Genomic DNA, 461373 nt, shown 5'->3' on the forward strand with positions numbered 1-461373 from the left:
GGTCGCCCGGCAGCCTGACCGTCAGGATCCCGATCCGGTCACCGCGCACCGTCACCGGGAGGTGGTGGTCGGTCTCGTCCCCGCGCGGCACCTGCTGCTCGCGGGGCTCCTGGCTGCCCAGGGCCCGCCCCTCCGGACTGCCGGAGACGGGCAGCGACGTCACGCCGCTCTCCTCGGCGTCGCACGAGCGGAGCACCGTCCCGCCGTAGTCCGTCAGGAAGAGCCGCACCGCGCGGGCCCCGTAGGCGGCGGTGAGGACGTCCCGCAGGGTGGCGACGAGCGCGTGCGGTGCCGCGGCACGCAGGGCGCTCTCCGCTTCGAGGCGTGGGTTCATGGTGTGGCGGACACCCTTCGTCCGGGCTCAAGGGCAGGGTCGGTCTGACAAGGGGACGCACAGGGTGACAGAGTGTTCGTGTGTCCCGTTTCACCGGTCGGCCCCATTCCCACGAGCGCGCGAGCGCGGCGGCCCTCGCGACTTCCGAGTTGCTCGAGGTGCTGTGGGGGCGCGGACAGGAAGCGGCACGCTCGGCGGAGGTCTCCCTCTCCCAGCTGCGCGCCCTGCTGGTGATCGAGCGCCGCGAGGGCACGAATCTGCGCACCCTGGCCGAGGCGCTGGGCTCGCGGCCGCCGGCGGTCAGCAGGCTCTGCGACCGTCTGGAGGCCATGGGCCTGGCCGAACGCGGCCCCAGCGCGACCAGCCGGCGCGAGGTCGAACTCCGGCTGAGCCTGCGCGGCCGGGTGCTGCTGGAGCAGTACCGCGCGGCGCGCAGCCGGGAGGTCACCGCCACCCTCGACCGCATGGAACCCGCCGATGTCGCCCGGCTCGCGGCGGGCCTGGAGGCGTTCCACGCGGCATCCGCCCGGCTCGCCGCCGACCAGGAGGGCGCGGCCGCCCCGGGCGGCGACGTCGCCGACAGCGCCTAGCACCGGCGCGGCCCCGCCGCTGCAGTGCCGGCGCGCCGCCGGGCGCCGCCCCGCCACAAGATCCGTCAACCGCATGCCCTCAGTATCCCGCCCTGGGAGGGCAGCGGGCGTGAGCCGGTGCCGCTGGGGGATTTCCGCCCTACGGTCGGGCCATGGCCGACAACGTAAGTCTTCCTTCGACCCCCCTGGCGCGTGCCGAGCGCTTCGTCTGGCTGACCGCGCGGGTGCTCGAACAGCGGCTTTTCGCCTACCACTTCCTCGGCGGCGGCGCCGACCCGGTCGAGACCGCGCTCGCCGCGTACCGCAACGACGACGACGGCTTCGGGCACGCCCTGGAGCCCGACCTCCGCGGCCCGGCCAGCCAGCCGCTGCACACCGCCCACGCCCTGCGGGTCCTCGACCTGATCGGGCGCTGCGACGGCCGTCAGGTGGAGCGGATCTGCCGCTATCTGACGAAGATCTCCACCCCGGAGGGGGCGCTGCCCGCGGTGCACCCCTCGCAGCGCGGCTATCCGGCCGCGCCCTGGATCCCGGTGGCCGACGACCCGCCGAGCGCGCTGCTGGCCACCGGGCCCGTGGTGGGGGTGCTGCACCGCAACGAGGTGTGGCACGCCTGGCTGTTCCGCGCCACGGACTACTGCTGGGCGGCCGTCGAGTCGCTGACCGGGACCCATCCGTACGAGGTCGAGGCGGCCCTGGCCTTCCTGGACGGCGCCCCGGACCGGCCGCGGGCCGCCGCGGCGGCGCAGCGGCTCGGCCGGCTGGTGCGCGAACAGCAGCTGGTGCTGCTGGACCCGGAGCGGGCCGCGGACGTCCCGGTGGCGCAGGGATACGCCCCCGGGGAGCACCACTTCGCGTACGACTTCGCCCCCGCGCCCGGTTCCCTGGCCCGCGACTGGTTCACCGACGAGGAGATGGACCGGGCGCTGGACCACCTCTCCGCGATCCAGCAGGAGGACGGCGGCTGGCCGGTCGCCTGGCGGGTGTGGGCGCCGGGGACGGCGCTGGAGAGCCGCCCGATGGTGACGCTCAAGGCGCTGCTGACCCTGCGGGCGTACGGGCGCCGCCTGTCCTGAGCCTCACATCCCCAGGGCCCGCACCCCCGCGGTGACGGCCACGGCGACGCCGATGACCAGCAGGAACGGTGCCCGGAGCGCCAGCGCGAGGGCCGCGGCCGCCACCCCGGCGGCCTTGGCGTCGAGCACCAGGTGCGGGCCGTCGCCGAACGTCTGCTGCGCGGTGAGCGCGGCCAGCAGGGCGACCGGCAGCAGCGCGGCCAGCCGCTTGACGAGGGGGCGCTCCAGGACGCCGGCCGGCGCCGACAGGCCGAGGTACTTGACCAGGTAGCAGCCGGCGGCGGTGACGGCGATCGCGATCCAGACGGTCATGCCCGGTCCTCCCCGGTGGCGTCGCGGAGTTCGGCGGTCCCCTCCGGGCGCGCGGACGGTGCGGCGGCGGCCCGGACGGCCCCGCTCCCCGCCGCCCGCTCCCGTCGCCCCTGTACGAGGAGGACGGCGGGGGCGGCGAGCGCGGAGACCAGCACGGGGACTCCGGTGGGCAGCAGCGGCAGCGTGACCAGGACCAGCACCACGGCGAGACCGGCCGCGGCCCGCTCGACACCGTCCTTCAGCATCGGCGCGAGCAGCGCCACGAAGACCGCGGGAGCGGCCGCGTCCAGCCCCCAGGCGTCGGTGTCGCCGAGCGCCCCGGCGCCCAGGGCGCCGATCAGGGTGGTGAGGTTCCACAGGGTGTAGAGGGTGAGCCCGGTGACGGTGAAGCCCAGCCGGGCGGTGCGCCGGTCGGGCTGGGCCAGGGCGACGGCGGAGGTCTCGTCGATGATCCAGTGGGCGGCGAGGGGCCTGATCCGTGCCCGGTAGCCGAGGACGGCGGACAGCCGCAGCCCGTAGAAGGCGTTGCGGGCACCCAGGAAGAACGCGCCGGCCGCGGCGGTGAACGGGTTGCCGCCCGCCGCCAGCGCCCCGACCAGGGCGAACTGCGAGGCTCCGGTGAACACCAGCAGGCTCAGCGCGCAGGTCTGCAGGAGGCCGAGGCCGGCGCCGGCCGAGGTCACGCCGAAGGCGAATCCGGAGAGGCCGACGGCGACGCCGACGCCGAGCGCGTCCCTGACGACGGCGGAGTCGGGTTTCGCGGGCGGGGGCGGCGGCGCGGCGGCCCGCGGGGAGGTGCGTATCTCTGTCTGTTCTGCCACGCCCCGGACGGTAGGGGCCCGCGGCCCCGGCGGTCTTGTACGTTCTTGCGCCGCGCGCCCCTGGATGACGCGCGGGGACGCCCCGGATGTGCCTATGCCGGCTCCCGGCCGGAGCGCTCCCTGCGGTACGCGCCGGGCGGCACCCCCACGATCCGGGTGAAGTGGCGGTTCAGGTGCGGCTGGTCGCTGAAGCCGACGGCGACGGCCGCCTCGGCGGGTGCGCTGCCCGCCTCCAGCAGCCGGCGGGCCCGGCGCACCCGGGCGTCGGTGAGCCAGGTGTGCGGCGGCATGCCATAGGCGCCGCGGAAGGCGCGCAGCAGGGCGAACGCGCTGGTCCCGAGCTCCCGCGCCAGTTGCTCCAGGGACGGCGGGTCGGTCATCCGCTCCTCCAGGACGGCCCGGGCGCGGGCGGCGGTCCGGGCCCCCGCGCTCCGGGGCGTGCGCACCGGGAGGGGACCTCCGTAGCGGCGCAGCAGCCGGGCCACGACGATCCGCAGCAGGCTGTCGGCTGCGAGGGCGTCACCGGCCTCGGCGGCCCGGTGGACCTCGGTGATCAGGTGGCCCAGGTGCGGGTCCTCGGCCACCGTCTCGCCGAATCCCGGGGTGCCGCGCAGCCCCGTGATCTCCGCGGCTATCTCGGCGACGACCTCGGAGGAGGGGTAGAGCGTGGCGTAGGCCCAGCCCTCGGGGACGCCCGCCCGCGCGGTGTGCACCACCTCGGGGTTGAGCATGATGATGCCGCCCCGGCCGGCCCGGACGGTGCCCTGCCCGAGTCCCACCGCCTCCACTCCGGAGGTGACCGCGCAGACCACATAGCCGTCGTGGGCGTGCCGGGGGAAGGAGTGCCGGACGTACCGGGCGCGCAGCAGGTCCAGGCCGGGCAGCCCGGCGCAGCGCCAGTGGCGCGCCCACTCGCCGCGGGCCCGCGGCGTGGGGTCCGCCCCGGGCGCGCCGCCCTCGTGCTGTCCCCCCGTCGTGACCATGGGCCCATTCTGCGGTCGTCCGGCGCGCGGCGGCCCGCGCGTCCGCAGCGTGGACGGCCGGGCGGGCTCCGGCCGGCGGGCGGCCGGGCGCGCGGCGGCCGCGTTGTCAGTGGTCCGGTGCACGATGGAGGACATGGCCCAGGCAGCGCTCGACTCGTTCTCTCCCGCGACCCGTGGTTGGTTCACCGGGGCGTTCAGCGCGCCCACCGCCGCGCAGGAGGGGGCCTGGCGGGCGATCGGCGCGGGCTCCGACGTCCTGGTGGTGGCGCCGACCGGCTCCGGCAAGACCCTCGCCGCCTTCCTCGCGTCCCTGGACGCGCTGGCGAGCACGCCCCCGCCCGCCGAGCCGAAGAAGCGCTGCCGGGTGCTGTACGTCTCCCCGATGAAGGCGCTGGCCGTCGATGTGGAGCGCAATCTGCGCAGCCCGCTGACGGGCATCCGGCAGGAATCGGCCCGCCTCGGGCTGCCGGAGCCGGAGGTCAGGGTCGCCATCCGTTCCGGCGACACCCCGCCCGCCGAGCGCCGGTCGATCGCCACCCGCCCGCCGGACATCCTCATCACCACCCCCGAGTCGCTGTTCCTGATGCTGACGTCGTCGGCCCGGGAGGCACTGGCGGGCGTCGAGACGGTGATCGTCGACGAGGTCCACGCCGTCGCCGGCACCAAGCGCGGCGCCCATCTGGCGCTGTCCCTGGAGCGGCTGGACGAGCTCCTGGACCGCCCGGCCCGCCGGATCGGGCTGTCCGCGACGGTCCGCCCGGTGGAGGAGGTGGCGCGCTATCTGTCACCCCGGCGCCGGGTGGAGATCGTCCAGCCGCCGTCCGGGAAGCGCTTCGACCTCTCGGTGGTCGTCCCGGTGGAGGACATGGGCGAGCTGGGCGGCGCACCGGTCCAGGAGGACGGGACCGGTGAGAAGCCGTCCATCTGGCCACAGGTCGAGGAGAGGATCGCCGACCTGGTCCAGGAGCACCGCTCCACGATCGTCTTCGCCAACTCCCGCCGGCTGGCGGAGCGGCTGTGCAACCGCCTCAACGAGATCGCCTGCGAACGCTCCGCCGCGGCCGGGGCGGCAGTCGGCGACTCCGTCGCGGAGCTGTCCGAACACCACTCCCCCGCGGAGCTGATGGGCGGCTCCGGCGCCGCCAAGGGTGCCCCGCCGGTGCTGGCCCGCGCCCACCACGGCTCGGTGTCCAAGGAGCAACGCGCCCAGGTGGAGGAGGACCTGAAGGCGGGCCGGCTGCCCGCCGTGGTCGCCACCTCCAGCCTGGAGCTGGGCATCGACATGGGCGCGGTCGATCTGGTCGTCCAGGTGGAGTCGCCCCCGTCGGTCGCCTCCGGGCTGCAGCGCGTCGGCCGGGCCGGGCACCAGGTCGGCGCGGTCTCGACGGGCGTCGTCTTCCCCAAGTACCGCGGCGATCTGGTGCAGGCCGCCGTGGTGACCGAGCGGATGCGCGCGGGCGCCATCGAGGCGCTGCGGGTGCCGGCCAACCCCCTGGACGTCCTCGCCCAGCAGCTCGTCGCCATGGCCGCGATGGACACCTGGGGCGTCGAGGAGCTGCTGGCGGTCGTCCGGCGGGCGGCCCCGTTCGCCGGCCTTCCCGAGTCGGCGTTCACGGCCGTGCTGGACATGCTCGCCGGCCGCTACCCCTCCGACGCCTTCGCCGAGCTGCGGCCGCGCCTGGTGTGGGACCGCGTCGCGCAGACCGTCACGGGCCGCCCCGGCGCCCAGCGGCTGGCCGTCACCTCCGGCGGCACGATCCCCGACCGCGGCCTGTTCGGGGTGTTCCTGGCCGGCGGCGACTCCGGCGGCAAGGGCGGCGGGCGGCGGGTGGGAGAGCTCGACGAGGAGATGGTCTACGAGTCCCGCGTCGGCGATGTCTTCACGCTCGGCACGACGTCCTGGCGCATCGAGGACATCACCCGCGACCGGGTGCTGGTCACCCCCGCCCCCGGCGTACCGGGACGGCTGCCCTTCTGGAAGGGCGACCAGCTGGGCCGCCCCCTCGAACTCGGCCGTGCGCTCGGCGCGTTCCTGCGCGAGCTGGGCGCCCTCGGCCCCAAGGACGCCCGGTCCCGGCTGTCCGCCGCCGGGCTGGACGACTGGGCGTGCGCCAATGTGCTGAGCTACCTCGCCGAGCAGAAGCAGGCCTGCGGCCATGTCCCCGACGACCGCACGATCGTCGTGGAGCGGTTCCGTGACGAGCTCGGCGACTGGCGGGTGGTCATCCACTCCCCCTTCGGCGCCCAGGTCCACGCCCCGTGGGCACTCGCCCTCGGCGCCCGCCTCACCGAGCGCTACGGCATGGACGCCCAGGTGATGCACGCCGACGACGGCATCGTGCTGCGGCTGCCGGACGCCGACCTGCTGGGCCTCGACCTCCTGGACGGCGACGGCGGCTTCGATCCGGCCGCCGATCCGGGCCTGAGCGCCCGCGGCGCGGAGTACGACCCCGAGCAGTCCCCCGTGGGGGCGGCCGATGTCGCCTTCGAGCACGGCGAGGTCGACCAGATCGTCACGGACCAGGTCGGCGGCTCCGCGCTGTTCGCCTCCCGGTTCCGGGAGTGCGCCGCCCGCGCCCTGCTGCTGCCGCGGCGCAGCCCCGGCAAGCGCACCCCGCTGTGGCAGCAACGGCAGCGCGCCGCCCAGCTGCTGCAGGTGGCGAGCGAGTTCGGGTCCTTCCCGATCGTGCTGGAGGCCGTCCGCGAGTGCCTCCAGGACGTCTTCGACGTACCGGGCCTGGCGGAGCTGATGGGGGACATCGAGGCCCGCCGGGTCCGGCTCGTGGAGGTCACCACCCCCGAGCCGTCCCCGTTCGCCCGCTCGCTGCTGTTCGGGTACGTCGCCCAGTTCCTGTACGAGGGCGACTCCCCGCTCGCCGAGCGCCGCGCCGCCGCCCTCTCCCTGGACTCCCGGCTGCTGGCCGAGCTGCTGGGCCAGGCCGAGCTGCGCGAGCTGCTGGACGCCGAGGTGCTGGCCGGGCTGGAGCGCGAGCTGCAGTGGCGCACGGACGACCGGCGGGTCAAGGACGTCGAGGGCGTCGCCGACGTCCTGCGGCTGCTCGGGCCGCTGACCGACGCCGAACTCGCCGAGCGCGGCGCGGATCCGGCCTGGACCCGGGAGCTGGCCGCCGCCCGCCGCGCGATCCCGGTGCGGATCGCCGGGCAGGACCACTGGGCCGCCGTCGAGGACGCCGGCCGGCTCCGCGACGCCCTGGGCACGGCCCTGCCGGTGGGTGTCCCCGAGTCGTTCACGGAGCCGGTCAAGGACCCGCTGGGCGACCTGCTGTCCCGTTACGCCCGCACCCACGGCCCGTTCACCTCCGAGCAGGCCGCCGCCCGCTTCGGCCTCGGCACGGCCGTCACCGACGGCGCGCTGCATCTGCTCGCCGCGGCCGGCCGGGTCGTCCAGGGGGAGTTCCACCCCGCGGGCATCGGCCAGGAGTGGTGCGACGCCCAGGTGCTGCGCAGGCTGCGCCGCCGCTCGCTGGCCGCGCTGCGCGAGGAGCTGGAGCCGGTGCCGCCCGCCGCGCTGGCCGCCTTCCTCCCGCAGTGGCAGCACCTCGGCGCTCCCCGCCCGGCCCCGGCGAGCGGGGTGCCCGCCCCGCTCGCGGGCTCGTCGCACAGCCTGCGCGGGATCGACGGTCTGGTGCGCGCCGTCGAACAGCTCCAGGGCGCCCCCGTGCCCGCCTCCGCCCTGGAGAAGCTGGTGCTGCCCTCCCGCGTCGGCGGCTACACCCCCGCCCTGCTGGACGAACTCACCGCCACCGGCGAGGTGGTGTGGGCCGGCGCCGGCGCGCTGCCCGGCAAGGACGGCTGGCTCTCCCTGTACCTCGCCGACACCGCCCCGCTCCTGCTGCCGCAACCCCTCCCGCTGGAACTCACCGCGCTGCACGAGTCGTTGCTGACCGCCCTCGGCCCCGGATACGGACTGTTCTTCCGCCAGCTCGCCGACCAGGTCCGCGCCACCACCCACCCCGAGGCCACCGACGCCCAGCTCGCCGACGCCCTGTGGGACCTCGCCTGGTCGGGCCTGCTCACCAACGACACCCTCGCGCCGCTGCGCGCCCTCCTGGGCTCGGGCCGTACCGCCGGCTCGACCGCCCACCGCGCCCGCCGGGCCGTCCCCCGCGGCAGATACGGCTCGCTGACCGCGGCGGCGGGCCGCGCCGGCCGCCCCACCGCCTCCCGCTCGGGTCCGCCGACCGTGGGCGGCCGCTGGTCGCTGCTGCCCGCCGCCGAACCGGAACCCACCCACCGGGCGCACGCCCTGGCCCGCACCCTCCTGGACCGGCACGGCATCGTCACCCGCGGCGCGGTCGCCGCCGAGGGCGTCGAGGGTGGCTTCTCCGCCGCGTACCGCGTGCTGGCCGCCTTCGAGGAGTCCGGCCAGGCCCGCCGCGGCTATGTGGTCGAGGGGCTGGGCGCCGCCCAGTTCGCGATGGACGGCGCGGTGGACCGGCTGCGCGCGGTCAGCACCCGGCGCGAGCGCGCCACCGAGGACGCCTTGCCGGACGGCGGCCCGCCGCAGTCCCGGGGCGGCGGCCCGCAGCGCGCGCTCGTGCTGGCCGCCGCCGACCCGGCGAACGCCTACGGCGCCGCCCTGTCCTGGCCCGAACCGCCCGAGGGCTCGACCCACAAGCCCGGCCGCAAGGCGGGCTCCCTGGTCGTCCTCGTCGACGGCGAGCTGACGCTCTACATGGAGCGCGGCGGCAAGACCCTGCTGATCTGGCCGCTCGGCGACGAACCGGCCCCGGCCGCCGCGGACCCCCGCCTCCGCCTCGCCGTCGAGGCGCTCACGGATGCCGCCCGCGCCGGCGCCCTGGGCACCGTCACCACCGAACGCATCAACGGCACCTCCGCGCTCACCTCGCCCTACGCCACCACCCTGGAATCCGCCGGCTTCCACCCGACCCCGAGGGGGCTGCGGCTGCGCGGGTGAGGGCAGTCAGCGGAGGCACGCCCCCGGCACGGGCCCGCCGGGCATGATGGTGACATGCCCGAAGGCGACACCGTCTGGCGCGTGGCCCGGCGGCTCGGCGAGGCGCTGGCCGGGCGGCCGCTGACCCGCTGCGACCTGCGCGTCCCCCGGCTCGCGACGGTGGACCTGACCGGCCGCGAGGTGCTGGACGTGGTCCCCCGCGGCAAGCACCTCCTCACCCGCTTCGAGGGCGGCCTGACCCTGCACTCCCATCTGCGGATGGACGGCGCCTGGCAGGTCTACGCCCCGGACGAGCGCTGGCGCGGTGGCCCCGCCCACCAGATCCGGGCCATCCTCGACACCGCGGAGCACACCGCCGTCGGCTACCGCCTCCCCGTTCTCGGCCTGCTGCGCACCACCGACGAGTCCCGGGTCGTCGGCCACCTGGGCCCCGACCTCCTCGGCCCCGACTGGGACCCGGCCGAGGCCCTCGCCCGGCTGCTCACCGCCCCGGAGCGGCCCCTCGGCGAGGCCCTGCTGGACCAGCGCAATCTGGCCGGCATCGGCAACGTCTACAAGGCGGAGCTGTGCTTCCTGCTGCGCGCCTCCCCCTGGCTCCCCGTGGGCCGGCTGCCCCGGCCCGAGCGCGTGCCCGCCCTCGCCAAGAAGCTCCTCGAAGCCAACAAGCTCCGCCCCGCCCGCACCACTACCCCCTGGGGACAGCGGTCCGGTCCCTTCGCGGGCGGCGGGAGAGGCCGCCCCGACCGCCGGCTGTGGGTCTACGGCCGGGCCGGCCGCCCCTGTCTGCGCTGCGGCACGGCAGTCCGCTCCGCCGACCAGGATCCGGCCGCCCAGGACCGCGTCACCTACTGGTGCCCCGCCTGCCAGCCCGCCCCCGGCCCGCCGGACACCCCGCCCGCCCGCTGAGCGAGCGGCTCCCCCCGCCCCACCAATTGACGCCCCGTCAGATTCCTCCCTACCCTCGCCCCATGCCCTTCACGGCGTACGACCTCACGGGCCGCATCGCGATCGTCACGGGCGCGGCCGGCGGCATCGGCCGCGCCACCGCCGTCCTCCTCGCCGAGGCCGGGGCCACCGTCCACTGCGCCGACCTCGACGGGCCCGGCGTCGAGGAGACCGCCGCGGAGATCACCGCCGCCGGGGGCTCGGCGCACGCCCACCGCCTCGACGTGACCCGGCGCGACGAGATAGCCGCCGTCGTCGACGCCGCCCGCGATGCCACCGGCCGCCTCGACGTGATGGCGAACATCGCCGGAATCATGCACTCCGCCCCCGTCCTGGAGACCGCGGACGCGGACCTGGACCGGGTCTGGACCACCAACTTCAAGGGCGTGCTGTACGGCTGCCAGGAGGCCGCCCGCGCGATGATCGCCACCGCCACCCCTGGTTCCGTGGTGAACATGGCGTCCGGCGCGATCGACACCGGCGCCCCCGGCCTGCTCTGCTACGGCGCGGCCAAGGCCGCCGTCATCCAGCTCACCAGGACCCTGGCCACGGAAGTGGGGCGGCACGGCATCCGCGTCAACGCCGTCGCCCCGGGCTGGGTCCGTACGCCGATGACCGAGCGCCACACCGCGCAGGCGCAGCAGCAGGCGGAGGGGCCGATGATCCGGATGTCCCCGCTGGGCCGGGTCGGCGAACCGGAGGACATCGCGCACACCGTGCTGCACCTGGCGTCGGACGCCTCGTCCTTCATGACCGGCCAGATCCTCCGCCCGAACGGCGGCGTCGCCATGCCCTGGTGAGCACCGCCCCGCAGAGCCCCCGCGCCGCGCGCACCCCCCGGACCGTCCGGACGACGGCCCGGCGCCAGCCGCCGTCCCCGTCCGTCCGCGGCACACAGTGCACCGGCAGCAGGCTCAGCCCCCAGCCGCCGAGCGCCACCACTCCCTCGACCACCCCCGCCGACTGCGGCCAGAGCACCAGCCGCAGCGCGGCCCACCACCACAGCACCCCGACGACGGCCCCGGATATCCAGCGGCCCGGCTGGGCCCGCGGACGCCTGCCGGACGCCCCGCCGGCCGCGACATCACGCCACCCCATGGCTGCCTCCTCCGGCCGACGCTAGACGGGCCCCGCCACCCGGCGGGAGGGCGCACCGGGGCGTTCGCGGCGCGCGGCCGGCCCCGCGAGCCCCGGGACGGACCGCGCCGCCACGAGCCTCCGCACCGGCCGCCGCCGGCCGGCAGGGCATGCCGCGGCCCCGGGCCCCAGCGGGCGCCGCGGCCCGTCAGTGGGACTCGGCCTGGAACATCCAGTGGTGCTTCTCCAGGTCGGCGGTCAGCCCGATGAAGATGTCCTGGCTGACCGGGTCCGGGTCCGCGGTGGCGGTGATCCGCTCGCGCATCCGGCCGATGACCGCGCTCAGCGCCGCCACCATCGCCCGTACCACGTCGCCGTCCTTGATCCAGCCGTCCGTGATCTCGCTGATGCCGCTGGTCTTGGCGACGGTGCCGGCCCGCCCGTCGGGCGACACCCCGATCGCCGACGCCCGCTCGGCCACCGTGTCGGCATGCTGCCGCGCGCTGGCGACCACCTCGTCGAGCTGGAGGTGGACGGAGCGGAAGCGGGGCCCGACGACGTTCCAGTGCACCTGCTTCGCGACGAGGGAGAGGTCCACCAGATCGACGAGCGCTCCCTGCAGGGCGGCCCCGACGATGCCGCGGTCCTCGTCGGACAGTGTGCTCTTGACGACAGACATGCAGATACTCCTGATTTAGGCGATATATCCGATTTGACCATCGTATAAATGAATCGCCCGTCCCAGCCGCCCGGGCGGTCCGGCCGGGCACCGCCCCAGGCCCACGGCCCGCCGCACCCGCGCAGCGCAGAGCCCCGGCGGGCTGCTTCCCACCGGGGCTCTGCTGCGTGCGAAAGGGGTGTCAGGCCGCGACGACATCCACGACGTCGGCCGGGGACTTGATGGTCACGCGCTCCTCCGGCACACCGGCCAGGGACGTGACGGACACCGAATTGAGCTTCGGCCGCACCGGTGCGGGCACCGGGTCGCTCGCGGCCGCGGACGCTGCCAGCTCGGCGAGTGCCAGCTCGTCGCTGACCTCCCGCATGAGCTCGGACATGCGCACGTCCAGCGCGTCACAGATCGACGAGAGCAGTTCGGAGGACGCCTCCTTCTGCCCCCTCTCCACCTCGGACAAATAGCCGAGCGATACCCGGGCGGAGGAAGAGACCTCGCGCAGGGTTCGGCCCTGGCGCTGACGCTGTCGGCGCAGCACGTCACCCAGCAGGCGACGAAGCAGAATCATCGCTGGCTCCCTCCTCGGACCTCGGATCCGGATCCTTCTCGCCCCACCGTACCGCCTCGGGCTGTGGGCGTGCGGGGTGCAAGTACGTGTTCACTCAGGGCTGCAAACATCCATTCCCCCCGTGTTGTTCCGTATCCTGTGCCCGCGTATTTTCTGTCAGTTCGCTCAACAGCATTGCGAGCACGGCGTCCATGGTGTCCAGCCTGATCCGGTCACGGTCGCCCTCCAGCGCCAGCCGCCGCACCCGCCCAGCACCGCCCGGCCCCTGGACCGCCACGAAAACCGTGCCCACCGGGTATCCGTCCTGCGGATCGGGGCCGGCCACCCCCGTGGTGGCGATGCCCCAGTCGGCACCCAGCACCCGCCGCACACCGCTCGCCATCTGCCGCGCGACCTCCCCGTCCACGGCCCCGCGCGCGGCCAGCAGGGCGCCGTCCACGCCCAGTACCTCCCGCTTGAGGTCGGTGGCGTACGCCGTGACGGAGCCGCGCACGACCCGTGAGGCCCCTGGGACGGCGGTCAGCGCGCCCGCCACCAGGCCGCCGGTCAGCGACTCGGCCACCGCCAGGCTCTGACCGCGCCCGGCGAGCAGCTCCAGCACCCCGGCCGCGGCAGAACCCGGCGTGTTCACCGGGCCGTGTCCCGCTCGGTCCGCTCGGCCCGTTCGGCGCGTTCCCGGGCCAGCCCGGCCCGGCGCAGCACCACGGCCTGCCGGACGTAGTCGAGACCGGTGACCACGGTCAGCGCGACCGCCACCGCCATCACCCACCAGCGGAAGGTCGCCAGCGGGCCGGTCAGCACCAGGACGTACATGCCCACCGCGGTGCCCTGCGCCAATGTCTTGATTTTGCCGCCCCGACTGGCCGGAATGACCCCGTGCTTGATCACCCAGAACCGCATCAGCGTGATGCCGAGCTCCCGGAAGAGGATCACGCCGGTCACCCACCAGGACAGGTCGCCGAGCACCGACAGACAGATCAGCGCCGCGCCCATGATCGCCTTGTCCGCGATCGGGTCCGCGATCTTGCCGAAGTCGGTGACCAGGTTGTACGTGCGCGCCAGATGCCCGTCGAAGACATCGGTGATCATGGCGACGGCGAAGGCGGCCCAGGCGAAGACCCGCCAGACGGGGTCCGTTCCGTTGTCGTGCATCAGCAGCAGCACGAAGGCCGGGACCAGCACCAGCCGCAGCATCGTCAGGAGGTTGGCGATGTTCCACAGCCCGGCCTGCCGGACGGCCGGCGCCGTGCGCGGGCCACCAGCCGCGGAAGCCGGGACTCCGCTCATCTGGCCGCCTCCTCGGTACACCCTGTGCCCTCCACCGACAGCACCTCCGCGACGAGATCCACGCCTTCGCTCGCGACCACCTTTGCTTCGACCATACGACCGGGCGCCAGCTCCTGGTCGGTCGACAGCAGGGTGACGCCGTCGGTCTCCGGCGCCTGGTGCGCGGCCCGCCCGACGATGCCGTCCTCGTCGTCGGTCCGGTCGACCAGCACCCGCAGCGTCTCGCCGATCCGCTCCTCGGCGCGCTGCGCGGTCAGCTCCTCGGCCAGCCGGGAGACCCGCGCCAGCCGCTCGGCGACCACGTCCGGGTCGACCTTGCCCTCGTACGACGCGGCCTCGGTGCCGTCCTCGTCGGAGTAGCCGAAGACGCCGATGGCGTCCAGCCGGGCCTCGGTGAGGAAGCGCTCCAGCTCCGCGAGGTCGCTCTCGCTCTCGCCGGGGAAGCCGACGATGAAGTTGGAGCGGGCACCGGCCTGCGGCGCCTTGGTCCGGATCGTCTCCAGCAGCCCCAGGAAGCTGTCGGTGCCGCCGAAGCGCCGCATGGAGCGCAGCACACCGGGCGCCGAGTGCTGGAAGGACAGGTCGAAGTAGGGCGCGACCTTGTCGGTGCCGGTCAGGACGTCGATCAGACCGGGGCGCATCTCGGCGGGCTGCAGGTAGCTGACCCGGATCCGCTCGATGCCGTCGACGGCCGCCAGCTCCGGCAGCAGGGTCTCCAGCAGCCGGATGTCGCCGAGGTCCTTGCCGTAGGAGGTGTTGTTCTCGGAGACCAGCATGATCTCCTTGACGCCGTCTTCCGCCAGCCAGCGCGTCTCGCCGAGCACGTCGGAGGGCCGGCGCGAGATGAAGGAGCCGCGGAAGGACGGGATCGCGCAGAACGAGCAGCGCCGGTCGCAGCCGGAGGCCAGCTTCACCGAGGCCACGGGACTGCTGCCGAGCCGGCGGCGCAGCGGCGCACGCGGCCCGGAGGCGGGCGCGACGCCCTCCGGCAGGTCCTCCGGCGGGGCCGCCGGCGGCTCCTCCTGGGCGTGGCCGGGCAGCGCGACGCCGGCGGACGCCTGGCGCTCTGCCGGGCTGATCGGCAGCAGCTTGCGGCGGTCGCGGGGGGTGTGGGCGGCGTGGATGCCGCCGTTGAGGATGGTCTGCAGGCGGTCGGAGATGTTGCTGTAGTCGTCGAAGCCGAGCACGCCGTCGGCCTCGGGCAGCGCCTCGGCGAGCTCCTTGCCGTAGCGCTCGGCCATGCAGCCGACGGCCACCACGGCCTGGGTTCTGCCGTGATCCTTCAGATCGTTGGCTTCCAGCAGGGCATCGACGGAGTCCTTCTTCGCGGCCTCGACGAACCCACAGGTGTTGACGACGGCGACATCGGCATCGGCGGCTTCCTCGACGAGGTCCCAGCCGTCCGCTGCCAGGCGGCCTGCGAGCTCCTCCGAGTCCACCTCGTTACGGGCGCAGCCAAGAGTGACGAGGGCGACGGTACGGCGTTCGGGCATGGGGCTCAGCCTACTTTGTCCCCGGCACCCCCTTGGCGCGCAGGTCTGTACCGCCCGCCCCGGGGCCCCGGAACGAGCGGCACACGCCCCCGGCGAACCGCTTCTCAGCCCGCCTGGGGGTCACCCGGCGTATAGCTCAGGCGCTCCACCGTGCCCTTGTCGCCGACCTTCTTGACCTCCTTGCCGTTGACGTACAGCTGTACGGCTCCGGCGTTCCCGAGGACCAGGTCGATGCGTTCCTTGTCGGTGATGGTCTTGGACTCGCCCTTCTTGAGCAGCCCGTCCTCCAGGAGCTTGCCGTTGGCGTCCTTGGCGGAGATCCAGCTCTGGCCGTCACGCGCGGTCACCTTGATCGTGACCTTGTCCTTCGGCAGCCCGGCGACGGCGCTCTCGGAGGGATCGGGCTTGACGGGCGGCTTGATGGTGGAGGGGTGGCGGGTGGGCGCCGGCGCCGGCTTCGCGTTGGCGTCGCCGGCCGTGATCGGTCCGTCGTCGCTCTTGTCGCCGCCCGTGAAGAGCGTGAAGCCCACGAACCCGACCACCGCGACGATCGCCGCGACCATCGCCGCGGTCCAATTGGGGCGGCGCGGCTCGGAGCGGATCCGCTCGGCCTCGAAGAGCGGTGCGGCGGGGGTCGGCGCGGGCCGTCCGCCGTGCTCGGCGTCGAACTGGTCGATCAGCGGTCCGGGATCGAGCGAGACGGCGCGGGCGAGCGCCCGGATGTGCCCCCGGGCGTAGACGTCACCGCCGCAGCGGGAGAAGTCGTCCTGCTCGATCGCGTGCACCAGGGGGATGCGCACCCGTGTCGTCGTACTGACCTCTTCGACGGTCAGTCCCGCTCCGATACGGGCCTTCTGGAGGGCAGCACCGACGGAAGGCCGGTCTGCTTCGGGGGAGTTGCCGATGGACACGGGGGCGCCTTTCGAGCGTGTAGCCACCTGCTGGAAGCTCAGTCTAGGGGTGGAGCGAAAGGGTCGGGCAAGCGGGGAAGCGGCGTTTGTACGCCATCGGAACGCCGTCACGACGCCGTCGGCGGTGCCCTCGGGCTCGATGGTGGAGCATCGTTCCCTCATCTCCCTCAACTTGACGTCTCGGCAGGCGAAACGGTTGCCTTCTTCTCTCGTCCGTGCGACCCGGATGTCTGTGCTACTCGGTAGCCTCCCCCCGGATCACCGCCAGCACTCCATCCAGCTCATCAGGCTTCACAAGAACGTCACGAGCCTTGGATCCCTCGCTCGGCCCGACGATGTTGCGCGACTCCATCAGGTCCATCAGCCGGCCGGCCTTGGCGAAGCCCACCCGCAGCTTGCGCTGGAGCATCGACGTTGACCCGAACTGGGTGGAAACCACCAGCTCAGCGGCCTGGCACAGCAGGTCGAGGTCATCGCCGATGTCCTCGTCGATCTCCTTCTTCTTCGCCGTGCCGACGGTGACGTCGTCGCGGAAGACCGGCGCCATCTGGTCCTTGCAGTGCTGGACGACGGCCGCGACCTCCTCCTCGGTCACGAACGCGCCCTGCATACGGACCGGCTTGTTGGCCCCCATCGGCAGGAACAGCCCGTCGCCCTTGCCGATCAGCTTCTCGGCGCCCGGCTGGTCGAGGATGACCCGGCTGTCGGCGAGCGAGGAGGTGGCGAACGCGAGCCGGGAGGGCACATTGGCCTTGATCAGGCCGGTGACCACGTCGACGGACGGTCGCTGGGTGGCGAGCACCAGGTGGATGCCCGCCGCGCGGGCGAGCTGGGTGATGCGGACGATGGAGTCCTCCACGTCGCGCGGGGCGACCATCATCAGGTCCGCCAGCTCGTCGACGATCACCAGCAGATACGGGTACGGCGCCAGCTCCCGTTCGCTGCCCTCGGGCGAGCTGACCTTGCCGCTGCGCACCGCCTCGTTGAAGTCGTCGATGTGCCGGAAGCCGTAGGCCGCGAGGTCGTCGTAGCGCAGGTCCATCTCGCGCACCACCCACTGCAGCGCCTCGGCGGCCCGCTTGGGGTTGGTGATGATCGGCGTGATCAGGTGCGGGATGCCCTCGTACGCGGTCAGCTCGACGCGCTTGGGGTCGACCAGCACCATCCGGACGTCCTCGGGCGTGGCCCGCACCATGACCGACGTGATCAGACAGTTGATGCAGGAGGACTTGCCGGATCCGGTGGCGCCGGCCACCAGGACGTGCGGCATCTTGGTCATGTTGGCCATGACGTAGCCGCCCTCGACGTCCTTGCCGAGCGCCACCAGCATCGGGTGCTCGTCGCCCGCGGCGTCGGCCAGCCGCAGCACGTCGCCGAGGTTGACCATCTCCCGGTCGGTGTTGGGGATCTCGATGCCGACCGCGGACTTGCCGGGGATCGGGCTGATGATCCGGACGTCGGGGCTGGCCACGGCGTAGGCGATGTTCTTGGCCAGCGCGGTGATCTTCTCGACCTTGACCGCCGGGCCGAGCTCGACCTCGTAGCGGGTGACCGTCGGCCCGCGGGTGAACCCGGTGACCGCGGCGTCGACCTTGAACTCCTGGAAGACCGTGGTCAGCGCGGTCACTATGGCGTCGTTGGCGGCGCTGCGGGTCTTGCCGGGACCGCCGCGCGAGAGCAGGTCCAGCGACGGCAGCGAGTAGGTGATGTCGCCGGCCAGCTGGAGCTGCTCGGCGCGGGCCGGCAGCGCGCCGGCCGGCTCCGGCGGCGCCTTGGTGAAGTCCGGTACGGACGGGGTGTCCTCGGCCGCGGACGGCCCGGGCTCCGCCCCGCGGGCCGGCGGGACCGTGCCGCTCTCCCCCGTGGTGTCCTCGCCGTCGTGCCCCCGGCGCTCCCCGGAGATGCTGCTGCTGAGCCCGGCGACGAGCGGCGAGGGCTGCACGCCGTGCATCACCGCGCCGTCCAGCGCCGCGGCGGCCGCCGCGGCGACGTCCACCGCGTCCATCGGCCGGTCGGCGGCGGGCTGTGCGGCGGCCCGGCGCGGGCGGCGCCGTTGGGCCAGGGCCGCCTCCTCTATCGCGTCGGGGTCGCTCGCGGCCGGCGCGGCGGCGGTGCGGCGGCGCGGTGTGCGGGCCGGCTGCTCGCGCCACTCGTCCGCGGCGTCCTCGAAGGCGTCGGCGTACTCCTCGGGCTCCGCGGGCGCCACCACGCCCAGCCGGATGCCGAGCGCCCGCAGCCGCTGCGGGATGGCGTTCACCGGCGTCGCGGTGACCACCAGCAGCCCGAAGAGGGTCACCAGCGCCAGCAGCGCCACGGCCAGGGTCTGCCCCACGGTGAAGATCAGCGGCTTGGACGCGACCCACCCGAGGTAGCCGCCCGCGTCCTGTATGGCGGCCAGGCCGTCGTCGCGGCCCGGCGAGCCGCACGCCATGGCGACCTGCCCCAGGACACCGACGACGAGCGCGGACAGCCCGATGACGATCCGGCCGTTGGCCTCCGGACGCTCGGGGTGCCGGATGAGGCGGATCGCGATGCCGCCCAGCAGTATCGGCACGACCAGGTCGAGCCGGCCGAACGCCCCGGTCACCAGCAGCTCGACGAGGTCGCCGACCGGGCCGCTGAGGTTGGACCAGGTACCGGCCGCGATGACCAGCGCCAGGCCGAGCAGCAGCAGCGCCAGCCCGTCCTTGCGGTGCGCCGGGTCGAGGTTCTTCGCGCCGCGGCCCATGCCGCGGAACACCGCCCCGATGGTGTGCGCGAGCCCCAGCCAGCAGGCACGGACGAGGCGGTAGACACCGCCGGTGGGCGACGGCGCCGGCCGGGGAGCGGGCTTCTTGGCCGCGGCCTTCTTGGCAGGGGCCCTCTTGGCCGGTGCCTTCTTCGCGGCCGCGGTCTTCTTGACCGGCGGCTTGGCGGGCGCCTTCTTCGCGGCGGTCTTCTTCGCGGCGCCCGCGGTCCGTCCGGCGCGCTGCTTCGAGGGGCCCGCCGTGCTCTGGGTTCCCTTGCCGGACGTACGTGAGGCCATGGCGACGAGATTACAGGCGAACGCGGACATCACACGAGCGCACAGCGCTTCACCCGAACGTGTCGCGCGGCAGCCTCATGAAAGGGCGTCAGTCATCCCGCGGCGCTGCCCGACCCGGGTTCCAGAGCGTCCAGCGCCCGGCGCAGACCGGTCAGTTTGCGTTCCAGGTGGGCCGCCGTGGCGACCGCCGCCGCGTCCGCCGTCTCGTCCAGCTGTTTGGAGAGCGCCTCGGCCTGTTCCTCGACCGCGGCCAGCCGCGCGGAGAGCTCGGCGAGCAGCCCCGCGGACTCCCGCGCCTCGTCGGCGCTCGGCCGCCCGCCCTCCAGCTGCAGCCTCAGCAGGGATGCCTGCTCCCGCAGTTGGCAGTTCTTCATGTACAGCTCGACGAACACCGAGACCTTGGCGCGCAGCACCCAGGGGTCGAACGGCTTGGAGATGTAGTCCACCGCTCCGGCCGCGTACCCGCGGAACGTGTGGTGCGGGCCGTGGTTGATGGCCGTGAGGAAGATGATCGGGATGTCGCGGGTGCGCTCCCGCCGCTTGATGTGCGCGGCGGTCTCGAAACCGTCCATGCCCGGCATCTGCACATCGAGCAGAATCACCGCGAAATCGTCCGTGAGCAGTGCTTTGAGCGCTTCCTCCCCGGACGATGCCCGCACCAGTGTCTGATCGAGCGCAGAGAGGATCGCCTCCAGCGCCAGCAGATTCTCCGGCCGGTCATCGACCAGGAGGATCTTGGCCTTCTGCACCATGGCCCGTCCTCCTCGCCCCGGCATGGAACCGGACGCCGCCCCAGGGGACGACTCCGTCACGCCGCCCGTCCTTGTGCCGGTCATGGTAGCTGCACCCCGCCTGTCGCCACACCCTGTCACCGCGATGTCACTGTGCACGTAGCAGAAACGCAGACAGGGACCAGAAGGTTCCCCGAATCCTGCGCTTCCACACGTCCACGGCGACACTGAGTCAGCACGCGATGATCCTCTTACGCCTCCATACTGGACGCTCCCTCACTCCGCGCGCATCCATTGCTCCATGACCGACAACAGATGATCGGTATCCACCGGCTTGGTCACGTAGTCGGAGGCGCCGGAGTCGATGCTCTTCTCCCGGTCGCCCTTCATCGCCTTCGCGGTCAGCGCGATGATGGGCAGTCCGGCGAACTGCGGCATCCGGCGGATCGCCGCCGTGGTCGCGTAGCCGTCCATCTCCGGCATCATGATGTCCATCAGGACCAGCACGATGTCGTCGTGCTGCTCCAGCACCTCGATGCCCTCGCGCCCGTTCTCCGCGTACAGCACCGACAGACCGTGCTGTTCCAGGACGCTGGTGAGGGCGAAGACGTTGCGGATGTCGTCGTCGACGATCAGCACCTTCTCGCCGTGGAAACCGCCCTCGAAGGCGGGATCCACCAGATCCTGGCCGTTGCCGATCCAGGGCTCCTCGGCGGGCTGCTGCGGGGCCGGCTGCGGCGGCGCCTGTGCGGGCGCCTGAGGCGTCTGGGGCGGTGCCGCGGCCGGCGGGCGCCCCGGCAGCTCGAAGCGGCGTCCAGGGCCCGAAACCGCCCGGCGGCGGCGCCGGTTGAGGCTGGAGCCCTGCTCGTGCTCCGGCTGCTCCTCGGCCTCCTGGCGCCCGACCTCCGTCTCGCGCGCCTCCGCGTCCATCGCGATCCCGCCGGCCACCAGCTGCGGGTAGCCCTGCGGCGGCAGCCCGCCCGGGTTGTGCGGGAGGTAGAGCGTGAACGTCGAGCCGCGGTTGGGCTCGCTCGCGGCGTGGATCTCGCCGCCCAGCAGCCGGGCGATCTCCCGGCTGATGGACAGGCCCAGGCCCGTACCGCCGTATTTGCGGCTGGTCGTGCCGTCCGCCTGCTTGAACGCCTCGAAGATGACCCGCATCTTGCTCGACGCGATGCCGATGCCGGTGTCGGTCACCGAGAAGGCGATCATGTCCGCGTCCGGGTCGCGCAGCGAACCGTGCTCCAGCAGCTGTTCCCTGATGGCCACCGGGACGTCCGCGCCGGCCGGCCGGATCACCAGCTCGACGGCGCCGCTGTCGGTGAACTTCACCGCGTTGGACAGCAGGTTGCGCAGCACCTGCAGCAGCCGCTGCTCGTCGGTGTGCAGCGTGGCCGGCAGCTCCGGGGAGACCCGTACGGAGAAGTCGAGTCCCTTCTCCGCGGTCAGCGGCCGGAACGTCGCCTCCACATAGTCGACGAGCTGGACCAGCGCGATCCGCGTCGGGCTGACGTCCATCTTCCCGGCCTCGACCTTGGACAGGTCCAGGATGTCGTTGATCAGCTGGAGCAGGTCGCTGCCGGCGCCGTGGATGGTCTCGGCGAACTCGACCTGCTTCGGGGAGAGGTTCCCCTCGGCGTTGTCGGCCAGCAACTTGGCCAGAATCAGCAGGGAGTTCAGCGGCGTGCGCAGCTCGTGCGACATGTTCGCCAGGAACTCCGACTTGTAGCGCATGGAGACCGCGAGCTGTTCGGCGCGCTCCTCCAGGACCTGCCGCGCCTCTTCGATCTCGGTGTTCTTCACCTCGATGTCGCGGTTCTGCGCCCGCAGCTGCTCGGCCTTCTCCTCCAGCTCCGTGTTGGACAGCTCCAGCGCCTTCTGCCGGCTCTCCAGCTCGGCCGAGCGCTCCTTGAGCTGCTCGGTCAGCTCCTGCGACTGCTTGAGCAGCACCTCGGTCTTGGTGTTCACCGAGATGGTGTTGACGCTGGTCGCGATCATCTCGGCGATCTGGCTGAGGAAGTCCTTCTGGATCTGGGTGAACGGCTGGAAGGACGCCAGCTCGATCACGCCGAGCACCTTGTCCTCGAACAGCACCGGCAGCACGATCACGTTCGCCGGCGGCGCCTCGCCCAGCCCGGAGGCGATCTTGAGGTAACCGGACGGGACGTTCTCCACCAGGATGGTGCGCCCCTCCTCGGCGGCCGTGCCGATCAGCGTCTCGCCGGGCTTGAAGGTCGTCGGCATCCCGCCCATGGCGTAGCCGTACGAGCCCATCAGCCGCAGCTCGTACGCGCCGGCCTCGCCGCCGTCCGCGCCGATCTCCTGGCTGTCGGGCTGCGCCGCCAGGAAGAAGGCGCCGTGCTGGGCGGAGACCGCGGGCGACAGCTCGCTCATGATGAGCGTGGCGACGTCCTTGAGGTCGCGCCGGCCCTGCATCAGACCGGAGATCCGGGCGAGGTTGCCCTTGAGCCAGTCCTGTTCCTCGTTGGCGAGGGTGGTCTCGCGGAGCGTGGAGATCATGGTGTTGACGTTGTCCTGGAGCTCCAGGATCTCGCCGGCCGCGTCCACGTCGATCCGGACATTGTGGTCGCCGAGGGTGACCGCCGCGGCGACGGCGGCGATGGCACGCACCTGACGGGTCAGGTTGCCGGCCATCTCGTTCACCGACTCGGTCAGGTCCCGCCAGGTGCCGGCCACGCCGCGCACCTGCGCCTGACCGCCCAGCTGGCCTTCCGTGCCCACCTCGCGGGCGACCCGGGTGACCTGCTCCGCGAAGGACGACAGCTGGTCGACCATGGTGTTGATGGTGGTCTTCAGCGCGAGGATCTCGCCGCGCGCGTCGATGTCGATCTTCTTGGTCAGATCGCCCTTGGCGATGGCGGTGGTGACCATCGCGATGTTGCGGACCTGGCCGGTCAGGTTGTTGGCCATCGAGTTCACGGACTCGGTGAGGTCCTTCCACGTACCGGCGACGCCGGGGACGCGGGCCTGACCGCCCAGGATGCCGTCGGTGCCCACCTCACGGGCCACCCTGGTGACCTCGTCGGCGAACGACGACAGCGTGGTGACCATCGTGTTGACCGTGTCGGCGAGCTGCGCGACCTCGCCGCGCGCCTCGACCGTGACCTTCTTGGTCAGGTCTCCGTTGGCGACCGCCGCCGAGACCTGGGAGATGTTGCGCACCTGGATGGTCAGGTTGTTGGCCATCAGGTTGACGTTGTCGCTGAGATCCAGCCAGATGCCGGTCGCGCCCGGCACCCGCGCCTGGCCGCCCAACTGCCCCTCGGTGCCCACCTCGCGGGCCACCCGGGTCACCTGCTCGGCGAACGACGACAGCTGGTCGACCATCGTGTTGACGGTCGTGACCAGTTCGAGGATCTCGCCCTTGGCGTCGACGGTGATCTTCTTGGACAGGTCGCCGCGGGCCACCGCGGTCGTCACCTCGGCGATGTTGCGCACCTGCGAGGTGAGGTTGTTCGCCATGAAGTTGACGGACTGGGTGAGGTCCTTCCAGGTCCCGCTGACGCCCTGCACCTCGGCCTGGCCGCCCAGGATGCCCTCGGTGCCCACCTCGCGGGCGACCCGGGTGACCTGCTCCGCGAACGAGGAGAGCTGGTCGACCATGGTGTTCAGGGTGTTCTTCAGCTCCAGGATCTCGCCCCGGGCGTCCACGTCGATCTTCTGCGACAGGTCACCGCGCGCGACCGCCGTGGCGACCTGTGCGATGTTGCGGACCTGGGCCGTGAGGTTGCCGGCCATGCCGTTCACGGAGTCGGTCAGATCGCGCCAGACGCCCGCGACGCCCGGCACCTGCGCCTGGCCGCCCAGCCTGCCGTCCGTGCCGACCTCCCGGGCGACCCGGGTGACCTGCTCGGCGAAGGCGGAGAGCTGGTCGACCATCGTGTTGATGGTGTTCTTCAGCTCCAGGATCTCGCCGCGCGCGTCCACGTCGATCTTCTGGGACAGGTCGCCCCGGGCGACCGCCGTCGTCACCTGCGCGATCTGCCGCACCTGCGACGTCAGGTTCCCCGCCATGAAGTTGACGGAGTCGGTCAGTTCCTTCCAGGTGCCGCTGACGCCGTCCACCCGGGCCTGGCCGCCCAGCCGGCCCTCGGTGCCCACGTCCCTGGCCATCCGGGTGACCTGGTCGGCGAACGAGGACAGCTGGTCCACCATGGTGTTCACGGTGTTCTTCAGCTGGAGCATCTCGCCGGAGACGTCGACGGTGACCTTCTGCGACAGGTCGCCGTTGGCCACAGCCGTCGTCACCTGCGCGATGTTGCGCACCTGCCCGGTGAGGTTGCGGAAGGCGGTGTTCACGGAGTCCGTGAGGTCCTTCCACGTCCCCGCCGCACCGGGCACCGCGGCCTGGCCGCCCAGCTCGCCCTCGACCCCGATCTCCCGCGCGACGCGCGTCACTTCGGCGCCGAACGACGACAGCTGGCCCACCATCGTGTTGACGGTGTTCTTCAACTCCAGCATTTCACCGGCGACATCGACGGTGACCGTCTGCGAGAGGTCACCGTTGGCGACCGCCGTCGTCACCTGCGCGATGTCCCGCACCTGCGCGGTCAGGTTGCGGAAGGCGGTGTTCACCGAGTCGGTGAGGTCCTTCCACGTGCCGGCCGCGCCCGGCACCTGCGCCTGCCCGCCGAGCTGGCCCTCGGCGCCGACCTCGTTCGCCACCCGCGTCACTTCGTCCGCGAAGGTGCGCAGCGTCTCGGTCATGGTGTTGATCGTGTCGGCCAGCTGCGCGACCTCGCCACGTGCGCTGACGGTCACCTTCTGCGACAGATCGCCGTTCGCGACGGCCGTGGTGACCTGCGCGATCCCGCGCACCTGCGCGGTGAGGTTGCCGGCCATGAGGTTGACGGAGTCCGTCAGGTCCTTCCACACGCCGGCGACGCCGGGGACCTGCGCCTGGCCGCCGAGCTCGCCCTCCGTGCCGACCTCGCGGGCGACCCGCGTCACCTCGGAGGCGAAGGAGGAGAGCTGGTCGACCATCGTGTTGACGGTGTTCTTCAGCTCCAGCATCTCGCCGGAGACATGGACGGTCACCTTGCGCGACAGATCACCCTTGGCCACCGCCGTGGTGACGAGAGCAATGTCACGGACCTGCGCCGTCAGCCGGGACGCCATGGTGTTGACGGATTCCGTCAGGTCCTTCCACGAACCCGACATTCCGCGTACCCGGGCCTGGCCGCCGAGCTTGCCCTCCGTACCGACCTCACTGGCCACTCTGGTGACCTCGTCGGTGAACGCGGAGAGCTGGTCCACCAGCCCGTTGACCGTCCGGCCGACCTTCAGGAATTCACCCCGCAGAGGGTGCTCCGAAGAGCTGTCCGAACTGCGCGACCGCAGATCCATCCGCTGCTCGAGGTCGCCCTCGGACACCGCCGACAGCACCCGTCCCACTTCCGAGACGGGCCGTACGAGGTCGTCGACCAGCGCGTTCGACGCGTCGATGGCCGCGGCCCAGGAGCCCTCGGCGGCGCCGACCTCCAGCCGCTCCGTGAGTTTTCCCTCACGCCCGACGACCCGGCGCACCCGCGTCAGCTCGCCCGTGAGATGCAGATTGCGGTCCGCGACCTCGTTGAAGACCGCCGCGATCTCCGACATGACGCCGTCGCCGGAAACCGTGAGCCGCTTGCGGAAGTTCCCGTCCCGCATGGCAACCAGAGCGACCAGCAGCCGATTCAGCGCAGCCGTATCCACCTCGGTCGTCCCGTTGTTCCGGGATCGTCCGCCTTTCGCGCGCGTGCTTGCGCCCCGCGCCGCTGCGCCAGACTCCACCGTGTCCCTCCCGCAGGGTCGACCGTTCTACCCGGGCTTTCTCTTGATACTTGCCCAGTGTTTCACCATGGCTCAACCAGGCCATAACAGTTCGGCAGCATCGCACACCGTCCCGGTGCACGATTGGGGCGGAAACACACGTGACCGGCATCCTCGGGTGCGGCGAAGGTAAGTAACCTGGCATACGGCTGTCCACCCGCCCCGGCCATGGAGCACGGGCGGGGGTCACGCACAACAGGTTTATTCGGAGGGGCGCCGCGACCATGGGGGAGCAGATCACCGACACACGCATGAGGAGACCAGTGATCACCGCGCGGGCCGCCGCAACATTCGAGCCGGTCGGGCGCTCGGTCGCCACTGCCCGTGCATTCGTCCGCGACACCCTCCAGGGTTGGGGCTGCGCCGACATCGTCGACGACGCCGTCGTGCTGACCAGCGAGCTGGTCACCAACGCCGTGGTGCACGCCGGCACCGCCGCCGACGTGCTGTGCCTGCGCAACGACGGCGGCGTACGCATCTCCGTCGCCGACCGCTACCCCGAACGGGAGATCCCGCTCCAGAACGCCGGCCAGGTCGTCGTGCACCCGGACCGCGAGGGCGGCCGCGGCCTGCTGCTGTGCGGCGCGCTCGCCACCCGCTGGGGCGTCGAGTACACCGCCGCGCAAAAGCACGTGTGGTTCCAGCTCGACCTCCCCGAGCGCCCGGCCGGCACCCGCTCCGCGGGCCCCGCCCTGCCGGTGGCCGCCCTCCCGGTCGCCGAGACCCGCGTCCGCGTCGCCGTGATCCAGATCGACCGCGGCGGCTGCATCAGCTTCTGGAACGAGGACGCCCAGGACCTCTTCGCCTACGACCCCGAACAGGTCATCGGCAAGCCGCTCACCGACTTCGCCGCCTGGCCGCACACCCCGGGGACCGGCACCGGCATCGTCGAGGCACTCCAGCTCTCCCGCTGGGAGGGCTCCTACGGCATCCGCGGCTCCGACGGCCGGGTCGTCCCCGTCTACGCCTCCCACCTGCGCGTCCGCGACGCCGACGGCGAGGCGTCCACGGTCTGCCTGCTGGTGCGCGACCACGAACGCGCGATCCTGCAGAGCCCCCAGCGCACCCCGGCGCCGGACTCCGCCACCCAGGCCGCCCAGTCGGAGGGCCGTTCCTCCGACCCGTTCGAGGTCTTCATCGGCTCACCGGCCCCCGACGACCTCGACGGCCTGCTCCAGCGCACCGTCGAGCGCGCCCGGGACATGCTCGACGGCGACGCCGCCTACCTCCTCCTGGCCACCGACGACGAGACCGAGCTGGAGGTCCGCGCCTCCACGGGCCTGCCCTCGGCCCGCCAGCGGTTCGCCCGCGTCCCCGTCGAGGCCGGTTCCGGACGCTACGGCTCCGCCCGGATGCCCGCGGTCCACGAAGATCTCACCGCCGTCCCCGGCGCCGTCCCCCTCCTCAGCGGCACGGGCATGCGCTCGGTCGTCACCGTCCCCCTCAAGGTCGAGGGCCGGCTGACCGGCTCGCTCGGCGTCGCCGCGGAGGGCGCGGGACGCTATACGAACGAAGAGGCGCTGCGCCTCCAGTTCGCCGCCGACCGCATCGCCCTCGCCGTCGAGCGGGCCCGCCTCACCGAGCTGGAGAAGCTGCGCCGCGGCTCCCTCTCCTTCCTCGTCGAGGCCTCCGACCTGCTGGCCGGCACCCTCGACCGCGACCAGACCCTGGCCCTGATGGCCCAGATGACGGTCCCCACCCTCGCCACCTGGTGCGCCGTCTACACCGTCGCCGACCAGACCTCCGAGCCCGAGCTCTCCTACGTCCTGCACGAGGACGAGGACCGGATCGACGGCCTCAAGACGCTGCTGATGAAGGTCGACCCGCCCGAGCCGGTCCCCACCCCGGGTGCCCGCATCTGGACGGCCCCCAGCGACGCCGCACACGACGCCGCCCTGCGCACCTCCATGCGCAGCCTGGGCCTGGGCAACGCCGCCCGGCCCTCCACCGGCCCCGGCGCCACCCTCGCCACCGCCTCCGCGGTCGGCGGCGAGACCGTCGTCCTGCCGCTGGTCGCCCGCAACCGCGTCATCGGCATGCTGACCCTCGGCAAGCCCACCGAGGAGCACTTCCGCCAGGAGATCCTCGAACTCGCCGAAGACCTCTCCCGCCGGGCCGCCCTCGCCCTGGACAACGCCCGCCTCTACTCCGAGCGCACGGCCATCAGCCAGTCGCTCCAGCGCAGCCTGCTCCCCCCGGAGCCGCTGCCCGACATCCCCGGCGTCGAGGTCGAGGTCATCTACCGCGCGGCCGGCGAGGGCAACGAGGTCGGCGGCGACTTCTACGACCTCTTCCCGATCCGCGACGGCGCCTACGGCTTCGCCATCGGCGACGTCTGCGGCACCGGCCCGGAGGCCGCCGCCGTCACCGGCCTGGCCCGGCACGCGCTGCGGCTGCTGGCCCGTGAGGGCTTCGGCGGCCCGGCCGTCCTGGAGCGGCTCAACGCCGCCATCCTCGACGAGGGCTCCCGCAGCCGCTTCCTGACGCTCCTTTACGGCGAGCTCTGGCCGCAGGAGGACGGCAGCGCCCTCCTCAAGGTGGTCTGCGCCGGTCACCCCCTGCCGCTCCGGCTCCGCCAGGACGGCAGCGTCGAGCCGGCCGCCGAACCCCAGCCGCTCCTGGGCGTGATGGACGATCTGGAGCTCTACGAACAGAACGTCACCCTCGACCCCGGCGATGTCCTGCTGTGCGTCACCGACGGCGTCACCGAACGCCGCGAGGGCACCCGCATGCTCGGCGACGACGGCCTCACCGACGTCCTGACCACCTGTACGGGACTGACGGCCGGCGCCGTCGCGGCCCGCGTGCTGCGCGCCGTGGAACGCTTCGCCGCCGAACCGGCCTCCGACGACATGGCCATCCTCGCCATGCGCGTCCCCGAAGCGCCCGCGAGCTGACGCCCCGAGGCGGCCGACGTGACCCTCACGTCCGTCGGCCGCTCCCCCGGCACCTCACCGTCCCGGCATGCGCCACACGGGCCCCCTGGCGCCCGTCCCGGCCTCCTCCCCAACAGCCGCCCGCGGCACGGACGCTGACTCTCCCGACTGTCCCCCGCCCACACCAATGCATCCGCATACGACAAAGGCCCCCGCCATAAGGCGGGGGCCTTTCTCCTCTGGAGCCCCAATACGGAATCGAACCGTAGACCTTCTCCTTACCATGGAGACGCTCTGCCGACTGAGCTATTGGGGCGCGGCAACGGGATAGATATTACCCCAACTCCGCGGCAGTTTCGAACCGTCCACCTCTGCTCGCTCAAAAGGCCGGTTGCAGCAATCCCCCGAGCGCATTGCACGCACCGACCATCTTGTGGAGTTCCCGCCGCGACATCCCCGCGTGCACGGGCAGCGCCAGCGTCTCGTCCACCGCCCGCTCGGTCTGCGGCAGAAAGACATCCCGCCGCAGCCCCGGCATCCGGTACACCGGAGCCAGGACGGGCACCTTGCACGCCACGCCCTTGGCCCGCAGCGCCCGCGCGAACGCGTCCCGGTCCGGCCGCCCGTTGCCCGGCACCCGCACCACATACTGCTCATAGGTGTGCCCCACGGCCGCCGTCGGCGTCCAGACGCCGCTGAGCCGGTCGTCCAGGTACGAGGCATGCGCGCGCCGCAGCTCGGCGCCCTCGGGGTCCGCCCCGGGCTCGTCCTCGACCAGCACCAACAGCCCGTGCCGCTGGCCCACTTCACGGATCCAGCCGGCATCCGCCCGCCGGCCGAACCGGTTGACGGCCACGACCGCGGCCGTCTGACTGGTCACCACGTCGGAGACCGCGGCGGGGTCCAGGCAGTAACTGTCGATGTCCAGATCGGCGAACACCGGCACCGCGCCCAACTCCAGCACGGCCCGGGCCACCTCGGCGTTGCCGTACGCCGGCACGACGACCTCATCACCGGCACTGACACCGGCCGACTTGAGTGCTCCCACTGTCCGCATGCCACGGATCCTCGTCAGGTGAGATGAACGTCGAGTTACGCTCACCACCCGAAAATCAGAACAAAAAAGCTCCGGTCCCTGAACCACAAGGGTTCAGGGACCGGAGCTGAATGATTGTTCGGCGGCGTCCTACTCTCCCACAGGGTCCCCCCTGCAGTACCATCGGCGCTGAAAGGCTTAGCTTCCGGGTTCGGAATGTAACCGGGCGTTTCCCTAACGCAATGACCACCGAAACACTATGAAGATATCAACCCGGACATGACACAGGTCGTTACTTCAGAACCTACACAGTGGACGCGAGCAACTGAGGACAAGCCCTCGGCCTATTAGTACCAGTCAACTCCACCCGTTACCGGGCTTCCATATCTGGCCTATCAACCCAGTCGTCTACTGGGAGCCTTAACCCCTCAAGGGGGTGGGAGCCCTCATCTCGAAGCAGGCTTCCCGCTTAGATGCTTTCAGCGGTTATCCTTTCCGAACGTAGCCAACCAGCCATGCCCTTGGCAGGACAACTGGCACACCAGAGGTTCGTCCGTCCCGGTCCTCTCGTACTAGGGACAGCCCTTCTCAAGACTCCTACGCGCACAGCGGATAGGGACCGAACTGTCTCACGACGTTCTAAACCCAGCTCGCGTACCGCTTTAATGGGCGAACAGCCCAACCCTTGGGACCGACTCCAGCCCCAGGATGCGACGAGCCGACATCGAGGTGCCAAACCATCCCGTCGATATGGACTCTTGGGGAAGATCAGCCTGTTATCCCCGGGGTACCTTTTATCCGTTGAGCGACGGCGCTTCCACAAGCCACCGCCGGATCACTAGTCCCTACTTTCGTACCTGCTCGACCCGTCAGTCTCACAGTCAAGCTCCCTTGTGCACTTACACTCAACACCTGATTGCCAACCAGGCTGAGGGAACCTTTGGGCGCCTCCGTTACCCTTTAGGAGGCAACCGCCCCAGTTAAACTACCCACCAGACACTGTCCCTGATCCGGATCACGGACCCAGGTTAGACATCCAGCACGACCAGAGTGGTATTTCAACAATGACTCCACAACCACTGGCGTGATTGCTTCAAAGTCTCCCACCTATCCTACACAAGCCGAACCGAACACCAATATCAAGCTATAGTAAAGGTCCCGGGGTCTTTCCGTCCTGCTGCGCGAAACGAGCATCTTTACTCGTAATGCAATTTCACCGGGCCTATGGTTGAGACAGTCGAGAAGTCGTTACGCCATTCGTGCAGGTCGGAACTTACCCGACAAGGAATTTCGCTACCTTAGGATGGTTATAGTTACCACCGCCGTTTACTGGCGCTTAAGTTCTCAGCTTCGCCGACCCGAAGGTCGACTAACCGGTCCCCTTAACGTTCCAGCACCGGGCAGGCGTCAGTCCGTATACATCGCCTTACGGCTTCGCACGGACCTGTGTTTTTAGTAAACAGTCGCTTCTCGCTGGTCTCTGCGGCCACCACCAGCTCAGAGTGCAAGACTCATCACCAGCAATGGCCCCCCTTCTCCCGAAGTTACGGGGGCATTTTGCCGAGTTCCTTAACCATAGTTCACCCGAACGCCTCGGTATTCTCTACCTGACCACCTGAGTCGGTTTAGGGTACGGGCCGCCATGAAACTCGCTAGAGGCTTTTCTCGACAGCATAGGATCATCCACTTCACCACAATCGGCTCGGCATCAGGTCTCAGGCTTCAAGCTGTCCGGATTTGCCTAGACAGCGCCCTACACCCTTACCCCGGGACAACCACCGCCCGGGCTGGACTACCTTCCTGCGTCACCCCATCGCTTACCTACTACCACCTTGGATCGGCGGCTCCACCACGTCCCTTCGTCCGAAGACTCCAGGCCGGCTTCACGGCCTTAGCATTAATGGATTCGATATTGGGCGTTTCAAAGCGGGTACCGGAATATCAACCGGTTGTCCATCGACTACGCCTGTCGGCCTCGCCTTAGGTCCCGACTTACCCTGGGCAGATCAGCTTGACCCAGGAACCCTTAGTCAATCGGCGCACACGTTTCCCACGTGTGTATCGCTACTCATGCCTGCATTCTCACTCGTGAACCGTCCACAACTCGTTTCCACGGCTGCTTCACCCGGCACACGACGCTCCCCTACCCAACACAGCCTCCGTTAGGAGTATTACTGCATTGACACGACTTCGGCGGTGTGCTTGAGCCCCGCTACATTGTCGGCGCGGAATCACTTGACCAGTGAGCTATTACGCACTCTTTCAAGGGTGGCTGCTTCTAAGCCAACCTCCTGGTTGTCTCTGCGACTCCACATCCTTTCCCACTTAGCACACGCTTAGGGGCCTTAGTCGATGCTCTGGGCTGTTTCCCTCTCGACCATGGAGCTTATCCCCCACAGTCTCACTGCCGCGCTCTCACTTACCGGCATTCGGAGTTTGGCTAAGGTCAGTAACCCGGTAGGGCCCATCGCCTATCCAGTGCTCTACCTCCGGCAAGAAACACACGACGCTGCACCTAAATGCATTTCGGGGAGAACCAGCTATCACGGAGTTTGATTGGCCTTTCACCCCTAACCACAGGTCATCCCCCAGGTTTTCAACCCTGGTGGGTTCGGTCCTCCACGAAGTCTTACCTCCGCTTCAACCTGCCCATGGCTAGATCACTCCGCTTCGGGTCTTGGGCACGCTACTCAACGCCCTCTTCGGACTCGCTTTCGCTACGGCTTCCCCACACGGGTTAACCTCGCAACATACCGCAAACTCGCAGGCTCATTCTTCAAAAGGCACGCAGTCACGACACAAGGACAAGTCCTTGTGCGACGCTCCCACGGCTTGTAGGCACACGGTTTCAGGTACTATTTCACTCCGCTCCCGCGGTACTTTTCACCATTCCCTCACGGTACTATCCGCTATCGGTCACCAGGGAATATTTAGGCTTAACGGGTGGTCCCGCCAGATTCACACGGGATTTCTCGGGCCCCGTGCTACTTGGGTGTCTCTTAAACGAGCCGTTGATGTTTCAGCTACGGGGGTCTTACCCTCTACGCCGGACCTTTCGCATGTCCTTCGCCTACACCAACGGTTTCTGACTCGTCCCACAGCCGGCAGACTGCAGAAAAGAGATCCCACAACCCCAGCCACGCAACCCCTGCCGGGTATCACACGTAACTGGTTTGGCCTCATCCGGTTTCGCTCGCCACTACTCCCGGAATCACGGTTGTTTTCTCTTCCTGCGGGTACTGAGATGTTTCACTTCCCCGCGTTCCCTCCACACTGCCTATGTGTTCAGCAGCGGGTGACAGCCCATGACGACTGCCGGGTTTCCCCATTCGGACACCCCCGGATCAAAGCTCGGTTGACAGCTCCCCGGGGCCTATCGCGGCCTCCCACGTCCTTCATCGGTTCCTGGTGCCAAGGCATCCACCGTGCGCCCTTAAAAACTTGGCCACAGATGCTCGCGTCCACTGTGCAGTTCTCAAGCAACGACCAGCCACCCACCACCCCAACCCGAAGGCTGAGTTCACTGGGGCCGGCATCGCGAAGGTCCAGACTCAACAGTCCGTACCCTCAGATACCCAACAACGTGCCCGGCCCACTCGACCTCCCGGATGCGTTCCACGCCGAAGCAGTACTAACTTCCAGAGAATCAAGTGTGCCGAATAGTCAACGTTCCACCCATGAGCTATCCACCGTCGGACGTTTGCCGACGTAGTGGCTCTGGACAACCTTGCGGCCGTCTAGATGCTCCTTAGAAAGGAGGTGATCCAGCCGCACCTTCCGGTACGGCTACCTTGTTACGACTTCGTCCCAATCGCCAGTCCCACCTTCGACGATTCCCTCCCACAAGGGGTTGGGCCACCGGCTTCGGGTGTTACCGACTTTCGTGACGTGACGGGCGGTGTGTACAAGGCCCGGGAACGTATTCACCGCAGCAATGCTGATCTGCGATTACTAGCAACTCCGACTTCATGGGGTCGAGTTGCAGACCCCAATCCGAACTGAGACCGGCTTTTTGAGATTCGCTCCACCTCGCGGTATCGCAGCTCATTGTACCGGCCATTGTAGCACGTGTGCAGCCCAAGACATAAGGGGCATGATGACTTGACGTCGTCCCCACCTTCCTCCGAGTTGACCCCGGCAGTCTCCTGTGAGTCCCCATCACCCCGAAGGGCATGCTGGCAACACAGAACAAGGGTTGCGCTCGTTGCGGGACTTAACCCAACATCTCACGACACGAGCTGACGACAGCCATGCACCACCTGTACACCGACCACAAGGGGGACCCTGTCTCCAGGGTTTTCCGGTGTATGTCAAGCCTTGGTAAGGTTCTTCGCGTTGCGTCGAATTAAGCCACATGCTCCGCTGCTTGTGCGGGCCCCCGTCAATTCCTTTGAGTTTTAGCCTTGCGGCCGTACTCCCCAGGCGGGGAACTTAATGCGTTAGCTGCGGCACGGACGACGTGGAATGTCGCCCACACCTAGTTCCCAACGTTTACGGCGTGGACTACCAGGGTATCTAATCCTGTTCGCTCCCCACGCTTTCGCTCCTCAGCGTCAGTATCGGCCCAGAGATCCGCCTTCGCCACCGGTGTTCCTCCTGATATCTGCGCATTTCACCGCTACACCAGGAATTCCGATCTCCCCTACCGAACTCTAGCCTGCCCGTATCGAATGCAGACCCGGGGTTAAGCCCCGGGCTTTCACATCCGACGTGACAAGCCGCCTACGAGCTCTTTACGCCCAATAATTCCGGACAACGCTTGCGCCCTACGTATTACCGCGGCTGCTGGCACGTAGTTAGCCGGCGCTTCTTCTGCAGGTACCGTCACTCTCGCTTCTTCCCTGCTGAAAGAGGTTTACAACCCGAAGGCCGTCATCCCTCACGCGGCGTCGCTGCATCAGGCTTTCGCCCATTGTGCAATATTCCCCACTGCTGCCTCCCGTAGGAGTCTGGGCCGTGTCTCAGTCCCAGTGTGGCCGGTCGCCCTCTCAGGCCGGCTACCCGTCGTCGCCTTGGTAGGCCATCACCCCACCAACAAGCTGATAGGCCGCGGGCTCATCCTTCACCGCCGGAGCTTTCCACCACCAGACCATGCGGTCGGAGGTCGTATCCGGTATTAGACCCCGTTTCCAGGGCTTGTCCCAGAGTGAAGGGCAGATTGCCCACGTGTTACTCACCCGTTCGCCACTAATCCCCTCCCGAAGGAGGTTCATCGTTCGACTTGCATGTGTTAAGCACGCCGCCAGCGTTCGTCCTGAGCCAGGATCAAACTCTCCGTGAATGTTTACCCGTAATCGGGTCAACACACACGAGAGCGGAACAACCAGACGGAATAGGTCCGGTCGTTCACAGCGTCCTCGCTGTGTGTGCCACCCCGACCCATGGGGCCGTGGTGGGCTTTTCAAAGGAACCTCATCCACCGGAATGTTCCGGCGGACGGGGTATCAACATATCTGGCGTTGACTTTTGGCACGCTGTTGAGTTCTCAAGGAACGGACGCTTCCTTTGTGCCTGTTTCACCAGGCTCTCCGGGCGCTTCCCTTCGGTCTTGCGTTTCCGACTCTATCAGATCCTCGCGGTCCTGATTTTCGCCGGTGCGTTTCCGCCTTTCGGCTTCTTCGCGTTTCCAACCTTACCAGATCCGTTTCCGTCTCCGCGCCCTGTTGGAGTGGGCCAGGCCGTCCGGCTTTCGCTTTCCGGCCTTTCCGACTCTATCAGGTCGAATTTCGATCCGTATTCCGGTTCGCATTCGATCCGATTTTCCGTCGGAGGGGGTTTGCCTTTCGGCTGGTCCGACGCTATCAGATTGCTCTGGGCCGGATTTCCACCTGGCTTCGCGGGGGGCCGTACGCAAGGCGCGCGGTGCTTCCCGTTCAGGAGGAGACGTAAACGTACTGGAGCGGGGCGCCCGGATGCAAATCCGCGCGCCCCGCTCCTACTTGAGTCCGTCCGTACGGGCCGGGTCGTCAGACCTCGACGACCACGGGGAGGATCATCGGGCGCCGGCGGTAGTTGTCCGACACCCACTTGCCGACCGAGCGGCGGATCAGCTGCTGGAGCTGGTGCGCTTCGGAGACGCCGTCCTGGGCCGCCTTGGTCAGGGCCTCATCGATCTTGGGGACCACGCCCGCGAGGGCGGCGTCCTCGATGCCGGAGCCTCGCGCATGCAGGTCCGGGCCTCCGACGATCTTGCCGGTGCTGCTGTCCACGACCACGAAGACCGAGATGATGCCCTCGTCGCCCAGGATGCGGCGGTCCTTGAGGTGGGCCTCCGTGACATCACCGACCGAGAGGCCGTCGACGTAGACGTAGCCCGCCTGGACCTTGCCGACGATCTTGGCGACGCCGTCGACCAGGTCGACCGCGACCCCGTCCTCGGCGATGACGATCCGGTCCTTCGGCACCCCGGTCAGGGCGCCCAGCTCGGCGTTGGCGCGCAGGTGGCGCCATTCGCCGTGCACCGGCATCAGGTTCTTCGGCTTGCAGATGTTGTAGAAGTACAGCAGCTCGCCGGCCGAGGCGTGGCCCGAGACGTGGACCTTGGCGTTGCCCTTGTGGACGACGTCCGCGCCCCATCGGGTGAGGCCGTTGATCACGCGGTAGACCGCGTTCTCGTTGCCCGGGATGAGGGAGGACGCCAGGATCACCGTGTCGCCCTGGACGATCCGGATCTGGTGGTCGCGGTTGGCCATCCGGGAGAGGGCGGCCATCGGCTCGCCCTGGGAACCCGTGCAGACCAGCACGACCTCGTCGTCGGGGAGGTCGTCGAGCGTCTTGACGTCCACGACCAGGCCGGCGGGGACCTGCAGGTAGCCCAGCTCGCGGGCGATGCCCATGTTGCGGACCATCGAACGGCCCACGAAGGCGACCCGGCGGCCGTACTCGTGCGCCGCGTCGAGGATCTGCTGGATGCGGTGCACATGGCTGGCGAAGCTCGCGACGATGATGCGCTTCTGGGCGTTCGCGAAGACCGTGCGCAGGACGTTGGAGATGTCCCGCTCGGGCGGGACGAAGCCCGGGACCTCGGCGTTCGTGGAGTCGGAGAGGAGGAGGTCGATGCCCTCCTCGCCGAGCCGCGCGAAGGCGGGCAGGTCGGTGAGCCGGCGGTCCAGCGGGAGCTGGTCCATCTTGAAGTCGCCGGTGTGGACGACCATGCCCGCGGGGGTGCGGATGGCGACGGCCAGGGCGTCCGGGATGGAGTGGTTGACGGCGACGAACTCGCAGTCGAAGGAGCCGATCCGCTCCCTCTGCCCCTCCTGCACCTCGAGGGTGTAGGGGCGGATGCGGTGCTCCTGGAGCTTGGCCTCGATGAGCGCGAGGGTCAGCTTCGAACCGATCAGGGGGATGTCCGGCTTCTCCCGCAGGAGGTAGGGGACACCACCGATGTGGTCCTCGTGGCCGTGCGTCAGCACGATGCCGTCGATGTCGTCGAGGCGATCCCGGATGGACGTGAAGTCCGGCAGGATCAGGTCGATTCCGGGCTGCTCCTCCTCCGGGAAGAGCACTCCGCAGTCGACGATCAGCAGCCGGCCGCCGTACTCGAAGACCGTCATGTTGCGGCCGATCTCACCCAGGCCGCCGAGGGGGGTGACGCGCAGGCCGCCCTTGGGGAGCTTCGGCGGGGCGCCGAGCTCAGGATGCGGATGACTCAAAAGACTCTCCTCACCACACACGCCACGCTGCCGTCGAGGGCACGTGGCGCGCATGACATTCGTGCACTTGCTATGAGGCGGTTGTTGGTCCGTATTCAGTTGTGAAGTCTGTGATCAGAGGTGTACCCCGCCGGCGGCGAGGTCGCGCGTGAGCTGTTCGGTCTCCTCGGGGGAGAGCTCCACCAGCGGCAGCCGCAGCGGACCGGCGGGCAGGCCGGAGAGGCCGAGGGCGGCCTTGGTCGTGATGACGCCCTGGGTGCGGAACATGCCGGTGAAGACGGGCAGCAGCTTCTGGTGGATCTCGGTGGCCTTGGTGACGTCGCCGTTGAGGTGGGCGTCCAGGAGGGCGCGCAGCTCGGGGGTGACGATGTGGCCGACCACGGAGACGAAGCCGACGGCGCCGACCGACAGCAGCGGGAGGTTGAGCATGTCGTCACCGCTGTACCAGGCGAGGCTGGAGCGGGCGATGGCCCAGCTGGCGCGGCCGAGGTCGCCCTTGGCGTCCTTGTTGGCGACGATCCGGGGGTGCTCGGCGAGCCGGACGATGGTCTCGGTGTTGATCGGGACACCACTGCGGCCGGGGATGTCGTAGAGCATCACCGGCAGGTCGGTGGCGTCCGCGATGGCCGTGAAGTGGCGCAGCAGGCCCTCCTGCGGGGGCTTGCTGTAGTACGGCGTCACCGCGAGCAGGCCGTGCGCGCCGGCGTCCTGGGCGGCGCGGGCCAGCTCCAGGCTGTGACGGGTGTCGTTGGTACCGGCTCCGGCGACGACGAACGCGCGGTCGCCGACCGCATCGACCACCGCGCGCACCAGCTGGGCTTTCTCCGCATCGCTGGTGGTCGGGGACTCTCCGGTGGTGCCGTTGACGACGAGGCCGTCGTTGCCGGCGTCCACCAGGTGGGCAGCCAGCCGCTGTGCGCCGTCGAGATCGAGGGCGCCATCCGGCGTGAACGGCGTGACCATGGCGGTCAGCACCCGCCCGAAGGGGGTCTGCGGTGTGGAAGTCGGAGCCATGGGTCCCACGCTACTCGTAGCTCACCGCGGGATGCGCCTCTGGGGAGCAGGGATGTGGACTCCGGCACTGCCTGCTCGGGGGTTCAAGCAGTGCCGGGTCCGTCTGTTCAGCGTAGATGAACTTCTCAAAATGCCGCAATCCGGACACTTCGCACGTCTGTCCTGCGGGCCCCGCGTCAGGCCCGCAACCTGCGCCTTACGGAGCGATCCGGCCGTTGGCGTTGAATGCGCCGTACGTGAGCGGCATGAGCTTCGCCCAGTGGGCCTCCATCTGCTCGCCGACCATCTCGATCTCCCGCTGCGGGAAGGACGGCACCTTCGCCTGCTCGTGCTGGGTGCGCAGACCGAGGAAGTGCATCAGCGAGCGGGCGTTGCAGGTCGCGTACATCGACGAGAACAGGCCGACGGGGAGCACGGCACGGGCGACCTCGCGGGCGACGCCGGCGGCGAGCATCTCCTGGTACGCCTCGTAGGACCGGCGGTAGGAGTCCTCCATGGCACGGCTGGTGAGCTCGTGCTGCTCGGGGGTGCCCGCGACGAATTCGTACTTCCCGGGGCGGCCCTGCTGGACGAGCTTGCGGGACTCACCGGGGACGTAGAAGACCGGCTCCAGCTGACGGTAGCGGCCCGACTCCTCGTTGTAGGACCAGCCGACGCGGTGCCGCATGAACTCGCGGAAGACGAAGATCGGGGCGCTGATGAAGAACGTCATGGAGTTGTGCTCGAAGGGGCTGCCGTGGCGGTCCCGCATCAGGTAGTTGATCAGGCCCTTGGAGCGCTCGGGGTCCTTCTGCAGCTCCTCCAGGGACTGCTCGCCGGCCGTGGAGACCCGGGCCGCCCACAGCACGTCGCTGTCCGCGGCACTGTGCTTGACCAGCTCGACCGTCACCTCGTTCCGGAAGCTGACGGCTGTGCTGTCGGGGCTCTCAGTGCTCTCGGCGGGGGTGTGGGACACCGGCGGTTCCTTCCGTTCGTTCCTCGTGCGCGACCACCCTACGGGCCGCCGCCGACAGTCCGGGAAACAGCGCGTGATGCCGCGTCGGCCCGCAAAACGGGCGCGTCATCGCAGCGCACGGAGCGGCCGTTGATATTTTTCACAGAAGTCCCTGAAAACGGGCACCAACCGGACGCCACAGACGTCTAACCCTGTGACAGTGCCCACTTCGAGGTTCCTAGGAGAGCCCGCTCATGTTCCGCCGGCGAGAGCCCGTCCCGTTCGCCTTCGTTGCCGAGGCAGACCGGTTCCGCAGCAATGTCACTCCCCCGCCGCGGCAGCGCGCCTCGCGCACGCAGCTTCTCGGCCAGTCTCTGATCACGCTGACAGTCGTGGGCGGCCTGGCCGGGGCCCTGCTGTTCGGCGTGCCCGCACTGCAGCAGGACAGCTCCGGCTCCAGCCGGGTGCATCAGTCCGAGGCCGCGCACCGCTGATCGGGCGGGCGGGGCGTGCCGCGAAGTGGTTCCGCCCCGCCGCTCCCGATAACCTCACCGGTCACAGCTTTCGTCAGCGTGCCCATGAGTGAGGACCAGCCGTGCCCCTGCCCTTCCTGACGGCCGACCGCGACCTCGATCTCGACACCCGTGCCGCGGATTCGGTCGCGCTTCCGCATGACGAGCCCGACCACTGGCGCCGTCCCTACCGCCCCGGACCGTGGCGTGTGGGGGCGGCGGCGGTGTTTTTGCTGCTCGCCTCGTTCGTGCTGATCTCGGCAATGATCATCGCGATGGCCGGCTCGCTGCCCGGCGCCGCGGCCTGTGCCCTGCTGGGAGCGGTGATGATCGCCGGGGCCCTGCGGCTGCTGCGGGTCGGGGTGTGGGTGAGCGCGCGCGGTCTGCGGCAGGTGAACCTGCTGCGTACGACGACCGAGCCGTGGAGCGCCCTCGCCTCCGTGCGCACGCGTCAGCAGCCGGTGCGCTGGCTGGGCCTGCCTCGGACGGTGCAGGGACAGGCGCTGATCATCGAGCGGACGCAGGGCGAGCCGCTGCGGACCCTGCTCACGGACCACAACGGCGACTTCCTGTCCCGCCCGGAGGCGTTCGAGCGGGCCGCGGACGTCCTGGAGGCCTGGGCGGCGGAGTACCGCGCCTGAGGCCCGCCCCGGCGGACTCGCCGAAAGGCACCAGGGCCGTACGGACCCGGGCCCGCCCCGGCAGGAGCGGCCGGGCCGACGGCGCTACGCGGCCGGTACGGGCTTGCCGTCGTGCAGGGCGATGGCGCGCTGCATCGCCTTGCGGGCGCGCGGGGTGTCCCGGGCGTCGTGGTAGGCGACCGCGAGCCGGAACCAGGTGCGCCAGTCGCCGGGCGCCTCCTCCGTCTCGGCCTGCCGCCGGGCGAAGACCGCGTCGGCGGCGTCCCGGTCGATCCGGCCGCCGGGGGTCCGCGCCGGCTCGTCGGAGGGCAGGCCGCCCTCGGACTCCAGGACGTGCGCCAGCCGGTGGGCGTCCCGCGCGAAGCGGGTGTTGTGCCACAGGAACCAGGCACCGATGCCCGGCAGCAGGAAGGCCACCGCGCCCATGCCCATGGCCGCCGGCTCACCGGTCAGCAGGAGGAGTACGCCCTCCAGCGCCACCACGCCGAAGACCAGCACCAGCACGGTGGCGAGGAAGAAGTACGTGAACTTTCCGCCCATGACGTCCGGCCTCAGCCCAGGTCGAGGAAGTTTTCCAGGCCCACCGTCAGGCCCGGGGTGTTCACCACCCGGCGCACGCCGAGCAGGATGCCCGGCATGAAGCTGCTGTGGTGGAGGGAGTCGTGGCGGATGGTGAGCGTCTCGCCCTCCCCGCCGAGGAGCACCTCCTGGTGCGCCAGCAGGCCGCGCAGCCGTACGGAGTGCACGGGGATACCGTCCACGTCCGCGCCACGGGCGCCGTCCAGCGCGGTGGTGGTGGCGTCCGGCTGTGGTGCGCAGCCGGCTTCCGCGCGGGCCCCGGCGATCAGCTGGGCGGTGCGGGCGGCGGTGCCGGACGGGGCGTCCGCCTTCTTCGGGTGGTGCAGCTCGACGATCTCGGCCGACTCGAAGAAGCGGGCCGCCTGCTGGGCGAACCGCATGGTCAGCACCGCGCCGATGGAGAAGTTCGGGGCGATGAGCACGCCCGCCCCGGGCGAGGCGGCGAGCGAGGTGCGCAGCTGCGCGAGGCGCTCGTCGGTCCACCCGGTGGTCCCGACCACCGCGTGGATGCCGTGCCGCACGCAGAAGTCGAGGTTGCCCATCACGGCACCGGGGTTGGTCAGCTCGACCACCACCTCGGCGCCTGCCTCGACCAGAGTCTCCAGCTTGTCGCCCCGGCCGAGTCCGGCCACCAGCTCCATGTCGTCGGCGGCCTCGACGGCTCGTACGGCCTCGGAGCCGATGCGTCCCTGGGCTCCCAGTACGGCCACGCGCAGCTTGCTCATCGTTTCCCGTCCTTTTCTTGGTGGTGTCGCGGGCGCCTAGGCGACGATGTCGTCCAGCCGGGCCGCCTGCCGGTCCTTCAGCGGGCCGATGACGGACAGCGAGGGGCGGGTGCCCAGTACGTCGCGGGCCACCTCGCGCACCTCGTCCGGGGTGACGGCCGCGATCCGCGCGAGCATCTCGTCGACCGACATCTGCTCGCCCCAGCACAGCTCGCTCTTGCCGAGGCGGTGCATCAGCGCGCCGGTGTCCTCCAGGCCGAGGACGGTGGATCCGCGCAGCTGTCCGATCGCGCGGCGGATCTCGTCGTCGGTGAGGCCGTGGGACGCCACCTGGTCGAGTTCGTCGCGGCAGATCTTGAGGACGTCCTGCACCTGGCTCGGGCGGCAGCCGGCGTAGACACCGAACAGCCCGCAGTCGGCGAAGCCGGAGGTGTAGGAGTACACGCTGTAGGCCAGCCCGCGCTTCTCGCGGACCTCCTGGAAGAGGCGCGAGCTCATGCCGCCGCCCAGGGCGGTGTTCAGTACGCCCATGGCCCAGCGCCGGTCGTCGTTGCGCGCCATGCCCGGCACCCCGAGGATCACATGGGCCTGCTCGGTCTTGCGGTTGAGCAGTTCGACGCGTCCGGCGGTGCGGATGGCGCGAGCGCCGGAGCGCGGCGCGACCGGGGCGGCGTCGGTCCGCTCCAGGGCCCCGGCCTGCTCGAAGGCGCGGCGGACCAGGCGGACGACCTTGGCGTGGTCGATGTTGCCCGCGGCCGTGACGACGAGGTGGGTGGGGTCGTAGTGCTTCTTGTAGAAGCGGCGGATGCGCTCGGGGGTGAGGGCGTTGACGGTGTCGACGGTGCCCAGGACCGGGCGGCCCAGCGGGGTGTCGCCCAGCATGGTGTGCGCGAACAGGTCGTGCACGCAGTCGCCCGGGTCGTCCTCGGTCATCGCGATCTCTTCGAGGATGACGCCGCGCTCGGCGTCCACGTCCTCGGCCTCGACCAGCGAGCCGGTCAGCATGTCGCACACCACGTCGATGGCGAGCGGCAGGTCGGTGTCCAGGACCCGCGCGTAGTAGCAGGTGTACTCCTTCGCGGTGAAGGCGTTCATCTCGCCGCCGACCTCGTCGACGGCCGCGGAGATGTCCAGCGCGCTGCGCCGCTCGGTGCCCTTGAAGAGCAGGTGCTCCAGGTAGTGGGTGGCGCCGTTGAGCGACGGGGTCTCGTCGCGGGAGCCGACGTGCGCCCAGATGCCGAAGGTGACGGAGCGGACCGCCGGCAGCGTCTCGGTGACGACGCGCAGCCCCCCGGGCAGGGTGGTCCGGCGGACCGTGCCGGCGCCCGCGGTGCCCTTGAGAAGCGTTTGGGTACGGGCGACGGCCCGCCCCTCCGAAGAGGTGCGGGCCGTCGTCGTGTGCGTACGGGACGTCACTTGGCGGCGTCGTCCTTCTCGTCCGCGGCCTTGTCCTCGTCCTCGATCACGGGGATGAGGGAGAGCTTGCCGCGCTGGTCGATCTCGGCGATCTCGACCTGGACCTTGGCGCCCACCGCGAGCACGTCCTCGACGTTCTCCACGCGCTTGCCGCCGGCGAGCTTGCGGATCTGCGAGATGTGCAGCAGGCCGTCCTTGCCCGGGAGCAGGGAGACGAACGCACCGAAGGTGGTGGTCTTGACGACCGTGCCCAGGTAGCGCTCGCCGACCTCCGGCATGGTCGGGTTGGCGATGCCGTTGATCGTGGCGCGGGCGGCCTCGGCGGCCGGGCCGTCGGCGGCACCGATGTAGATGGTGCCGTCGTCCTCGATCGTGATGTCGGCGCCGGTGTCCTCCTGGATCTGGTTGATCATCTTGCCCTTGGGGCCGATGACCTCGCCGATCTTGTCCACGGGGATCTTGACGGTGATGATCCGCGGGGCGTTCGGGGACATCTCGTCCGGGACGTCGATGGCCTCGTTCATGACGTCCAGGATGTGCAGACGCGCGTCACGGGCCTGCTTCAGCGCGGCGGCCAGGACCGAGGCGGGGATGCCGTCGAGCTTGGTGTCGAGCTGGAGCGCGGTCACGAACTGCTTGGTGCCGGCGACCTTGAAGTCCATGTCGCCGAAGGCGTCCTCCGCACCGAGGATGTCGGTGAGGGCGACGTAGTGGGTCTGACCGTCGATCTCCTGGGAGATCAGGCCCATGGCGATACCGGCGACCGGGGCCTTGAGGGGCACACCGGCGTTCAGCAGCGACATGGTCGAGGCACAGACCGAGCCCATGGACGTCGAGCCGTTGGAGCCCAGCGCCTCGGAGACCTGGCGGATCGCGTAGGGGAACTCCTCGCGGGTCGGCAGCACCGGCACGATGGCGCGCTCGGCGAGCGCGCCGTGGCCGATCTCGCGGCGCTTGGGGGCGCCCACGCGGCCGGTCTCACCGACGGAGTACGGCGGGAAGTTGTAGTTGTGCATGTAGCGCTTGCGGGTCACCGGGGAGAGGGTGTCCAGCTGCTGCTCCATGCGGAGCATGTTGAGGGTGGTGACGCCCAGGATCTGGGTCTCGCCGCGCTCGAACAGGGCGGAGCCGTGCACCCGCGGGATGGCCTCGACCTCAGCGGCGAGCGTACGGATGTCCGTGACGCCGCGGCCGTCGATGCGCTTCTTCTCCTTGATGACGCGCTCGCGGACCAGGGTCTTGGTCAGCGAACGGTACGCGGCGGAGATCTCCTTCTCGCGGCCCTCGAACTGCGGGAGCAGCTTCTCGGCGGCGACGGCCTTGACGCGGTCCAGCTCGGCCTCGCGCTCCTGCTTGCCGGCGATGGTCAGCGCCTGGGAGAGCTCGTCCTTGACCGCGGCGGTGAGCGCCTCCAGGACGTCGTCCTGGTAGTCGAGGAAGATCGGGAACTCGCCGACGGGCTTGGCGGCCTTGGCGGCGAGGTCCGACTGGGCCTTGCACAGGACCTTGATGAAGGGCTTGGCGGCTTCCAGACCGGCGGCGACGACCTCTTCGGTCGGGGCCTCGGCGCCGTCCTTGACCAGCTGGATGGTCTTCTCGGTGGCCTCGGCCTCGACCATCATGATCGCGACGTCGCCGTCCGGGAGGACGCGGCCGGCCACGACCATGTCGAAGACGGCGTCCTCGAGCTCGGTGTGGGTCGGGAACGCCACCCACTGGCCGTTGATCAGGGCGACACGGGTGCCGCCGACCGGGCCGGAGAAGGGCAGGCCGGCGAGCTGCGTGGAGCAGGAGGCGGCGTTGATGGCGACCACGTCGTAGAGGTGGTCGGGGTTGAGCGCCATGACCGTCTCGACGATCTGGATCTCGTTGCGCAGGCCCTTCTTGAAGGAGGGGCGCAGCGGCCGGTCGATCAGCCGGCAGGTGAGGATCGCGTCCTCGGAGGGACGGCCCTCACGACGGAAGAAGGAGCCGGGGATCTTCCCGGCCGCGTACATCCGCTCCTCGACGTCGACGGTCAGCGGGAAGAAGTCCAGCTGGTCCTTCGGCGTCTTGGAAGCGGAGGTGGCCGACAGCACCATGGTGTCGTCGTCCAGGTACGCCACGGCGGAGCCGGCGGCCTGCTTGGCCAGGCGGCCCGTCTCGAAGCGGATGGTGCGGGTGCCGAAGGAACCGTTGTCGATCACGGCCTCGGCGTAGTGGGTCTCGTTCTCCACCAGGAATATCTCCTCGTCTGCGTCCGCTGCCCGTGTGGCGGCGGACCGTCTTCGGTGGAGCGCCGGTGCGGGCCGGTCTTCGATCGAAGCACCCGGAGTGATGACACGTGGTGTGCACGGATCGTCCGGGGGCCACTACCGAGGACCGGCGGCCAGGAGGCGCTCCTACCGCGTTCACTTTTGCGATATGGCACCAGACTACAAAGCTTCCGTCCACCATGAGACGGCACGAGTGTCCGGTGCGTATGGCAAAGGGAGCGGCTCCCGGTGGGAACCGCTCCCTTTACGGCGTCTTACTTGGCGCCCGCCGCGCCGCGGCGGATGCCCAGGCGCTCGACCAGCGCACGGAAGCGCGTGATGTCCTTCTTCGCCAGGTACTGCAGCAGGCGGCGGCGCTGGCCGACGAGCAGCAGCAGACCACGGCGGGAGTGGTGGTCGTGCTTGTGGGTCTTGAGGTGCTCGGTCAGGTCCGAGATGCGGCGGGAGAGCATCGCGACCTGGACCTCGGGGGAGCCGGTGTCACCCTCCTTGGTGGCGAACTCGGCCATGATCTGCTTCTTCGTAGCGGCGTCGAGCGACACGCGGTACTCCTCTGGGTTCCGGCCGGTGAGCGTCCCTGGTTGACATCACAGGGAATCTTGGATGACTCGTCCGGGCCGTCACACAGCGTACCAGTTGAAAACGGCCCCCCGACCGGGTGGTCGGGGGGCCGCGGAACAGGCGGGCGGGCGGGTTCCTCAGTTGCCGGTGAGGCCGCGCACCTTGCCGTAGACCTCCAGGACCGCCAGGCACAGCGGCACCAGGGACAGCAGGATCAGTCCGTCGAAGATGTCGAAGATCCGGCCCCAGAAGGGGGTGACACCCTTCTGCGGGACGACCAGGCCGACGCCCACCAGGAGGGCGGCGCCCGCGGCGATGCTGCCGGAGAACCAGACGGTGCGGATGTTCAGCGGGCCGGAGTCCTGGAACTTGGCCAGCTCGACGAAGATCTCCGTCGGCGGGTTCAGCGCGATGCCCAGGATGAGCAGGACGATCGTGAGGATGCCGGCGATGGTCAGGCAGGCGACCTGCGCGGTGTAGTCGAACAGCCGGGCACGGAGCATGATCGTGATGCCGGCGGCCAGCGCCAGCAGCTGGGCCCACATGTTGTCCGAGAAGCCCAGGACCACACCGGCCGAGCCGACGGTCAGGGCGGCGCAGCCGGCGACGAGACCGAGCAGCAGCTCGTGACCGCGCTTGGCCTGGTTGCCGATCTTGACGAAGTCGACGGACTCGGTCTCGCTGCCGCTGTCGTAGGAGCCCTTGGCGATCTGGTCGGGCGACTTGTAGCCGATGGGCAGCCGGGCGAAGCGGGCGGAGAGGCCGGGCAGCCAGGCGACCAGGGCGATGGAGACGACGGCGGTGACGGCGGCGACCTCGCGGGGCGCGGCGTCGGTGAGGATCGCGGCGAAGACCGCGAGGGTCCCCATGGCGGCCAGGAAGGCGGCGGCGACGAAGGGGGCGTCACCCTGCGGCAGCAGGACCACCAGCAGGACGGCGGCGATCAGTACGGTCACACAGCCGACGAGGAGGTGCAGCCGGCCGGGTCCCGAGCCCTCCTCGACGGGGAAGATGCCGGAGCCGGCGATCAGCAGGTGCGGGAGCGAGGCCAGGCCCAGCGCGATGGACGAGCCGTGGTCGTCGTAGACACGGGCGCGGACGCCGGCCAGCGCGACCAGCACGATGCCGACGACACCGGCGATGATGCCGGGCAGGCGGTGCATGTCGCGGTCGACGGGGTTCGAGAACCACAGGGCGAACGCCATCATCACGAGCAGCAGCACACCCGCGCTGAGGCCGACGACCCGCATCAGGTCGTCGCTCCAGCGGCTGCGGTTGCGCTTGACGGCGGAGGCGACGGCGTCGGAGACGTCGTCGAAGACCGGGAGCGGCAGCGATTCGGCGAACGGCTTCAGGAGAAGGAGGTCGCCGTCGAGGATCTGCTGCTGGGCGAGCGACTGTCCGGCGTCGAGAACCGTGCCGTCGCGGCGTACGAGGTGATAGCCGGTCGGTGCGCCCTCCGCCTGCGACTGACCGGAGAGCCGAAGGATCTCCGGGTAAATGTCGACGAGTGCGACGTCCTCCGGCAGAGCCACATCAATCCGTGCATCCGGCGCGGCGACTGTGACTCGGCAAAAGCCGGTGCCAGTACTCGTGCTCACCTGGCGGTTCCCCCTATCCGTTGGGCGTTTTGTCGCTTCGCGCGCCGTATATATAGAGCCGTCACTACGAGGCCGGGGCACGCTCGCGAGGCGTCAGCGTACCGTCCAATTCGGCGGCCGCCCCACCCACCCCGAGTCCCGGCGGTTGACAGTAGGATCAACGCCTGCGTCGGGCCACGTACTTGGCTCGGGGGACCGTCGAATCCAACGGGGGCGGTCCGAGACTGCGAGATGCATGAAGGACTGATGCCTCGGTGAGCGTTGTCATTGTCAAGCGCCCGCCCCGCGCGCTGCCACCTGAAGTCCCCTCGGAGGAGGTGACACTCGAGGCGCCTCCGGAGCTTCCGCGTGAGGGCGAATCAGAGAACATGCTGATGACCCTTATGCCCATGATGGGTATGGCGTCTTCGGCGGGATTCTTGTTCATGGGCAACCAGCCGTTCATGAAAATCATGGGCGGCTTTATGGTGGCGTCCACCCTGGCAATGGCGATCGTGCAGATCGTCAAAGCCCGGCAAGGGCCTTCCGGGCAAATGCTCCAAGAGCGCCAGGATTACCTCAAGTACCTGACGCAGAAGCGGAAAGAAGTACGGCGTACCGCGCGCAAGCAGCGCGACGCGCAGTTGTTCACCCACCCCGATCCGAGCCAGTTGTGGTCGGTCGTGGCCGAGGGCAAACGCGTGTGGGAGCGCCGGGCGACCGATCCGGACTTCGGGCAGGTACGACTGGGGCTGGGGCCGCAGCAGTTGGCCACTCCCCTGCGGGCCCCGGAGACCGCGCCGGTCGACGAGCTGGAGCCGCTGACCGCGCATGCGATGAAGGAATTCCTCGACAAGCACGGCCAATTGGACAACCTGCCGCTGGCCGTCTCGCTGCGGGCCTTCTACCACCTGACGGTCTCCGGTGACCCGGACACCGTCTACGGCGCCTCGCGCGCCATCGTCGCCCAGCTGTGCACCCTGCACTCGCCCGAGGACCTGGTGGTGGCCGTCGTCGCCGCGCCCGGTGCGCAGGCCGAGTGGGAGTGGACCAAGTGGCTGCCGCAGGTGCAGGACAAGTCCACGGACGGCGCCGGGTCGCGCCGGCTGGTGGTCGGCGACCTCGGTGAGATCGAGGAGCTGCTGGCGGACGAGCTGGAGGGCCGCGGACGGTTCAACCCGCAGGGCACCCCGGTGACCGACACCCCGCACGTGCTGGTCGTGCTGGACGGCGGCGAGGTGCCGATGGACTCGGTGATCGCCGGGGCCGAGGGCCTGCAGGGCGTCACCATCCTGGAGGTCGTCCCGGGCGACCTGGACGAGATCCGCGGCGGTCTGGCCGTGCAGGTGTGGCCGGGCAAGCTGGTGCTGGAGTCGGCCAGCGGCGCGGTCTACCACGGTGTCTGCGACACCCTGTCGATCCCCGAGGCGGAGGCGCTGGCGCGTCAGCTGGCCCCGCTGCGGGCGGGCTCCGGCGCGGACGGCGAGGAGCCGCTGCTGTCGAACCTGGACTTCACCGACCTGATGAACATCGGTGACGCCGGTTCCGTCGACGTCTCGCGCACCTGGCGGCCACGTACGCTCCACGAGCGGCTGCGGGTGCCGATCGGTGTCGACAAGGACGGCCAGCCCGTCATGCTCGACATCAAGGAGGCCTCGCAGGAGGGCATGGGCCCGCACGGCCTGTGTGTCGGTGCGACCGGTTCCGGCAAGTCCGAGGTGCTGCGCACCCTGGTGCTCGCGCTCGCGGTCACCCACTCCTCGGAGACCCTGAACTTCATCCTCGCGGACTTCAAGGGCGGCGCCACCTTCACCGGTATGTCGGAGATGCCGCACGTCGCGGCCGTCATCACCAACCTCGGTGAGGACGTCACCCTGATCGACCGCATGCGCGACTCGATCACCGGTGAACTCCAGCGCCGTCAGGAGCTGCTGCGCTCCGCGGGCAACTACGCCAACATCACCGACTACGAGAAGGCGCGTGCGGCGGGTGCCCCGCTGGACCCGCTGCCCTCGCTGGTGATGGTGCTCGACGAGTTCTCCGAGCTGCTGACCGCCAAGCCCGACTTCATCGACATGTTCATCCAGATCGGCCGTATCGGCCGGTCGATGGGTGTGCACATGCTGCTCGCCTCGCAGCGCCTGGAGGAGGGCAAGCTGCGCGGTCTGGACACCTTCCTCTCCTACCGGCTGGGCCTGCGGACCTTCTCCGCGGCCGAGTCGCGGACCGCGATCGGTGTGCCGGACGCCTACCACCTGCCGAACGTCCCCGGTTCCGGCATCCTCAAGTACGACACCGAGACGATGGTCCAGTTCAAAGCCGCGTACGTCTCGGGCCCGTACCGCGGCCCCGGTGCGGGCGGCGGTCCCGGTGGCAGCCGCACGAACCGGCTGCCGGTGCCGTTCACCGCGGCCCCGGTCGTCGAGCAGATCATCGAGGACCCCACGCCGGTCGAGCCGGTCGAGCCGGAGCAGGACGACGCGCTCGCCGACACCGTGCTCGATGTCATCGTCCAGCGCATGCAGGGCCAGGGCCCGCCGGCGCACCAGGTGTGGCTGCCGCCGCTGGACGAGCCGCCCACGGTCAACCAGCTGCTGCCGGCCCTCGCGGTCACACCCGAACGGGGTGTGCACGCACCGGAGTACACCGCGCTCGGCAAGCTCGTGGTGCCGGTCGCGCTGGTGGACAAGCCGTTCGAGCAGCGGCGTGACGTGATGTACCTGGACTTCTCCGCCGGCGCCGGTCACGGCCTGGTCGTGGGTGGTCCGCAGTCCGGCAAGTCCACGCTGATCCGGGCCGCGATCGCCTCGTTCGCGCTCACCCACACCCCGGCCGAGGTGCAGTTCTACTGCCTCGACTTCGGTGGCGGCGGCATGCTGACCATGGAGGGCCTGCCGCACGTCGGCGGCGTCGCCTCGCGTCTGGACGCGGAGAAGGTGCGCCGTACGGTCTCCGAGGTCGTCGGCATCCTCAACGAGCGCGAGGAGTTCTTCCGGGCGAACAACATCGACTCGATCGGCACCTATCGCCAGCGCCGGGCCTCGGGCGCCTACCCCGACCAGAAGTGGGGCGACGTCTTCCTGGTCATCGACGGCTGGGCGACGTTCAAGACCGACTACGAGCAGATGGACCCGGTGATCCTGGACATCGCCGCCCGTGGTCTCGGTTTCGGTGTCCACCTGATCATCGCCGGTGCCCGTTACACCGAGGTGCGGCCCGCGCTGCGCGACCAGCTCCTCAACCGCGTCGAGCTGCGCCTGGGCGACCCGATGGAATCGGAGTTCGACCGCAAGCGCGCGGAGAACGTGCCGATGGGCAAGCCCGGCCGCGGTATGTCCCCCGAGAAGCTCGACTTCCTGGCGGCGCTGCCGCGGCTGGACGGGATGAGCGACCCGGAGACGCTCAGCGACGGCATCGCGAACCTGGTGTCGACGGTCAGCGAGCACTGGCAGGGCGAACCCGCCCCCGCGGTGCGGATGCTGCCGACGATGCTGCACGTCAACGAGCTGCCCAAGGGCAACGACTACCCCGAGCACGGCATCGCGATCGGCGTCGACGAGACCACGCTGTCCCCGGCGTTCATCGACTTCGAGACCGACCCGCTGCTGGTCATCTACGGCGAGAGCGAGTCGGGCAAGTCGTCGCTGCTGCGTCTGCTGGCCAAGCAGATCGCCGAGCGGTACCCGTCGGAGAAGGCGCTCATGGTGGTCTCCGACTACCGTCGCGCCCTGCTCGGCGAGATCCCCGAGAGCCACATGTACAAGTACTGTGCGGCGGGGCCGCAGTTGCAGGAGGTCATCACGGGTCTGGCCGGTTCGCTGGGCCGCCGGATGCCGGGCCCGGACGTCACGCCGGAGCAGCTGCGCAACCGCAGCTGGTACGACCTGCCGGACGCGTTCGTGATCGTGGACGACTACGACCTGGTGGCGACCAGCAGCGGCAACCCGCTGCAGCCGCTGCTGGAGTACCTGCCGTTCGCCCGTGACCTGGGTCTGCGCCTGATCATCGCGCGCAGCTCCTCGGGCGCCGGACGTTCCTCGTTCGAGCCGGTGATGCAGCGGACCAAGGAGCTCGGCGCGCAGGGTCTGATCCTGTCCGCCGACCCGGCCGAGGGCCCGCTGATGGGCAACATCAAGGGCCAGAACCTGACGCCGGGACGGGCCACGTTCATCACGCGCAAGCGCGGTGCGCAGCTGGTCCAGACGGGCTGGCTGCCGGCGAACAGCGGCTGACCGGACCGCACACGGCAACGGCGGTGGGGCGTCCCTCCTGGGAGGGGCGCCCCACCGCCGTTTCGTGCGGGTGGGGCCGGGGTGGCCTTGCGCGGTGCCGGTCCGGGTGTGGGGCCGACGCTTGCGTGCGCGGCCCGGCCCGGGGGTGCGTCAGCCGAAGGCCCCGTGCTGGGTGACGTCGGGGCCGGAGCGGTCGGGGGCCTCGCCGCCGGAGGGCACGGTGTCCTTGCCCCCGGGGGCGTCGGCCGCGCGGGCCGGGGCGGCGGGCGCCTGGGACGGGGCGGCGGACCCGTTGGGCGGGGCGGTCGCTGTTTTCTTCCGCGGCCCGGCCTGCGGGTCGCGCTCGGCGCCCGGGTCCGGCTCCGTGCCGGGCGGCCGGCTCCGTACGCCCTTGGCGATGCCCTCGCCGCCCCGGGTGGCGGCCGCACCGTCCTGTGCCGGGCCGAACGGGTCGGGCCCCTGCGCCGCCGTGGCGGTGTCCCACTCGTGCCGTACGGACGGCCGCCCGCCCTGGCCGCCCCCGCCGCCGCGCTTGCCGAAGGCGCCGCCGAGGCCGCCCGCGAGCTGGCCGAGCGCCATGAAGCCGTAGGCGATCCCGGGGCCGGACGACGACTGCGCGCCGTCGCCGGAGCGGTCCGCCGGCGGGGTGTCGTGGTCCTTGTCGTCCGGGTCGTCGGCGGGCCGCGCGGCGGCGTTCTCCAGGTCGGCGGCGGCGAGTTCGAAGACCGGCAGCGAGTCGTCGACGGACCGCTTGAGGCGGTGCCACTCCCCCGCGAACGCCTCACCAGCCGGGCCGTGCCAGTTGGCCGCGGCGGCGGTGCCGACGTGCCGGTCCAGCTCGCGGACGAGCCCGTCGAGGTGCTTGCCCATCTCCCGCCAGCCGGCCGCCGCCTCGTGCAGGGCCTGCGGGTTGCCTCGCTCGCTCACCGGACGCTCCGCATCATCTCGGACAGCTCCTCCTCGGCCGCCTCCGCACGGGCGACGGTCTCCTTGATCCCCCCGCCGACCTCGGCGAGCCGCTGCTGCAGCTGGACGAGGGCCTGCTCGGCCTGCTCGTACAGCTCGCGGTAGGGCCGGGCCGCCTCGTCGCTGCCGAATCCGTCCCGCAGCGCCTCGGCGTCCGCCCGCCGCCGGAATGCCGCGAGCTGCCGGCTCAGTTCTTCCGCACGTATCTCGAAGGTCGCACCGAGCTTGTGCAACTCCTCGGTACTGAGCCGGACTTCATCGGACATCATTTCTCCCCGAATTGCATGACGGCCACCTGCCGACATCGCTTCAGGTCTAGCACACCCGCAATAGGCCCGAAGCCCTCTCAGGAGCGGGCGCGGGGCGGACCGCGGAATTCGCCGTGGAGCAATATCCGGCAATACCGACAACCCCCGCCTTGACGCCCCGTTCACACCCGTCATTAGACTCATGCCGCCGGTGCCGCACAAGCGGCCCTGTGCCATCACGTTCCAGGGGGCAGACATGAACAATGAGCGGCAGATCCAGGACGAGGACCTGATGGACGTCGCCCAGGATCCCGAGCAGGCGCACCGGCTGCGCAAGGCGCTGAAGGTCCTGGCGGACAACCCCAACGTCGGCGGCAAACTGCAGGAGATGGCCCAGGAGGTGCTCTCCGGGCGGATCGGCATGAAGGACGCGATCGAGACGCCGCGGTACATGGACGCGCTGGGCGACCGGATGAACGAGATCCGGCGGGCCGCGGAGAACCAGACGATGGCCGAGCGCGAGGAGTCCCGCGAGAAGTTCGCCGCCTGGCAGAAGGAGCAGGAGGCCAAGGAGGACGAGGAGCGCGCCGAGCGCGACGGCCCCTCCGGCAGCATCGTGACCGGCCCGCGGCGCGGCGGCCGGGGCGGCGGCCACCGGGGCTGACCGGAGGCCGCGGGGGGCGAGGACTTCGCCCCCCGGTTCGGAGAGACGCCCGCCTTTCCCTCTCTCCGAAATCCGTTCAAACACTGCGGAAAGCCGATACGGAAGAAAGCGGATCGACCGCCGGATCATGCGGACGGACCTGCTTTCTTTCCGCACACGGCGATCTCCTTTTCTCCACATCGGGCCCGGGGGCAACGGCGTTCACACCCGCCCCCGCCCGCCTTCCGCCACGCCCCCCCGCACACCGGCCCCGGCCTGCGTGTTCCAGTTCCGGCACAGCCCACCCCGCGCAGCGCTGCGCACGCGGCACGGATCATAGGATCGAGCCGGACACGCAGGAATCCACAAAGGTGGAGGCGGGATTGATGGGGGACGAGGAAGTCATGAGCGCCTCAGGCGAAGGAAATGCCGTGGCAGCCGGATACGCACCACATCCGTACATCGGCGGCCGCACCGCCGTGCTCCGCGCACTCGCGGCCTGGCGCATGCGCTGGCCCGGCGCACCGCGCGTCATCGTGCTCACCGGCAACCCGGGCAGCGGGCGATCGCGCCTGGTCACAGGCTTCTTGATGATGTGCGACCCCGGCTACCGCAAGCAGTTGCCGCTGGACGACCTGGACCCGGCGACGGTGCCCCCGGACCTCCCCGCACCCGCCGTACCGAGCCCCGCGGGGCGCACCGCCGCACAGCTGTTGTGGATGATCTCCGATCATTTCGGACTGGACGCCGGGCGCGGCGATGACATCTTCACCGAACTCGCCGCTCGTGAAGAGCCGGTGACTCTGGTGGTGCCGGATGTGGACCGGGCCGGTCCGGTGCGCGCCGCGGACGAGCCGGCCCGTGTCGTCCGGGACGTGCTCAAGCCGCTCGCCGCCACCGAAACGGTTCAGCTGCTCGCCGAGGTACCGCGCGAACTGGCCGCGGAGCTGGCCGGGGCACTGCCGTCGGGCCAGGCGCAGATCATCGACCTCGACGCGGCCGAGTGGGCCGACCCCAAGGGCCTGGTGCTGCACGCCGAGACCGCGCTCACCCCCGAGGCGGGGGCGCCGGACCTCCCGTTCACCACCGACCCGTCGGCGCGCCGGGCGCTCGCCGAGGCCCTCGCGGCCCGCGCGGACGGCAACCGGCTCACCGTCCAGCTCGCCGTGCAGTCGCTGCTCCTGCAGCCCGAGGGCTTCGACCCGGCGGACGCGTCGCTGCTGCCCGGCACCGTCGGCGAGGCGCTCGACCTGCACGCCCGCCGGCTGGGCGCCGATCCGCAGACCCTGCGGCTGATGCTGGCGCCGCTCGCGCTGGCGGAGGGCGAGGGGCTGCCCGTCCAGCTGTGGGGCACGCTGGCGAGCGCGGTCGCCGGCCGGGACATGAGCCAGGACCTCACCGACGGCATGCTGCTGGCCGCGCCGTTCGTCCAGCCGGTCGAGCCGTCGCGGGACGGGGACGGGAACGGCGACGGGGGCGAGGACGGGAACCGGGGCGGTGTCCCGAGTAGCGCCGCGGACGGCGGCGGGGCCGGTGCCGGGGCCGGTGCCGCTTCCGGTGCCGGCAGCGACCGTACGCTGCTGCGCCTGACGCACCCCGGGGTCGCCGAGGAGATCCGCTCCGGCCTGCCGGACGTCCGCGACGCCCAGACCCGGATCGCCATGGCGCTGCTGGAGGCGGTGCCCCAGCAGGACTGGTCCCGGGCCGATCCGTACGTCCGCGACCATCTGGCGGCGCACACCCTGGACGCCGGCCTGCTCCCCCAACTCCTCACCGACCCGGGCCTGTTCGCGCACGCGGACCCGGTGACGATGCGGACCGCCATCGAGGCCGTACCGCCGGAGCAACTGGGCGCACCGGCGCGTACGTACCTGCGCACCGCCCCGCTGCTCACCCGCTCCGCGGCCCCCGCCGAACTGCGGGCGGCGTTCCTGGAGTCCGCGTTCGTCGAGGACGGGCTGGTGGCCTACGCGGAGGCCCTGCACACGCTCGGCTTCCGCCTGCCGTGGCGGACACTGTGGAGCGTGCCGCTGGTCGGCGTCCGCGCGGTGACGACGGGGACGCTGCCGCCGGCGAACGAGAGCGCCGGCTCCGCGGTGGACGCGGGCGGGAACCCGGACGGGACGTCGGCGGAAGCGGGCGGGAACCCGGGCGGCACGGCGGCGGAAGCGGGCGGGAACCCGGATGGCACGTCGGCGGAGGCAGCCGGGGGCCCGGGTGCGACACCGACCACCCCCTCCACCTCCTCCGGCCCGTCCGGCTCCTCCGGCCCGTCCGGCTCCTCCGGCTCCGGCGCCCCGGCGCCGGTTTCCGGTACCGCCGCGCCCCGTCCCGTGGCCGCCTTCCTCGTCCCCGAGGGAACCCCGGGCTCCCGTACGCTGCCCGGCCAGGACGGCGACGCCCCCGGGGCGGGCGGCCGGGCCCTGCTCGTCCACGATCTGCTGCGCCCCGGGTACCTCGACGCCGATCCGGCACAGGTGCAACTGACCTCCGCGCAGGCCCAGGAGGCCGCGCCGTTCGGGCTCAGCCGCGGCGCCGACTACCTGCGGGTCTGGGCCCGGGCGAGCGAGGAAGTGGTGGCCGCGCTGGTCTCCGACACCCCGTTCACCGGCGCCGACCTCTCCCCGGACGGCGTGCTGGTCGTGGCCACCGCGCGCGGTGTGACCGCCCGGCAGATCCTCGCCGCGGCTCCCGCGCCCGCCCCCACCGTGCCGGCCCAGCGCACCGGCACCGCCGACTCCGCTCCGTCCGACGGCCTCGAAGGAGACCACTCGTGATCACCCAGGCGCAGGCCCAGGCCACCGCCGCCCGCTGGCTCAGCCCCGAGGGGCACCAGGGTCCGCCGCGGGACGTGGCCATGCAGGAGTTCGACCTCGGCTGGGTGGTGTGGGCCGTACCGCCGCCCCCGGAGACCGACCCGCGGACCGGGCAGCGGCGCCCGCCCGCCGAGGTCGGGGCCGCCTGCGGAGTCGTCGACCGGGCGTCCGGCGAGCTGACGGTGTGGCCGTCGGTACCGGTCGACGAGGTCATCGGGATGTACCGGCAGAAGCACGGCGCCGGAGCGGCTCCCTCGGCACCCGAGGAGCGCCCGGTCACCGGCCCCGGCAACACGGCCGTCGCGACCTACAACGACCCGTCGACCGGCGAGGAGACCAGCCTCGCCCGGGTCTCGGCGCCCGGAGCCCCGCCCGCCGAGTACCAGCTCCTCGACGAGCTGCGGCGGCTGGGCGCGGACCCCGCGGACGTCCGCGCCGTCCACACCGATCTGCGCTCCGCCCTCCTGCCCGGCGGCTACCCCGGCGACCTCCTCCTCCGCACGTTCACCAACGCCACGTTCTCCTGCACCGAGGGCTACGGCATGCGCCCCGAGGAGCGCGCCGAGGGCGTCGCCGGGCTGGTGCGGCACGTCGAGATGATGCACCGGATGGCGGGCCGGGAGGCGCCGCCGCGGCCGCACCGGCTGCCGGTGCCGCAGCACGTCGAGGCCGCGCCGCAGATGCGTGACGTGGCCCTCGGCAGGCACCTCGTGGAGGTCTTCGGCCCCCAGGGCGTATGCCGTCCGGACGCCGACGACCTCGCCGCGACGCGGCTCCCCGGGGCCACGAGGAACACCCTGGTCTGGGCCGGACTGCCCGCCCAGGTCCCGTACTTCTTCACCGCCGACCGCCCCGACGCCCCGCCGGCCGGCGGCCTGTTCACGGACGTGGCGACGCACCTGCGGGAAACCGGCACCCAGGCCGGCGAAGAGACCCTGACGACCCTCGCCGGCTACGTCCGGCTCGGCACCGACGGTCTCTACCCCCTCGCCGTCCAGTGCACCGCGACGGAACAGAACCAGAACCTCATCGGCACCGTCTGGGCCGTCCAGCCCTCCTCGGGCGGCGGCCGCTTCGTCAACCGCTCCGTCGCCACCTACCTGCGCTCCCTCGCCCTGCTGACCACCACCCGCACCCACATGCAGGGCATGGACCCCTACGCGGCCGGCACAGCGGTCGCCACCTTCCAGCAACAACTCGCGGCCATCGACCCCTGGTCACTCGACGACAACAGCAACTGGTGGTCCCTGATCATCGAGCAGATGTGGCATGGGTTGTTCTGAGGGACGGGGAGGGCTTCGGGGGCTTTATTAGGGGTCTTAAGGGGCTTGGATGCCTGGGGGCTTGGGGCTTGGGGCTTGGGGCCTGGGGCCTGGGGGCTTCCGCGCCTTCAGGGCTCAGGAGAGCGTGTTCCACACTGGGGAACGGGGGAACCGAGGAAGGGGAGAACTCGGGAGCCAGGGGCTGGCGGCTTCGAGGGGGCAGTGCCCTCCCCCTACCCATCAGGGCAACAACAACCAGTCCGCGGCCAGTGCGGCCGCCAGGCCAATAGCCAACAACCAGGTACCGAGCCGGGTACGCCCGTGCCGACTGAGTTCGATCACCACACCACAGAGCACCAGCGCGGCCCCGTACACCCCGACCACCAGCACCGACGTACGCGACGCCAGGCGCACCACGAGCACCACCGCCATCGCGGCCATCAACACCGAGGCCAGGACAATGCGTATTCGCCTGGCCTGACGAGGCGTCAGCCCCACTCGACTCTCAGCAAGGGGCTCTTCATCGCCGACTACGTCCATGAGCGGGAATGCTACGGGACGAGTGATCACCAAGGCCCCCCACTCCCCCGAACAACGCCAACTACACGGAACCCGGAGCCGATTCACCTCACCCTTCGGCAAAACTCCGAACCCCCGGGGCCAGGAGCACGCACACCCTGGCCCCCGAGCCGCCCACCCGTACCCTGTACTCGCTACGGCCGCCCCGGCGGCTGCACAGGCGGCACCGCCGGATACTCCCCAGGGGCCCCGTACCGCTGATACGCCCCTTGCTATCGATCACTGCGACCGTGACGCCTCTGCCTGTTGATACCTTCCACACGCTCTCGGCATCAAATGCCTTCAACGGCCACTGATCATTTCTGATCTGGTCCGCAAAGGCAGCTGGAGCGGAGCCGAAGAGCAGCGCTCCCGCCACCACCGCACCACCCACCGCACGCAGCGTCCGCGTGAAGCTCACTCCGTAATTCCCCTCCCTGACGTGCTTGGGGCCCGCAACCGTCAGGCTGCGGGCCCCAAGTCACTTCTTCGCATGGCTTGCTGCGCCCTGCACGTCGTTCTCATTTCGCCGAGAGGGATGCCGACACGCACTCCCAAGGGAGACCTGCCGCCTCACAACCTCCACGCGACGTCAGGCGCGGTGCTTGCGGAGACCTCAACGCCCCGGCGGCTGAGTGGGCGGCGCCGGCGGGTAAGCCCCAGGGCCGCCAGGCTGCTGCTGATACGGCCCGGGCTGCTGGTACGGCCCCGGCTGCTGCTGATAGGGACCCGGCTGCTGCGGCGCGAACCCGGGACCACCGGGCCCGCCGAAGCCTCCAGGGCCGCCGGGGGGCGGGCCGTTGCGACCGTTCTTCTTCTGCCGGACGACAACAACAACGACGATGACCGCCACCACAACGAGAACGCCAACCGCGATACCCACGATGGCACCCACGCCAAGGCCGTCTTCCTTCTGACCACTCGCCTGCTGGTCACCACTGCCGGCCGTCGTAACTCCGGTGCCCGCGGACGGATCCGCCTTCGGCGCCTTCAGCGGACCGTTCTTGGAGCCATCCGGGATATCGGCGGTCAGAGCCTTCAGCGGCTGGATGAAGCCGTATCCGTAATGCGAGTCAGGAAGCGAAAGCCCCTTCTGCCCCGGCGGCAGGCCAGCCGACTTCACAAGCCGGTTGGCGATCTGGCCTGCGGAGAGGTCGGGGTACTTCGAGCGCAGGAGAGCAGCTGCGGCCGAGACGTACGCGGTGGCGTCGGACGTGCCATCGGCCAGCCGGTACTGCCCAGCGGTAGCAGATGCGGACGTGATCTCTACGCCGGGAGCCGTAAGCATGAGCTGGCTGCCTGAATTCGACTTTGACCAGACCTGGCCGGTCTTGTCTACTGCGCCTACGGACAGAACCCCCGGAACAGAGGAAAGATCACTGATCTTGCTCGCACCGTCGTTTCCTGCTCCAGCGACGACCAGGACGTCCTTCTTCATGGCATAAGAAACTGCGAGTTCATCGGAATCGGTGATGCCGGCAGGGTCAATCGACAGGTTGATGACAGAAGCCCCGTGATCGACTGCGTACTTGATCCAGTCGCTGAGCCCTGCATCGTCTACGCCCGTTCCGACTTCGGGAGAGGCAACGGGAAGAATCTTGGCATCCGGGGCAAGACCCATAATGCCATCGGCGTTTCCGGCACCATGCCCGTGGCCAGCGATGAGTGACGCCATGCCGGTGCCGTGGTCACCTGTTCCCTTGCGGTCACCGCGTCCACCATCGATAAAACTCTTCCCTGGCAGCACATTACCCTTCAGGTCAGGGTGACTGCCGTTCACGGGATCATCGATTACGGCGACCGTGACGCCCTTGCCCGTCGATTCCTTCCAGATGCTCGCGGCATCAAACGCTTTGAGTGGCCATTGATCCTTACGGTTCTGATCAGCCAAAGCAGTCGGAGCGGTGCCGAAGAGCAGTGCTCCCGCCACCACCGCGCCGCCCACCGCACGCAGCGTCCGCGTGAAGCTCATGCCGTACACCTCTCCCTAGCGAGGTGAGGCCCGCAGCCCAAGGACTGCGGGCCTCACCTCGATTCCGCCGAGCACTTGATCTGGACCGAGCAGGTCCTACTCGATGACCTTGGGCGCCACATTACGCTCCGGCGTCCAGGTCTCCTCATCCTCTACCAGGTAGTCCGGACGCTGTCCGTTCTCCCCGTTCTTGTCCTTACCCTTCGCCCCATGGGCACCGTGCGCACCGGCCATGCCGGCTGGACGGCGACCGCCTGCGGCACCGCCCGATTGTGTGCCACCACGGCTGCGGTGCAGGCCCGATCCCCCCTGGGATCCGGCGCCGAGCTTGCCACCCTTACCTCCGGCAAGACCGCCCTTTTGGCGTGCCATAGCACCGCCCTTGGCACCAGCGCCCTTGGCGCCGCCTGCACCCTTGCCAGCACCGGCGGCGCCACCCATGCCCGGCATACCGGCACGACCTGCACCGCGAGCGCCTGCTCCGGCCCCGGTGCCGCCGGCACGAGCACCACCGGTACCACCCATGCCGCCGACCATGCCCGGCGCGCCAGCACCTCCGATGCCAGGTCCGGAGCCTCCGCCGACACTGCCGGAGCCGGTGCCCAATCCACCGGTGCCCACGCCTCCGCCGACACCGCCGGCGCCGCCACCGCCGAGTCCGCCGCCGCCCGCCCCGACACCGCCGCCGGAAAGGCCGTCAAGTCCGGTCCCGACGTGGGGCGCAGGTGCCGGCTTCGGCACGCTGCCGACTCCACCGTCAATGCCATGCGGCCGCGGCGGTTCCATGGGCGTCGGGGTTGTGTAACCGCCGCCCTTCATCCCCGGCATCTTGGGCGCTGGTGCGCCTGTTTTCGGAGTGGATGGCATAGGACCAAATGCCCCGATACCCGGGATAGCACCCCCGCCACCGTCGCCATCATGAGCTGGCGGCTGGATGCGATCGTCATCAATGCGGCTGGAGCCCAGGGCCTTCACGCCGCTCCGGTACGTCGTCCCCAACTGCTCCATGTAGTGAGCAGCCTGGAGCTGGCGCTCCTTCCCCAGCGAGAGCTGGGTGCGGTTCTTGCTCATGGCATCCCAGATGCTCATCTTCGGGTTCTGCAGGTCGGCCTTCAGCTGCGAGTCATCGCGCCCGTCACCGCCGACCATGCCACCCACCAGGCCGCCGACCAGGGCGCCCGCTCCCGGGGCGAGAGCGTTGCCGATCGCTGCGCCCTTGCCGATACCGGAACTCGACTTGTCGGCGAGCCAGTCCGCCTTGCTCTCCCAGCTACTCGGTTCCTGGACGTCGTCGACGAACTTCTGGACGGCCTTCAGGTTCTCGCTGATCTGCTGGAGAACCTCGCCCGTGTTGTGCGGGTACAGCGCGAGGTTGGCGAAGTTGTCGCTGATCTTTTGTGCCGACGCCGCGAACTGGTCGGCAGAGGAACCGTGCCAGGTCTGCAGAACCTTGGTCACCGCATCATCGAAGTGCTTCTTGATTCCTTCGTGCCAGCCCTCACCGACGAGGGCGACTCGCACATCCCGCCAGCCCTTGGCGACGTTGGCGACCTCTCCAGGGTTGGCTCCCGCCACCATCTGCTTGAGGTCGTTCAGTCCCTTCTCCGTGAACTGAGGACGGCTCGCGATGACGTCGTGGCCCACCTCTTGGGCATCACCCGACCCCTTCGCAGGCTTCTTGCGCGGTTCCGGCACCTGGACCTTCGCCGGCTTGAAATCACTGTCCTTCGATGCCATCTGCTGTCCCCCACTCCGTCATCGAATATCTCTTGCTTGTCACTGTGATCCGCCGACGGAGGTCACTGTCCGCTCATGCTGATTGAGTTGTCCGCCTCGGCGTCCTGGTAGGCGCCCCTGACCTTGTTCGACTTCTTGCCGAATGTGTCGACAAGGCCCTCAACCATGCGCATCATCTTGTGGATGTCGCCCTTCATCTTCTCGTGAGCCCCGTAGAGCTCCGTCTCCTCCTTGAATCCCTCGCCCAGGGATCCTTTCGGAAGATAGGTGCTGTTCTCGGCCGTGCTCGTCGAGTCGCCCATCTCCTTGAGGACATGGTTGAGTTCCTTGATGACCTGATCCAACGCGTCGAGATCAACGCCGTACTGCCCGTGCGCCATGATTAAGCCTCCCCGTGATTGTTCAAACCGGTCTTGCGGCGCCAGTCGCGGATGGCGATCGAGGAGCCGACGACCGCGGCGACGGCAAGAAGTCCGGCGCCGACGATGTAGATGGAAATGCGGGCGCGTCGTTCCTCGGGGGATTCACCGAAAGTCACGGCGGCCGGCTGGATGTTGGAGCCGGCAGCCGCGTTGGTGGGCTTGTCCGGCTTGGGTGAGGCGGTGGGCCTGGTGTCGTCGTTGAGGGCGGCCACCGGGTCGACGACGCCCCAGCCGATGTTGTGGTCCGCCTCCCTGCGCACGCGCTCCGCGGTCTGCTCCAGGTGCCAGATGACCTCGCGCGGGGTCCAGGGCTTGGGGTCGTGCAGGTGCTTCGCGATGAGGAGGGCCGCGGCTCCCGCGGCGTAGGGTGCGGCGAAGCTGGTGCCCTGGTCGACGCAGTTGCCGCCGTCGGGGACGGTGGAGACCATGTCGACGCCCGGTGCGGCGATGTCGACCCGCTCGCCCGGCTGGGAGAACGGGGCCCGCTCGTTGTTGCGGTCCGAGGCCGCGACGGACAGTACGTTGTCGTACTGCTGGAACGAGGCGGGGTACATGTTCTTCTCTTTGCCGCTCGCGCCGTCGTTGCCGGCGGAGGCGACGATGAGGATGTTCTGGGCGGCGGCGTTGCGGATCGCGGCCTGGAGGGGGCCCAGCTTGTCCGGGCTGGCGTCCGTGCCCTGGGAGATGTTGATGACGTTGACCTTGAGGCGGACCGCGTAGTTGATCGCGGCGGCCAGGCTGTCGGAGTTCCCGGCCTTCTCGTCGCTCGTCTGCTGCAGGGGGATGACGGTCGCGCCGGGCGCGATGCCGACGAATCCCGAGCCGGACTTGCTGTGGGCGGCGATGATGCCCGCGACCTTGGTGCCGTGCCCGACCCGGTCGTCGGTCGGCTTGCCCTTCACGAAGCTCTTCCCGCCGCTTCCGATGGCGGGTTTGATCTGCGGGTTGCCCGCGTCGATGCCGGTGTCGATGACGGCGACCCGGACGCCCTTGCCCGTGGACTGGGCCCACATCTGCTTGGTCAGCAGCCGCTGGAGCGACCAGGGGGTCTCCGGGATGTCGTCGGCGCCGAACTTGCACTCGCCGCTGTTGAGCGGCACGTTCGGGTCCGCGACGGCCGGTGCGGCCGTGCCGCACGTCAGGCCGGCGAGGCACGCCGCCGTGACCAGTGCACCTGCCGCTCGTCGGCGGTGCCCGGCTCGGTGACCAAGGGCGCGAGATCCCACGGGTTGTCTGCTCTCCATGTGTGGCGGAAGGGGCGGGGCGGGAGGGAGAAAACGAAGGTGCGGGTGGACGGCAGAAGGGCGAGCGCACCGGTGCAGCGCGCTCGCCCTCATTGACCACTGTGCGAGCCGTCGGGGCTGCTCAGCCGATCGCCATCCGTGGTGTGCCGACCTTGGGTCAGCCCGCCCAGATGCCGGAGTTCTTGTGCTCGGTGGCCTGGTAGTTCTGGGCGGCCTGGTCCAGCGCCTTGGCGATGGCCTCGAGCGTCGAGTGCAGGGAGGCGGCGCGCTGGTCCCACTCGCGCTGGCGGGCCTGGTAGCCCTCCTGCGCCGCACCTTCCCAGCTGGCGGCGATCTTCTTGACGCCGGCCTCGAGGTCGTCCAGCTGCTGGCGGATGTTGTTGGCCGTACCGCGCACGTCGGAACTGGCCTGCGAGATCGTCGCGAAATTAACGAGGATCTGGCCTGACATGGTGTCTCCTCAGGAGTAGATGATGCCTGGTCGATTCACATGCCGCAGCGGGCCGGCGGAGGAGTCCGACGGGCCCGGGCTGCGGCGGCTGGGCGTGCGCCGCGGTCAGCGGCGCGGCCCCATCATCCGAACGGGGAAGCCGAGGCGGAGACGTGCGAGATCGACTGGGCCTGCTCCTCTTCGGAGGCGGAGTAGTTCTTCGTGGTCTCGTCGATCGCTTCCTTGATCTCAGCCAGCAGCTGGTTGAGACGGTTGGCGTCCTCGTTCACCTGGGACTGGAGCTGGTTGTACGAGGAGGCCGCAGCACCCTTCCAACCAGACGTGATGGTGTCGACGACCGTGTTCAGGCGCGAGATCTCGCCCTGGATCGACTGGTTGACCGAGGAGATCTTGCCGCTGAACGCGACCATCTCCTCCTCGGTGGTTGTGTACTGCTGACCAGCCATAGTCAACGTCCCCCATGAGACTTGTACGTCGTACCGCGCCATGCCGCCACAGGCGCTCGCGCGGTAGGCATCTCCTGCTGACGCCTTTGGCTACTTTAACCACTCGATATGCCTCTCCCCAACAGGGGGAGCGTTCTTGTGACGCGATCACAACATCACCAACTACCCGCCAGGGAAACGTCGTTCAAGGCAAACGGACAGAAGCGTTGCTATCGGTCACGAACGGGCACGCCGGAGTGCGACGAAGATCGCACGGAGAACAGGCGGGCCGGCTCAGGTGAATTTATGGTGCAGGAATCCGCGCGACGGCGAAGTCCGCGCCGATTGCCCCTCCCGGGCGCCGGCGCGGACTTCGCTCATATCAGGACGACCGCGGCTTCAGCACGGCCGTGCCTTCAGGACGACTGCGGCTTCATGGCGCTGTTGATGTCGAGCGACGGGCCCTCGGAAAGCAGGCTCGACCATGCCTTCAGAATCAGCGGCGGATGCGTGCCCCCGTAGCCGAGGTGGAGCCTGGACTTGTCCAGTTCCTCCTTGTCGCTGCCGGCCTTGTTCGCGCTGTCGTTGTTCCGCGGAATGGAGTAGCGCAGGCCGGTGTCCGTTGCAAGGAAGAGGCTGCCGCTCTTCGCCTGCGGAGTGGGCACCTCCGTGTACAGCAGGCCGCTGCCGGGGGTGACGTACGAGCTGGATCCGCTGGCCATCTTGGCCGGGTAGTCCGTGCCGATCCAGGTCTGCATGTCCGGCACGCCGTTCGGGTAGCCGAGCCGCTTCTCCTCACCGCCCGGGTACTTGTGGTTGGTGCCGTTGTAGACGCTGCAGGACACGCCGTGGTCCGTGGGCGAGGTCAGGCCGCCGGTCTGGGAACCGTGGGCGAAGTCGTTGGCCGCGGACTGGGTTTCGGTCGGCCACGGCGAGTCGATGTCGCCGAACACCTTGCCCAGGAAGGTCGTCGGGTTCCCCGCGTCGTCCGTCTTCGGGTCGATGCTTCCGGCCGCGATGGGCACCGGGGTGAGCCGGGAGCCGTCGGGGTGCAGCTTCTTCGCGTTCGCGCCCTCCTCCAGGAGGTTCGCGACGAACTTCGACACCTTCTCGACGCCGTCCCGCTCGACGACGTACTTGTCGCCGGAGCTGTCCTGGAGGATCGAGCCGACCCTCCGGGCCTTCTGCGGGACCTTCGGGTCGCTGGTCTCGGCGCCCGCGCCCTCGACCATCGGCATGCTGAGGGAGAGCTGCTCGGGGACGGGCAGCAGGGTCGCCATGAACTGCTTCGACACCTTCTGCGGAACGGCGTTGGAGCCGAAGATGATGCGGCGCAGCGCGGCGTCGCCCTCCTCCTTGCCCCCGGCGGGGCTCCACCCCATGCGGGTGGAGTCGAATCCGAAGGCCATGCCGTTGTGATCGACCAGCCACCTCTTGCCCTGCGGGTCCTCGACGTACAGCGCCTGGTGGAGGTCGAGCTTGCCCTTGCCCTCGACGAGCTTCTTGTCCTTGCCGGCCAGGACGAAGACGGCCTGCTGGGGCTTGGCTCCGGCGCTCGCGCCGGGGCGGTCGCACACCGCCCAGGTCTTCGGCTTGTCGGCGTCCTCGGGGCTGGGCAGCCGGTCGGGGGCGTACGGAATGCCGAGCGCGGGGCCGTGCGGAATCTTTCCGTCCAGCTCGGATTCCTTGACCTTGACGACTTGGAACTTCGGGTCGATAAGAAGGCGGGCGGAGGCGAGGTTCAGGATGGGGTGCAGAAGTTTCTGGCCTTTGCCGCCCTTGCCTTTCAGAACGACATACCGCGTGGTGGATTCGTCCCCGACGATGACATTCTTGCCGACCTCGTCCCACCCCTGCGGCGCAACCGGCTTGAGAATGCCGCACGCGCCGAATCCGACGAGCATCAGGACACCCACGACGACACTCGGCACCACCGCCTTGAGCGGCTTGGGGGCGCTCTCGATCGAGCCGTTCGGCAGCGGCTTCAGAAATGCCGCATTCGTACGCTTTCGAGCGAACGAATACGCATTCAGCTCGTCCCGACGTGATGCCATTGTTGCTTTCTCTCCCCGCCTGTTGGATCCACATCGACCGCCCCCGGCACTCACGCCGTAGCGCCCTCTACTATGCCGTGTGTCGATCGACCCGTACGGTACGGGTGCCACCTTCCGGCGCACCAGTCTCAACGGGCGACCGATACGTCAGAGGGCCACACCACCAGTAGAGGAGCAGGCCGGGGGATGTCCAGCGCCACCAGGGCTCGACGCCGCAATGGGCGGCAACAGCAGCAACAGCCTTCCGCTGCCCCGCAATACGCGGGAAATGCTGGCCAAAACGGTACAGCTTCGGGCAACAGAGGAAATGGCGACCGGGATTCCGCAGCCCGTCCGGTCGGCCCGGTGGCACCGCGGCTGCGCCAGCAGGCCGGAACCATCGGCGGGGTGCGCGTCCAGCAACTGGCCATCATCGAACTCGCCGCCGCGCTGGTGCTGGTGGGCTGGACGATCCACCCGGCCGCGCTGACCGCGGCCATCGTGATCGCGGCCCTGCTGGTCGTCTTCGCGCTCGGCCGGCGGCGGAGGATTCCGCTCCCGGAGTGGATCACGACCGTGCGCGCCATGAAGCGCCGCGGCAAGGAGAGCGCGGCCGCGCTGGCCGCCACGCAGGGCGTGGACCCCGCGTTCGCGCCGGTGGTGGAGTGTGAACCGGCGCTGCAGACCTACGAGTTCACCACCGAGGCGGACCAGCGCGCCATCGGCTTCGTCGGTGACGGGACGTTTCTGACGGCCCTCGTGCAGGTGGACGCCCGTGACGAGCCGCTGCGGCCGCAGCGCGGCAGCCACATGCTGCCGCTGGAGGTGCTGCACACCGCGCTCGACATCGAGGACATCCACCTCGAATCGGTGCAGTTCGTGCAGTACACCCAGCCCGCGCCGGCGCCGCACCTGCCCGAACAGGCCGTCGCGGCCCGCTCGTACGCCCCGCTGCAGGCCCAGTCCCAGACGCCGGCGCTGCAGCTGACCTGGATCGCCCTCAAGCTCGACCCCGAGCTGTGCGCGGAGGCGATCGAGGCCCGTGGCGGCGGGATGGAGGGCGCCAAGCGGTCGCTGCTGCGCGCCGCCGACCAGCTCGTCAGCCGGCTGACCGCACACGGCGTACGCGCCAAGGTGCTCGCCGAGCGCGAGGTCGTGGCCGCCATCGGTACCGCGGTGTGCGTCAGCCCGCGGGCCGCCAACGGGGCGATGGGGCGCGACGGCCGGGCGGCCCGCCGCACCCAGGAGACGACCCGGGCCATGCGCTGCGACGACCGCTGGCACACCACCTACTGGATCGGCCGCTGGCCCCAACTCGGCGAGGGCGGTGCCCCGTTGGCGGCGGTCACCCAGCTGCTGACCAGCACCAGGGCGATGGCGAGCACCTTCACGCTGACCGCCACCCACGGCGGCGGCCGCGCCCCGGCCATCTCGGGATACGTCCGTCTTTCCACCCGCAGTGAGAACGAACTCTCCGCCGCCCAGAGCGAGTTGGAGCGCCGTTCCGGTTCCGTGAAGGTCGGGCTCGTACGGCTCGACCGGGAACAGCTGCCCGGCCTGCTGGCCACGCTCCCCCTCGGAGGTACCCGCTGATGGCCTCTCCCACCTATCAGCCCCGCGTCAACACCAGCGGCAACGGCTGGCGCAATCCCCCCATCGGGGGCGGCGTCAGCGGCGGTCGGCTCTCGCACCAGCCGCGCCCCGACGAGGAGCAGTCGGGCCCGACCGGCCCGAAGCCCCGGCCCGGTTTCGGCCTGCGCGGCCCGCGGCGCAGCCCGCACGTCCTGACCGCCGAGTCGCTCGCCTCGCTGACCCTGCCGGTCGGCGACGACGGCGTGATCATCGGCATCGACCCGCAGAACCAGCCCGCCGTGCTGAGCCTGCTGCGTCCGTCGCCGATGGAGATCGCGCTGGTCGGCAGCATGTGGATGGCACAGGTGCTGGCGCTGCGCACGGTCGCCACCGGCGCCCGGGTCGCCGTCGAGACGGCGCGGCCGCCGGCCTGGGCCCAGATGGCACAGGCCGCGGGCGGCGGCCAGCAGTGCGTCTCCGTCCACGACGTACGGCAGATCGCTCCCCAGGGACCGTCGGTTTCCAGCCCGGTGCTGGTCGTACGGGACATGGGCGCGCGCCCGCCGCGCAATCAGCTCGCCCCGAGCCCCTGGCAGTCGGTGCTGACCGTGCTGCCGTTCCTCGGGCCGCGGTCGCCGCAGATGCTCAGCCGCGCCGATCTGGTCGGTCTGCAGCGGCTTTCGCCCGAGGAGGCGGAGGTTGTGACGCGAATCATGCGGCTGCCGGAGCAGGTCGGCGCGGTGCTGCCGACGCTCAGCGACAACGCCATGCTGTGGTGCTCGCGCGACGGCCACCAGTTCGTGATGACCCAGCCCACGGAGGCGGAGACCAACCTGCTCGGCGGGCCGCGCCGAATGGACTGACCACCACCGCGGGCCGGTTGCCCCGCGGGCGCTTCGCGCACCGCGTACACAGCCGGCCGCAGGCACCGCTCCACGGGCGCACCCACGGGTGCGCCCGTCAGCGTGCCGAGGGCCCGAAGACGACAGGGCACCGACTGCCGCTACCGGCCGACTCTTGATTAGGCTGTATGGGAGAGCCGCAGGAGCACAGCACGACGGCAGTCGAAACGGGGACGAAGGCAGCTAGTGTTGGCGCAACCCCGGGTGGTGTGTTCCGACTTCCGCTACATCCGATCGATCCGCCTGTATCCGGTCCTGCCGTTCAGGTGCGTTGCAGTACACCAGGAGGCACAGTGAACGAGCAGGAGGCTTTCCGTCCGGACGGAAACGATCCTGACGACGACCAGTCCGAGTTCGACCTGACCGGTGAGTTCAAGATCGATTTCGCCGCACCGGCCTGGTACGCGAGCAACGACACCAGCGGTGGGGGCACGAGTGCCGCCTCCCCCGCGACTCCTCCTGCGTCTTCGCCCACCCCTCCGCCCGCCGGGACCCCGTCGCCCCTCGGCCCGCCCACCGGTCAGCCGCTGTCCGGGCCCGCCCAGGGCACGCCCGGAATCCCGCAGCAGCAGGGCACACCCGGCATTCCGCAGCAGGGTGCGCCGACGGCTCCGCCGCCCGTGGACACCGCGCCCCCGGGCTTCCCGACGCTGCGCCCGCAGGACGCCGGCCAGGACACACCGGCCACCGCGGCTCCCGGGCCCGAGGCGTCCGTGGAGGCCGCGCCGGTCGCGAACGACGGCGCGGGCGCCGGTAATCGGCGCTCCGGCACGGACGACCCGTCGGCCTCCCTGTGGGACGACGACGAGGACACCGCACCGGAGACGGACAGCGCCGCCGAGGCCGGCGCCGCACCCGCCGTGACGGCGCAGCCGCAGACCGCGGAGGCGCCGCAGCCGGAAGCCCCCGTGGCGCCGCAGGCCGCCGAGGGCGCGGCTCCGGCCCCCGAGGCCACTGCCACCCCCGTCCAGCCGGCCCCCGAGGCCACGCCGCAGGGCGCACAGCCCGCCCCGGCCCAGCCGCAGCCGCAGCCGCAACAGGCCGCGCCCCAGCAAGGCATGCCGCAGCAAGGCGTACCGCAGCAGGGAGTGCCCCAGCAGACGGCTCCGCAGGGCGTTCCCCAACAGGGCATGCCCCAGCAGGGTGCTCCGTGGGGCGCCGCGGCCGAGGGCCAGCAGCAGGGTGTGCCGGGGCAGGGCGCCCTGCCGCCACTGCCGGCGGAGTTCCAGCCGGCGGACCCGCGGATGGCCCAGGCCCAGGCCCAGGCCGCCCAGCAGGGCCAGCAGGGCCAGCAGGGCCAGCAGCAGGCTCCGGCACAGCAGCACCAGCAGGCGCAGCAGCCGCAGGCCGGCTATCCGCAGGGACAGCCCGCCCAGCAGGGCGGCTACCCGCAGCAGCAGGGCGTCCCCGGCCAGCAGCAGTCCGGTTACGGCTATCCGCAGTCCGGCTACGGCTACCCCCAGCAGGGCGGACAGCCGCAGCAGCACGCGGCGCAGCAGTCCGGTTACGGCTATCCGCAGACCGGTGCGCAGGGCTACCCGCAGCAGGGCCAGTACCACCAGCAGCAGGCCCAGGCGGCCGCTTACGGCCAGCAGCAGGCCGCCGCCCAGCAGGCGGCCCAGGCCCAGGCCCACCAGCAGGCCCAGGCAGCTCAGGCGCAGCAGGCACAGCAGGCGCAGGCCCAGGCCCAAGTCCAGCAGGCTCAACAGCAGGCGCAGTACCAGCCGCTCCCCGGCCAGCAGCCCGCCGACCCGAACGCGGCGGCGAACTACGCGTCGTACTCGCAGCCGGGTCAGCAGCAGCCGCAGCAGCGGGCCGCCCCCGGCGCGCCGCTCGGCTACAGCGCGGCGGTGGAGCTGACCTCCGACCGGCTGCTGCGCAACCAGCCCAAGAAGCGCAAGCCCGGCGCCAACGCCCAGCCGTCCAAGTTCAAGCTGGGTGCGAAGAAGGAGGAGGCGGAGCGCCAGCGCAAGCTGGAGCTGATCCGTACGCCGGTGATGTCCTGCTACCGGATCGCGGTGATCAGCCTCAAGGGCGGTGTCGGCAAGACGACCACGACCACCGCGCTCGGCTCCACCCTCGCGTCCGAGCGGCAGGACAAGATCCTGGCGATCGACGCCAACCCGGACGCCGGCACGCTCGGCCGGCGGGTGCGGCGCGAGACCGGCGCGACCATCCGTGACCTGGTGGGTGCGATCCCGCATCTGCACAGCTACATGGACATCCGCCGGTTCACCTCGCAGGCCCCCTCGGGCCTGGAGATCCTTGCCAACGACGTGGACCCCGCGGTCTCCACGACGTTCAACGACGAGGACTACCGCCGCGCGATCGACATCCTCGGCAAGCAGTACCCGATCATCCTCACCGACTCGGGTACGGGTCTGCTCTACAGCGCGATGCGCGGAGTCCTCGACCTCGCCGACCAGTTGATCATCATCTCCACGCCGTCCGTGGACGGTGCGAGCAGCGCGAGCACCACCCTGGACTGGCTGTCCGCGCACGGCTACGCCGACCTGGTGCAGCGCGGCATCACGGTCATCTCGGGTGTCCGTGAGACCGGCAAGATGATCAAGATCGATGACATCGTGTCGCACTTCGAGACCCGTTGCCGCGGCGTGGTGGTCGTCCCCTTCGACGAGCATCTCGCCGCCGGCGCCGAGGTCGACCTCGACATGATGCGGCCCAAGACCCGCGAGGCGTACTTCAACCTCTCCGCCCTGGTGGCCGAGGACTTCACGCGGGCGCAGCAGGCGGCGGGGATGTACCCGCAGCAGCAGATGGGCGGCGACCCGTACGCCCAGCAGCAGTACGCGCAGCAGCAGGGGCAACCCCAGCAGGCGCCGCCCCAGGCGCAGCAGCCGCAGCAGGGCCAGCCGCCGGCCGGTTACCCGCCGCAGCAGGGCGGCTGGACCCAGCAGCCGGCTCAGCCGCCGGCCCACTGGCAGCAGCAACAGCCCGCTCCGGACGCGCCGCAGCCGGAACACCCGGGCCTGGCACCGGGGTGGCAGCAGCAGCCGCCTCCGCAGTGAGGCGGGCGTGGGGCACCGCGGTGCCGCGGGGCGCAACGCGCCGCGGCCGGGCAGCTGCCACGCCACACACAACGGGCCGGGGCCCGGCATCTCATTGATGCCGGGCCCCGGCCCGTATCATGCAATCCCTCGGACGAGTGAACCGATACCGGCCGAACTCCGCCTGAAATCGGCCGAGTTGCCGATACCTCACCTCTACACCCGCCCACCCCCCGAAGGGGGGTGGGCGGCGGGGAAAAAACTCTTGGGGGGAGGGTGGGCGGGGCCGGGGGCCCCGGGAGGCCCCAGAGGCCCTGGGGCCCGGGAACGCGGAGGCCCTGGAGCTCGGGAGCCCGGAGGCCCAGGAACCCGGGAAGCCCAGGGGCCCGGGAACCCGGGAGGCCCAGGAGCCCGAAGGCCCAGGAGCCCAGGGCCCGGAGGCCCAGGCAAGGCAGAGAACCTCGAGGAGCCCGAAGGCTCAGCCCGCGTCCGCGATCAGGCCGCGGGCCAGCTTCACATCGACCGCCATCCGCTCCAGCAACGCGTCGAGCGTGTCGAACTTCTCCTGGCCGCGGATGTACGCGAGGAAGTCCACCCCGACGTGCAGGCCGTACAGGTCCAGGCCGACCCGGTCGATGGCGTACGCCTCGACGGTGCGGGCCTTGCCGTCGAACTGCGGGTTGGTGCCGACCGAGATGGCCGCCGGCATCGCCTCGCCCTCGACCTGGAGCAGCCCCGCGTAGACGCCGTCGGCCGGGATCGCGGTGTGCGGCAGGGTCTCCACATTGGCCGTCGGGAAGCCCAGTTCGCGGCCGCGCTGGGCACCGCGTACGACGACGCCCTCGACCCGGTGCGGCCGTCCGAGGACCTCCCTCGCGCCGGCCACGTCGCCCTCGGCGACCAGCCGGCGGGTGAGCGTGGAGGAGAACGGTTCGCCGCCGCCCGCCGCGCCGCGCTCGTAGAGGTCGATGACCTCCACGGTGTAGTCGTAGGTGGTGCCGAGCTCGGCGAGGGTCTCGACGTTGCCGGTCGCCTTGTGCCCGAAGCGGAAGTTGGGGCCCTCGACGACGACCTGCGCGTGCAGCTTGTCGACGAGCACCTTGACCACGAAGTCGGCCGGGGCCAGCTTCGAGAACTCCTTGGTGAACGGGAGGATCAGCACCGCGTCCACGCCCAGCCCCGCCATCAGCTCCGCGCGCCGGTGGTGCGGCGCCAGCAGCGGCGGGTGGGTGCCGGGCCGCACGACCTCGCTCGGGTGCGGGTCGAACGTGACGACCACCGCGGGAATCCCCAGCTCACGGGCGCGTGCGACGGCCTTGCCGATGATCAATTGGTGGCCGCGGTGCACCCCGTCGTACGAGCCGATGGTGACGACGCTGCGTCCCCAGCCCTCGGGGATGTCCTCCAAGCCACGCCAGCGCTGCACAGTGCCCGCTCCTCGCCCGAACCGTGTCCGTCCCTTGCGCCAATTCGGCATGGCGCAGGTCTAAGACTGCCATGCCGCGGGTGATGCTCCGCGCGAAGGGTGGCGCAGAGCACCCGCCGGAGCGCGGGACGTCCTCGCGCCGAGGGCGGTCCCGAACGCTCCCGGACGGCAGCGGGCGGTCTCGGACGGTCCCGGGAGGGCCACGTACCGTCGGCCCCGGCTCCCCTTCCGTCAGCCCCCGCTCGCTCCCACCCCGTCAGCCGCGGCACCCGGCCAGCGTGGCGCGGGTGCCGGGGCCCACGACGGCCGCCCACTCCCCCGGCTCGTCCGCCACCCAGTCCTGCACCCGTCGTGCGAAGCCGGGCACCCGCTGGCCCAGTTCCACCAGCCGCCGGTCGAAGCGGGCCGCGCCCTCCGGTGTCCGGGCCAGCAGCATCCCGGTGCGGTGGACCAGCTCCCTGGTGCGCTCCGCCGGACGCCGCTCCGCGCCCTCGGCGGCGGCCTGCAGCAGCGCCTCCAGCACCCGGGTGTCCCGGCCGGACTCCTCGTACGCCCCCTGCTGCGGCGCGTACGCGGCCTCCTGCGCCAGCAGCACGTCGAGCAGCTCGCGGCGCAGCGGTGCCGCGTCTCCGCCGCCCGCTCCGGCCACTACGGCCGCGAGCGCGCACCGCACCGCCACGGGGGACCCGGTGAGCAGCTCCACGACGAGCGGGCGGAGCGCGGCGCGGGCGGCCGGTCCGCGCTCCAGGCGCCGGGCGACGAACTCCGCGACCGGCGCGGCGGCGCGGTCCGGGCTGTGCCGCGCGCAGTCGCGGACGAGGTCGGCGACGCGGGCGACGAGGTCCGGCGCGTCGGCGCGGGCGAGCATGCGCAGCAGCGCGGCCGCCACCGGCGGGCCCTCGCCGCCGACCAGCCGGGCCCGGAAGGCGTTCAGCACCGGCCCCGGCTGTTCGGTCAGGGCGGCCGTGAACGCCGTGGGCGGCAGCTGCGGGTCCCCCGCGGCGAAGCGGGCGAGCGCCCGGTCCAGGAAGCGGGAGCGGGTGGCCGGGTCGCCCATCAGCAGGGCCAGCGCGGAGCCGTGGTGGGCGCTGTCGGCGCTCCGGGCGAGCAGGCACAGGGCCGCGTAGCGCAGCAGGGCCCGGTCGGCCTCGGCGGTCGCGTGGCGGGCGGCCCGCAGGCCGTACGAGACGGCGGCGGCCCGGCGCTCGGGGCGCTCGTCGTGCGCCCAGCGGTCCACGGCCCGGCACACCGCCGCCGGCTCGTCCTCGGCGAGCGCGTCCATCAGCTCGTCGCCCTTGGGGTGCGCGGCCCGGACCAGCGCTTCCGTGAGCGCGTCGAGCGCCCGGTGGCGATGGGTGTGCAGCAACGCCTGTGCGGCACCGGCCACCGTGATCTCGCCGGGCGAAGCGCCCGCGGGGCCGGCCGCACCGCCGTCCTCCGCGTCGGGGCGCTGCAGCGGGCGGGTGTCGTCGAACCAGGCGCACAGCAGCGGCTGCATCCGTTCCGGGTCCGCGCGCAGCAACTCGGCGGCGGCGTCGAGGAACCGGGGCGGACGTCCCGCGACGGGCGCGCTCCCGGCTGCGGCGGCCGCCTCGGATCCGCTGCGGCCGGCGACCGCCCCGGCCGAGGTGTACGGCCCCCGCGCGACGGCCGCCCCGCCGTCGCCGTCGGACGCCGGTTCGTCGGCGGCGTGCACGCGGACGCGCGGTGGCGGCGCGAAGGAACCGCCGGCGCACGGCCCGTCAGCGGGCACGACGGCCGACGACGGACCGCCGGGCCTGGGGACGAACGCCGTCGAGCGGCCGGACGGTGCGGATGGACCGAGCGGCTCCGAGAGACCGGCCGGGGCGCCTGGACCGGACGGCATCGACAGGCCGGAGGACGCGGCGACCGGACCGGACGGTGTCGACCGGCCGGAGGACCCGGCAGGACCGTAAGGCGTCGAAAGGCCGGAGGACGCGGCCGCACCGGACGGCATCGACGACCGCCCGGACGGCGACGACGGTGCAGACGCCGCCACCTCCACACGCCCCGCCGACCGGTCGGACGGCGACGCAGGACCGGACATCGCCACCCCCGCACTCCCCGCCGACCGCCGGGACGGCGCCCGCGCACCGGCCCCCGCCACCCCCACACGCCCCCGCGCACCGACCGCCTGCTGCCGCCCCGCCGCCCCACCGCTCGGCGGCCCGTCGGCAGGCAGCAGGCGGCGCAGCAGGTCCATCCGGTCCTCGTCGGTGAGGGCCAGCCGCTCCCAGAACCACGGTCCGAACGCCTCCAGGCCGGTGCGCGCGAAGCCGCCCGCCCGCAGGGACCGTTCGGTGACCCGGTCCGCGAGCAGCCGCAGCACTCCCGTGTACGGCCCGGCGTCGGGGACCCGGCGCAGCACTCCGGACAGCAGACGGGCGGCCCACCAGCGGCCGTCCACGGCATGCCCGGCGAAGGGCCCGGCCGGCGGCCCGGCGGAGGAACCGGTGGCGGGTCCGGCGGCGGGAGCGGTCGCCATCGGCACCAACTCCGCGAGCCGGAAGGCAAGTTGCACCGTGCCCTCGCGCCTGCCGAGCAGCAGCAGCGCCTGGACGGCCGGTCCGACGCGGTGGCCGGGGACGGGCAGCAGGTCGAGGTCGACGTGGGCGCCCTGCAGCCACTCCCCGAACTCCTCGTGGGCGAAGCGGAATCCGGCGCCGGCCGGGACCAGCAGGCCCTCGGCGAGCACTGCGGCGGCCCAGCCGGGCTCCCGCGGAAACACCTCCTCGAAGGCCGTACGGTCCAGCGCGCCCGACCCGGGGCCCAGGCAGCGGCGGGCCGCCTCGTGCACCTGGCCGGCGACCTGGGCGGCCAGCCGGCGGACGGCCCTGCCGCGCGGTGCGGGCCGCCGGGCGCCCGCGAGCCGTACGGCGATGCGCAGGCACACCAGGTCCAGGTAGGCGTCGAAGATCTGATGGCGGTCGGGGGCGCCGAGGCGGGCCGGCCCGTGGGCGCGTCCGCCGGCCGCGTCCCCCTCGGGGAGCGCCGCGGCGACCTCCGCGAGCAGGCGCAGTGCCAGCGGATGGCGGGCGTCGGGCGCGGCCGGTGTGCCGGGCGGCAGGCCGTAGCGTGCCCGGGCGCGCTCCGCCGCCTCCTCTGGAAGGTCGCCGAGCTCCACGCAGGCGGGCAGGGCGGGGGCCGGGCGCAGCGGCCGGTGCAGCAGGCCGGGCGGGAAGAGCGCCCCGGCCCGCTCCCAGTACGCGGGGCGGCAGGCGATCACCAGCCGCACCCGGGCGCCGCGCAGCCAGTCGGCCGTTGCCGCGGTCCACTCGGCCAGCCGCTCCCCCTGTGCCAGGGAAACCGGCATCTCCTCCGGCCCGTCGAGGAGCACCAGCAGCCCCCGCCCGGCCGCGGACGCCGCCCGGGTCACGCCCTGGAGCGTGGTGTCCGCGGGGTCACCGGCCGTCCGGCCCGCCCCGGCGACGGTCCGGCCGGCGGACCGCAGGGCGCGCTCGACGGCCGTGTGCACCCCTTCGTCGCCGGGCCGCAGCTCGGCGCCGCGCAGCGAGACGGTCGCGGCGGGGTCCGGGCCCTGGGCCCGGCGTGCCGCGAGAGCGGCCAGTTCCGTGCTCCGCCCGGACCCCGGCTCCCCCACCAGCGCCAGCACACACGGCTCAGCCGCCCCGTGGCGCCCCTCGAAGCGTGTGAACTCCGCGGCGGTCTCCGGCCGTTCGACGGGTTCGCCCCACGGCCGCGGCCGCTCGGCGGAGCCCCTCGTCAGCTCGGCGAGGTGCCGCGCGCCCGCCGGGTTCAGCTCGCTGCCGTAGGCGGGGACGGTCGCCGCGTTGCGCTCCAGCAGTGCGGCCAGCGTGCCCCGGGGTGCGGCCTCGGCGGCCGCGCGCAGCGGAATCGCGAAGCCGCCCGCGCGGCGCCCGAAGGGCTCCCCCGCCCGGGGCCGGCCGGGCGCCTGGGGGTGCAGTGCGGTGCCCAGGATCCCGAGCACCGCGCCGGTCCGGGCGTCGAGCACCGGACCGCCGATCGCGGGGCCGCCCAGCCGCAGCGCCTCCCGGCCTCCCGCGCACAGCCCGAGTTCCAGGGTTTCGTCGAGGAGATGGACGCGCGCGGCGGCGGTGTACATCACTCCGGCGCCCGGCCCGACGACCGTGCCGTCGAGCCAGCCGCCCGCCCAGAGCCGCGCCGCGGTGCCGGGGGCGGGCCGGGCCGCGGCGATCGGCAGCGGCGCGAGGCGGTGCGGCCCGAGGCCACCGGTCCGGACGAGGGCGAGCCCGGCCTCCGGGAGGGGCGTGAGGGCGTCGGCAGCCACTACGCACGTCCATCCGCCGCCCCTGGCCCCGCCGCCCGTCGCGCCGTCCGCCATGGGCTGCAGCACCAGCTGCGCCGCCCCGTCCACCGCTTCGTGGCTGGTGATCACGGTGCCGTCGTGGTCCGCGAGAAACCCCGTGCCACGCGTCCGACCTGCCAGATCTCGGATCCGTACCAGTGCCGTGTCCGCATCGGCATCCAGCAATGCCATCGCCGGTCCTCTCGCCCGCTCGTGTCCCCCGAACGGTAAGCAGGCGGTGATCGTCCCGACAGGGGCGCCTTCCAACGCGCCCCCGTCCGCGCCTCGCTTCACTTCGAGCGCCTCACCGAATGAGTGAATGGCCGGATCGCGGCGGAGCGCAACGGCGGGCGGGGAGGCGGCGGCACGGGCCCGCATCGCGTATCCGTCGTGGTGACACCCCCTACTAGGGTCCCGTCGCCTTCCCGGTGGCCGCCGACGTCCCCCGTCCGGGCACGCGAAGGGGCCGGGCCCGGGGCGCCTGTCGCGCCTCCGGGCCCGGCCCTGCGGGTGGCGGATCGCCGCCGACCATCCTCAGACCGCGAACACCGCCAGGCTCTTCGCCTTCCCGCCCTGGTTCTCCACCAGCGCGAGGAACCGGCCGTCCGGGCCGAACGCCGCGACCGGGCCGCTGCCCTCGAAGCGCGGCATCGGGATCCGGGCGCCGTTGAGCAGCAGCCGGGCCTGCGCCTCGGGCACGTCCCAGCGGGTGAACGCCGCGGCCGCCGCGTCCCCGAGCGGCATGACCGGCAGGCCCTCCCCCTCGGTGTCGTCCACCGCGGCCTGGAGCTGGTCGAGCGTGCGCGCCCGGTCCAGCTTGTACGGGCCGACGCGGGTGCGGCGCAGCGCCGTCAGATGGCCGCCGACCCCGAGCCCCTCCCCCAGGTCACGGGCGAGGGCACGGATGTACGTACCGGACGAGCACTCGACGGAGACCAGCAGATCGGTCACCGGGGTGCCGTCCTCGGCCTCGGTCTCGTGCGCGGAGTGCACCACGAACGAGGAGACGGTGACCGGCCGGGCCGGGATCTCCACGTCCTCGCCGTCGCGGACCCGCGAGTACGACCGCTTGCCGTTGATCTTGATGGCGCTGACCTTCGACGGCACCTGCATGATCGCGCCGGACAGCCCGCCGACGACCGCGTCGATGTCCTCGCGGGCGAGGCCGTGTGCCGCCTTCGACGCGGTGATCTCCCCCTCGGCGTCATCGGTGATCGTCGTCTGGCCGAGCCGGATCGTGCCGACGTACTCCTTCTCCGTCAGCGCGAGGTGGCCGAGCAGCTTGGTGGCCCGCTCGATGCCCAGGACGAGCACGCCCGTCGCCATGGGGTCGAGGGTGCCGGCGTGCCCGACCCGGCGGGTGCGCGCCATTCCGCGCATCTTCGCCACCACGTCGTGCGAAGTGAAGCCGGACGGCTTGTCGACGATGACCAGCCCGCCCGGCTTGTTGCTCTCACGCTTCATTCTGCCGCGGTGCCCTCGTCGTCGTCCTCGCCCGGCTTGCGGTAGGGGTCGGCCTCGCCGGCGTACTGGGCGCCCGAGGAGACCTCGCGCACCTTGGCGTCCGACGCCCGTGCCTTGTCGAGCAGGTCGTCGATCGTCTTGGCGTTCTCCGGCAGGGCGTCCGGCACGAAGGCCAGGGTGGGCGTGAACTTGGTGCCCGCCGCGGCCCCGACCGCGGAGCGCAGGATGCCCTTGGCGCTCTCCAGCCCGGCGGCGGCGCTGGCCCGCTCCTCGTCATCGCCGTAGACCGTGTAGAAGACCGTAGCCTCCCGCAGGTCGCCGGTGACCCGGGTGTCCGTGATGGTCACGTGCGAACCGAGCCGCGGGTCCTTGATACCGCGCTGCAGCTTCTGGGCGACCACCTCCCGGATGAGGTCCGCCAGCTTCTTCGCCCGCGCATTGTCGGCCACTGGTCCGTCTCCTTCTTTCTTCCACAATTGTGCTTCCACCGGCGGCGGCCTGCCCGGTCCGGGTCAGTCGTCGTCGCCGTGCAGCCGCCGGCGTACCGACAGCAGCTCCACTTCGGGCCGTGCGGCGACCAGGCGCTCGCAGCGGTCCATGACATCGGTGAGATGCCCCGTGTCCCCGGAGACCACCGCCAGGCCGATGGTGGCCCTGCGGTGCAGATCCTGGTCCCCGACCTCCGCGACGCTCACCGCGAATTTGCGGTGCAGCTCGGCGACGATCGGGCGGACGACGGAGCGCTTCTCCTTCAGCGACCGTACGTCGCCGAGAAGCAGGTCGAAGGACAGTGTCCCTACGTACATGCAAGACGGGCTGAGCCGCCCGTGGGGCCTTAGGTGTCCGTGTCATTTCGAACCGTACACGGAACGGCCGGGGCCGATCGACGGAAATAATCTCCGCCGACCGGCCCCGGCCGGCTGCCCGCCCGTCGCGCGACCACCACGGGGGTGGACCGCGCCACGGGCGGGCCGCTGCACGATCAGCCGCGCGGCTTCTCGCGCATCTCGTACGTCGCGATGACGTCGTCGATCTTGATGTCGTTGAAGTTTCCGAGGTTGATACCGCCCTCGAAGCCTTCGCGGATCTCGGTGACGTCGTCCTTGAACCGGCGCAGACCCTGGATGTTGAGGTCCTCCGCGACCACCTTGCCGTCGCGGATGAGGCGCGCCTTGGTGTTGCGCTTGACCTCGCCGGAGCGGATGAGCACACCCGCGATGTTGCCGAGCTTGGACGAGCGGAAGATCTCGCGGATCTCCGCGGTACCGAGCTCGACCTCCTCGTACTCCGGCTTGAGCATGCCCTTGAGGGCCGCCTCGATCTCCTCGATCGCCTGGTAGATGACCGAGTAGTACCGGACGTCGACGCCCTCGCGCTCGGCCATCTGCGTCGCGCGGCCTTCGGCGCGCACGTTGAAGCCGATGACGATCGCGTCGGAGCCGGACGCCAGGTTGATGTCGGTCTCCGTGACCGCACCGACGCCGCGGTGCAGCACCCGGATGTCGACCTCCTCGCCGACGTCGAGCTGGAGCAGCGAGGACTCCAGGGCCTCGACGGAACCAGAAGCGTCACCCTTGATGATGAGGTTGAGCTGCTGGACCTCGCCGGCCTTGAGCACCTTGTCCAGGTCCTCGAGGGACACCCGGCGGGTGCGCTTGGCGAAGGCGGCGTTGCGCTCGCGCGCCGCGCGCTTCTCGGCGATCTGACGGGCCGTACGGTCCTCGTCGACGACCAGGAAGTTGTCGCCGGCGCCCGGGACGTTGGTCAGACCCAGGACCAGGACGGGGGTCGACGGACCCGCTTCCTCGACGTTGTTGCCCTTGTCGTCGAACATCGCACGGACGCGGCCGTACGCGTCGCCGACGACCATCGTCTCGCCGACGCGGAGCGTGCCGCGCTGGACCAGGACGGTCGCCACGGCGCCGCGGCCACGGTCGAGGTGGGCCTCGATCGCGATGCCCTGCGCGTCCTGCTCCGCGTTGGCGCGCAGGTCGAGCGAGGCGTCCGCGGTCAGGACCACGGCCTCGAGCAGCTGCTCGATGTTCAGACCCTCACGGGCGGAGATGTCGACGAACATCGTGTCGCCGCCGTACTCCTCGGCCACCAGACCGAACTCGGTGAGCTGGCCGCGCACCTTGGTCGGGTCGGCGCCCTCGACGTCGATCTTGTTGACCGCGACCACGATCGGCACCTCGGCCGCCTTGGCGTGGTTCAGGGCCTCGATCGTCTGCGGCATGACACCGTCGTTGGCCGCCACCACGAGGATCGCGATGTCGGTCGACTTGGCACCACGGGCACGCATGGCGGTGAACGCCTCGTGACCGGGGGTGTCGATGAAGGTGATGCGCCGCTCTTCGTCGTTGACCTCGGTCGCGACCTGGTAGGCACCGATGTGCTGGGTGATGCCGCCGGCCTCGCCCGCGATGACGTTCGTCTTGCGGATCGCGTCGAGCAGCCGGGTCTTACCGTGGTCGACGTGACCCATGACGGTCACCACCGGCGGACGCGCGACGAGCATGTCCTCGCCGCCCTCGTTCTCGCCGAAGTCGATGTCGAAGGACTCGAGAAGCTCGCGGTCCTCCTCCTCCGGGCTGACGATCTCGACGACGTAGTTCATCTCTTCGGCGAGCAGCTGCAGCGTCTCGTCGGAGACCGACTGGGTCGCCGTGACCATCTCGCCGAGGTTCAGCATGACCTGGACCAGCGACGCCGGGTTGGCGTTGATCTTCTCGGCGAAGTCCGTCAGCGAGGCACCGCGCGACAGGCGAACCGTCGCGCCGTTGCCGCGGGGCAGCATGATGCCGCCCACCGACGGGGCCTGCATGGCCTCGTACTCCTGACGCCTCTGCCGCTTCGACTTGCGGCCACGGCGCGCCGGACCGCCGGGACGGCCGAACGCACCCTGCGTGCCACCACGGCCACCGGGGCCGCCGGGACGACCGCCGAAGCCGGGACGACCGCCGAAGCCGCCGCCACCACCGGGACCGCCGCCACCGGGACGACCGGCGAAACCGCCGCCGCCACCCGGACGACCGCCACCGCCACCGGGACGGCCGGCGAAACCGCCGCCGCCACCCGGACGACCGCCGCCGCCGGGACGACCGGCACCGCCGGGTCCGCGACCGCCGCCGCCGGGGCCCGGACGCGGGCCGGCAGCGGGACGCTGCGGCATCATGCCCGGGTTCGGACGGTTGCCGCTGCCACCGCCGGGACGCGGGGCGCCACCGGGAGCGGCACCCTGCGGACGGGGCATGCCACCGGGGGTGGGACGCGCGCCGCCCTGGCCGCCCTGGGGACGGGGACCGCCCTGGCCGCCGCCCTGCGGACGCGGGCCGCCGGGACCGCCCTGACCACCGGGACGCGGGGCGCCGCCGGGACGGGGGGCCTGCGGACGGGCCATGCCCGTGGAGCCACCGGACGTGAACGGGTTGTTGCCCGGACGGGGGCCGGAGGGCCGGCCGCCGGGACGCGGGGCCGGACGCTCGCCACCGGGACGCGGAGCGTTACCGCGACCCTGGCCGCCCTGACCGCCCTGGCCGGGCGCCGGACGGGCCGGACGCGGGCCGGGGGCACCGGGACGGGGAGCCGACTGGCCGGCGGCGGGAGCGGCCGGCGCGGACGGCGGAGCCTGGAACTCGGGCTGCGCGGGGGCGGCCGGAGCGGGCTTGGGTGCCGCGGGGCGCGCCGGGGTGGGGCGCGGGCCCGGGGTGGGGCCGGCGGCGGGAGTGCTCTTGGGAGCCACCGGGGCCTCGGGGGCCTTCGGTGCCTCGGGGGCTGCCGGAGCCGCGGGGCCCGGCTTGGGGGCGCCCGGCTTCGGGGCAGCAGGACGTGCCGCCTGCGCCGGGGACGGCGCGGACGGCTTCGCGGGGGCCGACTTGCGCGGCGCCGCGGGCTTGCCGGCGGCGCGGCCGTTGCCGCTGCCTGCCTGGAAAGCGTCGGTCAGCTTACGAACAACCGGCGCCTCGATCGTCGAGGACGCCGAACGGACGAATTCACCAAGTTCTTGGAGCTTGGCCATGACGACCTTGCTCTCAACGCCGAACTCCTTGGCGAGTTCGTATACCCGGACCTTAGCCACTTCGCTCCTTCTAGGTCCGGGTTGTCCACCGGACCGTCGCTACTTCATGGGCGTACTCATCGCGTACTCATCGAGTGCTCATCGCAATCTCGACCTACTTCCGACTCGCGAGGTACCTGACCGCACGGTTTTCCGTGCGCTGTGCGTTTCGTGCTGCTGTGCGTTATTGCAACGACGGCTGCTCGACGGGCGTCCGCTCGATGAACCGGCGCAGCGCCGTCGTGTCGAACGGTCCCCGGGCCCGGTAGGCCCGGTTGAACGCCCGGCGGCGAACCGCCAGGTCGAGGCAGACCAGTGTCGGGTGCACGTAGGCACCCCGGCCGGGCAGCGTACCGCGAGGATCGGGGGCACACTCACCCTCGATCACTACGATGCGCAGCAAATCGCCCTTGGCCGCTCGCTCCCGGCATCCCAGACAGGTGCGCTCAGGGCATGCGCGGGCATGCGTCCGGCCAGACACTGCTTAAGTCTACCTCCCCGCGCCGGCCCGACCCCGATGGGGTAAAGGCGGAACGGCTGCTCAGAATTCCGGTCGGAGCGCCGCGGCACCACTGATTTTCGGGTGCCGCGGCGCCGCCGCCCCCTCGGGGACGGCCTCAGTCCTGCGGTGCGGGCTGCTCGGTGTCCGGACGGATGTCGATCCGCCAGCCCGTGAGACGGGCGGCGAGCCGGGCGTTCTGCCCTTCCTTGCCGATGGCCAGTGACAGCTGGTAATCGGGGACGGTGACCCGGGCGGAGCGGGCCGCCAGGTCCACGACCTCGACCTTGCTGACCCGGGCGGGCGACAGCGCGTTCGCCACCAGCTCGGCCGGGTCGTCCGACCAGTCCACGATGTCGATCTTCTCGCCGTGCAGCTCGGCCATCACGGCGCGCACCCGGCCGCCCATCGGGCCGATGCAGGCACCCTTGGCGTTCAGGCCGGAGCGGGTGGACCGTACGGCGATCTTGGTGCGGTGGCCGGCCTCGCGGGCGATGGCGGAGATCTCCACCGAGCCGTCCGCGATCTCCGGGACCTCCATGGCGAAGAGCTTCTTCACCAGATTGGGGTGGGTGCGCGACAGCGTCACCGACGGGCCGCGGACGCCCTTGGTCACCCGGACGACGTACGAGCGCAGCCGGGTGCCGTGCGCGTAGTCCTCGCCGGGGACCTGCTCCTGCACCGGCAGCATGGCCTCCATCGGGCCGACGTCCACCAGTACGTTCTTCGGGTCCTTGCCCTGCTGGACGACGCCGGTGATGACGTCGCCCTCGCGCCCGGCGAACTCGCCGAACGTGATCTCCTCCTCGGCGTCCCGCAGCCGCTGCAGGATGACCTGCTTGGCGGTGGTCGCCGCGATCCGCCCGAAACCGGAGGGGGTGTCGTCGAAGTCGCGGGGCTCGGCGCCCTCCTCCAGGTCCTCCGGGTCCTCCTTCGCCCACACCGTCACATGACCGGTGTTGCGGTCCAGCTCCACCCGGGCCCGACGGCGGCTGCCCTCGGTGCGGTGGTACGCGATGAGGAGGGCCGACTCGATCGCCTCGACCAGCAGGTCGAACGAGATCTCCTTCTCCCGCACCAGACCCCGCAGGGCACTCATGTCGATATCCACGGCTACGCCTCCTCCTTGTTCTCGTCGATCTTCTCGTCGTCCTGCGCGTCACGCTTGCCGGACTTGGGGTTGAACTCCAGCTCGACACGCGCCTTGGCGATCTCGTCGAAGGAGACCCGGCGGGCGGTCGGCTTGCGGCCCTTGACCCCCGGGACCTCCAGGTCCAGTCCGGACTCGTCGACGGCGATGATCCGTGCCACCAGCTCGCCGGAGCCTGCCCCGGCGGTCAGTTGGGCCTTGATGAGGCGGCCGACGGCGCGGCGGTAGTGCCGCAGCTCGGTCAGCGGACGGTCGGCGCCGGGAGAGGTCACCTCAAGGGTGTACGGGGCGCCGCCCATCGCGTCGGAGTCGTCCAGGACCTGGGAGGCCTCGCGGCTCAGCGCCGCGCACTCGTCCAGCTGGACGCCCTCGTCGGAATCGACCACGATCCTCAGCACCCGCCGCTTTCCCGCCGGTGTCACCTCGATCTCTTCCAGATCCAGGTCTCGCGCGGCGACGAGCGGTTCAAGCAATCCGCGCAGCCTCTCGCTCTGGGTGGTGCTCATCCGGGTGACTCCTCGGCCGCGTGTGCTGTTGTGGGTGGGTCGCGTGTCGGGTCAAAGCCTATCGGTTCCGGCGGGGTACTGACGATTCGGTGGGTGGTCACGGATACTCTCGCCTGCGGTGATCACGACGAAAGACCCCGGGAAGTGCAACGTGCCGAATGTGGCGCTCACACGCAGAAGGACCCTGCTGGCCGGCGCCGCCCTCGGGGGCGCGGCGCTGCTCACGGGCTGCTCCGAGGACTCCGGCCCCGACCGGAGCGAAGACTCCTCCGCCGCCGAGCGGCTGCGCGCGCGCTCCGCCCGCGACAGCGCGGCCCTGCTGGCGCGCTACGACGCGACGCTGGCCGCGCATCCGGCTCTTCAGGCGCGGCTGACCCCGCTGCGCTCCGAAGTCGCCCGGCACGCCGAGGCGTTCGGCAAGGACCGGGCCGCCCCCTCCCCCGGCGGTGACGCCTCGGACGGCCCGGCGCACGACGCCGGTGCGCCCGCGTCCGGCCCCGCGCCGCAGGGCTCCCGGCGCCCGTCCGACCCCCGGGTGCCCGGGGACGAACGGGCCGCCCGCACGGCCCTGGCCGACGCGGAGCGCACGCTCTCCGACGCCCGCGCCAAGGCGCTGACCGGCGCGCCCCCGGAGTTGGCCCGGCTGCTCGCCTCGGTCGCGGCGGCCGGTGCGGCACACGCGTACCTGCTGGCGGAGCCCGCCCGGTGACGGGCACGGCGGCACCACTGAGGGCAAGGACCGGCGAAGGGGCGTGCGCATGAGGGCCACGGGAGTTCACGGCGAGAAGAGCCGCCGCGAGGACGCGGAGGACGGGCCCGGCGAGCTGACGGCGGTACAGGCCGCGCTGGCCGCCGAGCACGCGGCGGTCTACGGCTACGGCGTGGTCGGCGGGCGGATCGCCGGGGCCCGGCGCAAGGAGGCACAGGCGGCGTACGACGGGCACCGCGCGCGCCGCGACGCGCTGCGCCGCCTGGTGCGCGACCTGGGCGGCACCCCGCGTGCCGCGGCCGCCGCCTACGAACTGCCCTTCCCCGTCCCGGACGCGGCCGCGGCGCTCCGGCTGGCGGCGGAGCTGGAGGACCGGCTGGCCGCCGTCTACGCCGATCTCGTACGGGCCGGCGGGCCGGCCAGGCGCACCGAGGCGGCGGCCGCGCTGCGCGAGGCAGCGGTGCGGTCGGTGCGCTGGCGCGGCAGCGGCGTAGCCTTCCCTGGGCTCGTGGAGCGGGCCGCGACCGCCACCCCGTCCGGCGACGCGAGCGCCTCCGCGGGCGCGCTCTGAACGACCGGCCGCGGTGCGGTCACGGCCCCAGGAAGGGGACAGCTCAAGCATGGCAACGGCACCCATCGAACCGCCGCAGCGGTTGGTGAGTTCGCTGAGCGGCGATCCGGAGGGTCCCGTACGGGAGTGGCTCGACACGCTGCCGACGCTGGTTCAGCGGCAGCTCGACGCCTGGGATCTGACGCTGGAGCGGGTGCAGGCCCCCGGTGGCCGCAGCAGTCTGCTCTGCCTCGTACGGCAGAAGGACCGGACGGCGGCGGCGCTGAAGTTCCCGGTGCCCGGACAGGTGCCCGCGCGCGAGGGGACGGCGCTGGAGGCGTGGGACGGCTGGGGCGCGGTGCGGCTGCTGCGGTCCGACGACACCAGCGGTGCGCTGCTGCTGGAGCGGCTGCGGGGCGGTGTGTCGCTGCGGTCGCTGCCGGAGGCCAAGGCGCTGCTGGAGGCGGCCGGGACGGTGCGGCGGCTGTGGGTGCCGGCGGAGCCGGAGCACCCCTTCGAGACGCTGGCCGGGCGCACCGAGGAGGCAGTTCAGGCGCTGCGGACGGCCGGGGCGCTGACGCCGGCGGCCGGGCCGCTGGTGGACCGGGCGCTGGAGCTGCGGCGCGCCCTGCCGGACGGCTCCGACGAGCGGTTCCTCCTGCACGGCGCGTTCCGGCAGGGCAAGGTGCTGGCCGGCGAGCGGGCGCCCTGGCTGGCGGTCGGCCCGGAGCCGGTGGTGGGCGAGCGGGCGTACGACCTGGCGGCGCTGGTGCTGGACCGGTTCGAGGACCTGGTGGCCGGTCCTGGCGCGGCGGCCGCGGCCCGCCGCCGGGTGGCCAAGCTGGCCGACTCCCTGGAGGTGGACCGGGACCGGCTGCGCGACTGGACGCTGTACCGGGCCGTGGACCTCGGGGTGCGGGAGGCGACGGCGGGCGACCGGCAGCGCGGCGAGCTGCTGCTGGAGTTCGCGGCCTGGCTGTAGTGGACGGACGAACGGGCCGGCCGCCGGGGTGTGCACCCGGTGGCCGGCCCGTCGGCCGTGCGGGGGTTACGCGCCGAGGCGGGCGACGGCCTCCTCGACCGTCAGCTCCTCGCGCTCGCCGGTGCGGCGGTCCTTGACCTCGACGACGCCCTCGGCGGCGCGGCGGCCGGCGACGACGATGGTCGGCACGCCCAGCAGCTCGGCGTCGGTGAACTTCACGCCCGGGGAGACACCGGCCCGGTCGTCGACGAGGACCCTCAGGCCCGCGGCGCCGAGCTGCTCGCCGACCTCCAGGGCGAGCTCGGTCTGCTTGGCCTTGCCGGCCGCGACGACGTGCACATCGGCCGGGGCGACCTCGCTCGGCCAGCACAGGCCCTTCTCGTCGTGGGTCTGCTCGGCGAGGGCGGCCACCGCGCGGGAGACGCCGATGCCGTACGAGCCCATGGTGACCCGGGCGGGCTTGCCGTTCTGGCCGAGCACGTCGAGCTCGAAGGCGTCCGCGTACTTGCGGCCGAGCTGGAAGATGTGGCCGATCTCGATGGCGCGGTCGATCTTCAGGCCGGTGCCGCACTCCGGGCAGGGGTCGCCGGGCTCGACGACGACCACGTCGAGCCGGTCGTCGACCTCGAAGTCGCGGCCCGCGACGACGTTCTTGGCGTGCTTGCCCTCCTTGTTGGCGCCGGTGATCCAGGAGGTGCCGGGGGCGATGCGCGGGTCGGCGATGTAGCGGAACGCCTTGCCGGCCAGGCCCTGCGGGCCGACGTAGCCGCGGACCAGCTCGGGGCGGCCGACGAAGTCCTCGGCGGTGACCAGCTCGACGGTGGCCGGCGCGAGGTGCTCGCCGAGCTTGCCGAGGTCGACCTCGCGGTTGCCCGGGACGCCGACCGCGACGATCTCGCCGTCGACCTTGACCAGGAGGTTCTTCAGGGTCGCGGAGGCCGGTACGCCGAGGTGCTCGGCGAGGGTCTCGATGGTCGGGGTGTCGGGGGTGTCCAGCTCCTCGACGGGGCCGTGCGCGGAGCCGTCGGACGGCTCGACCTTGACCGTGACGGCCTCGGTGTTGGCGGCGTACTCGCAGGCCGGGCAGTAGACGAAGGTGTCCTCACCGGCGGCCGCGGGGGCCAGGAACTCCTCGGAGGCGGAGCCGCCCATCGCGCCGGAGACGGCGGAGACGATGCGGTAGTCCAGGCCGAGGCGCTGGAAGATCTTCTGGTAGGCCGCGCGGTGCAGGGCGTAGGACTGCTCCAGGCCCTCGTCGGTGGTGTCGAAGCTGTACGAGTCCTTCATCTGGAACTCGCGGCCGCGCAGCACACCGGAACGGGGGCGGGCCTCGTCGCGGTACTTGGTCTGGATCTGGTAGAGGATCACCGGCAGGTCCTTGTAGGACGTGCACTGGTCCTTGACCGTGAGGGTGAAGATCTCCTCGTGGGTGGGGCCGAGGAGGTAGTCGGCGCCCTTGCGGTCCTTGAGACGGAAGAGCAGGTCGCCGTACTCCTCCCAGCGGCCGCTGGCCTCGTAGGGCTCCTTGGGCAGCAGGGCCGGCAGCAGGACCTCCTGGCCGCCGATGGCGTCCATCTCCTCGCGCACGATGCGGGAGACGTTCTCCAGGACCTTCTTGCCCAGCGGCAGCCACGTCCAGATGCCGGCGGAGGAGCGGCGGACGTAACCGGCGCGGACGAGCAGCTTGTGACTGGCGGTCTCGGCGTCGGCCGGGTCGTCGCGCAGTGTCTTGATCATCAAGCGGGACATGCGCTGGACCTGTGCGGCGTGGGCCATGGAAGTTTCTCCTGCGTAAGAAAGGTGACTCCCTGGAGGTTAGCCGTAGGGGTGTGGCACGAGGAAATTCTTTGGCCCCACGTTGTCGGCTGCCCCGCCGTGGGGGTTGCTCACCGCGTTTCGCCCCGCTGCGCGGGTGCGCCCGGCGTTGCGCCTGCGGCGGGCGGTGCCGGTCCGCTGCGCGGGGCTGTCGGGGTGCGGGGACGGGCCGGAGCGGGTGGGGGTGTCCGGACGTAAAGCGAAGCAGTCCCACACACCGGCCCCGGAGGCCCGTCACCGCACCCACCAACCACCCGCCCGCCGCAGGCGCCACGGCGGGAAAGTCAAAACGGGGCAGACGCAAAGCGCAGCGGAACCCACGGCGGGACAGCCGAAAACGTGGGAAAAAGACAAGGCGTCAGAGACGCCGCAACGGCAACGGCGCCCCCATCACCGCGTACGGCGTGGGCGCGCTGGGAAAGAGAACGCGGCGGGCCAGATCCCGGTAGCCGAGGGATCGGTAGAGCCGCCGGGCGGGGCTCTCGGTGTCGATGGCGGAGAGGATGGAGCGTGGTTCGCCGGCCGTGTCGGTGATCCGGGTGATCAGTGTCCGGCCGAGGCCGCGGTGCTGGTAGGCGGGGTGGACGTGCAGCTCGGTGATGGTGAAGGAGTGGTCGAGCCAGTGGTCGAGGCCCTCGCTGCGCAGGTAGGGCTCGACGACGGTGGACCACCAGTGGACGCGGTCGTTGGGCATGCCGTAGACGAAGCCGACCAGCCGGCCCGCGGGGGTGGTGGCGCCGAGGGCGCGGGCGCCGGGGCAGGCGAGGTGGCGCAGCACGATGTGCCGGCGGACGGCGATCTCCTCGTCGCTGAGGCCGAACGCGACTGCCTGGACGGCCAGCGCGTCGTCCACGCGGGCAGCGAGATCGAGCGGGCCGACCGCGACGGGATCCATGCTCGGAGCGTACAAGGCGGCGGGTCAGAAAAGTACGCTCATGAACGCGCCGACTTCCTCGAAGCCCACGCGCCGGTAGGAGGCGCGGGCGGCGGTGTTGAAGTCGTTGACGTAGAGGCTGACGACGGGGGCGACGTCGTTGAGGGCGTAGCGCAGCACGGCGGCCATACCGGTCTCGGACAGGCCCTTGCCGCGGTAGGCCGGGTCGACCCACACGCCCTGGATCTGGCAGGCGCGCTGGGTGGCGGCGCCGATCTCGGCCTTGAAGATGACCTTGCCGTTCTCGATCCGGGCGAACGAACGGCCCGCGCCGACGAGTTCGGCGACCCGGGCCTGGTAGAGGAGCCCGCCGTCGCCGGCCATCGGGGAGATGCCGACCTCTTCGGTGAACATGGCCACGCACGCGGGCATGATCAGGTCCATCTCGTTCTTGCGGATGCGACGGACGTACGGGTCGGGGGCGATCTCGGCGGCCGGTGCGGTGGTGACCATCAGCGGCTGGTGGGCGCGGATCTCGCGGGCCGGTCCCCAGGAGGGCTCCAGGAGCGACCACAGCTCGGCGGTGGACTCGGCGGGGCCCACGATGGACGAGCAGCGGCGGCCCTGGCGGCGGGCGCGTTCGGCGAAGCCGCGGACGGCCTCGGGGGTGGCGCAGACGGGGACGAGGTTGGCGCCGGCGTAGCAGAGCGACTCCAGGCGGCCGCTGACGTACCAGCCCCACATCTCGCCGCCCAGCCGCCACGGGTCGAGGCCGGCGACCTGGACGCGGGCGGCGACGAAGGCGTTGGCGACCGGGTCGCGGTCGAGGACCGCGAGCGCATCGTCGAGGTCCCCGGGCTCGAGGACCTTGATGGTGGGGGTCGTCAGCACGTCTCGGAATGCCTCACCGTTACGGGCCTGGGAGGCCAGGCGGGAGCAGGTCTTGGCACTTTACCTCCCTGCGCGCGCGAGCACCCCGCGGCCGGGGGGCGCACGGCCCCGGGCAGGGGTGAGCCCCGCGGCCCGGTGCGGGCGGCGGGGCTCGGGTGCCGCGGTGCGGGCGGTCAGCCCGCGGCGGAGACGACCGGGCTGCCGGAGGCGACGCCGTCCGCCTCCATCTGCGCGGCGATCTTCAGGGCCTCTTCGATGAGGGTCTCGACGATCTTCGACTCGGGGACGGTCTTGATGACCTCGCCCTTGACGAAGATCTGGCCCTTGCCGTTGCCGGAGGCGACACCGAGGTCGGCCTCGCGGGCCTCGCCGGGGCCGTTGACGACGCAGCCCATGACGGCGACGCGGAGCGGCACCTCCATGCCCTCCAGGCCCGCGGTGACCTCGTCTGCGAGCTTGTAGACGTCGACCTGGGCGCGGCCGCAGGACGGGCAGGAGACGATCTCCAGGCGGCGCTGGCGGAGGTTGAGCGACTCCAGGATGGAGATGCCGACCTTGACCTCCTCGGCGGGCGGCGCCGAGAGCGAGACGCGGATGGTGTCGCCGATGCCCTCGCTGAGCAGGGCGCCGAAGGCGACCGCGGACTTGATGGTGCCCTGGAAGGCGGGGCCGGCCTCGGTGACACCGAGGTGCAGCGGGTAGTCGCTCTGGGCGGCGAGCTGGCGGTAGGCGTTGACCATCACGACCGGGTCGTTGTGCTTGACCGAGATCTTGATGTCGCGGAAGCCGTGCTCCTCGAAGAGGGACGCCTCCCACAGCGCGGACTCGACGAGCGCCTCGGGGGTGGCCTTGCCGTACTTCTGCAGCAGGCGGCGGTCCAGGGAGCCGGCGTTGACGCCGATCCGGATCGGGGTGCCGGCGTCGGAGGCCGCCTTGGCGATCTCCTTGACCTTGTCGTCGAACTGCTTGATGTTGCCGGGGTTGACGCGGACCGCGGCGCAGCCGGCGTCGATCGCGGCGAAGACGTACTTCGGCTGGAAATGGATGTCCGCGATGACCGGAATCTGCGACTTCCGAGCGATCACGGGCAGCGCATCGGCGTCGTCCTGCGTCGGGCAGGCGACCCGGACGATCTGGCAGCCGGAGGCCGTCAGCTCGGCGATCTGCTGCAGCGTGGCACCGATGTCGGACGTCCGCGTGGTCGTCATCGACTGCACCGAGACCGGTGCGTCTCCGCCCACGGCGACCGTACCGACCTGGATCTTGCGGCTGACCCGGCGGTCGGCAAGCTTGGTCGGTACGTCCGGCATTCCCAGTGAAATGGCAGTCATCTGGCGAGCAACCCCAAGGTGTGGATCTAGGCCCCGCAGCGGCGGGCTCCGGTCTTCGAGATTACGGCACGGGGGTTGCTATGAGCACATCGCGCCCCTGTGGCGCCACGAATGGCGGCGGCCGGGCACCTCCGCACCCCACGGAGGTGTCCGGCCGCCGCCAAACGTGCTTTCTAGGTCAGCTTCACCGGATTCACCACGTCGGCGACGAGCACCAGCAGCGTGAAGCAGATGAAGATCCCGGCGACCACGTACGCGACCGGCATGAGCTTGGCCACGTCGAAGGGGCCGGGGTCCGGGCGCCGGACGATCTTGGCGAAGGCCCGCCGGACCGACTCCCACAGGGCGCCGGCGATGTGTCCGCCGTCCAGGGGCAGCAGCGGCAGCATGTTGAACAGGAACAGCGAGAGGTTGAAGCCGGCGACCAGGAAGAGCATGGTCGCCACCCGCTGCTCCGGCGGGATGTGCAGGGAGAAGACCTCGCCGCCGACCCGGGCCGCGCCGACCACGCCCATCGGGGAGTCCTGCTTGCGCTCGCCGCCGTTGAAGGCCGCGTTCCACAGGTCCGGGACCTTCGCGGGCAGGTTTATCAGCGAGGAGACGCCCTGCTCGACCATGTTGCCCATGCGGTCGACGGACTGGCCGAAGGACTGCTGGACGACGCCGCTGGCGGGCGTGAAGCCGAGGAATCCGGCGGTGACGAACTGGCCGGGGACGTAGCCGCCGTGGCCGTCGGTCTTGGCGACCTTGTTCTCGATCAGGTCGGCCCGCAGGGTCTTGCGCGCGCCGTGGCGTTCGACGACGAGCGTCGCGGGCCCGGTGGTGTCGCGGATCTGCTGCTGCAGGACGCCCCAGTCCGGGACGGCGTGGCCGTTGAACGAGACGATCTTGTCGCCGGCCCGCAGGCCCGCGGCCTTGGCCGGGGAGTCCTTGGCGCCGTGCGGGCACTTGTCGGTCTTGGCGGCGGCCGAGATCACACAGTCCGAGACCGAGCCGACCTGGGTGGTCTGGGTGTTGATGCCGAAGCCCATCAGCACGCTCATGAAGATCACGACCGCCAGGATCAGGTTCATGAACGGCCCGGCGAACATCACGATGACGCGCTTCCAGGGCTTGCGGGTGTAGAAGAGCCGCTTCTCGTCACCGGGCTGCAGCTCCTCGAAGGCCGCCGAGCGGGCGTCCTCGATCATGCCGCGGAACGGCGAGGTGGAGCGGGCCTGGAGCTTTCCGTCGTCGCCGGGCGGGAACATCCCGATCATGCGGATGTAGCCGCCGAGCGGAACGGCCTTGATGCCGTACTCGGTGTCGCCCTTCTTGCGGGAGAAGATCGTCGGTCCGAAGCCCACCATGTACTGCGGCACGCGGATACCGAACAGCTTGGCCGTGGAGAGGTGGCCGAGCTCGTGCCAGGCAATGGAGAACAGCAGGCCGACGACGAAGACGACTATGCCGAGGATGGTCATCCAGGTCGTCATGCGCGAGCCTCCGAAGGTGTCCGTGCCGCACGGGCGGCCAGTTCGCGGGCGCGGGCGCGCGCCCAGGCCTCCGCCTCCAGGACGTCCGCGACCGTCAGGGAAGTTCCCCCGGCCGGGGTTCCGTGTTCGGAGACCACTGCGGCGACGGTATCCACAATCCCTGTGAACGGCAGCCCGCCTCCGAGGAACGCGTCGACGCATTCCTCGTTCGCCGCGTTGAAGACGGCGGGGGCGGTGCCGCCCAGATCACCGACGTGGCGGGCCAGCGGGACGGACGGGAAGGCCTCCTCGTCCAGCGGGAAGAACTCCCAGGTCTGCGCCTTCGTCCAGTCCACGCCCGGTGCAGCGTCCGGGACCCGCTCGGGCCAGCCGATGCCCAGCGCGATCGGCATCCGCATGTCGGGCGGGCTGGCCTGGGCAAGGGTGGAGCCGTCGGTGAATTCCACCATCGAGTGGATGTAGGACTGCGGGTGGACGGCGACCTCGATGCGGTCGAAGGGGACGTCGAAGAGCAGGTGCGCCTCGATGACCTCCAGGCCCTTGTTGACGAGGGTCGCCGAGTTGATGGTGACGACCGGGCCCATCGACCAGGTGGGGTGGGCCAGCGCCTGCTCGGGCGTGACCGCGGCCAGCTCCTGCTTCGTCCGGCCGCGGAACGGGCCGCCGGAGGCGGTGACGACGAGCTTGCGGACCTCGGCGCGCTCGCCGCCGGCCAGCGCCTGGAAGAGCGCGGAGTGCTCGGAGTCGACGGGGATGATCTGACCGGGCGCGGCGACGGCCTTGACCAGCGGGCCGCCGACGATCAGCGACTCCTTGTTGGCGAGGGCCAGCACCCGGCCCGCCTTCAGGGCGGCCAGGGTCAGGGCGAGCCCGATGGAGCCGGTGATGCCGTTGAGGACGGTGTGGCAGGGGGAGGCGGCGAGTTCGGTGGCCGCGTCGGGGCCGGCCAGGATCTCGGGCAGCGGCTCGCCCGCGCCGTAGCGGTCGGCCAGCGCGGTGCGCAGCGCGGGCACCACGTCCTCGCGCGCCACGGCCACGGCGCTCACCCGCAGCCGGTGCGCCTGGTCGGCGAGCAGCTCGACCCGGCCGCCGGCCGCGGAGAGCGCGGTCACCCGGAACCGGTCGGGGTTGCGCAGCACGATGTCGATCGCCTGGGTGCCGATCGACCCGGTCGAGCCGAGGATCACGAGGGAACGGGGGCCGCTCGGGCCGTCGGGGCCGCCGGCGGCCGGCTCGAAACGCAGATGCGGGTGGGCGAGGGAGTCCGTCATGTGGTCCATTGTGGCCGGTCGCCGGGGGGCCACGGACACCTAGGGGAGGTCGTACGGATCTTGCGGGCCCCGGTCGCGGTGCGCCCGCGCCCCGGGGCCGGTCCGGGTGGGGACCGGCCCCGGGGCGCGGGGGGCGCGGCCGCTCAGCCGATGGGGCGGCGGACGTTGTCCGTCCGGCTCGGGCCGGGGGTGGCGTCGGCGATCCAGGGGCCGTCGCCGCTGGGGTCGATCATGCCCTCCTCCAGCCAGGTGTAGCTGCCGTCGAGGACCCCGTCGACGACCTTGCGGTCCAGCTCGTCGGTGTTGGTCCACAGCCGGCCGAACAGCTCCTCGACGCGGATCCGCGCCTGCCGGCAGAACACGTCGGCCAGCTGCCGCGCCTCGCGGCCGTGGTCGCCGGTCTCGGTCAGGTACTCGGCGCGGACGCAGGCGGCGCTCATCGCGAAGAGTTCGGCGCCGATGTCCACGATCCGGCCGAGGAAGCCCTGCTTGGTCTCCATCCGGCCCTGCCAGCGGGACATCGCGTAGAAGGTGGAGCGGGCGAGCTTGCGGGAGGTCCGCTCGACGTAGCGCAGATGTCCGGCCAGCTCGCCGAACTCCTGGTAGGTGCGCGGGAGCTGGCCCGGTCCGGCGACGAGCTTGGGCAGCCAGCGGGCGTAGAACCCGCCGGCCTTGGCCGCCGCCCGGCCCTTGTCGGCGAGGGACTTGTCGGGGTCGATGAGGTCTCCGGCGACCGACAGGTGGGCGTCCACCGCCTCGCGGGCGATCAGCAGGTGCATGATCTCCGTGGAGCCCTCGAAGATCCGGTTGATGCGCATGTCGCGGAGCATCTGCTCGGTGGGGACGGCGCGTTCGCCGCGGGCGGCGAGCGAGTCGGCGGTCTCGTAGCCGCGGCCGCCGCGGATCTGGACGAGTTCGTCGGCCATCAGCCAGCCCATCTCGGAGCCGTAGAGCTTGGCGAGGGCGGCCTCGATGCGGATGTCGTTGCGGTTCTCGTCGGCCATCTGGGAGGAGAGGTCGACGACCGCTTCGAGGGCGAAGGTGGTGGCGGCGATGAAGGAGATCTTGGCGCCGACGGCTTCGTGCCGGGCGACCGGCCGGCCCCACTGCTCACGGGCCGCGGACCACTCACGGGCGATCTTCAGGCACCACTTGCCGGTGCCGACGCACATCGCGGGCAGCGAGAGCCGGCCGGTGTTGAGGGTGGTGAGGGCGATCTTCAGGCCGGCGCCCTCGGGGCCGATGCGGTTGGCGGCGGGGACGCGCACCTGGTGGAAGCGGGTCACCCCGTTCTCCAGGCCGCGCAGGCCCATGAAGGCGTTGCGGTGCTCGACCGTGATGCCGGGCGAGCCGGCCTCGACGACGAAGGCCGTGATGCCGCCCTTGTGGCCTTCGGAGGCGGGGACCCGCGCCATCACCACCAGCAGGTCGGCGACCACGCCGTTGGTGGTCCACAGCTTGACCCCGTCGAGGACGTAGTCGGTGCCGTCCGGGACGGCCGTGGTCGCCAGCCGGGCCGGGTCCGAGCCCACGTCGGGCTCGGTCAGCAGGAACGCCGAGATGTCCGTACGGGCACAGCGCGGCAGGAAGGTCTCCTTCTGCTCCTTGGTGCCGAACAGCTTCAGCGGCTGCGGCACGCCGATCGACTGGTGCGCGGAGAGCAGCGCGCCGATCGCGGGGCTGGCCGTGCCGGCCAGGGCGAGGGCCCGGTTGTAGTAGACCTGGGTGAGCCCGAGGCCGCCGTACTTCGGGTCGATCTTCATGCCGAAGGCACCGAGTTCCTTGAGCCCCTGCACGGTCTCGTCCGGAATCTGCCCCTCGCGCTCGATCCGGGCGCCGTCGATCTCGCTCTCGCAGAAGTCGCGCAGGGTGGCGAGGAACTTCTCACCGCGGCGCACGTCGTCGACCGCGGGGGTCGGGTGCGGATGGATGAGGTCGAGCCGGAAACGCCCCAGGAACAGTTCCTTGGCGAAGCTGGGCTTGCGCCAGTCCTGCTCGCGGGCCGCCTCGGCGACCTGGCGTGCTTCGCGCTCGGAAACGTTGCGGATGGATGGAGCGGTCATCAGGAGCTCACCTCGCCGCGGGATCGGGAGTTCAGCGCCGGCGGGCCGGTCGGCCGCTGGACAGCGCTACTTGTGAGAGTTACCCGATCCGCACGGGTTGCACCACGGGAGGCGGCCGGAGATGGCAGCGCGGCGGACCACTCCACGCCAAGCGGGACATACCCCCCGGCGCCGGTCCGGGGCCGCTCGCCGACCTCCGCCGTTCGGGGGGTGCGGCATACCGCGCTGGTAGTACGGACGGCCCCCGTTCCTCCCCCGGGGGACGGCCGCGGCTCCCTCTCAGACAGGAGGAAGCCAGGGGGCCGGGCCGCTTACCGTCAAGATCCGGCATGGCGGGAGAGGTGATGCCGGAAACGGGGGACGCGGCGCGCTCCGGGAACAGGGTGCCGGAGCGCGCCGCGTCAGGGACCGGCGCCGGGAGGCGCCGGCCGGGGTCCGGTTGGTGATACGGCCCCAGGGACGGCCGTCGCTGTCCACCGGTCCGGACCGGGTCGGGCGGGAGGTTACAGCGCGAGGCCGGTGAGGACCAGCACCCGCTCGTAGGTGTAGTCGTCCATCGCGAACCGCACGCCCTCGCGGCCCACACCCGACTGCTTGACGCCGCCGTACGGCATCTGGTCGGCGCGGTAGGACGGCACATCGCCGACGATCACGCCGCCGACCTCCAGCGCGCGGTGGGCGCGGAAGGCGGTCTGCACGTCGTGGGTGAACACGCCCGCCTGGAGGCCGAACTTGGAGTCGTTGACGGCCGCGAAGGCCTCCGCCTCCCCGTCGACCTTCTTGAGGGTGAGCACCGGGCCGAAGACCTCTTCGCAGGCGAGGGTGGCGTCGGCGGGCACGTCCGCCAGCACCGTCGGCGCGTAGGAGGCGCCGTCGCGCTTGCCGCCCGCGAGCAGCTTCGCGCCGCGCTCCACGGCCTCGTCCACCCAGGACTCGACGCGCTTGGCGGCGTTCTCGTCGACCAGCGGGCCGACCTCGGTCGCGTCGTCCGACGGGTCGCCGGTGACCTGCGCCTCGACGGCCGCCACGATCTTGGGCACCAGACGGTCGTAGACGGAGGCGTCGGCGATCACCCGCTGCACCGAGATGCAGGACTGGCCGCCCTGGTAGTTGGAGAAGGTGGCGATGCGCTGCGCCGCCCAGTCCAGGTCCGCCTCGGAGGAGTAGTCCGGCAGCACGACGGCCGCGCCGTTGCCGCCGAGCTCCAGGGTGCAGTGCTTGCGCGGCACCGAGTCGAGGATGGCGTAGCCGACCTTCTCGGAACCGGTGAAGGAGACGACCGGCAGCCGCTCGTCCTGGACCAGCGCCGGCATCCGGTCGTTGGGCACCGGGAGGATCGACCAGGAACCGGCCGGCAGCTCGGTCTCGGACAGCAGCTCGCCGAGGATCAGGCCGGAGAGCGGGGTGGCCGGCGCCGGCTTGAGGATGATCGGGGCGCCGGCCGCGATGGCCGGGGCGATCTTGTGGGCGCAGAGGTTCAGCGGGAAGTTGAACGGGGCGATGCCCAGGACCGTGCCGCGCGGGAAGCGGCGGGTCAGGGCGAGCCGGCCGGCGCCGCCCGCGTCGGTGTCCAGGCGCTGCGCCTCACCGCCGTTGAAGCGGCGGGCCTCCTCGGCGGCGAACCGGAACACGGAGACGGCCCGGCCGACCTCGCCGCGCGCCCACTTCATGGGCTTGCCGTTCTCCGCGGAGATCAGCCGGGCGATCTCCTCCGTGCGCTCCACCAGCCGGCGGTGCACATGGTCCAGCGCGGCGGCCCGGACGTGCGCCGGGGTGGCGGCGAGCTCGTCCTGGACCGCGACGGAGGCGGCGACGGCCTCCTCGACCTGGGCCTCGGTGGGGACGCTCACCGTGCCGACGAGGCGTCCGTCCCAGGGAGAGGTGACGTCGAAGGTGGCCTCGCCGGTGGCCTCGCGGCCGGCGAGCCAGAAGGCGGTGGGGGCTGCATCAGTGGGGATCGGCACAGTGGAACCCGGCCCTTCAGAAGTGGTGGGTGATGCGCATGGCTCAGCGAGCGGCTCTGCGGATTTGACTCGGGATCCACGGTAGGGGTGCGGCGGCGCCGTGGCGTTTGTCCGAAGCGTAGAAATCGGCGGGGCGGTCTCTCCGCGGTGGAGGGGGCGGGGGCGTACGGGCGGGGCGGGGGAAGAGGGACGGGCGCCTGCCGGGCCGGGGGCCGGCGGCTCACCTCAGGGGGACGGCCCCGGCCCTGCCCCTGGCGGCCATGCTCCCCGGAAACGGCCGGTTCACTCCCCCTGTCCCCCCGACGTCGCCTTGAGCGCCAGCCACAGCTCCATCCGGACATCCGCGTCGTCCAGCGAGCGGCCCAGGATCTCCTCCACCCGCCGCATCCGGTAGCGCAGGGTGTGGCGGTGCACGCCCAGGTCGGCGGCGGCCGCGTCCCACTGGCCGTGCCGGGCGAGCCAGGCCCGCAGCGAGGCGACCAGATCGCCGCGGCCCCGGGCGTCGTGCTCGCGCAGCGCCCGCAGCAGCCCGTCCGCGAAGGCGCGGACCGCGTCGTCGGCGAGCAGCGGCAGCACCGACCCGGCCGCCACGTCCTCGTGCTCGACCAGGGTCCGGCCGCGCCGGCGGGCCACCGACAGGGCCTGTTCGGCCTGGCGGTAGGCGTTCGCGGCGGCCATCGGCCCGGTCGGCGCCGACAGCCCGACGGCCACGCTCTGATCGTGGTCCGCCCGGCCCCGGCCCGCCCGGCCGCCCGAACGCGGCCGCGCACCGGCGCGGGCGTCGGCCTCGGCGGCGTACGCGGCGCAGGCCCCGGCGGCCGCCCCGCCGTCCGCGACCAGCACGATCAGCCGGCCGCCGTCCGGCACCGCGAGCACCGCCTCACCGGTCCGCGCGGCCGCGGAGTCCATCGCGTCGGCCAGCCCGTCGAGCACCCCCGACGCCCCGACGCCCGCGGACGCCTGCTCCTCGCCGGCCACCGGCTCCGCGACCACCATCCGGAACGGCGCGTCCAGCAGCCCGCCGTAGAGCCGGCCCGCCACCGCGCGGGCGTGGTCCGGCTCCCCCGCGAGCAGCATCTTGAGCACCGCGGCACCGAGCCGCTGCTCGGCGTCCTGCAGCGCCCGGGACCGTTCGGTGGTGAGGGTGAGCAGCGCGACCGCGGAGTGCACGGCGTAGCGCTCGGCCGTGCCGAGCGGGGCGCCGGTGCCGACCGCGAGGACGCCACGGGCCCGGCGCCCGGTGCCCAGCGACTGCAGTTCGACCCGGTCGTCGCCGTCGGTGTCGCTGACGACGGAGCTGGCGGGGGCGGGCCGCTCGCGCAGCCGCCCGACGTCGTCGCCGAGCCGGGCCGCGCGGCGGGCGGCCCAGTCGGGGGCGGCGGCCACCACCGCGCCCGACGCGTCGTAGAGCGCGGCCCAGCCGTCCAGATGCGCCGCGAGCCGGGCCAGCAGCTCGGCCGGGCCCTCGGCGCTCAGCGCCGCCCGGGTCAGCTCCCGCTGCGCCTCGAACCCGGCGGTCACCGCCCGGTACTGGTCGGCGGCGACGGCGGCCGAAACCGCCTTGCTGATCGCGATGAACGGGGTCCTGCGGGGCACCCCGAGCAGCGGCAGCCCCTGTTCCCCGGCCGCGTCGACCAGGGCCTGCGGCACGCCCTCGTAATTGACCCCGACCGCGAACCCCAGCCCGACGACCCCTGCCTCCGCGACCCGCCGCACGTACCTGCGGGTCGCCTCCGGGTCCTCCGCGTCCAGCTTGAGCGCGGTGATCAGCAGCAGTTCCCCGCCCTCCATGTAGGGCACCGGGTCGATCAGCTCACTGGCGTGCGCCCAGCGCACCGGCACATCGAGGCGCCCCTCGCCCGCGAGCACGGTCAGCTTGAGCGCGGTGTGGTTGACCAGGGAAGCGAGGGTGTGCGGCATGGGACCTTCATGACGTCGAGACTGCGAGGGACGACCGGACGACAGCCGGCCACCGACCGGCCGGACGACGACCGGCCGATGACCACTCAACGACCACCGACGACCGTCGACGACTGCTGCTGACCGGCCACTGACCGGCCAGCGACCGATTCTTTACGCCGCCTCGTATGAACGGCCACTGTCGATTCTGCCTCAGCGGAGGAATCCGGGGGAGCGCCGGTCCGGCCACATCCGCCCGCCACCCCGGTGCACGAGCCCCCGACGGGGCGGCCGGTGCGCCGCGACAAGCCCCACGGCGGGCGTCCCTTCCCCCGCCCGCCCCGGTCACCCCCCGGTCGGCCGCCCTCAGGCCCGCAGGTCCACCAGCACCGGCGGCGCATGCTCCCCGGCCACCGAGGTCACGGAGAGCACGGCATGCCCCGGCGGCACCGAATTCGCGAGATCGGACGCGGACCAGCGCTCCCGCTCCACGGTGCGCACGGTGACGGCCTTGGCGGTGGCCGCCTTGCCGGTGACCAGATGCCGGAAGATGTGGAACGCCTTCATCGCGGCGCCCTCCGCGATGATCTGACGGTCGGTGACATCGCGGGTCTCCACCCACTCCTTGCCCCACACCTCGGCGAACCGGGCACCGTCCCACGTCGTCACACCGGCGAACGCCATCCGGCAGCCGACCGTGCCGAGCAGCGTGCCGCGCAGCGCGTCGGGAACGTCGTCCAGGGAGCGCAGCGTCAGCACCGCTCCGGCGTTCGCCGACCGCAGCCGCTGCAGTCCGCGCAACGCCTCCGCCGTGATCGTGTGGGCGGCCTCGTCGAGCACCAGACAGGCGAACAGCGAGCGGTCCCCGCGGGCCACCGCGCACTCGGTGAACTGCGCCAGCACCAGCCGGGCGAGGATCCGCGACGCCTCCGCATGGCCGCGTTCGGGCAGTTCGATACGGACCCGCAGCGGATGGTCCAGGGCGCGCAGGGACACCTGGCGGGTGCCGCCCGTGGGATCGAAGAAGGCGGCGAAGGCGGGCCGGTCCAGGAGGGCGATGCGGTCGGCGAGGAGCACCCCGACGTCGCCGGGGCGCTCCGACTGACGGGCGCGGGCATCCAGTTCGCGCAGCAGCGTGTCGGCGCCGGCGTCCTGCAGAGCGGTACGCAGCGCGGACATCGCCCGGGGCGCACCGTCCAGCAGTTCGCGCAGTTCGGGCACGGTCGGGAAGCGGTCGTGGGCGGCCCGGAAGGGGCCGAGCAACTGGGCCAGGGTGGTCGCGGCGCGACGGCTGTCGCCGCCCGGCAGCTGCCCGGCGAGATCGCCGACCAGGGCCTCCGCCAGGATGCCGGCCGCCTCGTCGGGGTCCGTGGTGCCGCCGTAAAGATCGAGGTCGCAGTCCGGATCCGGCCGGCCGACCCTGACCACCACATCGAACGCGTCGTCGGGGCCGAGGTCGGATCCGGCCGGGCCGACGACGATCACGGCGGCCTGCCCGGCCAGCGCCTGCAGGCACATCGATTCCACCACCGGCTTGACGACCCGGGTGGTCTTGCCGCTGCCGGCCGGTCCCACGGCCAGCAGCGAGGTGCCCAGCACCCCCGGGTCCAGGGCGCATCCGGTGCCGCGGTGCTGATACGGGTTGCGGTGGTGGTCGGCGGCGGTGCCGATCCGGACCTGGTGGGCGAGCAGATCGTGGTGCGCGGTCCGGCGGGGCAGATCACGCCGCCCCGAGGGGTGCGCACAGGCCGCGGCGCCGTGCCGCAGCACGGTGTCGGTGAAGGAGGCCAGGGAGTTCTTGCCGGACCGCACCGAGCGCCAGGCGCGCTCGATCCTGGCCACATCGACATCGTTCATCCGGCCGGCCCGCGCCTCGTCGGTCAGCTTGTCGGCGGCGTCCGGGGCACCGTGCGCCCGCAGGTCGGGCCACTGGGCGCGGTCGGCGGCGGGGTGGGGTTTGGGGGCAGCGGGGGCGCGGTCGCGGAACCGGCCGAAAAACCCCAGGAAGCGGCGGACGAGCTCCGGCCAGCGGCCCATGCGGCCGAACACGACGGCAAGGAGCGCCAGCACCAGCCCGTAGTAGATGTAGGTGGCCCAGACATAGGCCATTTGGTTGCCGCCGGCCGTCCGCCAGGATTCCGGCGTGAGCAGCAGCAGCGGCCAGAGCCAGTAACCGCCGAGATAGCTGTTGATCAGCAACGACCACAGCAGCCACCCGCACAGGAACGAGATCACCGCGCCGCTGATCAGCTGCCGTCCGGGGACCCGGTCGGGCTCCTGTGCGGCGCGGGGCCGGTGGCCGTAGGTCCAGATGCCGGGGGCGGCCGCCGGGCGCGGGGTGCGCAGCCACTTCAGCACCGGCGGTTCGGCGGCCGCGGGACCGCCGGGCGCGGTGCCCGGAGGAGCGGCGGGCATGGCCGGCACGGTCGGCGGGGCGGCGGGCGGTGGCGGGGTGTGCGGCGCGGCGGCCGGTGGGGTGGGCGGTGCCGCGGGACGCGGCACCGCGGGTTCGGGTCGGTGCGCTCCGTCCGGCGGCTGGGGAGCGGTGTGCTGTGCGTCGTGCGTGCCCTCGGTGTCCATCCGGTGCCCCTTGTCCCCCTTGAGCCGTGGCCTGCTGCGTCATGGCGCCGGCGGCCGCGTCGTCCGGCCGCGGTGCCATTGTCATGCCCGCGCTGGTGTCCGCGGCCGCCGGGCGCGCCGCCGCACAATCTACTGGCCGTGGGCCGCCGCTATGTCCGGTGCGGACAACGCAACACGCGCACTTCTCCCGAACGGAACATGCCAGACCCGCCCGGCCGCCCCTAGCCTGCGAGAACAACACCTTTGTACGTTCCCCCGTTCCACTCCAGGAGACTGCCATGACCGAACTGTCCGGAGGCCCGGCCCTCCCCCAGGAGCGTCGCGTCGTCACCGCGATCCCCGGCCCGAAGTCGCAGGAGCTGTGGGCCCGTAAGCAGGCCACGGTGGCCGCCGGCGTCGGCGCCGTGCTGCCCGTCTTCGTCAAGCGCGCGGGCGGCGGCGTCCTGGAGGACGTGGACGGGAACTCGCTGATCGACTTCGGCTCCGGCATCGCGGTGACCTCGGTGGGCAACAGCGCGGAGGCCGTCGTCCGCCGGGCCACCGCGCAGCTCCAGGCGTTCACCCACACCTGTGCCATGGTGGCGCCGTACGAGCCGTACATCGAGGTCTGTGAGCAGCTGGCGGAGCTGACGCCGGGCGACCACGCGAAGAAGTCGGCGCTGTTCAACTCCGGCGCGGAGGCCGTCGAGAACGCCGTCAAGATCGCCCGCGCGTACACCAAGCGCCAGGCGGTCGTCGTCTTCGACCACGGCTACCACGGCCGGACGAACCTGACGATGGCGCTCACCGCCAAGAACATGCCGTACAAGCACGGCTTCGGCCCGTTCGCGCCCGAGGTCTACCGCGTCCCGCTGGCCTACCCCTACCGCTGGCTGACCGGCCCGGAGAACTGCGCCCAGGAGGCCGCGGACCAGGCCATCTCGCAGATCACCAAGCAGATCGGCGCGGAGAACGTCGCGGCGATCATCATCGAGCCGGTGCTCGGCGAGGGCGGCTTCATCGAGCCGGCCAAGGGCTTCCTGCCGGCCCTCGCGAACTTCGCGAAGGAGAACGGCATCGTCTTCGTCGCGGACGAGATCCAGTCCGGCTTCTGCCGTACGGGCCAGTGGTTCGCGTGCGAGGACGAGGGCATCGTCCCCGACCTGATCACGACGGCCAAGGGCATCGCCGGCGGTCTGCCGCTGGCCGCCGTCACCGGCCGCGCCGAGATCATGGACGCCGCGCACGCGGGCGGCCTGGGCGGCACCTACGGCGGCAACCCGGTGGCCTGCGCCGCGGCGCTGGGCTCCATCGAGACCATGCGCGAGCAGGACCTGAACGCCAAGGCCCGCCGGATCGGCGAGGTCATGAAGGCCCGCCTGAACGCCATCGCCGAGAAGTACGACATCGTCGGCGAGGTCCGCGGCCGCGGCGCGATGATCGCGATCGAGCTGGTCAAGTCCGGCTCCAAGGACCCGAACCCGGAGGCCACCGCCGCGCTGGCCAAGGCCTGCCACCAGGAGGGCCTGCTGGTCCTGACCACCGGTACGTACGGCAACGTGCTGCGCTTCCTGCCGCCGCTGGTCATCGGCGAGGACCTGCTGGGCGAGGGCCTGGACATCCTCGAAGGCGCCTTCGCCGCGCTCTGAGCGACCCCCGTCCCCGGGCGCGCCGCGCGGGGCGCTTCATCCGAGCCCTGCGCGCAGGCGCTCCGCCCGGAAGCACCTGCGCGGACAGCACCCCGGCACGGCCCGGGACACGGCAGACGCCGGGTCCCGGGCCGTGCCCCTTTTTCGTGCCCCTTCTCGTGCCCCTTCTCGTGCCCGTGCGGGTGCTCGGCGTCCGCGCCCGAGGACGCGTTCCGCCCACGCACCCCGTCACCCGGCCGCCCCCTCCCGTCCCTGCCCTCTCCGCTCCTTTTCTGTCCTTTCTGTACTCATTTTCGCGTTCATTTCCGTCCGGACGTGCGTAACTGGAGGCATGGCGTGAAGAAGATGTGCGGGGCCGATGGCGGCCGGGTAATGCGCCTGTCGGGTGCGCTCGCCGTGCCGTACGGTTCCTGCAGATGAGAGAAACACCCCGCTCGCAGGGGACTGCGGGCGACGCCCGGTCGGCGCTTCCCCGGTTCCGATCAGGCCGTGCCCTCGCGCACAACACCGGGCCCCCTGGCAAAGGGGGCTCCGGGAATCCTCACCGATCGGATGTCCGCCCGCCCCATACCCCCCGGGGCGCGCGGAACACCGGTCAGCGCGGCCGCCTCGGAACCACCCCCCCTGTTCCGAGGCGGCCGACCCTTTTTCCGGGCTCCGCTGACCCGTCGGGCCGCGGCTTCTCCCTCTTCTCACCTCTGTCCGCCGGGCTGTTCGGCGCGCTGCTCTTCGCCGTGCTCACCTGGCAGGTGGCCGGTCACGGTCCGCTGCGCGCCCTCGACGAACGGCTCGGCCGCGCCCTTGCCGCCGGAAGCATCCCCTCCGGGGCCGCCGAATTCTTCGCCGATCTCGGCAATACGGCGGTGGCGCTGCCGGTGCTGTTGGTGGTGATGGTGTGGACGGGCTGGCTGGGGTGGCGGGGGCAACGCGGGTCGTGGGGTGCGGACCAGGGCGGCGAGGACGCGGCCCTCGGGCCCGCTCCGGTGCGCTGGTGGCTGCCGCCGCTCGCCGCCGGCCTCGCCCTGGCCGCGGTGCCCGCGCTGGTCGTCCCGCTCAAGCTCTGGATCGCCCGCCCGGGACCGCCGCGGATGGCCGGTGACGCGGCCGCCTTCTACCCGTCGGGGCACGGCGCCACGGCGGCCGTGGCGTACGGCGTGGCCGGGCTGCTGCTGATCCGCGGGCTGCGGGAGAGGCACGGCAGCGCCGGCGCCGGACCACACACTCCAGCGACCGCGTCCACGGACACGGCGACGACCAAGGCCGCCGCCACCCCCACCACGGCCGCCCTCACCATCGCGGTCGTCCTGCTCAACGCGGGCGTCGGTCTCGGCCTGGTGCGCCGGGGCTATCACTGGCCGCTGGACGTGCTCGGCAGCTGGTGCCTGGCCGGGGTGCTGCTCGCCGTGTGGTGCGCGGTGTGCGACCGGTGGGCCGCCGGGGGCGGGGGCCGGGCGGCGCGCAGGAGAACGACCGGTGAGGCGGAGGCGGGGGCGGACGGGTCCTGAGTCCGCCCGCCCCCGCCGGGCCTCAGCTGTCGAACCCCAGGCCCACCTTGTCCATGGCCTTCAGCCACAGGTTGCGGCGGCCGCCGTGGGTGTCGGCCCGGGTCATGGACCACTGGGTGATGCCGATGCCGGCCCAGCGCAGCGGCTCGGGCGGGAAGGGCAGCGGCTTGCTGCGGACCATCTCCAGCTCCGTGCGCTCGGTGCGCTCGCCGGTGAGCAGGTCGAGCATCACTTCGGCGCCGAAGCGGGTGGCGCCGACGCCGAGGCCGGTGTAGCCGGCGGCGTAGGCGACCCGGCCCGCGTGGGCGGTGCCGAAGAAGGCCGAGAAGCGGGAGCAGGTGTCGATGGCGCCGCCCCAGGTGTGGGTGAAGCGCAGGCCCTCCAACTGCGGGAAGCAGCGGAAGAAGTGCCGGGCGAGCTTCTCGTACGTGGCGGGGTGGTGGTCGAACTCGGCGCGGATCCCGCCGCCGTAGCGGTAGACGATGTCGTAGCCGCCCCACAGGATGCGGTTGTCCTCGGTGATGCGGAAGTAGTGGAAGTGGTTGTTGGAGTCCGAGAGGCCCTGGCGGTTCTTCCAGCCGATGGCGGCGAGCTGTTCGTCGGACAGCGGCTCCGTCATCAGGGCGTGGTCGTAGACCGGGACGATGTACGGGCGGACCCGCTTGACCAGCGACGGGAAGGCGTTGGTGCCGAGCGCGACATGGCGGGCGAAGACCCGGCCGTAGGGGGTGCGGACGGCCATGCCCAGGCCGTCGGAGGCGAGGGCGGTGCCGCGGGTGCGCTCGTAGATGCGGACGCCGAGGCCGAGGCAGGCCCGCTTCAGGCCCCAGGCGAGGCGGGCCGGATTGAGCATGGCGACGCCGTCGCGGTCCCACAGGCCGGCGCGGAAGGTCGGTGAGGCGACCTCGGCGCGCAGCGCGTCCTGGTCGAGGAAGGTGTGCCGGTCGAGGCCGAGGCTCGCGGCGTCCTCGGCGAACTCCTTGAGTTCGGCGACCTGGTGGGGCTCGGTGGCGATGTCGATCTCGCCGGTGCGCTCGAAGGCGCAGTCGATGCCGTAGCGGGCGACGGCCTCCTCGATGGCGTCGAGGTTGCGGATGCCGAGCGCTTCGAGGGTGGCCAGCTCGTCGGGCCAGCGGGCCAGGCCGTTGCCGAGGCCGTGGGTGAGGGAGGCGGCGCAGAAGCCGCCGTTGCGTCCGGAGGCCGCCCAGCCGATCTCGGCGCCTTCGATGAGGACGACATCGCGCTCGGGGTCGCGTTCCTTGGCGATCAGCGCGATCCACAGCCCCGAGTAGCCGCCGCCGACGACGAGCAGGTCGCAGGTCTCGTCGCCGACGAGGGCGGGCCGGGCGGCCGGGCGGTCCTTGTCGGCCAGCCAGAACGGGGTGGGTTCGGCGTCCGCGAGCGCGTGCGCGGCGGACGGGGTCATGGCAGCTCGTGCCATGGTTCTCAGCTCCTCTTGCTCCTCTTGCGGCGGGCACCGGCCAGCTGGCCGACGACTACGCATGCCACGGCGATCAGGAACATCGCCGTGCCGATGACATTGATCTGGACGGGCGTGCCCCGCTGTGCCGATCCCCAGACGAACATGGGGAAGGTGACGGTGGAGCCGGCGTTGAAGTTGGTGATGATGAAGTCGTCGAAGGACAGGGCGAAGGACAGCAGGGCGCCCGAGGCGATGCCGGGGGCGGCGATCGGCAGCGTCACCCGCAGGAAGGTCTGGACGGGTGAGGCGTAGAGGTCCTGGGCGGCCTGTTCGAGGCGTGGGTCCATGCTCATCACCCGGGCCTTGACGGCGGTGACCACGAAGCTCAGGCAGAACATGATGTGGGCGATGAGGATCGTCCAGAAGCCGAACTGGATGCCCATGTTGAGGAAGAGGGTGGCCAGCGACGCGGCCATGACGACCTCGGGCATCGCCATCGGCAGGAAGATCAGGGTGTTGACGCCGGCCCGGGCGCGGAAGCGGTAGCGGGCCAGCGCGAACGCGATCATGGTGCCGAGGACGGTCGCGCCCAGGGTGGCCCAGAGCGCGAGCTGCAGGCTCAGGCCGAGCGAACCGCACAGGTCGGCGACGCCGCACGGATCGCTCCAGGCGTCCGTGGAGAAGCGCTGCCACTGGTAGTTGAAGCGGCCGTTGGGCTTGTTGAAGGAGAAGACCATCACCACGAGGTTCGGCAGGACCAGATAGCCCAGCGTGCACAGACCGGCGAGGGTGACGATGTTGCGGCGCAGCCAGCGCAGGCCACGGTTCGGGGTGCGGGCCGCGGTGGCTTCGGTGGTCTCGTGGACGGCCATCAGACCAGGTCCTCCGTCCCGGACTTGCGGATGTAGATCGTGACCATGGCGAGGATGGCCGCCATGAGGAGGAAGGAGAGGGCGGCGGCGGTCGGGTAGTCCAGGACCCGCAGGAACTGCGACTGGATGACGTTGCCGATCATCTTCTGGTCGGTGGAGCCCAGCAGTTCGGCGTTGATGTAGTCACCGGCGGCCGGGATGAAGGTGAGCAGGGTGCCGGCGACGACACCGGGCATGGACAGCGGGAAGGTCACCCGGCGGAAGGTGGTGGCCGGGCGGGCGTAGAGGTCGCCGGCGGCCTCGTGGAGGCGCGGGTCGATGCGCTCCAGGGAGGTGTAGAGCGGCAGGATCATGAAGGGCAGGAAGTTGTAGGTCAGTCCGCAGACCACGGCGAGCGGGGTGGCGAGCACCCGCTGCCCTTCGGTGAGGCCCAGCCAGCTGGTGACGTCCAGGACGTGCAGCGAGTTCAGGACGCCGACCACCGGTCCGCCGTCGGCCAGGATCGTCTTCCAGGCGAGTGTGCGGATCAGGAAGCTGGTGAAGAACGGGGCGATGACCAGGATCATCACCACGTTCCGCCAGCGCCCGGCCTTGAAGGCGATGAGGTAGGCCAGCGGGTAGCCCAGGAGCAGGCAGAGCACGGTGGCGGTGGCGGCGTAGAGCACGGAGCGCACGAACTGCGGCCAGTACTCGCCGAGCGCGTCCCAGTACGTCGCGAAGTGCCAGGTGACCTTGAAGCCCTCTTCGAGGGAGCCGGTCTGGACCGAGGTCGACGCCTGGTAGACGAGCGGGGCGGCGAAGAAGACGATCAGCCACAGGATGCCGGGGAGCAGCAGCCAGTAGGGGACGAGGCGCTTGCGGGCGGGGGTCCTGCGCGGGGCGGTGACCTCGGCCCCGGCCTGCCCGTCCGGTGGCGCGGGCGTCGCGGTCGTGGTCACGCGGCCTCCTCATCGAGGTCCGCGCCGGCCTGCCGGTCCTGGGCGGCGTCCAGCCCGAAGGTGTGCGCCGGGCTCCAGTGCAGGACGACCTCGGCGCCGGGGACCAGGCGCCCGTCGCGCTCGATGTTCTGCTCGTAGACGGCGAGTTCGCCCAGGCCCGGGGCCTCGATCACGTACTGGGTGGAGACGCCGATGAAGCTGGCGTCCTTGATGCGCGCGGGCAGCCGGTTGCGGCCGTCGGCGAGGAACCCGGCGTCGTCGGCGTGCGCCAGGGCCACCTTCTCGGGCCTCACACCGGCCAGCACCTTCTCGCCGGTGCGGGCCGGGGCGCTGCACCGTGCGGCGGGCAGTCGCAGCGTGGCGTCACCGGCCTTGAGCAGCAGTTCCTCGCCGCCGGCCTCGACGATCTCGGCCTCGATGAGGTTGGAGGTGCCCAGGAAGTTGGCGACGAAGGTGGTGGCGGGGTTCTCGTAGAGGTCGGCGGGGGCGCCGAGCTGTTCGACCCGGCCGCCGTTCATCACGGCCACGGTGTCGGCCATCGTCATGGCCTCCTCCTGGTCGTGGGTGACGTGCACGAAGGTGATGCCGACCTCGGTCTGGATGCGCTTGAGCTCCAGCTGCATCTGGCGGCGCAGCTTGAGGTCGAGGGCGCCCAGCGGCTCGTCGAGGAGCAGCACCTGCGGGTGGTTGATCAGGGCGCGGGCGACCGCGACGCGCTGCTGCTGGCCGCCGGAGAGCTGCTGCGGCTTGCGGCGGGCCATCGGGCCGAGCTGGACGAGGTCGAGCATCTCCTCGACCTGCTTCTTGACGGACTTGATGCCGCGGCGGCGCAGCCCGAAGGCGACGTTCTCGTAGATGTCCAGGTGCGGGAAGAGCGCGTAGTTCTGGAAGACGGTGTTGACCTGCCGCTTGTAGGGCGGCAGGACGGTGACGTCCCGGCCGGACAGTTCGACGGTGCCGGTGGTGGGCTCCTCCAGCCCGGCGATCATGCGCAGGGTGGTGGTCTTGCCGCAGCCCGAGGCGCCCAGCAGCGCGAAGAAGGAGCCCGCGGGGACGGTCAGGTCGAGCGGATGGACGGCGGTGAAGGAGCCGTAGGTCTTGCTTATCCCGTGGAGGCGGACGTCGCCGCCACTGCTCTGGGGGGTCGCGGAGTGGGTCATGTCGGTCGTCCCGTGGGTCGGAGGGCGAAGCGGCTCGGGCGGGCCAGGGAGGGGGTCAGGCGCCGGTGAGGTCGGAGAACTTCTGGGCGAACTCCTTGTTCTCCTTGGCGCTCAGGGCGCGGAAGGAGTGGGAGCGGGCGGCCATCTCCTTGTCCGGCAGGATCAGCGGGTTCTCGGCCGCCTTCTTGTCGATCTTGGCAAGTTCCTCGCGCACCCCGTCGACGGGGCAGGCGTAGTTGATGTACGCCGCGAGCCGGGCCGCCGCCTTCGGCTCGTAGAAGTAGTCGATGAGCCGTTCGGCGTTCTGCTTGTGGCGGGCCTTGTTCGGCACCATGAGGTTGTCGGTGGACACCATGTAGCCGGACTTGGGGATGGCGTAGGCGATGTCCGGGTTGTCGTTCTGGAGCTGGACGATGTCGCCCGCCCAGGCCACACAGGCGGCCAGATCGCCCTTGTCCAGGTCCGTGGTGTAGTCGTTGCCGGTGAAGCGGCGGATCTGCTGGGAGTCGACGCCCTTCTGGAGCCGGGCGAGGGCCGCGTCGTAGTCGTCCGCGGCGACGTCCTCGGGCCGCTTACCCATGTCCAGCAGCGTCAGCCCGACGCTGTCGCGCATCTCGGAGAGAAAGCCGACCCGGCCCTTGAGCTGCGGGTCCTCCAGCAGCTGGCTGACGGAGTCGACCTTCTTCCCGCGGGTGGCCTTCTTGTTGTACGCGATGAGGGCCGGGATGCCCTGCCACACGTAGGAGTGCGCGCGGCCGGGGTCCCAGGCGGGGTCGCGGTACTGGGCCGAGAGGTTGGCGTAGGCGTGCGGCAGGTTGGCCGGGTCCAGCTGCTGGATCCAGCCGAGGGAGATCATCCGCGCGCACATCCAGTCGGTGAGCACGATCAGATCGCGGCCGGTGTCCTGGCCGGCCGCCAGCTGGGCCTGGACCTTGCCGAAGAACTCGTCGTTGTCGTTGATGTCCTCGGTGTACTTGACGGCGATGCCGGTGCGCCGGGTGAAGCGCTCCAGGGTCGGCCGGTGCTTGCCGTCCTTGCTGACGTCCATGTACTCGGTCCAGTTGGAGAAGTTGAGGCGCTTCTCCGCCCGGGAGTGGTCCTCGGAGCGCCCGGCGTCCGTACGGCCCGCGGGCGGGATCCCGCAGGACGCCAGGGCGCCGAGGCCGCCGATGGTGGCCGCCATGGCGCCGCCCGCGCGCAGCAGCGAGCGGCGGGTCATGGCGAGCCGGCCGTTCGTCGCACTGCGGCGCATGGCGACGAGTTCCGCCGGGGAGAGGGGTTCGGGCTGCTCGTGGTGCTCCATGCGCGGTGCCCTTTCAGGGGATGAGCCCGGCGCGCGGCCGGTGGTGACGAGGCCCGCGGCGCCGGCCGCAGGGGAAGGGCCCGGGGGCCCGGTGGGGCGTCCCTCAGGGGCGGTCCCCGAAGACCGTGCGGTGCCAGTCCTTGCGCGCCACCGCGGTGTTGTCGTACATGACGTGCTTGACCTGGGTGTACTCCTCGAAGGAGTAGGCCGACATGTCCTTGCCGAAGCCCGAGGCCTTGGCCCCGCCGTGCGGCATCTCGCTGATGATCGGGATGTGGTCGTTGACCCAGACGCAGCCCGCGTTGATCTCGCGGGTGGCGCGGCCGGTGCGGTAGACGTCCCGGCTCCAGGCGGAGGCGGCCAGCCCGTAGGGGGTGTCGTTGGCCAGCGCGATGCCCTCGTCGTCGCTGTCGAAGGGCAGCACGACCAGCACCGGGCCGAAGATCTCGGACTGCACGATCTCGCTGTCCTGCGCGGCCCCGGCGATCAGCGTGGGCCGGTAGTAGGCGCCCTTGGCCAGCTCGCCCCCGGGCGCCTCGCCGCCGGTGACGACGGTGGCGTAGCCGCGCGCCCGGTCCACGAAGCCGGCCACCCGGTCGCGCTGGGTGTGGGAGATCAGCGGGCCGAGGTCGGTGGCGGGGTCGAAGGGGTCGCCGAGCCGCACGGTCGCCATCAGGTCGGCGACGCCGCTGACGAAGGCGTCGTAGAGCGGGCGCTGGACGTAGGCGCGGGTGGCGGCGGTGCAGTCCTGGCCGGTGTTGATCAGCGAGCCGGCGACCGCGCCGTGGACGGCGGCCTCCAGGTCCGCGTCATCGAAGACCACGAAGGGGGCCTTGCCGCCGAGTTCGAGGTGCAGCCGCTTGACGGTGCCGGTGGCGATCTCGGCGACGCGCTTGCCGACGCCGGTCGAGCCGGTGAAGGAGGTCATCGCCACGGAACGGTGGCCCACCAGGTGCTCACCGGCGTCCCGGCCCGCCCCGGAGACGATGTTGAGGACGCCGTCGGGCAGCCCGGCGCGCTGCGCGGCCTGTGCGAACAGCAGCGAGGTGAAGGGGGTGATCTCGGCGGGCTTGAGGACGATGGTGTTGCCCGCGGCGATGGCCGGCAGCACCTTCCAGGCGGCCATCTGCAGCGGATAGTTCCACGGCGCGATGGAGCCGACGACGCCGATGGGCTCGCGGCGGATGACCGAGGTGTGATCGGGGCTGTATTCGCCGGCCGCCTTGCCCTCCAGATGGCGGGCGGCGCCCGCGAAGAACGCGGCGTTGTCGATCGAGCCCGGTACGTCGAACTCCTCGCTGAGCTTGATCGGCTTTCCGCAGTTCAGCGATTCGGCGGCGGCGAGATCGGCGGCGTCCTCGGCGAGCGCGGCCGCGAAGCGGTGCAGGGTGTCGGAGCGCTCACCGGGCGTGGCGCCGCCCCACTCGGGAAACGCCTGCTCCGCGGCCTGTACGGCGGCGTCCACATCCGCCGTACCCGCGAGCTCGTAGGAGTACACCGTCTCGCCTGTCGCCGGGTCCACGACGGCCTGGGTGCGGCCGGAACTCCCGCTGCGGAGACTGCCTGCGATGAACTGGGCGCCCTCGGCGAACCGCTCGGTGGCATCGAATCGGTGATCCATGGTGCTCTCCTCCGCCGGGCACCGAGGCCGCTCAGCGGCACTGCCTGGCGTAGCTATTTCCGGAATCGATGGCCGATCTTGACAGAATAGAAGGGCCTCAACAAGGGATTCCGTTGTTGCCTTTTGGTTACGCGACGAATTCTGCGATTCCCGCAGTATCAGCCCCGACACGTTGTCAGTGCCCGCTGACAGAATCCCGGCATGATGCACGACAACGCGGGGATCACCACGGGGGAGGGCGCCGGGAGCGCCGCGGACGGGCCGCGTTCGGTCGAGGAACTCCGGCGCACGGCCGCCGCCGGCCACCGCGTCAGATATGTCCCCTTCTGGGGTCACAGCCCCCGGCGCGATGGCAGCCTCGGCGCGAGCTGCTTCAGCCAGTGGTGGCCCTCCCCCTTCACCGTCGACGGCGTCCGCTACGCCACCGCCGAACACTGGATGATGGCCGGCAAGGCCCGGCTGTTCGCCGACGCGGAGGCGGAGCGGGAGGTCCTCGCGGCGCGGCACCCCCGGCAGGCCAAGGAAGCCGGGCGCACGGTCCGCGGCTTCGACGAGGAGATGTGGCGGCGGCACCGCTTCGCCCTGGTCGTCGAGGGCAGCGTGCACAAATTCGGCCAGGACGCCGCCCTGCGGGAGTTCCTGCTGGGCACGAACTCCCGGGTGCTGGTGGAAGCCAGCCCGGTGGACCGGATATGGGGCATCGGCCTCGCCGCCGACGACGAGCGCGCCGCGGACCCCGCCCGCTGGCGGGGCCTGAACCTGCTGGGCTTCGCGCTGATGGCGGCGCGGCAGACCCTGCGCGAACGGGACGGGCCGGCGGCGTAGGCCCGGCCGGGGCCCGGGGCCGGTGCGCGGACCTGCGCCCCACGGCCGCCCCCGCCCCGCTTAGCATGACCGAGCCCCTCCGCGCACCGCGCGCACTCATTGACAGGAGGAACCGTTGTCCGGTCTCGATGCCTTCATTGCGGACCTGCCCAAGGCGGAGCTGCACGTCCACCACGTCGGATCGGCCTCACCGCGTATCGTCGCCGAACTCGCGGCGCGGCACCCCGACTCCGCCGTCCCCACCGACCCCGAAGCGCTGGTCGACTACTTCACCTTCCGCGACTTCGCGCACTTCATCGAGGTCTACCTCTCCGTCGTGGACCTGATCCGCGACGCCGAGGACGTCCGGCTGCTGACGTACGAGGTCGCCCGGGACATGGCCCGGCAGCAGATCCGCTACGCCGAGCTGACCGTCACCCCCTTCAGCTCGACCAGCCGCGGCATCCCCGACGCCGCGTACGTCGAGGCGATCGAGGACGCCCGCAAGGCCGCGGAGGCCGAGCTGGGCGTGGTGCTGCGCTGGTGCTTCGACATCCCGGGCGAGGCCGGGCTGCAGGCCGCCGAGGAGACCGCCCGTATCGCCTGTGACCTGCAGCCCGAGGGCCTGGTCTCGTTCGGGCTCGGCGGCCCCGAGATCGGCGTCCCGCGCCCGCAGTTCAAGCCGTACTTCGACCGGGCCCTCGCCATCGGTCTGCACTCCGTGCCGCACGCCGGGGAGACCACCGGACCCGGCACGATCTGGGACGCCCTGACCGAGTTGCGCGCCGAGCGCATCGGTCACGGCACCAGTGCCACCCAGGACCCCGCGCTGCTCGCCCATCTCGCCGAGCACCGCATCCCGCTGGAGGTGTGCCCCACCTCCAACATCGCCACCCGCGCGGTGCGCACCCTGGAGGAGCACCCGCTCAAGGAGATGGTCGACGCGGGCCTGCTGGTCACGATCAACAGCGACGACCCGCCGATGTTCGGCACGGACCTCAACACCGAATACGGCGTCGCCGCCCGCCTGTTGGGCCTGGACGCCGAGGGCGTGGCCGGCCTCGCCAAGAACGCCGTCACCGCCTCCTTCATGGACCCCGCCGCCAAGGCACGCCTGACGGCCGAGATCGACACCTACACGGCCGCCTGGCGCGGCTAGGCGCCTGTCCCGGGCCGTGACCACCCGCCGCCGCCCCGTCGCCCCGCACCGAGGGACGGGGCGGCGGGCGGGACGGCAGGGGGGCACGCCCCCTACAGCCCCACGATCGCGTTCCACTCCTTGGCGAATTCGGTTCGCTCCTCGGAGGTGATGTCGCGGGCGATGGCCAGCCGCTTGCGCATGGCGTCATCGGGGAAGATCAGCGGGTCCTCGGCGAGTGCGGCGCGTTCCTTGTCCTTGGAGGAGGCCAGCACCTCGCGCGCGGCCGGGACGGGGCAGACGTAGTTGACCCAGGCGGCCAGCTCCGCGGCGACCTCCGGCCGGTAGTAGTAGTCGATCAGCCGCTCGGCGTTGCGCTTGTGCTCGGCGAGGTTGGGGATCAGCAGGCTCTCCGCCCAGAGCTCGGCGCCCTCCTGCGGCACCACGAACTCGATGTCCGGGTTGTCCGCCTGGAGCTGGATCACATCGCCCGAGTAGGCCTGCGCGGCGAGCACGTCGCCGGAGTCCAGGTCCTTGATGTAGTCGTTGCCGGTGAACCGCCTGATGTGGCCCTTGTGCACGAGGCGCCGCACCCGGTCGGTCATGCGGTGGAAGTCGTCGGCGGTCCAGCGGGTGATGTCCACGCCCTCGCCCTGCATCAGCAGCGCGAACGATTCGTCGAGCCCGGAGAGCAGCGTGACCCGGCCGCGCAGGTCGTCCTTCCACAGGTCGGAGGTGTGCTTGATCTCCCGGCCCAGCTTCTTGCGGTTGTAGGCGATGCCGGTGATCCCGGACTGCCAGGGCACGGAGTGGGTGCGGCCCGGGTCGAAGTGCGGGGTGCGCAGCAGCGGGTCGAGGTTCGCGGCCACATGCGGCTGGGCCGCCCGGTCCATCTTCTGGACCCAGCCCAGCCGGACGAACCGGGCGCACATCCAGTCGCTGATGACGATCAGGTCCCGGCCGGTGCTCTGGTGGTTCATCAACGACGGGCTGATCTTGCCGAAGAACTCGTCGTTGTCGTTGATCTCCTCGGTGTAGGTGACGGAGATCCCGGTGCGCCGCTGGAAGGCGTCGAGGGTGGGCCGGCGCTGCTTGTGGCGGTCGTCGACGTCGATGTAGAGCGGCCAGTTGGCGAAGGTGAGCCGGTGGTCCCGGGCGGAGCGGTCCGCTCCCCCGCGGTCCGCCTCCTTGACGTATGCGGGCGGCACCCCGCAGCCGGTCATGGCGGCCAGCGCCCCCGTCACACCGATTCCGCCCACACCTCGGAGCAGCGCACGCCGCGAAAGATCAGCCATGGCGAGCACTCTCACGCGCCGCGGGCGGAGGCGGCAAGAGACAGAGCGTCCATTGCCGGGCCTCCGCCCGCGACGGTGTGTCGAGCGTTCCGCGCCGCCCGGGGGTGCAGATCCCCCGATCGGCCGTCCGGACCGGCCTGATCAGCCGTCCAGCGAGGTCATCACGTGCTTGATGCGGGTGTAGTCGTCGAAGCCGTAGGCCGAGAGGTCCTTGCCGTAGCCGGACTTCTTGAATCCGCCGTGCGGCATCTCGGCGACCAGCGGGATGTGGGTGTTGATCCACACGCAGCCGAAGTCGAGGGTCTTGGACATCCGCATGGCGCGGGCGTGGTCCTTGGTCCACACCGAGGACGCGAGGGCGTACTCGACGCCGTTGGCCCACTCGACCGCCTGCTTCTCGTCGGCAAACGACTGGACGGTGATGACCGGGCCGAAGACCTCCTGCTGGACGATCTCGTCGTCCTGCTTGAGGCCCGAGATGACGGTCGGGGCGAAGAAGTAGCCCTTGTCGCCGACCTGTTCGCCGCCGGCCTCGATCTTGGCGTGCGCGGGCAGCCGCTCGATGAAGCCCTTGACCTGCTTCAGCTGGTTGGCGTTGTTCAGCGGGCCGTAGAGCACGTCCTCGTCGTCGACCGCGCCGGTCTTGGTCTCCGCGGCGGCCTTGGCCAGCGCGGCGACGAACTCGTCGTGGATGGACTCGTGGACCAGGACGCGGGTGGCGGCCGTACAGTCCTGGCCGGCGTTGAAGTAGCCGGCCACCGAGATGTCCTCGACGGCCTTGGGGATGTCGGTGTCCTCGAAGACGACGACCGGCGCCTTGCCGCCCAGCTCCAGGTGGACCCGCTTGAGGTCCTTGGAGGCGGACTCGGCGACCTGCATGCCGGCCCGCACGGAGCCGGTGATCGAGGCCATCGCGGGGACCTTGTGCTCGACCATCAGGCGTCCGGTCTCGCGGTCACCGCAGATGACGTTGAACACGCCGCGGGGGTGGCCCAGTTCGTCCAGCACGCTGCCGATGATGTCGGCGATCAGGACCGTGGAGGCCGGGGTGGTGTCGGACGGCTTGATGACGACGGTGTTGCCCGCGGCCAGCGCCGGGGCGAACTTCCACACGGCCATCATCATCGGGTAGTTCCACGGCGCGACCTGGGCGCAGACGCCGACCGGCTCACGGCGGATGATGGAGGTGAAGCCCTCCATGTACTCGCCGGACGCGCGGCCCTCCAGCATCCGGGCGGCACCCGCGAAGAAGCGGATCTGGTCCACCATCGGCGGGATTTCCTCGGAGCGTACGAGCGCGAGCGGCTTGCCGCAGTTCTCGGACTCGGCGGCGATCAGCTCCTCCGCCCGCTCCTCGAAGCGGTCGGCGATCTTGAGCAGGACCTTCTGGCGCTCGGCCGGGATCAGGTCGCGCCAGGCGGGGAAGGCGGCCTCGGCGGCCGCCATGGCCGCGTCCACGTCGGCGGCGGCCGAGAGCGGGGCGGTGGCGTACGCCTCACCCGTCGCGGGGTTGACCACCTCCGTGGTCCGCCCGTCGGCGGCGTCCCGGAACTCCCCGTCGATGTAGTTGCGCAGACGACGCAGTGCGGTGGTCACTGTGCGCCCCCTTCAGTCAGATATCCGGTGGTGTGGACCCACCCTAGCCATGGAACCCACGTTTTCAACACACCCGCCACTCAGGAACGACGGAATCAGTAGAATCTCGATCGCAACACGACTAATTTCATCGGTTTGGGGTTGCAAGACAGACGAGGCTCGTGCACAGTGAACGACGTGGCGGCCTCTCGAAAAAGTGATGACAGAACCGGAACCCCGTCGATCGACTCCGTCTCCCTGGCGATCATCGAGCAGCTCCAGGAGGACGGGCGCCGTCCGTACGCCGCCATCGGCAAGGCCGTCGGCCTGTCCGAAGCGGCGGTACGCCAGCGCGTACAGAAACTGCTCGATCAAGGCGTGATGCAGATCGTCGCGGTCACCGACCCCCTCACGGTCGGTTTCCGCCGGCAGGCAATGGTCGGCATCAACGTCGAAGGCGACCTCGACCCCGTGGCCGACGCCCTGACGACCATGGAAGAGGTCGAGTACGTCGTCATGACGGCAGGCTCCTTCGATCTCCTCATCGAGATCGTCTGCGAGGACGACGACCACCTCCTGGAAATGATCAACAAGCGGATCCGCACGCTTCCCGGCGTCCGATCCACCGAGAGCTTCGTGTACCTCAAGCTCCGCAAGCAGACCTACACCTGGGGAACGAGATAGCAATGAGCGGCGACCTCTCCAAGACGGCATACGACCACCTGTGGATGCACTTCACCCGCATGTCGTCGTACGAGAATGCCCCCGTGCCCACGATCGTGCGCGGTGAGGGCACCAACATCTACGACGACAAGGGCAAGCGCTACATCGACGGGCTCGCCGGCCTCTTCGTGGTCAACGCCGGCCACGGCCGGGTCGAGCTCGCCGAGACCGCCTACAAGCAGGCGCAGGAGCTGGCCTTCTTCCCCGTGTGGTCCTACGCCCACCCCAAGGCCGTGGAGCTCGCCGAGCGCCTGGCCCACCACGCGCCGGGCGACCTGAACAAGGTCTTCTTCACCACCGGTGGCGGCGAGGCCGTCGAGACCGCCTGGAAGCTGGCCAAGCAGTACTTCAAGCTCACCGGCAAGCCGATGAAGCACAAGGTGATATCCCGGGCCGTCGCCTACCACGGCACCCCGCAGGGCGCCCTGTCCATCACCGGCCTGCCCGGCCTGAAGGCCCCCTTCGAGCCGCTGGTCCCCGGCGCGCACAAGGTCCCGAACACCAACATCTACCGCGCCCCGATCCACGGCGACGACCCCGAGGCCTTCGGCCGCTGGGCCGCCGACCAGATCGAGCAGCAGATCCTCTTCGAGGGCCCCGAGACCGTCGCCGCGGTCTTCCTGGAGCCGGTGCAGAACGCCGGCGGCTGCTTCCCGCCGCCCCCCGGCTACTTCCAGCGGGTCCGCGAGATCTGCGACCAGTACGACGTGCTGCTCGTCTCCGACGAGGTCATCTGCGCTTTCGGCCGCCTCGGCACGATGTTCGGCTGCGAGAAGTTCGGCTACGTACCGGACATGATCACCTGCGCCAAGGGCATGACCTCGGGCTACTCCCCGATCGGCGCCTGCATCGTCTCGGACCGCCTGGCCGAGCCGTTCTACAAGGGCGACAACACCTTCCTGCACGGCTACACCTTCGGCGGCCACCCGGTCTCCGCGGCCGTCGGTGTCGCCAACCTCGACATCTTCGAGCGCGAGGGCCTCAACAAGCACGTCCTCGACAATGAGGGCAACTTCCTGAGCACCCTGCAGAAGCTGCACGACCTGCCGATCGTCGGCGACGTCCGCGGCAACGGCTTCTTCTACGGCATCGAGCTCGTCAAGGACAAGGCCACCAAGGAGTCCTTCAACGAGGAGGAGACCGAGCGCGTCCTGTACGGCTTCCTCTCCAAGGCGCTGTACGACAACGGCCTCTACTGCCGCGCCGACGACCGTGGCGACCCGGTCATCCAGCTGGCCCCGCCGCTGATCGCGGACCAGCCGGTCTTCGACGAGATCGAGCAGATCCTGCGCTCCGTCCTCACCGAGGCCTGGACCAAGCTCTGATCCACGGGGCACCGGCCGGTGCCCTCGTGCACAACTGAAGATCCAACGGCTCGGATTCACTCGTTTCAAGCCATACGAGTGAATCTGGGCCGTTGTGCTGCCAAGCCACGAATACCGGGGGTCACCAGTCCTTACCGTGCTAGTGACCGATACCCTCCATGGTCGTTCACCCGGTCGGGGGAACGATTCGACGCCTACAACAAGAGGTGCGCAGATGGTGGCCCCGCCTGACAACGACGTTCTCTGGGCCCGCGGCCTGCACCACACGCACGGCGGCACCTCGGCCCTCGCCGGAGTCTCCGTCGGCGTCCGCGAAGGCGAGATCCTCGCCGTCACCGGCCCGCGCGGCAGCGGCAAGACCACCCTCCTGAAATGTCTCTCCGGTCAACTGGTCCCGTCCGAGGGCGAGATCTGGTTCAACAGCGCCCCCGTGCACACGCTCTCCTCCCCCAGCCGCGAACGGCTGCGCCTGGACCGGTTCGGCTGGATCGACACCGAGCCGCACCTCGTTCCCGAACTCACCGCCTGGGAGAACGCAGCTCTCCCCCTCCTGCTCCGGGGCACCGGTACCCGCGCCGCCAAGCACACCGCCGTCGAATGGCTGGACCGCCTCGACGTCGGCATGTGCGCGCGGCGCCGACCCGGCCAGCTCGACCAGTCCCAGCGCCAGCGCGTCGCCATCGCCCGCGCGCTCGCCACCACCCCCCAGGTGCTGTTCGCCGACGAACCGACCGCGCCGCTGCACCGTTCCGACGGCACCCAGGTGCTGCGCACCCTCACCACCGCGGCCCGCTCGCACCAGATCACCGTCGTCCTGGCGACCCACGACCCGGACATCGCCACGCTCGCCGACCGGTCCCTGGCACTCCTCGACGGCCGCCAGTCCAGCGCCGCGCCCGAGGCCACCGGGCCCTCCGATGAGGAAAGCAGGGCAGCGTGCTCGCTCTCCGTCTAGCCCGCGGCTCCCACCCCCTCGTCCTGCTGCGCCGCCTCGGCGTCTCCCTCGCCGCGGCCGGCACCGGCTTCCTGATGCTCTCCACCCTCGGCCACGCCGCCGGTCATCCGTCCGCGGCCGAGGAGTCGCTGGTACGCCTGCTGTGGTGCACGGCCCCGCTCGCCGCCACCGCCCAGTTCGCGGTGTCCACGGCGCGCACGGATCCCGCCGCCCGCCTCCAGCGCGGTATGACCGCGGCCGGCCTGGGCCCGCTCCGGCTCACCCTGCTCGCCACCGTCTCCACCGCGCTGACCTGTGTGCTCGGTGTCCTCGCCGCACTGCTGGCCTTCCTCCGTCTCCGCGGCGACCTCGGCGGTCCGTCCGCTGTCCGCTTCAACGCCGACCTGCTCGGCACCGGCCGTCCGCTGCCGCTCGTCGGCGCCCTCCTCCTGCTGGCGACCGTGCCGCTGACCGCGGCGGTGGCGACCGCCGTCGCCCTGCGCCCCCGCCACGAGGCCGGCGACGCCGAGGCCGAGAGCCGCCCCCGGATCGCCCCGCCCTCCGGTCTCCCGTGGGGCATCGCCATGGCCGCCGCCGGCCTCGCCATCGAGGCGTACACCAGCCGCGCCCCCGGCACCCACGGCGGGCTGCTGCCCCTCCCCGGCCGGCTGGTCGGCAGCCCGCCGGGAGTGCTGGCCGGCTGGGCACTGTCGGCCTTCGGCCTGGTGCTGGCCGGGCCCGGTCTGGTGCATCTGTGCGGCCGGCTCCTGTGCGCCGGCCGGCCGGGCGCACTGCGCCTGCTGTCCGGGCGGGTCCTGCAGGAGGAGTCGCACCGCCTCGGCCGCCCGCTCGGCGTCCTGTGCGCGGTCGGCTCCGCCGCGTACGCCGCGATGAAGGTGTACGAAGCCTCGCCCTCCCGTCCGTTCGGACCGCTCACCGCCGTCGGCGCGGCGGTCGTCCTCGCCTGTGTCACCGCCAGCGCGCTCACCGCCGCGCTGGAGTCCCGCTCGGCCCGCGCCCACACCACGGCCGCCCTCCGCCGCCTGGGTGCCTCCGCATCCGTCCTCTACCGGGCGGCGGCCCTGCGCGCCCTGGCGCTGGTGATCGTCCTGGCACCTCTGACCTGGACCGTCGCGGAGATGGCCACACTTCCGCTCGTCCACTGAGCGGGCGCGTGCACTGAGGGGCCGGGACCAACCGGCGTGCCGGAGGAACCGGCGCGACGGTCCCGGCCCCGTCTCCGGCCGCACCTCTCCTCTCACCGCGGCCCTGCTCGGGCCTGACCAGCCCCTCGCTCCTCTGGTGGCATCACTGCGGTCCTAACATGACGGACGTGCAGTCGAATTCAGAGTCCTCAGCGTCCCGCCGTTTCCCGGCCCACGACGACAACCACGACCACGAGATCGAATCCCTGCCGGAGTTCGACCGGGTGGTCGCCGCGGGCAGCCTCGCCGGACACCGCGTCCAGTCGGTCGATCTGACGGACCGTACGTTCGCGCTGCTCAGCACGGACACCACGGAGTCCGTGTTCCTCGGCTGCGCGATGGAGCCGGACGCCGCCGCCAAGATACGGGCCGGCGGCTCCCTGGTCTTCCCGCCCGTGCCGGACCTGCCGTTCGATCCCTACCGCGGCAGCCTGTACGGCCCGGACGAGCTCTTCGAGGGGCTGGCCGGGTCCGGCTACGACGCCACCCCGGACGCCCGCGCCTACCGCTGGTACCAGGAGACCAAGTCGGACGGCGACATCTTCGCCTCGATGCTGCGCAGCATCCACGACGACGCCGTCTCGGACGCCCTCGACGAACACCTCGCCGGTGCGCAGGTGGTGGGCATCATGGGCGGCCACGCCCTGCGGCGGGAATCGGCGGACTACGCGGGCGCGGCCCGGCTCGGGCGCCGGCTCACCCGCAGCGGTCTGACCGTCGCGACCGGCGGCGGCCCCGGCGCGATGGAGGCGGCGAACCTCGGGGCGTACGCCGCGCCCTTCGAGGACGAGATGCTCGACGAGGCGCTGGAACGTCTCGCCAAGGCACCGCACTTCTCCGAATCGGTCACCGAGTGGGCGCGGGCCGCCTTCGACATCCGGCGGAGCCGTCCGGGCGGCGGGGCCTCGGCAGGCATTCCCACCTGGTTCTACGGCCATGAGCCGCCGAACGTCTTCGCGTCCCACATAGCCAAGTACTTCGTCAACGCGGTGCGCGAGGACGGTCTGCTGGCGCGTTCCAACGCCGGCGTGGTGTTCCTCCCGGGCGCGGCCGGAACCGTCCAGGAGATCTTCGACAACGCGACGCCCAACTACTACCAGTCGCGGGGCGAGCCGACCCCGATGGTGCTGGTCGACCGCGCGCACTGGACCGAGCGGCTCCCCACCTGGCCCCTCCTCCAGGCCCTCGCGGCGGACCGCCCCATGGCGGCCAGGATCGCCCTGGTCGACTCGGTGGACGAGGCTCCGGAGGCGCTGGCCCGGCTCCGCTCCGAGAGCGTTTCCTGACCGGGCGCCGACGGTCCTTCTTCCCGCCCCCGCGCCGCCAGGGCGCCGGCCGCGGCCCCGGTTCACCCGGTCGGGCGGTGGATTCGCCCGGGGAGGCAACTCCCGTCCCGGAATGCGCGTCTGCCAGGCCGGACACGGAACACATGGTGTGCACAGCGGTCGAACGGAGCTCTTGGTGATCATCGGTCTTCTGACGGCCGTGGCGGCGTCGGCCTGCTACGGCACGGGATCGGTCCTGCAGGCGGTGGGCTCACGCAAATCCGCCCGCCGGGAGGCGGCCGCGGCCTCCACGACCGGGGTCACCCAGCACGGCGGCCCCAGCCTGTCGTCGACCGCGAAGGCCGCCGTGACCTGGGAGTTCATGGTCGGCACCGGGCTGGACTTCATAGGGTTCGCGCTCGGCGCGCTGGCCGCCCGGCTGCTGCCGCTGTTCCTCTCCCAGACCGTGATCAGCGCCAACCTCGTGATCACCGCCGTACTGAGCATCAAGCTGCTCGGCATCCGGCTCTCGCGGGCCGAGTGGAGTTCGATCGCGGTGGTCTGCGGGGCGCTGGTGCTGCTGGCGACGGCCGCCGGGCCGGAGGGCAGCGGCCGCACGCCGATCGCCGCCCACTGGTGGCTGCTCGCCGCGTCCGTCGTGCTCATCGGCGGCGGCACGCTGATCGTGCGGCTGCTCGGCGGCCGGGCCGCGATCCTCGCTGGCCTGCTCTCCGGCCTGGGCTTCGGCGCGCTCGGGGTCGGCGTACGGGTGCTGAACGGCGTGGACCCCTTCCACCTGCCGACGCTGCTGGGCGATCCCGCCCTGTACGCGATTCTCATCGCGGGCCTCGGCGGGATGTACCTGCACACCGTCGCCCTGCAGATCGGGTCGGTGAACGGTGCCACGGCGGCGCTGGTGGTGGGCGAGACGGTGGTCCCGGGCATTCTCGGGGTGCTGTGGCTGGGCGACTCCTCCCGCCCCGGGTTCGCCTGGGTCGCCGCCCTCGGGTTCGTGGTGGCCGTGGCGGGCGCCGTCGCGGTCGCCTGGTTCGGCGAACCGGAAGCGCGAACTCAGGACGGTGCGCCGGTGGCGGGTGAGGCGAAGACGGAGGTGTCGGCCCGCTGAGGCCCTCGGGGCGCGGGAGGTAGCCGGCCCGGCCACTCTCCGCGCTCGGCCGACCCGCTGGGCAGGCACCGACGCACTCAACCGAACCCGCTCGGCCCGCCTCGTCCGGCCCGCTCAGCCGGTCCCGCCCGCCCCGTTCAAGCCGCTCACCCCACCCGGCACACTCACCCCGCCGCTTCCGACGCCTCCAGCACCACCACGTCCCGGGCCGCGAAGGCGATGCCCACCCGCTCCCCCACCTCCGGCGCGTCCCGCAGTGCGCAGGCCGCCTCCACCTGCGGTCCGGTGGCCGGCTGGAGCAGCAGCGCGACATGGGTGCCGCGGAAGGTGCGGGCCGCGACCGTGCAGGGCAGGCCCTCCGGGGCGGTGGTCAGCCGCACCCCGGCCGGGCGGACGAGCAGGCGGCACGGCCCGTCCGCGGTGCCGTCCGGGACCGGCACCTTGCCCCAGGGGGTGGCGGCGGCCTCGCCCTGCACCGTCGCCCCGACCACGTTGTCGAAGCCGAGGAAGCGGGCGACGAATTCGGTGGCCGGCCGCTGCCAGACCTCCAGCGGGGTGCCGGTCTGCGCGATCCGGCCGTCCTGCATCACCACGACCCGGTCGGCGAGCGCGAAGGCCTCGCCCTGGTCATGGGTGACCGCCAATACGGTGGTGCCCAATTCGCGGAAGAGGCGGCGGAGTTCGACGACCAGCCGTTCGCGCAGCCCGCGGTCGAGCTGCCCGAGGGGCTCGTCCAGCATCAGCAGGCGGGGGCGGGGGGCCAGCGCGCGGGCCAGCGCGACCCGCTGCTGCTCGCCGCCGGACAGCGAGGCCACGGCGCGCCGCTGGGCGCCCGGCAGGCCGACGAGGTCGAGGAGTCCGGCGACCGTGCGCTCCCGCTCCGCGCGGGCGGCACGCCGCATCCGCAGCCCGAAGGCGACGTTGCCCTCGACGTCCCGCTGCGGGAAGAGCTGGTGGTCCTGGAACATCAGGCCCACCCCGCGCCGGTGCGCGGGCACCCCGGACTGTTCCCGCCCCTCCAGCAACACCGTCCCCGCGTCGGCCTGTTGGAGCCCCGCGACCACCCTCAGCAGGGTGGACTTGCCGCTGCCGCTCGGCCCCAGGACGCACACGATCTCGTGCGCGGCGACGTCGAGGTCGACCGCGTCCAGCGCGGGGCGCCCCGCCGTGCCGAAGCGGACGGTCACCCCGCCCAGCCGCAGCAGCTCCTGCGCAGTGGTCCCGGCCCGTGCCGTCATCTAGAACTCCCCGGAGTGGTCGAGGGGGCGCAGGCGCTCCAGTATCAGCAGGGCGGCGGCGCACACCACCATCAAGATGGTCGACAAGGCCATCGCCTGCCCGTAGTTGAGCTCTCCCGCGCGCCCCAGCAGGCGTGCCACGGCGACCGGCAGTGTCGGCTGGTCCGGCCGCGCGATGAAGACCGTCGCGCCGAACTCGCCGAGCGAGACGGCGAACGCGAAGCCCGCGGCGATCAGCAGGGCCCGCCGCACCATCGGCAGGTCCACCTCCCGCCACACCCGCCACGGCGACGCGCCGAGCACGGCGGCCGCCTCCCGCAGCCGTCCGTCGACCGCCCGCAGGACCGGCAGCATGGTCCGGACCACGAACGGCACGCCCACCAGCGCCTGGGCGAGCGGCACCAGCCACCACGAGGCGCGCAGGTCGAGCGGGGGCGTGTCGAGGCTGATCAGGAACCCGAAGCCGACGGTCACCGCGGACACCCCGAGGGGCAGCATCAGCAGCGCGTCGAAGCCGCGGACGAGCCGGCTGACGCAGGCCGTCCGTCCCGACGCTCCCGCGCGGAGCCGGGGGAGCGTCAGCGCGGCGGCCGCCAGCCCGCCCACCACCAGCGCGATCGCCGTGGCCGCCACCCCGTAGGCGAGGGAGTTCCACAGGGCGTCCAGGGGCGCGACGGCGAAGGTGCTGTCGGCGGAGGCGGCGGACCGCAGCGAGGTGTAGAAGCCCGCTCCGTAGCCGTCCGGCCCGTCGAACGACCGCTCCACGAGCACGGCGAGCGGCACGATGAGCAGGACGGTGATGACGCCGAGCGTCCCCCACAGCAGCGCCCACTGGCCGCGGCCGCGCGGCCGGTGGGCGGTCTGCGCGGCGGGCACCAGCCGCAGGGCGCTCTCCCGGCGGCGCACGGTGAGAGCGTGCAGGGCCAGCACGCCCAGCACCGCGGCGAATTGGACCAGGGTGAGGACGGCGGCGGTGGGCAGGTCGAGGAACTCCGCGGTCTGCCGGTAGATCTCCACCTCCAGCGTCGCGAAGGTGGGGCCGCCCAGAATCTGCACCGCCCCGAAGGAGGTGAAGGTGAAGAGGAAGACCATCAGCGCGGCGGCCGCGACGGCGGGCCCCAGGGCCGGCAGCGTCACCCGCCGCCAGGCCTCGAACCGCCCGGCGCCGAGCATCCGCGCGGCCTCCTCCTGGCGCGGGTCGAGCTGGGACCAGAGCCCGCCGACGGTCCGTACGACCACGGCGTAGTTGAAGAACACATGCGCCAGCAGGATCGCCCACACCGAGGTGTCCAGGCGCAGGCCCCACAGCTCGTCCAGCAGCCCGCCCCGCCCGACCAGCGCCAGGAAGGCCGAGCCGACGACGACGGTCGGCAGCACGAACGGCACCGCCACCACCGCCCGCAGCAGCTGCTTGCCGGGGAAGGCGAAGCGCGCGAAGACGTAGGCGCCGGGCAGTGCGATCAGCAGGGTCAGCGCCGTGGAGGCGGCCGCCTGCCAGACGGTGAACCACAGCACGTGGGCGATGTCCGGGTCGCCGAGCACGGCACCGAACCGCCCGAACTGCCACTGTCCGCCGTCCTTGAGGCCGCGTCCGACGATCGCCACGACCGGATAGGCGAAGAACAGCGCGAAGAAGGCGAGCGGCACCGCCATCAGGCCGAGCCGCACCGCCGTTCCCCGTACGGGCACCGGGCGCCGGGTGCGGGCTACTTCAGAACGAGCGAGGACCACTGCTTGATCCACTGTTCGCGGTTCTTGGTGATCGTCTCGGGGGGCAGCGTCGTGGGCCTGCCGATCGTGGTGCCGTACTTGGTGAACAGCTCCGGCACCTTGGCGTCCGTACGCGCCGGGTTGACGAACATCCGCAGCGGCACGTCCTCCTGGAACCTCCGGCCGGCCAGGAAGTCCAGCAGCGCCTTGCCGCCCTTCTCGTTCCGCGCGCCCTTGAGCAGGCCGCCGAATTCGATCTGGCGGAAGCAGGTGCCGGTCGCGACCCCGGTGGGTGCCTCCTTCGGCGCGGGCTTCTTGCCCAGCACCTCGGCCGGCGGGCTGGAGGCGTAGGAGACCACCAGTGGCTTGTCGCCCTTGTCCTTGCCGGCCGCGGAGCCCGAGAACCGGTCGTTGTAGGCCTGTTCCCAGCCGTCGACGACCTCGACGCCGTTGGCCTTGAGCTTCTTCCAGTAGCCCTGCCAGCCGTGCTCCCCGTAGGTGGCGATGGTGCCGAGCTGGAAGGCGAGCCCCGGGGAGGAGGTGGCGGGGTTCTCCGTGACGAGCAGCCCCTTGTACCGGGGTTCGAGCAGGTCGGCGAAGCTCTTCGGCGGCGCGGTCCTGTGGCGGGCGAAGTAGCCGCGGTCGTAGTTGACGCAGATGTCGCCGTAGTCCAGCGGGGTGACGCGGTGTTCGCCCTTGTCGAGCTGCAGCGCCGCGGGCACCTTGTCCAGCCCCTTGGCCCGGTAGGGGCTGAAGATCCCCTCGTGCAGCCCGCGGGAGAGCAGGGTGTTGTCGATGCCGAAGAAGACGTCGCCCTGGGGGTTGCCCTTGGACAGGATCGCCTGGTTCACGGCCTTGCCGGCGTCCCCGCCCCTGAGGATCCTGATCTTGTAGCCGCTCTCCTTCTCGAAGGCGGCCTGGACGGACTTGGAGATGTTGAACGAGTCGTGGCTGACGAGTGTGACGGTCTTGGTGTCCGCGGCCCCGCCGCCCGCGCCACCGCATGCCGCGAGCGTGGACATGCCGACCACGGCGGCGAGCGCCGTGACGGTGATCCTGCTGATGGTGCTCACTGATTCCTCCTGGCTGGCCAGGAAGAGACGCGGCCCTGCCCGGTGTCCGCGGCCCACCGCGCCGGACGGCGCGGTGAGGGGACTTCGGGCAGGGCGCAACAGCATGAGTGACGACCGAACTTCCTACCCGGAATGACCCGGGCGAGGTTCAAGGGTCTGCGGGCACCGTAGGACTACGACGCTTCCGCACTCTCAGCGCTGTGGCGCTCCCCTGTCGGAATGTGCATTTGTTCGATCACACGGTACCAGCGGGCGGTCAGCGTTCCGAGGCAGCGAGCTGCCCGCAGGCGCCGTCGATCTCCTGGCCACGGGTGTCGCGGACGGTCACGGGCACGCCGTGCGCCTCGATGGCCTGGACGAACGCCCGCTCGTCCTCGGGGCGCGAGGCGGTCCACTTCGAGCCGGGCGTCGGGTTCAGCGGAATCAGGTTCACATGGACCCGCTTGCCCTTGAGCAGGCGTCCCAGCAGGTCACCGCGCCATGCCTGGTCGTTGATGTCCCGGATCAGCGCGTACTCGATCGAGATCCGCCGCCCGGACTTCTCGGCGTACTCCCAGGCCGCGTCCAGCACCTCGCGCACCTTCCAGCGGGTGTTGACGGGCACGAGGGTGTCGCGCAGTTCGTCGTCGGGAGCGTGCAGCGACACGGCCAGCCGGCACTTGAAGCCCTCGTCGGCGAACCGCAGCATCGCCGGGACCAGGCCGACGGTGGAGACGGTGATACCCCGCTGGGAGAGGCCCAGCCCGTCCGGCTCGGGGTCCGTCAGCCGCCGGATCGCGCCGACCACCCGCTTGTAGTTGGCGAGCGGCTCGCCCATCCCCATGAAGACGATGTTGGACAGCCGCGCGGGACCGCCCGGCACCTCGCCGTCGCGCAGCGCGCGCATGCCGTCGACGATCTGGTGCACGATCTCGGCGGTCGAGAGGTTGCGGTCCAGACCCGCCTGGCCGGTGGCGCAGAACGGGCAGTTCATCCCGCAGCCGGCCTGCGAGGAGATGCACATGGTGACCCGGTCCGGGTAGCGCATCAGCACGGACTCGACGAGCGTGCCGTCGTGCAGCTTCCACAGGGTCTTGCGCGTGGTGTCGTCGTCGCACGAGATGTGCCGGACGACCTTCATCAGATCCGGCAGCAGCTGGCTCGCCAGCTTCTCGCGCGCCGCCGCGGGGATGTCGGTCCACTGCGCCGGGTCGTGCGCATAGCGGGCGAAGTAGTGCTGCGACAGCTGCTTGGCGCGAAACGGCTTCTCCCCGATCGCGGCCACCGCTTCACGACGCTCGACGGGGCTGAGATCGGCAAGGTGCCGCGGGGGCTTCTTGGCCCCGCGCGGCGCGACGAAAGTGAGTTCTCCGGGTGCAGGCATGGTGCGTCCAGTGTGGCAGATCGTCTGAGGCACCCCAGGTGACAGCGGGGTGGAGATAGTCACCCTCCGTCGTCACTTGTCATCGTTGACCCACCTCGCACGGCCCAGGGACGGCCCGGCGGCTTCCTGATCCAGTGACTGCTGGGCGAGGCAAGCGCAAATGCCGCAGTCGCCTCGCGCGCCTTATGGCCGTGCCACCTCCGTTTCAGGTTGAGCATGCCCCTGTCATTGAATAGGATCATCATGACCTCGGGGGATCCTTTAGTGCGGCGCGCATTCCCGCATCGCCGACGCCGGATACTTCCGGCCCCCAACGACCAGTCGAACAAATTCGAAATGGGGGAATAATGAGGGTACGTGGTTTCACGGCGGCCGGAATTGCTGCCGCAGCAACTGTGGTGTTCTGCGGTTCACCTGCTTTTGCCGGCCAGGATGCCATGGTTCATACGACGGACCACGTGAAGGACTACGGAGGGAAGGCGCTCTTCAATGACCGCGGGGACGCCTTCACCGTCTGCGACCTCAAAGCAGACGGCATGACCGCCGAAGCAATTGTCAAGATTGGAGACGCGGACGGCACGACCGCCTATTTGTCTGATCTTGACGGAGCAGGCACCTGTAAGCACTTCACAAGGAATATGCCCGAGAACCACTCGTTCAAAATGCGGGTTTGCCTGCAAAAGAACTACCGCGGCGAATACCACTGCTCGAACTGGGCCTGGGGTGTAGCCTGAGGCTCCCCATCGGTATCACTTCGGTGAAGCGCAAAACGCGTCATCAGATGCCGCTCACGGCGTACCACATCACCGACGCCGCCTGGCAATGGAGCGCGCCTAGCGGTTGAGGAGTGAGCCCGTATTCAGGGCATCCCGGCACGTCACCGTGGGGTCAAATCACACAGCCTCCGCAGATGAAGTAACGGAACCGGCTCTTGACCAGCAGCAATTGGTCGGGGGCCGGTTCTCTGCGTGCTGCCCGACGATGCCCCGTGTTCCCCGTGTTCCCCGTGGTCCCCCCTGATCGGCACGGATAGGGCACGTGTATATGCCACGACGGTGGGCCAGTTTTGAGCGGAGCGCCCATGACGGGCTGAGCCACATCGCGGCAGCAGACAGCTCCTCCTCAGCCACGGATCAGCGTCCGCTCCCGCGCAGGCCCGCGTGGCGGGCCGGTGGGGTGTGATCCGTAGCGGCGGCTGATACAGCCGTTGGCCTGCGTGCCGGATACCGGATGTGTCAGAGCGGGGCTTGGTACTGCTGCGGGCGGCTGTCGAGCAGGAGTCGACGTCCAGGAGTGGAAGCCCGCTCTCGCTGCTGCCGGCCTCATCCCGAGACCCAGGCAGGCAAGCCCTATGCCTCCGCACGGGAACACGGCATGCACGCCCTACGACACTTCTATGCCTCGGTGCTCTTGGACGCCGGCGAGAGCGTGAAGGCGATAAGTGGGTACCTCGGCCACTCGGTCCCCGCTATGACGCTCCGCGTCTACGCGCACCTGATGCTCACCGGCCGTGAGCGCGCACGACGGGCAGTCGATCAGCTCCTCCAACCGGAGTGACACCCCGGGCCCATGGTCTTGCAGCTGAGTGGAATCTGAGGACACCGGCAGCTGCGGACCGCTACGGTTCGCCGACTGAGGGATTCGGAAACAGGGGGATGATGGTGATGCGAGGACGCACCGCGGCCGCCTGCGCGGCTTTGCTCGTCACCCTGGCAGGGTGCGGCGATGCCACACCTGACAAGGAGGCCAAGGAAGCCTCCTCACCTCGTCCAACCATTGCTGATTACGTCGGCAAGACCAAAAGCGAAGCAGAGGACGGCTTGAGCCCGTCGATGGCATTGCGGGCATATGAGGACGCGAAAACAAAGGCCGATCGCCGTGACCGCACCTTCGATACATGGATCATCTGCAAACAGGACGCTCACGGCGACGGGCCCATCACGTTCTCCGTTGCTGCCACCCGTGCCGCCTGCGGACTGCCCGCGGCTTCCAAGGACCCTGATGGCTCGAAGTCTCCGGCTCCCTCGTCGGATGCCTCAGCCGATGTGCCCTCGCCCTCCGACAAGAACGAGCAATACGCCGGCGCCGTCAAGGTTCGCGCTCCCGAACTCCGGCAGGTGGAGGCTGACGACCTCGGCGTTCAGGGGCAGCTCGTTTGTACCGAGCTGGACGCGGGCGACAGCCCCCGGGAAGTCCTCAAGACCATTCAGGCCGCGTACCCCGGAGTGAAGGGCCTGGCCCTCGTCACCGAAGCGCCTCCCGTCTACTGCCCCTCGCACGAGGCCGCCGTGGCCTCAGCGCTGAAGTAGCTGATGGTTCTGCTGGAACCGCTCACGGCCCAGCCACGGCCCACGGCCCGGCAAGAAGCCCCCTACCGGCAGCAAAACCGCTGGTAGGGGGCTTCTCGTCAACCTCAGAGACAGAGTTCTCCGGGTGCAGGCATGGTGCGTCGAGTGTGGCAGATCATCTCGGGGTGCCCGGGTCAGAGCCGGTGAGTGGACGGTCACCCCATGTGGTCGAGGTCCTTCCGGTTGGCGTCCGCGGCGTTGGCCCGGGCGGCGTCACGCCGGGGTCGCGCCGGGCCAACGCCGCGGTCATGGCTGGTTATCCAGGGTGGGTGAGGTACGTAGCCCATCCCTCAAGGAGGCATCATGGCGACGGGCATCCGGAAGCATCTTCCCCGCGTGATCGGAGCGTCCCTCCTGGCCGCGGTCCTCGCCGGCACGGGAGGCGTCATGGAGGTGGCGGCCGCGCCGCAACCGGCGAAGAGCGCGACAACAAAGCCGGACACACGGCCGAACATCCTCTGCAAGTTCATCCGCGACAGCTCGGGCAGGGTCCTCCTGGTGAACGTCAGGACCGGCAGGATCGTCAACAACCCGAGGCTCTGCAGCTTCGGCGGCGGCTTCGTGGGCCGCGGGAGCACGACCGGCGCCACGACCACGGGCGCCACCTCCACCACGACCGGTGCCAGCGTCACGACGGGCGCCACCACCACGGGCGCCACCACGACCACGACCGGTGCCAGCGTCACGACGGGCGCGACCACCACGGGCGCGACCACCACGACGGGCGCCGGCACGACACCCGGTGGCGGCACGGCTCCGCCGACCACCACCGCACCGCCGATGACCACGGCACCGCCCAGCACCACGGCACCGCCGACCACGACGGCACCGCCCAGCACGACGGCGCCGCCCAGCACGACGGCTCCGCCGAGCACCACCGCACCGCCCAGCACCACCGCTCCCCCGAGCACGACCGCTCCGCCCAGCACCACGGCACCGCCCAGCACCACGGCACCGCCGAGCACCACCGCTCCGCCGAGCACCACCGCTCCTCCCGGCGGCGGCACCTCGGGCGGCGGTATGTGAGCCGCCGACGGATGACTCCGAAGCCGGCAAACGAGGGAGCCGCTGCCCCGGGCAGGGCCCGCGCCGGACCGCGTGGGCCCAGGAGGGCGGCCGGGACGTGTCCCGGCCGGCGGCAGAGCCGCTGACCGGGGCCCACGGTCACCTTCGGAGAGCGGATTCTCCGGGCCCGTTGCAGGGGACATGCCAGTGGGCACAGACACACGAAAAGGGGCCTGCCGCCCATGCGGCAGACCCCTCACGTGCGGCGGGAGCCCGGCTTCCCCTTCGTCCGCGGGGAACGTACGCGGGAAGGCGATCAGCGGGACAGCGCCCGTTCCCGGGCTCTCCCCTGCGAAAGCCCTGTGATCAGCCGGCTCCCACGAAGACCACGAACAGCAGCCAGACGACCGGGGCGGTCGGCAGCAGGGAGTCGAGGCGGTCCATGATGCCGCCGTGACCGGGGAGCAGGGTGCCCATGTCCTTGATGCCGAGATCACGCTTGATCATGGATTCGCCGAGGTCGCCGAGGGTGGCGCTGGCCGCGACCGCGAGGCCGAGCAGCAGGCCCTGCCACCAGGCACCGTGCGCGATCAGGAACTCCATGCACAGCGCGCCGGCCACCATCGCGAAGAGCACCGCGCCGACGAGTCCCTCGCGGGTCTTGCCGGGGCTGATGCGCGGGGCGAGCTTGTGCTTGCCGAACCGCCAGCCGACCGCGTACGCACCGGTGTCGCTGACGACCGTGAGCAGCAGGAAGGTCAGCACCCGCTCCGGCCCGTCGGGCTCGGCGGCGAGCATCAGCGCCACGAACGTCGCGAGGAACGGCACGTAGAACGCCGCGAAGACACCGGCGGTGACATCCCGCAGGTAGTTCTCGGGCGCCTCGGTCATCCGCCAGACGAGGACGGCGAGCGCGGTGAGCGCCATCGCCACCCAGGCGCCCTCGGCACCGCGGATGTATCCGGCGGCCACCATGGCGGTGCCGCCGACCGCGAGCGGCACCAGCGGCACCTTGATGTCCTTGCGCTCCGCCAGCCGCGAGGTCAGCTCCCACAGGCCCACGACGACGGCGACCGCTATCACGCCGATGAACACGGGCTTGTAGACGAAGAGCGACGCAACGATGATCACGCCGAGGCCGATACCGACCCCTATCGCGGCGCGCAGGTTGCGGCCCGCGCTCTTCTTCTTCGGCTTCTCTGAGTCCGGCGAGCTGTCGGACCCGGAAAGAGAGGTGGGCATGGGCTCCTGCGGCTTTTCGTCGCGGAACAGGGGGCCGCTCAGTCGAGCAGCCCCCCGGTCGTCCAGGTGGTCCCGGCTATCCCGGATGTCCCGATGTTCCCGGTCGTCGTCCTGGTGTCCGCCCGGCCCGGGTACGAAGGGCATGGGCCGAGTCTGCGCCGCGTCGCCCCAGTCGTGCACGGGACCCGCCGGGGCGGGGGGCGCCGCCCCGCGGAGCGAGGGGGCCGGTGCGTGCTCGGGGCGCCCCCATTGACCGGCGCCGGGCGGGGCGGCCCCCCAGGAAGACTCGTTCATCAGACCTCGAGGAGCTCGGATTCCTTGTGCTTGAGGAGCTCGTCCACCTGCGCGACGTACTTCGCGGTGGTGTCGTCGAGCTCCTTCTCGGCGCGGCGCACCTCGTCCTCGCCGGTCTCCTTGTCCTTGACCAGCTTGTCGAGGGTCTCCTTGGCCTTGCGCCGGACGCTGCGGATCGAGATCTTCGCGTCCTCGCCCTTGTTCTTGGCGACCTTGATGAACTCCTTGCGGCGCTCCTCGGTCAGCTCGGGGAACGTCACCCGGATGATATTGCCGTCGTTGCTCGGGTTGACGCCGAGGTCGGAGTCGCGGATGGCCTGCTCGATGTTGCGCAGCGCGCTCTTGTCGAACGGGGTCACCACGGCCATCCGCGGTTCGGGCACCGAGAACGACGCCAGCTGGTTGATCGGCGTCATCGCACCGTAGTAGTCCGCCACGATCTTGTTGAACATCGCCGGGTGCGCACGCCCGGTGCGAATCGCGGCGAAGTCCTCCTTGGCGACCACGACGGCCTTCTCCATCTTCTCCTCGGCCTCGAGGAGGATCTCTTCGATCACCACTTGCTCCTGGTCTTTTCGGTAAGAAGCAGAGCCTCGCCCCTGCCGCGCGTCTTCTCCTGCACGGTGTCCGACCGGCAGGCCGTTGTCCATCCCCGTACCAGGGTCTCCCCCGGTGCGGGAGCTGCCGCCCGTACAGGCCGATGCCCGTACGGAACCACGGCAGTTGGGGCCGTCAGGCCCGGGTGCCCTGATCGCTGACGAGCGTGCCGATCTTCTCACCCTTCACCGCGCGCGCGATGTTGCCCTCGGCGAGCAGCTCGAAGACGAGGATCGGGAGCTTGTTGTCCCGGCACAGCGTGATGGCGGTGGCGTCGGCGATCTTCAGATCCCGGGTGATGACCTCGCCGTATTCGAGGGCGTCGAACTTCACCGCGTCCGGGTTCTTCTTGGGGTCGGAGTCGTAGACGCCGTCCACCCCGTTCTTGCCCATCAGCATGGCCTCGGCGTCGATCTCCAGGGCGCGCTGGGCGGCGGTGGTGTCCGTGGAGAAGTACGGCATGCCCATGCCGGCGCCGAAGATCACGACCCGGCCCTTCTCCAGATGGCGCACCGCACGCAGCGGAATGTACGGCTCCGCCACCTGTCCCATGGTGATGGCCGTCTGGACGCGGGAGTCGATGCCCTCCTTCTCCAGGAAGTCCTGGAGGGCCAGGCAGTTCATGACCGTGCCCAGCATGCCCATGTAGTCGGAGCGGGCGCGGTCCATGCCGCGCTGCTGGAGTTCAGCGCCACGGAAGAAGTTGCCGCCGCCGATCACGATGGCGATCTCGTAGCCGTCGCGCACCACGGCGGCGATCTCGCGGGCCATCGCGTGCACGACGTCGGGGTCGACGCCCAGTCCGCCGCCGCCGGCGAATGCTTCGCCCGACAGCTTCAGCAGGAAGCGTCGCCTGCCGCCGTGGCCGGAATGGTCTGCGTGCGCGCCGTCGGCACCGTGAATCATTGAGCTCTCCTCGTGCACATACGAAGAAGGCCATTGCCGTGGGTCTGGTTCAGATCCCTGTGCGGCAATGGCCTCCTCGTCACATCTGCGGCCGGCCGTTGAGCGGCCGACTGCGTACGACCCTAGCGGGGTCGCAGGTCATTCGCTGCCTTCGCGACAGGCTCAGATGCCGACCTTGATGCGCGCGAAGCGCTTCAGGGTGACACCGGCCTCCTGGAGGACCTTCTCGACGGACTTCTTGTTGTCGAGCGCGTACGGCTGGCCGAGCAGCGTCGCGTCCTTGAAGAAGCCGTTGAGGCGACCCTCGACGATCTTCGGAAGAGCGGCCTCGGGCTTGCCCTCCGCGCGGGTGGTCTCCTCGGCGACACGGCGCTCGGCCTCGACGACCTCGGCCGGGACGTCGTCCTTGGCCAGGTACTTCGGGGCGAACGCGGCGATGTGCTGCGCGATGCCCTTGGCGACCTCGGCGTTCTCCTTGTCGAGCTCGACGAGGACACCGATCTGCGGGGGAAGGTCGGGCATGGTGCGGTGCATGTACACCGACACGAAGCCGTCGGAGAACTGCGCGAAGCGGTCCAGGACGATCTTCTCGCCCAGCGTGGCGTTGGCCTCGTCGACGAACGCCTGGACGGTCTTGCCGGCCTCGATCTCGGAGGCGAGCAGGGCCTCGATGTCGGCCGGGGAGGTCTTCGCGACGTGCGCGGCGATCTCGTTGGCGACGGCCTGGAACTTCTCGCCCTTGGCGACGAAGTCCGTCTCGCACTTCAGCTCGACGATGACACCGGAGGTGTTGTCGTCGGCGACGAGGGAGACCACCGCGCCGTTCTCGGCGGAACGGCCCTCGCGCTTGGCGACGCCCTTCTGGCCCTTGATGCGCAGCGCCTCGACGGCCTTGTCGACGTTGCCCTCGGCCTCGTCCAGGGCCTTCTTGCAGTCCATCATGCCGGCGCCGGTGAGCTCGCGGAGCTTCTTGACGTCAGCGGCGGTGTAGTTCGCCATGGTCTGTGAATCTCTTCTCGAAATCTCGAAGTCGAAAGATCTACGGGTGGACGGCGGGGGCGGCGCTTGTGGCGCCCTCCCCCGCCGTCGTCAACCGGATGCTGCGGGTCAGGCCTGCTCGGCCGGCTTCTCGGCCTCGGCGGCGGGGGCCTCGGCGGCAGGAGCCTCAGCGGCGGGGGCCTCGGCGGGCTTCTCCTCGGCCTTGGGGGCCTCGTCGTCAGCCTTCTTCTCGCCCTCGAGCAGGTCACGCTCCCACTCGGCCAGCGGCTCGGCGGCAGCCTTGTCGCCGGGCTTCTGGTCGCCGGTGGCAGCGCCGGAGCGGGCGATGAGGCCCTCGGCGACGGCGTCGGCGATCACGCGGGTGAGCAGGGTGACGGAGCGGATCGCGTCGTCGTTGCCCGGGATCTTGTAGTCGACCTCGTCCGGGTCGCAGTTGGTGTCGAGGATCGCGACGACCGGGATGTTGAGCTTGCGCGCCTCACCGACGGCAATGTGCTCCTTCTTGGTGTCCACGATCCAGACGGCGCTGGGCACCTTCTGCATCTCGCGGATACCGCCCAGGGTCTTCTCCAGCTTGGCCTTCTCGCGGGAGAGGACCAGGAGCTCCTTCTTGGTGAGGCCGGAGGCGGCCACATCCTCGAAGTCGATCTGCTCGAGCTCCTTCAGGCGCTGCAGGCGCTTGTAGACGGTCGAGAAGTTGGTCAGCATGCCGCCGAGCCAGCGCTGGTTCACGTAGGGCATGCCCACGCGGGTCGCCTGCTCGGCAATGGCCTCCTGGGCCTGCTTCTTCGTGCCGACGAACATGACCGAGCCGCCGTGGGCGACGGTCTCCTTGACGAACTCGTAGGCGCGGTCGATGTACGACAGCGACTGGAGCAGGTCGATGATGTAGATGCCGTTGCGCTCGGTGAAGATGAAGCGCTTCATCTTCGGGTTCCAGCGGCGGGTCTGGTGCCCGAAGTGGACGCCGCTCTCCAGCAGCTCCCGCATCGTGACGACGGCCATGGCCGTACTCCTTGTTGTTCTCGGTTCCACTGCGGCCGGTCGGCCGCGGTGCCTGACGCCCCGACGCACCTGCCGGGGAAGACACCTTGCGGAGCCGTCCGAGGACCGAGGGGCGCGGCCGTCGTGCTGCCCGAAAAGGGACTGGTGCACTGACAGCGGGGCGTGCGAAGTCGACCCGGTGACCCGGATCGCCATCAGAAGTGTACGGGACTGCCGATGCACCGGGCGACACGCACCATTTCGAGCCCCACACGGGTGACACCGTTGTCCACAACCACCCGCCGGTCCACAGCCCCGGACCAAGATCCCCACCACACGCCGGACTGCGCCACGGTCGGTGCATGCGACGAAACACACGACAGACCCCGCCGCTGCGGAACCGGCCGGACGAGACCGGACGGGTCCTGCGGCAGAATCCTTCACACGAGACCGGACGGGTCCTGCGGCAGGACCCTTCACACCATGCCGGGCGGGTCCCACGGCAGAGCCCCCCACACCAGACCGGGTGGGTCCCACAGCAGATCCCCCCACACGAGGCCGGACGGGTCTCGCGGCGGAAGCCACCGCAAGAGACCGGAGAGAGCCCGCGCCGGAACTTGTCACGCGACACCGGACTGGGCGCGCCGCCGGGCGATTCCTGGGAGGCGCCATCGTGTCGTGCCCGGGTGCAGCCTCCGTCGTGCGGCATCGGGCGAACCCTGGGGCGGTGCTCGTGTTCGTGGTCGGGCCGCGGGTCACCTTCGGTCTCGCTTGCTCCCTGGCCGCGCCCCACTCCGCCTCCTCCGCCTCCCTCACCCTGCTCCTCGCCCCCGCGCTGTCCCTCTTCTTCGCCTCCTCCGGCCCCGGTCGTCCCGCCGGCGGTCCCTCCCCCGCCACGCTTCCGCCCGCCTGCTCCCTTACCGCCGGCCCCGCCCGGAGGACCGGCCGGTCCCGGACCGAGCTGCTTCTTCCCGGCCCGCGCTGTCACCGCAGTACTGGCACCCGCCGTCGCCGCGGTGCTCACCGCCCTGTCCCCCACACCGGCGATCGCCACCGCTCCGTCCACCGCTGCGGGCGCGAGGGCGGAGCCGGGTGCGGCACAGAAGCCGGGCCAGCCTGCGGTAGGCGCGGCGCACGCCGAAGGGGCGACCCAGGCAGCGGGCAGAGTGAGCGGAGCGCAGAGGCGGGCAGTGGTGGCGGGGGTGGTAGGCGGCAAGGAGGTGCGGCGCCCCGGAGACACGACACGCTCCCGGACCACAGCCCGGCGCAGCGACGCAGGACGCCCGGGGACCACTGCTCGGCCCAGGGACGCGGCCTACCCGAGGTCGGCAGCGCGCTCCAGGGATCCGGCACCTCCCGACGTCTCGCCTGGAACCCCGGGGCGACAGGAAGCAGCGGCACGGGACGACCATCCACCAGGTGCAGACCGGTCGTGGCCGGTGGGGGGAGCCGCGGGCATAGGGCCCACGGTGGTGCGCGGCTGGGAGCCGCCCCCTTCCCCTTGGGCGGCCGGGCACCGAGGCGTGGACCTCGCTGCGTCCTCGGGCGCCCCGGTGCGAGCGGCGGCGCCCGGCCGGGTTGCGTTCGCGGGGACCGTCGCGGGCCGTGGCGTCCTGACGATCGAGGTGTCCGGCTCGGGCCGTCCCCCCTTACGCACCACGTACGAGCCCGTGCGCCCCACGGTTCACAAGGGCCAGCACGTCATCGCAGGTCAGCAAGTTGCCGTCCTGCAGCACGGGCCATTCCACTGCCGGGCGCCATGCCTCCACTGGGGACTGCGCCGCGGCAAGAGCTATCTGGATCCGCTGTCCCTACTGCCCCGCAGCATGCTCCGCGGCGGCCCCTCACGACTACTGCCGATCTTCGGGATCCCCGTACCGGCGAGCGCCGGCACGGTTCCCCACCAGCCAGGATCGGCAGAGCCGGGGGATTCCTCGCTACCTACGAAACCAGCAGCTCGGAAGGGAAGCTCTGCGCCAACAGGAGCCGCCCTCATGACAGCCGGCGGACTCGCGGCGGCGGCAATCTGGGCACTCGGCCGTCTCCGTAGGGCCCGCCCTACGGATATCGAGGAGGGGGTGTAGTGCAAAGGAGGGGAAGGCGACCCAGCCCTCGGCGGGCGGCCCACGATCACGAGGTGGCCGGGCCGCCAGCCTGAATGCGCCGGGACAGGCCACGGGGCGATGTCGTTTCGCACCGCTATCGACTGTCGACCTGCGCCGCGTCGGCGACCCTGCTGAGCAAACCGCACAGGTAGCGCCTACGCGACAAGGCGTGCTGCTCGTCGGCCGGCGCGGGCTGCGGGCTGCGGGCTGCGGGCTGCGGGCTGCGGGCTGCGGGCTGCGGGCTGCGGGCTGCGGGCTGCGGGCTGAACGAGCGTGGAGGTGGTGGAGGTGGGTGGGTGGGCCGGGGGCCCGGGGGGGGAGAGAGAAGCCCCCGAGTCAGCCGCGAACCCCGCGCAGCGCCATCGCCACCGCCGCCTCCGTGATCTCGTCCGGGTCCTCTGCGGCACCGAGTTCGATGCGGCGGACCGCGGCGTCGACGACTCCCTGGAGGAGCATGGCCGCGAGTCGGGGTTGTGCGTGGCCGAGGGCGGCGAGCGCCTCGACGATCATGGCGATCAGCCCGCCATGCGCCGCGCGGATCTTCTCGCGTGCTCCGGCGTCCAGTTCGCCGGCCGAGATGGCGACGACGGCACGGTGGCGCCGGTCGCCGACGAGGGCGAGCTGCCGTCGCACATACGCCTCGATCTTCCCCTCGGGCGTGTCGACGCGCTCCATCGCCGCTTCCACCTCGGCGGCCCAGACCGGGAAATCGACGGCGCACAGCTCTTCGACGACAGCGGCGCGCGAGCGGAAGTACTCGTACACGGAGGAGCGCGCGAGGCCCGTGCGCTCGGCGAGGGCGGGGAAGGTCAGCGCTTCCGTACCGCCTTCGGACAGCAGGGTGCGGGCGGCGTCCAAGAGGGCGCCGCGCTGCATCGTCCGGTGCTCGGCCACAGAGGCCGCTCGAATCCTGGGCACATCACCACTCTACGGATGGCGTGCCCGTCGTGGCACTCCGCATGGCAACACGGCCCGGCGGGCAGCCCCGACGTCCGGGAGGTGACTCAGCGTCCGACGTCGGCGAGCTTCGCTCTGAGCTGGAGTACGGACTTGGTGTGGATCTGGCTGACCCTGCTCTCCGTGACGCCGAGGACGTTGCCGATCTCGGCGAGTGTGAGCCCTTCGTAGTAGTAGAGCGTGACCACGGTCTTCTCGCGTTCGGGAAGGGTGTTGATGGCGCGCGCGAGCAGCCGTCGCAGCTCGCGGTCCTCGGCGATCTCGACGGGGTTCTCGGCGGCCGTGTCCTCAAGGGTGTCCATCAGGCTCAGCCGTTCGCCCCCCTCTCCGCCGACGTGCAGCAGTTCTTCCAGCGCCACCACGTTCGCCAGCGACAGCTGGCTGAACACGCCGTGGAGTTCCTCCAGCGCGATGCCCATCTCCTCGGCGACCTCCGCCTCGGACGGGGTACGGCGCAGTTGCGCTTCGAGGGTGGCGTAGGCGCGTTCGACGGCGCGGGCCTTCTGCCGGACGGAGCGCGGGATCCAGTCCAGTGCGCGCAGTTCGTCGATCATCGCGCCGCGGATGCGGGTGATGGCGTAGGTCTCGAACTTGATGGCGCGCTCGGGTTCGAACTTCTCGATGGCGTCGATCAGTCCGAAGACTCCGGAGGAGACGAAGTCGGCCTGCTCGACGTTGGGGGGCAGGCCGACGCTGACGCGGCCGGCGACGTACTTGACCAGCGGCGAGTAGTGCAGGATCAGCTGTTCCCGCAGCCGCCCGTCACCCGACGCCTTGTAGGAGCGCCACAGCTCGTCGAGCGAGGTGGGCGGGGCGGGGCGCACGCTGCCGCGCGCGGCGGGTGGTACAGCCGCACGGTCAGACCCGGAGGTGTGCTGGGGCATTCGTCGCCTTGAGCCGTTCTGCCGAGACGCGGGTGGGTGGATGTCTGGGGGTTGAATTGCCTGTGAGCGTAGCGTGACCGAAGCGTCGCGGTGCGCGAGGACGGCAGGTTCGGGCGTGCGCAGATACGTTCCGCTGCCCGCACCTCAGGGTTACCCCGTACGGCGTGGCGGCGCCCGGGCAGAGAGCCGGGCGCGGGCCCGGGAGGGCCGTGCGGCCGGAGGCGGTGACACGGCGTGCGGAACCTCGCGCCTTTCCTGCACCTCATCGCCGTCTCCCCACGGATCGGGCCCCGTGCCCGAAGCACGGCAAACCTGGATTCTGCGGTCATTCCCCTCACCCTTTCACCCGTTCGCCCCAGGTCAAGCACCGCCTCGCCGGGAAGCTCCGGTCGCCTCGGCGCGTCGCGCCAACTCCCAGCGATCACCGCACCTTTGCACGAATCCGAGGGACAACAGCTCGAAGAGTTTGCTCTGGGTGACATCGCGGGGCGTGCCGGCTTCCTCCGCCAGCCGGACGGTGTCCGCGGCGCCGCGCGCGGGGAGCGCCTCCAGTACGCGGGTCGCGAGGGGGTCCAGGAGGTCGCGCAGGCGGGTCGGGCCCTGCCGCTCGGGGGCCAGGTCGCCGATGCTGCCGACGAGTTCGATGACCTCGTCGGCATCGGTGACCACCACGGCCTCGCCGCGCAGCAGTTGATGCACACCGGCGGACAGGCTGCTGGTGACCGGGCCCGGCACGCCCATCGTGAAGCGGCCGAGGGCCAGCGCTCGCCGGGCGGTGACGAGGGAGCCGCTGCGGAGTTCGGCCTCCACGACGACGGTGCCTCGGGTGAGTGCCGCGATGACGCGGTTGCGCTGGATGAAGCGGCTGCGGGTGGGGTGGTCGCCGGGCGGTAACTCGGCGACCACCAAGCCCTGTTCGGCGATCCGGCCGATCAACTCGGTGTGACCCCGAGGGTAGGCGTGGTCGACGCCGGAGGCCATGACGGCGATGGTCGCGCCGTCGGCGGCCAGCGCGCCGCGGTGGGCCGCGCCGTCGATGCCGTAGGCGGCGCCGGAGACCACGGTCCAGCCGCGGTCAGCGAATCCGGCGCCGAGGGTGGTGGCGAGGTGCGCGCCGTATTCGGTGCAGGCCCGGGCGCCGACGACGGCGACGGAGCGCAGCGCCCACAGTCTGAGGTTGGCACCGCCGCGTACCCACAGGCCGATGGGGCGGGCGTCACCGAGATCGTCGAGCTGGCGGGGCCATTCCTCGTCCCCGGGGCAGACGAACCGGCCGCCGAGCGCGGTCATGGTGTCGAGGTCCGCGGTGGGGCGCGCCCGGGCGGCGCGCAGGCGCAGGCCCGCGATCTTGGCCGGGGTCGCGCCCGCGGGCGGGTCAGCCGCGTCGTCGGCGAGGGCGTGCCAGAGCGCCACCGGGCCCATCTCGCGCAGCCAGCGGCCGGTGGTTTCCTCACCCGGTTCGAGGATGCGGGTGAGGGCCGCGCGGGCGATGCGCTGCGGATCATGTCCCGGACGGCGGGAGGAAAGCCGTTGTCCGGTTGCCGCCGGCCCTGCGGGGCGCGGCCCGCCCGATGGGGTCGTGCTCGGTGGGGGCGTGCTGTGGCACCGCTCGGCTGTCGGAGCGGGTTCGTGGCCCCGGCAGCTCTCCGTGGCGGCGGACGGTTCTTCTGTGCCGAAGCCCCATGCGTCGGTCCTGGTCATCGCTGTGCCTGCCCGCGGGGTGACGTGGCGGCCGTGGGGGGCTTGCGGGTGAGGCCGCCTGCGCCCGCTGCCGTCGGTGCGCCGCGGCGTACGCCGGTGCGGAGCTCCAGGGCCCAGTTGACGTCGTCGAGGGTGGGGCGGTCGCGGCCGGCGAGATCGGCGGCGGTCCAGGCGACGCGGAGGACGCGGTCGAGGCCGCGGGCGGTGAGGAGGCCGCATTCGAGGTCGCGCTCCGCCGGGGCCAGAGCGCCGGGTTGGACGTGCCAGCGGGTGCGCAGTTCATGGCCGGGTACTTCGCTGTTGGTCTGCCACGGGGTGTCGGCGAGGCGGGCCGCGGCGCGCTCACGGGCGGCCTGGACGCGGGCGGCGACGGTCGCGGTGGCTTCGGCGCCGCGACCGAGGGCGACGAGTTCGGAGCGGGCGACCGGCTCCACGGCGATGCGGAGGTCCACCCGGTCCATCAGGGGTCCGGAGAGCCGGGCGCGGTAGCGGCGGATGGAGGACGGGCGGCATTCGCAGCCGCCGCCGGTGGTGCCGTGGCGTCCGCAGGGGCAGGGGTTGGCTGCGAGGGCGAGGAGGAAGCGGGCGGGCATGCGCATCATGCCCGCCGCGCGGGCGACGACGACATGGCCGGATTCGAGTGGCTGGCGCAGTGCGTCCAGGACGCGGGGGCTGCATTCGGCGGCCTCGTCCACGAAGAGCACGCCGTGGTGGGCCAGGGACACGGCTCCGGGGCGGGGCAGTCCGGTGCCGCCGCCCACCAGGGAGGCCATCGTCGCGGAGTGGTGCGGGGCGCAGTAGGGCGGCCGGTGGACGAGTGGCCCTCCGGGCGGGAGGGTGCCGGCCACCGAGTGGACGGCGGTGACCTCCAGGGACTCCTTGGAGGACAGCGGTGGCAGCAGCCCTGGGAGGCGTTCGGCGAGCATGGTCTTGCCGGCGCCGGGCGGGCCCTTGAAGAAGATGTGGTGGCGTCCGGCGGCGGCGACCTCCAGGGCGCGGCGGGCGCTGTGCTGGCCTGCGACGTCGGCGAGATCGGGAGTGTGGTCACCGGCCGGCAGGCCCGCGCCGGCGCCGGTGCCGGGCACGACCAGGCCGGCGAGGAGCGGGTCGGGGCGCCCTTCCTCGCGGGGGTCTTCCTCGTCGGGCACCGGTTCGTCGGCGAGGACGGCGATGAGCTGGCGCAGGCTGCGGATTCCGAGGACGGAGACGCCGGGGACCAGCGAGGCTTCGGCGGCGGTCTGTTCCGGGACGACGACCTGGCGGTATCCGGCGTCGGCGGCGGCCAGCACGGCGGGCAGCACGCCGCGGACGGGCCGGACCCGGCCGTCCAGGCCGAGTTCGCCGATCATCATCAGGTCGGTGAGTTCGCGGGGGTCGAGGCGTTCGGCGGCGCCGAGGACCGCGCAGGCGACGGCGAGGTCGAATCCGCTGCCGCCTTTGGGCACGGAGGCCGGGCTGAGGCCGACGGTGAGTTTTTTCTGCGGCCACTCGGCGCCGGAGTTCACGACCGCGGCCCGCACCCGCTCGCGGGACTCGATGAGGCTCTTGTCGGGGAGTCCGACGAGGGTGAAGGCGGCGACGCCGGGTTCCAGGTCGGCCTGGACCTCGACGACGACGCCTTCGACGCCGACCAGGGCGACGGAGCAGGTCCGGGCGAATCCCATCAGGCCACCCCTCGGGCGTGCTGGACGACCGGGGCGCCGCGGGCCGGAAGCAGGACGCCGATCACGTCGATCCGTACGCCTCCGGGCGGCGGGCCGCCGTGCTGTTCCAGCCAGCGTTCCGCGAGCAGCCGCAGGCGGGCGGTCTTCTCGGGGCAGACGGCCGCCATGGGGTGTTCGTACCAGCCGGCGCGGCGGGTCTTGACCTCGCAGACCACCAGGGCGTCTCCGTCGGCGGCGACGATGTCGATCTCTCCGTCGCGGCAGCGCCAGTTGCGGTCCAGGATGCGCATTCCGGCCTCGATGAGCCGGCGGGTGGCCAGGTCTTCGCCGTACCGGCCGAGGGCGCGGCGGCGGGCGTCGGCCGGTTTGTCCGTCGGCGGGTCGGTCAGGGGCGGCCCGCCGGCCCGCTTCCCGCCTCCCGGCGGCTGGTGTTCCGTTGGCGGTGCCCCTGAGGGCGCCCTCCGCGGCCGCGGTGCGGTGCGTGCGTCGTTCCCGGCCCTGCGGCCGGCCTGCATGGCGTTCATGCGGTACCACCTCCGGCACCGACTGTGACGCTCCCGCCCCGACCTGTTGGATCTTGGTGGACAACGAACGGGTTGTGGACAACTCGCTCACCCGTCCGGGTGGCGGAGGGCGGCCCGCGGCCTGCCCCTCCGCCCTGTCGGCCGCCTCAGCTGCCCGGAAGCTCCAGATCGCTCTTGTTGAGCTCCTCGATGTTCACGTCCTTGAACGTCAGGACGCGGACCTGTTTTACGAAGCGGGCTGGTCGGTACATGTCCCAGACCCAGGCGTCGGCCATCGACACCTCGAAGAACACCTCGCCCTGGACGGAGTGCACCTGCATCTCGTAGTCATTGGTGAGGTAGAAACGCCGCTCGGTCTCGATCACATATTTGAACAGTCCGACGACGTCGCGGTACTCCCGGTAGAGCTTCAGCTCCATCTCGGTCTCGTACTTCTCGAGGTCCTCGGCGCTCATGGCAGATCCCCTTCAGCCGTGCGTCCCCCCATTGTGCGTCAGACCCGCTCGGTCTCCAGGAGCACTGGCGCATCGGGGGGCCCTTCGTCGAGCAGCGTGCGCAGCAGCTCGGCGAGTCTGGTCGGATACACCGTCTCATGCGAGGCGGACAGTTCCTCCGAAGTCCACCACCTCAGCCCCGAGACGCTGCGTCGTTCCAGGTCAGTCTGCCCACCGGTGTCGGTGACAGTCCGGTCGGTTCTGCCCAGGTAGTACCACTCGTCCTGTTCCCAGCGCCGTCCGTCGAACGGGAAGGCGCAGCGGCGCTTCCACAGGACGGGGCCGAGGACGGCGTCGGTGATGCCGGTCTCCTCGGCGAGTTCGCGGCGGGCCGCCTCCTCACGGGTCTCCGCCCCTTCCAGACCGCCACCGGGGGTGAACCACCACTGGTCGGCGGGGCGGTCCGGCTCGAAGCCGTGGAGCAGCAGGATCCGGTCATCCGGGTCGAGGAGCACGATGCGGGAGACCTGGCGCACCATGGCCGGCTCCGGGGTGTCACCGGCCGCCGCCCCATGGGCCGCGGCCGGCTCCCCGGCGCCCCGTCCCCGCTTCTCAGGCACGTTTGCGCGCCTTGCGCCGGGCGAGGGGCCCGTGGGCCGCGCCGACCAGGATGAGGACCGCGCCGGCGACCACGGCGAGGGCGATGGGCTGCACCGGGCCCGGCTGCGAGGTGCCGCCGGGGAGGGCGGAGAAGGCCGCCGGGCGCTGCATCACGCCCACGCTGCCGAGCGGCCAGGCGCGCGCGTCGACCCGGGCGTTGACGGCGCTGCGCGGCACGGAGCCGTGGTCGCCGTCGGTGAGGTGGACACGGGAGTCGAGGGAGTCGCTGCGGTGGTCGCCGAGCAGGAAGAGCTGACCCCTGGGGACGGTGGCCTTGAAGCCGATGGGCGAGGCGGGCCCACTGCCCTGCAGATACGGTTCCTCGACGGGGGTGCCGTTGATCGTCAGCCGGCCCTGCTCGGTGCAGCAGGCGACCTTGTCGCCACCGACGCCGACGACGCGCTTGACCATCGGCAGGTCGCCCCAGGTGGAGTCCTTGAAGACGACGATGTCGCCGCGGCGTATCTCGGAGCCGTCCACCTTCTCCGCCAGGACCCGCGCCCCGACCGCGATCGTCGGCGTCATCGAGTCGGTCGGCACCGTGTAGGGGCGGTAGATCAGCGCCGCCCATACGAAGCCGCCCAGGAACAGCACACAGCCGACGGCCACGGCCAGACCGGACAGCACACTGCCCGTCGTCCGGCCGCGGCCGTCGGTCCTGCGTTCCGTACTGCTGCTCATCCCAGCGCTCCCACCCCGCGGACCGGGCCCGCGTCGAAGATCCGGGACGGCACCTTACCTGGGGTTACGTGTTCCGGTCAGCCTTCGGCGACGCCAGATCACGATCGGCACCGCGCCGGCCAGTCCGAGGGCCGCGGGCGTCGCCGCCATGGCCTTGTTGATTCCGGGCTGGTCGAAGGTGTCCGGCACGGGCAGCATCGCCCAGCGGTTGATCGGCCAGGCGATGGTGAACGCCCTGCCGACCACCTCGTTCTCCGAGACCGTGCCGTTGCCCTTGAGGTTCTGGTGGTAACGGGAGTCGAGGGAGTCGTCGCGATGGTCGCCCATCACCCAGATCCGGCCCTTGGGGACATGGATCGGGCCGAACGCCCGGTCGCCGCACGGGGTGGCACCGGGGTAGATGTACGAGTCCTCCTTGAGGGCCTTGCCGTTGACCTTGACCGGGCCCGTGCCGTGGCACTCGACGGTGTCGCCGCCGACCGCGATGACCCGCTTGATCAGGTCCTTCTCCTCGGCCGAGGGCATCAGGCCGATGAAGCTGAGGACCTTCTGCACGGGGTTCGGCTCGGGGGTCGGCGTCTCGTTCAGCCAGCCGCCCGGGTCGTGGAAGACGACGACCTCGCCGCGCTGCGGCTTGGAGCCGAACCACGGTGTCAGCTTGTCGACCAGCACCCGGTCCCCGCGCTGCAGGGTGTCCTGCATCGAGTCGGACGGGATCGAGAACGCCTGCACCAGGAAGGTCTTGATCAGCAGCGCGAGGAGCAGAGCGATGCCGATGAGGATCGGCAGCTCCTTCCAGAAAGCACGCGGCTTCTTGGCCTTCTTCACGCCGCCGCTCGCCTCCTCGCCCGCTGACGTGTTCAACGTATCCGACATGCCCGCAGTGCCCGACGGTTCCGGAGAGTCCGCCGATGACGGATGCTGCGTCTGTGCCTGCGCCCCTGACCGGGGTGGTGACGGATGCACGGAACTCGTCACCGGCCGCGGGGTCTCACCGCGACCTGCCGGCTCTTCGGGCTCTTCGGTTCCGGACCGCGCGCCGACCGCCAAGTCCCCCACATCTGCTCCTCACTCCACGCACTCGCCCGCCCGTCAACCGGTGCAGGCCCACCACTCCCATAACGAGCGGGAGTTCCGCAGGGGTCGGGAGTACGGTCAAACTGTCGGTGGACAGCCTATGCGGCGCGCCTGCCGCCGACGCCTTGGCGCCCGGCGCGTCGCGCACGCTCGTGAAGGTGTCCGGTTCTTCCAGGCGCCGCCAGTGGCTGAACGGCCAGCCGATCACCACGGCCCGGCCCACGACACCGTCCTCCGAGACCGTGCCACGGTACGGCTCGTCCAGGTGGAAGCGCGAATCCGCCGAGTTGGAGCGGTGGTCGCCCATCACGAAGATCCGCCCGATGGGGACGTTCACGGTGAACTTGAGCGTGGAGGGCGGGTTGCCCGGATGGATGTACGGTTCGGTCAGCGGGGTGCCGTTGACCGTGACCTTGCCCTGCTCGTCGCAGCATTTGACGGTGTCGCCGCCGACCGCCACGACCCGCTTGATCAGGTCCTGCTCGTCGGCCGACGGCAGCAGGCCGATGAAGGTCATGGCGTCCTTGACCGGCTGGAAGGCGCCGCCGTCGTCGGCGGGCTTGTTCTGCTCGCCCTTGAGCCAGCCGCCGGGGTCCTTGAAGACGACCACGTCGCCGCGCGCCGGCTTGGAGCCGAACCACGGCGTCAGCTTGTCGACCAGCACCCGGTCGCCGATCCTGATCGTCTGCTCCATGGAGCCGGACGGGATGACGAAGGCCTGGACGAGAAAGGTCTTCAGGACGAGGGCGATGGCCAGCGCCACGCCGACGAGGATGGGGATCTCCTTGAGGTAGGAGCGCTGCCTGCGGCGCTTGATGCGCCGGGCCAGGCGCCGCCGCTCGGCCCGGCCACCGGTGCCGGTCCGTCCCGCCCGCCTGCCGGTCGCCGCCCCGTCCGTCCGGGGACCGGCGCTCCCACCGGGCTCCCCGGGGCCGGCGTACGTGTCGCCGCCGTACGCCTGGCTGCCCCCGTATCCGTCACCACCCCCGTACGCCCCGGTACCCCCGTACGCGTCACCGCCGCCGTACGCGTCACCGCCCCCGTACGTCTCGCCACCGCCGTACGGGCTCCCGGTGCCCCGCTCCGGCGCGCCGCTGCCCCGCTTGGACCGGCCCGCCGCCCTGCCGGTCCTGCCGGTGCCCTGGCCCGCGTGGCGGGGGCGTCCGCGGCTACCCATGGGGGCCTGCCACGGCGGGTATCCGGCCGAAGGACCGTGGGCGCTCGACGGTGCGCCACCGGCTCGCGGGCCAGGTGATCAGGTCGGCGCGGCCGATGACCTTGTCCAGCGGGACCGTGCCGCCTCCGGGGTCGCCGAGGTGGTCGCGGGAGTCGCTGGATCTGGCGCGGTGGTCCCCCATGACCCACAGCCGGCCCTCGGGCACCACGATGTCGAAATCCACCGAGGACGGCGCGTCCCCGGGGTGGAGATACGCCTCACTCACGGGCTCACCGTTCACTTCGATCCGCCCCCGTTCGTCGCAGCAGGTCACATGGTCACCACCGGTGCCGATCACGCGCTTGACGTAGTCGGTCTCGGCGGGCCGGGCCAGGCCCAGCGCCGCACCGGCGCCGCGCAGCAGCCCGGTGACGGGATTCTCCCCCTGCTCCCTGTGAACGAAGGACCCCGTGCCGTCGAACACCACCACATCGCCCCGCTCGGGCGCGCTGCCGAAACGGTACGCCAGCTTGTTGACCAGCACCCGGTCCCCGGCCTGCAGGGTGTTCTCCATGGAGGTGCTGGGAATCAGGAACGGCTGCGCGACGAAGGCGCTGAGCAGCAGGACGAAGGCCAGGCAGAGTGCGAGGAGGGTGGCCGGCCGGTGACGCAGCCCGGCCGCGCGGGCGAGCAAACGCGCGGAGCGCGACCCCTGCTCCGGCCCCTGGTCGGGGGTGGGAGAGGGGTCGCGCTCCGTGAGTTGTGCGTCGGTGTCCATCGGGCCATGAGCCTATCCGGCCGGGTCCGGACCCCGTACGCGAGAGTCGGTTTGCGTTGCCCCGGCGCAAAAAATCGTGCTCCGGGACGGCCCGGCTCAGTTGTCGCGCTTCTCCTTGATCTTCGCGGCCTTGCCGCGGAGCTCGCGCAGGAAGTACAGCTTGGCGCGACGGACGTCACCGCGGGTCACGACCTCGATCTTCTCCACGATCGGGGTGTGCACGGGGAAGGTGCGCTCGACGCCGACGGAGAAGCTGACCTTGCGGACCGTGAAGGTCTCACGGACACCGGCGCCCTGACGGCGGATGACGACGCCCTTGAACTGCTGCACACGGGAGCGGTTGCCCTCGATGACGCGGACGTGGACGTTGACGGTGTCACCCGGGCGGAAGGCCGGGATGTCGCTGCGCAGCGACGAGGCGTCGACGGAGTCGAGAAGGTGCATGACCTACTGCTTTCTTCGCTGATGCCACAGGTCATCAACGGAATATCGAAAATGATGTGTCGGATGCCGTTCCGTCGGGCGGGCGTCGTTCCCCCTGTGGCAGGGGCGCGCGCCGGACGCACACAGCAGCGGCCTATTCTTCCACGGCCCCGGTCGTCCGCCCAAATCGGCCGTCCGGGCCCTGTGACCAGCCCAGGGCGTCGAGCATCGCGCGGTCGTGCTTGTCGAACGCGGCGGGGTCGGCGCGCTCGATCAGATCGGGGCGGTTGCGGTCGGTGCGGCGGAACGCCTCGTCCCGGCGCCAGCGGGCGATCTTGCCGTGGTGGCCGCTGACCAGGACGTCGGGGATGCCGCGGCCGCGCCACTCGGGGGGCTTGGTGTAGACGGGGCCCTCCAGGAGGTCGGCCATCGCGCCGGGGGCGAAGGAGTCGTCCTGGTGGGAGGCGGCGTTGCCGAGGACGCCGGGGAGCAGCCGGGCCACCGCCTCGACCATGACCAGCACCGGTGCCTCGCCGCCGGCCAGGACGTAGTCGCCGATGGAGACCTCGCGGACGTCGACGCGGTCGCCGTACTCCTCGATGACGCGGCGGTCGATGCCTTCGTAGCGGGCCGGGGTGAACACCAGCCAGGGCTTGGCGGAGAGTTCGACGGCGAGCTGCTGGGTGAAGGGGGCGCCGCTCGGGGTGGGGACGACGATCACCGGCGCTCCCTCGCCGGAGGCGAGGATCTCGTCGAGCGCCTCGCCCCACGGCTCGGGCTTCATGACCATGCCGGGGCCGCCGCCGTAGGGGGTGTCGTCGACGGTGCTGTGCTTGTCGTGGGCCCAATCGCGCAGGTCGTGGATGCGCACGTCGAGCTGTCCGCGGGCGCGGGCCTTGCCGACGAGGGAGACGTTCAGCGGTTCGAGGTACTCCGGGAAGATCGTGACGACGTCGAGCCGCATCAGCTCTCCTCGCGGCTGCCGGCGATCTCGGCCTGGCTCGCGTCGAGGAGGCCGGTCGGCGGGTCGATGACCGCGCGCTGCTCCTCCAGGTCGATCTCCGGGACGATCTCGGCGACGAACGGGATGAGGACCTCGCTGCCGTCGGGCCGCCGGACGACCAGCAGGTCCTGGTAGGGCAGGTGGGAGATCTCGGAGATCCGGCCGACCTCGGTGCCGTCGCGGGTGACGACGTCGAGGTCGATCAGCTGGTGGTCGTAGAACTCCTCGGGGTCCTCGGGGACCTCCTCGGGGTCGACCTCCGCGATCAGCAGGGTGTTGCGCAGCCCTTCGGCGGCCGTGCGGTCCGTGACGCCCTCGAAGCGCAGCAGCAGCCGGCCGCTGTGCACCCGGCCGGCCGCGATGGTCAGCGGTCCGACGGAGGACGGTTCGGTGGCCAGGACGGCGCCCGGGGCGAGCCGCAGCTCGGGCTCGTCGGTGCGTACCTCTACCGTGAGTTCGCCCTTGATGCCGTGGGCGCGGCCGATCCGTGCCACTACCAACTGCACGCTGTTCTCTCTCCCCTTGTCACGGCTGGACGGCCGCCGCTTGCGCGGAGGTGGCCGAGAACCGTCGTGGTTTCTCGATGGGTGGTGACGCGGCGGGATCCGCGGTCACCAACGAACTCGGGCCGGGGACGGCCCGAGGGCCCTCCCCGGCCCGAGCCGGTGTTCAACTTGTCAGCGGACCTGGTCCACGTCGACGAGGTCGACGCGGATGCCACGGCCGCCGATGGCGCCCACGACGGTCCGCAGAGCGCGGGCGGTACGGCCGTTGCGGCCGATCACCTTGCCGAGGTCGTCGGGGTGGACCCGGACCTCCAGCACGCGCCCGCGACGCAGGGTGCGCGAGGCGACCTGCACGTCGTCGGGGTTGTCGACGATGCCCTTGACGAGGTGCTCGAGGGCTTCCTCGAGCATGCTCAGGCCTCGGTCGACTCGGAGGTGGACTCGGCCGCAGCCTCGTCCGCCTTCTTGTCAGCCTTCTTCGCCTTCGGGGTGATGGCCTCACCCTTCGGCTCGTCGCCGGAAGCCTTGGCGGCGGCCTCGAAGAGGGCGCGCTTGTCGGCCTTCGGCTCGGCGACCTTCATCGGCGCCGGGGCCGGCAGGCCCTTGAACTTCTGCCAGTCGCCGGTGACCTTGAGGATGGCCGCGACGGGCTCGGTCGGCTGCGCGCCGACACCCAGCCAGTACTGGACACGCTCGGAGTCGACCTCGATGCGCGAGGGGTTCTGCACCGGGTGGTACAGGCCGATCTCCTCGATGGCCCGGCCGTCACGGCGGGTACGGGAGTCGGCGACGACGATACGGTAGTGAGGCGAACGGATCTTGCCCAGACGCTTCAGCTTGATCTTGACTGCCACGGGAGTGGTGTCTCCTGGTCTTGACGTGGTGGGGCACAACGGGATGCCACGTGGGGTTGCGGTACTCGGGGTGCCCGATGGACGCGTCAGCCGGAGGAGAGAGGGGTCCTGTGCGACTGTCGAGTACAGCTAGCCATTGTGCCACACGCCCATGGGTCAGCCGACCGCGGCCACCTCGGGGATCCGGAAGGGCTTCCCGCAGCCACCGCAGACGATCGGCGCCTGGGCCAGGACGGACGGCACGACGCGGACATTGCGCCCGCAGTCGCAGACGGCCTTGACGCGGACGCCCCCTCCGGAGGAGCCGTGCCGGGCGGCCGGGCCCCGGAAGCTGCGGGTGGTGTCGGTGGCGGTGGCGGCGGAGTGCGCCTTGAGGGCTCTGGCGAGCCGTTCGGTGGTGGAGCGGTAGCGCCTCCTGGCCTCGGGGTTGAGCGTGACCAGGGAGAAGCCGCTGCTGGGGTGCGGCTCGTCGGCGTGGTCCAGGCCCAGTTCCTCGGCGATCGCCAGGAAGCGGCGGTTGTGGTAGCGGCCTGCGCGGGAGGTGTCGCGGACGCCGCGGGCGGCGGCGATGCCGTGGACTGCCTCATGGAGCAGCCGTTCGAAGGAGAGTTCCGCGCCGCAGGCGGACGAGGACTCTCCGATCAGGGACTCGGGGGCGGCCAGGTCCGGCAGCTCGGGGTGGTGCCGTTGAATATCGGCCCACGCGAGCGCCAGTTCGGCGGCGAGGACAGGCGGTGTCGTGCTCACGTCGTGACAACGAGCCGGGGTCGTCCGGTGTTCCGATTCCGGGCCATCCCAAATAATTTGCACGTACCAGTCAGTTTCCGGTCATGAGTCATGGCCAGGGCGCGGTGCGCAGATCTGCGCAGAAGGCGCCCAGCGGCCCTCAAGCCGGTACGTATCCCCGCGTACGCCGCATGGCGTAGCCGGTCGTATACCGGGGCAACGATCACCGCGGCGATGGTACGGGGCGGCCACCGGACCCGGCGGCACCGGCTCGCACCCCACCGTAGGTGCCGGTGGACGTGGGCGTCCGGACGGCCCCCGGTACCCGGGTGGCGGCCGCTGCCGTGGCGGAACGGCGCCGGCCGGGTCACCCTGGAACGGCGCTCCAGGGAGCGGGCCCGGCGCACACGGGGGCGCGCGGGAGACAACCCCGGCGCATCCCCTGGACGCCCGGACGAATGCGCAGTTGTCTGGATCGCGGGGGCGCACGACGCGCGAACACGGGGGCGATCGGTACGGACGGTACGGAACAGCTTCGGGTTCTCGGCGAATAGGGGCGCTATCGATGTCACCGACGCTCGTGCGGCACCAGCTTCCGCACTCCGGATCCATGCGCTGCGACGACCCGCCCGCGTGGGCCGGGGCACGGGCGCGCACCCGTGACTGGGCCGAGATCCAGGAGCGGATGCTGGTCCCGCTGTACGAAGCCGCGTACGACCGCCTGGGCATCGGCCCCGGCACCCGGCTGCTGGGGCTGGGCTGCGGCTCCGGGCTGGCGCTGCTGCTGGCGGCGGCGCGCGGCGCGCAGGTCAGCGGGGTGGACGCGGACGAGTCCCGGCTGGAGCTGGCGCGCGAGCGGCTCACGCCGGACGGCATGCCGGAGCACACCCGGCTGGTCAGCGGCGGCCTGGAGGACGCGGTGCCCGGGGGCGCCGCCTTCAATGTGGTCACGGCATTCCACCCGGTGGGCTGTGTGAGCACGGTCGAGGGGCTGACGGCGTCGCTGACCGCGGCGGCCGGGCTGGCGGAGCGCGGCAGTGCGGTGGTGCTGGGCGGCTGGGGCCCGGTGGAGCGGTGCGCCACGGCGGGGGTGCTGCGGGTCGCGCGGCGGCTGACCGATCCGCCGGGCGAGCACGGCGCCGGCTGGTGGCCCAGCAGCCGGGACGACCTGGAGGAGCTGGCGGAGCGGGCCGGACTGCGGCCCGACGGTTCGGGCCGGGTGGCCTGCCCGTTCGGGTACGCGGATCCGGCGAGCGCGGTGCGCGGGCTGCTGTCGACGGGGCTGTTCGACCCGGCACTGGCGGCCGCCGAGCAGCGCGAGGTGGAGAAGGAGCTGGCGGAGGCGCTGCATCCGCATCAGCGGGCGGACGGGACGGTGTGGATGCCGAACGTCTTCCGCTATCTGATCGCGCGGACGAGGTAGCGCGCGGCGGCGGTGCCGGGTCTGGGTGCCGGCAAGAGCCCGGAAGCCTTCGTCCGCCGCTCTCCCGTCCTGGCGGGCCCGCTCCCGGACGGGTTTCGGCCGCGCCGGGGCGGCCGGGAAGGCACTGATGAACGCTTCGCTGCAGACCGTCTCGGGCCCGCTGCCCGCTTTTGAGGTGCGCGGACCGGTGCTCGCCCATGAGCATCTGGCGCTCGACCTGACCCGCGGCGCCGACAGCGCCGCGACCCTGACCCCCGGGCACCGGGCCGCGATCACCGGGGAACTGGCGTCGCTGCGCGCCGAGTTCGGCCTGTGCCTGCTCGTCGAGCTCACCTGCCGGGGCATGGGGCGCGATGTGGCCGCCCTGACCCGGATCGCCGCGGATTCGGGGGTCGCGGTCGTCGCGGCGACCGGCTGGTACTACGAGCCGTTCCACCCGGCGGAGCTGAGCCGCACCAGCGCGGAGCGGCTGGCGCGGACTTTGGTCGGGGAGATCGAGCGGGGCTGCGGCGGCTCGGGGATCCGGCCCGGGGTGATCGGCGAGGTCGGCAGCCACGGCGACCTGCCGAGCGAGCCGGAGGCGCGGACACTGACCGCGGCCGCGCTCGCCGCCGCCGCGACCGGCCTGTCGGTGGCCACCCACGCCCGCTTCGGCCGCGGCGGCCTCGCCCAGCTGGAGCTGCTGACGGCGGCCGGGCTGCCGCCGCACCGCGTCAGCATCGGGCACCAGGACCTGCTCGACGATCCGGCGGTGCACCGGGAACTGGCGGCGGCCGGTGCGTACCTCGCGTTCGACACCGTCGGCAAGGAGAGTTTCCGGAGCGACCGGGTGCGGCTGCGGCTGCTGCTGGCGCTCCTGGAGTCCGGTTACGCCGACCGGGTGCTGCTCAGCTGTGATGTCTCCCGCCACGGCTACCTGGTCAGTGAGGGCGGGATGGGCTACGGGCACCTGTTCCGGTCGTTCCTGCCGCGGCTGCGGGCGGCCGGGGTGGACGAGGAGACGATCGACCGGCTGACGCGGCGCAATCCGCTGCGGTTCCTCACCGGGCGGGACGGGGCGGACGACGGGCCGCCGGAAGGGGGCGGCGGGGTGTGACGCCAGCGGAGGCGGCCCGTCGCGGAGCGCCGGAAACGGCGGCGAGCCCCCGCCCGCGGTGGCGGTCGGAGGCTCGCGAGCCGAAGGCGTGGGCTCAGCCCATGAACTTCTTGAACTCCTCGGGGAGTTCGAAGTTCTGCGGGTCCTGGCCGCCCTGCGGCAGGCCCAGCGGGTTGCCGGCCTGGGCGGCCTCCCGGCGCGCCGCCGCGGCCTCTTCCTCGGCCTTGCGCTTCATCGGGTTACCGCTCTTGCGCTTGCCCTTGGCCTGCTTGACCTGCTTCTTCTTGCGGGCGCCACCACCCATGCCAGGCATCCCCGGCATGCCGGGCATGCCGCCGCCCTGGGCCATTTTGGACATCATCTTGCGGGCGTCGAAGAACCGCTCCACGAGGCCCTTGACCGCGCTGACGTCGACACCGGAACCCTTGGCGATACGGGCCCGGCGCGAGCCGTTGATGATCGTCGGCTCCTGGCGCTCGGCCGGGGTCATCGACTTGATGATGGCGGCCGTGCGGTCGACCTCGCGTTCGTCGAGGTTGTTGATCTGGTCCTTCATCTGCCCCATGCCGGGCAGCATGCCGAGCAGCTTGGAGATGGAGCCCATCTTGCGGACCTGCTCCATCTGGGCCAGGAAGTCGTCGAGGGTGAACTCCTTGGGGCCCTTCGCCAGTTTGGCCGCCATCTTCTCGGCCTCGGCCTGGCTGAAGGTCTGCTCGGCCTTCTCGATCAGGCTGAGCATGTCGCCCATGCCGAGGATGCGGGACGCCATGCGGTCCGGGTGGAACGCGTCGAAGTCGTCCAGCTTCTCGCCGTTGGAGGCGAACATGATCTGCTTGCCGGTGACGTGCGCGATGGACAGCGCGGCACCACCGCGGGCGTCGCCGTCGAGCTTGGAGAGCACCACGCCGTCGAAGCCGACGCCGTCGCGGAACGCCTCGGCGGTGTTGACCGCGTCCTGACCGATCATCGCGTCGACGACGAAGAGGACCTCGTCCGGGCTGACCGCGTCGCGGATGTCCGCGGCCTGCTGCATCAGCTCCTGGTCGATGCCCAGGCGGCCGGCGGTGTCGACGATGACGACGTCGTGCTGCTTGGTCCGGGCGAACTCGATGGAGTCCTTGGCCACCTGTACCGGGTCGCCGACGCCGTTGCCGGGCTGGGGGCCGTAGAAGGCGACCTCGGCGCGCTCGGAGACGACCTGCAGCTGGTTGACGGCGTTGGGGCGCTGGAGGTCACAGGCGACCAGCAGCGGGGCGTGGCCCTGCCCCTTGAGCCAGCGGCCGAGCTTTCCGGCGAGAGTGGTCTTACCGGCACCCTGCAGACCCGCCAGCATGATCACGGTCGGCGGGTTCTTGGCGAACCGCAGCCGCCGGGTCTCGCCGCCGAGGATGCCGATGAGCTCCTCGTTGACGATCTTGATGACCTGCTGGGCGGGGTTCAGCGCCTGGGAGACCTCGGAGCCGGTGGCACGCTCCTTGACCTGCTTGATGAAGGCGCGGACGACGGGGAGGGCGACATCGGCCTCGAGCAGCGCGATACGGATCTCGCGTGCCGTGGCATCGATGTCCGCCTCGCTCAGGCGGCCCTTGCCCCGGAGGTTTTTGAAAGTACTCGCCAAGCGGTCGGAAAGCGTATCGAACACGGCGGTCGTCGATCCTCGGGGTCGGGGGCGGGGTTCAGTCGGGTTCCAGGGTATCCGGCTGCGCAAGCGAACCGGTCCGGCCCTGCGCGCCGGCCGTTACCGCAGGGCCTGCTCCACGGCCTTCGCCACCTCGTGGGCCGCGTCGTCGGCCAGCGGCTCCCCGTCCGCGCCGGTGACGTAGAACGCGTCCACCGCGTTGGCGCCCAGCGTGCTGATGTGGGCGCTGCGGACGGCGACGCCCGCCGTGTCCAGGGCGCGGCCGATGCGGTGCAGCAGGCCGTGGGCGTCCTGCGCCCGGACCTCGATGACGGTCGCGGTGCGGGAGCTGCCGGTGACCACGCTGACCCGCGGCGGCGGGGCGAGCACGGCGCGTGCGCGGCGGGCGTAGGCGCGTTCGCGCTCGGCGAGCCGGGCGGGGATGTCGAGGGAGCCGTCCAGGGCGCGGACCAGGTCGGCGCGCAGCCGGTCGGCGCGCGGCAGCGAACCGTATTCGGCGGCCACCCGCCAGCGCAGCAGCAGGACCGGGCCGTCGTCGGCGGGGTCGAGCAGCAGCAGGTCGGCGGCGCGGACGGTGAGCCGGTGCAGGGCCAGCACGCCCGCGGCGGCGGGCAGGACGCCCGGGGTGCCCGCCGGGGCCGTCGCGGGGCGGCGTCCGGGCGCCCGGTGCGCGGGGACGGCGATCAGCAGCTCCACGCCGACCGGCTCCCGGGCGGGCCCGCCCTCCCCGTCCCCGGCGTCGGCGGGGGGTTCGGAGCGGGTGTGCAGCGCCAGGACCGGGCCGCCGGTGCGCCGGGCCTCGGCCGCCAGCCGTTCCTGCTCCGCGGTCGGCTCGTCGGCCTCGCGCGCCTCCGTCCCCGGCTCCCCCGCGAGGTGCGCGGCGACCCGTTTGACGAGGTCGGCGACGAGTCCGCCGCGCCAGGCGCTCCAGGCGGCGGGCCCGGTGGCCAGGGCGTCGGCCTCGGTCAGGGCGTGCAGCAGCTCCAGGGTGCCGGTGGTGCCGACCGCCTCGGCGACGGCGCCGACGGTCGCCGGGTCGTCCAGGTCGCGCCGGGTGGCGGTCTCGATGAGCAGCAGGTGGTGCCGTACGAGGGTGGCGATCACCGCGGTGTCGCGGGCGTCGAAGCCGAGCCGGGCCGCCACGTCGCGGGCGATGGTCTCGCCGGCCGCCGAGTGGTCGCCGGGCCAGCCCTTGCCGATGTCGTGCAGCAGGGCGGCGATCAGCAGCAGGTCGGGGCGGTGCACCCGGCGGGTGAGCGCGCCGGCCCGTACGGCGGTCTCGATGAGGTGGCGGTCCACCGTCCAGGTGTGGACGGGGTTGCGCTGGGGGCGGCAGCGGACGCGCTCCCAGTCGGGCAGCAGCCGCGTGACGATGCCCTCGGCCTCCAGGGCCTCCCATACGGGCACGGTGTGGCTGCCCGCGCCCAGCAGCGTCACCAGCTGCTCGCGGGCCTCGGCGGGCCAGGGCACGGGCAGCGGCCGGCCGGCGGTGGCGCAGCGGCGGATCGAGTGGGTGGCCAGCGGCAGCCCGGCCTGGGCGGCGGCGGCCGCGGCGCGCAGCACCAGCACCGGGTCCCGCTCGGGGCGCGCGGTACGGGCCAGCACCGCCTCGCCGTCGAGTTCGACGACGCCGTCGGCGAGCGGGGAGCGCTCGCCCTTGCCGGCGGTACGGCCGTGCAGCAGGCCGCGCAGCATGGGCTTGACGGAGCGGGCGCGCAGCACCCGGCCGACCTCGCGCCAGGTGACGTCGGCCGCGTAGGAGATGGTGCGGGCGGATTCGTAGGTCTGCCGCAGCAGGGCGTCGGCATCCAGCATGCCGAGGGCGCCGGCGACCTGGTCCTGTTCCTGGAGGGAGAGCCGGTCGGTGGCCCGGCCGGTGGTCAGGTGCAGGGCGTCGCGGGTGTCCAGCAGCCGGGTGCGGGCGGCTTCCAGGCCGCCGCGCGGGGCGTCGGCGAGCCAGGAGGCGGCGACCGCCCGCAGCGCGGTGGCGTCCCGCAGCCCGCCCCTGGCCTCCTTGAGGTCGGGTTCGAGCAGGTACTGGAGCTCGCCCTGCCGTTCGGCGCGCTCCTGGCACAGGTCGTGGAGCTCCGGGAGCCGCTTGGGCGCGCTCTCGCGCCAGTCGGCGTAGGCGGCGGTGCGCAGGGCGGCGGTCAGGTCCGCGTCGCCGGCCAGATGGCGGGCGTCGAGGAGGCCCAGTTGCACCTTCAGGTCGTCGCGGGCCGTCTTGCGGGCCTCGGCGGGGGTCCGTACGGAGTGATCGAGGGCCAGGCCGAGGTCCCAGACGGGGTACCAGAGGTGGTCGGCGAGCGCGGCGAGGGCGCCCGCGTCGGCGCGGCCGTCGTGCAGCAGGAGCAGGTCGAGGTCGCTGCGCGGGGAGAGTTCGCCGCGGCCGTAGCCGCCGACGGCGACCAGCGCGGTCCCGGAGAGCCCGGCGGCGGTGGCGTGGCGGCCGTGCAGCCCGGCGAGCCAGTCGTCGGTCATCCGGGCGAGGGCGGCGCGGCGGTCGGGTCCGATGGCCGCCTCGTCCTGGAGGAGCCGCAGCCGGGCGGCCGGGTAGCCGCCCTCCTCGGCGGGCCCGTCCGCCGGGTGCACCGCGTGCTCCGCCGGCCCTGCCGTTTCCTCGACGCTCTCGGTCACCTCGCGCGCTCCTCGGTCGTGTGGTCCCCCGTCGTCTTCCCCGGATGCCGCCGTGCACCCTCAAGTCTGTGCCGCCGCGGGGCGGGCGGCCATCCGCCGCCCGGCCGCTCCGGCCCCGGCGGCGGATGCCGCGCGGGTGCCGGAGCCGCGCCGGGGCGGCGGCGCGGTCACAGGGCGTCCGGTCCCCGCTCTCCGGTCCGCACCCGTACGGCGTCGTCGACGGGGACGGCCCAGACCTTCCCGTCGCCGATCTTTCCGGTGCGGGCCGCCTTGACGACGATGTCCATCAGCTCCTCGGCGTCGGCGTCCTCGACCAGCACCTCGATGCGGATCTTCGGCACCAGGTCGACGGTGTACTCGGCGCCGCGGTACACCTCCGTGTGGCCGCGCTGTCTGCCGTAGCCGCTGGCCTCGGTGAGCGTCAGGCCGTGCACCCCGAATGCCTGCAGGGCGTCCTTCACCTCGTCCAGCCGGTGCGGCTTGATTACTGCCGTGATGAGCTTCACGCTTCCACCTTCTTCGTCTGGGCCTCGCCGAGTGCCGGTCCCCTGCGTCCGACCGTGCCGCCGCCCGCGCCGGCGAAGTCGTACGCGGTCTCCGCGTGCGCGGCCTGGTCGATGCCGGCGACCTCCTCGTCCTCGCCGACCCGGAAGCCCATCACCAGGTCGATGGCCTTGGCAAGGACGTAGGAGACGACCAGCGAGTAGAGCAGCACGCAGACCACGCCGACGGCCTGCCGGCCGAGCTGTTCGAAGCCGCCGCCGTAGAACAGGCCCTTGGCCTTGCTCTGCACCCCGCCGGTGGCGAACAGCCCGATGAGCAGGGAGCCGACGACACCGCCGACGAGGTGGACGCCGATGACGTCGAGGGAGTCGTCGTAGCCGAACTTGTACTTGAGGTTGACCGCCATGCCGCACAGCACACCGGCGATGGCGCCGACCGCGATGGCGCCCAGCGGGCTGACCGCGCCGCAGGCCGGGGTGATCGCGACGAGTCCGGCGACCGCGCCGGAGGCCGCGCCGAGCGTGGTGAACGAGCCGTGCCGGAGCTTTTCGTACGCCAGCCAGCCGAGCATCGCGGCGGCGGTGGCGACCTGGGTGTTGACGAAGGCGACCGCGCCGATGCCGTCGTCGTTGCCGAGCCAGGAGCCGGCGTTGAAGCCGAACCAGCCGAACCACAGCAGTCCGGCGCCGAGCATCACCAGGGGCAGGCTGTGCGGCCGCATCGGGTCCTTCTTGAAGCCGATGCGCTTGCCGACGACGAGGAGCACGCCGAGCGCCGCCGCACCGGCGTTGATGTGCACGGCGGTGCCGCCGGCGAAGTCGATGACCTTGAGCTCGAAGAGCCAGCCGCCCTCGCCCCAGACCCAGTGGGCGACGGGGAAGTAGACGATGGTGACCCACAGGGCGATGAAGAGCGCCCAGGCGGTGAACTTCACCCGGTCGGCGAGCGCACCGCTGATCAGCGCGGGCGTGATCACCGCGAACATCAGCTGGAAGACCGCGAACACGTAGACCGGGATGGTGCTGGTGCCCCACAGCTCGGTCAGGCCGATGCCGCTGAGTCCGGCGAAGTTGCCGTTCCAGCCGATGAAGCCGCCGCTGTCGGTGCCGAAGGCGAGCCCGAAGCCGTACAGGACCCACAGGATCGTGACGATGCCCAGGCTGATGAAGCTCATCATCAGCATGTTCAGCACGCTCTTGACCCGGACCATGCCGCCGTAGAAGAAGGCGAGGCCGGGCGTCATGATCATCACCAGTGCGGAGCAGATCAGCATGAACCCCGTGTTGGCGGGGCTGAGTGTCACCTTGTCTGCGGCAAGCGTCAGGATGCCTGGGGGCATCGGCGTCTCCTCGTCGTCGATGCGGCCCGTGCGGGCGTGTTTCTGGTGGGCCGACTTCGCGATGAGGTTGTCGCAGCGTGGTTTCGGCCAAACCTTGCGGGTGTTTCCCCCCAGTGACGAAGACGCCCTCCGTGTTACGCCACGGTGAACTCCGAGCTCAGCCCACCATCACCCGTTCAACCCACCGAAACCCCCACAGCCACCCCAACCACCGCAACCACCAATTGAGCAACCCCCACCCCGCCCAGCCCCCTCCGCGAAAGCGGCGCCGGCTCAGGCGCAAAGGGGAGCGCAAAGAACAGCCCGACCGCGGCTGCCGCCCGCGTGACCTGGCATGGGGGAGCCGAGTCGGGCTGTACGGGGCGGCGGCCGCGGCCGGAGTCGAGGGGGCGTGCCGTCAGACGGCCGCCGCTGATTCGGGGAGCTGGCGGGTGAGCTCGTCGCCGAGCCGGATCACGTCGGCGACACCGCCGAATTCCCGCGCCGCGGTGTCGACGGTCTTGCGCAGCCGGGTGTTGACCCGTTCGGAGCGGACCTGCCGGGCGAACGGGATCGCCTGCTGGGCCATCGCGGCGCAGGCTTCCGGTTCCTTCTGCAGCAGGTGCACGGTGGCCATCCCGATGAGGTTGAGGGCGTACGAGCGCTGGTGCTCGGGGTCCTGGCCGAACAGTTCCACGGCGCGCTCCATGACGGGCGCGGCCAGCGAGGCGTAGGTGGGGCTGCGCCCGGCGACGTAGGCGAGGTCGCGGTAGGAGTGGGCGTTCTCGGCGTTCAGCTCGGCCTCGGAGAAGAAGCGGATCCAGTCCGGTTCGGGCTCGCCGGGCACCGCGTCGGAGAAGGTGTCCTCGGCCATCCGGACGGCCCGCTTGACCTTGCTGGGCTGGCCCATGCCGGCGTAGGCGCGGGCCTCCATCGCATACAACATGGCCTGGGTGCGGGGGGTGGCCGTCTCGCGGCTGCCGTACTGGGCGAGGTGGATGAGTTCCAGTGCGTCGTCGGGCCGGCCGAGGTGGATCATCTGCCGGCTCATGCTGGAGAGGATGTACGAGCCCAGGGGCCGGTCGCCGGCCTCCTTGGAGGCGTGCAGGGCCAGCACGAAGTACTTCTGCGCGGTGGGCTGCAGCCCGATGTCGTAGCTCATCCAGCCGGCGAGTTCGGCGAGTTCGGCGGCGACCTTGAACAGCCGCTTGGAGACCGCCTCCGGCTGCGGCTCCTGGAGGAGGTCGGTGACCTCGTGGAGCTGGCCGACCACCGCCTTGCGCCGCAGCCCGCCGCCGCACTGGGCGTCCCACTGGCGGAACATCGCGGTCGTCGACTCCAGGAGGTCCAGCTCCGGCTTGGACAGCCGGGCGGGCCGCCGGGCGCGGTCGGGCTCCGGCGCGCCGCCCTGGCCCGCGGGCACCGGCACCAGCCAGCGCTGCATCGGCTCGATGAGGCTGGGGCCGGCGGCGAGGGCGAGCGAGGTGCCGAGGAAGCCGCGGCGCGCCAGCATCAGGTCGCTGCGCGAGAACTCGCTGATGAGGCTGACGGTCTGGGCCCCGGCCCAGGGCAGGTCCACACCGGAGACGGACGGGGACTGGTGGGCGGAGCGCAGCCCCAGCTCCTCGATGCCGACCACGCAGCCGAAGCGCTCGGAGAACAGCTCGGACAGGATCCGCGGGATGGGCTCGCGCGGCTGCTCGCCGTCGAGCCAGCGGCGCACCCGGGAGGTGTCGGTGCTGATGTGGTGCGCGCCCATCTGGCGGGCCCGGCGGTTGACCTGCCGCGCCAGCTCCCCCTTGGACCAGCCGCTGCGCATGAACCACGAACCCAGCTGTGCGTTGGGTTGTTTGGCGGCGTCGGTGCCGCCACTGCCGCCGTTGCCGCCCACTGGAAGCCCCTCCCTATACCTGTCCTGATGCCTGGTGCGTACTGCGAACCGCCCACGGCCTGCCGCCTGTTGCGACGCCTGTCCGGGGTACATCTACCCGACCACGGATTCCGGCCACACCTTTTGGCCTGTGCACACCGGTGCGTTGCCACCGGCATACCCGTGCGAACGATGCCCCTTCGGAGTTCGTGCACCGAAAGTAATCCTACGATCACGCCTCACGCGAGGCCGATTGCGGAAACGCCACCATTCGCCACCCCTTCGTATGAACTCCCCGACAGGCTCTCGCGATTGACTTGACACAGGTCGAGCACGGCCGGGCGGAGCGAAGCGCGCAAGGGATCGCGAGGCGCGGCGCACCACCCGGCACACCACGTCACACCACCGGCGACGCGGGCCGGCGACGGAGCGTGAAGGGCAGCATGTCGTCAACCCGCCGACACGTAACCACTGGCACGCACCACCCGTTGGAGGGGGCATGGGCTTCACGATCGGCGGCATCCGAGAGATCCGTTCCAGCTCCCGGCGCCGCGCCCGCTCGACCGACATCGCGGCGGTGGCGGAGTACACCGGGCTGTGGGGCTGGGACGTCGTCCCCGGCGCCCGCGCGGTGCGGGCCGGCAGCGGCCGTACGGACTGCTCGTGCGGCGCCGCCGACTGCCCCTCCCCCGGCGCCCATCCGCTGGCCTTCGCCGCCGAGCTGACGGCCGGGGCCGGCTGGGAGACGGCCGCGGCGGCCTGGGCGGAGACGCCGGGCGCGGCGCTCCTGCTGCCGGTGGGCCGGTCGTTCGACATCCTCGACGTGCCGGAGGCGGCGGGCCGCAACGCCCTGGGGCGCCTGGAGCGGATGGGACTGCCGCTCGGCCCGGCCGCGGTGACCCCGACCGGCCGCGCGCTGTTCTTCGTCGCCCCCGGCGCGGCCAAGGAACTCCCCGACCTGCTCTACCGGATGGGCTGGGACGACGCCGCGCTCGACCTGCGTTCCCTGGGCCCCGGCGACCACATCACCGCGCCGCCCTCCGACCTCGGCGGCCACGGCCCGATGCGCTGGCTGCGCCCGCCGACGCCGGCCACCACGGACCGGCCGCCGCAGGCGCGGCTGGTGGTGGGCACCCTGGCGTACGTGTGCCACCGCGCGGTGGCGTGACGCCCGGCGGCACCCGCCCGTACGGCGCGCGGGCGCCCGGGAGACCCCGGCGTCCCGGGCCACGACGTCGGCCCCCGGTACCCGCCGCGTGCGGGTCCGGGGGCCGATGACGGTCCGGGCGCGGGGCCCTGGCCGCGCCGTCAGTCGATCAGGGCGTCGACGAAGGCCTCCGGCTCGAACGGCGCCAGGTCGTCCGCGCCCTCGCCCAGGCCGATGAGCTTGACGGGGACGCCGAGTTCCCGCTGGACGGCGATGATGATGCCGCCCTTGGCGGTGCCGTCGAGCTTGGTGAGCACCACGCCGGTGATGTCCACGACCTCGGCGAACACCCGGGCCTGGACCAGGCCGTTCTGGCCGGTGGTGGCGTCCAGGACGAGCAGCACCTCGCCGACCGGGCCGTGCTTCTCGACGACCCGCTTCACCTTGCCGAGCTCGTCCATCAGGCCGGTCTTGGTGTGCAGCCGGCCCGCGGTGTCGATCAGCACGACGTCGGCGGACTCGGCGATGCCCTCCTTGACCGCGTCGAAGGCGATCGAGGCCGGGTCGCCGCCCTCGGGGCCGCGGACCGTACGGGCACCGACCCGCTCGCCCCACGTCTGCAGCTGGTCGGCGGCGGCGGCGCGGAAGGTGTCGGCGGCGCCGAGGACCACGGACTTGCCGTCGGCGACCAGGACCCGGGCGAGCTTGCCGGTGGTGGTGGTCTTGCCGGTGCCGTTGACGCCGACGACCATGACGACGCCGGGGATCTCGTCGCCGCCGTTGCCGATGCCGTTGGCGGTGTGCACGGTGCGGTCGGCGTCCGTGCCGATGAGGGCGAGGAGCTCCTCGCGCAGCAGCGCGCGCAGGTCCTCGGGGGTACGGGTGCCGAGGACCTTGACCCGCTCGCGCAGCCGCTCGACGAGTTCCTGGGTGGGGGCGACGCCGACGTCGGCGGTCAGCAGGGTGTCCTCGATCTCCTCCCAGGTGTCCTCGTCGAGGTGTTCGCGGGAGAGCAGGGTCAGCAGGCCCTTGCCCAGGGCGTTCTGGGAACGGGAGAGCCGGGCGCGCAGCCGGACCAGCCGGCCGGCGGTGGGCTCGGGTACCTCGATCTCGGGCGCGGCGGGCGCCTTGGGCTCCGCGGCCGGTGCCTCGGCCACGGGGGCCTCGGCGGTGGGCAGCGTGACTTCTTCGATGGTGCGACGCTCTTCGTCGCGCGGGGTCTCGGCCTCCTCCCCGACATGCGGTTCGGCGGGCGGCGCGGTGACGGAGGTCTCGGGGGCGGCCGGCGGGGGCGGCGGCAGCTGCTTCTTTTTGCGTCCGCTGACGACGAGCCCGCTGATCGCGCCGAGCACGACCACGGCGATGACTACGGCAAGGATGACGGTTTCCATAACCCCTCCAGTATCAGCCACGGCCCGCCCGTGGGGACCGCACGCGCCGAACCCGGACGAGGGGCGGCCCACAGCGGGCGCGGGGCCGCGGGCGGGCCGGGCGAGGGGGTCCGGCTGGACCCTTCGACGAAGCTGGGTGACACTCGTACTCGTCGTGGAGTCCAACGGCGCACATCGCCACAAGTTGGATCAAAGTACGATGGTCGGGGCCGCGCAACGCGCGTAGAGTCCTGGCAGCCAAAATGCGGCCAGGCACCACAGCCGTTGCCTGCACCTCCTCCCCCGGGGGTGCCTCCAGATCCCCGCACGGAGATACCTGCACCATGGGCACCACGTCCGCTTCCCCGCCCGAGACCGACGGCGCCGTCGAGACCCGCGGCATCGAGCCCGTTCCCGATCACGAACGTCACGGCCGGGTCCGCGAGCTCTTCCCGACCTGGGTCGCCGCCAACATCAGCGTGTTGTTGCTCACCATGGGCGCCTCGCTCGTGGTCAACAACGGGCTGAACTTCTGGCAGGTCCTGCTGGTGGCCGCGATCGCCGCGGCCGTCGCCTTCGGCATGGTGGGCGTGCTGTCGGTCTCCGGGAAGTGGGGCGGCGCCCCCGGCGCGATGCTCTCCCGGGCGGCCTTCGGCGTCCGCGGCAACTACTTCCCCGGCGCGATCCTGTGGGTCGCCCGCTTCGGCTGGGAAACGATCAACGCGGTCACCGGCGCGTACGCGGTGCTGACCGTGCTGCATCTGCTGCTGGGCATCGAGAGCAACAACGTCCTGGTCGTGGTCACCCTGCTCGCGTTCGTGGCCGTCACCTACCTGGTGAGCGGCCTGGGCCGCAAGGCGCTCAACGTCTGCAACAAGTACTCGACGTATCTGTTCGGCCTGTTCAGCATCATGGTGCTGGTCTACCTGGTCGCCACGATGGACTGGGACGCCATCTTCGCCAAGAAGGCCGGCACCACCGCCATGGTGATCGCGGGCGTCGGCACCATCGCGGCCGGCGGCATCAGCTGGGTGCCGACGGGCCCCGACTTCGCGCGCTACCTCCCGCACTCCGCGTCCGGCAGGAAGATCGTCGGCACCACCGTCTCCGGTGCGGCCCTGGTGCTGCTGCCGATGGTGCTGATGGGCGGCGTGATGGCCGTCTCGAACCCGAAGCTGGCCGGCCAGAACACCGACCCGATGTCGTTCCTCGGCACCATCCTGCCGTCCTGGCTCGCGGTGCCGTACCTGATCACCGCGCTGGTCGGCATGGTGCTGATCAACAGCCTGTCGATGTACTCCGCGGGCTTCACCGCCCAGACCATGGGCGTCAAGCTGCCGCGTGCCCTCGCGGTCAGCATCAACGCCGTCATCAGCCTGGTCGGCGGCCTGTTCATGATGCTGGTGGCGAAGGACTTCATCGGCCAGTTCATCGCCTTCCTGACGCTGCTCGCGGTCTCCTTCTCCGCCTGGATCGGCGTCTACGGCGTCGACATGGCCCGGCGGCGCAAGCTGGCGGTGCGCTACGACGCCGACAGCCTGATGAACACCGGCCGCACCAGCCGCTACTGGTACACCGGCGGCTTCTGCTGGCAGGCCATGACGGCCTGGGCGGTCGCGCTCGGCGCGGGCCTGTGCTTCACCAAGGTCCAGTGGTTCACCGGCCCGCTGGCCACCACCTGGATCGGCGAGAACGGCCTGGGCTGGGCGGCCACGATCACGATCGCCGCGCTCGTCTTCGCCGTCCTGCCCGCTCCCCGGGAATCCGCCCCCGCGGCGGGCGACGGCGAAGCGGCCGAGGCCCGGGAGTCCGTCACGGCGGCCTGACCCGGCCCGGCCCCGCCGGGCACCCCCTGGTGATCTGACGCAACGTCAGCTACCGTCCCCTTCGCCAACCGCCCTGGCGAAGGGGACGTTTGCCATGCCCGCGCTGCCCGCCCACCCGTCACCCGGCCACCGCACCACCACCGGGCCCTCCCCCAGCCCCGGCGACAAGGAGGCCCCCGCCGCGCCGGCCGGCTGCCTCTCGGTCCTGCGCATCAACCTCGCCGATCCCGCGCCCACGCCCGCCACGCAGTCCGCACGCCACCGGGCCGCCGTCGAGATGGCCGCGTTCGCCGACGACCGCGGCCTCACCATGGTCCAGACCGAGGAGCACCACGCCACCACCAACGGCTGGATGCCCTCCCCGCTCACCTTCGCCGGCGCGGTCTTCGGCGCCACCCGCCGCATCGGCGTCACCGTCTCCGCGCTGATCACCCCGCTGCACGACCCGCTCCGGCTGGCCGAGGACCTCGCCTCGCTCGACCTCCTCAGCGGCGGGCGGCTGGTCACCGTCGCCGGCCTCGGCTACCGGCCCGAGGAGTACGCGGCGCACGGCAAGGACTGGCGGGGCCGCGGCGCGCTCCAGGACGAGGTGCTGGAGACCCTGCTGTCCGCCTGGACCGGCGAGCCCTTCACCTACCGGGGGCGCACGGTCCAGGTCACCCCGCGCCCGTACACCCGCCCGCACCCGCCGCTGCTGATCGGCGGCAGCTCACGCGCCGCGGCCCGGCGCGCGGCCCGCCTGGGGCTCCCCCTCTTCCCCAGCGCCCACCTCCCCGAGCTGGAGACCTACTACCACGAGCAGCGCGCCGTCTTCGGCACCGAGGGCTGGGTGATGCAGCCGCCCGAGCGGACCTCGCTCCTCCACCTCTCCGAGGACCCGGACCGCACCTGGGCCGCGTACGGCGGCCATCTGCTGCACGAGGCCCGGATGTACGCCTCCTGGCAGTCCGCGGGCACCCGCTCCGCGGTCCGCTCGACCGCCCGGGACACCGGAGAACTCCGCGCGGAGGGCGTCTACCGCATCGTCACCCCCGACGAGTGCCTCCGCCTCGCCCGGGAGAAAGGCGGGCCCGGGGCCCTCATCCTGCACCCGCTGTGCGGCGGAATGCCCGTCGACGAGGGCTGGCGCTCGCTGCACCTGTTCACCGAACGGGTGCTGCCCCGCCTGGAGGGGTGAACGGGCGGCGGTCAGCCCTCCGGGTAGAAGACGAACAGGGTGCAGCCCACTGCCGACTGCGGTACGTGCCAGGAGCCGGCCGGCGCATGGAGGAAGGACCCGGCCGGATGCTCCCGGTCACCGTCGTGGAAGGTGCCCGAGACCACGAAGACCTCCTCGGGCCCCGGTGCGTGCACATCGACGCCGTCCCAGCGGCTGCCCGCGTCCATCTCCAGCACCTGGGCCTTCGCCCCGTCGGCACCGGTCCACAGCGGCCTGATCCGGATGCCGGGGAACAGCTCCCGGACCGGGGCGTCGTCCACCGTCGTCCACACATAGCCCGCGGTCCCGCCCACTCCGGGGGCGTCCCGTTCCCGTCCCGTCCCCTGCGCGCCCCCGGCCACGGCGGGGCCGCCTGCCGTCCTGGCGGTCGTCTCCGTTTCGCTCATGCCTCCACCCTCGCCGACGGCGGGACACGCACCCAGTGTCAGAAATGACGTCCTGAGGTACTTTCCTGCCATGGCACGAGCGCCGCGAGACACCCCGCAGCCGGACTCCGTGCATCGTGTGGTGGCGCTGGTGCGCCCGCCCCAGTCGGTCTTCGAACTCGGCTGCGCCGCCGAGGTCTTCGGCACCCGGCGCCCCGGCCTGCCCGCGCTCTACGACTTCCGGGTGTGCACGCCGCAGCCCGGCCCCGTACCGACGACGGCGGGCTACGACATGCTGGTGCCCCGCGGCCTGCCGGCGCTGGAGAGCGCGGACACCGTCGTCGTCCCCGGCTGGACACCCGCCGGTGAGCCGCTCGCACCCGCCGTGCGCACGGCACTTCGCCGGGCGCACGCCCGGGGGGCGCGGCTGGTCGCCATCTGTTCCGGTGCCTTCGCCCTGGCGCAGACCGGGCTGCTGGACGGCCGCCGGGCGACCACCCACTGGAACCTGTCGGCCGCTCTCGCCGAGTGTTTCCCCCGCGTCGAGGTGGACCCCGCGGTGCTGTACATCGACCACGGCGACCTGGCGACCAGCGCCGGTGCGGCGGCCGGTGTGGACCTCTGTCTGCATCTCGTACGCCGGGACCACGGCGCGGCCCATGCCGCACGGATCGCCCGCCACATGGTCATGCCGCCGCACCGCGAAGGGGGCCAGGCCCAGTACGCGCCCCCGCCGGGGGACCGCGCCGACCCGGCACCGGGCATGGAGCAGTCGTTGGCCCCGCTGCTGGAGTGGGTGGCCGGGCGGCTGTCCGAGCCGGTCTCCGTCGAGGACATGGCCGGGCGGCTGGGAATCTCCCCGCGCACCCTCGCCCGCCGGTTCGCCGACCAGCTCGGCACCAGTCCGGGCCAGTGGCTGCTGAGCCGCCGTCTCACCGCCGCCCGGGCCCTGCTGGAGGAGAGCGATCTGCCCGTCGAGGCGGTCGCCCTGCGTGTCGGCCTGTCGTCGGCGACCAACTTCCGCCGGCGCTTCCAGCGGGCGCTGCACACCACACCGGCCGCGTACCGGCGGGCGTTCCGTACGGCGGGAAGCCCGGCCCGCGACGGCGCCCGAGCCCCCGCCGTCCCCGGCACGAAAAACGGGTACTGCCCGGGGTCCCTGTCGACCCGGGGCAGTACCCAGTACTGAGGAGAAGGACTGGCGGGGGGTTAGCCCATCTCCTCCAACGCCTTGCCCTTCGTCTCCTTCACGAACTTGAGCACGAAGGGGATCGAGAGCAGGGCGAAGACCGCGTAGATGACGTACGTGCCCGAGAGGTTCCAGTCGGACAGGCTCGGGAAGCTGGCCGTGATGGCCCAGTTGGCGATCCACTGCGCCGAGGCGGCGACGCCGAGCGCGGCGGCGCGGATCTTGTTCGGGAACATCTCGCCGAGGAAGACCCAGACCACGACGCCCCAGGAGAGGGCGAAGAAGAGCACGAAGACGTGGGCGGCGATCAGTGCCACGGTGCCCTCGGTGGCGGGCAGGGTGCCGGCCGCGGTCTTGGAGGCGAACGCCCAGGCCTCCGCCGCGAGGGCGAGGGCCATACCGGCCGAGCCGATGAGCGCCAGCGGGCGGCGGCCGATCCGGTCGACGAAGATCATCGCGACCACGGTGCCGATGATGTTGATGATCGACGTCGTGAAGCTGTAGAAGAACGAGCTGCTCGGGTCGATGCCGACGGACTGCCACAGCGCCGAGGAGTAGTAGAAGGCGACGTTGATGCCGACCAGCTGCTGGAAGACCGACAGGCCGATGCCGACCCAGACGATCGGCAGGAAGCCGAACCTGCTGCCGAGCAGGTCCTTGAACTTCGGCTTCTCCTCGCGGCGCATGGCGTCCTGGATCTCGGTGACGCGCTTGTCGAGGTCCACGGTCTTGCCCTCGACCTCGGCGAGCACCTCCTGGGCGCGGGAGATCTTGCCGACGGAGATCAGGTAGCGCGGCGACTCGGGGATCGCGAAGGAGAGCAGGCCGTACAGGGCGGCCGGGACGACCATCACGCCGAGCATCCACTGCCAGGCCTCCAGGCCGGCGACGACGCCGCGCTGGTTGCCGTTGGCGAGGTTGAGGATGCCCCAGTTGACGAGCTGGGAGATCGCGATGCCGACGACGATCGCGGCCTGCTGGAACGAGCCGAGGCGGCCCCGGTAGGCGGACGGCGAGACCTCGGCGATGTAGGCCGGGCCGATGACCGAGGCCATACCGATCGCGAACCCGCCGACGATGCGCCAGAGGGCCAGGTCCCACAGGGCGAACGGCAGGGCGGAGCCGATGGCGCTGGCGACGAACAGCACCGAGGCGATCTGCATCACGCGGATGCGGCCTATGCGGTCCGCGATCCGGCCCGCGGTGGCCGCTCCGACGGCGCAGCCGATCAGCGCGATGGCGATCACCTGGGCGAGGACTGCGGATCCGACGTCGTAGCGGCTGCGGATCGCCTCGACGGCGCCATTGATGACGGCACTGTCGTAACCGAAGAGGAAGCCGCCCATCGCGGCAGCCGCGGTGATGAAGATGACATGGCCGAGATGGTCGGGGTGGGCCTTGCGGCCTTCCGATCCCGTCGGCTGCGCGGTGCTGGTCAACGTGAACTCCAGTGGCCCGGCTGCGCTGCCGGGTTAGGGGGCTGGCCCTACAAGTGGTGCATAGGTTGGGGGTACCCACCACTTGAAGGTAAAAGCAACGTTGCAGAGACTATGCCTTCAAGTTTCGAAGTCAATAGGCCGGAATGAAATTGTTTCTCGGCCGACCTTGGGTCCTTTCGTTCAAGTTCTGAACTGACGCAGCGTCGGACACTCCGAGCGATCACCCAGGGCGCCGACGCGGCCACCAAATCCATCCATGTCGACAGAAAACGCCCCGCACTCAGGCCGCTTGCGCGCCTGCCGCGCCCGCCGTCAGTGCAGCCGCTGACTGATCACCTTGGATACGCCGTCACCCTGCATCGATACCCCGTAAAGGGCGTCGGCGACCTCCATCGTCCGCTTCTGATGGGTGATCACGATCAGCTGGGAGCTCTCCTGGAGTTCTTCCATGATCCGGATCAGCCGCTGCAGATTGGTGTCGTCCAGCGCGGCCTCCACCTCGTCCATGACATAGAACGGACTGGGCCGCGCCTTGAAGATCGACACCAGCAGCGCCACCGCGGTCAGCGACCGCTCACCGCCCGACAGCAGCGACAGCCGCTTGACCTTCTTCCCGGGCGGCCGCGCCTCCACGTCCACGCCGGTCGCCAGCATGTCGTCCGGGTCGGTCAGCACCAGCCGTCCCTCGCCACCCGGGAAGAGCCGCGCGAAGACGCCCTCGAACTCGCGTGCGGTGTCGTGGTACGCCTCGGTGAAGACCTGCTCCACCCGCTCGTCGACCTCCTTGACCACCTGCATCAGGTCGGCACGGGTCTTCTTCAAGTCTTCAAGCTGCTCGCTCAGGAACTGGTGCCGCTCCTCCAGTGCGGCGAATTCCTCCAGCGCCAGCGGATTCACCTTCCCGAGCTGCTGGTACGCCCGCTCGGCCGCCCTGAGCCGCTTCTCCTGATCGGTCCGCACATAGGGCACCGGCTGGTTGCGCGGGTGCTCCGGGTCCTCCGGGAGCACCTCACCGTCGGCGGCCGGCGACGGCGGGACGAGCTGCTCGGGGCCGTACTCGGACATCAGCCCGGCCGGCTCCACCCCCAGCTCCTCCAGCGCCCTGGTCTCCAGCTGCTCGATCCGCAGCCGCTTCTCCGCGCCCAGCACCTCGCCGCGGTGCATCGAGTCGGTCAGCTTGTCCAGCTCGGACTTGAGGTCCCGGGCCTGGCTGCGCTCGGCCACCAGCGCCGCCTCCCGCTCGGCCTTCGCCCGCTCCGCCGCGCCCCGCTCCTCCTCGGCCCGTACCGCCGACACCTCGACATGCGCCAGCAGCTGGCGGCCACCGGCGGCGACCGCCCCGGCCACCTCCGCCTCGCGCCGCAGCCGCGCCCGCCGCCGCTCGGCCCGCACCCGCGCCTCGCGTTCGGCGCGCGCCCCCCGGTCCAGCGCGTCCGCCCGCCCGGCGAGCGCCTTCACCCGCTCCTCGTGCGTGCGCGCCTGGAGCCGGGCCTCCATCTCGGTCTGCCGCGCGTTGGCGCCGTCGGCGGCCAGCCGGTCCCGTACGGCCGTGTCGGGCTCCTCGTCGCCGCCGCCCGGCTCCTCCTCGGCGACCGCGAGGCGCTCGGCCAGCTCCTCGGCCTCCTCGGTGGCCCGCGCGAGCGCCTCCTCGGCCCTGGCCGCCGCCGCGTCCGACCGCTCGGCCTCCCCCGCGGCCGCCCGCGCCTGCCCGCCGAGCCGTCCCAGATCTCCGGCGACCTGGGACTTCTCCCGGTCCGCCGCCCGCCGCCGCTCGGCCAGCTCCTCCACCAGCGCGGCACACTCGGCACGCCGCCCGGCCGCGGCCTGCTGCTCCTCGGCCAGCTTCTCGCAGCGCGCCGCCAGGTCCTCCAGCTCGGCGGCGGCCTCGTCGACGGACGCCTGCACCTCCAGCAGGGTGGGCGCACCGGCGGAGCCGCCGTGCGCGAAGTGTGTCCCGAGCAGATCGCCGTCGCCGGTGACCGCCGTCAGCTCCGGCCGTGCGGCCACCAGCTCCTCGGCGTCCTCCAGCGTCCCGACCACCACGACGTCCCGCAGCAGCCGGGCCACGGCGGCCGTCAACTCCGCGGGTCCTCCGACCAGTTCCGCCGCCGGGACGGCCCCGGACCAGGGCCCGGGCACCCGGGGCGCGGCGCCCCCGACGGCGCCCGGCACCCCGGCCGCGTCGTCCCCCGCCGACACCCGGACGGCGGCCACAGCGGCCTCCGAGGCCCCGATGACCTCCCCGGCCTCCACCGTCGCTTCGGACTCCACCGCCCGCGCGGGCGCGGGCACCCGCCCCGTACCCGTCCGGCTCCCGCCTCCCCCCAGCACCATCGCCGCCCGCCCCGCGTCCTGGGTGCGCAGCAGCCGGATGGCCTCGGCGGCGGCGCCCGGCCCGGTGACGGCCAGGGCGTCCGCGGCCACGCCGAGGGCGGCCGCCACCGGGATCTCGAATCCGGGGGTGACGGTCAGCAGTTCCGCCGCCGGGCCGAGCAGGCCGGTGAGCCGGTCCGCGGCGGCCAGCAGCGCGCCGGTACCGTCCTTGCGGCGCAGCCCGAGGGCCAGCGCGTCGTGCCGGGCGGCGGTCGCGGCCCGCTCCCGCTCGGCCCAGGTCAGCGCCTCGCGCGCGGCGGACAGCGCGGCCTCGGCCTCCGCCAGCTCGCTGCGGGCCGCCTCGTGCCGCTCGGCGGCCTCCTCATCGTCCGCGTCCAGCCCGTCGACCTCGGCCTTGAGCTGCTCGTACTCCTCCTGGGCGGCTGCCGCCCGCCGCCGGGCGTCGTCCCTGGCCTCGGCCAGCCGGCCGATCTCCGCCTGCGCCGAGGCGGCCCGGCCGCGGGCGGCGGTGACCTGTCCGCTCAGCCGGGCCAGGCCCTCGCGGCGGTCGGCGATGGCCCGGGCCGCGTCCCGCAGCCGCCGTTCCTCGTCCGCCAACTGCCGCTCCAGTCCGGCACGGTGTTCGACGGTGTCCTCCAGCGCCCGGCTCGCCGCCTCCAGCGCCGCCGTCAACTCCGCTTCCTGCTCGCGGATCCGGGCGGCCTCGCGCTCCATGTCCTCGGGGTCGCGCCCGTGCCGCTCCTCCGGCGGGGCCGCCGAGGCGCTCTTGACCCGCGCCTCGGCCAGCGAGATCGTGCCGCGCACCCGCTCGGCGAGCTGGGAGAGCTCGTGCCAGGTCTGCTGGGCGCGCTGCACCCGCGGCGTCAGGGTGCGCACCTCCTCCTCCAGCGCCGCCTCGTGCTGCTGTGCGGTGCGCAGCCGGGCCTCGGCGGCTTCCTTGCGTTCCTTCAGCGCCGCCTCGTCCGCGATCTCGGCCGCCAGCGCCCGGCGCAGGGTGACGAGGTCGTCGGCGAGCAGCCGCAGCCGGGCGTCACGCAGGTCCGCCTGGATGACGGCGGCGCGCCGGGCGACCGCGGCCTGCCGCCCCAGCGGCTTGAGCTGGCGCCGCAGCTCATCGGTCAGATCCTGGACGCGGGCGAGGTTGGCCTTCATCGCGTCCAGCTTCCGCAGTGCCTTCTCCTTGCGCTTGCGGTGCTTGAGGACGCCGGCCGCCTCCTCGATGAAGGCCCGGCGGCCCATCGGGTCGGCGTGCAGCACGGAGTCGAGCTGGCCCTGCCCGACGATGACGTGCATCTCCCGGCCGATACCGGAATCGGAGAGCAGTTCCTGGATGTCCAGCAGCCGGCAGGTGTCGCCGTTGATCTGGTACTCGCTGCCGCCGTTGCGGAACATGATCCGGGTGAGGGTGACTTCGGCGTACTCGATCGGCAGGGCGCCGTCGGAGTTGTCGACGGTGAGCGAGACCTCGGCCCGGCCGAGCGGCGGCCGCCCGGTCGTCCCGGCGAAGATGACGTCCTCCATCTTGCCGCCGCGCAGCGACTTGGCTCCCTGCTCGCCCATGACCCAGGACAGCGCGTCCACCACGTTGGACTTGCCGGAGCCGTTCGGGCCCACGACGCAGGTGATGCCCGGCTCGAACCGGAGTGTCGTGGCGGAGGCGAAGGACTTGAAACCTCGCAGGGTCAGACTCTTGAGATGCACGCCGTTGGACTCTACCGGCCGCCCCTCGGGGGACGATCCCAACATTCCGGCGCCGCTCTCCCGCCCCGTACGGCCCCCGGGTGTACCGCGCCGTTCATTTTCGGTTTCATCGCCGAAAGCGCAGGGCACATCATGCGGTAAGGGAGGGGCGGCACGGCTGAAGTGGCCGTATGGTCCGAAAAGGCCGGAGCGCGAATAAGCCGGAAACGACGAAGGGACGCCGAAGCGTCCCTTGCAGATCTTGAAGAGAGCGGTGCCTCAAGCGGCTGGCGAGCAGCTCTACCGGCCCTGAGGTCGGGGTCAGGTGAGCGCGGGCTCCGCCTGGGGTACGTCGATGTCGAGCATCGAGTCGTCGCGACGTGCGGCAGCGGACAGCATGTCGTTTTCGGCCTGCATCCGGATAAGTTCGGATTCAAGGTCTTGGACGCGCTGCTGAAGCCGTCGCATCTCGGAGAGGACTCGGGGGTCGGAGCCGCCGACGTAACCGAGAAGCGCCTTTGCCATGATGGATGGTCCTCCACAATGAGTGACCGACCGAAGCGGTGTGGGTCGTGAGGGATTCGCACCCGCGGTGCTTGTCATTCTCTGGTGTACTCAATGCCAAACAGCTAAGGTGCGCGGGGATTCCAGAGTCTCACCAAACGGTTTGACGGTCAACACGATCACGCCCCGTATCCTCGGGCACCTGAGAGTGCGCGGCCGCGAGGGCGCTGCGCCGACTCCCCAGAAAGGTCCCGCGGGGGCGTGGAGATCATCCGTACAGCGGCAGCCTTGCACGGGTCGGCCGAGTTGGCAACCACCAGGGGTTATCTCCTGTGAGCAGGTGACAAGGACGCCTCCGCAAGATCGCCTGTGACGGCCGTACGGACGGGTTCCGGCGGGCCCGCTCAGCGGATCTCGAAGCCGTCGTAACCCCCGCGGGGCGTGGCCCATATCTCAGCGACTCCGTCGACCCGCCCGGGCGTGTCCCCGGTCCGGAGCCACTCCAGCAGCGCATCGCAGCGGTCCTTCGGCCCCTCGGCGACCACCTGGACGCGGCCGTCGCCGAGATTGACCGCGAATCCCGCGAGTTCACCGATGCGAAGGGCGTTGGCCCGAGTGAACCAACGGAAGCCCACACCTTGGACCTGACCACGCACCCAGGCGGTCACACGGACATCTTCGTTCATGTGTGCACGTTAACTGTCCAATTGCTCAACGGTCACTTCTGCCCCTGGCGTCATGGCGTACAGTCCCCCGACAAGCGAGGCTCACTCTTATGAGTGAACCGTCTTGACGCTCAAGAAGCTCTGCGGCGGTAGCCGCTCCGGTGAAGCCGGTGCCTGCACCGGTGGAAGGAAGACAGCGGATGGGCCGCCATCGACGCTCTGCTCCCCCAGCCCCCGATGCCCCCGGCACGGGGCCTGTTGACGCACCGGCAGCCGCACGGCCCGGCGCACCGGCCGGGACGAAGCGCCACGGACGCCGTGCGGCCCCGGGCCGCGGCAGGGTGCCCGTACGCACCGGACTGCTCGGCGCCTCCGCGGTGGTGGCGATGGGAGCCGTCGCGGTCGCCTCCGGTCTGATCCCCGGTCACGGCCGGTTCGACGGGGGGACCGACGGCGACCAGGGGGACCGGGTACGCGCGGGCGCGCTGCCGGAGGCCACCGAGCCGCTGGGCGGCACGTCGGCGTCCGCCTCCGACCGCGCCACGGAGCAGGCGAGCCGTGGCGGCGGCCGTTCCGCGGCCCCCCGCGCCGGCCGCCCCTCCTCCCCCACCACCCCCTCGACGTCCCCTTCCCCCCACCGGACGTCCTCCGCCGCCGGAAAGAGCGAGGCGCGCCGGTCCACCGAGCCTTCCGGCCGGCCGTCCTCGGCGGCGCCCCTGCGGAGCGCGGCCCCGTCGAAGGCCCCCGACACCCAGTCGTCCGCCGAGGGGCAGGTGCTGTCCCTGGTCAACCAGGAGCGCGACCGGGCCGGCTGCTCGCCCGTCACGGCGGACAAGGAACTGGGGGGTCTCGCACAACAGTTCAGCGACGACATGGCCCGGCGCGGCTTCTTCGACCACACCGACCCGGACGGGGACACGCCCTGGGACCGTGCCCGGGACGCGGGCATCGACGACCTGGGCGGCGAGAACATAGCCCGCGGCCAGGCCACCGCCCAGGCCGTCATGGACTCCTGGATGAAGAGCCCCGGCCACCGCGCCAACATCCTCAACTGCGAGTACAGGACCCTCGGCGTCGGCGCCCACGTCGGGCCGGGCGGGCCGTGGTGGACGCAGGACTTCGGCTTCTAGGCAGGAGGGCCCGGCCGGGGCGGTGCCCCGGAGACCTGAGACGCCCGCGCCGCACCGTGTCGGATCACGGTGCGGCGCGGGCGTCTCGCATGCGGGGCGCGGAACCCTCGTGGCACGGGACAGCGAGCCCCCGCACGCGCCGGTCAGGCGGCGAGGGCGGCGCGGCCCGCGGCGTAGAGGCGGGCCTGTTCGGCGATGCGGCGTCCGAGGTGCTCGGCGGTGGCGATGTCGGCCTTGTGGACACCCTCGGGGCCCTGGTCGTTGTCGGACTGGGCCGCGGCCCCGAGGAAGAAGCCGAGCCGGTTGAGGTCGTTCTCCGAGGACGTGGAGGAGTTCCAGCCGGGGAGCAGGTTGAGGCTGACCCAGTTCATGCCGTGCTGGGCGGCGAGCACCGTGAAGAACTGCAGGGTGTGCAGCTTGTCCCCGCTCTTGGAGGCGGAGTTGGTGAAGCCGGCCGCGAGCTTGTCCTGCCAGGCACGGGTCGCCCAGCGCTTGGCGGTGGCCTCGGCGAAGGTGTGGAAGGCGCCGGAGGCGGTCCCCATGTAGGTCGGCGAGCCGAACACGATCGCGTCGGAGGCGTCGAGCAGCTCCCACTGGGCTTCGGTGATCTCGTCGACCTTGATCAGGTGGACGGTGGCACCCGCCCCGGCGGCAGCGGCGCGGACGGCCTCGGCCAGTACGGCGGTGTGGCCGAAGCCGGAGTGGTACGCGAGCGAGACGACGGGGGCGGGGAGGGCAGGGCTGGTCACGGCGGTTTCTCCTCGGATCACGGCAGCCCGGGACGTTCGGTGCCCGGGAGCGCCTGGCGGCGACGAGAGAAAGAGAAGCACTAACTTTTGGAAAGCGCAACCTTATAGTTAGCGCTGTGTGCGAGTTATGGTTGCCCCATGGCGACCGAGACCACTGCCGAACCGGCCGAGGAGCCCCCCTCCGGCTGTACGGACGATCTGGCCTTCGACGTTTTCGCGCGCGACTGCCCGTCCCGCGACGCCCTCAAGCACGTCACCGACCGATGGGGCAGCCTGACGCTGGGCGCACTCCTCGACGGCACCTTCCGCTTCAACGAACTGCGGCGCCGGGTGACGGGTGTGAGCGAGAAGATGCTGGCCCAGACCCTGCACGCGCTGGAGCGCGACGGACTCGTCCACCGCGAGGCACAGCAGACCAACCCGCCCCGGGTGGACTACGCGCTCACGCCGCTGGGCCACCAGGTCGCCGGGCAGCTGCAGCAGCTGATCGCGCTGGTGGAGGACCGGATGCCGCAGGTGCTCGCGGCCCGGGAACGCTATGACGCCCGGCACGCCGCCGGATGAGCCGGCGCCCGCGCCGGCCTGCCGCGCTCAGGCGCGCGGCGGCCGCTGGCAGCGGGGGCAGAAGTAGCTGGAGCGGTTCATCCAGGGACGGCGGCGGATCGGGGTGCCGCAGCGGCGGCAGGGCTCGTCCTCACGGCCGTAGGCGTCCAGGGACCGGTCGAAGTAGCCGGACTCGCCGTTGACGTTGACGTACAGGCTGTCGAAGCTGGTGCCGCCGACGGCGAGCGCGGCATCCATCACGTCCCGTACGTGGCCGAGGAGTTCGGCGGTGCGCGGGCGGGTGAAGCCGGCGGTCGGCCGCTCGTAGTGGATCTTGCTGCGCCACAGCGCCTCGTCGGCGTAGATGTTGCCGACGCCGCTGATCAGCGTCTGGTCCAGCAGCGCCCGCTTGATGGTGGTGCGGCGGCGGCGCAGCGCGTCATGGAAGGCGGCGTCGTCGAAGGCGTCGTCGAGCGGGTCGCGGGCGATGTGCGCGATCACGTCGGGGAGGTGGTCGGCGTCGCCGGGAACGGTGTCGTGCAGCGAGAGGCCGCCGAAGGTGCGCTGGTCGACGAAGCGGAGTTCGGTGCCCAGGGCGTCGTCGAAGCCGATCCTGATCCGCAGGTGCTTCTCGTCCGGGGCGTCCTGCGGCTGGACCAGCAGCTGGCCGCTCATCCCGAGGTGGGCGAGGATCGCCAGCCCGTGGGTGACGGACGGCGTGACCCTGGGGGCGAGGCCCTCGGCGGCGGTCTGCGCGGCCGGTCCCCCGCCGGTCACCGGGAGCCAGAGGTATTTGCCGCGCCGGCGGGCGGCGCCGAGCCGCAGCCCCGTGAGCCGTGCCGCGAAGTCGGCCGCGCCGGCCGTGTGCCGGCGGATCGCGCGCGGGTGCCGCACCTCGACCTCGGCGATGGTGCGTCCGCTGACCCAGCGCTCCAGTCCCCGGCGTACGACCTCGACCTCGGGCAGCTCGGGCACGGGACTCCTCGGGACGGCGGGAAGGGCGGCGGGGAACGACAGCCGCAGCGTACCTCTCCCCTCCGGGGGCCCGGCGGCCCGCCCGGTGCCTCGCAAGCGGTTCACGGAACGGCAGGCAACCCCCGTTGAGGCCGGCCGAGTTGGCCGACGGCCGGCGGGCGTCACCGGTGACCACGGCAGGCCCTGCCCGGAACAAGAAGGACCCCCGCCGCGCCGGAGCGCGACGGGGGTACGGGCACCGCGCCACGGGGGCGCGGGTGTACGGCTAGCCGGCGGTGCCGTCCTCGGCGGGCCGGGCGGCCTGGGCCGCCTTCTCCGCCTCGGCGGCCTTGGCCGCCTCGTCCGCGGCGGCACGGATCTCCCGCCACGCGGACTCGGCCGCCTGCTGCTCGGCTTCCTTCTTGCTGCGGCCGGTGCCGGTGCCGTACGAGACACCACCGACGCGGGCGGCAGCAGTAAAGGTCTTCTCGTGGTCCGGACCGGTCTCGGTGACCAGGTACTCCGGAACGCCGAGACCCTCGGTCGCGGTGAGTTCCTGGAGGCTGGTCTTCCAGTCCAGGCCCGCGCCCAGGCTGGAGGACTTCTCGATGAGCGGGTCGAAGAGCCGGTGCACCAGCTCGCCGGCCGCGTCGAGGCCCTGGTCGAGATAGACCGCGCCGATCACCGCTTCGAGGGTGTCGGCGAGGATGGATGCCTTGTCCCGGCCGCCCGTGCCCTCTTCGCCCCGTCCGAGGCGGATGAAGGCGCCGAGGTCGAGGCCGCGGCCCACCTCGGCAAGCGCACGCGAGTTGACCACCGCGGCCCGGAGCTTGGCCAGCTGGCCCTCGGGAAGATCGGGGTGGATGCGGTACAGCGTGTCGGTGACCACCAGGCCGAGCACCGAATCCCCGAGGAATTCGAGCCGCTCGTTGGTGGGCAGACCGCCGTTCTCGTATGCGTACGAGCGGTGCGTCAGCGCACGCACCAGAAGGGCGGACTCGAGCTTGTACCCGAGCCGCCCTTCCAGAAGCGTGTGGGACGAGGCCGTGTCCGCCGGAGTCGGTTCATCCCCGCGTTTGCGGGAAGTCGAATTGGCGTCTGACATGAAGCCTGTCACCAGCCGCTCAGACCTCGAGGACCTGGCGCTTGTTGTAGGTGCCGCAGCTCGGGCACGCGATGTGCTGCTGCTTCGGCTCGTGGCAGCGCTCGCACGCCACCAGGGTGGGGACCGCAGCCTTCCACTGCGACCGGCGGTGGCGCGTGTTGCTGCGCGACATCTTCCGCTTCGGAACAGCCACGGCTACTTCTCCTGCTTCTCGTCGACGCCCGCTTCGGCGCCGCCCATGTTGTCCTTCTCGCCGTCCTTGACGGTCCCGGCGAGTCCCTGCAGTGCCGCCCAACGGATGTCGACGGCGTCGTGGTGGTGGTCCGGGTCGTCCGCCAGCCGCACTCCGCAGTCGGAGCACAGGCCCGGGCAGTCGTCCTGGCACACCGGCTGCATCGGCAGTGCAAGCACCACCGCGTCACGCAGCACGGGTTCGAGGTCGAACAGGTCGTCCTCGAGGAAGAGGGTGTCCTCCTCGTCCTCGGCGTCGTCGTCGGCGTCCTCATGGACCCTGGCGTCGGCGTCGGGGTAGGCGAACATCTCCTGGAAGTCCGCTTCGAGCTCACGCTCCAGCGGCTCCAGACACCTTACGCACTCCCCTGTGACGGTTGCACGGCCGGTGCCTGTGACAAGCACCCCGTCCATGACCGACTCCAGGCGGAGGTCGAGCTCGATCGGGGCGCCCTCGGTCACACCGATGACCTCGTTGCCGAGGTCCCGGGGGGCCTCGACGGAGCGGGAGACCCTCTTGAGCGCACCGGGACGCCGGCCCAGCTCGCGTGTGTCGAACACGAGAGGGGAACGGTGGTCGAGGCGGGCGTTGATGGCTTCCTGCTTTCTACGGGGTTTTCCGTGCCGTCCGCATTCCTGCGGTACAGGATCCGGGCAGCAGTGATCGCGGAGATACGCGCGACCGAAGAGCCAGGATACTGGACGGGCCCCGATAGGCCCAATCCGCTCCCGGTCCCGCCCCGGCCGCGGGCGGGGGCGCCTACTGACGCCCCTCCTCGTACGCCCGGAGCTGGTCCAGGTCGATCATGCTGGTGTCGAAGAGGCTGGTCTCGTCCAGAGCGCCGGGCTGCGCGGGGTGGCCGTGCGGAGGCTGCTGGGGCGGCTGGGGCACCTGCTGCTGGAGATAGGCGTTGGGGTCGTAGCCCTGCTGCTGGGCCTGCTGCTGCCAGTCGTAGCCGTACGGGTCCTGGTGCTGGGCGTACGGGGCCTCCTGCGGCTGCTGGTAGCCGTAGGCGTCCTGCTGCGGGTAGAGGGCCGGATCGGTGTAGTAGCCCTGCTGCTGGAGCTGGGGCTGGAGGGGCTGCTGCTCCTGGGGCTGCGCCTGGGGCATGGGGGGTGCCTGCGGCATCGGGGGTGCCTGGGGCGGCTGCTGCTCCTGGTCGGCGCCGATGCCCGCCAGGCCGGCGAGGTAGTCGGCGTCGGCCTGGTGCCCGGACCGCGGATCGCCCTGCGCGGCCAGGTGGAGGGCCAGCTCGTCGATCGCCTGGGCCCCCTGGAGCTTGTCGCGGCCCCGGCCGACCGCCTCCAGGGTCTTGGTCAGCACGGCCTGGAACGCCCCGAACTTGGCGTCCACGTACGCGTCGGCCCGCTGCCGGAGGGTCTCCGGGTCGGCGCTGCGCTCGGGGGCCTGGGTGCCGTCCTCGTCCGGGAAGCCCTGCCCCTCGGACGCCGGGTCGCGGCCGAGCAGCTTCTCGCGGCCGCGGTCGACGGAGCCGATGGTCTTGGTGAGTACGACCTCGAAGTTGGCGAGCTTGCTGTCGACGTAGTCGTCGGCCTCGGCGCGGATCTCCTCGGCCTCCCGGCGGGCCTCCGTGAGGATCCGGTCCGCCTCGTCCTGGGACTGCCGGGCGACCTCGGTGTCGGAGATCAGCGACCCGCGCTGGGCGTGCGCGGTCTCGATGATCCGCTCCGCCTCGGCCCGCGCCTCCTCCACCATCTGCTCCCGCCCGCCGAGCAGCTCCTGCGCCTGGGCGAGCGAGCCCGGGAGCGCCGCCCGCACCTCCTCCAGCATGGCGAGCAGCTCGGCGCGGTTGACCACGCACGATGCCGACATGGGCATGGACCGGGCACCGCCGACGGTCGCGACGATGTCGTCGAGCTTCTTCTGCACGTCCACTTTGGACTCGCCACTCTCTGAAGGGTTGGAACGACGGAACGGGACGACTGTACGTCCACGGCCCCTTTGCCCGACACCAACTGACGCCCCATCAGCCGGGCTTCACCGGGGCGGTGCGTCCTGCGGCGTCAGTCCTTCTTCCGCAGGCGCTCGGTGAGGGCCTCCAGGACGAACGACGGCACCAGGTGGGAGACGTCGCCGCCCCATGCGGCGACCTCCTTGACGAGGCTGGAGGAGAGGAAGCTGTAGGTGGGGTTGGTGGGGACGAAGAGGGTCTCCACCCCGGACAGGCCGTTGTTCATCTGGGCCATCTGCAGCTCGTAGTCGAAGTCGCTGACGGCGCGCAGCCCCTTGACGATCGCGGGGATGTCGCGCTGCTTGCAGAAGTCGACGAGCAGGCCGTGGAAGGACTCGACCTCCACGTTGCCGAACTCGGCGGTGGCCCGGCGGATCAGCTCGATCCGCTCGTCGACCGTGAACAGCCCCTGCTTGGACTGGTTGATCATCACGGCGACATGAACGACGTCGTACAGCTTGGAGGCACGGGCGATGATGTCCAGGTGCCCGTTGGTGATGGGGTCGAACGACCCCGGACAGACGGCGCGGCGCAACTCGGGTTCCTCGCTCTCCGATCCGGTCATGACACGCTTGCTGACGTCGATTCGGCGGACGTCGAAGCGGCGCGACCGTACCAAAGCGTCCCCTCGCCGTAACGACGGGACTTGATCGCTGCGAAGCCGTCCGGCCAGGGGAACGCGCCGCCTCGGGTACTGCGTTCCACGGTGACGAGTGCGTCGTCGGCAAGCCACCCCTGACCACGGAGTGTGAGCAGGATCTCGCGGAGTTCGGCGTCGGTGACCGCGTAGGGCGGGTCCAGGAAGACGATGTCGTAGGGCTCGCCCGGGGCCGCCGCCGCAGCGGTCTGCTCGGCCTTGCCGGCCCGGACCTCGACGCCCGGGAGGCCGACCGCGCGGACGTTGTCCCGGATGGTGCGCACGGCGCGGGCATCGGCCTCGACCAGCAGGACGTGCGCGGCGCCGCGGGAGAGCGCCTCCAGGCCGACCGCGCCGGAGCCGCCGTACAGATCGAGCACCCGGGCGCCGCCCAGCGGCCCGTCGAGGGCCTCCCAGGTGGAGAACATGCCCTCGCGCGCACGGTCGGAGGTCGGGCGGGTGCCGTTTCCCGGCGGTACGGCAAGGCGGCGGCCGCCGGCCGTGCCGGCGATCACGCGGGTCATGGGCCCGTCCTTACGTTGTGCGTGGTCGGTGGAGGGAGCCGGGCGGGCTCCGCTCCCCCACGATATTCCGTCGGCCGGGGCCCGGCGCCCGGCCGGGGCTCCCCCGCGGCGCGCACGGCGGTGATCGATCTCACGCGGGGGCGGGCCGTGCCGGGCGGCGCGGGCCGCGCAGCGCGCTCATCCCTTGTCCAGATACTGCTCCCGCTCGTCGTCCAGCAGCGCGGACAGGGCGGTTCGCAGCTCCGGGTATCCGGTCAGCTCCGGATCGGCGGTGACCAGCGCGGTGGCCTCCTCTCGGGCGGACGCGATCACCTCCTCGTCGTCGATGACCGCGAGCATCCGCAGCGACGAGCGGACGCCGGACTGCGCCTGGCCCAGGACATCGCCCTCGCGCCGCTGCTCCAGGTCGATACGGGAGAGTTCGAAGCCGTCGAGGGTGCCGGCCACGGCGGCGAGCCGGGCGCGGGCCGGGCTGGCCTCGGGCATCTCGCTGACCAGCAGGCACAGGCCGGGTGCGGCGCCACGGCCGACCCGGCCGCGGAGCTGGTGCAGCTGGGAGACGCCGAAGCGGTCCGCATCCATGATCACCATGGCGGTGGCGTTCGGGACGTTCACCCCGACCTCGATGACGGTCGTGGCCACCAGGACGTCCAGCTCGCCGGCGGCGAACCGGCGCATCACGTCGTCCTTGTCGTCCGGCGCCATCCGGCCGTGCAGCACCGCCACCCGCAGCCCGGCGAGCGGCCCCTCGGCGAGCTGTCCGGCGATGTCGAGCACCGCGAGCGGGGGCCGCTTCTCCTCCGCGTCCTCCGGTGAACCCTCCGTGTCCGCGCCGCCCTTGGCGCCGGCCGTCTTCTTCGCTCCCTTGGGGGTGTCCTCCTCGTCGCCGATCCGGGGGCACACCACATAGCCCTGGTGGCCGGCCGCCACCTCCTCGCGGACCCGTTCCCAGGCGCGGGCGAGGAAGTGCGGCTTGTCCTTGGCGGGCACCACGTGGGTGGCGATCGGCGAGCGCCCGGCGGGGAGTTGGTCCAGGACGGAGGTCTCCAGATCGCCGAAGACGGTCATGGCGACCGTGCGCGGAATGGGGGTCGCCGTCATCACCAGGAGGTGCGGCGTCTGCTTCTCCCGCTGGGAGTGCCCCTTGCCCCGCAGCGCGTCGCGCTGCTCGACGCCGAAGCGGTGCTGTTCGTCGACGACGACCAGGCCCAGGTCGTGGAACTGCACCTTGTCCTCGATCAGGGCGTGGGTGCCGACGGCGATCCCGGCCTCGCCGGTGACCAGGTCGAGCAGCGCCTGCCGGCGGGCGGCGGCGCCCATGGAGCCGGTCAGCAGCACCACCTTGGTGCCCTGTTCCGCGCCGCCGAGCATCCCGCCCTCGGCCAGCTCCCCCATCATCTCGGTGATCGAGCGGTGGTGCTGCTGGGCCAGGACCTCGGTCGGCGCCAGCATCACGGCCTGGCCGCCGCTGTCGACCACGCCGAGCATGGCGCGCAGCGCGACCATGGTGTTGTGGGTGACGGTGAAGTGGTCGGTCACATAGGCGTGGCCGGGGTGCCGGACGCTGATGCACTGGACGGGCTTGCGGCCGGCGTGCTCGATGGCCCGGATCGTGCGCCGGAGGCCGGCGCCGCCCTCCTCCGGCAACGCCACCTCCACGTCGTAGGTCCCCTCCCCCGCGGGGCTCAGCCGGGCCCGGCCGCCCAGCGAGCGCGCCAGCCACGCCAGGTCGTCGGCGAGCGGGCGGTGCGCGGCGGGGAACACGCCGGCCCCCGCGGGCCCGCCCCCGGCGTCCAGCAGGCCCCGCAGCACGGCCAGCCGGTCCTTGCGCGGCGCGTTGCGGCAGGCGTCCGGCACCCGGGCCGCCGGGTCGCGGTCCGCGGCCAGCCCCCGGCCCACCGGATAGGGGTCGAGCGGCCGCTCCCCGCCGTCGTCGAGGTCCACCGGCACGGCGGCCGCGATGGACCACCGGGGGCGGCCGTCGGGGGCGTGGAGGTCCCGGCGCAGCTCGCGGGTGGTCAGCACCCGCTCCTCGGCGCCGCCGTCCCCGACGATCCACAGGTGCTCGTCGTCGCACTCGACGGCGCTGCCGTCCGAGAGCACCAGCCGCCACACCTCGCGCTCGCCCTGCGGGAAGACGCCGTCCACCACGGCGAGCTCGCCGCTGGGCACCACCACTTCGGTGCCGACGGCCATCTCCCCCATGGGGCGAAAGCCGCGCGGCGTCAGCACCAGCGCGTCCAGCGGCTGGGCCTTGCCGGAGCCGACCTCGCCCTGGAGGAGGCGGTGCATGGGGTGTTCCGTCGCCAGGTCGTCGAAGATCTCCCGGCTCACCTTCTGCTGGCCGCCGGTGAGCGTGAAGGGCAGTTTCGCGTCGAAGGCGTCGAGGATGCCGCCGGTGACCGGGGTCCTTGCCACGGCGGGGAGTTGGGTCTCGGCCAGGCGGCGCCGGGCCAGCGCGACCTGCAGGACGAACGCCTCGTCCCACTTGAGCCGGTCCCGGGCGGCGGCGATGTCCGCCTTGCTCGCCGGGCGGTGGATCCTGAGCAGCGCTTCCGGGAGCGGGACCAGGTCCCGGCCGTCCCGGAGCGCCTCGGGCAGCGGGTCGACGGCGTCCTGCGCGCGGGGCAGCACCGCGTCGACCGCCTTGGCGATCTTCCAGGACGCCATCTGCTGGCAGGCCGGGTAGATCGGCAGGAGCTGGCCGGCGAAGGCGCTGACCGCCTCGGCGCCGTTTCCCGCGTCGCCGTCGAGGAGCTCGTAATCGGGGTGGGCAAGCTGGAGTTTGCGGTTGAAGACGGACACCTTGCCGGCGAACATCGCCCGGCGGCCGGGCAGCAGGTCCTTGTGCGGCTTGTGGATGCCCTTGCCGAAGAAGACCAGCCGGAGCCGGCCGCTGCCGTCGGTGAGCGTCACTTCGAGGCGCTGGCCCCGGCCGCCGTTGAACTTCAGCACCCGGGCGTCGGCGACCTGGGCGACGACCGTGACGTGTTCGTCCAGCGGGAGGTCGGCGAGCCGGGTGAGTTCGCCGCGTTCGGCGTAGCGGCGCGGGTAGTGGTGCAAGAGGTCGCCGACCGTGTGCAGGCCGAGGTGTTCGGCCAGTACCTTCGCGGTGCTGCCACCGAGGATCTTCTTCAGGGGTTCGTCGAGCGCTGCCACGTCTCTATTGCACACCACGCCTGTGACAATCCCGCTCCGCTCGCCGCTCCGGCGCGCTCACCGCGGGTCCGCTCGCTCACTCCACGCCGATGAGCAGCGGCGCGGCATGCCGGCCGCCGTCGTACACGACGGTGTCCACGGCGAGATGGCGCTCGCGGACGTACTCCTCCAGCCGGTCGGCGAGGCCGTCGGGCGCCTGCGCGCCGAGCACCAGGGTCACCATCTCCCCGCCCGCGGACAGCATCCGGTCGAGGACGGTCATCGCGGTGCCGGTGAGGTCGGAGCCGATCACCGCGACATCGCCGTCGATCAGGCCGAGGACGTCACCGGCCTGGCAGACGCCCGCCATCGTCCACGACTGCCGCTCGGCGAGGGCCAGCTCGGCGTACCGGGTGGCGCCCGCGGCCGCGGTCATCGCGACCACGTCCTCGTCGAAACTGCGGCCCGGTTCGTGCACGGCCAGCGCCGCGAGGCCCTGGACGGCGGAGCGGGTGGGGATGAGCGCGACCCGCACGCCCTCGGTGCGGGCCTCCTCCGCGGCGGCCGCCGCGGTGTGCCGCAGGTCGGGGTCGTTCGCCAGCAGCATCACCTCACGGGCGTGCGCCTGCCGGATCGCCTGCACGAGTTCGCCGCTGGCGGGCGGCTCCCCCGGGCTCATCGGTACGGGGGTCGCGCCGGCCTGCGCGCACAGCTCGGCGAGCCCGGCGCCCGGCACCACCGCGACCACGGCCCGCGCCGTCATCGCCGGCTCCTTGGCGCGGGCGCCGCCGAAGTGCGTGATCCGGATCCGGTACGGGCGGCCCGCCTCGATCCCGGCCTCCACGGCGGCGCCGGCGTCGTCGACATGGACGTGGACGTTCCACAGGCCGTCCCCGCCGACCACGACCAGGGAGTCGCCGAGCCCGTCGAGCCGTTCCCGTAGGTGCGGCACCGCGGTGTCGTCGGCCTCCAGCAGGTAGATCACCTCGAAGGCGGGCCCGTCCGGGTCCCGGCCGCCGGCCGCCGCCACCGGTCCCGCGTCCGCGCAGCCGGCCGCCTCGGGCAGCGGGGCGTCGGCCCGTATCGCGACCGGCGCCGCCGAGACCTCCCCGGACAGCACATCGGCGAGCGCCCCCAGCAGCGCGACGAGCCCGCAGCCGCCGGCGTCCACGACACCGGCCCGGCCCAGGACCGCGAGCTGCCCGGGGGTCTCCCTCAGGGCGTCGCGGGCGCCTTCGTGGGCGGCGCGGGCGACCCCGGCGGCATCGGTGTCCTCGCCCGCGGCGCGCTCCGCGGCCTCCGCCGCCGCGGTCGCCACCGTCAGGACGGTGCCCTCCACGGGGTGGGCGACGGCCTCGTAGGTGGACGCGGCGGCCCGGCGCAGGGCCTGCCGCAGTGCGTCGGCGGAGCCGTCGGCGGCGGCCAGCACCTCGGTCATCCCGCGCAGCAGCTGCGCCACGATCGTCCCGGAGTTGCCGCGCGCCCCGATGAGGGCGCCGTGCGCCATGGCACCGATGGCATCGGCGAGACACGGCGCGGTGCCCGCCTCGGCGTGCCCGTCGAAGGCGGCCTCGACGGCGCGGGCGGCCGATTCGACGGTCAGGTAGAGGTTGGTGCCGGTGTCCCCGTCGGCCACGGGATAGACGTTGATCGCGTCGATCCGCTCACGTTCCCGGCCGAGCGCCTCCAGGGCCAGCCCGCACCAGGAGCGGACCGCGGCGGCGTCGAGCGGGTGGGGCACGTCGTCCTCCTGGGTCACGGGATGCACCGCACAGTAGTCGCGCCGCGGGGGCGGGGCCGGGGCGGGGGCCCGGGGCTGCGTGGTAGTTTCGTTCTACGGGAGCGGTCGTTGTATGCTGCTCCGGTTGCCCGATGAGAATCGGGCCATTCCTCTCCTGACGGTGCCGGTCGGGCAATGCACTCGGCTCGTTGGGATTTCACCGTAAGTGCATCTGAAGTCTTTGGAGTGACCCGTGGCTGCCAACTGCGACGTCTGCGGCAAGGGGCCGGGCTTCGGCAAGAGTGTCTCGCACTCGCATCGCCGCACCAACCGTCGTTGGAACCCCAACATCCAGACGGTGCGTGCAGTGATCGGGCGCACGCCGAAGAAGCTGAACGCCTGCACCTCGTGCATCAAGGCCGGCAAGGTCTCGCGCTGACGCCCTAGCCGTAGCGCAGCCCAGCCGGTTGCTCGAAAGCCGGTCCGCCTCCGTGGCGGACCGGCTTTTGCCTTTTCCGGGCACCGTTCCCGAGGGCGCCGGACGCCCCTGCCCCTGTGCCCGGGACGTCCGCGCCGCGTGCGGTCAGGGCGTGCCGCGCCGGCGCCAGCCGTGGTCCACGGGGCCGATGCCCGCGCCCAGCCGGAAACCGGCCGCGAGCGCCCCGGTGACGTACTCCTTCGCCGCCGCGGCGGCCTGCGGGACGGTGTCCCCCTTGGCGAGTCGCGCGGCGAGCGCGCTGGCGAGGGTGCAGCCGGTGCCGTGGGTGTGCCGGTTGTCGTGGCGGGGGCCGCGCAGCCAGTGCTCCTCGGTGCCGTCGGTGAGCAGATCGACTGCGCCCTCGGCGTGCCCGGCCGCCAGATGGCCGCCCTTGATGAGCGCCCAGCGCGGGCCGAACTCCAGGATCGCGGCGGCGGCGCGCCGCATATCGGCCTCCTCCTCGACGCGGACGCCGGTCAGCTGGGCGACCTCGTCCAGGTTGGGGGTGGCGACGGTGGCCGTCGCCAGCAGCGCGCCGCGGACCGCGTCCAGGGCGGTGGGGGCGAGGAGCGCGTCGCCGTGCTTGGAGACGCCCACGGGGTCGACGACGACCGGCGCCCGCACTCCGGCGAGCAGTTCGGCGACGGTCTCGACGAGTACGGCCGAGGAGAGCATCCCGGTCTTCACCGCGTCCACGCCGATGTCGTCGACGACGCTGCGGAACTGGGCCCGTACGGCCTCGGCCGGCAGCTCCCACGCGCCCTGTACGCCCAGGGAGTTCTGGGCGGTGACGGCGGTGACGACGCTCATGCCGTGGGTGCCGAGCGCCAGCATCGTCTTCAGGTCGGCCTGGATGCCCGCGCCGCCGCCGGAGTCGGACCCGGCGACGGTCAGGACGCGTGGAGGTGTGTGCATACCGCCGAATCTACTCGGCGGCAGCGCGGGCTCCCGCGGCGCCCGTACCGGCGCCGTCCCTGGTGCGCGCCGGGCTATTCGGCGTCCCCGTTGTCGCCGAAGTGGTCCCAGCCGGCCTTCACCCAGGGGGCGCCGTCCACCGTCACCTGGGGCAGCGCGGAGGGGTGGAGCACCTCTCCGATGACCTTCCAGCGGGCGGGCAGCTTCACGTCGGGCGGGAAGGTCGCGACGATCGCGTGGTCCTCGCCCCCGTTGAGCACCCACTGCATCGGGTCCACGCCCACGGCCGTGCCGATGTCGGACATCTGCGAGGGGATGTCGATCCCGGCGGAGCGCAGGTCGATCCGGACCTTGCTGGCCTCGGCGATGTGCCCGAGATCGGCGACCAGTCCGTCGCTGACGTCGGTCATGGCGGTGGCGCCGAGCCCGGCGGCCGCGGGGCCCGCGTGGTAGGGCGGTTCGGGGCGGCGGTGGGCCTCCACGAAGGCGCGCGGGGAGCGGAAGCCGCGGGAGAGGACGGCGTGTCCGGCGGCGGACCAGCCGAGCCAGCCGGTCACCGCGACCACGTCGCCGGGCTGGGCGCCGGCCCGGGTGACCGGTTCCTGGTTGCGCAGGTCGCCGAGCGCGGTGATGGAGACGGTGATGGTGTCGCCGCGCACCACGTCGCCGCCGACGACCGCGGCGCCGGCCACCTGGCACTCGTCGCGCAGCCCGTCCATCAGCTCGGTCGGCCAGGTCGCGGGCAGCTCGGCGGGCACGACCAGTCCGAGCAGGATCGCCGTGGGCACCGCGCCCATCGCCGCGATGTCGGCGAGGTTCTGGGCGGCGGCCTTGCGGCCGACGTCGTAGGCGGTGGACCAGTCGCGCCTGAAGTGCCGGCCCTCCAGGAGGATGTCGGTGCTGGCGACCACCCTCCGGTCCGGCGCGGTGACCACCGCGGCGTCGTCACCCGGCCCGATCCGTACGGCCGGAGTGGTGGTGAGCCGGGAGGTGAGCTCCCTGATCAGCCCGAACTCCCCCAGCTCGCCCACGGTGCCCTTCATGCTGTTGCCCTTCCCATGTGTACGGACGGTCCGTACGTGGCTGACGACTGTGCCGCACTCGCCGTGTTCACCGCGCGGGTCTCCCCGCTCCGCTCGGTGACGCGGTACCGTGGCGTCCCTTCTTCCCACATGATCCTCGTAGCCGCCCTGGAGGTTCCGTGGTACAGGCCTACATCCTGATCCAGACCGAGGTCGGCAAGGCCTCGGCGGTGGCCGAGGTGATCTCCACGCTCCGCGGTGTGCTGCAGGCCGAGGACGTGACCGGTCCCTATGACGTCATCGTGCGCGCACAGGCGGACACGGTCGACGAGCTGGGCCGCATGGTGGTCGCCAAGGTCCAGCAAGTGGAAGGCATCACGCGCACCCTCACCTGCCCGGTCGTCCATCTCTAGCACCCCCGTATCCTCGGCCGGGTGATCCCTACACGCCGCCGGTACCTGGTCCTCCCGGTGCTCACCGTGCTGTTCGCCGCGGTGGGCTGCTCCTCCGAAGACGTGGCCGTGCCCTCCCCCGAGGGCGACGCGGCGCGGTACTGCAGGGAGCTCCACGAGAAGCTGCCGCGGACCGTGGACGGGCTGGGGCGGGGTACCCCCGAGCCCGTCTCCGACTTCACTGCCATATGGGGCGATCCTGCCGTGAAACTGCGCTGCGGGGTGCCGAAGCCCGACGTCCTGACGTACGGGAGTGAACATTACAACCCCCGTGCCGACGCGGCGGAAGTCAACGGGGTCGAGTGGCTCTTCGAGAAGCAGCGGGACGGCTATCGCTTCACGACGGTGCTGCGGAAGACCTACGTCGAGGTGACCGTTCCCGGGAAGTACGCCCCCGAGGTCGATGTGCTCACCGATCTCGGGAGCGCCGTGCGCACGACGGTGCCCGCCGGGGTCTAGTCCGGGCGGGCACCGTCGGGCGCGGTGGCTCAGCGCAGTCCCGTGGAGCGCCGCAGCGCGGCCTGCAGGAGCCGGTCGATCAGCTCCGGGTAGCTCACACCGCTCTCCTGCCACATCCGCGGGTACATCGAGATGGGCGTGAAGCCGGGGAGCGTGTTGATCTCGTTGATCACGAACTCGCCGTTGTCCTGCAGGAAGAAGTCCGCGCGCACCAGGCCCTCGCAGGACGCCGCCTCGAAGGCCGCGACGGCCAGCTCCTGGACCGCGGCGGTCTGCTCGGCGGTCAGCGGCGCGGGCACGATCCCGTCGGCCGAGTCGATGTACTTGGCCTCGAAGTCGTAGAAGTCGTGCGCGGTGACCGGCGGGATCTCGGCCGGGACGCTGGCCCGCGGGCCGTCCTCGAACTCCAGCACCCCGCACTCGATCTCGCGGCCGCGCAGCAGCGACTCGACGAGGATCTTGGGGTCGTGCCGGCGGGCCTCCTCGATCGCCTCGTCCAGGCCGCCGAGGTCGTCGACCTTGGTGATGCCCATGGACGAGCCGGCCCGGGCGGGCTTCACGAAGAGCGGCCAGCCGTGCTCGCCGGCGAAGTCCACGATCTTCCTGCGGGCGGCCGCGGGATCCTTTTCCCACTCACGGGGGCGGATGACCTCGTACGGGCCGACCGGCAGCCCGAAGGAGGTGAACACCCGCTTCATGTAGTCCTTGTCCTGGCCGACGGCGGAGGCGAGGACGCCCGAGCCGACGTAGGGCACCCCGGAGAGCTCCAGCAGCCCCTGCAGGGTGCCGTCCTCGCCGTAAGGGCCGTGCAGGACGGGGAAGACCACGTCGACCTCGCCCAGCGCCTTGGGGACCGAGCCCGGTTCGCTGTAGACGACCTCGCGGTTGGTGGGGTCGACGGAGAGCACCACACCGCCCTCGGTGGACTCGGCGAGCGCGGCCACGGTGGGCAGCTGCCGGCCCGCGATGGCCATCCGCTCGGGGTCGTCGGCGGTCAGCGCCCAGCGGCCGTCGGTGGTGATGCCGATGGGCAGCACGTCGTACTTCTCGCGGTCGATGGCGCGCAGCACGGCGCCGGCCGTGACCACGGAGATCGCGTGCTCGGAGCTGCGGCCGCCGAACACGACGGCGACGCGGGGCTTGTGTGGGGAGGTCTCGCTGCTCATATCGGCTTGAGGGTACCTGCTGACCGGCGCGGAGTCAGTGCTGCGGCGGCCGTTGGTGGCGTCGTGCCGGTGCCCGCCCCGCCGGCCGGGCCACCGCGCCCGGGACGGAACGGGACCCGGCGGACGATTCGGCTCCGCTTTCAGTGCCGCTCGGACTTGGCGGTCCGCGACATCAGCTCCTTGAGGGCGGTCATCGGCTGCTTGCCCTCGTGGACGATCTCCACGACCGTCTCGGTGAGCGGCATGTCGACACCGTGCCTGCGGGCCAGATCCAGTACGGATTCGCAGGACTTGACGCCCTCGGCGGTCTGCTTGGTGACCGCGATGGTCTCCTCCAGCGTCATGCCGCGGCCGAGGTTGGTGCCGAAGGTGTTGTTGCGCGACAGCGGCGAGGAGCAGGTGGCGACGAGGTCGCCCATGCCGGCCAGCCCGGCGAAGGTGTGCGCGTCGGCGCCCATGGCGAGGCCGAGCCGGGTGGTCTCGGCCAGGCCGCGGGTGATCAGGGACGCCTTGGCGTTGTCGCCCAGGCCCATGCCGGTGGCGATGCCGACGGCGAGCGCGATGACGTTCTTGACGGCGCCGCCCAGTTCGCAGCCGACCACGTCGGTGTTGGTGTAGGGCCGGAAGTACGGGGTGTGGCAGGCCGCCTGGAAGCGCCGGGCGACCTCCTCGTCCGCGCAGGCGACGACGGCCGCGGCGGGCTGGCGGGCGGCGATCTCCTTGGCGAGGTTGGGGCCAGTCAGCACCGCGACGCGCTCCGCCGGCACCTTCGCGACCTCCTCGATGACCTCGCTCATGCGCTTGGCCGTGCCCAGTTCGACGCCCTTCATCAGGGAGACCAGAACCGTTTCGGCGGGCAGCAGGGGCGCCCATTCGGCGAGGTTGGCGCGCAGCGTCTGGGCGGGCACGGCCAGCACCGCGAATTCCGCGCCGCGCGCCGCTTCCGCGGGGTCGGTGGTGGCCCGCACCGACGCGGGCAGCTCGACCCCCGGCAGGTAGTCGGGGTTCGTACGGCCGTTGTTGACCGCGTCGACCAGGGCCGCGCGGCGCCCCCACAGGGTCACCTCGCATCCCGCGTCGGCGAGCACCATCGCGAAGGCGGTGCCCCAGGACCCCGTGCCGTAGACGGCGCAGCGCGTCACTTGCTTTCATCCTCCTGTGCCTGCTGGGTGCTTCGGGCCTGCTGCGGGCCGACGGCCGGTTCCGGGGCGGCGGCGCGCTCGGCGGGAGCCGTCGCCCCCGCGGCGCCCTGGGCCGCCCTGGCGGCTTCGCGGGCCGCGCGGCGCTCCCGGGCGACGGCCTTGCGCCAGTCGTAGGGTTCGGCCGGCGCGGGCTCGCCGCGCAGGCCGGCCAGCTGCTCGGTGACCGCGGCCATGATCACGTCGGTGACCGCGCGCAGCACCTCGGCGGTCGGCTCCTGGCCGTGGAACGCGCTCAGGTCGACCGGCGGGCCCGCCTTCACCCGCAGCGTCTTGCGCGGGAAGAGCCGGAGCTTCTTCTCCTTCGCGTACGGCGGCATCGCGTCGTTGGCGCCCCACTGGGCGACGGGGATGACCGGCGCCTTGGTCAGCAGCGCCACCCGGGCGGCGCCGGTCTTGCCCTGCATGGGCCACAGGTCGGGGTCGCGGGTGAGGGTGCCCTCGGGGTAGAAGGCGACGCATTCGCCCTTGTCGATGGCGCTGACGGCGGCGCGGAACGCGTTGGCGGCGTCGGTGGTTTCCCGGTACACGGGGATCTGCCCGGTGCCGCGCATCATCAGGCCGACAAAGCCGCTCTTGAAGAGGCCGGCCTTGGCGAGGAATCGGGGGACCCGCCCGGTGTTGTACTGATAGTGCGCATAGGAGAGCGGATCAAGATACGAGTTGTGGTTGACCGCGGTGATAAATCCGCCGTCGGCCGGAATGTGCTCCATTCCCTGCCAGTCCCGCCTGAACAGAACCAAGAGCGGCGGTTTGCAGATGACCGCGGCCAAGCGGTACCAGAAGCCGATTCTGCGGCGGGACACTGGGACACCCTCCTTGTGGGACCTGCAAAGCTGCTGCGGGCCGGCAGCCGCACAAGTGTCGCCCCAGGTACCCGCTATGTCGAGGACACCGTAACCCCGACGCTCCCGGAGAGCGGCGGCAGCAGGTGAGAATGGCGCTGATGCGAAGAGACGGAGCGGATGTGGGCTGGAGCCTGGTGGTGCCGCTGAAACCGCTGGTGCGGGCCAAGAGCAGGCTCTCCGGGGCCGCAGGGGAGGAGTTTCGGCCACATCTGGCCCTCGCGTTCGCCCTGGACACCGTGACAGCGGCGCTGGCCTGCAAGGACGTCCGGGATGTGGCGGTTGTCACGGACGACGGGGTGGCCGGTGAGCGACTGGCGGCGCTGGGCGCGCGCATCGTGCCCGACACACCGGCCCGCGGGCTCAACGCGGCGCTGGCCCATGGCGCGGGCGCGGTCCGGGCGCGCCGTCCGGGCGCGGCGGTCGCCGCCCTGAACGCCGACCTTCCCGCGCTGCGCCCCGCCGAACTGGAACTGGTGCTCCATTCCGCTTCGCTATTTCCGCGTGCATTTCTCGCGGATGCGTCGGATTTCGGGACAACACTTCTGACCGCGACTTCCGGAGTGGAATTGGAACCGGCATTCGGAGGTCCGTCCCGGGCCCGTCACCTGGCCTCCGGCGCGCGGGAGCTCACCACATCCGGGGTGCCCTCGGTCCGCCGGGACGTGGACACCGGAGAGGACCTGCTGGCCGCGCTGGCGCTGGGCGTGGGCCCGCACACGGCGCTCCAGGCGCCGCGGCTGGCGGGCGGGGCACCCGCGGGGGCCGAGGCGCCCGGCGGGGTGGCGCGTCTGCTGCCGCCGCAGGTCAGAGCGTCTGGAGCGTGATCAGGGCGATCTTCCGGTCGTCCCCTTCGCCGGTGACGTCGATCCGCACCCGCTGACCGGGCCGCAGCAGCAACAGGCCGCCGGCGTCGAAGGCCGCCGCGTCGAAGGGCAGCGGGGTGCCGTCGTCCAGCAGCACGCTGCCGGAGCGGGTCTCGGAGTCGTACGTATACGCGGTGGCCTGCATGGGAGAGAAGCCTAGACGAGCAGCTTCCGGGCCCGTCGCCCGCCCGCGGGCCGGCCTGGCCCCTGGGGGCGGGTCCCGGGAGGCGGGTCCCCAGGGGCCCCGAACGCACCGCGGGCCGAGCTCCCCGAAGGGAGACCGGCCCGGCGCGTGGCGTCGTCGCTGCTGTACTACCGCTTGCGTGCGGTGGTCTTCTTGGCGGTGGTCTTGCGTGCGGTGGCCTTCTTCGCGGGCGCCTTCTTCGCCGTCGCCTTCTTGGCGGGGGCGGTCTTCTTCGCGGTGGCCTTCTTCGCGGTGGTCTTCTTGGCCGGGGCCGCCTTCTTGGCGGTGGCCTTCGTGGCGGTCTTCTTCGCCGTCGTCTTCTTCGCCGTGGCCTTCTTCGCCGCGGTGGTCTTCTTCGCCGTCGTCTTCTTCGCCGTCGTCTTCTTGGCGGCGGTCTTCTTGGCGGTGGCCTTCTTGGCCGCGGCCTTCTTGATGGCCGTGCCGCCGGAGAGGCTGCCCTTGGGGGCCTTCTTGACGGAGACCTCGCCGCCCTTGGGGAGCTTCTTCGAACCGCTGACCAGGTCCTTGAAGCCCTGACCGGCGCGGAAGCGCGGCACGGAGGTCTTCTTGACCCGCACGCGCTCACCCGTCTGCGGGTTGCGGGCGTAGCGGGCGGGGCGGTCGACCTTCTCGAACGAGCCGAATCCGGTGACCGAAACGCGGTCGCCCGAGACAACGGAGCGGACGATTGCGTCCAGTACGGCGTCCACCGCGTCCGCGGCGTTCTGACGGCCGCCGAGCTTGTCGGCAATGGCTTCTACGAGCTGCGCCTTGTTCACGTCTTCCCCTTCGGAGACATTGCTGGAACGAAAGATTCCAAGCTTTTTCGCACGTTAGGCAGATATATACCGCAAATCAAACACGAAACGGGCTAATCACCCTTGTGCCGCAACGAAGTCGACCTTCACGGACTTCCGTCGGCGCGCACATCTTCGGGATAACGACCTTCGTCGAGGTCTTCCATGAACCACTCCAGACGCCTTGCCGCGTCCGCAAGATCGTGTTTAGCCGCGGCCGTGATGACGAGCAGCTTCCGGGTCAGCGCCATCCGTACGCCCTCCGGGACTTGCAGTGTGCGCACTGTTGTATGTGCGTCCTTGAGCCGGTCGGCGACGAGACCGTAGAGCTCGAGTTGGTCGTCGCGTTCCATGCGCTAATTGTGCCATCTGCGGCGAGTTGTCGCTTCACGGGGCCTCAACAGGCGCCTCGACAAGCAGATGCGCCCCCTGCCAACTGCACAGGGGGCGCATCGTACGCAATATAGCTTTGAGCCATAAAACCCGAGGTCAGACCTCGATGGTACGCGGCTTGAACGACGGCCTGTTCGCCTCGTAATCCACGATGGACGACTCCTCCCGAAGGGTGAGGCTGATGTCGTCCAGCCCCTCCAGGAGGCGCCAACGGGCGTTCTCGTCCAGCTCGAAGTCGGCGCTGACGCCCTCCGCGCGGACCTGCCTGCCGACCAGGTCAACGGTCACCTCGGCGGCCGGATCGGCCTCCAGCAGCTGCTGCAGCCGGTCCACCGTCTCCTGCGGCAGGACCACCGTCAGCAGGCCGTTCTTGAGGGAGTTGCCACGGAAGATGTCGGCGAACCGCGAGGAGATGACGGCCTTGAAGCCGTAGTTCTGCAGGGCCCAGACGGCGTGCTCGCGCGAGGAGCCGGTACCGAAGTCGGGGCCGGCGACCAGCACCGTGGCGCCCTGGTACCGCTCCTGGTTGAGCACGAACTGCGGGTCCCTGCGCCAGGCCTCGAACAGCCCGTCCTCGAAACCGTCGCGGGTGACCTTCTTCAGCCAGTGAGCAGGGATGATCTGGTCGGTGTCGACATTGCTGCGGCGCAGCGGGACGGCCCGGCCGGTGTGGGTGGTGAAGGCTTCCATGGTTCTCAGACTCCCGCGGGCGTGGCGACGGCGACATCGGACAGGTCGGCCGGTGAGGCCAGATGGCCGAGAACCGCCGTTGCGGCGGCGACCTGCGGCGAGACCAGGTGCGTACGCCCGCCCTTGCCCTGCCGGCCCTCGAAGTTGCGGTTGGAGGTGGACGCGGAGCGCTCACCGGGCGCCAGCTGGTCGGGGTTCATGCCCAGGCACATCGAGCAGCCCGCGTGCCGCCATTCGGCGCCCGCCGCGGTGAAGACCTTGTCCAGCCCCTCGGCGACGGCCTCCAGCGAGACCCGGACCGAGCCGGGCACGATCAGCATGCGGACGTCGTCGGCGACCCTGCGGCCCTCCAGGATCGCGGCGGCCGAGCGCAGGTCCTCGATCCGGCCGTTGGTGCACGAACCTACGAAGACGGTGTCCACCTTGATGTCCCGCAGCGGCTGACCCGCCGTCAACCCCATGTACTCCAGGGCCTTTTCGGCGGCATAGCGTTCCGAGGCGTCCTCGTACGAAGCCGGGTCGGGGACGCTGGCCGAAAGCGGGGCGCCCTGCCCGGGGTTGGTGCCCCAGGTGACGAACGGGGCCAGTTCGGAGGCGTCGATGCGCACCTCGGCGTCGAAGACCGCGTCGTCGTCGGTGCGCAGGGTCTTCCAGTACGCGACCGCGGCGTCCCAGTCCGCGCCCTGCGGGGCGTGATCACGGCCCTGCAGGTAGTCGAAGGTGGTCGCGTCGGGGGCGATCATGCCGGCCCGCGCGCCCGCCTCGATCGACATGTTGCAGATGGTCATCCGGGCTTCCATCGACAGCTTCTCGATGGCCTCGCCCCGGTACTCCAGGACGTAGCCCTGGCCGCCGCCGGTGCCGATCCTGGCGATGATCGCCAGGATGAGGTCCTTGGCGGTGACACCCTCGGGCAGCTCGCCGTCGACGGTGATCGCCATGGTCTTGAAGGGGGCCAGCGGCAGCGTCTGGGTGGCCAGGACGTGCTCGACCTGGCTGGTGCCGATGCCGAACGCCAGCGCGCCGAAGGCTCCGTGGGTGGAGGTGTGGCTGTCACCGCAGACCACGGTGGTGCCGGGCTGGGTCAGTCCCAACTGGGGTCCCACGACGTGGACAACGCCCTGCTCGACATCGCCCAGCGGGTGCAGCCGGACGCCGAACTCGGCACAGTTCTTGCGCAGCGTCTCCAGCTGGGTGCGCGAGACCGGGTCGGCGATCGGCTTGTCGATGTCGAGGGTCGGGGTGTTGTGGTCCTCGGTGGCGATGGTCAGGTCCGTCCGGCGCACCTGGCGGCCGGCCTTGCGGAGGCCGTCGAACGCCTGCGGGCTGGTGACCTCGTGCAGCAGGTGCAGATCGATGAAGAGGAGGTCGGGCTCGCCTTCCGCGCGCCGGACGACATGATCGTCCCAGACCTTCTCCGCGAGTGTCCGTCCCATCGCTTTCCCTCCGGCCGGCCGCAGTGCCGGCCTTTCTCGTCTGTGCGCGATGCCCGCAGAAGTCCCCTTGCCGGGCCTTTGCGCCGGGCCCTGGTCCAGGGCCACACCTACAGACTGACGACTTCCCTGGAAAATTGAACTTGCGTTTCACAGTGTGAGACGCGAGTATCGTTGCATGGACAACTCTAGCGGCGTCGGCGTTCTCGACAAGGCAGCTCTGGTTTTGAGTGCCCTGGAGTCCGGTCCGGCCACCCTCGCCGGGCTGGTCGCGGCGACAGGGCTCGCACGACCCACGGCCCACCGGCTGGCCGTGGCACTGGAACACCACCGGATGGTGGCGAGGGACATGCAGGGCCGGTTCATCCTGGGCCCGCGCCTGTCCGAGCTGGCCGCGGCGGCCGGCGAGGACCGGCTGCTGGCCACGGCGGGCCCGGTGCTCACGCATCTGCGCGACGTGACCGGCGAGAGCGCCCAGCTCTATCGCCGGCAGGGCGACATGCGGATCTGCGTGGCGGCGGCGGAACGGCTGTCCGGACTGCGGGACACCGTCCCGGTCGGCTCCACGCTCCCGATGAAGGCGGGCTCGGCCGCCCAGATCCTGATGGCCTGGGAGGAGCCCGAGCGGCTGCACCGCGGACTGCAGGGGGCGCGCTTCACGGCCACCGCCCTGTCCGGCGTACGGCGCCGGGGCTGGGCCCAGTCGATCGGCGAGCGGGAGCCGGGCGTGGCCTCGGTCTCCGCCCCCGTCCGCGGCCCCTCCAACCGCGTGGTGGCCGCCGTCTCGGTCTCCGGCCCCATCGAACGACTGACCCGCCACCCCGGCCGAATGCACGCCCAGGCCGTCATCGACGCCGCGGCCCGCCTCTCGGAGGGGCTCCGGCGCACAGGCTGATTGCCCCGGAGCGGGGTGGGCCGGGGCGGGGGCCGTGGTCGGTTGCGGTCGTGATTCCGGGCCAGGTCAGGCACCGGCTGAGCACGTCGCGAGGGGACGGACCGTGGCAGGGGCCAGTGTCGGGCCGCGGCCGCGATGCCGAAAAAGGGGGCGGCTCCGTGCGGACGATCCGCGCGGAGCCGCCTCAGGCGTTCAGGCCCCCTCCGGTCCGCTGCTCGCGCCTCACGGCGGCCGACCGGAATCGTTTCCCGGGGTCCGGCACAGCCGGGCGGCGGCACAGGGACCAGGCGGACTCGTACGAGCCTCGGTAGGGGTACGGCGGGACAGCCGGGTTCCCCGACTCCCCGGACAGCGGGCGGAAGCCGATCATCCCGCTGTCCGGATTCCGCATTCCGGACCAGCTTCTTGATCATGCCTGGAACGGCTCGGCCGGCGGGAGCCAACTGCACACCGCGCGTCTGCTGTTGGCCCGCATGCCGGGGAAGGCCACCACCTCCCGGCCGCCGGGCCGCCACTCAACCGCCGCGTCGCGCCGGGCCGCCTGCGGAGCGGCCCAACCGGCGCTTCGATGGCGGGAGTTGACGCGAAGAAGCCCCCCGCATGATGCGGGGGGCTTCTCCTTCTTGTACCCCCGACCGGATTCGAACCGGCGCTACCGCCTTGAGAGGGCGGCGTGCTAGGCCGCTACACAACGGGGGCAAGTTTTCCTGCAGTTGAGCATCCCGGGGGATGCTGCGCTGGGCTACCAGGACTCGAACCTAGACTAAATGAACCAGAATCACTCGTGCTGCCAATTACACCATAGCCCATGGTGGTTTAGACCAGTACCCCCGACCGGATTCGAACCGGCGCTACCGCCTTGAGAGGGCGGCGTGCTAGGCCGCTACACAACGGGGGCCCTAGCGATCCTCCACGCGACCGGGGCCGCGTGGGCTCTGCGTCGTCGCATCCGGGAGCGACCCGAAGGAAACGGAGAGGAAGGATCTGTACCCCCGACCGGATTCGAACCGGCGCTACCGCCTTGAGAGGGCGGCGTGCTAGGCCGCTACACAACGGGGGCCTGGTACTGCGCTCAAGAAACCTTCGAAACGATCACGTGGACCGAAAGATCTCTTGCTGGGCTACCAGGACTCGAACCTAGACTAACTGAACCAGAATCAGTCGTGCTGCCAATTACACCATAGCCCACCAAAACTCAACCCCCGGTGGGGGGTTTGTTTGGCTTGCGCTTTCCGGCCGGGCCTTTCGGCCCTCTCGGGCGGCGCAGGAAGAACATTACCTGATCGTGGACGGCGCACCAAAACCGGTAACTCCGCGCAACAGCTCGGGGAGCTCCGCCAGCCCCCCGATCCGCCGCACCCCCGGCGGCGGCTCCTCCCCGGGCCCCTCCCCAGTCCCCGCACGGTCCAGCCATACGGCCGTGAGCCCGGCGTCCCGGGCGCCGAGCGCGTCGATGTCGAGCTTGTCCCCTACGTAGACCACCTCGCCGGGCGTTAGGCCAAGCGCCTTACAGGCCCCGTGGAATGCCTCCGGGGCGGGCTTGGCGTACCCCAGCTCGTCGGCGCAGAGCACCGCCTCGAAGGCGTCGCGGATCCCGAGGACGGCGAGTTTGCGCTCCTGGTTGGGGGTGGAGGCGTTGGACAGCACCGCCTGCCGCACCAGCGGTGCCAGCTCCTCCAGTACGGGGCCGGCGTCCGGGAAGAGGACCCAGGACGCCTCGTAGTGGGCGATGTACCGGCCGAACCAGGCGTCGGCCTCGGCGTCGGAGAGATGCGGGGCCTCCAGGAAGGTGCGGGCGCGGGCCCTGCGGTGATCGAGGAAGCCCACCTCGCCGGCGAGGAACCGGGCGAACTCGGTCTCCATGACCGCCCGCCAGCGCCGCAGTGCCGCCTCCGCGCCGCCGTGTGCCGTGAGGAGGCCCTCGGCCCGGAGATGCCGCAGCGCACCGGCCCGGTCCGACCCCGTGTAGTCGAAGAGGGTGTCGTCGATGTCCCAGAGAACGGCGCGAACGGGCATACCCGCAATGTAGCCGAGCGCCCCGGACGGGCCACGGGCCCGGAAGCCGTGCGGCGTCCGGGCCCGTGGGGGGGTGCTGCGGGTCAGCCGGCCAGCTTGGCCAGGGCCGCGTCGATGCGCTGGAGGGTGCGCTCCTTGCCGAGGACCTCCAGGGACTCGAAGAGGGGCAGGCCGACCGTGCGGCCGGTGACCGCGACCCGGACGGGGGCCTGTGCCTTGCCGAGCTTGAGGCCGTGCTCCTCGCCGGCGGCCAGGACGGCCTCCTTGAGGGGCTCGGGGCCGGACGCCCAGTCGGCGGCGTCCAGCTTGGCGCGCGCGGTGGTGAGCAGCGCGACCGGGTCGCCCTTCATCGCCTTCGTCCAGGACGCCTCGTCCTCGACCGGCTCCTCACGGAAGAGGAAGTCGACGTTGGCGGTGATGTCCGAGAGGACGGTCAGGCGGGTCTGGGCGTGCGGGGCGATGGCCTGCCAGGCGGCCTCGTCGAAGTTCGCGGGCTCCCAGTTGGCGTGCGGGGCCTTCAGCCAGGGCTCGCAGGCCGTGATGAAGTCCTTCACGTCCAGCTGCCGGATGTGGTCGGCGTTGATCGCCTCGGCCTTCTTGAGGTCGAAGCGGGCCGGGTTGGCGTTGACGTCCGCGATGTCGAACTTCTCGATCAGCTCGGCGACGGAGAAGAGGTCCTGGTCCGCCGAGAAGGACCAGCCGAGCAGCGCGAGGTAGTTGAGCAGGCCCTCGGGGAGGAAGCCGCGCTCGCGGTAGAGGTTGAGGTTCGCCTGCGGGTCGCGCTTGGAGAGCTTCTTGTTGCCCTCGCCCATGACGTACGGCAGGTGGCCGAAGGCCGGGATGTCCTTGGCGATGCCCAGCTCGATCAGCGCCTTGTACAGGGCGATCTGGCGGGGGGTGGAGGAGAGCAGGTCCTCGCCGCGCAGGACGTGGGTGATCTCCATCAGGGCGTCGTCGACGGGGTTGACGAGCGTGTAGAGGGGCGCGCCGTTGGCCCGGACGATGCCGTAGTCCGGGACGTTCTCCGGGGTGAAGGTCAGCTCGCCGCGCACCAGGTCGGTGAAGGTGATCGGCTCGTCGGGCATCCGGAAGCGGACGATGGAGGTGCGGCCCTCGGCGTCGTACGCGGCCTTCTGCTCGTCGGTGAGCGTGCGGCAGGTGCCGTCGTAACCGGAGGGGCGGCCGGCCTTGCGGGCCGCCTCGCGGCGGTCGTCCAGCTCCTCGGTGGTGCAGTAGCAGTGGTAGGCGTGGCCGGCGGCGAGGAGCTTGTCGGCGATGTCCTTGTAGAGGTCCATGCGCTGCGACTGGCGGTACGGCGCGTGCGGGCCGCCGACCTCGGGGCCCTCGTCCCAGTCGAAGCCGAGCCAGTGGAAGGAGTCCAGCAGCTGGTTGTAGGACTCTTCGGAGTCGCGGGCCGCGTCGGTGTCCTCGATCCGGAAGACCAGGGTCCCCTGGTTGTGCCGTGCGTAGGCCCAGTTGAACAGGGCGGTACGGATCAGGCCGACATGGGGGTTACCGGTCGGGGAGGGACAGAAACGGACGCGGACGGGGGTCGCGTTAGCCACGCTTGATCACCTTGTTGGTGAGAGTGCCGATGCCTTCGATGGTGACGGCGACCTCGTCGCCGACGTTGAGGGGGCCGACCCCGGCGGGGGTGCCCGTGAGGATGACGTCGCCCGGGAGCAGGGTCATCGCCTCGGTGATGTGGACGATCAGGTCCTCGACCCGGCGGACCATGTCGCTGGTGCGGCCGAGCTGGCGCTGTTCGCCGTTGACCGTGCACTGGACGGCGAGGCCGGCGGCGATGTCGTCGGGGGTGAGCCCGGTCTCGATCCAGGGGCCGAGCGGGCAGGAGCTGTCGAAGCCCTTGGCCCTGGCCCACTGCTTCTCGCGCTGCTGCACATCGCGCGCGGTGACGTCGTTGGCGCAGGTGTAGCCGAGGATCACGTCCTTGGCGCGCTCGCGGGGCACCTCCCGGCACATGCGGCCGATGACGACGGCGAGCTCCGCCTCGTGGTGCACCTCCTGGGAGAAGGAGGGGTACGCGATGGGGTCGCCGGGGCCGGTCACCGAGGTGGACGGCTTGAAGAAGGTGACCGGCACGTCCGGGACGGCGTTGCCCAGCTCGGCGGCGTGATCGGCGTAGTTGCGGCCGATCGCCACGACCTTGTTGGGCAGGACCGGCGGCAGCAGCCGGACCTTGTCGAGGGGGACCTTCTGGCCCGAGCGCTCGAATTCCGCGAAGGGATGCCCCTTGATGACGTCGAGTTCGTCGCCTTCGAGGACGCCGAAGCCGACGTTGCCGTCGATGGAGAATCTGGCGATGCGCACGGGTTGCCGCTGCCCCTCAATTGATCACTGGCCGGAGTTGACACTCCAGGCTATCGCGGGGCCGCCGCCGATCCGGTGACGCGCTACGCCGTGACGTCCTGCGCGGGCGCGTCCATCAGGACGGTGCGGCGGGGGTTGGCGGTCTGCGCCGGCAGGTCGACGGTGTGCTCCGACGCCTCGACGGCCAGCTCTTCGGCGTCCTTGAGGTGGGCCAGGGTGGTGCGCCGCGGGTTGGCTATGTTGCGGAACATCGTCGTCGTCTTCACTGCTGCATGCCTCGCGTCATCAGAGGTCGGGAAAGGGCCTGGGAAAGGTTGCCTTGTCACGTCGGGCAACCGTGTAAAGCGTCAGGCTTGCACGCTATTCCCTGCGAAGTGCCGGGGAACTCAACGATCTTCCTGTGAGTTTGCTCACGAACTGCGCGACAAATGCCGCAATTCCCGTGATCAACATCCCTGGGCGAATCGGACAATGACGGATTGAACTGCACGTTCCGCTCCCGATCACCGCACCTGGGACAGCCTCTGAGGGTGAACGACTCGCGGGGAAAAGTCCCTTATCGACAGGGGCACCTTCTACAAGTCGTGACACGCTCCGTACATTGCGTCACCCAAGTCACAGTGACCGGCTCCGCTCTTGTTGGAGATCCTGCACTGTGCTGGAATTCCACGGACCGCCGCACGTTTCAGCCGGCGCGCAGGGCGCAACGAAGCGCCGCGCGGTGGTGCCGCTCTCTCGGCCAGAGAGAACAGCCCGCCGGTCACTCACGACCGCCATGGGGGGCTCAGCGGTCCCCATACGACTCGACACCGTCCCGCCGCGGCGGGACGCCTGGTCCAGAGGTTGCGACGCTAGTGCAGGGACGTTTCAAGAGGGATGGCAGCGCTGCGGCGGACCCGGAGCTGCGCGGCGGGACAGACCGCGCCTCCTCGCCCCAGCGCGCCCAGAGCAACGGTTCCGCCGGGGGCACACTGCCCGTCGACGGCGGCCAGGCGCCGGGCAATGACGCCGCGGACACCAAGCCCAAGGGGCCGAAGGGTCCCAGCGGCCCCGGTTCGCGAATAGCGCTGCGCAACTGGCGCATCAGCACCCGCCTGGTCTCCCTGCTCGCGCTGCCCGTGGTCGCCGCGACCACGCTGGGCGGCATGCGCATCGGCACGTCGATGGAGAACATCGACCAGCTCGACAAGATGCAGCTGCTCACCGAGATGACCCGGCAGGCGACCGAGCTCGCCGACGCGCTGCAGGTCGAGCGGGACAAGTCGGCCGGTCCGCTGGCCGGCAGCGGCAACTCCAAGGACGATGCCAACGTCGTCGCGCCCCGTGAGGCGACCGACCACGCCAAGCTGTCGTTCAACCAGGCCACCGGCGACATCCAGGGCCAGGACGCCACGATGGCCGGTGTCCGCGCGACCGTCCTGGAGATCGGCCGCCAGCTCAACACCCTCAACGAGATCCGCGCCAACGCCTACAAGGACGGCGACAACGCCGCGCGGACCGTCACCAGCTACAACCAGCTGATCAACTCGCTGCTGTCGCTGTCCCAGGACATGGCGCAGGCGACCAGCAACCCGGAGATGATCCGCAGTACCCGTGCGCTGGCGGCGTTCTCGTCGGCCAAGGAGTACGCGTCGATCCAGCGCGCCCTGGTCAGCGCCGGCCTCGCCCACAAGGGCGGCCCCCAGCTCTCCGCCAACGACCGGCTGGCCGGCCGTAACGCCGAGGACAGCGAGAAGGCGGCCCGCGACCGCTTCTCGCAGATCTACACCAACAACGCCGGCGCGCTCACCCGCGGCCTGGACGGCAACAACGACGAGATCAAGGCCGCGGTCGCGTTCGCGCACCGCGCCTTCGCCAGCGGTTCCGGCATCCGCAGCCAGGACTACCGCTACCTCGACTGGTACGACTCCGACACCGTCAAGATCGACGAGATGTCGCGGATCGAGACCACCCTGCTCTCCGAGATGGAGCAGAAGTCCCGCGAGCTGCGCAACGAGGCGACCCAGTCCGCGATCATCAGCGGTGCGCTGATCCTGCTCGTCCTCGGCGTCTCGCTGGTCGGCGCGTTCGTCGTGGCGCGCTCCATGGTCCGCTCGCTGCGCCGGCTGCAGGACACCGCGCAGAAGGTCGCCCAGGACCGGCTCCCCGAGCTCGTCAAGCAGCTGTCCGAGTCCGACCCGCAGGACGTGGACACCTCCGTCCAGTCGGTCGGTGTGCACAGCCGGGACGAGATCGGCCGGGTGGCCGCGGCCTTCGACGACGTGCACCGCGAGGCGGTCCGCCTCGCCTCCGAGCAGGCGCTGCTGCGGGGCAACGTCAACGCGATGTTCACCAACCTCTCGCGCCGTTCGCAGGGCCTCATCCAGCGTCAGCTCTCGCTCATCTCCGAACTGGAGTCCCGCGAGGCCGACCCGGACCAGCTGTCCTCCCTCTTCAAGCTCGACCACCTCGCGACCCGTATGCGCCGTAACGGCGAGAACCTCCTGGTCCTCGCCGGTGAGGAGCCGGGGCGGCGGTGGACGCGCCCGGTGCCGCTGGTCGACGTCCTGCGTGCCGCCGCCTCCGAGGTGGAGCAGTACGAGCGGATCGAGCTCAACGCCGTTCCGCAGACCGAGGTCGCGGGCCGGGTCGTCAACGACCTCGTCCACCTCCTCGCCGAGCTGCTGGAGAACGCCACCTCGTTCTCCTCCCCGCAGACCAAGGTCAAGGTCACCGGTCACGCGCTGCCCGACGGGCGGGTGCTGGTCGAGATCCACGACACCGGCATCGGCCTGTCCCCCGAGGACCTCTCGGCGATCAACGAGCGGCTGGCCAGCCCGCCGACCGTGGACGTCTCGGTGTCCCGGCGGATGGGTCTGTTCGTGGTCGGCCGGCTGTCGCTGCGCCACGGCATCCGCATCCAGCTGCGGCCCTCCGACTCCGGCGGCACCACCGCGCTGGTCATGCTGCCGGTCGACGTCGCCCAGGGCGGCAAGAAGCCGGCGCCCAGCAACGCCAAGGGCGGCGGTGGCGGCGACCACGGCGGCACGCCCGCCAGCCGGCTCGCGGGGCTCCAGCCGCGCGGTCAGGTCGGTTCGGGCCCCTCGGCCGGCGGGCGCCCCGCGCTGCCCGGCCGCGGCGGCCCCGGCGGCGGTGCCCCGAACGCCTTCGGCGCCCCGGCGCCGTCGGGCCGTACCGCGCCCCCCGGTGCGGGTGCCCCCGGTGCTCCGGCCGCCCCGGCGCAGGGCGACGCCCGTCCGGCCGCCGGCCGCTCCGGCGGCGCGCGTCCCTCGCTGCCCACCCGCGGCGCGGACAGCGGCCCGGCGCCCACCGTGGCCCCGCCCACCGGCGCGCCGCGCCGCGAGGAGCGCCCGCAGCTGCCGCCGCGCAACGCCGCGGCCGAGCTGCCGGGGCGTTCGCCCGCCGGCGGCCAGGGCGGCCAGGACGCGCAGCAGCCCGGCGGTACGAGCTGGGGTGCGCGCCGTGAGCGCGGCGCCTCCGACGACTGGCCGCTGGCGCCCCGCGAGGCACAGGACCGGCCGCGTGGCCACGAGGAGCCGGAGAGCACCGGCAGCTTCGAGCGGCCCGCGCCGGGCGGCGGCCCCGGTGACACCGCGGCGTTCGCCCGTCCCGACTTCAACGGTCCGCCGCCCGCGGCGGACGGCTCCCAGGGCGGGCGCGGCCCGCAGGGCGCGAGTCCGGCCGGCCGGGGTGCGGACAACGACCCCGCCCGGACGGGGCAGTTCGCCCTGCCGAGCGGCGACACGGGCCAGTACGGGGCGAGCCGTCACGACGCCGAGCGCTACGACACCGGGCAGTACGACACGGGCCGCCTCCCGCAGTCCGGCGGCGACACCGGGCAGTACGAGCGCCCGGCCGCGGAGACCGGCCAGTACGAGCGGCCCGCGTCCGAGACCGGCCAGTACGAGCGTCCGGCGGCCGACGCCGGGGGCTACCAGCCGTCCGGCGGCGACACCGGCCATTACCAGCGGCCGGACGCCGAGCGCGGTGCGTACGCCGACGAGTCGCAGGGCACCGGGCAGTTCCCGGTGCCGGAGACGCAGGAGCGCGGTGCGCCGTCCTCCGACGTGCTCGGCGGCGCGGACGCCGGTCCCGGGGACGGCCGTACGCCGATCTTCGACACCATCGAATCCGACTGGTTCAACCACCCCGCGGCCGCCGCGGCCGGCGTGCCGCCCCAGGGTGCCGCCGAGCCCGAGGCCCCGCGGCTGCCGCGCCGCGGTGCCGCCCAGGGCGGCGAGGAGCGGGGCGGCGCCCGCGGCGAGGCGCCGGTCAACGGCGCCCGCAACGCGGCGCCCGCCGAGGCCGCGCAGTGGCGCAGCTCGCCGAACGACGAGACCTGGCGGCAGGCGGAGCAGATCCGCCAGCCCGCCGCCGGGGGGATCACCACCTCCGGGCTGCCCCGCCGCGTCCCGCGCGCGAACCTCGTCGCGGGCACCGCGCAGCAGCAGTCCCACCAGAGCGGTCCGCAGGTCTCGCGCGCGCCCAGTGACGTGCGGGGCCGGCTGACCAATCTCCGTCGGGGTATCCAGCAAGGCCGGCAGGCCGGGACGTCGTCCACCGGCACCCACGGCGTTGTCGATCCCACTCACCAGCAGGAGCGTTAGTTGAGTCCGATGAGCCAGGCGGCGCAGAACCTGAACTGGTTGATCACCAACTTCGTGGACAACACCCCCGGGGTGTCGCACACGGTGGTGGTCTCCGCGGACGGACTGCTCCTCGCCATGTCCGAGGGCTTCCCCCGCGACCGTGCCGATCAGTTGGCGGCGGTGGCCTCCGGCCTGACCTCGCTGACCTCCGGCGCGTCCCGCATCTTCGAGGGCGGGACGGTCAACCAGACCGTGGTGGAGATGGAGCGGGGCTTCCTCTTCATCATGTCCGTCTCGGACGGATCGTCCCTGGCCGTGCTCGCACACCCCGAGTGCGACATCGGCCTGGTCGGCTACGAAATGGCGCTCCTGGTCGATCGCGCGGGCACCGTCCTGACGCCCGACCTCCGCGCCGAACTGCAGGGCAGCCTGCTGCACTGAACGGCGCCCGCAGCGCCGCTTTGTCCAGCACCAACCATCCATGTGCCGCACCCCCCACCGGCCCAACCCGACGACAGTCAGTTGTCCCGCCCGGAGGACCCATGACCCCGCCACCTGCCACTTCCGGCCCGTACGGCGCCTACAGCCAAGCGCCGTACGGGAGCGAAGGTGACCAGCCGCTGGTGCGCCCGTACGCCATGACCGGAGGCCGGACCAGGCCGCGCTACCAGCTCGCCATCGAGGCGCTGGTCAGCACGACCGCCGACCCCTCTCAGCTGCCCGGGCTGCTGCCCGAGCACCAGCGGATCTGCCACCTGTGCCGTGAGGTGAAGTCGGTCGCCGAGGTCTCCGCGCTGCTGCACATCCCGCTGGGTGTGGCGCGGATCCTGGTCGCGGACCTGGCAGAGGCCGGGATGGTGGCGATCCACCAGCCCGGCGGCAGCGGTGAAGCCGGCGGCACGCCGGACGTGACCTTGCTCGAGAGGGTGCTCAGTGGACTTCGCAAGCTCTGACGGCTCCGACGGGAACAGAGCCCGCGCCACCACCTCCGCCAAGATCGTGGTGGCGGGGGGCTTCGGCGTGGGCAAGACCACCTTCGTCGGGGCCGTCTCGGAGATCAACCCGCTGCGCACGGAGGCCGTGATGACCTCCGCCTCGGCGGGGATCGACGACCTCAGCCACGTCCAGGACAAGACCACGACGACCGTGGCGATGGACTTCGGCCGGATCACGCTGGACCAGGACCTGATCCTGTACCTCTTCGGTACGCCGGGCCAGGACCGCTTCTGGTTCATGTGGGACGACCTGGTCCGCGGCGCCATCGGCGCGGTCGTGCTGGTCGACACCCGCCGGCTCGCCGACTGCTTCGCGGCGGTCGACTACTTCGAGAACAGCGGCCTGCCGTTCGTCGTCGCCCTCAACGGCTTCGAGGGACACCAGCCGTACACGCCCGAAGAGGTGCGCGAGGCGCTGCAGATCGGCCCGGGGGCGCCGATCATCACCACCGACGCACGGCACCGCAGCGAGGCCAAGAGCGCGCTCATCACGCTCGTGGAGCACGCGCTGATGGCGCGGCTGCAGTAGGGCCGGGACGGCCCGCCCGGCGTCCGGAGCGGGCCGTACAGCGGTTTTCACCGACGGGGCCGCACCCCCCTGCCCCGGGTGGGTTCCCGGCATCCATGAGTGGATCTGTGTCCTTCGACACGCCTGCAATTTTGCTTCATAACGTTTCGACAGTGAATCAGCGGGCTTTCGACACCCCGCGCGCATGTCCGGCTTCGCTGCGCTCACAGATCTCCCGCATTTTGGCGCCGCTCGCCCTTAACGCCCCTTTTATCTCAGGCCCTTTCGGCCCTCCTCCGGCTTTGCCCAGTGTTTGGAACGCACCGCCCTGACGTGCTGAAATTCGCTGAACTCCGGAGTAGGAACGCCCAGAAGAAACGGCACAGCAAATCAGTGCCGGCGCCGAGAGGTTGTTGGTCGAGTGAGGCGAAGCAAGGCGAGCCCCGAGCCGCAGGAACCGCGGCGGGGCAACTTCACCCCGCCACCCAGAGGTGGCCTACCGGCTTCCGACGCGCCCGAGAGCACGGTCGCGAAGCCTCCGGTCAGTGGCGGCAAGTACTCCCCGCGCAACTGGCGCGTGGCGACCCGCCTGAACGCCATCCTGCTGATCCCCGTGCTGCTCGCCCTGGTCTTCGGCGGTCTGCGGGTGGACAGCTCGTTCGGCACCTGGCAGGAAGCGCAGGACGCGGAGAACACCGCGAAGCTGGTGCGCGCCGCGCTCTCCTACAGCACCGCGCTGATCGACGAGCGCGACCGCACCGCGGCACCCCTGCTGAAGGGCAAGAAGGACGACCCGGTCGTCCAGCAGGCGCGGGACACCACCGACGCCGCCGCCGACACGTTCCACCAGGCCGCCAAGAACATTCCGGACAAGCCGGGTCTCAACCGCCGTCTCGCCGCGTTCGAGAAGGTCGAGCCCAAGCTCCAGAAGCTGCGTCAGGTCGCCTACACCTCCCGACTGCACGGAGTGCAGACCGAAGAGGGCTATGTCGAGGTCCAGCACCCGCTGATGGAGTTCGCCAACGAACTCGGCCTGGGCACCGGCAACATCACCTCCTACGGCCGTACGGTCTACGCCATCGCACTGGCGAAGGCCGCCGAGTCGCTGGAGCGCTCCATCGGCACCCACCTCCTGGTCGACCCCGCCACCCCGCAGGGCGGCAAGGAGCACAAGCTGCAGCTGACCGCCTTCGCGTCGTACCGCTACCTGGAGGGCATCGCCCTCGGCGAGTACACCTCCGGCGGCACGCCCGAGGACGTCGAGCGGCTGAACAAGGACGGCGCGGCGCTCAAGCGGGCCGCCCAGCAGAAGGTCGCACAGGCGAAGGCGCAGGCGCAGGCCGCGGGCCGGCCGTTCCGCACCCCGCCGTCGATCGACCAGATGTCCACGCTGATGGCCACCGGCGCCGCACCGGAGACGCTCGGCCTGCGCGGCATCACCTCGGACAGCTACTTCGCGGCTGCGACCGGCAAGTTCGACATGTACCGGTCCATCGAGAAGGACCTGGCGGACAAGGCCGTGAACGAGGCGGCCCAGATCTCCGAGGACGCCCGGCAGTCCACCTTCGTCGACTCCGGCATCGTGCTGGCCGCGCTGATCATCGCGTTCATCGTGGCCGGTCTCATGGCCCGCCGGATGAGCCGCAACATGCGCCAGCTGCGCACCGCCGCCTTCGGCATCGCCGAGCAGCGGCTGCCGATGCTGGTCGACCAGCTCTCGCGGACCGACCCGGGCCGGGTCGACACCCGGGTGCAGCCGATCCCGATCTCCACCACCGACGAGATCGGCGAGGTCGCCCGCGCCTTCGACCAGGTGCACCGCGAGGCCGTCCGGCTCGCCGCCGAGCAGGCACTGCTGCGGGGCAACGTCAACGCGATCTTCACCAACCTCTCCAGCCGCAACCAGGGTCTGATCGAGCGCCAGCTGGAGCTGATCACCGACCTGGAGAACAACGAGGCGGACCCGGACCAGCTGGAGAACCTCTTCCGGCTCGACCACCTCGCCACCCGTATGCGGCGCAACGGCGAGAACCTCCTCATCCTCGCGGGCGAGGAGCCCGGCCGCCGCTGGAACCAGCCGGTGCCGCTGGTCGACGTCCTGCGGGCGGCGACCTCCGAGGTCGAGTCGTACGAGCGGATCGAGCTCACCGGCGTCCCCGAGAGCGAGATCCACGGCACCGCCGTGACCGACCTCGTGCACCTGCTCTCCGAGCTGCTGGAGAACGCCACCACGTTCTCCTCGCCGCAGACCAAGGTGCGGGTCGCCGCGACCCGGCTGCCCGACGGCCGGGTGATGATCGAGATCCACGACAAGGGCATCGGGCTCACCCCCGAGGACTTCGCGGACATCAACCACAAGCTGGCCAACCCGCCGAGCGTGGACGCCGCGATCTCCCAGCGCATGGGCCTGTTCGTGGTCGGCCGGCTGGCCGACCGGCACGGCATCCGGGTGCAGCTGCGCCCCTCCGGCGAGCAGGCGGGCACCACGTCGCTGGTCATGCTGCCCGAGGCGATCACCCACGGTGGTGGCGGCGAGGAGCAGTTCGACGACGACTTCACGGTCTCCCGGATCGTTCCGGAGCACCAGCAGCCCTCGTTCGAGACCCATCAGCGCACCGCCGCCGAGCTGGGCTTCGACGACAGCCGCTACGGTCGTACGGACGGCGCGGACCTGGACATGGTGGGCCGCTCGCTGCTCCGCGAGGAGCGCCGGGCCGCCCTGGAGGCACAGACGGGCGGTGAGCACGCCGCCGACCATCAGGAGGCCGAGCGTCCGCTCTTCCGTGACGAGGCACCGGCCGCCGGCGGCTACCAGGACTACCCGGCCCAGGCATATGCGGAAGCCGATCAACCGCTCTACGACGACCGGTCCCACGGCGGGCAGGCATTCGGCGAGCAGGGCTTCGCGGAGACCACAGGCCAGCAGCCTTTTGTCCCCCACCAGCCGGCACAGCAGGACGAGTGGCCCGAACGCCCGGCCTTCGAGGGCTACTTCGGGACCGAAGCGGAATCCGACCGGAATACCACTGCCGCTCCCGCTGACGCCCCCGAGCGCGTACCATTCGAGCGTCCGGGCCCCACACCGAGCGACGCCCCCTCGCTGACGGACGCCGGCCTTCCGCGCCGCGGAGGACGCGACCAGCAGGCACCGCAGGTGCAGCAGCAGCGGAGCGCGCCGGAGACCGGCCAGGACGGCTCCGACTGGCGCAGCTCCAACGACGATCGCTGGGAGAGGGCGGAGCGGCTTCGCGAGCCGAAGGCGGGCGGAGTCACCTCCTCCGGTCTCCCCCGGCGGGTGCCCAAGGCCAACCTGGTCGAAGGTGCCGCGGAGCAGACGCCGCAGGGCGGCCCCCAGGTCTCCCGCGCCCCGGAGGACGTCCGTGGCAGGCTGAGTAACCTGCGCCGCGGTGTCCAGCAGGGACGCAACGTCGGCACGGACCCCTCCGGGGTCCCCCAGAATGACCAACAGGGCTACGGCCCCGGCAGCACCTACGATCAGGAGCGTTAGTGTGAGCCCGATGAGCCAGGCGGCGCAGAATCTGAACTGGTTGATCACCAACTTCGTGGACAACACCCCCGGGGTGTCCCACACGGTCGTGGTCTCCGCGGACGGGCTGCTCCTCGCCATGTCCGAGGGTTTCCCTCGTGACAGAGCCGATCAGTTGGCGGCGGTGGCCTCCGGCCTCACCTCGCTGACCTCCGGCGCGTCCCGCATCTTCGAGGGCGGGAGCGTCAACCAGACCGTGGTGGAGATGGAGCGCGGCTTCCTCTTCATCATGTCCGTCTCGGACGGATCGTCGCTGGCCGTGCTCGCACACCCCGAGTGCGACATCGGCCTGGTCGGCTACGAGATGGCCCTGCTGGTCGACCGCGCGGGCACGGTGCTGACGCCGGATCTGCGCGCCGAACTGCAGGGCAGCCTTCTCAACTAAAAGACAGGCAGTGCGTTTCCCGCCACCGCGCCTTATGGTTCGGTGGCGCGACCGGCGTCAGACAGGCAAGTTGGAGGAGGAGACGTGGCAACGCCCCCGAGCGGATACCCGTATGGTTCCGGACAGCAGTCCGGGCCTGTGGGCGAGACCCATAACAACCGCTTCAACTTCCCGTCTGCGCCGAGCCGCCGGCCGCAGCGGCCCCCGCAGCAGCAGCCCCGGCCGTACGACTCCCAGCCGTACGAGCCGTCGGTGTACGACCAGCCGCAGGCACCGCGCATCCAGCCGGTGCAGCCGCAGCGCCGCGCTCCCGAGCCCTCCCCCACGGGCTCGAACAACCCGCTGGTGCGCCCGTACGCCATGACCGGAGGCCGGACCAGGCCGCGCTACCAGCTCGCCATCGAGGCGCTGGTCAGCACGACCGCCGACCCCGCGAAGATGCAGGGCCAGCTGCCGGAGCACCAGCGCATCTGCCACCTCTGCCGTGAGATCAAGTCAGTAGCCGAGATCTCCGCGCTTCTCTCCATCCCCCTCGGCGTCGCCCGGATCCTCGTCGCCGACCTGGCGGAGGCCGGACTCGTCGCCATCCATCAGCCCGGCGGGGACGAGACCGCCGGCGGACAGCCAGATGTGACACTGCTCGAAAGGGTGCTCAGTGGACTTCGCAAGCTCTAGCGGTGCAGCCCGCTCCACCACCTCCGCGAAAATCGTGGTGGCGGGCGGCTTCGGCGTGGGCAAGACCACGTTCGTCGGGGCCGTCTCAGAGATCAATCCGCTGCGTACCGAAGCCGTGATGACTTCCGCTTCGGCGGGGATCGACGACCTCACGCACGCGCCGGACAAGACGACCACGACCGTGGCGATGGACTTCGGCCGGATCACGCTGGACCAGGACCTGATCCTGTACCTCTTCGGTACGCCGGGCCAGGACCGCTTCTGGTTCATGTGGGACGACCTGGTCCGCGGCGCCATCGGCGCCGTGGTGCTGGTCGACACCCGCCGGCTCGCCGACTGCTTCCCCGCGGTCGACTACTTCGAGAACAGCGGCCTGCCGTTCGTCATCGCCCTCAACGGCTTCGACGGCCACCAGCCGTACACGCCCGACGAGGTGCGCGAGGCGCTCCAGATCGGTCCCGACGCGCCGATCATCACCACCGACGCACGGCACCGCAGCGAGGCCAAGAGCGCGCTCATCACGCTCGTGGAGCACGCCCTGATGGCGCGGCTGCGCTAGCACGGCCCACGGACGCGTCCGGGCCCCCTGCCCGCACGCCCCGTAACGACGAAAGGCCCCCACACCACTGCGGTGCGGGGGCCTTCGTCGTGCCCGGCCCGGGGCCCGTACGCGCGCCGGTACGGGCCCCGGGCCGTGCGCCCGGCTCACTTGCGCGCGGGGCACTCCTTCCACGCGAAGTGGTAGACCGTGTTGATGCTGCCGTCCGTGGAGTCCATGGCCATGTAGCTGGTGGCCTTCGGGTCCGCCGACTTGGCGTCCACCCTCATCTCGGTGTTGATGTTGAAGTAGCGCTCCTCGCCGCAGGGGGCGTACACCAGCGCGTCGACGTCGGTCTCGTCCGAGGTCTGCCAGTTGGAGTCGTAGGGGCCGGTGAAGGTGTGGCTCTTACGGGCCGTCTGCTGCTGGCCCTGGAAGTAGTAGCCCGCCTGCTCCAGCCCTCGGGCGCCCCGGGCCAGGGAGGCGTAGCCGCGGTAGTCGGCGCGGGCGATGGCGTAGGTGAAGCCCTGTGGGACGTGCACGTTGAGCGCGATCTGGCAGTTCTTGCGGGCGTCGGTCGGCTTGCTGCCGGCGCCGGCCTGGGCGAGGTACTCGCTGTACGTGACGGTGAACGCGGTGTTGTCGGGGGCGATGGCGACGGCGGCGCTGCCGGGTCTGCAGCCCGATCCGTTGACCGTGGCGACGGTAATGGTGATCTTTCCGCTCGGCGGGTCGTCGCCGAAGCGGGTGGCGGTGGTGGGGGATGCCGATCCGGCGAGGAGCAACGATGCCACTGCGGCACCAGCACTGAGCGTGCTGAGCATGGGCTTTCCTTCCGGTCGTCCTAGGCCCGCACTGCGGGAACACCAGGAGTGGATGACGAGCGCATGCCAACACGGAGAGGGCGGCTTGCACAGCTCCGCTCCCCAGGATTGGGGCGAACCTACGCCTTGATCCGGACGCCACATGCCAAACCGGAACACCACGTCCGAAAACCGATGAGCCCTCATATCCCGCTGGTTCAGGCGCTTTCGGGCGGTAAATCCCTCATGTGGCCATGGGTTGACGCGCGTTGCGGGTGGCTGGCGCCGGGCACGGGGTCGCTTCGCGGTGTGGACCTGGTGCGAGTTCCGTGTGGCTGGGGCCGTTGCGCCTACGCGCCGTGGGTCGGGGGTCGGAGGGGACGCCCGGTACCCCTCCCCCAGCCTTCGGCCGGGAGGTGCCCCCACGGCGCGGGCGCATCTGGTACGTGCAGAAGTCGACCCGGCGTTCGCTCCGGTCCTGCGGGCGGGGCACCGGACATCCCCTCCGACCACCGCGCGTCGGCGGCCGTCCCGCCGTACCGATCCCTGTCACGGCTCCGAGACGGCCCCTTGGCGCCGACGCGTGGTCGGTGAGGGACGGTGCCACCGGGCCGCAGTCGGCAACGGGCGTAGGTCGGAGGGGATGTACCGGGGCCCGCCCGCAGGACCGGAGCGAACGCCGGGGCAACCAATTCCACGTAGCAGATGCGCCCGCGCCGAGGACGGGTGCCGGTGCGTCCCCTCCGGCCCCGCGGCACTCACGAACTCCGCACGGCGCCAACCCCCACGCACGCAAGCGACCGAACTGAGGCCGGCACAACGCCGCCCCAAAGGGGCGCGGGGAACTGCGCGCCCAGCCACAACCGGCCCGCAGGCAAAGAACACCGGCGCCCAGAACCCGAACGAGGGGCCCGCAAAGCGGGCCCCTCGTCGGCGGAATCAGCGAAGCGTCACCGCTGCCAGCTGGTCGCCCCGTGGAACCCGCTCTGCCGCTCCAGGCGGCGCCAGCGGGCGGCGGTGGCGTGGGGCCGGGCCGGGGCGGCCGTCGGACGGTGCGCGGCGCGGGCCAGGAGGACGGCGGTCAGGGCGGCGAGCTCTTCCTCGCTGGCCTGGCCCTTCTCCACGCGGATGGAGTCGGTGCGGTGGGCAGTGTTCACGGTGTCGGTCTCCGTCGTCGCGGTGGGCGTGATGCCGGGTGCGGATGCGGGGGTGGTCACTGGGGCGGGTTGCCGTGCTTGCGGGCGGGCAGGTCCGCGTGCTTGGTGCGCAGCATCTCCAGGGCGCGGATGAGCGTGTGACGCGTTTCGGCCGGGTCGATGACGTCGTCGACCAGGCCGCGCTCGGCCGCGTAGTAGGGGTGCATCAGCTCGGACTTGTACTCCTTGACCATGCGCACCCGCATGGCCTCGGCGTCGTCCGCCTCGGCGATCTGCTTGCGGAAGATGACGTTGGCGGCGCCCTCGGCGCCCATGACGGCGATCTCGTTGGTGGGCCAGGCGTAGGTCAGGTCCGCGCCGATGGACTGGGAGTCCATGACGATGTACGCGCCGCCGTAGGCCTTGCGCAGGACCAGCGAGATCCGCGGCACGGTGGCGTTGCAGTACGCGTAGAGCAGCTTGGCGCCGTGCCGGATGATGCCGCCGTGCTCCTGGTCGACGCCGGGCAGGAAGCCGGGGACGTCCAGCAGGGTGACGATCGGGATGTTGAAGGCGTCGCACATCTGGACGAAGCGGGCGGCCTTCTCGGACGCCTCGATGTCCAGCACGCCGGCCAGCGACTGCGGCTGGTTGGCGATGATGCCGACGACGCGGCCGTCGAGCCGGGACAGCGCGCAGATGATGTTGGTCGCCCAGCGCTCGTGGACCTCCAGGAACTCGCCGTCGTCGACGATCTCCTCAATGACCTTGCGCATGTCGTACGGGCGGTTGCCGTCGGCCGGGACGAGGTCCAGCAGGGCGTCGCCGGAGCGGTCCGCGGGGTCCTCGCAGGGCACCGACGGCGGGTTCTCCCGGTTGTTCGCCGGCAGCAGCGAGAGGAGGTAGCGGACCTCTTCGAGGCAGGTGGCCTCGTCGTCGTACGCGAAGTGGGCCACGCCCGAGGTCTCGGCGTGCACGTCGGCGCCGCCGAGGCCGTTCTGGGTGATCTCCTCGCCGGTCACCGCGCGCACCACGTCGGGGCCGGTGATGAACATCTGCGAGGTCTCGCGGACCATGAAGACGAAGTCCGTCAGGGCCGGGGAGTACGCGGCGCCGCCGGCGCAGGGGCCGAGCATGACGGAGATCTGCGGGATGACGCCGGAGGCCTTGGTGTTGCGCTGGAAGATGCCGCCGTAGCCGGCGAGCGCGGAGACGCCCTCCTGGATACGGGCGCCGGCGCCGTCGTTCAGCGACACCAGCGGCGCACCGGCCTGGATCGCCATGTCCATGATCTTGTGGATCTTGGTGGCGTGAGCCTCGCCCAGCGCGCCGCCGAAGATCCGGAAATCGTGGGCGTAGGTGAACACGGTCCGGCCGTGCACGGTGCCCCAGCCGGTGATCACGCCGTCGGTGTAGGGCTTCTTGGCCTCCAGGCCGAAGCCCGTCGCCCGGTGCCGCCGCAGCGGCTCGACCTCGTTGAACGAACCCTCGTCCAGCAGCAGCTCGATCCGCTCGCGCGCCGTCAGCTTGCCCTTGGCACGCTGCGCTTCGGTCGCCCGCTCGCTGGGTCCTCGCCGGACCTGCTCGCGGATGGCGTGCAGCTCGGCGACGCGCCCGCGGGCGTCGTTGGCGCCGGCGGGCAGATCTTCGACAGTGGTCATGTATCGACGGTACGTGCGCGGGGCGTCCCGCACCGATGTCGGTTTCGTACAACGTCGCATGCGATTTGGTGGGCAGGCAGTACAGAACCGTGCTGCACGGGCCCCGCGTCGCGGCGCCCGTTCGGGTGGCGGCGGCGCCCGGCGTCTGTATGGGGCCGACAAAGAGGAGCCGAGCGGTGTTGTCGTGACCGGTGGCCCGGCGGGGCCGCCGGGGGCCGGTCAGCCCGGCCGCACCGTGCAGGTGTGGGTGGCGCAGTCGGTGCCGGGGGTCAGCCGCAGCCGCAGGGCGCGGCCGGTGGCCAGCACCTCGATCGCCGGGTCGTGGGCGAGCACCGTGCGCACCGGCCGTGACCAGGTGATCTCCAGCGGTTCGCCGGTGCGCTCGGGGGCGGCGAGGCACAGCCGCACCGTCGGCCGCCGCCGTCCGCGGTGCTCCCTGACCAGCACGCTCACCGGGCCGCTGCTGGTGAGCGGTCCCGCGCTGCCCGCCCGCCAGAAGTTGGCGGCCGTTACGCCGAGCGGGTCGACGGCGACCGCCTGGCAGCCGGCGTCGTTGGCGAGCACGGCCGGCCGGCGCCGGTCGGCGGCGCGGGCGGCGAGGGTGCGGGGGCCGGCGCCCGGCATGAGGAGGTAGCAGTAGCGGGCGTCGACCGGGTCGGTGCCGTGGTCGTGCCAGAGGGTGACGTAGCGGCGGGTGAAAGGCTCGGTGGTGGACGTCGTGTTGATGTCGTGCCAGGAGCCGGTGCGGGCCTCGCGCCGCACGGTCAGGGGCGCGCCGCCGGGGAAGACGTAGCCGCCGTGCCCGGCGAGGTGGACCCAGTGGGCGCGGCGGAAGGTGGTGGTCACGCCGAGCGTGCCGGGCATGCGTACGCCGTCGACGGTGAGCGCGGCGGTGTCCCGCTCGCCCAGCCGGCGGTTGTCGACGACGGTCTCGGCCGGGACCCCGTCGCGCGCGGTGATGCCGGCGCCCAGGCAGACGAGGCAGTCGTCGAGCGCGAACCAGGACTTCCTGGCGGTGAGGGTGGAGGCCAGTCCGCGCAGGTCCTGGCCGAGGGCGGCGTACTCCCCGTCGGTGGTGCCGCCGACCCAGCGCGCGGCGGGCTTGGGCTCACCCCAGCCGCCTCCCTCGTTGTCGGCCAGCCGCTTGGTGGACACGGTCGTGCCGGGGAGCCGGTAGGGGTCGACGGTGGGCCAGAAGGCGTCGGTGTACTGATCGCCGCCGAAGTCGGCGCCCCACCAATAGACCATGCCGGCGCCGGTGTGCCAGCCGCGCGGGTTCTCGCCGTTGCCGTTCTCGTAGTACGTGATGCGGTCGGAGGCCATGGCCAGGCCGGCGGCCCAGCCGGGGCGGCGGTGGACGGCGCGGTCCATGGCGGGGAACAGCCGGTGGCCGACGGGTTCGGGGGCGGTGGCGGCGGGGCCGTCGGCGATCGCCCTGAGCCGGGCGAGGTCGGCGACCGTGTACTGCCGGTCGGTGAGGACCGGCAGGGTGCGGTCGCGGGCGGCCCAGCCCTTGATCATGGCGTGCCAGCGGTCCCGTTCGGCGGTGCTCGCGGCGCGGGCGAGCACCGCGATCGCGGCGATCAGCGCATGGCCGTGGTAGTGGTCGCTGCGCAGGATGTGCCGTTCGTCGCCGCGGAGGTAGCCGCGGCTGACGGCCCGTCCGTTGACGCTGTCCATCATCAGGCCGTTGTGCAGCAGCGGGGCGTAGGCGTGCTCGACGCTGTCGAGGACGGTCTGCCGCGCCGGGTCGGTGACCTGCCAGGGCGAGCCGCCGAGCAGGGTGAACAGCCGGCCCAGGCCGTCCAGCAGGACGTAGCCGTAGGTGCCGGAGTAGGCGACCCAGGTGTGCTGGACGAAGGAGCCGTCGGCGTAGAGGCCGTCGCCGTGGGTGACGTGGGGGAAGACCGGCGAGAGGGCGTCGCGGGCCAGGGCGATCTTGGCGGGGGCGCGGCCGAGGATGCCGCGCAGGGCGACCACCCGGCACAGGTCGACGCGGTTGGCGCCGGTACTGGTCCCGGCGTAGTCGCCGAGCATGGTGTCGGGGACGAAGTGGTCGACGGCGGCCAGGCAGCGCTCGCGCAGGCCGTCGTCGAGGCCGCCGGGCAGCCGGTCGTCGAGGATCGCGAGGGTGTCGAGGAGGAGCCGGGGGCTGCCGATCTGCCACTCCCACCAGTTGCCGTAGCGGGTGGTGGCAGTGTGGAAGACGGTGGCTTCGAGGTGGTCGAGCCCCGTGCGGACGGCCTCGGCGAGGCCGGGGTCGCCGGTGCGGCCGGTGCCGGGCTGGGCGCAGGCCTGCGCCATGGTGGCGAGCCGGCCGTAGCTCCGGGTGATCCCGGCCGGCGGGTCGTAGCGGCAGTCCGGCCAGAGGGACCCGGCGGCCGGCCGCATGCCCGCCCGGAAGGCGCCGGCCAGGTCGCCGGTCTCCTTCAGGGCGGCGGCGTACGGCGGGGCGGCGGGGTCGAAGCCGCTGCCGAGGGTGAGCTCGCACCAGCGGCCGCGCAGGGCGGTGAACACGTCCCCGGGAGGAAGCGCGGAGGCGGGGCGGGCGGTGAGGCCGAGCGCGCTCGCGGTGGCGGTGGCGAGGAAGCCTCGGCGTGACCAGACGGACGTGGCGGGGAAAGGCGGCACGGTCGGTCCTCTCCATGGCGTCAACTGAGGTGTGGCGCTGCGCACTTGGGAGTTCCCGATGGTCTAGCACGAGCCGCCGCGGGGCGGCAATGACCGCGCCGTGCCGCCGCCTCGCCACCCGCTCGGCGGAGCCCGTTCGGGAAGAGAGGTTGAATGTTGAACCAGATGCGGTTACGGTGAATCTCGTTGAACCTTAAACCAAACCTGCGCACCCGTCCGGTGCGCCGTCCTCGAGGAGGAGCCATGGCTCTGTTCCACCGCAAGCGCACCGCCGACACCGGCGACACCACCGCCCCCGCCACCGCTGCCGTCCTCGACGCCGACCCCGCCCTCGCGGCGCTGACCGGCGACTACACCATCGACCCCGCCCACAGCAGCATCGGCTTCACGGTCCGGCACGCCATGGTCACCAACGTCCGCGGCACGTTCGGGGACTACGAGGGCACCCTCCACCTCGACGGCGCCGACCCGTCCCGCTCCACCGCGTCCCTCGACGTCGAGATCGCCGGCATCGACACCGGGATCGCGGACCGCGACGGCCACCTGCGCAGCGCCGACTTCTTCGACGCCGAGACCTTTCCGCTGATGACCTTCCGCAGCACCGCCGCCGAGCGCGTCGCCGGCGACCGCTACCGCATCACCGGGGACCTGACCCTCCGCGACGTCACCAAGCCGCTCACCATCGACCTGGAGTTCCACGGCGCGGCCACCGACGTCTACGGCGCCGAGCGGGTCGGCTTCGAGGGCAGCGCCGAGATCCTGCGCTCCGACTGGGGCCTGACCTGGAACGCCGCGCTGGAGGCCGGCGGGGTGATGGTCGGCGACAAGGTCAAGCTCCTCTTCGACATCTCCGCCGTCAAGGCCGCCCCGCGGTCCTGACCCCGCATGCCCCGCCGCACGACCGCGGCCCCGCACGCCTCTCCCCAGAGGGCCGTGCGGGGCCGCGGTCGTGCCGCTGCCGCGACGCTCACTCCTGCGGCTCGACCCCGGCCCGCAGCAGCCCGTAGGCGTACGCGTCGTCCAGTGCCTGCCAGGAGGCGGCGATGACGTTCTCCGCGACGCCGACCGTGGACCACTCGCCCCGGCCGTCGCTGGTGGAGACCAGGACCCGGGTGATGGAGCCGGTGCCCAGGGCGCCCTCCAGGATGCGGACCTTGTAGTCCACCAGCTCCATATGGGCCAGCTGCGGGTAGATCCGCTCCAGGCCGACCCGCAGCGCCCGGTCCAGCGCGTTGACCGGGCCGTTGCCCTCGGCGGTGGTGACGATCCGCTCGCCCTTGGCCCACAGTTTCACGGTCGCCTCGTTGGCGTGCGTGCCGTCCGGGCGGTCCTCGACGATCGCCCGCCAGGACTCGACCGTGAAGTAGCGGCGCGGGCGGCCCCCCTCCACCCGCTGCAGCTCCTCACGCAGCAGCAGTTCGAACGAGGCGTCGGCGGCCTCGTAGGTGTAGCCCGCCAGTTCGCGTTCCTTGACGCGGTCGACGACCCGGCCGATCAGCTCGCGGTCCTCGCCGAGGTCGACGCCGAGTTCCTTGCCCTTGAGCTCGATGGACGCGCGGCCCGCCATGTCGGAGACCAGCATCCGCATGGTGTTGCCGACCTGTGCCGGGTCGATGTGCTGGTAGAGGTCCGGGTCGACCTTGATCGCGGAGGCGTGCAGGCCGGCCTTGTGGGCGAAGGCGGAGACACCGACGTACGGCTGGTGGGTGGAGGGGGTGAGGTTGACGACCTCGGCGATGGCGTGCGAGATCCGGGTGGTCTCGGCGAGCTTGCCCTCGGGCAGCACCGGGCGCCCGTACTTCAGCTCCAGGGCGGCGACGACCGGGAAGAGGTTGGAGTTGCCGACCCGCTCGCCGTAGCCGTTGGCGGTGCACTGGACGTGGGTGGCGCCCGCGTCCACCGCGGCCAGGGTGTTGGCGACCGCGCAGCCGGTGTCGTCCTGGGCGTGGATGCCCAGGCGCGCGCCGGTGTCCGCGAGGACGGTCCGGACGACGGCGGTGACCTGCGCCGGCAGCATGCCGCCGTTGGTGTCGCAGAGCACCACGACGTCGGCGCCGGCCTCGCTCGCGGTGCGGACGACCGCCTTGGCGTAGACCGGGTCCAGGGCGTAGCCGTCGAAGAAGTGCTCGCAGTCGAGGAAGACCCGGCGGCCGTGGGCACGCAGGTGGGCGACGGTGTCCCGGACCATCGCGAGGTTCTCCTCGGGCGTGGTCCGCAGCGCCAGCTCCACATGGCCGGTGTGGGACTTGGCGACCAGCGTGATGACCGGCGCCTGGGAGTCGAGGAGCGCGGCGACCTGCGGATCGTCCTCGACCCGCACGCCCGCCTTGCGGGTGGCGCCGAAGGCGACCAGCTGCGCGTGCCGGAAGTCGATCTCCGCGCGGGCCCGTTCGAAGAACTCGGTGTCCCGCGGGTTGGCGCCGGGCCAGCCGCCCTCGATGAAGCCCACGCCGAACTCGTCGAGGTGCCGGGCGATGGTCAGCTTGTCGGCGACGGTGAGGTTGATGCCCTCGCGCTGCGCGCCGTCGCGGAGCGTGGTGTCGAAGACGTGGAAGTCGTCGGACACCGCGTCGGCCGGGTGGGCTTGGGGTGCGTCCGTCATGCTGGTCTGGCTCCTGTCGGGATCTCGGTCTACCGGAATAACCGGTTCCACCGTCCCTCCATGGTCCCTCGCGCTCCGCCTCCGGCGAGAGGTGGGCCGGAAACGAAAAAACCCCTCGCGGGTGCGAGAGGTCTGCGCGCGGGTCTGGGACGACGGTGGCCACGCCGTACTCGGTTCGTACGGGGCGGTCACTGCGGACCGGCGCGCCTGCTGCCAATAATCATGGCGAACGAGAGCACGGGGGCAGTCTGGCACACGACCACCGCCCGTGCCCGTACCGTCTCAGGATGCGAGCACGCGTGCCTCGCCGCCCTCGCCCGCGTCCTGCTTGCCGACCCGGTGCAGGTCGATGGACCGGGTCTCGCGCATCGTGACGTAGACGACCAGCGAGACCGCGGCGCAGCCGGCGACGTACCAGTAGTAGCCGGACTCGATGCCGCCGTCCTTGAACCACAGGGCGACGTACTCCGCGGTGCCGCCGAACAGCGCGTTGGCGATGGCGTACGGCAGGGCGACGCCCAGCGCCCGGATGCCGGTCGGGAAGAGCTCGGCCTTCACGCAGGCGTTGATCGAGGTGTAGCCGGTGACGACGACCAGCGCCAGCAGCGAGAGCCCGAGGGCCGGCCAGAAGCTGCCGGCGTGCTGGAGCAGCGTCATGATCGGCACGGTCAGAAAGGTCGAGCCGACCGCGAAGGTGATCAGCAGCGGACGGCGGCCGATCCGGTCGGAGAGCTTGCCCGCCAGCGGCTGCAGGCACATGAAGAGGAACAGCGCGCAGAAGCTGACCAGCGAGGCGGTCGGCTTGGGAAGTCCGGCGCTGCCCGAGAGGTACTTGGTGAGGTAGGTGGTGTACGTGTAGTACGCGACCGTGCCGCCCATGGTGAGCGCGATGACCAGGAACGCCTCGCGCCTGTGGGCCAGCAGCGCCTTGAGGGTGCCGCGGGCGGGGTCGGCGTGGGCGCCCTCGTCCTCGGCGTAGACCTCGGTCTCCAGCATGTTGCGGCGCAGGTAGAAGACGATCGCGGCGCCCAGCGCGCCGATGATGAACGGGATCCGCCAGGCCCAGCTGTGCAGCGCGTCCTCGGACAGCGTCCGCTGGAGCACGATCTGCAGGCCGAGGCCGAGCAGCTGGCCCGCGGTCATCGACACGTACTGGAAGCTGGAGGCGAAGCCGCGCTGTCCGGGCGCGGAGGCCTCGGTGAGGTAGGTGGCGCTGGCCGCGTACTCCCCGCCGACCGAGAGCCCCTGGAGCATCCGGGCGAGGAGCAGCACGGCCACTCCGCCGTACCCCGCGACCGCGTAGGTGGGCGCGACGGCGATCAGGATCGCCGAGGCGGACATCAGCGTGACGGTCAGCGTCAGCGCGGCCTTGCGGCCCCTGCGGTCACCGACCCGGCCGAGCACCCAGCCGCCCACCGGCCGCATGAAGAAGCCCACGGCGAAGATGCCCATGGTGTTCATGAGGTTCGCGGTGTCGTTCCCCTTCGGGAAGAACGAATCCGCGAAGTAGACCGCGAAGCTGGCGTACACGAACCAGTCGAACCACTCGACCATGTTGCCGGCCGAGCCGACCCAGATCTTCTTCCATTGCTCTCGTCCCATAGCCGCTCACGGTCGCGGACCGGCGGTTCTTCGGCAAGAGCGTGGTCGGCAACGATCGCAGGTACTTGCGTGCGTTGTGGTCACGGGCCGGCGGCCGGTGCGCCGGGGCCGGGCGGTCGGTCGGGCGGTCCTGCGATGGGCCGGTCAGGCGGTCAGCGACTCGTCCAGGAACTCCCGTATGTGGTCGCGTGCCTGCTCCCGGTCGGTGCCCGGCAGGCCGACGACGAGGTGGGTGCCGAAGCCGTCGAGGAGGGCGCGGGCGCGGGTGGCGAAGCGTTCGGCGTCCACGGGGCGGAACTCGCCCTTGGAGATGCCTTCGACGAGGAGCGCCACCAGGTCGCGGTGCCAGGCGAGTTCGAGGTCGAGCTGGCGCTCGCGGGTCTCGTCGTCGGCGCTCTGGGAGCGGTTCCACACCTCCAGCCACAGCGTCCAGCGCGGGTCGCGGTGGCCTTCGGGGAGGTAGAGGTCGACCAGGGCGTCCAGCCGTTCGCGGGCGGGGACGCGGCGGGAGAGGGCGGCCCGGCGCTCGGTGCCGAGCTGCTCCTCGCTCCACTGGAGGGTCTGCAGCAGCAGCTCGTCCTTCGTACCGAAGTAGTACAGGATGTGGCCGCTGCTCATGCCGACCTCGCGGCCCAGGCCGGCCATGGTCAGCCGGTCCAGGCCCTCCGCGGCGATGGTCGCCATCGCCGCGGCGAGGACCTGCTCACGGGGCTGGCTGAGCCGGCGCCGGGGGCGGCGCACGGGACCGGGCACGGGGACCTCCGGGTCGGCTGGACGGGGCCTGCGGGTCAGGCCATGGGCTGCTGCTGGGTGATGCAGTGGATGCCGCCACCCGCTGCGAAGATCGTACGGGCGTCGACCAGGGTCACCGTCCGCCCGGGGAAGAGCCGGCGGAAGATCGCCGCCGCCTCCTCGTCCCGGGGGTCGTCGAAACCGCACAGCACCACGCCATCGTTGCAGAGGTAGTGGTTGATGTAGGAGTAGTCGACCAGCTCGCCGTCCTCCTCGACGACGGTCGGCGCGGGTACCTCGACGACCTCCAGCCGCCGGCCCCTGGCGTCGGTCGAGGCCCGCAGCAGCTTGGCGGTCTCGGCGCCGATCGCGTGGTCGGGGTGGCCGGGGTCGGGCTGGGTGTGGACGAGCACGGTGCCGGGGCGGGCGAAGGCGGCGACGATGTCGACATGGCCGCGGGTGCCGAACTGCCCGTAGTCGGCGGTGAGGCCGCGCGGCAGCCAGATCGCCTTGGTGGTGCCGAGGTGGGCGTGGATCTCGGCCTCGACGTCCGCCTGTGTACGGCCGGGGTTGCGGCCCGGGTCGAGCTGGACGGTCTCGGTGAGCAGGACCGTCCCCTCGCCGTCGACGTGGATGCCGCCGCCCTCGTTGACCAGGCCGGTGGCGTAGCGGCGGGCGCCGGACAGCCGGCAGACCTGCTCGGCGATCTTCTCGTCGAGGTCCCAGCGGGCCCACTCCTGGGCGCCCCAGCCGTTGAACACCCAGTCGGCCGCGGCGAGACGGCCCCTGCCGTCGGTGAGGAAGGTGGGGCCGATGTCGCGCATCCAGGCGTCGTTCAGCGGGCGCTCGACGAGGTCGATGTCCGCGCCGAGGAGCGCGCGGGCGCCCTCCGACTGGCCCGGTCCCGCGACGACGGTGACCGGCTCGAAGCGGCGCACCGCGCGCGCGACCGCGGCCCAGGCGCGGCGGGCCGCGGCCAGCGTCTCGCCGCCCTCCTCGCCGAACGTGAAGTTGGGTCCTGGCCAGGCCATCCAGGTGCGCTCGTGACGGGCCCACTCCGGGGGCATGCGGAAGCCGTCGGCGGCAGGGGTGCTCATGGGGGTCCTCACGGTTCGCGGTGACGGTCGGTGTCACGGGTCGGTGGCGGTGTGGCGGCCGGCCGGCGCGGTGGACCGCCGCGCCGGCCGCGGTGCTCGGGCCGGGCCGGGCCGGGCTGTTACAGGAAGTACAGGCGCGAGAGCGAGACGGTGTCGGCCGGCGCCGAGCGCATCGGGTCGCCGTCGAGGGTGACCAGGCCGCTGTGCCCGTCCACCTGCACCTGCCCGATACGGGAGTTGTGGACGAGGTCGCCGGGGCCGATGCCGCGGGTGCCGCGGACGGCGACCCGGCGGCGGCGGGTGGGCAGGTGGTCACCGCCCTGTTCGGCCGCGGCGCGGGCGACGAAGGCGACGGAGATCTCGGCGGGGGTCGCCCCGTGCGCGCCGAACTGCGGGCCGAGCACCAGGGGTTCGCAGGTGTCGGTGGCGGCGTTGGGGTCGCCGGTGACGCCGTAGGCGGGGAAGCCGGACTTCAGCACCAGTTGCGGCTTGGCGCCGAAGTACTGCGGCTTCCACAGCACGATGTCGGCCATCTTGCCGACCTCGATGGACCCGATCTCGTGCGAAAGGCCGTGCGCGATGGCGGGGTTGAGGGTCAGCTTGGCGACGTAGCGCAGCACGCGGGCGTTGTCGTCGTGCGGGCCGTCACCCTCCAGCGGGCCGAGTTCGGCCTTCATCTTGCCCGCCATCGCGAAGGTGCGGCGGACGGTCTCGCCCGCGCGGCCCATGCCCTGGGCGTCGGAGGAGGTGATGCCGATCGCCCCGAGGTCGTGCAGCACGTCCTCGGCGCCCATCGTGCCCGCCCGGATGCGGTCGCGGGCCATCGCGGCGTCGCCCGGCAGATCGGTCTTCAGGTCGTGGACCGAGACGATCATTCCGTAGTGCTCGGCGACCGCGTCCCGCCCGAAGGGGAGGGTGGGGTTGGTGGAGGAGCCGATGACGTTGGGGACGCCGGCCATCTTCAGGACGTTGGGGACGTGGCCGCCGCCGCAGCCCTCGATGTGGAAGGCGTGGATGGTCCGGCCGTCCAGCACCCGCAGGGTGTCCTCGACGGTGAGGCATTCGTTGAGGCCGTCGCTGTGCAGCGCGACCTGGACGTCGTGGTCCTCGGCGACCCGCAGCGCGGTGTCCAGGGCGCGGGCGTGCGCGCCCATGTCCTCGTGCACCTTGAAGCCGCAGGCGCCGCCCTCGGCGAGCGCCTCGACGAGCGGGGCGTCGCCGGAGGAGGAACCGCGGCCCAGGAAGCCGATGTTGACCGGCCAGGCGTCGAACGCGCCGAAGGCGTGCCCCAGCGCCCAGGGGGAGTTGACGCCGACGCCCCAGACCGGCCCGAACTCCTGGCCGATGATCGTGGTCACGCCGGAGGCCAGCGAGGCCTCCATGACGCGGGGCGAGAGCAGATGGACATGGGTGTCGACGGCGCCCGCGGTGGCGATCATGCCCTCGCCGGAGACGATCGAGGTGCCGGTGCCGACGACGACATCGACGCCGTCGAGGGTGTCGGGGTTGCCGGCCCGCCCTATGGCGTGGATCCGGCCCTCGCGGATGCCGATCGAGACCTTGCGGATGCCCTGGACGGCGTCGATGACCAGCACATTGCTGATCACCACGTCGCAGGTCTCGCGGACCGCGGCGGCCTTGAGGTGCAGCCCGTCCCTGGCGGTCTTGCCGAAGCCCGCGAGGAACTCGTCGCCGGGCCGCTGGGAGTCGGACTCGACGCGGACGACGAGGCCCGAGTCGCCGAGGACGACCCGGTCGCCGGCCCGCGGGCCGTGCACCGACGCGTACTCGTGGGGGTCGATGGTCCCGGTCATGCCTGCTCCTCCGCTCCCAGGTAGCCGCAGGCGGCGGCCCGCCGCAGCGCTTCGGTCTTCGCGCCCGGTGCGTCCAGCGGGCCGTCCACCAGACCGGCGAAGCCGATCGCGATCCGGTCGCCGCCGATCGGGACCAGGCCCACCTCCTCGGCGCCTCCGGGGTCGAACCGCACCGACGAGCCGGCCGGGACGCACAGCCGCATGCCGTAGGCGGCGGCCCGGTCGAAGTCCAGCCGGGGATTGGCCTCGAAGAAGTGGAAGTGCGAGGTGACGCTGACCGGCACCGTCGCGGTGTTGCGCACGGTGAGACGGAGCGCGGGCACCGGCTCCGGGCCGGCCGGTCCGGGCAGCACCGCCCCGGGCGCGGGCGCCCGGTCGCTCCCGTCGGCCGGGGCGCCGGCGCCGATCGGGTCGGTGACCACCGCGAGCCGGGAGCCGTCGTCGAAGACGGCCTCCACATGCACCTCGGTGACGACATCGGCCACGCCCGGCAGCACATCGTCCGGGCCGAGCACGCCGCGTGCCGCCTCGATGGCCTGCGCGAGGCGGCGCCCGTCCCGCGCCGCCTCGCAGACCGTGTCCGCGATCAACGCGGTCGCCTCGGGCACGTTCAGCTTCAGTCCGCGGGCCCGGCGCGTCCGCGCCAGTTCGGCCGCGCCGAACAGCAGCAGCCGGTCGCGTTCCGTCGGGGTCAACCGCATCCCGTCACTCCTCCCGATCGATTAGAGCGACACTCTAACCACGGAAACCGCCAGGACGAAAGCATTGACCGAGAGCACAGGGATGAGCGACATTGAGCGCTGCTCTAAAAGACGCGGTGGCCAGAGCGCCGCTCTACATGATCTCGACAGCGTGAGCAGCGCGCGGCGCGCACCGCCCCCGTACGGAACCCGGCCCCCGGAGCGCTGCTCACCCACTGTTGTCCGGCCTCTCAGGGGAGCCCTCATGCCGATCGAACAACGCGGAGTCGACACCATCCCGGACGAGGAACGCACCAGCGGCCCTCGCGACCTGATCTCGATCCTGCTCGGGTCGAACCTCGCCCTCGGCGTGGTGATCTTCGGCTGGCTCCCGGTCTCCTTCGGGCTCGGCTTCTGGCCCTCGGTGACCTCCCTGGCGGCGGGCACCGTCGTGGGCACCCTGCTGACCGCCCCGCTCGCGCTGGTCTCGCTGCGCAGCGCCACCAACCTGTCCACCAGCAGCGGCGCCCACTTCGGCGTGCGCGGCCGGCTCATCGGCTCGGTCATCGGCCTGCTGCTGTCGCTGGGCTACACCGCGCTGACCCTGTGGGTCGGCGGCGACGCGGTCGTCGGCTGCCTGCACCGCCTGACCGGGCTGCCGGCGGGCGGCACGACCTACGCGCTGGTCTACGCCCTGCTGGCGGGCGCCACCGCGGTCGGCGCGGTCTACGGCTACCGGGTGCTGCTGCGGCTGAGCAAGGTGCTCGCCATCGGGCTGACCGTGCTGCTGGCCGTCGGCGTCGTCGCGTACGCGGGCACCTTCACCACCGCCGCGCCGCACGCCGGCGGCTATCTGCTCGGCGGCTTCTGGCAGACCTGGCTGCTGGCCGCGGTCTCCGCCGGGCTCAGCGGCCCCATCGCGTTCATCACCCTGCTCGGCGACTACAGCCGCTACATCTCCCCCCTCCGGCACAGCCCGCGCAAGGTCTTCGGCGCCACCTGCCTGGGCCTGGTGGCCGGGCTCCTGGTGCCGCAGCTCTTCGGCACGTTCACGGCGCTCGCCGTCGGCGCGGGCGAGGACTACGCGGGGCCGCTGGTGGCCGGCGCCCCGTTCTGGTACCTGGCGCCGCTGCTGCTCAACGCCTCGGCCGGCTCGGTCGGCAACTCCGGCCTGATGCTCTACAGCATGGGCCTCGACCTGGACGCGATCCTGCCGCGCGCCACCCGCGCCCAGGCCACCTACGTCGTCGCCGCGCTCTCGACCGCGCTGGTCTACGCCGGCCACTTCCTGTGGGCCGCCCAGGACGCGATGACCTCCTTCGTCCTGCTGATGACGGCCGTCGGCACCCCCTGGGCGGTGATCACCGTGATCGGCTTCGCCCGCTGCCGCGGCGTCTACGACCCGGAGTCCCTGCAGGTCTACAACCGCGGCACCCGTGGCGGCGTGTACTGGTACCGGGCGGGCTGGAACGTCCGGGCCACCACCGCCTGGGCACTGGGCTCGGCGGTCGGCCTGCTGGGGGTGGACACGCCCTTCTACCAGGGGCCGCTGCTCCCCGTGACCGGCGGTATCGACATCAGCTTCCTGCTCGCCGCGGCCGTGGGCGGCCTCGCCCACCTCGCCCTCTGCGCCCGGGACCCGCGCCCGGTCGCGGCGCTGCGCGCGGCGCCGCCCGCCGCCGGGGCCGCCGCCCCGGCGAAGGCCCCCGCGGAGGCCGGCTGAACCGGCCGGGACACGGCAGCGGCCGCCTCCGACGTCGTGTCGGGGCGGCCGCTGTCCGTCCGGGAGCGGCCTCCGGCCGGCTTCCGGGAAGCCCGGGTCAGCCCAGCGGGTGCATCCAGCCGTGCTTGTCCTCGGCGATGCCGCGCTGGACGTCGAGGAGCGCGTCCCGCAGCTTCAGCGTGACCTTGCCGGGCTCGCCGCCGGACTGGGTCCACTCGCCGCCCGCGCTCTTGACCGTGCCGACCGGGGTGATCACGGCGGCCGTGCCGCAGGCGAAGACCTCGGTGAGCGTGCCGTTCTCGGTGTCGGCCCGCCACTGGTCGATGGAGACCCGGGCCTCCTCCGACGTGTAGCCCAGGTCGCGGGCGACGGACAGCAGGGAGTCACGGGTGACGCCGGCGAGGAGCGAGCCGGTCAGCGTGGGGGTGACGATCTTGTCGCCGTACACGAAGTACAGGTTCATGCCGCCGAGCTCCTCGACCCACTTGTGCTCCACGGCGTCGAGGTAGGCGACCTGGTCACAGCCGTGCGCGGCGGCCTCCGCCTGCGCCAGCAGCGACGCGGCGTAGTTGCCGCCGGTCTTGGCGTCGCCCATGCCGCCGGGGACGGCGCGCACCCGGTTCTCGGACAGCCAGATGGAGACGGGCTTGACGCCGCCGGCGAAGTACGCGCCGGCGGGCGAGGCGATGACCACGAAGAGGTACTCGTTGGCGGGCTTCACGCCCAGGCCGACCTCGGTCGCGATCATGAAGGGGCGCAGGTAGAGCGACTCCTCGCCGCCGTGCGCCGGCACCCAGTCCTTGTCCTGCTGGACGAGCAGGTCACAGGCCTCGATGAAGGTCTCGACGGGCAGCTCCGGCATGGCCAGCCGGCGCGCGGAGGCCTGGAAGCGCCGGGCGTTGGCGTCGGGGCGGAACGTGGCGACGGAGCCGTCGGGCTGCCGGTAGGCCTTGAGGCCCTCGAAGATCTCCTGCGCGTAGTGCAGGACGTTGGTCGCCGGGTCGAGGGAGAGCGGCCCGTACGGCACCAGCTGCCCGTCGTGCCAGCCGCGGCCCTCGGTCCACTTGATCGTCACCATGTGGTCGGTGAAGTGGCGGCCGAAGCCGGGGGCGGCCAGGATCTTCTCCCGCTCCGCGTCGGAGAGCGGGTGCGAGGAGGGCTTGAGCTCGATCGTGGGCGTCGTCATGAATGCCTGTCCTTCACTGCGTGTTCCGATCCCTGCAGGTACCTCCCAGCGCGAGCTGGAGGAGCGTCACCGGCCCAGCCCTCCGGCCGGGGGTCAGGGGGGCGGCCCCCACCATGCGGCACCGGTGCGGTGTGTGCGGCGGCCGCGCACGACGACTTGAACGTACCGGTCGTTACTGGGACGTCCGAGTTTCCTCGCGGGCGGCCATGCCACGTCCGATTATCGCCCGCGAGTATCGGCCACCGGAAGCGAGGGGCCGCTCCGGCCCGATGACCGCCTGTCGGGGGCCGCCCACACGGACAGCGCCGGGCCCGTGACGGGCCCGGCGCTGTCCGTGATGCGGGTGTGCGCTGCGGGCCTCAGCCCGCTACGCGTGCGGCGAGGGCGTCGCCGATCTCGTCCGTGCTGCGCGGCGCGTCTCCCCGGGCTTCCAGGTCGGCGGCCACGGCCTCCTCGATGCGGGCGGCCTGCGGCGCGTAGCCGAGGTGGTTCAGCAGCAGGGCCACGGAGAGGATCGTCGCCGTGGGGTCGGCCTTGCCGGTGCCCGCGATGTCCGGTGCGGAGCCGTGCACGGGCTCGAACATCGAGGGGAACTCGCCGGTCGGGTTGATGTTCCCGGAGGCGGCCAGGCCGATGCCGCCGGTGACGGCCGCGGCGAGGTCGGTGAGGATGTCGCCGAAGAGGTTGTCGGTGACGATCACGTCGAACCGCTCGGGCTGGGTGACGAAGAAGATCGTCGCGGCGTCGACGTGCAGGTAGTCGGTGGTGACCTCGGGGTACTCCTGGCCGACCTTGTCGAAGATGTTCTTCCACATATGGCCCGCGTAGACCAGGACGTTGTTCTTGTGCACCAGCGTCAGCTTCTTGCGCGGGCGGGCGTTGGCCCGCTCGTAGGCGTCGCGGACCACGCGCTCGACGCCGTAGGCGGTGTTGAGGCTGACCTCGGTGGCGACCTCGGCGGGGGTGCCGGTGCGCAGGCTGCCGCCGTTGCCGGTGTACGGGCCCTCGGTGCCCTCACGGACGACCACGAAGTCGATGTCGGGGCGGCCGGCGAGCGGCGTGGCGGTGTTCGGGAAGAGCTTCGACGGGCGCAGGTTCACGAAGTGGTCGAAGGCGAAGCGGAGCTTGAGCAGCAGACCGCGCTCCAGTACCCCGGAGGGCACGGACGGGTCGCCGATCGCGCCGAGCAGGATCGCGTCGTGCCGCTTGAGCGACTCCAGCTCCTCGTCGGGCAGGGTCTCACCGGTCGCGTGCCATCGCCGGGCGCCGAGGTCGTACTCCTGGGTTTCCAGCTTGACGTCCTGCGGGAGGACCGCGGTCAGGACCTTCAGGCCCTGGGCCACGACTTCCTGGCCGATACCGTCACCGGGGATCACTGCGAGGCGAATGCTGCGAGACATGCTGCGGACCCTACTCTCCGTCCCATGGATTGACACGTAACGTCCGCCATACGGACAGTGGGGAGCCGGTCAGCCGCCGTTCACCCGCAGTCCCCGCCGCGGTCGGGTCGCCCTGCGACATTCGGCGGCATGACTGGAAACACCCGGGGCACCCACCCGCCCTCGCACACCCCGCGCGTCGGCATTCCGGAGCGGCTGGCGGCCCGGATGACCATGCCCGAGCAGCACGACTACCTCCGTACGAAGCTGAGCCGCCGCGGTCTGCTGCGCACCTCGGCCGCGACCGCCGGGGCCGTCGCGGGATCCGGTCTGCTGGCCGGTTCGGCCCAGGCCACCCCGACCCTGCTGGCCTCCCCCGCCACCGCCGGCGTCGACGGTGCGGTGGTCGCCCCGTTCGGCCGCCACCTGGCCTTCGGCGCCGACCCCAGGAGCCAGATGCGGGTGAGCTGGCAGGTGCCGTTCGCGGTCAGGCGGCCGTACCTGCGGGTGGGGACCGAGCCGTGGGACCTGGGGCGCAGGATCGAGGCCGAGGTGCGCGACCTGCACACCCCCGCGCTGTCCGCGAAGCTGCCCGCCGTGCAGCAGTACTACCTGCATGCCGCGCTGGACGGGCTGCGCCCGGGAACGACGTACTACTACGGCGTGGGCCACGACGGCTTCGACCCCGCCGACCCGCGCCACTTCTCCACCATCGGCACCTTCCGTACCGCCCCGGCCCGGCCCGAGAAGTTCGTCTTCACCGCCTTCGGCGACCAGGGCGTGAGCTACCACGCCCTCGCCAACGACCAGTTGATCCTGGGTCAGAACCCGTCCTTCCACCTGCACGCCGGTGACATCTGCTACGCGGACACCGACGGCGACGGCTCCGAGCACGACGCCTACGACGCCCGGGTGTGGGACCAGTTCCTCGCGCAGACCGAGTCGGTGGCCAAGTCCGTGCCGTGGATGGTGACCACCGGCAACCACGACATGGAGGCCTGGTACTCCCCCCACGGCTACGGCGGCCAGCAGGCCCGCTGGACGCTGCCCGGCAACGGCCCGGACGCCGAGCACGCCCCCGGCGTCTACTCCTTCACCTACGGCAACACCGCGGTCGTCGCCCTGGACGCCAACGACGTGTCGTACGAGATCCCCGCCAACCAGGGCTACACCGGCGGCAGGCAGACCCGCTGGCTGGATCGCCGGCTGGCCGAACTGCGGGCCACCGACGGCATCGACTTCCTCGTGGTGTTCTTCCACCACTGCGCCTTCTCCACGACCAACTCGCACGCCTCCGACGGCGGGGTGCGCGACGCCTGGCTGCCGCTGTTCGACAAGCACCAGGTGGACCTGGTCATCAACGGCCACAACCACATCTACGAGCGCACCGACGCCCTCAAGGCCGGCCGGGTCACCAAGAAGATGCCGATCGGGGAGAGCGTGGACACCACCCGCGAGGGCCTGGTGTACGTGACCGCGGGCGGCGCGGGGAGGGCCCTGTACGACTTCCCCGTGCCGGACAGCTACGAGGGCCACGTCAAGGACGTCGACCACGTCGACACCTACCACTGGGCCAAGGGCCAGGTGAAGAACAAGGACACCGTGGAGTGGTCCCGGGTCCGCTACACCGGCTTCTCCTTCATTGCCGTCGAGGTCTCGCCGGGCCACCGCCCGCGGATGAAGGTCACCGCCCTCGCCGAGTCCGGCGAGCGCATCGACCACTTCGAGGTGACCCGCTCGCCCGCGCGGTGAGCGGCGAGTGCCTGTAGGGGCGTCCGTACGCGGACGCCCCTACAGGCCCGGACCGTTCAGGAGAGGAAGAGCCACCGGGCCACGGAAAGCCGGATGCGCCAGCAGCAGCGGCAGGGCATCGACGCCGGTCGCGACAGCACCGACCCGCCTCGCGCGCGCATCGGCTCAGTGCCCGGTGGAGCCGCCGTTGTCACGGCGGTCGAGAGCGCGCTGAAGGGCGGCCGCGGCGTTCCTGCGGTCGGCGTCGCCGGTCGTACGGGCGGAGTGACGGGTCCTGCGGACGGCGGTCTCGGCCATGATTCACGTCTCCTATGCCAGTGCCCCGAGAAAAAAATGGGATGCGTCGATCCAGAAGCGGCCGGAAAACGCGGGGGCCTCGGCACGGCAGGGGTCACCTGCGCTTGCGCACCGGGCCACATCCGCAATCGCTCGATGGAGCGCGACGTTCGGCTTCCTACAACGCTAGGACAGCTCGGCCGTGATGTCTGCACAATTACTTGGGCTTCCTACTATCTGAGACGGCCGGCGCGTGCTCGAACGAGTGATCCGGGAGCATTCGCTGGTCACAGCCGTGCGAGCACTCCCTAGCGTGGCGGTGTCGCTCGTGCCACGAGGCCGAGCCCGCCCACGCCGAGGAGGAGGTGCCCGAGATGACGTCCGGACCGGACCTGGACGAGCTCCTGTGGCAGGCATGGAAAGCCATGGAACTCCCCGAGGGCCTTCGCGCCGAGATCATCGAGGGGTTCATCGAGGTGTCGCCCACCGGACGTTTCGCTCTACACGGATGTGCACCGCGTGGCGTACGGCATCGACGTGGTCATCCCCGAAGGCCCCGCCAAGGGCTTCGTCATCGGCGAGGCGATCACCGGCCCGGCGCGGAGCGCCTGACACGCACACCGGCGGCCCGGCGCCCCCGGGGAGAGGGGTGCCGGGCCGTCGGCGTTCGCGCGGGCGTCAGCCCATGTGCGGGTAGCGGTAGTCCGTCGGCGGGACCAGGGTCTCCTTGATGGAGCGGGTGGAGGTCCAGCGCATCAGGTTCTGCTTGGCGCCGGCCTTGTCGTTGGTGCCGGACGCGCGGCCGCCGCCGAAGGGCTGCTGGCCGACGACGGCGCCGGTCGGCTTGTCGTTGATGTAGAAGTTGCCGGCCGCGAAGCGCAGCAGCTCGCAGGTGCGGGCGGCCTCGGCGCGGTCCTGGGCGATGACGCAACCGGTCAGGCCGTACGCCGAAGCGGACTCCATCTGGGTGAGCATCGCGTCGTAGTCGGCGTCGTCGTAGACGTAGACGCCGAGGATCGGGCCGAAGTACTCGTCCTTGAAGATCTCGTTCTCCGGGTCGGTGGAGACCAGGACCGTCGGGCGGACGAAGTAGCCCTCGCTGTCGTCGTAGGTGCCGCCGGCCACGACCTCGATGGTCGGGTCGGCCTTGGCGCGGTCGATCGCCGCCTTGTTCTTGGCGAAGGAGCGCTCGTCGATGACGGCGGACATGAAGTTGGACAGGTCCGAGACGTCGCCCATGGACAGGGCGTCGACCTCGGCCGCGAACTCCTCCTTGAGGCCGTTGTTCCACAGCGAGGCCGGGACGTAGGCGCGGGAGGCCGCGGAGCACTTCTGGCCCTGGAACTCGAAGGCACCACGGGTCATGGCGGTCTTCAGCACGGCGCGGTCGGCCGAGGGGTGGGCGACGATGAAGTCCTTGCCGCCGGTCTCGCCGACGAGCCGCGGGTAGGTCTTGTAGTTCTCGATGTTGTTGCCGACCGTCTTCCACAGGTACTGGAAGGTCTTGGTCGAGCCGGTGAAGTGGATGCCCGCCAGCTCGGGGTGGGTCAGCGCGACCTCGGAGACGTCCTTGCCGTCGCCGGTGACGAGGTTGATGACGCCCTTGGGCAGCCCGGCCTCCTCCAGCAGCTGCATCAGCAGCACGGCGGCGTAGGTCTGCGTCGGGGACGGCTTCCAGACCACGACGTTGCCCATGAGGGCGGGCGCGGTCGGGAGGTTGCCGGCGATCGCGGTGAAGTTGAAGGGCGTGATCGCGTAGACGAAGCCTTCGAGGGGGCGGTGGTCCGAGCGGTTCCACACGCCCGGGGAGTTCGCCGGGGGCTGCTCGGCGAGGATCTGGCGCGCGAAGTGCACGTTGAAGCGCCAGAAGTCGATGAGCTCACAAGGGGTGTCGATCTCGGCCTGCTGGGCGGTCTTGGACTGGCCGAGCATGGTGGCGGCGGCCATCGTCTCGCGCCAGGGGCCGGAGAGCAGGTCGGCGGCCTTGAGGATGATCGCGGCGCGGTCGTCGAAGGACAGCGCGCGCCAGGCCGGGGCGGCGGCCAGCGCGGCGTCGACCGCGTCCTGGCCGTCCTTGACGGTGGCGTTGGCGTACGTACCGAGCCGGGAGGCGTGGTGGTGCGGCTGGACGACGTCGAAACGCTCGCCGCCGCCCATCCGGCGCTCGCCGCCGATGGTCATCGGCAGCTCGATCGGGTTGTCGGCCAGCTCCTTGAGCTTGGCCTCCAGACGGGAACGCTCCGGGCTGCCGGGGGCGTAGGTGTGGACCGGCTCGTTCACCGGCACGGGGACCTGGGTCACAGCGTCCATAGCGGCCGTGTCTCCTTCGATTTCGCTCGTCGGTTGTCGTACGTCGGTGGTGCGGCCGCGGCCGCTTCGGGTGGGCTGCCGCGGGCGGTGCCGTCCGGGACGGGCCCCGGGCTTCCAGCATCCACCCGCGCCCGCCCCCGCGGGGCGATCAGCCGCGAGGGTCAGCCGCGGGTCGCCAGCGACCTCAGGCTGCAGTCACCCGGGGGACGACCCCCGGACCCCCAGCCGGAGTCGCGCCGGCTCTCGGGTATCAGCCGCGGGTCGCCAGCGACCTCAGGAAGAACCCGAGGTTCGCGGGGCGTTCGGCGAGCCTGCGCATGAAGTATCCGTACCAGTCGGTGCCATAGGGGATGTACACCCGCATACGGTTCCCGTTGGCGACCAGCCGCTGCTGCTCCGCCTCGCGGATGCCGTACAGCATCTGGAATTCGTAGTCGGCCGGCTTGCGTCCGTTGCGGTGTGCCAGCTCCTGGCCGATGGCCACCATCCGCGGGTCGTGCGACCCGATCATGGGGTAGCCCTCTCCGGCCATCAGGATCTTCAGGCAGCGCACATACGCCTTGTCGACCTCCCGCTTGTCCTGGAAGGCGACGGTCGCGGGCTCCTTGTACGCGCCCTTGACCAGCCGCACCCGAGAGCCTTCCCCGGCGAGCGCGTGGCAGTCGTCCTCGGTGCGGAAGAGGTAGGACTGCAGCACCGCGCCGGTCTGGGGAAAGCGTTCCCGCAGGTCGGCGAGGATGGCGAGGGTGGAGTCGACCGTGGTGTGGTCCTCCATGTCGAGGGTCACGGTCGTCCCGGCCTCGGCGGCGGCCTCGACCACGGGAGTGACGTTCTTCAGCGCCAGCTCGTGGCCGCCGGGCAGGGCCTGCCCGAAAGCGGACAGCTTGACCGACATCTCGGCCTTGACGCCGAGCCCGTGCTCCTTGAGTGCCGCGGCCAACTGCAGGTAGGCGTCGCGGTTGCGCAGCGCCTCGGCCGGGTCGGTGATGTCCTCGCCCAGGTAATCGAGGGTGACCTCCAGACCACGGGCGGCCAGGGACCGGACGGCCGCCATGGACTCGTCCAGCCGCTCGCCGGCGACGAACCGGTCCACCACGGGGCGGGTGACCGGCGCAGCCGCGACGATGCGACGGATGCTGTGGCTGCGCGCTGCGGCGAGGAGCACGGGACCCAGCATGGGCACCTCCACGATTCAGGGTGACAAGTACCGGCGGACGCCGGACGGGACGAACGCGTCGGCAAGATTGAGCCACCTGAAATTTAAGGATCGCGCCACTTCCCGGCCATCGACAGCTGTCACGCCTTCGTGGTCGGGATCTCAGACAGATGTATGAGAATGGAGGGGTGAGGGCCGGGTCAGCGGTGACAGCGGGGTGAAAGGTGCCCCAGGGACCGCAGGTACCGGACCGCGGTGCCGGCGGGGCCGGTGGGGTGACGACAGGAGAGGAGCCGGGCGGCGGATGCGGGGCGACTACCAGCAGCTCGTGGACGAGATCTCGGCGGCGCTCGGCGCCCCGGCGACGCTGGAGGACCGCGATTTCGGACTGATTGCGTTCGGCGCGCACGAGGGCGACGACGACGAGGTCATGGACCCCGTGCGGACCCGCTCGATCCTCCAGCGCCGTTCGTCGGCGGCGGTACGGGCCTGGTTCGAGGCGTTCGGGATCGCCCGTGCCACCACGGCGCTGCGCATTCCGCCGGACCCGGCGGCCGGCGTCTTCAAGGGGCGGATCTGCCTGCCCGTACGCCATCGGGGCATCGTCCACGGCTATGTCTGGCTGCTGGACGACGGGCATCTGACCGATCTCGAACTGGGCGGCCGCGGCGCGCCGCCCGACCCGCGGATCGCCCAGGCGATGGAGACCGCCGCGCGGATCGGGGCGCTGCTGGCCGACGAGGCCCGCGCCGGGTCCGAACTCGGCGACCTGCTGTGGGAGTTGCTGGCCTCGCCGCCCACCGGGCGGCAGGCCGCGGCGGCCGCGCTGCGCGAGGCGCTGCAGGACAGCCTGCGCTTCACCCCGGGCGTCCCGCTCGCGCTGGTCGCGGTACTGCCGTGGGACACCTCGGACACCGATGTGGCCCCCCTGCCCAGCCTGCCGGGCCTGCTGGCGGCGTGCACCCTGCCGGCGGGCGGCCCCGCCGCGCCGGCCGAGGGGGCGGACGAGCCGGATGCCGCCGCGCAGCCCGGCAAGGGGCCCGCCGGCCGCACCGCGCCGGGCACCCGGCCGCAGTCCGCGCCCGCGCTGGCCGCGCTGGTGCGGCTGCGTTCGGCCGGCGCGCTGGCCCCGGCCCATACGGTGGCCGAGCATCTGCTGCGCTCCCCGCGCGCGGGCGGCGCGCCGCCCGAGGGGCGGGCGGGGCGCGGCCGGGAGCGCAACGGCGGATCCGCCGGACACCCCGTGCCGCCCCGGCCGGGCGCCGCCGGAATCGGCCCCGCCACCAGCGAGTTGACCGACCTTCCCGCCACCTGGCGCGAGGCGCTGGACGCGGCCCGCGCGGCGCGCGCCGAGCCCCGCCTCGGCCCGGTCACCCAGTGGGACGGCCTCGGCCCGTACCGCATGCTGACCGCACTGCCGGACACCGCACCCGACCCTGCCGTCGCCCCGCTGCTGGCCCCCGCCCACGCCGAACTCGCGCGCACCGCCGAGGTGTTCCTCGACTGCGCGGGCCAGGCGAGCCGCACCGCACAGGCCCTGGGCATCCACCGCCAGACGCTCTACTACCGCCTGGGCCGGGTGGAGAAGCTCACCGGCCTCGACCTGGACGACGGCGAGCACCGGCTGCTGCTGCACATGGCCCTCAAGGCGGCGCGGCTGTGAGCCGCGCCGGGTCCGCGGGGGCGTCCCGCGCCACGGCACCGGCCCCGCCGGCCGCCGGCGGCGTTCGGCCGCTCGTCAGCCGCACTGCCAGGTGAACATCGCGCGGTCGAAGCGGCGTGCGGCCAGGTCCTCGGGGCGTATCAGCCAGTAGAGGGCGCCGCAGTCGCCCCACATCATGCCGGCGTCGTCGTCGCTGTCGAACTGGGCGAGCAGCACCCAGCGGAGCGCCTCCTCCCCGATCCGGGGGTCGTCCCACGGCGGCGAGCCCAGAGCGCCGCGGGCGACCTCGGTCTCCACATCGCCCTGCACGGGGTCCGCATGACCGCCGATACGGTGCTCCGTGCCCGCGGAGTGGTCCCACAGGGCCTCCTCGAAGGCGTCGCCGTACACCGGGTGGTCCTCGGGCACCGGCGCGAACTCATGGCGGACCACCGGGTGCCGCGCGTAGGGCGCCGTGGTCTCCACGCGCGAGGTCAGCGGCACCTCGGGGTACGGCCGGATGCCCTCCGGGGCCGCCCGCTGCGCGACAGGGACGCCCGCCGGGACGTACAGCACCCGCGCCCCCGCCCAGCTGTCGGGCTCGTCGGGGGTGACCACCGCCCAGCCGTCGTCCACCTGCCCGTCGAAGGAGAAGAAGGCCAGCGTGCCCTCCGTCGGCAGGGCGATGTCGAGGGCGGCGGAGGGGAGTGCGGCGCAGTCGAGCGACGCGACGAAGGCGAGCGGGCCCTGCCCCTCCCATACGGGCCACTCCTCGGCCTCCGGCAGCTCCGGCAGACCTCCGAGCCGCCCGGCGACCGGGTCGGCGGCCGGGCCTTCTCCAGGCGCAGGCCCGGCCGCAGCAGGCCGGTCCACCGTTCGGCGATCCCGGGTGGGAGGTGCTCGTGGGCGAGTGCGTGCAGGACGTCGGCGGTGCTCTGATGCATGCCACGCATGATGCACCCACCCACTGACAACGGGCGGCCTGTCAGCGGCGGTTCAAGGGCCGGCCGGTTCCGGGAGCCGGATGGTTCGGGGCGCCGGACGGTTCGGGGCGCCGGACGGGCCAGTGGCCGGGCGGAGGCGGCGGCGATCCCGGCCGCCCGGTGTCCGGATCACTTCTTCCCCAGCACCTCGCCCGCGGTGACCCGGCGCAGTGCGGTCGCCAGGTCCCGGCCGGAGGGCATGGCGTCCGGAGTGAGCAGCGACTGGACCATCAGGCCGGTGAGCAGGGCCTGGTAGAAGGAGCCCACGATCCGCGCCGCCTCCGGGTCGACCTCGGTGTCCGGCACTCCTTCGAAGACCGCGACGAGTCCCTCGCCGCCCTCCGGGAGCACCTCGCCGATCGCCTCGCGCAGGGCCGCGTCGCGCGGCAGCAGCCCCAGCACCTCGACCTGCGCGGCGATGAACTCCCGTTCCGTGGCGATCCGTTCCAGGACCGCGTCCCAGACCGCGGCGAACCGCTCCAGCGGCTCCGTGCCACCCGCCTCCGCGCCGCCGCCCCCGGCCGGCACCTGGGCCACGCTCGCGCCCCACTCCTCGCTGGACGCGATGATCGCCTGGCGCATCAGGGCGTCCTTGGAGCCGTAGTGGTATCCGATGGAGGCGAGGTTGGCACCGGACGCGGCCACGATGTCGCGGGCGGTGGTGCGCGCGTACCCCTTCTCCAGGAGGCAGCGCTTGGCGCCCTCCAGAAGGTCTTCACGGTGTCCCATGAGGGCAGCCTATCCCTGCGCATACGCTCGTACCAGACGCCCGTATGAAACGCCCGTACACCGTCCTCCCGACGGCCCCGCCGGCCTCCGCACGCCTACCCGGACGACGGCATCCCGCCGGAGCCCGGCCCCGCCGCACCGCCGCCGCCCGGCTCCCCGCCGGAGTCCGGCACCTCGCCGCGCCCTGCCCGCTCCCCCGGCTCCGCCGTCTCCCGGAGGCCGTAGGCACTCGGCCGCGCCATCCCGTAGTGGCGGTAGAGCTCCTCCTCCTCGGAAGGGTCGAGATGCCCGTCGGCGTCGATCCGCGGCGCGGCCTTGACGGTCTCCTTGGCGTGCGGAAGATGCAGCCGGTCGCCGGTCCGGCGGGCCCCGGCGAGCGGGACGAACGTCTCCTTCATGCCGAGGAGCCCGGTGCGCACCGTGATCCACTCGGGGTCGTTGGTGGCGTCGTCGCGGTAGACCTGCTGGACCCGGCCCATCTTCGCGCCGTCCGCGTCGACCACATGCAGACCGGTCAGGCTCCGTGGGGCGTCATCCCGAGGTGCATTCATGGCGCTCTCCTTCCGCACACCGACGCGGGCCCGCACAGTTCCCATTGCGCGACGCCGCCCCCTCCGCAGCGACTCGAAGGGACCGGCGGGCGACGGCCGTACGGCGGCGCCGGCAGGCCCCGCGACCACACCGCCCCCACCCCTTCATTACGCCATTCGAGTGAAGGATGTGCCCGTCGGCCACGCCGGGACCACGGTCGCGGACCGCGCCGGCCTCCGCACGATGCGGGCACGCGAACGGGCCCGGGCACTCCGCCGAAGCGGGGCCCGGGCCCGTCGGACTGCGCGGACCGGCGGATCAGTCGCCGAGGTTCACCGCGCGCACGGAGGTCGCGCCGATCTCCTCGGCGATCTCGGTGAGCACGTTCGGGGGAATCGTGTCGTCGACGGTCAGCGCGACCAGCGCCTCGCCGCCGACATCGGCCCGGGAGACCTGCATCCCGCCGATGTTGATGCCCGCCTCGCCCAGGATGCGGCCGACGGTGCCGACGACACCCGGGCGGTCGCTGTAGCGCATGAAGGCCATGTGGTCCGCGAGTGACAGGTCGATGGAGTGCTCGCCGACCGCGACGATCTTCTGGGTGTTCTTGTGCCCCGACAGCGTGCCGGAGATCGACACCTCGTCGCCGCCCGCGAGGGTGCCGCGCACGGTCACCACATTGCGGTGCTCGGCCGACTCGCTGCTGGTCGTCAGCCGGACCTCCACGCCGCGCTCCTGCGCGAACAGCGGGGCGTTGACGTAGGACACCGTCTCGTCCACGACGTCCTCGAACACGCCCTTGAGCGCGGAGAGTTCGAGCACCTTGACGTCGTGCTGGGTGATCTCGCCGTACACCTCGACGTCGAGGCGCATGGCGACCTCGCCCGCGAGCGCGGTGAAGATCCGGCCGAGGCGCTCGGCCAGCGGCAGCCCCGGCTTGACGTCCTCGGCGATCACGCCGCCCTGGACGTTGACCGCGTCCGGCACCAGCTCGCCGGCGAGCGCGAGCCGCACCGACTTGGCGACCGAGATACCGGCCTTCTCCTGCGCCTCACCCGTCGACGCGCCGAGGTGCGGGGTGGCGACGACCTGGTCGAACTCGAAGAGCGGCGAGTCGGTGCAGGGCTCGGTCGCGTAGACGTCGAGGCCCGCGCCGGCGACCCGGCCCTCCTTGAGCGCGCTGGCCAGCGCCGCCTCGTCGACGATCCCGCCGCGCGCGGCGTTGACGATCCGGACCGACGGCTTGACCTTGTGCAGCGCCTCGTCGCCGATGAGACCGACGGTCTCGGGCGTCTTGGGGAGGTGCACGGTGATGAAGTCCGAGACCTGCAGCAGCTCGTCGAGGGTCAGCAGCTTGACGCCCATCTGCGCGGCACGGGCCGGCTGGACGTAGGGGTCGTAGGCGACGACCTTCATGCCGAAGGCCGACATCCGCTGCGCGACCAGGACGCCGATCCGGCCGAGGCCGACCACGCCGAGGGTCTTCTCGCTGAGCTCGACGCCGGTGTACTTGCTGCGCTTCCACTCGCCGTTCTTCAGGGCGGTGTTGGCCTGCGGGATGTTGCGGGCCGTGGCGACCAGCAGGCCGCAGGCGAGCTCGGCGGCGGTGACGATGTTGGAGGTCGGGGCGTTGACGACCATCACGCCGGCCTTGGTGGCGGCGGAGACGTCGACGTTGTCCAGGCCCACGCCCGCGCGGGCGACGACCCGCAGCTTCTTGGCGGCGGCGATGGCCTCGGCGTCGACCTTCGTCGCGCTGCGCACGAGGACGGCGTCGACGTCGGCGATCGCGGGGAGCAGCTCGGCGCGGTCCGCGCCGTTGCAGTGCCGGATCTCGAAGTCCGGCCCGAGGGCGTCGACGGTGGCGGGCGACAGCTCTTCGGCGATGAGTACGACAGGTTTCGAGCTCACGTGGTCTTCATTCCTCACTAGTCCTTCGCGGACGGCCGTCCCGACGGCCGAAGGCGGTGAAGGGGGAAAGCCGCGTGGAAGACGCACGACGCTGTGAGCCTGACGCGCTTGTGCTTGGCAGTGTAGTGGCGGTGGGGGGCGCGTCCTGTGCCGATGCGGAAGGATCACCCGTGCGTGGTTCTACGCGGTGGACAAGGCGCCGCGGCGGCCGTGGCCGGGCGCATGGACGAGGGGGCCGCGAGCTGTTCCGCGACCCCCTGTCCATTCGGCTTACGCCTCGTCGTCCACCCAGCTCATCAGCTTGCGCAGCTGCTTGCCGGTGGTCTCCAGGAGGTGGTCCTCGTCGGCCTTCTTGTACTCGTTGTACTTCGGCAGGCCGGCGTTGTACTCCGCCATCCAGTTGTTGGCGAAGGTGCCGTCCTGGATCTCGGCGAGCACCTTCTTCATCTCGGCCTTGGTGTTCTCGTTGATGATCCGCGGGCCGGTGATGTAGTCGCCCCACTCGGCGGTCTCGGAGACCGACCAGCGCATCTTCTCCAGGCCGCCCTCGTACATCAGGTCCACGATCAGCTTCAGCTCGTGGAGGCACTCGAAGTACGCGATCTCGGGCTGGTAGCCCGCCTCGACCAGGGTCTCGAAGCCGGCCTTGACCAGCGCCGACGCGCCACCGCACAGGACGGCCTGCTCACCGAACAGGTCGGTCTCGGTCTCCTCGGTGAAGGTGGTCTTGATGACGCCGGCGCGGGTGCCGCCGATGCCCTTGGCGTAGGAGAGCGCGAGGGCGAAGGCGTTGCCGCTCGCGTCCTGCTCGACGCCCGCGATGCACGGGACGCCACGGCCTTCCTCGTACTGGCGGCGGACCAGGTGGCCCGGGCCCTTGGGGGCGACGAGGGCGACGTCCACGCCGGCCGGGGGCTTGATGAAGCCGTAACGGATGTTCAGGCCGTGCCCGAAGAACAGCGCGTCGCCGTCCTTGAGCTGGTCCTTGATGGACTCCTCGTAGACCTTGGCCTGGATCGGGTCCGGCACCAGGATCATGATGACGTCGGCCTCGGCGGCCGCCTCCGCGGGGGTGACCACGCGCAGGCCCTGCTCCTCGGCCTTGGCCTTGGACTTGGAACCCTCGTGCAGACCGACCCGCACATCGACACCCGAGTCGCGCAGGGACAGCGCGTGGGCGTGGCCCTGGCTGCCGTAGCCGATGACCGCGACCTTGCGGTTCTGGATGATGGACAGGTCGGCATCGTCGTCGTAGAACAGCTCGGCCACTTCGGGTATCTCCTTGGATCTAGCGGGGTGCCCACACAGTACGTCGGGCGGGAGGGAAAAGGGCGGCGGGTCTCGCCATGCGGTCCGGGCGGACCGCGGGGTCAGGCCGAACGGTCCAGGGCGCGCAGCGAGCGGTCCGTGATGGACCGGGCGCCACGTCCTATGGCGATGGTGCCGGACTGCACCAGCTCCTTGATCCCGAACGGCTCCAGCATCTTGAGCATCGCCTCCAGCTTTTCACTGGATCCGGTGGCCTCGATGGTGACGGCCTCCGGCGAGACGTCCACGGTCTTGGCGCGGAAGAGCTGGACGATCTCGACGATCTGCGAGCGGGTCTCGTTGTCGGCGCGGACCTTGACCAGGACCAGTTCGCGCTGGATCGCGGCACCCGGCTCCAGCTCGACGATCTTCAGGACGTTGACGAGCTTGTTGAGCTGCTTGGTCACCTGCTCCAGCGGCAGCGACTCGACGCTGACCACGATGGTGATACGGGAGATGTCGGGGTGCTCGGTGACCCCCACCGCGAGCGAGTCGATGTTGAAGCCGCGGCGGGAGAACAGTGCGGCGATCCGGGCGAGGATGCCGGGCGTGTTCTCCACCAGGACGGAGAGCGTGTGCTTGGACATGGTGTTCTCTCTTCTTCCGTGCGTCCGTGTCGTCCTGGGCTCAGTCTTCGTCGTTGTCGCCGAAGTCGGGACGGACGCCCCGGGCGGCCATGACCTCGTCGTTGGAGGTGCCGGCGGCGACCATCGGCCACACCTGGGCGTCCTCGTGGACGATGAAGTCGATCACGACCGGGCGGTCGTTGATGGCATTGGCCTTGGCGATGACCGCGTCGAGTTCGGCCGGGTCCTCGCAGCGCATCGCGACACAGCCCATGGCCTCGGACAGCTTCACGAAGTCCGGGACGCGGGTGCCGCCACTGGCCTTGCCCGCCGTCACCAGCCCGTTGGACTCCGGTCCTGAGTGGAGCACGGTGTTGGAGTAGCGCTCGTTGTAGAAGAGGGTCTGCCACTGGCGGACCATCCCCAGCGCGCCGTTGTTGATGATCGCGACCTTGATCGGGATGTTGTTCAGCGCGCAGGTGACCAGTTCCTGGTTGGTCATCTGGAAGCAGCCGTCGCCGTCGATCGCCCAGACGGTGCGGTCCGGCCGGCCGGCCTTGGCGCCCATCGCGGCGGGAACGGCGTAGCCCATCGTGCCCGCGCCACCGGAGTTCAGCCACGTCGAGGGCTGTTCGTAGCCGATGAAGTGGGCGGCCCACATCTGGTGCTGGCCGACGCCCGCGGCGTAGATGGTGTCGGCGGGGGCGAGCTCGCCGATCCGCTCGATGACCTGCTGCGGGGACAGGCTGCCGTCCTCCGGCAGGTCGTAGCCCAGCGGGTAGGTGTCCCGCCAGCGGTTGAGGTCCTTCCACCACGCGGTGTAGTCGCCCTTGTGGCCGGCGTCGTGCTCGGCCTGGACGGCGACGATCAGGTCGGCGATGACCTCGCGCGCGTCACCGACGATCGGGACGTCCGCGGCGCGGTTCTTGCCGATCTCCGCGGGGTCGATGTCGGCGTGGACGACCTTGGCGTACGGCGCGAAGGAGTCCAGCTTGCCGGTGACCCGGTCGTCGAAGCGGGCGCCGAGGGTGATCAGCAGGTCCGACTTCTGCAGCGCGGTGACGGCGGTGACCGCGCCGTGCATGCCGGGCATGCCGACGTGCTGCGGGTGGCTGTCGGGGAAGGAGCCCAGGGCCATCAGAGTGGTGGTGACGGGGGCGCCGGTCAGCTCGGCGAGGACCTTCAGCTCGGCGGTGGCGCCGGCCTTCATCACGCCGCCGCCGACGTAGAGCACCGGGCGCTTGGCCTCGACGATGAGCCGGGCGGCCTCGCGGATCTGCTTGGCGTGCGGCTTGGTCACCGGGCGGTAGCCGGGCAGCTCGGTGTGCGGCGGCCAGGTGAAGGTGGTCTGCGCCTGGAGGGCGTCCTTGGCGATGTCGACCAGGACCGGGCCCGGACGGCCGGTGGCCGCGATGTGGAACGCCTCGGCGATCGTCCGCGGGATCTCGGCGGGGTCGGTGACCAGGAAGTTGTGCTTGGTGATCGGCATCGTGATGCCGCAGATGTCCGCTTCCTGGAACGCGTCCGTGCCGATCGCCTTGGACGCGACCTGGCCGGTGATCGCCACCAGCGGGACGGAGTCCATGTGGGCGTCGGCGATCGGGGTGACGAGGTTGGTGGCACCCGGGCCCGAGGTCGCCATGCACACCCCGACCCGGCCGGTCGCCTGGGCGTAGCCGGTGGCCGCGTGGCCGGCGCCCTGCTCGTGGCGGACCAGGACGTGCCGGACCTTCGAGGAGTCCATCATCGGGTCGTACGCAGGCAGGATCGCACCGCCGGGGATGCCGAACACCGTGTCGGCCCCGACCTCCTCGAGCGAACGGATCAGGGACTGCGCGCCCGTGACGTGCTCGACGGCGGCGGACTGCGGTCCACCGGAGTGACGGGCCCGCGGCTGAGGATGGTGGGCCCCGGAGGCCTGCTCGGTCATCTGCGTCTCTTCTCGAAGCTGAGGGATTTGACGGGATTTGTGAGGTTGCTGTGCAACAAAAAACCCCCCGTGCCAGGTGGCAAGCGAGGGGAGCGCGTCGGGATGTGAGCCGGGTTTCGTCCGGGGCCCAGCTTCAGCCGACGCGCTTTCCAAGTACGAGAATTCGGGTGCGCATGTCACAGACCCTCCCCCCGCCGTGCACCGAGTGTCAAGTGGGTGGGACGGAGGTCTCACTATTTGAGCGCAATGGCGGATGCATGAGCGAATCCGGACCCGCCGGTCCGCCGTGCCGGACGGGCAGTCCGCTGCCCGTGAGCACCACCGCCCGGCTCTGCCCCGGAAGCTCCGGCACCGGGTAGTGGGCGTGCGTCAGAGAACGCCGCAGCCGGTGCTCGTCGAGCGGCCCGGAGAAGGCCATGCCCATGCCGTGCGTGCAGCCCATGGAGCGCAGCGCGAGGACCTGCTCGGGCAGGTCGACGCCGTCCGCGACGGACTGCATGCCCAGGTCTCCGGCGATCCGCAGCAGCCCTGCGGTGATCTTGTGCAGCCGGGCGGACTCCACCACCCCGTCGATCAGCCCGCGATCCAGCCGCAGGATGTCGACCGGGAGCCGGCGCAGCGCGCCGATGGCCGCATAGCCGCTGCCGAAGCCGTCGAGAGCGATCCGTACCCCGAGGCGGCGCAGCGCGACCAGCCGGCGCTCCAGGTCGTCGAGCGGCATACGGGAGTCGCTCTCGGACAGCTCCAGCACGAGCGCGCGCGAGGGCAGGCCGTGCCGGGTGAGCAGCGCCTCGACGCCCGCGGGGGACAGTGCGTGATCCAGCAGACGGCGGGCGGAGAGCCGGACGGCGACCGGGACCGGGTAGCCGGCGCGGTGGCGCGCCGCGGCCTGCTCGACGGCCTCCTCCAGCTGCCACCGGTCCAGCTCCGCGGCGCGGTCGCCGTCCTCGGTGAACCGGCCGCGGTCGCCGACCCGCAGGAACTCGGCCGGGGTGAACAGGATGCCCTGGGCGGAGCGCCAGCGGGCGTGCGCCGCGACCGCGGTGACCCGGCCGCCGGCCAGCTCCACCACGGGCTGGTGCAGCAGTGCGAACTCGCCGTCGTGCAGGGCCGTACGGAGCTTGGTGGCGAGTTCGGCACGGTGTGCCACCTCGCTCTGCATCTGGGGCGCGTACAGCTCCACCCGGCCCTTGCCGGCCTGCTTGGCGCGGTACATCGCGAGGTCGGCGTTGCGCAGCAGGCCCGCGGGGCTCACCCCGGGGTCGGCGAAGGCGACGCCGATGCTGGCCGCGACCCGGACGTCCCGGCCGTCGATGCGGTACGGCTCGGAGAGCTTGATGCGCAGCCGGTCGGCGATCTCGTGGATGCGGAACTCGCGAGCGGCGAGGTCGCGGGTGCCGTCGCCGGTGATCAGGGCGGCGAACTCGTCGCCGCCCAGGCGCGCCGCTATGTCCCCGGCGCGCACCGAGTCGCCGAGCCGGCGGGCGGCCTGGATCAGCAGTTCGTCGCCCGCCTGGTGGCCGATGGTGTCGTTGACCTGCTTGAAGCCGTCGAGGTCGATGTAGAGCACGGCGGTGTCGTGGTCGCTGGCGCGGCGGCCGGTGACGGCCTGGGTGACGCGCTCGGTGAACAGCGCGCGGTTGGGCAGGTCGGTGAGCGCGTCGTGCGAGGCGTTGTGCTGGAGCTGGGCCTGCAGGCGGACACGTTCGGTGACATCGCGGGAGTTGAAGATCAGGCCGCCGTGGTGGCGGTTGACGGTGGATTCGACGTTCAGCCAGCCGTCGCCGCCCAGGCGCTGTTCGCCGGCGCGGAAGCGGCATTCGATGCGGGTGGTCGGTTCGTCCTCGGGCGCGGCGGCGAGGAATCTGCGGACCTCGTGCACCACCCGTCCCAGGTCCTCGGGGTGGATCAGCGAGGCCAGTTCGGAGCCGACCAGCTCCTCGGCGTCGCGGCCGTAGACCCCGGCGGCCGCCGGGCTCACGTAGCGGAGCACTCCGGTCGGGGCGGCGATCATGATGACGTCGCTGGAGCCCTGCACCAGGGAGCGGAAGTGGTTCTCCTTCTGCGCCAGTTCCTGGGTGAGGGTGATGTTGTCGAGCAGCATGATGCCCTGGCGGACGACCAGCGCCAGGACGACCGTGCAGCCGGTGAAGAGCACCACGCGGTCGATGCGGCGCCCGTCGAGGACGTTGGTGAGGATGCCCAGGGTGCAGACGGCGGCGGCGAGATACGGGGTGAGGGCGGCGAGCGAGCCCGCGATGGGGCGGCTGCCGTGCGGCGGGACCCGGCGGGCCGCGGGCTTGACGTCCTCCTCGGGGCACTCCTCGCCGCTGCGACGGGCGACCCAGGGCGCGTACGCGAGGAGCATCGAGCCGGCGAACCATCCGGCGTCGAGGATCTGTCCTGAGCGGTAGTGCTCGCGCAGCAGCGGCGAGCTGAACAGGGCGTCGCACAGCACCGTCAGCGCCAGCGCGGCGACCGCGGTGTTGATGGCCGAGCGGTGCACCGAGGAGCGCCGGAAGTGCAGCGCGAGCACCATACTGACCAGCACGATGTCCAGCAGCGGATAGGCCAGCGACAGGGCGCTCTGCGCCACGCTGCGGCCCTGGAAGTGGGCGGTGTGCGCGAGCGCGAGGCTCCAGGACAGGGTGACCAGCGAGCCCGCGATCAGCCAGGCGTCGAGGCCCAGGCAGATCCAGCGGGCCACCGTCACCGGTCTCTTGGCGAGCACGAGCAGGCCGACGATGGCCGGTGGTGCGAACAGCAGGAAGCAGAAGTCGGCGAGGCAGGGACTGGGGACCGTGGTGCCCTGGACGACCTCGTACCAGCCCCATACGCCGTTGCCGAGTCCGGCCATCCCGGACGACGCGGCGAACAGCATCCATGCCGGGCGGAAGCGGGTACGGCGCTTGCGGGCGTACAGGCCGCAGGAGAAGGCCGCCAGGAACGCCGCGAAGCTGAGGCCGAAGTCCCCCATGAACGCGGCGACTTCGGGCGAGCCCCAGCCGAAGGCGGCGCCGACGGCGTAGCCGCCGCAGACCACGACGAGGACGATCTGCGGCACCGCGCCCGGCGGATTGCCGGCCGGGGCCGGCGGCCGGGAGAGCATCGCCCCGGGGGCGCTCACCGGACTCTTCCCCTCAGGCGGGCCGGGCATCGTCGCGAGCGGTGTGCCCGGGAGTCTCGCAGCATTCCCGTGGGCGCTCGTGGATCGCGCTTCTCGCGAATCATCCATCGGCTGTACATCGCCCGTCGCCCCCCTCGAGTTCCGGATCCTTCGCATCGCGCCGCATCCTTCCCGGCGTCGTCCCCGCTCGGGACGATACACCAGTTCCGTCACTCAGGGACATAGGGTCTCTACGGAGCGTGACCGGCTGTGAGTGATGGACACTCTGTGCAGTCGTACGGCCTCGTAGCGCTACGCGCAAGCGCTCATTCGGCGGTAGCGACCACGTTCCGCAGCGGCTCCCCGGCCGCGAAACGCGTCAACTGATCGCGCAGCAGCCGCTTCGCACGGGGCAGGAAGGCAGAGCTGGGGCCGCCGACGTGTGGAGTGATGAGCACGCCCGGAGCGTGCCACAGCGGGTGCCCGGGGGGCAGGGGTTCCGGATCGGTGACATCGAGTGCGGCGCGCAGCCGCCCCGACTCCAGTTCGGCGAGCAGTGCCTTGGTGTCGACGACGCCGCCGCGCGCGACGTTGACGAGCAGTGCGCCGTCCTTCATCCGCGCCAGGAATCCGGGTCCTACCAGGCCACGCGTGGTGTCGGTGAGCGGAGTCGCCAGCACGACCACGTCCGCGTCGGGCAGGAGGGCGGACAGGTCGGAGAGTGGATGCACAGGGCCGCGCACAGTGTCACGCGCGGTGCGTGCGACGCGCGCCACCCGCGCACATTCAAAAGGTGTGAGCCGGTCTTCGATGGCACTGCCGATCGAACCATAGCCCACAATGAGGACCGACTTGTCGGCGAGCGCGGGCCGGAAGCCGTGGCGCCACTCCCCCGCGTCCTGGCCCCGTACGAAGCCCGGGATGTCGCGCAGCGCGGCGAGGATCAGAGTGAGCGCCAGTTCGGCGGTGCTGGCGTCGTGCAGCCCCCGGGCGTTGCAGAGCCGGGCGCCGGCCGGCATCGACGCCAGCCCCGGGAGCACGGCGTCGACGCCCGCGGTGAGGGTCTGCACCACCCGCACCCGGCTCATCCGCGACAGCGGGCGCAGGCTGGTCTCCGGGTCCTTCATGTAGGGGACGGCGTAGAAGGCGCAGCGTTCCGGGTCGGCCGGGTAGTCGGGGCCAGCGTCCCAATGGACGTAGTGGAGGCCGGCGGGGAGGCCGTCGATCTCGGCGGGCGGGATCGGGAGCCATACGTCGTTCGCCGCGGGGCGCTGGTCTGCGGTTGCCATGGCCGCAGGCTATGCGAAGAGACGTTCTCCTCAGACGTTAGTTTGGTCTGGCCCTTGACCGGGGGCGAGGGGACGGAGGCACAACCAGGTGGAGCGCAGGACAATCGGTGCGGCGGCTCTCGAAGTGGGCGCCATCGGGCTCGGCTGTATGCCGATGAGCTGGGGGTACACCGAGTCGCAGCGCAGCTTGGACAGCTCGCTGCGGGCCGTGCACACCGCGCTGGACCGGGGGTGCAGCCTGCTGGACACCGCCGACATGTACGGCCCGTTCACCAACGAGCTGCTGGTGGGGCGGGTGCTCAAGGAGCGGCGGGCGGACGCGTTCGTCTCGACCAAGTGCGGGCTGCTGGTGGGCGAGCAGCACATCGTCGCCAACGGGCGGCCGGGTTACGTCAGGCGCGCCTGCGACGCCTCGCTGCGCCGGCTGCAGACCGACCACATCGACCTCTACCAGCTGCACCGGGCCGATCCCGAGGTGCCCGTGGAGGAGACCTGGGGGGCGATGGCGGAGCTGGTGGCGGCGGGGAAGGTGCGGTCGCTGGGGCTGTGCGCGGTGGGTGCGCGGGCGGTGCGCACGGCCCGCGCGGGCCGCACGGAGCGGCGGCCCGCGGGCGGCGGGGCGCGGCCCCGCTCGCGGACGCACGACGGCACGCTGGCCCAACTGGAGCGCGTCCAGCAGGTGTTCCCCGTCAGCAGCGTGCAGGCGGAGCTGTCGGTGTGGTCGCCGGAGGCGCGGGAGGAGCTGCTGCCGTGGTGCGAGTCGCGGGGCATCGGCTTCCTGGCGGCGATGCCGCTGGGCAACGGCTATCTGACCGGCACCCTCACTCCGGGGCAGGGCTTCGAACCGGAGGACCTGCGGGCCCGCCACCCGCGCTTCACCGCCGAGATGATGGCCGCGAACCAGCCGGTGGTGGCGGGGCTGCGGCGGGTCGGCGCCCGCTACGGCGCCACGCCGGGGCAGGCGGCGCTGGCGTGGGTGCTGGCGCAGGGCCGGCATGTCGTCCCGGTGCCGGGCACGAAGAAGGAGCGCTGGGCCGCCCAGAACGCCAAGGCCGCGCAGCTGACGCTCTCCCGTGAGGACCTGGCGGAGATCGCCGCGCTGCCGCCGGCGCTGGGGTCCTGGGACTGAGCCGGGGCGCCGCGACCCGTGCCCGGTGGCGTACGCCGCCGTGCGTGTCGCGCTCGCGGCTCGGCGGCGACGGCCGGATCATGGCAGGTGGGTGTGGCCCGGGCAGCGGACGACGCGCCGTGCGGCGGGCCGCGGTGTGGTGTTCTTGTCCACGCCCGCCGACGAGAGGATCTGCCGTGCAACGCCGTTTCTCCACCGCCGTGTTGGCCGCCGCTTCGCTGCTCCTGGCAGCGGGCTGTTCGGCCGGCGGCGCGCAGCCGCAGGGCGGGGCGAGTTCCGCCCCGGCGAAGAACCGGGGCACCGCCGCCTCGCCGGGGGCCGCCCCGTCGTCGGCCGTGCCGCCCGCCAAGGGCTCGGTCGAGGTGACCGGCACCCTGGCCACCGGGCTGAAGTCGCCGTGGGGCGTGGCGGTGCTGCCGGGCGGGGACCTGCTGGTCGCCTCCCGGGACACCGGGAAGATCGTGCGGATCGCGGCGCACGGCGGGAAGATCACCGAGCTGGGGTCGGTGCCGGGGGTGGAGCCGGGGGGCGAGGGCGGGCTGCTGGGGATCGCGGTGTCCGCCGCGTTCGGGGCGGACCACCAGGTCTACGCGTACTTCACCACCGCCTCCGACAACCGCGTCGCCCGCATGAACTACGACGAGAGGCGCCCCCAGGGCGATCAGCTGGGCGCGCCCGACACGGTCTTCAAGGGCATCCCCAAGGGCCGGATCCACAACGGCGGCCGGATCGCCTTCGGCCCGGACAAGATGCTCTACGTCGGCACCGGTGAGACCGGCGACACCGGGCTGGCGCAGGACAAGCGGTCCCTGGGCGGCAAGATCCTGCGGATGACGCCGGACGGCGAGCCGGCGCACGGCAACCCCGAGGCGGATTCGGTGGTGTACGACTACGGCCACCGCAATGTGCAGGGCCTGGCCTGGGACGACGACAAGCGACTGTGGGCCTCGGAGTTCGGGCAGGACACCTGGGACGAGCTCAATGTCATCGAGCCGGGCCGGAACTACGGCTGGCCGAAGGTGGAGGGCCGGGCCAAGGGCAGGGCCGCGGGCGCCGGGTTCATGGACCCCGTCGAGGTGTGGCGGACCGCGGACGCCTCGCCCAGCGGGATCGCCTGGGCCAAGGGCTCCCTCTGGATGGCGTCGCTGCGCGGCGAACGGCTGTGGCGGATTCCGCTGAACGGGACCCGGCCGGTGGCCGCGCCGCAGGCCTTCCTGAAGGGCACCTACGGGCGGCTGCGGACCGTCGTGGCGGCCGGCGACGGGACGTTGTGGCTGGTCACCAGCAACACCGACGGACGGGGCACGCCGCACAAGGGCGATGACCGGATTCTCCGCCTCCGGGTGAGCTGATCCGGCTGATCCCTTTTTCGGGTGCCGTGCCTACACTCGGGGGCAGGGGGACGGGTGCGTGTCGGCCGACGAGGGGACAGGGCACCATGTTCAACATCGCGGAAGAACTGTTCGCACCGGGGCGCAAGCACACCGACGAGGAGCGGCAGAAGATGTCGCTCGTCGTCGACGACGTGGGCGACGGCGATCCCGGGAAGGGCCCGATCGACCTCACCTCGGGGACCGTCGTCGTCCGGGCGCCGGGGCGGCAGCGGGACGGGGACCACGGCCGGGAGCGGGACGGCGGGCGGGACGGGGAGCGGCCCTAGGCGCCCGCTCGCCGGGCACCCGCCGCGGGCGTCATGCCGGTCAGGGCGTCCCGACCGGGTCCTGGCCCGGTACCGGCTCGCCGAACAGGCGCAGGCGGTGTGCCATCGCGCCCGCCTCGCCGCGGCCGGAGACGCCCAGCTTGGCCAGGATGTGGGAGACATGGACGCTGGCGGTCTTCGGGGAGATGAAGAGGGCGTCGGCTATCTGGCGGTTGCTGCGCCCGTCCGCGACCAGGCGGAGGACATCGCGTTCACGGGGCGTCAGGCCGAGGGATTCGGCGGGGACGGCGCCGGCGGGTGAGGGGTCCGCGGGTGCGGCGCCGCCGGTCGCCGGCGCCGCCTCGCCCTGCGGCGGCGGGCAGGGCAGCGGGATGCGGGCGCGCTGGGCGAGGAGCGCGAGTTCCCCGGCGAGCGGGCGGGCGCCCATCGCCGCGGCGGCGGTGTACGCCCGGGTGAGCAGGAGCACGGCGGCCTCGCGCGGGGTGCGGCCCTGCAGGCCGAGGGTGGCCCGCTCGCCGCCGTGCAGGAGGGACTCCGCCCAGCGGTAGCAGGCGCGGGCGAGTTCGTGCGGGCGGTCGAGGGGCTCGAAGGCGGTGACCACCCCGGCCCAGGCGTCGGGGGTCTCGCGGCCCTCGGCGCGGCGGAGTTCGGCGTCGAGCGCGAGGGCGTGGGCCGCCCAGACGGGGCAGATCCGGGGCAGCTTCCTGGCGGCGTCCCGGATGCGGGCGAGGACCGCGTCCCGGCCGGGACCGGCGGCGGGCAGGCCGCGGGCGTCGGCCTCGGCGGTGGTGGCCGACCAGAGCAGCGGCCAGGCGTAGCGCTGGGTGCCGGGAGGGAAGCCGGCGTCCAGGACCTGCTGGAGGACGCTGCGGACGTCGAGGACGCGGCCCTGGTGGGCGGCGATCCGCAGGGCGTGCCGCGCCATGACGAGGGCGTGCTGCGGCTGCGGGTCGTGGGTGCCGTAGTGCTCCTGGGCGACGGCCAGTTCGGTTTCGGCGCCGGCGAAGTCGCCCTGGTCCAGGGCGAGGCCGGTGCGGCGGCTGGCGGCCAGCGCGAGGGCGCGGGGGCTCTGGGCGAGGCGGCGGGCGTCGTCGGCGGCCCGGCCCGCCTCCTCCCAGCGGCCCAGCGACTGCAGGGACTCGGCGCGGTTGCCCAGGACCCAGCTGGTGCTGTCCTTGAGGCCGTAGCGGGTGGTGAGTTCGACGCCCTGCTCGGTGACCTCGACGGCCTCGCGGGAGCGGCCGACGCCTTCCAGGGCGGACGGGAAGTTGACGTGGCCGCGGGCGATGACGGCGAAGTAGCCGCGGTCGACGGCGCGGCCGAGGCTGGTGCGGAAGTCGTCGAGGCCCGCGTCGACCTCCCCGGAGTCGACCCGCAGTCCCGCCAGGGTCAGCCGGGAATTGAGCTCGGCCTCCTCGTCGCCCACCAACTCGGCCAGCTCCACGGCGCGTTCGGCCGTGGCGAAGGTGCCGGGGCCCGGGTCGTGCAGGATCGCCCAGCTGGCGACGGCGGCGAGCACCTCGGCGTGCACGGAGGACGGCGGCAGGCCGTGCATCAGCTCCTGTGCGGCGCCCAGGTCCTCCCAGCCGTTGCCGCGGCCGGTGCCCTGGCAGAGCCGGGAGCGCTGCACCAGGAACCAGGCCGTGCGCAGGGGGTCGCTCTCGCCGCGCAGCGACCGCAGGGCGCGCTTGACGATCGTGAAGGCGCGTTCGTTGTCGCCGGAGAGCCGGGCGGCCACCGCGATCTCGGCGAGCAGGTCGAGGAAGCGCAGGGCGTCGCCGTCGTGGCAGCCGCAGGCCGGGTACGCCTCGGCGTAGTCGACCGGGCGCACGCCCTGGCGGACCTCCGTGGGCGCGTCGTCCCACAGCTCCAGGGCCCGGTCCAGCAGCCGCAGTTGTTCGGCGTAGGCGTGGCGGCGGCGGGCCTGGACGGAGGCGGCGAGGACGGCGGGCAGCGCCTTGGCGGCGTCATGGGACTTGTACCAGTAGCTGGCGAGCCGGGCGGCGCAGACGTCGGCGCGGACGAGCGAGGGGTTGGCCTCCAGGGCCTCGGCGTAGCGGCGGTTGAGGCGGGTGCGCTCGCCGGGCAGCAGGTCGTCGACGACGGCCTCGCGGACGAGGGCGTGCCGGAAGCGGTAGCCCGTGCCGTCCTGGGTGGGCACGAGGGTGTTGCTGCCGACGGCGGACCGCAGCGCCTCGATGAGGTCGTCCTCGGGCATCCGGCAGACGGCGGAGAGGAGTTCGTGCTCGACCGTGGAGCCTGCCTCGGCGGCGGTGCGCACCACCCGCTGGGCGTCCTCGGGGAGGGCCTCGACGCGCACCAGCAGCAGATCGCGCAGCGGGTCGCTGAGGCCGTGCAGCGCGCCGTCGGCGAGGGAGCGGGCCAGCTCCTCGACGAAGAAGGCGTTGCCCTCGGAGCGCCGGAAGACCCGGTCGACGGTGTCCTCCCCGGGGTCGCTGCCGCGGATGCCGGCGATCTGGGAGCGGACTTCCTCGCGGTTGAAGCGGGCGAGTTCGACGCGGCGGACCGTGCGCATCCGGTCGATCTCGGCGAGGAAGGGGCGCAGCGGGTGGCGGCGGTGGATGTCGTCCGAGCGGTAGGTCGCGACCAGGAGGACGCCCGCGTCGTGCAGGGAGCGCAGGAGGTAGGCGAACAGCTCGCGGGTGGAGCGGTCGGCCCAGTGGAGGTCCTCGACGACGATGACGAGGGTGCGGTGGGCGGCGAGCCGCTCCAGGAGGCGGGCGGTCAGCTCGAAGAGGCGGGCGCGGCCGATCTCCTCGTCGTGCGCCTCGCCGGGGGTCTCCCCCAATTCGGGCAGGATGCGGGAGAGTTCGCCCTCCTGGCCGGCGACAGCGGCGGCCAGCTCGTCGCGCAGATGCCAGTTGAGGGTGTGCAGGATCGCGGAGAACGGCGCGAAGGGCAGGCCCTCGGAGCCGATCTCGATGCAGCCGCCGAACGCGACGAGGGCGCCGCGGGCGCGGGCGGACTCGCCGAACTCCTCGATGAGGCGGGTCTTTCCGACTCCGGCCTCGCCGCCGATCAGCAGGGCCTGGGGCTCGCCGGACGCCGTGACACGGGCGAGCGCGTCCCCCAGCACGGCGAGTTCGGCCGCGCGGCCGACGAACACGGGACTGACGGACCTGGTCTCCACGCCGGTGAGCATCGCACAGGAATCCGGCGATCCGGCAGTGGGACCCGGAAGGCGAAGCGCCCGGCCCGGTGCGGAGAGCACCTGGGGCCGGGCGGACGGCTGTGGGGCGGACGGCGGGGCCGGCACCTGGGGCGCCATGGGAGCCGCCCGGTCAGGCGGTGGCGCGGCGGATCCGCGGCCACCTGCCCCGGGTACTCACCCGCCCTTCGGGTTCGTCCGTCCCGGAACGTGCGCCGCGGCGGGCGGACGGCGCGGTGCCGGCCGCCTCGCGCGCCAGGCGCTGCCGGTCGGCCTCGCGGCGCAGCTCCTCGTGACGGATCCGGATCTCCAGCTCGGAGCGGTACATGGTGTCTCCCCTGACGACGGTGCGGTGGTGTGCCGACGGCTTGTCGATGTGCTCAAGCCTCGTCGCCGAGGGGGTCCGCCGCATCGGGAGAGTTCCCGATCTCCGGCCCCGGGCGGTGCCCGGAAGTCCGCGGTGACGCCCGCGGGTTCCTCAGGGCGCCGCCCGTGGCACCCGTCCGGTGCTTAGGGAAGCGTCCCGGGGGCCTTACGGGGCCGAGGGTCCGGCGCCCGCGGGGGCCTTGGGGACGGTGGGCATGCTGCCGAACAGGTCGAGGTACATGCCGGCGGAGATCAGGATCCCCACCACGCCGAGCGCCAGCCCTCCCCAGGCGACGGCCCGCACCCAGGTGGCGCGCGGGCGGGTCAGCACCACCGCGGCCACGGCCAGCGCGAGCACCGCGAAGAAGCCGTTGACCAGGGCGTTGGTGTGCCAGGAGGCGCCGTAGACCGCGGAGATCTGGTCGGCGGCCTGGGCCTTGCCCGACTGGACCTTGATCTGGCCCATCAGGTTCGCCCGCTCGGCCAGGGTGGTGCCGAGCCAGGTGCCGGTGACGGACGCGAGGCCGAGGCCCGCGGCGACGACGGCACCGGCGCCGGCGGCGATCTGCGCGCTGGCGCGGGCGGTGACGCCGGTGTCGTGGTCGGGATCGTCGGCGCCGTCGTCCGCTTCGAGGCCGGTGGCCTCGTCCTGCGCGGCGAGGGCGGCGTTGTCGTCGTCGTGCTCGTCGACCTTGGCGCCTGCCTTACCGGCCGCCTCGGCCTCGGTGGTCTCCGGGATCGCAGCAGTCTCCTTGGCCCCCTGCGCCGGCACGGTCTTCTCGTCGTCGGTTCGGTTCTCGGTCGTCCTGGTCGTTCCCATGGGCGCGACCGTAGGTGCCGCGTCTGAGAGCGAGATGAGAACGGGGGCGGCCGGCGGGCGCCGGTGGGCGACACGCCGGGCGCGAGGGTCCCGCCGGGCGCCGTCCGGTGCCGAGTCCTACGCCTTCACCAGCGGTTTCTCCCCGCCTCGCGGTCCGGGCGGCGCCGCCGTGCCGGGCTCCGGCGGCGGCTCGATACTGATCCGGGGCAGCCACCGGTCGAGCCAGGACGGCAGCCACCAGTTGGCGCCGCCCAGCAGATGCATCAGGGCGGGCACCAACAGCGTGCGGAGCACGAAGGCGTCCAGGGCGACGGCGCAGGCCAGGCCGATGCCGAACATCGCGATGGTCCGGTCGCCGCTGAGGACGAAGGCCGCGAACACCGCGATCATGATGACCGCCGCCGAGTTGATCACCCGGCTGGTCTCGGTCAGGCCGACCCGTACCGCCCGGCGGTTGTCGCGGGTCAGCTGCCACTCCTCGTACATCCGCGAGACCAGGAACACCTGGTAGTCCATGGACAGGCCGAAGAGCACCGAGACCATGATGACCGGCAGGAACGGTTCGACCGGGCCGGCGCTGCCCAGGCCCAGCAGTTCGCTGCCCCAGCCCCACTGGAAGACGGCGACGACGATCCCGAAGGACGAGGCGACGGCCGCGACGTTCATCAGCGCGGCCTTGAGGGGGATGCCGATGCTGCGGAAGGCGAGCAGCAGCAGGACCGAGCCGAGCGCGACGACGACGCCGATGAAGAGCGGCAGCTTGCCGACGATGACGGACGCGAAGTCGTCGTAGCTCGCGGTGATGCCGCCGACCCGCACCCGCAGCGTGCCGTCCCCCCGCGCCGCGGGCAGCACGTCGGCGCGCAGGCGGGTGACCAGGTCGGAGGTCTGCCGGGACTGCGGGGAGGTGGTGGGGACGACGGTGATCACGCCGGTGCGGTGGCCGCCGTCGTACTCGGGCGCGCCGGCCCGGGCGATGCCGGGTGTCTCCCGCAGCCGTTGCGGCAGCTTGCCGAAGGCGATCCGGTCCTGGGGTCCTTCCAGGGTGGCGACGAGGGTCAGCGGCCCGTTGGACCCGGGGCCGAAACCGCTGCCGTGTCCGTCGCCCGCCAGCAGGTCGTAGGCCCTGCGGGTGGTCGAGGAGGCGGGGTTGTTGCCCTGGTCGGAGGTGCCCAGATGCAGTCCGAGGGTGGGGAGCGCGAGGACGGTCATCAGGGCCGCGGCGGCCGTTCCCAGGAGCTTGGGGTGGCGCTCGACGAAGCCGGACCAGCGGGCGGCGATGCCGGCGGGCCGCTCGGGCCGCGGTCCCCGCTCGGCCAGCCGACGGCGCTCCCTCCGGCCGAGCGCCCGCGTCCCGATCAGCCCGAGCAGCGCCGGCAGCAGGGTGACGGCGGCGGCCACGGTCAGGACGACGGTCAGCGAGGCGGCGAGGGCGACGCCGTTGAGGAAGCTCAGCCGCAGGACCAGCATGCCCAGCAGCGCGATGCAGACGGTGGCCCCGGCGAAGACGACCGCGCGCCCGGACACCGTGACGGCGCGGACGGCGGCCTCGGCGACCGGCAGCCCGGCCCGCAGCCCCTTGCGGTGCCGGGTGACGATGAACAGCGCGTAGTCGATGCCGACGCCGAGACCGATCAGCATGCCGAGCATCGGGGCGAAGTCGGCGACGGTCATGACGTGGCCGAGCAGGGTGATGCCGGCCGAGGCGGTGCCCACGGCGGCCAGCGCGGTGACGATCGGCAGCAGGGTCGCGGCGAGCGACCCGAAGGCGAGGAAGAGCACCACGGCCGCGGCGCCGAGTCCGATGAGTTCCGGGAGCTGGGCGCGCGGCGCCTCGGTCAGCGCGATCCCCGCGCCGCCGAGTTCGACCTGGAGGCCGGGGCCCGACGCGGCCCGCGCGGTGTCGACGACCGTGCCGACCTGGGCGGGGTCCAGGTCGTCGGTGGCCCGGTCGAAGACCACGGAGGCGTAGGCGGTGTGCCCGTCCCCGCTGATCCGCCGGGCGTCCGGGTCGTCGGACGGGCCTGCGCCCCGCTTGCCGTAGGGGCCGTGCACCTCGGCGACGCCGGGCAGCGCGGCGACCTTGTCCAGGGTGCGTGTCATGGTCCTGCGGACCGCGGCGGAGCGTACCGTTCCGGAGTCCGTGTGCCACACGATGCTGTCGCTGTCCCCGGACTGCCCGGGGAAGGCCCGGTCCAGCAGGGCGGCGGCCCGCCCGGATTCGGTCCCCGGCACCTCGTAGTTGTTGGAGTACGCCGGTCCCATGACCCCCGCGGCGGCGGCGACGCCCGCGAGGGCGGCCAGCCAGAGGGCGATCACCACGATGCGGCGCCTGAGACACCACCGAGCCAGAGCGGTCACGGACCTCGTCTGCTTCCCGGGTCGTGCGTCGATATCTCCCGGGAGCGGGTGGTGCCGAGCGCGGATGTACGGGGGGACGGGCGGCCCGCCGGGTGCCCGTGAGGGAGCGGCGGGCCCCTCTTCGGTGCAGGGTGTCAGCCCAGGGAGATCCTTTGCGGTGTTTGTGGACTTCCCCACAAAGAGCCCGGAATGGGGAACTCGCTCCCGGCCCCGGTTGTGACCCTCAAGGCCGTCGCCCCGCACGGTCGCCGCGTGCGCCGGGAGCGGGCGGCGCACGCGGCGGTTTTTTTCGGCCGTCCGTTTTCCGGTTGTCACCCGCCAAGAGCTGACATTCTCCTGAACTCCCGGCATTCCGGCGGCCTACTTGTGCGGTATGGGTCACATTCCCGGTGTCCGCCCGGTGCTAGATTCCGGCACCGCAAGCCCGTGTCACTCATCGCCGGTAACGGAGGTTGCCATGAACGAGCACGCCGAGCAGGCGCAAGCACCCACGGAGTACGTCCCGCCGACGCTGGTCGAGGTCGGCGAGTTCACCGAGGACACATTGGGCAACTGGCACGGCACGTCGCCCGACTGGTTCTTCAACTACTACTGGTAGACCGCCCGGCCGCCACGCGGCCGACGCCATGACGGGGGAGCCGGGTCCGCGGACGCGGGGCCGGTCTCCTTCTCTCTTCGCTTCACGGCGCGCCGGACCGCCACGGCATCCGGGCGCACGCCGTACGTCCCGCGGGCCCGCTCTGCGCCCGGGGGACCAGGGGGAACGACGGGGGGGCACAGCAGATGAGCGCGGGGTTCGTGGTCCTGCCCGACACCGCCGACGGCGCGGCGGTCCGGGCGCTGTTGCCGTTCGCGGACGCCCAGGTGGTCCCGCACGCCTCCGGGCGGCCGTGGCTGGTCGGCCGGTGGCCCCACGACCAGGTGACGGTGGCCGCGGCGGGCCCGGCGCGGCTCGCCGTGATCGGCCCGTGCCCGGTCACCGCGGACCGGCTGGCGCGCCTCGCCGCCGGCGTCTCGCGGCTGCCGGACGTGGACCGGGTCGTCCCCTCCCTGCGGGGGTCCTGCCACCTGGTGGCCTCGGTGGACGGCAGGGTCCGGTTCCAGGGCAGCCTCTCCGGGCTGCGCCGCGTCTTCCACACCCGGGTGAACGGGGTGCGCATCGCCGCCGACCGGTCCGATGTGCTCGCGGCGGCGGCCGGGAGCGGGGTGGACGAGGAGGCGCTGGCGCTGCGCGTGGCCTGCGGCCTCCAGGTGCCCTACCCGGCGAACGCGCGCAGCGCCTGGTCGGGCGTCGCCACCCTCGCCCCGGACACCTGCCTGCAGTGGGACGGCGACCGCGACCGGGAGGTGCGGTGGTGGCAACCCCCGCCCCGGGACCGGTCGTTCGAGGAGGGGGCGCAGGGCGTACGGGACGCGCTGACCGCCGTACTGGAGCAACGGCCGCCCTCCGAGGGCCGGTTGAGCGCCGACCTCTCCGGCGGACTGGACTCCACCTCGCTGAGCTTCCTGGCGGCGCGCCGCACCCCCGAGCTGCTGACCTTCCGCTGGGGCGAGGCCGAGGCCGGCAACGACGACGCGGCCTACGCGGGACTCGCGGCGGGGCTGCTCGACCGCGCCGAGCACCTGGTCGTGCCGCAGGACGAACTCCCCGGGATCTTCGCCGATCCCGCCGTCGCGGCCGCCACCGAGGAGCCGCTGTCGCTGACCCGGGCGACGGCCCGCATCCGCCGGAGCGCCCGGCTGCTCGCCGGCCACGGCTCCCGCCGGCACCTGGCCGGACACGGGGGCGACGAACTGTTCTCCCCCCTGCCCGGCTATCTCCATACGCTGATGCGCCGCCACCCGCTGACCGCTCTGCGGCACGTACGGGCCTACTGCGCGCTGACCCGCTGGCCGCTGCGGGCGACGCTCGCCGAGATCGCGAACCCCGGTACCTGCACCGGGTGGTGGCGGGAGCAGGCCGAGGAGCTGACCGCGCCCCGCCCGCCCCAGCGGCGCCCGACGCTGGGCTGGGGCCTGGGAGCGATGCGCGCGGCGCCCTGGACGACCGCCCGGGGCGTCGAGCTGGCCCGCGCGGCACTGCGCCGCGCCGCCGAGGAGGCACGGCCCCTCGCCGACGACCTCGCCACCCACACGACGCTCCTCGTGGTCCGCTCGAACACCTTCGGATACCGGCTGCTGGCGGGCCTGTACGCCGAGGCGGGCGTGCGGCTGGACATGCCGTACCTCGACGACACCGTGCTCGACGCCGTGCTGCGCGTACCGGCCCACGAGCACGCCGGGCCCTGGCGCTACAAGCCCCTGCTGGCCGCGGCGATGCGGGACATCGTGCCCGACGCGGTCCGCACGCGGTCCACCAAGGGCGAGTTCGGCGAGGACATCCGCAGGGGCCTGCGCCGCAACCTGCCCGCCGTCCTGGACGTGTGCGCCGACTCCGAGCTGGCGGCCCGCGGCCTGATCGACCCCGCCGAACTCCGCCGCCGGCTGGCCCTCCCCCAGCCGGACAACACGACGCCCCAGGCCCTGGAGAACCTGCTCGGCTGCGAGACCTGGCTGCGCGCCGCCACCGGCCGCGGCCCCACCGCCCCGCACGACGACCGCACCCCGCACACCGACGGCACCCCTGACCGGAACAGCGCCCCGCACAGCGACGGCACCGCCCCACGGAAGGTCTGACCCGTATGCGGCTCCACTCCGACGTCTCCATGACGGACACCGACGACGGCACGGTCCTGCTGCACCAGCGCACCGGCCGCTACTGGCAGCTCAACCCCACCGGCAGCCGGGTGCTGCACCAACTGCTGGCCGGTGACACCCCCGAGACCGTCGCCGCCGGACTGGCCGCCTCCTACGGCCTCGACCCGCAGCGGGCCGCGGACGACGTCGGCGCGGTGATCGGGCAACTGCGCGCCGCCGACCTCACGGTGGCGTCATGAGCCAGTCGATGACCCTGGCCGAGCGGCCCCGGCTGCCGCTGCGCCACCGGCTCCTGCCGCTGCTCGCCGTCGGCGCCGCCCGGCCGCTCGCCCGCCTCAAGCCCGCCCGGCTGCGGGCCGTCCTGGAACGCGCCCGCCGCGGTGCGGCACCGGCCGGCGCCGAGCAGGCCCGCGCCGCACGCGCCCAGGTGGTGGCCGTGAGCCTGCGCTGCGCGGGCCAAAACTGTCTGCAGCGCTCCCTGGCCACCGCGCTGCTGTGCCGGGCCCGCGGGGTGTGGCCGACCTGGTGCACCGGCGTGCGCACCCACCCCTTCGCCGCCCACGCCTGGGTCGAGGCCGACGGCCGGCTGATCGGCGAGCCGCACCCCCCGGGCTACTACAAGCCGCTGCTGACCGTCCCGCCCGAGGAGGCCGCCGTCCGATGACCACCGCGCGCACCGAGGACGCCCGCCCCTCCTCCGCCGGGCCGCTGCGCCTCGTCGAGGACCGCACCGCCGGCCCCACGACGGTGGACGTCACCGGCTACGTACGGGCGATGTCGGCCCACTGCCCGTACCTCGCGCCGTCCGTGGAGGGCGGTCTGACGCACTGGACGGTGTACGAGGCGGCCGGGGACGCGCCGGAGGTCGAGGAGGCGGTGTTCGAGGCGGGGGTGCGCGGCGCGGAGTGGCTCAGGACGCAGGCGGACCGCCGGCGCGGTGCGCTGCTGTGCGAGAACATCGCGGTCCGCGGCGCCGGCCGGGAGGTGCTGGCGTGGCCGCACTGGGCGCTGAAGAACCTCTACGCCCCGGTCGGTGTGATGTTCGGGAAGTTCCCGGTGGGCGAGCAGATGGCCGACCACCGCGGCCGCGTCGTCCCCGAGCCGCCGCTCTCGTTCCTGGTCGTCCGGTTCGTCGTACGGGCCCGCGACCCGCTCTTCCTGAGCCGCACCCCGGACCTCGCCGAGACGGTGGCGGTCGCGGCGGACGACGGGCGGGACGTCTTCGCCGGGCTCCCCCGCGACTGGAGGAACGTCAAGCTGTGGGCGCGGGAGCGCCTGCCGAAGCGGCCGTAGCGCCGCCGCGGCGGCACCGCCCCTGACCGGGAGCGGACGTGGCCGGTTCCGGCGCGCGGCGGCTGTTCCCGCGGGTGCGCCGCCCCGGAAAGATCATGTTGCAGGGGGGCCGGGGAGACGCCTGACACGTCGCCCCGGGCTCCGAAGATGATCTTTTCGGAGGAAGCACAGCCATGGCACCACCGCCCATCCGCTCGTTCTCGCAGCTCGACCTGCTCGACCCCGCCCGCCCCGTGGTGACGCTCTTCAGCGGCGGCCTCGACAGCTCGTACCTGCTCCTCAAGCTGCGGGAGCGGGGCATCCGCGACGTGCACGCCGTCAGCGTCGACATCGGCGAGGACGAGTCCACCGGCTACAAACGCCAGGTGGCCCAGGCGCTCGGCGCCGAGCTGCATGTGCTGGACAAACGCGAGGAGTTCGCCGACCGGTACGTGGCCAAGGCCATCGCCGCGCAGGCCGTCTACCTCGGCATCCACCCGGTGAGCTCCACCCTCAGCCGCCCGCTGATCGCCCGGGCGGCCGTGGAGCTGGCCGGCCGGCTCGGTGCCCAGGCCGTCCTGCACACCGCCAACCGCTCGCAGAACACCCTGCGCCGCCTCAACGGCGCGCTGGAGCTGCTCGGTTACGACGGCCCCTACGGCAGCCCGTACGACCTCAGCCCCGTCGACCGGGACCGCAAGCACGAGGAGCTGGCGGCGGCCGGCGTCGATCTGCTCGTCGGCCGGCTGGTCAGCGGCGACTCCAACCTGTGGTGCCGGGAGTTCGAGTCCGGCATCCTCGACGACCCCGAGGACCACGCGGTCCCCGAGGAGATGTACCGCTGGAGCACGGTCCGCGCGGACACCGCGCCGAGCAGGCTCACCGTCACCTTCGAGGCGGGCCTGCCGGTCGCCGTGGACGGCCGGCCGCTGCCGCTGACCGGATTGATCGCCGAGCTCAACGAGCGGGCCGGCGCCTACGGCCTGGGCCGCTACTCCGGGCTGGAGCACCTGGACCACGGGGAGAAGGTGCTCGAAATCCGGGAGATGCCCGCCGCGTCGCTGCTCCTGCGGTCCTACCGGCACGTCGAGAGCGCCTGCCTCGGCGCCGAGCTGATCCGGGAGAAGCAGCAGCTGGAGCAGATCTGGGTCCGCGAGGCCCTGGAAGGGCGCTGGTTCGGTGAACTGCGCCTCGCCACCCAGCACTTCATCGACGCCTGCGCGGCCCGCACCAGCGGCGCGGTGACCTGGGAGCTGCGGCCGGGCGGCGCGGAGACCCGCGCCATCACCGCACCGCGCCCCCGCTACCTGCGCGACCGCGAGGGATGGGAGGCGCGCGCCATCGCCCTGGAGGCCGCCGCGCACACCCCGGTCCCGGCCCCCGCCGCCGCGCCCGTCCTCGTCTGAGCCCACCACCCGCGCACACGCACAGGAGCAACCGCACGGTGAACAACCGCACTTCCGCCCCGCTCGCCCCCACCGCCCCCGCTTCCGCCGTCCGCGCGCTGGCCGGCCCCGGCGGCCACCTCATGCCGGCGCGGGAACTGTCCGCGCTGCTGGGCGTGGGCCCGGCCGACTGGGCCCGCTTCGGCGCCCATTGGGACGCGCTCACCCTGGACACGCACATGGCCGACGGCGGCACCTACCGCTTCCGCCGCTACGGCCAGTTCGACGTGGACGCCGCGACGGGCACCCTCACCCGGCTGCCGCACGCGCCGTACCTCCAGGAGAGCACCATCAACCCGCTCAACGGCGGCGTCGAGCGGCACTTCGACCCGCTGACGGACGAGTTCGCGGCCGACCCCCTGCTGCGTGCGCTGCTGCTCGCCATGGCCGCCGTGTTCACCGCCGTCGACGACACCACCGACTGGAACGTCAAGCTGCACCCGTACCGGATCACGGCGGGCGACGACCAGACCGGACAGCCCGCGCCCGAGGGCCGGCACCGCGACGGGGTCACCTTCATCACCTCGCTCATGATCAACCGGGTCAATGTGGCGGGCGGGGAGAGCGCCGTGTTCACCGACTCCGGCGAGGAGTTGCTCACCACCACTCTCACCGACCCCGGCGACCTGCTGCTCGGGGACGACCGCCGCACCCTGCACTCCGTCACCCCGCTGCACCCGCTGGACGCGACGGCTCCGGCGCACCGGGATGTCCTGGTGGTCGCCTTCACCGCCCGCTGACCGGCCCGCCACGCCGGGCCCCGGCACACCGCGATCATGGTGTGCCGGGGCCCGGCGGCCTCCCCGTCGCACGGCCGCACTCGTCGAACAAGGACCCACCGCCATGCCCCCTCTGCCCTCCCGCACCGCACGCCCCGGGAACCGGCCCCTCTGGCTCATCGATGTGCCGGTCGTGCTGGTGGCCGTCGTCTGGGGCTCCAGTTACCTGGCCGCCAAGGAACTGGCCACCACGGCCACCGTCATCGCCCTGCTCCTGCTGCGGTTCCTGGTGGCCACGCCGGTGATGGCCCTGGTCGCGGGCCGCGGGCTCACCCGGCTGAGCGTCCGGGAGACCGGCGCGGGCCTGGTGCTGGGCATGCTCCTGTCGGGCGTCCTGGTGCTGGAGACCTTCGGGGTGGTGCACACCTCGGCGACGAACGCGGGCCTCATCATCAGCCTGACCATGATCTTCACGCCGCTCGCGGAGGCCGTGGCCACCCGCACCCGCCCCACCGGGGCGTTCCTGGGCGCGGCGGCCCTGTCCGTGGCCGGTGTGGCCCTGCTGACCCAGGGGTCGGGGTTCACCGCCCCGTCGTCCGGCGATCTCCTGATGCTGCTGGCGGCCGTCGCCCGCACCGTGCACGTCATGGCCATGAGCCGGATGAAGTCGCTGCGTACGACGGACTCCGGCGCGCTGACCGTCGTCCAGTTCACCGGCGCCATCGCCGTCTTCGCGCTCGCGTCGCCCTTCGCCGCCGCCTCCCCGCTCGACGTGGCGGCCGCCTACTCGGCGCAGCAGTGGACCGCGCTCCTCTACCTGGCGCTGATGTGCACGCTCTTCGCCTTCTTCGTCCAGATGTGGGCGGTGCGCCGTACCTCCCCGTCCCGTGTGAGCCTGCTGCTGGGCACCGAGCCGCTCTGGGCGGCCGTGATCGGCGTCGCCGCCGGCGGGGACCGGCCCGGCCTGCTCGGCGCGGCCGGGGCGGTCCTGGTCCTCATCGGTACGACATGGGGACGGCAGGCGGCGGCACCGGGAGCCGTGACGGAGGGGGACGGGCCGGCTGCTTCCGGGGAGGACGAGCCGGTCGCGGCGCCGGAGGGCGGGTCCGCCGGGGCGGAAGGCGGGTCCACCGGGAGGAAAGACGGGTCCGCCGCGGCGGAGGGCGGACCGGCCCCGGCCCAACAGGCCGGTGCGGCCTGACGGGAGACGCCGGGCGCCAAGGGGAGCTCCCTAGCTAGGCCACCACTCCCCCGAGCTCGACCCGGGAGAGCAGCCCCCGCTCGACGGCCATCATGCCCGCCTGGAACCTGCTGTCCGCCCCGAGCTTGGTCAGCAGCGGGGTGATGGTCCGCCGGAGGGTGCGGTCGGAGACCCCGAGGTTGCGGGCGATGGCGCTGTCCTTGAGGCCGGCGGCGAACATCCGCAGGACCATCTCCTCGCGCTCGGTCAGCGCCGCCCGGCACGCCACCTGCCGGGACTCGTCCGCCCCGGCGTCGGCCAGCCGCTCCGCGTACACCCAGCAGTGCTCGAAGACCTGCCGCAGCAGGGCGCACATCGCGACGCCGTGGATCTCCAGCGCCGTCACCTCGTCGCTGTCCGAGCTCAGGGTGACGAGCGCCTGCGCGTCGTCGACCAGGGTGAGCCGGAACGGCAGCGTCATCGCCAGCCGCACCCGGGCGCCCGCGCGCCGCAGTCCGCTCAGGTGCGCCTGGCCCGCCGGGTTGTCGGGGGTCGAGTGCAGATAGAGGGCGCGCAGCGACACCCCGCGGGCGAGGACCTGGCCGCTGCGGCGGGCGGCCTCGCCCCAGCGTTCCGGGGCGGCCGAGTCGTTCGGGCGCAGCGCGAGGATCTCGCGGCGCGCCGCGGCCGCCATGGCGTCCAGGCTCTCCGCGATCCGCTGCTGCCCCACCAGTACCTCCACCCGGGCGTGCTGCGGGGCGCCGGAGGACCGGAAGGCGGGCAGGCTGTCGGCCAGGGCGCCGAAGGCGGCGCGCAGCGAGCGCAGTCCGACGAGCCGGTCCGCCGTCGTCTGTTCGGCGGTGTCCAGCAGCAGCGCGAACGCGGTCTCCGGTGACACCGGGACGGGCAGCGCCCCGTCGCCGGACGGCCGCACCAGCCCCATGGCCGCGAGGTAGCGCAGGACCTCCTGGAACTGACGGCTCGTCATACCGAGTTTGTCGGCGGCCCGCCCGGGCGGGCAGTCGCCGTCCAGCAGAAGTAAGTTGAAGACCTCGTCGGCACGGTCGGGACCCGGACGCGAACGCATGACACCTCCACGAAAAGTGTGTGTCACGGCGTCATCGGCGTGGGTGGCGAGTACCCGGTCCGCCTCTCCGGAGGGCCCGGACCGAGTTGCAGGGATGTTAGGCGGAGGTCACCTCCACTGTCCACGCCCGGTCTCTCATCGTGGACCGCACCCACCTCACCGGCCGCGCGGGCCCGCCCCAGGGCACCACCCCGCCCAACTCCCCCTTGTGCCGCACCCCTTGACCGCCCTATTGGTCTGAACCATTCTGTGCCCAGGAGCGGTGGCCACCGTCTTGCTGCAGTCCTCCCCGCGTTCTCCCCGTGTTCCCCCCTTCGGCACTGGAGACAGCCATGCCTCGCACCGCATCCCCCCGGCCGGCCCGCCGCAGCCGCCTGTTCGCGGCGGCGCTGACGGCGCTCGCCGCCGCGGCGGCCACCCTGTCCGGTTCCACCCCGGCCGCCGCGGCCGATGTCAACGCCGCCCGCAACGCGGGCTACGAATCCGGCCTGAGCGACTGGACCTGTTCGGCGGGCAGTGGCAGCGCCGTCGGCTCCCCCGTCCACAGCGGCACCGGCGCCCTGAAGGCCACCCCCACCGCCTCCGACAACGCCACCTGTTCCCAGACCGTCGCCGTCGTGCCCGGCGCGACCTACCGGCTCAGCGCGTACGTCCAGGGCTCCTACGTCTACCTGGGCGCCTCCGGAACCGGCACCACGGACGCCGCCACCTGGACACCGTCCACCACCGGCTGGCAGCAGCTCAGCACCACCTTCACCACCGGCCCCACGACCACGTCCGTCACGGTCCACACCCACGGCTGGTACGGACAACCCGCCTACTTCGCCGACGACTTCAGCGTCCTCGGTCCCGACGCCGGGGGCGGCACCGACCCCGGACCCGAGGTCCCCGCCGTGCCCGGCGGCCTCGCCGCCGGCACGGTGACCCCGTCCTCCGTGGCCCTGTCCTGGAACCCGGTCCCCGGCGCCACCGGCTACACGGTCTACCGCGACGGCACCAAGTACCAGGCGGTGGGCGGCACATCGGCGACGGTCTCGGGCCTGTCCCCCGCCACCGCGTACCGCTTCCAGGTCACGGCCACCAACGCGGCCGGCGAATCGGCCCGCTCATCGGAGATCACGGCCACCACCGCCCGCTCGGGGGACGGCGGCCACCCCGCCGTCCCGGCGCACGCGGTCACCGGCTACTGGCAGAACTTCGACAACGGCGCGACGGTCCAGAAGCTCGGCGACGTCCCCGGCCAGTACGACATCATCGCGGTCGCCTTCGCCGACGCCACCACCACGCCCGGCGCCGTCACCTTCACCCTCGACTCGGCCGGCCTCGGCGGCTACACCGTCGACCAGTTCAAGGCCGACATCAAGGCCAAGCAGGCGGCCGGGAAGTCGGTGGTCCTCTCCGTCGGCGGCGAACGGGGCACGGTCTCCGTCAACGACGCCGCCTCGGCCGCCAACTTCGCCACCAGCCTCTACTCCCTCATGCGGCAGTACGGCTTCGACGGCGTCGACATCGACCTCGAAAACGGCCTCGACCCGACCTACATGAGCCAGGCCCTGCGCTCGCTCTCCCAGAAGGCGGGCGGCGACCTCGTCCTCACCATGGCGCCGCAGACCCTCGACATGCAGTCCACCTCCAGCGGCTACTTCCGGACCGCGCTGAACGTGAAGGACATCCTCACCGTCGTCAACACGCAGTACTACAACAGCGGTTCGATGCTCGGCTGCGACGGCAAGGTCTACTCCCAGGGCACCGTCGACTTCCTCACCGCGCCGGCCTGCATCCAGCTCGAAGGCGGCCTCGCCCCCTCCCAGGTAGGACTGGGCCTGCCCGCCTCCCCCCGGGCCGCGGGCAGCGGCTACGTCGCCCCGGGCGTCGTCAACGCCGCCCTGGACTGCCTCACCAAGGGCACCGGCTGCGGCTCCTTCAAGCCCGCCCGGACCTACCCGGGCCTGCGGGGCGCGATGACCTGGTCGACCAACTGGGACGCGGCGAGCGGCAACGCCTGGTCCGGCGCGGTCGGGCCGCACGTTCACGGCCTGCCGTAACCCTTGCCGTAAGCGCGGAACTCGCACCACACGATCTTCCCCGGCACGCGCTCGCCGACGCCCCACGCGTCGGCGAGCGCGGAGACCAGCAGCAGCCCCCGCCCGGACTCGCCCTCCGCTCCCCCGTCGCCGGACACCGGTGCCGGCACCCGCGGCTCCCCGCCACCACTGTCGTGCAGCTCGACGCGCAGCAGCCCGTCCTCGTCCAGCGACAGGCACAGCCGGTAGCCGCGACCGGGCGGGACGCCGTGCAGCAGGGCGTTGGTGGCCAGCTCGCTCACGCAGAGCAGGACATCGTCCATGAGGTGCCGCAGGTCCCACGCGATCAACGCGGCACGGGCGAACGCCCTGGCCCGCGACACGGATCGGCGCTCGCGCCGGTAGAACGCCGTACGGGCGCAGAGCGTCTGAATCTCCTTGTGCATGGCGCCACTGTCACAGTGCGTAACTATGCTGGGCCACAGTGTCAGGTCGTACAGATCCGTTGTACGACTTCTGGCTGTGTCATGCCGTCGCGGGGAGGGGAAGGCAGAGCGCATGCACCCGGCGAACAAACCGAAGAGGATCACTTCCTGGCATGTGATCGGCGCCCAGCTGAGCCACTTCCGGAAGGCCGCCCGCATCACCCAGCCCGAACTGGCCGAACAGGTCGGGCTCCACGAGGACACGATCGGCTCCATCGAGCAGGGCCGTCGGCCACTGAAGATCGACCTTGCCGAAACTCTCGACGAAATCCTCGGTACGAAGGGGGCTTTGGCGGTCGCGGTGGCCAAGGTCCCGGAACGGGAGAAGCTGCCCGCGTTCGTCCAGGACCTGGTGGAACACGAGGAGGAGGCCCTGACGCTGCTGTCGTACGAAAACCAGGTGGTCCCTGGGCTGTTGCAGACCGAGCCCTACGCACGAGCCACCTTCGATTCCCTCTACCCACCGTTGGACGAGGGCCAGACCGAGGAGTGGGTTTCCGGACGCATCGACCGACAGAAATTGCTGGAGCGCAAAAAGCCTCGGCCCATGCTCAACTTCATCCTCGAAGAGGTGGTGCTCCACCGGCCGATCGGTGACCCGGAAGTCCTCCGCGCACAGCTGCACCATCTCCGATCATGCGCCGAACTCCCCTTCTTAGGACTCCAGGTCATGCCGACGGCCCGGCGTTCCCATGCCTCTCTGGACGGCCCGCTGGTCCTGCTGGAAACCCCCGAACACGAACACCTCGCCTACATCGAAGCGCAACGGATCAGCTTCCTGGTCGACGACCCAGATCAGGTCAGCGTGTATCAACAGGTATATGGGATGCTGCGATCGCAGGCCCTCACCCCCGATGAGACGAAGGGCCTGCTGGACGACTTGCTAGGAGAGTCATGACCAGCAATGCAGCCCAGTCCCGCCTCCACTGCCTTCACTGGATCAAGTCGAGCTACAGCGGTAGCGCCGGGGGCAACTGCCTCGAAATCGCCTACGACTGGAGCAAGTCCACCTACAGCGGCAGCGCAGGCGGCGACTGCCTCGAAGTGGCTACCTGCCCGCACGCCATCCACGTCCGCGACTCCAAGAACCCGGGCGGCCCGATGCTCACCCTGAGTGCCACGGCCTGGGCCTCGTTCCTGGCCGACGTCGCCCGCTGAGTCGGGGTGCGGCCGGGAGGCCCGACCGCACCCGCCCTCGCCACCGGCTAGTCGGCCCGCTTGACGCAGGTCCGGTCGTTCTCCGGCAGCTTGCCGGTGGCCAGGTACCGGTTGACCTCGCCGTCCACGCAGGCGTTGCCGTATTCGCCGTAGAGACCGTGGCGGTGGGCGCCCTTGAGGGTGACCAGCTTGGAGCTCGGCAGCAGCGCGTGCAGAGCCCGGCTGCTCCTGTACGTGGCGCGCGGATCGCCCGTGGCGGCCACGATCAGCGCCGGGGCGTCGCGGTGCACCGTCGTGGGCGCCTCGCGCGGCCGGTCCCAGAAGGCGCACGGTCCGATGTTGCGGGTCAGCGGGCCGAACAGCGGATGCCGGGCGCGGTGGCGCTCGATGTCCCGCCAGTAGCGCTCGGGGTCGCGCGGGGCCGGCTTGTCCCCGCAGATGATCGCCGACTGCGCCGCGGGGGACTTCGCGTCGTCGCCGGTCAGCATGCCCCGCAGCACCACGGTGAACTCCGGCGACAGCCGGGTCGGCCGTCCGGCGGCGGCGCGGGCCAGTACGGACAGCTGCTCGGCGAGGGTGTTCCGCTGCCGGGCGGTGTCGTCCGCGATCCCGGCCACGAGCAGGGACGGCACCTGGGTGTCGTCGAGCCGGAAGGCGTGGGGGGCGGTGCCGACCGTGAGCGGGCCGCGCCCGGACGCCACGACGATCCGGTGGACGGTGGCGAGCACGGCGGCGCGGCTGCGGCCCAGACCGTAGGTTCCGTCGCGGCGCGCGGCCCAGGCGGCCCAGGCGGAGAGGGCCCGCTCGTTCTCGGGCTCGGCGCCCCGCAGCAGCCGGGGGTTGTAGTCGTCCGGGGCGAGGGCGCCGTCGAGCACCGTCCGGTCGAAGCGGCCGGGGAACATCTGGGTGTACACGGTGCCGAGGTAGGTGCCGTACGAGTAGCCCAGGTAGGAGATCTTCCGCTCGCCGAGCACACCGCGGATGACGTCCATGTCGCGGGCCGTGTTGCGGGTGCTGATGTACGGCAGCACCGGCGCGTTGGTGGCCCGGCACTTGTCGGCCAGGCCCTTTTGCAGGGCGACCTGCCGCTCGAAGCTGTCCCGGCCGAGACCGGCCGCGAGGACGCTGGTGCCGACGGGCCAGTGGCAGTCCAGCGGGGTGCTGCGGCCGACGAAGCGCGGGTCGAAGCCGATGATGTCGTAGCGGGGGCCGGCCTCCTTCATCGCCGTGCGGATGTCCGGCGGGGACTCCAGGGCGGGGCCGCCCGGACCGCCGTTGTTGAGGAGGATCGAGCCGATGCGGTGCCGGGTGTCGGTGGCCTTCAGCCGGGAGACCGCGACGGTGATCGTCCGGCCCCGGGGGTCGGCGTAGTCCAGCGGCACGGTCACGTCCGCGCACCGCACGCCGGCCTTCGCCAGGTCGTGGCCCGTCCTGTCGCCGGGGCCCTGGACGCAGCTGCCCCAGACGGGACGCTGCCGGTAGTAGCGGTCAAGGCCGGCCCCTTGGGCGTGCCCGGCGGTGGCCGCGGCGCGTTCGTGGCCCGCTGTGGGGCGCGCGGTGGCCGTGGCCGGAGTGGGGGAAGCGGTGAGGCAGGCGGCGGCGAGGGCGAGGCCCGCGGCCGAGGCGCGGCGCAGGGCCGGGCTGAGGGTGGTCACTCGGTCTCCTTGGGCTGGTGAGTACGGCCGGGGGCGCAGAACGCGCGGTCGACGACGGCGCGGAAGGCGTCCTCCGCCCGGTCGGTGTCCGGCACCTTGGTGAGGGCGAGGGCGATGCCGCGGCCGTCGGGGGTGCTCGCGCCGAGCGCGCGGTGTCCGCCGGGCACCGTCCCGCTGTGCCCCCACCACATCCCGCCGCACGACAGCGGGGAGGCGATCAGGCCGAGCCCGTACCGGGCTCCGGGCCACAGCCGCCGCGGGTCGGCGGGGACGGTGCGCTTCATCTCGGCGAGCCAGTGCGCGGGCACCAGCCTCCCGCCGAACAGGCCGCGGTAGAACCGGTTCACATCGGCGGGGGTGGAGATCAGCGCGCCGCCCGCGCCGCCGAAGGTGGTGTTCCATGCGGTGCCGTCCACCAGGGGCGCCCCCTGCGGCCGCGCATGGCCCTGCTGTCCCGGCCCCGCTCGCCCGGTGCCCGCTCGCCCGGAGCCCTCTCGCCCGGAGCCCTCTCGGCCGGTGCCCTCTCGGCCGGTGCCCTCTCGGCCGGATCCCTGCCGGTCGGAGTCCCGCCGGCCGGGGTCGGGGAAGTAACTGTGCGAGTGCGGGCCCCGGATGCGCGTGGTGTCGCCGGGCCAGTAGGTGTCGCGCAGCCCGAGGGGCCGGAGGATCCGGCGGGTCACCTCCGTCTCGACGCCGCGCCCGGTGGCCTTCTCGACGACGAGTCCGGCGAGGAGGGCGTTGGTGGTGGCGTAGTGCCACTTCCCCTGCGGGTGCGGCATCTTCAGGGCGGCGGCGATCAGTTCGCGGGGCGCGAAGTGGCGGAACCGCCACTCCTCCACGGGGCGCCGGCCGAGGGATTCGGTGTAGTCGGGAAGGCCGCTGGTGTGCTGGAGGAGGTCGCGTACGGAGATGGTGCGCCCGTCGTAGCCGTTGCCCCGGATCAGTCCGGGCAGATGGCGCTCCACCGGGTCGTCCAGTCCGAGCCGGCCCTCCGCGGCGAGCTGCACCACGACCGTGGCGGTGAACGTCTTGGTGATGCTGCCGATCCGCAGCCGGTCCCCGGCGTTCATCGGGCGGCCGCTGCCCAGGTCGGCGACGCCGCGGGCCGCCGTCCACCGGCCGCATCCCGGCTCGACCGCCTCGGCGGCCGCGCCGGGAACCCCGTACCGGGTCACCAGGGCGTCCAGGGAGCCGGCGACCGCACCGCGGGTGGCGGCGCAGCCGGCCGCGGGGGCCGCCCGGGGAGCCGCCGCGTGCGCCGTCGGCACGGCGAGCGCCAACACGGCCGAGGCCGCCACCGAGGCCGCCGTCCACGCCGTCGCGCACCGGGCCGGACGACGCGAACGCCGCGCCGGACGACGCGAGTCGAGGGGAAGTGTCTTCGCTGTGGCCAGAGGATCTCTCACACCGTCAGACGCTAGAAGCGCGCCCTTCGGCACTCACTCCGGCTGTCCCCCCAATCCCGGGTGGGGCCACCTCCCCCACCACCGCGTCCGGGAACGGGAACCCGCCTCCCCCGGGTCAGCCCGCTCCGCCGACCGGCAGTCGAGGACCGCACGCGGGCACAGCCGACGAGCACCGTACGCGGGCCCGGCCGGCCAGGGCCAGGACGCCGGAAGCGGCTAAGTCCCGTACACGCTCGCCACGTTGGCCCGGGGCGCCGGCCGGGTCTTCGCGGCGGGTCCCGCGGCGAACGCGCGGAGCAGGTTCTCGGTGGTGCGGGTGACGAAGGCTCCCGTCCGGCCGTCCATGCCGTGGTCACGCCCGTCCTCGCGCGTCCCGGCCATGAGGGCCTCGACCCACCGCATCGTGCCGGTGGCGAAGACCCCGGCGCCGCTCGGCACGGTGTAGTAGGCGGAGTCCGCGTGGCTGCTGCGGCCGTCGCAGACCAGCGGCGAGTGGGCGAGGATCTCCAGCCGGTCCGGCGTGGGCGCCTGGGGGGTGACCCGGTCGTACTCCACCCCGACGAGGTGGTCGAAGGCGTCGCCGCGCCGCACCCCGGTGCCGGCGAACAGCCAGTGGTCGGCACTGTGGACGACGTACGGCGCGTCCGTGGGGTAGCCCTCGTAGAAGACGCCGGTCAGGGCGGACTCCGGGGCGGCGGCGGGCGGTTGGCGGAAGTCGTGGGTCGGCGGGGCCCCGTGCGGACCGGCGAAGCGCGGATCGTCCCGGTAGGAGGTCTTGTAGCAGACCACGGTGCGCAGGGCGCCGGACGGTCCCGGCTCCAGCCTGACCCGGCGGAAGCAGGCGTTGGCCCCCAGGAAGGCCAGATTGGTGCCGGTGTCGCGGGCCCGGGTGACGTGCAGGCGCTGCTCCGGGGTCCAGTACTCGTCGTGGCCGGGCGAGAGCGCCGCCGTGGCGCCCCGCAGCGCCGACGGGTCGCGGTGCACGTCCACGCCGGTGGTGTAGGCGAGCGGGAGGCCCAGCCGTTCCGCCAGGACCACCAGCGCGCGCTCGTAGACCAGGAACTTCCCGGCGCCGTTGGTGTCGTAGGGCCGGTCGAAGCTGACGGCCAGCGACCGCGTCCCGTACGCGCCGTCCGCGCCGCGGTAGAGGCTGTAGCCGCCCCACGCGTTGTACGCCTGCCAGGTGGCCACCGCGTGCATCAGCACCGTACGGCCCGTGGCGTGTGCCGAGCGGACGATCAGCGGGACGTACCGCTGGTGGCCGTGCTCGGCGTCCAGCCGGAGCAGATAGGCGCCCGGCGGCCAGCCGTCGGCGCGCACCGCGAGGCTGCGCCGCCAGTCGGCCCGTACGCCGCGGGTCCCGGGCAGCAGCCGCGGGCCGCGCTGGCGCCGGCCGGCCACCCGGCCCGACCGCCAGACCAGCCGGGCCTGGGCACCTCGGTACCAGCCCACCCGGTAGGCCGCCACACGGAACCCGGGTGCGGTGGTCGAGACATACAGCCCGAACTCCTCGCCCGGCAGGACGCTCGCCTTGTCGGTGTAGCCCTGCACCGCGTCGGGCGGACCGGCCGAACGGATCCGCCAGTCGGGGTTTCCCGGCCGCTCCCGCTCCGCGGCGAGGTCCGGCTGCTCACCGCCCGTGGGACCCCCGCCGGGACCCGCGCCCGACGTGGCGTCACAGCCGGCGGTCACCCCAGCGGCGAGGCCGGCGGCGCCCACGGCCGCGACGCCGAGGAACCGACGGCGGCCCAGACCGCCGGGGCCGCCCGCACGGTCCGGATGTCCGGCACCGCCCGGGCCGGCGGGGCCGACGGGGCCGCTCGCGTCACCGCGTTCCGCGCGGCCCCGGCGCCGCTCACCGTGTCGTGGGTCGTCGCCCATCGCGCTGCTCCCGTACGCCCTCTGCCCGCCGAGCCGTCAGGGCGATCATCCGCCGCCCCGCACCACCGGACGATCCCGGGTGGTCCGAATGCGGGTACGGCCGCTCCCGGGCGCCGCGGACCGGAGGCGGTCACGGGGCCCCCTTCTCGACCGTCTACAGTCATGTAGACGAAAGCCGGGAGCCGCTACCCGATCACACCTGGTCGGCTGAACGGCGCCCGGAATGCCACAGATCGCGAACACGGCGCACCGCGCCGGGAGGGCGGACATGACAATGTCGCAGTCGAGCGGCGAGACACTGGCCCGGCCCGTGGGCGCGGGACGCTCCCGCATCCCCGTGCCCGAGGGTGGACCCCTGCCGGGCCTGAGCAAGGTCCCGCAGGTCACAGCCCTGTTCTGGGGAGTGAAAGTCCTCACCACCGGCATGGGCGAGACGGCCTCGGACTACCTCGGCCGGACGCTCGGCCCGATACCGGCCGGCAGCCTGGGACTCGCCGGGCTGGCGGCCCTGCTGATCCTCCAGTTCCGGACCACCCGCTACCGGCCCTGGATCTACTGGTCCGCCATCGTCATGGTCAGCGTGTTCGGCACCATGGCCGCCGATGTCGTCCACGTCATCGCCGGCATCCCCTATACGGTCTCGGTGATCGCCTTCTCCGCCGGGCTGGCCGCGATCCTGACGGCCTGGTACGCCACCGAGGGAACGCTCTCCATCCACAGCGTCCGCACCCGCCGCCGCGAGACGTTCTACTGGGCGACGGTGCTCGCCACCTTCGCCCTCGGCACGGCGGTCGGCGACCTCACCGCCGGCACCCTCCACTGGGGCTACCTGCCGTCCGCCCTCCTGTTCACCGCCCTCATCGCGGTGCCCGCACTGTCCGGGCGCTTCCTCGGCCTCAACGCCGTCGCCGCGTTCTGGTGGGCGTACGTGCTGACCCGGCCGCTCGGGGCTTCCTTCGCCGACTGGATGGGCGTCTCCACCGCCCGCGGCGGCCTCGGCTGGGGAACGGGACCGGTCACGCTGGCACTCATCGTCCCGATCGTGCTGCTCGTGGGCTACCTGGCGATCAGTCACAAGGACACCCCGGCCGGGCGACCGGCCAAGGACGCCACCGCCTGACGGAGCACGGAGGAGCGGCGGGCCGGAGCATCCCCGCCACGCCCGCCGCACCGACCCGCCCGGACGGACGGAGAACCGGACGGACGACGCCCCGTCCTGACGTGACGCCACCGGAGCACCTCGCGGACCGCGCCGCTCGGGAACGGCTCCGCTCGCCGGACGCCCTACCCGAGGCCGTCCTCGGCGGGGCGGCGGCCCCAGGCCGAGATCATCGGCGAGGTGCCGACATCGAGGCGCCCGGACGCGACGGCGGCGAGGTGCCGCTCGATCTCCTCTTCCGTGGCGAGGCCCTCGGCGACGAGCTTGTCCCGTACCTGTCGCACACTGGCCGCCTCCAGGACGGCGCACGCGGGCGAGGTGACGGGGAAGTAGGCGTCGGCCTCGACCTCGACGAGGCCGGCCGCGCGCAGCAGCCGCGGCAGCTTGCGCCCGTAGGAGAGGTCGGCGCCGCGCTGTTCCAGCAACCGGCGGAAGCCGCGGCGCATCCGGTTGGCCAGCTCCTGCTCGGGGCCGTACGCGTCGGGGCAGATCTGCGGGATCAGCGCGGGGTCGGCGTCCTCGATCAGCAGCCGGCCACCGGGGCGCAACGCTCGGATCATGGAGCGCAGGGCGGCGTCGCGGTCGGCGACGTGGACGAGGACGAGGCGGGCGTGGATCAGGTCGAAGAGCCCCTCCGGGGGCGCGTCGAGGGCGACGTCGTGGCGGAGCACCTCGACGCCCTCGGCGCCGGCGGTCCCGATCCAGGAGACGTCGATGTCCGTGGCGAGCACCCGCCCGCCGGGGCCGACGCGCTCGGCGAGCCACGCGGGGACGGTCGGCCCGCCGGCCCCGACCTCCCAGCAGTGCCACCCCTTGTCGATCCCCACCGTCTCGAAGTGACGGAACGTGGAGGCGTCGAAGAGGGCCGACAGCGCCTCGAAGCGGGTGCCCGCCTCGCTCTGCCGGTTGTCGAGAAGGTACCCCTGGTCCTGAGACGTGCGGCTGTCGCGACCCATGCGCCGATCATGCCACGGTCGAACCGCTGTGCGGCGGCGGTTCTGCGCATCACGGCGGCAGCGCGGACCGCCTCCCGTACGGCCGCTCCCCTACGGAAGACGAAGCGGCCGCCCCTCCGAGGAGGGACGGCCGCTTCGTCGTTACCGGATCAGGGGTGCGTCAGCCCTCGACGCCCAGCTTCTCCGGACTGTGCTCGATTATTCCTTCGCGCCAAGGCGCTCAAGAATCAGTTCGCGCACCCGGGCCGCGTCGGCCTGGCCCCGCGTGGCCTTCATGACCGCGCCGACCAGCGCACCGGCCGCGGCCACCTTGCCACCGCGGATCTTGTCGGCGATGGCGGCGTTGGCGGCGATCGCCTCGTCGACGGCGGTGCCCAGGGCGCCCTCGTCGGAGACGACCTTCAGGCCGCGCTTCTCGACGACGGTGTCCGGGTCGCCCTCGCCGGCCAGCACGCCCTCGATGGTCTGCCGGGCCAGCTTGTCGTTGAGGGAGCCGTCCGCGACCAGCGCGGTGACCCGGGCGACCTGCTCGGGGGTGATCGGCAGGGCGTCCAGGTCCACGCCGTCCTCGTTGGCGCGGCGGGCCAGTTCGCCCATCCACCACTTACGGGCCGAGGCGGAGTCCGCGCCGGCGTCGACGGTGGCGGTGATCAGGTCGACCGCGCCCGCGTTGAGGATCGACTGCATGTCGTGCTCGGAGACGCCCCACTCCTCGCGCAGCCGGTTGCGGCGCACCCGCGGCAGCTCGGGCAGCGCGGCCCGCAGTTCCTCGACCCACTCGCGGGAGGGGGCCACCGGCACCAGGTCCGGCTCGGGGAAGTAGCGGTAGTCCTCGGCGTTGTCCTTGATGCGGCCGGCCGTCGTGGAGCCGTCCTCCTCGTGGAAGTGCCGGGTCTCCTGGACGACGGTGCCGCCCGAGGACAGCACCGCGGCGTGCCGCTGGATCTCGAAGCGGGCCGCACGCTCCACCGAGCGCAGGGAGTTGACGTTCTTGGTCTCCGACCGCGTACCGAACGTCTCGGTGCCCTGCGGGCGCAGCGACAGGTTCACGTCGCAGCGCATCTGGCCCATCTCCATCCGGGCCTCGGAGACGCCCAGCGCCTTGATGAGCTCGCGCAGCTCGGCGACGTACGCCTTGGCGACCTCGGGGGCCCGCTCGCCCGCGCCCTCGATGGGCTTGGTGACGATCTCGATGAGCGGGATGCCGGCGCGGTTGTAGTCCAGGAGGGAGTGCCGGGCGCCCTGGATACGGCCGGTGGCGCCGCCGATGTGGGTGGACTTGCCGGTGTCCTCCTCCATGTGGGCGCGCTCGATGTGCACCCGGAAGATCTCCCCGTCCTCCAGCTGTACGTCGAGGTAGCCGTCGAAGGCGATCGGCTCGTCGTACTGGGAGGTCTGGAAGTTCTTCGGCATGTCCGGATAGAAGTAGTTCTTCCGGGCGAAACGGCACCATTCGGCGATGGAGCAGTTCAGCGCGAGGCCGATCTTGATCGCGGACTCGACGCCGATCGCGTTGACGACGGGCAGCGAGCCGGGCATGCCCAGGCAGGTGGGGCAGGTCTGCGAGTTGGCGTCCGCGCCGAGAGTCGTGGAACACCCGCAGAACATCTTGGTCTTGGTGCCGAGCTCGACATGGACCTCCAGGCCCATGACGGGGTCGTAGGACGCGAGGGCGTCCTCGTACGACACCAGGTCAGTGACAGTCACGGTGAAACTTTCCCTCTCAGCCCAGCAGGACGTCGTCGTCGCCCAGGCGCTTCAGTTCGCGGTAGAGGATCGCCAGGCCGGTGACGATCGCCGCGGCCGAGACGGCGGCGTCGATCAGGCGGAGCGTGTCGTTCTCCTGGCGGGCGAGCTTGGCCTGCTTGGCGACGCTGAGGGCGCCGAACGCGGTGCTGCCGATCGACAGGTACAGGCCGCCCTTGGACTTCTTGAAGTTCTTGGCCTTCTTGGTCATGGCGCTCACAGTGCAGGTGCCTCCTCAAGCAGCGGGTGGCCCCACTTGCCGGTGAACGCGGCCTCGACCGCGGCACCGACCTTGTAGAGCCGGTCGTCGGCCATGGCAGGAGCGATGATCTGCAGGCCCACCGGCATCCCGTCCTCGGGAGCCAGGCCGCAGGGCAGCGACATCGCCGCGTTGCCTGCCAGGTTGGTGGGGATCGTGCACAGGTCGGCGAGGTACATCGCCATCGGGTCGTCGGCGCGCTCGCCGATCGGGAAGGCGGTGGTCGGCGTGGTCGGCGAAACGATCACGTCGACCCGCTCGAAGGCCTTCTCGAAGTCACGGGTGATCAGCGTCCGCACCTTCTGGGCGGAGCCGTAGTACGCGTCGTAGTAGCCGGAGCTGAGCGCGTACGTGCCGAGCATGATCCGGCGCTTGACCTCGGGACCGAAGCCGGCCTCGCGGGTCAGGGCCGTGACGTCCTCGGCGGACTTGGTGCCGTCGTCGCCGACCCGCAGGCCGTAGCGCATGGCGTCGAAGCGGGCCAGGTTGGAGGAGCACTCCGAGGGCGCGATCAGGTAGTACGCGGACAGCGCCAGGTCGAAGGACGGGCAGTCCAGCTCGACGATCTCGGCGCCCAGCTCCTTCAGCAGCTCGACGGACTCGTCGAAGCGCTGGATGACGCCGGCCTGGTAGCCCTCGCCGCGGAACTGCTTGACGACGCCGACGCGCATGCCCTCGACGCTGCCGTTGCGGGCCGCCTCGACGACCGGCGGGACCGGCGCGTCGATGGAGGTGGAGTCCAGCGGGTCGTGACCGGCGATGACCTCGTGGAGCAGCGCCGCGTCCAGGACCGTACGGGCGCACGGGCCGCCCTGGTCCAGGGAGGACGAGAAGGCCACCATGCCGTAGCGGGAGACGCCGCCGTAGGTGGGCTTGACGCCGACCGTGCCGGTGACGGACGCGGGCTGGCGGATGGAACCGCCGGTGTCCGTGCCGATGGCGAGCGGGGCCTCGTAGGAGGCGAGGGCGGCGCTGGAGCCGCCGCCGGAGCCGCCGGGGATCTTGGTGAGGTCCCAGGGGTTGCCGGTCGGGCCGTAGGCGCTGTTCTCGGTGGAGGACCCCATGGCGAACTCGTCCATGTTGGTCTTGCCGAGGATGACGACGTCGGCGGCCTTGAGCTTCTTGGTCAGCGTCGCGTCGTACGGCGGGAGCCAGCCTTCGAGGATCTTCGAGCCGACGGTGGTGGGCACGCCCTCCGTCGTGAAGATGTCCTTGAGCGCGAGCGGGACACCGGCCAGCGGGCCGAGCTTCTCGCCGCGGGCGCGCTTCTCGTCCACGGCGCGGGCCTGGGCGAGCGCGCCCTCGCGGTCGACGTGCAGGAAGGCGTGCACCTTCTCGTCGACGGCCTCGATGCGCGCCAGATGGGCCTCGGTCACCTCGACGGCGGTGACCTCGCCGGCGGCGATCTTCGCCGCGATCTCGGCGGCCGTGAGCTTGATCAGGTCTGCCATAGCCCTTGCTTCTTCGTTCGCTTCTCCGCCCGCGCGGCGCAGAGGTGCGGCTTTCGCGGTCGAGTGCGGCCCGGCGGCCGCGCGCGCGTCGCTCACGGTCACTCCTCCCCCAGGATCTGCGGCACCTTGAAACGCTGCTGCTCCTGGGCCGGGGCGCCGGAGAGCGCCTGCTCGGGGGTCAGCGACGGACGGACCTCGTCCGGCCGCATGACGTTGGTCAGGGGCAGCGGGTGGGAGGTCGGCGGTACGTCTTGGTCGGCGACCTCGGAGACGCGGGCGACCGCGCCGATGATGTCGTCGAGCTGTCCGGCGAAGTGGTCGAGCTCTTCTGCCTTCAGCTCCAGACGTGCCAGCCGGGCGAGGTGGGCGACCTCCTCGCGCGTGATGCCAGGCATGCAGCGATCCTCTGGTGTTCTGGGCGGAGTGTTCCGGGCGGAGAGTCCAGGAGGAGCCTTCTCGTCGAATGCTCCTGTGAACTTTTCCGGCCCAATCCTATGGCGTACGGAAGAGCTGCCGCGAAACCGTTTCGCCGGGGGCGGCCGTGATCACCGGGAGGCCGGCGTTTTCCCGATCCGCCGGAGGTGCGCGACGGGCCCCGGGGAGGCCGGGGCGGGGGCGGCTCGTCCCGGGCCTCCGGCTTCCGCCCTCAATCCTGCCGCCCCTGCTCGTGCGCGTGCCGCTCTTCCTCCAGCGGCTGTGGCTGTTGCTGCCGCTGCTCGTCCTCGACGGACGCGGGGCCACCGCCGGGGACGTCACCGGCATCGGGGACGCCGCCGCCGTCGGGCGCGTCACCGCCGTCGGGTACGCCGCCGCGGCCGGACAGGTCGGTCTCGCCGGACGCGTCGCTGCCCTCGGCCGCGTCACCGCCGCCGGACGCGTCAGTGGCACCGGACGCCTCGGAGGCGCTCGCGGGGGTCTGTGCAGGTGCTTCGGAGCGGGGACACGGGACGGCCGGTGGCCGGGTCAGTTCAGGACCTGTCCCGAAGGGCGCTGGGCGGCCTTCTCCGCCGCCAGGGCGGCCGTCTCCGATTCACGCTGCCAGCCGCGTTCGCCGCGGGCTCTGAGCCAAGCCGTGGTCTCGTCGGGTGGCATCGCGGCGGCCACCAGCCAGCCCTGTACGGCGTCGCAGCCGAGGTCGCGCAGCCGCTCCCAGGTCTCGTCGTCCTCGACGCCCTCGGCGACGACCAGGAGGCCGAGGGAGTGCGCGAGGTCGAGGGTGCAGCGGACGATCTCGGCGTCCTCGTTGTCGACGGCCAGCCGGGCCACGAACGAGCGGTCGATCTTCAGCTCGCTGACCGGGAGCCGCCGCAAGTGGACGAGGGAGGAGTAGCCGGTGCCGAAGTCGTCGAGGGACATCTTCACGCCGTGCGCGGTGAGCCCGGCCAGGGTGTCGGCGGCCCGCTGCGGGTCCTCCAGGAGGACGTGCTCGGTGATCTCCAGCTGGAGGGCGCCCGGGGGGACGCGGTGCCGGGCGAGCCGGGCCGCGACCGCGCCGGCGAAGCCCGGGGAGTGCACATCGCGCGGGGAGACGTTGACGGCGACCGGCACCTCCAGGCCCATCGCGCGCCAGCGCGCCACCTGGGCGAGCGCCGTCTCCAGGACGTACTCCGTCAGCCGCGGCATCAGCCCGGAGGACTCGGCGATGGCGATGAACTCGTCCGGTGGCACCCGGCCGCGGTCCGGATGCACCCAGCGGACCAGTGCCTCCAGCCCGGCGACATGGCCGTCGAAGCCGACCTTGGGCTGGTAGTGCAGTTCGACGTCGCCGGCGTCCAGGGCCCGGCGCAGATCGCCCAACAGGCCGAGGCGGTCGGGGGTGTTGCCATCCCGCTTGGCCTCGTAGAGCTCGACGCCGCTGCGGTCCCGCTTGGCCTGGTACATGGCCACGTCGGCGCGGCGCAGCAGCCCTTCGGCGTCGAGGGCGTGGTCGGGGAAGACGGCGACCCCCGCGCTGGCCTCGAGCACGAGGGTCAGTCCGTCGAGGTCGAGCGGGGAGCCGAGGGCGGCGACGAGGTTGCGGGCCACCCGCTGGGAACTCGTGAGGGAGTCGGTGGTGGGCAGCAGGACGGCGAACTCGTCGCCGCCGAGCCGGGCGGCCTCGGCGCCGCGCGGGAGGGCGTGCCGCAGGCGGTCGGCGATCTGCAGCAGCAGACGGTCGCCGGCGAGGTGCCCGAGGGTGTCGTTGACGGAGCGGAACCGGTCCAGGTCGATGAGGACCAGCGCCGAGCGGGAGCCCACCCGTTCGGCGTCGTCCAGCGCGGTCCAGGTGCGCTCCAGCAGCCACTGGCGGTTGGGCAGGCCGGTGAGCGGGTCGCGCAACTGCTCCTCGGCGCGGGCGCGGGCGATCCAGAGGGTGGAGTCCAGCGCGATCAGCGGGACCGCGAACAGCGGGAGCAGCAGCGGGGCGTGGAGCGCGCAGACGGCAATCAGCGGGGAGATGCCGAGCAGGGCGATGCCGACGAGCGCCTGGCGCAGTACGGCCGTTCGGGGGATGGCGGGCAGCTGGCCGGTGCGCGGGGCGAGGCTGAGCCACAACAGGCCGCGGCTGACGAAGAGGTAGCCGGCGGCGGTGACGACGACCTCGGGGAGGACGGCGAGGTTCCAGGCCGGCGGGCTCCAGGGGTGGCGGACGCCGGAGGCCACGCCGAACGCGGCGAGGCCGAGCGCCGCGGCGCCGATGCCGAGGATGTCCACGGCACCGTGCACCACGGCCTGCCGCCAGCGGTGCCGCCGGGCGGCACCGACGAGGACGACGACGGAGAGGCTGACGAGGGTGGCGGGCACCCAGCCGTAGAGCAGCAGGACGGCCAGGGCCAGGGCGGCGCCGGAGCCCGTGCCGCCCCACCAGCGGTCCCGGCCGAGGGCGACCAGGTGGCCGACGATGATGCCGGTGAGGATCGCCAGCGACCAGCCTATGGAGCCGCTGGGGAACAGCGCGTCACCTTCGCCGAGGGTGACGATGACGCCCGTGGCGAGCGCGAGGCCCGCCACGAGGACGATGGTTCCGGGCAGCGCGGGCACGACGAGCCGCCGGAGCCGCGACGCCGGAGCGGCGCTGTCGGTCGGTTTCATTCCGATCCCTCTCACAGCCGGCTGTGCCCGCGCCACGGCAGGCGCACTCCTCAACAGTAGGCCGCGGAGGGCCGCCACGGGCAGCGATCGGTGACGGTTGCCCGAATGCGACCCGGCGTCGCGGATCAATCTGGTATGCGCCGATGAGGTGACACCTCACTCCTCCTCAGGCGGAGTGACAGCTACCGCTCGCGCTGCGTCCGGACCCTGCTCCAGCAGCACCGCGAAGCCATCATCGTCCAGCACGGGGACCTTCAACTGCATGGCCTTGTCGTACTTCGAACCCGGGTTGTCACCCACAACTACGAATCCGGTCTTCTTCGAAACGGAACCGGTCACCTTCGCTCCGAGGTTCTGGAGGGCCTCTTTCGCGCCATCTCTGGTGTGTGACTGAAGTGTGCCCGTTACGACGACGGTGACGCCTTCGAGGGGACGCGGGCCCTCCTCACCCGTTTGCTCCTCTTCCATCCGGACGCCGGCGGCCCGCCAGCTCTCGATGATCTGCTGGTGCCAGTCCACGGCGAACCACCGCTTCAGGGAGGCGGCGATGGTGGCGCCGACGCCGTCGACGGCGGCCAGCTCCGTCTCGTCCGCGTCCCGGATGCGGTCGATCGAACGGAACTCCCGCGCCAGCGCCTCGGCCGCCACCGGGCCCACGTGCCGGATCGACAGGCCCGTGATGATCCGGGCCAGCGGGCGCTGCTTGGCCGCCTGGATGTTCTCCAGCATGGCCAGGGCGTTCTTCTTGGGCTCGCCCTTCTGGTTGGCGAAGAAGGTGACGACCTTCTCCTCGCCGGTCTTCGGATCGCGCTTGGGCAGACCGGAGTCGGGGTCGAGGACGTACGACTTGATGGGCAGCAGCTGTTCGATGGAGAGGCCGAAAAGATCGCCCTCGTCCTTCAGCGGCGGCTCCGCGGGCTCCAGCGGCTGGCTGAGCGCCGTCGCCGCGACATAGCCGAAGTTCTCGATGTCCAGGCACTTGCGGCCGGCCAGGTAGAACAGCCGCTCGCGGATCTGGGCGGGGCAGGCGCGGGCGTTGGGGCACCGCAGGTCGATGTCGCCCTCCTTGGCGGGCTGCAGCGCCGTCCCGCACTCGGGGCACTCGGCCGGCATCACGAACTCCCGCTCGCTGCCGTCCCGGAGGTCGACGACCGGGCCGAGGATCTCCGGGATGACGTCACCGGCCTTGCGGATCACGACGGTGTCCCCGATGAACACGCCCTTGGCCTTGACCACGTCCTGGTTGTGCAGGGTGGCGAACTCCACCTCGGACCCGGCCACCGTCACCGGCTCCACGACGGCGTAGGGCGTGACCCGGCCCGTACGGCCGACGCCGACGCGGATGTCGACGAGCTTGGTGTTGACCTCCTCCGGCGGGTACTTCCAGGCGATCGCCCAGCGCGGCGCCCGCGAGGTCGAGCCCAGCCGCCCCTGCAGCCGGATCTCGTCCAGCTTGACGACCACGCCGTCGATCTCGTGCTCGACGGCCGTACGGCGGGTCTCGGCGTCGCCGTAGTGGCCGATGAAGGCGCGGACCGCCTCCAGGGAGTCGACGACCCTGTTGTGCGCGGCCGTCGGCAGGCCCCACGCCTTCAGCAGGTCGTAGGCCGCCGACTGGCGGTCGATCTCCAGGCCCTCACGGGCGCCGACGCCGTGGACGACCATGTGCAGCGGGCGGCCGGCCGTGACCTTGGGGTCCTTCTGGCGCAGCGAACCGGCCGCGGCGTTACGGGGGTTGGCGAACGGCGGCTTGCCCTCGGCCACCAGCCGTTCGTTGAGCTCCAGGAATTTCTCCATCGGGAAGTAGACCTCCCCGCGCACCTCGACCAGATCCGGAATCCGGTCGCCCCTGAGACGGTGCGGGATCTCGGCGATCGTGCGGACGTTGGGGGTGATGTCCTCGCCCGTGCGGCCGTCGCCGCGGGTGGCGGCGCGGGTCAGCCGGCCCTGCTCGTAGGTGAGGTTGACGGCGAGGCCGTCCACCTTCAGCTCGCACAGGAAGTGGTAGCCGGCGCTCGCCGGGGCGCCGCCCAGCTCGCCGGCGATCCGCTCGGCCCAGGCCGCCAACTCCTCGTCGTCGAAGGCGTTGTCGAGCGAGAGCATCCGCTCGCGGTGCTCCACCTCGGTGAACTCCGTGGCGTACGCCCCGGCGACCTTCTGGGTCGGCGAATCGGGGGTGCGCAGCTCGGGGTGCTCGTCCTCCAGCGCCTCCAGGGAGCGCAGCAGCCTGTCGAACTCCGCGTCGCTGACGACCGGGGCGTCCTTCACGTAGTACCGGAAGCGATGCTCCTCGACCTGCTCAGCGAGCTGCGCGTGCTTCTCCCGCGCCGCTGCGGGCACCTCGGATGCCGCTGCGTGCTGTTCGCCAGCCACCGTCTTGTCCTCCCGTGATCCTTGAGTGCGGTCACTCAGGGTTGTCTGCGAGTGATCTCGCCGCCCGGGCGCAGTGGGCGAGCGCCGAACGGGCATATGCGGGCGAAGCGCCCGCGAGTCCGCACGAGGGCGTGACGACCACGGACTCGCTGAGAGTCCCCGGTGCCAGCCCCAGCCTGCGCCACAGCGTCCTGACACCCATGACGCTACCGGCAGGGTCTGACAATGGACCGTCCACGCCCGGCACCACACCGGTGAACAGCGTCGTCCCGCCCTCGACGGCCTCGCCGATCGCCTCCTCCTCACGCTCGGTGAGCAGGGAGAAATCGAACGAGATACCCGAGGCACCGGCCCGCCGCAGCAGAGCGAACGGCACCGCGGGCGCGCACGAGTGGACGGCCACGGGGCCGCCCTCCGCCACCGCGACGAGATCGCGCAGCGCGCCCTCGACTACCGCCCGGTCCACGGCGCGGTGGGTGCGGTAGCCGCTCGCGGTCTTCACCCGCCCCTGGAGCACCGCCGTGAGCGACGGCTCGTCGAGCTGCAGCACCACCTGGGCGCCCGGCACCCGCCGCCGTACGTCCGCGAGATGGCCGCGCAGCCCCTCCGCCAGGGACGCGGCGAGGTCCCGGCACGCCCCCGGATCGCTGAGCGCCGCCTCGCCGTTGCGCATCTCCAGCGCGGTGGCCAGGGTCCACGGGCCGACCGCGGAGACCTTCAGCGCCCCCTGGTAGCCCTGGGTGAACTCCTCCAGGGCGTCGAGATCCTCGCCGAGCCAGGAGTGGGCGCGCCGGGTGTCGCGGCCCGGCCGGTCGCTGATCCGCCAGCCGCTGGGCTCCACATGGCCGTAGACCTCGACGAGCATCCCCAGCGTCCGCCCGATCATGTCGGCGCCGGGCCCCCGGGCCGGGAGCTCCGGCAGGTACGGAAAGCCCTCCAGTGATCCGGTGACGGTCTTCGCCGCCTCCCGCGCGTCACCGCCCGGCATCGACCCGACACCGGTCGCCGCGCCCGCGGCCCACTTCTGCGTGCTGTTCTCACTCACCCAGGCAGGGTATGCGGCGGCACGCCGGCCGGGGTGCGCCAGGTGCACGGACCGGCCGGCGCAGGGGGCGGGCGGCGGGGAGCGTCCGATACGGGGGCGAAGCGGGCCGTACCGAACCCGTACGGACCGCGGCACGCCGGACGCTCCGGCCGCCGCACCGGGGCCCGTGTACGCCCCTCACGCCCGGGTGCGGATGCCCAGCCGGCCGACCACCGCGGCGACGGCCAGCGCGCCCGCGGCCAGCGCGAAGGCCCAGGCGGCACCCCGGTGGCCGCCGCCCGCGCCCGCCAGCACCGCGCCCATGCCCGCGATGCCGACCAGGGAGCCGATCTGGCGGTTGGCGTTGAGGGTGGCGCTGCCGATGTCGGCGTGCTCGCGGCCCGCGGCCGCCATCAGCACTCCGGTCATCGCCGGGGAGCTGACCCCGCCGCCGAGGTTGCCGACCGCCAGCACCACCGCGAGCACCCAGTACGGCAGGCCGGGCGAGAGGATCAGGAACAGCAGGGCGTAGCCCGCGGCGGAGAGCGCCAGAGAGGCGGTCAGCGCGGCCCGGTTGCCGACCCGCGGCCCGAACCGGGCATAGAGGATGTTGCCGAACGGGAGGACCAGCACGGCCGGCAGCATCTGCAGCCCCGCCGCCACGGGGCTCGCGCCGCGCGCGCTCTGCAGGAAGAGGCCGAGGACGAACAGCACCCCGTAGAAGGCGAAGTTGAAGAGGAAGCCGACCGCATTGGCCGCGGTGAAGCCGCTGTCCGCGAAGAGCGCGACCGGCAGGACCGGGACGCGGGCGGCCCGCTCGCGCAGGACGAATCCGGCCGTCGCCAGTACCGCGACCCCGGCCGCCCCCAGGACCGGCGGGGCGGACCAGCCCTGGGCGGGCCCCTCGATGAGCGCGTAGCTCAGCGACCCGAGGGCGAGCAGTCCCAGGACGTGACCGCTGCCGCCGAGCGCCGTGCCGCGCGCCGGGACGGCCGCGACGACCCGCCGGGTGAGCAGCAGGCCCACCACTCCGATGGGGAGGTTGACGAGGAAGATGCTGCGCCAGCCGAACGCGCCCACCAGGAGGCCGCCGAGGGTCGGTGCCAGCCCGACGGAGGTGGAGACGATCGCCGACCAGATGCCGAGGATCCTCGCCCGGCGGGCCGGCTCCGGGAAGGCGTGCATCAGCAACGACAGCGAGCTCGGCATGAAGAGCGCCGCGCCCGCGCCCTGGGTGAAGCGGGCGGCCACCAGGGCGGTGCCGTCCGGAGCGGCGGCGCCCAGCAGGGACGCGGCGGTGAACACGGCGAGCCCGACGAGGTAGATCCGGCGGGCGCCGAAACGCTTCGCCAGCGAGCCCGCGAGCAGCAGCAGCGCGGCGAAGGCGAGGACATAGCCGTCGACGACCCAGGTGAGGCCGGACATGGTCAGCCCGAGCCGGGCCCGCAGGTCTCCCGCGGCGACGTTCATGATGCCGGTGTCGAGGCTCGCCATCACGAACCCGAGTGCCAGGACGAGGAGTTGGAGGCCGCTGCGGGGGTGCGGCCGGGGCGCCGGGGAGTCGCCACCGGCTCGGACCGGGCTCGCGGCCGCACGGGTCGCGCGCTTCTCAATGATCATGCATTTAGTTAAAGCTGTAGCTATATCGGCGCGCAATGATGACAGCTATAACTTTACTGAACGCATACGAAGCCGCGGGGCGGCGGCCGAGAAAGCACGAGAAAGCAGCGGAGGGGGCGCGGGGAGCCGCATGGGCGCCGCGCGGGAGTGGAGCCGTATGCGGGGCCGCGGGCCGGGCCGCGTACGCGCCGAGGCCCCGGGGCATCCACCCCGGGGCCTCGGCGCGGCACTACGGCGGCGGCGTCAGGCGCCCCGTCCCAGCGCCTTCAGCAGGCCGTCGCGCAGCGCGGCGCGCTCCTCGTGCGAGAGGTGGTCGAGGGGCGAGGCGGTCCCCATCCGTCGCAGCAGATCCAGCCGCAACTCCCGCCCCGCGTCGGTGAGTACGAGCTGCTTGGCCCGCCCGTCCAAGGGGTGCGGCCGGCGCACGACCATGCCCTGTTTCTCCAGCTTGGAGATGACATAGGTGACATTCGGCGGCTCGCAGCACAGCACCCCGGCCAGCTCGCGCGCGGTCTTCGGCTCGCCGAGCTCCTCCAGCGCCTTGGCCTGCGTCGGCGTCAGATCGAGTTCGGCGATCCGGCCGCGCTGATGGGCGTCGAGGCGACGGCTCAGTTCCGTCACGAGCCCGCGGATCTCCCGGAACCCGCACCCCGCCGCCGCGGTCGACTTCGCTTCAGTGGTCACTCATGCAGCGTACGTCGCCGCGCGCGAGAACGGCCGGGGGCGGCCCCGCGGCCCGGACACCCCGAGCCGCCGGGTGCCGTGGCCCACGGGCGGGAGGGCGGCTCGCCCCTGAAGCCCTCGGCCCGCGACCACTACGGGTCAGCCCCCGCCGGCCCCTGAAACGGACCGGCGCGCGGCTCGTCCGGCCGAACGATGAACGGGCCGCGGCCGGACCGGATCCTGGTGACGGCCGTCCGCGGGACCGCCGGCGGCACGGGAAACAGCGGCCGAAGAAGCAGCACACGAAACCGGAAGGACCCTCATGACCACGCACCGGACGGACCCGGCCGGGCCCTCGGACGGCCTCCTGCGTCACCCGCGCGCCCAGCGGGCGTTACGCGGCGCCAAGCTGCTCGTCGGTTGTTACGCCGGCCTCAGCGCGCTCACGCTGTGCGCCGTCTATGTACTGCGCCACCACCCCGACTTGGTGACCGGCGCCGTCTGGATCCGGGTGGTCATCGTCGTCGCCACGTCCCTGCTCATGACGTCGTTCGCCGCCCGGACGGCCCGCGGCCACCGCCGGTCCTACCTCCGGCTGCGTCTGGCCTCGGCCGTCATGGCGGCGGCCATCGCGGTCATCGTCGCGCTGCCCGGCGGCTTCCCGACGTGGCTGAAGCTGGAACAGGGCGTGTGCGGCGCCCTGTTGCTCGGCGTCGTCATGATCGTGAACGGCAGGCGGCTGCGGGCGGCGTTCGCCTCCCGCTAGGACAGCCGCCTCCGGGGCTCAGCGCCCCGGCCGCACCGACACATCGTTGATCTCCGCATCGCGCGGCAGGTCGATGGCGGTGATGATGGCCGTCGCGACCGACTCCGGGTCGATCCAGCGGGACGCGTCGTACTCCTTGCCCTCCTGCTGGTGGGTGCTCGCCTGCATCGGCGTGGCCGTCCGCCCCGGGTAGACCGAGGTCACCCGGACGCCGTTGTCGTGCTCCTCGCCCCGCAGCGAGTCGGCCAGCGCCTTGAGGCCGTGCTTGCTCGCCGCGTACGCGCCCCACTGGGGGTTCGCGTGGAGCCCCGCGCCGGAGTTGACGAAGACCACATGCCCCTGGGCGACCCGCACCAGCGGCAGCAGCAGCCGGGTGAGCTCGGCGGGCGCGACCAGGTTGGCGGCGAGCTGCCGCTGCCAGGACTTGGCCGGCAGGTCGCCGACCGTGCCCAGCTCGATGACGCCGGCGCTGTGCACCAGGGAGTCGATACGGTCCGGCAGCGGCTGCTGCCCGAAGGCCCAGGACAGCTTCTCGGGGTGGTCGAGGTCACCCACGAGCGTCCGGGCGCCGGGGAACTGCGCGGCCAGTTCCTTGGCCCGGACCGCGTTGCGGGCCAGCAGCCACAGGTCCTCTCCGCGCTCCGCCAGCCGCCGTGCGACCGCCGCTCCGATGCCCGACCCTGCGCCCGTGATCAAGTGCGTACCCATGGGTCCGATCCTAACGAGCGGGCGACGGGACCCGGGCACGGCCGGCTCAGGCCCGGATGCCCGCCTTCTCCTCCAGGTAGGCGAGCGCGCCGACGCCGTCCGCCGCGAAGAAGACCAGGTCGGTGAGCGGAATCGGCAGGAACCCCTCCGACTCCATCCGCTGGAACTGCTCCTTCAACCCGTCGTAGAAACCCGCGGTGTTCAGCAGCACCACCGGCTTGGTGTGCATCCCGTGCTTGCGCAGTTCCAGGATCTCGGTGGCCTCGTCCAGCGTGCCCGTGCCCCCGACCATCACGACGACGGCGTCGGCGCGGGCCAGCATCTGGGCCTTGCGCTCGGCGAGGTCCTTGGTGACGACCATCTCATCGGCGCCCTCGCGCGCCTTGTGCGCGAGGAACTCCACGGAGACGCCGATCAGCTTCCCGCCCGCCTCCTGCACCCCGTCGGCCATGACCTTCATCAGGCCGGTGTCCGAGCCGCCCCAGACCAGCGCGTGCCCGCCCTTGCCGATCAGCTCGGCGAACCGGCGGGCGGGAACGACGTAGCGGTCATCGAGGTCGGCGGCGGAGCAGAAGACGCAGATGTTCATGCGGTCACCTTACGAGCCGGTCCGGGCGGGGGTGGGGCGAGGCCCGAACAGGCTCCGTCCCACCGCCGCTCTCAGCGCGGCCACTGCCCCGGCTGCCGCCTCCGGTCAGATCAGTCCCTGGTCCAGCATCGCGTCGGCGACCCGCTCGAAGCCGGCGATGTTGGCACCGGCCACATAGTCGCCGGGCAGCCCGAAGCGCTCCGCGGTCTCGTAGCAGCGGTGGTGGATGGCGCGCATGATCGTCGCGAGTTCGCCCTCCGTGCGCTCGAAGGACCAGGCCTCCCGCGAGGAGTTCTGCCGCATCTCCAGCGCGCTGGTCGCCACACCGCCCGCGTTGGCGGCCTTGCCGGGGCCGAAGGCCACCCCGGCCTCCTTGAGCAGCGTCACCGCCGCCGGGGTGGTCGGCATGTTGGCGCCCTCGGAGACCGCCTTGACGCCGTTACGGACCAGGATCCGGGCGGCGTCCTCGTCCAGCTCGTTCTGGGTCGCCGACGGCAGCGCCACATCGCACGCGACATCCCACACCCGCCCACCGGGCACGTACGTGGCGGACACCCCGCGCCGCTCGGCGTACGCGCTGATCCGGCCGCGCTCGACCTCCTTGATCTGCCGCAGCAGCGCCAGGTCGATGCCCTTCTCGTCGACGACATAGCCGCCGGAGTCCGAGCAGGTCAGCACGTTGGCGCCGAGCGCCTGGGCCTTCTCGATGGTGTAGATCGCGACATTGCCGGACCCGGAGACCACCACCTGCTGCCCGTCCAGCTCCTCGCCGCGCTGCTTGAGCATCTCCTCGGTGAACAGCACATTGCCGTACCCGGTGGCCTCCGTACGCGCCTTGGAGCCGCCCCAGGCCAGGCCCTTGCCGGTCAGCACACCGGACTCCCAGCGGTTGGTGATCCGCCGGTACTGGCCGAAGAGGTAGCCGATCTCCCGGCCGCCGACGCCGATGTCGCCCGCCGGTACGTCCGTGTGCTCGCCGAGGTGGCGGTGCAGCTCCGTCATGAACGACTGGCAGAAGCGCATCACCTCGGCGTCCGACTTGCCGTGCGGGTCGAAGTCGCTGCCGCCCTTGCCGCCGCCGATGTTCAGGCCGGTCAGGGAATTCTTGAAGATCTGCTCGAATCCGAGGAACTTCACAATCCCCAGATTCACGGACGAGTGGAAGCGCAGACCGCCCTTGTACGGGCCGAGCGCGCTGTTGAATTCCACCCGGAAGCCCCGGTTGACATGAATCGCCCCGGAGTCGTCCTGCCAGGGGACCCGGAACATGATCTGCCGCTCCGGCTCGCAGATCCGCTCCAGGATCTTCGCCTCGGCGAACTCCGGCCGCGCCGTCAGCACCGGCTCCAGCGTCTCCAGTACCTCGAGCGCCGCCTGGTGGAACTCGGGCTCCCCGGGATTCCGCCGGACCAGCTCGGCGTACAGAGATGCCGGCCCGGCCCGACGAATACCGGGATTGACCTCAGATTGAACAGTCGACATGACTTCCGTTCCCTTCGTGGCCGCGGAAAAGGCCGTCTGCGGTCCGGACCCTGACGAGTCCTCACAAGTCCAACAACTCCTTGTGAGTCCTTATCGTCACTATTCCTCGACCCGGCAACCTTTGACGTCCCGTCGCGTTGCCGACTTTATGGGCGGCACCCCGCCGATCGGCTGTGGGATGCGCGACACCCCCTTCCCTTACGCAATCCCGCCAACCCGCTGACGCCCCCGGCGCGCCCCTCCCTCATGCCGTGTCCGCAGGTCAGCGCCCCGGAATCACCCCTCAGGCGCTGCTCGCCGCACCGCGCGACCCGCTCCCCGGCGGGCGCTGTGCAACACCTCACAGTTGACCGGCCGGCCCTCTCTCCGCGCCGCACGGGCCCCGCGCACCCCGCGCACCCCTCCCGCCCCGTCCGCGGAGCCCGACGTCCGCGGCCGCCGGCCCCTCCCCGATGGCCGGCCGGGACCAGCCCACCCCCGTACGAGGCTGGTCCCGGCCGGCCCTGGGGGACGCCCCGGCTCCCCGCCGTCAGCGTCCCGTCGCCGCGGTCACGGCCGGTGCGGCTGTCACGACCGGTGCGGCCGATGCGACCGATGCGACCGGTGCGGCTGTCACGGCCGACGGCTCGACAGCAGTGGCATCCGCGCCCGCCGCATCGTCCTCGTGGCCGGCGGCGCGTTCCGCCTCGGCGTTGACCATCCGTTCCATCGGCTCGGCGCAGCTGCCTCCGGCGAGGACCATCGCCAGCAGGATGGCGACCACCGCCAGGACGGACCCCAGCCAGACCATGGTGTGGACCGGGACGGTGTAGGCGCCGATCACCCGCGCCACGCACTCGACCACCAGCACGGTTCCCCATATCAGCGAGAACCTCCGCTCGGCGCGCCGGAAGGGGACGGACCCGGCCATCAGCCGGTCCCAGGCGGCGCTCCGCTCGGCCTTCCCCTTCGTCACGAACGGCTTGAGGCCGGCGGTCATCAGGGGCTTGCCCAGGTACACGGAGACGATCATCGATATGCCGACGACGCTGCTCACCCCGCTGTCCTTGGCGAGCATCAGCCGCGGATCGCCGGTCATCGCGCTCAGGGCCAGGCCCACGACGTTGACGACGAGGATCACCAGGGCGAGGCCGTTGACCCCGGCGCCCCGGACCAGGCCCCAGACCGTGCGCAGCGCCGGCACCACGCTGCTCCAGCCCAGCGCCGCGACCTCGCTCAGCCCGAACCCGCTCCTGAGGAGGTAGTACGACCCCAGCGGAACCCCCAGGTCCAGGACGAGCGGCAGCAGGGTCTGCGCCAGCGGGTTGGGGCTCTTGCCCTCCGCCGCCGCCTGACTCCGCTGCTGCTGACGTCGGCTCTCGCTCCGGCTCCGGTCCACTGCGGTCTCCCCCAAGTTGCTCTCTGCACGGCGTTCTTTCCCCGACGTCTTCAGCTTCGGGCACGCCCGCGCCGCGCAACAGTTCCGACTGTCCTCGCTTCTTCATGACATTTGTCAGTGGCGGGCCAGGCACAGCGGTGCCCCTTCCGGAGGCTCAGGCAGCCGGCCCCGGCACGCGCGGTGCGCCGCACAACGGCGGTCCGGTCACAGCACCATGGCGGGTCGTCCGACTCCCCCGACCACAAACCCGGTTTTCCGGGACGGCTCGTTCGGCCAGACTGGGGACATGCCTCGCAGAATCATGTTCGTACAGCTCAAGACGGGCTACGACACCGACCGCGGCCCCTCGTGGATCGGGTGGGTGAACTTCTCCAAGACCTGGAAAACGGCATACTTCCAGGGCCGGACGCTGCAACGAGCCACAGGAATCGGCTTGTTCGACGCGAACTTCTACGACGTCGCGACCGACGAGAGTTTCTGGATCTCCGGCCCCAAGCGCGACCGGAGCGACACACGGTACGGACCGGAAGGGCCGACCGTGGAAGATGACGCCGCGGACGCCTACCGAGCGTTCCTCCAGGGAGCGCCGCTCCCCGGCCGGGAGGACGGCTAGGCCGTCCCGTTCGGGAGCACGTACCAGAGGGCGCCGGCAGGCACCGGCGGCAAGGGAGATCTCGTGGCGGCCCGAGCCATCGGCGCGGTGTCACGCGCCCCCTGCGCGTCGACGGACCCGGGGCCCGCGCACGCCCGTTCCCGGGGCAGTTGAGATCCTGTGGTGGCCCAACCGGCCCACCACACCGAGGACTTCCGTGAGAACCCCGACCCGGCTCATCGTTCTGTCCCTGGCCGCGCTCACGGTCGTTGCCGTCGGCGTCGGCGTGCTCGTGGGGCGTGACGATCCCGACGGCCGAAGGGGCTACCACCAGGGCAAGGACGGCGTCCTGACCATCGAGGCCCACCGGCGGCCGCGGGCCCCGGACCTGACCGGCAGCGGCCTGGACGGCAAACCCCTCAGCCTGGCCGCCTACAAGGGCAAGGCGGTCCTGGTCAACGGCTGGGCGTCGTGGTGCGGGCCCTGCCGTGCGGAGACCCCGCTCCTGGTCAGGACCCACAACACACTGCGGGCGCGCGGGGTCGTGGTGGTCGGGCTGGATCAGGACGACTCGGCCGCCAACGGGCGTGCCTTCGCGGGTGAGTTCCACATGAGCTACCCCAGCCTCCTGGACTCCGGCGGCAAGCAGGCCCTCAAGCTCCCCAAGGGCGTCCTGAACACCCAGGGCCTCCCGTTCACCTTCGCCGTCGACCCGCGCGGGAGGATCGCTGCCGCCGCCTCCGGCCAGCTCGACGCGCACAAGATCGACGCCTTGGTGAAGGCCGCTCAGGCCGGTACCGCCCCGCCCGCCCGCACTCCCTGACGCGGTCCGGCGGCATCTCCTGCGCACCCGCCACACGCGCTGCCGCCGTGCCGCCGCAGCCTCTCCCCACGCACCCGCCCACCAGAAACCGAGGACGCCAGCCATGCCCCCGTCCACCCGGCGCAGCCGCCGCACCCGTCTTCTCGTCGGCGCCGCCGTCGTCCTCGCCGCCGCGGCCTCCGTCGTGGCGTACGAGAGCGTCAGCTCGCCCACCTTCGGCCTCGACGCCGCACCGGGGGCCGGGTCCGCCGCGTGTGCCCGGATCGCCGACGGCTACCCGGACGAGATCGCCGGCGCGGGCCGCACGTCCACCGGCCTGGCAGGTGCCGCCGCCTGGGGAGACGGCGCGGTCGTCGCGCGCTGCGGCCTGGACAAGCCGCTGCCCACCAAGGAGGCGTGCGCGCAGGTCGACGGCGTGGACTGGGTCTGGCGCACGTCCCCGGACGACGACGGCAGGACCCTCCTGGTCACCTACGGACGCAGCCCGGCCGTCGAGGTGCGCATCGACACCCGCCGTGCGGCCCCCGACGCGGTCCTGATCGACCTGAGCCGCCTCGTCAAACCCCTCCGCCAGGACCACCGGTGCCTCAGCCGTGACGACGTCGCCCCGCCGCCGGGCCCCGGCCCGAAAACGATGCCGCACCATGAGCACGACGACGACCACGAGGACGACGACCACCGGGATCATGACGACCGCGCCGACCCGGCGCCCGGCCGGGGCGGCGCCGTGCGGTGAGGAGATGCACAGCCACGGGCGAACAGCCGGCGAGGTCCGGCGTCCGGCGCGTGCCGAGGCCGGAGTCGTCCACGGCGCGGCGTGACGCCGACCGTCCCCCGCGCCCCACGACCGCGCGGCCCGGGGTTCCCCCCTACGCCGGGGTTCCCCCTACGCCCCCGCCCGTACCCGTCGCTCCGTGGTGGCGATGGTGGCCGAGCCGACCACCCGGCTGCCGTCGTAGAGGACGATGGCCTGGCCGGGGGCCACGCCGCGGACCGGTTCGGTGAACGCCACCCGGAGGTCGGTGCCGTCCACCAGCTCGGCGGTGACCTCGGTCTCGCCGCCGTGGGCGCGGAGCTGGGCCGTGTACGTGGCGGGGCCGGCCGTCGGGGGGCGGCCGCACCAGCGGGGGCGGATGGCGGTCAGGGCCGTGACGTCGAGGGCGTCGGCGGGGCCGACGGTGACGGTGTTGTCGACCGGGGAGATGTCGAGGACGTAGCGCGGCTTGCCGTCGGGGGCCGGGTGGCCGATGCGCAGGCCCTTGCGCTGGCCGATCGTGAAGCCGTACGCGCCCTCGTGGCTGCCCAGGACCGCGCCGGACTCGTCGACGATGTCGCCCGGGGCCGTGCCGAGCCGCTTGGCGAGGAAGCCCTGGGTGTCGCCGTCGGCGATGAAGCAGATGTCGTGGCTGTCCGGCTTCTTGGCGACGAACAGGCCGCGGCGGGCGGCCTCTTCGCGGATCTCGGCCTTGGTGGTGAGGGTGTCGCCGAGCGGGAACATGGCGTGCGCCAGCTGGCGGTCGTCGAGGACGCCGAGAACGTAGGACTGGTCCTTGGCCATGTCGGAGGCGCGGTGGAGCTCGCGGGTGCCGTCCTCGCGCAGGACGACCGTGGCGTAGTGGCCGGTGCACACGGCGTCGAAGCCCAGGGCCAGCGCCTTGTCCAGGAGCGCGGCGAACTTGATCTTCTCGTTGCAGCGCAGGCAGGGGTTCGGGGTGCGCCCGGCCTCGTACTCGGCGATGAAGTCGTCGACGACGTCCTCGCGGAAGCGTTCGGCGAGGTCCCAGACGTAGAAGGGGATGCCGATGACGTCGGCGGCGCGGCGGGCGTCGTGCGAGTCCTCGATCGTGCAGCAGCCGCGGGCGCCGGTGCGGAAGGACTTCGGGTTCTCGGAAAGCGCGAGATGCACGCCCGTCACGTCATGGCCGGCCTCGGCGGCGCGGGCCGCGGCAACGGCGGAGTCGACACCGCCGGACATGGCGGCGAGTACGCGGAGGCGGCGGGGTGCGTCATCAGTCATAGCCCGTCCAGGGTAGACGGAACCGCCGACAGGGCGGAAAGCGTGATGCAGCGCATGGGGAAGAGGGACGGGAAACGGGACGGCGACGCGCGGGCCGGCGCCCCGGCCGAGGGCCGCGGCGACGGCGACGGCCAAGGGGCGGGGCGCGGGATCACCCGGCGGCGGGCGCTGTGGATCGGGGGCGGCGGGGCAGTGGCCGCCGGGGTCGCGGCGCTCGCGGCCGGGGGCGAGCCGGCGCGCTGGTGGTGGCGGCTGCCGGGGAACGAGAAGCCGCGCGAGGCCGGCGCGGTGGACTTCCGGGGCGCGCAGTGGGTCGCGGCGTCCCCGGCGAACTACCGGCGGGCGGACCGGCCCGCGGACTACGCGATCGACCGGGTGGTGATCCACGTCGTCCAGGGCAGCTACGCGACCGCGCTGAACGTCTTCCGGAACCCGGATCACGAGGCCGCCGCCCACTACGTGATCCGGAAGGACGGGCACGTCGCACAGCTGATCCGCGAGCTGGACGTGGCGTTCCACGCGGGCAACCGCGGCTACAACGAGCGGAGCGTCGGCATCGAGCACGAGGGGTACGTGGACCGGCCGGAGTCGTTCACGGACGCCATGTACGCGTCGTCGGCGCGGCTGACGGCCGGGGTGTGCCGGCGCTACGGCTTCCCGGCCGACCGGGAGCACATCGTGGGGCACAGCGAGGTGCCGGGGGCGGATCACACCGATCCGGGGCGGCACTGGGACTGGGACCGGTATCTGGGGCTCGTCCGGGCCGAGCTGCGCGAGCCCGTACGGAAGCCGTCGCGGGAGCACCCGGCGGGCCGGGTCTGAGGGGAGCCCCGGCCCGGATCCCCCGGGACGGCCCGCGGCCCGTCCCGGGTCGTCCCGGCCGCGCTCCCAGGCGTGAGCCCCGGCCCGGTTCCCTCAGCTCAGCCCGGCGCTGCGGGCCCGTTCCACGACCGGGCCGATGGCCTCCGCCAGCGCGGCGACGTCCTGGGCGGTGGAGGTGTGGCCCAGGGAGAACCGGAGGGTGCCGCGGGCCAGCTCCGGGGACATCCCGGTGGCCAGCAGGACGTGGCTGGGCTGGGCGACGCCGGCCGTGCACGCGGAGCCCGTGGAGCAGGCGATGCCCTGGGCGTCCAGGAGGAGCAGCAGGGAGTCGCCCTCGCAGCCGGGGAAGGAGAAGTGGGCGTTGGCCGGCAGCCGGCCCGCCGGGTCCGGGTCGCCGCCGAGGACCGCGTCGGGTGCGGCGGCGAGCACGGCCTTGACCAGGTCGTCGCGGAGCGCGCCGATGTCGCGGGCGAAGTCCTCGCGGTGGGCGGCGGCGTGCCGGCCGGCGGCGGCGAAGGCGGCGATGGCGGGGGTGTCGAGGGTCCCGGAGCGGACCTGCCGCTCCTGGCCGCCGCCGTGCAGCACCGGCACGGGGGCGTGCTCCCGGCCGAGCAGCAGCGCGCCGATGCCGTACGGGCCGCCGATCTTGTGGCCGGAGACGGTCATCGCGGCGAGCCCGGAGGCGGCGAAGTCGACCTCCAGCTGGCCGAACGCCTGCACCGCGTCCGCATGCAGCGGAACGCCGAACTCCGCTGCGGCGTCGGCCAGTTCACGCACCGGCTGGACGGTGCCGATCTCGTTGTTGGCCCACATGACCGTGGCGAGCGCGACATCGCCGGGGTCGCGGGCGATCGCCTCGCGCAGTGCCTCGGCGTGCACCCGGCCGTGGGCGTCGACCGGCAGCCACTCGACGCGGGCGCCCTCGTGGTCGGCGAGCCACTCCACGGCGTCGAGGACCGCGTGGTGCTCGACGGGGCTGGCCAGGACGCGGGTGCGGGCCGGGTCGGCGGCCCGGCGCGACCAGTACAGGCCCTTGACCGCGAGGTTGTCGGCCTCGGTGCCGCCCGCGGTGAAGACGATCTCGCTGGGGCGGGCGCCGAGCGAGACCGCGAGGGATTCGCGCGCCTCCTCGACGGTGCGCCGGGCCCGCCGGCCGTCGGCGTGCAGCGAGGACGCATTGCCGGTGACGGTCAGCTGGGCGGTCATCGCCTGCACCGCCTCCGGGAGCATCGGGGTGGTGGCGGCGTGGTCGAGGTAAACCATGGTGCGCACGATTCTACGAGCTGACGCGGCGGGCCCCGGGGGCGCATGCGCAGCGCGCGGGAGCGCCCGGCCCCGGGGTGCCGCCGGGCACTCGGTCCGGGGTTCCGGCGGGCGACTCCCCCCGTCCCGGCGGGCGACTTCCCGGGTTCCGGCAGACGGCCCCCGTCCCCGACGCGCCCCCCTTCTCCCGGCGCCGCTCCCCACTCCCCTCGCCCGCCTCGACACCCTCACCCCTCGACACCCCTGTAAGGAGTAACTAGCCTGACACTCATGACACAGTGGCTCTTGGACCGTACGTTCCGCAGTGCGTCCGGCGACGAGGTGCGGTGGGCCGTGCACGGGGCGGGCCGGGCGGACGCGCCGCCGGTGGTCCTGCTGCACGGGACGCCGTTCTCGTCGTACGTCTGGCGGGGCGTCGCCCGCGCCCTCGCGGCGCGGCACCGGGTGCTCGTCTGGGACATGCCGGGCTACGGCGCCTCGGAAAAGCGGGACGGCCAGGACGTCTCACTCGGCGCACAGGCCCGCGTCTTCGGGGAGCTGCTGGCGCACTGGGAGTTGACCGGCGAGGAGACCCCGCCGGCCGTCGTCGCCCACGACTTCGGCGGCGCCGTCGCGCTGCGGGCGCATCTGCTGCACGGTGCGCGCTACACGCGGCTGGCGCTCGTCGACCCGGTGGCGCTGGCGCCCTGGGGCTCGCCCACCTACCGGCTGCTGGGCGCGCACCCAGGGGTGTTCGGAAAGCTCCCGCCGGAGCTGCACCGCGCGCTGGTGCGGGAGTACGTGTCCTCCGCGAGCCATACGGGGCTGCACCCGGCCGTCCTGGACCGGCTGACCGAGTCCTGGTGCACGGCCGGGGGACAGCCGGCGTTCTACCGGCAGATCGCGCAGAACGACCAGCGGTTCACGGACGAGATCCAGGGGCGCTACGGCGAAATCCGGCTGCCGACGCTGATCTGCTGGGGCGCGCGGGACACCTGGATCCCGGTCGCGAAGGGGCGCGAGCTGGCCGCCCGCATCCCGGGCTCGCGGCTCCGGGTGATCGAGGGCGCCGGCCATCTGGTGCAGGAGGACGCACCGGCCGAACTCGCTGCGGAACTGGCGGAGTTCCTGCGGACGGAATAGGCAGGCACACCTTCGAGGCAGGCCGCATCCGCCGGCAGCCGTGCCCCTGACCCGGCCCTGGCCGGACCGGAGCCGACGGCCCGCACGCGCGAGCCGCCGCGAACCGGCACCGCGGCCCCGCACCGCGGCCCGGCCCGGAGGCCCGCCCGCTACCCCTGCAGCACCGCCCGCGCCAGCTGCCGCGACTGGGCGACCAGCCGGTCCTCGGAGTCCCAGACCTCCGCGTCCTCCTCCAGGAAGCCGCCCGCGAGGTTGCGGGTGGTGATGGCGACGCGCAGCGGGCCGGGGGCCGGGCGGTGGCGGATGTGGGCGGTCAGCTCGACGGTGGGCACCCAGCCGAGCAGGCCCATCTCGAAGGCGGTGGGCGGCAGGGCGTCGACGGTCAGCAGGAGGGAGAGCGGGTCGGGCTCGCGGCCGTCGGCGAGGCCGAACCAGGCACGCATCTCGCCCTTGCCGGAGGGGGCGCCGACCGCCCAGCCGGCGGTCTCGGGGTCCAGCCGGAGGTCGAGCCGCTCGGTGATGGCGGTGCTGCCGGGGATGGTGGTGCCGCCGGGGGCGTCGTTCGCGCCGAGGCAGTGCTCGTACGGCGGGATGGCCGGCGGCTTGGCGGTGGTGCGGACGTCGTCGGACAGCGTGCCGAGGTCGCCGTAGGCGGCGAGCACCCGCAGCCGCTCGATCTCGCTGCCGTCCTCGGCGAACTGGATGAGGCTGGCGGTGCCGGTCGACATCGTGCGGCCGGTGCGGACCACGTCGGTACGGATCACGGCGGGGCCGGGGACCGAGGCCGTCAGATAGTGCGCCGTGACGGACAGCGGGTCGGGGTGCGGGAGGGCGTCGCCCAGGGCGCGGCCCATGAGGGCGAGGAGGTAGCCGCCGTTGACCGCCTGGATGATCGTCCAGCCGGCGGAGAGGTGCGCGTCGTAGACGCCGGGGGCGCGACGGGTGACCGCCGTGTCGCGGTCGAACTCGCTGTTGCCGTGGGTCACCAGAGCCATGGGTTGCACGCTACACCGGATGGTTACCGACCGGTAGTGTCATTTTTTACCGCCTCGGGCGGAAGCGCTGGTTCCGCGCCTGCCATGATGTGCGCCATGCTTCACGTCCTCTACCTGGTCGGTGTCGCGGCCTTCGCGGCGAGCGGGGTGCTGGCCGCCTACCGCGCCAACATGGACCCCTTCGGCGGCCTGGTGCTCGCCTTCGCCGCGTCCATCTCCGGCGGCACGCTGCGCGATGTCATCCTCGACCGGCGGCCGCTGTACTGGACGCACGACTGGGTGCTGCTGACCGTGATCATCTGCGTCGGCGTCGGCACCATGATCTATCTGCGGTTCTGGCAGCTGCCGCACAAATCGCTGCTGGTGGTCGACGCCGTCGGGCTGTCCGTGGTCACGGTGATCGGGGCCCGCGCCGCGATCGAGGCGGGCGCCACCCCGCTCGCCGTGATCATCCTGGCGGTGCTGACCGGGGTCGCCGGCGAGGTCATCCGCGATGTGCTGTGCGGGGAGTTCCCGCCACTGCTGCTGCGGGAGGACGTCTACGCGATCGCCGCGCTGGCCGGCGGCTGCTGCTACCTCCTGCTGCACCACCTCGGCACCGGGGCCACCCCCGCCGCGGGGATCTCGGCGGGGGTGGTGTTCGCACTGCGGATGGGGGCGGTCTACCTCGGGCTGCACCTGCCGCGCCCGCAGCAGCTCCGCGGCCGCCGCGGCGGGCAGGACTCCGCCTGACCGCGACGGCCGAGGCGGCCGCGCCGGTCAGGCGGCCGGCGGCGCCGGCTTGCTGTCCGTCTTCAGCCAGGTGTCGAAGAGGTCGCCCAGCCGCTGACCGGAGATCTTCTCGGCGAGCGCGATGAACTGGGCGGTGTCCGCGTTGCCGTAGCGGTGCGCGGCGGTCCAGGCCGGCAGGAGCTTGAAGAACGCCGTGTCCCCGATGCGCTCGCGCAGCGCCTGGAGCGTCATCGCGCCCCGGGTGTAGACGGCCTGGGCGAACATGGTGTCCCGCTGCGGGTCGGCGACCTTCACCTTCCAGAAGGCGTCGCCCGCCGGCCGGGCGTCGTACGCCTTGCGGAAGGCGTCATGGGCGCTGAGGGTGCCGCGGTGCTCGGCCCACAGCCACTGCGCATAGCTGGCGAAGCCCTCGTTGAGCCAGATGTCCTTCCACTGCCGGACGGAGACCGAGTCGCCGAACCACTGGTGCGCCAGCTCGTGGACGATGGTCGACTCGCTGCGCACGGCCGAGTAGGCGGGCTTGGACTGCACCTCCAGCGAGAAGCCGGCCTGCGGCATGTCGTCGACGATCGCGCCGGTCTCCTCGAAGGGGTACGGGCCGAAGACCTTCGACCAGTAGTCGGTGGCCTCGGCGGTGACGCCGTAGACGTCGACGGTGCCGGTGGGCAGGGTCGGGTCGGTGGCCACATACATGGGCGTGCCGCCGGGGGTGGTGCCGGTGCGGACGTCGAACTTCCCGATGGTGGCGGTGGCCAGGTACGTCGCCATCGGGCGGCGCTCGCGCCAGTGCGCGTACGAGCGGCCGTGCGCCTCGCCGGAGCTGATCAGGCGCCCGTTGGAGACACCGGTCAGGCCCTTGGGGGCGTCGATGCGGATGTCGTAGGTCGCCTTGTCGCCGGGGTGGTCGCTGGAGGGGAACCACGTCGAGGCGGCGTTCGGCTCGCAGGCGACGAAGACGCCGTCCTTGGTCTTCATCCAGCCGTAGTCGGAGCCGAAGACGATCGGGCCGCTCAGCGCCTGGGGGACGCCGTGGTAGGCGACGGTGACGGTGAACTTCCTGCCGTGGCGCAGCGGGAAGGCGGGGCGTATGGACATCTCGTCGCCGGATCTGGTGACGTGCGCCCGCCGGCCGTTCACCCGGACCGAGTCGACCGTGAGCTTTTGCAGGTCGAGGTCGAAGGCGGAGAGGTTCTGGGTGGCGCGGGCGGTCAGCGTGGTGCGGCCGTCGAGCCGGCCGCTGTCGGGGTGGTAGCTGACGCCGAGGTCGTAGTGCAGGGCGTCGAAGCCGCCGTTGCCCATCCGGGGGAAGTACGGGTCGCCGACGCCGGGGGCGCCGGGGGACGCGCCGGGGGCGGCGGCGATGGTGGCGGCCGAGGCCACCGCGGTGGCCAGCGCGAGCCAGCGGGAGCTGCGACGTGCGGAACGGGAGAGTGCCATGAGCCATCCCTTCGGACACACGAGTGAAGTTCGCCTCAAGATCGAACAACCGTGCTGACTCTGCACTCTCCCGCCGCGCCGCGCCCAGGACTTTGCCAAGTCCCAAGTGTTACTTGCCGGTTGCCGTGTCACCGCCCGCCGTCGCGGTGTGCGCCGCGCTCGCGCCGTCCGGTGCGTTCTCCGGGTGGTGGCAGGCCACCTGGTGCCCCGTCCGCAGCGCGACCAGCGGCGGCTCGGTGGTGGCGCACACCTCGGTCGCCTTCCAGCAGCGGGTGCGGAACCGGCAGCCGGAGGGCGGGTTGATCGGCGAGGGCACGTCGCCCTTGAGCAGGATCCGGTCGCGCTGGGTGCGCCGCTTGGGGTCGGGCACCGGCACCGCGGACAGCAGCGCCTTGGTGTACGGGTGCATCGGCGACTCGTAGAGCCCCTTGCGGTCCGCCAACTCCACGATCTTGCCGAGGTACATCACCGCGATCCGGTCCGACACGTGCCGGATGACGGAGAGGTCGTGGGCGATGATGACGTACGTCAGGCCCAGCTCCTCCTGCAGGTCGTCCATGAGGTTGACGACCTGCGCCTGGATCGACACGTCGAGCGCGGACACCGGCTCGTCGGCGACCACCAGCTTGGGCTTGAGCGCCAGCGCGCGGGCGATGCCGATGCGCTGGCGCTGGCCGCCGGAGAACTCGTGCGGATAGCGGTTGTAGTGCTCCGGGCTCAGGCCCACCAGCTCCAGCAGCCGCTGCACCTCCTTCTTCACCCCGCCCTCGGGCTCGACGCCCTGGAGGCGGAACGGGGTGGAGACGATCCCGCCGATGGTGTGCCGCGGGTTCAGCGAACCGTACGGGTCCTGGAAGATCATCTGGACGTCCCGGCGCATCGGCCGCAGCCGGCCCGGGGACAGGTGGGTGATGTCCTTGCCCTGGAACTCGATGGAGCCGCCGGTCGGCTCGTCGAGCCGGGTGATCAGCCGGCCCATCGTCGACTTGCCGCAGCCGGACTCGCCGACGACGCCGAGGGTCTCGCCGGGCCGGACGTCGAAGTCGATGCCGTCGACCGCCTGCACCGCCCCGACCTGCCGCTTGAGCAGGCCCTTGGTGATCGGGAAGTGCCGGACCAGACCGCGGACCCGCAGCAGCGGCGCGACGTCGGCGGCGGTCTCCCCGGCGGGCTGCGCGGGGGTGTCCGCCGTCTTCTGGAGCGGAATCTTCTTGTTCTGGTCGTCAGTCGTGTCGGTCACAGCTTCGGCGCAATCTCTTCGGTCCAGATACGCTCCCGCTCCTCCTGCGACATGTGGCAGGCGGAGAAGTGCCCTCCCCCGTCGGCTACGCCCCCATTGGCGGGGGTGCCCCCACTGCCGGCCTCGCGCAGTTCGGGGCGGACCGTACGGGTGAGGTTGTCCTTCGGCACATCCGCGTACGGGCAACGGGGGTTGAAGGCGCAGCCGGACGGGACGTTGATCAGGCTGGGCGGGGAGCCCTTCACCGGGATCAGCCGGTCCGTCTGGTCGCGGTCGATGCGCGGCATGGAGCCGAGCAGGCCCCAGGTGTAGGGGTGCTGGGGCTCGTAGAAGACCTTCTCGGCCGGGCCGCGCTCCACGCACCGCCCGCCGTACATCACCAGCAGGTCGTCGGCGAGCTCGGCGACCACACCGAGGTCGTGGGTGATGATGATGACCGCCGAGCCGAACTCCTTCTGCAGATCGCGGATCAGGTCCAGGATCTGCGCCTGGACGGTGACGTCCAGGGCGGTGGTCGGCTCGTCCGCGATCAGCAGTTCCGGGTTGTTGACCAGCGCCATCGCGATCATGGCGCGCTGGCGCATGCCGCCGGAGAACTGGTGCGGATGGTCGTCCACCCGCTTGTCGGGCTGCGGGATGCCGACCCGGTCGAGCATCTCGACGGCCCGCTTGCGCGCGGTCTTCTTGTCCACGTCGTGGTGGACGCGGTACGCCTCCACGATCTGGCTGCCGACCGAGTAGAAGGGGTGCAGCGCGGACAGCGGGTCCTGGAAGATCATCGCCATCTCGCGGCCGCGCAGCCGGCGCACCTCGTCCGGGTCGGCGGAGACCAGTTCCTTGCCGTCCAGCCAGATCTCGCCGGACATGCTCACCTTGCTGCGCTGCTGGCGCGAGGCGCGGTGCAGGCCCATCACGGCGAGCGAGGTCACGGACTTGCCGGAACCGGACTCGCCGACGATGCCGAGCGTCTTGCCCTTCTCCAGGGAGAAGTTCAGGCCGTCGACCGACTTCACCAGTCCGTCGTCGGTGTTGAAGTGCACCTTGAGATCGCGCACTTCGAGGAAGGCGGAGGGGGACCCGGTACCGGCCGCGGTGGGCTCGTCCACGGCGGCCGTGGTCCTGTCCTCGGAGGAGTCGGTCACGAGAGCCTCACCCGCGGGTCGACGGCGGCGTACAGAACGTCCACCACCAGATTGCACATGACGATGAAGAACGCGGCGAGCAAGGTGACGCCGAGGATGTTCGGGAGGTCGTTGGCGTTGATCGCCTCGACGGCGAAGGCGCCGACCCCCTTGAGCGAGAAGACCTGTTCGGTGATCAGCGCACCGCCCAGCAGCAGGCCCAGGTCCATGCCGAAGACGGTGATGATCGGGGTGAGCGCGGCCCGCAGACCGTGCCGGACGACCACCTTGCGCTCGCGCAGGCCCTTGGCGCGGGCCGTACGGATGTAGTCCTCGCTGAGCGTCTCCAGCATGCCCGCCCGGGTGAGCCGGGCGTAGAGCGCGGAGTAGAGGAAGGCCAGGGTCACCCAGGGCAGGACCAGGGTCCGGGCCCACAGGAAGGGGTCCTCCATCAGCGGCACGTAGTCGCTGCGTTCGAAGATCGGCCACTGGTAGGTGAACAGGGCCAGCGCCAGGGCGCCGGTGAAGAACATCGGGAGGGAGACGCCGGCCAGCGCGACGCCCATGGCCATCCGGTCGAAGAACGAGCCGGGGCGCAGGGCGGAGAGCACGCCGGTGGCGACACCGGAGACGACCCACAGCACGGCCGCGCCGGCGGCCAGCGAGAGGGTCACCGGAAGCCGGTTCTGGATCTCCGGCCAGACCTCGATATGGGTTTTGAAGGAGTAACCGAAGCACGGCACATGGCACTTGGCCGCTTCCGGACCGAATTTGTAGTCGACGCCGACGAAAATGCCCTTGAGGAAGTCCCAGTACTGCTCGTACACCGGCTTGTCCAGGCCGAGGTTCTTCTTGACCGCGGCGATGTCCGCGGGCGTGGGGGCCTTTCCGATGTACTGCTGGGCAAGCTGGTCGGTGCTCTGCCCGGCCAGTTTCGGCAGCAGGAAGAAGATGCCGAAAGTGACCGCGCTGACGATCAGCAGCAGGATCACTGCGCTGATCAACCTGCGGATGATGTACGAGAACACGGGGATGCGGCGTCGGCGCCGCGGGCCGGTTCACCACCGGCCCGCGGACACCAATGCCTTCACCTGCCTTCCAGGGCTGCTACTTCTTGACGCCGATGTTGAGGTAGTCGTACTGACCGCTGAAGGCCGAGGTGGAGACCAGGTTGGTGGCCTTCGGCGAGCGGTACATCAGGACCTTGAAGTAGGTGAGCGGGACCAGCGCCGCCTGCTCCATCGTCTTCTTGTCGATCTCGGCGTACGCCTTCTCGCGGGCCGCCTTGTCGGTGTTGGCGATGGCGGTGTCGAGCAGCTTGTTGATCTCCGGGTCGTCCAGCTCCGACAGGTTGGTGTTGCCGGACTGGCTGATCGCCTTGCCGTTCAGGATCTGCTGGAGGTAGCCGTAGCCGGTCGGGAAGTCCGAGCCCCACTGCATCATGATCAGGCCGACGTTGTTCTTCTTGTTGAACTTCGGCACACCGGCGTAGTCCGAGAAGTACTTGCTGGTCGGGTACGACTGGATCTTGGCGTTGACGCCGATCTTCTTCAGCGAGTCGATGACCGAGGTGGCCGCGTCGACCTCGTCCTGGCGGTCGTTGCGGGCCAGGATGGTGGTCGTGGTCTTGCCGGCGCCGCACTTGTCCCAGTGCTTCTTGGCCTCGGTCAGGTCCAGCTTGTCGCCGTCGTACTTCTGCGGGTACAGGTCGTACTTCTGGTAGCCCTCGATGTCGGTCGGCAGGACCGTGGAGGCCAGCTCACCGCGGATCGGGCCGCCGAGCGAGGTCTGCACGGCCTTCTTGTCGATGGCGTACTCGACGGCCTTGCGGCACTCGACGTTGTCGAACGGCTTCACCTTGGTGTTGATCGCCGTGTAGACCAGGCGCTGGCCGAGGGCGTTGTCGGTGTTGCCCTTCTCCTTGGGGTCGGTCAGGAGCTGGGCCTGCGTCTGCCCGTCGACACCGCGTCCTGCCAGGTCCACCAGGGTGTTGCCGGACTGGAGGTCCTTGTCGATCGTGGACTGGGCGACCTTGAGGTTCAGGACGATCTTGTCCGGCAGCTGCTTGCGCAGCGGGTCGGTCTTCGCGGACCACTGCGGGTTGCGGACCAGGGTGAGCTTCTTGCCCTCCTGGTAGCTCTCGAACTTGTACGAGCCGGTGGACAGCACGGACTTGGTGTAGTCCGCGCCCTTGTCCTTGGCCTGCGGGACCGGAGCGGTCTGCGGGGCGCTGACCAGGTAGTCGAACTCGGCGAACGGCTGCTTGAGGTGGAAGACGATCGTCTGGTCGTCCGGCGTCTCGATGGACTTCAGACCGGCCTTGCTCTTGTCCTTGTAGGGACCCTTGTAGCCGCCGTCGTTGTCCTTGAGGAACTGCTGGAAGTAGTTCGGGCCCAGCGAGAGGGTGTCGCGCGCGAAGTTGCTGCGCTCGACCGCGTACTTGACGTCCTGCGAGGTGACCGTGGAGCCGTCGTCGTACTTGACGCCCTTGCGGATCTTGTACGTCCAGGTCTTGCCGCCGTCGCTGGGCTTGCCCATCGACTCGGCGAGGTCCGGGGTCAGCTCGTTGCCCTTGGCGCCCGGCCCCGGCTTGAAGGTGGTCAGCGGGCGCGCGTAGAGGCGGCTGAAGTTGTAGATGAAGGCGTAGTACGTGTTGCCCGGGTCGAACGACTCGGGGGCGTCGCTGATCGCGTAGGTGACCGTGCCGCCCTTCGCGTCCGAGGCGTTGACGATGCCCTTGGTGGCGGCGTTCGCCTCGCCCGAGCCCTCCGAGGAGCCCTTGCCCCCGCTGCAGCCGGCCAGCAAAAGGCCCGCACTGGTGATGGCCGCGACAGCCGCGACCGGAACTGACCTTCGCATGATGGTCGGTGTCCCCTTCGTTCGTCGAAAACGTCAATCCTCGAAATACGGAAACGCGGTAACGCGGAAGAGCAGGAACGCGGTGGCCGCCGCAGCGGGCGCCGGCGGCGCCGTCAGCGGCTGCGCGGGTCCAGCGCGTCCCTCAGTCCGTCGCCGAGCAGGTTGAACGCGAGCACGGTGACGAAGATCGCGAGGCCGGGGACGATCATGTATTGGGGATCGACCTCGTAGTACTTGACCGCCTGGTTGAGCATGCCGCCCCAGGACGCCTGGGGCGGCTGGATACCGACGCCCAGGAAGCTCAGCGCCGCCTCGAAGAGGATGTTGGAGGGGATCAGCAGCGTCGAGTAGACGATGATCGGCCCCACCAGGTTGGGCAGCAGCTCCCGGAAGAGGATGAACGGCCCGCGCGCACCCATGCCGCGGGCGGCGTCCACGAACTCGCGCTCGCGCAGCGACAGGGTCTGCGCGCGCACGATCCGGCCCATGTACGGCCAGTTGAAGAAGCCGATCACGAAGATCAGCACCGAGATGTGCAGCGGCAGGCCCTCCATACCGAAGGCGCCGCCCTGCAGCGAGGCGGAGATCGCGATGGCGAACAGCAGCAGCGGGAAGGCCAGGAAGACGTCCATCATCCGGCTGATGAACGCGTCCACCCGCCCGCGGTAGAACCCGGCGACCACACCGAGCACGGTGCCGATGGCCACCGACAGCAGCGTCGCGCCGAAGGCCACGATCAGCGACACCCAGGAGCCCTCCAGGATCCGGGCGAGCAGGTCGCGCCCGAACTTCGGGTCCACGCCCAGGGGATGGTCCCCGCTCATGCCGCCGAGGTCGCCCTTGGGGAGCGTGGTGTTGGGGTCGATCAGCGACTGGTTGGGGCTGTTCGGGTCCAGCCCCAGCAGGGCCTGGATCGGACGGGAGAGCGCCGCGACGGCGATCAGCAGGATGACAACGATGGCACCGGCCACCGCGACCTTGTCGCGCCGGAAGCGCAGCCATGCGATCTGACCGAGCGAACGCCCCTCGATCCGCCGTGCCTCGACGCCCTTCAGCACCGCTTCCGGCTGCGCCTCGGCAGCCGCCCCGGTGGTCTCGATCGGTGCGGTCACAGTGCCCTTGACCCCTCTCGGCCGACGGCGGCCGGCCCCCTGCCCGCCGCGGATTGCGGCCTGGTTCACATCAGTGGTGCAAGTTCGGTGCAAGTCCTGCGGGCATCGCGGAAGTTCGCACGGTGGAAGATCCAGAGGCTCACGCGACGCCGTACGGGGATGACGCTCGTACATAGGACCGAGGCCCTGTTGTTTCCGGAGTCTTCATCCCTTTCCCGATCAGTCACCAGTCCTGGCGGGGAAAGGATGCGCAACTGTGATGCGCCCCACGGCATTCCGTTATACGGACAGGAGTTCGGCCTGAGCGGGGCGGCCTTCCGCGGGAGGGGTCCTCAACCACGGGGAATACAGGGGGATTTCACCCCAGGACCGGCGTCCGGCCGGCACTCCCGGACGCCGGGCGGGGGTCAGTAGGGGCGCGGGTAGCCGTAGCCGTACGACGGCGCGGGGGCCGGCTGGCCGGGCGGCTGGACGTAGCCGTCACGGTCGAAGAAGGGGCGCGTGGACGCCCGCATCCACATGCCGACCGGGTCGTACTCGTCGTTCATCGCGACCGTGGAGACGGGCAGGCCGTCCGGCACCGCGCCGATCGACTGCTGGATCATCAACCGCACCGAATCCACCGCTTGCTGGCCGGTGTCGTACAGATCCAGACCGATCGCCAGATAAGGGGCGCCGAGCGCCGGCTGCACCCACGCCCGGCGCAGCGACCGGACGGCGGGCGTGCGGTGGGCGTTCTGGGCGAGCAGCGCGTAGAACTGCGGGATGTCGATGACCGGTTCCGAGATCCGCAGCGGACCGGCGGGCAGCCGGTCCAGACCTCCGGCGATCCGGCGCAGATCCAGCCACGGGATGCCGACGCCGCCGCCGGGGGCGTGCGGATTGAGCCACAGGCCCCAGCGGTCGGGGAAGAGCGCGGCGGCGATCTCCGGACCCGTGACGACCTCGTGGTCGCGGTTCCAGCCGGAGGCGGCGAGTTCGGGGGCCGAGGTCACGCACGGCGCGTAGCCGAGGCCCTCGACCTCCATGTTCCCGTACTGCGCGTCGGGCATTCCGGCCCGGCCGTGCCACAGCAGCATCCAGACCTGGCCCGCGGCGAGCGCGTGCAGCAGCGCCTCATAGGCGTCGTAACGGCCGGGCGAGACCTGCTGGAGCAGTTGCTCCAGCGCTCCGGCCGCCGCCGGCCCCTGATGCGCACCCGCGCTCACGTGGTCCGTCCCTTCTGTCAGCAGGGCACGTGTGGGTGCGCCCGCCCCGTCATCCGTCCAGCTTACGAGTGGTCCCGGGCGTAGAAGGGCCGCACACGCTCCAGCATCCAGGCGCCGACCGGGTCGCCCTGGGCGAGGTCGAGCATGACGAGCTGTACGGGCCAGGGCACCGGTACGGCACCGAGCGCACGTCCGAGGGCTGACAGTACCGCCTCGCGGGCGGTGCCGTCGTGCAGTGCCGCGGGGTCGGCGGCGAGCTGGACACCGATGAACAGCGCGGGCGTGTCGCCCTCGACACTTGCCAGGGCACGCCGGGCGGTCAGGACAATTCCGGCGGCGGAGAACTCCAGTCCGGCGGCGGCCAGGAAGTCCACCGGCTCGTCCTGCCAGTCCGGCTCGAAGAGCCGCACCCGGCCGCCGCTGGGCACACCGGCCGCCTCGTGGCGCTCACGGCACAGTTCGGCCACCGCGGGCGGCGGCAGCGGGACACCTATCGTGCCGTCGGGGTTGACCGCGATGCCGATGTGCGGCGGCAGCCCGCGGGCGAACTCCCGGGCCGGGGCGACGGTGAAGGACATGTGCGAGCCGACCGTCCGCAGGAACTCCTGCTCGGAGCTGTAGACCGGGACGTAGGCCGCGCCGCCGAGCTCGACGGTCGGCAGGTCGAGGCCGCGGGCGCCGGGGCCCGCGCTCTCCGGGCCGCCGCCGTTGGGCAGCGGCACCCACACCCGGCTGCGGCCCAGCACCTCGACGATCCGGCCACCGGCGCCCGGATGCCCGACCGACACGGCCAGCACCTCTTCGAGTTCGTTCGCCGGCCACGCCAGCTGCGGTATCCCCTGCTCCGGCAATGTCATGTGTATCCACCCGTTCCAAACCGCGCCATCTGGCCAAAGACCCTAGACGAGAAGGCGCGCCGGGCAACCCGCGGGGCACGGTCCGCTCCGCTCAGTCGAAGCGCACCGTCTCCAGTGCGCCCGCCGACCGCCGGTCGAGCAGCACGGCCGAGCCGACCCCCTTCGGCAGCCGCGCCGACTCCGCCGCGCGGACCAGCCGGCCCACCGCCCTGCGGTGGCGCGCGAAGGCGTACCCCGACACGCCGCGCCCGCGCGACTCCTGGCCGGAGCGGGCCACCTCGGGCGGCACGTCGAGCAGCACCAGATGCAGCCCGCGCCCGCCGCGCACAGCCGACCGCGCGATCCAGCCGCGCACCCACGCCAGGGTGCCGCAGTCGTGCACCACCACGCTCCCGCCGGAGCGCAGCGCACGGCCCAGCGTCAGGTAGTGGGCGGCGCGGACCAGCGGGCGGTAGAGCGCGTAGGGCAGCCGGCGCAGCCTGCCGTGCTCCCAGCGCTCGCGGACGTCCTGCGAATCGATGCGGTGCACCGCGGCGCCGCGGGCGTCCAGCGGCGGCACGACGCGGTGCATGAGGGTGCTCTTGCCGCTGCCCGGCAGCCCGGAGACCACCACCAGGTCGCCGGCCGGGAAGCGCAGCTCGGCGGCGCCCGCCGGCCGCCCCGGGCCCCGCAGGTCCACGACGGCGGCGCCACGCCCCGGCCGGACGGCGCGCCGCGGCGTCCGGCCCGCCCGGGGCACGGCGGCGGGCGGCGCCGCCGGCGCGACGGCCGGAGGCACGACCCCGGAAGTGGCCCCGAATGCCGCTTCACTGTGCACGCGATCGTCCTCCCCGTCCGGTTCTGTTCCGGTTCGAGTCCGTCCCCTACCCGCAGAGTGTCAAGAAAAGGTAATGCCCATCAAGGTGATTGTCCGATCCGCCCACGTCACGGGCGGGGTGACGGCCGGGGCTCCTCTATCGGGCGATCCCGTGTAATGATGTGGCCGCCACGTGCACATCACAGCTCACCCGTGCACCGCCAACTCCATACCGGCCGCTTGAACCCGCGCGGGAGAGTCCCCGGCCGCCATGGCGGGGCGCCGAAGGAGCAAGTCCTCCCTTGAATCTCTCAGGCCCCTATACCGCGCGGGCGAGGCAGATCTGAAAAGCGAGCCGACGCCCGGCGCACGGGGCGGCTCCACCCAAGGTGCAAACCGGGTCCGTTCGCGGGATCCCGGTGAACCTCTCAGGTTCCGATGACAGATGGGGAGAATGTCCTCTCACCCATGCCTGGGAGCCCAGAACCATGACTGATGCCCCCCGCCGTACCGCGCTGGACGCCACCCATCGCGCGCTCGGCGCCACCATGACCGACTTCGCCGGCTGGGACATGCCGCTGCGCTACAGCAGCGAGCGGGACGAGCATGTCGCCGTCCGCACCCGCGCCGGCCTCTTCGACCTCTCCCACATGGGCGAGATCACCGTCACCGGCCCGCAGGCCGCCGACCTCCTCGACTACGCACTGGTCGGCAACATCGGCGGGGTCAGGACCGGCCGCGCCCGCTACACCATGATCTGCGAGGCCGGGGGCGGCATCCTCGACGACCTGATCGTCTACCGCCTCGCCGACCAGGAGTACATGGTCGTCGCCAACGCCTCCAACGCCCAGGTGGTGCTGGACGCGCTGACCGCCCGCGCCGGCGGCTTCGACGCCGCGATCCGCGACGACCGGGACGCCTACGCGCTGCTCGCGGTGCAGGGCCCGGAGTCCCCCGGCATCCTCAAGAAGGTCACCGACGCGGACCTGGACGGCCTGAAGTACTACGCCGGCCTGCCCGGCACCGTCGCCGGCGTCGAGGCGCTGATCGCCCGTACCGGCTACACCGGCGAGGACGGCTTCGAGCTGTTCGTCCGGCCCGCCGACGCGGTCGCCCTCTGGGAGGCGCTGACCGAGGCCGGCCAGGACGCCGGCCTGGTGCCCTGCGGCCTGTCCTGCCGCGACACCCTGCGCCTGGAGGCGGGCATGCCGCTGTACGGGCACGAGCTGACCACCGCGACCACCCCGTTCGACGCGGGCCTGGGCCGGGTCGTGAAGTTCGAGAAGACGACCAACGACGGCGACTTCGTCGGCCGTGCCGCGCTGGCGGCCGCCGCCGAGCGGGCCGAGGCGAACCCGCCGCGCAAGCTGGTCGGCCTGATCGCCGAGGGCCGCCGGGTCCCGCGCGCCGGCTACCCGGTCGTCACGGCCGACGGCACGGTCATCGGCGAGGTCACCTCCGGGGCCCCCTCCCCCACGCTCGGCAAGCCCGTCGCCATCGCCTATGTCGACGCCGCCTACGCCACACCGGGCACCGAGGGTGTCTGCGTGGACATCCGTGGAAGCCATGAGCCGTACGAGGTCACCGCGCTGCCGTTCTACAAGCGGCAGAAGTAAGGGCTCACGGCGGCAGACACGGCCGCGGCGCGCCCCCGCGCCGCACCGTGCACGAACCTCCCCCGGCTCCGCCAGGGGCGACCCCCTTCACGATCACACCCTCGCGTACAGGAGAATCGAGCCATGAGCAACCCCCAGCAGCTGCGCTACAGCAAGGAGCACGAGTGGCTGTCGGGCGCCGAGGACGGCGTCTCGACGGTCGGCATCACCGAGCACGCGGCCAACGCGCTCGGCGACGTCGTCTACGTGCAGCTCCCCGAGGTCGGTGCCACCGTCGCGGCGGGCGAGACCTGCGGCGAGCTGGAGTCGACCAAGTCGGTCAGCGACCTCTACTCGCCCGTCGACGGTGAGATCACCGAGGTCAACGAGGACGTCGTCAACGACCCCTCGCTGGTGAACTCCGCCCCGTTCGAGGGCGGGTGGCTGTTCAAGGTGAAGATCAGCGGTGAGCCGGGCGAGCTGCTCTCGGCCGACGAGTACGCCGCCTTCATCACCGGCTGAACCGTCCGGCTCCCCCCGACCGCCACCGCCGGCGGGAAGGCCCCGGACCCCGTCCGCCGGCCCCCATCGCGCCCCTGACTCCCCCAGGAAAGACTCATGTCGCTTCTGAACAGCTCCCTCCATGAGCTCGACCCCGATGTCGCCGCCGCCGTCGACGCCGAACTCCACCGCCAGCAGTCCACCCTCGAAATGATCGCGTCGGAGAACTTCGCCCCCGTCGCCGTCATGGAGGCCCAGGGCTCCGTCCTCACCAACAAGTACGCCGAGGGCTACCCCGGCCGCCGCTACTACGGCGGCTGCGAGCACGTCGATGTCGTCGAGCAGATCGCCATCGACCGCATCAAGGCCCTCTTCGGCGCCGAGGCCGCGAACGTCCAGCCGCACTCCGGCGCCCAGGCCAACGCCGCCGCCATGTTCGCCCTGATCAAGCCGGGCGACACCATCCTGGGCCTGAACCTCGCCCACGGTGGTCACCTGACCCACGGCATGAAGATCAACTTCAGCGGCAAGCTCTACAACGTGGTGCCCTACCACGTCGACGAGAAGACCAACCTCGTCGACATGGAGGAGGTCGAGCGCCTCGCCAAGGAGCACCGCCCCAAGCTGATCGTCGCCGGCTGGTCGGCCTACCCCCGCCAGCTCGACTTCGCCGCGTTCCGCCGGATCGCCGACGAGGTGGGCGCCTACCTCATGGTCGACATGGCGCACTTCGCCGGCCTGGTCGCGGCGGGGCTGCACCCCAACCCGGTGCCGCACGCCCACGTGGTGACCACCACCACCCACAAGACCCTGGGCGGCCCCCGCGGCGGTGTGATCCTGTCCACCCAGGAGCTCGCCAAGAAGATCAACTCCGCGGTCTTCCCCGGTCAGCAGGGCGGTCCGCTGGAGCACGTCATCGCGGCCAAGGCCGTCTCCTTCAAGGTCGCCGCGTCCGACGACTTCAAGGAGCGCCAGCAGCGCACCCTCGACGGCGCCCGGATCCTGGCCGAGCGCCTGGTCCAGGACGACGTCAAGCAGCACGGCGTCTCCGTCCTGTCCGGCGGCACCGACGTCCACCTCGTCCTCGTCGACCTGCGCGACAGCGAGCTGGACGGCCAGCAGGCCGAGGACCGCCTCCACGAGGTCGGGATCACCGTCAACCGCAACGCGATCCCCAACGACCCCCGGCCCCCGATGGTGACCTCCGGTCTGCGCATCGGCACCCCCGCGCTCGCCACCCGCGGCTTCGGGGCCGAGGACTTCCGCGAGGTCGCCGACATCATCGCCGAGGCCCTCAAGCCCGCCTACGACGCCGAGGCCCTCAAGGCCCGCGTCACCGCGCTCGCGGGCAAGTTCCCGCTGTACCCGTCCCTGTGACGCGTCGCGCGCGCTGAGCCCGCTGCCCGCCGACCGGCGGGCGGCGGGTGCACGAGCGGTGGGCCCGGGGCGGACCGTCCCGGGCCCACGGCCTGTACACCCGTTCCTCCCCCTTCCGCGCCCCCACGGCGCCCTCCGGCGCCCGCGCGCCATGCATGACCGCGGCTCCCGAGGGCAGCAGCCCTTCCACGGGCCGCGGGACTCCGGCCGGGCCCGTGCCCACAACACCAGAGCCGGACAGCGTGCCCGGCGGGCCCCGGCCCGTGCGCGGCCCGGCACCCCCCGACCCGCGTCTCCTCGGCGCCACCGGCCGTTGCCCCCGGCGACGGGCAGCCGACGGTTTCCGTCCGGCGGCACCGCCCCGGGACCGCGTTACGCTCGACCAACGGCGCAGAAACGTACCTCTCGCACCATTGCTCCACCGTCCACCACGAGCAGACAAGGGAGTCCGCCCCCGTGGCCATCTCCGTCTTCGACCTCTTCTCCATCGGCATCGGCCCGTCCAGCTCCCACACCGTCGGCCCGATGCGCGCCGCCCGGATGTTCGTCGGACGCCTCAAGAAGGACGGTCTGCTCGCCCAGACGGTCACCGTGCGCGCCGAGCTGTTCGGCTCGCTGGGCGCCACCGGCCACGGCCACGGCACCCCCAAGGCCGTCCTGCTCGGCCTGGAGGGCCACTCCCCGCGCACCGTCGACGTCGAGTCCGCCGACGCCGAGGTCGAGCGCATCCGGCAGACCAAGCGGCTGCGGCTGCTCGGCGCGGAGATAGGCGCCGCGCACGAGATCGACTTCGACGAGTCGGCCGAGCTGATCCTGCACCGGCGCCGGGCCCTGCCCTACCACGCCAACGGCATGACCCTCTTCGCCTACGACGCCGCCGGCGCCCCCCTGCTGGAGAAGACCTACTACTCGGTCGGCGGCGGCTTCGTCGTCGACGAGGACGCGGTCGCCGGCGAGAACCCGATCGTGCCGGACGACACCGTCCTGACCCACCCCTTCCGCACCGGCGACGAGCTGCTGCGGCTGTCGCAGCAGACCGGCCTGTCGATCTCCGCCCTGATGCTGGAGAACGAGAAGGCCTGGCGCACCGAGGACGAGATCCGCGCGGGCCTGCTGGAGATCTGGAACGTCATGCAGGCCTGCGTGACCCGCGGTATGTCCCGTGAGGGGATCCTGCCGGGCGGCCTGAAGGTGCGGCGCCGCGCCGCGAACGCCGCCCGCGCCCTGCGCTCCGAGGGCGACGCGGCCGCGCGCGCGATGGAGTGGACCACCCTCTACGCGATGGCCGTCAACGAGGAGAACGCGGACGGCGGCCGGGTGGTGACCGCCCCCACCAACGGCGCCGCCGGCATTATCCCCGCGGTCCTGCACTACTACGTCAACTTCGTGCCCGGCGCCGACGAGGACGGCGTGGTCCGCTTCCTCCTCGCCGCCGGCGCGATCGGCATGCTCTTCAAGGAGAACGCCTCCATCTCCGGCGCCGAGGTCGGCTGCCAGGGCGAGGTCGGCTCCGCCTGCTCCATGGCCGCCGGCGGCCTCGCCGAGGTCCTCGGCGGCTCCCCCGAGCAGGTCGAGAACGCCGCCGAGATCGGCATGGAGCACAACCTCGGCCTGACCTGCGACCCCGTCGGCGGCCTCGTGCAGATCCCCTGCATCGAGCGCAACGGCATGGCCGCCGTCAAGGCCGTCACCGCGGCCCGCATGGCCCTGCGCGGCGACGGCCGCCACCACGTCTCCCTCGACAAGGTCATCAAGACCATGAAGGACACCGGCGCCGACATGTCCGTCAAGTACAAGGAGACGGCCCGCGGCGGGCTCGCGGTGAACATCATCGAGTGCTGAGGGCGGTGCTTCGGCGCTATCTGCCGATCTCCCAGGCGAAGGGCGGGAGTTCGCGGGCCCGGGAGTAGATGTCCAGGGCCTGGCCGGCGGGGACGAAGGGGTGGACGCGGGCGCCTTCGAGGCCGGCGAGCAGGCGGGCGCAGTGGTGGACGCAGCCGGCGACCTCCCTGCCCTGGCGGTCGACGATCGTGGCGGCGTCCCGCGGGCCCTCGCACGGAGTGGGGTCCTTGGCGGCGGCGGCCGGGCAGCGGCCGTGCGGGGCGGTGGACGCGGTGCGCCCGTCGGCGGACGGGCGCGGCGGGGAGGCGTCGAGCGGCTGGTTCATCGGGTGTTCCCCCTGGTGCTGCGGTGGTACGTGCCCTGAGCGGCGCCGCGGCGGCCTCGCGCCCGCCGTCCGGCACCCAGGACAGTGCTGCTCGGCGCGGCAGGGGTCCATGCGGCCTTGGGGAAGACCTGGGCCGATCGTCAGCTCTTCATGGGAATGGCCGTGACGAGGGGCGTGCGCCGGGCCGGGTGGGGCGGTCGCGTTCTGGCAGGGCGAGCGGCTCCAGGAGCAGCGCGAGGGCGAGCAGGGCGGCCGCCAGCAGCCAGCCGCCCAGGACGTCGCCCGGCCAGTGGACGCCCAGGTAGACGCGGGTGAGACCGACCCCGGCGGCCCAGAGCGCGAGCACCGCGCACCAGGTGCGCGCCACGCCGGGGCGGGCGAACCGGGCGATGCCCCAGGCCAGGATGCCGGCCGCCAGCGCGGAGGTGGTGGCGTGGCCGGAGGGGAACGCGTAGCCGGAGGCGTGCGCGGCCCAGTCGGCGGCAGGCGGGCGGGGGCGGGCGAGCAGTTCCATCAGGCCGTAGCGGATCGCCTGGCCGGCGGCGAGGACGGCGACGGCGCAGAGCACCGCGCGCAGCCGGCCCGCCGCGCCCCGCCCGGCCAGCAGGCCGGCGAGCACCACCAGCAGATAGGGCACCGGTCCGCTGCCGGTGGCGGTGAGCGCGCGGGCCAGGGAGCGCAGGGGCTCGCCGTGGTGGGCGGTCGACCAGCGAAGGGCGGCGCGTTCGGGGGCGAGCGGGGTCCCCTGGCGCAGGGACACGGTGAGCGCCACGGCGGCGAAGAGCGCGGCGCACACGGCGGCGAGGAGCAGCAGCGGGACGGTGCCGGGGCGCCGACGCGGGGCGGTGGGCGGCACCGGCGTCGCGGCCGGCCCGGACGCCGTCACCGCGCGGCCACCAGGGGGCGCAGCCGGGAGGCCCGGATCCGGTCGACGGCGGGGGCCGCGCGCCGGGCGAGCGGGATGAGCCCCCGGGCGACCAGCGCGCCGACGGCCAGACCGGCGACGGCGTCGTGCGGGTAGTGCGCACCGACCCAGACGCGCGAGGCCGCCATCAGGAGCGCGGCCGGTACGGCGATCCGGCCCAGTTGCCGGTCGCACAGCAGCAGGGCGACCGCGGCCGCCGCGGCGAGGGTGGCGTGGTTGCTGGGGAAGGACCAGTCGCCGGGCCCGGGGCAGGGCTGGAGGGTGGCCGCGGCCAGCGTCCGGCAGGGGCGTTCCTCGCCGAAGAGGGCCTTGACCAGGTCGTCGACGAGGAACGCGGCGATCACGACGACGGGGGCGGCCAGCGCCAGGGCCATGGCACCGGAGCCGCCGTTGCGCGCCCGCCACCAGCCGATCAGCATCAGCACGGCGAAGAGGACGAGCCCGTAGTCGCTCCAGTAGGACACGAGGGTGTTCAGGCCGTGCGGGACGTGCCGGACGAGTCCGGTGATCCACAGGTACGGGCCGCCGTCGATCGAGGCTCCCCCGAGGGCGAGAGGGTCGGCCCCGCGCCCGTCCACGACCTGCGAGACCGCTGTCACCTGCGAAGACGCTGCGGCTGCAGACATGTCGGCGGACCCTCCCATAATGGTTGCGGGCCTGCCCTCGGAACGGCCCGGCCGACTACAGTCACGTAGACGGTCTACGTGACTGTAGATGACGAAGTGGTGAAGGGCGTTCCATGTCGGAGACATCACCCGCGCAGCGGCGCCCGTCCGGTGAGCTGGAGGCGAGCGTCCTCGCGGCGCTCTGGGCGGCCGACGGGCCGCTCAGCCCCGCCGAGGTGCAGAGCGCCCTCGGCGGCCGCCTCGCGCGGACCACCGTCACCACGATCCTCACCCGGCTGCACGACAAGGGGGCGGCCTCCCGCTCCCGGGCCGGCCGCGGCTTCGCCTACTCCCCCATACAGGACTCCGCGGGCCTGACCGCCCGGCGGATGCGCAGCGAACTCGACAAACAGGACGACCGCAACACCGCCCTCGCCCGCTTCGTCTCCCAGCTGACCAGCGAGGACGAACAGTTGCTGCGGACCCTCCTGGACGCCGCGGACGACACCCCCCAGCGGCCGGGAACCGGCCCGCAGGCCGCTCCCTGAACCGCCCCGCCATGATCTTCGCCGTCTGGATCCCCCTGCTGATGCCGCTGCTCGCGGTGCCGGCCGCCCGCCGCCTGGCCCGGTCGCTGCCGCCGCGCGCCGCGGCCTGGCTGCTGACCGGCTGCGCGGTCGCACTGGCCGCCTGTACGACCACGGCGCTCGTCCTGCTGCTGACCGCCGGCGCGCTGCGGCTGCCACAGGTCGCCGCCCTGGACCACCTCGCCCTGCCGCTGCCCGGCGGCGATCCGGCCGTGTCCCTCCCCACGGCCGGTGCCGCCGCCGCACTGCTCACCGCCGCCGCGCTCGGCGCCGTCCGCCGCGCCCGGCGCCACCACACCGAACTGCGCGCCGCACGGCGCGCCACCGGCGCCCACCCCACCGCAGGCGACCTGTGCGTCCTGCCCGACGACGCGCCCGATGCCTACGCCCTGCCCGGCCGGCCGGGCCGGGTGGTCGTCACCGCCGGGATGCTGCGGGCCCTGCCCCCGGACGAACGCGAGGCGCTGTTCGCCCACGAACGGGCCCACCTCGCGGGCCGCCACCACCTCTTCCTGCTCACGGCCGCGCTCGCCGCGGTCTGCCACCCGCTGCTCCGGTTCCTGCACGCGCCGCTCGCCTACGCCCTGGAGCGGTGGGCCGACGAATCGGCCGCGGCACGGGTGGGGGACCGCCGCCTCACGGCCCGTGCCATCGGCCGCGCCGCGCTCGCCACCCGCCCCGCCCCGGCCTCGCACCGCCCCCGCACCGTCCTCGCCGCGACGGCCGGCCCCGTCCCCCACCGGGTCGCCGCCCTGCTGGCCCCCGAACCATCCGCGGCCCCAGCCGCGCGCACGACCGCCCTCCACGGCCGCCGCCTGCTCGCCGCCACCGCCCTGCTCGCCTGCCTGGGCATATCCGCGGCCTCCACCATGGACGCGGCGACGGATCTCCACGAGGACGCTGCGCTTGGCTCTTTTCCCACGTCTTCGGCATTCCGCTGCGCTTTGCCGCCGGCCCACGTGGCTGGCTTTCCCGCCGTGGCGCCTGCGGCGGGCCGGGTCCGCTGCGCGGGGCTGTGGGTGCGGTGACGGGCCGGAGGGGCCTGGTGTGTGGACTGCTTCGCTTTACGTCCACACACCAGGCCCCTCCGGCCCGTCACCTCCCGTGGTGAGAGTGAGTACAGGTGGGGGCGGGCGTCGATCACAGCCAACTCCCCGCGCCGCAGCCATTTCCCTATGCCCACGGCCGTTTCCCCACGTCCACAACGCGCACCGGACCACCGAGGTCCACCCCCACCGGCCTTTCACCCACCCACCCACGGGAGGGGACGGGCCGGAGCGGGTGGGGGTGTCCGGACGTAAAGCGAAGCAGTCCGGACACCCCCACCCGCGCAGGCCCGTCACCGCACCCCGACAGCCCCGCGCAGCGGACCCGGCCCGCCGCAGGCGCAACGCCGGGCGCACCCGCGCAGCGGGGCGAAACACGGCGAGCAACAACCACGGCGGAAAAGCCAAAAACGTGGGAAAAAAGCCAAGCGCTAAGCGTTCGTGCCGACGGTGAACCCGAGCGTCGCCCCACCCCCCGGCCGCCGCGCGGCGAACGCGTGGCCGCCGTGGGCGGTGGCGATCTCGCGGACGATGGCGAGGCCGAGGCCGGAGCCGGGCAGGCCGCGGGCGGCGGCTGCCCGGTAGAAGCGGTCGAAGACGCGGGTGAGGTCGGCGTCGGCGATGCCGGGGCCACGGTCCAGGACCTCGATGCGGGCGCCGGTGACGACGACCTCGATCGGCTCGGTGCCGCCGGCGTCGAATTTGGCGGCGTTCTCCAGGAGGTTGGTGACCGCGCGGTGCAGGGCGGCGGGGCGGCCCTCGACCACCGCCGGGCTCACGGTCCGTACGGTGATCTCCCGGCCGGTGCGGCGGCGGGCCGAGGCGGTCGCCTTCTCCGCGACCTCGGCGAGGTTCACGTCCGAGAGCGGGTCGTCGTCGCGCTGTCCGGCCGCCAGGTCGACCAGTTCGTTGACCAGGTCGCTGAGTTCCCTGGCCTCGCCCGCCAGGTCGGCCAGCAGCTCCTCGCGGGCGTCCGGCGGCAGCTCGTCGAACCGTTTCAGCAGCGAGATGTTCGTACGGAGCGAGGTCAGCGGGGTGCGCAGTTCGTGGCCGGCGTCCTGGACGAGGCGCTGCTGGTCCTGGACGGCGCTGGCGAGCCGGCCGAGCATGTCGTCGAAGGCCCGTCCTAGGCGGGCGACCTCGTCGCGTCCCGCCACCGGGACCGGGACGTCCAGCCGTCCGTGCTCCGCCACGTTCTCGGCGACCGAGGTCAGCCGCACCAGCCGGCCGGTGATCCGGCGCGCCAGCCACCAGCCGCCGGCGCCGGACAGCGCGATGACCGCGGCGGCCAGCAGGGCGGTGCGCTGCTGGAGCGCGGAGAGCAGGTCCTCGGTCTCGCTGAACTTCTGCGCGACCTGTACGGCGCCCCGGCCGCCGCCGAGCGCCACGGTCGCCACGTGGTACTCCTCGTCGCCGATCTCCGCCTCCCGCTCGGCGTACCGTCCGGCGCGCGCGTCGTCGGCGATCCGGCGTTCCCCGTCACCGGCCGGGAGGGCCGGGCGTCCCGGTTCCACGATCCGGCCGCCGGCACCCAGGATCTGCACATCGGTACGGGTGGGGCGGGTGAGGTCGTCGCGCGGGCCGTCGTGGTCCGGGTCGACGGTGGTGTAGTCGGCGGGCTGGAACGGCTTTTCCTGGACCTGTGTGCGCAGATCCCGTACGACCTGCGAGAACACCGACTTCTCGTCGACCCGTACCAGGCGGGCCGCGGCGTCGTAGCTGAGGAACCCGACCAGGACGGTCACCGCGGCCGTCCCCGTGGCGAACGCCATCGCGACGGCGGTGCGCAGGCTGGCGGGCTTCCGCGTGCGCAGCCAGGCGGCCGAGCCGCCGCGGCGCCAGGAGCCCGCCCGGGCCCGCAGCCGGGCCCGCAGCCGGCGGCCGGGCCGGGTGCGGGGCCCGGTCCCGGACCGGTCGCGGGGTGCGGCCATCTCAGTCCTCCCGCAGCACGTAACCGACGCCCCGCACCGTGTGGATCAGCGGCCGGCTGCCCGGGACGTCGACCTTGCGCCGCAGATAGCCCACGTACACCGCGAGGTTCTTCGAGCCGGGACCGAAGTCGTAGCCCCAGATCCGGTCGTAGATCGTCGAATGGTCCAGGACGATCCCGGCGTTGCGGACCAGCAGTTCCAGCAGCTCGAACTCGGTGCGGGTCAGCTCCAGCTCGCGCTCGCCGCGCCAGGCGCGGCGCGAGGGCCCGTCGATCCGCAGGTCCGCGGCCTCGACGACGCCGCTGTCCGCCACCCGCGCGTCGTACGCCTCCCCGGCCCCCTCGCCCTCGTCCGTCACGGCCGGAGCGGCGCCCGCGCCGCCCTCGTCCGCCGGCGCGCCCGCCGTCGTCCGCCGCAGCAGCGCCCGCAGCCGGGCGAAGACCTCCTCGACCTCGAACGGCTTGACCACGTAGTCGTCGGCGCCGGCGTCCAGACCGGCGATCCGGTCCGCGGTCTCGACCCGCGCGGTGAGCATCAGGATCGGGGTGCGGTCCTGCTCGGCCCGCAGCACCTGGCACACCTGCAGCCCGTCGATCCCCGGCATCATCACGTCCAGCAGGATCACGTCGGGCCGCTCGCGGTGGGCGGCGGCGAGCGCCTGGATGCCGTCGGCGACGGCGGTGACCTCGTACCCCTCCAGGGTCAGGGCACGTTCCAGCGCGGTGCGGATGGGACGGTCGTCCTCGGCGAGCAGTACGGAATGGGTCACCCGGCAAGTCTGCCAAGGTCACGGAGGTGCGGCGGCGGGCGGCGGGGCGGGCACCGGCTTTCTTACCGGGATCTCACCCGCGGTTCTTACCGGGCTCTCACCCTCGCCACGCCATCGGCTTACCCCTTGCCGCCACGGTGGCCCGGTGCCGGACGGGCCGGTCGCGGAGACCCCGCCGCGAGCGTACCGGCCGGTCGGGACGACTCGGCACATCTCGGGGAAGAAGCACGACACCGTATGAAGATCACCCTCCTGCTGCACAACGCCTACGCCATCGGCGGCACCGTCCGCACCACCTTCAACCTCGCGGCCGCGCTCGCCGGCCGGCACGACGTCGAGATCGTCTCGATGCAGCGGCACCGCGAGGTCCCGCGCTTCACCCTGGACCCCCGGGTGCGGCTGGTGCCGCTGGTGGACACCCGCGTCGGCAGCGAGGACATGGCCGATCCGCTGTTCGGCGAGCCCGCGCAGGACTTCCCGCTCGCCGAGAAGCGGCACCACCAGTACAGCCGGCTGATCGACGTACGGGCCGCGGAGTACCTGCGCGGCAGCGACGCCGACGTGCTGATCGGCACCCGGCCCGGCATCAATGTCTACCTGGCCCGCTTCGGCCCCCGCCGGGCGCTGCGGATCGCCCAGGAACACCTCCGCCACGACGCCCACAGCAAGCGGCTCCGGGCCGAACTCGCCCGGCACTACCGGACGCTGGACGCCCTGGTCACCACGACCGAGGCGGACGCGGCCGTCTACCGCGCGCGGATGCCGCTGCCCGGCGTGCGGGTCCTGGCCGTGCCCAACATCGTGCCCGCGCCGGCCGGGCCGCCGTCCGAGGGCACCGCGAAGGTGATCGCCGCGGCCGGCCGGCTGGTCCGCGGCAAGCGCTTCGACCTGCTGATCGAGGCGTTCTCCGCGGTCGCCGCCAAGCACCCCGACTGGCGGCTGCGAATACACGGCGGCGGCGCCGAGCGCGCCCGGCTCCAGGAGCTGATCGACGGGCTCGGTCTGGGCGACCGGGCGGAGCTGACCGGGCCGCGCTCCCCGATCGAGGCGGAGTTCGCCAAGGCGTCGATCGTCGCCTCGGCCTCGGACGCCGAGTCCTTCGGCATGACCCTCGTCGAGGCGATGCGCTGCGGCGTGCCCGTCGTCAGCACCGACTGCCCGCTGGGCCCGGCCGAGATCATCCACGACGGTACGGACGGGCTGCTGGTGCCGCGCGGCGACGGCCAGGCCCTGACCGGCGCCCTCCTGCGGCTCATCGAGGACCCGCAGGGCCGCCACACGATGGCCCGGGCCGCGCTGGAGAGCTCGCACCGCTACGACCCGGAGCCGATCGCCGGGCGCTACGAGGACCTCTTCGGGGAACTCCGGTCGACGCGCGGCAGCCGCGCCCTGCGGCGCACCCTCGGCCGCGTCCGGCCCCGCGCCCGGCGGCTGGTGCGGCGGATCACACGGCGCTGATCCCGCTGCCCCGGACGGCGGGGCCGGTCCGGTCGGCGGAACCGGCCCCGCCGCAACTTGACCGCGGCTCAAGGAACTTCCCGTCCACGATCTGGCGCCCCCGGTGGCAAACATGCTGAACTGCTGGAACGAGACTGCTTCGCACGCAGGAACGCCGGTCCACGGAAAGCCCGATCACCGCACCGCGATCACTCACCCCCACCCCCCCAATCCCGATCACCGATTCCTGAACACCGAATCCGACCGTCGAATCCCGACCGTCGAATCCCGAGCACCGAATCCCGGTCACACCGGAAACGCCCGGCACCGCTGCAACGCAGTTGACGTTTCGAGCAGTTGACGCTTCGAATCCGCAGGTCCGATCGGCAGGAGGCCGTTCATGCTGCATGGTGTCGATGTCAGCGCCTACAACACCTCGTACTCCGCCGAGGGGCTGGACTTCGTTTTCGTCAAGGCCACCGAAGGCCGCTCCTACATCAATCCGCACCAGTCCGCGCAGGCGTCAAAGGCCCGTAAAGCGGGCTGCGTGGTCGGCTTCTACCACTTCCTCTGGCCGGGGAACATCGCCGCCCAGGCGAAATACTTCGTCGAGAAATGCGCATCCGTGCAGGGTGATCTCCTCGCCTGCGACTGGGAGCGCACCGGCGAGGGGACCTACGCGAGCAATGCGCAAAAGGACCAGTTCCTGAAGGAGGTGAAGCGGCTGCGCCCCACCCACCGGGTGGTGCTCTACTGCAACCGCGATTTCTGGCTGCACCACGACACCACCTCCTACGCGGCCGACGGCCTGTGGATCGCCGACTACGTCTCCGCCGGGCATCCGCGGATCAAGGCGAAATGGCGCTTCCACCAGTACACCGACCAGCCGCTGGACAAGGACGTCGCGGACTTCTCGACCAAGGCCGCCCTCCAGAAGTGGGCGCGCCCGGCATAAGGTTTCCTCTCGGCGCACCTTTGCGCGCCGACAGAGACCGCGCCGCCGCGGAGGAGAACACCCTGCGCGGTCGGCCGGGGAACAGTGCGTCACCGTCGCCGCGCTGTTGCCGCCACGGCGTGGCGCGGCACGAGAAGCAGCAGCACGAGAACACGAGGAGCAGCCGTGACCGACCCGGCGTCCAAGGCCCTGCAGCAGGAGATCGCCCGGGATCTCCAGGTGACCGCGTCCTTCGACGCCGAGCAGGAGATCGAGCGCCGGGTGGCCTTCCTCACGGAGCGCCTGACCTCCACGGGCCTGCGCTCGCTGGTCCTGGGGATCAGCGGCGGCGTCGACTCCACGACCACCGGCCGGCTCTGCCAGCTCGCCGTGGAGCGGGCCCGCGCCGCCGGGCACGAGGCGACGTTCTACGCGATGCGGCTGCCGTACGGCGTCCAGGCGGACGAGAAGGACGCCCAGCGGGCGCTGGAGTTCATCCGCGCCGACCGCGAGCTGACCGTCGACATCCGCCCGGCCAGCGATGCCGCGCTGCAGGCCGCGGTGGACGGCGGGCTCGTCTTCCGCGACGCCCACCACCAGGACTTCGTCCAGGGCAACATCAAGGCGCGCCAGCGCATGATCGCGCAGTACGCGGTCGCGGGCGCCCATGACGGCCTGGTCGTGGGCACCGACCACGCGGCCGAGGCGGTCTCCGGCTTCTTCACCAAGTTCGGTGACGGCGCGGCCGACGTGGTGCCGCTCACCGGCCTGACCAAGCGCCGGGTGCGCGCGGTGTCGGCGGCGCTGGGCGCCCCCGCCGAGCTGGTGCAGAAGGTGCCGACGGCCGACCTGGAGACCCTCGACCCCGGCAAGCCGGACGAGGACGCGCTCGGTGTGAGCTACGACCAGATCGACGACTTCCTGGAGGGCGAGCCGGTCGACGCCGCAGCCGCCGAGGCCATCGTCCGCCGCTACCGCCTCACCGAGCACAAGCGGGCGCTGCCGATCGCTCCCTGAGGGCGCGGCGGCAGGCGGGTCGCCGGGGGCTGGCCAGGGCTTTTCATCGGCCGCTGGCGCACTCCGGCGGACCTCGGCCCGGCGACTCCCGCCCGGCGGTTCCGGCCCGACGGCTCACCGCCGCGGGCTCCGGCCCGGTGGTCTCAACCGGCCGCTCGGCTCTCCCCCGCCCCCTCCCCCTCTCCCCCTTCGGGGGAGGGGGCGGGGGGTGGGTTCGGGGGTGGGGGGCGGCACCCCGCCTCGTCTCGCCCGGTCCCGCCCCGCCCCGTCTCGCCCGGCCCCGCCCCGTCTCGTCATGGACCGGCAAGACGACCGTCATCGTCCCGGTGCTAAATCATGGGCGTGAGCGGGCATGCATCCGGCCATGGGAAGCCGCCAAGTGCGATCGGAAGATCAACTGTCAGTGGGTCCGCCTACGCTCCGAGGCATGGGTTACGCAAACCTGCGCGAACTCCAGAACGCGCTGACCACCGCCTCCGACCTTGCCTCGTCCCTGCAGTCCGCGCCGACCCGGCGCGACGCGGACCAGCTCGTCGACGTCCTCCGGCAAGCCCTGACCGCCGCCAGCTCGCTGGGCGCGGACACCGGCCCGACCGGCTGCGCCATACATCCCCATGGCGCGGTCGACCCGCTCCACGGCGACCCGGAAGATCCGCTCCCGCCGGGCTACGGCAAGTGCCTGCTCTGCAACGACCGCCGCCGCCGGGCCGACGCCCACCCGACGCACGCCCGCCCGCACGCCCGTCCGCATCCGCGCTGGCGGCGCCGGGTGGGCGCGTAGGGCACATCCGCACTGGCGGCAGGCCCCCGGACCGACCGGCCGTCCCCCGCCCCGCGGCGCAGGACTACGATCCGCGCATGCGACCTGCCACATACAGCGACGAGGACCTCGAACAGCACTCCCTCCGGCGGCGGGTGCCCGACGACGGGCAGCGGTCCGGCTTCGAGCACGACGTCGACCGGATCCTGTACTCGACCCAGTGGCGGGCGCTGGCCGGCAAGAGCCAGGTGGTGGCGAGCGCCGAGCTGGGCGCGTACCACACCCGGCTGACCCACTCGATGAAGGTCGCGCAGCTCGGGCGGCGGATGGCGGAGCGGCTGGAGCGCCGGTACGGCGGGCCGAACCCGGCGCTCGTCGAGGCGGCGTGCATGGCCCACGACATCGGCCATCCGCCCTTCGGGCACGCGGGCGAGCTGGCGCTGCGCGCCACGATGGACGAGCTGCACTTCACCGACGGTGTGCTGGACAGCTTCGAGGGCAACGCGCAGACCCTGCGGGTGCTGACCTTCCTCGCCGCCCACAAGTACCCGGGCCACCGCGGGCTGCATCTGACCCGCGCCTGTCTGGACGCCGCCACCAAGTACCCGTGGGAGCGGGCGCCCGTCGACCAGGACCCGGCGCGGCATGTGAAGTGGGGGGTGTACGTCGCCGACCGGGAGGCGTTCGCCTGGGTGCGGGCGGGCCGTACGGACACCGCCGTGCCGGTCGAGGAGCAGGTCATGGACTGGGCGGACGATGTCACCTACGCCTGCCACGACGTGGAGGACTTCTACCGTACGGGCCTGATTCCGCTGGCCGCGCTGTTCCCGCCGGACGGTGCCGCGGGCGCCGACACCGAGCGGGAGACCCGCCGCTTCCTGGACTACGTCGAGGCGAAGCGGGCCCGGGAGGGCGCGGCCTTCGACCGTGCGGCGGCGCTGGTGATGATGGCGGACATCGGCAAGCGGCTGGCGGTGCCCGCCCCGTACAGCGGCAGCCATGAGGACGCGGTCGCGGTCAACCGCCGCACCGCCGATCTGATCTCGTACTTCACCCGCGGGATCGAGCTGGAGGTGGGCGGCACCGCGGCCATCCGCTACGGGGCGCGCCTGGTGATCCCCCAGGAGCGGCGGGACGCCTGCGATCTGCTCAAGGAGCTGGTGTGGTGCTACGTCATCGACCGCCCCGCGCTCGCCACCCAGCAGCACGGCAAGCGGCGGGTGGTCAGCGAGCTGCTGCGCTGGTCCTATGACGCGCCCGAGCTGCTGCCTCCGGACCGCGCCGAGGAGCTGGCGCTGCACGGTGACCGGCTGCGCGCCGCCGCCGACCATGTCGCCTCGCTGACCGAGGACCAGGCGCTGGCCCTGCACCGCCGGCTGTCCGGCACCGGCCTGGGCTCGGTCAACGACAACGTGTGGCTGTGAGTCGTCGATGAGTCGGTGAGCCCGGGCGGGGCGGGAGTCCGGCGCCGTTCCGCGAACGGCCCGGTCCCGCCCCCGGCCACGGCGCGCCCCCGGCCGCGGCGCACCCGCGGCGCACGCCTCCCCGGACGGCGGAGGACCGGCCCCGCCCTAGTCGGCCCCGCCCCGCGACCGCCCGGCCCCGTCCGACGACCGCTCCGCCCCCTCCGGCAGCGGATCGCCACCGCCCTCGGCCTTCTTCTCCGGGCGGAGCGCGATGCGCCCGAGCACCGCGGCGACGAGCAGGGCGGCGACCGCGATCAGCGCGTAGTCCGGTACGGCGTTGCCGACGCGCGCCGCCCATTCCTCGGCCCGGAACTCGTCGTCCGCGTCGAGGATTCCGGGCAGCGCGCTGGTCCCGTTGAAGCGCAGGAACAGTACGCCGATGCCGATGAAGAACAGCCCGGACAGCACCGAGGTGGTGTGCAGCCGCAGCTTGCCGAGGCGGAACGCACGGCCGCGCAGCCAGCCGCGGCTGCCGAGCTTGCAGCGGTCCCACAGCAGGGCCAGCACGAACAGCGGCAGCGCCATGCCCAGCGCGTAGACGGCGAGCATCGAGGCGCCGTACACCGGTGAGCCGCTGACCGCCGTCACCGTCAGCACCGCGCCGAGAATCGGCCCCGCGCAGAAGCCGGCGAGCCCGTAGACGCAGCCGAGCAGGAAGGTGGAGACGGCCGACCGCGGGGTGATCCGCGCGGCGGCGGCCTGGGCGCGCCGGGAGGCGAAGCCCAGGCCGAGGATCTGGGCGAGGCCCATCGCGATGACGACCCAGCCGCCGACGGCGATCAGCAGGTCGCGGTGGCCGTTGAACAGCCGGCTGGCCGCCGTACTGGCCGCGCCGAGCGGGACGAGGGTGGTGGCGAGCCCCAGATAGAACACCCCGGTGCGGGCCACCAGCCGGCCGGGCGTGGAGAGGGAGTAGGCGAAGAACGCCGGCAGCAGCAGCGCGCTGCACGGGCTGAGCAGTGCCAGCGCACCGCCGAGGAACGCCGCGAGGTAGCCGATGTCGTTCATTCCCCGGCCCCCTTGGCCGCGGGTCCGTGCTTGGCCGCCCGTGCCGCGGCGTCCTCGATGCCCTGCGCGAAGACCTCGGCGGGCTGGGCGCCGGCGACCGGGCGGCCGTTGATGAGGAAGGACGGCGTGGACTGCACGCCGAGCTGGTAGCCCTCGGCCTGGTCCTTCTTCAGGGCGCGCTCGGCGTCCGCGCTTTTCATGTCGCTGCGGAACTTGTCGATGTCGGGCACCCCGCCGGCGCGGGCCAGCTCGACGAGCTTGTCCTCGGCCAGCGCCTTGCCCTTGCGGGTCTTGGCGTACAGCTCGTCGTGGAGCTGCCAGAACTTGCCCTGCTGTCCCGCGGCCCAGGAGGCGCGGGCGGCCCGCTCGGAGTCGGCGCCGAAGACGGTGAAGTTGCGGAACTCGATGCGCAGGGTGCCCTTGTCGACGAACTTCTTGATCAGTGCGGGCTGGGTCTCGCGGGTGAAGCGGCCGCAGAACGAGCACTGGTAGTCGGCGTACTCGACCAGGACCACCGGGGCGTCCTTCTTGCCGACGGCCAGCGGGTCGCCGTCCTGGCGCCGGTTGGTCTGCTTGGCGAGGTCGTCGAAGACCTTCTGCTGTGCGGGGTCTTCCTCGGGCCCGGCGGAGGCGGCGGCCTCCGGGGCGCCGGTGCGGCCGGTGCCGCGGTCGCCCTCGACGGACGTGCCGACGGCGACCCCGATGGCGATGACGGCCACGACGAGGGCGATGACCGCGCCGATGGCGGCCAGTTTGCGGGTGGGAGAGGCGGAAACGGGCATGCGGAAGCTCCAGACGTACCAAAAGGGGGAAAGACAGGCCGTGTGCGTCGGGGCAGCGGCCTATATCCGCAGTACGGGCAGGAGCGGGGTGCGGTCGCGGGCGGGCGCGCTGTCGGTCGGCGGCCGGGCGAGCGCGAACTGCGCGGGGAGGTCGGCGGCGAGCGGCCCCGGGCCGGTGGTGGCGGGGGCGAGGGGCTCGCCGCGGTGCTGCGAGGGCGGCGGGGCGGACTCGGCGGGCCCCGGGGCGTGCCGGTCCGAGCACCTCTTGGGCCCCTGGGCCACGGTGATCGGGGCGTCGGGGTCGAGCCGCGGACCGCTGCCGGCGGCCGCCGGGCGCGCCGGAGCGTCCCGGTCCGCCGGGGTCCCGGCTTCCGGGGCGGCCTGGGCCGCGCCGTCGGCCCGCCATGCCGCGGCGGTCGTCGCCGTCCGGCCCTGCGACCAGGTCTGATCGCCGCCGGCGCGGCACAGCAGCGGCCCGAAGGCGACGGTGAGGAGGAGCAGCAGCGTCAGCGCGGCCGACCGGCGCACGTGGTGCATGTCCCTCCTCTCCGTCCCTCGCGCGAGCATGAACAACCCATCCTACGGATCGTCACGGCGCACGCGGAGCACCGACCGGGCCCCAGGAACGTCGGGCGGAGACCGCCGGGCCGGGCGGGCGGACGGCCTGGCCGGGGCGGGGAGACGCCCGCCCGGCGCGGCCGCCTCTCGGCGGAGCGGCCTCGGCGGGGCCGTCGCTCAGCGGTCGGCGATCCGCATCTCGAACCAGGTGGTCTTGCCGCGGGGCAGCAGGTCCACGCCCCAGCGGTCGGAGAGCTTGTCGACGAGGAAGAGGCCGCGGCCGCTGGTGTCCATCGCCTGGACCGGCATGAGGCAGGGCAGGCCGCGGGACGGGTCGCGCACCTCGACGCGGATCCAGCCGCGGCGGCGGAGCATCCGCAGCCCGAAGGTGCGGGCGCCGGTGTGACGTACGGCGTTGCCGACGAGTTCGGAGACCAGCAGTACGGCGTGCTCGGCGAGCTGGGGCGTGAGGGACCACTGATTGAGGAGCACGGCGGCGGTCAGGCGGCGGGCGATGCCGGCGGACTGGGGGCGCGAGGGCAGCCGGACCTCGCCGAGGGCCGGGTCGCCGACCAGGTCGAGTGCCGCGAAGAGCGGTGCGCCGGGTGCCGGTGCGGTGCCGTCGTCCGGACCGGGGATGCCCCATCCCGCGGCGGCCGGATCGCTCCGCGGCCGCGGCTGCTCCATTCCTTCGAGGCCCGCCATGTCCCCCATCATGGCCGCTGGGGGACGCCCACGGGGGCGGAACCGACGTAATCGATTGTCCGGAATCGTCGGTTCCAGGCCCCCGTCGGGACATATGCCAACGGCAGTTAAGGTTCCGGTGCGGCCGGGCTGACCTGCGACGACACCCGGCCCCGCGAGCGGGCCGCCGGGCTCGTCAACAAGGTTGCCTTAAGGCGCAATTAAGCCGTTCCGCGTTCGCCCACACGAGGCATTGCACCCGGCCCAAACCTCAGGCGTACCGTCAACAACAGCCGATTCAGAGGAACTTGGCCTTGCCGGGCCCTTCCTCCACGAAGCTGCGCATGCCGGTCTCCCGGTCCTCGGTCGCGAACAGCCCGGCGAACCAGTTGCGTTCGATCGTCAGCCCGGTGTCGATGTCGGTCTCCAGGCCGCCGTCAACGGACTCCTTGGCGGCCCGCAGCGCGAGGGCGGGGCCGGCGGCCAGCCGTGCGGCCCAGGCGTGCGCCTGCTCGTAGACCTCCGCGGCCGGCACCACCCGGTCGACCAGGCCGAGGGCGAGCGCCTCGTCGGCCTTCACATGACGGCCGGTGAAGATCAGGTCCTTGGCCTTGGAGGGGCCCACCAGCCGCGCCAGCCGCTGGGTGCCGCCGGCTCCGGGGATCAGGCCCAGCAGGATCTCGGGCTGGCCGAGCTTGGCGTTGTCGCCGGCGATCCGGAAGTCGGCGCAGAGCGCCAACTCGCAGCCGCCGCCCAGCGCGTAGCCGGTGATCGCGGCGACCACCGGCTTGGGGATGCGGGCCACGGCGGTGAACGAGTCCTGCAGGGCCTTGGAGCGCACGACCATGGCCGGGTGGTCCATGGCCTGCATCTCCTTGATGTCCGCGCCGGCCGCGAACACCTTCTCGCCGCCCCAGACGACGACGGCGCGCACGTCGTCGCGGCGGGTGACCTCCTCGGCCAGCTCGCGCAGCCGGTCCTGGGTGGCGATGTCCAGTGCGTTCATCGGCGGACGGTCCAGGCGGATGGTGCCGACGCCGTCGGCGACCTCGAGATTCACAGTCATGCGGGCAGGTTAGTACGCGTTAACGGCATCGGGCCCGGTGCACTCCGTCACAGTGCACCGGGCCCGCTCGCCTTCCGGCCGCTCTACCGGCCGGCCTTCCACTTCTCCCAGGAGAGGTTCCAGTCGCTGAAGCCGTTGTCCGGCTGGATCGTCTCGTCGTGGGAGTTCTTGACGACGACCACATCGCCGATGACGGAGTTGCGGAAGAACCAGGCCGCCGGGGTGGAGCCGTCCCCGCCGCCGCGCTGGTCGAAGAGGCCCACACAGCCGTGGCTGGCGTTGCGGGTGCCGAAGGTCGCCCGGCCCGCCCAGTAGTTGCCGTGGATGAACGTGCCGGACGTGCTCAGCCGCATCGCGTGCGGGACGTCCTTGATGTCGTACTCCCCGCCGAAGCCGACGGTGTCGCCGTTCATCCGCGTCACCAGGTGCTTCTCGCTGATCACCATCTTGCCGTTGTACGTCTCGGTGCCCGGCGCGCCGGAGGTGATCGGGATGGTCTTGATCTTCTTGCCGTCGCGGACCACGGTCATCTTCTTCGACTCGGCGTCGACCGTGCTGACCTGGCTGCGGCCGACGGTGAAGGAGACCTCCTTGGCCTGGGTGCCGTAGACACCGGGCCGGCCCTCGACGCCGTCGAGGTCGAGCTTGAGGGTGACCTTGGTGCCGGCTGCCCAGTACGTCTCGGGGCGGAAGTCGAGCCGGTCGTTGCCGAACCAGTGGCCCTCGATCGGGACCGACGGCTTCGCAGTGACCTTGATGGCGTCCTCGACGGCCCCGGGGTCGGTGATGCCGCGGGTGAAACGGATGGAGACCGGCATTCCGACGCCGACCCGCTGGCCGTTCTCCGGGGTGTACCGGCCGATGAAGGTGTTCTTCGGGACGAGGGTGGTGAAGCGGGAGTGCTCGGCGGCCTCGCGGCCCTTGCCGTCCACCGCTATGGCGTCGACGGTGTAGTCCGTCGAGGCGCCCAGATGGCCGCTCGGCCGCCACAGGGCGCCGCCGCCCGCTATCTTCCCGTCGACCTCGTTGCCCTTGCCGTCCTTGACCTTCACGGACTTCAGCCGGCCCTGGTGGGCGGTCACCTTCAGCGCGCCGCTGGTGGCGACGTCGTGCGCGCCGTCCTTGGGCGCTATCGTCACCGCCGCCCGCGAGGCGTCCTTGTCCCCGCCCGCCTTACCGGCCGGCTTGTCGTCGTCGCCGTCACCGCCGCACGCGGTCACCAGCAGCAGCATCGCGCCGAGCAGCAGGGCCGGCGGGCCCCCGCTCCGGTGCGGCCACCGACGCCGGCGCGCCGGCACCCCCGAATTCGGCTGGACGTTCACGTCTGGCCCCTTTTCCCCTCGCACGGCCCGCGATCCCCCGCGCACGGACGCGGACAGCCGCGCGCTTGCCGTTAGACAACCACACCACGGTCACAGTGAACTCCCCGTGAACGTCACCGTTTAGTCCCAAGTCCGGGGGTGGTGCGGGGGCAGGGGGCGGACGGCCGCCGCTCAGCGCAGCGCGGACCCGGCCCGCCACGTCCCCCACGGCATGTTCCAGCCGCCGAGGCCGTTGTCCGGCGCGACCGTGCGCTCCGGGGAGCGGGTCACCACGACGGTGTCGCCGACGATCGAGCGGCCGAAGAACCAGCCGGCCGGGGTGTGGGGGCCGCCGCCCTTGACGTCCTTCAGTCCGACGCAGCCGTGGCTGGTGTTGAGGCCGCCGAAGACCTCGGGCGGCGCCCAGTAGTTGCCGTGCAGGAAGGTCCCCGACCGGGTCAGGCGCATGGCGTGCGGCACGTCCGGGATGTCGTACTCGGCGCCGAAGCCGACGGTGTCGCCGTCCATCCGCGTCATGGACTGCCGCTCCAGGATCACCATCGTCCCGTTGTAGGTGGGGTTCTCGTCGTCGCCCGCGGTGACCGGCAGCACCGCCACCACCCGGCCGCCCTGGCGCACCGTCATGGTGTGCCGGGCGGCGTCGATGACGCTGACCTGGTCCCGGGCGACCTGGTAGTGGACGGTCCGGCGCTGGGTCCCGTAGGCGCCCGGCCCGGCCTTCACCCCGCGCAGCCGCAGGTCCACGGTGATCCGGGTGCCGGGACGCCAGCGCTCACGGGGCCGGAAGTCCAGCCGGCGGCGGCCGAACCAGTGGGCGGCGATCTCGACGGGGGGCCGGGCGGTGACCCTGACGGCGCGTTCGACGGCCGCGCGGTCGGCGACCTGCCGGTTGAAGACCATCGAGTAGATCAGGCCGGTGCCGACCGTGGCGTCGCCCTGCGGTGAGAAGTGGCCGGCGAGGCGGTGGACGGGCGCGGAGGTGGTGAAGCTGGTGTGGCGGGCCGAGCGGTGGCCGGCGCCGTCCAGCGCCACGGCGTCGACGGTGTATCTCGCACCCAGTTGGAGCCGTGCCTGGGCGGGCCGCCAGACCATGCCGTCCGGGGAGATCCGCCCGGCGACGGGCTGCCGGCCCGCCCCGCCGGTCCGGCGGACCTCGACCCGCTCCAGGCGTCCCTCGGGCACTCGGACCTCCAGCCGCCCGTCGGCCCGTACGCCGTGCGCGCCGTTGTGCGGGACGACCCGGATCGTCTGCTCCGGGGAGCGCGGTTTGCCGCCGGCGAAGTCCTCCGCCTGCGCGCAGGCGGCCAGTGCCGCCGCGCCGGCGAGCCCGGCCGCGGCGGCGAGGACGAGGCGGGTGCGCGGGGCGGTCCGCGCCGCCCCGCGGCCCGCCCGGCCCCGCGCCCGGCCCCCCGCGCGGCTCGTCGCTCGGTCCCCTGCTCGGCTCTGCTGATGGGCGGTCATATACCGAATTGTGACGGATGATCCCCAGGTTAGGAGGTATGCCGCGTAACGGGATGTCACGGACAATGCGGGTGGAACAATGAGCCCTCGCCGCGGGAAGCGTGCGGCAACGCCCGGTTGCGGGAAGAACAACGGGGAGGGCGGGGGGACAGCTGTACGGCCGGACTCCCCCGGTGGACGCCGGGAGGTACCCCCGTGCCGGGTACCCGCCGCCCGACCGAGCCATGAGCCGCAGGAGGCCGGCACGTGTCGAGCGCACCCGAGCAGGAGGCGGTGGCGGATGAGCCAGTCGCCCCACCCGCGGACATCCGCCCCGGCAGCCCCACGCCCCTGGGGGCCCGCTACCGCACCGGCCCCGACGGCATCGCCGGCACCAACTTCGCCCTCTGGGCGGGCGGCGCCGAGGCCGTGGAGCTCTGTCTCTTCGACGACGCGGAGCGCGAGACGCGCCATGCGCTGACCGAGCTCACCCATGAGATCTGGCACGGCTTCCTGCCCGGTGTCCGCCCCGGCCAGCGCTACGGCTACCGGGTGCACGGCCGCTGGGACCCCTGGACCGGCGCCCGCTGGAACCCGGCGAAGCTGCTGCTGGACCCGTACGCCAGGGCCGTGGACGGCGACTTCGGCACCCGTACGGAGCCCGCGGGGGCGGGTTTCGCGCTGCCGGCCCAGCTCTACGGGCACGTCCGGGACTGGCCCGAGCAGCGGGCCGCCGACACCGTGCGCGACGACCGGGACTCGGCGCCGTACGTCCCCAAGGGCGTCGTGGTCGGGGAGGACACCGGGGAGGAGGGCGGCGCCGACGAGTGGCAGGACGACCGCCGGCCCAAGACGCCCTGGCCGGACTCCGTGCTCTACGAACTGCACGTGCGCGGTTTCACGATGCGCCATCCCGGTGTCCCCGAGCGGCTGCGGGGCACGTACGCGGGGCTCGCGCACCCCGCCGCGCTGGAGCACCTGGTCCGGCTCGGCGTCACCGCCGTCGAGCTGCTGCCCGTCCACCAGTTCGCGCACGAGGACCACCTGGTGCGCCGGGGGCTGCGCAACTACTGGGGCTACAACTCCATCGGCTACTTCGCGCCCCACGCCGGATACGCCGCCACGGGCACCCGGGGGCAGCAGGTCGGCGAGTTCAAGCGGATGGTGCGGGCGCTGCACGACGCGGGCATCGAGGTGATCCTCGACGTCGTCTACAACCACACCGCGGAGGCCGGCGAGCTGGGCCCGACGCTCTCGCTGCGGGGCATCGACAACCGCGGCTACTACCGGCTGGCGGGCGAGGCCCGCCGCTACACCGACTACACCGGCTGCGGCAACACCCTGCACGTCGTCCAGCCGCACGTCCTGCGCCTGATCACCGACTCGCTGCGCTACTGGGTCACCGAGATGGGCGTGGACGGCTTCCGCTTCGACCTGGCGGCCGCGCTGGCCCGCTCCCTGCACGACGTCGACATGCTCTCGCCGTTCCTCGCGGTGATCGCCCAGGACCCGGTGCTGCGCCGGGTCAAGCTGATCGCCGAGCCCTGGGACGTGGGCTCCGGCGGCTACCAGGTCGGCGCCTTCCCCCCGTTGTGGACGGAGTGGAACGACCGCTACCGCGACACCGTCCGCGACTTCTGGCGCGGCGCCCAGCACGACGTGCGCGACCTGGGCTACCGGCTCTCCGGATCGAGCGACCTCTACGCCTGGGGCGGCCGCCGCCCGTACGCCTCGGTCAACTTCATCACCGCGCACGACGGCTTCACCCTGCGCGACCTGGTCAGCTACGAGCACAAGCGCAACGCGGACAACGGCGAGGGCAACCGCGACGGCACGCACGACAACCGGTCGTGGAACTGCGGCGCCGAGGGCGAGACCGACGACCGGGAGGTCCGCGCCCTGCGCCGCCGCCAGCTGCGCAACCTCCTGACCACCCTGCTGCTGTCGACGGGCGTGCCGATGCTGGTCGCCGGCGACGAGATGGGCCGCACCCAGCACGGCAACAACAACGCCTACTGCCAGGACAACGCGACGAGTTGGGTGGACTGGTCGCTGCTGGACGACCCGGAGTGGCGCCCGCTGGCCGGCCTCGCCGCCCGCCTCATCGCCCTGCGCCGCGCGCACCCCGTCCTGCGGCGCCGGGCGTTCTTCTCCGGCCGGCCGCACCACCGCGGCGGTCTGCGCGATCTGGCGTGGTTCACCGCGGACGGCACGGAGATGACCGAACAGGACTGGTACACCCCGGGAGCCACGCTGGGCATGTACCTCTCCGGGAACGACATCTCCCAGCACGACGCCCGGGGCATCCGCGTCGTCGACGACAGCTTCCTGGCGGTGCTGCACGCCGCCGACCGGCCCCTTCCCTTCACCCTCCCCGGGCCGCCCTGGGCGCGCGCCTACGAACTCCTCGTCGACACGGCGCGGGAGGAGCAGCCGGGGGCGGCCGAACCGCCGTACGCGGCGGGCGGCGCGCACACGCTGGCCGCGCGGTCGGTGGTGCTGTTCCGGGCCGTGCCGGGCTGAGGCGGGGGCGGGGCGGCGGAACGGCCGTGGCGCGCGAGAGCCGCGGGCGGCACCGCCGGGCGGAAAAAGGCATGAGCGTTGTCAGTGGGTCGCCTTACGCTCGCGAGTGATGTCCGATACCGCGCAGACCTCGCCCCCGACCGACCGGACCGGCTTACCCCGGCCCCCGCGCTCCGCCGTGCGCTCGCTGGTGCGCCTGTGGCCGTTCGCCCGGCCCGTGCGGGCCCGCCTGGGCATCGCCGCGTGCGTGGCGGTGCTCGCCTCGTGCCTCAGCCTGGTCATTCCGCTGGTGCTCAAGTGGCTGGTGGACGGGCCGGTGGCGGCGCGCGATCCGGGCGGGGTGTGGCTCGGCGGCGGCTGTCTCCTGCTGCTCGGCGTCGCGGAGGCGCTGCTGTTCGGCCTGCGGCGCCGGCTGGTGGCCCGTCCGCTGGCCCGGGTGGAGGCGGCGATGCGCGAGGCGCTCTACCGCCATCTGCAGCGGTTGCCGGTCTCCTTCCACGACCGCTGGTCGTCCGGTCAGCTGTTGTCGCGCGGCACCACCGACCTCCAGCTGGTGCGCCTGTTCCTCGCCTTCCCCCTGACCTTCCTGCTGGTCAACGCCACGACCATCCTGGTGGGCGCGGTGCTCCTGCTGGTCCAGCGCTGGTCGCTGGGACTGGTGCTGCTGGCGCCGGTGCTGCCGCTGATGGTCCTGTGCTCGGTCTTCGAGGCGAAGTACGGGCGCGCCGCGCGCCTGACCCAGGACCAGCTCGGCGATCTGACGACGGTGGTCGAGGAGTCGGTGCTCGGCATCCGGATCATCAAGGGCTTCGGACGCCACCGCAGCCAGGCCCGCGCCTTCCGGCGGCTGACCCACGCGCTGCGCACGTCCGAACTCCGCAAGGCCCGGCTGCTGACCTGGATCCTGGGCTTCAACACCACGCTCCCGGAGATCGCGATCGGCGGCGCCCTGGTGCTCGGCACCCTCCAGGTGGCCGACGGTGCGCTGTCCGCCGGCACCCTCGTCGCCTTCCTGTCGACCGCGCTGGCGCTGCGCTGGCCGGTGGAGTCGATCGGCTTCCTGCTGGCCATGGCCAACGAGGCGGCCTCGGCCACCGAGCGGTACTTCGAGGTCCTGGACGAGCCGGCGGTGGACGAGACGGGGAGGGGCGGACCGGTGGCGGGCGGGAGGGCCGTGGGCGGTACGGCCGTGGGCGGGCCCGCGACAGACGTACGGGAGGCGCGTGAGCCGGCGGCGGCCGACGGACCGGCAAAGGAGAGTCATGCACCGGACGGACCGGCACCGGCCCCGCCACGAGAGAAACCGCCCGCGGCGTCCGGCGCCGGCGGGCTGGTCTTCTCCGGCGTCGTGTTCCGCTACCCCGACGCGCCGCCGGACGACCCGCCCCTCCTCAAGGACGTCACCCTGCACATCCGCCCCGGCGAGACAATGGCGCTGGTCGGGGCGACGGGCAGCGGGAAGACCACGCTCACCTCGCTGGTGCCGCGGCTGTACGACCCGACCGCGGGCCGCATCGTCCTCGACGGGCGGGACCTGGCGACGCTCAGCCGCCAGGAGGCCCGCGCGCTGGTCGCGGTGGCCTTCGAGGAGCCGACGCTGTTCTCGGCGACCGCCGCGGAGAACGTCCTGATGGGCGCGGAGCGGGCCCACGAGGGCGAGCTGCGGCGGGCGTTGGCGGTGGCGCAGGCCGACGGCTTCGTCGACGCCCTGCCCGAGGGCAGCGCCACCCAGGTCGGCGAACAGGGGCTGAGCCTGTCCGGCGGGCAGCGGCAGCGGCTCGCCCTGGCCCGCGCCGTGGTCGGCCGGCCGCGCTTCCTGATCCTCGACGATCCGCTCTCCGCCCTCGACGTGCACACCGAGGCCCTGGTGGAGGCGGCGCTGCGCCGGGTCCTGGCCACCACCACCGCGCTGGTCGTCGCCCACCGGCCGTCCACGGTCCTGCTCGCCGACCGGGTGGCGCTGCTGTCCGGCGGCCGGATCGCCGCCGTCGGCACGCATCAGCAACTCCTGCGGGACAACCCGGAGTACGCCAGCTTGATGTCCGGCGAGGGAGAGGGCGCCCGATGACCACCACCGCGACCGGCCTGCCGTCCGACGGCCCCGAGGGCCGCCCGGAACCGCAGCAGCAGCCCCCGTCCGCGCCCCGGCCCGCGCCGGCCGAGGGCGCCCCCGACGCCGACGCCTTCACCCGGGACGAGCTGCCGACCCCCAAGGGGGCCTCGCGCGCCCTCCTGGGGTCCCTGCTGGCCCCGCACCGGCGACGGGTCGCGGCGGTGGCCGTCGCGCTGCTGCTCCAGCAGGCCGCCGTGCAGGCCGGTCCGCTGCTGGTCGCCTACGCCCTCGACCGCGCGGTCCCGGCCCTGCGGGCGGGCGACCAGGGGCCGCTGGTCGCCGTGGCGGTGGCGGCGGTGCTGTGCGCGGTGGCGTCCGGCGGGCTGCAGTTCGGCTTCATCCAGCTCTCCGCGCGGGTCAGCCAGGACGTGCTGCTCGACCTGCGCGGCCGGATCTTCCGGCACGCGCAGGCGCTCAGCCTGGACTTCCACGAGCGCTACACCTCCGGCCGGCTGATCTCCCGCGCCACCACCGACGTGGAGTCGCTGCGCGAACTCCTGGAGGAGGGGCTGCAGGAGCTGATCACGATCGTGCTCTCGACGGTCTACATCACCGTCACCCTGCTCTGGCTGGACTGGGGGCTCGGCACGGCCGCCCTCGCCTCCGCCGCGCCGCTCGCCCTCCTCGTCCGCTCCTTCCGGCGCCGTGCACACCGCGTCTACGGCGCGAAGTCCACGGCGATGGCGGGCGTCATCGTGCAGTTCACCGAGACCCTCAACGGCATCCGCCCGGTGCAGGCGTTCCGCCGCGAGCGGCCGAACGACGCCGCCTTCGCCCGGCTGAACCACGACCACGCCCGGGTCAACGGCGACACCGCGCTGGAGATGGCGCGCTATGTCGTCTCGTCCCGGCTGGTGGCCAACACGGCGGTCGCCGCGATCGTCCTGTGGGGCGCCCACCGCGTCGCCACCGGCGACCTGGCGCTCGGCGTGCTGGCCGCCGGGGTGCTCTATCTGCGGCGGCTGTACGACCCCATCGACCGGCTCGGGATGTTCCTCAACGCCTACGAGTCCGCGGCCGCCTCGCTCCAGAAGATCGCTGGGCTGCTGGCCCGGCGCCCCGGCGTCCCGGAGCCGGACGCCCCCGCGGCGCTGCCGGCCGTCGCCGCGGCCCGGCCGGGCCGCGAAGTCGCCTTCCACGGCGTCCGCTTCGCCTACCGCACCGGCCGCGAGGTGCTGCCCCGCTTCGACCTGACCCTCGCGGCGGGCGCGACCGTCGCCGTGGTGGGGGCCACCGGCGCCGGCAAGTCCACCCTCGCCAAGCTGCTGGCCCGCTTCTACGACCCCACCGAGGGCCGGGTGCTGCTCGACGGCGTCGACCTGCGGGCGCTGTCCACCACCGCCCTGCGCCGCAGCGTCGTCATGGTCACCCAGGAGGCGTTCCTGTTCTCCGGCTCGGTCGCCGACAACATCGCCCTCGGCCGCCCGGACGCCACCCGCGAGGAGATCGAACACGCCGCGCGGGCCATCGGCGCCCATGACTTCATCGCCGCGCTGCCGGACGGCTACGACACCGACGTCCGCAAGCGCGGCGGCCGCATCTCGGCCGGCCAGCGCCAGTTGGTCGGCTTCGCCCGCGCCCTGCTGGCCGACCCCGCCGTCCTCATCCTCGACGAGGCCACCAGCTCGCTGGACATCCCCGGCGAACGCGCGGTGCAGCACGCCATGGCCACGGTCCTGCGGGGCCGTACCGCGCTGGTGATCGCCCATCGCCTCTCGACCGTCGAGATCGCCGACCGGGTCCTGGTGATGGCCGACGGCCGGATCGTGGAGGACGGCCCGCCGGACGAACTCATCACGGGCCGGGGCCGGTTCGCCGCACTGCACCGGGCGTGGCGGGACAGCGTGGGGTAGCCGGGGAGGGGGTGGGTACCGCCTCCCCGGCCCGTCCCCGCGCCATCGCCACCCCCGCCAGACACCCGGCACCGCCCAGCAGCGTCACCGCCCCCGGCACCTCGTCCAGGAACAGCCACGACATCGGCACCACCAGCGCCGGCACCGCGTACGTCGTGGCTCCCATGCGCCCCGCCGTCGTACGGGCGAGGGCGTAGGCCCAGGTCGCGAACGCCAGCGCGGTGGGGAACACCCCGAGGTAGACGACGTCGAGCGTGGCGGAGAGCGGCGCGCGGCCCGCCTGTCGATGTCATGTTCCGCACCGTAGGCCGGGGGCTGTTCGGCGCTCACCGCAAGATTTCCGCGCGGGCACACGGCGCGGGGGCACCCGGACGATGATGTTCCCACGGTCCGGACCGGTGCCCAGGGGGCAACCACGGACCGGCGGTCGGCGAAGTCAGGCCAGAATCGGGTGACTTGAGGGGGAGGACGGCATGAGGGGGACCGGCGGCGCGAGCGAACGGACGGCACGGCGAAGGGGGCGGACGGCATGACGGACACCGAGCGCGGCGGCCCGGAGGTGCCCCACCCCCGCGGTCCCGGGCGGTACCTGTGGTGGCTGGTGGTCAGTCAGCGGGGGCGGGTGGCGGCGGGGGCCGCGTACGGGAGCCTGTGGATGGTGGGGCTGATGCTGCCGCCGTATGTGCTGTCGCGGGCGATCGACGACGGGCTGGCGCCCGGCCGGACGCCGGTGCTGCTCGGGTGGACCGCGGTGCTGCTCGGGGTGGGGGTGATGAACGCCTGGCTGGCGGTCATGCGCCATCGCACGATGACGCGTATCCGGATGGACGCCACCTTCCGTACGGTGCGTGCCCTCATGGCGCAGACCGTGCGGCTGGGGGCGTCGCTGTCCCGCGGGACGACGGCCGGGGAGGTCGTCACGATCGGGATCGGCGATGTCGCGGTGCTCAGCCAGACGCTGACGATGACCGGGCCGGGCGTCGGCGGGGTGCTGGCGTACGCGGTGGTGGCCTTCCTGCTGCTGGCCGTCTCACCGCTGCTGGCCGTGGTGGTGCTGCTGGGCGTGCCGTTGCTCGCGGTGCTGGTCGGGCCGCTGCTGGGGCGGCTGCAAGGGTCGCAGACGCGCTATCGCGAGCGGCAGAGCGGGCTGGCGGCGCTGCTGACGGACCTGGTCGGCGGGCTGCGGGTGCTGGGCGGCCTCGGCGGGAAGGCGGTGTTCGCCGACCGCTACCGGCACGCCTCGCGGGAACTGCGCGACGAGGGGTACCGGGTCGGGGCGGTGACGAGCTGGGTCCAGGCGCTGGGGCTCGGCCTGCCGACGCTGTTCCTGGCCGCGGTCACCTGGCCGGCGGCCCGGATGGCGGCCCAGGGCACGCTCACGGCGGGCGAGTTGGTGGCGGTCTACGGCTACGCGGCGGCGCTGGTGGTGCCGGTGTCGTTCTTCATCGAGGGCGGCTACGACCTCACCCGGGGACTGGTCGCCGCCCGGCGGGTCGTACGGTTCCTGGCGCTGGAGCCGGACGGCGCGGGGGCGGCCGGCGCCACCCGCGACGCGCCCGCCGTCCCGTCCGTGCTGCACGATCCGGAGTCCGGCGTCGAGGTGGTGCCCGGGCAGCTGACCGCGCTGGTCGCCGCCCGGCCCGCCGAGTCGGCGGCGGTGGTCGACCGCCTCGGCCGGTTCGCGGACTCGGCCGCGACCTGGGGCGCGGTACGTCTCGACGCGATCGCGCCGGCCCGCCTCCGCGACCGGCTCCTGGTGGCGGACAACGAGGCGGACCTGTTCGCCGGGACGCTGCGCGAGGTGGTCTGCGGCCGCCGGGACCGGACCGGGGAGGCGATCGACCACGCCGTCCGCACGGCGCTGGCCGAGGACATCGTCCGCGGTCTGCCGGGCGGGCTCGACGCCCCCGTCGAGGCGCGGGGCCGCAACCTCTCCGGCGGGCAGCGGCAACGGCTGCGCCTGGTGCGGGCGTTGCTGGCCGACCCCGAGGTGCTGCTCGCCGTCGAGCCGACCTCGGCGGTCGACGCCCACACCGAGGCGGCGCTCGCGGCCCGGCTGCACGCCGCCCGTGCGGGCCGTACGACCGTGGTCACCAGCACCTCCCCGCTGCTGCTCGACCGGGCCGACCGGGTGTGCTTCCTGGTCGGCGGCACGGTCGCGGCCGTCGGCAGCCACCGTGAACTCCTCGGCGCCCGGCCCGCGTACCGCCGCCTGGTCTCCCGCGGCGTGGACGAGGAGGCCGACGGCACCGGCGGTCCCGCGGGCGCGGCCGGGCGCCCCGTGACCGGGTAGGGCACGCGATGACGGCGGCATCCGCACGGGCGGACTCCGCGCTGCCGGTGGCCGATCCGGCCACGACGCGGCGGGCGGCGCTCCGGCTGGTCCGGCGCGACGGCCGGGCCTTCGCCCTGACGCTGACGCTCAACGCGCTGGCCGCGGCGGCCGGTCTGGCCGGCCCGTGGCTGCTCGGCCGGATCGTGGACACGGTGCGCGACGGCGGCGGGGTGCACACGGTCGACCGGCTGGCGCCGGCCATCCTGGTGTGCGCGGTGGCGCAGTTGCTGCTGGCCCGGTACGCCCGGCTCGCCGGGTACCGCTTCGGCGAGCGGACCCTGGCACGGGTGCGGGAGCAGTACGTCGACCGGGCGCTGGCGCTGCCGGCCGCGACGGTGGAGCGGGCGGGCACCGGCGATCTGACGGCCCGCGGCACCGCGGACGTGACGGCGGTCGCCGAGACGCTGCGGGACGCCGCGCCGGAGGTCTTCGTCGCCGCGGTGCAGGCGCTGTTCCTGCTCGCCGCGGTGGTCGTGCTCGATCCGCGGCTCGGCGCGTGCGGGCTGGGGCTGTTGTGCGGCCTGTTCGCCGTCCGGTGGTATCTGCGCCGGGCGTCCGCCGCGTATCTGGCGGAGGGGGCGGCGGCCTCGGCGCTCGCCGAGCTGCTGGCGGCCACGGCCGAGGGCGCCCGGACCGTCGAGGCGCTGGGGCTCGGGGAGCGCCGGACGGCGGCGTGCGAGGAGGCGGTCGGGCGCTGCCGGCGCACCCGTACCCGCACGCTGTTCCTGCGCAGCGTGCTGCTGCCCGCCGTGGACGCCTCCCACGTCCTGCCGGTGGTCGGCGTCCTGCTGGCCGGCGGGGCGCTGCAGAGCCGGGGCGCCCTCAGCCTGGGCGTCGTCGTCTCCGCCGCGCTGTATCTGCGGCAGCTGTCCGAGCCGCTGGAGACGATCCTGTTCCGGGTCGAGCAACTGCAGGCCGCCACCGCCGCGTTCGCCCGTGTCGAGGGCCTGGGCCGGGCGCCCGGGACCGCCGCGGCTGTCCCCGCGGCCCGCCGGCCCCGGCCCGCCCCGGAGCCCTCCCCCGTCCCGGCCGCAACCGCCGCGCCCGCCGACGACCGCATCGACGTCACCGCCGTGCGCTACGCCTACCCGGCCGCGGCGGACGGCCCGCACGCCGCGCCCCGCGACGTGCTGCACGGTGTCGATCTGAGCGTCCGCCCCGGCGAACGCCTCGCCGTGGTCGGCCCCTCGGGGGCCGGCAAGTCCACCCTGGGACGGCTGCTGGCCGGCGTCGACGCGCCGCGCAGCGGGTCGGTGACGGTGGGCGGGGTGCCGGTCGCCGCGCTGGACCCGGAGGTGCTGCGCCGGCAGGTCGTCCTGGTGACCCAGGAGCACCATGTCTTCCTGGGCACCGTCCGGGACAACCTGCGGATCGCCGCGCCCGGCGCCGGGGACGCGGCGCTGCGGGCCGCGCTGGCGGCCGTGGGCGCCGACTGGGCCGAGGAGCTGCCGGCCGGTCTGGACACCGCGCTCGGCGCCGGCGGCCACCGTCCGGACGGCGCGCAGGCCCAGCAACTGGCCCTGGCCCGGGTGGTGCTGGCGGATCCGCACACCCTGATCCTGGACGAGGCGACGGCGCTGCTCGACCCCCGCACGGCGCGGCACACCGAACGCGCCCTGGCCGCCGTGCTGACGGGCCGTACGGTCATCGCCATCGCCCACCGGCTGCACACCGCGCACGACGCGGACCGGGTGGCCGTCATGGAGGGCGGCCGGCTCACCGAACTCGGCACGCACGACGAGCTGGTGGCGGCGGGTGGCGCCTACGCCGCGCTGTGGCGCTCCTGGCACGGCCGGGAGGCGGACGGCTGACCGGCCGCAGGACGGGACGGCCGCCGGCGGGCCCGGCGCCCCGGGCGGAGCGGGCGCCGGTATGCCCCGGCGCTCGCCGGGGTACCCGGGGCGCGGATCTTCCTGGGACGCAATCCGGACGGCTATGAGCTGCTGTTCCAGCGGTTTTCGGAGGTTTGAACGGGCGGGAGGGGATCGCGCGGCCGATCACGGGCCGTCCGGGTTCCGAACACCGATTTCGCGCAACGGACGGTTTCCGGCCAATTCGTTGAACGGTGCCTGACAACAAGCCACTCGCGGTGGGACTCTTCCCCGCAACCGCCGCACGGATCCCCACAGCACCACCTCCCCGCGGCCACAGGTTCCACCCGCGCCACCCGTCACACCCGTAAGTCCAGCACCTCCCGTACGTCTCCCCCCACACGCTCCAAGAGTTCTGCCTCGCTCTGCCCGGACGGCCGTCTCGCCGCCCGGTCCCCCTCGGCCGCCCCGCCACACAGCGGCCACCGCAGAAGGAGTCAGCGTGAGACGCACCCCCCATGGACGCGCCGTTGCGACCGGCGCACTCGTCGCCGTCACGGCGATGCTGGCAGTCGGCGTCCAGACCGGTACCGGCACGGCGGCCGCCCCGCGGCCGGGCACCACGCACGCCGCCCCCGACCCCGGCGCCCTGCCGGCCAAGCTGTCCCCGTCCCAGCGTGCGGAGCTGATCCGGGCAGCCAGTGCCACCACCGCCGAGACCGCGCGGCAGCTCAAGCTCGGCGCCAAGGAGAAGCTCGTCGTCAAGGACGTCTCCAAGGACGTCGACGGCACCGTCCACACCCGCTACGAGCGCACCTACGACGGGCTGCCCGTCCTCGGCGGCGACCTCGTGGTGCACCGGGCCAAGGGCGGCTCCCTCAAGGGCGTCACCAAGGCCGTGCGCTCCCAGCTCAAGGTCGCCGGCACCACCGCGAAGGTGAAGCCCGCCGCGGCCGAGGCGAAGGCCGTGAAGTCGGCGCAGGCGCTCGGGTCGAAGAAGACCGCGGCCGCGAAGGCACCGCGCAAGGTGATCTGGGTCGCCGACGGCAAGCCGCTGCTCGCGTACGAGACGGTGGTCGGCGGGCTGCAGGACGACGGCACCCCGAACCAGCTGCACGTCATCACGGATGCCACCACCGGCGCCAAGATCTTCGAGTACCAGGGGATCGAGAAGGGCATCGGCAACAGCGAGTACAGCGGCAAGGTCACCATCGGGACCTCCGGCTCGGCGCCGAACTTCTCGATGACCGACGCCACGCGCGGCAACCACAAGACGTACGACCTCAAGCACGGCTCCTCCGGGACCGGCACACTCTTCACCGACGCCGACGACACCTGGGGCGACGGCACGGCGCAGAACACGCAGACGGCGGGCGTCGACGCGGCCTACGGCGCGCAGGAGACCTGGGACTACTACAAGAACGTGCACGGCCGCAGCGGCATCAAGGGCGACGGCGTGGGCGCCTACTCCCGGGTCCACTACGGCAACAGCTACGTCAACGCCTTCTGGGACGACGGCTGCTTCTGCATGACGTACGGCGACGGCAGCGGCAACGCCGCCCCGCTGACCGCCATCGACGTGGCCGGACACGAGATGTCGCACGGTGTCACGGCGGCCACCGCCGACCTCACCTACAGCGGCGAGTCCGGCGGCCTCAACGAGGCGACCTCCGACATCTTCGGCACCGCGGTGGAGTTCTACGCCAACAACACCTCCGACCCCGGTGACTACCTCATCGGCGAGAAGATCGACATCAACGGCGACGGCACCCCGCTGCGCTACATGGACAAGCCGTCCAAGGACGGGGCCTCGGCCGACTACTGGTCCAGCGGCGTGGGCAACAAGGACGTGCACTACTCGTCCGGCGTCGCCAACCACTTCTTCTACCTGCTGTCCGAGGGCAGCGGCCCGAAGGACATCGGCGGCGTCCACTACGACAGCCCGACCTTCGACAACCAGCCGGTGCCGGGCATCGGCCGGGCCAACGCCGAGAAGGTCTGGTTCAAGGCACTCAGCCAGTACATGAGCGCCAACACCAACTACGCGGGCGCCCGCACGGCCACCCTGCAGGCCGCGGCCGACCTGTTCGGCCAGGGCAGCGCGTCGTACAACACGGTCGCCAACACCTGGGCGGCGGTCAACGTCGGCTCCCGCGTCCCGGACGGCGGCGGGGTCACCGTCACCAACCCGGGCAACCAGACCAGCACCGTGGGCCAGGCGGCGAGCCTGCAGATCAAGGCGACCAGCGGCACCGCGGGCGCGCTGTCGTACGCGGCGACCGGCCTGCCCGCCGGCCTGTCGCTCAACGCGACCACCGGTCTGATCTCCGGTACGCCGACCACGGCCGGCACCAGCAATGTGACGGTCACGGTCACCGACGCCGCCAAGAAGACCGGCACCGCCGCCTTCACCTGGACGGTCAACGCGGCCGGTGGCGGCAACGTCTTCGAGAACAGCGACGACGTGGCGATCCCGGACGCGGGCGCGGCGGTCACCTCGCCGATCAATGTCGGCCGCAGCGGCAACGCGCCGAGCGCCCTCAAGGTCACGGTGGACATCGTGCACACCTACCGCGGCGACCTGGTCGTGGACCTGATCGCCCCGGACGGTACGGCCTACCGGCTGAAGAACTCCAGCGCCTTCGACTCGGCGGCGAACGTGAAGACGACCTACACGGTCAACGCCTCCTCGGAGACGGCGTCCGGCACCTGGAAGCTGCGGGTCCAGGACGTCTACTCGCAGGACACCGGCTACATCAACGGCTGGAAGCTGACGTTCTGATCGCCGGCCGGCACCCGGCCGTCACCTTCGTGTGACACAGGCGGGTCCGCGGAACACCGCACCTCACAACGGGCCTGCGGGACAACGATGTTGGGCGTCACCCCCGGATCTCCGGGGGTGACGCCCACCTCCGTTTAACGAACAGCGCTCACCTCTCGGCGGACAATTTTCAGCCAAACCTCGAACACCCCCCTGACATGCACGCGTTCGAATGGCAGTCTCTCCGAACGCACGTCACACCCGCATCGCTTTGCACCCCCACCTCTTGGCAAAGTTGAAGGAGCACGCGTGACCCCCCACATGTCCCGTAAGACCCGCATCGCCGGTATCTCCCTCGCGGCAGCGGCCCTCGTGGCCGCCGGTATCACCGCGGGCACCGCCGGTGCCTCCACCGTCCAGGCCCCCACCGCGGACGGTTCGCCGCTCAAGCTGAGCGCCTCGCACCGCGCGGAACTGCTGCGCGACGCGAGCGCCACCAAGGCGCAGACCGCCAAGGAACTCGGCCTGGGCTCGCAGGAGAAGCTGGTCGTCAAGGACGTCATCAAGGACGCCGACGGCACCACGCACACCCGCTACGACCGCACCTACGCCGGCCTTCCGGTCCTGGGTGGCGACATGGTCGTGCACACCGCCAAGGGCGGCGCCATCAAGAGCACCACCAAGTCGACGAAGAAGTCGGTCAAGGTGGCCTCCCTCACCGCGAAGATAGCCCCGGCCGCCGCGGCGCAGTCCGCGCAGGGCACCGTCGCGAAGTCGCTGAGCGCCAAGAAGGCCGACGCGCAGGCGCCCAAGAAGGTCGTCTGGGCCGCCTCCGGCACCCCCGTCCTCGCCTACGACACCGTCGTCAAGGGCGTCAAGAAGGACGGCACGCCCAGCCGGATGCACGTCATCACCGACGCCGACAGCGGCAAGAAGATCTTCCAGTACGACGACATCCGCACCGGCAAGGGCGAGAGCGAGTTCAGCGGCTCCGTCGACCTGGGCACCTCCAAGGAGGGCAGCGGCTTCACGCTGACCGACGCCGACCGCGGTGGTCACAAGACCCTCAACCTCGGCAACAGCGAGTCCGGCGAGGGCAAGGCCTTCACGGACGAGGACGACAAGTGGGGCACCGGCAAGCCCGACGACCCGCAGACCGCGGCCGTCGACGCCCACTACGGTGCCGCCGAGACCTGGGACTACTACAAGAAGGTCCAGGGCCGCAACGGCATCAAGGGCGACGGCAAGGGTGCCACCTCGCGCGTCCACTACGGCAAGAACTACGTGAACGCCTTCTGGGACGACGACTGCTTCTGCATGTCGTACGGCGACGGCGAGGGCGACAAGGCCCCGCTCACCGCCCTCGACGTCGCGGCCCACGAGATGTCGCACGGTGTCACCGCCGCCACCGCCAACCTCACCTACAGCGGTGAGTCCGGCGGCCTGAACGAGGGCACCTCGGACATCTTCGGCACCTCGGTCGAGTTCTACGCCAAGAACGACAAGGACCCGGGCGACTACCTCATCGGCGAGAAGATCAACATCAACGGTGACGGCAAGCCGCTGCGCTACATGGACAAGCCGTCCAGGGACGGGCAGTCGAAGGACTTCTGGGACTCCAGCACCGGTGGTCTCGACCCGCACTACTCCTCGGGCGTGGCCAACCACTTCTTCTACCTGCTGTCCGAGGGCAGCGGCCCGAAGGAGATCGGTGGCGTCAAGTACGACAGCCCGACGAAGGACGACAAGAAGGTCGAGGGCATCGGCCGGGACAAGGCCGAGAAGATCTGGTTCAAGGCCCTGACCGAGTACATGACCTCGAACACCGACTACAAGGCCGCCCGTGAGGCGACCGTCAAGGCGGCGACCGACCTGTACAAGGCCGGCAGCCCCGAGGTCAAGGGCGTCGAGGCCGCCTGGGACGGTGTCGCCGTCAAGTGATGCGGTGTGCGGGAACGTGCTGAACGTCCCGGGGTGAGCTGACCCCGGAAGCGGGCGGTGTCCGGAGCGAAGGCTCCGGGCACCGCTTTCGCATGTCCGGACGCGCGCCGCCGCGCCGTACGGATGACACGCCGGAGCGGCCGCCGGAACCGCGCCGCCGCACCGACATGCCTGTGACACATACCGCGTCGAGCCCGCCCGCCGGCTCCGCGGCCGGCTACCACCGAGTCCTTCGATATGGCCGATTCCACCCCCTCATGCGCTCTTGTACGGACTCGCTCCTGGCGAGAGGCTGCGTGTGGCGCCCGGGGGAACCCGGCGCCTGAACCGGACTTCCGTACGCCGCAACTCCGCTGTGCTCGCACCGAGTTGAGGAGGCGAACGCCGACCGTGTCAGCGCAGTGCCGCAGTCTCCCGCGCGGGGATGGCGGTGCGTGTGCCGGACCACGTCGGGTCCGCACCCCCGCACCGGACAGGTGCGTGCGCCGTACGGCCCGGCCGCCGCCCGCGGGACGGCTCACCGGGTACGCCCGTCCCCACCCGCACCGCACACCAGCGCACGATGCATCGGGGGAACCACCGACCGGAGGCCGGGGGAGCGCCGACCCGCCCCGCCGCGCCATCCGCCAGCAGAGTGAAAGCGGACAGGAGCGCTCATGCCCGCACCCGGTCCCCCAGCCGCAGAGCGGATACAAAGGACAAAATCCAGCAAAGCGCCACAAACTCAGGTGAGCCCATGATCGGTCGCATTCCTGTTCTGGACATCCGCCCGCAGATCGATTGCGGCCGCCGCCCGGCGAAGGCGGTGGTGGGCGAGACCTTCGAAGTCTCGGCCACCGTCTTCCGCGAAGGCCACGACGCCGTCGCGGCCAACGTGGTGCTGCGCAATCCGGCCGGCCGCTGCGGCCCGTGGACCCCGATGCGGGAGCGGGCGCCCGGCACCGACCGGTGGAGCGCCGAGGTCACCCCCGGCGTCGAGGGCCGCTGGTCGTTCACCGTCGAGGCGTGGTCCGATCCGGTCACCACCTGGCGCCGGCACGCCGCCGTGAAGATCCCGGCGGGCATCGACACCGAGCTGGTGCTCGCCGAGGGCGCCGACCTCCACGAGCGGGCCGCCGCCGAGGTCCCCAAGAGCGACGGGCGGGAGTCGGTGCTCAGCGCCGTGGACACCCTGCGCAACCCCGAGCTGCCCGCCGCCACCCGGCTCGCCGCGGCGCTCTCCCCCCAGGTCGTCGCGGCGCTGGACCGCCATCCGCTGCGCGAGCTGCTCACCGTCTCGCGTCCGATGCCGCTGGTCGTCGAGCGCCGGCGGGCCCTGTACGGCTCGTGGTACGAGCTCTTCCCCCGCTCCGAGGGCGCCACCGTCGCCCCCGACGGCACCCTCGTCAGCGGCACCCTGCGCACCGCCGCCGACCGGCTGCCGGCCGTCGCCGCCATGGGCTTCGACGTGGTCTACCTGCCGCCGGTCCACCCGATCGGCACCGCGTTCCGCAAGGGCCCCAACAACGCGCTCTCGGCCGGCCCGGACGACGTCGGCTCCCCGTGGGCCATCGGCTCCGCGGCCGGCGGCCATGACGCCCTCCACCCGGACCTGGGCACCTTCGAGGACTTCGACCACTTCGTCCGCACCGCCCGTGAGCTGCGGATGGAGGTGGCCCTGGACTTCGCCCTGCAGTGCTCCCCCGACCACCCCTGGGTCACCCTGCACCCGCAGTGGTTCCACCGCCGCGCGGACGGCTCGGTCGCCTACGCCGAGAACCCGCCGAAGAAGTACCAGGACATCTACCCGATCGCCTTCGACGCCGACTTCCGCGGGCTGGTCCGCGAGACCGAGCGCCTGCTGCGCTTCTGGATGGGCAAGGGCGTACGGATCTTCCGGGTGGACAACCCGCACACCAAGCCAGTGGCCTTCTGGGAGAAGGTGATCGGCGAGATCAACCGCACCGACCCGGACGTGCTCTTCCTCGCCGAGGCCTTCACCCGCCCGGCCATGCTGCACACCCTGGCCCGGATCGGCTTCCACCAGTCGTACACGTACTTCACCTGGCGCAACACCAAGCAGGAGCTGACCGACTACCTCACCGAGCTGTCCGGCCAGAGCGCGGGCTACCTGCGGCCCAACTTCTTCGTGAACACCCCGGACATCCTGCACGCCTACCTCCAGGAGGGCGGCCGCGCCGCCTTCGAGGTGCGTGCCGTCCTGGCCGCCACCCTCTCCCCCACCTGGGGCGTCTACGCCGGCTACGAGCTCTGCGAGGCGACGCCGCTGCGCCGCGGCAGCGAGGAGTACCTCGACTCGGAGAAGTACCAGCTCAGGCCGCGCGACTGGGACGCGGCGGCCAGAGCGGGGCGCACCATCGCCCCCCTGATCACCACGCTCAACCGCATCCGCCGCCGGCACCCCGCCCTGCAGCAGCTGCGCAACCTGCGCTTCCACCACGTCGACAACGACGCCGTCCTGGCCTTCTCCAAGCACGAGGGGCACGGCGACCGGGCCGACACGGTGCTCACGGTGGTCAACCTCGACCCGCACCACACCCACGAGGCGACGGTGTCGTTGGACATGCCGGAACTCGGCCTCGGCCGGCACGAGTCCATTCCGGTGCGCGACGAGCTCACCGGCGACACCTACCACTGGGGCAGGGACAACTATGTGCGCCTGGAGCCGGGCCGCTCTCTCGCGCCCGCCCATGTGCTGTCGCTGCGACCGTCCTCACCGATCGGAGGGTCACCCAATTGATCGTCAATGAGCCTGTCCCCGACACGTTCGAGGACACCCCGGCGAAGGACCGCGATCCCGACTGGTTCAAACGGGCCGTTTTCTACGAAGTCCTGGTGCGCTCCTTCCAGGACAGCAACGGCGACGGAATCGGCGACCTCAAGGGCATCACGGCCAAACTCGACTATCTGCAGTGGCTGGGGGTGGACTGTCTCTGGCTGCCGCCGTTCTTCAAATCTCCGCTACGCGACGGCGGATATGATGTCGCCGATTACACCGCGGTGCTTCCCGAATTCGGCGACCTGGCCGACTTCGTGGAATTCGTGGATGCCGCCCACCACCGCGGCATGCGGGTGATCATCGATATGGTGATGAACCACACCAGCGACCAGCACCCGTGGTTCCAGGAGTCGCGCACCGACCCCGAGGGCCCGTACGGCGACTATTACATGTGGGCCGACGACGACAAGCAGTACCCGGACGCCCGCATCATCTTCGTCGACACCGAGGCCTCCAACTGGACCTTCGACCCGGTCCGCAAGCAGTACTTCTGGCACCGGTTCTTCTCCCACCAGCCGGACCTCAACTACGAGAACCCGGCGGTCCAGGAGGAGATGATCTCCGCCCTGCGCTTCTGGCTGGACCTGGGGATCGACGGTTTCCGGCTGGACGCGGTGCCCTACCTCTACGCCGAGGAGGGCACCAACTGCGAGAACCTGCCGGCCTCGCACGCCTTCCTCAAGCGGGTGCGCGCCGAGATCGACGCCCATTACCCGGACACCGTGCTGCTGGCCGAGGCCAATCAGTGGCCGGAGGACGTCGTCGACTACTTCGGCGATTACGGCGTCGGCGGCGACGAATGTCATATGGCCTTTCACTTCCCGGTCATGCCGCGCATCTTCATGGCGGTGCGGCGCGAATCGCGCTATCCGGTCTCGGAAATCCTCGCCAAGACCCCCGCCATTCCGTCCGGCTGCCAGTGGGGCATTTTCCTGCGCAACCATGACGAGCTCACCCTCGAAATGGTCACGGACGAAGAGCGCGATTACATGTACGCGGAGTACGCCAAGGACCCGCGTATGCGCGCCAATATCGGCATTCGCCGGCGGCTGGCCCCGCTGCTCGACAACGACCGCAACCAGATCGAGCTGTTCACCGCGCTGCTGCTGTCGCTGCCGGGGTCGCCGATCCTCTATTACGGTGACGAGATCGGCATGGGCGACAACATCTGGCTCGGCGACCGCGACGCGGTGCGCACCCCGATGCAGTGGACGCCGGACCGCAACGCCGGGTTCTCCTCCTGCGACCCTGGCCGGCTCTCCCTGCCGACGATCATGGATCCGGTCTACGGATACCAGGTCACCAATGTGGAGGCGGCGATGAGTTCGCCGTCCTCGCTGCTGCACTGGACCCGCCGGATGATCGAGATCCGGAAGCAGAACCCGGCGTTCGGGCTCGGCAGCTACACCGAACTGTCCTCCACCAATCCGGCGGTGCTGGCCTTCCTGCGGGAGGCGCCGGGCGCCGGCGGCGCGGACGACGACCTGGTGCTGTGCGTGCACAACTTCTCGCGCTTCGCCCAGCCCACCGAGCTGGACCTGCGGTCGTTCAGCGGCCGCCATCCGGTGGAACTCATCGGCGGGGTGCGCTTCCCGGCCATCGGGGAGCTGCCGTACCTGCTGACCCTCGCGGGTCACGGGTTCTACTGGTTCCGGCTGCGGAGGAACTCCGGCTAGTCCCGGCGCCCTGACCGGGCACGGGTGCCGGAAACACGCCCGTACGCGGCCGCATGGCGCGTACGGGCGTTTTTTGACCTTTCGCTCGGGCAGCCTCCCTACTATCGCCCGGGCCGGGTGAGCCGCCGCCGGCCCCCGGTCCGGGAGGGGATCCGCCGCGCAGCGGAGCAGGGCACACCGCATCGCCGCTGCCGTACGGACGGGCTCGCCCGGTGCCGCCCCCGGACTCCGTCCGGGTGCACCACCACCAGCCTCCGTCTGGGGGTACCCCCACCGCGCCATCGCACAGTCCGGGCCGTATTCCGGGACACTTTGCCCTATATGTCGTGTGCCCGGGGAAAGGACGCGACGCCATGTCGGACACCGCCTCGACCCGTGCCACCCGAAACACCCCTGATCACCGCCCGCTCGTCGGCGCACCCGAGCTGCTGCCCTCGCTGGCACCCCTGCTCACCGAATGGGTGCCACGCCAGCGCTGGTTCGCCGGCAAGGGGCGGCTGCTGACCGGCTTCACGCTGCTCTCGGCGACCGAGCTGCTGCCGTGCACCGATCCCGGCGCCCCCGGCCTGCTGCTGCTGCTCGTCCGCGCCCAGCAGAGCGCGCCGCCGAGCCGCACCCCCGTGGGCGGCGACTGCTACCAGCTCCTGCTGGGGGTGCATCCGGCGCTGTCGCCGCAGCTGGCGCCGGCGGTGATCGGCCGCCCCGGCGGCGGCCCGCTGCACGGTCGCACCGTCTACGACGCGCTCCTCGACAACCGGCTGTGCGCGCTGCTGCTGGAGCGGCTGCGGGTGCCGGGCCGGCTGGGCGCGCTGCGCTTCTGCCGGGAGCCCGACGCGGACATCCCCTCCGGGCTGCCGGGCCGGCCGATCGCCGTCGAGCAGTCCAACTCCTCGATCGTCTACGGCGATTCCTTCATCCTGAAGGTCTTCCGGCGGATCGAACCGGGCGTCAACCCCGATCTGGAGCTGCCGCGGGCGCTGGCGGACGCCAAGTGCGCACGGGTGCCCGCGCCCGCCGCCTGGTACGAGGCGGCGGCCGCCGGGGAGGGCGGCGAGGCGACGACGCTGGGCGTGCTGCAGCCGTTCCTGGCGGGCTCGGCGGACGGCTGGCAGCTGGCGCTGAACGCGCTGGCCGTCCGCGCCGACTTCACCGGGTCGGCGCGGGCGCTCGGCCACGCCACCGCCGAGGTGCACACCGCGCTCGCCCAGACCCTGCCCACCACCGAGCTGCGCCGCCCGCAGCTGGAGGTGATCGCCGCCCAGATGCACGAGCGGCTGGACGCCACCGCCCGCGCCGTGCCCGTGCTGCAGCCCTACCGCGCCCGGCTGCGCACCGCCTTCGACGCGCTCGCCGCGACCGGGCACGACGGCCGCAGCTGGGCCGCCCAGCGCATCCACGGCGACCTGCACCTGGGCCAGACGCTGCGCTCCGCCGACGAGGGCCGCTGGTCGCTGATCGACTTCGAGGGCGAGCCGGCCCGTCCGCTGGCCGAGCGGCGCCGGCCGCAGCCGGCGGTGCGGGACGTCGCGGCGATGCTGCGGTCCTTCGACTACGCCGCGCGCAGCGGCCCGGCCGGCGGCGACCCCTGGGCGCTGGAGTGGGCCCGGCGCACCCGCGACGCCTTCTGCCGGGGCTACGCGGAGGCCGGCGGGCTCGATCCGCGCTCGGTGCCCGAGCTGATGCGCGCCTACGAGACCGACAAGGCCGTCTACGAGGTGCTCTACGAGGCCCGGCACCGGCCCGACTGGCTGTCCGTCCCGATGGCCGCCATCCGGCGGCTGGCGGCCGGCGACGAGCCGGCCGTGGGAGCCGAGGGGCCCGGCCCGGCCCGGGCCGCCGGGTCCGACGACGGCCGGGGGTGAGGGGCCGCCGACCGACCGCCGATCCGCCGCCGTACGCCCCGAGACCCGACCGACGCCCCGCCCCGCCCCGCCCCGCCCCGCCCCGAGGAGGCCCTCTCGTGACCGCCCGCCCGCCGTCCCGTCCCACCACTCCCGACACCGCGCCCGCCCCGGGCGCGACCGACGACAGCGCGGCGGGGCGGTCCGGCCGCGCGGCGCCTCCCCGGCCGGCAGCGGGCGACCCCGCGGCGGCCGCGCGCGGCACCTTCGCCGGGACCGCGGCCGGATCCGCGGGCCGATCCGCGGCCGGACCTGCGGCCGGACCCGCGGCCGGGACCGCCCCCGCGCGCCCGGTCGTGCCCCGGGAGGCGACGGCGCCCGGCCGGGCCGGCGCGCCCGCGGGCCCGGCCCGTGCGGGCGCGCCGGGGACCGGCACCCACGGGATCCGCGCCGCCGCCCCGCTGTCCGCCGAGGACCGCGGCCGGCTCCTGGGCGGTGCCCATCACGACCCGCACGCGCTGCTCGGCGCCCACCCCGTGCGCGGCGGGCTGCTCATCCGGGTCCTGCGGCCCTGCGCCAAGAGCGTCACCGTGCTGGCGAAGGGGCTGCGCGCCGCCCTGCCCGCCGAGGGCGACGGGCTGTTCGCCGGGGTGCTGCCGCTGCGCACCGTCCCGGACTACGAGCTGCTGGTCGACTACGGCGACGACCCGCTGCGGATGCCGGACCCCTACCGCTTCCTGCCGGCGCTGGGCGAACTGGACCTGCACCTGCTCGGTGAGGGCCGGCACGAGCAGCTGTGGCAGGCGCTCGGGGCGCGGATCATGGAGCACCAGGGGGTGTGCGGCACCCGCTTCACGGTCTGGGCGCCCAACGCCCAGGGGGTCCGGGTCGTCGGCGACTTCAACTACTGGGACGGCACCGGCCACCCGATGCGCTCGCTGGGCTCCTCGGGCGTCTGGGAGCTTTTCCTCCCGGGCATCGGCGAGGGCGAGCTCTACAAGTTCGAGATCACCCGGCCGGACGGCTCGCGGACCGTGCGCGCCGACCCGATGGCCCGGCGGACCGAGTGCCCGCCCGCCAATGCCTCGGTGGTGGAGGCCACGCACTACCGCTGGACGGACGGCGACTGGATGGCCCGGCGCGGCGAACGCCCGGTGCACGAGGCGCCGTTCTCGGTCTACGAGGTGCACCTGCCCTCCTGGCGCCCCGGCCTCACCTACCGCCAGCTCGCGGCCCAACTCCCCAACTACGTCAAGGACCTGGGGTTCACCCACGTCGAGTTCATGCCGGTCGCCGAGCATCCCTTCGGCGGCTCCTGGGGCTATCAGGTGACCGGGTTCTACGCCCCCACGGCCCGGATGGGCACGCCCGACGACTTCCGGTTCCTGGTCGACGCGCTGCACCGGGCCGGCATCGGTGTGCTGATGGACTGGGTGCCGGCGCACTTCCCGCGCGACGACTGGGCGCTGGCGGAGTTCGACGGCCGCCCGCTCTACGAGCCCCAGGACCCGGCGCGGGCCGCGCACCCGGACTGGGGCACCCTGGAGTTCGACTACGGCCGCACCGAGGTCCGCAACTTCCTGGTCGCCAACGCCGTGTACTGGTGCGAGGAGTTCCACATCGACGGCCTGCGGGTGGACGCCGTCGCCTCGATGCTCTACCTGGACTACTCGCGCGAGGACGGCGACTGGACCCCGAACGTCCACGGCGGGCGGGAGAACCTCGACGCGGTCGCCTTCCTCCAGGAGATGAACGCGACGGTCTACCGCCGCTGCCCCGGCGTCGTCACCATCGCCGAGGAGTCCACGGCCTGGGACGGCGTCACCCGCGCCACGCACCACGTCGGCCCCGGCGGCTTCGGCGGGCTGGGCTTCGGACTGAAGTGGAACATGGGCTGGATGCACGACTCCCTCGGCTACGCCTCCAAGGAGCCGGTGCACCGCAAGTACCACCACGGCGAGATGACCTTCTCGATGATCTACGCCTACTCCGAGAACTATGTGCTGCCCATCTCCCACGACGAGGTGGTGCACGGCAAGCGCGCGCTGGTGTCGAAGATGCCCGGCGACTGGTGGCAGCAGCGCGCCAGCCACCGGGCCTACCTCGGCTTCATGTGGGCCCACCCCGGAAAGCAGCTCCTGTTCATGGGGCAGGAGTTCGCCCAGGGCGCGGAGTGGGCGGAGCGCCACGGGCCGGACTGGTGGCTGCTCGACCCGTCGTACGAGGCCGAGGCCGACCACCGGGGCGTGCGCGACCTCGTCCGCGACCTGAACCGCCGCTACGCCGCCACGCCCGCGCTGTGGGAGCGCGACACCGACCCGGCCGGTTTCTCCTGGATCGACGGCGACGCGAGCGAGGACAACGTCTTCTCCTTCCTGCGCTTCGCCGCCGACGGCTCCCCGCTGATCTCGGTCACCAACTTCTCCCCGGTCGTCCGCCACGGCTACCGGCTCGGCGTCCCGGGCGCGGTCCCCGCCTGGCGGGAGGTGCTCAACACCGACGACGCGCGCTACGGCGGCAGCGGCATCGCCAACCCCGGCCCCCTCACGACCGAACCGACCTCCTGGAACGGCCGCGCCACCTCCGTCTCCACCGTCCTCCCCCCACTCGCCACGCTCTGGCTACGGCCGTCCTGACCGGGCCGTCCCGACCGCCTGCATCTGCTGGCTGTCGGCCCCCGCCGGACTCCCGCCCGGTCGCGCCGAAGGGGCGGGTGCCCTGTCCGGCACCCGCCCCTTCGGCCCTCCCGCACCGGCGGATCAGACCTTCGCGGACGTCTTCTCCGCCTCGCCGTCCCGCGGCCCGGCGACCTCGGCGACGGCCGGCTCCGGGGCGGCCTCGTCGGCCAGCGTCTTCTCGTCGAACGGCATCCGGCCGGCCAGCACCTCCGTCACCCGGGCCTTGTCGATCTCCTTGGTCCAGGTGCCGACCAGGACGGTGGCCACCGCGTTGCCGGCGAAGTTGGTCAGGGCCCGCGCCTCGCTCATGAAGCGGTCGATGCCGACGATCAGGCCCACGCCGTCGACCAGTTCGGGGCGGTGCGACTGCAGGCCGCCGGCCAGGGTCGCCAGGCCCGCGCCGGTGACGCCCGCCGCACCCTTCGAGGCGATGACCATGAACACCAGCAGCGAGATCTGCTGCCCGAGCGGCAGCGGCTTGCCCATCGCCTCGGCCACGAACAGCGAGGACATCGTCAGGTAGATGGCGGTGCCGTCGAGGTTGAAGCTGTAGCCGGTGGGGACGGTGATGCCGACCACCGGCCGGCTGACGCCCAGGTGCTCCATCTTCGCGATCAGCCGGGGCAGCGCCGACTCCGAGGAGGAGGTGGACAGGATCAGCAGGAACTCCCGGCCGAGGTACTTCAGCAGCTGGAAGATGCTGACCTTGGCGACCAGCCGGAGCAGCGCGCCGAGCACCACGATCACGAACAGCAGACAGGTGAGGTAGAAGCCGATCATGATGACGGCGAGCGACTTCAGCGCGTCCAGGCCGGTCTCGCCGACCACCGCGGCGATGGCGCCGAAGGCCCCCACCGGCGCCGCCCACATGATCATGGACAGCACCCGGAAGACCAGCTTCTGCAGGTGCCCGACCCCGCGCAGCACCGGCTCGCCCGCCGTGCCCAGCGCCTGCAGCGCGAAGCCGACCAGGAGCGCCACCAGCAGCGTCTGGAGCACCTCCTGCTGGGTGAAGGCGGAGAGCAGCGTGGTGGGGATCATGCCGAGCAGGAACTCGGACAGCGACTCCCCGCCGCCCTCGGTCTGGGCGTGGCCCGCGTGCCGGACGGACTCGGTCAGATGGAGGCCGGAGCCGGGGTCCAGCAGGTTGCCGACGACCAGGCCGATGGCGAGCGCCACGGTGGACATCACCATGAAGTAGCCGAGGGCCAGTCCGCCGACCGCGCCGACCTTGGCCGCCTTCCGCACCGAGCCGACGCCCAGCACGATGGTGCAGAAGATGACCGGCGAGATCATCATCTTGATGAGGTTCACGAACCCGGTGCCCAGCGGCTTGAGCTGGACGGCGACGCCGGGGGCGGCGAAGCCCACGAGGATGCCGAGCAGCACCGCGCCGATCACGGCGATATAGAGGAAGTGGGTCCGGTCGCGCTTCACCGGCGCGCTCTCCTCCGTGGTACCCCCACGCGGCGGGGTCTGTGCGGACACGGCTGCCTCCTCGGTCTACGGCTGTGCGCTGATCTGCGGCTCTGCCACACAACAAGTCCCGGCGACTATGCACGCCGCTGTGGCGCCCGTCACCCTTGCGTACATTTCGTTCACGTAAAAGTGACCGCGCGGACGGTTCCCGGGCGACCGTGCAGACTGTTGCGTATGCGACTCCCCCGACCCCGCCCCTCCCGACGGCTGCGCGGCCCCCGCAGCCTCGCCGGGCAGCTGTTCGCCATGCAGGTCGTGCTGGTGGCGGTGGTCGTCATGGGCTGTGCGCTCTTCGCGTACGTCAGCGCCGGGCGGCAGGCCGAGGAGACCGCGCGGCGGCAGGCGACCGCGGCGGCCACCGCCGTCGCCGACTCCCCCGCGGTGGTGGCCGCGGCCCGCACCAAGAACCCGACCGCCGCGCTGCAGCCGTACGCCGAGCGGCTGCGGTACGACGCCGGCGTCGACTTCGTGGTGGTGATGGCCCCGGACGGGACCCGCTGGACGCACCCCGAGCCCTCCGCGATCGGCAAGAAGTACCTGGGGCACATCGGCCCCGCGCTGCACGGCACGGTCTTCCCCGAGACGCACATGGGGGTGCTCGGGCCGTCCGTACGGGTCGTCGCGCCGGTCCGCGATCCACAGCGCGGCGGCCGGATCACGGCCCTGGTCAGCTCCGGGATCACCATCGAGACGATCAGCGAGCAGCTGCGCAACCAGGTCCTGGCCCTGGTGGGCGTGGCCGCCGGGGCGCTGGCGCTCGGCGGCCTGGGGACGTACGTGATCAACGCCCGGCTGCGGCGCCACACCCACGGGATGAACGCGGCCGAGCTCGGCCGGATGCACGAGTACCACCAGGCCGCGCTGCACGCCGTGCGCGAGGGGCTCTTGATGCTCGACGGGCAGCGCAGGGTCGCCCTGATCAACGACGGCGGGCGGGAGCTGCTGGGGCTGTCGGACGACGCGGTGGGCCGCCTGGTCACCGAGCTGGGGCTGCCGCAGCCGCTGACCGAGGCGCTGCTGGCACCCGGCCCCCGCGTCGACGAACTGCAGCTGACCCACGAGCGGGTGCTGGTCGTCAACTCCGCGCCGGTCTCCGGCGGGGAGCGGCGCGGCAGCGTCGTGACCCTGCGCGATCACACCGAACTCCAGGCGCTGTCCGGCGAGTTGGACTCGGTGCGCGGTTTCACCGAGGCGCTGCGCTCACAGGCCCACGAGGCCGCCAACCGGCTGCACACCGTGGTCTCGCTGATCGAACTGGGGCGGGCCGAGGAGGCCGTGGAGTTCGCGACCGCGGAGCTGGAGCTGGCGCAGGCGCTGACCGACCAGGTCGTCGGCGCGGTCGCCGAGCCGGTGCTCGCCGCGCTGCTGCTCGGCAAGGCCGCGCAGGCCAACGAGCGCGGCGTGGAGCTGACCCTGACCCCCGACAGCCGGATCGACGACGGGCTGCTGCCGCCCGGACTGCCCGCCCGTGACCTGGTGACGGTGCTGGGCAACCTCCTCGACAACGCCCTGGACGCCGCCGCGCCCACCCCGGAGCACACCGCCGCCGAGCCGCCGCGGGTGCGCGTCACGGCGCGGGCGGACGGCGGCGAACTGCTGCTGCGGGTCGCGGACAACGGCCCCGGGGTGTCCGCGGAAGCCGCCGAGGAGATCTTCCGGCGCGGCTGGAGCACCAAGCACGGGCAGGACGCGCCCGCCCGGGGCCGCGGTCTGGGCCTGGCCCTGGTCCAGCAGGCGGTACGCCGCAACGGCGGCACCGTCGTCCTGGACCGGACCCCCGGCGGCGGCGCGCGGTTCACCGTACGGCTGCCGCTGCGGGCGGGGGCGACGGCATGACCGCCGCCCGGATCCGGGTCCTGGTCGTCGAGGACGATCCGGTCGCCGCCGACGCGCACGCCCTGTACGTGGGGCGGGTGCCCGGCTTCACGGTGTCCGGGACCGTCCACTCCGGCGGCGACGCCCGCCGCCACCTCGAAACGCACGCCGTCGATCTGCTGCTGCTCGACCTCTACCTGCCCGACGGCCACGGGCTGCAGCTGGTGCGCACGCTGCGCGCGGCCAGCCACACCGCCGACATCATCGCGGTCACCTCCGCCCGGGACCTGGCGATGGTGCGCGAGGGCGTCTCGCTGGGCGTGGTGCAGTACGTGCTGAAGCCGTTCACCTTCGCGACCCTGCGCGACCGGCTCACCCGCTACGCCCAGTTCCGCGCCACCACCGGCGAGGCGAGCGGACAGGACGAGGTGGACCGGGCGATCGCCGCGCTGCGCGCCCCGCGTCCGGCCGCGCTGCCCAAGGGGCTGACCGCGGCCACCCTGCAGGCGGTGACCGAGGTGCTGCGGGCCGCGGGGAGCGGGCTGACGGCGACCGAGGCGGCCGCCGACGTGGGCATCTCCCGGATCACCGCCCGCCGTTACCTCGAACACCTCGTGGAGAGCGGGCGTGCGGCCCGCGCGCCCCAGTACGGCCAGGTCGGCCGCCCGGAACTGCGCTACCGGTGGTCGGGCCACTGACCGGCGGCGGCCGGTGGCCTGCTGCGGCCGGCGACCTGCTTTCAGCAGTCCGCCGCTCGTGGCCGGTCGGCCGGAAAACCGCACGTCCGCAGCGGAAACCGGCCGTCTAGGAGCTTCCTACGACTTTCCGGCTTGGGCATCCGCACCATAGGGGCGGAGCCCGGCCGTCACCTACCGTGTGCCGATGAACACGCCCGCCGGGGAGCCGAGCAGAACCCCTTTCCAGGCCGGGGCCGCCCGCCGGCTGCGCGAGGCCCTCGGAATGACCCCCGCCCATGTCGCCTACGGCATCCGGGCCGCCTTCGGCCTACCGGTGGCGCCGGCCACGGTGGCGTCCTGGGAACGGGGCGAGGGCGCCCCCACCGAGGCCGAACTGACCGCGCTGGCCGGCGCGCTGTGGTGCGCGCCGGGCGAGCTGCTCGACGCGCCGGACACCCTGCGCGCCCACCGCCTCGCCCGCGGCCTCGCCCCGGGGGACCTCGCGCTGCGCATCGGCATGGACCGGGCCGCGTACGAACGCCTGGAGACCGGCGGGAAGTGGAGCGGCAACGACCGGCAGGCCGCGGCGCTCGCCGAGGCGCTGCGGCTGCCGCTGCCCGCGCTGATCCGCTTCACCGGCCGGGACGAGAAGCTGACCGCCCTGCTGACCAGCGCCGCCACCACCCGCTGGCAGGGCTGCGTCCGGCCGGTCGGCAAGATCGTCCCCCTGCCCAAGGCGCGGCTCCAGGCCGTCCTGCAAGGGCTGCACCGCGACTATCAGGCGACCATGACGGCTACGCTCCACTGGGGCGACTCGCCCCGTGCCGAGGAATCCGGCCGGGCCGGGCGGGCCTTTCTCGACGGCATCCTCGCGGAATTCTGGGCGCGGGCCGGCGAATCGCGGCACTGAGAAAGGCCCTTTTCCCGGCCCCGTAAGGGGAAACCCCGAGACGCACCCTCGGTCCCCGGACGGAGCGGTGTCCGTCTGGAGAATGACGCCGGGCCCGGTGATGGCACTTCCGGCCGGTGCGGCTTTCGGTCCCTGCGGGCGAGGACCGGCCCGGCCTGCGCATTCGAGAATGAGGACATCGCTTTTTCCGTCCCTTCTCCAGGAGTTCCCCGTGTCCCACGCGGCCGCCCTTCCGGGTTTTCCCGGCTCCCCCGCCTCCACTCGCGCCGGCGCCGCCGTCGCCGCCCGCGCCACGGACCTGAACAAGGTCTACGGCCAGGGGGAGACCCGCGTGGTCGCGCTGGACTCCGTCTCGGTCGATTTCCGCAAGGCCCGGTTCACCGCGATCATGGGCCCCTCCGGCTCCGGAAAGTCCACGCTGATGCACTGCATGGCGGGCCTGGACACGATCTCCTCCGGCTCGGCCCGGATCGGCGACGTGGAACTCGGGTCGCTGAACGACAAGCAGCTCACGCGGCTGCGCCGGGACAAGATCGGCTTCATCTTCCAGGCGTTCAACCTGCTGCCGACGCTGTCCGCGCTGGAGAACATCACGCTGCCGATGGACATCGCGGGCCGCAAGCCCGACCGGGAGTGGCTCAACGCGGTCATCGAGACCGTCGGCCTGTCCGGACGGCTCGCGCACCGGCCGGCGCAGCTCTCCGGCGGCCAGCAGCAGCGGGTCGCGGTCGCCCGCGCGCTGGCCGCCCAGCCGGAGATCATCTTCGCCGACGAGCCGACCGGCAACCTCGACTCCCGCTCCGGCGCCGAAGTGCTGGGCTTCCTGCGGGAGTCGGTGCGGGCGATGGAGCAGACGGTCGTGATGGTCACCCATGACCCGGTCGCCGCGGGCTACGCGGACCGGGTGGTCTTCCTCGCGGACGGCCGGATCGTCGAGGAGCTCGACGACCCCACCGCGGACGCCGTCCTGGACCGGATGCGGCTCTTCGACTCCAAGGGCCGTACCAGCTGACACCGGCGCACCGCCCCGCCGCGCTCCCCGCGCGCCGCCCCTCATCCCGAGCCACCGGACCAGGACTGACACCACCACCATGCTGCGTACCGCCCTGCGCAACGTCCTTGCGCACAAAGCCCGATTGATGATGACCGCGCTCGCGGTCCTGCTCGGCGTCGCCTTCGTCGCCGGCACCCTCATCTTCAGCGACACCGTCGGCTCGGCCGTCAAGAAGGCGTCCGAGAAGAACCTCGACGGAGTGGCCGTCTCCGTCCAGGCCGTCGCCCCCGAGGACGGCCCGGACACCGGCAAGGACGGCAAGCGGACCACCCTTGTCGACGAGAAGCTGGCCGACACCATCCGCGCACTGCCCGGCGTGCAGTCCGTACGCCGCAACGTCAACGGGACGGCCACCGTCGCCGGCCCGGACAATGCGCCGCTCGGCAACGACTGGCAGAACCTCGCCGCCAACTTCCAGCCGGACAAGGACGGCCACGACCCCCGCTACCCGCTGCTGCGGGGCCGCGGACCGGCCGCCGACGACGAGGTCGCGCTGGACGAGGCGACCGCGAAGGCGTCCGGCCGCAAGATCGGTGACTCCGTGCGGCTCGCCACCGACGGCCCGGTGCTGACGAAGCGGCTGGTCGGCATCGTCTCCACCGACGACCCGCAGGTCACCGCGGGCGGCAGCCTGACGCTCTTCGACACCGCCACCGCGCAGAAGCTGTTCCTGCACCCCGGTCAGTTCGACGAGCTGGTGATCGGTGCCGCGCCCGGCGCCGATCAGCAGGCGCTGACCGCCAAGGTCGACGAGGTGCTGCCCAAGAACCGCGCCACGGCGACCAGCGGCACCGAGCTCGCCGCCGAGCAGTCCAAGATGGTCGCCGGCCAGAACAAGGCCCTGACCCAGACGCTGCTGACCTTCGCCGGGATCGCGCTGTTCGTCGGCGTCTTCATCATCGCCAACACCTTCACCATGCTGATCTCCCAGCGCAGCCGGGAGATCGCCCTGATGCGTGCGATCGGCGCCTCCCGCCGTCAGGTGGTGCGCTCGGTCCTCGCGGAGGCGGCCCTGCTGGGCCTGATCTCGTCGGCCGTCGGATTCGCGCTGGGCATCGGCCTCGCCGTGGGTCTGCGGGCGGTGCTCGAAGCCAATGGCGCGGGCTTCCCGGACGGTCCGGTCATCATCAGCCCGGCCGCGGTGCTCTCCGCGCTCGGTGTGGGCGTCGTGGTGACCGTGCTGGCCGCCTGGCTGCCGTCCCGCAAGGCGGCGAAGATCGCCCCGGTGGAGGCGCTCAACACCGTCGAGGCGCCGCCGGCACTGCGCAGCCTGGTGCTCCGCAACTCCCTCGGCGCGGTCATCACCGGCCTCGGCGTCGCGACCATGTTCTACGTCTCCACACTGGAGAAGTCCGACGACATGCCGATCGCGATGGTGGGCGGCATCCTGACGCTGACCGGCGTCATCATCCTCGCGCCGCTGCTGTCCCGGCCGCTGGTCTCGCTGGCGGGCGTCGTCACCACCCGGCTCTTCGGCATCAGCGGCAAGCTGGCCAAGGAGAACACGCTGCGCAACCCCCGCCGTACGGCGGCGACCGCCTCGGCGCTGATGATCGGCCTCACCCTGATCACCGGTATGACGGTCGTCGGGAACTCGGCCGGGCAGGCCATGGACAAGATGACGGCACAGGGGCTGAAGGCCGACTACAAGATCGGGACCACGTCCTCCGGTCTGGACCCCGAGCTGTCGCGGAAGGTGGCGGACATCCCGGGCGTCGAGGCGACGGCTCCGCTGCGCGGCACGGGCTTCCAGACCCCCGACTCCACCATGAGCCTGATGGGCACCGACCTCGGCGCGATCGGCAAGGTCACCCAACTGGACTTCATCAGCGGCTCGTTGACCGGCGCCGGGGGCAATGACATCGCGGTCTCCCAGGAGATGGCCAAGATGAAGGGCTGGCACACCGGCGACACCCTGGACGCCACCTTCTTCGACAAGAAGAAGGCGAAGCTCAAGATCGTCGGAATCTACGCGGACAACGAGCTGATCGGCGACTCGATCGGCACCGCCTCACTGGCGGCGCCGCACCAGGTCGAGCCGAAGGTCGAGACGCTGCTGGTCAAGGCCCAGGACGGCCCGTCGGAGGGGCTGGAGAAGCAGATCCGGCACACCCTCGGCGACAGCCCGCTGCTGAAGGTCCAGAACCACGACGACCTGCGCAAGGAGAACGCCGCGAACATCGACATGGTGGTCAACGTCTCCTACGGGCTGCTGGGCATGGCCGTCATCATCGCGGTGGTGGGCGTCGTCAACACCCTCGCCATGTCGGTCTTCGAGCGGACCCGCGAGATCGGGATGCTGCGGGCGATCGGGCTGGCCCGCAGCGGCATCAAGCAGATGGTCCGGCTGGAGTCGGTGGTCATCGCGCTGTTCGGCGCGGGCCTGGGCATCGCGGTGGGGGTCTTCTGCTCCTGGGCCGTCGGCCACCTGATCAGCAAGGGCCTGCCCACCTACGAGCTGCTGCTGCCCTGGGGCCGGCTCGCGCTGTTCGTGCTGATCGCGGCGGCCGTGGGGGTGCTGGCCGCGCTCTGGCCGGCCCGCCGCGCGGCCCGGCTGAACATGCTGGAGGCCATCGGCGCCCAGTGACCGCCTGACCGCCACCCCCCACAAAGGCGGCGCGCCCGCCCTCGACCGAGGGCAGGCGCGCCGCTGTTGGTGTTCCCGGGAAGCAGCCGGGCTCAGAAGACCGACTCGGCCTCGTCCATCCGCCACGCGGGCACCGTCTTGAGCTCGGTGACCGCCTCGTGCAGCGGCACCATCGTGATGTCGGTGCCGCGCAGCGCGGTCATCCGGCCGAAGTCGCCGCGGTGCGCGGCCTCGACGGCGTGCCAGCCGAAGCGGGTGGCGAGCACCCGGTCGTACGCGGTGGGGGTGCCGCCGCGCTGGACGTGGCCGAGGATGACCGGGCGGGCCTCCTTGCCCAGGCGCTTCTCCAGCTCGACGGCGAGGTGGTTGCCGATGCCGCTGAACCGCTCGTGGCCGAACTGGTCGATCGCGCCCTTCTTGTAGTCCATGGTCTCCTCGGCCGGGTGGGCCCCCTCGGCGACGCAGACGACCGCGAACTTCTTGCCCCGGGCGAACCGCTCCTCGACCATCGTGACCAGGTCGTTCACATCGAAGGGACGCTCGGGCAGGCAGATGCCGTGGGCGCCACCGGCCATCCCCGACTCCAGCGCGATCCAGCCGGCGTGCCGTCCCATCACCTCGACCACCATGACCCGCTGGTGCGACTCCGCGGTGGTCTTGAGGCGGTCGATCGCCTCCGTGGCGACCCCGACGGCGGTGTCGAAGCCGAAGGTGCGGTCGGTGGAGGAGATGTCGTTGTCGATGGTCTTGGGGACGCCGACGACCGGCATCCCGGCGTCCGCGAGCATCCGGGCGGCGGTGAGGGTGCCCTCGCCGCCGATCGGGATCAGGACGTCGATGCCGTAGTCCTTGGAGAGGTCCTTGGACCTCTCGCAGGCTTCGCGCAGGCGGTTGCGCTCCAGCCGGGACGAGCCGAGGATGGTGCCGCCGCGGGCGAGGATGCCGCTGACCGCGTCGAGGTCGAGCTTGCGGAAACGGCCTTCGAGCAGACCCTTGAAGCCGTCCTCGAAGCCGATGACCTCGTCGTCGTGTCCGGTGAGCGCGCGGTGGACGACAGACCGGATCACAGCGTTCAGGCCAGGACAGTCGCCGCCTGCGGTGAGGACTCCGATACGCATCGTGCTGTGTCTCCTGTGCTCGCTGTCGGTTCGTGTGAGCCGGTCCGATTGTTTCACGGGCCGGCCGGCCGTCCCCCTCGTCCACAGGCCCCACCCCTACTGTCCTCGCCCGTATCGGGCAAGGGAAACTGGAGGAGCGACTTAGCTACACACGCAGGTATTGTCAAGAGGGGCAAGCCAACAATAACGGCTGAATTTGACCTTGTGGCCATCGAGTGGATCGGAGAGCACGCGTGACGCGGAGCGTGTACGTGACCGGGATCGACCGCGGCGACGGCCGCCAGGTCGTCGAGCTGGGGGTCATGGAACTGCTGACCCGCCATGTCGACCGGGTGGGGGTCTTCCGCCCGCTGATCCACGACGACGGACCCGACCGGCTCTTCCAGCTGCTGCGGTCCCGCTACCGGCTCACCCAGTCCCCCGACAGCGTGTACGGCCTGCGCTACGCGGAGGCCGCCGCCCTCCAGGCCGAACGCGGCACCGACGAGCTGGTCTCCCGGCTCGTCGACCGCTTTCACGCCGTGGCCAGGGACTACGAGTACGTCCTGGTCCTCGGCTCGGACTACGCGGCCACCAGCCTCCCGGCCGAGCTGAACCTCAACGCCCGGCTCGCCAACGAGTTCGGCGCCGCCGTGCTGGCCGTCGTCGGCGGCCAGGGCCAGGAGGCCGAGTCCGTACGCGCCGAGGCCCGCAACGCCTACACCGCCTACCACTCGCTGGGCTGCGACGTCGTCGCCATGATCGTCAACCGGGTCGCCCCCGAACTCCGCGAGGCGGTCGTCGACCGGCTCTCCGCCCGGCTCCCCGTGCCCTGCTACGCGCTGCCCGAGGACGGCTCGCTCTCCGCGCCGACCGTCGGCCAGATCGTGCACGCCCTCGGCGCCGAGGTGCTGCTCGGCGACGACTCGGGGCTCGCCAGGGACGCCAGGGACTTCGTCTTCGGCGGCGCCATGCTGCCGACCTTCCTCAAGGCGCTGACCCCCGGCGCGCTCGTGGTGACCCCCGGCGACCGGGCGGACCTGGTCATCGGCTCGCTCGCCGCGCACAGCGCCGGCGCCCCGCCGATCGCCGGGGTGCTGCTCACGCTCGACGAGCGGCCCGGCCCCGACATCATGGCGCTGGCCGCCCGGCTCGCCCCCGGCACCCCGGTCGTCTCCGTACCCGGCGGCTCCTTCCCGACCGCGGCCGAGCTGTTCGCGATCGAGGGCAAGCTGAACGCCGCCTCGCCGCGCAAGGCGGAGACCGCGCTCGGCCTCTTCGAGCGGCATGTGGACACCGTGGAGCTGACCAACCGCATCTCCGTCGCCCGCTCCGGCCGGGTCACGCCGATGATGTTCGAGCACGAGCTGATCGAGCGCTCCCGCTCCGGCCGCCGCCGGGTCGTCCTCCCCGAGGGTGACGAGGAGCGGGTGCTGCGGGCCGCCGACGTGCTGCTGCGCCGCGACGTCTGCGACCTGACGCTGCTGGGCACCGAGGAGGCGATCCGCAAGCGCGCCGCCGACCTGGCCATCGACCTGACCGGCGCCCAGATCATCGACCCGCAGACCTCCGAGCTGCGCGAGCGGTTCGCCGAGCGCTACGCCGCGCTGCGCGCCCACAAGGGCGTCAGCATCGAGCTGGCCTTCGACGTGGTCGCGGACGTCTCCTACTTCGGCACCCTGATGGTCCAGGAGGGGCTGGCCGACGGCATGGTCTCCGGCGCGGTGCACTCCACCGCCGCCACCATCCGGCCCGCCTTCGAGATCATCAAGACCAAGCCGGGCGCCCAGATCGTGTCCTCGGTGTTCTTCATGTGCCTGGCCGACCGCGTCCTGGTCTACGGCGACTGCGCGGTCAACCCGGACCCGGACGCCGAACAGCTGGCGGACATCGCCATCCAGTCGGCCGCCACCGCCGCCCAGTTCGGCGTCGAGCCGCGGATCGCGATGCTGTCGTACTCCACCGGCACCTCCGGCTCCGGCGCGGACGTCGACAAGGTCCGCAAGGCCACCGAGATCGTCCGCGAGCTGCGCCCCGATCTGCTGGTCGAGGGCCCGATCCAGTACGACGCGGCGGTGGACGCGGCGGTCGCGCAGACCAAGCTCCCCGACTCCGACGTGGCCGGCAAGGCCACCGTGCTGATCTTCCCCGACCTCAACACCGGCAACAACACCTACAAGGCCGTGCAGCGCTCGGCCGGTGCGGTCGCCGTCGGCCCGGTCCTGCAGGGGCTGCGCAAGCCGGTCAACGACCTCTCGCGCGGCGCCCTGGTCCAGGACATCGTCAACACCGTGGCCATCACCGCCATCCAGGCGCAGGGCGCCCGCCCCGGCGCCGGCCACACCGCCTGACCCGGCCGCCCTCCCGTCCCCGCACCCACCGGAAAGCCCTCCATGACTGCCACCGCCACCCGCGTCCTCGTCCTCAACTCCGGCTCCTCCTCGCTGAAGTACCAGCTGCTCGACATGACCGACACACAGTCGAACAGCGGCTCCGGCGCGGGCCGCCTCGCCGTCGGCCTGGTCGAGCGGATCGGCGAGGAGACCTCGCGCCTGACCCACACCCCGCTGGCCGCCGGCGGCGACAAGCGCGAGACCGAAGGCCCGATAGCCGACCACGAGGCCGCGCTGAAGGCCGTCGGCGCCGAGCTGGCCGCCGACGGGCTCGGCCTGGACTCCCCCGAGCTGGCCGCGATCGGGCACCGGGTGGTGCACGGCGGCCTGAAGTTCACCGAGCCGACCGTGATCGACGACGCGGTGCTGAAGGAGATCGAGCGGCTGGTGCCGGTCGCCCCGCTGCACAACCCGGCCAACCTCACCGGCATCCGCACCGCGCGGGCGCTGCGCCCCGACCTGCCGCAGGTCGCGGTCTTCGACACCGCCTTCCACACCACGATGCCGGAGCACGCGGCCCGCTACGCCATCGACGTGGCGACCGCCGACGCGCACCGTATCCGCCGCTACGGCTTCCACGGCACCTCGCACGCCTACGTCTCGCGCAAGACCGCCGAGCTGCTCGGCAAGGACCCCGCCGAGGTCAATGTGATCGTGCTCCACCTGGGCAACGGCGCCTCCGCCTCGGCGGTCGCCGGCGGCCGCTGCGTAGACACCTCGATGGGCCTGACGCCGCTGGAGGGCCTGGTCATGGGCACCCGCTCCGGCGACATCGACCCGGCGGTCACCTTCCACCTCAAGCGGGTGGCGGGGATGTCGGAGGACGAGGTCGACGTGCTGCTCAACAAGAAGAGCGGGCTGGTCGGGCTGTGCGGCGACAACGACATGCGGGAGATCCGGCGCCGGATCGACGAGGGCGACGAGCGGGCCGCGCTCGCCTTCGACATCTACATACACCGGCTGAAGAAGTACATCGGCGCCTACAGCGCGGTGCTCGGCCGGGTCGACGCGGTGGCGTTCACCGCCGGCGTCGGGGAGAACGCCGCCCCGGTGCGCGAGGCGGCCGTCGCGGGCCTGGAGGAGATGGGCCTGGCCGTGGACGCCTCGCTCAACGCCGTACGGTCCGGCGAGCCCCGGCTGATCTCGCCCGAATACGCCCGGGTCGCGGTGGCCGTGGTGCCGACCGACGAGGAACTGGAGATCGCCCAGCAGACATACGCCCTGGTCAGCGCCTAGCACTCGGTGTTTCCGCCTACCGAAATATTCCGCAGCTAAACAAACCGATAGGATTCTGCGCATGCGCCGTTCCAAAATCGTCTGCACCCTGGGCCCCGCCGTCGACTCCTACGACCAGCTGAAGACGCTGATCGAGGCCGGCATGAATGTGGCCCGTTTCAACATGAGCCACGGGACCCAGCCGGAGCACGAGGAGCGGTACCACCGCCTCCGCAAGGCCAGCGAGGAGACCGGCCGCGCGGTCGGCGTCCTGGCCGACCTCCAGGGCCCCAAGATCCGTCTGGAGACCTTCGCCGACGGCCCGGTGGAGCTGGTGCGCGGCGACGAGTTCGTCATCACCACCGAGGACGTGGCCGGCGACCGCACCATCTGCGGCACGACGTACAAGGGCCTGCCCGGCGACGTCTCCAAGGGCGACCCGGTCCTGATCAACGACGGCAACGTCGCGCTCCAGGTCGTCGAGATCGACGGCCCGCGGGTGCGCACCATCGTCATCGAGGGCGGGGTCATCTCCGACCACAAGGGCATCAACCTGCCCGGCGCCGCGGTGAACGTCCCCGCGCTGTCCGAGAAGGACATCGAGGACCTCAAGTTCGCCCTGAAGATGGGCTGCGACATGGTCGCGCTGTCCTTCGTGCGGGACGCCAAGGACGTCCAGGACGTGCACCGCGTCATGGACGAGGTGGGCCGCCGGGTCCCGGTCATCGCCAAGGTCGAGAAGCCGCAGGCGGTCGCCAACATGCAGGAGGTCGTGATGGCCTTCGACGCCGTCATGGTCGCCCGCGGCGACCTGGCGGTGGAGTACCCGCTGGAGAAGGTCCCGATGGTGCAGAAGCGCCTGGTGGAGCTGTGCCGCAGGAACGCCAAGCCGGTGATCGTCGCGACCCAGATGATGGAGTCCATGATCACCAACTCCCGGCCGACCCGCGCCGAGGCGTCCGACGTCGCCAACGCCATCCTCGACGGCGCCGACGCGGTCATGCTCTCCGCCGAGTCGTCCGTCGGCGCCTACCCGATCGAGACCGTCAAGACGATGTCGAAGATCGTCGAGGCGGCCGAGGAGGAACTGCTCTCCAAGGGCCTGCAGCCGCTGGTGCCCGGCAAGAAGCCGCGTACGCAGGGCGGTTCGGTGGCCCGTGCGGCGTGCGAGATGGCGGACTTCCTGGACGGCAAGGCGCTGATCGCCTTCACCAAGTCCGGTGACACCGCCCGCCGGCTCTCCCGCTACCGCGCGGCCCAGCCGATCCTGGCCTTCACCACCGAGGCGTCCACCCGCAACCAGCTCACCCTGAGCTGGGGCGTCGACGCCTTCGTCGTGCCGCACGTCGACAACACCGACGCCATGGTCGACCTGGTCGACGCCGAGCTGCTCAAGCTCAAGCGCTACAGCGAGGGCGACACCATGCTGATCACCGCCGGTTCGCCCCCCGGCGTCCCTGGCACCACCAACATGGTCCGGGTGCACCACCTCGGCGGCGAGCAGGGCTGACGCCTCCGGCACGCGAAACGGCGGTGGGCCGCCCCCGTGAGGGGACGGCCCACCGCCGTTTCGTGCGGCTCCCGGAAGGGTCGGTGTTCCCCGGCCCGCGCCGGCGATCTCAGTCGGTGATCGACTGGTGCAGACCCGGGATGTGGAGGTTGCCGCCGAACTGGCCCGCCTGGTCGATCTTCACCTTGGTGAAGTAGGCGAACGGGACGTTGATCGGCGGCGGGTGCTCGGGGTCGAAGACGATCGGGATCAGCCCGAAGAGGTTGCCCTGCAGCCGCTCGGTGTACATCGTCACCTTGCCGCCGCGGATCGTGGACGTCGAGCCCCCGGCCCCCTGGACGTGGTACTTCTTCCCGGACGCCGGGTCGTCGACGATCTGGTGCAGATCGCCGATGTCGACGCTGTCGGCGGTGAACTTCAGGGCCTGCTTGGTGTGGCCGTTCTGTGTCCGGACGTTGACGACGCCCTCGTAGTTCAGGCCGCGCAGGGTGAGCGCGCTGGACTCCAGGTGCCAGGGGTCGTCCGGCAGGGTGGCGGGGGTCTGCTCGTCCTCGCCCTTCTGCTTGTTCTCGACGACGCAGGGGAAGGACTTCTTGCCGCCGGCGTCCTTGCCGTCCAGGCCGCCGCCGGGCAGGGCGTTGTCCGCCGCGCCCACCGCGCCGTGGACGGTGTCGTTGACCGTCTTCGACCCGTTCTTGACGGCGTCCCCGGCCTTGCCGGCGCCGTCCTTGAGGCCGTCGACCGTGTCCTTGACCGGCTTGGTGACCTTGTCGGCGACGGAGCCGGAGTCCTTGGACGCGGAGGGCGAGGGGCTCGGCGCGTCGGACGCGGAGGCCGAGGGGCTCGGCGAGTCCGACGACTTGTCGGCGTCATCCGCCTTGTCGCCGCCGAGGAGACCGCCGAGCGCGTCACCGATGCCGCCCAGCAGACCGCCGTCGTCCTTCTTGTCCTCGGAGGCCGACGGCGACGGGGTCGCGGAGCCCGAGGGCTCGTCGGTCTTCGAGGAGCCGGACGGCGCGGGCGCCTGACCGGCGTCCTTGCCGGCCGAGGGCGAGGGCGAGGCGGAGGGCCCGCCGGACGGCTTGGTGTCGTCCTTGCCCTGCGCGTCGTCCTTCTTGTCCGCCTTACCGTCCTTGGACTTGGCGTCCTTGTCGTCCACCTTGTCCGGGGCGGTGACGCACGGGCCGTCCTTGAAGGGGCTCTTGGGCGGCGCCGGCTTGGCGATCGCCATCTGGGGCGTGAGCCCCATGCCCATGAGCACGGCGGACGGCATGGCCGCAATGGCTATCGCCTTGCCGGCCGGCACGTGGAGCCGAGTCAGCAGCGGCTTCCTCGGAGCCGCGTGCCTCGGCCCGGTTCTCGCCCCGGCGGCTGCGCTCTCCTCGTGCAGCTCGTCACCCGGCACGGTGCCTCCCGTTCGTTCCGTTGGTCGGGCTCGTTCCTGACAGGTCGTCCAGTCCGTTGCCCGACCCGGGACCGTCGGCCGGCGCGGGGTGCGTGGCGACCACCGGTCCGGCGATCGTCCTGGGGGCCGGCTGCTCGGCGTCGTCAGCGCTCCGGTCGGCCTTGCCCGGCGCCCAGGAGACTCCCAGCGCGCCGCCGATCAGCCCCAGGAGGAAGCCGATCAGGAAGGCGCCGAAGTTCGAGACGACCAGGGAGACCAGGGAGAGCAGAATCGCCGCCACGCCCGCGAAGACGCGCGAGGCGGGCTGGAACCACATGGTCAGACCGAGCACGACCAGCAGTACGCCGATGATCAGCGAGCCGGCGCCGGCGGTGGTCGCCATGCGGACGGTCAGGGAACCGATCGTGAGATTCGCGTAAGGGATGTACATGATCGGGATGCCGGCCAGCAGAGTCAGCATGCCGCCCCAGAACGGGCGGTGTCCGCGCCACTCCCGGAACGAAAGCCGCTTGCGGCCGATGGTCTCGATCAGCCGTGGTCGCGTGTCGGCGCTCATGTCGTACAGCTCCTCGGGACTGGCAAATCGGTGGTTCTGTGCTGGGTGTCCTACTGGCGCTACCCGGCGTACGGGCACGGGGAACGGCTCATGCCGCGACAACTCGCCCCGCGCCCGCACGCTCAGTGCGTCAGTAGCACTCGCTCTTGCCCTTGGCGACGCTCATCTTCAGGCCGCTGAGCTTGAACGTGCCGGCCGTCGTGGCCCATGCCTGCTGCCTGACGTGGGTCAGCGTGGCCGACTCGGCCTGCTGGGCGAACGAGCCCGGGTCGGCCTTGTCGCCCTTGTGCATGCCAGGGCCCTTGGTCGTCGAGCCCGCAGCAACACCGATGTCGATGTTGTTGAAGGTCGCGTCCGCGGACAGCTGGTCGAGGTCGATGTAGAGGTTCTTCGCCTCGACGGGCGTGTCACCGCCACCGGCCGACAGCTTCATCGACACGTCGCCGAAGACCGGCACCGGCACGACCACCGACTGGCACAGGTTCTTGATCTTGGCGTTCGAGAACCCCGAGACCGCCACCGGGACCTGCTTGCCGCCCTTCTGGGCGTCAATGGCTCCGTACTGCACAAACCCGGTGCCGTCCAGCCGGTCGGTAGCGACCTTGAACTGCTGGCCGGACACGCTGAACGATGCCGCGAGCGCACCCTGCGAGAGGGCGACACCGATCGCGGCGGTCGCCGCGACGCTCGGCACCATGACGACGGCGAACCGCTTCCATCTGGTCCCGCCACGAGCCAGGGACTCCATGACTTTCCTCCTTCTCGGACGTACATCTCCGGTACCGGCCGCCTCAGTTGGGACAGCCCTACCTGGGATGGGAGAAGTGCTACGTCCTCGGGAAGGAGAGCGCCTGTCTCGGAGGCACATCGTGTTCCGAACACCGGCGATCACCCCCGAGCGACAACCACTGGCCACGCTCTCGCGCAACCTCACCGGACAGGCCCTGCCGGGTGGGGCAGAGACCCCCCTGTCCACGCCGGCGGCACCTGCCGCCGACCACTCGGTGGGGACCCAAGTACCCCGCGACACCGACCGGATGCCGGGCTGCGGGAATGGACCGAGCGTGGCCGATCGTGGTCCATTCGGGGCCGCCGCACAAGGGGCTCGTTACTTGCGGGTAACGGCCCGATAAACACGCCACGACCCACCGAAACCAACCGGACACACTCGGTCGCCACTAACGGTGAGGGGACATTGGGCAATTGCGGACACAGCGCCACAAGGGGGCCGCTCAGGCTTACTTGAAGTAACAGCGGCCACGTTTACCAAGTTTTGGTAAAACGTGGCCGCTCTGTCGTTTGTTCGGGCAACGCGCGGTGGTCGTACTGGTCAGAAGCGGGCGAGTGCGAAGACAGCGGTCAGAACAGCACCCGGGCCAGCGCGGTACGCGCCGCCGTCACCCGCGGATCCTCCGCGCCGATGACCTCGAACAGCTCCAGCAGCCGCAGCCGCGCGGCCTCCCGGTCGTCCCCCGCCGTCCGCTTCACCACGTCGACCAGCCGGCCGAACGCGTCCTCGACGTGCCCGCCGACCAGATCGAGATCCGCGGCACGGATCTGCGCCTGGACGTCGGCCGGGCTCTCCGCGGCCTCCTTGCGCACCGCCTGCGGGTCGAGATCCTGCACCCGGCGCAGGAGTTCGGCCTGCGCCAGACCGAGCTTGGCCTCCGGGTTGGCCGGGTCGTCGTTGAGCACGTTCTTGTACGCCTGGACGGCACCGCCCAGATCGCCCGAGTCCAGCGCCTGGTTCGCGGCCTCCAGCAGGGCGTCGTAGGGGCCGGCCGGCGCCGGGGCCTCGGCCTCCTGCTCCGCCGCGCCCGCGTCCTGCGGGTCGAGCGGCGCCCCCACGATGCCGAACTGCTGCTCGGCGGCCTGCACCAGCTGGTCGAGCACCTGACGGATCTGCGACTCCGGGGCCGCGCCCTGGAACAGCGGGATCGGCTGCCCCGCGACGACCGCGAAGACCGCCGGGATGCCCTGCACCCCGAACTGCTGGAACAGCATCTGGTTGGCGTCGACGTCGATCTTGGCCAGCACGAACTTGCCGGCGTACTCCCCCGCGAGGCGCTCCAGCAGCGGACCCAGCTGCTTGCACGGCTCGCACCACTCGGCCCAGAAGTCGATGACGACCGGGACCTCGGTCGAGCGCTGCAGGACGTCCTGCTGGAACCCCGCCTCGTCGACGTCGAACACCAGGCGGGCACCGCTCGCGGGCGCCCGGCCGGTACGGGCGGCCTCGGCGCGTGCCTGCTCCGCCTTCTGCTTCGCTTCCCCCGCCGCCTTCACCGCTGCGAGGTCGACGACTCCACTCATGGACATGTTGCGTGGCTGCATGGGTCCATCCTCCCCCCTGGGCGGTCCGTTCCGAAAAGCGATCCGGAAAGCGGTGCGGTCGGCGACGCGATCGGTCGTGCGGCGGTGCTGCGGATTGCCGGTCCGGTGACGGGCACCGGGCCGTGTACCGGGCGCCGCACCCCGTCCGTACGCCCCGCCGGGATGCCGGCGTACGTCCGGGACAGCTGCCCGTGGTGGTCCCGAGGAGGACCGGTGTGCGGTCCGGTAAAGGACCGTCGTGCGCGGCCCCGGGTCCCCACCCGCGGCCTGTGGCTGTCGCTCTTACGCTACGACCCGTAGCGTAACTCGCCGTCGCCCCCGGACCACAACCGGTTCCGGCCCCGACGGGAGTGATCTGCCTCACGGGAGGCACCTCCCGTACTGCCCGGTATGGTCGCCCGCATGCACCACTCCGCCAGTCCCCGGAAGGGCCGCACGGGCCGCCCGCGCAGCGCCGAGACCGATTTCGCGATCCTGCGCGCGACCCGTGCCGCACTCGTCGATCTCGGCTGGGGGCGGCTCACCATGAGCGAGGTGGCGGCGCGGGCCGGTGTCGCGAAGACGACGCTCTACCGGCGCTGGGCCAACAAGAACGAGCTCGTCGTGGACGCCGTGGCGGTCCTCTTCGACGAGCTCGAACTCCCCGACCGGGGCTCCTTGCAGTCCGACATCGAGGGTGTGGTGCTGCAGTTCGGGGCGCTGCTGGCCCGGCCGGAGACCAAGACGGCGCTGATGGCCGTGGTCGCCGAGTCCACCACCGACGAGGCGCTGCGCGAACGCATCCGCTCGGCGATCGTCGACCGGCAAAAACGGCTGGTCCTGCTCGGCCGCTCGCGCGCCCAGGCCCGCGGCGAGCTGCCCCCGGACTCCCCCGGCACGGAGGGCGAGCGGGCCGCCACCCGCAACATGGACCTGATCTTCGACGTGATCGCCGGGGCGATCGTGCACCGCACCCTGGTCAGCGGCGAGCCCGTGGACGCCGCGTGGGGGCGCGACTTCACCGCCCTCTTCCTCACCGGGCTCTCCGGCCTGGACGGTCAGGACTGAGCCCGGGAGACGGGCGCACCGGGCGCCGGTGCGGGGTCGGCCGCGGCGCGGCACCGGCGTGCCCCGCCGCGGCGGCGGATCAGACCTGGTAGCGGTCCGCGGCGAACAGGTGGAGGTTCTCCGCCACCCACTCCGAGGTCCGCTTCAGCCCCTCCTCCAGGGACACTTCCGGCCGCCACGAAGCCCATTCGCGGGCCCGGGAGTTGTCCGACAGCAGCCGCTCGACCTCGCTGCCCGCGGGCCGCAGCCGCGCGGTGTCCACCACCACCTCGGCGTCCCGGCCGGAGGCCGCTGCCAGTGCCTCGGCGAGCGCCCCGATGGCGATCTCCCGCCCGGTGCCCAGGTTGACGACCTCGCCCAGCGCCCGGTCGCAGCCGGCCAGCGCCAGGAACCCGGCCGCGGTGTCCGTGACGTAGGTGAAGTCGCGGGTCGGGGTGAGCGAGCCCAGCTTGATCTGCCGGGCGCCGGAGTGGAGTTGGGCCAGGATCGTGGGGATCACGGCGCGCGCGGACTGCCGGGGGCCGTAGGTGTTGAACGGGCGCACGACCGTCACCGGCAGTCCGAAGGCGTGCCGGTGCGACAGCGCCATCATGTCCGCGCCGATCTTCGAGGCGGAGTACGGCGACTGCGGCTGCAGCGGGTGGTCCTCGCCGATCGGCGCGGTCAGCGCGGTCCCGTAGACCTCGCTGGTGGAGGTGTGCACCAGCCGCCGCACCGCGTGCCGGCGGCAGGCTTCGGCGACGTTCTCCGTCCCCACCACGTTCGTCTGCACATACGCGCCCGGCGAGTCGTAGCTGTACGGGATCCCGATCAGCGCGGCCAGATGGAAGACCGTGTCGCAGCCCGCGACGGCGTCCGACACCCGGCCCGCGTCCCGCACGTCGCCCGCCACCATCTCGACCCCGGAGCCCGGTCCGAGATGACGCGCCAGATTTCCCTTTTCGGCGTACGGCTTGTAATGGACGAACGCGCGCACCTCGGCGCCGGCCGCCACCAGCATGTCGACCAGGGTCGAACCGATGAACCCCTCGGCCCCGGTGACCAGGACCCGGCGGCCCGTCCACTGCTGCGTGCTGCTGCTCATGCTGACTCCTTCATCGTGGGGTGGTGGTGGACCTGCGGGTGACCGGCGAGCGCCAGCACCTTGTCGGCCAGCAGGCCGGCGGCCCGCGCATGGGTGCCCGGGTCGGCGGCCGCGGCCATCGCGGCGAGCCGGGCGGGGTTGTCGAGAAGCGGGGTGACCAGCGCGTCCAGCCGCTCCGCCGTGGTCTGCGGGTCGGGCAGCAGCAGCGCCGCCCCGGCGTCCGAGAGCACCCGGGCGTTATGGGTCTGGTGGTCGCCCGGCGCGTGCGGATACGGCACGAGGACGGCCGGCATCCCGATGGTGGCCAGCTCGGCGACGGTCGCCGAACCGGCCCGGCACACCACCAGATCGGCGGCGGCGTACGCCAGGTCCATCCGGTCCAGGTACGGCACCGCCTCGGCGACCGCGTCCCCGCCGTTGGCCGCCAGGAGGGCCTTCGTCTCCTCCAGGGCGGCGGGCCCGGTCTTGATCAGCAGCCGCAGGTCGGTGCGCGCCCGGTGGCGTCCTGCCAGGCCCACGGCCGCCTCGTTCAGCCGGGCCGCCCCCAGGCTCCCGCCGTTGACCAGCAGCAGCCGTGCCCCGTCCGGCACGCCCAGGGCCCGGCGGGCGGCCGGCCGCAGCCCCGCCCGGTCCAGTTCGGCCAGCGGGCCCACCAGCGGCATCCCCACCGTCTGCGCCCGTTCCCCGCCCGCCAGGTGCGCGCGGCTGCGGTCGAAGGCGAGGGCGATGTGCGGGGTGAGCCGGGCCGCGAACTTGTTGGCCCGGCCCGGCACCGCGTTGGACTCGTGGACCAGGCTCGGCAGCCCGGCCAGCTTGGCCCCGACGATCACCGGGGCGCTCGGATAGCCGCCCATACCGACCGCGACCTGGGCTTTCTGCTCCTTGAGGATCGTCCGGCACTGGGCACCCGAGCGCAGCAGCGCGGCCGGCAGCAGATAGCGTCGGGCGCCGAGCGAGGGGTCGAAGGGGATCATGTCGACGGTGTGCAGCCGGTATCCGGCCCGCGGGATCAACCGTGTCTCCAGGCCGCGTTCGGTCCCGACGAAGGAGATCACCGCATCGGGCACCGCCCGGCGGAGCGCGTCGGCGAGAGCGAGGCCGGGATAGATGTGTCCGCCGGTGCCGCCCGCACCGATCACGACAGAGAGTGGTGTGCGCATGGCCGCCACGCTCGCGATACGCCCTAAGAAGCTTCTAAGAGAGGTGTTTGGCAGCCTATGTCCATGCCGCCCACGCCCCAGAACACCCCGGCCCCCAAGATCCTCGTCGTCGACGACGAACCGGAGGTACGCGCCGCCGTCGAGGACGGCCTCGCCGTGGAGGGCTACACGGTACGGGGCGCCGCCGACGGCCTGGCCGCCCTCTCGGAGGTCGCCGGCTGGCAGCCGGACGTCCTCGTCCTGGACGTGATGATGCCCGTCCTGGACGGCCTGGCCGTCTGCCGCCGGCTGCGCGCCCTCGACGACCGCACCCCGATCCTGGTGCTGACCGCGCTGGACTCGGTCAGCGAACGGGTGGACGGGCTCGACGCCGGAGCCGACGACTACCTCGTCAAACCGTTCGCCCTGGACGAGTTGGTGGCCCGGGTGCGGGCCCTGCTGCGCCGGGCCTCGGCCACGACCGCCGAGGACACCCGGCTCTCCTTCGGCGACCTGGTCGTCGACCCCGTGACCCGCACCGGCCACCGGGCGGGCCGGCCGCTGGAGTTCAGCCGCACCGAGTGGGCGCTGCTGGAACTGCTGCTGCTGCACCCCGGGCAGGTGCTGCCGCGCGAGATGATCCTGGAGCGCGTCTGGGGCCGCGACTTCGGCCCCGACTCCAACTCCCTGGCCGTCTACGTCGGTTACCTGCGGCGCAAACTGGAGGCGGGCGGCGAGCCCCGGCTCGTCCACACCGTGCACGGGGTGGGCTACCGCCTGGACCACGCGGAGGGCGCGTGACCGGCACCCGCGGCCTGGGGGCCCGCTGGCGCCGCCGTCGGCCGCTGCGCGCCCGGCTGGCGCTGGCGGCCTCCGCCGCGGTGGCACTGGTCGCGATCGGCGTCTGCGCGGCCGCGTTCGTCCTCATCGATTACCAGATGACCCGCCAGCTCGACCGGAACCTGGCCCTGACGTCCACCGAGATCATGCGCGAGCGCCGGGACTGGGGCCCGACGCCGAGCGACACCCTCTGCCAGTACCCGGCCTCGTCCTGCTTCCAGATCGTGCCCTCCGACCCCGCCAAGGATCCGCGCAAGCCCTACGGGCTGCCCGTCTCCGACGCCACCCGGCAGGTCGCCGCCGGCCGGCGCGCGGCGTTCTACAGCGAGCTGGCCGTCGCCGGGCAGCCGGTCCGGATGTTCACCACGCGCGTGACGGGCAAGGACGAGGCGGTACAGGTCGCCCTGCGCTCCGACTCCGTCGACCGGAGCGTGGAGCAGGCCGCCTGGGCGCTGTCCGTCGTCGGCGGCGCCGGCGTCCTGCTGGCCGCCGCGCTCGGCTACTGGGTGTCCCGTACGGGCCTGGCCCCGGTCGCCCGGCTCACCGCCACCGCGGAACGCATCGCCGCCACCCGCGACGCCCGCCACCGCATCGAACTGCCCGCGGGCCCGCTCGCCCGGGAGGACGAGATCACCCGGCTGGCCACCAGCTTCAACACCATGCTCGGCGAGCTCGAACAGTCCGTCACGGCACAGCGCCGCCTGGTCGCCGACGCCTCCCACGAACTGCGCACCCCGCTGACCGCGCTGCGCACCAACGCCGAACTCCTGGCCCGCGCAAACCGCCTGACCGACGCCCAGCGCGACCGCGCCTCGGCCGCCCTGGGCCGCCAGCTGCGGGAGGTCACCACCCTCGTCAACGACCTGATCGAGCTGGCCCGCGACGAGGAGCCGCAGCCCCTGGTGGAGCAGGTGCGCCCGGCGGCTCTCCTGGAGCACGCGGTGGGCGCGGCCCGCGAACACTGGCCGGAGATCACCTTCACCGCCGCCGTCGCGCCGTCCGCGGCCGACCGCACCGTCCCCGGCGTGCCGGCCCGCCTGTCCCGGCTGCTGTCCAACCTCCTCGACAACGCCGCGAAGTTCTCCCCGCCGGGCGGCCCGGTCGACACCGAACTCACCTTCTCCTCGGGCGAGTTGAACCTGACCGTCCGCGACCACGGCCCCGGCATCGCCGAGGCCGACCTCCCCCACGTCTTCGACCGCTTCTACCGCGCCGAGGCGGCCCGCGCCCTGCCCGGCTCCGGCCTGGGCCTGGCCATGGCCCGCCAGATCGCCCGCGCCCACGGCGCCGAACTCACCGCCGAACGGGCCCCGGGCGGCGGCGCCCTGTTCCGCCTGCGGCTGCCGGCCGGGGCGGCGTAGGAGGCCCTCCCCGATCCGCCCCGCATCGGACGACGCCCCCGGGGACGCTCACCGGCCCCCGCCGGCCTCCTTCTCCGCGGCCTTCTCCTCCACCGCCGTACGGACCGCCTGCCGGTCCCGCGGCGACATCGACCGCCAGCTCTCCCGCATCCCGGACAGCCCGTCGGTGAGCGCGCGGTGGCCGGACGGGTCGTCGAGCACGTCCTTGAGTTCGAGCCGCCCGCCGAGCACCTTGCGGGCGAGCTCCTGAAGTGCGGACGGGGCCGACGAACTGCTCCGGACGGCCCGCAGGGACGCGGTGAGGTGCTCGTTCTGCTCTTCGGTCAGATCCTTCTCCTCGACGGGGTAGTCACGGTCGCCGGGGGCGGGGAGGCTGCTGCTGCTCATGGTTCGGGGGTTCCTCTCAGCCGAAGGCGTTGCGCGCACGCTCGGCCTCGGCCCGTCCGCTTTCGGTGGTGGGGGCAGGGGGAGAAGCGGGCGTGGCGCTGCCGGTGGAAGTACCGGCGGACGCCGGGCTGCCGCCCCCGTCCGAACCTCCGGACGAGGAAGGACCCCCGCCGGAAGGCGAGCCACCGGACGAGGACGAATCCCCCGGCCCGTCCCCGGACGACGAGGACGAAGACCCGGCCCCGCCGCTCCCGGAGGCGCCGTCCGCCCCGCCGCTTCCCGAAGAGGAGTCGCCGTCGGACGAACCGCCGTCGCCTTCGGCCGGGGCCTCCTTGTCCTTCGTGACCATCCCGGCGACTTCCGTCATGCCGGCGACCTGCTCCTGCTGGCCCTCCCAGATCTTCTTGGCACCTCCGGAGAAGTCACCTTGCGCGACCTGCCCGACGCCCTGCCCCATGTGGTAGGCACCCGTGCCCACCTTGCCGACATCCTTGAGCTTGTCGCCGAATCCCACGTGGCCCTTGTCGTCGATGTCCACGACGGGCTTCAGGCCGGCCCTCCCGGCTTCCTTCCAGTCGAATCCGGCCTGCGCTCCGAAGTGGCTCTTGACGCCCTGTGTGGCGAGGTTCTGCCCCAACCCCTTGAGGGCGTCCTTGCCGAGATCCTTGAGCAGGTCCAGCGCCATCTCCTTGGCGCCCTTGACCACCTTCTTCTCGATGGCCTCGGTGATGGCCTGGACAATTTTCTGCCTGGCCTCGTCCAGGATCCTCCGGACGATCACCCGGGTGGTCGCCGTGGCCGCGGCCGCCCCTGCTTCGGAGGCGCCCAGCGTGACCGGCGCGGCCGCCTGGGCGATCGCGAACTCGACGGCCAGTGCGATGAGCTGAGCGATCACCGCGATCTTCATGACCATCACGATCGCGGCCACCACCTGGAGCACGACAGCAAGCACTTCGGCGGCCTCGATGGCCTCGTCCAGGTAGCCGCCACCGTCCCCGTACTTCTTCCAGTTGTCGCTGAAGGCCTCGATCGCCTCACCGGAGTTGGCACCGCGCACCGTGTTCGCGGCGCTTACCCCCTCGGCCTGGTACCGGCGAGCGGCAGCGGCGAAGCCGCTCCATGCCTCAGCCGCCTCCCGCATCTTGTCCTCGTCGACATTGGGCCACTGAAAGCCCAGCAGGTCGAGGATCCAGTCGACCTCGTTCGGCAGCGTGATGGTGGCCACGGTGCGTTCATCCCCCGAAAGCGCGAATGTGTTGATGGTGAGCGGATAGCCGGCGACGGATACCGAATGGTGCGGCGTCAGTTCGCGATATCAGGGCGGTGTGCCGCGTACTTCGCGAGATGGTCGCGCTCTGCCTCCTCCGTGGAGTCGTAATGCGCACCCATTGCTTCGAGCTTGCTGCCGATCTTGGAGATCGCCTCACCGAGATGGGGCATCGAATCGCAGATGCCCTCCGCCACCGGGCCGTAGAAGTCGTTGAAGGTGCCGACGAAGTCGTCCTTGCCCCACGCCTCACCGGGATCTCCGCCCACCGCGGCCTTCAGCTTCTTGGCCGCCTCGCTGAAACGGGAGCCGATATCGCCGAAGACGCCGCCCTGCGTCCTGAGTACGCCCGGATCCACGTCATAGCCGGATCCTGCCACGACCCGCCCTCCACACCGTTAAAGATCAGATAAATGCGATGCCGTACGGTATCCCACGCCCGTCGGAGCAGAAGTGGGAGAAACGTGAAGGCAATTCACATCGGCATCGCCGACGACGCCCGCCGGACCCCCGGGGAGCGGAGCGGGGGAGTCACCCCCGCGCACGAAAGGGCTGCCGCATTCATGCCCGATCCGCGGCACACACTCACCCCGGCGGCCCGCGGGGGGCGGCATTCCGACTTCATCGCGTCTGTTGTCGCACGCGCGCCCGATTCCCGTGCCGTCGCGCAGGAACTCACCCCGGCCGACCCGCCAGGTGCACACGGAATCTGCACGACCGAGGAGCATCCGGAACCCCGCAACGTCCCCTCACAACTTTCCGCACGGACGCACCCGCGGACGACGATGCCGCAAAATTCCACTCGGACGAGACAACGGGAGGCGGGGGTCACACGGCACGGGGCGCTCGCGCCGCGGCACACCACCCTGCCCGTCAAGCAATGTCCCCTTCAGCACAACCTCACCCGAAACCCGGGGAAGGAATCCCGCCATGCCTGAATTTCCCACCCTGTCCACGATAAAGCGCGTGTGGGGGCGATTTCTCCATCTGCTCGCCATGATCATGCTCCTGGCGCTCAGTGTGGTGTTCGCGTGGCTGGGGCTGACCCAGGCGGGCGTCATGGGCACACACGGGACACTCACCGTCGCGGAGTGCTACACCGTCGTGCACCACCACACTTCGGGCAAGCGCGGCACGGGTTCGACCACCGACTACACCTGCACCGGAGAATTCCGCTCGGACGACGGAAAGACCGTGGCCGAGAACGCGCAGATCAGTGGTCTGCCGGCCGGCCACCCGAAGACCTCCACCATCCCCGGCCAGCGCAGCGGAAATGAAGTCGTGCTGCCCGACGACCGAGGCGCGGCGGTGAAATTCGCCGTCGCCTTCGGGGCCCTCCTCATCGACGCCTTCGTCTTCTTCTGGTGGTCCACGCGTCTCGACAAGAACGGCTTGACCTTGAAGGAGACCTGGCGCACGACCCGTGGCACACCGACCCGCGCGATCGTCGTCGGCGTATCGGCCGTGGCTGTCGTCGGGGTCGCCGCCGGCGCTCTCTGCGCGGTCGCACTACCCGGCTGAGCAGACGATCGCGGAGAGCCGGCGGCGCCCGGCCCGTCAGAACCCGGCCGGCTCCGTGTACACCCCCCACTCGTCCCGCAGCGCGCCGCAGATCTCGCCGAGGGTGGCCTCGGCGCGGACGGCCTCCAGCATCGGCTCGATCATGTTGCCGCCGTCGCGGGCGGCTTCCAGCATCGCCTTGAGCGAGGACTGGACCCGGGCGTCGTCGCGGGCCTCCTTGCGGGCCGCGAGCACCCGTACCTGCTCGCGCTCGACCTCGTGGCTGACCCGCAGGATCTCCAGGTCGCCGGTGACCGAGCCGTGGTGGCAGTTGACGCCGACGACCTTCTTGTCGCCCTTCTCCAGCGCCTGCTGGTAGCGGAAGGCGGATTCGGCGATCTCGCCGGTGAACCAGCCGTCCTCGATGCCGCGCAGGATGCCGGAGGTGATCGGGCCGATGGGGTGCTCGCCGTTGGGGACCGCCCGCCGGCCGCGCTCCTTGATCTGCTCGAAGATCTTCTCGGCGTCCGCCTCGATCCGGTCGGTCAGCGACTCGATGAACCACGATCCGCCCAGCGGGTCGGCGACGTTGGCGACGCCGGTCTCCTCCATGAGCACCTGCTGGGTGCGCAGCGCGATCTCCGCGGCCTGCTCGCTGGGCAGCGCCAGGGTCTCGTCCAGCGCGTTGGTGTGCAGCGAGTTGGTGCCGCCGAGCACGGCCGCCAGGGCCTCGACGGCGGTGCGTACGACGTTGTTGTACGGCTGCTGGGCGGTCAGCGAGACACCGGCGGTCTGGGTGTGGAAGCGCAGCCACTGCGCCTTCTCGCTCGTCGCGCCGTAGACGTCCCGCATCCAGCGGGCCCAGATCCGGCGCGCGGCGCGGAACTTGGCGATCTCCTCGAAGAAGTCCAGGTGCGCGTCGAAGAAGAAGGACAGGCCGGGGGCGAAGGTGTTGACGTCCAGGCCGCGGGAGAGGCCCAGCTCCACGTAGCCGAAGCCGTCGGCGAGCGTGTACGCCAGCTCCTGCGCGGCCGTCGCGCCCGCCTCGCGGATGTGGTAGCCGGAGACCGAGAGCGGCTTGTACGCGGGGATGCCGCGCGCGCAGTGCTCCATCAGGTCGCCGATCAGGCGCAGGTGCGGCTCGGGCTGGAAGAGCCACTCCTTCTGCGCGATGTACTCCTTGAAGATGTCCGTCTGCAGGGTGCCGTTCAGGACACCCGGGTCGATGCCCTGCCGTTCGGCGGCGACCAGGTACATGCAGAAGACCGGGACGGCCGGTCCGCTGATCGTCATGGAGGTCGTGACGTCGCCCAGCGGGATGTCCCGGAACAGGACCTCCATGTCGGCCGCCGAGTCGATGGCGACGCCGCAGTGCCCGACCTCGCCCAGCGAGCGCGGGTCGTCGGAGTCCCGGCCCATGAGGGTGGGCATGTCGAAGGCGACCGAGAGGCCGCCGCCGCCCGCCTTGAGGATCATCTTGTAGCGCTCGTTGGTCTGCTCGGCGTTGCCGAAGCCGGCGAACTGGCGGATCGTCCACGTCCGCCCGCGGTAGCCGGTCGGGTACAGCCCCCGCGTGAAGGGGAACTCGCCCGGCCAGCCGATCCGCTCGAACCCCTCGACCGAGTCCCCGGGGCGGGGCCCGTACGCCGGCTCGACGGGGTCGCCCGAGAGCGTGGTGAAGTCCGCGTCCCGCTTGCGGGCGGAGTCGTACCGAGCCTGCCAGCGGCGGCGGCCCTCATCGATCGCGTCAGCGTCCATACCCCCGAATTTACTTGGACGTCCTAGTACTTGTCGACGGGAGAAGGCCATGAGTCGCCCTGCGCGTTGCCGGAATCACACTCCGTGACGGCCGCGGTACGGCGAAACGCACCCGTCCGGTGGGAGGACGAGCGCGTAGGAGGAGGTCTGAGGGTGTGCCGCTCGGACCGCGCCGGGGCGGCCCGGGGCGATCAGGCCTTCACCGGCTCCGGAGCGTCATCGGCGAGCAGCGGCTCGACCTCCCGCACCACCTGGCGCTCCACGAAGAAGGCGGCGGTGGGGATGGTGCCCGCGATCAGCACCCACAGCAGCTTGCCGAACTTCCACTTGGCCTTGGAGCCCAGGTCGAAGGCGAAGACCAGGTAGATGATGTAGAGCACGCCGTGGATCTGCGAGACGACGAGGGTGAGGTCCTTGCCCATCCCGAAGCCGTACTTGAAAACCATGCAGGTGCAGAGGACCAGCAGCATCACGGCGGTGAGGTAGGCCATCGCCCGGTAGCGGGTCAGGACGCTTCGCTTCATGCCCCGAGCGTAACCATCCGTTCCGGGGCGATCTTCGCCACCCCCTGCGAACGCCGGACCGCGCCGCTCCCCGCGGCACCCCTCAGGGGGTGTCCCGGAAATCCTCCGCCGCCACCCGCAGCGGCCGCAGCAGCGCGAAGATCTCCCCGCACTCCTCGGCGTCGTACGCCCCGAGCCCGAAGTCCATCGCCATCAGGTCGCGGGTCGCCGCGTCGCACACCTCGCGGCCCTTGTCCGTGATGGTGGCGAGGGTGCCCCGGCCGTCGTTCGGGTTCGGCCGCTTGGCGACGAGACCGGACTTCACCAGCCGGTCGACGGTGTTGGTCACCGACGTCGGGTGCACCATCAGCCGCTCGCCGATCTTCGACATCGGCAGCTCACCGGCCTTGGAGAAGGTCAGCAGCACCAGCGCCTCGTAGCGGGCGAAGGTCAGCCCGTACGGCTTGACCACGGCGTCCACCTCGGCCAGCAGGATCTGGTGGGCGCGCATGATCGAGGTGATGGCGGCCATCGAGGGCACGGCGCCCCATCGCTGCTGCCACAGTTCGTCGGCGCGCGCGATGGGATCGAAAGCAAGGCTGAGCGGCTTCGGCACGCCTGTGACCCTACCCGGCGCTCATATGCTGGTAGGGGGTGTCTCAGTTTTCGGTATCCGGAAGGGGCCCGGTCGGCCCGCGCAGCCCGCCGGCGACCGTCCGGGCCGCCCCCGCCGCCCGGCCCGGCGCCGTACGCCGCACCTCCCGGATCACCAGCGGCACACAGAGCACCCCCACCACTCCGGCGGTCGGCATCACGACCCGCAGCGGCGCGTACTCCGCGGCGACACCGGCCAGCCCCATCGCCAGGCCCATCAGCGTCATCCGGCCGGCCTGCATCACCGTCATCGCCTGCCCCAGCAGCTTCTCGGGCACCGCGTCGACGAACCAGCGGTCCACGCCGAAGTTGTACGTGATCCCGGTACCGGTCAGCACGAGCAGCACCACCGCCCAGCCGAGCGAGGGCTGCACCGCGAACCCGAGGGACGGCAGCACCGCGAAGAGGCCCATCGGGAAGGTCAGCCGGGCGCGGGCGCGCGAGCCGAGGAACGAGCCCGCCAGGCTCTCGGCCACCACCGCCCCCAGCGGCATGCTGCACATCAGCAGCCCCATGCCCGCCGGTCCTGCGCCGAGCAGACCGGCATAGGGGATCAGCAGCGCCTCCGGGACGACGAGGAGCGACGGCGGCAGCCACGTCAGCAACAGCAGCGCCCGCACCCTGCGGTCGGCCAGCAGCAGCCGGACCCCGCCCAGCGAGGCCCCCAGCAGCGCCCCGCGCCGCGCGTCCGGCGCCCCGTCGCGCGCCGGCCGCGCCGCCGTCCCCAGCCGCAGCAGCAGCGCCGAGCCGAGGAACGTCCCGGCGGTGATCGCGAGCACCGCCCGCGGGGTGGCCACGGCGAGCAGCAGGCCGCCCGCCCCGAACCCGGCGAGCTGCGCGCTCTGGTTCACCAGGCGGATCACCGAGCGCCCCAGCACGAACAGCTCGCCCTCGCCGAGGATCTCCCCCAGCGTCGCGGCCCGGGTCCCGGCGAAGACCGGCGCGACGGCCGCGAGCACACAGCGCAGCACCAGCAGGACCGCGACCGGCGTGCCCGGCGCCACCATCCCCGCCGCCGCCAGCGCGCACAGCACATCGCAGCAGACCAGGACCCGCCGGGCCGGATACCGGTCGGCGACCGCAGACAGCAGCGTCCCGCCGACGACGTACGGCAGCAGCCCCAGCGCCAGGGTCAGCGCGCTCAGCAGCGGCGACCCGGAGATCCGGAAGACGAGGACGGACAGCGCGATCTCGCAGACGACCACGCCGAGCGCGGACAGCAGATGCGCGGCGAAGACGAACCGGAACTCGGGGACGGCGAAGACGGCGCGGTAGCCGACGGCGCCGTCCGCACCGGCGCGGGGGCCGCGACCGGTAGCGGCCTCGTCGGCGCGGGGGCCGTCACCGGTACGGGCCTCGTCGGCGCACGGCCGGCCGTCGGCGAGGCCCCCGTCGGCGAGGCCCCCGTCGGCAAGAGCCCCGTCGGCGAAGGCCCCGTCGGCGCGGGCCGCGGCTCCGGTGGCGGCGCCCGCGTCGGGGCAGGCGGAAGGGCGGCCCGGCGGCACGGGCCCGGGGGAAGAGGGCATGGCGGCAGCCTGCCGGACGCCCGTTCCGGCCCGTATTGTTTCGGCCGCAGCCGAATCCCGGCTCGGGGGGAGCGTGTACGGCCATGCCGGTGAACCTGCACTTCGGCGCCGACGACCTGCTGCGCATCCGGTTCGCCGTCTCCGCGCTGTGCGAGACCCATGAGGCGGTCCGCACCCTGCGCCGCGCCGACCGGCACGGTTACCACACGCCCTGGCTGCGCCGGATGCGCGAGAAGCTGGCCGGCCTGGACCTGACGCCGCTGTGGCTCTTCATGCCGCCGGCGGGCTACACACCGGACTTCCTGGGCCGCCCGCCGGGCACCCCGGTGGCCGGCTTCGACGAGGAGCTGGCGCGGCTGCGCGCCACCGACCCGGACCTGGCCCGCGCCGAGATGGCCAAGTCGCTGGCGGGCAGGCCGGATGCGGCGCGGTCGGCGCGCGGCCGGGCGGCGCTGGCGGATCCGGCGGGTGCGGTGCGCGAACTGGCCGAGGTCACCGAACGCGCCTGGCGGACGCTGATCGCCCCGGACTGGCCGCGGCTGCGGGCGCTGCTGGAGGCCGAGATCGCCTACCGGTCGCGCCAGTTGGCGGACGGCGGGCTGCAGGGGCTGTTCGCCGATCTGCACCCGCGGCTGTCGTGGTCGGGGGACACCCTGACGGTCCGTACCCGTACCGACTTCGCCCAGATGCAGGACCTGGACGGCCGCGGGGTGCTGCTGCTGCCCAGCGTCTTCGTGTGGCCGGACGTGATCAGCGGGTTCGACCCGCCGTGGCAGCCGACCGTCCTCTATCCGGCGCGCGGCATCGGCGGGCTGTGGACCGAGCCGGAGACCGGCCCGGCGCTGACGCGGCTGCTGGGCGCGAACCGTGCCGCCGTACTGGCCGCCCTCGACGCGCCGTCGACCACGACGGCGCTGGCCCACCGGCTCTCCCTGGCGCCGTCCTCCGTGTCGGCGCACCTGTCCGTGCTGCGCGACGCCGGTCTGCTGACCTCGCGCCGGCACGGACATCAGGTGCTCTACGAACGGACCCCGCTGGGGATCACCCTGGCGGCGGGCGGCTGAGACCGGGCCCGACGGCCGGCCGGGCGCGGGGTGCGGCGGTGGCCGCTCAGGCCCGGCGGTCGCCCTCGGCGAGGTAGCGCTCCACGGTCTCCACCTTCGAGGTCAGCCCGTCGGTGACGCCGGGCCGGATGTCGGCCTTGAGCACCAGGGAGACCCGGCCGCAGCGCGCCTCGACCGCCGCGACCGCGCGCTTGACGACGTCCATGACCTCGTCCCACTCCCCCTCGAGGGAGGTGAACATCGCGTCCGTGCGGTGCGGCAGACCCGACTCGCGGACGACCCGGACCGCGTCGGCGACGTACGCGCCGACGTCCTCGCCGACGCCCAGCGGGCTCACGGAGAAGGCGACGATCATGCGTTGACGACGCCTTCCTTGCGGGCGCGGGACGCGATCACGCCGGCCTCCTCCTCGCGCTTGAGGATCCGGTCGCCGAAGAGGCCGCCGAACGGCACGATCGCGAGGGCGAAGAAGAGGGCGACGCGTTTGACGGGCCACTTGGTGCGGTTCCACACGTCCAGCAGCAGCACCACGTAGGTGATGAAGAGCAGGCCGTGGATCATGCCGAGCGGCATCACCAGCGAGTCGTAGTCGAAGGCCAGGCGGAAGCCGGTACCGAAGATCAGCAGCGCCGGGAAGGAGAGCGCCTCCGGGATGGAGGCCAGGCGCAGTCGGTGCAGGGCGGCGGCGGTTTTGATGTCCACGGGAACCTCGTTCGGGCGACAGATGGGCTATCGGCGCGCAGCGCCGTCTTCTGGGGGTGGAGGTCGGGCGACAGATGGGCAGTCGGCGCGCAGCGCCGTCTTCTGGGGGTGGAGGTCGGGCGACGGGCGGGCACACCGCTTGTGCAAGAGTTCACAAACTTCCGCCCCATTGTTACAGCCCCCTCGGCGATCACCGCGCCCGGGGCAGGCGCGGGCCGGCCCCGGGCCGCCGCCCGGGAGACGCCGGGGCGATATCAGGGCGATATCAGGGCCAAAGGGCCTGCCCCGCACGCCCGCGGCCGACTACCGTCTGACCCGTGGCTCAGTTTCGGCTCCAGGGGAGCAAGGTGCTCGCCGTCGACATGACGGGCGACGCCGTCAAGGCGAAAAACGGTGCGATGGTCGCGTACGACGGCCAGATGTCGTTCAAGAAGATGTCCGGTGGCGGCGAGGGCCTGCGCGGCATGGTCACCCGGCGGCTCACGGGCGAGCAGATGGCCGTGATGGAGGTGAAGGGCCACGGCACCTGCTACTTCGCGGACCGCGCCAGCGAGATCAACCTGGTGCGGCTGCAGGGCGAGAAGCTGTACGTCGAGGCGGGCAACCTGCTGTGCACGGACGCCGCGCTGCGGACGGGCACGACCTTCACCGGCCTGCGCGGCGCCTCCCAGGGCAACGGCCTGTTCACCACCACCGTCGAGGGCAGCGGCCAGGCGGCGATCGTCTCCGACGGCCCCGCCGTGGTGCTGCGGGTCACCAAGCAGTACCCCCTCCAGGTGGACCCGGGCGCCTATGTCGCCCACACCGGCGACCTCAGGCAGCACCTCCAGTCCGGGGTGAACTTCCGCACCGTCCTCGGGGAGGGCTCCGGCGAGTCCTTCCAGATCCGCTTCGAGGGCGAGGGCCTGGTCTACGTCCAGCCCAGCGAGCGCAACACCGTGGGAGGTGAGGTCTGATGCCGTTCACGGTGCTCAACTCCCGCATGGTGGAGGCCAGGATCGGGCCGGGCCAGCGGCTGTACAGCCAGCGCGGCGCGATGCTCGCCTACCGCGGCGAGGTCGCCTTCACCCCGAACATCCAGGGCGGCCAGGGCGGCGTCGGCTCCATGATCGGCCGCCGGATCGCCGGCGAGGCCACCCCCCTGATGACCGTGGAGGGCACGGGAACCGTCATGTTCGGCCACGGCGGCCACCACGTCCACGTCGTCGACCTCACCGGCGAGACCCTCTACGTCGAGGCCGACCGGCTGCTGGCCTTCGACGGCTCGCTCCAGCAGGGCACGATGTTCATGGGCTCGCAGGGCGGGGTGATGGGCATGGTGCGCGGCCAGGTCACCGGCCAGGGCCTGTTCACCACCACCCTGGGGGGTGTCGGCTCGGCCGCCGTGATGGCGCACGGCGGCGTCGTCGAGCTGCCGATCACGCCCCAGCGCCCGGTCCACGTCGACCCGCAGGCGTACGTCGCCCACCGCGGCGACATCCGCAACAAACTGTCCACGGCGCTCGGCTGGCGGGACATGGTCGGCCGCGGCTCGGGCGAGGCCTTCCAGCTGGAGCTGTCGGGCCAGGGCACCGTCTACGTACAGGCGTCGGAGGAAAAGCTGTGACCGGTCCCGTCGTCCACGACGCCTCGTCGCTCCCCGTCGACGACAACGTCAACCCCTACGCCTTCAGCGTGGATCTGAACGGCCAGTGGTTCCTGCAGAAGGGGAAGATGATCGCCTACTACGGGCAGATCGACTTCCACGGCATCGGACACGGCCGCCTGGACCGCCTGATCGCCGGCAGTTTCCATTCGCCACTGCACGCCGCGGACTGGGTCGTCGCCGAGGGCCGCGGAAAGATGCTGCTCGCGGACCGCGCCTTCGATGTGAACTCCTTCGACCTGGAGGACGGCAACCTGACGATTCGCTCGGGCAACTTGCTCGCCTTTCAGCCATCTCTCGCGCTGAAGCAGTCGATCATCCCGGGCTTCCTGACCCTGATCGGGACGGGGAAGTTCGTGGCCGCCTCCAACGGCCCGGTGGTCTTCATGGAGCCGCCGATCCGGGTGGACCCGCAGGCGCTCGTCGGCTGGGCCGACTGCCCCTCCCCGTGCCACCACTACGACCACCAGTACCTGCGGGGATTCCTGGGCGGACTGCGGGCGCACACCGGGATCGGCGGCGCGTCCGGCGAGGAGCACCAGTTCGAGTTCGTCGGCGCCGGCACCGTCCTGCTGCAGTCCACGGAGGTGCTGATGCCGGAGCTGGAGACCGGTGCGGTACCGACCGAGGCGGGCGTTCCGGGCGGGGGCGGACACGTTCCGCAAAGTGGCTCACAACTGCCCCAGCTCCCCGGCAACCTCGGGAGCCTCCAACGCCGCTTCGGGCTGTGAGCGGTAGTCTGCGGACGGTGACCTCGAACGTCTGACCCACGTCCGGCCCCGGCCGCCGGAGCCACCACCCCCACCCAATTAATTCATTATTCAACTTTTACGGGTAGAATCATTCCATGACGACCGACAGTGACACCCCCTGGCTGACCGACCAGGAGCAGTGTGCCTGGCGCACCCACCTGGACGTCAGCAGGCTGCTGATGCACCAACTCGAACGCGATCTGCAGCCGTTCGGCCTGACGAACAACGACTACGAGATCCTGGTCAACCTCTCCGAGGCCGAGGACCGCCGCCTGCGGATGAGCGACCTGGCAGCCAGCACCCTGCAGTCCAAGAGCCGTCTCTCCCACCAGATCACCCGGATGGAGAACGCCGGACTGGTGCGCCGCGAGAGCTGCGAGTCGGACCGCCGTGGCCTCTACGCCGTGCTCACCGACGAGGGCTGGGACACCATGCGCCGGGTCGCCCCGCACCATGTCGCCTCGGTCCGCAAGCACTTCATCGACCTGTTCGCCGCCGAGGACCTCCAGGCGCTCCGCACCTCCCTCGCCCCCGTCGCCGCACACCTCCGCAAGGAGCGCGGCGGCCTCTGACCGGCCGGCCTCGGCCCCCGCCAGGGCCGGGGCCGGTGGGTCAGGGCCTCGCCGGATCAGCCGGCCAGCGGCAGCCGCAGCTCGAAGGCCGACCCCGTGCGCACGCCCAGCGAGCCGCCGTGCCGCACCGCCACGTCCCGCGCGATGGCCAGCCCCAGCCCGGCCCCGCCGTCGTCCCGCGCCCGCGCGTCGTCGAGCCGGACGAACCGCTCGAAGATCCGCTCCCGCTCGCCCTCCGGCACCCCGGGCCCGTCGTCCTCGACCCGCAGCACGGCCCACTCCCCCTCGCGCACCACTGACACCCGCACGGACGCGGCGGCATGCCGCTGCGCGTTGTCGAGAAGGTTGCCCAGCACCCGCGCCAACTGCGTGCGCGACCCGGCCACTTCCCCGCCCGTCAGCTCCCCGACCCGCACCGGGACCCGGTCACCGACCCGCTGCGAGGTCTCCTCGCGCACCATCGCCGCCAGCTCGACCCGGGCGTCCGCCGGCCGCTCCCCCGCGTCCAGGCGCGCCAGCAGCAGCAGGTCCGCCGCCAGCCGCTGCAGCCGCACGGTGTCCTCCACCGCACCGGGCACGTCCAGCAACTCCGGATGCGCCACCCCCACTTCGAGCTGGGTCCGCAGACTCGCGATCGGGCTGCGCAGCTCGTGCGAGGCGTCCGCGACGAACCGCCGCTGCCGCTCCACGGACGACTCCAGCGCCGCCAGCGTCTCGTTGGTCGTCCGCGCCAGCCGGCCCACCTCGTCCTGCGACGACGGCACCGGCACCCGGCGGCTCAGATCCGCACTCGCCGTGATCGCGGCCATCTCCCCGCGGATGCCCTCCACCGGCCGCAGCGCCCGCCGCGTCACCAGCCAGGTCACCCCCGCCACCACCACGCACAGCAGCGGCAGCCCGATCAGCATGGCCGTCCGTACCGACCCCACGGCCTCCTGCTCCGGCGCCAGCGCCGACCCCGCCCGCACCGTCGCCTTCCCGCCGCGGGTGTCCTTGGCCTCGACCACCGCGAACCGGTAGTCGGCCACCTTCCCGTCGACCTGCGCCGTCCCGTCCCGCAGGACGACGTCGTCGTCGACCTCACCGGGCCCGAGCCCGCTCCGGTCGTCGTCATCGTCGTCGTCCTCCGACGGCCCCGCGCCCGCCGTTCCCGGCTTCTGCTGCGCGCGCACCGGCTTCCCGTCGACGGCCCGCACGTCCTCGCCGACCGCCAGCACCCGCCCGCCGTCACCGGCGACCACCACCGGATGGTCCTCGCCGTCCGGCAGATCCAGCTTGCCGTACGCCGTGCCCGTCGCGATCTGCGCGGCCACCTCCCGCGCCGCGACCTCCGCCTGCAGCCCCGCCTGGTCCTGCAGATTGGCGCGCAGCACCAGCAGCACCGCGGTCCCCGCCGCGATCAGCGCCAGCGCCACCACCGCGGTCGCGCCGGCCGCCGCCCTGGCCCGTACGGAACCCAGCACCCTACTCACCCGCCACCAGCCGGTACCCGGCGCCGCGCACCGTCACGATGTGCCCGGCACCGAGCTTGCGCCGCAGCGCGCTCACATACACCTCGATGATGTTGACGTCGCCCTCGTAGGCGAAGTCCCAGACGTGCTCCAGGATCTCCGCCTTCGAGACCACCTCGCCCGCGCGCAGCGCCAGCTGCTCCAGCACCGCGAACTCCTTCGCCGGCAGCGCCACTTCCGTGCCGTCCCGCTCCACCCGCCGCGCGCCCTGGTCGATGCTCAGCGCCCCCACCCGCAGCAGCGGCGGCGCGCTCCGGCCGTGCCGGCGCAGCAGCGCCTTCACCCGCGCCACCAGCACCACGTACGAGAACGGCTTGGTCAGGTAGTCGTCGGCCCCGGTGTCCAGCCCCTCGGCCTCGTCGTACTCGCCGTCCTTGGCCGTCAGCATCAGCACCGGCACCTCGTGCCCTGCCGCCCGCAGCGCCCCGCACACGCGGTAGCCGTTCATCCCCGGCAGCATGATGTCGAGCACGATCAGGTCATAGCCGTCCTCCGTGGCCCGGCGCAGCCCCTCCCGCCCGTCGTGCACCACGTCCACCGCGTAGCCCTCGGCCATCAGGCCCTTGGCCAGCGACAGGGCCAGCCGCTTCTCGTCCTCGACGATCAGCAGACGAAACGGGCGGCGCGCGCCTCCGGGCGGACCGTGGCGGGTGACAGGCGGGTGCATGCGCTCACCATGCCATCCCGTTCCTGAAGCCCCCTTCAGGCACCTTCAGGTCCCCTTCAGCTTCGTTCGGCGAGTGTGTGGACACAGCCGATCGCAAGGGGAGAACACACATGAAGCGCCATCTGATCATCGCCACCGCCGCCGCGGCCGCCCTCGTCGCCGGCGGCACGGTCACCGCCGTCGCCGTCAGCAACGACACCGGCTCCGCCAGCGCCGCCTCCGGCGGCAGTCTCCCGGCACAGACGTCCCCCCACCACGCGGGTGCGCAGGCCACCGGCACCGCCCAGGTGCAGGACGGCCGCTCCAGCATCCGTCTGCCGGACGACGACACCAGCGGCCAGGACCTCCGCGAGGCCAAGGCCGCCAAGGTGACCGCCCCGGACGCCGCGGCCGCCGCCCTCAAGGCCGTCCCCGGCACCGTGACCGGCCTCGACCTCGACGCGGACCGCCCCGGCCTGGTCTGGGACGCGGACGTGCTGGGCAAGGACGGCAAGTGGCACGAGATCACCCTCGACGCCGGCAACGCGCGGGTGCTGAACCAGCACGTCGACCAGGACGAGGACGACGACGCCCAGGAGCGCGCCGCCGCCCGCAGCGCCCGCACCGACGCCGCGGCCGCCGCCCGCAGCGCCGCCTCGCACGGCACGGTGACCTCCGTCGACCTGGACGACGACGACCACGGCAAGGCCGTCTGGGAGGTCGAGACGACCACCCACAACGGCAAGGAGCACAAGCTCCTGGTCGACCCGCAGTCCGGCAAGCTGACCGCCGCTCCGGCGGATGACTCGGACGACGACGACAACGACGGCGCGGACGACTGATCCCCGACGCCATTCACCCGGCCCCGTCCACAGCGTTGTGGGCGGGGGCCGGGGTTGTCTGTGGCCGGGGCCGTTTCGCCCATTGCCTGTGGGTGGGGGGGCCGGAGGGGACGCCCGGTACCCCGTCCTCGGCGCGGGCGCATCTGGTACGCGCAGAAGGCACCCCGGCGTTCGCTCCGGTCCTGCGGGCGGGGCACCGGACATCCCCTCCGACCACCGAGCGCTGGCGGCTGTCCCGCCGTACCGATCACCGTTACGGCTCCGAGCTGGCCCCTTGGCAGGGATCTGGCCGTGCCCATGCCTGCTTCGGGGCTGCCCGGCAGTCGTCATCGGGCGCCGGACGCGTTCCGGGCGAGGGCTTGGCCAAAGCCGAGCGCGTGGTCGGTGAGGGACGGTGCCACCGGGCCGCAGTCGGCAACGTCGGACGGTCGGAGGGGATGTACCGGGACCCGCCCGCAGGACCGGAGCGAACGCCGGGGCAACCAATTCCACGTACCAGATGCGCCCGCGCCGAGGACGGGTGCCGGTGCGTCCCCTCCGGCCCCCGCGGCACTCACGAACTCCGCACGACGCCAGCCCACACCCACGCAAGCGACCAAACGGAGGCCGGCACAACGGCGCCCCAAAGGGGCGCGGGGAACTGCGCGCCCAGCCACAACCGGCCCGCAGACAAACAACGGCCCCCGGGGCCGTCAGCCCCCGTTCGTCAACCCGTCGACCAACTCATCCGCCGCCCGATACGGATCCGTCTCGCCGGAGACGATCCGCTCCGCCAGCGCGTCCAGCCGCTGGTCCCCCCGCAGGTCACCGATCCGCTCCCGCAGCGCCGTGACCGCGATCGTCTCGACCTCGTGCGCCGCGCGCGAGCGGCGCCGCTCGGCCAGGACGCCGCGTTCCTCCATCCAGGCGCGGTGCTTCTCCAGGGCCTCGACGACCTCGTCGACCCCCTCGCCCCGCGCCGCGACCGTCTTGACGATCGGCGGCCGCCAGTCGCCGGGCGTGCGGGATTCGCCCAGCCCCAGCATGTGGTTGAGCTCGCGCGCGGTGGCGTCGGCGCCGTCGCGGTCGGCCTTGTTGACGACGTAGACGTCGCCGATCTCCAGGATTCCGGCCTTGGCCGCCTGGATGCCGTCGCCCATGCCGGGCGCGAGCAGCACCACGCTGGTGTCGGCCTGCGAGGCGATCTCGACCTCGGACTGGCCGACGCCGACGGTCTCGACGAGGACCACGTCGCAGCCCGCCGCGTCGAGGACCCGGATCGCCTGGGGCGCGGCCCAGGCCAGGCCGCCCAGATGGCCGCGGGTGGCCATCGAGCGGATGTAGACGCCGGGATCGGAGGCGTGCTCGCTCATCCGTACACGGTCGCCGAGGAGCGCGCCGCCGGAGAACGGCGAGGACGGGTCGACGGCGAGGACGCCGACCCGTTTGCCCGTCTTGCGGTAGGCCGTCACCAGCGCGGAGGTGGTGGTGGACTTCCCGACGCCGGGCGACCCGGTCAGCCCGACCACATAGGCGTTGCCGGTGAGCGGCGCCAGGGCCGCCATCACCTCGCGCAGCTCCGGTGACGCCCCCTCCACGAGGGAGATCAGCCGGGCCACGGCCCTCGGCCGGCCCTGCCGTGCCTGCTCCACCAGCTGTGGGACGTCCACCATCGCCGCTCGGCTCCTTCGGTTCGCTCGTGCGCGAATCGGCCCGCCCGTACGCGTGCGCGTACGGGCACTTCGGTTACTTACCCGGTACCCGGATGATCAGCGCGTCGCCCTGACCGCCGCCGCCGCAGAGCGCGGCGGCACCCACGCCGCCGCCCCGCCGGCGCAGCTCCAGCGCGAGGTGCAGCACGATGCGGGCTCCGGACATCCCGATCGGGTGACCCAGCGCGATGGCGCCGCCGTTGACATTCACCTTTTCCGGGGACACCCCGAGGTCCTTCATCGACTGCACGGCGACGGCCGCGAACGCCTCGTTGATCTCGATCAGGTCAAGATCGTCGACGGTCAGTCCGTCCTTGCCCAGCGCGTGGTTGATCGCGTTGGACGGCTGGGACTGGAGGGAGTTGTCGGGGCCGGCGACGTTGCCGTGGGCGCCGATCTCCGCGATCCATTCGAGGCCGAGGGCCTCGGCCCTGGCCTTGCTCATCACGACGACGGCGGCGGCGCCGTCGGAGATCTGCGAGGAGGTGCCGGCGGTGATCGTGCCGTCCTTGGCGAAGGCCGGGCGGAGCTTGCCGAGCGACTCCGCGGTGGTTTCGCCGCGGATGCCCTCGTCCTTGCTGAAGACGACCGGCTCGCCCTTGCGCTGCGGGATCTCGACGGGGGTGATCTCGGCCTCGAAGAGCCCGTTCTTCTGGGCGGCGGCGGCCCGCTGGTGGGAGCGCGCCGCGATCTCGTCCTGCTCCGGACGGGCGATGCCCAAACGGGTGTTGTGCTTCTCGGTCGACTCGCCCATCGCGATGCCCTCGTAGGCGTCGGTGAGGCCGTCGTGGGCCATCGCGTCGAGCATCTCGACGGCGCCGTACTTGAAGCCCTCGCGGGACTTCGGGAGCAGGTGCGGGGCGTTGGTCATGGACTCCTGGCCGCCGGCCACGACGACGTCGAACTCACCCGCGCGGATGAGCTGGTCGGCGAGCGCGATGGCGTCGAGGCCGGAGAGGCAGACCTTGTTGACGGTCAGCGCGGGGACGTTCATGGGGATGCCGGCCTTGACGGCGGCCTGGCGTGCCGGGATCTGCCCCGCGCCGGCCTGGAGCACCTGGCCCATGATCACGTACTGCACCTGGTCGCCGCCGATGCCCGCCCGGTCCAGTGCCGCCTTGATGGCGACGGCGCCCAGGTCGGCGCCGGAGAAGGTCCGCAGGGATCCCAGGAGCCGCCCCATGGGGGTGCGCGCTCCCGCCACGATCACTGAGGTGGTGCCGTTCGTGCCGTTCGTTGCAGACATGCGGTGCGGCCTTCCTTTGCAGGGAAGTTAACGAGGGTTCCCGTCAATGTACTGAGCGGTACGCGCCGGGTCACCGGCAAGCGGGTGTGATCGCGCGCACGTTGCGTAACCAGCCGTGAGAGGGGTGCACTGGAGCCATGCTGACGCGAATCGACCACATCGGGATCGCCTGTTTCGACCTCGACAAGACTGTCGAGTTCTACCGTGCCACGTACGGCTTCGAGGTGTTCCACACCGAGGTCAACGAGGAGCAGGGAGTCCGGGAAGCCATGATCAAAATCAATGGGACGTCGGACGGCGGCGCCTCGTATCTGCAGCTCCTGGAACCCACCCGCGAGGACTCCGCGGTGGGCAAGTGGCTTGCCAAGAACGGCGAGGGCGTCCATCACATCGCCTTCGGCACCGCGGACGTGGACGGCGACTCCGCGGACATCCGCGGCAAGGGCGTCCGGGTCCTGTACGACGAGCCCAGGACGGGTTCGATGGGGTCGCGGATCACCTTCCTGCACCCCAAGGATTGTCACGGAGTGCTCACCGAACTCGTCACCGCGGCGCCCGCCACCTCCGAAGACCACTGACCTTCACCTTCCCCGGCCGGTAGAGTGCAGCTTCGGCCGGGGTAAGGGAGTGGGGCTCGGTCCATACTCTGCCGATGATCTGACACCATTTCTTCGGAAGGGTCAGCTCCGATGGGCGCGAGTCCGGTACGACGTGACGTGTACGGGACGAGCACCGCAGGACCGGAGACGGCCGCCACCATGACCAGGGGACGGATGGGACCGCGCAGTGCGGGGCAACGACCGCTACGAGGCTGACGACCACCTCTCGCAGTTCGAGGCCGAGATGGAGCGGCTGAAGAGCGAGCGGGACAAGGCCGTCCAGCACGCCGACGACCTCGGCTACCAGGTCGAGGTGCTGCGCGCCAAGCTGCATGAGGCGCGCCGCAACCTCGCGACCCGTCCTGCCTACGACAACGTCAGTCATCAGGCCGAGCAGATGCTGCGCAATGCGCAGATCCAGGCGGACCAACTGCGTACGGACGCCGAGCGCGAGCTGCGCGAGGCACGGGCGCAGACCCAGCGGCTGCTGCAGGAGCAGGCCGAGCGGCAGTCCCGGCTGGAGGCCGAGCTGCACGCCGAGGCCGTCACCCGGCGCCAGCGGCTCGACGAGGAGCTCAACGAGCGCCGGCAGACCGTCGAGTCGCACGTCAACGAGAACGTCGCCTGGGCCGAACAGCTGCGGGCCCGGACGGAGGCGCAGGCCCGCCGGCTGATGGAGGAGTCCCGCCGGGAGGCCGAACAGGCCCTGTCGGCCGCGCGGGACGAGGCCCATCGGCTGGCCGAGCGCGCCCGCGAGCGGCTCGGCACCGCGGCCGAGGAGGCCCGCGCCGAAGCGGAAAGCATCCTGCGCCGCGCCCGCACGGACGCCGAGCGGCTGCTGAACGCCGCCTCCAACCAGGCCCAGGAGGCCACCGATCAGGCCGAGCAGCTGCGCACCAGCGTCGGCACCGAGTCGGAGGAGGCCCGCCGCCAGGCCGCGGAGCTGACCCGTACCGCCGAGGCCCGCGTCCAGGAGGCCGACAAGGCGCTGCGCGACGCCCGCGCCGAGGCCGAGAAGCTGGTCGAGGAGGCGCAGCAGAGCGCCACCAAGCGGCTGACTGCGGCCGAGTCGGACAACGAGCAGCGCACCCGTACGGCCAAGGCGGAGATCGCCCGGCTGGTCGGCGAGGCCACCAAGGACGCCGAGGCGCTCAAGGCCGAGGCCGAGCAACTGCGCGAGGACGCCCGCGCGGAGGCGGACCGGCTGATCGCCGAGGCGGAGGAGACCGCCCGCTCCAAGGCGTCGGAGGACGCCGCGGCCCAGCTGGCGAAGGCCGCCCGCACCGCCGAGGAGGTGCTGAACAAGGCCTCGGAGGACGCCAAGGCCACCACCAAGGCGGCCGCGGAGGAGGCCGAACGGCTGCGCAGCGAGGCCGAGTCCGAGGCGGACCGGCTGCGCGAGGAGGCCCACGACACCGCGGCCCAGCTCAAGGGCGCGGCGAAGGACGACACCAAGGAGTACCGCGCCAAGACCGCCGAACTCCAGGAGGAGGCGCGGCGGCTGCGCGGCGAGGCCGAGCAGCTGCGCGCGGACGCGGTCGCCGAGGGCGAGCGGATCCGCAGCGAGGCCCGCCGGGAGGCGGTCCAGCAGATCGAGGAGGCGGCCGGGTCCGCCGAGGAGCTGCTGGGCAAGGCCAAGGCCGATGCCGAGGAGACCCGTTCGAGCGCCGTCGCGGAGAGCGAGCGGGTGCGGACGGAGGCCATCGAGCGGGCCACCGCGCTGCGCCGGCAGGCCGAGGAGGCGCTGGAGCGGGCCCGGTCCGAGGGCGAGGAGCTGCTCACCGAGGGCGCCCAGGCCGCGGAGATGGTGACCACCGAGGCCGAGGAGTCCGCCGCGCGGCTGCGCGCGGAGGCCGAAGCGGCCGCGGAGGAGCTGCGGGCCGACGCGCAGGCCGAGCTGGACCGGCTGCACGGCGAGGCGGAGGAGAAGGTCACCGCCGCCGAGCGGACGCTGCGCGACGCCCGCGCGGAGGCGGAGCGGCTGCGCCGGGAGACCCAGGAGGACGCGGCCCGGCTCAAGGCGGAGTCGGCGGAGCGGCGCCGGACGCTGCAGCAGCAGGCCGAGGAGGAGGCCGAGCGGCTGCGCGACGAGGCCGCGTCCGACGCCTCGTCGGCCCGTGCCGAGGCCGAGGCGGTGGCGACGCGGCTGCGCGACGAGGCGTCGGCCGAGGCGGAGCGGCTGAAGGCGGAGGCGCAGGAGACCGCGGACCGGGTGCGCGCCGAGGCCGCGACGGCCGCGGAGCGCACCGGCGCGGAAGCGGCGCAGGCGCTGGCGGCGGCCCAGGAGGAGGCCGCGCGGCGGCGCCGGGAGGCCGAGCAGCAGCTGGGCGAGGCCCGCGAGGAGGCCCACCAGGAGCGCACCGCGGCGCGCGAGCAGAGCGAGGAGCTGCTGGCGTCGGCCCGTACCCGGGTGGGCGAGGCGCAGGAGGAGGCCGAGCGGCTCGTCGAGGAAGCGGACCGGCGCGCGGGCGAGCTGGTGGCGGCGGCGGAGCAGACCGCGCAGCAGGTGCGGGACGCGGTCGCGGGGCTGCACGAGCAGGCCGGCGAGGAGATCGCGGGGCTGCGTTCGGCGGCCGAGCACGCCGCGGAGCGCACCAGGGCCGAGGCCCAGGACGAGGCGGACCGGGTCCGCAAGGACGCCTACGAGGAGCGGGAGCGCGCCTCGCAGGACGCGGCGCGGGCGCGGCAGGAGGCCCAGGAGGCCCAGGAGGCCGCGAAGGTCCTGGCGGAGCGGGCGGTCGCCGAGGCCATCGAGGAGGCCGAGGCGCTCCGTACGGAGGCGGCCGGGGTGCTCGACGAGGCGCGCCGGGACGCCGACACGGCGCGTACGCAGGCCGCCGAGCAGGCCGACCGGCTGGTGGCGGAGGCGACCGCGCAGGCCGAGAAGCTGGTCGCGGACGCCACGGCCAAGGCGCAGCAGCTGCGCACCGACGCCTCGGACGCGCTGGCCGCGGGCGAGCAGGACGCGGCGCGGGCCCGTGCGGAGGCGCGCAACGACGCGAACCGGATGCGTACGGACGCCGCCGAGCAGGCCGACCGCCTGGTCACCGAGGCGCGCGCGGAGGCCGAACGGATCGTCACCGAGGCGACCGAGCTGACGTCGTCGGCGCAGGACGACGCGGACCGTACGGTCCAGGAGGCCCAGCAGGCCGCCGAGCGGCTGCGGGCCGAGGGCGAGCAGCAGGCGCAGGCCCTGGTGGCGGAGGCGACCGAGGCGGCGGAGCGGCTGCGGACCGAGGCGGCCGAGGCGCTGGAGACGGCCCGGCTGGACGCCGAGCGGACCGGCGACCAGGCGCGCGAGGCGGCCAACAAGACGCGTTCGGACGCGGCCGAGCAGGCCGACCAGCTGATGTCGGAGGCCGCGACCGAGGCGGACCGGCTGCGCGCGGAGGCGGCGGAGACGACCGCGGACGCCGAGCGGGACGCGGACCGTACCCGGGCCGACGCCCGGGAGCAGGCGGACCGCATGATCGCGACGGCGACCGCGGAGGCGGACCGGCTGCGGGCGGAGGCGGCCGAGACGGTCACCGCCGCGCAGGAGCACGCCACCCGCACCCGCGGCGAGTCCGCGAAGGTCAAGGAGGACGCCGAGGCGGCGGCCGAGCGGACCCGCGCCCAGGCGCAGCAGGAGGCGGACCAGCTCCTCGACGAGGCGCGGAAGGACGCCGCCAAGCGCCGCGGGGACGCGGCCGAGCAGGCGGACCAGCTCGTCGCCAAGGCCCAGGAGGAGGCGCTGAAGGCCGCCACCGCCGCCGAGGAGCAGGCCGACACGATGGTGGGCGCGGCCCGCAAGGAGGCCGACCGGCTCCTGGCGGAGGCGTCCGCCGACGGCAACGCCCGGGTGGAGAAGGCCCGTGCCGACGCGAACACCCTGCTGGAGGAGGCCCGCGGCGACGCCACCGGCATCCGCGAGCGCGCCGAGGAGCTGCGCCAGCGGATCGAGTCCGAGGTCGAGGAGCTGCACGAGCGGGCCCGCCGGGAGTCCGCGGAGACGATGAAGAACGCCGGCGAGCGGGTCGACAAGCTCATCGCGCAGGCCACGGCCCAGCAGGTGGAGGCCGAGGAGAAGGCCGACCGGATGGTGGCGGACGCGAACAGCGAGGCGAGCAAGGTCCGGATCTCGGCGGTGAAGAAGGCCGAGGGCCTGATCAAGGAGGCGGAGAACAAGAAGGCCGCGGCGGTGCGCGACGCGGAGCGGATGCGCACCGAGGCCGAGGCGGAGGCCGCCCGGATCGTGGACGAGGGCAAGCGGGAGCTGGAGGTCCTGGTGCGCCGGCGGGAGGACATCAACACCGAAATCTCCCGTGTGCAGGACGTGCTGGAGGCCCTGGAGTCGTTCGAGGGACCCGGTGGAAACGGGGAGGGCAAGGGCGGTGGGGTGAAGGCGGCCGCGGGCGCGGGGGCAACTCGTTCGAGTGGCAAGCAGTCTGAAGGGTAGCCACTCAAATGAGGGGTCATTCTCCAGATCAAACCGGCAATGACTCGATGACACGCCGTTGTGGCCCCTAGGATTCTCCTTATCACCTCACCGGTCTCTTCGACAGGAACCCCATGAGCGACACTTCCTCCCCCTTCGGCTTCGAGCTCGTGCGGCGTGGGTACGACCGCGGTCAGGTGGACGACCGCATTACGAAGCTCGTCGCCGACCGCGACAGCGCGCTGGCCCGCATCACGTCGCTGGAAAAGCGGATCGAGGAGCTGCACCTCGAGACGCAGAACGCCCAGGCGCAGGTCAATGACGCCGAACCGTCCTACGCGGGCCTCGGAGCGCGTGTGGAGAAGATCCTCCGTCTCGCCGAGGAGGAGGCGAAGGATCTGCGCGAGGAGGCCCGCCGGGCCGCCGAGCAGCACCGCGAGCTGGCCGAGTCGGCCGCCCAGCAGGTCCGTAACGACGCCGAGCAGTTCGCCACCGACCGGAAGGCGAAGGCGGAGGACGAGGGCTCCCGGATCGTCGAGAAGGCCAAGGGCGAGGCGGCCGCGCTGCGTGCCGAGGCACAGAAGGACGCGCAGTCCAAGCGCGAGGAGGCGGACTCCCTCTTCGAGGAGACCCGGGCCAAGGCGGCGCAGGCCGCGGCCGACTTCGAGACCAACCTCGCCAAGCGCCGTGAGCAGTCCGAGCGCGACCTGGCCTCGCGTCAGGCCAAGGCCGAGAAGCGCCTCGCGGAGATCGAGCACCGCGCCGAGCAGCTCCGCCTGGAGGCCGAGAAGCTGCGTACGGACGCGGAGCGCCGGGCCCGCCAGACGGTGGAGACCGCGCAGCGTCAGGCCGAGGACATCGTGGCGGACGCCAACGCGAAGGCGGATCGTATCCGCAGCGAATCGGAGCGCGAGCTGGCGGCGCTGACCAACCGCCGCGACTCCATCAACGCCCAGCTGACCAACGTCCGCGAGATGCTGGCCACGCTGACCGGCGCGGCGGTGGCCGCGGCCGGCGCCCCGGGCGAGGACGAAACCGCCTCCCGCGGCGTCCCGGCCCAGCAGACCCGCTGACCCTCCCCCAGCTGCCGCTGGGAGGTACCCCCACCCCGGCCGACGCCGGCCGGGCGGGTTCCGCGACGGTCCCGCGCCCCCGTACCGCCTCTGTGGCGGCGCGGGGGTGCGGTGCGTACGGGGGGGGTCAGCCGGGCGGCCCCGCCCCGGTGGCAGGGGCCACGGAGCGCGCCTAGCGTGCTGTACATGATCGAGCTCGAGGGGCTGACCAAGCATTACGGCGACAAGGTCGCCGTGGACCACCTCACCTTCACGGTGCGGCCCGGCATCGTCACCGGCTTCCTCGGTCCCAACGGCGCCGGCAAGTCGACGACCATGCGGATGATGCTCGACCTGGACAATCCCACGTCGGGCACGGTCCGGATCGACGGCAAGCACTACCGGCAGCTGCGAGACCCGCTGACGTACATCGGGGCGCTGCTGGAGGCGAAGGCGGTGCACGGCGGCCGGAGCGCCGCCAACCATCTGCTGTGCCTGGCGCAGAGCAACGGCATTCCCCGCAGGCGGGTCGGCGAGGTGCTGGACACCGTGGGGCTGAACACCGTCGCCAGGAAGCGGACGAAGGGGTTCTCGCTCGGGATGAGCCAGCGGCTGGGCATCGCCGCGGCGCTGCTCGGCGACCCGCAGGTGCTGCTCTTCGACGAGCCGGTCAACGGCCTCGACCCCGAGGGCATCCACTGGATCCGCACCCTCATGCAGAACCTCGCGGCCCAGGGCCGGACGGTCTTCGTCTCCTCGCACCTGATGAGCGAGATGGCGGTGACCGCCGAGCACCTGATCGTGATCGGGCAGGGCCGGCTGATGGCGGACACCTCGATGAAGGAGTTCATCCGCCAGAACTCGCGGTCGTACGTACGGATGCGGTCCCCGGAGCAGGAGAAGCTGCTGGATCTGCTGCACGCCGAGGGCATCCAGGCGGTGGCGGCCGGCAACGGCTCGCTGGAGGTCGACGGGGTGCCCGCGGAGCGGCTGGGCGAACTGGCCGCCCGGCATCAGCTGGTGCTCCATGAGCTGAGCCCCCAGCAGGCATCCCTGGAGGAGGCGTTCATGCAGCTGACGGCGGAGTCGGTGGAGTACCACGCGCACGACGGCGAGCCGGTGCCGGCGCAGGCCGGAGGGCCGCCGGCGATGCAGCGCCCGGGACAACCGCAGGCGGCCGGGGCACGGCCGGGCGAGCCGCAGCCGACCGGCTGGGGTGCGGACTGGCAGAAGAAGAAGAGGAGCTGACGGATGGCGGCGGTCGGGCAGGTCATTCGGTCGGAGTGGACCAAGATCAGGTCGGTGCGGTCCACGGTGTGGACGCTGGGCATCGCCGTGGTGGTCACCATCGGGGTCGGCGTGCTGATCTGCAGCCTGACCAACAGCGACTTCAACTCGATGCCGGCCAGGGCCCGGCTGTCGTTCGACGCGACCAACATCAGTTTCGCCGGGATGGGGCTGGGCCAGCTGGCGATGATCGTCTTCGGTGTGCTGGTGGTGTCGAACGAGTACAGCACCGGCATGATCCGCGCCTCCCTGGCGGCCGTACCGCAGCGCGGCACCTTTCTGTTCTGCAAGCTGCTGGTGGCCACCGCGCTGGTCTTCGTCGTCGGCCTGGCGACCAGCTTCGTGACGTTCTTCGCCGGTCAGACGGTGCTGGGCGATCTGCGGGCGTACATCGGCGATCCGGGCGTGCTGCGCGCGGTGATCGGCGGCGGGCTCTACATGACGCTGATCGCGCTGTTCTCGATGGGCGTGGCCACGATGCTGCGCAGTCCGATGCTGTCGCTCGGCATCCTGATGCCGTTCTTCTTCCTCATCTCCAACATCCTGGGCAATGTCCCGGCGACCCAGAAGGTCGGGCGCTTCCTGCCGGACCAGGCGGGTTCGAAGATCATGCAGGTGGTGACGCCCGCCAACAGCGATGTGCCGTACGGCCCGTGGGGCGGACTGGCCATCATGATCGCCTGGACGGCGGCGGCGCTCATCGGCGGGTACGTGGTCCTCAAGCGGCGGGACGCCTGACCGGCGCGACGCCTGGCGGGCCGGGCGCGGTCCCGGCCGCTTCCGGGGCAGCGCGCCCTGGGGGACGGCGGCACCGCAGCCCCGTGGAGCGCCCGGTGCGGAGGCGATTGACGGGAACCGTCAACCGCCGGATAGCCTCCTAACCCTCACGGGGGCACGAGGGCGCCTCTGCCCCGACCATCTCGCGAGGGGCGGAGAATGATCGAGGCAGTCGGCCTGACGAAGCGCTACGGCGCCAAGACGGCCGTGCACAACCTGTCGTTCCAGGTGCGGCCGGGCACGGTGACCGGCTTCCTGGGGCCCAACGGCTCCGGCAAGTCGACCACGATGCGCATGATCCTGGGCCTGGACGCACCGACCTCGGGACGGGCCACCATCGCCGGCCGCCCCTTCCGCAGCCTCCCCAACGCCTCGCGCCAGGTGGGCGCGCTGCTGGACGCCAAGGCCGTGCACGGCGGGCGCAGCGCGCGCCAGCATCTGCTCTCCCTCGCCCAGTTGTCCGGCATCCCGGCCCGCCGGGTCGACGAGGTGCTCGGGGTGGTCGGTCTGCAGGACGTCGCGGGGCGGCGGTCCAAGGGCTTCTCGCTCGGCATGGGCCAGCGGCTGGGTATCGCCGCGGCGCTGCTCGGCGACCCGCAGGTGCTGCTCTTCGACGAGCCGGTCAACGGCCTCGACCCCGAAGGCATCCTGTGGGTGCGCAATCTGATGAAGCAGCTGGCGTCCGAGGGCCGGACGGTCTTCGTCTCCTCGCATCTGATGAGCGAAATGGCGCTGACCGCCGAGCACCTGATCGTGATCGGCCGCGGCCAGCTGATGGCGGACATGCCGGTGAAGGACTTCATCTCGGCCAACTCCGCCGATTTCGCCCGGGTGCGGACCCCCGACACCGAGCCGGAGCAGCGCGAGAAGCTGACCGCCGCGCTCGGTGAGGCCGGCGGGCAGGTCACGCCCGAGCCGGACGGCGCGCTGCGGGTGACCGGCCTGCCGCTCCCCCGGATCAGCGACCTCGCGCATCGCGCCGAGGTCCGGCTGTGGGAGCTGTCGCCGCACCAGGCGTCGCTGGAGGAGGCGTACATGCGGATGACGCAGGGCGCCGTGGACTACCGCTCGACCAGCGACCCGCGGGGCGGCCTGCCGGGCGCCCCCGCCGGGTACGCCCCGCAGGGGGCGGGCGGCCCGGGGTTCCCGGCCGGTCACCCCGGCCAGGTTCCGGCCGGGGTCCCCCAGGGGCAGCCGAACCCCTACGCCCAGCAGGACCCGTACGCCCAGCAGCCGCCCGGGGCCGCTCCGGGGCCGGGCTACCCGCCGCCCGCGCAGGCCCAGGGTCACCCGTACGGGGCACCCGCGTCCTACGGTGCGCCTCACCCGTACGGGCAACAGCCCGCCGCGCCGATGCCGCCCGCGGCGCCCGCCGCCCCCGCCGACCAGCCCATGCCGCACCACGAGGAAGCCCGATGACCAGCCCTCAGCAGCCGCAGCCCCAGCCGCAGCCTGAGCGCGGACCCCACGACACCGGCGCGCAGGAGCAGCCGGTGCCGGCCGCGCCGCCGATGCCGTCCACCGCCCCGCCGGCCCAGCAGGGCACCCCGCCCCAGGCGCCGCCCGCCGCCCCGGAACAGCCGGCGCAGCAGTCGCCGGCGCAGCAGCCCGCGCCCGCCAAGGAGGCCGGCACGATGATGCTGCAGGCCCAGCAGGCACCGCAGCCGCTCGCGGCACACGGCCCCGGCAAGGACCCGGGCACCATGACGCTGCAGGCCCAGCAGGCTCCGGGGCAGCCCGCACCCGCGCCCGCCAAGGAGCCGGGCACGATGATGCTCCAGCCCCAGCAGGCACCCCAGCCGCTCGCGGCACACGGCCCCGGCAAGGACGCCGGCACGATGATGCTCCAGGCGCAGCAGCCCCCGGCCCAGGCCCCGCAGCCGGCCCAGGCCCAGGCCCCCGCCCCGCAGCCGCCCGTCCCCCCGCACCCCCAGCAGCCCTACGCCGGCGGTCCGGGCGGCTATGTCTCGCCCATCCCCGTGCGCCCCACCCACCTCGGCCACGCCCTGGCCTCCGAGTGGACGAAGATCCGCTCGGTGCGCTCGACGATCTGGACGCTGGGCGTGATGCTGCTGCTGATCGTCGGCATCGGGCTGCTGGCCTCGCTCGCGGCGGGCTCCGACCGCGAGATGGACCCGCTGCTCGGCGTCGGCTTCGTCGGCGTCCTGCTCGGCAGCCTGTGCGTGATCACCCTGGGGGTGCTGTCGATCTCGTCCGAGTACGGCACCGGCATGATCCGTACGACGCTGACCGCGAGCCCCAGCCGTGTGCGGCTGCTGACCGCGAAGGCGCTCGTCTTCTTCACCCTCGCGCTGGTGCTCACGACGGTCGCCACCACCGTGGTCGCCCTGCTCGACAGCGCGATGCTCAACGGCCCCGCGCCGACCACGGACCAGTGGCTGCGCGCCACGCTCGGCGCCGGGCTGTACGTCGCGCTGCTCGGTCTGCTGGCGCTGTCCGTCGGCGCGCTGCTGCGGCACTCGGCGGGCGCCATCAGCACGATGATGGGCGTGGTGCTGCTGCCGATGCTGCTGGCGCTGTTCCTGCAGGGCGAGAGCCTCAAGGACATCCAGCGGGCCCTGATCGAGTACTCGGTCCCCAGCGCCCTCGCGGCGCTGTACGACATCCCCTTCCTGCCCACCGGCCCGTCCGGCTGGACCCCCGTGGGGATCCTCGCCGGCGTGACCGCGGTGGCGCTGGGCGGCGCCTACGCCGCGATGCTGCAGCGCGACGTCTGACGCCGCGCCCACAGCTCCCCGCAGAGCCCGTCCCGCCGCCCCGTCCGGGGTGCCGGGGCGGGCTCTGTTTCAGTACCGGGGCGCGTTCCGGGACCGCTGGAGCCGTGCGCCGCGGCGGTCGCGCGCCTTCCAGCAGGCCTTGTGCCAGTGCCGGCGGTCGTCGACGTCGCCGTGCCGCGGCCAGGCGACGACATGCGGCATCCCGGGCGGAATCTCCTGGTCACAGCCGGGACAGCGGTAGTGCTTGGCCGCGCCGCCGCCCCCGACGGGCCGTACGACCCACTCCTCGCCGCGCCACTCCTCCGTCGTCTCCCAGCCGCCGCCGAGGGGGGACGACCCCGAGCTGCCGTAGCGGTCACCGCCCGGGCGGTCGATGGGCTTCGCACCGCCGTGCTGGCGGTTTCGGCGCGGGGACACAGAACACCTCGGATAGGTACGGAGTCACGGACTGTCACCAGCGTACGCGGCGCGGTCAGGGGTGGACGCCGCTCGGCAGGATTCTGCGATCATCAGGAAATTTCGCGTCAGGCCGTGCCCTTGGCACGTGTCAGACGTTGTTGCCAGTTGGGGAGTCGCGTCGGCTGCGAGGAGGCAGAGAGCGATGCGCGTTGGGGCTTTCATCCTGGCCGCTCAATTCCCCGGCCAGGGACAGGGGGAAGCACTGCACCGCGCGGTGCGCTCCGCGGAGGTTGCGGAGGAGGCCGGACTCGACGACGTCTGGCTGGCGGAACACCACTTCGTACCCTACGGCGTCTGCCCGAACGCGGCGACGCTGGCCGGGCTGCTGCTGGGACGGACCCGCAGGATCGGTGTCGGCACGGCGGTCAGCGTGCTGCCCACCCAGCATCCGGTGGCACTCGGTGAGCAGGCGGCGCTGCTGCACCTCACCTCCGAGGGCCGGTTCACGCTCGGCGTCGGCCGGGGCGGCCCCTGGGTCGATCTGGAGGTGTTCGGTTCCGGACTCGACGCGTACGACCACGGCTTCCCGGAATCGCTCGATCTGCTGATGCGCTGGCTGCGGGAGCCCCGGGTCGGCGCGCAGGGCGAGCGCTATACGTTCCGGGAGGTGGCGGTCGTACCGCGTCCGGCGGAGGCGCTCCTCCACCCCGACGATCCGGGGGCCTCTCCCCCGGGCCCGCCGGTGGTGGTCGCCTGCACCTCCCCCGCGTCGGTGCGCACGGCCGCCGCGCGCGGGCTGCCGATGCTGCTGGGCATGCACTGCGGCGACGAGGAGAAGGCGGAGATGGTCGCGCTGTGGCGGTCGGCCGCGCGGGAGGCCGGGCTGGACGGCGACGAGGTGGCCGCGGCCGCGCACGTCTCGGCCGGCGTGGTGCAGATCGCGGACGACCGCGAGGCCGCGCGGGAGACGCTGACGAAGGCGATGCCCGGCTGGCTGCGGCAGGGGCTGGGCGCCCATGTGACGGTCGACGGCCGCTACCGCGCGATGCGCGATCCGCTGGCGTACACGGAGTTGCTGTGCGCTCTGCATCCGGTCGGCACGCCGCGACTCTGCGCGGACCGGCTGGCGGCGACCTCGGAGCGCACGGGCATCACGCGCTTCGCCCTGCTCGTCGAGGGCTCCGGCGACCTCGCGGCGACGGAGGAGAACGTCCGCCGGCTGGGCACCGAGGTCCTGCCGCAGGTGGGGTGAGCGGGCCCGGTACGGCGGACGGCGGGCGGGGACCGTGGACCTGGGACGGTGTCGGCGACGCGAGCGGGCGGCGCCGTACCGGGGAGGGGCCGTCGTCCGGTGAGTGGTGCTGCCGCTGGCGCACCGGCACGGTGCGTGTCACCACCGTGTGCGCAGCGGCAGCAACGTCGTTCAGCAGTCGCGGAGTTCGGGCGACTGGTTCAGCAGCTGGCCCCGTATGGAAGTGAAGCGGGCCAGTCGGTCGTCCACCACCGGGTCGAGCGGGAAAACCGCGACACGGTGGCAGTTCTGAAAGGCGAGCCGCACACCGAAGTGGCGCTCCAGCGAACCACGGATGGCGTCACTCGCCAGCGCGCGCAGCAGCTGGCCGCGCGCCTGCTCGTCCGGCGGCGGCGTCTGATTGTCGGCGAACTCTCCGCCGTCCACCTTCAGCTGGGCCACCAGAGAGCTGATCATCCCCCATGCATAGGGCAGGGAGGTCCGGACGCAGTCGACAAATGCGGCTTCGTCGACCTCGCCTCGCTCGGCCTGTTCGAGGAGGGCCGGTGAGACGTCGAGCGACATGAGGTTCTCCTCTCGCGGCCCCGCCGGGACGGACGGGGCCTAGGGACGGGACTAGGGGCTTTGCGACGGAGCGTGTTCGCCTCACAACCCCCCGCTGCAACGGTATGCCGCGCAAGAGGCCCGCACCAGGAGATTGCACATACAACCGGCCATTGGCGAGCGCCGGGGGTGCGGGGATTTCCCCCGTAAAGGTCCGGTGATCCAGGGCGAATCGCGTGGGGGGCCTCCGGTCGAGTAGCGTTTCGCCCCATGCGTCTCGTCATCGCCCGCTGCTCCGTGGACTACGCGGGCCGGCTCACCGCCCATCTCCCCTCGGCCCCTCGCCTCATCCTGGTGAAAGCGGACGGCTCCGTCTCCGTGCACGCGGACGACCGGGCCTACAAACCCCTCAACTGGATGTCGCCGCCCTGCACTCTCAAGGAGGGCGACGGGGACGTGTGGACGGTGGAGAACAAGGGGGGCGAGAAGCTCATCATCACCCTGGAGGAGGTCATGCACGACTCCTCGCACGAGCTGGGCGTCGACCCGGGTCTCATCAAGGACGGGGTGGAGGCGCACCTCCAGGAGCTGCTCGCGGACCGGATCGAAACTTTGGGCGAGGGATACTCGCTGATTCGGCGTGAATACCCCACTGCCATCGGCCCGGTGGATATCTTGTGCCGGGACGCCGACAACCAGACCGTCGCCGTGGAGATCAAGCGGCGTGGCGAGATCGACGGTGTCGAGCAGCTGACCCGCTATCTCGAACTCCTCAACCGCGACCCGCACTTGGCCCCGGTGAAGGGCATCTTCGCGGCGCAGGAGATCAAGCCGCAGGCGCGCGTCCTGGCCACCGACCGCGGAATCGGCTGCGTCGTCCTGGACTACGACGCCCTGCGCGGCATCGAGGACGACAAGCTCCGGCTGTTCTGACCCGGTGCGGCCCGATGGCCGCACGCACAGAGCGCGGGGGCCCGGTACACACGTACCGGGCCCCCGCGCTCTGCGCTGCGGACCGTCAGCCGGCCGGGGCGCTCTGTGTGGTGGAGGGCGCACCGTCCGACGGTGAGCCGCCGGACGGGGTCGTGCCGCTGCCGCCGGAGGGCGTGGTGCCGCTGCCGCCGGAGGAACTGCCGGAGGGGTTGGCGGCCGACTGCGACGGGCTCTGGGTCGTCGGCTTGCCCGTGCTGGGGTCACTGGTGGGCGTCGGATCCGGCGACGGGTCGGTCGGGCGGTCCGTCGGCGTCGGGTCCGTCGGCTCGTCCGTCGGGGGACGCGTATGGGTCGGCCGGCCGGTGGGCGTGGTGGGCCGCCCGGTCGGTTCGGTCGGGCCGGTCGTCGGGTCCGTGGGCCCGGTGCTGGGGTCGCTGGGCGAGCCGCTGCCGGCGGAGCCGCTGGGCGACGCGGACGGGCTCGGGGACCCGGCGGGGGTGCCGGGCCGGGTGGTGCCCGGGCCTGCGGCCGGCAGGCTGGCGCCGGGCGCCGGCTGCTCGGCCGGCAGCTCACTGCTGCCGCCGCCGTCGTCGTCGGTGGTCTGTTCCGTGCTGACCTTGTCGTCGTGGGGGTGTTCGCCGCCCGTGGCGCCGAGGGTGACGACGGTGCCCAGGACGGCCGCCAGCAGCGCACCGGCGCCCGCGGCCACGGCGTTGCGGCGCGCCCCGCCGAACACCCGCCGGGCGCCGCCCTTGCCGGCCGCGGTGCCGCCGGCGGCCGCGACCGGGACGGCGGTGGTGGCGGCGGTCGCCGCGGCGCCCCGGGCGACGATCGTGGCGGCGGCCTCCTCGGCGCGGGCCGCCCGCAGCGCGGCGGTCGAGGCGGTGTCGCAGGGTGTGCCGGCCGGTCCCTTCGAGGTCTCCGGTTTCCGGGCGCCGCCCGCCGCCTGCGGGAGGACCGTGGTGGCCGCCGCGGCGGCGTCGGCCCGCGAACGGTCGGTGACCAGCGCCAGCGCACGCCGTCCGGCCACCGCGCCGTTGCGGTCGGAGAGCACCCCGCGCAGCCCGATGGACGCCTCCAGCTCGGCGCGCGCCCGGTCGAGGCTGCCGGTGCACAGCGCCAGCACGCCCAGTTCGTGGTGGAAGTAGGCCTCTTCGGCGACCTCCCCGGCCAGCCGCGCGGCCTCCTGGCCGTACCGCAGGCTGCGCTCCCACGCGTTCCAGTGCAGGGCCGCGGCGAACGCCGGGGCGGCCGTACGGGCGAGCAGGACGGCCGCGCTGGCGTGCCCGCTCTCCCGGCTGCTGGTCAGCACGCCCATGGCGGCCAGCGCCACATCGGACTCGGCGGCGGCCCGCTCGGGGGTGACCGAGGGGTGGCCGGCCCACCAGGCGTAGTGCTGGGCGGCGGTGTGCGCGCGGGCGGCGGCGCCCTCGGCGTAGCCGGCCGCCTCCAGCTGGTCCTGGACGGTGGCGGCGAGCCGGTAGTGGCCGGCGACCGGGGTGATCAGGCCGCAGGCCAGCAGCTCGCCGAGGGCGGCGTCGGCGTGGGTGTCCTGGGTGAGGGCCGGCAGGTGTGCCTGGTGGGGCAGTTCGCCGCCGAGCGCGACGGCGAAGCGCAGCGTCTCCTGGGCGGCGTCGCCGAGCCGCGAGGCGAGCAGCGGGGCGGGTGCGGCGGCCTCGCCGAGGGACGGCAGCGGCACCTCGGCCGGCTCGCCGGGCTCCGCGGGCTCCTCGGTGGTGCCGGCGGCGGCCTTGCCCTCCTCGGGGAAGAGGCCGTAGCCGTCGTCGAGGGCGCCCGGTCCGGCCTGCAGCCGGTCGCGCTGCCGCAGCAGGGCGGCGGCCTGGACGAACCGCAGCGGCAGCCCCTCCGACTCGAACCAGAGGTCGGCGGCCCAGGCCTCCTCGTCGTCGGTGAGCGGCCGGTCCACGGCGCGCTCCAGCAGCCGGGCGCAGGCGGCGCGGCCGAGGCCGCCGAGGAAGACCTCTTCGAGGTGGGAGCCGGGGCTGGGAGCGGCGACGTCGGGGGTGGCGGCGATCAGGAAGGCGCACTCGGGGGTCGCGTCGAGCAGTTCGTCGAGCGCGGCGCCGCCGAACTCCAGGTCGTCCAGGACGACGATGGCGCCGATCTCGGCGACCATCCGCAGCAGTTCGGGCCGGTCGGGGCGGTGCTGCGGGGCCCGGTGGACGGCGGTGAACAGCGCGTGCAGCAGGTCGGCCGTGGTGCGGTGGTAGCCGGAGAGCCGGATGACGCCGTCGGGGGCGAGATCGGCGCAGGCGGTGGCGACGGCGTCCAGCAGCCGGGTGCGGCCCGAGCCGGAGGGGCCGGTGACGCGGACGGAGCGGCCGCGGGAGAGCAGCCGGACCAGGCGTTCGGTGTCCTCGGTGCGCTCTTCGAGCACGGCCTGCTGCCCGGTGGATCCGGGCGGGCCCGGGGGAACCGGGGGCGCGGCGGCGCGGGCGGCCGCGGCGCGTTCCTGCGGGTCGAGCCTGCCGGGGGCCTCGGGGCGCTCGCCGGGCGGGCAGGGTTCTATTTCGCTGCCGTCGACGGGGTTGACGGTGACGAGGTAGGGGCCCGAGACGAGCCGGACGACGCGGGCGAGGCCGCCGGAGCCGCTGCGCGTACCGCCCGGGGCGGGGGCCGGCGGCTCGGCGGGGCCGCCCTGCTCGCCGTACTCCTCAGGCCCCCGGTGGCTGTTCGGGTCCATGCTGCAAGCTCCCAGATCTGGCGTGCCGACTGCGCTTCCGGCCGTCCGCACTCCCCCGGCTCCGGCAGGTCGTCCTCAGCCGTCGCGTCTGGTCCGGTGCCCGCCGCGGATGATGGCATACGGGCGGGAACCGAACCTTAGACCCGGAGAGCGGGCAGGTGTACCGCCGGGGGGTGGCTCTGACCGGAACTTCCTGGATTGGTCGGTATCACGCGGTTTACGACATTTCCGTGGCCCGGCTCTTCGGTTTTCGTCATGTTTCGGGCGCGATCCTGATCGCGCCGCAGGACGCCCCCGCCCCGGGCGGCGGGACGCGGGGCGGCCCGCCTCACACCCGGGGGAGCGACTCCGCCTCGATGCCGCCCTCGATGGCGAGGATGCGGTGCAGGCGGGTGGCGACGAGCAGGCGCTGCATCTGGGGCGGCACGCCCCGGAGCACCAGCCTGCGGCCCACCCGGCCGGCGCGGCGGTGCGCGCCCATGATCACGCCGAGGCCGGTGGCGTCCCAGGAATCCAGCTCGGTCAGGTCCAGCACGAGATCGCCCCGACCGGAGTCGACGGCGGCATGCAGGGCCGTACGGGCGTCCGCCGCGCTGCGGACGTCGAGGCGGCCCCCGACGACCAGCTCGGCGTGGTCGCCCCTGATGTGCATATGCGCTCCCCGATGTCATGGGTGGTGACGCCTGGACGTCTACAGAACTGACTGCCTCTCATGCGGCGAAGTTGCCGCCTGTAAGCGAACCGATACCGAATTCACCCGTGGGGGTGACTCCATCGGTCCGATGGGGCTGATGCGGCCTCAGTGCTTGTAGAAGCCCTGCCCACTCTTGCGTCCGATATCGCCCGCATCGACCATTCGCCGCATGATCTCCGGCGGGGCGAACTTCTCGTCCTGGGACTCGGTGTAGATGTTGTCGGTGGCGTGCAGCAGGATGTCGACGCCCGTCAGGTCGGCGGTGGCCAGCGGTCCCATCGCGTGGCCGAAGCCCAACTTGCAGGCGGTGTCGATGTCCTCGGCGCTGGCCACGCCGGACTCGTAGAGCTTGGTGGCCTCGACGACCAGCGCCGAGATCAGGCGGGTGGTGACGAAGCCGGCCACATCGCGGTTGACGACGACGCAGGTCTTGCCGACCGACTCGGCGAACTCCCGGGCCCTGGCCAGGGTTTCGTCGCTGGTCTTGTAGCCGCGGACCAGCTCGCACAGCTGCATCATCGGCACCGGCGAGAAGAAGTGCGCACCGACGACCCGCTCCGGGCGGGAGGTGGCGGCGGCGATCTTGGTGATCGGGATGGCGGAGGTGTTGGAGGCCAGCACCGCCTCGTCCTTGACGAGCTTGTCCAGCGTCTGGAAGATCTCGCGCTTGACGTCGATCCGCTCGAAGACCGCCTCGACGACGATGTCGGCGTCGGCGACGGCTTCCATGTCGGTCGTGGTGGTGATGCGGGCCAGCGCCTGCTCGGCGTCGGCCGCGGCCAGCTTGCCCTTGGCGACGAACTTCTCGTACGAGGACTCGATGCCGCCCTTGCCCCGGGCCAGCGCCTCGTCCGTCACATCGCGGAGGACCACGTCCCAGCCCGCCTGCGCGGAGACCTGCGCGATACCGGACCCCATGAGTCCGGCCCCGATGACGGCGAGCTTCTTTGCCACTGCTGTCCCCTCACACCCTGTGCATTTGACGGTCCTGGGTGACGTTAGCGGTCGTGAGCGATCGTTTGGAGGGTAAGAGATGCGCGTCACGTCTCGGATGACGGACATCACACCGCCGGGGTCCGCGGGCGGGGTGCGAACCGGACAGTCCACCGTCAGTCGGTCGCCCGTACGGCGTAGTTGAGGACCTTTTCGCCCAGCAGGCTTCGCGTTCGCCGCCGTGCTGACCGCGGCGCCGGCGTCGCTGTCGTACGCGCTGGCGCTGAGGGTGAGCACCCCGCAGGAGTCCGGACCGGTCATCAACGCCGTCACCATGCCCTCGATGCTGCTGTCCGGGCTGATGCCGCCGATCGCGCCGGGGCCCCGGTGGCTCGATGTGCTCTCGCACGTCATGCCGCTGCGCTACCTCGTCGACGCGGTGCGGGCGGCGTTCGCCGGCGCCTGCTCCTCCCCCGCGATGCTCCACGGCACCCTGGTGGCGGTCGCCTTCGCCACGCTGTCCGTGACCTATTGCACCCGGACCTTCCGCAGGTCGGCGGCGTAGGCTCGCTCATATGGTGAATCTGACGCGCATCTACACCCGCACCGGCGACAAGGGCACCACCGCCCTGGGCGACATGAGCCGCACCGCCAAGACCGACGCGCGGATCTCGGCGTACGCGGACGCCAACGAGGCCAACGCGGCGATCGGCGTGGCCCTGGCGCTCGGCTCGCTCCCCGAGGACGTCGCGGCGGTGCTGCTGCGGGTGCAGAACGACCTGTTCGACGTCGGCGCGGACCTGTCGACGCCGGTGGTGGAGAACCCGGAGTTCCCGCCGCTGCGCGTCGAGCAGAGCTACATCGACAAGCTGGAGGCGGACTGCGACCGCTTCCTGACGGAGCTGGAGAAGCTCCGCAGCTTCATCCTCCCCGGCGGCACGCCCGGCGCCGCGCTGCTGCACCAGGCCTGCACGGTCGTCCGCCGCGCGGAGCGCTCCACCTGGGCCGCCTTCGAGGAGCACGGCGAGACCATGAACCCGCTGACGGCCACGTACCTCAACCGCCTCTCCGACCTCCTGTTCATCCTGGCCCGTACGGCCAACAAGGAGGTCGGGGACGTGCTGTGGGTGCCCGGCGGGGAGCGCTGAGCCGCCACCGCCGGCCGGCCCGGAGGCTCGCTAACGGAGCGTCTTCTGCCGCGGCCGGGGCGCTTCCTCGGGGACCTCGGTCCGGCCGCGCGGGTCCTTCTTCTGCCAGATGAGGTAGGTCAGGGCGATCACCGCGTGGATGCTGACGATCTTCAGCGCGGTGCCCTGCCACTCGTGCAGCGAGGTCGTGTCACCGCCGTCACCGACGTACGCGATCGCGGCCTGCAGCAGCCCGCAGGCGACCACGGCCATCAGCACCGTGCGCAGCCACAGCTTCCCCTCGTGCTTGGCGTAGTCGAGTCCGTACCGCTTCACCGGCCTGGGACCGCCGGCGAAGCGGTACGCGACATGCCCGTCGACCCACTTGATCGTGTAGTGGCCGTAGGCGACCGTGAAGCCGATGTAGACGGCGGCCAGGCCGTGCTTCCAGTCCGCCGGCGCGCCGTTCTTCAGGTCGATCGCCGTGACGACCAGCAGGATCAGCTCCAGCAGCGGCTCCATCAAGAGCACCGCCGCTCCGGTGCGTCGCATCTTGGCCAGGTAACGCAGCGCCAGACCGAGCGCCAGCAGCACCCAGAAGCCGACCTCGCAGGCGATGATCAGCACGACGATCACGGCTGTCTCCTTTCAGGGCTCTCCACCGAACACCTCAAGCCTTCCAGCGGCCGCCGCCCTTGACGTCGTCGCGCGCGATGATCCGGGACTGCATCTTTCGATGTAGCGCACGACTTACGGCGATGCCCCGGACGTGGAGGCACCGGACCCCGCGGCCGTGTTTGATGGAGGGGTGACCGCCCCACCCCACGCCGCCCCCGGCCGGCCGCACCGCCTCGATCTGCTCATCGCGGTCGGCGGTCTGCTCGGCGGACTGCTGCTCTGGGCGATGAATCTGCACGGCGGGCCCTCCCGGCTGGGGCTGCCCCCCTCACTCACCCTGGTCGCGCTCACCGCGATGGCGGTGGCGGAACTGATGCGCCGTACGGCCCCGATGGCGGCGCTGGCCCTGGCGGTACCCGCGCTGGCGCTGGACATCTGCGCCGGCACCCTGGTCGCCACCGTCCTGATGTTCACCGACGTGGTCTATGCGGCGGTCCTCTACGGTCCGGCGAACGCGGCCCGCCGGATCCCGCTGCACTCCGTCCTGGTCACGGTCCTGGCGGCCATCGCCCTGACCGCGCTCTGGCCGGACCCGCAGGTCGTGATGGCCATCATCGGCATCGCGCTGGTCACCATCGCCCCGGCCTGGACCGGCATCATCATCCGCAACCACCGCGACGCCGCGCAGGCCGCGCAGCTGCGGGCCGAGCAGATCGCGCTGCTCGCCGAGCGGGACCGGACCCAGGCCGTGATCGGCGAACGGGCCCGGATGGCCCGCGAACTGCACGACATGGTCGCCAACCACCTGTCCGCCATCGCGATCCACTCCACCGCCGCGCAGGCCATCGACGACCCGTCGGCGACCCGCGAGGCGCTCGGGGTGATCCGCGAGAACAGCGTCCAGGGTCTGGCCGAAATGCGCCGTCTCATCGGGCTGTTGCGGGATCCCAAGGCGGCCGAGGGGGACGAGGAGCCAGCCGCGACCCCCAGCCTGGAGGGGCTGGACGCCCTGATCGACCAGGCCCGGACGAGCGGCGGCAGCAGCGGGCTGACCTTCGTCCTGGAGGACACCAGGAGCCCGGACGGTCCCGGGACGGCGCCCCGGCCGGCGGCACCGGTCGAGCTGGCCGCGTACCGCATCGTCCAGGAGTCGCTGACCAACGCGCTCAAGCACGCCGCACCCGGCGAGGTGCGGGTGCGCCTGGCCCATGACCGCGGCGGGGCACTCACCGTCGCCGTCCGCAGCCCGTTCGCCGACCGGCCCGGCCCCCGTGCGCCCGGCTCCGGCACCGGCCTGGTCGGGATGCGCGAGCGGACCGCCCTGCTGGGCGGGGCATTCGAGGCCGGCCCGGAGAGCGGGCCGGCCGGCAGAGTCTGGCTGGTGCGGGCAGCGCTGCCCGCCGCCGAGGAGGAAGAGCAACGATGACAGGCGCCGACGCGCAGCCGATCCGGGTTCTCGTCGCCGAGGACCAGTCCGCCGTACGGGCCGGGCTGGTGCTCATCCTGCGCTCCGCCCCCGACATCGAGGTGGTCGGGGAGGCGGAGGACGGCGAGGAGGCGGTACGGCTCGCCCGCGAGCTGCACCCCGACCTCGTCCTCATGGACATCCAGATGCCCCGCCTCGACGGGGTCTCCGCCACCCGGCAGGTGGTCTCCGAGAAGCTGGCGGACGTCCTGGTCCTGACCACCTTCGACCTGGACGAATACGTCTTCGGGGCGCTGCGGGCGGGCGCCGCGGGCTTTCTCCTCAAGGACAGCGACGCGGCCGCGCTGCTGACCGCGGTGCGCACCGTGGCGTCCGGCGAGGGGCTGATCGCTCCCGCGGTGACCCGGCGGCTGATCGCGGAGTTCGCGAGCCCGCGCACGGCCGTGCGGCGGCCGGCCCGGGACGGCGAGGCGCCGGATCCGGCGGTCCTGGACGCGCTGACGCCCCGCGAGCGGGAGGTGCTGGGGTGCCTGGGGCGGGGGCTGTCGAACGCCGATATCGCCCTGCGGCTGGCCATGGCCGAGGCCACCGTCAAGACCCATGTGAGCCGGCTGCTGGCCAAACTGGACCTGCGCAGCCGCGTACAGGCAGCCGTCCTGGCCCAGGAACTGGGGGTGGACGGGCCATAGGGGCGGGGGGACGCCGGGAGGGAGGGGCGGGTCCGGGGCGGACGGGCCGGGCGCGGCGGGGCTCAGGGAAGCGCGCGACGGGGCCCTTGGGGGCGGCGCGCGGCGGCGCAAGGCAGGGCCGGGGACGCCGTAGGGGCCGCCCGAACGCATCCCGTAGGGGACGCACGGCCCCCCTGCGGGGCCACAACCAGCAGCGCCCGGGGATGTTCCCCGGGCCGCCCAATTCAGGCCACGTTCACCCTCTGGCCGGGCGGTGCTGCCTCCAGCCAGGCGAGGAAGCCGGTGAGCGCGTCCTCGCTCATCGCCAGTTCCAGTCGGGTGCCGCGGTGCCGGCAGGCCAGGACGATGGAGTCGGAGAGCAGTGCCAGCTCCTCCTCGCCCTGCGGGGTGCGGCGCTCCAGGACCTCGATGGCGGAGCGCTCCAGGAGCCGTCGTGGCCGGGGCGCGTACGAGAACACCCGGAACCATTCGACCCGGTCGCCGTTGTAGCGCGCCACACCGTAGATCCAGCCCTTGCCGCCGGTCTCGTTCTCCGGCACGTGCCAGCGCAGACTGCAGTCGAAGGTGCCACCGGACCGCTGGATGAGCCGCCGCCTCAGTCCGAAGACGAACAGTCCCAGCAGCACCAGTACTACGACCACGCCGCTCACAAGCAGAGCGAGGACCATCTCGACCGACCTCCTCGCTTCGGTGGGGGTACCCCCGCGCCGGTCAGGCGGCGGGGCGGGAATCGCACCTGCATTGCCTCAGCCGCGGGCCGCTCCGGACAACTCCGGGCAGCCCGCGGCTGAGGATCGATCTCGTCGGCGACGGGGCTCAGTGAACGCCCGTCACCGCACGCAGCCGGACATCGGCGCGACGCTCGGCGGCCGCGTCAGCGTCCGACTTCGCTCGCTCCAGGGCCCGCTCCGCGCGCTGGACATCGATCTCGTCCGACAGCTCGGCGATCTCCGCGAGCAGAGACAGCTTGTTGTCGGCGAACGAGATGAAGCCGCCGTGCACCGCGGCGACGACGGTGCCGTCCCCGCTCTCGCCCGTCGTACGAATCGTCACCGGGCCGGACTGCAGCACGCCCAGCAGCGGCTGGTGTCCGGGCATGACTCCGATGTCGCCCGACGAGGTGCGCGCGACGACCAGGCTGGCCTCGCCGGACCAGACCTGACGGTCCGCGGCGACCAACTCGACGTGCAGCTCAGCCACGATGGCTCCTCGGGTCTCCACCTGCCTGGCTCGGCAGATGTTGGGTCAAATACTAGTGGTCGTCCGGGCCGGGGGCGGCCAGGGCCGCCCCCGGGACCGTGCCGGGGTCAGGAGACGCCCAGCTCCTTGGCATTGGCCTTCAGGTCCTCGATGCCACCGCACATGAAGAACGCCTGCTCGGGGAAGTGGTCGTAGTCGCCGTCCGCGATCGCGTTGAACGCGGTGATCGACTCGTCGAGCGAGACGTCCGAGCCGTCGACACCGGTGAACTGCTTCGCCACGTGGGTGTTCTGCGACAGGAACCGCTCGATACGACGGGCGCGGTGGACGGTGAGCTTGTCCTCCTCGCCGAGCTCGTCGATACCCAGAATCGCGATGATGTCCTGGAGGTCCTTGTACTTCTGCAGGATCGTCTTGACGCGCGAGGCGCAGTCGTAGTGGTCCTGCGAGATGTAGCGGGGGTCCAGGATCCGGGACGTCGAGTCCAGCGGGTCGACCGCCGGGTAGATGCCCTTCTCCGAGATCGGGCGCGACAGAACGGTGGTCGCGTCCAGGTGGGCGAAGGTGGTGGCCGGCGCCGGGTCGGTCAGGTCGTCCGCGGGGACGTAGATCGCCTGCATCGAGGTGATCGAGTGACCACGGGTCGAGGTGATGCGCTCCTGCAGCAGACCCATCTCGTCCGCCAGGTTCGGCTGGTAACCCACCGCGGACGGCATACGGCCGAGCAGCGTGGAGACCTCGGAACCCGCCTGGGTGTAGCGGAAGATGTTGTCGATGAAGAAGAGCACGTCCTGCTTCTGCACATCGCGGAAGTACTCCGCCATGGTCAGACCGGCCAGGGCGACGCGCAGACGGGTGCCCGGGGGCTCGTCCATCTGGCCGAAGACCAGCGCGGTCTTGTCGATGACGCCGGAGTCCGTCATCTCCTCGATGAGGTCGTTGCCCTCACGGGTGCGCTCACCGACACCGGCGAACACCGACACACCGTCGTGGTTGTTGGCCACGCGGTAGATCATTTCCTGGATCAGAACGGTCTTGCCGACACCGGCACCACCGAACAGACCGATCTTGCCGCCCTTGACGTACGGGGTCAGCAGGTCGATGACCTTGACGCCGGTCTCGAACATCTCGGTCTTGGACTCGAGCTGGTCGAAGGAGGGGGCCTTGCGGTGGATCGCCCAGCGCTCGGTGACCTCGGACGCGGCCTCCGGCTTGTTCAGGATCTCGCCGAGGGTGTTGAACACCTTGCCCTTGGTGACGTCGCCGACGGGGACCGTGATCCCGGTGCCGGTGTTGGTCACCGCGGCCTGGCGGACCAGACCGTCGGTGGGCTGCATGGAGATGGCGCGGACCAGGCCCTCGCCCAGGTGCTGGGCGACCTCGAGGGTCAGCGTCTTGAGCTTGCCCTCCTCGGCCGGGTCGGCGACCTCGACGGTCAGCGCGTTGTAGATGTCCGGCATCGCGTCGACGGGGAACTCCACGTCGACGACCGGGCCGATGACCCGGGCGACGCGGCCCGTTGCCGTGGCCGTTTCAACAGTGGTGGTCATAGTGGTCAGTCACTCCCCGCGGTCGCGTCGGCCAGAGCACTGGCGCCACCGACGATCTCGCTGATTTCCTGGGTGATTTCGGCCTGTCGGGCCGCGTTGGCAAGCCGCGAGAGCGACTTGATGAGCTCTTCCGCGTTGTCGGTCGCCGACTTCATCGCACGGCGCGTGGCGGCGTGCTTGGAGGCGGCGGCCTGCAGAAGGGCGTTGTAGATCCGCGACTCGACGTACCGCGGAAGCAGTGCGTCGAGGACGTCCTCGGCCGACGGCTCGAAGTCGAACAGCGGAAGGATCTCGCCCTTGGACGTCTCCTCCGACTCCTGCGCCGCCTTGTCGAGGCGGAGCGGCAGCAGCCGGTCGTCGAGCGCCGTCTGCGTCATCATCGAGATGAACTCGGTGGTGACGATGTGGAGTTCGTCCACACCGCCCTCGGCCGTGTCCTGCTGGACAGCGGCGATGAGCGGGGCGGCGACCGCCTTGGCGTCCGCGTACGTCGGGTTGTCGGTGAAGCCGGTCCACGACTCCACGACCTTGCGCTCGCGGAAGCTGTAGTACGACACGCCCTTGCGCCCGACGATGTAGGCGTCGACCTCCTTGCCCTCGGCCTTGAGCCGCTCGGTGAGCTTCTCGGCGGCCTTGATGACGTTGGAGGAGTAGCCGCCGGCCAGACCGCGGTCGCTCGTGATGAGCAGCAGCGCGGCCCGGGTGGGCTGCTCCGCCTCGGTCGTCAGCGGGTGCTGGGTGTTCGAGCCCGTGGCAACCGCCGTCACCGCGCGGGTCAGTTCACTCGCGTACGGCGTCGACGCCGCCACCTGGCGCTGCGCCTTGACGACGCGCGAGGCGGCGATCATCTCCATCGCCTTGGTGATCTTCTTGGTCGCGGTGACGGAGCGGATGCGACGCTTGTAGACCCGGAGCTTGGCTCCCATGGATCAGGTCCCTTCCGTCGTCACTTGCTGGTGCCGGCCGGGGCGTCCTCGCCGAGCAGCTTGCCGTCCGAGGTCTCGAACTGCCGCTTGAAGCCGTCGACGGCCTCGGAGATCGCGCCGATGGTGTCGTCGGACATCTTGCCGCCCTCGACGATGCTGGTCAGGAGGTCCTTCTTCTCCCGGTGCAGGTGGTCGAGGAGCTCCCGCTCGAAGCGGCGGATGTCCGCCACCGGGACGTCGTCCATCTTGCCGTTGGTGCCGGCCCAGATGGAGATGACCTGGTCCTCGGTGGAGTACGGGGAGTACTGAGCCTGCTTGAGCAGCTCGGTCATCCGCTTGCCGCGCTCCAGCTGCTGCTTGGAGGCCGCGTCCAGGTCGGAACCGAAGGCGGCGAACGCCTCCAGCTCGCGGTACTGGGCGAGGTCCACGCGGAGCCGGCCGGAGACCTGCTTCATGGCCTTGTGCTGGGCCGAGCCACCGACACGGGAGACCGAGATACCCACGTTCAGCGCGGGACGCTGGTTCGCGTTGAAGAGGTCCGACTCCAGGAAGCACTGGCCGTCGGTGATGGAGATGACGTTGGTCGGGATGAACGCCGACACGTCGTTCGCCTTGGTCTCGACGATCGGCAGACCGGTCATCGAGCCGGCGCCCATCTCGTCGGAGAGCTTGGCGCAGCGCTCCAGCAGACGCGAGTGCAGGTAGAAGACGTCGCCCGGGTAGGCCTCACGGCCCGGCGGACGGCGCAGCAGCAGGGACACGGCGCGGTAGGCGTCGGCCTGCTTCGAGAGGTCGTCGAAGATGATCAGGACGTGCTTGCCCTGGTACATCCAGTGCTGGCCGATGGCCGAGCCGGTGTAGGGCGCCAGGTACTTGAAGCCCGCCGGGTCGGACGCCGGGGCGGCGACGATGGTGGTGTACTCCAGGGCGCCGGCCTCCTCCAGCGCACCGCGCACGGACGCGATGGTGGAGCCCTTCTGGCCGATGGCGACGTAGATGCAGCGGACCTGCTTCTTCGGGTCGCCCGAGCGCCAGTTGTCGCGCTGGTTGATGATCGTGTCGACGGCCAGGGCGGTCTTGCCGGTCTGGCGGTCGCCGATGATCAGCTGACGCTGGCCACGGCCGATCGGCACCATCGAGTCGACGGCCTTGTAGCCGGTCTCCATGGGCTCGTGCACCGACTTGCGGACCATGACGCCGGGAGCCTGCAGCTCCAGGGCGCGGCGGTCCTCGGACTCGATCTCGCCGAGGCCGTCGATCGGGTTGCCCAGCGGGTCGACGACGCGGCCGAGGTAGCCCTCGCCCACGGCGACCGAGAGCACCTCACCGGTGCGCTGCACCGGCTGGCCCTCCTCGATGCCGCTGAACTCGCCGAGGACCACTGCGCCGATCTCGCGCTCTTCCAGGTTCAGCGCGAGGCCGAGAGTGCCGTCCTCGAACTTCAGCAGTTCGTTCGCCATCGCCGAGGGAAGGCCCTCGACCTTCGCGATGCCGTCACCGGCCTCGCTGACCGTGCCGACCTCTTCGCGCGAGGCCGCGTCCGGCTTGTACGCCTGGACGAAGTTCTCCAGCGCGTCCCGGATCTCCTCCGGCCGGATCGTGAGCTCCGCCATCTGGGTTCCCTGCTCTCCTTGTTGGGCCCGAAGTTACTTGCGGGTGTCCGGGGGTCTGTCCCCCGGGGGGTTTCCGCTTACGGCCCAACTCGGGCCGCCGTCATGCTTGTGCTGGTCCCCGGGGCTTCTTCCGGACCGCAGCCGGACCTCTCGGTCCGGCCGGCTGGTCCGGCGTCCGACCGCCGGTTGTGCAGCTCTTGAGTTGGTGGCTGGGTCAGCCGGCCATCCGCCGGTCCGCCTCGTCGAGGCGCTCCGCGATGGTCCCGTTGATGACCTCGTCGCCGATCCGGACCTGGACTCCGCCGAGGACCTCGGGGTCCACGTCGAGGTTCAGGTGGATCTGCCGTCCGTACAGCTGCGCCAGGGCGGCGCCGAGGCGCTGCCGCTGCCCTTCGCTGAGGGGCGCCGCGGAGGTGACCACCGCGACCATCCGGTCCCGGCGGCTCGCCGCCAGCTTGGAGAGGGCGTCGAGCCCCGCTTCCAGGCTACGGCCCCGCGGCCGTACGACAAGGCGGATCACGACGCGCTCGGTGACCGGGTTCGCCCGGCCGCCCAGCAGCGTGTGCAGCAGCTCCGTCTTGGCCGCGACCGACGCGTTCCGGTCGGTCAGCGCACGCCGCAGCTCGCCGTTGGAGCTGACGATCCGGCCGAACCGGAACAGCTCGTCCTCGACGTCGTCGAGCTGGCCGGCCCGCTGGGCGGCGACGAGGTCGGCGCTGTAGGCCAGCTCCTCGAGCGCGTCCGTCAGGTCACGCGAGCCCGACCAGCGGGAGCGGACCATGCCGCCCACCAGGTCGACGGCCGGACCGCCGACCTGGCTGCCCAGCAGTCGCCCGGCCAGTTCGGCCCGCGCCTCGCCGGACTGCGCCGGGTCGGTGAGAACCCGACGCAGCGACACCTCGCGGTCGAGCAGAGCGGTGACGGCAGACAGCTCCTCGGCGAGCTTCGCCGCGTCGACGGAGGTGTCGTCCGTCAGCGCGTCGAACCGCTCGCGTGCGGAGGCGAGTGCCTCGCGGCTCGCTCCGTTCATCGGCCGGCCTCAGCCTTCGTCGCGCCCGAAGCCGCCTTGCCCTCGACCTCGTCGAGGAAGCGGTCGACGGTCCGGCTCTGCCGGGCGTGGTCCTCCAGGGACTCGCCGACGATCTTGCCGGCCAGGTCGACGGCGAGCTTGCCCACGTCCCGGCGCAGCGTCTGCGCGGCCTGCTTCCGGTCCGCCTCGATCTGGGCGTGACCGGCAGCGATGATCTCCTCGCGCTGCCGCTGGCCCTCGGCGCGCATCTCAGCAATGAGAGTCGCGCCCTGCTCCTGCGCCTCCTGGCGCAGTCGCGCGGCCTCGTGGCGGGCGTCGGCCAGCTGTGCCCGGTAGTCCGCGAGCACCTGCTGAGCCTCGGCCTGCGTCGCCTCGGCTTCCTCCATGCGGCCTTCGATCTGCTTCCTGCGCTCTTCCAGAACCTTGTTGATGTTCGGGAGGAGCTTCTTCGCCAGGATGCCGAAGACGATGAAGAAGGCGACCAGGCCGATGACCAGCTCTGGAATCGGCGGGAACAGGGGGTTCTCGGGAACCTCCGCCGCCATGTTGAAGACCAGGGCGTTCACATCAATGCCTTCCGTCTGAATGGACGTCGTCTAACGGGCCGCTTACTTGTACGCGTAGCCCATGACGATGCCGATGAGGGCGAGCGCCTCACAGAAGGCGAAACCCATGATCTGGTTGGTGCGGATCAGACCGGCCGCCTCGGGCTGACGGGCGAGGGCCTGGGTGCCGTTACCGAAGATGATGCCGACGCCGACGCCGGGGCCGATGGCCGCGAGGCCGTACCCGACCGAGGCGATGTTGCCGGTGAGGCCGGCGGCGAGGTTCACAGTCTCGAGGGCAGCGGACATGCCGTTACTTCCTTCTCTTTCACGGACCGGTGGGGGTTGGCCACCGGACGATTAACAGATTGCGGAGTCGGGGGTGCTCAGTGGTGCTCGGCGAGCGCGCCCTGGACGTAGTTGCAGGCCAGGAGCACGAAGACGTACGCCTGGATCGCCTGGATGAAGAGCTCGAAGGCCGTCATCGCGATGGTCATCAGGAACGAGGCACCGGCGTAGACGAAGCCGAGGCCGTTCGCCAGGTACCAGGTGGCGATGGTGAACATCACGATCAGCAGGTGGCCGGCGAACATGTTCGCGAAGAGCCGGACGGCGTGGGTGAAGGGCCGCACGAGCAGGTTCGAGAAGAACTCGATCACGACGATCAGCGGCAGGACCCAGCCGAGCGACCGGTCCCAGCCGGTGATGTTCTTCCAGCCGCCGACGAAGCCGTGCTTCTTGAACGTCAGGTACACCCACAGGATGTAGACGATCGCGGCGAGCCCGATGGGGAACGAGATGATCGACGTCACCGGGAACTGGGCGATCGGAATGATCGACCAGATGTTCATGATCCACACGAAGAAGAACAGCGAGACCATGAGGGGGACGTATTTCTCGCCCTCCTTCTTGCCCAGCGCGTCATAGACGAGGCCGCGGCGCACGAAGTCGTAGCCGACCTCGCCGATCATCTGCAGCTTTCCGGGGACCACCTTGGCCTTGCCGAATGCGGCCCAGAAGAACCACACCACGACGACCGTGCTGAGCAGGGCCAGCAGCATCGGCTTGTTGAACTCGTAGCCGCCGACTTTGAAGAGCGGGTCGAATACGAACGAATGAAGACCCGGGGCCTCGAAGCCACACCCCGGAATAAAGAGGTGGCACTCCGTGTCGAAGGCGAGCATCGTTTCAGCACTCACCGCGGGCTCCTTCAGCGTGGCGCATGGGTACGGCAACCTCGTTGTGTCGGCGCGGCGTTGAGCCACGGAGCGGCACTGGACTGGTCTTGCGGATTGGGGGGCGGCGGCCGGCCGGCGCTGGGCCGGGCCGAATCACAGGCATCGGCCGCGAGAACTGCCCGTTCCATCCTGTGGAATCTGGGAGCTCAGCCGCCTGCGCCATCTGTGCCGCAGTTGGCACCGGACGATAGCAGGCTCGCATGAGGGCATTTATCCCGGCCCTACGTCTCACGTCGGCGACCCCGCCGTCTCCGCCTTCTTCGCGTCGGCGGAGTCGGGGTTCACGTACAGAATCTTCTCCTTCATATGACCGCGGGTCTGGGCCGCGATCCATACGAGGGTGGCGCCGAGCAGCGTGAAGGCGAATGCCTTGGTGTCGAAGAGCGTCGTGTCCTTGAAGGTGATCATGAAGACCGCGACGAGCAGGATCTGCACCGTGTACAGCAGCAGCCCCATCATCTGGAAAAGCTGCGGAAGCTTGCGCGCGGTCTGCTGGAGGACCACCAGCCCCGCACCCATCACGAGCAGCACCAGCGCGGTGCCGACGACGGCGCCGATCGCTCCCGTCGCGCCGGCGACCACCGCGCTCACGGCAACGGCGATGACGCCGATGGCGAGCGTGGGCACAACGGCGTGAAGGAGTAGTCGGGCGTCATTCGACTGCATGGCGGCGCTCCGGCAAGGGGTGGGGTTTGTGTCGTCAGGGACGAGCGTAGACCCGGCCTGAGGCGGAACCTGCGGCAAAAGAAGCGTCGCACTACGCTCCTTCGGCTCTATCGCCGGGTTTCGTGAACGGTATCACAAACTATTTGATGAGGTCTTTACCTGGTTCGTGTGGACCCTGTCACACCTGAGCGTGAACGTGCGCGTTGGTGCACTGACGGCCCGCTTTTTGTCTGGTATGGGGTCAACCGACCCGATTCCTGTCGCACGTTCGGGCGACCGAATCCCTGGATCAGTGGTGACTGTCCGCCCTGCCGTGCTCCACGAAGCGTGAACGGTCGCCGATCGCGGTGGCCCCGTTGACGCCCGCCGGGACCGGTGCGCGCTCCTCCTCGGGCACGTCGGCGCTCTCGTCGCCCGACTCCGCGGCGGACGCCGGCGCGACGGCGACCCGGCGGTAGCGCGGCGGCACCATCCACTCCGCCCAGCGCGGCGTGCGCGGGGTGAAGCGCGGGAGCAGGAGCAGCACCAGCCCGACCGCGCTCAGCAGCACGATGCCCAGCACGATCCACATGCTGGCGTTGTTCGCCGAGTAGGCCACCGCGCCGAACGCGATCAGGGCCGACCAGAAGTACATGATCAGCACGGCCCGGCTGTGCGAGTGCCCGATCTCCAGCAACCGGTGGTGCAGGTGGCCGCGGTCGGCCGCGAACGGCGACTGGCCCTTCCACGTACGCCGCACGATCGCCAGGATCAGGTCGGCGACCGGCACCGCGATGACCGTCAGCGGCAGCAGCAGCGGGATGTAGACCGGCACCATCGCGTGGGTCGCCTCGCGCAGACCGCCCGCCTTGACGTTGAGCAGGTCCGGGTCGACCTGGCCGGTGACCGAGACCGCGCCCGCGGCCATCACCAGGCCGATCAGCATCGAGCCCGAGTCGCCCATGAAGATCCGCGCCGGGTGCATGTTGTGCGGCAGGAAGCCCAGGCACATGCCCATCAGGACGACCGAGAACAGCGTGGCCGGCGCCGCCGCCTCGATGCCGTAGCCGAACCACATCCGGTACGCGTACATGAAGAACGCCGCGGCGGCGATGCACACCATGCCGGAGGCGAGACCGTCCAGGCCGTCGACGAAGTTGACGGCGTTGATGGTGATCACGACGAGGGCGACGGTCAGCAGGGTGCCCTGCATCGGCGTCAGCGAGACCGTGCCGACACCCGGGATCGGGATCCAGAGGATGGTCAGGCCCTGCAGGACCATCACGCCCGCGGCGATCATCTGGCCGCCGAGCTTGACCAGCGCGTCCACGCCCCACTTGTCGTCCAGGACGCCGAGGATCCAGATCAGGGCGGCGCCGGAGAGCAGCGCCCTCGGCTCGTTGGAGTTCTCGAAGACGCTCTTGAGGTTCGTCAGGTGCGAGGCGACCAGCAGACCGGCGCACAGCCCGCCGAACATCGCGATGCCGCCGAGCCGCGGTGTCGGCTCGCGGTGCACGTCGCGGGCGCGGATCTCCGGCATCGCACCGGCCGCGATCGCGAATTTCCGTACCGGCCCGGTCAGCAGGTAGGTCACCGCGGCCGTGACGCACAGCGTCAGCAGGTATTCACGCACGGGCTGCCCCATTGGTATAGCTGGCCATCACAGCCCCACACCCTATGCGTGTCGGCCCCCTGGCCGTGAATACAGGAACAGACGCCCGGCACCGGCGGATGGTTCCCGCCGTCATCCGCGGGCGGGGTAGGGCGGGAAGTCATGGACCAGGGCGACGGTCCGGGAGCGGGCCGTGCCGTCCTCCTCCAGTGCCGCCACGATCAGCCCGGCGACGGTCTCCATCTCGGCCTCGCCCATCCCCTGCGTCGTCACCGCGGCGGTGCCCAGCCGCAGGCCGGTCCGGCCGGCCGCGAGGCCGCCGGAGGCCCCGGCGCACGGCAGCGCGCAGGTGTCCAGCACGATCCCGGCGGCGGCCAGCCGCCCCCGCGCGGCGCGGGCGTCCAGGCCCAGCGGGGCGGTGTCGGCGGTGATCAGGTGGGTGTCGGTACCGCCGGTGGTGATCGTCAGGCCGTGTCCGGCCAGCGCCCCGGCGAGGGCGCGGGCGTTGGCGGTGACCTGGTGGGCGTAGGCGCCGAAGGCGGGCGCCGCGGCCTCGCCGAAGGCGACGGCCTTGGCGGCGACCGCGTTCATCTGGGCGCCGCCCTGGGTGAAGGGGAACACCGCGCGGTCGATGCGCTCGGCCAGCTTCGCGCCGCACAGGATCAGCCCGCCGCGCGGCCCGCGCAGCACCTTGTGTGTGGTTCCGCACACCACGTGCGCGTACGGGACGGGGCTGGGCGCCGCTCCCCCGGCGATCAGCCCGAGCGGGTGCGCGACATCGGCGATCAGGTAGGCGCCGGTCTCGTCGGCGATGTCGCGGAAGGCGGCGTAGTCGATGTGCCGGGGGTAGGAGATCGAGCCGCAGACGATGGCCTTGGGCCGGCGCTCCCGGGCCAGCTCGCGGATCGCGTCGTAGTCGAGCAGTCCGGTCTCCTCGTCGACGCCGTAGCCGGCGAAGTCGAACCAGCGGCCGGAGAAGTTCGCGGGCGAGCCGTGGGTGAGGTGTCCGCCGTGCGGGAGGGACATGGCCAGGACGGTGTCGCCGGGGCGCAGCAGGGCGGCATAGGCGGCCAGGACGGCCGAAGACCCGGAGTGGGCCTGGACGTTGGCGTGTTCGGCGCCGAACAGGGCCTTGGCGCGTTCCACCGCGATCCGCTCGGCGAGGTCGACGATCTCGCAGCCGCCGTGGTGGCGGGCGCCCGGGTACCCCTCGGCGTACTTGTTGCCCAGAGGGGAGCCGAGGGCGGCGAGGACGGCCGGTGAGGTGAAGTTCTCCGCGGCGATCAGCTGCAGTCCGTCGCTCTGGCGGGTGCTCTCGCCGAGCAGCACGCCGGCGATCTCGGGGTCCTGGCGCAGCAGGGCGCCGAAGTCCGGGGCGCCGGCCGGCCGGGCCGCGGCGTCACGGGCGGCGGCCCGTGCGCGGTCCTCGGCGCTCCCGGCCGCCCCGGCGGCGGGCTCGGCGGCCGGGGCAGCACCGGCCGGGGTCTCGTGACGGGGTGACGCGGTGGTGGCAGGCATCGCTTGCTCCCGGCCTCGTACGGGGACGTAGTCCCAATGTAGGCGCGGCCGGGCGTTCGGGCGCGGTGTGCGGGCCGACAGGGTCCACACGCCCGCACAGGGCCCCGGAGGGCTGTCTCCCCGGGCCGCCCCGGGCCGCGGGAGGACAGGCGGCCTCAGGCCCGCGCGGGGACCCCGGTGAGGGCGGTGACGACCGGGTCGAGCGCCTGGTTGATCTCGTCGCCGATGGAGCGGAAGAAGGTGATGGGCGCCCCGTAGGGGTCGTAGACCTCGTCGGACTCCGGATTGGGCGCCAGCAGCCAGCCGCGCAGCGCCGCGGCGGCGCCGACCAGCGCGCGGGCGCGCTCGACCAGCCCGCCGTCCGGGAGGTCCGGGTCGGGCTCGGGAAGCGTGGCCGGATCTATCGCCCGTACCAGCCGGTTGAACTCCTTGAGCGTGAAGGTGCGCAGCCCCGCGGAGTGGCCCATGGAGATGACCTGGGCGCGGTGGTCACGGGTGGCGGTGAGCACCAGGTCGGCGCGGATGACGTGCTCGTCGAGCAGCTCGCGGCCGAGGAACCCGGCCGGGTCGGCGCCGTAGTCGGTGAGCACCGTCGCGGCGTGGGTCTCCATCGGGGCGCCCTCGTGCCCCCAGGTGCCGGCGCTCTCCACGAGCAGCCCGCCGCTGCGGGCGTCGCCCAGCCGCAGCTCCAGGGCATGGCGGTGCAGCCGCTCGGTGATCGGCGAGCGGCAGACGTTGCCGGTGCTGACGTGGAGGATCCGAAAGGGGGGTGAGGGGGGTACAGGCGGGTGGGTGCCGGTGCCTGGTCCCGCTATGCCACGCCCCGGGGGCGCCATCAATTGGCCACCTCGAGCTCGGGTACCACCTTGCGCAGTTCCTCGGCGGAGAGCGCGCCCTCGCGCAGCAGCACCGGGATCCGGCCGGTGACGTCGACGATCGAGGAGGGCACCGCGGCGGGTGTCGGGCCGCCGTCGAGGTAGACGGAGACCGAGTCGCCGAGCATCTCCTGGGCCGCGTCGCAGTCCTGCGGGGACGGGTGGCCGGTGAGGTTGGCGCTGGAGACGGCCATCGGGCCGAACTCGGTGAGCAGCTCGATCGCGACGGGGTGCAGCGGCATCCGTACCGCGACCGTGCCCCGGGTCTCGCCCAGGTCCCAGGTCAGCGACGGCTGGTGCTTGGCGACGAGGGTGAGCGCGCCGGGCCAGAAGGCGTCGACCAGCTCCCAGGCCTGCTCGGAGAAGTCGGTGACCAGGCCGTGCAGGGTGTTGGGGGACCCGACGAGGACCGGGGAGGGCATGCCGCGGCCGCGGCCCTTGGCCTCCAGCAGGTCGCCGACGGCCTCGGCGCTGAAGGCGTCGGCGCCGATGCCGTAGACGGTGTCGGTGGGCAGCACGACCAGCTCACCGCGGCGGACGGCCGAGGCGGCCTCGCGCAGACCGGTGGTGCGGTCGGTCGCGTCGCTGCAGTCGTATCGCCGTGCCATTACGGGACCTCCTCGTGCGAAACGAATACTTCGGATGCATCGGCTGCATCAGGCGCCGAAGCGGAACGCGTCATGGCGTCGCCCGGCGCGCGGTGGCGAAACGGGGCCTGTTGTTGAGGTCCGGGTGGTCGGCCGCGTCGGCCCAGCCCCGCTCCTCGGTGAAGATCCACGGCACCTGCCCGCCCTGGGTGTCGGCATGCTCGATGACGACCACGCCGCCGGGGCGCAGCAGACGGTGTGCGGTCCGCTCGATGCCCCGGATGGTGTCCAGGCCGTCCTGGCCCGAGAACAGCGCGAGCTCGGGGTCGTGGTCGCGTGCCTCGGGTGCGACGTACTCCCACTCGGTCAGCGGGATGTACGGCGGGTTGGAGACGACCAGGTCGACCTGCCCGTCCAGTTCGGGAAGCGCGGTCAGCGCGTCGCCGTGATGGAGAACGACGCGGGACCCCTCGACGTTCTTGCGGGCGTAGTCAAGGGCTTCTTCGGACAGTTCGACGGCGTGCACCCGCGAGCGGGGCACCTCCTGGGCCAGGGCGAGTGCGATCGCCCCCGAGCCGGTGCACAGGTCCACGATCAGCGGTTCCACGACGTCCATGGCCCGTACCGCGTCTATCGCCCAGCCGACGACCGACTCGGTCTCCGGGCGGGGCACGAACACGCCCGGCCCGACGGCGAGTTCGAGGTAACGGAAGAACGCGCGTCCGGTGATGTGCTGGAGCGGTTCGCGGGCCTCGCGGCGGGCGACGGCCTCCCAGTAGCGGGCGTCGAAGTCCGCGTCCTTGACATGGTGCAGCTCACCCCGCTTGACGCCGTGCACGAACGCGGCGAGTTCCTCGGCGTCGAAGCGCGGCGAGGGCACACCGGCGTCGGCCAGCCGCTGGGTGGCCTGGGCCACCTCGGCGAGCAGAAGGTTCACGGGGCCTTCCTCCTAGTGCGCTGCGTCTTCATTGTGCGGGTCCGCCGTCGTCCGGCCGGGCTGCCGGGGGCCGTCCCCCGGGGTGAGGTTTCCCGGCCGGTGGGGGCCGGGTCGTGCGGTCCTACTGGGCGGCGGCGAGCTTGGCGGCCGAGTCGGCGTCGACACACGCCTGGATGACCGGGTCGAGTTCGCCGTCGAGCACCTGGTCCAAGTTGTACGCCTTGAAGCCGACCCGGTGGTCCGAGATGCGGTTTTCCGGGAAGTTGTACGTACGGATGCGCTCGGAACGGTCAACCGTGCGGACCTGGCTGCGCCGGGCGTCCGACGCCTCCCGCTCGGCCTCTTCCTGGGCGGCGGCCAGCAGCCGGGAGCGCAGGATGCGCATGGCCTGCTCCTTGTTCTGGAGCTGGCTCTTCTCGTTCTGGCAGGAGACGACGATGCCGGTGGGCAGGTGGGTGATGCGCACCGCGGAGTCGGTGGTGTTGACCGACTGGCCGCCGGGGCCGGAGGAGCGGTAGACGTCGATCCGCAGGTCGTTGGGCCCGATCTCGACCTCGACCTCCTCGGCCTCGGGCGTGACCAGCACACCGGCGGCCGAGGTGTGGATGCGGCCCTGCGACTCGGTGGCGGGCACGCGCTGGACGCGGTGCACCCCGCCCTCGTACTTCAGCCGCGCCCAGACGCCCTGCCCCGGCTCGGTGGCACCGCCGCCGCCCTTGGTCTTCACGGCGACCTGGACGTCCTTGTAGCCGCCGAGGTCGGACTCGTTGGCCTCCAGGATCTCGGTCTTCCAGCCGGCCCGCTCGGCGTAGCGCAGGTACATCCGCAGCAGGTCGCCGGCGAACAGCGCGGACTCCTCGCCGCCCTCGCCGGCCTTGACCTCGAGGATGACGTCCTTGTCGTCGCTGGGGTCGCGCGGGACGAGCAGCAGCCGCAGCTTCTCGGTCAGCTCCTCGCGCCGGGCGTCGAGTTCCTTGACCTCGTCGGCGAAGTCCGGGTCGTCCGCGGCGAGTTCGCGCGCGGTCTCGATGTCCTCGCCGGTCTGCTTCCAGTCGCGGTAGGTCGCGATGATCGGGGTCAGCTCGGCGTAGCGCTTGTTGAGCCGCATGGCCTCGCGCTGGTCGGCGTGGACCGCGGGGTCGGCCAGCCGCTTCTCGAGATCGGCGTGCTCGCCGATCAGTTCCTCGACCGCCTCGAACATCGTGGGTTCCTCTACTGGCTGCTGTGGTGACCCGGGTACCGGGGCTGGCACGTCTGCGGCTGCGCCGCGGTGCCCCGGCCCCCGTACGGGAGCCAAGGGCCAGGACGACAAAACGCCGGTCCGGTCACCCCTGGGCAGGGGCGACCGGAGACCGGCGCCTTGCGGGTCGCTACTTCTTGGCGGCTGCAGCGCCCTTGCCGAAGCGGGCCTCGAAGCGGGCCACGCGGCCGCCCGTGTCCATGATCTTCTGCTTGCCCGTGTAGAACGGGTGGCACTCGGAGCAGATGTCGGCGCGGATGGTGCCGCCGGCGACCGTGCTGCGGGTGGTGAAGGACGCGCCACAGGTGCAGCTGACCTGGGTCTCGACGTACTCCGGGTGGATGTCGCGCTTCAAGGGATTCTCCTAGGTTCGGGAGTGCACCGGGTCGTGCTGCGGGTTGCGTCACGTGAACCGGGGCCGACGGTCCAGTCTGCCAGGACTAGCCGTATCTCCCAAAACCGGGGTACGGCCGCACGTATTCCCCGGCCGCTTCCGGAGCCGCCGGACCCCGCGGCCGGGTGCCGTCCGGCTACTTCACGTACTTGTCCGTGCCGCCCTGGTCACCGGCCGAGCCCTTGGTCGCGGACTTGGGGATGTCCTGGTCCTGCCGGAGCGCGTCCCAGACCTGCCGGCTCTTCTTGACCAGCGGCACCACGCGGTCCGGGTTGGCCGGGTCGTACGTCACCGGCATCGTCACCATGTCGATGTTGTCCGACCCGATGTTGCCCAGGCTCTTGGCCAGGCCGGTCAGCTCGCTGACGGAGTTGAGGTCGGTGTCGGTGGTGATGGCCTTGGTGGCCGTGTCGGCGATGTCGTAGAGCTTGGTGGGGTTGGTGAGCACCCCGACGTTCTTGACCTGGTTCATCAGGGCCTTGATGAACGTCTGCTGCAGCTGGATGCGGCCCAGGTCGCTGCCGTCGCCGCCGGGCACGCCGTGCCGGGTCCGTACGAGGCCGAGCGACTGCTCGCCGTTGAGGGTGTGCTTGCCGGGCTGCAGGTGCAGATGACTGTGGTCGTCGTCGATCGCCTTGCGGGTGGTGATGTCCACCCCGCCCAGCGCGTCGATGAGCTTCTTGAAGCCGGTGAAGTCGACCTCGATGAAGTGGTCCATGCGGACCCCGCTGATCGACTCGACGGTCTTGACCGCGCAGGCCGGCCCGCCGACCTCGAACGCCGTGTTGAACATCGTCCGCTGCGCGCCGGGCACGTCCTTGCCGTCCTTGACGCAGTCGGGGCGCTTGATCATGGTGTCCCGCGGGACGCTGACCACGCTGGCCTTCTTGTGGCCCTTGTAGACGTGCACGATCATCGCGGTGTCGGAGCGCGCGCCGCCCTCGTCCTTGCCGTACTCCCCGTTCTTGCCGGCGCGGGAGTCGGAGCCCATCACGAGGATGTCCATCGAGCCGTCGTCGACGTTCTTCGGCCGGTCGTGCCCGAGGGCGGCGTTGATGTCGACGCCCTTCAGATTGCCGTTGAGCTTGAAGTAGACGTAGCCGAGCCCCGCCCCGCCCAGCAGCGTGACGCTGGTCAGCGTGCACAGGGTGATCGTCAGCGCTCGGCGGCGCCGGGTCGGGCCCTTGCGCCGGCGGCCCGTGGCACGTATGCCGCGGGCACGGCTTTCGGCCGTCTTCGCGGTCCCGTTGCTGTCCGCCATCTGCTCCTCAGTCCTCATTCGCTCGGCTGCCCCTCGCCGCCGCCGTGCGGTGCCCCTGCACGGCTCGTTGCTCCTTGTCAGACGGGAGGTCGACGGGAAGGGTTGCACAGCGAGTCATGAGCGCTTTCTTAGAAACGCGCGGCGGCCCGCCCGGGCGGGCCGGGACCTTCGTCCCCGTCACCTGGGCTTTCGACCCTTTTCCCGGCATGGCTGGAACCATGCGGCTTGCACGGATCTGTGCGGAAGGTCTCAGGCCGGGCAGGTGTGACTGCCCGCGAAGGCGATCAGGTCTGCACGGAGGTGTTCCCTGCGCCCCCTTGCCGGCCGGACAGCGCACAGCCCCCCTCGCCCGCAGGGGGCGAGGGGGGCTGTGCGATGCGGCGCCGGACGCGCCCGAGGGCGTCAGTCGTTGCCGTTGCCCGCGGTCGGCGTCGTCTTCTGGATCTGCAGCAGGAACTCCGCGTTGGACTTCGTCTGCTTCATCTTGTCCAGCAGCAGCTCGATGGCCTGCTGCTGGTCCAGGGCGTGCAGCACCCGGCGCAGCTTCCAGACGACGGCCAGCTCGTCGCTGCCCATGAGGATCTCTTCCTTACGGGTGCTGGACGCGTCCACGTCCACCGCCGGGAAGATCCGCTTGTCCGAGAGCTTGCGGTCGAGCTTGAGCTCCAGGTTGCCGGTGCCCTTGAACTCCTCGAAGATCACCTCGTCCATCCGCGAGCCGGTCTCGACCAGCGCGGTGGCCAGGATGGTCAGCGAGCCGCCGTCCTCGATGTTGCGCGCGGCGCCGAAGAACCGCTTCGGCGGGTAGAGCGCGGTCGAGTCGACACCACCGGACAGGATGCGGCCCGAGGCCGGGGCGGCGAGGTTGTACGCACGGCCCAGACGGGTGATGGAGTCCAGCAGGACGACCACGTCGTGACCCAGCTCGACCAGGCGCTTGGCGCGCTCGATGGCCAGCTCGGCGACGGTGGTGTGGTCCTCGGCCGGGCGGTCGAAGGTCGAGGAGATGACCTCGCCCTTCACCGACCGCTGCATGTCGGTGACCTCTTCCGGACGCTCGTCGACGAGGACGACCATCAGGTGGCACTCGGGGTTGTTGCGGGTGATCGAGTTGGCGATCGCCTGCATGATCATGGTCTTGCCGGTCTTCGGCGGGGCCACGATCAGACCGCGCTGGCCCTTGCCGATCGGCGTGACCAGGTCGATGATCCGGGTCGTCAGGCCGCCCGACTCCCCCTCCAGGCGCAGGCGCTCCTGCGGGTAAAGGGGCGTCAGCTTCCCGAACTCCGGCCGTCCGCGGCCCTGTTCGGGCGCCACGCTGTTGACCGTGTCGAGGCGGACCAGCGCGTTGAACTTCTCGCGGCGCTCGCCGTCCTTGGGCTGGCGCACCGCACCGGTGACGTGGTCGCCCTTGCGCAGGCCGTTCTTGCGGACCTGGGCGAGGGAGACGTACACGTCGTTCGGACCGGGCAGGTAGCCGGAGGTCCGGATGAACGCGTAGTTGTCGAGGATGTCGAGGATGCCCGCGACGGGGATCAGGACGTCGTCCTCGGACACCTGCGGCTCGTTGCCGAAGTCCTCGCGGCCCCCGCGGCGGCCCCGGCGGTCGCGGTAGCGGCCGCGACGGCCCCGGCGGCCGCCCTCGAAGTCGTCGTCGTCATCGTTGCGGCGGTCGCGCTGGCGCTGGCCGCCCTGACCGCCCTGGCCGCCGCCGTCACCGGCGTCGCCCTTGCGGCCGCGGTCGCCGCGGTCGCGCTGGCGCTGGCCGCGCTCGCCGCGGTCGCCCTTCTGGCCGCGGTCCTGGCGGTCGCCGCGCTCCTGGCGCTCGCCCTTGCCCTGACGGCCCTCGCCGGACTCCTGCGGCGCCGCCGCGGTGTCGGTCCTGGCGTCCGTCCGGGTCTCGGTCCTGGCCTCGACCTTGGTGTCGGTCTTGAGGTCGCCCGGGGCGCCCTCGGGGCTGCCCGCGGCGGCGGTGGCGCGGCGCCGGCGGCGCTCGCCGGCCGGCTGCTCGTCGCTGACCGGCTGGCCGGGGATGTCGATCTGCTGCTGGCCGCCGGACTTGTCCGCGGCCTTCTCGCCCTTGTCGGACTTGGCGGCCTTGCCGGCCGCCTGCTCCGCGCCGTCGTCGCCGGTACGGGCCTTGGAGGTGGTACGGCGCTTCGGCTTGGTCTCGGCGTCGGCGGACGCCTCGGCCTTGGCCGCCGAGCCCGAGCCGCCGGCCTGCTTCTCCTTGATGACCTCGATCAGCTGGCTCTTGCGCATCCGCGCGGTGCCCTTGATACCGAGGCCGGAGGCGACCTGCTGCAGCTCTGCCAGGACCATGCCGTCAAGGCCGGTGCCGGAACGGCGGCGCCGCGTGGTAGCAGGAGCGGCGGGAGCGTCCGTGGCGGGCGCGGTGGCACTGCCATCGGTGCGCGCGCCCATCAGATCGGTGGTGTCGCTCACGAAGGGTCCTTCCCTGGAGCGGGCGTCGGCCTGTCTGGCTCGGCGACCGGTTGTGCTGTCCGGCTGGGTCCTTGGTCTCGTGGACCGGGCCGGGGCGGTGGTCCCGCCGGAAGTGGCGGAGAGAATCAGTTCATGGCTCCGGCGTGAAGAGATGCAGACTGGCCATGTCGTCACGCCGATTCCGGAGCGTGCTCACGTCTGCTCAGGCCGTGGCTCCAAGCAGTTTGGGAGGCTCCCGGAAGAAAGTGGTCCCTATGGGGGACACGAAGCACCGCGCCGCTCAGGCGTCGAGTACTGACTTGAGGTTAACACTACCGGGTCCAACAAACATTCCCCCTCTCCAAGACCGGCAATCGTCGATCACCCGCGTGATCACCCGGCGAGCGGCAGGACGCACGCGCCCGCCGCGTCGAGGGTCAGCCGGTTGGCCGCCCACCCCTCTCCCGCCAGCGCGGCGACCTTCTCGGCCGCCGCGTCCTCGACCAGCGCGAGCACCGTCGGGCCCGCACCGGACACGACTGCGGGGACGCCGTCCGCGCGCAGTCGGTTCACCAGGGCCACGCTCTCCGGCATCGCGGGAGCACGGTATTCCTGGTGGAGTCGGTCCTCGGTCGCGGCGAGCAGCAGCTCGGGGCGCCTGGTCAGGGCCTCGACGAGCAGTGCGGCGCGGCCGGCGTTGGCCGCGGCGTCCACATGGGGGACGGTACGCGGCAGCAGTCCACGGGCGGTCTCGGTCAGCACCGGCTTTCCGGGCACGAAGACCACCGGAACGATGGAATCGGCGGGATCCATCCGGATCGCGCGGGCGGTGCCGGTGTCCATCCAGGCGAGCGTGAAACCGCCCAGCAGACAGGCGGCGACGTTGTCGGGGTGACCCTCGATCTCGGTGGCCAGCTCCAGCAGCGCGGTGTCGTCGAGCTTCTGCTCGCCGCCTATCGTCACCGCGCGGGCGGCGACGATGCCGGCGCAGATGGCGGCGGAGGAGGACCCCAGGCCGCGGCCGTGCGGAATGCGGTTGGCGCAGACGATTTCCAGCCCGCGCGGCTGTCCGCCGAGCAGCTCGAAGGCGGTGCGCATCGACCGGACGAGCAGGTGGGACTCGTCGCGCGGCAGGGAGTCGGCGCCCTCACCTGCGATGTCGATGTGCAGGCCGGAGTCGGCGACGCGCACCACGACATCGTCGTACAGGCCCAGGGAAAGACCCAGGGCATCGAAGCCGGGACCGAGATTGGCGCTGGTAGCGGGGGTGCGCACCCGGACGGCGGCGGCGCGGAACGCGGGACCGGCCATCGCTCGATGACTCTCCTTGATTGATGCTGCGGTACTGCCCCACCGAGCGCCGCGGCACCGAGGTGCCCGGCCGGCTCGTGGGGTCTGTTCTGACCTGCCCTGAACGCCACTGCGTTATGCCGTGGGGAGGGGAGTTGCTGCCAGCCTATCGAAGGAAGGTTCTGTCGCGACATAGGGCGCACAGGAGGCGCACGATGCGTGTCGCGCGCCTTCCTGCGCCCCGACGCTGCCTTCCCCGGACTTTGCAGCCTTTGCACACTTTGCTGCCCGGGGCAAAGGGACGTCCGCCGCCCCTTTGCCGGGTGCCGTACGCGCAGGTTCCGCCCGTACGGCGGCGCCCCTCGGAGGGGGCGCCGGGCCGTCTAGACGAGGCCGAGGCGCTCGGCCGCGGCGTCCGCGTCGATCGGGACCGTGATCGGCTGCGGCGCTCCGGCCACCGCCCAGTCCGGGTCCTTGAGGCCGTTGCCGGTCACCGTGCAGACGATGCGCTGGCCGGGGTCGACCTTGCCCTCCTCGGCGGCCTTGAGCAGACCGGCGACGGACGCGGCCGAGGCGGGCTCCACGAAGACGCCCTCCTGTGCGGCCAACAGGCGGTAGGCGGACAGGATTTGACGGTCGGTCACGGAGTCGATGAAACCGCCGGACTCGTCCCGCGCCCGCTCCGCGTACGACCACGAGGCGGGGTTGCCGATGCGGATGGCGGTGGCGATGGTCTGCGGGTCCTTGACGACCTCGCCGCGCACGAGCGGCGCGCTGCCGGCGGCCTGGAAACCCCACATGCGCGGGGTGTGCGAGGCGATGCCGTCCGCCGCGTACTCCTGGTAGCCCCGCCAGTACGCCGTGATGTTGCCGGCGTTGCCGACGGGCAGCACATGGACGTCGGGGGCGTCGCCGAGCATGTCGACGATCTCGAAGGCCGCGGTCTTCTGACCCTCGATGCGCACCGGGTTGACGGAGTTCACAAGTGCGACGGGGTAGTTGTCGGACAGGCGCCGGGCCAGCGTCAGACAGTCGTCGAAATTCCCGTCGACCTGGAGGATCTTCGCGCCGTGTACCAGGGCCTGGCCCATCTTGCCGAGCGCGATCTTGCCCTGCGGGACGAGCACCGCGCAGACCATCCCGGCCCGCACCGCGTAGGCGGCGGCCGAGGCGGAGGTGTTGCCGGTGGAGGCGCAGATGACCGCCTTGGCGCCCTCCTCCTTGGCGCGGGTGATGGCCATCGTCATGCCCCGGTCCTTGAAGGAACCGGTGGGGTTGGCGCCCTCGACCTTGAGGTGCACCTCGCAGCCGGTGCGCTCGGAGAGCACCTGGGCCGGTACGAGAGGGGTGCCGCCCTCCCGGAGGGTGACGACCTCGGTCGTGTCACCGACCGGCAGCCGGTCACGGTATTCCTCGATGATTCCGCGCCACTGACGGCTAGCGGTGGAATTGGCAGACATGGGTTCCTTTACTCCCCTTCGACCCGCATGATGCTGGCGACACCGCGCACGGTGTCCAGCTCGCGCAGTGCCCCGACGGTCGACGACAGGGCCGCGTCCGCCGCTCGGTGGGTGACGATGACGAGGGATGCCTCGCCGTCCTTGCCCTGCTGACGGACCGTATCGATCGATACGCCGTGATCGGCGAAGATGTTCGCGACCTGCGCGAGCACGCCGGGCTTGTCGGCCACATCAAGGCTGATGTGGTAGCGCGTGACGACCGCGCCCATGGGGCTGACGGGCAGCCGTGTGTAGGCGGACTCCCCCGGGCCGGTGGCACCGGAGAGCTTGTTGCGGCAGACCGCGACGAGGTCGCCGAGGACCGCGGAGGCGGTCGGCGAGCCGCCCGCGCCCGGCCCGTAGAACATCAGCTGGCCGGCCGCCTCCGCCTCGACGAAGACCGCGTTGTACGCCTCGCGGACGGAGGCGAGCGGATGCGTCAGCGGAATCATCGCGGGGTGCACCCGCGCGGTCACCGACGCGCCGTCCGCGGCCCGCTCGCAGATGGCCAGCAGCTTGACCGTGCACCCCATCCGCTTGGCGGAGGCGATGTCGGCCGCGGTGACCTCGGTGAGGCCCTCCCGGTGCACGTCGTCGATGGTGACGCGGGTGTGGAAGGCGATACCGGCCAGGATCGCGGCCTTGGCGGCGGCGTCGAAGCCCTCGACGTCGGCGGTCGGGTCGGCCTCGGCGTAGCCGAGCGCGGTCGCCTCGTCCAGCGCCTCGCTGTAGCCGGCTCCCGTGGAGTCCATCTTGTCGAGGATGAAGTTGGTGGTGCCGTTGACGATGCCGAGCACCCGGTTGACCTTGTCGCCGGCCAGGGACTCGCGCAGCGGCCGTACCAGCGGGATCGCGCCCGCGACGGCGGCCTCGTAGTAGAGGTCGGCGCCATTGGTCTCGGCCGCCGCGTGCAGCGCCGCGCCGTCCGCGGCGACCAGCGCCTTGTTGGCGGAGACCACGCTCGCGCCGTGCTCGAAGGCGGTGGTGATCAGGGTGCGGGCCGGCTCGATACCGCCGATGACCTCGATCACGACGTCGATGTCGCCCCGTTTGACCAGCGCGGTCGCGTCGGTGGTGACCAGCTCGGCCGGGACGCCCTCGCGCACCTTGTCGGGGCGGCGGACGGCGATCCCGGCGAGCTCCACGGGCGCACCGATGCGGGCGGCGAGGTCGTCGGCGTGCGTCGTCATGATGCGCGTCACCTCTGAGCCGACAACACCACAGCCCAGGAGCGCCACCTTCAGCGGACGCGTACGCATCATTCGACCTCTGCTTCTCATCGATCAGCGGATTCCAGCTTGCTCATGCACAAGTCTCACGCACCGGACGGCACTTTCCGCGCATCGTCCGGATGCCGAGACATTTATTTCATCCGGGTCCGGGCCCCGGCGATCCGGGCCTACCCGACATCCAGTCGCAGGAGATCTTCCTCCGTCTCACGCCGGACGATCACCCTGGCCGCACCGTCCTTCACCGCCACGACGGGCGGCCGCAGCGAGTGGTTGTAGTTGCTGGCCATGGAGCGGCAGTACGCGCCGGTGGCCGGCACCGCGAGCAGGTCCCCGGGCGCCACGTCGGCCGGCAGGAAGGCGTCGCGCACGACGATGTCGCCGCTCTCACAGTGCTTGCCGACCACGCGCGAGAGCATCGGCGCGGCGTCGGAGGTGCGCGACACCAGGGCGACGCTGTACTCCGCGTCGTAGAGCGCCGTACGGATGTTGTCCGACATCCCGCCGTCCACGGAGACGTACGTCCGCAGGCCCTCCAGCTCCTTGACCGTGCCGACCTCGTACAGCGTGAAGGCGGTGGGCCCCACGATCGCGCGCCCCGGCTCGACCGACAGCCGCGGCACGCTCAGCCCCGCCGCCGCGCACTCCTTGCGCACGATGTCGCCCAGCGCCCGCGCGATCTCGTGCGGCTCCCGGGGGTCGTCGTCGGAGGTGTACGCGATGCCGAGCCCGCCGCCCAGGTCGATCTCGGGCAGCTCGATGCCGTGCTCGTCGCGCACCTCGGTCAGCAGCTGCACCACGCGGCGGGCCGAGACCTCGAATCCCGCCATGTCGAAGATCTGCGACCCGATGTGGCTGTGGATCCCGATGAGTTCCAGCCCGTCCAGCTTCAGCGCACGGCGCACCGCCTCGGCGGCCAGGCCGTCGGCCAGCGCGATGCCGAACTTCTGGTCCTCGTGCGCGGTCGCGATGAACTCGTGGGTGTGCGCCTCGACACCGACCGTGACCCGGATCTGCACCCGCTGGCGCTTGCCCAGGCGCTCCGCGACATGCGCGACCCGCACGATCTCCTGGAACGAGTCGAGCACGATCCGGCCGACCCCCGCCTCCACGGCCCGGGTGATCTCCTCGGTGCTCTTGTTGTTGCCGTGCAGCGCGATCCGCTCGGCGGGCATGCCCGCCGCGAGCGCCGTGGCCAGCTCGCCGGCGGAGCAGACGTCGAGGTTGAGCCCCTCCTCGGTCAGCCACCGCACGATGGCCCGGGACAAGAACGCCTTCCCGGCGTAGAACACGTCGGCCTCCGGGCCGAAGGCGTCCTTCCAGGCCCGGCAGCGGGACCGGAAGTCCTCCTCGTCGAGGAAGTACGCCGGGGTGCCGAACTCCTCGGCGAGCGCGGTGACGTCGAGCCCGCCGACGGTGACCTGGCCGTCGGCGTTACGGGAGACCGTGCGGGACCAGACCTGCGGGTCGAGGCTGTTGAGGTCGGCGGGCGGTCCGG

At 72.0% G+C, this 461373-nt stretch carries 373 protein-coding genes, 6 tRNA genes, 3 rRNA genes, 5 pseudogenes and 2 riboswitches (2 of these 389 only partly in view); of the genes and pseudogenes, 133 read left to right on the forward strand and 254 right to left on the reverse strand.

The genetic code is table 11. The features are described 5' to 3' along the window. A protein-coding gene (locus tag K7396_RS09850) for a PP2C family protein-serine/threonine phosphatase (RefSeq protein WP_086716188.1) crosses the window boundary here: on the reverse strand, positions 1-334 show its start. It extends 833 nt beyond the left edge of the window; only the first 334 of its 1167 coding nucleotides appear in the window; the start codon lies at positions 332-334; the stop codon falls past the left edge of the window. An 80-nt stretch (positions 335-414) separates the two neighbouring features. Here K7396_RS09850 and K7396_RS09855 point away from each other — a divergent pair, with 80 nt between their 5' ends. Together K7396_RS09855 and K7396_RS09860 are read left to right on the forward strand one after the other, a co-directional pair. Continuing rightward, positions 415-924 (forward strand): MarR family winged helix-turn-helix transcriptional regulator, encoded by a 510-nt coding sequence (locus tag K7396_RS09855; protein WP_086716190.1) that lies wholly within the window; start codon positions 415-417, stop codon positions 922-924. 152 nt (positions 925-1076) lie between these two features. After that, on the forward strand, positions 1077-2000 hold the full coding sequence (locus tag K7396_RS09860; RefSeq protein ID WP_086716192.1) for a hypothetical protein: 924 nt from the start codon (positions 1077-1079) through the stop codon (positions 1998-2000). Between the two features lie 3 nt (positions 2001-2003). On the opposite strand, the gene K7396_RS09865 is transcribed toward K7396_RS09860, so the two are convergent. The 3 genes from K7396_RS09865 to K7396_RS09875 form a co-directional block, all read right to left on the reverse strand. Next, positions 2004-2312, reverse strand: a complete 309-nt coding sequence (locus K7396_RS09865; protein ID WP_086716194.1) for an AzlD domain-containing protein — start codon at positions 2310-2312, stop codon at positions 2004-2006. Next, on the reverse strand, positions 2309-3133 hold the full coding sequence (locus K7396_RS09870; protein WP_086716196.1) for an AzlC family ABC transporter permease: 825 nt from the start codon (positions 3131-3133) through the stop codon (positions 2309-2311). Before K7396_RS09870 ends, K7396_RS09865 begins: the two co-directional genes overlap by 4 nt. 92 nt (positions 3134-3225) lie before the next feature. Next, positions 3226-4116 (reverse strand): AraC family transcriptional regulator, encoded by an 891-nt coding sequence (locus K7396_RS09875; protein ID WP_086716203.1) that lies wholly within the window; start codon positions 4114-4116, stop codon positions 3226-3228. Between the two features lie 133 nt (positions 4117-4249). Here K7396_RS09875 and K7396_RS09880 point away from each other — a divergent pair, with 133 nt between their 5' ends. The 3 genes from K7396_RS09880 (at position 4250) to K7396_RS09890 (ending at position 10800) form a co-directional block, all read left to right on the forward strand. Then, positions 4250-9055, forward strand: a complete 4806-nt coding sequence (locus K7396_RS09880; RefSeq protein ID WP_086716205.1) for a DEAD/DEAH box helicase — start codon at positions 4250-4252, stop codon at positions 9053-9055. Between the two features lie 54 nt (positions 9056-9109). Further along, complete coding sequence (locus tag K7396_RS09885) at positions 9110-9961, forward strand: Fpg/Nei family DNA glycosylase (RefSeq protein ID WP_152105075.1); 852 nt, start codon at positions 9110-9112, stop codon at positions 9959-9961. 62 nt (positions 9962-10023) lie between these two features. Next, positions 10024-10800: an SDR family NAD(P)-dependent oxidoreductase gene (locus K7396_RS09890; protein ID WP_086720543.1), complete on the forward strand. Its 777-nt coding sequence runs from the start codon at positions 10024-10026 to the stop codon at positions 10798-10800. Here the strand turns inward: K7396_RS09890 and K7396_RS09895 are convergent. The 10 genes from K7396_RS09895 to K7396_RS09940 form a co-directional block, all read right to left on the reverse strand. Continuing rightward, a complete protein-coding gene (locus K7396_RS09895) occupies positions 10748-11098 on the reverse strand; it encodes a hypothetical protein (protein ID WP_223659839.1) in 351 nt (116 codons plus the stop codon). The two genes, K7396_RS09890 and K7396_RS09895, sit on opposite strands and share 53 nt — an antisense overlap. A gap of 187 nt (positions 11099-11285) precedes the next feature. Then, positions 11286-11756: a Dps family protein gene (locus K7396_RS09900; RefSeq protein ID WP_086720542.1), complete on the reverse strand. Its 471-nt coding sequence runs from the start codon at positions 11754-11756 to the stop codon at positions 11286-11288. Between the two features lie 181 nt (positions 11757-11937). Further along, positions 11938-12321, reverse strand: coding sequence for a helix-turn-helix domain-containing protein (locus K7396_RS09905; RefSeq protein WP_086720541.1), 384 nt, complete (start codon positions 12319-12321; stop codon positions 11938-11940). 94 nt (positions 12322-12415) lie between these two features. Continuing rightward, positions 12416-12952, reverse strand: coding sequence for a CinA family protein (locus K7396_RS09910; RefSeq protein WP_086720540.1), 537 nt, complete (start codon positions 12950-12952; stop codon positions 12416-12418). After that, positions 12949-13608, reverse strand: coding sequence for a CDP-diacylglycerol--glycerol-3-phosphate 3-phosphatidyltransferase (gene pgsA, locus K7396_RS09915; RefSeq protein WP_086720539.1), 660 nt, complete (start codon positions 13606-13608; stop codon positions 12949-12951). The genes K7396_RS09910 and pgsA overlap by 4 nt, the downstream gene beginning before the upstream one ends. Next, the gene (gene rimO / locus K7396_RS09920) at positions 13605-15101 is read right to left on the reverse strand and encodes a 30S ribosomal protein S12 methylthiotransferase RimO (protein ID WP_086720538.1); all 1497 of its coding nucleotides are present in this window, start codon (positions 15099-15101) and stop codon (positions 13605-13607) included. Before rimO ends, pgsA begins: the two co-directional genes overlap by 4 nt. Before the next feature lie 104 nt (positions 15102-15205). After that, a complete protein-coding gene (locus K7396_RS09925) occupies positions 15206-16012 on the reverse strand; it encodes a helix-turn-helix domain-containing protein (RefSeq protein WP_086720537.1) in 807 nt (268 codons plus the stop codon). A gap of 235 nt (positions 16013-16247) precedes the next feature. Next, on the reverse strand, positions 16248-19037 hold the full coding sequence (locus K7396_RS09930) for a DNA translocase FtsK (RefSeq protein ID WP_223659840.1): 2790 nt from the start codon (positions 19035-19037) through the stop codon (positions 16248-16250). A 92-nt stretch (positions 19038-19129) separates the two neighbouring features. Continuing rightward, positions 19130-19789, reverse strand: coding sequence for a response regulator (locus tag K7396_RS09935; protein WP_018092947.1), 660 nt, complete (start codon positions 19787-19789; stop codon positions 19130-19132). Between the two features lie 255 nt (positions 19790-20044). Then, a complete protein-coding gene (locus K7396_RS09940) occupies positions 20045-25561 on the reverse strand; it encodes a HAMP domain-containing protein (RefSeq protein WP_086720535.1) in 5517 nt (1838 codons plus the stop codon). Between the two features lie 263 nt (positions 25562-25824). Here K7396_RS09940 and K7396_RS09945 point away from each other — a divergent pair, with 263 nt between their 5' ends. After that, entirely contained in the window at positions 25825-28497 is a 2673-nt protein-coding gene (locus K7396_RS09945) for a SpoIIE family protein phosphatase (protein WP_373866965.1), read from the forward strand. Positions 28498-28716: 219 nt separating this feature from the next. Here K7396_RS09945 and K7396_RS09950 read toward each other — a convergent pair. From K7396_RS09950 to thyX, 8 genes are all read right to left on the reverse strand, one after another. Next, a tRNA-Thr gene (locus K7396_RS09950) sits at positions 28717-28792 on the reverse strand. A gap of 63 nt (positions 28793-28855) precedes the next feature. Then, the gene (locus tag K7396_RS09955) at positions 28856-29533 is read right to left on the reverse strand and encodes a DegT/DnrJ/EryC1/StrS family aminotransferase (protein ID WP_086720533.1); all 678 of its coding nucleotides are present in this window, start codon (positions 29531-29533) and stop codon (positions 28856-28858) included. Between the two features lie 116 nt (positions 29534-29649). Next, positions 29650-29766: ribosomal RNA gene (rrf, locus tag K7396_RS09960) — 5S ribosomal RNA — on the reverse strand. Positions 29767-29839: 73 nt separating this feature from the next. Further along, a 23S ribosomal RNA gene (locus tag K7396_RS09965) occupies positions 29840-32959 on the reverse strand. A gap of 305 nt (positions 32960-33264) precedes the next feature. After that, positions 33265-34793 (reverse strand): 16S ribosomal RNA (locus K7396_RS09970). The 16S, 23S and 5S rRNA genes sit together here, the layout of an rRNA operon. 685 nt (positions 34794-35478) lie before the next feature. Then, positions 35479-37164, reverse strand: a complete 1686-nt coding sequence (locus K7396_RS09975) for a ribonuclease J (protein ID WP_086719163.1) — start codon at positions 37162-37164, stop codon at positions 35479-35481. Between the two features lie 114 nt (positions 37165-37278). After that, entirely contained in the window at positions 37279-38178 is a 900-nt protein-coding gene (gene dapA, locus K7396_RS09980) for a 4-hydroxy-tetrahydrodipicolinate synthase (RefSeq protein WP_086719164.1), read from the reverse strand. Positions 38179-38374: 196 nt separating this feature from the next. Further along, a complete protein-coding gene (thyX, locus tag K7396_RS09985; protein ID WP_086719165.1) occupies positions 38375-39133 on the reverse strand; it encodes an FAD-dependent thymidylate synthase in 759 nt (252 codons plus the stop codon). A 233-nt stretch (positions 39134-39366) separates the two neighbouring features. Between thyX and K7396_RS09990 the strand changes: the two genes are divergently transcribed. Together K7396_RS09990 and K7396_RS09995 are read left to right on the forward strand one after the other, a co-directional pair. Further along, entirely contained in the window at positions 39367-39606 is a 240-nt protein-coding gene (locus tag K7396_RS09990) for a hypothetical protein (RefSeq protein ID WP_086719166.1), read from the forward strand. A gap of 101 nt (positions 39607-39707) precedes the next feature. Next, entirely contained in the window at positions 39708-40265 is a 558-nt protein-coding gene (locus K7396_RS09995; RefSeq protein ID WP_086719167.1) for a PH domain-containing protein, read from the forward strand. A gap of 84 nt (positions 40266-40349) precedes the next feature. Here the strand turns inward: K7396_RS09995 and K7396_RS10000 are convergent, their stop codons facing one another. From K7396_RS10000 to eccD, 6 genes are all read right to left on the reverse strand, one after another. Further along, positions 40350-40805, reverse strand: a complete 456-nt coding sequence (locus K7396_RS10000) for a tetratricopeptide repeat protein (protein WP_086719168.1) — start codon at positions 40803-40805, stop codon at positions 40350-40352. Between the two features lie 11 nt (positions 40806-40816). Then, on the reverse strand, positions 40817-41569 hold the full coding sequence (gene dapB, locus K7396_RS10005) for a 4-hydroxy-tetrahydrodipicolinate reductase (RefSeq protein WP_086719169.1): 753 nt from the start codon (positions 41567-41569) through the stop codon (positions 40817-40819). A gap of 36 nt (positions 41570-41605) precedes the next feature. Continuing rightward, positions 41606-42985, reverse strand: coding sequence for a M16 family metallopeptidase (locus tag K7396_RS10010; protein WP_086719170.1), 1380 nt, complete (start codon positions 42983-42985; stop codon positions 41606-41608). Further along, positions 42982-45201: a polyribonucleotide nucleotidyltransferase gene (locus K7396_RS10015; RefSeq protein WP_086719171.1), complete on the reverse strand. Its 2220-nt coding sequence runs from the start codon at positions 45199-45201 to the stop codon at positions 42982-42984. Before K7396_RS10015 ends, K7396_RS10010 begins: the two co-directional genes overlap by 4 nt. 293 nt (positions 45202-45494) lie before the next feature. Further along, on the reverse strand, positions 45495-45782 hold the full coding sequence (gene rpsO / locus K7396_RS10020) for a 30S ribosomal protein S15 (protein WP_006602744.1): 288 nt from the start codon (positions 45780-45782) through the stop codon (positions 45495-45497). Positions 45783-45938: 156 nt separating this feature from the next. Next, on the reverse strand, positions 45939-47402 hold the full coding sequence (eccD, locus tag K7396_RS10025; protein ID WP_086719172.1) for a type VII secretion integral membrane protein EccD: 1464 nt from the start codon (positions 47400-47402) through the stop codon (positions 45939-45941). 254 nt (positions 47403-47656) lie between these two features. Here eccD and eccCa point away from each other — a divergent pair, with 254 nt between their 5' ends. Then, positions 47657-51613: a type VII secretion protein EccCa gene (gene eccCa, locus K7396_RS10030; RefSeq protein ID WP_086719173.1), complete on the forward strand. Its 3957-nt coding sequence runs from the start codon at positions 47657-47659 to the stop codon at positions 51611-51613. Between the two features lie 150 nt (positions 51614-51763). Here eccCa and K7396_RS10035 read toward each other — a convergent pair whose 3' ends face one another. Together K7396_RS10035 and K7396_RS10040 are read right to left on the reverse strand one after the other, a co-directional pair. After that, entirely contained in the window at positions 51764-52540 is a 777-nt protein-coding gene (locus K7396_RS10035; protein ID WP_086719174.1) for a WXG100 family type VII secretion target, read from the reverse strand. After that, complete coding sequence (locus K7396_RS10040; RefSeq protein WP_086719175.1) at positions 52537-52845, reverse strand: hypothetical protein; 309 nt, start codon at positions 52843-52845, stop codon at positions 52537-52539. The genes K7396_RS10035 and K7396_RS10040 overlap by 4 nt, the downstream gene beginning before the upstream one ends. Positions 52846-53083: 238 nt before the next feature. On the opposite strand from K7396_RS10040, the gene K7396_RS10045 reads away from it, so the two are divergent. The 3 genes from K7396_RS10045 to K7396_RS10055 all read left to right on the forward strand — a co-directional run bounded on the left by K7396_RS10045 (position 53084) and on the right by K7396_RS10055 (position 57569). Further along, complete coding sequence (locus K7396_RS10045; protein WP_152104832.1) at positions 53084-53491, forward strand: hypothetical protein; 408 nt, start codon at positions 53084-53086, stop codon at positions 53489-53491. 365 nt (positions 53492-53856) lie between these two features. Then, complete coding sequence (locus K7396_RS10050) at positions 53857-56247, forward strand: ATP-binding protein (protein ID WP_086721943.1); 2391 nt, start codon at positions 53857-53859, stop codon at positions 56245-56247. Then, positions 56244-57569, forward strand: coding sequence for an SUKH-4 family immunity protein (locus K7396_RS10055; RefSeq protein ID WP_152104833.1), 1326 nt, complete (start codon positions 56244-56246; stop codon positions 57567-57569). Before K7396_RS10050 ends, K7396_RS10055 begins: the two co-directional genes overlap by 4 nt. A 219-nt stretch (positions 57570-57788) precedes the next feature. Here the strand turns inward: K7396_RS10055 and K7396_RS10060 are convergent, their stop codons facing one another. The 8 genes from K7396_RS10060 to K7396_RS10095 form a co-directional block, all read right to left on the reverse strand. After that, complete coding sequence (locus tag K7396_RS10060; RefSeq protein WP_152104834.1) at positions 57789-58088, reverse strand: hypothetical protein; 300 nt, start codon at positions 58086-58088, stop codon at positions 57789-57791. A 634-nt stretch (positions 58089-58722) separates the two neighbouring features. Further along, positions 58723-60078 carry a S8 family serine peptidase gene (locus K7396_RS10065; RefSeq protein WP_086720970.1) on the reverse strand — a complete coding sequence of 452 codons (1356 nt, stop codon included), beginning with the start codon at positions 60076-60078 and terminating at the stop codon, positions 58723-58725. 96 nt (positions 60079-60174) lie between these two features. Next, positions 60175-61815, reverse strand: a complete 1641-nt coding sequence (locus tag K7396_RS35665; protein WP_143589232.1) for a WXG100 family type VII secretion target — start codon at positions 61813-61815, stop codon at positions 60175-60177. Between the two features lie 62 nt (positions 61816-61877). Next, the gene (locus tag K7396_RS10075; protein WP_086720964.1) at positions 61878-62195 is read right to left on the reverse strand and encodes a hypothetical protein; all 318 of its coding nucleotides are present in this window, start codon (positions 62193-62195) and stop codon (positions 61878-61880) included. A 2-nt stretch (positions 62196-62197) separates the two neighbouring features. Then, the gene (gene mycP / locus K7396_RS10080) at positions 62198-63337 is read right to left on the reverse strand and encodes a type VII secretion-associated serine protease mycosin (RefSeq protein ID WP_223659844.1); all 1140 of its coding nucleotides are present in this window, start codon (positions 63335-63337) and stop codon (positions 62198-62200) included. 301 nt (positions 63338-63638) lie between these two features. Next, positions 63639-63932, reverse strand: coding sequence for a WXG100 family type VII secretion target (locus tag K7396_RS10085; protein ID WP_006602760.1), 294 nt, complete (start codon positions 63930-63932; stop codon positions 63639-63641). 122 nt (positions 63933-64054) lie between these two features. Further along, entirely contained in the window at positions 64055-64378 is a 324-nt protein-coding gene (locus tag K7396_RS10090) for a WXG100 family type VII secretion target (protein WP_086720966.1), read from the reverse strand. A gap of 395 nt (positions 64379-64773) precedes the next feature. Then, entirely contained in the window at positions 64774-66411 is a 1638-nt protein-coding gene (locus K7396_RS10095; RefSeq protein ID WP_086720967.1) for a type VII secretion protein EccB, read from the reverse strand. 345 nt (positions 66412-66756) lie between these two features. Between K7396_RS10095 and eccE the strand changes: the two genes are divergently transcribed. From eccE to K7396_RS10110, 3 genes are all read left to right on the forward strand, one after another. Beyond that, positions 66757-67983 (forward strand): type VII secretion protein EccE, encoded by a 1227-nt coding sequence (gene eccE / locus K7396_RS10100; RefSeq protein ID WP_086720968.1) that lies wholly within the window; start codon positions 66757-66759, stop codon positions 67981-67983. Continuing rightward, a complete protein-coding gene (locus K7396_RS10105; RefSeq protein ID WP_086720969.1) occupies positions 67983-68825 on the forward strand; it encodes a hypothetical protein in 843 nt (280 codons plus the stop codon). The genes eccE and K7396_RS10105 overlap by 1 nt, the downstream gene beginning before the upstream one ends. A gap of 332 nt (positions 68826-69157) precedes the next feature. Continuing rightward, positions 69158-71893, forward strand: a complete 2736-nt coding sequence (locus tag K7396_RS10110) for an SCO5717 family growth-regulating ATPase (protein WP_152104835.1) — start codon at positions 69158-69160, stop codon at positions 71891-71893. 457 nt (positions 71894-72350) lie between these two features. Here K7396_RS10110 and K7396_RS10115 read toward each other — a convergent pair whose 3' ends face one another. The 9 genes from K7396_RS10115 to rimP form a co-directional block, all read right to left on the reverse strand. Next, positions 72351-73298, reverse strand: a complete 948-nt coding sequence (locus K7396_RS10115) for a bifunctional riboflavin kinase/FAD synthetase (RefSeq protein ID WP_152104836.1) — start codon at positions 73296-73298, stop codon at positions 72351-72353. 256 nt (positions 73299-73554) lie between these two features. Beyond that, positions 73555-77799 carry a hypothetical protein gene (locus K7396_RS10120; RefSeq protein ID WP_152104837.1) on the reverse strand — a complete coding sequence of 1415 codons (4245 nt, stop codon included), beginning with the start codon at positions 77797-77799 and terminating at the stop codon, positions 73555-73557. A 342-nt stretch (positions 77800-78141) separates the two neighbouring features. Continuing rightward, positions 78142-79071 carry a tRNA pseudouridine(55) synthase TruB gene (gene truB / locus K7396_RS10125; RefSeq protein ID WP_086720472.1) on the reverse strand — a complete coding sequence of 310 codons (930 nt, stop codon included), beginning with the start codon at positions 79069-79071 and terminating at the stop codon, positions 78142-78144. Beyond that, the gene (rbfA, locus tag K7396_RS10130) at positions 79068-79520 is read right to left on the reverse strand and encodes a 30S ribosome-binding factor RbfA (protein WP_086720471.1); all 453 of its coding nucleotides are present in this window, start codon (positions 79518-79520) and stop codon (positions 79068-79070) included. The genes truB and rbfA overlap by 4 nt, the downstream gene beginning before the upstream one ends. A gap of 63 nt (positions 79521-79583) precedes the next feature. Next, entirely contained in the window at positions 79584-79877 is a 294-nt protein-coding gene (locus K7396_RS10135; protein WP_033269483.1) for a DUF503 domain-containing protein, read from the reverse strand. 176 nt (positions 79878-80053) lie between these two features. Then, a complete protein-coding gene (infB, locus tag K7396_RS10140; protein WP_152104838.1) occupies positions 80054-83149 on the reverse strand; it encodes a translation initiation factor IF-2 in 3096 nt (1031 codons plus the stop codon). A 163-nt stretch (positions 83150-83312) separates the two neighbouring features. Beyond that, entirely contained in the window at positions 83313-83609 is a 297-nt protein-coding gene (locus K7396_RS10145) for a YlxR family protein (RefSeq protein ID WP_086720825.1), read from the reverse strand. A 136-nt stretch (positions 83610-83745) separates the two neighbouring features. After that, a complete protein-coding gene (gene nusA / locus K7396_RS10150) occupies positions 83746-84738 on the reverse strand; it encodes a transcription termination factor NusA (RefSeq protein ID WP_086720826.1) in 993 nt (330 codons plus the stop codon). Between the two features lie 2 nt (positions 84739-84740). After that, positions 84741-85283, reverse strand: coding sequence for a ribosome maturation factor RimP (rimP, locus tag K7396_RS10155; RefSeq protein WP_086720827.1), 543 nt, complete (start codon positions 85281-85283; stop codon positions 84741-84743). 160 nt (positions 85284-85443) lie between these two features. Between rimP and K7396_RS10160 the strand changes: the two genes are divergently transcribed. The 3 genes from K7396_RS10160 to K7396_RS10170 are packed head-to-tail and all read left to right on the forward strand — an operon-like array spanning position 85444 to position 87524. Next, a complete protein-coding gene (locus K7396_RS10160; RefSeq protein WP_086720837.1) occupies positions 85444-85992 on the forward strand; it encodes a hypothetical protein in 549 nt (182 codons plus the stop codon). Between the two features lie 49 nt (positions 85993-86041). Next, positions 86042-86563, forward strand: a complete 522-nt coding sequence (locus tag K7396_RS10165; RefSeq protein WP_086720828.1) for a ferritin-like domain-containing protein — start codon at positions 86042-86044, stop codon at positions 86561-86563. A gap of 49 nt (positions 86564-86612) precedes the next feature. Continuing rightward, positions 86613-87524: an aminoglycoside phosphotransferase family protein gene (locus K7396_RS10170; protein WP_086720829.1), complete on the forward strand. Its 912-nt coding sequence runs from the start codon at positions 86613-86615 to the stop codon at positions 87522-87524. Positions 87525-87590: 66 nt separating this feature from the next. Here the strand turns inward: K7396_RS10170 and K7396_RS10175 are convergent, their stop codons facing one another. From K7396_RS10175 to K7396_RS10220, 10 genes are all read right to left on the reverse strand, one after another. Beyond that, complete coding sequence (locus tag K7396_RS10175; protein WP_086720830.1) at positions 87591-89300, reverse strand: proline--tRNA ligase; 1710 nt, start codon at positions 89298-89300, stop codon at positions 87591-87593. Positions 89301-89697: 397 nt separating this feature from the next. Further along, a complete protein-coding gene (locus tag K7396_RS10180; protein WP_086720831.1) occupies positions 89698-90234 on the reverse strand; it encodes a GNAT family N-acetyltransferase in 537 nt (178 codons plus the stop codon). Between the two features lie 24 nt (positions 90235-90258). Next, complete coding sequence (locus tag K7396_RS10185; RefSeq protein ID WP_086720832.1) at positions 90259-91104, reverse strand: GNAT family N-acetyltransferase; 846 nt, start codon at positions 91102-91104, stop codon at positions 90259-90261. 173 nt (positions 91105-91277) lie between these two features. Next, positions 91278-92435, reverse strand: a complete 1158-nt coding sequence (ispG, locus tag K7396_RS10190; RefSeq protein WP_086720833.1) for a flavodoxin-dependent (E)-4-hydroxy-3-methylbut-2-enyl-diphosphate synthase — start codon at positions 92433-92435, stop codon at positions 91278-91280. A 173-nt stretch (positions 92436-92608) separates the two neighbouring features. Beyond that, positions 92609-93910, reverse strand: a complete 1302-nt coding sequence (locus tag K7396_RS10195; protein WP_086720834.1) for a M50 family metallopeptidase — start codon at positions 93908-93910, stop codon at positions 92609-92611. After that, positions 93907-95181: a 1-deoxy-D-xylulose-5-phosphate reductoisomerase gene (gene dxr / locus K7396_RS10200; protein ID WP_086720835.1), complete on the reverse strand. Its 1275-nt coding sequence runs from the start codon at positions 95179-95181 to the stop codon at positions 93907-93909. The genes K7396_RS10195 and dxr overlap by 4 nt, the downstream gene beginning before the upstream one ends. Before the next feature lie 143 nt (positions 95182-95324). Then, entirely contained in the window at positions 95325-97244 is a 1920-nt protein-coding gene (locus K7396_RS10205) for an acyl-CoA dehydrogenase family protein (RefSeq protein WP_086720836.1), read from the reverse strand. Positions 97245-97747: 503 nt separating this feature from the next. Then, positions 97748-99208, reverse strand: a complete 1461-nt coding sequence (locus K7396_RS10210; RefSeq protein ID WP_152104839.1) for an aldehyde dehydrogenase family protein — start codon at positions 99206-99208, stop codon at positions 97748-97750. Positions 99209-99490: 282 nt separating this feature from the next. Beyond that, entirely contained in the window at positions 99491-101128 is a 1638-nt protein-coding gene (locus K7396_RS10215; RefSeq protein WP_152104840.1) for a PucR family transcriptional regulator, read from the reverse strand. 345 nt (positions 101129-101473) lie between these two features. Beyond that, the gene (locus K7396_RS10220) at positions 101474-103687 is read right to left on the reverse strand and encodes an ATP-binding protein (RefSeq protein ID WP_152104842.1); all 2214 of its coding nucleotides are present in this window, start codon (positions 103685-103687) and stop codon (positions 101474-101476) included. A 278-nt stretch (positions 103688-103965) separates the two neighbouring features. Between K7396_RS10220 and gabT the strand changes: the two genes are divergently transcribed. Further along, a complete protein-coding gene (gabT, locus tag K7396_RS10225) occupies positions 103966-105315 on the forward strand; it encodes a 4-aminobutyrate--2-oxoglutarate transaminase (protein ID WP_086720480.1) in 1350 nt (449 codons plus the stop codon). A 734-nt stretch (positions 105316-106049) separates the two neighbouring features. Continuing rightward, positions 106050-106820 carry a phosphatase PAP2 family protein gene (locus K7396_RS10230; protein ID WP_308686913.1) on the forward strand — a complete coding sequence of 257 codons (771 nt, stop codon included), beginning with the start codon at positions 106050-106052 and terminating at the stop codon, positions 106818-106820. Positions 106821-106842: 22 nt separating this feature from the next. Here K7396_RS10230 and K7396_RS10235 read toward each other — a convergent pair whose 3' ends face one another. The 6 genes from K7396_RS10235 to K7396_RS10260 form a co-directional block, all read right to left on the reverse strand. Continuing rightward, the gene (locus K7396_RS10235; RefSeq protein WP_152104844.1) at positions 106843-108261 is read right to left on the reverse strand and encodes an NAD(P)/FAD-dependent oxidoreductase; all 1419 of its coding nucleotides are present in this window, start codon (positions 108259-108261) and stop codon (positions 106843-106845) included. A gap of 5 nt (positions 108262-108266) precedes the next feature. Next, a complete protein-coding gene (locus K7396_RS10240) occupies positions 108267-109115 on the reverse strand; it encodes an ABC transporter permease (protein WP_086718798.1) in 849 nt (282 codons plus the stop codon). Beyond that, entirely contained in the window at positions 109115-110053 is a 939-nt protein-coding gene (locus tag K7396_RS10245) for an ABC transporter permease (protein WP_086718797.1), read from the reverse strand. The genes K7396_RS10240 and K7396_RS10245 overlap by 1 nt, the downstream gene beginning before the upstream one ends. Further along, complete coding sequence (locus K7396_RS10250) at positions 110050-111213, reverse strand: ABC transporter ATP-binding protein (RefSeq protein WP_086718796.1); 1164 nt, start codon at positions 111211-111213, stop codon at positions 110050-110052. Before K7396_RS10250 ends, K7396_RS10245 begins: the two co-directional genes overlap by 4 nt. Positions 111214-111268: 55 nt before the next feature. Continuing rightward, on the reverse strand, positions 111269-112516 hold the full coding sequence (locus K7396_RS10255; protein WP_086718795.1) for a polyamine ABC transporter substrate-binding protein: 1248 nt from the start codon (positions 112514-112516) through the stop codon (positions 111269-111271). A 103-nt stretch (positions 112517-112619) separates the two neighbouring features. Beyond that, a complete protein-coding gene (locus K7396_RS10260) occupies positions 112620-114137 on the reverse strand; it encodes a gamma-aminobutyraldehyde dehydrogenase (RefSeq protein WP_086718794.1) in 1518 nt (505 codons plus the stop codon). Positions 114138-114338: 201 nt separating this feature from the next. Here K7396_RS10260 and K7396_RS10265 point away from each other — a divergent pair, with 201 nt between their 5' ends. Both K7396_RS10265 and K7396_RS10270 read left to right on the forward strand, forming a co-directional pair. Further along, positions 114339-114962 carry an NADAR family protein gene (locus K7396_RS10265; RefSeq protein WP_086718793.1) on the forward strand — a complete coding sequence of 208 codons (624 nt, stop codon included), beginning with the start codon at positions 114339-114341 and terminating at the stop codon, positions 114960-114962. Positions 114963-115077: 115 nt separating this feature from the next. Beyond that, positions 115078-116100: an adenosine deaminase gene (locus tag K7396_RS10270; protein ID WP_086718792.1), complete on the forward strand. Its 1023-nt coding sequence runs from the start codon at positions 115078-115080 to the stop codon at positions 116098-116100. A gap of 92 nt (positions 116101-116192) precedes the next feature. On the opposite strand, the gene K7396_RS10275 is transcribed toward K7396_RS10270, so the two are convergent. Then, positions 116193-117374: an ABC transporter substrate-binding protein gene (locus K7396_RS10275; RefSeq protein ID WP_086718791.1), complete on the reverse strand. Its 1182-nt coding sequence runs from the start codon at positions 117372-117374 to the stop codon at positions 116193-116195. Positions 117375-117515: 141 nt separating this feature from the next. Beyond that, a complete protein-coding gene (locus K7396_RS10280) occupies positions 117516-118970 on the reverse strand; it encodes a gamma-aminobutyraldehyde dehydrogenase (RefSeq protein ID WP_086718790.1) in 1455 nt (484 codons plus the stop codon). Positions 118971-119138: 168 nt separating this feature from the next. On the opposite strand from K7396_RS10280, the gene K7396_RS10285 reads away from it, so the two are divergent. The 6 genes from K7396_RS10285 (at position 119139) to K7396_RS10310 (ending at position 125527) form a co-directional block, all read left to right on the forward strand. Further along, positions 119139-119633: an Lrp/AsnC family transcriptional regulator gene (locus tag K7396_RS10285; RefSeq protein ID WP_086718789.1), complete on the forward strand. Its 495-nt coding sequence runs from the start codon at positions 119139-119141 to the stop codon at positions 119631-119633. A gap of 2 nt (positions 119634-119635) precedes the next feature. Next, a complete protein-coding gene (locus K7396_RS10290) occupies positions 119636-120997 on the forward strand; it encodes an aspartate aminotransferase family protein (protein ID WP_086718788.1) in 1362 nt (453 codons plus the stop codon). Positions 120998-121211: 214 nt separating this feature from the next. After that, on the forward strand, positions 121212-121952 hold the full coding sequence (locus tag K7396_RS10295; RefSeq protein WP_086718787.1) for an ABC transporter ATP-binding protein: 741 nt from the start codon (positions 121212-121214) through the stop codon (positions 121950-121952). Then, complete coding sequence (locus K7396_RS10300) at positions 121934-123097, forward strand: hypothetical protein (RefSeq protein ID WP_152104845.1); 1164 nt, start codon at positions 121934-121936, stop codon at positions 123095-123097. The genes K7396_RS10295 and K7396_RS10300 overlap by 19 nt, the downstream gene beginning before the upstream one ends. 158 nt (positions 123098-123255) lie before the next feature. Next, positions 123256-124422 (forward strand): LOG family protein, encoded by a 1167-nt coding sequence (locus K7396_RS10305; RefSeq protein ID WP_152104846.1) that lies wholly within the window; start codon positions 123256-123258, stop codon positions 124420-124422. 175 nt (positions 124423-124597) lie between these two features. Then, entirely contained in the window at positions 124598-125527 is a 930-nt protein-coding gene (locus K7396_RS10310) for a DMT family protein (RefSeq protein ID WP_152104847.1), read from the forward strand. A 164-nt stretch (positions 125528-125691) separates the two neighbouring features. Here K7396_RS10310 and K7396_RS10315 read toward each other — a convergent pair whose 3' ends face one another. The 4 genes from K7396_RS10315 to rlmN all read right to left on the reverse strand — a co-directional run bounded on the left by K7396_RS10315 (position 125692) and on the right by rlmN (position 130911). Further along, positions 125692-126765, reverse strand: coding sequence for an ABC transporter ATP-binding protein (locus K7396_RS10315; protein WP_086716969.1), 1074 nt, complete (start codon positions 126763-126765; stop codon positions 125692-125694). Further along, complete coding sequence (locus tag K7396_RS10320; protein WP_373866948.1) at positions 126766-128496, reverse strand: ABC transporter permease; 1731 nt, start codon at positions 128494-128496, stop codon at positions 126766-126768. It abuts the gene before it with no gap. Further along, positions 128472-129548, reverse strand: a complete 1077-nt coding sequence (locus K7396_RS10325; protein ID WP_086716967.1) for a thiamine ABC transporter substrate-binding protein — start codon at positions 129546-129548, stop codon at positions 128472-128474. Before K7396_RS10325 ends, K7396_RS10320 begins: the two co-directional genes overlap by 25 nt. Positions 129549-129804: 256 nt before the next feature. Then, the gene (gene rlmN / locus K7396_RS10330) at positions 129805-130911 is read right to left on the reverse strand and encodes a 23S rRNA (adenine(2503)-C(2))-methyltransferase RlmN (protein ID WP_086716966.1); all 1107 of its coding nucleotides are present in this window, start codon (positions 130909-130911) and stop codon (positions 129805-129807) included. A 347-nt stretch (positions 130912-131258) separates the two neighbouring features. On the opposite strand from rlmN, the gene K7396_RS10335 reads away from it, so the two are divergent. The 3 genes and pseudogenes from K7396_RS10335 (at position 131259) to K7396_RS10345 (ending at position 133220) form a co-directional block, all read left to right on the forward strand. Then, positions 131259-131645 (forward strand): hypothetical protein, encoded by a 387-nt coding sequence (locus K7396_RS10335; protein ID WP_143589065.1) that lies wholly within the window; start codon positions 131259-131261, stop codon positions 131643-131645. A 560-nt stretch (positions 131646-132205) separates the two neighbouring features. After that, positions 132206-132468: pseudogene (locus tag K7396_RS10340) on the forward strand (tyrosine-type recombinase/integrase); the annotation flags it as partial. Positions 132469-132575: 107 nt separating this feature from the next. Further along, positions 132576-133220 (forward strand): hypothetical protein, encoded by a 645-nt coding sequence (locus K7396_RS10345; protein WP_143589064.1) that lies wholly within the window; start codon positions 132576-132578, stop codon positions 133218-133220. Positions 133221-133549: 329 nt separating this feature from the next. Here K7396_RS10345 and K7396_RS10350 read toward each other — a convergent pair whose 3' ends face one another. The 6 genes from K7396_RS10350 to rpsB all read right to left on the reverse strand — a co-directional run bounded on the left by K7396_RS10350 (position 133550) and on the right by rpsB (position 139307). Then, positions 133550-134242, reverse strand: coding sequence for a hypothetical protein (locus tag K7396_RS10350; protein ID WP_167392735.1), 693 nt, complete (start codon positions 134240-134242; stop codon positions 133550-133552). Between the two features lie 388 nt (positions 134243-134630). Next, positions 134631-135800 (reverse strand): phosphatidate cytidylyltransferase, encoded by a 1170-nt coding sequence (locus K7396_RS10355; RefSeq protein ID WP_174886964.1) that lies wholly within the window; start codon positions 135798-135800, stop codon positions 134631-134633. Continuing rightward, complete coding sequence (frr, locus tag K7396_RS10360) at positions 135800-136357, reverse strand: ribosome recycling factor (RefSeq protein WP_030087489.1); 558 nt, start codon at positions 136355-136357, stop codon at positions 135800-135802. The genes K7396_RS10355 and frr overlap by 1 nt, the downstream gene beginning before the upstream one ends. 175 nt (positions 136358-136532) lie before the next feature. Further along, positions 136533-137303 carry a UMP kinase gene (gene pyrH / locus K7396_RS10365; protein WP_086716962.1) on the reverse strand — a complete coding sequence of 257 codons (771 nt, stop codon included), beginning with the start codon at positions 137301-137303 and terminating at the stop codon, positions 136533-136535. Between the two features lie 162 nt (positions 137304-137465). Next, entirely contained in the window at positions 137466-138302 is an 837-nt protein-coding gene (tsf, locus tag K7396_RS10370) for a translation elongation factor Ts (RefSeq protein WP_086716961.1), read from the reverse strand. A 108-nt stretch (positions 138303-138410) separates the two neighbouring features. Continuing rightward, positions 138411-139307 carry a 30S ribosomal protein S2 gene (gene rpsB / locus K7396_RS10375; protein ID WP_086716960.1) on the reverse strand — a complete coding sequence of 299 codons (897 nt, stop codon included), beginning with the start codon at positions 139305-139307 and terminating at the stop codon, positions 138411-138413. 341 nt (positions 139308-139648) lie between these two features. Between rpsB and K7396_RS35945 the strand changes: the two genes are divergently transcribed. Beyond that, positions 139649-141370, forward strand: coding sequence for a M23 family metallopeptidase (locus tag K7396_RS35945; protein ID WP_218039131.1), 1722 nt, complete (start codon positions 139649-139651; stop codon positions 141368-141370). 357 nt (positions 141371-141727) lie between these two features. On the opposite strand, the gene K7396_RS10385 is transcribed toward K7396_RS35945, so the two are convergent. The 17 genes from K7396_RS10385 to K7396_RS10465 all read right to left on the reverse strand — a co-directional run bounded on the left by K7396_RS10385 (position 141728) and on the right by K7396_RS10465 (position 155440). Beyond that, the gene (locus K7396_RS10385) at positions 141728-142267 is read right to left on the reverse strand and encodes a TetR/AcrR family transcriptional regulator (protein WP_152104866.1); all 540 of its coding nucleotides are present in this window, start codon (positions 142265-142267) and stop codon (positions 141728-141730) included. 128 nt (positions 142268-142395) lie between these two features. Next, positions 142396-143232, reverse strand: a complete 837-nt coding sequence (whiG, locus tag K7396_RS10390; RefSeq protein WP_088800290.1) for an RNA polymerase sigma factor WhiG — start codon at positions 143230-143232, stop codon at positions 142396-142398. Positions 143233-143592: 360 nt separating this feature from the next. Beyond that, positions 143593-144933, reverse strand: a complete 1341-nt coding sequence (gene dprA, locus K7396_RS10395) for a DNA-processing protein DprA (RefSeq protein ID WP_223659847.1) — start codon at positions 144931-144933, stop codon at positions 143593-143595. After that, a complete protein-coding gene (locus K7396_RS10400; RefSeq protein ID WP_086721198.1) occupies positions 144930-146597 on the reverse strand; it encodes a YifB family Mg chelatase-like AAA ATPase in 1668 nt (555 codons plus the stop codon). The genes dprA and K7396_RS10400 overlap by 4 nt, the downstream gene beginning before the upstream one ends. Beyond that, on the reverse strand, positions 146597-146986 hold the full coding sequence (locus K7396_RS10405; protein WP_086721210.1) for a YraN family protein: 390 nt from the start codon (positions 146984-146986) through the stop codon (positions 146597-146599). The genes K7396_RS10400 and K7396_RS10405 overlap by 1 nt, the downstream gene beginning before the upstream one ends. Positions 146987-147267: 281 nt before the next feature. After that, complete coding sequence (locus tag K7396_RS10410) at positions 147268-147576, reverse strand: DUF2469 domain-containing protein (protein WP_005311352.1); 309 nt, start codon at positions 147574-147576, stop codon at positions 147268-147270. Positions 147577-147614: 38 nt separating this feature from the next. After that, the gene (locus K7396_RS10415) at positions 147615-148094 is read right to left on the reverse strand and encodes an NUDIX hydrolase (RefSeq protein ID WP_086721199.1); all 480 of its coding nucleotides are present in this window, start codon (positions 148092-148094) and stop codon (positions 147615-147617) included. 73 nt (positions 148095-148167) lie between these two features. Beyond that, on the reverse strand, positions 148168-148896 hold the full coding sequence (gene lepB / locus K7396_RS10420; protein WP_086721200.1) for a signal peptidase I: 729 nt from the start codon (positions 148894-148896) through the stop codon (positions 148168-148170). Between the two features lie 54 nt (positions 148897-148950). Then, positions 148951-149955, reverse strand: coding sequence for a signal peptidase I (gene lepB / locus K7396_RS10425; protein ID WP_373866949.1), 1005 nt, complete (start codon positions 149953-149955; stop codon positions 148951-148953). Then, a complete protein-coding gene (gene lepB / locus K7396_RS10430; RefSeq protein WP_223659849.1) occupies positions 149888-151150 on the reverse strand; it encodes a signal peptidase I in 1263 nt (420 codons plus the stop codon). Before lepB (K7396_RS10430) ends, lepB (K7396_RS10425) begins: the two co-directional genes overlap by 68 nt. Next, positions 151143-151907 carry a signal peptidase I gene (gene lepB, locus K7396_RS10435; protein WP_086721201.1) on the reverse strand — a complete coding sequence of 255 codons (765 nt, stop codon included), beginning with the start codon at positions 151905-151907 and terminating at the stop codon, positions 151143-151145. Before lepB (K7396_RS10435) ends, lepB (K7396_RS10430) begins: the two co-directional genes overlap by 8 nt. A 96-nt stretch (positions 151908-152003) precedes the next feature. Continuing rightward, a complete protein-coding gene (rplS, locus tag K7396_RS10440) occupies positions 152004-152351 on the reverse strand; it encodes a 50S ribosomal protein L19 (RefSeq protein WP_086721202.1) in 348 nt (115 codons plus the stop codon). A gap of 133 nt (positions 152352-152484) precedes the next feature. Then, entirely contained in the window at positions 152485-153294 is an 810-nt protein-coding gene (gene trmD / locus K7396_RS10445) for a tRNA (guanosine(37)-N1)-methyltransferase TrmD (RefSeq protein ID WP_086721203.1), read from the reverse strand. Further along, positions 153294-153839 (reverse strand): ribosome maturation factor RimM, encoded by a 546-nt coding sequence (gene rimM, locus K7396_RS10450; RefSeq protein ID WP_086721204.1) that lies wholly within the window; start codon positions 153837-153839, stop codon positions 153294-153296. The genes trmD and rimM overlap by 1 nt, the downstream gene beginning before the upstream one ends. Positions 153840-154010: 171 nt before the next feature. Then, positions 154011-154250: an RNA-binding protein gene (locus K7396_RS10455; RefSeq protein WP_003980229.1), complete on the reverse strand. Its 240-nt coding sequence runs from the start codon at positions 154248-154250 to the stop codon at positions 154011-154013. A 2-nt stretch (positions 154251-154252) separates the two neighbouring features. Beyond that, on the reverse strand, positions 154253-154693 hold the full coding sequence (gene rpsP / locus K7396_RS10460; protein ID WP_086721205.1) for a 30S ribosomal protein S16: 441 nt from the start codon (positions 154691-154693) through the stop codon (positions 154253-154255). Between the two features lie 156 nt (positions 154694-154849). After that, positions 154850-155440, reverse strand: coding sequence for a hypothetical protein (locus tag K7396_RS10465; RefSeq protein WP_086721206.1), 591 nt, complete (start codon positions 155438-155440; stop codon positions 154850-154852). A 544-nt stretch (positions 155441-155984) separates the two neighbouring features. Here K7396_RS10465 and K7396_RS10470 point away from each other — a divergent pair. After that, entirely contained in the window at positions 155985-156842 is an 858-nt protein-coding gene (locus K7396_RS10470; protein WP_086721207.1) for a methyltransferase domain-containing protein, read from the forward strand. A 127-nt stretch (positions 156843-156969) separates the two neighbouring features. Beyond that, positions 156970-157938, forward strand: coding sequence for a phosphotriesterase family protein (locus K7396_RS10475; RefSeq protein WP_152104848.1), 969 nt, complete (start codon positions 156970-156972; stop codon positions 157936-157938). Positions 157939-158032: 94 nt separating this feature from the next. On the opposite strand, the gene ffh is transcribed toward K7396_RS10475, so the two are convergent. From ffh to nsdA, 5 genes are all read right to left on the reverse strand, one after another. Next, positions 158033-159580, reverse strand: coding sequence for a signal recognition particle protein (ffh, locus tag K7396_RS10480; protein ID WP_170314295.1), 1548 nt, complete (start codon positions 159578-159580; stop codon positions 158033-158035). A gap of 96 nt (positions 159581-159676) precedes the next feature. Continuing rightward, a complete protein-coding gene (locus tag K7396_RS10485) occupies positions 159677-162169 on the reverse strand; it encodes a [protein-PII] uridylyltransferase (protein WP_086720049.1) in 2493 nt (830 codons plus the stop codon). Between the two features lie 212 nt (positions 162170-162381). Continuing rightward, positions 162382-162720, reverse strand: a complete 339-nt coding sequence (locus K7396_RS10490; RefSeq protein WP_086720048.1) for a P-II family nitrogen regulator — start codon at positions 162718-162720, stop codon at positions 162382-162384. Then, positions 162717-164057, reverse strand: a complete 1341-nt coding sequence (locus K7396_RS10495) for an ammonium transporter (RefSeq protein ID WP_086720047.1) — start codon at positions 164055-164057, stop codon at positions 162717-162719. Before K7396_RS10495 ends, K7396_RS10490 begins: the two co-directional genes overlap by 4 nt. Before the next feature lie 397 nt (positions 164058-164454). Then, positions 164455-165927, reverse strand: a complete 1473-nt coding sequence (gene nsdA, locus K7396_RS10500) for a transcriptional repressor NsdA (RefSeq protein WP_086720045.1) — start codon at positions 165925-165927, stop codon at positions 164455-164457. A 478-nt stretch (positions 165928-166405) separates the two neighbouring features. On the opposite strand from nsdA, the gene K7396_RS10505 reads away from it, so the two are divergent. Further along, positions 166406-167074, forward strand: coding sequence for a bifunctional DNA primase/polymerase (locus K7396_RS10505; protein WP_086720043.1), 669 nt, complete (start codon positions 166406-166408; stop codon positions 167072-167074). Between the two features lie 140 nt (positions 167075-167214). Here the strand turns inward: K7396_RS10505 and ftsY are convergent, their stop codons facing one another. Next, positions 167215-168444 carry a signal recognition particle-docking protein FtsY gene (ftsY, locus tag K7396_RS10510; protein ID WP_086720042.1) on the reverse strand — a complete coding sequence of 410 codons (1230 nt, stop codon included), beginning with the start codon at positions 168442-168444 and terminating at the stop codon, positions 167215-167217. A gap of 323 nt (positions 168445-168767) precedes the next feature. Here ftsY and K7396_RS10515 point away from each other — a divergent pair, with 323 nt between their 5' ends. Both K7396_RS10515 and K7396_RS10520 read left to right on the forward strand, forming a co-directional pair. Continuing rightward, positions 168768-170249 carry a purine-cytosine permease family protein gene (locus tag K7396_RS10515; protein ID WP_086720040.1) on the forward strand — a complete coding sequence of 494 codons (1482 nt, stop codon included), beginning with the start codon at positions 168768-168770 and terminating at the stop codon, positions 170247-170249. 94 nt (positions 170250-170343) lie between these two features. Further along, positions 170344-171426: an LLM class flavin-dependent oxidoreductase gene (locus K7396_RS10520; RefSeq protein WP_152104849.1), complete on the forward strand. Its 1083-nt coding sequence runs from the start codon at positions 170344-170346 to the stop codon at positions 171424-171426. 11 nt (positions 171427-171437) lie between these two features. Here K7396_RS10520 and K7396_RS10525 read toward each other — a convergent pair whose 3' ends face one another. Further along, on the reverse strand, positions 171438-171854 hold the full coding sequence (locus tag K7396_RS10525; RefSeq protein ID WP_086718530.1) for a cupin domain-containing protein: 417 nt from the start codon (positions 171852-171854) through the stop codon (positions 171438-171440). Positions 171855-171924: 70 nt separating this feature from the next. Between K7396_RS10525 and K7396_RS10530 the strand changes: the two genes are divergently transcribed. Beyond that, positions 171925-173022 carry a GlxA family transcriptional regulator gene (locus K7396_RS10530; RefSeq protein ID WP_086718529.1) on the forward strand — a complete coding sequence of 366 codons (1098 nt, stop codon included), beginning with the start codon at positions 171925-171927 and terminating at the stop codon, positions 173020-173022. A 20-nt stretch (positions 173023-173042) separates the two neighbouring features. Here the strand turns inward: K7396_RS10530 and K7396_RS10535 are convergent, their stop codons facing one another. The 4 genes from K7396_RS10535 to K7396_RS10550 form a co-directional block, all read right to left on the reverse strand. After that, positions 173043-174461, reverse strand: a complete 1419-nt coding sequence (locus tag K7396_RS10535; protein ID WP_086718528.1) for a sugar porter family MFS transporter — start codon at positions 174459-174461, stop codon at positions 173043-173045. 312 nt (positions 174462-174773) lie between these two features. Beyond that, the gene (locus tag K7396_RS10540) at positions 174774-178496 is read right to left on the reverse strand and encodes a chromosome segregation SMC family protein (RefSeq protein ID WP_152104850.1); all 3723 of its coding nucleotides are present in this window, start codon (positions 178494-178496) and stop codon (positions 174774-174776) included. Positions 178497-178796: 300 nt separating this feature from the next. Then, positions 178797-179000, reverse strand: coding sequence for a hypothetical protein (locus K7396_RS10545; protein ID WP_006602857.1), 204 nt, complete (start codon positions 178998-179000; stop codon positions 178797-178799). Between the two features lie 383 nt (positions 179001-179383). Continuing rightward, complete coding sequence (locus K7396_RS10550) at positions 179384-179665, reverse strand: acylphosphatase (RefSeq protein ID WP_086720882.1); 282 nt, start codon at positions 179663-179665, stop codon at positions 179384-179386. A 179-nt stretch (positions 179666-179844) separates the two neighbouring features. Between K7396_RS10550 and K7396_RS10555 the strand changes: the two genes are divergently transcribed. Then, on the forward strand, positions 179845-180774 hold the full coding sequence (locus K7396_RS10555; RefSeq protein ID WP_152104851.1) for a CAP domain-containing protein: 930 nt from the start codon (positions 179845-179847) through the stop codon (positions 180772-180774). A gap of 143 nt (positions 180775-180917) precedes the next feature. Here the strand turns inward: K7396_RS10555 and K7396_RS10560 are convergent, their stop codons facing one another. Continuing rightward, a complete protein-coding gene (locus tag K7396_RS10560; protein ID WP_086719377.1) occupies positions 180918-181523 on the reverse strand; it encodes a flavodoxin family protein in 606 nt (201 codons plus the stop codon). Positions 181524-181661: 138 nt separating this feature from the next. Here K7396_RS10560 and K7396_RS10565 point away from each other — a divergent pair, with 138 nt between their 5' ends. Next, positions 181662-182087: a winged helix-turn-helix transcriptional regulator gene (locus K7396_RS10565; protein WP_086719376.1), complete on the forward strand. Its 426-nt coding sequence runs from the start codon at positions 181662-181664 to the stop codon at positions 182085-182087. Positions 182088-182114: 27 nt separating this feature from the next. Here the strand turns inward: K7396_RS10565 and mutM are convergent, their stop codons facing one another. The 9 genes from mutM to K7396_RS10610 all read right to left on the reverse strand — a co-directional run bounded on the left by mutM (position 182115) and on the right by K7396_RS10610 (position 192369). Continuing rightward, positions 182115-183041, reverse strand: a complete 927-nt coding sequence (mutM, locus tag K7396_RS10570) for a bifunctional DNA-formamidopyrimidine glycosylase/DNA-(apurinic or apyrimidinic site) lyase (protein WP_086719375.1) — start codon at positions 183039-183041, stop codon at positions 182115-182117. Positions 183042-183306: 265 nt separating this feature from the next. Further along, positions 183307-184125, reverse strand: coding sequence for a ribonuclease III (gene rnc, locus K7396_RS10575; protein ID WP_086719374.1), 819 nt, complete (start codon positions 184123-184125; stop codon positions 183307-183309). A 19-nt stretch (positions 184126-184144) separates the two neighbouring features. Next, positions 184145-184318 carry a 50S ribosomal protein L32 gene (rpmF, locus tag K7396_RS10580; protein ID WP_003951102.1) on the reverse strand — a complete coding sequence of 58 codons (174 nt, stop codon included), beginning with the start codon at positions 184316-184318 and terminating at the stop codon, positions 184145-184147. Positions 184319-184320: 2 nt separating this feature from the next. Beyond that, the gene (locus K7396_RS10585; protein WP_223659853.1) at positions 184321-184917 is read right to left on the reverse strand and encodes a YceD family protein; all 597 of its coding nucleotides are present in this window, start codon (positions 184915-184917) and stop codon (positions 184321-184323) included. A 199-nt stretch (positions 184918-185116) separates the two neighbouring features. Next, a complete protein-coding gene (locus tag K7396_RS10590) occupies positions 185117-186253 on the reverse strand; it encodes a cell division initiation protein (RefSeq protein WP_086719372.1) in 1137 nt (378 codons plus the stop codon). A gap of 128 nt (positions 186254-186381) precedes the next feature. Then, positions 186382-186864 carry a pantetheine-phosphate adenylyltransferase gene (gene coaD / locus K7396_RS10595; RefSeq protein WP_208629133.1) on the reverse strand — a complete coding sequence of 161 codons (483 nt, stop codon included), beginning with the start codon at positions 186862-186864 and terminating at the stop codon, positions 186382-186384. A 26-nt stretch (positions 186865-186890) separates the two neighbouring features. After that, a complete protein-coding gene (gene rsmD, locus K7396_RS10600; protein ID WP_086719370.1) occupies positions 186891-187490 on the reverse strand; it encodes a 16S rRNA (guanine(966)-N(2))-methyltransferase RsmD in 600 nt (199 codons plus the stop codon). Between the two features lie 177 nt (positions 187491-187667). Further along, positions 187668-190649 carry a helicase-related protein gene (locus tag K7396_RS10605; protein WP_086719369.1) on the reverse strand — a complete coding sequence of 994 codons (2982 nt, stop codon included), beginning with the start codon at positions 190647-190649 and terminating at the stop codon, positions 187668-187670. A gap of 76 nt (positions 190650-190725) precedes the next feature. Next, positions 190726-192369 carry a DAK2 domain-containing protein gene (locus K7396_RS10610; protein ID WP_152104868.1) on the reverse strand — a complete coding sequence of 548 codons (1644 nt, stop codon included), beginning with the start codon at positions 192367-192369 and terminating at the stop codon, positions 190726-190728. 232 nt (positions 192370-192601) lie between these two features. On the opposite strand from K7396_RS10610, the gene rpmB reads away from it, so the two are divergent. Next, positions 192602-192787, forward strand: coding sequence for a 50S ribosomal protein L28 (rpmB, locus tag K7396_RS10615; RefSeq protein ID WP_006602870.1), 186 nt, complete (start codon positions 192602-192604; stop codon positions 192785-192787). A 144-nt stretch (positions 192788-192931) separates the two neighbouring features. Here the strand turns inward: rpmB and thiD are convergent, their stop codons facing one another. Both thiD and K7396_RS10625 read right to left on the reverse strand, forming a co-directional pair. Further along, positions 192932-193741, reverse strand: coding sequence for a bifunctional hydroxymethylpyrimidine kinase/phosphomethylpyrimidine kinase (gene thiD / locus K7396_RS10620; protein WP_152104852.1), 810 nt, complete (start codon positions 193739-193741; stop codon positions 192932-192934). Positions 193742-193815: 74 nt separating this feature from the next. Beyond that, positions 193816-194784 carry a thiamine-phosphate kinase gene (locus K7396_RS10625; RefSeq protein WP_086720456.1) on the reverse strand — a complete coding sequence of 323 codons (969 nt, stop codon included), beginning with the start codon at positions 194782-194784 and terminating at the stop codon, positions 193816-193818. A gap of 158 nt (positions 194785-194942) precedes the next feature. Here K7396_RS10625 and K7396_RS10630 point away from each other — a divergent pair, with 158 nt between their 5' ends. Beyond that, a complete protein-coding gene (locus tag K7396_RS10630; protein ID WP_086720457.1) occupies positions 194943-195176 on the forward strand; it encodes an Lrp/AsnC ligand binding domain-containing protein in 234 nt (77 codons plus the stop codon). Positions 195177-195197: 21 nt separating this feature from the next. Next, entirely contained in the window at positions 195198-195674 is a 477-nt protein-coding gene (locus tag K7396_RS10635; RefSeq protein ID WP_223659856.1) for a DUF3515 domain-containing protein, read from the forward strand. 29 nt (positions 195675-195703) lie between these two features. Here K7396_RS10635 and K7396_RS10640 read toward each other — a convergent pair whose 3' ends face one another. From K7396_RS10640 to K7396_RS10650, 3 genes are all read right to left on the reverse strand, one after another. After that, a complete protein-coding gene (locus K7396_RS10640; RefSeq protein ID WP_086720459.1) occupies positions 195704-196840 on the reverse strand; it encodes a D-alanine--D-alanine ligase family protein in 1137 nt (378 codons plus the stop codon). A 140-nt stretch (positions 196841-196980) separates the two neighbouring features. Beyond that, on the reverse strand, positions 196981-197982 hold the full coding sequence (locus tag K7396_RS10645) for an NAD(P)H-dependent glycerol-3-phosphate dehydrogenase (protein WP_086720460.1): 1002 nt from the start codon (positions 197980-197982) through the stop codon (positions 196981-196983). After that, the gene (locus tag K7396_RS10650) at positions 197979-198845 is read right to left on the reverse strand and encodes a lysophospholipid acyltransferase family protein (protein WP_086720461.1); all 867 of its coding nucleotides are present in this window, start codon (positions 198843-198845) and stop codon (positions 197979-197981) included. The genes K7396_RS10645 and K7396_RS10650 overlap by 4 nt, the downstream gene beginning before the upstream one ends. A gap of 140 nt (positions 198846-198985) precedes the next feature. Here K7396_RS10650 and cofC point away from each other — a divergent pair, with 140 nt between their 5' ends. Continuing rightward, positions 198986-199711: a 2-phospho-L-lactate guanylyltransferase gene (gene cofC, locus K7396_RS10655; protein ID WP_223659858.1), complete on the forward strand. Its 726-nt coding sequence runs from the start codon at positions 198986-198988 to the stop codon at positions 199709-199711. Here cofC and K7396_RS10660 read toward each other — a convergent pair. The 5 genes from K7396_RS10660 to leuC all read right to left on the reverse strand — a co-directional run bounded on the left by K7396_RS10660 (position 199692) and on the right by leuC (position 203250). Then, a complete protein-coding gene (locus tag K7396_RS10660) occupies positions 199692-199895 on the reverse strand; it encodes a hypothetical protein (protein WP_086720463.1) in 204 nt (67 codons plus the stop codon). The genes cofC and K7396_RS10660 overlap by 20 nt on opposite strands. A gap of 167 nt (positions 199896-200062) precedes the next feature. Continuing rightward, positions 200063-200713, reverse strand: coding sequence for an HU family DNA-binding protein (locus K7396_RS10665; protein WP_086720464.1), 651 nt, complete (start codon positions 200711-200713; stop codon positions 200063-200065). Between the two features lie 125 nt (positions 200714-200838). Beyond that, complete coding sequence (locus K7396_RS10670; protein WP_086720465.1) at positions 200839-201084, reverse strand: SCO5555 family protein; 246 nt, start codon at positions 201082-201084, stop codon at positions 200839-200841. A gap of 136 nt (positions 201085-201220) precedes the next feature. Beyond that, positions 201221-201814 carry a 3-isopropylmalate dehydratase small subunit gene (gene leuD, locus K7396_RS10675; protein WP_086720466.1) on the reverse strand — a complete coding sequence of 198 codons (594 nt, stop codon included), beginning with the start codon at positions 201812-201814 and terminating at the stop codon, positions 201221-201223. Positions 201815-201819: 5 nt separating this feature from the next. Continuing rightward, positions 201820-203250, reverse strand: a complete 1431-nt coding sequence (gene leuC / locus K7396_RS10680; protein WP_086720467.1) for a 3-isopropylmalate dehydratase large subunit — start codon at positions 203248-203250, stop codon at positions 201820-201822. A 175-nt stretch (positions 203251-203425) separates the two neighbouring features. Here leuC and ndgR point away from each other — a divergent pair, with 175 nt between their 5' ends. Next, the gene (ndgR, locus tag K7396_RS10685) at positions 203426-204142 is read left to right on the forward strand and encodes an IclR family transcriptional regulator NdgR (protein ID WP_026169203.1); all 717 of its coding nucleotides are present in this window, start codon (positions 203426-203428) and stop codon (positions 204140-204142) included. A 626-nt stretch (positions 204143-204768) separates the two neighbouring features. Here ndgR and K7396_RS10690 read toward each other — a convergent pair. The 9 genes from K7396_RS10690 to K7396_RS10730 all read right to left on the reverse strand — a co-directional run bounded on the left by K7396_RS10690 (position 204769) and on the right by K7396_RS10730 (position 208755). Further along, positions 204769-204841, reverse strand: a tRNA-Glu gene (locus K7396_RS10690). A 38-nt stretch (positions 204842-204879) separates the two neighbouring features. After that, positions 204880-204951, reverse strand: a tRNA-Gln gene (locus tag K7396_RS10695). A gap of 16 nt (positions 204952-204967) precedes the next feature. Next, positions 204968-205040, reverse strand: a tRNA-Glu gene (locus K7396_RS10700). Between the two features lie 89 nt (positions 205041-205129). Continuing rightward, positions 205130-205202, reverse strand: a tRNA-Glu gene (locus K7396_RS10705). 56 nt (positions 205203-205258) lie between these two features. Then, positions 205259-205330, reverse strand: a tRNA-Gln gene (locus K7396_RS10710). An 87-nt stretch (positions 205331-205417) separates the two neighbouring features. After that, positions 205418-206158 (reverse strand): HAD family hydrolase, encoded by a 741-nt coding sequence (locus K7396_RS10715; RefSeq protein WP_152104853.1) that lies wholly within the window; start codon positions 206156-206158, stop codon positions 205418-205420. Positions 206159-206241: 83 nt separating this feature from the next. Next, complete coding sequence (gene gltX, locus K7396_RS10720; protein ID WP_086719815.1) at positions 206242-207723, reverse strand: glutamate--tRNA ligase; 1482 nt, start codon at positions 207721-207723, stop codon at positions 206242-206244. Then, positions 207716-208489, reverse strand: a complete 774-nt coding sequence (locus tag K7396_RS10725; RefSeq protein WP_086719814.1) for a fumarylacetoacetate hydrolase family protein — start codon at positions 208487-208489, stop codon at positions 207716-207718. The genes gltX and K7396_RS10725 overlap by 8 nt, the downstream gene beginning before the upstream one ends. Positions 208490-208572: 83 nt before the next feature. Continuing rightward, the gene (locus K7396_RS10730; protein WP_086719813.1) at positions 208573-208755 is read right to left on the reverse strand and encodes a hypothetical protein; all 183 of its coding nucleotides are present in this window, start codon (positions 208753-208755) and stop codon (positions 208573-208575) included. A 588-nt stretch (positions 208756-209343) separates the two neighbouring features. On the opposite strand from K7396_RS10730, the gene K7396_RS10735 reads away from it, so the two are divergent. From K7396_RS10735 to K7396_RS10770, 8 genes are all read left to right on the forward strand, one after another. Next, positions 209344-213096 carry a sensor histidine kinase gene (locus K7396_RS10735; RefSeq protein ID WP_086716788.1) on the forward strand — a complete coding sequence of 1251 codons (3753 nt, stop codon included), beginning with the start codon at positions 209344-209346 and terminating at the stop codon, positions 213094-213096. A 9-nt stretch (positions 213097-213105) separates the two neighbouring features. Continuing rightward, entirely contained in the window at positions 213106-213519 is a 414-nt protein-coding gene (locus K7396_RS10740) for a roadblock/LC7 domain-containing protein (RefSeq protein WP_018087200.1), read from the forward strand. A 101-nt stretch (positions 213520-213620) separates the two neighbouring features. Then, entirely contained in the window at positions 213621-214031 is a 411-nt protein-coding gene (locus K7396_RS10745; RefSeq protein ID WP_030087818.1) for a DUF742 domain-containing protein, read from the forward strand. Then, a complete protein-coding gene (locus K7396_RS10750) occupies positions 214012-214602 on the forward strand; it encodes a GTP-binding protein (protein WP_086716789.1) in 591 nt (196 codons plus the stop codon). The genes K7396_RS10745 and K7396_RS10750 overlap by 20 nt, the downstream gene beginning before the upstream one ends. A gap of 400 nt (positions 214603-215002) precedes the next feature. Continuing rightward, positions 215003-218089, forward strand: a complete 3087-nt coding sequence (locus tag K7396_RS10755) for a sensor histidine kinase (protein WP_167392729.1) — start codon at positions 215003-215005, stop codon at positions 218087-218089. A 10-nt stretch (positions 218090-218099) separates the two neighbouring features. After that, positions 218100-218513, forward strand: coding sequence for a roadblock/LC7 domain-containing protein (locus K7396_RS10760; RefSeq protein WP_018087204.1), 414 nt, complete (start codon positions 218100-218102; stop codon positions 218511-218513). Positions 218514-218597: 84 nt separating this feature from the next. Further along, a complete protein-coding gene (locus tag K7396_RS10765; protein ID WP_088800238.1) occupies positions 218598-219188 on the forward strand; it encodes a DUF742 domain-containing protein in 591 nt (196 codons plus the stop codon). Next, positions 219169-219747, forward strand: a complete 579-nt coding sequence (locus K7396_RS10770) for a GTP-binding protein (protein ID WP_073447656.1) — start codon at positions 219169-219171, stop codon at positions 219745-219747. Before K7396_RS10765 ends, K7396_RS10770 begins: the two co-directional genes overlap by 20 nt. A 146-nt stretch (positions 219748-219893) precedes the next feature. Here K7396_RS10770 and K7396_RS10775 read toward each other — a convergent pair whose 3' ends face one another. The 4 genes from K7396_RS10775 to K7396_RS10790 all read right to left on the reverse strand — a co-directional run bounded on the left by K7396_RS10775 (position 219894) and on the right by K7396_RS10790 (position 225957). Beyond that, complete coding sequence (locus K7396_RS10775) at positions 219894-220550, reverse strand: DUF4360 domain-containing protein (protein ID WP_086716792.1); 657 nt, start codon at positions 220548-220550, stop codon at positions 219894-219896. A gap of 929 nt (positions 220551-221479) precedes the next feature. Beyond that, on the reverse strand, positions 221480-221686 hold the full coding sequence (locus tag K7396_RS10780) for an acyl-CoA carboxylase epsilon subunit (protein WP_152104869.1): 207 nt from the start codon (positions 221684-221686) through the stop codon (positions 221480-221482). Between the two features lie 56 nt (positions 221687-221742). Beyond that, a complete protein-coding gene (locus K7396_RS10785) occupies positions 221743-223326 on the reverse strand; it encodes an acyl-CoA carboxylase subunit beta (protein ID WP_152104854.1) in 1584 nt (527 codons plus the stop codon). A 219-nt stretch (positions 223327-223545) separates the two neighbouring features. Then, positions 223546-225957: a polysaccharide lyase 8 family protein gene (locus K7396_RS10790; RefSeq protein ID WP_086718753.1), complete on the reverse strand. Its 2412-nt coding sequence runs from the start codon at positions 225955-225957 to the stop codon at positions 223546-223548. Between the two features lie 243 nt (positions 225958-226200). Here K7396_RS10790 and K7396_RS10795 point away from each other — a divergent pair, with 243 nt between their 5' ends. Further along, positions 226201-226836 carry a YceI family protein gene (locus tag K7396_RS10795; RefSeq protein WP_086718752.1) on the forward strand — a complete coding sequence of 212 codons (636 nt, stop codon included), beginning with the start codon at positions 226201-226203 and terminating at the stop codon, positions 226834-226836. An 88-nt stretch (positions 226837-226924) separates the two neighbouring features. On the opposite strand, the gene cimA is transcribed toward K7396_RS10795, so the two are convergent. The 6 genes from cimA to ureA all read right to left on the reverse strand — a co-directional run bounded on the left by cimA (position 226925) and on the right by ureA (position 234505). Continuing rightward, positions 226925-228559: a citramalate synthase gene (gene cimA / locus K7396_RS10800; RefSeq protein ID WP_086718751.1), complete on the reverse strand. Its 1635-nt coding sequence runs from the start codon at positions 228557-228559 to the stop codon at positions 226925-226927. Positions 228560-228841: 282 nt separating this feature from the next. Beyond that, positions 228842-230161, reverse strand: a complete 1320-nt coding sequence (locus K7396_RS10805; protein WP_086718750.1) for an MFS transporter — start codon at positions 230159-230161, stop codon at positions 228842-228844. A 144-nt stretch (positions 230162-230305) separates the two neighbouring features. Next, positions 230306-230914: a TetR/AcrR family transcriptional regulator gene (locus K7396_RS10810; protein WP_086718749.1), complete on the reverse strand. Its 609-nt coding sequence runs from the start codon at positions 230912-230914 to the stop codon at positions 230306-230308. A gap of 35 nt (positions 230915-230949) precedes the next feature. After that, positions 230950-231990 (reverse strand): agmatine deiminase family protein, encoded by a 1041-nt coding sequence (locus tag K7396_RS10815; RefSeq protein WP_086718748.1) that lies wholly within the window; start codon positions 231988-231990, stop codon positions 230950-230952. A 119-nt stretch (positions 231991-232109) separates the two neighbouring features. Next, on the reverse strand, positions 232110-233804 hold the full coding sequence (locus K7396_RS10820; protein ID WP_086718747.1) for an urease subunit alpha: 1695 nt from the start codon (positions 233802-233804) through the stop codon (positions 232110-232112). After that, on the reverse strand, positions 233801-234505 hold the full coding sequence (gene ureA / locus K7396_RS10825) for an urease subunit gamma (RefSeq protein WP_086718746.1): 705 nt from the start codon (positions 234503-234505) through the stop codon (positions 233801-233803). Before ureA ends, K7396_RS10820 begins: the two co-directional genes overlap by 4 nt. 244 nt (positions 234506-234749) lie before the next feature. Between ureA and K7396_RS10830 the strand changes: the two genes are divergently transcribed. After that, positions 234750-236207 carry a cytosine permease gene (locus K7396_RS10830; RefSeq protein WP_086718745.1) on the forward strand — a complete coding sequence of 486 codons (1458 nt, stop codon included), beginning with the start codon at positions 234750-234752 and terminating at the stop codon, positions 236205-236207. A gap of 97 nt (positions 236208-236304) precedes the next feature. Here the strand turns inward: K7396_RS10830 and K7396_RS10835 are convergent, their stop codons facing one another. Continuing rightward, the gene (locus K7396_RS10835) at positions 236305-237393 is read right to left on the reverse strand and encodes a branched-chain amino acid aminotransferase (RefSeq protein WP_086718744.1); all 1089 of its coding nucleotides are present in this window, start codon (positions 237391-237393) and stop codon (positions 236305-236307) included. 359 nt (positions 237394-237752) lie between these two features. Beyond that, a complete protein-coding gene (locus K7396_RS10840; RefSeq protein WP_086718743.1) occupies positions 237753-238793 on the reverse strand; it encodes a 3-isopropylmalate dehydrogenase in 1041 nt (346 codons plus the stop codon). A 129-nt stretch (positions 238794-238922) separates the two neighbouring features. On the opposite strand from K7396_RS10840, the gene K7396_RS10845 reads away from it, so the two are divergent. After that, positions 238923-240524, forward strand: coding sequence for a purple acid phosphatase family protein (locus tag K7396_RS10845; RefSeq protein ID WP_208629123.1), 1602 nt, complete (start codon positions 238923-238925; stop codon positions 240522-240524). A gap of 165 nt (positions 240525-240689) precedes the next feature. Here the strand turns inward: K7396_RS10845 and K7396_RS35670 are convergent, their stop codons facing one another. Then, complete coding sequence (locus K7396_RS35670; protein WP_018087223.1) at positions 240690-240821, reverse strand: hypothetical protein; 132 nt, start codon at positions 240819-240821, stop codon at positions 240690-240692. Between the two features lie 353 nt (positions 240822-241174). Between K7396_RS35670 and K7396_RS35950 the strand changes: the two are divergent. Then, positions 241175-241300 (forward strand): annotated as a pseudogene (locus K7396_RS35950) (Uma2 family endonuclease); the annotation flags it as partial. 178 nt (positions 241301-241478) lie between these two features. Here K7396_RS35950 and pruA read toward each other — a convergent pair. Beyond that, positions 241479-243110, reverse strand: coding sequence for an L-glutamate gamma-semialdehyde dehydrogenase (pruA, locus tag K7396_RS10850; RefSeq protein ID WP_086718741.1), 1632 nt, complete (start codon positions 243108-243110; stop codon positions 241479-241481). Between the two features lie 250 nt (positions 243111-243360). After that, the gene (locus K7396_RS10855; RefSeq protein WP_086718740.1) at positions 243361-244287 is read right to left on the reverse strand and encodes a proline dehydrogenase family protein; all 927 of its coding nucleotides are present in this window, start codon (positions 244285-244287) and stop codon (positions 243361-243363) included. 283 nt (positions 244288-244570) lie between these two features. Here K7396_RS10855 and K7396_RS10860 point away from each other — a divergent pair, with 283 nt between their 5' ends. Next, positions 244571-245929 carry a helix-turn-helix domain-containing protein gene (locus K7396_RS10860; RefSeq protein ID WP_086718739.1) on the forward strand — a complete coding sequence of 453 codons (1359 nt, stop codon included), beginning with the start codon at positions 244571-244573 and terminating at the stop codon, positions 245927-245929. Between the two features lie 75 nt (positions 245930-246004). On the opposite strand, the gene K7396_RS10865 is transcribed toward K7396_RS10860, so the two are convergent. The 9 genes from K7396_RS10865 to K7396_RS10905 all read right to left on the reverse strand — a co-directional run bounded on the left by K7396_RS10865 (position 246005) and on the right by K7396_RS10905 (position 258261). Further along, on the reverse strand, positions 246005-246781 hold the full coding sequence (locus K7396_RS10865) for a YwqG family protein (protein ID WP_223659861.1): 777 nt from the start codon (positions 246779-246781) through the stop codon (positions 246005-246007). A 239-nt stretch (positions 246782-247020) separates the two neighbouring features. Beyond that, positions 247021-247620 (reverse strand): TetR/AcrR family transcriptional regulator, encoded by a 600-nt coding sequence (locus K7396_RS10870; RefSeq protein WP_086718738.1) that lies wholly within the window; start codon positions 247618-247620, stop codon positions 247021-247023. Positions 247621-247715: 95 nt separating this feature from the next. Then, positions 247716-248171, reverse strand: coding sequence for a PRC-barrel domain-containing protein (locus tag K7396_RS10875; RefSeq protein ID WP_223659863.1), 456 nt, complete (start codon positions 248169-248171; stop codon positions 247716-247718). A 298-nt stretch (positions 248172-248469) separates the two neighbouring features. Beyond that, the gene (gene serA / locus K7396_RS10880) at positions 248470-250062 is read right to left on the reverse strand and encodes a phosphoglycerate dehydrogenase (protein ID WP_086718737.1); all 1593 of its coding nucleotides are present in this window, start codon (positions 250060-250062) and stop codon (positions 248470-248472) included. Positions 250063-250332: 270 nt separating this feature from the next. Beyond that, positions 250333-251331 carry a ketol-acid reductoisomerase gene (gene ilvC, locus K7396_RS10885; RefSeq protein WP_086718736.1) on the reverse strand — a complete coding sequence of 333 codons (999 nt, stop codon included), beginning with the start codon at positions 251329-251331 and terminating at the stop codon, positions 250333-250335. Positions 251332-251432: 101 nt separating this feature from the next. Beyond that, positions 251433-251957, reverse strand: a complete 525-nt coding sequence (ilvN, locus tag K7396_RS10890; RefSeq protein ID WP_030816355.1) for an acetolactate synthase small subunit — start codon at positions 251955-251957, stop codon at positions 251433-251435. A 40-nt stretch (positions 251958-251997) separates the two neighbouring features. Continuing rightward, positions 251998-253866, reverse strand: coding sequence for an acetolactate synthase large subunit (locus K7396_RS10895; RefSeq protein WP_086718735.1), 1869 nt, complete (start codon positions 253864-253866; stop codon positions 251998-252000). A gap of 208 nt (positions 253867-254074) precedes the next feature. After that, positions 254075-256993 carry a putative bifunctional diguanylate cyclase/phosphodiesterase gene (locus K7396_RS10900; RefSeq protein ID WP_373866950.1) on the reverse strand — a complete coding sequence of 973 codons (2919 nt, stop codon included), beginning with the start codon at positions 256991-256993 and terminating at the stop codon, positions 254075-254077. Positions 256994-257298: 305 nt separating this feature from the next. Continuing rightward, complete coding sequence (locus K7396_RS10905; protein ID WP_086718734.1) at positions 257299-258261, reverse strand: 2-hydroxyacid dehydrogenase; 963 nt, start codon at positions 258259-258261, stop codon at positions 257299-257301. 88 nt (positions 258262-258349) lie between these two features. On the opposite strand from K7396_RS10905, the gene K7396_RS10910 reads away from it, so the two are divergent. From K7396_RS10910 to K7396_RS10920, 3 genes are all read left to right on the forward strand, one after another. Further along, entirely contained in the window at positions 258350-259390 is a 1041-nt protein-coding gene (locus K7396_RS10910) for an aldo/keto reductase (protein WP_152104855.1), read from the forward strand. A 176-nt stretch (positions 259391-259566) separates the two neighbouring features. Then, positions 259567-260742, forward strand: a complete 1176-nt coding sequence (locus K7396_RS10915; protein ID WP_152104856.1) for a PQQ-dependent sugar dehydrogenase — start codon at positions 259567-259569, stop codon at positions 260740-260742. An 86-nt stretch (positions 260743-260828) separates the two neighbouring features. Then, complete coding sequence (locus tag K7396_RS10920; RefSeq protein ID WP_086718324.1) at positions 260829-261050, forward strand: DUF6191 domain-containing protein; 222 nt, start codon at positions 260829-260831, stop codon at positions 261048-261050. A 40-nt stretch (positions 261051-261090) separates the two neighbouring features. Here K7396_RS10920 and K7396_RS10925 read toward each other — a convergent pair whose 3' ends face one another. From K7396_RS10925 to K7396_RS10940, 4 genes are all read right to left on the reverse strand, one after another. Then, positions 261091-264213 carry a helix-turn-helix transcriptional regulator gene (locus tag K7396_RS10925; RefSeq protein ID WP_086718323.1) on the reverse strand — a complete coding sequence of 1041 codons (3123 nt, stop codon included), beginning with the start codon at positions 264211-264213 and terminating at the stop codon, positions 261091-261093. 139 nt (positions 264214-264352) lie between these two features. After that, the gene (locus K7396_RS10930; RefSeq protein WP_223659865.1) at positions 264353-264631 is read right to left on the reverse strand and encodes a hypothetical protein; all 279 of its coding nucleotides are present in this window, start codon (positions 264629-264631) and stop codon (positions 264353-264355) included. A 120-nt stretch (positions 264632-264751) separates the two neighbouring features. After that, positions 264752-265405, reverse strand: coding sequence for a hypothetical protein (locus K7396_RS10935; protein WP_086718322.1), 654 nt, complete (start codon positions 265403-265405; stop codon positions 264752-264754). 117 nt (positions 265406-265522) lie between these two features. Then, positions 265523-267766 (reverse strand): MMPL family transporter, encoded by a 2244-nt coding sequence (locus K7396_RS10940; RefSeq protein ID WP_086718321.1) that lies wholly within the window; start codon positions 267764-267766, stop codon positions 265523-265525. A gap of 457 nt (positions 267767-268223) precedes the next feature. On the opposite strand from K7396_RS10940, the gene K7396_RS10945 reads away from it, so the two are divergent. From K7396_RS10945 to K7396_RS10980, 8 genes and pseudogenes are all read left to right on the forward strand, one after another. Further along, positions 268224-268364 carry a lasso RiPP family leader peptide-containing protein gene (locus K7396_RS10945; RefSeq protein ID WP_143589101.1) on the forward strand — a complete coding sequence of 47 codons (141 nt, stop codon included), beginning with the start codon at positions 268224-268226 and terminating at the stop codon, positions 268362-268364. Positions 268365-268564: 200 nt separating this feature from the next. Next, on the forward strand, positions 268565-270442 hold the full coding sequence (locus K7396_RS10950) for a lasso peptide isopeptide bond-forming cyclase (RefSeq protein ID WP_086718320.1): 1878 nt from the start codon (positions 268565-268567) through the stop codon (positions 270440-270442). A gap of 5 nt (positions 270443-270447) precedes the next feature. Continuing rightward, on the forward strand, positions 270448-270702 hold the full coding sequence (locus K7396_RS10955; RefSeq protein WP_086718319.1) for a lasso peptide biosynthesis PqqD family chaperone: 255 nt from the start codon (positions 270448-270450) through the stop codon (positions 270700-270702). Then, complete coding sequence (locus K7396_RS10960; RefSeq protein ID WP_167392769.1) at positions 270699-271127, forward strand: lasso peptide biosynthesis B2 protein; 429 nt, start codon at positions 270699-270701, stop codon at positions 271125-271127. Before K7396_RS10955 ends, K7396_RS10960 begins: the two co-directional genes overlap by 4 nt. Further along, a complete protein-coding gene (locus K7396_RS10965) occupies positions 271124-271756 on the forward strand; it encodes a hypothetical protein (RefSeq protein WP_086718317.1) in 633 nt (210 codons plus the stop codon). Before K7396_RS10960 ends, K7396_RS10965 begins: the two co-directional genes overlap by 4 nt. Positions 271757-271929: 173 nt before the next feature. Then, positions 271930-273141 carry an argininosuccinate synthase-related protein gene (locus K7396_RS10970; protein WP_086718316.1) on the forward strand — a complete coding sequence of 404 codons (1212 nt, stop codon included), beginning with the start codon at positions 271930-271932 and terminating at the stop codon, positions 273139-273141. 38 nt (positions 273142-273179) lie between these two features. Next, positions 273180-273920, forward strand: a complete 741-nt coding sequence (locus K7396_RS10975; RefSeq protein ID WP_223659868.1) for a 2OG-Fe dioxygenase family protein — start codon at positions 273180-273182, stop codon at positions 273918-273920. 103 nt (positions 273921-274023) lie between these two features. Then, a pseudogene (locus K7396_RS10980) lies at positions 274024-274938 on the forward strand (DMT family transporter); the annotation flags it as partial. Between the two features lie 196 nt (positions 274939-275134). Here K7396_RS10980 and K7396_RS10985 read toward each other — a convergent pair. Next, positions 275135-276166, reverse strand: a complete 1032-nt coding sequence (locus tag K7396_RS10985) for a helix-turn-helix transcriptional regulator (RefSeq protein WP_152104857.1) — start codon at positions 276164-276166, stop codon at positions 275135-275137. Positions 276167-276498: 332 nt separating this feature from the next. Here K7396_RS10985 and K7396_RS10990 point away from each other — a divergent pair, with 332 nt between their 5' ends. Next, positions 276499-278211 carry a chitinase gene (locus K7396_RS10990; protein ID WP_152104858.1) on the forward strand — a complete coding sequence of 571 codons (1713 nt, stop codon included), beginning with the start codon at positions 276499-276501 and terminating at the stop codon, positions 278209-278211. Here K7396_RS10990 and K7396_RS10995 read toward each other — a convergent pair. Further along, positions 278196-278636, reverse strand: coding sequence for an ATP-binding protein (locus K7396_RS10995; RefSeq protein ID WP_086716276.1), 441 nt, complete (start codon positions 278634-278636; stop codon positions 278196-278198). The genes K7396_RS10990 and K7396_RS10995 overlap by 16 nt on opposite strands. Before the next feature lie 112 nt (positions 278637-278748). Between K7396_RS10995 and K7396_RS11000 the strand changes: the two genes are divergently transcribed. After that, a complete protein-coding gene (locus K7396_RS11000; protein ID WP_086716278.1) occupies positions 278749-279573 on the forward strand; it encodes a helix-turn-helix domain-containing protein in 825 nt (274 codons plus the stop codon). Then, on the forward strand, positions 279570-279833 hold the full coding sequence (locus tag K7396_RS11005) for a DUF397 domain-containing protein (protein WP_086716281.1): 264 nt from the start codon (positions 279570-279572) through the stop codon (positions 279831-279833). Before K7396_RS11000 ends, K7396_RS11005 begins: the two co-directional genes overlap by 4 nt. A 47-nt stretch (positions 279834-279880) precedes the next feature. Here K7396_RS11005 and K7396_RS11010 read toward each other — a convergent pair whose 3' ends face one another. From K7396_RS11010 to K7396_RS11020, 3 genes are all read right to left on the reverse strand, one after another. Next, a complete protein-coding gene (locus K7396_RS11010) occupies positions 279881-281488 on the reverse strand; it encodes an alpha/beta fold hydrolase (protein ID WP_086716283.1) in 1608 nt (535 codons plus the stop codon). Then, entirely contained in the window at positions 281485-282786 is a 1302-nt protein-coding gene (locus tag K7396_RS11015; RefSeq protein WP_158101094.1) for a serine hydrolase domain-containing protein, read from the reverse strand. Before K7396_RS11015 ends, K7396_RS11010 begins: the two co-directional genes overlap by 4 nt. A gap of 324 nt (positions 282787-283110) precedes the next feature. Beyond that, on the reverse strand, positions 283111-284775 hold the full coding sequence (locus tag K7396_RS11020) for a N,N-dimethylformamidase beta subunit family domain-containing protein (RefSeq protein ID WP_174886966.1): 1665 nt from the start codon (positions 284773-284775) through the stop codon (positions 283111-283113). 274 nt (positions 284776-285049) lie between these two features. On the opposite strand from K7396_RS11020, the gene K7396_RS11025 reads away from it, so the two are divergent. After that, positions 285050-285895, forward strand: coding sequence for a COG4705 family protein (locus tag K7396_RS11025; RefSeq protein WP_086716287.1), 846 nt, complete (start codon positions 285050-285052; stop codon positions 285893-285895). A gap of 164 nt (positions 285896-286059) precedes the next feature. On the opposite strand, the gene K7396_RS11030 is transcribed toward K7396_RS11025, so the two are convergent. The 10 genes from K7396_RS11030 to K7396_RS11075 form a co-directional block, all read right to left on the reverse strand. Beyond that, the gene (locus K7396_RS11030; protein WP_086716290.1) at positions 286060-286890 is read right to left on the reverse strand and encodes a methyltransferase domain-containing protein; all 831 of its coding nucleotides are present in this window, start codon (positions 286888-286890) and stop codon (positions 286060-286062) included. Positions 286891-287088: 198 nt separating this feature from the next. Beyond that, entirely contained in the window at positions 287089-288597 is a 1509-nt protein-coding gene (gatB, locus tag K7396_RS11035) for an Asp-tRNA(Asn)/Glu-tRNA(Gln) amidotransferase subunit GatB (RefSeq protein ID WP_086716292.1), read from the reverse strand. A 16-nt stretch (positions 288598-288613) separates the two neighbouring features. Further along, the gene (locus K7396_RS11040) at positions 288614-288847 is read right to left on the reverse strand and encodes a hypothetical protein (RefSeq protein ID WP_030087700.1); all 234 of its coding nucleotides are present in this window, start codon (positions 288845-288847) and stop codon (positions 288614-288616) included. Between the two features lie 5 nt (positions 288848-288852). Continuing rightward, entirely contained in the window at positions 288853-290346 is a 1494-nt protein-coding gene (gatA, locus tag K7396_RS11045) for an Asp-tRNA(Asn)/Glu-tRNA(Gln) amidotransferase subunit GatA (protein ID WP_086716294.1), read from the reverse strand. Between the two features lie 98 nt (positions 290347-290444). Then, positions 290445-290741, reverse strand: coding sequence for an Asp-tRNA(Asn)/Glu-tRNA(Gln) amidotransferase subunit GatC (gene gatC, locus K7396_RS11050; protein WP_006602950.1), 297 nt, complete (start codon positions 290739-290741; stop codon positions 290445-290447). 568 nt (positions 290742-291309) lie between these two features. Next, complete coding sequence (locus K7396_RS11055) at positions 291310-293418, reverse strand: putative bifunctional diguanylate cyclase/phosphodiesterase (protein ID WP_086716296.1); 2109 nt, start codon at positions 293416-293418, stop codon at positions 291310-291312. 156 nt (positions 293419-293574) lie between these two features. Beyond that, the gene (gene ligA / locus K7396_RS11060) at positions 293575-295791 is read right to left on the reverse strand and encodes an NAD-dependent DNA ligase LigA (protein ID WP_086716297.1); all 2217 of its coding nucleotides are present in this window, start codon (positions 295789-295791) and stop codon (positions 293575-293577) included. Between the two features lie 31 nt (positions 295792-295822). Further along, a complete protein-coding gene (locus K7396_RS11065; protein WP_086716301.1) occupies positions 295823-296836 on the reverse strand; it encodes a methionine synthase in 1014 nt (337 codons plus the stop codon). A 177-nt stretch (positions 296837-297013) separates the two neighbouring features. Beyond that, positions 297014-298435 (reverse strand): MFS transporter, encoded by a 1422-nt coding sequence (locus K7396_RS11070; RefSeq protein WP_086721504.1) that lies wholly within the window; start codon positions 298433-298435, stop codon positions 297014-297016. Between the two features lie 243 nt (positions 298436-298678). Further along, entirely contained in the window at positions 298679-299056 is a 378-nt protein-coding gene (locus tag K7396_RS11075) for a MarR family winged helix-turn-helix transcriptional regulator (RefSeq protein WP_086721503.1), read from the reverse strand. Between the two features lie 364 nt (positions 299057-299420). Between K7396_RS11075 and K7396_RS11080 the strand changes: the two genes are divergently transcribed. After that, entirely contained in the window at positions 299421-299864 is a 444-nt protein-coding gene (locus tag K7396_RS11080) for a hypothetical protein (protein ID WP_086721502.1), read from the forward strand. An 18-nt stretch (positions 299865-299882) separates the two neighbouring features. Here K7396_RS11080 and K7396_RS11085 read toward each other — a convergent pair whose 3' ends face one another. The 4 genes from K7396_RS11085 to K7396_RS11100 form a co-directional block, all read right to left on the reverse strand. Beyond that, complete coding sequence (locus K7396_RS11085) at positions 299883-300572, reverse strand: SDR family oxidoreductase (protein ID WP_086721501.1); 690 nt, start codon at positions 300570-300572, stop codon at positions 299883-299885. 46 nt (positions 300573-300618) lie between these two features. Beyond that, positions 300619-301161, reverse strand: a complete 543-nt coding sequence (locus tag K7396_RS11090; protein WP_086721500.1) for an LOG family protein — start codon at positions 301159-301161, stop codon at positions 300619-300621. A gap of 105 nt (positions 301162-301266) precedes the next feature. Continuing rightward, a complete protein-coding gene (gene gdhA / locus K7396_RS11095; protein ID WP_174886967.1) occupies positions 301267-302643 on the reverse strand; it encodes an NADP-specific glutamate dehydrogenase in 1377 nt (458 codons plus the stop codon). Between the two features lie 529 nt (positions 302644-303172). Then, a complete protein-coding gene (locus K7396_RS11100) occupies positions 303173-304021 on the reverse strand; it encodes a VC0807 family protein (protein ID WP_373866951.1) in 849 nt (282 codons plus the stop codon). 286 nt (positions 304022-304307) lie between these two features. On the opposite strand from K7396_RS11100, the gene K7396_RS11105 reads away from it, so the two are divergent. From K7396_RS11105 to K7396_RS11115, 3 genes are all read left to right on the forward strand, one after another. After that, on the forward strand, positions 304308-304634 hold the full coding sequence (locus tag K7396_RS11105; RefSeq protein WP_086721145.1) for a hypothetical protein: 327 nt from the start codon (positions 304308-304310) through the stop codon (positions 304632-304634). 196 nt (positions 304635-304830) lie between these two features. Continuing rightward, a complete protein-coding gene (locus K7396_RS11110; RefSeq protein WP_158101194.1) occupies positions 304831-305436 on the forward strand; it encodes a TlpA family protein disulfide reductase in 606 nt (201 codons plus the stop codon). Positions 305437-305539: 103 nt separating this feature from the next. Continuing rightward, a complete protein-coding gene (locus K7396_RS11115; RefSeq protein WP_152104859.1) occupies positions 305540-306172 on the forward strand; it encodes a DUF3515 family protein in 633 nt (210 codons plus the stop codon). Between the two features lie 150 nt (positions 306173-306322). Here K7396_RS11115 and mnmA read toward each other — a convergent pair whose 3' ends face one another. Next, positions 306323-307453, reverse strand: a complete 1131-nt coding sequence (gene mnmA, locus K7396_RS11120; RefSeq protein WP_152104860.1) for a tRNA 2-thiouridine(34) synthase MnmA — start codon at positions 307451-307453, stop codon at positions 306323-306325. A 45-nt stretch (positions 307454-307498) separates the two neighbouring features. Between mnmA and K7396_RS11125 the strand changes: the two genes are divergently transcribed. Beyond that, positions 307499-308275: an N-acetylmuramoyl-L-alanine amidase gene (locus K7396_RS11125; RefSeq protein WP_152104861.1), complete on the forward strand. Its 777-nt coding sequence runs from the start codon at positions 307499-307501 to the stop codon at positions 308273-308275. A 93-nt stretch (positions 308276-308368) separates the two neighbouring features. On the opposite strand, the gene K7396_RS11130 is transcribed toward K7396_RS11125, so the two are convergent. Next, on the reverse strand, positions 308369-309538 hold the full coding sequence (locus K7396_RS11130; protein ID WP_086721875.1) for a cysteine desulfurase family protein: 1170 nt from the start codon (positions 309536-309538) through the stop codon (positions 308369-308371). 270 nt (positions 309539-309808) lie between these two features. Between K7396_RS11130 and K7396_RS11135 the strand changes: the two genes are divergently transcribed. After that, complete coding sequence (locus tag K7396_RS11135; RefSeq protein WP_152104862.1) at positions 309809-310660, forward strand: alpha/beta fold hydrolase; 852 nt, start codon at positions 309809-309811, stop codon at positions 310658-310660. Between the two features lie 149 nt (positions 310661-310809). On the opposite strand, the gene K7396_RS11140 is transcribed toward K7396_RS11135, so the two are convergent. Further along, a complete protein-coding gene (locus K7396_RS11140; RefSeq protein ID WP_086720520.1) occupies positions 310810-311655 on the reverse strand; it encodes a thioesterase family protein in 846 nt (281 codons plus the stop codon). Between the two features lie 96 nt (positions 311656-311751). On the opposite strand from K7396_RS11140, the gene K7396_RS11145 reads away from it, so the two are divergent. Further along, on the forward strand, positions 311752-312387 hold the full coding sequence (locus K7396_RS11145) for a trimeric intracellular cation channel family protein (protein ID WP_167392821.1): 636 nt from the start codon (positions 311752-311754) through the stop codon (positions 312385-312387). 27 nt (positions 312388-312414) lie between these two features. Here K7396_RS11145 and K7396_RS11150 read toward each other — a convergent pair whose 3' ends face one another. The 9 genes from K7396_RS11150 to K7396_RS11190 all read right to left on the reverse strand — a co-directional run bounded on the left by K7396_RS11150 (position 312415) and on the right by K7396_RS11190 (position 322999). Then, a complete protein-coding gene (locus K7396_RS11150) occupies positions 312415-313824 on the reverse strand; it encodes a M1 family metallopeptidase (protein ID WP_086720522.1) in 1410 nt (469 codons plus the stop codon). Positions 313825-313933: 109 nt separating this feature from the next. Further along, complete coding sequence (locus tag K7396_RS11155) at positions 313934-315064, reverse strand: ABC transporter ATP-binding protein (RefSeq protein WP_086720523.1); 1131 nt, start codon at positions 315062-315064, stop codon at positions 313934-313936. Then, complete coding sequence (locus tag K7396_RS11160; RefSeq protein ID WP_086720524.1) at positions 315061-316206, reverse strand: ABC transporter ATP-binding protein; 1146 nt, start codon at positions 316204-316206, stop codon at positions 315061-315063. Before K7396_RS11160 ends, K7396_RS11155 begins: the two co-directional genes overlap by 4 nt. Continuing rightward, a complete protein-coding gene (locus tag K7396_RS11165; protein WP_086720525.1) occupies positions 316203-317213 on the reverse strand; it encodes an ABC transporter permease in 1011 nt (336 codons plus the stop codon). The genes K7396_RS11160 and K7396_RS11165 overlap by 4 nt, the downstream gene beginning before the upstream one ends. Before the next feature lie 79 nt (positions 317214-317292). Further along, a complete protein-coding gene (locus K7396_RS11170) occupies positions 317293-319044 on the reverse strand; it encodes an ABC transporter substrate-binding protein (protein ID WP_086720526.1) in 1752 nt (583 codons plus the stop codon). A 113-nt stretch (positions 319045-319157) separates the two neighbouring features. Further along, the gene (locus K7396_RS11175; RefSeq protein ID WP_086720527.1) at positions 319158-320156 is read right to left on the reverse strand and encodes an ABC transporter permease; all 999 of its coding nucleotides are present in this window, start codon (positions 320154-320156) and stop codon (positions 319158-319160) included. Positions 320157-320563: 407 nt separating this feature from the next. Next, positions 320564-321364, reverse strand: a complete 801-nt coding sequence (locus K7396_RS11180; protein WP_086720528.1) for an enhanced serine sensitivity protein SseB C-terminal domain-containing protein — start codon at positions 321362-321364, stop codon at positions 320564-320566. Positions 321365-321426: 62 nt separating this feature from the next. Then, positions 321427-322221: an enhanced serine sensitivity protein SseB gene (locus K7396_RS11185; protein ID WP_086720529.1), complete on the reverse strand. Its 795-nt coding sequence runs from the start codon at positions 322219-322221 to the stop codon at positions 321427-321429. A gap of 91 nt (positions 322222-322312) precedes the next feature. After that, positions 322313-322999 (reverse strand): AAA family ATPase, encoded by a 687-nt coding sequence (locus K7396_RS11190; RefSeq protein ID WP_086720532.1) that lies wholly within the window; start codon positions 322997-322999, stop codon positions 322313-322315. A gap of 259 nt (positions 323000-323258) precedes the next feature. Next, a riboswitch (glycine riboswitch) is annotated at positions 323259-323354 on the forward strand. Next, positions 323355-323472, forward strand: a riboswitch (glycine riboswitch). 33 nt (positions 323473-323505) lie between these two features. Here K7396_RS11190 and gcvT point away from each other — a divergent pair. The 4 genes from gcvT (at position 323506) to K7396_RS11210 (ending at position 328332) form a co-directional block, all read left to right on the forward strand. After that, positions 323506-324633 carry a glycine cleavage system aminomethyltransferase GcvT gene (gene gcvT, locus K7396_RS11195; protein WP_086720530.1) on the forward strand — a complete coding sequence of 376 codons (1128 nt, stop codon included), beginning with the start codon at positions 323506-323508 and terminating at the stop codon, positions 324631-324633. Positions 324634-324756: 123 nt separating this feature from the next. Further along, on the forward strand, positions 324757-325134 hold the full coding sequence (gcvH, locus tag K7396_RS11200) for a glycine cleavage system protein GcvH (RefSeq protein ID WP_086720531.1): 378 nt from the start codon (positions 324757-324759) through the stop codon (positions 325132-325134). Between the two features lie 96 nt (positions 325135-325230). Then, positions 325231-326490: a serine hydroxymethyltransferase gene (gene glyA / locus K7396_RS11205; RefSeq protein ID WP_152104863.1), complete on the forward strand. Its 1260-nt coding sequence runs from the start codon at positions 325231-325233 to the stop codon at positions 326488-326490. A 456-nt stretch (positions 326491-326946) separates the two neighbouring features. Then, entirely contained in the window at positions 326947-328332 is a 1386-nt protein-coding gene (locus K7396_RS11210; RefSeq protein WP_086721148.1) for an L-serine ammonia-lyase, read from the forward strand. Between the two features lie 16 nt (positions 328333-328348). Here the strand turns inward: K7396_RS11210 and K7396_RS11215 are convergent, their stop codons facing one another. The 3 genes from K7396_RS11215 to K7396_RS11225 all read right to left on the reverse strand — a co-directional run bounded on the left by K7396_RS11215 (position 328349) and on the right by K7396_RS11225 (position 330208). Continuing rightward, complete coding sequence (locus K7396_RS11215) at positions 328349-328657, reverse strand: hypothetical protein (RefSeq protein ID WP_086721149.1); 309 nt, start codon at positions 328655-328657, stop codon at positions 328349-328351. Between the two features lie 148 nt (positions 328658-328805). Further along, positions 328806-329543, reverse strand: coding sequence for a phosphatase PAP2 family protein (locus K7396_RS11220; protein ID WP_086721150.1), 738 nt, complete (start codon positions 329541-329543; stop codon positions 328806-328808). Continuing rightward, on the reverse strand, positions 329540-330208 hold the full coding sequence (locus K7396_RS11225; RefSeq protein WP_086721151.1) for a phosphatase PAP2 family protein: 669 nt from the start codon (positions 330206-330208) through the stop codon (positions 329540-329542). The genes K7396_RS11220 and K7396_RS11225 overlap by 4 nt, the downstream gene beginning before the upstream one ends. 113 nt (positions 330209-330321) lie before the next feature. Here K7396_RS11225 and K7396_RS11230 point away from each other — a divergent pair, with 113 nt between their 5' ends. Next, complete coding sequence (locus K7396_RS11230; RefSeq protein ID WP_086721152.1) at positions 330322-330735, forward strand: BlaI/MecI/CopY family transcriptional regulator; 414 nt, start codon at positions 330322-330324, stop codon at positions 330733-330735. An 11-nt stretch (positions 330736-330746) separates the two neighbouring features. Then, the gene (locus K7396_RS11235) at positions 330747-331802 is read left to right on the forward strand and encodes a M56 family metallopeptidase (protein WP_223659871.1); all 1056 of its coding nucleotides are present in this window, start codon (positions 330747-330749) and stop codon (positions 331800-331802) included. 449 nt (positions 331803-332251) lie between these two features. Here the strand turns inward: K7396_RS11235 and K7396_RS11240 are convergent, their stop codons facing one another. Beyond that, a complete protein-coding gene (locus K7396_RS11240) occupies positions 332252-333751 on the reverse strand; it encodes a sensor histidine kinase (RefSeq protein ID WP_086720739.1) in 1500 nt (499 codons plus the stop codon). Position 333752: 1 nt separating this feature from the next. Beyond that, positions 333753-334520 carry a response regulator transcription factor gene (locus K7396_RS11245; RefSeq protein ID WP_086720738.1) on the reverse strand — a complete coding sequence of 256 codons (768 nt, stop codon included), beginning with the start codon at positions 334518-334520 and terminating at the stop codon, positions 333753-333755. Between the two features lie 237 nt (positions 334521-334757). Between K7396_RS11245 and K7396_RS11250 the strand changes: the two genes are divergently transcribed. The 5 genes from K7396_RS11250 to dgt all read left to right on the forward strand — a co-directional run bounded on the left by K7396_RS11250 (position 334758) and on the right by dgt (position 340092). Then, positions 334758-335978, forward strand: a complete 1221-nt coding sequence (locus K7396_RS11250; protein ID WP_086720737.1) for a glycosyltransferase family 4 protein — start codon at positions 334758-334760, stop codon at positions 335976-335978. Positions 335979-336357: 379 nt separating this feature from the next. After that, positions 336358-336912 (forward strand): GH25 family lysozyme, encoded by a 555-nt coding sequence (locus tag K7396_RS11255; protein ID WP_086720736.1) that lies wholly within the window; start codon positions 336358-336360, stop codon positions 336910-336912. 165 nt (positions 336913-337077) lie between these two features. Next, positions 337078-337908 carry an ammonia-dependent NAD(+) synthetase gene (gene nadE / locus K7396_RS11260; protein WP_086720735.1) on the forward strand — a complete coding sequence of 277 codons (831 nt, stop codon included), beginning with the start codon at positions 337078-337080 and terminating at the stop codon, positions 337906-337908. Between the two features lie 427 nt (positions 337909-338335). Further along, positions 338336-338689, forward strand: coding sequence for a hypothetical protein (locus K7396_RS11265; RefSeq protein ID WP_152104593.1), 354 nt, complete (start codon positions 338336-338338; stop codon positions 338687-338689). Between the two features lie 77 nt (positions 338690-338766). Then, positions 338767-340092 carry a dGTP triphosphohydrolase gene (dgt, locus tag K7396_RS11270; protein WP_223659873.1) on the forward strand — a complete coding sequence of 442 codons (1326 nt, stop codon included), beginning with the start codon at positions 338767-338769 and terminating at the stop codon, positions 340090-340092. Positions 340093-340239: 147 nt separating this feature from the next. Here the strand turns inward: dgt and K7396_RS11275 are convergent, their stop codons facing one another. The 7 genes from K7396_RS11275 to K7396_RS11305 all read right to left on the reverse strand — a co-directional run bounded on the left by K7396_RS11275 (position 340240) and on the right by K7396_RS11305 (position 347015). Further along, complete coding sequence (locus K7396_RS11275) at positions 340240-341142, reverse strand: cytochrome c biogenesis CcdA family protein (protein ID WP_223659875.1); 903 nt, start codon at positions 341140-341142, stop codon at positions 340240-340242. Then, the gene (locus K7396_RS11280) at positions 341139-341924 is read right to left on the reverse strand and encodes a DsbA family protein (protein WP_086721269.1); all 786 of its coding nucleotides are present in this window, start codon (positions 341922-341924) and stop codon (positions 341139-341141) included. The genes K7396_RS11275 and K7396_RS11280 overlap by 4 nt, the downstream gene beginning before the upstream one ends. A 60-nt stretch (positions 341925-341984) precedes the next feature. Beyond that, on the reverse strand, positions 341985-342461 hold the full coding sequence (locus K7396_RS11285; protein ID WP_170314276.1) for a hypothetical protein: 477 nt from the start codon (positions 342459-342461) through the stop codon (positions 341985-341987). Positions 342462-342659: 198 nt separating this feature from the next. Further along, the gene (locus K7396_RS11290) at positions 342660-343187 is read right to left on the reverse strand and encodes an ATP-binding protein (RefSeq protein ID WP_086719564.1); all 528 of its coding nucleotides are present in this window, start codon (positions 343185-343187) and stop codon (positions 342660-342662) included. Positions 343188-343464: 277 nt separating this feature from the next. Then, positions 343465-344232, reverse strand: a complete 768-nt coding sequence (locus K7396_RS11295; protein ID WP_086719563.1) for an enoyl-CoA hydratase/isomerase family protein — start codon at positions 344230-344232, stop codon at positions 343465-343467. Positions 344233-344315: 83 nt separating this feature from the next. Continuing rightward, the gene (locus K7396_RS11300) at positions 344316-345554 is read right to left on the reverse strand and encodes a L,D-transpeptidase (RefSeq protein WP_223659878.1); all 1239 of its coding nucleotides are present in this window, start codon (positions 345552-345554) and stop codon (positions 344316-344318) included. Between the two features lie 171 nt (positions 345555-345725). Continuing rightward, on the reverse strand, positions 345726-347015 hold the full coding sequence (locus K7396_RS11305) for a L,D-transpeptidase (RefSeq protein WP_086721900.1): 1290 nt from the start codon (positions 347013-347015) through the stop codon (positions 345726-345728). 246 nt (positions 347016-347261) lie between these two features. Here K7396_RS11305 and glgX point away from each other — a divergent pair, with 246 nt between their 5' ends. From glgX to K7396_RS11320, 3 genes are all read left to right on the forward strand, one after another. After that, positions 347262-349517: a glycogen debranching protein GlgX gene (glgX, locus tag K7396_RS11310; protein ID WP_086721899.1), complete on the forward strand. Its 2256-nt coding sequence runs from the start codon at positions 347262-347264 to the stop codon at positions 349515-349517. 109 nt (positions 349518-349626) lie between these two features. Continuing rightward, positions 349627-351585: an ABC transporter ATP-binding protein gene (locus tag K7396_RS11315; RefSeq protein ID WP_152104592.1), complete on the forward strand. Its 1959-nt coding sequence runs from the start codon at positions 349627-349629 to the stop codon at positions 351583-351585. Next, positions 351582-353483 (forward strand): ABC transporter ATP-binding protein, encoded by a 1902-nt coding sequence (locus K7396_RS11320; protein WP_152104591.1) that lies wholly within the window; start codon positions 351582-351584, stop codon positions 353481-353483. The genes K7396_RS11315 and K7396_RS11320 overlap by 4 nt, the downstream gene beginning before the upstream one ends. Here K7396_RS11320 and K7396_RS11325 read toward each other — a convergent pair. Beyond that, positions 353425-353766 (reverse strand): annotated as a pseudogene (locus K7396_RS11325) (DMT family transporter); the annotation flags it as partial. The gene K7396_RS11320 and the pseudogene K7396_RS11325 sit on opposite strands and share 59 nt — an antisense overlap. A 246-nt stretch (positions 353767-354012) precedes the next feature. Between K7396_RS11325 and K7396_RS11330 the strand changes: the two are divergent. From K7396_RS11330 to glgB, 8 genes are all read left to right on the forward strand, one after another. Next, positions 354013-355776 carry an ABC transporter transmembrane domain-containing protein gene (locus K7396_RS11330; RefSeq protein ID WP_152104590.1) on the forward strand — a complete coding sequence of 588 codons (1764 nt, stop codon included), beginning with the start codon at positions 354013-354015 and terminating at the stop codon, positions 355774-355776. Between the two features lie 8 nt (positions 355777-355784). After that, positions 355785-357629: an ABC transporter ATP-binding protein gene (locus tag K7396_RS11335; protein ID WP_086716682.1), complete on the forward strand. Its 1845-nt coding sequence runs from the start codon at positions 355785-355787 to the stop codon at positions 357627-357629. Between the two features lie 502 nt (positions 357630-358131). Beyond that, a complete protein-coding gene (locus K7396_RS11340; protein ID WP_086716683.1) occupies positions 358132-360411 on the forward strand; it encodes a M4 family metallopeptidase in 2280 nt (759 codons plus the stop codon). A 288-nt stretch (positions 360412-360699) separates the two neighbouring features. Beyond that, positions 360700-362331 carry a M4 family metallopeptidase gene (locus K7396_RS11345; RefSeq protein ID WP_086716684.1) on the forward strand — a complete coding sequence of 544 codons (1632 nt, stop codon included), beginning with the start codon at positions 360700-360702 and terminating at the stop codon, positions 362329-362331. A 736-nt stretch (positions 362332-363067) separates the two neighbouring features. Beyond that, the gene (locus tag K7396_RS11350; protein WP_086716685.1) at positions 363068-365071 is read left to right on the forward strand and encodes an alpha-1,4-glucan--maltose-1-phosphate maltosyltransferase; all 2004 of its coding nucleotides are present in this window, start codon (positions 363068-363070) and stop codon (positions 365069-365071) included. After that, positions 365068-366786 (forward strand): maltose alpha-D-glucosyltransferase, encoded by a 1719-nt coding sequence (treS, locus tag K7396_RS11355; protein WP_086716686.1) that lies wholly within the window; start codon positions 365068-365070, stop codon positions 366784-366786. The genes K7396_RS11350 and treS overlap by 4 nt, the downstream gene beginning before the upstream one ends. A gap of 353 nt (positions 366787-367139) precedes the next feature. Then, the gene (locus K7396_RS11360) at positions 367140-368648 is read left to right on the forward strand and encodes a maltokinase N-terminal cap-like domain-containing protein (protein ID WP_152104589.1); all 1509 of its coding nucleotides are present in this window, start codon (positions 367140-367142) and stop codon (positions 368646-368648) included. A 98-nt stretch (positions 368649-368746) separates the two neighbouring features. Continuing rightward, complete coding sequence (gene glgB, locus K7396_RS11365; RefSeq protein WP_174886915.1) at positions 368747-371263, forward strand: 1,4-alpha-glucan branching enzyme; 2517 nt, start codon at positions 368747-368749, stop codon at positions 371261-371263. A 123-nt stretch (positions 371264-371386) separates the two neighbouring features. Here the strand turns inward: glgB and K7396_RS11370 are convergent, their stop codons facing one another. Beyond that, positions 371387-372793: a cation:dicarboxylate symporter family transporter gene (locus K7396_RS11370; protein ID WP_086721540.1), complete on the reverse strand. Its 1407-nt coding sequence runs from the start codon at positions 372791-372793 to the stop codon at positions 371387-371389. A 165-nt stretch (positions 372794-372958) separates the two neighbouring features. Here K7396_RS11370 and K7396_RS11375 point away from each other — a divergent pair, with 165 nt between their 5' ends. From K7396_RS11375 to K7396_RS11395, 5 genes are all read left to right on the forward strand, one after another. Next, positions 372959-374620 (forward strand): sensor histidine kinase, encoded by a 1662-nt coding sequence (locus tag K7396_RS11375; RefSeq protein ID WP_152104588.1) that lies wholly within the window; start codon positions 372959-372961, stop codon positions 374618-374620. Then, the gene (locus tag K7396_RS11380; RefSeq protein ID WP_086716882.1) at positions 374617-375297 is read left to right on the forward strand and encodes a response regulator; all 681 of its coding nucleotides are present in this window, start codon (positions 374617-374619) and stop codon (positions 375295-375297) included. The genes K7396_RS11375 and K7396_RS11380 overlap by 4 nt, the downstream gene beginning before the upstream one ends. Before the next feature lie 178 nt (positions 375298-375475). Next, on the forward strand, positions 375476-376186 hold the full coding sequence (locus K7396_RS11385; RefSeq protein ID WP_086716883.1) for a helix-turn-helix domain-containing protein: 711 nt from the start codon (positions 375476-375478) through the stop codon (positions 376184-376186). Between the two features lie 211 nt (positions 376187-376397). Further along, positions 376398-377198 (forward strand): ABC transporter ATP-binding protein, encoded by an 801-nt coding sequence (locus K7396_RS11390; protein ID WP_223659879.1) that lies wholly within the window; start codon positions 376398-376400, stop codon positions 377196-377198. Positions 377199-377277: 79 nt separating this feature from the next. After that, positions 377278-379827, forward strand: a complete 2550-nt coding sequence (locus K7396_RS11395; protein WP_086716884.1) for an ABC transporter permease — start codon at positions 377278-377280, stop codon at positions 379825-379827. Between the two features lie 92 nt (positions 379828-379919). Here K7396_RS11395 and K7396_RS11400 read toward each other — a convergent pair whose 3' ends face one another. Continuing rightward, the gene (locus K7396_RS11400) at positions 379920-380945 is read right to left on the reverse strand and encodes an ATP-dependent 6-phosphofructokinase (protein WP_086716885.1); all 1026 of its coding nucleotides are present in this window, start codon (positions 380943-380945) and stop codon (positions 379920-379922) included. Between the two features lie 233 nt (positions 380946-381178). Here K7396_RS11400 and pta point away from each other — a divergent pair, with 233 nt between their 5' ends. From pta to pyk, 3 genes are all read left to right on the forward strand, one after another. After that, complete coding sequence (gene pta, locus K7396_RS11405; protein WP_086716886.1) at positions 381179-383275, forward strand: phosphate acetyltransferase; 2097 nt, start codon at positions 381179-381181, stop codon at positions 383273-383275. Positions 383276-383317: 42 nt separating this feature from the next. Then, positions 383318-384553 carry an acetate kinase gene (locus tag K7396_RS11410; protein WP_086716887.1) on the forward strand — a complete coding sequence of 412 codons (1236 nt, stop codon included), beginning with the start codon at positions 383318-383320 and terminating at the stop codon, positions 384551-384553. 61 nt (positions 384554-384614) lie between these two features. Continuing rightward, entirely contained in the window at positions 384615-386042 is a 1428-nt protein-coding gene (gene pyk / locus K7396_RS11415) for a pyruvate kinase (protein WP_086716888.1), read from the forward strand. 109 nt (positions 386043-386151) lie between these two features. Here the strand turns inward: pyk and K7396_RS11420 are convergent, their stop codons facing one another. The 4 genes from K7396_RS11420 to K7396_RS11435 form a co-directional block, all read right to left on the reverse strand. Further along, complete coding sequence (locus K7396_RS11420; protein WP_086716889.1) at positions 386152-387447, reverse strand: hypothetical protein; 1296 nt, start codon at positions 387445-387447, stop codon at positions 386152-386154. Beyond that, positions 387437-388003, reverse strand: a complete 567-nt coding sequence (locus tag K7396_RS11425; RefSeq protein WP_086716890.1) for a DUF6114 domain-containing protein — start codon at positions 388001-388003, stop codon at positions 387437-387439. The genes K7396_RS11420 and K7396_RS11425 overlap by 11 nt, the downstream gene beginning before the upstream one ends. Positions 388004-388133: 130 nt before the next feature. After that, entirely contained in the window at positions 388134-388751 is a 618-nt protein-coding gene (locus K7396_RS11430; protein WP_086716891.1) for a DUF6230 family protein, read from the reverse strand. Between the two features lie 611 nt (positions 388752-389362). Next, entirely contained in the window at positions 389363-390337 is a 975-nt protein-coding gene (locus K7396_RS11435) for a tetratricopeptide repeat protein (RefSeq protein WP_086716892.1), read from the reverse strand. Positions 390338-390727: 390 nt separating this feature from the next. On the opposite strand from K7396_RS11435, the gene K7396_RS11440 reads away from it, so the two are divergent. Continuing rightward, complete coding sequence (locus tag K7396_RS11440; protein WP_086716893.1) at positions 390728-391384, forward strand: TetR/AcrR family transcriptional regulator; 657 nt, start codon at positions 390728-390730, stop codon at positions 391382-391384. Positions 391385-391463: 79 nt separating this feature from the next. On the opposite strand, the gene K7396_RS11445 is transcribed toward K7396_RS11440, so the two are convergent. Further along, a complete protein-coding gene (locus tag K7396_RS11445; RefSeq protein WP_086716894.1) occupies positions 391464-392468 on the reverse strand; it encodes a GDP-mannose 4,6-dehydratase in 1005 nt (334 codons plus the stop codon). Beyond that, entirely contained in the window at positions 392465-393628 is a 1164-nt protein-coding gene (locus K7396_RS11450; protein WP_086716895.1) for a UDP-N-acetylglucosamine--N-acetylmuramyl-(pentapeptide) pyrophosphoryl-undecaprenol N-acetylglucosamine transferase, read from the reverse strand. The genes K7396_RS11445 and K7396_RS11450 overlap by 4 nt, the downstream gene beginning before the upstream one ends. Before the next feature lie 57 nt (positions 393629-393685). Between K7396_RS11450 and K7396_RS11455 the strand changes: the two genes are divergently transcribed. Continuing rightward, the gene (locus tag K7396_RS11455; RefSeq protein ID WP_086716896.1) at positions 393686-394408 is read left to right on the forward strand and encodes a response regulator transcription factor; all 723 of its coding nucleotides are present in this window, start codon (positions 393686-393688) and stop codon (positions 394406-394408) included. Further along, positions 394405-395808 carry a sensor histidine kinase gene (locus K7396_RS11460; protein WP_086716897.1) on the forward strand — a complete coding sequence of 468 codons (1404 nt, stop codon included), beginning with the start codon at positions 394405-394407 and terminating at the stop codon, positions 395806-395808. The genes K7396_RS11455 and K7396_RS11460 overlap by 4 nt, the downstream gene beginning before the upstream one ends. A gap of 48 nt (positions 395809-395856) precedes the next feature. Here K7396_RS11460 and K7396_RS11465 read toward each other — a convergent pair whose 3' ends face one another. The 3 genes from K7396_RS11465 to K7396_RS11475 form a co-directional block, all read right to left on the reverse strand. Then, entirely contained in the window at positions 395857-396195 is a 339-nt protein-coding gene (locus K7396_RS11465; RefSeq protein ID WP_086716898.1) for a hypothetical protein, read from the reverse strand. A 16-nt stretch (positions 396196-396211) separates the two neighbouring features. Then, on the reverse strand, positions 396212-397420 hold the full coding sequence (locus tag K7396_RS11470; protein WP_086716899.1) for a WXG100-like domain-containing protein: 1209 nt from the start codon (positions 397418-397420) through the stop codon (positions 396212-396214). Positions 397421-397497: 77 nt separating this feature from the next. Next, on the reverse strand, positions 397498-397842 hold the full coding sequence (locus K7396_RS11475; protein ID WP_143589060.1) for a hypothetical protein: 345 nt from the start codon (positions 397840-397842) through the stop codon (positions 397498-397500). 550 nt (positions 397843-398392) lie between these two features. Between K7396_RS11475 and K7396_RS11480 the strand changes: the two genes are divergently transcribed. Continuing rightward, a complete protein-coding gene (locus K7396_RS11480) occupies positions 398393-398983 on the forward strand; it encodes a hypothetical protein (RefSeq protein WP_143589061.1) in 591 nt (196 codons plus the stop codon). A 36-nt stretch (positions 398984-399019) separates the two neighbouring features. Here K7396_RS11480 and K7396_RS11485 read toward each other — a convergent pair whose 3' ends face one another. The 4 genes from K7396_RS11485 to K7396_RS11500 form a co-directional block, all read right to left on the reverse strand. Further along, positions 399020-400720: an acyl-CoA mutase large subunit family protein gene (locus tag K7396_RS11485; RefSeq protein ID WP_086716902.1), complete on the reverse strand. Its 1701-nt coding sequence runs from the start codon at positions 400718-400720 to the stop codon at positions 399020-399022. A gap of 191 nt (positions 400721-400911) precedes the next feature. Then, entirely contained in the window at positions 400912-401244 is a 333-nt protein-coding gene (locus tag K7396_RS11490) for a DUF3817 domain-containing protein (protein ID WP_086716903.1), read from the reverse strand. An 82-nt stretch (positions 401245-401326) separates the two neighbouring features. Further along, entirely contained in the window at positions 401327-401839 is a 513-nt protein-coding gene (locus tag K7396_RS11495; RefSeq protein WP_086716904.1) for a MarR family winged helix-turn-helix transcriptional regulator, read from the reverse strand. A 43-nt stretch (positions 401840-401882) separates the two neighbouring features. Next, positions 401883-403403 (reverse strand): MFS transporter, encoded by a 1521-nt coding sequence (locus K7396_RS11500; RefSeq protein WP_223659882.1) that lies wholly within the window; start codon positions 403401-403403, stop codon positions 401883-401885. 83 nt (positions 403404-403486) lie between these two features. Between K7396_RS11500 and K7396_RS11505 the strand changes: the two genes are divergently transcribed. Then, a complete protein-coding gene (locus tag K7396_RS11505) occupies positions 403487-404467 on the forward strand; it encodes an ArsR/SmtB family transcription factor (RefSeq protein WP_086716905.1) in 981 nt (326 codons plus the stop codon). Positions 404468-404513: 46 nt separating this feature from the next. Here the strand turns inward: K7396_RS11505 and K7396_RS11510 are convergent, their stop codons facing one another. Then, positions 404514-404822 (reverse strand): MTH1187 family thiamine-binding protein, encoded by a 309-nt coding sequence (locus tag K7396_RS11510; RefSeq protein WP_086716906.1) that lies wholly within the window; start codon positions 404820-404822, stop codon positions 404514-404516. Then, complete coding sequence (locus K7396_RS11515) at positions 404819-405169, reverse strand: DUF3817 domain-containing protein (RefSeq protein WP_086716907.1); 351 nt, start codon at positions 405167-405169, stop codon at positions 404819-404821. The genes K7396_RS11510 and K7396_RS11515 overlap by 4 nt, the downstream gene beginning before the upstream one ends. Positions 405170-405486: 317 nt before the next feature. Between K7396_RS11515 and K7396_RS11520 the strand changes: the two genes are divergently transcribed. The 4 genes from K7396_RS11520 (at position 405487) to K7396_RS11535 (ending at position 408138) form a co-directional block, all read left to right on the forward strand. Next, positions 405487-406125, forward strand: a complete 639-nt coding sequence (locus K7396_RS11520; RefSeq protein ID WP_086716908.1) for an AIM24 family protein — start codon at positions 405487-405489, stop codon at positions 406123-406125. Further along, complete coding sequence (locus tag K7396_RS11525; RefSeq protein WP_086716909.1) at positions 406125-406775, forward strand: AIM24 family protein; 651 nt, start codon at positions 406125-406127, stop codon at positions 406773-406775. The genes K7396_RS11520 and K7396_RS11525 overlap by 1 nt, the downstream gene beginning before the upstream one ends. Beyond that, a complete protein-coding gene (locus K7396_RS11530) occupies positions 406772-407545 on the forward strand; it encodes an AIM24 family protein (protein ID WP_086716910.1) in 774 nt (257 codons plus the stop codon). The genes K7396_RS11525 and K7396_RS11530 overlap by 4 nt, the downstream gene beginning before the upstream one ends. A 116-nt stretch (positions 407546-407661) precedes the next feature. Further along, positions 407662-408138 (forward strand): MarR family winged helix-turn-helix transcriptional regulator, encoded by a 477-nt coding sequence (locus K7396_RS11535; protein ID WP_086716911.1) that lies wholly within the window; start codon positions 407662-407664, stop codon positions 408136-408138. Between the two features lie 56 nt (positions 408139-408194). Here K7396_RS11535 and K7396_RS11540 read toward each other — a convergent pair whose 3' ends face one another. Next, the gene (locus tag K7396_RS11540) at positions 408195-409598 is read right to left on the reverse strand and encodes a sensor histidine kinase (RefSeq protein WP_086716916.1); all 1404 of its coding nucleotides are present in this window, start codon (positions 409596-409598) and stop codon (positions 408195-408197) included. 4 nt (positions 409599-409602) lie between these two features. Further along, a complete protein-coding gene (locus tag K7396_RS11545; protein WP_086716912.1) occupies positions 409603-410316 on the reverse strand; it encodes a response regulator transcription factor in 714 nt (237 codons plus the stop codon). Positions 410317-410426: 110 nt separating this feature from the next. On the opposite strand from K7396_RS11545, the gene K7396_RS11550 reads away from it, so the two are divergent. Continuing rightward, complete coding sequence (locus K7396_RS11550) at positions 410427-411137, forward strand: PepSY domain-containing protein (protein ID WP_086716913.1); 711 nt, start codon at positions 410427-410429, stop codon at positions 411135-411137. 692 nt (positions 411138-411829) lie between these two features. Here K7396_RS11550 and meaB read toward each other — a convergent pair. Continuing rightward, positions 411830-412789, reverse strand: coding sequence for a methylmalonyl Co-A mutase-associated GTPase MeaB (gene meaB, locus K7396_RS11555; protein WP_086719749.1), 960 nt, complete (start codon positions 412787-412789; stop codon positions 411830-411832). Between the two features lie 73 nt (positions 412790-412862). Beyond that, entirely contained in the window at positions 412863-414038 is a 1176-nt protein-coding gene (locus K7396_RS11560) for an acetyl-CoA C-acetyltransferase (RefSeq protein WP_086719751.1), read from the reverse strand. 173 nt (positions 414039-414211) lie between these two features. Here K7396_RS11560 and mce point away from each other — a divergent pair, with 173 nt between their 5' ends. The 7 genes from mce (at position 414212) to K7396_RS11595 (ending at position 424944) form a co-directional block, all read left to right on the forward strand. Then, positions 414212-414652, forward strand: coding sequence for a methylmalonyl-CoA epimerase (mce, locus tag K7396_RS11565; protein WP_086719748.1), 441 nt, complete (start codon positions 414212-414214; stop codon positions 414650-414652). Positions 414653-414860: 208 nt separating this feature from the next. Further along, positions 414861-419111: a polarized growth protein Scy gene (gene scy / locus K7396_RS11570; protein ID WP_086719747.1), complete on the forward strand. Its 4251-nt coding sequence runs from the start codon at positions 414861-414863 to the stop codon at positions 419109-419111. A gap of 113 nt (positions 419112-419224) precedes the next feature. After that, positions 419225-420163 (forward strand): coiled-coil domain-containing protein, encoded by a 939-nt coding sequence (locus K7396_RS11575; protein ID WP_086719746.1) that lies wholly within the window; start codon positions 419225-419227, stop codon positions 420161-420163. A 186-nt stretch (positions 420164-420349) separates the two neighbouring features. Continuing rightward, positions 420350-421390, forward strand: a complete 1041-nt coding sequence (locus tag K7396_RS11580) for an ABC transporter ATP-binding protein (protein WP_086719750.1) — start codon at positions 420350-420352, stop codon at positions 421388-421390. 3 nt (positions 421391-421393) lie between these two features. Further along, positions 421394-422167: an ABC transporter permease gene (locus tag K7396_RS11585; protein WP_086719745.1), complete on the forward strand. Its 774-nt coding sequence runs from the start codon at positions 421394-421396 to the stop codon at positions 422165-422167. A gap of 198 nt (positions 422168-422365) precedes the next feature. After that, on the forward strand, positions 422366-423625 hold the full coding sequence (locus K7396_RS11590) for an ABC transporter ATP-binding protein (RefSeq protein ID WP_086719744.1): 1260 nt from the start codon (positions 422366-422368) through the stop codon (positions 423623-423625). Then, positions 423622-424944 (forward strand): ABC transporter permease, encoded by a 1323-nt coding sequence (locus tag K7396_RS11595; protein ID WP_398686450.1) that lies wholly within the window; start codon positions 423622-423624, stop codon positions 424942-424944. Before K7396_RS11590 ends, K7396_RS11595 begins: the two co-directional genes overlap by 4 nt. A 69-nt stretch (positions 424945-425013) precedes the next feature. On the opposite strand, the gene K7396_RS11600 is transcribed toward K7396_RS11595, so the two are convergent. Continuing rightward, complete coding sequence (locus tag K7396_RS11600) at positions 425014-425361, reverse strand: ATP/GTP-binding protein (protein ID WP_086718272.1); 348 nt, start codon at positions 425359-425361, stop codon at positions 425014-425016. Positions 425362-425545: 184 nt separating this feature from the next. On the opposite strand from K7396_RS11600, the gene K7396_RS11605 reads away from it, so the two are divergent. Then, positions 425546-426595 (forward strand): LLM class flavin-dependent oxidoreductase, encoded by a 1050-nt coding sequence (locus K7396_RS11605; protein WP_086718273.1) that lies wholly within the window; start codon positions 425546-425548, stop codon positions 426593-426595. Between the two features lie 171 nt (positions 426596-426766). Here the strand turns inward: K7396_RS11605 and K7396_RS11610 are convergent, their stop codons facing one another. Then, positions 426767-427159: an SCO5389 family protein gene (locus K7396_RS11610; RefSeq protein WP_030080104.1), complete on the reverse strand. Its 393-nt coding sequence runs from the start codon at positions 427157-427159 to the stop codon at positions 426767-426769. A 249-nt stretch (positions 427160-427408) separates the two neighbouring features. Here K7396_RS11610 and nucS point away from each other — a divergent pair, with 249 nt between their 5' ends. Further along, positions 427409-428071, forward strand: coding sequence for an endonuclease NucS (nucS, locus tag K7396_RS11615; RefSeq protein ID WP_107421184.1), 663 nt, complete (start codon positions 427409-427411; stop codon positions 428069-428071). Positions 428072-428156: 85 nt separating this feature from the next. Here nucS and K7396_RS11620 read toward each other — a convergent pair whose 3' ends face one another. The 3 genes from K7396_RS11620 to K7396_RS11630 all read right to left on the reverse strand — a co-directional run bounded on the left by K7396_RS11620 (position 428157) and on the right by K7396_RS11630 (position 432423). Continuing rightward, positions 428157-430775, reverse strand: a complete 2619-nt coding sequence (locus K7396_RS11620; protein WP_086718275.1) for an ATP-binding protein — start codon at positions 430773-430775, stop codon at positions 428157-428159. 328 nt (positions 430776-431103) lie between these two features. Next, entirely contained in the window at positions 431104-431427 is a 324-nt protein-coding gene (locus K7396_RS11625; protein ID WP_086718276.1) for an STAS domain-containing protein, read from the reverse strand. A 147-nt stretch (positions 431428-431574) separates the two neighbouring features. Then, entirely contained in the window at positions 431575-432423 is an 849-nt protein-coding gene (locus K7396_RS11630; RefSeq protein WP_086718277.1) for a 3-hydroxyacyl-CoA dehydrogenase family protein, read from the reverse strand. Between the two features lie 202 nt (positions 432424-432625). On the opposite strand from K7396_RS11630, the pseudogene K7396_RS11635 reads away from it, so the two are divergent. Continuing rightward, positions 432626-432967: pseudogene (locus K7396_RS11635) on the forward strand (ABC transporter permease); the annotation flags it as partial. 10 nt (positions 432968-432977) lie between these two features. Then, complete coding sequence (locus K7396_RS11640) at positions 432978-433550, forward strand: cob(I)yrinic acid a,c-diamide adenosyltransferase (protein ID WP_086718278.1); 573 nt, start codon at positions 432978-432980, stop codon at positions 433548-433550. Positions 433551-433580: 30 nt separating this feature from the next. On the opposite strand, the gene K7396_RS11645 is transcribed toward K7396_RS11640, so the two are convergent. Continuing rightward, positions 433581-434165: a hypothetical protein gene (locus K7396_RS11645; RefSeq protein WP_086718279.1), complete on the reverse strand. Its 585-nt coding sequence runs from the start codon at positions 434163-434165 to the stop codon at positions 433581-433583. A 172-nt stretch (positions 434166-434337) separates the two neighbouring features. On the opposite strand from K7396_RS11645, the gene K7396_RS11650 reads away from it, so the two are divergent. Together K7396_RS11650 and K7396_RS11655 are read left to right on the forward strand one after the other, a co-directional pair. Further along, complete coding sequence (locus K7396_RS11650) at positions 434338-435573, forward strand: sensor histidine kinase (RefSeq protein WP_152104586.1); 1236 nt, start codon at positions 434338-434340, stop codon at positions 435571-435573. Beyond that, positions 435570-436262: a response regulator gene (locus K7396_RS11655; RefSeq protein ID WP_152104585.1), complete on the forward strand. Its 693-nt coding sequence runs from the start codon at positions 435570-435572 to the stop codon at positions 436260-436262. Before K7396_RS11650 ends, K7396_RS11655 begins: the two co-directional genes overlap by 4 nt. 224 nt (positions 436263-436486) lie before the next feature. Here K7396_RS11655 and K7396_RS11660 read toward each other — a convergent pair whose 3' ends face one another. The 23 genes from K7396_RS11660 to lysA form a co-directional block, all read right to left on the reverse strand. Continuing rightward, positions 436487-436930 (reverse strand): DUF2550 domain-containing protein, encoded by a 444-nt coding sequence (locus K7396_RS11660; protein WP_086716411.1) that lies wholly within the window; start codon positions 436928-436930, stop codon positions 436487-436489. Positions 436931-437078: 148 nt separating this feature from the next. Then, a complete protein-coding gene (locus tag K7396_RS11665) occupies positions 437079-437462 on the reverse strand; it encodes a F0F1 ATP synthase subunit epsilon (RefSeq protein ID WP_018087383.1) in 384 nt (127 codons plus the stop codon). A 107-nt stretch (positions 437463-437569) separates the two neighbouring features. Further along, positions 437570-439012, reverse strand: a complete 1443-nt coding sequence (gene atpD, locus K7396_RS11670) for a F0F1 ATP synthase subunit beta (protein WP_086716410.1) — start codon at positions 439010-439012, stop codon at positions 437570-437572. 5 nt (positions 439013-439017) lie between these two features. Continuing rightward, on the reverse strand, positions 439018-439938 hold the full coding sequence (locus K7396_RS11675) for a F0F1 ATP synthase subunit gamma (RefSeq protein WP_086716409.1): 921 nt from the start codon (positions 439936-439938) through the stop codon (positions 439018-439020). Positions 439939-439958: 20 nt separating this feature from the next. Next, positions 439959-441551 carry a F0F1 ATP synthase subunit alpha gene (gene atpA, locus K7396_RS11680; protein WP_086716408.1) on the reverse strand — a complete coding sequence of 531 codons (1593 nt, stop codon included), beginning with the start codon at positions 441549-441551 and terminating at the stop codon, positions 439959-439961. A 214-nt stretch (positions 441552-441765) separates the two neighbouring features. Further along, on the reverse strand, positions 441766-442581 hold the full coding sequence (locus tag K7396_RS11685; RefSeq protein ID WP_086716407.1) for a F0F1 ATP synthase subunit delta: 816 nt from the start codon (positions 442579-442581) through the stop codon (positions 441766-441768). Next, positions 442578-443147, reverse strand: a complete 570-nt coding sequence (locus K7396_RS11690) for a F0F1 ATP synthase subunit B (protein WP_167392713.1) — start codon at positions 443145-443147, stop codon at positions 442578-442580. The genes K7396_RS11685 and K7396_RS11690 overlap by 4 nt, the downstream gene beginning before the upstream one ends. Before the next feature lie 42 nt (positions 443148-443189). Continuing rightward, entirely contained in the window at positions 443190-443435 is a 246-nt protein-coding gene (atpE, locus tag K7396_RS11695) for an ATP synthase F0 subunit C (RefSeq protein ID WP_030065540.1), read from the reverse strand. Between the two features lie 77 nt (positions 443436-443512). Then, positions 443513-444310 carry a F0F1 ATP synthase subunit A gene (atpB, locus tag K7396_RS11700; protein ID WP_086716406.1) on the reverse strand — a complete coding sequence of 266 codons (798 nt, stop codon included), beginning with the start codon at positions 444308-444310 and terminating at the stop codon, positions 443513-443515. A gap of 282 nt (positions 444311-444592) precedes the next feature. Continuing rightward, a complete protein-coding gene (locus K7396_RS11705) occupies positions 444593-445030 on the reverse strand; it encodes a hypothetical protein (RefSeq protein WP_086716405.1) in 438 nt (145 codons plus the stop codon). 289 nt (positions 445031-445319) lie between these two features. Then, complete coding sequence (locus K7396_RS11710) at positions 445320-446654, reverse strand: MraY family glycosyltransferase (protein WP_174886914.1); 1335 nt, start codon at positions 446652-446654, stop codon at positions 445320-445322. 99 nt (positions 446655-446753) lie between these two features. After that, entirely contained in the window at positions 446754-448139 is a 1386-nt protein-coding gene (locus tag K7396_RS11715; RefSeq protein WP_086716404.1) for a serine hydroxymethyltransferase, read from the reverse strand. 155 nt (positions 448140-448294) lie between these two features. Continuing rightward, entirely contained in the window at positions 448295-448975 is a 681-nt protein-coding gene (locus K7396_RS11720; protein WP_174886913.1) for an arsenate reductase/protein-tyrosine-phosphatase family protein, read from the reverse strand. Continuing rightward, complete coding sequence (locus K7396_RS11725) at positions 448975-449622, reverse strand: L-threonylcarbamoyladenylate synthase (RefSeq protein ID WP_086716403.1); 648 nt, start codon at positions 449620-449622, stop codon at positions 448975-448977. Before K7396_RS11725 ends, K7396_RS11720 begins: the two co-directional genes overlap by 1 nt. A gap of 70 nt (positions 449623-449692) precedes the next feature. After that, positions 449693-450538, reverse strand: coding sequence for a peptide chain release factor N(5)-glutamine methyltransferase (prmC, locus tag K7396_RS11730; RefSeq protein ID WP_042148741.1), 846 nt, complete (start codon positions 450536-450538; stop codon positions 449693-449695). A gap of 121 nt (positions 450539-450659) precedes the next feature. Next, positions 450660-451739: a peptide chain release factor 1 gene (prfA, locus tag K7396_RS11735; protein WP_086716402.1), complete on the reverse strand. Its 1080-nt coding sequence runs from the start codon at positions 451737-451739 to the stop codon at positions 450660-450662. A gap of 169 nt (positions 451740-451908) precedes the next feature. Continuing rightward, positions 451909-452133, reverse strand: coding sequence for a 50S ribosomal protein L31 (rpmE, locus tag K7396_RS11740; RefSeq protein WP_086716401.1), 225 nt, complete (start codon positions 452131-452133; stop codon positions 451909-451911). A 175-nt stretch (positions 452134-452308) separates the two neighbouring features. Then, positions 452309-453433 carry an LCP family protein gene (locus K7396_RS11745; RefSeq protein ID WP_086716400.1) on the reverse strand — a complete coding sequence of 375 codons (1125 nt, stop codon included), beginning with the start codon at positions 453431-453433 and terminating at the stop codon, positions 452309-452311. Between the two features lie 402 nt (positions 453434-453835). Continuing rightward, positions 453836-455878 carry a transcription termination factor Rho gene (gene rho, locus K7396_RS11750; protein WP_086716399.1) on the reverse strand — a complete coding sequence of 681 codons (2043 nt, stop codon included), beginning with the start codon at positions 455876-455878 and terminating at the stop codon, positions 453836-453838. A gap of 372 nt (positions 455879-456250) precedes the next feature. Beyond that, positions 456251-457168, reverse strand: a complete 918-nt coding sequence (thrB, locus tag K7396_RS11755) for a homoserine kinase (RefSeq protein WP_086716398.1) — start codon at positions 457166-457168, stop codon at positions 456251-456253. A 362-nt stretch (positions 457169-457530) separates the two neighbouring features. Then, a complete protein-coding gene (gene thrC, locus K7396_RS11760) occupies positions 457531-458607 on the reverse strand; it encodes a threonine synthase (RefSeq protein ID WP_086716397.1) in 1077 nt (358 codons plus the stop codon). A gap of 8 nt (positions 458608-458615) precedes the next feature. Continuing rightward, positions 458616-459908: a homoserine dehydrogenase gene (locus K7396_RS11765; RefSeq protein ID WP_086716396.1), complete on the reverse strand. Its 1293-nt coding sequence runs from the start codon at positions 459906-459908 to the stop codon at positions 458616-458618. Between the two features lie 137 nt (positions 459909-460045). Then, positions 460046-461373 carry the 3' portion of a diaminopimelate decarboxylase gene (gene lysA, locus K7396_RS11770; RefSeq protein WP_086716395.1) on the reverse strand. Its footprint extends 64 nt past the window's final position, so the window shows 1328 of its 1392 coding nt (coding positions 65-1392); its start codon lies beyond the right edge, outside the window — the gene reads right to left on this strand; the stop codon is at positions 460046-460048.

The organism is Streptomyces angustmyceticus, from assembly GCF_019933235.1.
Taxonomy (GTDB): domain Bacteria; phylum Actinomycetota; class Actinomycetes; order Streptomycetales; family Streptomycetaceae; genus Streptomyces; species Streptomyces angustmyceticus.

Bases quoted from the DNA above. Each gene is read 5' to 3' on its own strand.
- K7396_RS09860 (WP_086716192.1), top strand. From the start codon at position 1,077: ATGGCCGACAACGTAAGTCTTCCTTCGACCCCCCTGGCGCGTGCCGAG.
- K7396_RS09865 (WP_086716194.1), bottom strand. From the start codon at position 2,312: ATGACCGTCTGGATCGCGATCGCCGTCACCGCCGCCGGCTGCTACCTG.
- K7396_RS09875 (WP_086716203.1), bottom strand. From the start codon at position 4,116: ATGGTCACGACGGGGGGACAGCACGAGGGCGGCGCGCCCGGGGCGGAC.
- K7396_RS09880 (WP_086716205.1), top strand. From the start codon at position 4,250: ATGGCCCAGGCAGCGCTCGACTCGTTCTCTCCCGCGACCCGTGGTTGG.
- K7396_RS09885 (WP_152105075.1), top strand. From the start codon at position 9,110: ATGCCCGAAGGCGACACCGTCTGGCGCGTGGCCCGGCGGCTCGGCGAG.
- K7396_RS09890 (WP_086720543.1), top strand. From the start codon at position 10,024: ATGCCCTTCACGGCGTACGACCTCACGGGCCGCATCGCGATCGTCACG.
- K7396_RS09895 (WP_223659839.1), bottom strand. From the start codon at position 11,098: ATGGGGTGGCGTGATGTCGCGGCCGGCGGGGCGTCCGGCAGGCGTCCG.
- K7396_RS09900 (WP_086720542.1), bottom strand. From the start codon at position 11,756: ATGTCTGTCGTCAAGAGCACACTGTCCGACGAGGACCGCGGCATCGTC.
- K7396_RS09905 (WP_086720541.1), bottom strand. From the start codon at position 12,321: ATGATTCTGCTTCGTCGCCTGCTGGGTGACGTGCTGCGCCGACAGCGT.
- pgsA (WP_086720539.1), bottom strand. From the start codon at position 13,608: ATGAGCGGAGTCCCGGCTTCCGCGGCTGGTGGCCCGCGCACGGCGCCG.
- rimO (WP_086720538.1), bottom strand. From the start codon at position 15,101: ATGCCCGAACGCCGTACCGTCGCCCTCGTCACTCTTGGCTGCGCCCGT.
- K7396_RS09930 (WP_223659840.1), bottom strand. From the start codon at position 19,037: ATGGCCTCACGTACGTCCGGCAAGGGAACCCAGAGCACGGCGGGCCCC.
- K7396_RS09935 (WP_018092947.1), bottom strand. From the start codon at position 19,789: ATGGTGCAGAAGGCCAAGATCCTCCTGGTCGATGACCGGCCGGAGAAT.
- K7396_RS09945 (WP_373866965.1), top strand. From the start codon at position 25,825: ATGGGGGAGCAGATCACCGACACACGCATGAGGAGACCAGTGATCACC.
- K7396_RS09955 (WP_086720533.1), bottom strand. From the start codon at position 29,533: ATGCGGACAGTGGGAGCACTCAAGTCGGCCGGTGTCAGTGCCGGTGAT.
- dapA (WP_086719164.1), bottom strand. From the start codon at position 38,178: ATGGCTCCGACTTCCACACCGCAGACCCCCTTCGGGCGGGTGCTGACC.
- K7396_RS09990 (WP_086719166.1), top strand. From the start codon at position 39,367: ATGTTCCGCCGGCGAGAGCCCGTCCCGTTCGCCTTCGTTGCCGAGGCA.
- K7396_RS10000 (WP_086719168.1), bottom strand. From the start codon at position 40,805: ATGGGCGGAAAGTTCACGTACTTCTTCCTCGCCACCGTGCTGGTGCTG.
- dapB (WP_086719169.1), bottom strand. From the start codon at position 41,569: ATGAGCAAGCTGCGCGTGGCCGTACTGGGAGCCCAGGGACGCATCGGC.
- K7396_RS10040 (WP_086719175.1), bottom strand. From the start codon at position 52,845: ATGTCCGATGAAGTCCGGCTCAGTACCGAGGAGTTGCACAAGCTCGGT.
- K7396_RS10045 (WP_152104832.1), top strand. From the start codon at position 53,084: ATGAACAATGAGCGGCAGATCCAGGACGAGGACCTGATGGACGTCGCC.
- K7396_RS10050 (WP_086721943.1), top strand. From the start codon at position 53,857: ATGGGGGACGAGGAAGTCATGAGCGCCTCAGGCGAAGGAAATGCCGTG.
- K7396_RS10060 (WP_152104834.1), bottom strand. From the start codon at position 58,088: ATGGACGTAGTCGGCGATGAAGAGCCCCTTGCTGAGAGTCGAGTGGGG.
- K7396_RS10065 (WP_086720970.1), bottom strand. From the start codon at position 60,078: ATGAGCTTCACGCGGACGCTGCGTGCGGTGGGCGGCGCGGTGGTGGCG.
- K7396_RS35665 (WP_143589232.1), bottom strand. From the start codon at position 61,815: ATGGCATCGAAGGACAGTGATTTCAAGCCGGCGAAGGTCCAGGTGCCG.
- K7396_RS10075 (WP_086720964.1), bottom strand. From the start codon at position 62,195: ATGGCGCACGGGCAGTACGGCGTTGATCTCGACGCGTTGGATCAGGTC.
- K7396_RS10085 (WP_006602760.1), bottom strand. From the start codon at position 63,932: ATGTCAGGCCAGATCCTCGTTAATTTCGCGACGATCTCGCAGGCCAGT.
- K7396_RS10090 (WP_086720966.1), bottom strand. From the start codon at position 64,378: ATGGCTGGTCAGCAGTACACAACCACCGAGGAGGAGATGGTCGCGTTC.
- K7396_RS10095 (WP_086720967.1), bottom strand. From the start codon at position 66,411: ATGGCATCACGTCGGGACGAGCTGAATGCGTATTCGTTCGCTCGAAAG.
- K7396_RS10105 (WP_086720969.1), top strand. From the start codon at position 67,983: ATGGCCTCTCCCACCTATCAGCCCCGCGTCAACACCAGCGGCAACGGC.
- K7396_RS10120 (WP_152104837.1), bottom strand. From the start codon at position 77,799: ATGGCATTGCTGGATGCCGATGCGGACACGGCACTGGTACGGATCCGA.
- truB (WP_086720472.1), bottom strand. From the start codon at position 79,071: ATGAAGCGTGAGAGCAACAAGCCGGGCGGGCTGGTCATCGTCGACAAG.
- K7396_RS10135 (WP_033269483.1), bottom strand. From the start codon at position 79,877: ATGTACGTAGGGACACTGTCCTTCGACCTGCTTCTCGGCGACGTACGG.
- rimP (WP_086720827.1), bottom strand. From the start codon at position 85,283: ATGAGCACCACCCAGAGCGAGAGGCTGCGCGGATTGCTTGAACCGCTC.
- K7396_RS10165 (WP_086720828.1), top strand. From the start codon at position 86,042: ATGAGGGCCACGGGAGTTCACGGCGAGAAGAGCCGCCGCGAGGACGCG.
- K7396_RS10170 (WP_086720829.1), top strand. From the start codon at position 86,613: ATGGCAACGGCACCCATCGAACCGCCGCAGCGGTTGGTGAGTTCGCTG.
- K7396_RS10175 (WP_086720830.1), bottom strand. From the start codon at position 89,300: ATGGCCCACGCCGCACAGGTCCAGCGCATGTCCCGCTTGATGATCAAG.
- K7396_RS10180 (WP_086720831.1), bottom strand. From the start codon at position 90,234: ATGGATCCCGTCGCGGTCGGCCCGCTCGATCTCGCTGCCCGCGTGGAC.
- ispG (WP_086720833.1), bottom strand. From the start codon at position 92,435: ATGACTGCCATTTCACTGGGAATGCCGGACGTACCGACCAAGCTTGCC.
- K7396_RS10195 (WP_086720834.1), bottom strand. From the start codon at position 93,910: ATGACGACCTGGATGACCATCCTCGGCATAGTCGTCTTCGTCGTCGGC.
- dxr (WP_086720835.1), bottom strand. From the start codon at position 95,181: ATGACGGACTCCCTCGCCCACCCGCATCTGCGTTTCGAGCCGGCCGCC.
- K7396_RS10205 (WP_086720836.1), bottom strand. From the start codon at position 97,244: ATGACCGCTCCATCCATCCGCAACGTTTCCGAGCGCGAAGCACGCCAG.
- K7396_RS10215 (WP_152104840.1), bottom strand. From the start codon at position 101,128: ATGCCGCACACCCTCGCTTCCCTGGTCAACCACACCGCGCTCAAGCTG.
- K7396_RS10220 (WP_152104842.1), bottom strand. From the start codon at position 103,687: ATGGACACCGAGGGCACGCACGACGCACAGCACACCGCTCCCCAGCCG.
- gabT (WP_086720480.1), top strand. From the start codon at position 103,966: ATGACCGAACTGTCCGGAGGCCCGGCCCTCCCCCAGGAGCGTCGCGTC.
- K7396_RS10235 (WP_152104844.1), bottom strand. From the start codon at position 108,261: ATGGCACGAGCTGCCATGACCCCGTCCGCCGCGCACGCGCTCGCGGAC.
- K7396_RS10240 (WP_086718798.1), bottom strand. From the start codon at position 109,115: ATGGCCGTCCACGAGACCACCGAAGCCACCGCGGCCCGCACCCCGAAC.
- K7396_RS10250 (WP_086718796.1), bottom strand. From the start codon at position 111,213: ATGACCCACTCCGCGACCCCCCAGAGCAGTGGCGGCGACGTCCGCCTC.
- K7396_RS10255 (WP_086718795.1), bottom strand. From the start codon at position 112,516: ATGGAGCACCACGAGCAGCCCGAACCCCTCTCCCCGGCGGAACTCGTC.
- K7396_RS10260 (WP_086718794.1), bottom strand. From the start codon at position 114,137: ATGGATCACCGATTCGATGCCACCGAGCGGTTCGCCGAGGGCGCCCAG.
- K7396_RS10265 (WP_086718793.1), top strand. From the start codon at position 114,339: ATGATGCACGACAACGCGGGGATCACCACGGGGGAGGGCGCCGGGAGC.
- K7396_RS10275 (WP_086718791.1), bottom strand. From the start codon at position 117,374: ATGGCTGATCTTTCGCGGCGTGCGCTGCTCCGAGGTGTGGGCGGAATC.
- K7396_RS10290 (WP_086718788.1), top strand. From the start codon at position 119,636: ATGAGCGGCGACCTCTCCAAGACGGCATACGACCACCTGTGGATGCAC.
- K7396_RS10295 (WP_086718787.1), top strand. From the start codon at position 121,212: ATGGTGGCCCCGCCTGACAACGACGTTCTCTGGGCCCGCGGCCTGCAC.
- K7396_RS10305 (WP_152104846.1), top strand. From the start codon at position 123,256: ATGACGGACGTGCAGTCGAATTCAGAGTCCTCAGCGTCCCGCCGTTTC.
- K7396_RS10315 (WP_086716969.1), bottom strand. From the start codon at position 126,765: ATGACGGCACGGGCCGGGACCACTGCGCAGGAGCTGCTGCGGCTGGGC.
- rlmN (WP_086716966.1), bottom strand. From the start codon at position 130,911: ATGCCTGCACCCGGAGAACTCACTTTCGTCGCGCCGCGCGGGGCCAAG.
- K7396_RS10335 (WP_143589065.1), top strand. From the start codon at position 131,259: ATGAGGGTACGTGGTTTCACGGCGGCCGGAATTGCTGCCGCAGCAACT.
- K7396_RS10345 (WP_143589064.1), top strand. From the start codon at position 132,576: ATGCGAGGACGCACCGCGGCCGCCTGCGCGGCTTTGCTCGTCACCCTG.
- K7396_RS10355 (WP_174886964.1), bottom strand. From the start codon at position 135,800: ATGAACGAGTCTTCCTGGGGGGCCGCCCCGCCCGGCGCCGGTCAATGG.
- pyrH (WP_086716962.1), bottom strand. From the start codon at position 137,303: ATGATTCACGGTGCCGACGGCGCGCACGCAGACCATTCCGGCCACGGC.
- tsf (WP_086716961.1), bottom strand. From the start codon at position 138,302: ATGGCGAACTACACCGCCGCTGACGTCAAGAAGCTCCGCGAGCTCACC.
- rpsB (WP_086716960.1), bottom strand. From the start codon at position 139,307: ATGGCCGTCGTCACGATGCGGGAGCTGCTGGAGAGCGGCGTCCACTTC.
- K7396_RS35945 (WP_218039131.1), top strand. From the start codon at position 139,649: ATGCGACGAAACACACGACAGACCCCGCCGCTGCGGAACCGGCCGGAC.
- K7396_RS10385 (WP_152104866.1), bottom strand. From the start codon at position 142,267: ATGCAGCGCGGCGCCCTCTTGGACGCCGCCCGCACCCTGCTGTCCGAA.
- whiG (WP_088800290.1), bottom strand. From the start codon at position 143,232: ATGCCCCAGCACACCTCCGGGTCTGACCGTGCGGCTGTACCACCCGCC.
- dprA (WP_223659847.1), bottom strand. From the start codon at position 144,933: ATGACCAGGACCGACGCATGGGGCTTCGGCACAGAAGAACCGTCCGCC.
- K7396_RS10400 (WP_086721198.1), bottom strand. From the start codon at position 146,597: ATGGGATTCGCCCGGACCTGCTCCGTCGCCCTGGTCGGCGTCGAAGGC.
- K7396_RS10410 (WP_005311352.1), bottom strand. From the start codon at position 147,576: ATGAGCGCCGAGGACCTCGAGAAGTACGAGACCGAGATGGAGCTGAAG.
- K7396_RS10415 (WP_086721199.1), bottom strand. From the start codon at position 148,094: ATGGTGCGCCAGGTCTCCCGCATCGTGCTCCTCGACCCGGATGACCGG.
- lepB (WP_086721200.1), bottom strand. From the start codon at position 148,896: ATGAGCAGCAGTACGGAACGCAGGACCGACGGCCGCGGCCGGACGACG.
- lepB (WP_223659849.1), bottom strand. From the start codon at position 151,150: ATGGGTAGCCGCGGACGCCCCCGCCACGCGGGCCAGGGCACCGGCAGG.
- lepB (WP_086721201.1), bottom strand. From the start codon at position 151,907: ATGGACACCGACGCACAACTCACGGAGCGCGACCCCTCTCCCACCCCC.
- rplS (WP_086721202.1), bottom strand. From the start codon at position 152,351: ATGCACCTTCTCGACTCCGTCGACGCCTCGTCGCTGCGCAGCGACATC.
- trmD (WP_086721203.1), bottom strand. From the start codon at position 153,294: ATGCGGCTCGACGTCGTCACGATCTTCCCGGAGTACCTCGAACCGCTG.
- K7396_RS10455 (WP_003980229.1), bottom strand. From the start codon at position 154,250: ATGCTCGAGGAAGCCCTCGAGCACCTCGTCAAGGGCATCGTCGACAAC.
- K7396_RS10470 (WP_086721207.1), top strand. From the start codon at position 155,985: ATGTCACCGACGCTCGTGCGGCACCAGCTTCCGCACTCCGGATCCATG.
- K7396_RS10475 (WP_152104848.1), top strand. From the start codon at position 156,970: ATGAACGCTTCGCTGCAGACCGTCTCGGGCCCGCTGCCCGCTTTTGAG.
- K7396_RS10495 (WP_086720047.1), bottom strand. From the start codon at position 164,057: ATGCCCCCAGGCATCCTGACGCTTGCCGCAGACAAGGTGACACTCAGC.
- K7396_RS10505 (WP_086720043.1), top strand. From the start codon at position 166,406: ATGGGCTTCACGATCGGCGGCATCCGAGAGATCCGTTCCAGCTCCCGG.
- ftsY (WP_086720042.1), bottom strand. From the start codon at position 168,444: ATGGAAACCGTCATCCTTGCCGTAGTCATCGCCGTGGTCGTGCTCGGC.
- K7396_RS10515 (WP_086720040.1), top strand. From the start codon at position 168,768: ATGGGCACCACGTCCGCTTCCCCGCCCGAGACCGACGGCGCCGTCGAG.
- K7396_RS10520 (WP_152104849.1), top strand. From the start codon at position 170,344: ATGCCCGCGCTGCCCGCCCACCCGTCACCCGGCCACCGCACCACCACC.
- K7396_RS10525 (WP_086718530.1), bottom strand. From the start codon at position 171,854: ATGAGCGAAACGGAGACGACCGCCAGGACGGCAGGCGGCCCCGCCGTG.
- K7396_RS10530 (WP_086718529.1), top strand. From the start codon at position 171,925: ATGGCACGAGCGCCGCGAGACACCCCGCAGCCGGACTCCGTGCATCGT.
- K7396_RS10545 (WP_006602857.1), bottom strand. From the start codon at position 179,000: ATGGCAAAGGCGCTTCTCGGTTACGTCGGCGGCTCCGACCCCCGAGTC.
- K7396_RS10550 (WP_086720882.1), bottom strand. From the start codon at position 179,665: ATGAACGAAGATGTCCGTGTGACCGCCTGGGTGCGTGGTCAGGTCCAA.
- K7396_RS10555 (WP_152104851.1), top strand. From the start codon at position 179,845: ATGGGCCGCCATCGACGCTCTGCTCCCCCAGCCCCCGATGCCCCCGGC.
- K7396_RS10565 (WP_086719376.1), top strand. From the start codon at position 181,662: ATGGCGACCGAGACCACTGCCGAACCGGCCGAGGAGCCCCCCTCCGGC.
- rnc (WP_086719374.1), bottom strand. From the start codon at position 184,125: ATGTCAGACGCCAATTCGACTTCCCGCAAACGCGGGGATGAACCGACT.
- rsmD (WP_086719370.1), bottom strand. From the start codon at position 187,490: ATGACCCGCGTGATCGCCGGCACGGCCGGCGGCCGCCGCCTTGCCGTA.
- thiD (WP_152104852.1), bottom strand. From the start codon at position 193,741: ATGCACACACCTCCACGCGTCCTGACCGTCGCCGGGTCCGACTCCGGC.
- K7396_RS10625 (WP_086720456.1), bottom strand. From the start codon at position 194,784: ATGAAGGGCACCGTGGGCGAGCTGGGGGAGTTCGGGCTGATCAGGGAG.
- K7396_RS10640 (WP_086720459.1), bottom strand. From the start codon at position 196,840: ATGAGCAGCGAGACCTCCCCACACAAGCCCCGCGTCGCCGTCGTGTTC.
- cofC (WP_223659858.1), top strand. From the start codon at position 198,986: ATGCGAAGAGACGGAGCGGATGTGGGCTGGAGCCTGGTGGTGCCGCTG.
- K7396_RS10660 (WP_086720463.1), bottom strand. From the start codon at position 199,895: ATGCAGGCCACCGCGTATACGTACGACTCCGAGACCCGCTCCGGCAGC.
- K7396_RS10670 (WP_086720465.1), bottom strand. From the start codon at position 201,084: ATGGAACGCGACGACCAACTCGAGCTCTACGGTCTCGTCGCCGACCGG.
- leuD (WP_086720466.1), bottom strand. From the start codon at position 201,814: ATGGAAGCCTTCACCACCCACACCGGCCGGGCCGTCCCGCTGCGCCGC.
- leuC (WP_086720467.1), bottom strand. From the start codon at position 203,250: ATGGGACGGACACTCGCGGAGAAGGTCTGGGACGATCATGTCGTCCGG.
- ndgR (WP_026169203.1), top strand. From the start codon at position 203,426: ATGGACAACTCTAGCGGCGTCGGCGTTCTCGACAAGGCAGCTCTGGTT.
- K7396_RS10715 (WP_152104853.1), bottom strand. From the start codon at position 206,158: ATGCCCGTTCGCGCCGTTCTCTGGGACATCGACGACACCCTCTTCGAC.
- K7396_RS10740 (WP_018087200.1), top strand. From the start codon at position 213,106: ATGAGCCAGGCGGCGCAGAACCTGAACTGGTTGATCACCAACTTCGTG.
- K7396_RS10745 (WP_030087818.1), top strand. From the start codon at position 213,621: ATGACCCCGCCACCTGCCACTTCCGGCCCGTACGGCGCCTACAGCCAA.
- K7396_RS10760 (WP_018087204.1), top strand. From the start codon at position 218,100: ATGAGCCAGGCGGCGCAGAATCTGAACTGGTTGATCACCAACTTCGTG.
- K7396_RS10775 (WP_086716792.1), bottom strand. From the start codon at position 220,550: ATGCTCAGCACGCTCAGTGCTGGTGCCGCAGTGGCATCGTTGCTCCTC.
- K7396_RS10785 (WP_152104854.1), bottom strand. From the start codon at position 223,326: ATGACCACTGTCGAAGATCTGCCCGCCGGCGCCAACGACGCCCGCGGG.
- K7396_RS10795 (WP_086718752.1), top strand. From the start codon at position 226,201: ATGGCTCTGTTCCACCGCAAGCGCACCGCCGACACCGGCGACACCACC.
- cimA (WP_086718751.1), bottom strand. From the start codon at position 228,559: ATGACGGACGCACCCCAAGCCCACCCGGCCGACGCGGTGTCCGACGAC.
- K7396_RS10805 (WP_086718750.1), bottom strand. From the start codon at position 230,161: ATGGGACGAGAGCAATGGAAGAAGATCTGGGTCGGCTCGGCCGGCAAC.
- K7396_RS10815 (WP_086718748.1), bottom strand. From the start codon at position 231,990: ATGAGCACCCCTGCCGCCGACGGCTTCCGCATGCCCCCGGAGTGGGCC.
- K7396_RS10820 (WP_086718747.1), bottom strand. From the start codon at position 233,804: ATGACCGGGACCATCGACCCCCACGAGTACGCGTCGGTGCACGGCCCG.
- ureA (WP_086718746.1), bottom strand. From the start codon at position 234,505: ATGCGGTTGACCCCGACGGAACGCGACCGGCTGCTGCTGTTCGGCGCG.
- K7396_RS10830 (WP_086718745.1), top strand. From the start codon at position 234,750: ATGCCGATCGAACAACGCGGAGTCGACACCATCCCGGACGAGGAACGC.
- K7396_RS10835 (WP_086718744.1), bottom strand. From the start codon at position 237,393: ATGACGACGCCCACGATCGAGCTCAAGCCCTCCTCGCACCCGCTCTCC.
- K7396_RS10840 (WP_086718743.1), bottom strand. From the start codon at position 238,793: ATGTCTCGCAGCATTCGCCTCGCAGTGATCCCCGGTGACGGTATCGGC.
- K7396_RS10845 (WP_208629123.1), top strand. From the start codon at position 238,923: ATGACTGGAAACACCCGGGGCACCCACCCGCCCTCGCACACCCCGCGC.
- K7396_RS35670 (WP_018087223.1), bottom strand. From the start codon at position 240,821: ATGGCCGAGACCGCCGTCCGCAGGACCCGTCACTCCGCCCGTACGACC.
- pruA (WP_086718741.1), bottom strand. From the start codon at position 243,110: ATGGACGCTGTGACCCAGGTCCCCGTGCCGGTGAACGAGCCGGTCCAC.
- K7396_RS10855 (WP_086718740.1), bottom strand. From the start codon at position 244,287: ATGCTGGGTCCCGTGCTCCTCGCCGCAGCGCGCAGCCACAGCATCCGT.
- K7396_RS10860 (WP_086718739.1), top strand. From the start codon at position 244,571: ATGCGGGGCGACTACCAGCAGCTCGTGGACGAGATCTCGGCGGCGCTC.
- K7396_RS10870 (WP_086718738.1), bottom strand. From the start codon at position 247,620: ATGGGACACCGTGAAGACCTTCTGGAGGGCGCCAAGCGCTGCCTCCTG.
- K7396_RS10875 (WP_223659863.1), bottom strand. From the start codon at position 248,171: ATGAATGCACCTCGGGATGACGCCCCACGGAGCCTGACCGGTCTGCAT.
- ilvN (WP_030816355.1), bottom strand. From the start codon at position 251,957: ATGTCCAAGCACACGCTCTCCGTCCTGGTGGAGAACACGCCCGGCATC.
- K7396_RS10895 (WP_086718735.1), bottom strand. From the start codon at position 253,866: ATGACCGAGCAGGCCTCCGGGGCCCACCATCCTCAGCCGCGGGCCCGT.
- K7396_RS10905 (WP_086718734.1), bottom strand. From the start codon at position 258,261: ATGGCAACCGCAGACCAGCGCCCCGCGGCGAACGACGTATGGCTCCCG.
- K7396_RS10920 (WP_086718324.1), top strand. From the start codon at position 260,829: ATGTTCAACATCGCGGAAGAACTGTTCGCACCGGGGCGCAAGCACACC.
- K7396_RS10925 (WP_086718323.1), bottom strand. From the start codon at position 264,213: ATGCTCACCGGCGTGGAGACCAGGTCCGTCAGTCCCGTGTTCGTCGGC.
- K7396_RS10930 (WP_223659865.1), bottom strand. From the start codon at position 264,631: ATGCGGCGGACCCCCTCGGCGACGAGGCTTGAGCACATCGACAAGCCG.
- K7396_RS10935 (WP_086718322.1), bottom strand. From the start codon at position 265,405: ATGGGAACGACCAGGACGACCGAGAACCGAACCGACGACGAGAAGACC.
- K7396_RS10945 (WP_143589101.1), top strand. From the start codon at position 268,224: ATGAACGAGCACGCCGAGCAGGCGCAAGCACCCACGGAGTACGTCCCG.
- K7396_RS10955 (WP_086718319.1), top strand. From the start codon at position 270,448: ATGCGGCTCCACTCCGACGTCTCCATGACGGACACCGACGACGGCACG.
- K7396_RS10960 (WP_167392769.1), top strand. From the start codon at position 270,699: ATGAGCCAGTCGATGACCCTGGCCGAGCGGCCCCGGCTGCCGCTGCGC.
- K7396_RS10965 (WP_086718317.1), top strand. From the start codon at position 271,124: ATGACCACCGCGCGCACCGAGGACGCCCGCCCCTCCTCCGCCGGGCCG.
- K7396_RS10970 (WP_086718316.1), top strand. From the start codon at position 271,930: ATGGCACCACCGCCCATCCGCTCGTTCTCGCAGCTCGACCTGCTCGAC.
- K7396_RS10985 (WP_152104857.1), bottom strand. From the start codon at position 276,166: ATGCGTTCGCGTCCGGGTCCCGACCGTGCCGACGAGGTCTTCAACTTA.
- K7396_RS10990 (WP_152104858.1), top strand. From the start codon at position 276,499: ATGCCTCGCACCGCATCCCCCCGGCCGGCCCGCCGCAGCCGCCTGTTC.
- K7396_RS10995 (WP_086716276.1), bottom strand. From the start codon at position 278,636: ATGCACAAGGAGATTCAGACGCTCTGCGCCCGTACGGCGTTCTACCGG.
- K7396_RS11000 (WP_086716278.1), top strand. From the start codon at position 278,749: ATGCACCCGGCGAACAAACCGAAGAGGATCACTTCCTGGCATGTGATC.
- K7396_RS11005 (WP_086716281.1), top strand. From the start codon at position 279,570: ATGACCAGCAATGCAGCCCAGTCCCGCCTCCACTGCCTTCACTGGATC.
- K7396_RS11020 (WP_174886966.1), bottom strand. From the start codon at position 284,775: ATGGGCGACGACCCACGACACGGTGAGCGGCGCCGGGGCCGCGCGGAA.
- K7396_RS11025 (WP_086716287.1), top strand. From the start codon at position 285,050: ATGTCGCAGTCGAGCGGCGAGACACTGGCCCGGCCCGTGGGCGCGGGA.
- K7396_RS11030 (WP_086716290.1), bottom strand. From the start codon at position 286,890: ATGGGTCGCGACAGCCGCACGTCTCAGGACCAGGGGTACCTTCTCGAC.
- K7396_RS11040 (WP_030087700.1), bottom strand. From the start codon at position 288,847: ATGACCAAGAAGGCCAAGAACTTCAAGAAGTCCAAGGGCGGCCTGTAC.
- gatA (WP_086716294.1), bottom strand. From the start codon at position 290,346: ATGGCAGACCTGATCAAGCTCACGGCCGCCGAGATCGCGGCGAAGATC.
- gatC (WP_006602950.1), bottom strand. From the start codon at position 290,741: ATGCCTGGCATCACGCGCGAGGAGGTCGCCCACCTCGCCCGGCTGGCA.
- K7396_RS11055 (WP_086716296.1), bottom strand. From the start codon at position 293,418: ATGAAACCGACCGACAGCGCCGCTCCGGCGTCGCGGCTCCGGCGGCTC.
- K7396_RS11070 (WP_086721504.1), bottom strand. From the start codon at position 298,435: ATGATCATTGAGAAGCGCGCGACCCGTGCGGCCGCGAGCCCGGTCCGA.
- K7396_RS11080 (WP_086721502.1), top strand. From the start codon at position 299,421: ATGACCACGCACCGGACGGACCCGGCCGGGCCCTCGGACGGCCTCCTG.
- K7396_RS11085 (WP_086721501.1), bottom strand. From the start codon at position 300,572: ATGGGTACGCACTTGATCACGGGCGCAGGGTCGGGCATCGGAGCGGCG.
- K7396_RS11090 (WP_086721500.1), bottom strand. From the start codon at position 301,161: ATGAACATCTGCGTCTTCTGCTCCGCCGCCGACCTCGATGACCGCTAC.
- gdhA (WP_174886967.1), bottom strand. From the start codon at position 302,643: ATGTCGACTGTTCAATCTGAGGTCAATCCCGGTATTCGTCGGGCCGGG.
- K7396_RS11105 (WP_086721145.1), top strand. From the start codon at position 304,308: ATGCCTCGCAGAATCATGTTCGTACAGCTCAAGACGGGCTACGACACC.
- K7396_RS11115 (WP_152104859.1), top strand. From the start codon at position 305,540: ATGCCCCCGTCCACCCGGCGCAGCCGCCGCACCCGTCTTCTCGTCGGC.
- mnmA (WP_152104860.1), bottom strand. From the start codon at position 307,453: ATGACTGATGACGCACCCCGCCGCCTCCGCGTACTCGCCGCCATGTCC.
- K7396_RS11125 (WP_152104861.1), top strand. From the start codon at position 307,499: ATGCAGCGCATGGGGAAGAGGGACGGGAAACGGGACGGCGACGCGCGG.
- K7396_RS11130 (WP_086721875.1), bottom strand. From the start codon at position 309,538: ATGGTTTACCTCGACCACGCCGCCACCACCCCGATGCTCCCGGAGGCG.
- K7396_RS11135 (WP_152104862.1), top strand. From the start codon at position 309,809: ATGACACAGTGGCTCTTGGACCGTACGTTCCGCAGTGCGTCCGGCGAC.
- K7396_RS11140 (WP_086720520.1), bottom strand. From the start codon at position 311,655: ATGGCTCTGGTGACCCACGGCAACAGCGAGTTCGACCGCGACACGGCG.
- K7396_RS11145 (WP_167392821.1), top strand. From the start codon at position 311,752: ATGCTTCACGTCCTCTACCTGGTCGGTGTCGCGGCCTTCGCGGCGAGC.
- K7396_RS11150 (WP_086720522.1), bottom strand. From the start codon at position 313,824: ATGGCACTCTCCCGTTCCGCACGTCGCAGCTCCCGCTGGCTCGCGCTG.
- K7396_RS11170 (WP_086720526.1), bottom strand. From the start codon at position 319,044: ATGCGAAGGTCAGTTCCGGTCGCGGCTGTCGCGGCCATCACCAGTGCG.
- K7396_RS11185 (WP_086720529.1), bottom strand. From the start codon at position 322,221: ATGACATTGCCGGAGCAGGGGATACCGCAGCTGGCGTGGCCGGCGAAC.
- gcvT (WP_086720530.1), top strand. From the start codon at position 323,506: ATGACTGATGCCCCCCGCCGTACCGCGCTGGACGCCACCCATCGCGCG.
- gcvH (WP_086720531.1), top strand. From the start codon at position 324,757: ATGAGCAACCCCCAGCAGCTGCGCTACAGCAAGGAGCACGAGTGGCTG.
- glyA (WP_152104863.1), top strand. From the start codon at position 325,231: ATGTCGCTTCTGAACAGCTCCCTCCATGAGCTCGACCCCGATGTCGCC.
- K7396_RS11215 (WP_086721149.1), bottom strand. From the start codon at position 328,657: ATGAACCAGCCGCTCGACGCCTCCCCGCCGCGCCCGTCCGCCGACGGG.
- K7396_RS11225 (WP_086721151.1), bottom strand. From the start codon at position 330,208: ATGTCTGCAGCCGCAGCGTCTTCGCAGGTGACAGCGGTCTCGCAGGTC.
- K7396_RS11230 (WP_086721152.1), top strand. From the start codon at position 330,322: ATGTCGGAGACATCACCCGCGCAGCGGCGCCCGTCCGGTGAGCTGGAG.
- K7396_RS11235 (WP_223659871.1), top strand. From the start codon at position 330,747: ATGATCTTCGCCGTCTGGATCCCCCTGCTGATGCCGCTGCTCGCGGTG.
- K7396_RS11240 (WP_086720739.1), bottom strand. From the start codon at position 333,751: ATGGCCGCACCCCGCGACCGGTCCGGGACCGGGCCCCGCACCCGGCCC.
- K7396_RS11250 (WP_086720737.1), top strand. From the start codon at position 334,758: ATGAAGATCACCCTCCTGCTGCACAACGCCTACGCCATCGGCGGCACC.
- K7396_RS11255 (WP_086720736.1), top strand. From the start codon at position 336,358: ATGCTGCATGGTGTCGATGTCAGCGCCTACAACACCTCGTACTCCGCC.
- K7396_RS11265 (WP_152104593.1), top strand. From the start codon at position 338,336: ATGGGTTACGCAAACCTGCGCGAACTCCAGAACGCGCTGACCACCGCC.
- dgt (WP_223659873.1), top strand. From the start codon at position 338,767: ATGCGACCTGCCACATACAGCGACGAGGACCTCGAACAGCACTCCCTC.
- K7396_RS11275 (WP_223659875.1), bottom strand. From the start codon at position 341,142: ATGAACGACATCGGCTACCTCGCGGCGTTCCTCGGCGGTGCGCTGGCA.
- K7396_RS11280 (WP_086721269.1), bottom strand. From the start codon at position 341,924: ATGCCCGTTTCCGCCTCTCCCACCCGCAAACTGGCCGCCATCGGCGCG.
- K7396_RS11285 (WP_170314276.1), bottom strand. From the start codon at position 342,461: ATGCACCACGTGCGCCGGTCGGCCGCGCTGACGCTGCTGCTCCTCCTC.
- K7396_RS11290 (WP_086719564.1), bottom strand. From the start codon at position 343,187: ATGGCGGGCCTCGAAGGAATGGAGCAGCCGCGGCCGCGGAGCGATCCG.
- K7396_RS11295 (WP_086719563.1), bottom strand. From the start codon at position 344,232: ATGACTGTGAATCTCGAGGTCGCCGACGGCGTCGGCACCATCCGCCTG.
- K7396_RS11305 (WP_086721900.1), bottom strand. From the start codon at position 347,015: ATGACCGCCCATCAGCAGAGCCGAGCAGGGGACCGAGCGACGAGCCGC.
- K7396_RS11315 (WP_152104592.1), top strand. From the start codon at position 349,627: ATGTCCGATACCGCGCAGACCTCGCCCCCGACCGACCGGACCGGCTTA.
- K7396_RS11320 (WP_152104591.1), top strand. From the start codon at position 351,582: ATGACCACCACCGCGACCGGCCTGCCGTCCGACGGCCCCGAGGGCCGC.
- K7396_RS11330 (WP_152104590.1), top strand. From the start codon at position 354,013: ATGACGGACACCGAGCGCGGCGGCCCGGAGGTGCCCCACCCCCGCGGT.
- K7396_RS11335 (WP_086716682.1), top strand. From the start codon at position 355,785: ATGACGGCGGCATCCGCACGGGCGGACTCCGCGCTGCCGGTGGCCGAT.
- K7396_RS11350 (WP_086716685.1), top strand. From the start codon at position 363,068: ATGATCGGTCGCATTCCTGTTCTGGACATCCGCCCGCAGATCGATTGC.
- K7396_RS11360 (WP_152104589.1), top strand. From the start codon at position 367,140: ATGTCGGACACCGCCTCGACCCGTGCCACCCGAAACACCCCTGATCAC.
- K7396_RS11375 (WP_152104588.1), top strand. From the start codon at position 372,959: ATGCGACTCCCCCGACCCCGCCCCTCCCGACGGCTGCGCGGCCCCCGC.
- K7396_RS11380 (WP_086716882.1), top strand. From the start codon at position 374,617: ATGACCGCCGCCCGGATCCGGGTCCTGGTCGTCGAGGACGATCCGGTC.
- K7396_RS11395 (WP_086716884.1), top strand. From the start codon at position 377,278: ATGCTGCGTACCGCCCTGCGCAACGTCCTTGCGCACAAAGCCCGATTG.
- K7396_RS11400 (WP_086716885.1), bottom strand. From the start codon at position 380,945: ATGCGTATCGGAGTCCTCACCGCAGGCGGCGACTGTCCTGGCCTGAAC.
- K7396_RS11410 (WP_086716887.1), top strand. From the start codon at position 383,318: ATGACTGCCACCGCCACCCGCGTCCTCGTCCTCAACTCCGGCTCCTCC.
- pyk (WP_086716888.1), top strand. From the start codon at position 384,615: ATGCGCCGTTCCAAAATCGTCTGCACCCTGGGCCCCGCCGTCGACTCC.
- K7396_RS11425 (WP_086716890.1), bottom strand. From the start codon at position 388,003: ATGAGCGCCGACACGCGACCACGGCTGATCGAGACCATCGGCCGCAAG.
- K7396_RS11430 (WP_086716891.1), bottom strand. From the start codon at position 388,751: ATGGAGTCCCTGGCTCGTGGCGGGACCAGATGGAAGCGGTTCGCCGTC.
- K7396_RS11435 (WP_086716892.1), bottom strand. From the start codon at position 390,337: ATGCAGCCACGCAACATGTCCATGAGTGGAGTCGTCGACCTCGCAGCG.
- K7396_RS11440 (WP_086716893.1), top strand. From the start codon at position 390,728: ATGGTCGCCCGCATGCACCACTCCGCCAGTCCCCGGAAGGGCCGCACG.
- K7396_RS11445 (WP_086716894.1), bottom strand. From the start codon at position 392,468: ATGAGCAGCAGCACGCAGCAGTGGACGGGCCGCCGGGTCCTGGTCACC.
- K7396_RS11450 (WP_086716895.1), bottom strand. From the start codon at position 393,628: ATGCGCACACCACTCTCTGTCGTGATCGGTGCGGGCGGCACCGGCGGA.
- K7396_RS11455 (WP_086716896.1), top strand. From the start codon at position 393,686: ATGTCCATGCCGCCCACGCCCCAGAACACCCCGGCCCCCAAGATCCTC.
- K7396_RS11465 (WP_086716898.1), bottom strand. From the start codon at position 396,195: ATGAGCAGCAGCAGCCTCCCCGCCCCCGGCGACCGTGACTACCCCGTC.
- K7396_RS11480 (WP_143589061.1), top strand. From the start codon at position 398,393: ATGCCTGAATTTCCCACCCTGTCCACGATAAAGCGCGTGTGGGGGCGA.
- K7396_RS11485 (WP_086716902.1), bottom strand. From the start codon at position 400,720: ATGGACGCTGACGCGATCGATGAGGGCCGCCGCCGCTGGCAGGCTCGG.
- K7396_RS11490 (WP_086716903.1), bottom strand. From the start codon at position 401,244: ATGAAGCGAAGCGTCCTGACCCGCTACCGGGCGATGGCCTACCTCACC.
- K7396_RS11500 (WP_223659882.1), bottom strand. From the start codon at position 403,403: ATGCCCTCTTCCCCCGGGCCCGTGCCGCCGGGCCGCCCTTCCGCCTGC.
- K7396_RS11505 (WP_086716905.1), top strand. From the start codon at position 403,487: ATGCCGGTGAACCTGCACTTCGGCGCCGACGACCTGCTGCGCATCCGG.
- K7396_RS11510 (WP_086716906.1), bottom strand. From the start codon at position 404,822: ATGATCGTCGCCTTCTCCGTGAGCCCGCTGGGCGTCGGCGAGGACGTC.
- K7396_RS11525 (WP_086716909.1), top strand. From the start codon at position 406,125: ATGCCGTTCACGGTGCTCAACTCCCGCATGGTGGAGGCCAGGATCGGG.
- K7396_RS11535 (WP_086716911.1), top strand. From the start codon at position 407,662: ATGACGACCGACAGTGACACCCCCTGGCTGACCGACCAGGAGCAGTGT.
- K7396_RS11545 (WP_086716912.1), bottom strand. From the start codon at position 410,316: ATGCACCCGCCTGTCACCCGCCACGGTCCGCCCGGAGGCGCGCGCCGC.
- K7396_RS11550 (WP_086716913.1), top strand. From the start codon at position 410,427: ATGAAGCGCCATCTGATCATCGCCACCGCCGCCGCGGCCGCCCTCGTC.
- meaB (WP_086719749.1), bottom strand. From the start codon at position 412,789: ATGGTGGACGTCCCACAGCTGGTGGAGCAGGCACGGCAGGGCCGGCCG.
- mce (WP_086719748.1), top strand. From the start codon at position 414,212: ATGCTGACGCGAATCGACCACATCGGGATCGCCTGTTTCGACCTCGAC.
- K7396_RS11575 (WP_086719746.1), top strand. From the start codon at position 419,225: ATGAGCGACACTTCCTCCCCCTTCGGCTTCGAGCTCGTGCGGCGTGGG.
- K7396_RS11580 (WP_086719750.1), top strand. From the start codon at position 420,350: ATGATCGAGCTCGAGGGGCTGACCAAGCATTACGGCGACAAGGTCGCC.
- K7396_RS11585 (WP_086719745.1), top strand. From the start codon at position 421,394: ATGGCGGCGGTCGGGCAGGTCATTCGGTCGGAGTGGACCAAGATCAGG.
- K7396_RS11590 (WP_086719744.1), top strand. From the start codon at position 422,366: ATGATCGAGGCAGTCGGCCTGACGAAGCGCTACGGCGCCAAGACGGCC.
- K7396_RS11595 (WP_398686450.1), top strand. From the start codon at position 423,622: ATGACCAGCCCTCAGCAGCCGCAGCCCCAGCCGCAGCCTGAGCGCGGA.
- K7396_RS11605 (WP_086718273.1), top strand. From the start codon at position 425,546: ATGCGCGTTGGGGCTTTCATCCTGGCCGCTCAATTCCCCGGCCAGGGA.
- K7396_RS11610 (WP_030080104.1), bottom strand. From the start codon at position 427,159: ATGTCGCTCGACGTCTCACCGGCCCTCCTCGAACAGGCCGAGCGAGGC.
- nucS (WP_107421184.1), top strand. From the start codon at position 427,409: ATGCGTCTCGTCATCGCCCGCTGCTCCGTGGACTACGCGGGCCGGCTC.
- K7396_RS11620 (WP_086718275.1), bottom strand. From the start codon at position 430,775: ATGGACCCGAACAGCCACCGGGGGCCTGAGGAGTACGGCGAGCAGGGC.
- K7396_RS11625 (WP_086718276.1), bottom strand. From the start codon at position 431,427: ATGCACATCAGGGGCGACCACGCCGAGCTGGTCGTCGGGGGCCGCCTC.
- K7396_RS11640 (WP_086718278.1), top strand. From the start codon at position 432,978: ATGGTGAATCTGACGCGCATCTACACCCGCACCGGCGACAAGGGCACC.
- K7396_RS11655 (WP_152104585.1), top strand. From the start codon at position 435,570: ATGACAGGCGCCGACGCGCAGCCGATCCGGGTTCTCGTCGCCGAGGAC.
- K7396_RS11660 (WP_086716411.1), bottom strand. From the start codon at position 436,930: ATGGTCCTCGCTCTGCTTGTGAGCGGCGTGGTCGTAGTACTGGTGCTG.
- atpD (WP_086716410.1), bottom strand. From the start codon at position 439,012: ATGACCACCACTGTTGAAACGGCCACGGCAACGGGCCGCGTCGCCCGG.
- K7396_RS11675 (WP_086716409.1), bottom strand. From the start codon at position 439,938: ATGGGAGCCAAGCTCCGGGTCTACAAGCGTCGCATCCGCTCCGTCACC.
- atpA (WP_086716408.1), bottom strand. From the start codon at position 441,551: ATGGCGGAGCTCACGATCCGGCCGGAGGAGATCCGGGACGCGCTGGAG.
- K7396_RS11685 (WP_086716407.1), bottom strand. From the start codon at position 442,581: ATGAACGGAGCGAGCCGCGAGGCACTCGCCTCCGCACGCGAGCGGTTC.
- atpE (WP_030065540.1), bottom strand. From the start codon at position 443,435: ATGTCCGCTGCCCTCGAGACTGTGAACCTCGCCGCCGGCCTCACCGGC.
- atpB (WP_086716406.1), bottom strand. From the start codon at position 444,310: ATGCTCGCCTTCGACACGGAGTGCCACCTCTTTATTCCGGGGTGTGGC.
- K7396_RS11705 (WP_086716405.1), bottom strand. From the start codon at position 445,030: ATGCAGTCGAATGACGCCCGACTACTCCTTCACGCCGTTGTGCCCACG.
- K7396_RS11710 (WP_174886914.1), bottom strand. From the start codon at position 446,654: ATGGGGCAGCCCGTGCGTGAATACCTGCTGACGCTGTGCGTCACGGCC.
- K7396_RS11715 (WP_086716404.1), bottom strand. From the start codon at position 448,139: ATGCCTGCCACCACCGCGTCACCCCGTCACGAGACCCCGGCCGGTGCT.
- K7396_RS11720 (WP_174886913.1), bottom strand. From the start codon at position 448,975: ATGGCGCCCCCGGGGCGTGGCATAGCGGGACCAGGCACCGGCACCCAC.
- K7396_RS11725 (WP_086716403.1), bottom strand. From the start codon at position 449,622: ATGGCACGGCGATACGACTGCAGCGACGCGACCGACCGCACCACCGGT.
- prfA (WP_086716402.1), bottom strand. From the start codon at position 451,739: ATGTTCGAGGCGGTCGAGGAACTGATCGGCGAGCACGCCGATCTCGAG.
- K7396_RS11745 (WP_086716400.1), bottom strand. From the start codon at position 453,433: ATGGCGGACAGCAACGGGACCGCGAAGACGGCCGAAAGCCGTGCCCGC.
- thrB (WP_086716398.1), bottom strand. From the start codon at position 457,168: ATGGCCGGTCCCGCGTTCCGCGCCGCCGCCGTCCGGGTGCGCACCCCC.
- thrC (WP_086716397.1), bottom strand. From the start codon at position 458,607: ATGTCTGCCAATTCCACCGCTAGCCGTCAGTGGCGCGGAATCATCGAG.
- K7396_RS11765 (WP_086716396.1), bottom strand. From the start codon at position 459,908: ATGATGCGTACGCGTCCGCTGAAGGTGGCGCTCCTGGGCTGTGGTGTT.